General features: G+C 71.6%; 322 protein-coding genes, 5 tRNA genes and 1 pseudogene (1 of these 328 cut by a window edge). 201 read left to right on the forward strand and 127 right to left on the reverse strand.

The features are described from left to right. From IF54_RS0103265 to IF54_RS0103280, 4 genes are all read left to right on the forward strand, one after another. Positions 1 to 802 carry the 3' portion of an esterase-like activity of phytase family protein gene (locus IF54_RS0103265; RefSeq protein ID WP_030314254.1) on the forward strand. Its footprint begins 227 nt before the window's first position, so only the last 802 of its 1,029 coding nucleotides appear in the window; its start codon lies off the left edge, out of view; the stop codon is at positions 800 to 802. A gap of 129 nt (positions 803 to 931) precedes the next feature. Continuing rightward, positions 932 to 4,636: an ABC transporter ATP-binding protein gene (locus tag IF54_RS0103270; RefSeq protein ID WP_030314256.1), complete on the forward strand. Its 3,705-nt coding sequence runs from the start codon at positions 932 to 934 to the stop codon at positions 4,634 to 4,636. Positions 4,637 to 4,769: 133 nt separating this feature from the next. After that, positions 4,770 to 5,159, forward strand: a complete 390-nt coding sequence (locus IF54_RS0103275) for a hypothetical protein (protein ID WP_030314258.1) — start codon at positions 4,770 to 4,772, stop codon at positions 5,157 to 5,159. A 110-nt stretch (positions 5,160 to 5,269) separates the two neighbouring features. Then, a complete protein-coding gene (locus tag IF54_RS0103280) occupies positions 5,270 to 6,709 on the forward strand; it encodes a S28 family serine protease (protein WP_030314260.1) in 1,440 nt (479 codons plus the stop codon). A 24-nt stretch (positions 6,710 to 6,733) separates the two neighbouring features. Here the strand turns inward: IF54_RS0103280 and IF54_RS0103285 are convergent, their stop codons facing one another. Both IF54_RS0103285 and IF54_RS0103290 read right to left on the reverse strand, forming a co-directional pair. Next, the gene (locus tag IF54_RS0103285; protein WP_030314262.1) at positions 6,734 to 7,375 is read right to left on the reverse strand and encodes an LppU/SCO3897 family protein; all 642 of its coding nucleotides are present in this window, start codon (positions 7,373 to 7,375) and stop codon (positions 6,734 to 6,736) included. A 133-nt stretch (positions 7,376 to 7,508) separates the two neighbouring features. Next, a complete protein-coding gene (locus IF54_RS0103290) occupies positions 7,509 to 9,329 on the reverse strand; it encodes a glycoside hydrolase family 3 protein (protein WP_030314264.1) in 1,821 nt (606 codons plus the stop codon). A gap of 566 nt (positions 9,330 to 9,895) precedes the next feature. Between IF54_RS0103290 and IF54_RS0103295 the strand changes: the two genes are divergently transcribed. The 3 genes from IF54_RS0103295 to IF54_RS0103305 all read left to right on the forward strand — a co-directional run bounded on the left by IF54_RS0103295 (position 9,896) and on the right by IF54_RS0103305 (position 12,154). Then, on the forward strand, positions 9,896 to 10,141 hold the full coding sequence (locus IF54_RS0103295) for a hypothetical protein (protein WP_030314266.1): 246 nt from the start codon (positions 9,896 to 9,898) through the stop codon (positions 10,139 to 10,141). Between the two features lie 107 nt (positions 10,142 to 10,248). Further along, positions 10,249 to 11,514 (forward strand): 3-phosphoshikimate 1-carboxyvinyltransferase, encoded by a 1,266-nt coding sequence (gene aroA, locus IF54_RS0103300; RefSeq protein ID WP_037819215.1) that lies wholly within the window; start codon positions 10,249 to 10,251, stop codon positions 11,512 to 11,514. Between the two features lie 7 nt (positions 11,515 to 11,521). After that, positions 11,522 to 12,154: a GNAT family N-acetyltransferase gene (locus IF54_RS0103305; protein WP_030314271.1), complete on the forward strand. Its 633-nt coding sequence runs from the start codon at positions 11,522 to 11,524 to the stop codon at positions 12,152 to 12,154. 156 nt (positions 12,155 to 12,310) lie between these two features. Here the strand turns inward: IF54_RS0103305 and IF54_RS0103310 are convergent, their stop codons facing one another. From IF54_RS0103310 to IF54_RS42925, 5 genes are all read right to left on the reverse strand, one after another. Beyond that, positions 12,311 to 13,582, reverse strand: coding sequence for an MFS transporter (locus IF54_RS0103310; protein ID WP_030314273.1), 1,272 nt, complete (start codon positions 13,580 to 13,582; stop codon positions 12,311 to 12,313). Positions 13,583 to 13,805: 223 nt separating this feature from the next. Further along, positions 13,806 to 14,606: a sugar phosphate isomerase/epimerase family protein gene (locus tag IF54_RS0103315; RefSeq protein ID WP_030314275.1), complete on the reverse strand. Its 801-nt coding sequence runs from the start codon at positions 14,604 to 14,606 to the stop codon at positions 13,806 to 13,808. Positions 14,607 to 14,978: 372 nt separating this feature from the next. Then, positions 14,979 to 15,911, reverse strand: a complete 933-nt coding sequence (locus IF54_RS0103320; RefSeq protein ID WP_030314278.1) for a bifunctional helix-turn-helix transcriptional regulator/GNAT family N-acetyltransferase — start codon at positions 15,909 to 15,911, stop codon at positions 14,979 to 14,981. Positions 15,912 to 15,988: 77 nt separating this feature from the next. Further along, positions 15,989 to 16,585: a dihydrofolate reductase family protein gene (locus IF54_RS0103325; RefSeq protein ID WP_030314281.1), complete on the reverse strand. Its 597-nt coding sequence runs from the start codon at positions 16,583 to 16,585 to the stop codon at positions 15,989 to 15,991. Positions 16,586 to 16,981: 396 nt separating this feature from the next. Beyond that, positions 16,982 to 17,773 (reverse strand): DUF4253 domain-containing protein, encoded by a 792-nt coding sequence (locus IF54_RS42925; RefSeq protein WP_030314283.1) that lies wholly within the window; start codon positions 17,771 to 17,773, stop codon positions 16,982 to 16,984. Between the two features lie 345 nt (positions 17,774 to 18,118). On the opposite strand from IF54_RS42925, the gene IF54_RS0103335 reads away from it, so the two are divergent. After that, positions 18,119 to 19,300 carry a 4-hydroxybenzoate 3-monooxygenase gene (locus IF54_RS0103335; RefSeq protein ID WP_030314284.1) on the forward strand — a complete coding sequence of 394 codons (1,182 nt, stop codon included), beginning with the start codon at positions 18,119 to 18,121 and terminating at the stop codon, positions 19,298 to 19,300. A 165-nt stretch (positions 19,301 to 19,465) separates the two neighbouring features. Continuing rightward, entirely contained in the window at positions 19,466 to 21,331 is a 1,866-nt protein-coding gene (locus tag IF54_RS43195; protein ID WP_030314286.1) for a methyltransferase, read from the forward strand. Between the two features lie 232 nt (positions 21,332 to 21,563). Here IF54_RS43195 and IF54_RS0103345 read toward each other — a convergent pair whose 3' ends face one another. Beyond that, entirely contained in the window at positions 21,564 to 22,610 is a 1,047-nt protein-coding gene (locus tag IF54_RS0103345; protein WP_030314288.1) for a LacI family DNA-binding transcriptional regulator, read from the reverse strand. 298 nt (positions 22,611 to 22,908) lie between these two features. On the opposite strand from IF54_RS0103345, the gene IF54_RS0103350 reads away from it, so the two are divergent. From IF54_RS0103350 to IF54_RS0103360, 3 genes are read left to right on the forward strand one after another with little or no spacing between them, the layout of a single operon-like run. Next, positions 22,909 to 24,066, forward strand: a complete 1,158-nt coding sequence (locus tag IF54_RS0103350; RefSeq protein ID WP_030314290.1) for a Gfo/Idh/MocA family protein — start codon at positions 22,909 to 22,911, stop codon at positions 24,064 to 24,066. After that, positions 24,063 to 25,217, forward strand: a complete 1,155-nt coding sequence (locus IF54_RS0103355) for a dihydrodipicolinate synthase family protein (RefSeq protein WP_030314292.1) — start codon at positions 24,063 to 24,065, stop codon at positions 25,215 to 25,217. Before IF54_RS0103350 ends, IF54_RS0103355 begins: the two co-directional genes overlap by 4 nt. Then, positions 25,214 to 26,044, forward strand: a complete 831-nt coding sequence (locus IF54_RS0103360; protein ID WP_030314293.1) for a sugar phosphate isomerase/epimerase family protein — start codon at positions 25,214 to 25,216, stop codon at positions 26,042 to 26,044. Before IF54_RS0103355 ends, IF54_RS0103360 begins: the two co-directional genes overlap by 4 nt. A 229-nt stretch (positions 26,045 to 26,273) precedes the next feature. On the opposite strand, the gene rbsD is transcribed toward IF54_RS0103360, so the two are convergent. From rbsD to IF54_RS0103390, 6 genes are all read right to left on the reverse strand, one after another. Further along, positions 26,274 to 26,663: a D-ribose pyranase gene (rbsD, locus tag IF54_RS0103365; protein WP_020140853.1), complete on the reverse strand. Its 390-nt coding sequence runs from the start codon at positions 26,661 to 26,663 to the stop codon at positions 26,274 to 26,276. Further along, the gene (locus tag IF54_RS0103370; RefSeq protein ID WP_030314295.1) at positions 26,660 to 27,565 is read right to left on the reverse strand and encodes a ribokinase; all 906 of its coding nucleotides are present in this window, start codon (positions 27,563 to 27,565) and stop codon (positions 26,660 to 26,662) included. Before IF54_RS0103370 ends, rbsD begins: the two co-directional genes overlap by 4 nt. A 65-nt stretch (positions 27,566 to 27,630) precedes the next feature. Further along, a complete protein-coding gene (locus IF54_RS0103375; protein WP_030314297.1) occupies positions 27,631 to 29,574 on the reverse strand; it encodes a substrate-binding domain-containing protein in 1,944 nt (647 codons plus the stop codon). Next, a complete protein-coding gene (locus IF54_RS0103380; RefSeq protein WP_030314299.1) occupies positions 29,564 to 31,090 on the reverse strand; it encodes a sugar ABC transporter ATP-binding protein in 1,527 nt (508 codons plus the stop codon). Before IF54_RS0103380 ends, IF54_RS0103375 begins: the two co-directional genes overlap by 11 nt. Next, positions 31,087 to 32,106, reverse strand: a complete 1,020-nt coding sequence (locus tag IF54_RS0103385; RefSeq protein WP_030314301.1) for a LacI family DNA-binding transcriptional regulator — start codon at positions 32,104 to 32,106, stop codon at positions 31,087 to 31,089. The genes IF54_RS0103380 and IF54_RS0103385 overlap by 4 nt, the downstream gene beginning before the upstream one ends. 150 nt (positions 32,107 to 32,256) lie before the next feature. Further along, positions 32,257 to 35,880, reverse strand: coding sequence for a BTAD domain-containing putative transcriptional regulator (locus tag IF54_RS0103390; RefSeq protein WP_030314302.1), 3,624 nt, complete (start codon positions 35,878 to 35,880; stop codon positions 32,257 to 32,259). A 167-nt stretch (positions 35,881 to 36,047) separates the two neighbouring features. On the opposite strand from IF54_RS0103390, the gene IF54_RS0103395 reads away from it, so the two are divergent. The 4 genes from IF54_RS0103395 to IF54_RS0103410 all read left to right on the forward strand — a co-directional run bounded on the left by IF54_RS0103395 (position 36,048) and on the right by IF54_RS0103410 (position 41,461). Further along, positions 36,048 to 36,749: a hemerythrin domain-containing protein gene (locus tag IF54_RS0103395; protein ID WP_107047782.1), complete on the forward strand. Its 702-nt coding sequence runs from the start codon at positions 36,048 to 36,050 to the stop codon at positions 36,747 to 36,749. Continuing rightward, positions 36,746 to 37,654 carry a pyridoxamine 5'-phosphate oxidase family protein gene (locus IF54_RS0103400; protein ID WP_030314306.1) on the forward strand — a complete coding sequence of 303 codons (909 nt, stop codon included), beginning with the start codon at positions 36,746 to 36,748 and terminating at the stop codon, positions 37,652 to 37,654. Before IF54_RS0103395 ends, IF54_RS0103400 begins: the two co-directional genes overlap by 4 nt. A gap of 41 nt (positions 37,655 to 37,695) precedes the next feature. Beyond that, positions 37,696 to 39,939, forward strand: coding sequence for an ATP-dependent RecD-like DNA helicase (locus IF54_RS0103405; RefSeq protein WP_030314308.1), 2,244 nt, complete (start codon positions 37,696 to 37,698; stop codon positions 39,937 to 39,939). Positions 39,940 to 40,171: 232 nt separating this feature from the next. Next, on the forward strand, positions 40,172 to 41,461 hold the full coding sequence (locus tag IF54_RS0103410) for a citrate synthase (protein ID WP_028810168.1): 1,290 nt from the start codon (positions 40,172 to 40,174) through the stop codon (positions 41,459 to 41,461). Positions 41,462 to 42,130: 669 nt separating this feature from the next. Here the strand turns inward: IF54_RS0103410 and IF54_RS0103415 are convergent. The 4 genes from IF54_RS0103415 to IF54_RS0103430 all read right to left on the reverse strand — a co-directional run bounded on the left by IF54_RS0103415 (position 42,131) and on the right by IF54_RS0103430 (position 46,481). Then, positions 42,131 to 44,353: a heavy metal translocating P-type ATPase gene (locus IF54_RS0103415; protein ID WP_030314309.1), complete on the reverse strand. Its 2,223-nt coding sequence runs from the start codon at positions 44,351 to 44,353 to the stop codon at positions 42,131 to 42,133. Positions 44,354 to 44,452: 99 nt separating this feature from the next. Further along, entirely contained in the window at positions 44,453 to 44,692 is a 240-nt protein-coding gene (locus tag IF54_RS0103420; protein ID WP_030314310.1) for a heavy-metal-associated domain-containing protein, read from the reverse strand. Between the two features lie 60 nt (positions 44,693 to 44,752). Beyond that, positions 44,753 to 45,703 (reverse strand): PrsW family intramembrane metalloprotease, encoded by a 951-nt coding sequence (locus IF54_RS0103425; protein WP_030314311.1) that lies wholly within the window; start codon positions 45,701 to 45,703, stop codon positions 44,753 to 44,755. 112 nt (positions 45,704 to 45,815) lie between these two features. Further along, on the reverse strand, positions 45,816 to 46,481 hold the full coding sequence (locus tag IF54_RS0103430; RefSeq protein WP_030314313.1) for a TetR/AcrR family transcriptional regulator: 666 nt from the start codon (positions 46,479 to 46,481) through the stop codon (positions 45,816 to 45,818). Between the two features lie 122 nt (positions 46,482 to 46,603). Between IF54_RS0103430 and IF54_RS0103435 the strand changes: the two genes are divergently transcribed. Continuing rightward, on the forward strand, positions 46,604 to 48,901 hold the full coding sequence (locus IF54_RS0103435; protein ID WP_030314315.1) for an MMPL family transporter: 2,298 nt from the start codon (positions 46,604 to 46,606) through the stop codon (positions 48,899 to 48,901). Then, positions 48,852 to 49,895, forward strand: a complete 1,044-nt coding sequence (locus tag IF54_RS0103440) for a zinc-dependent alcohol dehydrogenase family protein (RefSeq protein ID WP_030314317.1) — start codon at positions 48,852 to 48,854, stop codon at positions 49,893 to 49,895. The genes IF54_RS0103435 and IF54_RS0103440 overlap by 50 nt, the downstream gene beginning before the upstream one ends. On the opposite strand, the gene IF54_RS0103445 is transcribed toward IF54_RS0103440, so the two are convergent. From IF54_RS0103445 to IF54_RS0103455, 3 genes are all read right to left on the reverse strand, one after another. After that, the gene (locus tag IF54_RS0103445; protein ID WP_030314319.1) at positions 49,876 to 50,442 is read right to left on the reverse strand and encodes a GNAT family N-acetyltransferase; all 567 of its coding nucleotides are present in this window, start codon (positions 50,440 to 50,442) and stop codon (positions 49,876 to 49,878) included. The two genes, IF54_RS0103440 and IF54_RS0103445, sit on opposite strands and share 20 nt — an antisense overlap. A 216-nt stretch (positions 50,443 to 50,658) precedes the next feature. After that, on the reverse strand, positions 50,659 to 50,859 hold the full coding sequence (locus IF54_RS0103450; protein WP_030314320.1) for a helix-turn-helix transcriptional regulator: 201 nt from the start codon (positions 50,857 to 50,859) through the stop codon (positions 50,659 to 50,661). 320 nt (positions 50,860 to 51,179) lie between these two features. Continuing rightward, positions 51,180 to 52,097 (reverse strand): sugar phosphate isomerase/epimerase family protein, encoded by a 918-nt coding sequence (locus IF54_RS0103455; protein ID WP_030314322.1) that lies wholly within the window; start codon positions 52,095 to 52,097, stop codon positions 51,180 to 51,182. Between the two features lie 131 nt (positions 52,098 to 52,228). Here IF54_RS0103455 and iolC point away from each other — a divergent pair, with 131 nt between their 5' ends. From iolC to mmsA, 5 genes are read left to right on the forward strand one after another with little or no spacing between them, the layout of a single operon-like run. Beyond that, positions 52,229 to 53,179, forward strand: a complete 951-nt coding sequence (gene iolC, locus IF54_RS0103460) for a 5-dehydro-2-deoxygluconokinase (protein WP_030314324.1) — start codon at positions 52,229 to 52,231, stop codon at positions 53,177 to 53,179. Further along, on the forward strand, positions 53,176 to 54,057 hold the full coding sequence (locus tag IF54_RS0103465) for a Cgl0159 family (beta/alpha)8-fold protein (RefSeq protein WP_030314326.1): 882 nt from the start codon (positions 53,176 to 53,178) through the stop codon (positions 54,055 to 54,057). Before iolC ends, IF54_RS0103465 begins: the two co-directional genes overlap by 4 nt. A gap of 10 nt (positions 54,058 to 54,067) precedes the next feature. After that, the gene (gene iolB / locus IF54_RS0103470) at positions 54,068 to 54,883 is read left to right on the forward strand and encodes a 5-deoxy-glucuronate isomerase (RefSeq protein ID WP_030314327.1); all 816 of its coding nucleotides are present in this window, start codon (positions 54,068 to 54,070) and stop codon (positions 54,881 to 54,883) included. Further along, positions 54,880 to 56,757 carry a 3D-(3,5/4)-trihydroxycyclohexane-1,2-dione acylhydrolase (decyclizing) gene (gene iolD, locus IF54_RS0103475; protein WP_030314329.1) on the forward strand — a complete coding sequence of 626 codons (1,878 nt, stop codon included), beginning with the start codon at positions 54,880 to 54,882 and terminating at the stop codon, positions 56,755 to 56,757. Before iolB ends, iolD begins: the two co-directional genes overlap by 4 nt. Positions 56,758 to 56,771: 14 nt before the next feature. Beyond that, on the forward strand, positions 56,772 to 58,274 hold the full coding sequence (gene mmsA, locus IF54_RS0103480) for a CoA-acylating methylmalonate-semialdehyde dehydrogenase (protein ID WP_030314331.1): 1,503 nt from the start codon (positions 56,772 to 56,774) through the stop codon (positions 58,272 to 58,274). 51 nt (positions 58,275 to 58,325) lie between these two features. On the opposite strand, the gene IF54_RS0103485 is transcribed toward mmsA, so the two are convergent. Further along, complete coding sequence (locus tag IF54_RS0103485; RefSeq protein WP_030314333.1) at positions 58,326 to 59,165, reverse strand: hypothetical protein; 840 nt, start codon at positions 59,163 to 59,165, stop codon at positions 58,326 to 58,328. 202 nt (positions 59,166 to 59,367) lie between these two features. Between IF54_RS0103485 and IF54_RS0103490 the strand changes: the two genes are divergently transcribed. The 5 genes from IF54_RS0103490 to IF54_RS0103510 all read left to right on the forward strand — a co-directional run bounded on the left by IF54_RS0103490 (position 59,368) and on the right by IF54_RS0103510 (position 68,155). After that, positions 59,368 to 60,759 carry an APC family permease gene (locus IF54_RS0103490; RefSeq protein ID WP_030314335.1) on the forward strand — a complete coding sequence of 464 codons (1,392 nt, stop codon included), beginning with the start codon at positions 59,368 to 59,370 and terminating at the stop codon, positions 60,757 to 60,759. A gap of 239 nt (positions 60,760 to 60,998) precedes the next feature. Next, the gene (locus IF54_RS0103495) at positions 60,999 to 63,632 is read left to right on the forward strand and encodes an alpha/beta fold hydrolase (RefSeq protein ID WP_030314337.1); all 2,634 of its coding nucleotides are present in this window, start codon (positions 60,999 to 61,001) and stop codon (positions 63,630 to 63,632) included. After that, a complete protein-coding gene (locus IF54_RS0103500; RefSeq protein ID WP_030314339.1) occupies positions 63,629 to 64,492 on the forward strand; it encodes an ABC transporter permease in 864 nt (287 codons plus the stop codon). Before IF54_RS0103495 ends, IF54_RS0103500 begins: the two co-directional genes overlap by 4 nt. 147 nt (positions 64,493 to 64,639) lie before the next feature. Continuing rightward, on the forward strand, positions 64,640 to 66,172 hold the full coding sequence (locus IF54_RS0103505) for a vWA domain-containing protein (RefSeq protein WP_030314341.1): 1,533 nt from the start codon (positions 64,640 to 64,642) through the stop codon (positions 66,170 to 66,172). 72 nt (positions 66,173 to 66,244) lie between these two features. Further along, entirely contained in the window at positions 66,245 to 68,155 is a 1,911-nt protein-coding gene (locus tag IF54_RS0103510) for an AMP-dependent synthetase/ligase (RefSeq protein WP_030314344.1), read from the forward strand. Between the two features lie 83 nt (positions 68,156 to 68,238). On the opposite strand, the gene IF54_RS0103515 is transcribed toward IF54_RS0103510, so the two are convergent. The 3 genes from IF54_RS0103515 to IF54_RS0103525 all read right to left on the reverse strand — a co-directional run bounded on the left by IF54_RS0103515 (position 68,239) and on the right by IF54_RS0103525 (position 70,309). Further along, positions 68,239 to 68,649 (reverse strand): rodlin, encoded by a 411-nt coding sequence (locus IF54_RS0103515; protein WP_030314346.1) that lies wholly within the window; start codon positions 68,647 to 68,649, stop codon positions 68,239 to 68,241. Between the two features lie 125 nt (positions 68,650 to 68,774). Then, on the reverse strand, positions 68,775 to 69,800 hold the full coding sequence (locus IF54_RS0103520; RefSeq protein ID WP_037819224.1) for an LCP family protein: 1,026 nt from the start codon (positions 69,798 to 69,800) through the stop codon (positions 68,775 to 68,777). 107 nt (positions 69,801 to 69,907) lie between these two features. Then, on the reverse strand, positions 69,908 to 70,309 hold the full coding sequence (locus tag IF54_RS0103525; RefSeq protein WP_030314353.1) for a rodlin: 402 nt from the start codon (positions 70,307 to 70,309) through the stop codon (positions 69,908 to 69,910). 249 nt (positions 70,310 to 70,558) lie between these two features. Here IF54_RS0103525 and IF54_RS0103530 point away from each other — a divergent pair, with 249 nt between their 5' ends. The 3 genes from IF54_RS0103530 to IF54_RS44030 all read left to right on the forward strand — a co-directional run bounded on the left by IF54_RS0103530 (position 70,559) and on the right by IF54_RS44030 (position 72,461). Continuing rightward, positions 70,559 to 70,975, forward strand: a complete 417-nt coding sequence (locus IF54_RS0103530; protein WP_030314355.1) for a rodlin — start codon at positions 70,559 to 70,561, stop codon at positions 70,973 to 70,975. A gap of 235 nt (positions 70,976 to 71,210) precedes the next feature. After that, positions 71,211 to 71,462: a chaplin gene (locus IF54_RS0103535; RefSeq protein ID WP_199821174.1), complete on the forward strand. Its 252-nt coding sequence runs from the start codon at positions 71,211 to 71,213 to the stop codon at positions 71,460 to 71,462. A 105-nt stretch (positions 71,463 to 71,567) separates the two neighbouring features. Next, the gene (locus IF54_RS44030) at positions 71,568 to 72,461 is read left to right on the forward strand and encodes a chaplin (protein WP_037819227.1); all 894 of its coding nucleotides are present in this window, start codon (positions 71,568 to 71,570) and stop codon (positions 72,459 to 72,461) included. Positions 72,462 to 72,521: 60 nt separating this feature from the next. On the opposite strand, the gene IF54_RS0103545 is transcribed toward IF54_RS44030, so the two are convergent. Beyond that, positions 72,522 to 73,859: a hypothetical protein gene (locus IF54_RS0103545; protein ID WP_030314365.1), complete on the reverse strand. Its 1,338-nt coding sequence runs from the start codon at positions 73,857 to 73,859 to the stop codon at positions 72,522 to 72,524. Between the two features lie 148 nt (positions 73,860 to 74,007). Between IF54_RS0103545 and IF54_RS0103550 the strand changes: the two genes are divergently transcribed. After that, positions 74,008 to 75,369, forward strand: a complete 1,362-nt coding sequence (locus IF54_RS0103550) for a glycoside hydrolase family 26 protein (protein WP_030314367.1) — start codon at positions 74,008 to 74,010, stop codon at positions 75,367 to 75,369. Positions 75,370 to 75,397: 28 nt separating this feature from the next. Here IF54_RS0103550 and IF54_RS0103555 read toward each other — a convergent pair whose 3' ends face one another. From IF54_RS0103555 to murJ, 5 genes are read right to left on the reverse strand one after another with little or no spacing between them, the layout of a single operon-like run. After that, positions 75,398 to 76,498: a GNAT family N-acetyltransferase gene (locus IF54_RS0103555; protein WP_030314369.1), complete on the reverse strand. Its 1,101-nt coding sequence runs from the start codon at positions 76,496 to 76,498 to the stop codon at positions 75,398 to 75,400. Continuing rightward, positions 76,495 to 77,154 carry an LPS biosynthesis protein gene (locus IF54_RS0103560; RefSeq protein WP_030314371.1) on the reverse strand — a complete coding sequence of 220 codons (660 nt, stop codon included), beginning with the start codon at positions 77,152 to 77,154 and terminating at the stop codon, positions 76,495 to 76,497. Before IF54_RS0103560 ends, IF54_RS0103555 begins: the two co-directional genes overlap by 4 nt. Continuing rightward, positions 77,151 to 78,305, reverse strand: a complete 1,155-nt coding sequence (locus IF54_RS0103565; RefSeq protein ID WP_030314373.1) for a glycosyltransferase — start codon at positions 78,303 to 78,305, stop codon at positions 77,151 to 77,153. Before IF54_RS0103565 ends, IF54_RS0103560 begins: the two co-directional genes overlap by 4 nt. Before the next feature lies 1 nt (position 78,306). Further along, positions 78,307 to 79,023 (reverse strand): polysaccharide deacetylase family protein, encoded by a 717-nt coding sequence (locus IF54_RS0103570; protein ID WP_030314375.1) that lies wholly within the window; start codon positions 79,021 to 79,023, stop codon positions 78,307 to 78,309. Beyond that, a complete protein-coding gene (gene murJ, locus IF54_RS0103575) occupies positions 79,007 to 80,686 on the reverse strand; it encodes a lipid II flippase MurJ (protein WP_030314376.1) in 1,680 nt (559 codons plus the stop codon). The genes IF54_RS0103570 and murJ overlap by 17 nt, the downstream gene beginning before the upstream one ends. Before the next feature lie 286 nt (positions 80,687 to 80,972). Between murJ and IF54_RS0103580 the strand changes: the two genes are divergently transcribed. Then, entirely contained in the window at positions 80,973 to 81,182 is a 210-nt protein-coding gene (locus IF54_RS0103580) for a hypothetical protein (RefSeq protein ID WP_030314379.1), read from the forward strand. Positions 81,183 to 81,276: 94 nt separating this feature from the next. On the opposite strand, the gene IF54_RS0103585 is transcribed toward IF54_RS0103580, so the two are convergent. The 4 genes from IF54_RS0103585 to IF54_RS42635 are packed head-to-tail and all read right to left on the reverse strand — an operon-like array spanning position 81,277 to position 85,752. Next, positions 81,277 to 82,656, reverse strand: a complete 1,380-nt coding sequence (locus tag IF54_RS0103585) for an O-antigen ligase family protein (RefSeq protein WP_030314381.1) — start codon at positions 82,654 to 82,656, stop codon at positions 81,277 to 81,279. Between the two features lie 5 nt (positions 82,657 to 82,661). Continuing rightward, positions 82,662 to 84,086, reverse strand: a complete 1,425-nt coding sequence (locus IF54_RS0103590; protein WP_030314383.1) for an exopolysaccharide biosynthesis polyprenyl glycosylphosphotransferase — start codon at positions 84,084 to 84,086, stop codon at positions 82,662 to 82,664. Continuing rightward, positions 84,083 to 85,258: a glycosyltransferase gene (locus tag IF54_RS0103595; protein ID WP_030314385.1), complete on the reverse strand. Its 1,176-nt coding sequence runs from the start codon at positions 85,256 to 85,258 to the stop codon at positions 84,083 to 84,085. The genes IF54_RS0103590 and IF54_RS0103595 overlap by 4 nt, the downstream gene beginning before the upstream one ends. A 50-nt stretch (positions 85,259 to 85,308) precedes the next feature. After that, positions 85,309 to 85,752, reverse strand: a complete 444-nt coding sequence (locus IF54_RS42635; RefSeq protein ID WP_159002061.1) for a hypothetical protein — start codon at positions 85,750 to 85,752, stop codon at positions 85,309 to 85,311. A gap of 255 nt (positions 85,753 to 86,007) precedes the next feature. On the opposite strand from IF54_RS42635, the gene chpG reads away from it, so the two are divergent. The 8 genes from chpG (at position 86,008) to IF54_RS0103640 (ending at position 91,414) form a co-directional block, all read left to right on the forward strand. Beyond that, positions 86,008 to 86,247, forward strand: coding sequence for a chaplin ChpG (gene chpG, locus IF54_RS0103605; protein WP_030314387.1), 240 nt, complete (start codon positions 86,008 to 86,010; stop codon positions 86,245 to 86,247). Positions 86,248 to 86,537: 290 nt separating this feature from the next. Continuing rightward, complete coding sequence (locus tag IF54_RS43200; protein WP_030314388.1) at positions 86,538 to 87,440, forward strand: hypothetical protein; 903 nt, start codon at positions 86,538 to 86,540, stop codon at positions 87,438 to 87,440. Between the two features lie 179 nt (positions 87,441 to 87,619). Further along, positions 87,620 to 87,907, forward strand: a complete 288-nt coding sequence (locus tag IF54_RS0103615) for a hypothetical protein (protein ID WP_030314390.1) — start codon at positions 87,620 to 87,622, stop codon at positions 87,905 to 87,907. A 161-nt stretch (positions 87,908 to 88,068) separates the two neighbouring features. Beyond that, on the forward strand, positions 88,069 to 88,566 hold the full coding sequence (locus IF54_RS0103620) for a DUF5949 family protein (RefSeq protein ID WP_030314391.1): 498 nt from the start codon (positions 88,069 to 88,071) through the stop codon (positions 88,564 to 88,566). Further along, positions 88,566 to 89,186 carry a vitamin K epoxide reductase family protein gene (locus IF54_RS0103625; RefSeq protein ID WP_030314393.1) on the forward strand — a complete coding sequence of 207 codons (621 nt, stop codon included), beginning with the start codon at positions 88,566 to 88,568 and terminating at the stop codon, positions 89,184 to 89,186. Before IF54_RS0103620 ends, IF54_RS0103625 begins: the two co-directional genes overlap by 1 nt. Positions 89,187 to 89,336: 150 nt before the next feature. After that, entirely contained in the window at positions 89,337 to 89,849 is a 513-nt protein-coding gene (locus IF54_RS0103630; protein ID WP_030314395.1) for a hypothetical protein, read from the forward strand. Between the two features lie 226 nt (positions 89,850 to 90,075). Continuing rightward, a complete protein-coding gene (locus tag IF54_RS0103635) occupies positions 90,076 to 90,564 on the forward strand; it encodes a tyrosinase family oxidase copper chaperone (protein WP_030314396.1) in 489 nt (162 codons plus the stop codon). Beyond that, on the forward strand, positions 90,548 to 91,414 hold the full coding sequence (locus IF54_RS0103640) for a tyrosinase family protein (protein ID WP_030314398.1): 867 nt from the start codon (positions 90,548 to 90,550) through the stop codon (positions 91,412 to 91,414). The genes IF54_RS0103635 and IF54_RS0103640 overlap by 17 nt, the downstream gene beginning before the upstream one ends. Positions 91,415 to 91,519: 105 nt before the next feature. Here the strand turns inward: IF54_RS0103640 and IF54_RS0103645 are convergent, their stop codons facing one another. After that, positions 91,520 to 91,816 carry a chaplin gene (locus tag IF54_RS0103645; protein WP_030314400.1) on the reverse strand — a complete coding sequence of 99 codons (297 nt, stop codon included), beginning with the start codon at positions 91,814 to 91,816 and terminating at the stop codon, positions 91,520 to 91,522. Between the two features lie 194 nt (positions 91,817 to 92,010). Between IF54_RS0103645 and IF54_RS0103650 the strand changes: the two genes are divergently transcribed. Beyond that, complete coding sequence (locus tag IF54_RS0103650) at positions 92,011 to 92,592, forward strand: DUF2087 domain-containing protein (protein ID WP_030314402.1); 582 nt, start codon at positions 92,011 to 92,013, stop codon at positions 92,590 to 92,592. On the opposite strand, the gene IF54_RS0103655 is transcribed toward IF54_RS0103650, so the two are convergent. The 3 genes from IF54_RS0103655 to IF54_RS0103665 form a co-directional block, all read right to left on the reverse strand. After that, positions 92,569 to 93,528, reverse strand: coding sequence for a D-2-hydroxyacid dehydrogenase family protein (locus IF54_RS0103655; RefSeq protein ID WP_030314405.1), 960 nt, complete (start codon positions 93,526 to 93,528; stop codon positions 92,569 to 92,571). The two genes, IF54_RS0103650 and IF54_RS0103655, sit on opposite strands and share 24 nt — an antisense overlap. Positions 93,529 to 93,606: 78 nt before the next feature. Further along, the gene (locus tag IF54_RS0103660; RefSeq protein ID WP_030314407.1) at positions 93,607 to 94,089 is read right to left on the reverse strand and encodes an SAM-dependent methyltransferase; all 483 of its coding nucleotides are present in this window, start codon (positions 94,087 to 94,089) and stop codon (positions 93,607 to 93,609) included. Positions 94,090 to 94,212: 123 nt separating this feature from the next. Continuing rightward, positions 94,213 to 94,285, reverse strand: a tRNA-Arg gene (locus tag IF54_RS0103665). Positions 94,286 to 94,607: 322 nt separating this feature from the next. Between IF54_RS0103665 and IF54_RS0103670 the strand changes: the two genes are divergently transcribed. From IF54_RS0103670 to IF54_RS0103705, 8 genes are all read left to right on the forward strand, one after another. Continuing rightward, positions 94,608 to 96,215 carry a dynamin family protein gene (locus IF54_RS0103670; RefSeq protein WP_030314409.1) on the forward strand — a complete coding sequence of 536 codons (1,608 nt, stop codon included), beginning with the start codon at positions 94,608 to 94,610 and terminating at the stop codon, positions 96,213 to 96,215. 3 nt (positions 96,216 to 96,218) lie between these two features. Further along, on the forward strand, positions 96,219 to 98,312 hold the full coding sequence (locus IF54_RS0103675) for a YfjP family GTPase (protein ID WP_030314411.1): 2,094 nt from the start codon (positions 96,219 to 96,221) through the stop codon (positions 98,310 to 98,312). 245 nt (positions 98,313 to 98,557) lie between these two features. After that, entirely contained in the window at positions 98,558 to 99,025 is a 468-nt protein-coding gene (locus tag IF54_RS0103680) for a single-stranded DNA-binding protein (RefSeq protein WP_030314413.1), read from the forward strand. Between the two features lie 264 nt (positions 99,026 to 99,289). Further along, complete coding sequence (locus IF54_RS0103685) at positions 99,290 to 100,702, forward strand: Cys-Gln thioester bond-forming surface protein (protein WP_030314420.1); 1,413 nt, start codon at positions 99,290 to 99,292, stop codon at positions 100,700 to 100,702. 33 nt (positions 100,703 to 100,735) lie between these two features. Continuing rightward, on the forward strand, positions 100,736 to 101,104 hold the full coding sequence (locus IF54_RS0103690; RefSeq protein WP_030314422.1) for a hypothetical protein: 369 nt from the start codon (positions 100,736 to 100,738) through the stop codon (positions 101,102 to 101,104). A 256-nt stretch (positions 101,105 to 101,360) separates the two neighbouring features. Beyond that, on the forward strand, positions 101,361 to 103,025 hold the full coding sequence (gene ettA, locus IF54_RS0103695) for an energy-dependent translational throttle protein EttA (RefSeq protein ID WP_030314424.1): 1,665 nt from the start codon (positions 101,361 to 101,363) through the stop codon (positions 103,023 to 103,025). A gap of 6 nt (positions 103,026 to 103,031) precedes the next feature. Further along, positions 103,032 to 103,445 carry an acyl-CoA thioesterase gene (locus IF54_RS0103700; protein WP_030314425.1) on the forward strand — a complete coding sequence of 138 codons (414 nt, stop codon included), beginning with the start codon at positions 103,032 to 103,034 and terminating at the stop codon, positions 103,443 to 103,445. Further along, the gene (locus IF54_RS0103705; RefSeq protein ID WP_030314427.1) at positions 103,442 to 104,110 is read left to right on the forward strand and encodes a hypothetical protein; all 669 of its coding nucleotides are present in this window, start codon (positions 103,442 to 103,444) and stop codon (positions 104,108 to 104,110) included. The genes IF54_RS0103700 and IF54_RS0103705 overlap by 4 nt, the downstream gene beginning before the upstream one ends. 16 nt (positions 104,111 to 104,126) lie before the next feature. Here the strand turns inward: IF54_RS0103705 and IF54_RS0103710 are convergent, their stop codons facing one another. From IF54_RS0103710 to IF54_RS0103725, 4 genes are all read right to left on the reverse strand, one after another. Continuing rightward, positions 104,127 to 105,083, reverse strand: coding sequence for an ABC transporter ATP-binding protein (locus IF54_RS0103710; protein WP_030314429.1), 957 nt, complete (start codon positions 105,081 to 105,083; stop codon positions 104,127 to 104,129). A 59-nt stretch (positions 105,084 to 105,142) separates the two neighbouring features. Next, entirely contained in the window at positions 105,143 to 108,067 is a 2,925-nt protein-coding gene (locus tag IF54_RS0103715; RefSeq protein WP_078851868.1) for an FtsX-like permease family protein, read from the reverse strand. A 1-nt stretch (position 108,068) separates the two neighbouring features. Next, a complete protein-coding gene (locus tag IF54_RS0103720; protein ID WP_234438909.1) occupies positions 108,069 to 111,263 on the reverse strand; it encodes an FtsX-like permease family protein in 3,195 nt (1,064 codons plus the stop codon). 242 nt (positions 111,264 to 111,505) lie between these two features. Then, positions 111,506 to 111,919: a globin gene (locus tag IF54_RS0103725; protein ID WP_030314432.1), complete on the reverse strand. Its 414-nt coding sequence runs from the start codon at positions 111,917 to 111,919 to the stop codon at positions 111,506 to 111,508. Positions 111,920 to 111,987: 68 nt separating this feature from the next. Between IF54_RS0103725 and IF54_RS0103730 the strand changes: the two genes are divergently transcribed. Then, positions 111,988 to 112,971 (forward strand): methyltransferase domain-containing protein, encoded by a 984-nt coding sequence (locus IF54_RS0103730; RefSeq protein ID WP_030314433.1) that lies wholly within the window; start codon positions 111,988 to 111,990, stop codon positions 112,969 to 112,971. A gap of 13 nt (positions 112,972 to 112,984) precedes the next feature. Here the strand turns inward: IF54_RS0103730 and IF54_RS0103735 are convergent, their stop codons facing one another. The 15 genes from IF54_RS0103735 to IF54_RS0103810 form a co-directional block, all read right to left on the reverse strand. Further along, positions 112,985 to 114,949 carry an FHA domain-containing protein gene (locus IF54_RS0103735; RefSeq protein WP_030314434.1) on the reverse strand — a complete coding sequence of 655 codons (1,965 nt, stop codon included), beginning with the start codon at positions 114,947 to 114,949 and terminating at the stop codon, positions 112,985 to 112,987. Positions 114,950 to 114,998: 49 nt separating this feature from the next. Beyond that, positions 114,999 to 116,345: a vWA domain-containing protein gene (locus IF54_RS0103740; protein WP_030314435.1), complete on the reverse strand. Its 1,347-nt coding sequence runs from the start codon at positions 116,343 to 116,345 to the stop codon at positions 114,999 to 115,001. Positions 116,346 to 116,445: 100 nt separating this feature from the next. Continuing rightward, positions 116,446 to 117,759, reverse strand: a complete 1,314-nt coding sequence (locus IF54_RS0103745; RefSeq protein ID WP_030314436.1) for a PP2C family serine/threonine-protein phosphatase — start codon at positions 117,757 to 117,759, stop codon at positions 116,446 to 116,448. Beyond that, positions 117,760 to 120,381 carry a serine/threonine-protein kinase gene (locus IF54_RS39375; RefSeq protein ID WP_030314437.1) on the reverse strand — a complete coding sequence of 874 codons (2,622 nt, stop codon included), beginning with the start codon at positions 120,379 to 120,381 and terminating at the stop codon, positions 117,760 to 117,762. After that, entirely contained in the window at positions 120,378 to 121,712 is a 1,335-nt protein-coding gene (locus IF54_RS0103755; RefSeq protein ID WP_030314438.1) for a hypothetical protein, read from the reverse strand. Before IF54_RS0103755 ends, IF54_RS39375 begins: the two co-directional genes overlap by 4 nt. Before the next feature lie 56 nt (positions 121,713 to 121,768). Beyond that, positions 121,769 to 122,824 (reverse strand): glutamate ABC transporter substrate-binding protein, encoded by a 1,056-nt coding sequence (locus IF54_RS0103760; RefSeq protein WP_030314439.1) that lies wholly within the window; start codon positions 122,822 to 122,824, stop codon positions 121,769 to 121,771. Between the two features lie 14 nt (positions 122,825 to 122,838). Further along, a complete protein-coding gene (locus IF54_RS0103765) occupies positions 122,839 to 124,308 on the reverse strand; it encodes a hypothetical protein (protein WP_030314441.1) in 1,470 nt (489 codons plus the stop codon). A gap of 414 nt (positions 124,309 to 124,722) precedes the next feature. Beyond that, complete coding sequence (locus IF54_RS0103775) at positions 124,723 to 125,694, reverse strand: N-acetylglucosamine kinase (RefSeq protein ID WP_030314443.1); 972 nt, start codon at positions 125,692 to 125,694, stop codon at positions 124,723 to 124,725. After that, positions 125,685 to 126,950 carry a 6-phospho-beta-glucosidase gene (locus tag IF54_RS0103780; RefSeq protein ID WP_030314445.1) on the reverse strand — a complete coding sequence of 422 codons (1,266 nt, stop codon included), beginning with the start codon at positions 126,948 to 126,950 and terminating at the stop codon, positions 125,685 to 125,687. The genes IF54_RS0103775 and IF54_RS0103780 overlap by 10 nt, the downstream gene beginning before the upstream one ends. A gap of 7 nt (positions 126,951 to 126,957) precedes the next feature. After that, a complete protein-coding gene (locus IF54_RS0103785; protein ID WP_030314447.1) occupies positions 126,958 to 127,851 on the reverse strand; it encodes a carbohydrate ABC transporter permease in 894 nt (297 codons plus the stop codon). A gap of 2 nt (positions 127,852 to 127,853) precedes the next feature. Then, on the reverse strand, positions 127,854 to 128,822 hold the full coding sequence (locus tag IF54_RS0103790) for a carbohydrate ABC transporter permease (protein WP_030314449.1): 969 nt from the start codon (positions 128,820 to 128,822) through the stop codon (positions 127,854 to 127,856). After that, positions 128,823 to 130,166 carry an ABC transporter substrate-binding protein gene (locus IF54_RS0103795; protein WP_030314451.1) on the reverse strand — a complete coding sequence of 448 codons (1,344 nt, stop codon included), beginning with the start codon at positions 130,164 to 130,166 and terminating at the stop codon, positions 128,823 to 128,825. A 54-nt stretch (positions 130,167 to 130,220) separates the two neighbouring features. Next, positions 130,221 to 131,414, reverse strand: coding sequence for an ROK family transcriptional regulator (locus IF54_RS0103800; protein ID WP_030314453.1), 1,194 nt, complete (start codon positions 131,412 to 131,414; stop codon positions 130,221 to 130,223). 197 nt (positions 131,415 to 131,611) lie between these two features. Further along, the gene (locus IF54_RS42645) at positions 131,612 to 131,758 is read right to left on the reverse strand and encodes a hypothetical protein (RefSeq protein WP_159002067.1); all 147 of its coding nucleotides are present in this window, start codon (positions 131,756 to 131,758) and stop codon (positions 131,612 to 131,614) included. A gap of 12 nt (positions 131,759 to 131,770) precedes the next feature. Next, complete coding sequence (locus IF54_RS0103810; RefSeq protein WP_037819297.1) at positions 131,771 to 132,877, reverse strand: mechanosensitive ion channel family protein; 1,107 nt, start codon at positions 132,875 to 132,877, stop codon at positions 131,771 to 131,773. Between the two features lie 283 nt (positions 132,878 to 133,160). Between IF54_RS0103810 and IF54_RS0103815 the strand changes: the two genes are divergently transcribed. After that, positions 133,161 to 133,697 (forward strand): HNH endonuclease, encoded by a 537-nt coding sequence (locus IF54_RS0103815; protein WP_020116449.1) that lies wholly within the window; start codon positions 133,161 to 133,163, stop codon positions 133,695 to 133,697. A 132-nt stretch (positions 133,698 to 133,829) separates the two neighbouring features. On the opposite strand, the gene IF54_RS0103820 is transcribed toward IF54_RS0103815, so the two are convergent. The 3 genes from IF54_RS0103820 to IF54_RS0103830 all read right to left on the reverse strand — a co-directional run bounded on the left by IF54_RS0103820 (position 133,830) and on the right by IF54_RS0103830 (position 136,569). Continuing rightward, the gene (locus IF54_RS0103820; RefSeq protein WP_030314463.1) at positions 133,830 to 135,197 is read right to left on the reverse strand and encodes a hypothetical protein; all 1,368 of its coding nucleotides are present in this window, start codon (positions 135,195 to 135,197) and stop codon (positions 133,830 to 133,832) included. Positions 135,198 to 135,328: 131 nt separating this feature from the next. Further along, a complete protein-coding gene (locus tag IF54_RS0103825) occupies positions 135,329 to 136,039 on the reverse strand; it encodes an ABC transporter ATP-binding protein (RefSeq protein WP_030314465.1) in 711 nt (236 codons plus the stop codon). Further along, positions 136,036 to 136,569 (reverse strand): PadR family transcriptional regulator, encoded by a 534-nt coding sequence (locus tag IF54_RS0103830; RefSeq protein ID WP_030314467.1) that lies wholly within the window; start codon positions 136,567 to 136,569, stop codon positions 136,036 to 136,038. Before IF54_RS0103830 ends, IF54_RS0103825 begins: the two co-directional genes overlap by 4 nt. A gap of 211 nt (positions 136,570 to 136,780) precedes the next feature. Here IF54_RS0103830 and IF54_RS0103835 point away from each other — a divergent pair, with 211 nt between their 5' ends. The 3 genes from IF54_RS0103835 (at position 136,781) to IF54_RS0103845 (ending at position 139,619) form a co-directional block, all read left to right on the forward strand. Continuing rightward, entirely contained in the window at positions 136,781 to 137,029 is a 249-nt protein-coding gene (locus tag IF54_RS0103835; RefSeq protein ID WP_030314470.1) for a hypothetical protein, read from the forward strand. After that, complete coding sequence (gene malQ, locus IF54_RS0103840; RefSeq protein ID WP_030314471.1) at positions 137,030 to 139,084, forward strand: 4-alpha-glucanotransferase; 2,055 nt, start codon at positions 137,030 to 137,032, stop codon at positions 139,082 to 139,084. 259 nt (positions 139,085 to 139,343) lie between these two features. Continuing rightward, the gene (locus IF54_RS0103845) at positions 139,344 to 139,619 is read left to right on the forward strand and encodes a hypothetical protein (protein WP_030314473.1); all 276 of its coding nucleotides are present in this window, start codon (positions 139,344 to 139,346) and stop codon (positions 139,617 to 139,619) included. A 163-nt stretch (positions 139,620 to 139,782) separates the two neighbouring features. On the opposite strand, the gene IF54_RS0103850 is transcribed toward IF54_RS0103845, so the two are convergent. Further along, on the reverse strand, positions 139,783 to 140,349 hold the full coding sequence (locus tag IF54_RS0103850) for a TetR family transcriptional regulator (RefSeq protein WP_030314475.1): 567 nt from the start codon (positions 140,347 to 140,349) through the stop codon (positions 139,783 to 139,785). Between the two features lie 136 nt (positions 140,350 to 140,485). On the opposite strand from IF54_RS0103850, the gene IF54_RS0103855 reads away from it, so the two are divergent. Next, the gene (locus tag IF54_RS0103855; protein ID WP_051735313.1) at positions 140,486 to 141,952 is read left to right on the forward strand and encodes an FAD-dependent monooxygenase; all 1,467 of its coding nucleotides are present in this window, start codon (positions 140,486 to 140,488) and stop codon (positions 141,950 to 141,952) included. A gap of 209 nt (positions 141,953 to 142,161) precedes the next feature. Here the strand turns inward: IF54_RS0103855 and IF54_RS0103860 are convergent, their stop codons facing one another. Next, a complete protein-coding gene (locus IF54_RS0103860; protein ID WP_030314479.1) occupies positions 142,162 to 142,671 on the reverse strand; it encodes a MarR family winged helix-turn-helix transcriptional regulator in 510 nt (169 codons plus the stop codon). 183 nt (positions 142,672 to 142,854) lie between these two features. Here IF54_RS0103860 and IF54_RS0103865 point away from each other — a divergent pair, with 183 nt between their 5' ends. From IF54_RS0103865 to IF54_RS0103880, 4 genes are all read left to right on the forward strand, one after another. After that, positions 142,855 to 143,796: an EamA family transporter gene (locus IF54_RS0103865; RefSeq protein ID WP_030314481.1), complete on the forward strand. Its 942-nt coding sequence runs from the start codon at positions 142,855 to 142,857 to the stop codon at positions 143,794 to 143,796. A gap of 41 nt (positions 143,797 to 143,837) precedes the next feature. After that, positions 143,838 to 145,274, forward strand: coding sequence for an RNA polymerase subunit sigma-70 (locus tag IF54_RS0103870; protein ID WP_030314483.1), 1,437 nt, complete (start codon positions 143,838 to 143,840; stop codon positions 145,272 to 145,274). A gap of 85 nt (positions 145,275 to 145,359) precedes the next feature. After that, entirely contained in the window at positions 145,360 to 146,118 is a 759-nt protein-coding gene (locus IF54_RS0103875) for an SDR family NAD(P)-dependent oxidoreductase (RefSeq protein ID WP_030314485.1), read from the forward strand. A gap of 111 nt (positions 146,119 to 146,229) precedes the next feature. Then, entirely contained in the window at positions 146,230 to 147,492 is a 1,263-nt protein-coding gene (locus tag IF54_RS0103880) for a M14 family zinc carboxypeptidase (protein WP_030314487.1), read from the forward strand. A gap of 153 nt (positions 147,493 to 147,645) precedes the next feature. On the opposite strand, the gene pepN (IF54_RS0103885) is transcribed toward IF54_RS0103880, so the two are convergent. After that, complete coding sequence (gene pepN, locus IF54_RS0103885) at positions 147,646 to 150,222, reverse strand: aminopeptidase N (protein ID WP_030314488.1); 2,577 nt, start codon at positions 150,220 to 150,222, stop codon at positions 147,646 to 147,648. A gap of 158 nt (positions 150,223 to 150,380) precedes the next feature. Here pepN (IF54_RS0103885) and IF54_RS0103890 point away from each other — a divergent pair, with 158 nt between their 5' ends. Beyond that, positions 150,381 to 150,854: a DUF1203 domain-containing protein gene (locus IF54_RS0103890; RefSeq protein ID WP_030314491.1), complete on the forward strand. Its 474-nt coding sequence runs from the start codon at positions 150,381 to 150,383 to the stop codon at positions 150,852 to 150,854. A gap of 3 nt (positions 150,855 to 150,857) precedes the next feature. Here IF54_RS0103890 and IF54_RS0103895 read toward each other — a convergent pair whose 3' ends face one another. Next, positions 150,858 to 151,874: an aspartate-semialdehyde dehydrogenase gene (locus IF54_RS0103895; RefSeq protein ID WP_030314492.1), complete on the reverse strand. Its 1,017-nt coding sequence runs from the start codon at positions 151,872 to 151,874 to the stop codon at positions 150,858 to 150,860. A gap of 326 nt (positions 151,875 to 152,200) precedes the next feature. Between IF54_RS0103895 and IF54_RS0103900 the strand changes: the two genes are divergently transcribed. Both IF54_RS0103900 and IF54_RS0103905 read left to right on the forward strand, forming a co-directional pair. Continuing rightward, positions 152,201 to 152,734 carry a sigma-70 family RNA polymerase sigma factor gene (locus IF54_RS0103900; protein WP_030314494.1) on the forward strand — a complete coding sequence of 178 codons (534 nt, stop codon included), beginning with the start codon at positions 152,201 to 152,203 and terminating at the stop codon, positions 152,732 to 152,734. Between the two features lies 1 nt (position 152,735). Next, positions 152,736 to 153,470: a hypothetical protein gene (locus tag IF54_RS0103905; RefSeq protein ID WP_030314496.1), complete on the forward strand. Its 735-nt coding sequence runs from the start codon at positions 152,736 to 152,738 to the stop codon at positions 153,468 to 153,470. A 67-nt stretch (positions 153,471 to 153,537) separates the two neighbouring features. Here the strand turns inward: IF54_RS0103905 and IF54_RS0103910 are convergent, their stop codons facing one another. Both IF54_RS0103910 and IF54_RS0103915 read right to left on the reverse strand, forming a co-directional pair. Next, positions 153,538 to 156,831 carry a S8 family serine peptidase gene (locus IF54_RS0103910; protein ID WP_030314499.1) on the reverse strand — a complete coding sequence of 1,098 codons (3,294 nt, stop codon included), beginning with the start codon at positions 156,829 to 156,831 and terminating at the stop codon, positions 153,538 to 153,540. A 241-nt stretch (positions 156,832 to 157,072) separates the two neighbouring features. Further along, positions 157,073 to 157,636 (reverse strand): CGNR zinc finger domain-containing protein, encoded by a 564-nt coding sequence (locus IF54_RS0103915; protein WP_051735314.1) that lies wholly within the window; start codon positions 157,634 to 157,636, stop codon positions 157,073 to 157,075. Between the two features lie 108 nt (positions 157,637 to 157,744). On the opposite strand from IF54_RS0103915, the gene IF54_RS0103920 reads away from it, so the two are divergent. The 6 genes from IF54_RS0103920 to IF54_RS0103945 all read left to right on the forward strand — a co-directional run bounded on the left by IF54_RS0103920 (position 157,745) and on the right by IF54_RS0103945 (position 164,146). After that, positions 157,745 to 158,188 (forward strand): VOC family protein, encoded by a 444-nt coding sequence (locus tag IF54_RS0103920; RefSeq protein WP_030314503.1) that lies wholly within the window; start codon positions 157,745 to 157,747, stop codon positions 158,186 to 158,188. Positions 158,189 to 158,190: 2 nt separating this feature from the next. Next, on the forward strand, positions 158,191 to 159,066 hold the full coding sequence (locus tag IF54_RS0103925; RefSeq protein WP_030314505.1) for a pyridoxamine 5'-phosphate oxidase family protein: 876 nt from the start codon (positions 158,191 to 158,193) through the stop codon (positions 159,064 to 159,066). A 9-nt stretch (positions 159,067 to 159,075) separates the two neighbouring features. Further along, positions 159,076 to 159,543 carry an NUDIX hydrolase gene (locus IF54_RS0103930; protein ID WP_030314507.1) on the forward strand — a complete coding sequence of 156 codons (468 nt, stop codon included), beginning with the start codon at positions 159,076 to 159,078 and terminating at the stop codon, positions 159,541 to 159,543. Positions 159,544 to 159,775: 232 nt separating this feature from the next. Continuing rightward, positions 159,776 to 161,545 (forward strand): TIGR03767 family metallophosphoesterase, encoded by a 1,770-nt coding sequence (locus IF54_RS0103935; protein WP_030314509.1) that lies wholly within the window; start codon positions 159,776 to 159,778, stop codon positions 161,543 to 161,545. Positions 161,546 to 161,645: 100 nt separating this feature from the next. Next, positions 161,646 to 162,815 carry a serine hydrolase domain-containing protein gene (locus IF54_RS0103940; protein WP_030314510.1) on the forward strand — a complete coding sequence of 390 codons (1,170 nt, stop codon included), beginning with the start codon at positions 161,646 to 161,648 and terminating at the stop codon, positions 162,813 to 162,815. A gap of 143 nt (positions 162,816 to 162,958) precedes the next feature. After that, positions 162,959 to 164,146, forward strand: coding sequence for a glycosyltransferase (locus IF54_RS0103945; RefSeq protein ID WP_030314512.1), 1,188 nt, complete (start codon positions 162,959 to 162,961; stop codon positions 164,144 to 164,146). Positions 164,147 to 164,326: 180 nt separating this feature from the next. Here the strand turns inward: IF54_RS0103945 and IF54_RS0103950 are convergent, their stop codons facing one another. Continuing rightward, complete coding sequence (locus IF54_RS0103950) at positions 164,327 to 165,385, reverse strand: hypothetical protein (protein WP_030314514.1); 1,059 nt, start codon at positions 165,383 to 165,385, stop codon at positions 164,327 to 164,329. A 206-nt stretch (positions 165,386 to 165,591) separates the two neighbouring features. Beyond that, the gene (gene pepN / locus IF54_RS0103955) at positions 165,592 to 168,180 is read right to left on the reverse strand and encodes an aminopeptidase N (RefSeq protein WP_030314516.1); all 2,589 of its coding nucleotides are present in this window, start codon (positions 168,178 to 168,180) and stop codon (positions 165,592 to 165,594) included. A 137-nt stretch (positions 168,181 to 168,317) separates the two neighbouring features. On the opposite strand from pepN (IF54_RS0103955), the gene IF54_RS0103960 reads away from it, so the two are divergent. Next, positions 168,318 to 168,980: a DsbA family protein gene (locus tag IF54_RS0103960; protein ID WP_030314518.1), complete on the forward strand. Its 663-nt coding sequence runs from the start codon at positions 168,318 to 168,320 to the stop codon at positions 168,978 to 168,980. 292 nt (positions 168,981 to 169,272) lie between these two features. On the opposite strand, the gene IF54_RS0103970 is transcribed toward IF54_RS0103960, so the two are convergent. Next, positions 169,273 to 170,697: an FGGY-family carbohydrate kinase gene (locus tag IF54_RS0103970; protein ID WP_030314522.1), complete on the reverse strand. Its 1,425-nt coding sequence runs from the start codon at positions 170,695 to 170,697 to the stop codon at positions 169,273 to 169,275. A 21-nt stretch (positions 170,698 to 170,718) separates the two neighbouring features. Next, positions 170,719 to 171,762: a 2-hydroxyacid dehydrogenase gene (locus IF54_RS0103975; protein WP_030314523.1), complete on the reverse strand. Its 1,044-nt coding sequence runs from the start codon at positions 171,760 to 171,762 to the stop codon at positions 170,719 to 170,721. Between the two features lie 108 nt (positions 171,763 to 171,870). Here IF54_RS0103975 and IF54_RS0103980 point away from each other — a divergent pair, with 108 nt between their 5' ends. From IF54_RS0103980 to IF54_RS0103990, 3 genes are read left to right on the forward strand one after another with little or no spacing between them, the layout of a single operon-like run. Further along, complete coding sequence (locus IF54_RS0103980; RefSeq protein ID WP_051735327.1) at positions 171,871 to 173,358, forward strand: FGGY-family carbohydrate kinase; 1,488 nt, start codon at positions 171,871 to 171,873, stop codon at positions 173,356 to 173,358. Continuing rightward, entirely contained in the window at positions 173,355 to 173,978 is a 624-nt protein-coding gene (locus IF54_RS0103985) for a histidine phosphatase family protein (RefSeq protein ID WP_030314527.1), read from the forward strand. The genes IF54_RS0103980 and IF54_RS0103985 overlap by 4 nt, the downstream gene beginning before the upstream one ends. 12 nt (positions 173,979 to 173,990) lie before the next feature. Next, positions 173,991 to 174,767: an SAM-dependent methyltransferase gene (locus IF54_RS0103990; RefSeq protein WP_030314529.1), complete on the forward strand. Its 777-nt coding sequence runs from the start codon at positions 173,991 to 173,993 to the stop codon at positions 174,765 to 174,767. A gap of 135 nt (positions 174,768 to 174,902) precedes the next feature. On the opposite strand, the gene IF54_RS0103995 is transcribed toward IF54_RS0103990, so the two are convergent. The 7 genes from IF54_RS0103995 to IF54_RS0104025 all read right to left on the reverse strand — a co-directional run bounded on the left by IF54_RS0103995 (position 174,903) and on the right by IF54_RS0104025 (position 182,685). Beyond that, positions 174,903 to 176,246 carry an amino acid permease gene (locus tag IF54_RS0103995; protein ID WP_030314532.1) on the reverse strand — a complete coding sequence of 448 codons (1,344 nt, stop codon included), beginning with the start codon at positions 176,244 to 176,246 and terminating at the stop codon, positions 174,903 to 174,905. Between the two features lie 112 nt (positions 176,247 to 176,358). Beyond that, entirely contained in the window at positions 176,359 to 177,255 is an 897-nt protein-coding gene (locus tag IF54_RS0104000) for a TauD/TfdA dioxygenase family protein (protein ID WP_030314536.1), read from the reverse strand. 14 nt (positions 177,256 to 177,269) lie between these two features. Next, positions 177,270 to 178,604 (reverse strand): LLM class flavin-dependent oxidoreductase, encoded by a 1,335-nt coding sequence (locus tag IF54_RS0104005; protein WP_030314537.1) that lies wholly within the window; start codon positions 178,602 to 178,604, stop codon positions 177,270 to 177,272. A 122-nt stretch (positions 178,605 to 178,726) separates the two neighbouring features. After that, on the reverse strand, positions 178,727 to 179,434 hold the full coding sequence (locus IF54_RS0104010) for an ABC transporter ATP-binding protein (RefSeq protein WP_030314538.1): 708 nt from the start codon (positions 179,432 to 179,434) through the stop codon (positions 178,727 to 178,729). Beyond that, the gene (locus IF54_RS0104015; RefSeq protein WP_030314539.1) at positions 179,410 to 180,249 is read right to left on the reverse strand and encodes an ABC transporter permease; all 840 of its coding nucleotides are present in this window, start codon (positions 180,247 to 180,249) and stop codon (positions 179,410 to 179,412) included. Before IF54_RS0104015 ends, IF54_RS0104010 begins: the two co-directional genes overlap by 25 nt. Then, the gene (locus tag IF54_RS0104020) at positions 180,246 to 181,322 is read right to left on the reverse strand and encodes an ABC transporter substrate-binding protein (RefSeq protein ID WP_030314540.1); all 1,077 of its coding nucleotides are present in this window, start codon (positions 181,320 to 181,322) and stop codon (positions 180,246 to 180,248) included. Before IF54_RS0104020 ends, IF54_RS0104015 begins: the two co-directional genes overlap by 4 nt. A gap of 181 nt (positions 181,323 to 181,503) precedes the next feature. Continuing rightward, entirely contained in the window at positions 181,504 to 182,685 is a 1,182-nt protein-coding gene (locus IF54_RS0104025; RefSeq protein ID WP_030314541.1) for an ROK family transcriptional regulator, read from the reverse strand. 421 nt (positions 182,686 to 183,106) lie between these two features. On the opposite strand from IF54_RS0104025, the gene IF54_RS0104030 reads away from it, so the two are divergent. Continuing rightward, positions 183,107 to 183,682, forward strand: coding sequence for a biotin transporter BioY (locus IF54_RS0104030; RefSeq protein ID WP_030314542.1), 576 nt, complete (start codon positions 183,107 to 183,109; stop codon positions 183,680 to 183,682). Here IF54_RS0104030 and IF54_RS0104035 read toward each other — a convergent pair. Both IF54_RS0104035 and IF54_RS0104040 read right to left on the reverse strand, forming a co-directional pair. Next, entirely contained in the window at positions 183,672 to 184,940 is a 1,269-nt protein-coding gene (locus IF54_RS0104035; protein WP_030314544.1) for an FAD-binding oxidoreductase, read from the reverse strand. The two genes, IF54_RS0104030 and IF54_RS0104035, sit on opposite strands and share 11 nt — an antisense overlap. 77 nt (positions 184,941 to 185,017) lie before the next feature. Further along, the gene (locus tag IF54_RS0104040) at positions 185,018 to 185,743 is read right to left on the reverse strand and encodes an LPXTG cell wall anchor domain-containing protein (protein ID WP_030314545.1); all 726 of its coding nucleotides are present in this window, start codon (positions 185,741 to 185,743) and stop codon (positions 185,018 to 185,020) included. A gap of 191 nt (positions 185,744 to 185,934) precedes the next feature. Here IF54_RS0104040 and IF54_RS43855 point away from each other — a divergent pair, with 191 nt between their 5' ends. Next, the gene (locus IF54_RS43855) at positions 185,935 to 188,715 is read left to right on the forward strand and encodes a protein kinase domain-containing protein (protein ID WP_420790352.1); all 2,781 of its coding nucleotides are present in this window, start codon (positions 185,935 to 185,937) and stop codon (positions 188,713 to 188,715) included. Positions 188,716 to 188,776: 61 nt separating this feature from the next. Here IF54_RS43855 and IF54_RS0104055 read toward each other — a convergent pair whose 3' ends face one another. Then, on the reverse strand, positions 188,777 to 190,189 hold the full coding sequence (locus IF54_RS0104055) for an amino acid permease (protein ID WP_030314546.1): 1,413 nt from the start codon (positions 190,187 to 190,189) through the stop codon (positions 188,777 to 188,779). 204 nt (positions 190,190 to 190,393) lie between these two features. Here IF54_RS0104055 and IF54_RS0104060 point away from each other — a divergent pair, with 204 nt between their 5' ends. Then, the gene (locus IF54_RS0104060) at positions 190,394 to 190,879 is read left to right on the forward strand and encodes a ribose-5-phosphate isomerase (protein WP_030314548.1); all 486 of its coding nucleotides are present in this window, start codon (positions 190,394 to 190,396) and stop codon (positions 190,877 to 190,879) included. Positions 190,880 to 191,044: 165 nt separating this feature from the next. Then, positions 191,045 to 191,860: an Fpg/Nei family DNA glycosylase gene (locus IF54_RS0104065; protein ID WP_030314550.1), complete on the forward strand. Its 816-nt coding sequence runs from the start codon at positions 191,045 to 191,047 to the stop codon at positions 191,858 to 191,860. 19 nt (positions 191,861 to 191,879) lie between these two features. Here the strand turns inward: IF54_RS0104065 and IF54_RS0104070 are convergent, their stop codons facing one another. Further along, a complete protein-coding gene (locus IF54_RS0104070) occupies positions 191,880 to 193,109 on the reverse strand; it encodes a GNAT family N-acetyltransferase (protein ID WP_030314551.1) in 1,230 nt (409 codons plus the stop codon). 163 nt (positions 193,110 to 193,272) lie between these two features. On the opposite strand from IF54_RS0104070, the gene IF54_RS0104075 reads away from it, so the two are divergent. Then, on the forward strand, positions 193,273 to 194,451 hold the full coding sequence (locus IF54_RS0104075) for a PP2C family protein-serine/threonine phosphatase (protein WP_030314553.1): 1,179 nt from the start codon (positions 193,273 to 193,275) through the stop codon (positions 194,449 to 194,451). A 309-nt stretch (positions 194,452 to 194,760) separates the two neighbouring features. Then, positions 194,761 to 195,207 (forward strand): HD domain-containing protein, encoded by a 447-nt coding sequence (locus IF54_RS0104080; protein ID WP_199821178.1) that lies wholly within the window; start codon positions 194,761 to 194,763, stop codon positions 195,205 to 195,207. 278 nt (positions 195,208 to 195,485) lie between these two features. On the opposite strand, the gene IF54_RS0104085 is transcribed toward IF54_RS0104080, so the two are convergent. Beyond that, entirely contained in the window at positions 195,486 to 196,556 is a 1,071-nt protein-coding gene (locus tag IF54_RS0104085) for an acyltransferase family protein (protein WP_037819242.1), read from the reverse strand. A 363-nt stretch (positions 196,557 to 196,919) separates the two neighbouring features. On the opposite strand from IF54_RS0104085, the gene IF54_RS0104090 reads away from it, so the two are divergent. After that, complete coding sequence (locus tag IF54_RS0104090; protein WP_020136157.1) at positions 196,920 to 197,114, forward strand: hypothetical protein; 195 nt, start codon at positions 196,920 to 196,922, stop codon at positions 197,112 to 197,114. A gap of 59 nt (positions 197,115 to 197,173) precedes the next feature. Here IF54_RS0104090 and IF54_RS0104095 read toward each other — a convergent pair. Further along, positions 197,174 to 197,244, reverse strand: a tRNA-Gly gene (locus IF54_RS0104095). Between the two features lie 254 nt (positions 197,245 to 197,498). On the opposite strand from IF54_RS0104095, the gene IF54_RS0104100 reads away from it, so the two are divergent. The 5 genes from IF54_RS0104100 to clpX all read left to right on the forward strand — a co-directional run bounded on the left by IF54_RS0104100 (position 197,499) and on the right by clpX (position 202,186). Next, a tRNA-Pro gene (locus IF54_RS0104100) sits at positions 197,499 to 197,575 on the forward strand. 181 nt (positions 197,576 to 197,756) lie between these two features. After that, on the forward strand, positions 197,757 to 199,151 hold the full coding sequence (gene tig, locus IF54_RS0104105; protein WP_030314558.1) for a trigger factor: 1,395 nt from the start codon (positions 197,757 to 197,759) through the stop codon (positions 199,149 to 199,151). 213 nt (positions 199,152 to 199,364) lie between these two features. Further along, positions 199,365 to 199,970 (forward strand): ATP-dependent Clp protease proteolytic subunit, encoded by a 606-nt coding sequence (locus IF54_RS0104110; protein ID WP_020136159.1) that lies wholly within the window; start codon positions 199,365 to 199,367, stop codon positions 199,968 to 199,970. An 88-nt stretch (positions 199,971 to 200,058) separates the two neighbouring features. Beyond that, complete coding sequence (locus IF54_RS0104115) at positions 200,059 to 200,739, forward strand: ATP-dependent Clp protease proteolytic subunit (protein ID WP_020136160.1); 681 nt, start codon at positions 200,059 to 200,061, stop codon at positions 200,737 to 200,739. Positions 200,740 to 200,899: 160 nt separating this feature from the next. Beyond that, positions 200,900 to 202,186, forward strand: a complete 1,287-nt coding sequence (clpX, locus tag IF54_RS0104120) for an ATP-dependent Clp protease ATP-binding subunit ClpX (protein WP_020136161.1) — start codon at positions 200,900 to 200,902, stop codon at positions 202,184 to 202,186. A 67-nt stretch (positions 202,187 to 202,253) separates the two neighbouring features. Here clpX and IF54_RS0104125 read toward each other — a convergent pair whose 3' ends face one another. Beyond that, the gene (locus tag IF54_RS0104125; RefSeq protein ID WP_030314559.1) at positions 202,254 to 203,267 is read right to left on the reverse strand and encodes a membrane protein; all 1,014 of its coding nucleotides are present in this window, start codon (positions 203,265 to 203,267) and stop codon (positions 202,254 to 202,256) included. Between the two features lie 136 nt (positions 203,268 to 203,403). Between IF54_RS0104125 and IF54_RS0104130 the strand changes: the two genes are divergently transcribed. The 12 genes from IF54_RS0104130 (at position 203,404) to IF54_RS0104190 (ending at position 220,625) form a co-directional block, all read left to right on the forward strand. Beyond that, entirely contained in the window at positions 203,404 to 206,034 is a 2,631-nt protein-coding gene (locus IF54_RS0104130; protein WP_030314562.1) for a valine--tRNA ligase, read from the forward strand. Positions 206,035 to 206,141: 107 nt separating this feature from the next. Next, positions 206,142 to 207,626, forward strand: coding sequence for a bifunctional tetrahydrofolate synthase/dihydrofolate synthase (gene folC / locus IF54_RS0104135; protein WP_030314564.1), 1,485 nt, complete (start codon positions 206,142 to 206,144; stop codon positions 207,624 to 207,626). Positions 207,627 to 207,634: 8 nt separating this feature from the next. Continuing rightward, positions 207,635 to 208,000 carry a DUF4233 domain-containing protein gene (locus IF54_RS0104140; protein WP_030314566.1) on the forward strand — a complete coding sequence of 122 codons (366 nt, stop codon included), beginning with the start codon at positions 207,635 to 207,637 and terminating at the stop codon, positions 207,998 to 208,000. 64 nt (positions 208,001 to 208,064) lie between these two features. Continuing rightward, entirely contained in the window at positions 208,065 to 208,478 is a 414-nt protein-coding gene (gene ndk / locus IF54_RS0104145) for a nucleoside-diphosphate kinase (protein WP_030314568.1), read from the forward strand. 307 nt (positions 208,479 to 208,785) lie between these two features. Next, complete coding sequence (locus IF54_RS0104150) at positions 208,786 to 209,805, forward strand: rod shape-determining protein (RefSeq protein ID WP_004931372.1); 1,020 nt, start codon at positions 208,786 to 208,788, stop codon at positions 209,803 to 209,805. Positions 209,806 to 209,920: 115 nt separating this feature from the next. Then, the gene (gene mreC, locus IF54_RS0104155) at positions 209,921 to 210,868 is read left to right on the forward strand and encodes a rod shape-determining protein MreC (RefSeq protein ID WP_030314573.1); all 948 of its coding nucleotides are present in this window, start codon (positions 209,921 to 209,923) and stop codon (positions 210,866 to 210,868) included. Between the two features lie 12 nt (positions 210,869 to 210,880). Next, complete coding sequence (mreD, locus tag IF54_RS0104160; RefSeq protein WP_020136169.1) at positions 210,881 to 211,558, forward strand: rod shape-determining protein MreD; 678 nt, start codon at positions 210,881 to 210,883, stop codon at positions 211,556 to 211,558. Between the two features lie 80 nt (positions 211,559 to 211,638). Continuing rightward, complete coding sequence (gene mrdA, locus IF54_RS0104165; RefSeq protein ID WP_030314575.1) at positions 211,639 to 213,888, forward strand: penicillin-binding protein 2; 2,250 nt, start codon at positions 211,639 to 211,641, stop codon at positions 213,886 to 213,888. After that, the gene (gene rodA / locus IF54_RS0104170) at positions 213,885 to 215,084 is read left to right on the forward strand and encodes a rod shape-determining protein RodA (protein WP_030314577.1); all 1,200 of its coding nucleotides are present in this window, start codon (positions 213,885 to 213,887) and stop codon (positions 215,082 to 215,084) included. Before mrdA ends, rodA begins: the two co-directional genes overlap by 4 nt. Before the next feature lie 143 nt (positions 215,085 to 215,227). Then, the gene (locus IF54_RS0104175) at positions 215,228 to 216,727 is read left to right on the forward strand and encodes a CYTH and CHAD domain-containing protein (protein WP_030314579.1); all 1,500 of its coding nucleotides are present in this window, start codon (positions 215,228 to 215,230) and stop codon (positions 216,725 to 216,727) included. Between the two features lie 133 nt (positions 216,728 to 216,860). Next, a complete protein-coding gene (locus IF54_RS0104180) occupies positions 216,861 to 218,831 on the forward strand; it encodes a TIGR03960 family B12-binding radical SAM protein (RefSeq protein ID WP_030314581.1) in 1,971 nt (656 codons plus the stop codon). Positions 218,832 to 220,172: 1,341 nt separating this feature from the next. Continuing rightward, positions 220,173 to 220,625, forward strand: a complete 453-nt coding sequence (locus IF54_RS0104190; protein ID WP_159002069.1) for a hypothetical protein — start codon at positions 220,173 to 220,175, stop codon at positions 220,623 to 220,625. 561 nt (positions 220,626 to 221,186) lie between these two features. Here the strand turns inward: IF54_RS0104190 and IF54_RS39395 are convergent. Together IF54_RS39395 and arsM are read right to left on the reverse strand one after the other, a co-directional pair. After that, positions 221,187 to 221,621 carry a hypothetical protein gene (locus tag IF54_RS39395; protein ID WP_037819245.1) on the reverse strand — a complete coding sequence of 145 codons (435 nt, stop codon included), beginning with the start codon at positions 221,619 to 221,621 and terminating at the stop codon, positions 221,187 to 221,189. 468 nt (positions 221,622 to 222,089) lie between these two features. Continuing rightward, positions 222,090 to 222,986 carry an arsenite methyltransferase gene (gene arsM / locus IF54_RS0104200; RefSeq protein WP_030314591.1) on the reverse strand — a complete coding sequence of 299 codons (897 nt, stop codon included), beginning with the start codon at positions 222,984 to 222,986 and terminating at the stop codon, positions 222,090 to 222,092. Between the two features lie 105 nt (positions 222,987 to 223,091). Between arsM and IF54_RS0104205 the strand changes: the two genes are divergently transcribed. From IF54_RS0104205 to IF54_RS0104215, 3 genes are read left to right on the forward strand one after another with little or no spacing between them, the layout of a single operon-like run. Continuing rightward, entirely contained in the window at positions 223,092 to 223,472 is a 381-nt protein-coding gene (locus IF54_RS0104205) for an ArsR/SmtB family transcription factor (protein WP_030314593.1), read from the forward strand. Continuing rightward, positions 223,469 to 224,212 carry an aquaporin gene (locus tag IF54_RS0104210; RefSeq protein ID WP_037819247.1) on the forward strand — a complete coding sequence of 248 codons (744 nt, stop codon included), beginning with the start codon at positions 223,469 to 223,471 and terminating at the stop codon, positions 224,210 to 224,212. The genes IF54_RS0104205 and IF54_RS0104210 overlap by 4 nt, the downstream gene beginning before the upstream one ends. Before the next feature lie 25 nt (positions 224,213 to 224,237). Beyond that, positions 224,238 to 224,648 carry an arsenate reductase ArsC gene (locus tag IF54_RS0104215; RefSeq protein WP_030314597.1) on the forward strand — a complete coding sequence of 137 codons (411 nt, stop codon included), beginning with the start codon at positions 224,238 to 224,240 and terminating at the stop codon, positions 224,646 to 224,648. A 43-nt stretch (positions 224,649 to 224,691) separates the two neighbouring features. Here IF54_RS0104215 and IF54_RS40905 read toward each other — a convergent pair whose 3' ends face one another. After that, positions 224,692 to 225,798 carry an alcohol dehydrogenase catalytic domain-containing protein gene (locus IF54_RS40905; protein WP_324616529.1) on the reverse strand — a complete coding sequence of 369 codons (1,107 nt, stop codon included), beginning with the start codon at positions 225,796 to 225,798 and terminating at the stop codon, positions 224,692 to 224,694. A 7-nt stretch (positions 225,799 to 225,805) separates the two neighbouring features. Continuing rightward, on the reverse strand, positions 225,806 to 226,042 hold the full coding sequence (locus IF54_RS43205; protein ID WP_234438911.1) for a hypothetical protein: 237 nt from the start codon (positions 226,040 to 226,042) through the stop codon (positions 225,806 to 225,808). A gap of 15 nt (positions 226,043 to 226,057) precedes the next feature. Here IF54_RS43205 and IF54_RS43210 point away from each other — a divergent pair, with 15 nt between their 5' ends. After that, positions 226,058 to 226,243, forward strand: a complete 186-nt coding sequence (locus IF54_RS43210) for a S1 RNA-binding domain-containing protein (protein ID WP_051735315.1) — start codon at positions 226,058 to 226,060, stop codon at positions 226,241 to 226,243. 21 nt (positions 226,244 to 226,264) lie between these two features. Here IF54_RS43210 and IF54_RS0104245 read toward each other — a convergent pair whose 3' ends face one another. Both IF54_RS0104245 and IF54_RS0104250 read right to left on the reverse strand, forming a co-directional pair. Beyond that, entirely contained in the window at positions 226,265 to 226,963 is a 699-nt protein-coding gene (locus IF54_RS0104245; RefSeq protein ID WP_030314606.1) for a DUF899 domain-containing protein, read from the reverse strand. 140 nt (positions 226,964 to 227,103) lie between these two features. Next, the gene (locus IF54_RS0104250) at positions 227,104 to 227,688 is read right to left on the reverse strand and encodes a TerD family protein (protein ID WP_030314612.1); all 585 of its coding nucleotides are present in this window, start codon (positions 227,686 to 227,688) and stop codon (positions 227,104 to 227,106) included. 37 nt (positions 227,689 to 227,725) lie between these two features. Between IF54_RS0104250 and IF54_RS0104255 the strand changes: the two genes are divergently transcribed. The 17 genes from IF54_RS0104255 (at position 227,726) to IF54_RS0104335 (ending at position 251,273) form a co-directional block, all read left to right on the forward strand. Continuing rightward, a complete protein-coding gene (locus tag IF54_RS0104255) occupies positions 227,726 to 228,253 on the forward strand; it encodes a GNAT family N-acetyltransferase (protein ID WP_030314614.1) in 528 nt (175 codons plus the stop codon). Positions 228,254 to 228,268: 15 nt separating this feature from the next. Beyond that, on the forward strand, positions 228,269 to 229,282 hold the full coding sequence (locus tag IF54_RS0104260; protein WP_030314616.1) for a hypothetical protein: 1,014 nt from the start codon (positions 228,269 to 228,271) through the stop codon (positions 229,280 to 229,282). A 48-nt stretch (positions 229,283 to 229,330) separates the two neighbouring features. Then, positions 229,331 to 230,095, forward strand: coding sequence for a TIGR03936 family radical SAM-associated protein (locus tag IF54_RS0104265; RefSeq protein ID WP_030314618.1), 765 nt, complete (start codon positions 229,331 to 229,333; stop codon positions 230,093 to 230,095). A 263-nt stretch (positions 230,096 to 230,358) separates the two neighbouring features. Continuing rightward, positions 230,359 to 234,486 carry an Rne/Rng family ribonuclease gene (locus tag IF54_RS0104270; RefSeq protein ID WP_030314619.1) on the forward strand — a complete coding sequence of 1,376 codons (4,128 nt, stop codon included), beginning with the start codon at positions 230,359 to 230,361 and terminating at the stop codon, positions 234,484 to 234,486. A gap of 222 nt (positions 234,487 to 234,708) precedes the next feature. After that, complete coding sequence (locus IF54_RS0104275) at positions 234,709 to 235,776, forward strand: glucose-1-phosphate thymidylyltransferase (protein WP_030314620.1); 1,068 nt, start codon at positions 234,709 to 234,711, stop codon at positions 235,774 to 235,776. Then, complete coding sequence (gene rfbB, locus IF54_RS0104280) at positions 235,773 to 236,759, forward strand: dTDP-glucose 4,6-dehydratase (RefSeq protein WP_030314622.1); 987 nt, start codon at positions 235,773 to 235,775, stop codon at positions 236,757 to 236,759. The genes IF54_RS0104275 and rfbB overlap by 4 nt, the downstream gene beginning before the upstream one ends. Continuing rightward, complete coding sequence (gene rfbD / locus IF54_RS0104285) at positions 236,756 to 237,652, forward strand: dTDP-4-dehydrorhamnose reductase (RefSeq protein WP_030314624.1); 897 nt, start codon at positions 236,756 to 236,758, stop codon at positions 237,650 to 237,652. The genes rfbB and rfbD overlap by 4 nt, the downstream gene beginning before the upstream one ends. After that, positions 237,649 to 239,646: a glycosyltransferase family 2 protein gene (locus IF54_RS0104290; protein WP_030314626.1), complete on the forward strand. Its 1,998-nt coding sequence runs from the start codon at positions 237,649 to 237,651 to the stop codon at positions 239,644 to 239,646. Before rfbD ends, IF54_RS0104290 begins: the two co-directional genes overlap by 4 nt. Positions 239,647 to 239,653: 7 nt before the next feature. Beyond that, the gene (gene rfbC, locus IF54_RS0104295) at positions 239,654 to 240,247 is read left to right on the forward strand and encodes a dTDP-4-dehydrorhamnose 3,5-epimerase (protein WP_030314628.1); all 594 of its coding nucleotides are present in this window, start codon (positions 239,654 to 239,656) and stop codon (positions 240,245 to 240,247) included. Between the two features lie 205 nt (positions 240,248 to 240,452). Continuing rightward, on the forward strand, positions 240,453 to 240,773 hold the full coding sequence (gene rplU, locus IF54_RS0104300) for a 50S ribosomal protein L21 (RefSeq protein ID WP_007381993.1): 321 nt from the start codon (positions 240,453 to 240,455) through the stop codon (positions 240,771 to 240,773). Between the two features lie 14 nt (positions 240,774 to 240,787). Further along, a complete protein-coding gene (gene rpmA / locus IF54_RS0104305) occupies positions 240,788 to 241,042 on the forward strand; it encodes a 50S ribosomal protein L27 (protein ID WP_015660411.1) in 255 nt (84 codons plus the stop codon). A gap of 117 nt (positions 241,043 to 241,159) precedes the next feature. Beyond that, positions 241,160 to 242,596 carry a GTPase ObgE gene (obgE, locus tag IF54_RS0104310; protein WP_030314632.1) on the forward strand — a complete coding sequence of 479 codons (1,437 nt, stop codon included), beginning with the start codon at positions 241,160 to 241,162 and terminating at the stop codon, positions 242,594 to 242,596. Between the two features lie 131 nt (positions 242,597 to 242,727). After that, complete coding sequence (locus IF54_RS0104315; RefSeq protein ID WP_030314634.1) at positions 242,728 to 244,236, forward strand: FG-GAP and VCBS repeat-containing protein; 1,509 nt, start codon at positions 242,728 to 242,730, stop codon at positions 244,234 to 244,236. 201 nt (positions 244,237 to 244,437) lie between these two features. Then, on the forward strand, positions 244,438 to 245,988 hold the full coding sequence (locus IF54_RS0104320; protein ID WP_030314636.1) for an alkaline phosphatase D family protein: 1,551 nt from the start codon (positions 244,438 to 244,440) through the stop codon (positions 245,986 to 245,988). A gap of 322 nt (positions 245,989 to 246,310) precedes the next feature. Then, positions 246,311 to 247,810 carry a bifunctional cytidylyltransferase/SDR family oxidoreductase gene (locus IF54_RS0104325; protein WP_030314638.1) on the forward strand — a complete coding sequence of 500 codons (1,500 nt, stop codon included), beginning with the start codon at positions 246,311 to 246,313 and terminating at the stop codon, positions 247,808 to 247,810. A gap of 111 nt (positions 247,811 to 247,921) precedes the next feature. Continuing rightward, entirely contained in the window at positions 247,922 to 249,970 is a 2,049-nt protein-coding gene (locus IF54_RS0104330; RefSeq protein ID WP_030314640.1) for a hypothetical protein, read from the forward strand. A 109-nt stretch (positions 249,971 to 250,079) separates the two neighbouring features. After that, a complete protein-coding gene (locus tag IF54_RS0104335) occupies positions 250,080 to 251,273 on the forward strand; it encodes a glycosyltransferase family 2 protein (protein WP_051735317.1) in 1,194 nt (397 codons plus the stop codon). Here IF54_RS0104335 and IF54_RS0104340 read toward each other — a convergent pair. After that, on the reverse strand, positions 251,257 to 253,293 hold the full coding sequence (locus IF54_RS0104340) for a hypothetical protein (protein WP_051735328.1): 2,037 nt from the start codon (positions 253,291 to 253,293) through the stop codon (positions 251,257 to 251,259). The genes IF54_RS0104335 and IF54_RS0104340 overlap by 17 nt on opposite strands. 292 nt (positions 253,294 to 253,585) lie before the next feature. Here IF54_RS0104340 and proB point away from each other — a divergent pair, with 292 nt between their 5' ends. The 5 genes from proB (at position 253,586) to IF54_RS0104365 (ending at position 258,693) form a co-directional block, all read left to right on the forward strand. Then, positions 253,586 to 254,692 carry a glutamate 5-kinase gene (proB, locus tag IF54_RS0104345; protein WP_030314646.1) on the forward strand — a complete coding sequence of 369 codons (1,107 nt, stop codon included), beginning with the start codon at positions 253,586 to 253,588 and terminating at the stop codon, positions 254,690 to 254,692. Between the two features lie 193 nt (positions 254,693 to 254,885). Further along, positions 254,886 to 255,353 (forward strand): hypothetical protein, encoded by a 468-nt coding sequence (locus IF54_RS0104350; protein ID WP_030314648.1) that lies wholly within the window; start codon positions 254,886 to 254,888, stop codon positions 255,351 to 255,353. A 115-nt stretch (positions 255,354 to 255,468) separates the two neighbouring features. Beyond that, positions 255,469 to 256,755: a glutamate-5-semialdehyde dehydrogenase gene (locus IF54_RS0104355; protein WP_030314650.1), complete on the forward strand. Its 1,287-nt coding sequence runs from the start codon at positions 255,469 to 255,471 to the stop codon at positions 256,753 to 256,755. Between the two features lie 119 nt (positions 256,756 to 256,874). Beyond that, positions 256,875 to 257,468, forward strand: coding sequence for a hypothetical protein (locus IF54_RS0104360; RefSeq protein WP_078851876.1), 594 nt, complete (start codon positions 256,875 to 256,877; stop codon positions 257,466 to 257,468). Positions 257,469 to 257,622: 154 nt separating this feature from the next. Beyond that, on the forward strand, positions 257,623 to 258,693 hold the full coding sequence (locus IF54_RS0104365) for a hypothetical protein (RefSeq protein ID WP_030314652.1): 1,071 nt from the start codon (positions 257,623 to 257,625) through the stop codon (positions 258,691 to 258,693). 49 nt (positions 258,694 to 258,742) lie between these two features. On the opposite strand, the gene IF54_RS0104370 is transcribed toward IF54_RS0104365, so the two are convergent. Next, positions 258,743 to 259,855 (reverse strand): M48 family metallopeptidase, encoded by a 1,113-nt coding sequence (locus IF54_RS0104370; protein WP_030314653.1) that lies wholly within the window; start codon positions 259,853 to 259,855, stop codon positions 258,743 to 258,745. A 162-nt stretch (positions 259,856 to 260,017) separates the two neighbouring features. On the opposite strand from IF54_RS0104370, the gene IF54_RS42930 reads away from it, so the two are divergent. The 10 genes from IF54_RS42930 to IF54_RS0104420 all read left to right on the forward strand — a co-directional run bounded on the left by IF54_RS42930 (position 260,018) and on the right by IF54_RS0104420 (position 265,323). Then, entirely contained in the window at positions 260,018 to 260,176 is a 159-nt protein-coding gene (locus tag IF54_RS42930; RefSeq protein ID WP_030314654.1) for a hypothetical protein, read from the forward strand. A 114-nt stretch (positions 260,177 to 260,290) separates the two neighbouring features. Continuing rightward, complete coding sequence (locus IF54_RS42935; protein ID WP_020136208.1) at positions 260,291 to 260,455, forward strand: hypothetical protein; 165 nt, start codon at positions 260,291 to 260,293, stop codon at positions 260,453 to 260,455. Positions 260,456 to 260,534: 79 nt separating this feature from the next. Beyond that, a complete protein-coding gene (gene nadD, locus IF54_RS0104385) occupies positions 260,535 to 261,176 on the forward strand; it encodes a nicotinate-nucleotide adenylyltransferase (RefSeq protein WP_030314656.1) in 642 nt (213 codons plus the stop codon). A 16-nt stretch (positions 261,177 to 261,192) separates the two neighbouring features. Further along, entirely contained in the window at positions 261,193 to 263,031 is a 1,839-nt protein-coding gene (locus IF54_RS0104390) for an LCP family protein (protein WP_030314658.1), read from the forward strand. Positions 263,032 to 263,108: 77 nt separating this feature from the next. Then, positions 263,109 to 263,552 (forward strand): ribosome silencing factor, encoded by a 444-nt coding sequence (rsfS, locus tag IF54_RS0104395; RefSeq protein ID WP_020136211.1) that lies wholly within the window; start codon positions 263,109 to 263,111, stop codon positions 263,550 to 263,552. Further along, positions 263,549 to 264,208, forward strand: coding sequence for a histidine phosphatase family protein (locus IF54_RS0104400; RefSeq protein ID WP_030314660.1), 660 nt, complete (start codon positions 263,549 to 263,551; stop codon positions 264,206 to 264,208). The genes rsfS and IF54_RS0104400 overlap by 4 nt, the downstream gene beginning before the upstream one ends. Positions 264,209 to 264,313: 105 nt before the next feature. Then, a tRNA-Ala gene (locus tag IF54_RS0104405) sits at positions 264,314 to 264,386 on the forward strand. A 369-nt stretch (positions 264,387 to 264,755) separates the two neighbouring features. Beyond that, the gene (locus tag IF54_RS41995) at positions 264,756 to 264,929 is read left to right on the forward strand and encodes a hypothetical protein (protein WP_020136213.1); all 174 of its coding nucleotides are present in this window, start codon (positions 264,756 to 264,758) and stop codon (positions 264,927 to 264,929) included. 3 nt (positions 264,930 to 264,932) lie between these two features. Next, on the forward strand, positions 264,933 to 265,166 hold the full coding sequence (locus IF54_RS0104415) for a hypothetical protein (protein WP_019523121.1): 234 nt from the start codon (positions 264,933 to 264,935) through the stop codon (positions 265,164 to 265,166). Positions 265,167 to 265,250: 84 nt separating this feature from the next. Then, a tRNA-Ala gene (locus tag IF54_RS0104420) sits at positions 265,251 to 265,323 on the forward strand. 162 nt (positions 265,324 to 265,485) lie between these two features. On the opposite strand, the gene IF54_RS0104425 is transcribed toward IF54_RS0104420, so the two are convergent. Next, entirely contained in the window at positions 265,486 to 267,099 is a 1,614-nt protein-coding gene (locus IF54_RS0104425) for an NADH-quinone oxidoreductase subunit NuoF family protein (protein ID WP_030314664.1), read from the reverse strand. Next, the gene (locus IF54_RS0104430; RefSeq protein ID WP_234438912.1) at positions 267,096 to 268,430 is read right to left on the reverse strand and encodes a cytochrome b/b6 domain-containing protein; all 1,335 of its coding nucleotides are present in this window, start codon (positions 268,428 to 268,430) and stop codon (positions 267,096 to 267,098) included. The genes IF54_RS0104425 and IF54_RS0104430 overlap by 4 nt, the downstream gene beginning before the upstream one ends. Positions 268,431 to 268,880: 450 nt before the next feature. Between IF54_RS0104430 and leuS the strand changes: the two genes are divergently transcribed. From leuS to IF54_RS0104475, 9 genes are all read left to right on the forward strand, one after another. Beyond that, positions 268,881 to 271,754 carry a leucine--tRNA ligase gene (gene leuS / locus IF54_RS0104435; RefSeq protein ID WP_030314668.1) on the forward strand — a complete coding sequence of 958 codons (2,874 nt, stop codon included), beginning with the start codon at positions 268,881 to 268,883 and terminating at the stop codon, positions 271,752 to 271,754. Positions 271,755 to 272,029: 275 nt separating this feature from the next. Then, the gene (locus IF54_RS0104440) at positions 272,030 to 272,764 is read left to right on the forward strand and encodes a hypothetical protein (RefSeq protein ID WP_030314671.1); all 735 of its coding nucleotides are present in this window, start codon (positions 272,030 to 272,032) and stop codon (positions 272,762 to 272,764) included. A 96-nt stretch (positions 272,765 to 272,860) separates the two neighbouring features. Continuing rightward, a complete protein-coding gene (locus tag IF54_RS0104445) occupies positions 272,861 to 273,706 on the forward strand; it encodes a DegV family protein (protein WP_030314672.1) in 846 nt (281 codons plus the stop codon). A 153-nt stretch (positions 273,707 to 273,859) separates the two neighbouring features. After that, positions 273,860 to 275,086 (forward strand): ComEA family DNA-binding protein, encoded by a 1,227-nt coding sequence (locus IF54_RS42000; RefSeq protein WP_037819256.1) that lies wholly within the window; start codon positions 273,860 to 273,862, stop codon positions 275,084 to 275,086. A 134-nt stretch (positions 275,087 to 275,220) separates the two neighbouring features. After that, the gene (locus tag IF54_RS0104455; protein ID WP_037819258.1) at positions 275,221 to 277,974 is read left to right on the forward strand and encodes a ComEC/Rec2 family competence protein; all 2,754 of its coding nucleotides are present in this window, start codon (positions 275,221 to 275,223) and stop codon (positions 277,972 to 277,974) included. 4 nt (positions 277,975 to 277,978) lie between these two features. Further along, on the forward strand, positions 277,979 to 278,833 hold the full coding sequence (locus IF54_RS0104460) for an arylamine N-acetyltransferase family protein (protein WP_030314679.1): 855 nt from the start codon (positions 277,979 to 277,981) through the stop codon (positions 278,831 to 278,833). Positions 278,834 to 278,885: 52 nt separating this feature from the next. Continuing rightward, the gene (locus IF54_RS0104465) at positions 278,886 to 279,131 is read left to right on the forward strand and encodes a hypothetical protein (RefSeq protein ID WP_037819261.1); all 246 of its coding nucleotides are present in this window, start codon (positions 278,886 to 278,888) and stop codon (positions 279,129 to 279,131) included. A 142-nt stretch (positions 279,132 to 279,273) separates the two neighbouring features. Next, positions 279,274 to 280,263, forward strand: coding sequence for a DNA polymerase III subunit delta (holA, locus tag IF54_RS0104470; protein ID WP_199821175.1), 990 nt, complete (start codon positions 279,274 to 279,276; stop codon positions 280,261 to 280,263). A 176-nt stretch (positions 280,264 to 280,439) separates the two neighbouring features. Next, the gene (locus IF54_RS0104475; RefSeq protein ID WP_030314686.1) at positions 280,440 to 280,838 is read left to right on the forward strand and encodes a nuclear transport factor 2 family protein; all 399 of its coding nucleotides are present in this window, start codon (positions 280,440 to 280,442) and stop codon (positions 280,836 to 280,838) included. A 263-nt stretch (positions 280,839 to 281,101) separates the two neighbouring features. Here the strand turns inward: IF54_RS0104475 and rpsT are convergent, their stop codons facing one another. After that, positions 281,102 to 281,362, reverse strand: a complete 261-nt coding sequence (gene rpsT, locus IF54_RS0104480) for a 30S ribosomal protein S20 (RefSeq protein WP_020136226.1) — start codon at positions 281,360 to 281,362, stop codon at positions 281,102 to 281,104. A gap of 262 nt (positions 281,363 to 281,624) precedes the next feature. Here rpsT and lepA point away from each other — a divergent pair, with 262 nt between their 5' ends. Together lepA and IF54_RS0104490 are read left to right on the forward strand one after the other, a co-directional pair. Then, entirely contained in the window at positions 281,625 to 283,493 is a 1,869-nt protein-coding gene (gene lepA, locus IF54_RS0104485) for a translation elongation factor 4 (protein WP_030314689.1), read from the forward strand. A 236-nt stretch (positions 283,494 to 283,729) separates the two neighbouring features. Then, positions 283,730 to 285,604, forward strand: coding sequence for an AMP-dependent synthetase/ligase (locus IF54_RS0104490; RefSeq protein ID WP_030314692.1), 1,875 nt, complete (start codon positions 283,730 to 283,732; stop codon positions 285,602 to 285,604). Between the two features lie 79 nt (positions 285,605 to 285,683). On the opposite strand, the gene IF54_RS0104495 is transcribed toward IF54_RS0104490, so the two are convergent. Both IF54_RS0104495 and IF54_RS0104500 read right to left on the reverse strand, forming a co-directional pair. Further along, on the reverse strand, positions 285,684 to 286,229 hold the full coding sequence (locus IF54_RS0104495; RefSeq protein WP_030314693.1) for a response regulator: 546 nt from the start codon (positions 286,227 to 286,229) through the stop codon (positions 285,684 to 285,686). 13 nt (positions 286,230 to 286,242) lie between these two features. Continuing rightward, positions 286,243 to 290,373, reverse strand: coding sequence for a HAMP domain-containing protein (locus IF54_RS0104500; RefSeq protein ID WP_030314694.1), 4,131 nt, complete (start codon positions 290,371 to 290,373; stop codon positions 286,243 to 286,245). A 100-nt stretch (positions 290,374 to 290,473) separates the two neighbouring features. Here IF54_RS0104500 and IF54_RS0104505 point away from each other — a divergent pair, with 100 nt between their 5' ends. Next, positions 290,474 to 292,816, forward strand: coding sequence for a SpoIIE family protein phosphatase (locus IF54_RS0104505; protein ID WP_030314695.1), 2,343 nt, complete (start codon positions 290,474 to 290,476; stop codon positions 292,814 to 292,816). A 31-nt stretch (positions 292,817 to 292,847) separates the two neighbouring features. Continuing rightward, on the forward strand, positions 292,848 to 294,080 hold the full coding sequence (gene hemW, locus IF54_RS0104510) for a radical SAM family heme chaperone HemW (RefSeq protein ID WP_030314696.1): 1,233 nt from the start codon (positions 292,848 to 292,850) through the stop codon (positions 294,078 to 294,080). Between the two features lie 112 nt (positions 294,081 to 294,192). Here the strand turns inward: hemW and IF54_RS0104515 are convergent, their stop codons facing one another. Beyond that, the gene (locus IF54_RS0104515) at positions 294,193 to 294,999 is read right to left on the reverse strand and encodes a DUF3097 domain-containing protein (RefSeq protein WP_030314697.1); all 807 of its coding nucleotides are present in this window, start codon (positions 294,997 to 294,999) and stop codon (positions 294,193 to 294,195) included. 31 nt (positions 295,000 to 295,030) lie between these two features. Continuing rightward, positions 295,031 to 295,762, reverse strand: a complete 732-nt coding sequence (locus IF54_RS0104520) for an MBL fold metallo-hydrolase (protein ID WP_030314698.1) — start codon at positions 295,760 to 295,762, stop codon at positions 295,031 to 295,033. Between the two features lie 151 nt (positions 295,763 to 295,913). Between IF54_RS0104520 and hrcA the strand changes: the two genes are divergently transcribed. The 10 genes from hrcA (at position 295,914) to IF54_RS0104570 (ending at position 306,640) form a co-directional block, all read left to right on the forward strand. Then, positions 295,914 to 296,930, forward strand: a complete 1,017-nt coding sequence (gene hrcA / locus IF54_RS0104525; protein ID WP_020136235.1) for a heat-inducible transcriptional repressor HrcA — start codon at positions 295,914 to 295,916, stop codon at positions 296,928 to 296,930. Next, positions 296,931 to 298,070, forward strand: coding sequence for a molecular chaperone DnaJ (gene dnaJ, locus IF54_RS0104530; RefSeq protein WP_007381949.1), 1,140 nt, complete (start codon positions 296,931 to 296,933; stop codon positions 298,068 to 298,070). Positions 298,071 to 298,189: 119 nt separating this feature from the next. Further along, on the forward strand, positions 298,190 to 299,266 hold the full coding sequence (locus IF54_RS0104535; RefSeq protein WP_030314699.1) for a nitronate monooxygenase: 1,077 nt from the start codon (positions 298,190 to 298,192) through the stop codon (positions 299,264 to 299,266). Next, entirely contained in the window at positions 299,263 to 300,012 is a 750-nt protein-coding gene (locus IF54_RS0104540) for a 16S rRNA (uracil(1498)-N(3))-methyltransferase (RefSeq protein ID WP_030314701.1), read from the forward strand. Before IF54_RS0104535 ends, IF54_RS0104540 begins: the two co-directional genes overlap by 4 nt. Before the next feature lie 17 nt (positions 300,013 to 300,029). Continuing rightward, positions 300,030 to 300,422: a VOC family protein gene (locus IF54_RS0104545; RefSeq protein ID WP_030314703.1), complete on the forward strand. Its 393-nt coding sequence runs from the start codon at positions 300,030 to 300,032 to the stop codon at positions 300,420 to 300,422. Positions 300,423 to 300,511: 89 nt separating this feature from the next. Then, positions 300,512 to 301,045 carry a hypothetical protein gene (locus IF54_RS0104550; RefSeq protein WP_030314704.1) on the forward strand — a complete coding sequence of 178 codons (534 nt, stop codon included), beginning with the start codon at positions 300,512 to 300,514 and terminating at the stop codon, positions 301,043 to 301,045. 45 nt (positions 301,046 to 301,090) lie between these two features. Continuing rightward, positions 301,091 to 304,306, forward strand: a complete 3,216-nt coding sequence (locus tag IF54_RS0104555; protein WP_030314705.1) for a S41 family peptidase — start codon at positions 301,091 to 301,093, stop codon at positions 304,304 to 304,306. 31 nt (positions 304,307 to 304,337) lie between these two features. After that, positions 304,338 to 304,691, forward strand: coding sequence for a histidine triad nucleotide-binding protein (locus tag IF54_RS0104560; RefSeq protein WP_030314706.1), 354 nt, complete (start codon positions 304,338 to 304,340; stop codon positions 304,689 to 304,691). Between the two features lie 6 nt (positions 304,692 to 304,697). Further along, on the forward strand, positions 304,698 to 305,630 hold the full coding sequence (locus IF54_RS0104565) for a ribonuclease Z (protein WP_030314707.1): 933 nt from the start codon (positions 304,698 to 304,700) through the stop codon (positions 305,628 to 305,630). 20 nt (positions 305,631 to 305,650) lie between these two features. After that, a complete protein-coding gene (locus tag IF54_RS0104570) occupies positions 305,651 to 306,640 on the forward strand; it encodes an adenosine deaminase (protein WP_030314709.1) in 990 nt (329 codons plus the stop codon). Positions 306,641 to 306,704: 64 nt separating this feature from the next. On the opposite strand, the gene IF54_RS0104575 is transcribed toward IF54_RS0104570, so the two are convergent. Both IF54_RS0104575 and IF54_RS0104580 read right to left on the reverse strand, forming a co-directional pair. Next, positions 306,705 to 307,895, reverse strand: coding sequence for an MFS transporter (locus IF54_RS0104575; RefSeq protein ID WP_030314711.1), 1,191 nt, complete (start codon positions 307,893 to 307,895; stop codon positions 306,705 to 306,707). Between the two features lie 187 nt (positions 307,896 to 308,082). Then, complete coding sequence (locus IF54_RS0104580; protein WP_030314713.1) at positions 308,083 to 308,865, reverse strand: IclR family transcriptional regulator; 783 nt, start codon at positions 308,863 to 308,865, stop codon at positions 308,083 to 308,085. A gap of 157 nt (positions 308,866 to 309,022) precedes the next feature. Between IF54_RS0104580 and IF54_RS0104585 the strand changes: the two genes are divergently transcribed. The 3 genes from IF54_RS0104585 to IF54_RS0104595 all read left to right on the forward strand — a co-directional run bounded on the left by IF54_RS0104585 (position 309,023) and on the right by IF54_RS0104595 (position 312,456). After that, positions 309,023 to 309,919, forward strand: a complete 897-nt coding sequence (locus tag IF54_RS0104585) for a 5-dehydro-4-deoxyglucarate dehydratase (protein ID WP_051735329.1) — start codon at positions 309,023 to 309,025, stop codon at positions 309,917 to 309,919. A gap of 8 nt (positions 309,920 to 309,927) precedes the next feature. Beyond that, positions 309,928 to 311,217 (forward strand): glucarate dehydratase family protein, encoded by a 1,290-nt coding sequence (locus IF54_RS0104590; protein ID WP_030314717.1) that lies wholly within the window; start codon positions 309,928 to 309,930, stop codon positions 311,215 to 311,217. A 126-nt stretch (positions 311,218 to 311,343) separates the two neighbouring features. Further along, entirely contained in the window at positions 311,344 to 312,456 is a 1,113-nt protein-coding gene (locus IF54_RS0104595) for a carbohydrate kinase family protein (RefSeq protein WP_030314719.1), read from the forward strand. A gap of 197 nt (positions 312,457 to 312,653) precedes the next feature. Here the strand turns inward: IF54_RS0104595 and IF54_RS0104600 are convergent, their stop codons facing one another. Next, entirely contained in the window at positions 312,654 to 313,376 is a 723-nt protein-coding gene (locus IF54_RS0104600; protein WP_030314721.1) for an FAD binding domain-containing protein, read from the reverse strand. A 291-nt stretch (positions 313,377 to 313,667) separates the two neighbouring features. Here IF54_RS0104600 and IF54_RS0104605 point away from each other — a divergent pair, with 291 nt between their 5' ends. From IF54_RS0104605 to IF54_RS0104620, 4 genes are read left to right on the forward strand one after another with little or no spacing between them, the layout of a single operon-like run. After that, positions 313,668 to 314,726 carry a PhoH family protein gene (locus IF54_RS0104605; RefSeq protein WP_078851872.1) on the forward strand — a complete coding sequence of 353 codons (1,059 nt, stop codon included), beginning with the start codon at positions 313,668 to 313,670 and terminating at the stop codon, positions 314,724 to 314,726. Positions 314,727 to 314,739: 13 nt separating this feature from the next. After that, positions 314,740 to 315,237 carry an rRNA maturation RNase YbeY gene (gene ybeY / locus IF54_RS0104610; RefSeq protein ID WP_020136251.1) on the forward strand — a complete coding sequence of 166 codons (498 nt, stop codon included), beginning with the start codon at positions 314,740 to 314,742 and terminating at the stop codon, positions 315,235 to 315,237. Next, complete coding sequence (locus IF54_RS0104615) at positions 315,234 to 316,541, forward strand: hemolysin family protein (RefSeq protein WP_030314726.1); 1,308 nt, start codon at positions 315,234 to 315,236, stop codon at positions 316,539 to 316,541. The genes ybeY and IF54_RS0104615 overlap by 4 nt, the downstream gene beginning before the upstream one ends. Then, positions 316,538 to 316,897, forward strand: coding sequence for an MmcQ/YjbR family DNA-binding protein (locus tag IF54_RS0104620; RefSeq protein ID WP_030314728.1), 360 nt, complete (start codon positions 316,538 to 316,540; stop codon positions 316,895 to 316,897). The genes IF54_RS0104615 and IF54_RS0104620 overlap by 4 nt, the downstream gene beginning before the upstream one ends. Here the strand turns inward: IF54_RS0104620 and IF54_RS0104625 are convergent. Beyond that, on the reverse strand, positions 316,859 to 318,292 hold the full coding sequence (locus IF54_RS0104625; protein WP_030314730.1) for an MFS transporter: 1,434 nt from the start codon (positions 318,290 to 318,292) through the stop codon (positions 316,859 to 316,861). The two genes, IF54_RS0104620 and IF54_RS0104625, sit on opposite strands and share 39 nt — an antisense overlap. Positions 318,293 to 318,438: 146 nt before the next feature. Here IF54_RS0104625 and IF54_RS0104630 point away from each other — a divergent pair, with 146 nt between their 5' ends. The 15 genes from IF54_RS0104630 to IF54_RS0104700 all read left to right on the forward strand — a co-directional run bounded on the left by IF54_RS0104630 (position 318,439) and on the right by IF54_RS0104700 (position 330,413). Further along, on the forward strand, positions 318,439 to 319,254 hold the full coding sequence (locus IF54_RS0104630; protein WP_051735330.1) for a helix-turn-helix transcriptional regulator: 816 nt from the start codon (positions 318,439 to 318,441) through the stop codon (positions 319,252 to 319,254). A gap of 28 nt (positions 319,255 to 319,282) precedes the next feature. After that, complete coding sequence (locus IF54_RS0104635) at positions 319,283 to 319,636, forward strand: cytidine deaminase (RefSeq protein WP_030314734.1); 354 nt, start codon at positions 319,283 to 319,285, stop codon at positions 319,634 to 319,636. 226 nt (positions 319,637 to 319,862) lie between these two features. Then, positions 319,863 to 320,294 (forward strand): cupin domain-containing protein, encoded by a 432-nt coding sequence (locus IF54_RS0104640; protein WP_030314736.1) that lies wholly within the window; start codon positions 319,863 to 319,865, stop codon positions 320,292 to 320,294. Further along, entirely contained in the window at positions 320,291 to 321,316 is a 1,026-nt protein-coding gene (locus IF54_RS0104645) for a methyltransferase (protein WP_030314738.1), read from the forward strand. The genes IF54_RS0104640 and IF54_RS0104645 overlap by 4 nt, the downstream gene beginning before the upstream one ends. Positions 321,317 to 321,325: 9 nt before the next feature. Continuing rightward, positions 321,326 to 322,378, forward strand: coding sequence for a class I SAM-dependent methyltransferase (locus IF54_RS0104650; RefSeq protein ID WP_051735318.1), 1,053 nt, complete (start codon positions 321,326 to 321,328; stop codon positions 322,376 to 322,378). Positions 322,379 to 322,382: 4 nt separating this feature from the next. After that, a complete protein-coding gene (locus IF54_RS0104655) occupies positions 322,383 to 323,669 on the forward strand; it encodes a beta-ketoacyl-[acyl-carrier-protein] synthase family protein (protein ID WP_030314742.1) in 1,287 nt (428 codons plus the stop codon). Next, positions 323,666 to 324,904 carry a beta-ketoacyl-[acyl-carrier-protein] synthase family protein gene (locus tag IF54_RS0104660; RefSeq protein WP_030314744.1) on the forward strand — a complete coding sequence of 413 codons (1,239 nt, stop codon included), beginning with the start codon at positions 323,666 to 323,668 and terminating at the stop codon, positions 324,902 to 324,904. The genes IF54_RS0104655 and IF54_RS0104660 overlap by 4 nt, the downstream gene beginning before the upstream one ends. Beyond that, positions 324,883 to 325,311: a holo-ACP synthase gene (gene acpS / locus IF54_RS0104665; RefSeq protein WP_199821176.1), complete on the forward strand. Its 429-nt coding sequence runs from the start codon at positions 324,883 to 324,885 to the stop codon at positions 325,309 to 325,311. Before IF54_RS0104660 ends, acpS begins: the two co-directional genes overlap by 22 nt. Positions 325,312 to 325,330: 19 nt before the next feature. Continuing rightward, a complete protein-coding gene (locus IF54_RS0104670; RefSeq protein ID WP_030314748.1) occupies positions 325,331 to 325,582 on the forward strand; it encodes an acyl carrier protein in 252 nt (83 codons plus the stop codon). A gap of 4 nt (positions 325,583 to 325,586) precedes the next feature. After that, complete coding sequence (locus tag IF54_RS0104675) at positions 325,587 to 326,039, forward strand: SRPBCC family protein (protein ID WP_030314750.1); 453 nt, start codon at positions 325,587 to 325,589, stop codon at positions 326,037 to 326,039. A 38-nt stretch (positions 326,040 to 326,077) separates the two neighbouring features. After that, entirely contained in the window at positions 326,078 to 327,031 is a 954-nt protein-coding gene (locus tag IF54_RS0104680; protein ID WP_037819308.1) for a PfkB family carbohydrate kinase, read from the forward strand. Between the two features lie 164 nt (positions 327,032 to 327,195). Next, positions 327,196 to 327,681 carry a methyltransferase family protein gene (locus tag IF54_RS0104685; protein WP_234438913.1) on the forward strand — a complete coding sequence of 162 codons (486 nt, stop codon included), beginning with the start codon at positions 327,196 to 327,198 and terminating at the stop codon, positions 327,679 to 327,681. 2 nt (positions 327,682 to 327,683) lie between these two features. Beyond that, a complete protein-coding gene (locus IF54_RS0104690; protein ID WP_030314756.1) occupies positions 327,684 to 328,496 on the forward strand; it encodes a cyclase family protein in 813 nt (270 codons plus the stop codon). 21 nt (positions 328,497 to 328,517) lie between these two features. After that, positions 328,518 to 329,792: an acyltransferase domain-containing protein gene (locus IF54_RS0104695; RefSeq protein ID WP_051735319.1), complete on the forward strand. Its 1,275-nt coding sequence runs from the start codon at positions 328,518 to 328,520 to the stop codon at positions 329,790 to 329,792. Between the two features lie 30 nt (positions 329,793 to 329,822). Next, entirely contained in the window at positions 329,823 to 330,413 is a 591-nt protein-coding gene (locus tag IF54_RS0104700; protein ID WP_078851873.1) for a TetR/AcrR family transcriptional regulator, read from the forward strand. A gap of 207 nt (positions 330,414 to 330,620) precedes the next feature. On the opposite strand, the gene IF54_RS0104705 is transcribed toward IF54_RS0104700, so the two are convergent. The 3 genes from IF54_RS0104705 to IF54_RS0104715 form a co-directional block, all read right to left on the reverse strand. Then, a complete protein-coding gene (locus IF54_RS0104705) occupies positions 330,621 to 331,820 on the reverse strand; it encodes an FAD-dependent oxidoreductase (RefSeq protein ID WP_030314762.1) in 1,200 nt (399 codons plus the stop codon). A 34-nt stretch (positions 331,821 to 331,854) separates the two neighbouring features. Next, the gene (locus tag IF54_RS0104710) at positions 331,855 to 333,402 is read right to left on the reverse strand and encodes an MFS transporter (RefSeq protein ID WP_051735321.1); all 1,548 of its coding nucleotides are present in this window, start codon (positions 333,400 to 333,402) and stop codon (positions 331,855 to 331,857) included. A gap of 103 nt (positions 333,403 to 333,505) precedes the next feature. Continuing rightward, positions 333,506 to 334,171 (reverse strand): response regulator, encoded by a 666-nt coding sequence (locus IF54_RS0104715; protein WP_030314770.1) that lies wholly within the window; start codon positions 334,169 to 334,171, stop codon positions 333,506 to 333,508. A 570-nt stretch (positions 334,172 to 334,741) separates the two neighbouring features. On the opposite strand from IF54_RS0104715, the gene IF54_RS0104720 reads away from it, so the two are divergent. The 3 genes from IF54_RS0104720 (at position 334,742) to IF54_RS0104730 (ending at position 337,718) form a co-directional block, all read left to right on the forward strand. After that, positions 334,742 to 335,215: a hypothetical protein gene (locus IF54_RS0104720; protein ID WP_030314773.1), complete on the forward strand. Its 474-nt coding sequence runs from the start codon at positions 334,742 to 334,744 to the stop codon at positions 335,213 to 335,215. A 156-nt stretch (positions 335,216 to 335,371) separates the two neighbouring features. Continuing rightward, entirely contained in the window at positions 335,372 to 336,691 is a 1,320-nt protein-coding gene (locus tag IF54_RS0104725) for a beta-xylosidase (RefSeq protein ID WP_030314778.1), read from the forward strand. Positions 336,692 to 336,749: 58 nt separating this feature from the next. After that, positions 336,750 to 337,718 carry a WxL protein peptidoglycan domain-containing protein gene (locus IF54_RS0104730; RefSeq protein ID WP_030314779.1) on the forward strand — a complete coding sequence of 323 codons (969 nt, stop codon included), beginning with the start codon at positions 336,750 to 336,752 and terminating at the stop codon, positions 337,716 to 337,718. Positions 337,719 to 337,745: 27 nt separating this feature from the next. Here the strand turns inward: IF54_RS0104730 and IF54_RS0104735 are convergent, their stop codons facing one another. Together IF54_RS0104735 and IF54_RS0104740 are read right to left on the reverse strand one after the other, a co-directional pair. Further along, entirely contained in the window at positions 337,746 to 338,084 is a 339-nt protein-coding gene (locus tag IF54_RS0104735; RefSeq protein WP_030314780.1) for a P-II family nitrogen regulator, read from the reverse strand. Continuing rightward, positions 338,081 to 339,388 carry an ammonium transporter gene (locus IF54_RS0104740; RefSeq protein ID WP_078851877.1) on the reverse strand — a complete coding sequence of 436 codons (1,308 nt, stop codon included), beginning with the start codon at positions 339,386 to 339,388 and terminating at the stop codon, positions 338,081 to 338,083. The genes IF54_RS0104735 and IF54_RS0104740 overlap by 4 nt, the downstream gene beginning before the upstream one ends. Before the next feature lie 174 nt (positions 339,389 to 339,562). On the opposite strand from IF54_RS0104740, the gene era reads away from it, so the two are divergent. Continuing rightward, positions 339,563 to 340,522, forward strand: coding sequence for a GTPase Era (era, locus tag IF54_RS0104745; RefSeq protein ID WP_037819278.1), 960 nt, complete (start codon positions 339,563 to 339,565; stop codon positions 340,520 to 340,522). 252 nt (positions 340,523 to 340,774) lie between these two features. On the opposite strand, the gene IF54_RS0104750 is transcribed toward era, so the two are convergent. Then, positions 340,775 to 341,629 (reverse strand): helix-turn-helix transcriptional regulator, encoded by an 855-nt coding sequence (locus tag IF54_RS0104750; protein WP_030314787.1) that lies wholly within the window; start codon positions 341,627 to 341,629, stop codon positions 340,775 to 340,777. A 118-nt stretch (positions 341,630 to 341,747) separates the two neighbouring features. Here IF54_RS0104750 and IF54_RS0104755 point away from each other — a divergent pair, with 118 nt between their 5' ends. Continuing rightward, the gene (locus IF54_RS0104755) at positions 341,748 to 342,602 is read left to right on the forward strand and encodes an NAD-dependent epimerase/dehydratase family protein (RefSeq protein ID WP_030314789.1); all 855 of its coding nucleotides are present in this window, start codon (positions 341,748 to 341,750) and stop codon (positions 342,600 to 342,602) included. A gap of 96 nt (positions 342,603 to 342,698) precedes the next feature. Here IF54_RS0104755 and IF54_RS0104760 read toward each other — a convergent pair whose 3' ends face one another. The 4 genes from IF54_RS0104760 to IF54_RS0104775 are packed head-to-tail and all read right to left on the reverse strand — an operon-like array spanning position 342,699 to position 346,696. Then, positions 342,699 to 343,937 (reverse strand): MFS transporter, encoded by a 1,239-nt coding sequence (locus tag IF54_RS0104760; RefSeq protein ID WP_030314792.1) that lies wholly within the window; start codon positions 343,935 to 343,937, stop codon positions 342,699 to 342,701. Beyond that, positions 343,934 to 345,256, reverse strand: coding sequence for a GH1 family beta-glucosidase (locus IF54_RS0104765; RefSeq protein ID WP_030314794.1), 1,323 nt, complete (start codon positions 345,254 to 345,256; stop codon positions 343,934 to 343,936). Before IF54_RS0104765 ends, IF54_RS0104760 begins: the two co-directional genes overlap by 4 nt. 58 nt (positions 345,257 to 345,314) lie before the next feature. After that, positions 345,315 to 345,581: a protealysin inhibitor emfourin gene (locus tag IF54_RS0104770; RefSeq protein ID WP_030314796.1), complete on the reverse strand. Its 267-nt coding sequence runs from the start codon at positions 345,579 to 345,581 to the stop codon at positions 345,315 to 345,317. 44 nt (positions 345,582 to 345,625) lie between these two features. Then, on the reverse strand, positions 345,626 to 346,696 hold the full coding sequence (locus IF54_RS0104775) for a M4 family metallopeptidase (protein ID WP_030314797.1): 1,071 nt from the start codon (positions 346,694 to 346,696) through the stop codon (positions 345,626 to 345,628). 303 nt (positions 346,697 to 346,999) lie between these two features. Between IF54_RS0104775 and leuA the strand changes: the two genes are divergently transcribed. The 5 genes from leuA to IF54_RS0104800 all read left to right on the forward strand — a co-directional run bounded on the left by leuA (position 347,000) and on the right by IF54_RS0104800 (position 353,760). Next, the gene (gene leuA / locus IF54_RS0104780) at positions 347,000 to 348,721 is read left to right on the forward strand and encodes a 2-isopropylmalate synthase (RefSeq protein ID WP_030314803.1); all 1,722 of its coding nucleotides are present in this window, start codon (positions 347,000 to 347,002) and stop codon (positions 348,719 to 348,721) included. Positions 348,722 to 348,906: 185 nt separating this feature from the next. After that, entirely contained in the window at positions 348,907 to 349,602 is a 696-nt protein-coding gene (locus tag IF54_RS0104785; RefSeq protein ID WP_030314805.1) for a TerB family tellurite resistance protein, read from the forward strand. A 137-nt stretch (positions 349,603 to 349,739) separates the two neighbouring features. Further along, positions 349,740 to 351,812, forward strand: coding sequence for an MMPL family transporter (locus IF54_RS0104790; RefSeq protein WP_030314807.1), 2,073 nt, complete (start codon positions 349,740 to 349,742; stop codon positions 351,810 to 351,812). Next, positions 351,809 to 353,101, forward strand: coding sequence for a sensor histidine kinase (locus IF54_RS0104795; protein WP_030314809.1), 1,293 nt, complete (start codon positions 351,809 to 351,811; stop codon positions 353,099 to 353,101). The genes IF54_RS0104790 and IF54_RS0104795 overlap by 4 nt, the downstream gene beginning before the upstream one ends. Next, complete coding sequence (locus IF54_RS0104800; protein ID WP_030314810.1) at positions 353,098 to 353,760, forward strand: response regulator; 663 nt, start codon at positions 353,098 to 353,100, stop codon at positions 353,758 to 353,760. Before IF54_RS0104795 ends, IF54_RS0104800 begins: the two co-directional genes overlap by 4 nt. A gap of 32 nt (positions 353,761 to 353,792) precedes the next feature. On the opposite strand, the gene IF54_RS0104805 is transcribed toward IF54_RS0104800, so the two are convergent. From IF54_RS0104805 to IF54_RS0104815, 3 genes are all read right to left on the reverse strand, one after another. Next, positions 353,793 to 354,728 (reverse strand): dihydrodipicolinate synthase family protein, encoded by a 936-nt coding sequence (locus IF54_RS0104805; protein WP_030314813.1) that lies wholly within the window; start codon positions 354,726 to 354,728, stop codon positions 353,793 to 353,795. A gap of 94 nt (positions 354,729 to 354,822) precedes the next feature. Continuing rightward, positions 354,823 to 355,749 carry a hypothetical protein gene (locus IF54_RS43215; RefSeq protein WP_030314814.1) on the reverse strand — a complete coding sequence of 309 codons (927 nt, stop codon included), beginning with the start codon at positions 355,747 to 355,749 and terminating at the stop codon, positions 354,823 to 354,825. Further along, positions 355,746 to 356,273 (reverse strand): SigE family RNA polymerase sigma factor, encoded by a 528-nt coding sequence (locus IF54_RS0104815; protein WP_030314817.1) that lies wholly within the window; start codon positions 356,271 to 356,273, stop codon positions 355,746 to 355,748. Before IF54_RS0104815 ends, IF54_RS43215 begins: the two co-directional genes overlap by 4 nt. Positions 356,274 to 356,354: 81 nt before the next feature. Here IF54_RS0104815 and IF54_RS0104820 point away from each other — a divergent pair, with 81 nt between their 5' ends. Continuing rightward, entirely contained in the window at positions 356,355 to 356,780 is a 426-nt protein-coding gene (locus tag IF54_RS0104820; protein ID WP_030314818.1) for a protein-tyrosine phosphatase family protein, read from the forward strand. Positions 356,781 to 356,805: 25 nt separating this feature from the next. Here IF54_RS0104820 and bla read toward each other — a convergent pair whose 3' ends face one another. Both bla and IF54_RS0104830 read right to left on the reverse strand, forming a co-directional pair. After that, positions 356,806 to 357,735: a class A beta-lactamase gene (bla, locus tag IF54_RS0104825; RefSeq protein ID WP_030314820.1), complete on the reverse strand. Its 930-nt coding sequence runs from the start codon at positions 357,733 to 357,735 to the stop codon at positions 356,806 to 356,808. Positions 357,736 to 357,779: 44 nt separating this feature from the next. Continuing rightward, entirely contained in the window at positions 357,780 to 359,261 is a 1,482-nt protein-coding gene (locus IF54_RS0104830) for an alpha/beta hydrolase (protein WP_030314822.1), read from the reverse strand. 299 nt (positions 359,262 to 359,560) lie between these two features. On the opposite strand from IF54_RS0104830, the gene IF54_RS43220 reads away from it, so the two are divergent. The 3 genes from IF54_RS43220 to IF54_RS0104845 all read left to right on the forward strand — a co-directional run bounded on the left by IF54_RS43220 (position 359,561) and on the right by IF54_RS0104845 (position 361,719). Continuing rightward, positions 359,561 to 359,833, forward strand: a complete 273-nt coding sequence (locus IF54_RS43220) for a hypothetical protein (protein ID WP_078851880.1) — start codon at positions 359,561 to 359,563, stop codon at positions 359,831 to 359,833. 265 nt (positions 359,834 to 360,098) lie between these two features. Next, complete coding sequence (gene recO, locus IF54_RS0104840; RefSeq protein ID WP_030314823.1) at positions 360,099 to 360,851, forward strand: DNA repair protein RecO; 753 nt, start codon at positions 360,099 to 360,101, stop codon at positions 360,849 to 360,851. A 19-nt stretch (positions 360,852 to 360,870) separates the two neighbouring features. Beyond that, the gene (locus IF54_RS0104845; RefSeq protein ID WP_030314824.1) at positions 360,871 to 361,719 is read left to right on the forward strand and encodes an isoprenyl transferase; all 849 of its coding nucleotides are present in this window, start codon (positions 360,871 to 360,873) and stop codon (positions 361,717 to 361,719) included. A 34-nt stretch (positions 361,720 to 361,753) separates the two neighbouring features. Here IF54_RS0104845 and IF54_RS0104850 read toward each other — a convergent pair whose 3' ends face one another. From IF54_RS0104850 to IF54_RS0104870, 5 genes are all read right to left on the reverse strand, one after another. Continuing rightward, entirely contained in the window at positions 361,754 to 364,153 is a 2,400-nt protein-coding gene (locus IF54_RS0104850; protein WP_030314825.1) for a M4 family metallopeptidase, read from the reverse strand. Positions 364,154 to 364,302: 149 nt separating this feature from the next. After that, positions 364,303 to 364,722, reverse strand: coding sequence for a Fur family transcriptional regulator (locus tag IF54_RS0104855; protein WP_030314826.1), 420 nt, complete (start codon positions 364,720 to 364,722; stop codon positions 364,303 to 364,305). A gap of 58 nt (positions 364,723 to 364,780) precedes the next feature. Then, the gene (locus tag IF54_RS0104860) at positions 364,781 to 365,683 is read right to left on the reverse strand and encodes a metal ABC transporter permease (protein WP_030314827.1); all 903 of its coding nucleotides are present in this window, start codon (positions 365,681 to 365,683) and stop codon (positions 364,781 to 364,783) included. Continuing rightward, positions 365,683 to 366,465: a metal ABC transporter ATP-binding protein gene (locus IF54_RS0104865; protein WP_030314830.1), complete on the reverse strand. Its 783-nt coding sequence runs from the start codon at positions 366,463 to 366,465 to the stop codon at positions 365,683 to 365,685. Before IF54_RS0104865 ends, IF54_RS0104860 begins: the two co-directional genes overlap by 1 nt. Then, positions 366,462 to 367,406 (reverse strand): metal ABC transporter substrate-binding protein, encoded by a 945-nt coding sequence (locus IF54_RS0104870; RefSeq protein WP_030314832.1) that lies wholly within the window; start codon positions 367,404 to 367,406, stop codon positions 366,462 to 366,464. The genes IF54_RS0104865 and IF54_RS0104870 overlap by 4 nt, the downstream gene beginning before the upstream one ends. A gap of 131 nt (positions 367,407 to 367,537) precedes the next feature. On the opposite strand from IF54_RS0104870, the gene IF54_RS0104875 reads away from it, so the two are divergent. The 4 genes from IF54_RS0104875 to IF54_RS0104890 all read left to right on the forward strand — a co-directional run bounded on the left by IF54_RS0104875 (position 367,538) and on the right by IF54_RS0104890 (position 371,805). Further along, positions 367,538 to 368,920: a glycine--tRNA ligase gene (locus IF54_RS0104875; RefSeq protein ID WP_030314834.1), complete on the forward strand. Its 1,383-nt coding sequence runs from the start codon at positions 367,538 to 367,540 to the stop codon at positions 368,918 to 368,920. 126 nt (positions 368,921 to 369,046) lie between these two features. Continuing rightward, positions 369,047 to 370,054: an aldo/keto reductase gene (locus IF54_RS0104880; protein ID WP_030314836.1), complete on the forward strand. Its 1,008-nt coding sequence runs from the start codon at positions 369,047 to 369,049 to the stop codon at positions 370,052 to 370,054. 29 nt (positions 370,055 to 370,083) lie between these two features. Next, positions 370,084 to 370,674: a TetR family transcriptional regulator gene (locus IF54_RS0104885; RefSeq protein ID WP_030314838.1), complete on the forward strand. Its 591-nt coding sequence runs from the start codon at positions 370,084 to 370,086 to the stop codon at positions 370,672 to 370,674. A gap of 225 nt (positions 370,675 to 370,899) precedes the next feature. Then, the gene (locus IF54_RS0104890; protein ID WP_030314840.1) at positions 370,900 to 371,805 is read left to right on the forward strand and encodes a UTP--glucose-1-phosphate uridylyltransferase; all 906 of its coding nucleotides are present in this window, start codon (positions 370,900 to 370,902) and stop codon (positions 371,803 to 371,805) included. A 22-nt stretch (positions 371,806 to 371,827) separates the two neighbouring features. Here the strand turns inward: IF54_RS0104890 and IF54_RS0104895 are convergent, their stop codons facing one another. Together IF54_RS0104895 and IF54_RS0104900 are read right to left on the reverse strand one after the other, a co-directional pair. Continuing rightward, positions 371,828 to 372,034, reverse strand: a complete 207-nt coding sequence (locus tag IF54_RS0104895) for a hypothetical protein (protein ID WP_030314842.1) — start codon at positions 372,032 to 372,034, stop codon at positions 371,828 to 371,830. Between the two features lie 86 nt (positions 372,035 to 372,120). After that, complete coding sequence (locus IF54_RS0104900; protein WP_030314843.1) at positions 372,121 to 373,548, reverse strand: MFS transporter; 1,428 nt, start codon at positions 373,546 to 373,548, stop codon at positions 372,121 to 372,123. Positions 373,549 to 373,649: 101 nt separating this feature from the next. Here IF54_RS0104900 and IF54_RS0104905 point away from each other — a divergent pair, with 101 nt between their 5' ends. The 3 genes from IF54_RS0104905 (at position 373,650) to IF54_RS0104915 (ending at position 379,503) form a co-directional block, all read left to right on the forward strand. Continuing rightward, a complete protein-coding gene (locus IF54_RS0104905) occupies positions 373,650 to 374,546 on the forward strand; it encodes a helix-turn-helix domain-containing protein (RefSeq protein WP_030314844.1) in 897 nt (298 codons plus the stop codon). Positions 374,547 to 374,664: 118 nt separating this feature from the next. Further along, positions 374,665 to 375,216, forward strand: coding sequence for a hypothetical protein (locus tag IF54_RS43225; RefSeq protein WP_063754923.1), 552 nt, complete (start codon positions 374,665 to 374,667; stop codon positions 375,214 to 375,216). Positions 375,217 to 375,225: 9 nt separating this feature from the next. Further along, positions 375,226 to 379,503, forward strand: coding sequence for a cation-translocating P-type ATPase (locus IF54_RS0104915; RefSeq protein ID WP_030314846.1), 4,278 nt, complete (start codon positions 375,226 to 375,228; stop codon positions 379,501 to 379,503). Between the two features lie 88 nt (positions 379,504 to 379,591). Here the strand turns inward: IF54_RS0104915 and IF54_RS0104920 are convergent, their stop codons facing one another. Further along, the gene (locus tag IF54_RS0104920; protein WP_030314848.1) at positions 379,592 to 381,037 is read right to left on the reverse strand and encodes an MFS transporter; all 1,446 of its coding nucleotides are present in this window, start codon (positions 381,035 to 381,037) and stop codon (positions 379,592 to 379,594) included. 96 nt (positions 381,038 to 381,133) lie between these two features. On the opposite strand from IF54_RS0104920, the gene dusB reads away from it, so the two are divergent. Further along, positions 381,134 to 382,273, forward strand: a complete 1,140-nt coding sequence (gene dusB / locus IF54_RS0104925) for a tRNA dihydrouridine synthase DusB (RefSeq protein WP_030314850.1) — start codon at positions 381,134 to 381,136, stop codon at positions 382,271 to 382,273. Between the two features lie 290 nt (positions 382,274 to 382,563). Continuing rightward, positions 382,564 to 382,995: pseudogene (locus IF54_RS0104930) on the forward strand (hypothetical protein); the annotation flags it as partial.

Genomic DNA, 382,995 nt, shown 5'->3' on the forward strand with positions numbered 1-382,995 from the left:
GTCCGACCGCTCCGCCCTCTTCGACCTGGACGCGCGGAGCCTCAGGCCGCAGAAGGTGGTCCCGCTCGCCGACGAGAACGGGGCCCCGCTGGACTCCGAGGGTCTGGTCGTCGACAGGGACGGCACCCGGCTGGTCACCTCCGAGACCGAGCCGTCGATCCGCCGCTACGGCGCGGACGGGAAGATCCTCGACCGCCTCCCCGTCCCGGCCCCGCTCCTCGTCGCCCCGGCCGGCCGCGCCACCTCCAACCAGACCTTCGAGGGCCTGACCCTCCTGAACGGCGGCCGCACCCTGCTCGCCTCCATGGAGTACGCCCTCTCCGGTGACACGCCCGGTATCGTCCGCTTCCAGACCTGGACCCGGACCAAGGACGGCCACTTCAGGCCCGCCGCCCAGTACGCGTACCGCACCGACGCCGCCTTCCTCGGCGTCCCCGAGGTCCAGGCCCTCCCCGACGGCCGCCTCCTCGTCCTGGAACGCGGCTTCACGTCGGGCGTGGGCAACACGGTCCGTCTCTACCTCGCCGACCCGCGCCACGCCACGGACACGGCGGACATCGAGCACCTCACGGGCCAGGAGGACGTACGCCTGACCAGGAAGACCCTGCTCACGGACATCGCCGCCTGCCCGACGCTCGGTGCCACGGCGAAGCAGCCGCAGCCGAACCCCCTCCTGGACAACATCGAGGGCATGGTCGTGACCGGCCGCGACAAGGGCCGCCTGAAGGTCCTGCTGGTCAGCGACGACAACCAGAACGCGACACAGACGACCCGCTTCTACGACCTGAGGGTCCGGATCTGACCGGATCCGTCCGCCGACTTTGTTGCGGAGGGATGAAATCCGCTTCGGTCCGCGTTGGTGTCTTCCGGCAGATCAGGACTGTAGATCAGGACTGTGGACCAGGACTTCTGAGCGACGGAGGACACCCGCGTGGATCCGCAACGGGGATGGGCACGACGACTGGCCGGGTACGCCTGGCGGTACCCGAAGGACGTCGTCCTCGCCCTCGGCTCCTCCCTCGGCGGCATGGCCGTCATGGCGATCGTCCCCCTGATCACCAAGGTGATCATCGACGACGTCATCGGGGACCACACCCGGGACATGGCCCCCTGGGCCGGCGCCCTGGTCGCCGCCGCCGTCCTCGTCTACGTCTTCACCTACATCCGCCGCTACTACGGCGGCCGCCTCGCCCTGGACGTCCAGCACGACCTCCGTACCGAGATGTTCGGCACGATCACCCGCCTCGACGGCCGCCGCCAGGACGAGCTGTCCACGGGCCAGGTCGTCGGCCGCGCCACCAGCGACCTCCAGCTGATCCAGGGCCTGCTCTTCATGCTGCCGATGACGATCGGCAACTTCGCGCTCTTCGTGATCTCCCTGGTCGTGATGGCCTGGCTGTCCGTCCCGCTCACCCTGGTCGCCCTGGCGGTCGCCCCGGCCCTGTGGTGGATCGCCAAGCGCTCCCGGGCCAAGCTGCACCCCGCCACCTGGTACGCCCAGGCCCAGGCCGCCGCCGTCGCGGGCGTGGTCGACGGGGCCGTCGGCGGTGTCCGGGTGGTGAAGGGCTTCGGACAGGAGGACCAGGAGACCGGGAAGCTCAGGGAGGTCGGCCGCCGCCTCTACGCGGGGCGGCTGCGCACGATCCGCTTCAACGCGAAGTACACCCCCGCCCTCCAGGCCGTCCCGGCCCTCGGCCAGGTCGCGATGCTCGCGCTCGGCGGCTGGCTCGCCGTCCGCGGACACATCACCCTCGGCACCTTCGTCGCCTTCTCCACCTACCTCGCCCAGCTCGTCGGCCCGGTCCGCATGCTCGCGATGGTCCTCACGGTCGGCCAGCAGGCCCGCGCGGGCACCGAGCGCGTCCTGGAGCTGATCGACACCGAGCCGTACCTGAAGGACGGCACCAAGGAGCTCCCCGCCGACGCCCCGGCCACGGTCGAGTTCGACGACGTGTCCTTCGGATACGACCACGAGCGGCCGGTGCTGCGAGGCCTCAGCTTCGAGATCCGCCCCGGCGAGACCCTCGCGGTCGTCGGCTCCTCCGGCTCGGGCAAGTCCACGGTCTCGCTCCTGCTCCCGCGCTTCTACGACGTCACCCACGGCGCGGTCCTCGTCGGCGGCCACGACGTCCGCGAGCTCACCCTGGACTCGCTGCGGGCCGCGATCGGCCTGGTCCCCGAGGACTCCTTCCTGTTCTCGGACACGGTCCGCAACAACATCGCCTACGGCCGTCCCGACGCGACCCAGGAGGAGATCGAGAAGGCCGCCCGCGCCGCCCAGGCGGACCGGTTCATCACCGAGCTCCCCGAGGGCTACGACACCAAGGTCGGCGAGCACGGCCTGACCCTCTCCGGCGGCCAGCGCCAGCGCGTCGCGCTCGCCCGGGCGATCCTCACCGACCCGCGGCTGCTCGTCCTCGACGACGCCACCTCCGCCGTGGACGCCCAGGTCGAGCACGAGATCCACGAGGCGCTCAAGCACGTCATGGAGGGCCGCACGACCCTCCTCATCGCCCACCGCCGCTCCACCCTGAACCTCGCCGACCGCATCGCCGTCCTGGACGACGGCCGCCTCGCCGACGTCGGCACCCACGAGGAGCTGGAGAAGCGCTCCGCCCTCTACCGCCGTCTGCTCACCGACCCCGACGGCCTCGGCGGGGTCTCGCCGGGCCACGCCCAGCCGGTCGCCGTCCGGGAGGACACCTCCGTACGGGAGGAGCTGGACGCCGAGTTCGACGCCGAGCGCGGAGTCACGCCCCGGCTGTGGACCGGCGACCGCGAGCGCAAGGACACAGCCCTCGCCGGCACCCCGGCCACCCCCGAACTCCTCGCCGAGGTCGACGCGCTGCCCCCGGCCACCGACGTCCCGGACATCGACGAGGCCCGCGCGGTCACGCCCGAGGAGTCGTACGGCCTGCGCCGGCTGCTGCGGGGCTTCGGGCGCCCGCTGCTGATCAGCCTCGGCCTGGTCGCCGTCGACGCCGGCATGGGACTGCTGCTGCCGGTGATGATCCGGCACGGCATCGACGACGGTGTCTCGCGGATGGCCATGGCCGCGGTCTGGACGGCGACCCTGCTCGCCCTGCTCTCGGTGCTCGTCCAGTGGGCGGCGCAGATCGGCGAGACCCGGATGACCGGCCGCACCGGTGAACGGGTCCTCTACTCTCTCCGCCTGAAGATCTTCGCCCAGCTCCAGCGGCTCGGACTGGACTACTACGAGCGGGAGCTGACCGGCCGGATCATGACGAGGATGACGACGGACGTCGACGCCCTGTCGACCTTCCTCCAGACCGGTCTGGTCACCGCGTTCGTCTCGGTCGTCACCTTCTTCGGCATCATGGTCGCCCTGCTGGTGATCGACGTGCAGCTGGCGCTGGTCGTCTTCGCGACGCTGCCGCCGCTGATCGTCGCCACGTACTTCTTCCGCAAGGCGAGCGTGAAGGCGTACGAACTCGCCCGGGAGCGCGTCTCGGTGGTCAACGCGGACCTCCAGGAGTCGGTGTCCGGGCTCAGGATCGTGCAGGCGTTCCGGCGCGAGGGCGAGGGCGGCCGGCGTTTCGCGGAGCGCAGCGACAGCTACCGCCGGGCCCGCACCCGGGGCCAGTGGCTGATCTCGATCTACTTCCCCTTCGTGCAGCTGCTGTCCTCCGTGGCCGCGGCCGCCGTGCTGATCGCGGGTGCGGGACGGGTGGACGCGGCGACGCTGACGACCGGTGCGCTGGTCGCCTACCTCCTCTACATCGACCTGTTCTTCGCCCCGGTCCAGCAGCTCTCGCAGGTCTTCGACGGCTACCAGCAGGCGACCGTGTCCCTGGGCCGCATTCAGGAGCTGCTCCAGGAGCCGACGTCCACGAAGGCGGCCGAGGAGCCGCTGGAGGTCCTGTCACTGCGTGGCGAAGTGGCTTTCGAGAACGTGCACTTCGCCTACGGCGACGACGAAGAGGCGCTGGGCGGCATCGACTTGAAGGTTCCGGCGGGCCAGACGGTCGCGTTCGTCGGGGAGACGGGCGCGGGCAAGTCCACGCTGGTGAAGCTGGTGGCCCGGTTCTACGACCCGACGGGCGGCCGGGTCACGGTCGACGGCACCGACCTGCGCTCCCTCGACCTCACCTCCTACCGGCACCGCCTGGGCGTGGTCCCGCAGGAGGCGTACCTCTTCCAGGGCACGGTCCGGGACGCCATCGCCTACGGCCGCCCGGACGCCGGCGACGCCGAGGTCGAGGCGGCGGCCCGCGCGGTCGGCGCCCACGAGATGATCGCCACGCTGGAGGGCGGCTACCTCCACGAGGTGGCCGAGCGGGGCCGCAACCTCTCGGCGGGCCAGCGCCAGCTGATCGCCCTGGCCCGGGCGGAGCTGGTGGACCCGGACATCCTCCTGCTGGACGAGGCCACGGCAGCCCTCGACCTGGCCACCGAGGCCCAGGTCAACCAGGCCACCGACCGCCTCGCGGGCCGCCGCACCACCCTCGTCGTCGCCCACCGCCTCACCACCGCCGCCCGAGCCGACCGAGTGGTCGTCATGGACCACGGCAGGGTCGTGGAGGACGGCACCCACGACGAACTGCTGTCCCTGGACGGCCGGTACGCGCAGCTGTGGCGCACCTTCGTGGGGGAGGACACGCCCGCGGCGGCTTGAGTGGGCGTCGGCGGGAGGTTCTGACCGGACCGCAGGGGAGCCGTTGGCCGGGGCCGGTGTCGGGTGTGCAACCGTCGGACATAGGTTGTGCGTCCGTACACCTGTACGCCCGACAGCTGCGGGAGGGACGGCAGTGAAGAGTGGAGCGATACGACGGCTGGCGGTGGGGCTGGCCGTGACGGTGGCGGCCGGCGTGCTCGGGGTCGCGGTACCGGGACAGGCGCAGGCGGCGGCCTCGTCGTGCGAGGGGCGCAAGGTGCGGACGTTCCCGTTCGACACCGGCACCGTCGAGGTCTACCGGCGGGGCGGCTACGTCTGCGCGGTCACCCTGCCCAAGCGCCCCGGCGCACGGCAGTACATGCGGGTCAGCCTGCGCGCCTACGCGCTCCAGCCGGTCGAGGACGCCGGACGGTACAAGTACCGGGCCGGCCCGGTCACCGTGCACGCCGGGCAGCGCAAGCTGTGGATCAAGGGCGCGGTCGGCCGGGGCACGTTCGACACCGAGGGCTGGATCCGGCTCTGACGCACAGATTCCTCACAGGGTTTTCCCCATCGAGGTCCCATCTCCCCTGGTGCGGAACGCACTTGCGCCGCTAGCGTCCGGCGGACATCTGTACTCACAGGGGAGGGTGCATGCGCAAGGCGCTCAGATGGCTTCTCACGCTGGTCGTGCTCATAGGCACGGTCGGCACGGCGAGCGCGGCCACCGCCGCCGAGCCGGAGGCCAAAGGCACCGGTGCCACCACCGACATCAAGGATCAGCTCCTCGCCGTCCCGGGGATGAGCCTGATCGAGGAGAAGCCGTACACCGGTTACCGCTTCTTCGTTCTGAACTACACCCAGCCGGTCGACCACCGGCACCCGTCCAAGGGCACGTTCCAGCAGCGCATCACCGTGCTGCACAAGGACGTGAGCCGGCCGACGGTCTTCTACACCGGCGGCTACAACGTCTCCACCACGCCTCGCCGCAGCGAGCCGACCCAGATCGTGGACGGCAACCAGGTCTCCATGGAGTACCGCTTCTTCACGCCCTCCCGGCCCGCCCCGGCCGACTGGTCCAAGCTGGACATCTGGCAGGCCGCCAGCGACCAGCACCGCATCTTCAAGGCGCTGAAGAAGATCTACACCAAGAACTGGATCGCCACCGGCGGCTCCAAGGGCGGCATGACCGCCACCTACTTCGAGCGCTTCTACCCCCACGACATGGACGGCGTCGTCGCGTACGTCGCCCCCAACGACGTGGTGAACGACGAGGACTCGGCCTACGACCGGTTCTTCACGAAGGTCGGCACCAAGGAGTGCCGCGACCGGCTGAACGCGGTGCAGCGCGAGGCCCTGGTCCGGCGCGAGTCCCTGGAGAAGAAGTACGCCGACTACGCGACGGCGGAAGGCCTCACCTTCACCACCATCGGCAGCCTCGACAAGGCGTACGAGGCCGTCGTACTGGACTACGTCTGGGGCTTCTGGCAGTACAACCTGCTCGCCAACTGCGGTGACGACGCGCTGATCCCGCCGGACGCGAAGACCGCGACCGACGACCAGATCTGGAACTCGATCGACACGATCTCCGGCTTCTCCGCCTACGCCGACCAGGGCCTGGAGACGTACACGCCGTACTACTACCAGGCGGCCACCCAGCTCGGCGCCCCGACGATCAAGTTCCCGCACATCGAGAAGAAGTACATCCGGTACGGCTACCAGCCGCCGCGCAACTTCGTCCCGCGCAGCATCCCGACGAAGTTCCAGCCGTACGCGATGCGGGACGTGGACACCTGGGTGCGCAGCAACGCCCGGCACATGCTGTACGTCTACGGCCAGAACGACCCGTGGGGCGCGGAGCGGTTCCGCGTCGACAAGGGCGCGAAGGACGCGTACGTGTTCACCGCCCCCGGCATGAACCACGGGGCGAACGTCGCCGGACTGGTCGCCGACCAGAAGGCGTTCGCCACGGCCAGGATCCTCGCCTGGGCAGGCGTCCCGGCCACGACCGCCACCGCGGCCAAGCCGCTCGCGAAGTTCGACCGGAAGCTGGACGTACGGGACGTGGAGCGCGAGCCGACGCTGCGTCCCTGATCCGCCCGCCGCGCCCGGCCGGGTTCACAACGGCCGGGCGCAGCCCACCGGCCGGGCGCCGCCGAGCTGCACGTACAGGGCCGTTGACAGCGGGCACCGGGTGCGCTCGGCGACCGCCTTCACCACCTGGTACTGCGGCTTCCGCGCGCCCGCGCCGTCGCAGGCGGTCTCGCGGACCTGCCCGTCGCCCGAGCCGTACACACAGTCCCCGACGATGGTCCGGGGCCCGCCCCCGCCCCCGGGGTCGCCGGGGTGCGGCGGCTCCAGGTTGCGCATGCATGCGTACCCCTGGTGCACCGCCCCGTCGCCGTCCTCGTCGGAGATCCGGCTCCGCTCACTGATGTGCAGTACGAAGTCGGTGGTCGCGGGACACGGCGGCCCGGCGGCCGTGGTGCCGTCGTGCCGCGCCACGACCCGGGCCGCCGCCCGCTCGCTGGTGCAGGGCACCTCGGTGAAGCTGGCCTTGCCGAAGGAACTGCACTCGTCGACCCCGAGGAACACCGCCCCGAACCCGGAGGGCCGGGCGGCGGACGGCGAGACCGGGCCGGTGGCCCGGGGACCGTCGCCGCTCTCCCCGTCGGCCGCCGGCTGCGTACACCCCGTCAGCAGGGCGGCGAGCAGTGCGGTCAGTACGCACACCACCCCCGCGGAACACTTCTCACGCATCGCAATCCCCCCGCACTGCCCCCGCCGTCCAGCGTGACCGCCGCGACGGGGCCACGCCAGACATCTGGGGTCCTTTGCGCCTTTCGGGGGTGATGTACGAGTTGCGAGGCGTACCGGATCTACGTCCCGCGAGCTATCGGCCGTACGACAGCCCGTACCCGACCGGGTACAGCACCTTCGCCGGATCGTCGGCCCGCTGCACCGGCACCGGCAGCCTCCCGCGCGGTGCCGCCCTCCCGGCGATCACCCGCGCGGCCGCCCGCAGTTCGACGTCGGTCCAGGAGTAGGTCGCCAGGTACGCCGGGACGGTGGGCAGTTGGGCCACGTCGTAGGGGTTGCGGATCGCGAGTGCCACGACCGGCTTCCCCGACGCCACGAGCTGCTCGACGAGCGACTTCTGGGCGGCGGCGACGTTGTACGTCCCGACGATCACCGCGTCAGCGTCCCGTGCCGCCGCCAGCGCCTGCGCGACGACGGCCGCCGAGGGGGCCGTACCGGTCGACAGGGCGGTCGCCGTGAACCCCAGTCCGGTCAGGGCTGCGGCGAGGACACCGGTGGGCGGGCCGGTCGTGCCGGACGGGGAGGCCGGGTCGGCGCCCAGCACGAGCAGCTTGCGGTGGGTGCGCCGGGACAGCGGCAGCAGCCGCTTCTCGTTGACCAGCAGGGTCGTGGTGCGCTCGGCGATCCGGTCGGCCGCGGAGAGATGGGGCGGGGTGCCGACGGTCCGGGTGACACCGGACGGGCTGACGTACGGCTCCTCGAACAGCCGCAGCCGGGCCTTGAGCCGCAGGATCCTGAGGAGCGACTCGTCGAGCCGCGCCTCGGTGAGCTCTCCGTCCCGTACGGCGTTCAGGACCGCGTTCCACGCCACGTCCAGGGAGGGCGGGTTGAGGAGCTGGTCGACACCGGCCTTGAGGGCGAGCACGGGGACGCGCTCGTCGCCGTACTTGGTGCGGACGCCCTCCATGCCGAGGGAGTCGGTCACGACCACGCCGTCGTAGCCGAGTTCGCCGCGCAGGATGCCGGTGAGGATCGGGTGGGAGAGGGTGGCCGGGTCGCCGGAGGCGTCGAGGGCCGGGAACTGGATGTGCGCGGTCATGATCGAGTCGATGCCGGCGCGGATCGCGGCCCGGAAGGGCACGGCGTCCAGGTCCTCCCACAGTGCGCGGCTGTGGGTGATGACCGGGAAGCCGTAGTGGCTGTCGACGGCGGTGTCGCCGTGCCCCGGGAAGTGCTTGGCGGTGGCGGCGACCCGGGCGCCCTGGTACCCGGCCACCTCGGCGGCGACGAGAGCGGCGACCTGCCGGGGATCTGAGCCGAAGGAGCGGACGCCGATGACGGGGTTGGCCGGGTTGACGTTGACGTCGGCGACGGGGGAGTAGTTCTGCCGGATGCCGATCGCCCTGAGCTCCTGTCCGGCGATCCGGCCGAGGGTGCGGGCGTCCCCCCGGGAACCGCCCGCGCCCATCGCCATCGCACCGGGGAAGAGGGTGGCGGGCTCGCCGACCCGGCAGACGATCCCGTGCTCCTGGTCGGTGGAGACGAGGACGGGCAGTCCGCGCGGCTGCGCCAGCGAGGCCCGCTGGATGCCGTTGGAGAGGTCGGCGATCTGGTGCGGATCACGGGTGTTGTGCGCCCAGGTGAAGTAGATGATCCCGCCGACCCGGTACTTCGCGATCATCTCGGCGGCCGTACGGACGCCGATCTCCTGGAGGTTGGCGTCGATGTCCGCCTGGTCGGGGGCGGTGGCGGAGTGGCCGTAGACCCGCATCACGAAGAGCTGACCGACCTTCTCGGGGAGGGTCATGCGGGAGATGAGGGAGCGGAGCCTGTCGTCGTCCTTCCTGGAGTCCTTCCTGGCGTCCTGCTTCTCGTCCGCGTGGGCGGTGCCGCCGACGGCGAGGACCGAGGTGATCCCCGCCGTGGCGGCGAGGACGGTACGTCTGGAGGGCACGTGCGCTCCTTCCGGAGGTGATCCGCTGAAGGAAACTTCCGAGAAGCCAGCAATAACCGGGAAGTTTCTGCCAGTCAAGGGAGTGCACAGTAACCCGGTCCTGGGGGTGAGGGCGCCGCCATCGGCGCTGTGGAGGGGGGCGCGCCGATGGCGGCGTGTGCTGCCGGCCGCGGTACGGAGGAGAGGGTTGGTCAGCGTTCGCAGCCAGCAGCGAGGCCGACGCCGTACCGCGGTGACTCTCCGGCAGCTTGCGGGTTGGACGAGCGGGGGCGGGGACGGGTTCCCGGCAGCCCCCCGATTCACGGAAGTTGGTGGGGCCGGGGCGGATGGGGCGGTTGAGCCGATCCTGCGGGGCCAGCCGCGTGGAGGCGGCCGCGTGGGGCCGGCCGGGTGGGGCCGGCCGGGTGGGGCCGACGGCGTGGAGGCGGCCGCGTGGGACCGACGGCGTGGAGTCGACGGCGTGGAGGCGGCCGCGTGGGACCGACGGCGTGGAGTCGACCGGGTGGGGCCGCCGACGTGGAGTCGACCCCGTGGAGCCGGCCGCGTTCCCGGCGTAGGGTCGGCGCATGAGTCGGCTCCTCCCGCTCCTGGCGGTCCTCGCCGGGCTCGCCGCCACCCTGGCCCTGCTCACCCTGCTGGCCCGCCACGTCCGCCGCCGCGGCACGGCCGGCGCGGGCCTGCGCGGGGCCCTGGCGGCGCACGACGAGGTGTGGCACGGCACGGCGGCGGACTCCTACTACGAACTCCAGGTGCAGGCGCACCGCAAGGACCCGCTGCCGGACGACCGGTGGAGGCGGCGGGCGGGGCGGTGAGCCGGGGCTGATGGGCCGGGGGCTGATGGGCCGGAGGAGGTACCGGCGTGGGTCCAGTTCGTGGACGTTCCGGCGTCGGAGTCCGGTGCGGGGCGATCATGAGGGGTATGCCCGTCGACACGTCCGCCCCGCGGTCCCTCGCCCTTCCCGGCTCGAAGTCCATCACCGCCCGCGCCCTCTTCCTGGCCGCCGCGGCCGACGGTGTGACCACCCTGGTCCGCCCGCTCCGCTCCGACGACACGGAAGGCTTCGCGGAGGGCCTGACGCGGCTCGGCTACCGCATCGGCCGCACCCCCGAGACCTGGCAGGTGGACGGCCGCCCGCAGGGACCCGCGGTCACCGAGGCGGACGTCTACTGCCGGGACGGCGCCACGACGGCCCGCTTCCTGCCCACCCTCGCCGCGGCCGGCCACGGCACGTACCGCTTCGACGCGTCCGAGCAGATGCGCAGGCGCCCGCTCGCCCCGCTGAGCCGGGCCCTGCGTGACCTCGGCGTGGACCTGCGGCACGAGGAGGCGGAGGGCCACCACCCGCTGACCGTGCGGGCTGCCGGGGTCGAGGGCGGCGAGGTGACCCTGGACGCCGGGCAGTCCTCCCAGTACCTCACCGCGCTCCTGCTGCTGGGCCCTCTCACCCGCCGCGGCCTGCGGATCCGCGTCACGGACCTGGTGTCGGTGCCGTACGTCGAGATCACGATCGCGATGATGCGGGCGTTCGGGGTGGAGGTGGCCCGGGAGGGCGACACCTACGTGGTCCCGCCGGGCGGCTACCGCGCCACCACCTACGCCGTCGAACCGGACGCGTCCACGGCGAGCTACTTCTTCGCGGCGGCGGCGATCACCCCGGGCGCCGCGGTGACCGTGCCGGGCCTCGGCGCCGGAGCCCTCCAGGGTGACCTCGCCTTCGTGGACGTACTGCGGCGGATGGGCGCGGAGGTGACCGTCGGCGCCGACGCCACCACGGTCCGGGGGACCGGCGAACTGCGCGGCCTGACCGTCAACATGCGGGACATCTCGGACACCATGCCGACCCTCGCGGCGATCGCCCCCTTCGCCTCCGGGCCCGTCCGCATCGAGGACGTGGCGAACACCCGGGTCAAGGAGTGCGACCGTCTGGAGGCCTGCGCGGAGAACCTGCGGCGGCTCGGTGTGCGGGTGTCCACGGGCCCGGACCGGATCGAGATCCACCCGGGCACGGCGCCCTCGCCCACGACGGAGATCACGACGTACGGCGACCACCGCATCGTCATGTCCTTCGCGGTCACCGGGCTGCGGGTGCCGGGAATCTCGTTCGACGACCCCGGATGCGTACGGAAGACTTTCCCCGGTTTCCACGAGGCGTTCGCGGAGTTGAGCAGGGGCATCGGGGGGTGAGGAGACGGTGAGCTTCGTGCTGGAGGGGCCGGTCCTGGAGGGTGCGTCGGTGCGCCTGGAGCCGCTGGACCACGGGCACGCGGCCGCGCTGGCCGTGGCGGCGGAGGAGAACAGGGGGACCTACGCCTTCACGTGGGTGCCGAGGGCCGACGAGGTCGGGGCGTACATCGACGCACAGCTGGAGCGGGCGGCGTCGGGACGGCTCGCCCCCTACGCGCAGGTGTCCGTGGCGACCGGTCGGGCGGTGGGGGTGACGGCGTACTGGGAGCCGCGGTACTGGCTCTCGGACGCGCAACTCGACGCCGTCGAGGTCGGTTTCACCTGGCTGGGCGCCTCGGCACAGGGCACCGGCATCAACGCCGAGGCAAAGCTGCTGCTCTTCCGGCACGCCTTCGAGCAGTGGCACGTCTCCCGCGTCGACCTCAAGACGGACGCCCGCAACACCCGCTCCCGCGCCGCGATCGAAAGCGTCGGCGCCCGCTTCGAGGGCATCCTGCGCAACTGGTCCCGCTCCTGGGCCCCCGGCGAGGAGGGCCGCCTCCGAGACTCGGCGATCTTCTCGATCACAAAGGAGGAGTGGCCGCACCGCCGCGAACGCCTGGAGAAGCGGGTGGCGGGGTACGCGACGGGAAGCCACTGACCCGTGAACACGGGGGCCCGGAGCCTGCCCCGCGGAGCCGCGCACGGGAAAGGTGAGCTGCTTGGGGGCGCGGGGAACTGCGCGAACGGCCCCCACCGGCCCGCGGACGAAATCACCGCGCCCCGACAGGCCATGCCACTCGTCCGGTGAGGGACGTCAACTCCCCTCCAGGGAGCCCTCGTCGATCGGGTCGACCGGGTCGGGCGTGGTCGGGCGTGCTCGTAGCTCCGGTGTGGTCGCTCCCACGTACCCCACCGCCGCCACGCACAGCAGCCCGCCCGTGATGAGTGCCGTCGCTCCCGAACTCCAGCCGGCGACCAGGCCGCCGCGGAGGTTGCCGAGGTGCGGGCCCGCCTGGCCGACCATCGTCTCGGCGGCCGTGACCCGGCCCAGCAGCGCGTCGGGGGTGCGGGTCTGGACGATGGTCGTGCGGGACAGGACCGCGAGGGCGTCCGCCGCGCCCGCCAGGGCCAGCAGGGCGAGGCCCGCCCAGGCACTGGTCGCCAGCCCGAACACGGCCAGGCTCGCCCCCCAAGTCGCCGACGCGCACAGCATCACCGGACCGGGGCGCGCGAGCCGGGTGACAGGGCCGGAGAAGACCGTCGCGGCGACCCCGCCCACCGCGAGCGCGGACAGGAACAGACCCAGCGTGCGCGGGTCACCGCCGAACCGCTCGTCGTTGACCAGCGGGAACATGCTCGCCGGCATGGACAGCACGGTGGCCGCCAGATCGGTCAGCAGCGCGCCCCGCACCACCCGGTGACCGGTCAGGAAGCGCAGCCCGTCCAGGACGCCGTGCACCCCCGGCCGGGACTTCTCGCCCTCGGGCGGCAGAGCGGGCAGTCCGTACGCGCCGTAGAAGGACATCGTGAAGCTCAGGGTGTCCAGGAGGTAGCAGACGCCGATGCCCCACCAGCCGAGCACGACCCCGGCGACGGCCGGACCGACCAGCATCATCGCCTGACCGGTGACCTGCTGGAGGGCGAGACCGGCGGCCACCTGTTCCTTCGGCAGCAGCCGCGGCACGAACACACCCGCGGCGGGTGCGCCGAGCGCGGCGAACGACGTCTGTACGGCCACCAGCAGCAGGACGACGGCCACCGGCGCGTGCCCGGCGAAGCCCTGCACGGCCAGCAGCAGCGAGCACACCGCCGAGCCCACGGTGCCCGTGAGGTACACCCGGCGCCGGTCGGCACGGTCGACCCAGGAGCCCGCGAACAGACTCACCGCGACCATCGGCACGGCCTGCGCGACACCGACCGCGCCGCTCCAGACCGTGCTGTGGGTCATGTCCCAGACCTGGTACATCACGGTGACCATGGTCATGAAGGACCCGAGCGTGGACACCGTGCGCCCGAACAGCAGCCGCCGGAAGACCGGTGAGGTGCGCAGGGGCCGTACATCGAGGAACGTACGGCTGAGGCTCATGACACGGGGAGCGGGGGAGAGGCGGGCTGAAGCACCCGGGGACGGTATCGGGAGAGCCGCGATCCGGCCACCGAATTACCGGCCCGCCCGCATTCCACTGAACTACCGGCCCTTCCGCATCACTGGCCCGCCTCGATCGCCTCCCCGAGCGCCCGCCCACCTCCGTGACCATGCCGTCGGTGAGGTTGCCGAGGTGGCGCCTGCCCGGGCCCCCTCGGGTCGGCTACGCCGCGTCGTTGAGGAGCCGCGCCAGGTGGTCGCGGCCCGCGCCGAGCAGGTCCTCCAGCGGCGCCGCCTGCTCGTACCACCGCTTCTCGTACTCCCAGCACAGCCAGCCGTCCCAGCCGTGCCGGGAGAGGACCTCCACGCACTCCGCGAGCGGCAGCACGCCGGCGCCGAGCGCGACCGGGGTGGTGTCCTCGGCCGAGGCGATGTCCTTGACCTGGACGTATCCGAGGTGCGGGCCGAGGGCCGCGTAGGTCTCGGAGGGCTGCTCACCGCCGAGCCAGGTGTGCATGACGTCCCAGAGCGCCCCGACCTGACGGTGGCCGACCGGGCCGAGGATCCGGATCGCGTCGGCGGCCGTGCGGTGCGAGTCGTGGGTCTCGAGGAGGATCCGTACGTCGAGGTCGCCGGCGTACTCCGCGGCCGTACCGAGGCGCCGGGCGGCCGTGGCGTCGGCCTCCTCGGCGGACTGGCCGGAGGCGGCGCCGGGGAAGACCCGCACGAAGCCGGCGCCGAGGTCGCGGGCGAGGTCGAGGAGGCGGTGGATCTCCTCGACCACGGGCTCGTCGTCCCCGGGCGCGGCCACGCGCGCGTACCCGGCGAGGCTCAGCACCTCGACCCCCGCCGCCTTGAACTCGGCCACCGCGTCGGCCCGTTCGGCGAGCCCGATACCCGGGTGCACCGGCTCCTCCGGGTGCGCGCGCAGTTCTACGCCGTGATAGCCGTACGTGGTCGCGAGCCGCAGCACGTCGGCGAGGGGGAGGCCGGGGACACCGAGGGTGGAGAACGCCAGTTTCATGCCCCCTACTCTCACCCCCTGAAGAGGCCGAGGTCCAGCCCGGCCGGGCGGTCGACCCGAGCGTCAGCACTCACCGTCCCCTACGCCGGTCATGCCCGAGCCCCGTTGCGGACCGACCCGCCAGGCCTCGCCCACCTGACGGCTCACGCCCCGCCCATGCCAACCCCGGCCCGGTCAGCCCCGCTCACCCGCCGCCGCGCCGGTCATGCCCGAGCCGCAGCCGTCGTATGCCGCCGCGCCGGTCGGTGCCGCTCCTGCGAACAGGTTGGCCGGACTCCGCGTCCAGCGCCACCGAGCCCGGTCGGCAGGCCCCCGGTGCTCGCCCTCGCCGACCTCCCCACCCGCCCCCTCGACCGCTGCCGTCGCCGCCCCTCACTCGCCCTCACCCGCCAACCCCAGCCGCCAGTCCTGGCCGTTCAGGTCCTGGCCGAAGGAGCGGTGGGGTTTCTCGGCGCTCAGGACGAAGCCGTGGCGCTGGTAGAGGCGGCGGGCGGACGTGAGGACGTCGTTGGTCCACAGGACGAGGTCCCGGTAGCCGGCGCCGCGGGCGAAGCCGACGACGGCCGACACCAGCCGGTCCCCGATGCCCAGTCCGCGCGCGTCGGGCTCGACGAGGAGCAGCCGCAGCCGCGCGGTCGCGGGCGCCTCGTCCCGTACACACATCACGCACCCCACCGGCCGCCCGTCCAGCTCGGCGATCCACACCCGCTCGAGATGTGGATCGTGGTCCTCCGCGAAGTCGGCGACGATCCTGGCGACCAGCCCCTCGTAGGAGGCGTCGAAGCCGTACTCGGCGGCGTACACGGCCGCGTTGCGCGCCACGATCCAGCCGAGGTCACCCGGGCCGGGCTCACGCAGCAGGACGTCCTCGCGGCGCGGCCGGCGGCCGTCGGACAGCAGGGTGCGGACGGTCCGCATCGCCTCGGACAGCCGGGGCCGGTCCGCGGCCGGCACGGTGGCGAGGAGCGCGCCCACGGATTCGTCGGCTCGTTCGGCGAGCAGCGCGGCGGTCTCCCGGCCGCGCGGGGTGAGCGTCACCCGCACCCGGCGCGGGTCCTGGCGGGAAGCGGTCCGCTCGATCAGCCCGTCCTTCTCGAACTTGTTCAGGATCCGGCTCAAGTACCCCGCGTCCAGCGAGAGTTCACCGCGCAGATCGGCCGCGTCGGTGCGCGGCGAGTGCGCGAGCTCGTACAGGACGCGGGACTCGGTGAGGGTGTAGGGGGCGTACAACTGGCGGCTGTAGTCGAGGGCGCCGATGACCTTCGTGTAGAAGCGGTTGAAGGCGCGGACGTCCTGGACGGTCATGGCCGGTCGACCCCCGGATCTTTGACTCAGTCAGAGATAGTGTCGGACCGAGCGTATGACGTCCGCGCCTCCCGCGGCTAGCCCTCGGTGGCGGGCCGGTACACGCACAGCTGCACGCCGGTCTTCCCGGCGACCGTGGACACCAGCTCGAAAGGCCGCTTCGCCCCGTCCTCCGGGAAGATCGACTTGCCGCCGCCGAGCAGCACCGGCATCACGATGAGCTGGAGCTCGTCGACGAGTCCCTCGCTGATGAGGGTCCGCACGAGCGTGGGGCTGCCCATCATCGCCAGCTCGCCGCCCTCCGTCTCCCGCAGTGCGCGGATCCGCGCCACGGCGTCGGAACCCGGGATGCGCTCGGTGTTGTTCCAGGTCAGCTCGTCGTCGCCGAGGGTGTCCGTCACGACGTACTTCTTCAGGGAGTTCAGCCGGTCGGCGAACGGGTCCCCGGCCCGCTCCGGCCACGCCCCCGCCATGGTCAGGTACGTCCGCCGCCCGTACAGCAGCGCCTCCGCGCGCGCCATCCCCTCGCCGAACACGGGGCCGAGCAGCTCCTCGTCGAAGTAGGGGTGCGACCAGCCCCCGTGCGCGAAACCGCCGTCGGTGTCCTCCTGGGGACCGCCGGGCGCCTGCACGACCCCGTCCAGACTGATGAACTCACTGACGACGACACGCATGCCACTCACTCCAGTTCCTTGTCGTTTCCCGCTCGGGTGACTACGGCAGTACAGACCGGGGCGGGCCGGAAAAGTCATCGGTACGGTCTCATCGAAGCGGGCGGAACCTAGGCGAGCCGAGCGGAACCGAGCCGGGCGGAACCGAACCGAGCGGAACTGAGCCGAGCGGAACCGAACCGAGCCGGGCCAAGTCGAGCCGGGCCAAGTCGAGCCGCGCCGGGCGGAACAGAGCCGGGCCGAGTCGAGCCGCGTCGAGCGGAACCGAGCCGGGCCCTCAGACGGCGCGCGCCCCGTGCCGGGCTCTCAGGCGGTGCGCGCCCCGTGCCGGGCTCCAGGGATGGCGCGCCCTGTGCCGGGCCCCTGAGAGGGCGCGCCCCCCCCATGCCGCCCCCCACCTCAGTCCCACCAGAACCGCCACTCCGTCCGTCCCACGAGCCCGCGTGCGTACTCCGGGAAGGGCGTCGGCGGGTCGTCCACGATGTTGTCCGCGGTGGACAGCACATGCTCCAGGGCGAGCCGCTCCGCGTGGGCCGGGTCGAGGGGCGGCCGGGCGACGGACACCAGGACCTCCCCGCCGTACGCGGCGACGACCCGGGCCCCGAACCGCTCCTCCCAGCTCCGCAGCAGGGCGGTCAGCAGCGGAACGGGCGCCTCGTGGTCCCAGCCGACGATCGCCGGGACGTCGGCGGAGCGGCGGGCGGGGACCAATGCGAGGGCGAGGCCGGAGGGGTACCCCCCGGTGCACAGGTCGACGGCGGTTCGAGCCGCGGCCTCCTCGGGACCCTGACCGGTGCTGCTCTCCGGCCCCGCGGGCGCGAGCCCCGGCCAGCTGTCGAACGGCGGCCCCGGATCGTGCGGCCAGGGAGCGACGCCCTCCGGAGTGCCCTCCGGCAGCTCCAGGGAGGGCGGGGCGGTCCAGAACGGCAGGCGCTCCTCCCGGTACGCGGCGAAGTCGGCCGCGAGGACCTCTTCAAGGCGTACGGCGTCTGCGGCGGCCGACGTCTCGGGCCTGCCGTGATCACCCGGCCAGCACAGGTGCGGCTGCAAGCCGGTGACCGGAGCCTGCCGGAGCAGGTCGGCCCAGAGCTCCTCCAGTGCGTCGGGCAGTCCGTCGGAGATCCAGACCTCCGCGGATTCTCGCCGCTCGAACCGTCCCGAAGTCAGCCCGGCGGGCAGGTGAAAGACCATGCCGGGACGATAGGGCCACCCACTGACAACGACCCGGGGCCCGTGCCCTCCGACGCCCCCGCGGCGGACCGGAACCGATGGGTGAGCCGTCGTGCGCCGGTGGAACAGGCGGCCGGAATCTCTTCGGTACGCGCGCGCCCGCATTCCTCGAACGAGTGAAACGGCGTCCGCGTGGGGTGACGGCGGCGTCGGAACCGTCCCAGGTCATGAGCGGTCGGCCACGTCAACTCCGCGCCATGTCCGCTCATTTGGGCCAATGCCTCGTATCCACCTGTTCTCCACACCTTGCTTGAATCCTCCCGGATCTTCAAAGAGGCGGGGAGCACGGTGGAAAAACGGTCCTCCATGGGTGGGGCGACAGTACTGATCGTCGGCGCCGGGCCCGCCGGGCTCGTACTGGGGAATCTGCTGCTGGCAGCCGGAGTCGACTGTCTGATCGTGGAGCGGAGCAGCCGCGCGCACGTCGAGCGGCGCGCCCGGGCGGGGTTCCTGGCGGAGGCCACGGTCCGTGTCCTCGTCGACAACGGCCTCGGCACCGGACTCCTGGCCCGCGGCACCCGGCACGACACCTGCGTCTTCCGCAGCGAGCGGGGGGAGTTCGCCCTGCGCTACGGCGCTCTCGGCCGGGAAGAGGCCCACACCGTCTACCCCCAGCAGCACCTCGTGGCCGACCTCGTCGCCGAGTTCCTGCGCCGCGGCGGCGACCTGCGCTTCGGGACCCCGGTGAGCGAGGTGGGCGGACTGGACGGTGCACGGCCCTGGCTCCTCGCGCACCGGGAGGACGGAACGCCGTACCGGCTGACGGGCCGGTACGTCGCGGGGTGCGACGGCCGCCACGGGGTGTGCCGCCGCCGGGTTCCGGCCGACGCGGCCCGCCCGCACCGGCGACGGCACGGCGTCTCCTGGCTCGCCCTGCTCGTCGGGACACCCCCCGCGCTGCCCGCGGTCACCTACGCCGTCCACGACCGGGGCTTCGCCGGTCACATGGCCCGCACCCCCTCCGTCACCCGGTACTACCTCCAGTGCGAGCCCGGCACGGACCCGGCCTCCTGGAGCGAGGCGGCCCTCTGGGAGGAACTCGACCTGCGCATGCGGGCGGAACGGTTCGGCCCGCTGCGCCGGGGACCCGTCCTGGAGCGGGCCGTGGTCGACCTGGAGTCCGACGTACTGGACCCGATGCAGTACGGGCGGCTGTTCCTCGCCGGCGACGCGGCGGGCCTCATCAGCCCCTCGGCGGCCAAGGGCGCCAACCTCGCCGTCATGGCGGCCGAGACCCTGGCCCGGGCGTTCGCCGTCGCCGTCCACGAGGGCGACGAGGAGCCGCTGGCCCGCTACTCGGCCACCTGTCTGCCCAGGATCTGGCGGGCCCAGGAGTTCTCCCACTGGATGATCGGCCTCCTGCACGCCCCTGCCGGCGACGACGAGGAGTCCCGTTTCCTTCGCGCCCTGCGCGACTCCCGCCTGGAGCACCTGCGCACGTCCAGGGCCCAGCAGCACTCCTTCGCCGACAACTACGTCGGCGTGTAGGGCACTTGCCCGCTTGACCGCGGGCGTGTGAGGCACTTCGCGACCGACCCGGCTCCTCGTCCACGCCGAGCCCCACAGCCACCGCCCGACAGCACCTCACCCTCGCCCTCATCCCCCCACGCCCACACCCACGCCCACACCCACACCTACACCCAGAGGACACCCATGCCCTTCGCGTCGGCACCGGAGCGCTCGCTCTCCCCGGCGGACCTCGACCGCATCGAGCAGGCGGCCGCGTTCGTCCGCAGCAACGACACGGCGAGCGCCCTCGACGTCCTGCTGCCGGACCTGACCGCCGACGAGCGGCAGGCGCTCACCGGGACGCTGCGGCTGGCCCACACCGCCCTGCTCGTCTTTCCCCGGACGCTCGCCGGCCTGGGTGAGGAACTGGCCGAACGAGGTCTGCACGTCGGAGAGTTGACCCCGAGCGTGGTCGTCCGCGGGCGGCTCGCCCGGCGTCACGGCCGACCCGCCGGCACCCTGCCGGTCGGCATCCTCAGGGCGTCGGTGCCCGACACCCCCGGCGGGCACGGCGAGATCGAGGTCTTCGCCCTGGAGGTGCCGCAGGGCTCGGACCTCGCGACCCTCGCGGCGGCCGAACGCGCGAGCGGCGACGAGGCCCACATCGCGTTCGAGGTCGTGGCGCCCACGCCGGTGGTCCTGCACGGTCTGACGGCGCTGCTGCTCGACCGGGCCGGCGCCCACGCCGACAGCGGCGGTCACAACCCGCACGAGAACGCCACCGTGCTCTACTTCCGCGCGGGCGAGCACCGCATCGAGCTCTACGTCCCCGGCCGGCACCCGGAGCTCCTCGCCGCCCACCTGCGCCGCTCGGCGAACCGGCGGTCACCCGCCCCCCTCGGCCACGCGCCGCAGTCACCCGCCCCCCTCGGCCACGCGCCGCAGTCACCGGGCGCCCTTGCCCACGCGCCGCAGTCACCGGGCGCCCTTGCCCACGCGCCGCAGTCACCGGGCGCCCTCGGCCACGCGCCGCAGGCACCCGGCACCCTCGGTCACACGTCCGCTGCTGGGGACCGTCCCCGGGACCGGCTGCTGCACCTGATGACGGGTGCCTGGACCACGCAGGCGATCGCCGTGGCCGCCGAACTCCGGCTCGCCGACCACCTGGACGCCCACCCCGGCGCCGACCTGACCCTCCTCGCCGGACTGACCGGCTGCCACGCCGACAGCCTCGGCCGGCTGCTGCGCCACCTCGCCGGTCTGGGCCTGGTGGCGGCGGACCCCGGCGGCGCCTACCACCTCACGGAGCTGGGGGAGCCGCTGCGCACCGGTGCCGCCGACTCCTTCCAGCCGCTCGCCCTGCTCTACGGCGGCCCGTTCTACCGCTCCTTCGGCGAGCTCGCGCACTCCGTGCGGACCGGGGAGGAGGCGTTCGCGAAGGTCTTCGGCGAACACCACTTCCCCCATTTCGCACGCCACCCGGAACTCGCCGACCTGTTCGACCGGGCCATGGCGGCGAGCGCGCCCATGTTCGCCCCCGTGGCCGGTCTCGTGGACCTCTCCGCCCACCGGGTCGTGGTGGACGTCGCCGGCGGCAACGGCGAACTCCTCGGGCGGCTGCTGGGCGCGGCCCCGCACCTCCGCGGTGTCCTGCTGGAGCGGCCGCACGCCGTCGAGGCCGCGGAGAAGGCCTTCGCGGAGGCGGGCCTGGCCGACCGCTGCCGGTTCGTGGCGGGGGACTTCACGTCCGAGGTCCCCGGCGGCGGCGACCTGTACGTGCTGTCCCGGGTCCTCCACGACTGGGACGACGAGCGCTGCCTGACGATCCTGCGCCGGTGCGCGCAGGCCATGGCCCCGGGCAGCGAACTCCTGCTGATCGAGCGGCTGTTGCCGACGGACGCCCGGCTCTCCCTAGCCGTCGCCTGGGACCTGCACATGCTGTGCAACGTCGGCGGCCGCGAGCGCACGGAGGACCACTACCGCCGACTGCTCGACGAGGCGGGCCTCGACTTCGCGTCCAGCCACGAACTCCCTTTGCAGGCGGCGCTGTTGCGCTTCAGGAGGCGGTGAGGGCAGTCAGCCCCCGCTGACCGGCGTCAACGCCCGCTCACTGGCGTCAACTCCCGCCGGCCCGCATCAGCTCCCTCCGGCCGAGGTCGGCTCACGCGCGGCCCGCACCCGCGCCCACCTTCCAATCGTCAGCCCGAGAAACCCCGCTCACCTCCCGGATGTCAGCCCCGAGGAACCCCCGCGCTCACCTTCCAAACGTCAGCCCCGAGAAGCCCCGCTCACCTCCCGGACGTCACCCCCGAGGAACCCCGCTAGACCCCCGCACCATCAACTCCCCCCGAACCGTCGCGATCCCCCCGGGCGGCGGCTCCTCCCGCCCCATCGCGATCCGGCCCGCCCGCGCCCCCGCCTCCGCGAGCGGCAACCGCACCGTCGTCAGAGCGGGCACCGCGTCGATGCTGAACGGCAGGTCGTCGAACCCGGCGACGGAGACGTCGTCCGGGATCCGCAGTCCGGAGTCCCGCAGCGCCGCGCACGCCCCCAGGGCGACGGAGTCGTTCGCCGCCACCACGGCCGTGAGCGAGGGGTCCCGCCGCAGCAGCTCCAGTGTGGCCTCGTACCCGGACCGCCGGTCGTAGCGGCCGTGGACCGTCCAGCGGGGGTCCTCCTCGATCCCGTGCGCCGCGAGGGCCGCCCGGTGCCCCTCCAGCCGGTGCCGGGTGGTCGTCCGCTCCTCGGGCCCGGCGATGTAGCCGAGCCTGCGGTGCCCGAGCCCGATGAGGTGCTCGGTGAGTTCCTTGCCGCCGCCCCGGTTGTCGAAGGTGAGCGCGATCGCGCCGGTCTCCGGCGACGGCGGCCGCCCGCACAGCACGATCCGCGTGCCCGCGTCCGCGAGCTTCCGCAGCTTCGCGGCCATCGCGGCCTGGTGCGGCGCGTCCTCGACCGCACCGCCGGTGAGCACGACGGCCGCCGCCCGCTGCCGCTGGAGCAGGGTCAGATAGGTCAGTTCCCGTTCCGGGGACCCGCCTGTGTTGCAGACCACACCCAGCCGTTCACCGCCCGCGCGCCCGCCCGGGCCGCCGATCTCGGACTGGATGGCCCCGGCCATGATCCCGAAGAAGGGGTCGGCGATGTCGTTCACGAGGATTCCGACGAGGTCCGAGGTGGCTGCGGCGAGCGCGCTCGCCGGACCGTTCAGCACGTAGTCCAGCTCGTCCACGGCTCGCAGCACCCGCTCGCGGGTGGACGCGGCCACGGGATAGTTGCCGTTCAGTACGCGCGACACCGTCGCGGGGGAGACCTGGGCGCGGGCCGCCACGTCCGCCAGGGTCACCGTCATCTCGTCGTCCTCCGGTCGCGCGCCTCCGCGGGTCCTGGCGTGGTGCCCGGACCCGCCTCGGCGCATCTCAGTCGTACTCCGTCGTACACGCGGGCCCTCGGAGCCCGGTTCCGAGCCGACCTTAAGCCCCCTGACCCCCGTTGTTCGCCCCCTCGAACAACTCACCCCTCCCGCGGTCTTGTCCAGACCGCTGCCGAGAGGCTAGCTTCTTCTTGGATAGAAAGCGCTTGCTGTAACGCTCATCAGAGGAGCGTGCGCGGCGCGGACAACCGCGTACGACTCCTACGAAGGGAATGACGTGACACGCAAGACGGTGCGTATCGCCATGAACGGTGTGACGGGGCGCATGGGCTACCGCCAGCACCTGGTCCGCTCCATCCTCGCGATCCGCGAGCAGGGCGGCCTTGACCTCGGCGACGGCACGGTGCTGTGGCCCGAGCCGGTCCTGGTCGGCCGCCGCGAGCACGCCCTGAAAGCACTCGCCGAGCAGCACGGCCTGCGCCTGGACAACATCTCCACCGACGTGGACGCGGTCCTCGCCGACCCGACCGTCGACATCTACTTCGACGCCCAGGTCACCTCCGCGCGCGAGGAGTCGATCAAGAAGGCGATCGCCGCCGGCAAGCACATCTACACCGAGAAGCCCACCGCCACCGGTCTGGAGGGCGCCCTGGAGCTGGCCCGCCTCGCGAACGCGGCCGGCATCAAGCACGGCGTCGTCCAGGACAAGCTGTTCCTGCCGGGCCTGCTCAAGCTCAAGCGCCTCATCGACGGCGGCTTCTTCGGCCGGATCCTCTCCATCCGCGGCGAGTTCGGCTACTGGGTCTTCGAGGGCGACTGGCAGCAGGCCCAGCGTCCGAGCTGGAACTACCGGGCCGAGGACGGCGGCGGCATCGTCGTCGACATGTTCCCGCACTGGGAGTACGTGCTCCACGAGCTGTTCGGCCGCGTGAAGTCCGTCCAGGCCCTCACCGCCACCCACATCCCGCAGCGCTGGGACGAGGACGACAAGCCCTACGACGCCACCGCCGACGACGCCGCCTACGGCATCTTCGAGCTGGACGGCGGCGCGATCGCCCAGATCAACTCCTCCTGGGCCGTCCGCGTCAACCGCGACGAGCTCGTGGAGTTCCAGGTCGACGGCACGGAGGGCTCCGCCGTCGCGGGCTTGCGCAACTGCCGTGTCCAGCACCGCAGCGCCACCCCCAAGCCGGTCTGGAACCCCGACATCCCCGCCACCGAGGTCTTCCGCGACCAGTGGCAGGAGGTCCCGGACAACGCCGAGTTCGACAACGGCTTCAAGGCCCAGTGGGAGCTCTTCCTCAAGCATGTCTACGCCGACGCCCCCTACCAGTGGGACCTCCTCGCCGGCGCCCGCGGTGTCCAGCTCGCCGAACTGGGCCTGAAGTCCTCGGCGGAGGGCCGCCGTCTCGACGTACCGGAGATCTCGCTGTGACGATCCAACTCCCCACCGGCAACGGGGAATCCAAGGCGTACGAGCCCCGCACGGAGCCGTTCGCCGCCACCCCGGGCACCCCCCTCACCTCCCGTACGGTCTTCTCGGCGGCGCATGTCGTCGCCGACCCGTTCGCGGACGTGTCGCCGGACTCCCCGGCCGCCGTCGACTGGGACGCCACCCTCGCCTTCCGCCGCCACCTGTGGTCGCACGGGCTCGGGGTCGCCGAGGCGATGGACACCGCCCAGCGCGGGATGGGCCTGGACTGGGCAGGCGCGGCCGAGCTGATCCGCCGCAGCGCCGCCGAGGCCAAGTCGGTCGGCGGGCTCATCGCGTGCGGTGTCGGCACCGACCAGCTCACCGGCCCCGCCGGCCTCGCCGAGGTCCGGGCCGCCTACGAGGAGCAGCTCGCCCTCGTCGAGGAGTCCGGCGCCCAGGCCATCCTGATGGCCTCCCGGGCCCTCGCGGCCGCCGCCAAGGGCCCCGAGGACTACCTGGAGGTCTACGGCCACCTCCTGCGCCAGGCGTCCGAGCCGGTGATCCTGCACTGGCTGGGCCCGATGTTCGACCCGGCGCTGGAGGGCTACTGGGGCTCGTCCGACCTGGACGCGGCGACCGACATCTTCCTGGAGGTCATCGCGGCCCACTCGGACAAGGTCGACGGCATCAAGGTCTCCCTGCTGGAGGCGCAGCGCGAGATCGACATCCGCCGCCGCCTCCCGCAGGGCGTGCGCTGCTACACCGGCGACGACTTCAACTACCCCGAGCTGATCGCGGGCGACGACCAGGGCTTCTCCCACGCCCTGCTCGGCATCTTCGACCCGCTGGGCCCGCTCGCGGCCCAGGCGGTGCGGGTGCTGGACACCGGGGACGCCAAGGGCTTCCGTGAACTCCTCGACCCCACGGTCGAGTTGTCCCGGCACCTCTTCCAGGCGCCGACCCGCTTCTACAAGACGGGCGTGGTGTTCCTGGCCTGGCTGGCCGGTCACCAGTCGCACTTCACGATGGTCGGCGGCCTCCAGTCGGCCCGCTCCCTGCCGCACTTCGCGCGCGCCTACGAACTCGCCGACGGACTGGGCCTGTTCCCGGACCCGAAGCTCGCCGAGGAGCGCATGAAGAACCTGCTGTCCCTGTACGGGGTGAACCAGTGACCGACCTGTCCCGCTTCTCCATCAACCAGATGACGGTCAAGCAGCTGTCGATCCCGGAACTGGTCCAAGGCTGCCTGGAGTTGGGCATCCCGGGCGTGGGCCTGTGGCGCGAGCCCGTCCAGTCGTACGGCGTCGAGGAGACGGCCAAGCTGGTCCGTGACGCGGGCCTGACCGTCACCACGCTGTGCCGGGGCGGCTTCTTCACGGCGATCCACCCCGACGAGCGGGCCGCCGCCCTGGACGACAACCGGCGCGCGGTCGACGAGGCCGCCACCCTCGGCACCGACACCCTGGTCCTGGTCTCCGGCGGCCTCCCGGCCGGCTCCAAGGACCTGCTCGGCGCCCGTGAGCGCATCGCGGACGCCCTGGCGGTCCTCGGCCCGTACGCCGAGGAGCACGGGGTGAAGCTGGCCATCGAGCCGCTGCACCCCATGTACGCGTCCGACCGCTGCGTGGTCTCCACGCTCACCCAGGCCCTCGACCTCGCGGAGCGCTTCCCAGCCCACCAGGTCGGCGTCACGGTGGACACGTACCACATCTGGTGGGACGACAACGCGCCCGCGCAGATCGCCCGCGCAGGCGCCGGCGGCCGTATCCACACCTTCCAGCTCGCCGACTGGACGACCCCGCTGCCCGAGGGCGTCCTCAACGGCCGCGGGCAGATCGGCGACGGCTCGATCGACATGCGCGAGTGGCAGCGGTACGTCGAGGCGGCCGGTTACACGGGCGCCATCGAGGTCGAACTGTTCAACGACGCCCTGTGGGCCCGGGACGGCCGCGAGGTCCTCGCGGAGACCGCCGAGAGGTTCGTCGCCCACACCCTGTGAGGGGCGCGGGCCGGGGCCGAGAAAAAAATCCGGGATCCCGTACAACCCTTCTCCCACCTCGCCTGTCGTACTCGGTGTCAGGACACCCGGGGGGAGATCTGGGGGGATCGCGGGGTTCTGACGGGGAGGGGAAAACCCGAGAGGGCCCGGTCTGTGACCGGGCCCTTTCGAATTCCGCGCCGGAAGCGAAGCAGGCGGGAGCGAAGCAGGCGGGAGCGAAGCAGGCGGGCTAGAAGAACACCCCGCACCGCAGCAGCACGTTCGCGTACGGCCGGGCCTCGCCCGTGCGGACGATCAGGCGGGCGCCCGCCGACAGCTCCTTCAGCTTCTCGTGCGAGACCAGGACGAGGTCGGGGAACTCCGTCTGGAGCAGCGCGGCCGCCGCCGGGTTCGCCTCGCGCACCTCCTCCGCCGCCGTCGCGCCCTCCACGACCAGCTCGGCGAGCAGCCCGTCCAGGACCACGGCGAAGGACGGCACCCCGGCCCTGAAGGCCAGGTCCACCACCCGCGGCCCGTCCGGGATCGGCATCCCGGCGTCACACACCAGCACCCCGTCCCCGTGGCCCAGCTCGGCCAGCGCGCCGGAGAGATGGCGGTTCAGTATTCCGGCCCTCTTCACAACGCCTCGACCTCCCGCGCGGTCGGGAAGGAGTCCTGCGCACCCTGCCGGGTCACCGCGACCGCTCCGACCCGGGACGCGTAGGAGGCCGCGTCCGCCAGGGAGGCCCCGGCCCCCAGCCGGAAGGCCAGCGCCGCCGTGAAGGCGTCCCCGGCCCCGGTCGTGTCCACCGCGTCCACCTTCACCGACGCCACCCGGGTCACGTCCGTCGGCGAGGAGGCCACCAGCGAGCCCTCCGCGCCCAGGGTCACCACCACCGAGCGCGGTCCCTTGGCGAGCAGCAGCCCCGCCCAGTCCTCGGGCCGGTCGCTCACGCACGCCTCGCCCAGGATCACCTGCGCCTCGTGCTCGTTGACGATCAGCGGATCGCAGGCGGCCAGCACCTCCGTGGGCAACGGCCGCGGCGGCGACGGGTTCAGCACGAACCGGCTGCCCGGCGCCAGATTCCGTACGACCTCCACGACCGTCTCCAGCGGGATCTCCAGCTGGGTCGACACCACCCGGGAGGCGTGGAAGAGGCTCGTCGCCGCCCGCACGTCGCCCGGCGTGAGCCGTCCGTTGGCGCCCGGCGACACCACGATGCTGTTGTCCCCCGACGGGTCTACGGTGATCAGCGCGACCCCCGTCGGCGCCCCGCCGACCAGCACCCCCACGGTGTCGACCCCGGCCGCCCGCTGCGACTCCAGCAGCAGCCGGCCGTGCCCGTCGTCGCCGACCCGGGCCAGCAACGCCGTACGCGCCCCCAACCGGGCGGCCGCGACGGCCTGGTTGGCGCCCTTGCCGCCCGGGTGCACGGCCAGGTCCGAGCCCAGTACCGTCTCGCCGGCCCCCGGCCGCCGCTCTACGCCGATCACCAGGTCGGCGTTGGCCGACCCTACGACCAGTAGGTCGTAGTCGTACATGAAGTGACTCCCCTAGTCGGGACGCGGGGCGGGCCGTCGCTCGACCGCCCGCCGGTACGCCGTCGTCAGCCCGTGAAACCGGCCACGTTCTCCTTGGTGACCACCTTCACCGGCACCTTGATCATCTCCTGGACCTTCTTGCCGTCGATGGCCTTCAGCGCGTTGTCCACCGCGATTTTGCCCAGCAGGGAGGGCTGCTGTGCCACGGACGCGTACATCGTGCCGTCCTTGACCGCGTCCAGACCGTCCGGAGTGCCGTCGAAGCCGACCACCGAGACCGACTTTCCGGCCTTGGAGCCGAGCGCCTTGATCGCGCCGAGCGCCATCTCGTCGTTGGCGGCGATGACGCCCTGGACGTCCGGGTGCGCCTGGAGCAGGTTCGACATCACGTCGAGTCCCTTGGTGCGGTCGAAGTCGGCCGGCTGCTGGGCGACGACCTGGATGCCCGGGTAGGCCTTGAGGCCGTTGGCGAAGCCCTCCGCGCGCTCCCGGGCGGCCGACGTGCCCGCCTGGCCCTGGAGGATGACGATCTTGCCCTTGCCGCCGAGCTTCTCGCCGATGGTCTTGGCGGCGAGTTCACCGCCCGCCACGTTGTCGGAGGCCACGAGAGCGTCCACCGACGCCTGGTTGACGCCCCGGTCCACGGCGATCACCGGGATCTTCGCCTTGTCGGCGGCCTTCACGGAGTTGCTCGCCGCGTCCGAGTCCACCGGGTTGACGATGATCGCGCCCAGGCCCGAACTGGTGAAGTTCTGGAGCTGGTTGGCCTGCTGGGAGGCGTCGTTCTGGGCGTCCGTGACGGTCAGGTCCACGCCCAGCTTCTTCGCCTCGGCCTGGGCGCCCGAGCGGATCTGCACGAAGAACGGGTTGTTGAGGGTCGACAGCGACAGACCCACCTTCGGGTTCGCCGTCGAGGACGAGTCGTTGTGCAGGAAGGAGGTCGCGCCGACGATCGCCACGGTCACCACGGCCGCGAGACCGTACGTCACCGCCTGGCGCCCCTTGCCGCCCGGTCCGCCGGCACCCGCGGCCACCGGGGTCGCCCCGGCCTTGCGGCGCACGGTGTCCAGGAGCACCGCCAGCGCGATGACGACACCGATGACGACCTGCTGCCAGAACGCGGAGACGTTGAGGAGGTTGAGGCCGTTCCTGAGCACCGCGAGGATCAGCGCGCCGATCAGCGTCCCGGACGCCTTGCCGGTGCCGCCCGCGAGCGAGGCACCGCCGATGACGACCGCGGCGATCGCGTCCAGCTCGTAGCCGTCGGCGGCCTGCGGCTGCGCCGAGGAGAGCCGGGCGGCCAGCACGACACCCGCGACGGCGGCGAAGACACCGGACAGCGCGTAGATGGCGAGCTTCTGCTTCTGCACCCTGAGGCCGGAGAGACGGGCCGCCTCCTCGTTGCCGCCGATCGCGTACATGGAGCGGCCGATGTACGTCCGTCCCAGCACGAAGGCCGCGATCAGCCCCATGACGACCATGACGAGCACGGGCACCGGCAGCCAGCCGCCGAGCGTGTCACCGAGGTGCGAGACCGAGTCGGGGAACGCGATCGGGGAGCCCTCGGAGATCACCAGCGACAGACCGCGCGCCACCGACAGCATCGCCAGCGTGGCGATGAACGGCGGGAGCTTGCCGTACGCGATGAGGAAACCGTTGACGAGGCCGGCCGCGATGCCGGTGACGACGGCGAGCACCACCGCCACGAAGACCGGCACGCCGTGCGACGTGGCGCTCCAGGCGAGGACGGTGGCCGACAGGGCCGCCACCGAGCCGACCGACAGGTCGATGCCCGCCGAGACGATCACGAAGGTCACACCGAAGGCGAGGATGGCGGTCACGGCCGCCTGCACGCCGACGTTGAGGAGGTTGTCGGTGGTCAGGAAGTCGCCTGACAGCGCCGACATGGCGATGACGAGGACGATCAGCGCGGTGAGCGCGCCGTTGTCGAGCAGGAGACGGCGCAGACCACCCGCGCTCGCTCCGCTCTTGAGCGTGTCAGTGGCCACGAGGGGCCTCCTTCTCGGTCGTGTCGGTGTTCGTGCTGACGGCGAGAGCCATCACGGAGTCCTGCGTGGCCTGGTCGGCGTCGAGTTCGCCGGCGATCCGGCCCTGGGCCATCACCAGCACCCGGTCGCTCATGCCGAGCACCTCGGGCAGGTCGCTGGAGATCATGAGGACGGCGGCCCCTTGCGCCGTCAGCTCGTTGACGAGCTGGTAGATCTCGACCTTGGCGCCGACGTCGATGCCGCGCGTCGGCTCGTCGAGGATCAGCACCCTGGTGTCGGCGAGCAGCCACTTGCCGATGACGACCTTCTGCTGGTTGCCGCCGGAGAGCGTGCGCACCTGCTGGTGCAGGCCCGCCATCCGCACCCCGAGCTGCTCGGCGATCCGGGCGGCGGCCGCCCGCTGGCCCTTGAGGTCGACGAGCCCGCCGCGGGTCGCGGACCGCATGGTCACCAGGCCCAGGTTCTCCTCGACCGACTGGTCCAGGACCAGCCCCTGTCCCTTGCGGTCCTCGGGGACGAGCCCGATCCCGGCCGCCATGGCCGCGCCCACGTCGTGGCCCCTGAGGGCGGCTCCGGCGACCTGCACGGTCCCCTTGTCGTAGGGGTCCGCGCCGAACACGGCCCGCACGACCTCGGTACGGCCCGCTCCGACCAGTCCGGCGATGCCGACCACCTCGCCCGCGTGCACCTCGAAGCTGACGTCGTGGAAGACGCCGTCGCGGGTGAGGCCCTCGACCTTCAGCAGGGCAGGGCCGGTGTCGCCGCGCTCCCGCGGGTACTGCTGCTCGATCGACCGTCCCACCATCAGGCGGACCAGCTCGTCCTCGGGGGTGGTGGCGGGCACCTGCCCGACCGACTTCCCGTCCCGGATGACGGTGACGCGGTCGCCGAGGGCCGCGATCTCCTCCAGGTGATGGGTGATGAAGACGATCCCCACGCCGTCCTCGCGCAGGGTGCGCACGATCGCGAAGAGCCTGTCGACCTCCTCGGAGGTGAGCACGGCGGTCGGCTCGTCCATGATCAGGACACGCGCGTTCAGACTGAGCGCCTTGGCGATCTCGATCATCTGGAGCCGGGCGATGCCCAGTTCACGCACCCGCGCGCGGGGCGACACATTGACCCCGACGCGCTTGAGCAGCACCTCGGCGTCCGCCTCCATGGTCCTGCGGTCGATCATCCCGAGGCGGCGCGGCTGCCGGCCCAGGAAGATGTTCTCGGCGACCGTCAGGTCCGGGACGAGGTTGAACTCCTGGTAGATCGTGGCGATGCCCAGCCGCTCGGCGTCCTGCGCCCCGCGGATGTGCACCTCCTCGCCGTCCACCAGGACCCGGCCCCCGTCGGGGTGGTAGGCGCCCGAGAGCATCTTGATCAGCGTGCTCTTGCCGGCGCCGTTCTCGCCGAGCAGCACATGCACCTCGCCCCGGCGCAGGTCGAAGTCGACGCCGTCGAGCGCGACCACGCCGGGGAAGGTCTTGCGGATGCCCTCGATGCGCAGCAACTCGTCCTTGTCGCTCACGACGTGCTCCTTTGCACAGGGGTGGGGTTCTCGCCGCACGATCGGCGCACGACGAGACGGGCGGGGAGGGTGACCGACTCGGGCGGCCGCCCCTCGATGCGGTCGACGAGGGCGCGCACCGCGGCCCGTCCCAGCTCGCCCGTGGGCTGGGCGATCGCGGTGATCGGCGGATCGGTGTGCACGAACCACGGGATGTCGTCGAACGCGGCCAGGGCGAGGTCCTCGGGAACCCGCAGCCCACGCGCGCGTACGGCGTCCAGGGCGCCCAGCGCCATCAGGTTGTCGGCCGCGAAGACGACCTCGGGCGGTTCGGGCAGGTCGAGGAAGCCCTCGGTGACCCGGCGCCCGCTCTCGGCCTGGAAGTCGCCCTGCCCTATGTATGCCTCGGGGAGTTCGAGGCCGTACGCCTCGAGGGCCTCCCGGAAGGCCACCACGCGTTCCTGGCCGGTCGTGGTCGCGGCGGGCCCGGCGATGATGGCGAGCCTGCGGTGCCCCAGCGCGTGCAGATGCGCGACCAGCTCGCGCACCGCGGCCCGTCCGTCGGCCCGGACCACCGGCACGGCCACGCCCGGGATCCACCGGTCCACGAACACCATCGGCGTGCCCGCGCGCACGGCGTCCAGCATCAGCGGGGAGCCGCCGTCGGTGGGGGAGACCAGGAGCCCGTCGATACGGCGGTCGATGAGGGAGCGTACGTGGTGGTCCTGAAGGTCGGGCCGCTCGTCGGCGTTCCCGATGATCACGCTGTAGCCCAGCGCCCGGGCCTCCTCCTCGACGGAGCGGGCCAGCTCGCCGAAGTAGGGGTTGAGCACGTCGCTGATGACCAGGCCGAGGGTGTGGGTCTGGTCGGTGCGCAGGGAGCGGGCGACGGCGTTCGGGCGGTAGCCCAGCGTCTTGACGGCGGCCAGCACACGCGTGCGTGCGTCCGCGCTGACCGACGGATGGTCGTTCAGGACCCGTGACACCGTGGCGACGGAGACCCCCGCCTCGGCAGCGACGTCCTTGATGCTCGCCATCGCCGCTCCACCTCCTTGTGGAATCGATTACACGACCTCGTGTACGAGGATTGGAATCGATTACACAGAAGTTGGCAAGCCCCTGAGACGGGATCGTGATGTTCGGTCACGGTGGGCTCCCGCCGCGCAGCCTCCGGTGACCGCTGCTGTTCAGCTCCGGCTGAGATCCGCGAGCGCTCGGCCGGCGGCGGTCGTCTGGTGCGGTGAGCCCCAGATCCGGGCGACCCGCTCGGCCAGCGCGTAGGCCTCGGCCGCGAGCCCCCGCTCCCCGGCCAGCCGGTACAGATCCCCGAGGGCGTGCGCGAGGGGCCGGGTGGCGTAGGCCCCGCCCGCGACGCCGGCGAACTGCTCCTTCAGCGGCAGCAGCGCCCCGATCAGCGACTCCGCCGTGTCCCGGTCGTCCAGCAGCACCGCGAGCTCGGCCCGGTAGTCCAGCTCCATGCCGTACAGGTGGTCGGTCACCGGCCGGGCGGGGAACGGCACGGCCGCCGCCTCGTCCAGGCGCCCCAGCCGGGCCAGGACGAGGGCGTGCGCCACCGCGACCGGGGTGCCGACCGACGCGTACACCTCGCGGACCGCCGGTTCCAGCTCGGCCTCCCGGCGCTGGGCGAGCCGGATGGTCCACAGGCCGAGCGTCCGCGGGGCGGTGGCGTGGTGCGCCCCGACCCGCTGGAACAGCCCGTCCGCCTCGGTGTAGCGGGCCTCCGCCTCCGCGAAGCGTCCCGCGACCGCCGCCAGCATGGCCGACGTGGCGGTGTTGATGCCCCGCGCCCACCGCATCCGGTAGCGGTGCGCCAGCTCCAGGCCGGCGGCGGTGTGCAGGCGCACCGCCTCCGGATCGTTGCGGGCGGCGCCGCTCAGGGCGTCGAGGTGCTCGCACACCCAGCGGTGCGCGGGCAGGTCGTGGTCCCGGGCGAGGACGCGCAGTTCGTCGACGAGCGGGGTGCGGACGGCGCCCTGCGTCTCGTGCGGCAGCAGTCCGGCCGACGTCATCAACGCCGAGGCCAGCAGCCGCGGTTCGCCGTCGGAACGCGCCAGCTCCAACTGGGTGCGGGCCGCGTCCCGGGCCCGCCGGGCGTCCTCGCCCGCCACCGCCTCCGCCAGCACCTGGAGCACACGCGCGCGGGTCGGACCGTCCAGCGCCCGGTCCTCGGCGAGCCGCTCCAAGTGGGCCAGCGAGGTCCGGTCCAGGAAGCCCTCCAGGCGGCTGCGCCAGGGCGAGGGCTCGGTCCAGGCGCCGTAGACGGTTGCGGCCAGGTCGTCCCGGCCGGCCCGTACGGCCAGGTCCACCGCCTGCCGCCGGGTGAGCCGGGCGGCTCCCGTGGCACCGGCCCGCACCTGCGCGCCCAGCAGCCGCACCAGCAGCGCGACCGTGCCGTCGGGACGGTCCTCGGGGCCGGCGGTCACCGCGGTGTGCGCCTCCAGCGCCTGCCGGACGAGCCCTACGGCCACGTCGTGGGCGTACCGCCGCTCGGCGAGCTCCGCCGCCCGCAGCGCGTAGTCGACGGCCAGCGGGGCGTTGGCCGTCCGGCCCGAGCGGGCGAAATGGTGGGCCAGGCCCGCCAGGTCGTCGGGGCGGTGCGTACGCAGCCGCTGCGCGATGCGGTCGTGCAGCCGGGCCCGGCGGATCCCCGACAGGTCGGTGTAGACGGTGTCGCGGACCAGCGCGTGCACGAAACGGACCCGACCCGGCGCCGGGTCGGTCAGCAGATCCGCGGCCACGGCGGCGTCCAGACCGGCCAGCACGGCCTCCTCGTCCGCCTCGGCCGCGTCCACCAGCAGCGCCACGTCGGACTCGGGGCCGGCGACCGCCGCGAGCTGTACGGCGGCACGCGCGTCGTCGGACAGCAGGGCGAGGCGCCGGCGCAGCACGTCCCGGACACCCTGGGGGACCTCGGACACGGCCACCAGGGCGCCCTCGTCGGCCAGCAGCCGTGCGCTCTCCCGGACGTAGAAGGGGTTGCCGCCGGTGCGTGCGGCGAGCGTCGCCACCGTGGCCTCGTCGACGGGGCCGCCGCAGACCGCGTCGACCACGGTGGCCACGTCCCGCGGCGACAGACCGGCCAGGGCGATGCGGTGCGGCAGCCGGGGAGCGAGGTGGGCGAGTGTCTTGGCCAGCGGTTCGCCGACCTCGGCGGGGCGGTAGCAGGCGACGGTCAGCAAGGGCACCCCGGTGACCGCGGCCGCGGCCTCCAGCAGGGCGAGGGTCTGCCCGTCGGCCCGGTGCAGATCCTCCAGCAGCACGGCGACGGGCCCGCTCCCGGCCGCCTCGCGCAACCACCCGGCGAAGGCCCGATGCAACCGGAACCGCCCGGCGGTCGCCTCGTCCCGGGTCGTGGCGCCCCGGCCGTCGGGGTCGCGCAGCAGGGCTGCCACGGTTGCGTCGTCGGGGGGTGCGGCGGGGGTGCCGTCGAATTCGTGCGGCAGCGAGGTCATCCGTGCCTCGTCCCGGGTCGTGGCGGCCCGGCCCTCGGGATCGCCCGGCGTTGCTGCGATCGCCTCGTTCCGGCGTGTGGCGGAGGTGCTGTGGGGACCGCCCAGCAGCGCTGCCACCGTGGTCTCGTCCCGGGTCGTGGCCGTGGTGCCGTCCGGGTCGTGCAGCAGTGCCGCCACCTCGGCGGGCCGTGCCGGGGGCGCCAGTCGGGCGAGGGTCCCCAGTGCCTCCGCCCAGGCCCAGGCCGGCGGCGCCCCCTCGTGCTCCGGGCACCGGCCGACGACCACCGTCCACCCTTCCTCCCGCAACCGCCCGGCGAACCGACCGAGCAGAGCGGACTTGCCGGCCCCGGCCTCCCCGGTGACCAGCACGAGCCCTCCGCCCCGCCGGGCGGCCCGGGCGGCGGAGTCCAGCGCACGGAGCTCGTCGGCACGGCCCACGAAGAGGTCCTGGCCGACGGGCCGATGCGATGCTCCTGGGGCCAACTCGGCCGACACAGCGCCAGGTTCGGACACGGCAGGGGTCGACTCACCCGCACGCCAGACCCGTTCCGCTCCGGCAGGCCCCCGCTCAGGCACTGCCGCCCGCAACACCTCCACCCGCTGGGTCAGGATCGCCCGCTCCAACTCGGCCAGCGCCGGGGACAGATCGCAGCCGAGCTCGTCGCGGAGGGTCCGGCGGGCCCGGCGCAGCGCCGTGAGCGCGTCGCTGCGGCGGTCGGCGGCCCAGTGGGCCAGAGCCAGGAGTCGCCAGCCCTCCTCCCGCAGCGGCCGTTCCCGCACCATGGCCTCGGCGGCCGGCGCGACCTCGGCGACGTGCCCGGTGAACAGCCCGGCGGCGACGGCCAGTTCCCGGGCCTCGGCGCGCAACGAGCCCAGCCGGGCCACCTCGGGCACCGCCCAGGCCTCGTCCGCGTGCTCCTGGAACGCGGGCCCCTGCCACCACCCCAGCGCCTCCGTCAGCGACTCCCTGACCTGCGCCGCCGGTGCGCGCCGGGCACGCTCGACCCGGGCCCCGAACCGCCAGGCGTCCACCGCGTCCCCGGGCAGCCGCAGGGCGTACCCCGGAGGCGCGGAGACCAGGACCGCGGCGGGGGCCCGCGGCGGCCGCTCCGGTTCGAGCAGCCGCCGTAGGTTCGAGACATACGTCTGGAGGGACACGGTCGCCCGGGCCGGAGGCCTCCCGCGCCACAGCTGGTCCGCCATCCGGTCCACGGAGACCACCGCGCCCCGAGCCGCGACCAGCAACGCGAGAACGGCACGCTGTCGCGGGGTGCCCAGTTCCACCGGTGCACCCGCGACCTCGGCGCCCAACGGCCCCAGCACTCTGATACGCAACACGCCGCCGGAATCTATCCGAGCGGTGCGCGCATCCCCTCAACGAGCGGTAAACGCACTGGTCAACGCGGTCCAAGGGCCGTCGCCAAGCGCACGCCAAGTCATCGCCAAGCGGACACCGGCAGCGTGAGCGCCCGTCGTCCGTCCACCCGAACATCGAAGGACACCGCGTGCCCCGCAGCAGTACCTCGTCCGGTCTCCCCACCGCCGGCCGCCCCTGCACACACGAAATGGTCGTCGTCCACCGCGTCTTCCGCCGGGAGTCGGCACTGCTGCCCCGTCTCGTCCGGGCCGTACCCGACGGAGCCTCGGCGCGGTCCGCGCAGATCTCGGCGCACCTCACCGACTACGTCGCGGGGCTGCACCACCACCACGCCCTGGAGGACGAGTTGATATGGCCGCTGCTGCGGGCCCGGGCCGGTGACGCCGAGGAGCTGGTCGCCCGCATGGAGGAGCAGCACGGCCGTATCGACAGCACCCTGGAAGCCGTGGCGCAGTGGGCGCCCCAGTGGCAGGGCTCGGCCGACAGCGTGGCCGGTCAGGAACTCGCCCTGGCCCTCGAAGAGCACCGCCTCGCCCTCCTCGACCACCTCGACGACGAGGAACGCCTGGTCCTTCCGCTGGTCGCCGAGCACCTGACGGTCGACGAGTGGGACCTGGTCGGTCGCCGCGGGCTGGAGAACCTCCCCAAGGACAAGGTCATGATCGCCATCGGTGCGATCCTGGAGGACGCCACCGAGGACGAGCGGGCCTACTTCCTCGGCAAGGCCCCGCTGCTCGGACGGCTGGCCTGGAAGCTGGTGGGACGGCGGCAGTACGCCACGGCCTGCCGTGCCCTGCGGGCCCCGCTGGCGGGGGAGGCGGGCCGATGACCCTGCTCGACTCGGCGCCGACGGCCGTCCTCGACGCCTACCGGACCTGCGAGTTCGTGACGCTGGGCCGGGACGGGACACCACTGGCCTGGCCCACGGCGGTACTCCGCCGCGAGGACGGCACGCTGGTGCTGACCACGTCCCTCGCCTTCGCGCAGAAGGCGCTGAACATCCGCCGGGACGGCCGGGTCGCCCTGCTCTTCTCCGACCCCACCGGCAGCGGCCTCACCGAGGCCCGTCAGCTCTTCGTCGGCGGCCGGGCCGAGTGCCCCGACGACATCAGGACCGGCCCGCAGGACCTGGAGGACTACTGGCGGACCCTGTTCGTACGCCAGCCGCACAGCCGCGCGTATCTCGCCCGGCCCATGCGGCGGTTGATGGACTGGTACTACCTGCGGCTCGTCATCACCGTCACCCCCGAGCAGCTGATCGTGCGGTCCGCCGTACAACCCCCGCTCGCCGAGGCACCCGTCCCGTCCGTGCCGCTGCTCGGAGCCGCCCAGTTGGCCCCTTACGACACCGCCGTCCTGGCCGGCCGCGACGCCTCGGGCGCCCCTGTCCTGGCCCGGACCCGTCCGGTGCCGACGGCCGGTGGCTTCGTGGTGCGGCCGCCCGACGACTGCGCCGTGACCGCGGGCCCCGCCTCGCTGCTGGTGCACCGGCACGACGAGCGGCTCAACGCCCTGCGCAACGCGGTGGTCCGTGGGCACCTGGCCCGGACGGCCGACGGCTGGCTGCTGGCCCCCGAGAAGGTCCTGGAACCCATGGGTTCGGGACGCCCCACGGACGCGATCCGGGTCCTGCGCAGCACCCAGCGCGCCACCGACCGGTACCTGCAACGCCGGGGCCTGACCCGGCCCCCGGTGCAGTGGGACCGCTTCCGCGCGGTGGCCGCACGTACCTGACCGGGCTCCCGGCTGTCGTACCCCGCCTGTAGCGTCGGATCATGTCCAACCTGTCGGTCGTCGAAGGGGTCCTCGAGCGGATCACGTACGCCAACGAGGAGAACGGCTACACCGTCGCCCGGGTCGACACCGGCCGGGGCGGCGGTGACCTGCTCACCGTCGTCGGCGCGCTGCTCGGCGCCCAGGTCGGGGAGTCGCTGCGGATGGAGGGCCGTTGGGGCTCCCACCCGCAGTACGGCAAGCAGTTCACCGTCGAGAACTACACGACCGTGCTGCCGGCCACCGTCCAGGGCATCCGCCGCTACCTCGGCTCGGGACTGGTCAAGGGCATCGGCCCGGTCTTCGCCGACCGCATCACCCAGCACTTCGGCATGGACACCCTGAAGATCATCGAGGAGGAGCCGAAGCGGCTGATCGAGGTCCCGGGGCTCGGCCCCAAGCGCACCAGGAAGATCGCCGACGCCTGGGAGGAGCAGAAGGCGATCAAGGAGGTCATGCTCTTCCTCCAGACCGTCGAGGTGTCCACGTCGATCGCCGTGCGCATCTACAAGAAGTACGGCGACGCCTCGATCTCCGTCGTGAAGAACCAGCCCTACCGGCTCGCCGCCGACGTCTGGGGCATCGGCTTCCTCACCGCCGACAAGATCGCCCAGTCCGTCGGGATCCCGCACGACAGCCCGGAGCGCGTCAAGGCGGGCCTCCAGTACGCCCTTTCGCAGTCCGCCGACCAGGGGCACTGCTATCTCCCCGAGGAACAGCTGATCGCCGACGCCGTGAAGCTGCTCCAGGTCGACACCGGTCTGGTCATCGAGTGCCTGGCAGAACTCGCCGAGCCGGACGAGGAGTCGGGCGAGCCCGGGGTCGTACGCGAGAAGGTCCCCGGCTCCGACGGCCATGAGGTCACCGCCGTGTACCTGGTCCCCTTCCATCGCGCCGAACTCTCCCTCTCCGCCCAGCTGTTGCGCCTCCTGCGCACCGAGCAGGACCGCATGCCGTCCTTCCACGAGGTGGACTGGGACAAGGCGCTGGGCTGGCTGAAGGGCCGTACCGGCGTGGAGCTGGCACCCGAGCAGGAGGCCGCGGTGAAGCTGGCGCTCACCAAGAAGGTGGCCGTTCTCACCGGCGGCCCCGGCTGCGGCAAGTCCTTCACCGTGCGCTCGATCGTGGAGCTGGCCCGCGCCAAGAAGGCGAAGATCGTCCTCGCCGCACCGACCGGCCGTGCCGCCAAGCGCCTCGCCGAACTCACCGGCGCGGAGGCCTCCACCGTCCACCGCCTCCTGGAGCTGAAGCCCGGCGGCGACGCGGCCTACGACAAGGACCGCCCGCTCGACGCCGACCTGGTGGTCGTCGACGAGGCGTCCATGCTGGACCTGCTGCTCGCCAACAAGCTGGTCAAGGCGGTGGCACCGGGCGCCCACCTGCTGTTCGTCGGGGACGTCGACCAGCTGCCCAGCGTGGGCGCAGGGGAGGTGCTCAGGGACCTGCTCGCCGAGGGCGGCCCGGTCCCCGCGGTGCGCCTCACACGCGTGTTCCGCCAGGCCCAGCAGTCAGGGGTCGTCACCAACGCGCACCGGATCAACGCCGGACAGCACCCCGTCACGGACGGCATGAAGGACTTCTTCCTCTTCGTCGAGGACGACACCGAGGAGGTCGGCCGACTCACCGTGGACGTGGCGGCCCGTCGGATTCCGGCCAAATTCGGTCTCGACCCGCGCCGGGACATCCAGGTGCTCGCCCCCATGCACCGCGGCCCCGCGGGCGCCGGCACCCTCAACGGCCTGCTCCAGCAGGCCATCACCCCCGGCCGCCCCGACCTCGCCGAGAAGCGGTTCGGCGGCCGGGTCTTCCGGGTCGGCGACAAGGTCACCCAGATTCGCAACAATTACGAGAAGGGCACCAACGGTGTCTTCAACGGCACCGTGGGCGTGGTCACCTCGCTCGACCCGGTCGACCAGCGCCTCACCGTCCTGACGGACGAGGACGAGGAGGTGCCGTACGAGTTCGACGAGCTGGACGAACTGGCCCACGCCTACGCGGTGACCATCCACCGGTCCCAGGGCAGCGAGTATCCGGCGGTGGTGATCCCGGTCACCACCAGCGCCTGGATGATGCTCCAGCGCAATCTGCTGTACACGGCGGTCACGCGGGCGAAGAAACTGGTCGTCCTCGTCGGCTCCCGCAAGGCGATCGGCCAGGCGGTCCGCACGGTCTCGGCGGGGCGCCGCTGCACCGCGCTCGACTTCCGGCTCTCGGGTCCCACGACGAGGGTTGACGAAGCCCGCTGAAGGCGGTCAATTGTGAGCCATCACAAAAAATGATCGATCAAATGAGTCATGTGGGTCACAGAGCTCTTCCGGAAGGGGGTAGGGGAGGGGCAGGATGGGCAAGTTGGCGGCACTCAGTGCCGCCGATACGCCCAACGGCCGACCCCGAGTGCACTCTCCTGCGCCAAATGGGGGATGGTAGAGACAGTCAGGGCAACCTCGAAGAAGAGGCACAACGTCGGTGAGGGATGACGTGAGCGACAACTCTGTAGTAGTGCGGTACGGCGATGGCGAGTACACCTACCCGGTGATCGACAGCACCGTCGGCGACAAGGGCTTCGACATCGGAAAGCTCCGCGCCCAGACCGGTCTGGTCACCCTGGACAGCGGCTACGGCAACACCGCCGCCTATAAATCCGCCATCACCTACCTCGACGGTGAGGCCGGCATCCTCCGGTACCGCGGCTACCCGATCGAGCAGCTGGCCGAGCGCTCCACGTTCCTGGAGGTCGCCTACCTGCTGATCAACGGCGAGCTCCCGACGGTCGACGAGCTCTCCACGTTCAAGAACGAGATCACGCAGCACACCCTGCTGCACGAGGACGTCAAGAACTTCTACCGCGGCTTCCCGCGCGACGCCCACCCGATGGCCATGCTGTCCTCGGTCGTCTCCGCGCTGTCCACGTTCTACCAGGACAGCCACAACCCCTTCGACGAGAAGCAGCGCAACCTCTCGACGATCCGCCTGCTCGCCAAGCTTCCGACGATCGCGGCGTACGCGTACAAGAAGTCGATCGGCCACCCGTTCGTCTACCCGCGCAACGACCTCGGCTACGTCGAGAACTTCCTGCGGATGACCTTCTCCGTCCCCGCGCAGGAGTACGACCTCGACCCGGTCGTCGTCTCCGCCCTGGACAAGCTCCTCATCCTGCACGCCGACCACGAGCAGAACTGTTCGACCTCCACGGTCCGCCTCGTCGGCTCGTCGCAGGCGAACATGTTCGCGTCGATCTCGGCCGGCATCAACGCCCTGTGGGGCCCGCTGCACGGCGGCGCCAACCAGTCCGTCCTGGAGATGCTGGAGGGCATCCAGGCCTCCGGCGGTGACGTCGACTCCTTCATCCGCAAGGTGAAGAACAAGGAGGACGGCGTCCGTCTGATGGGCTTCGGCCACCGGGTCTACAAGAACTTCGACCCGCGCGCGAAGATCATCAAGGCCGCGGCGCACGACGTCCTCTCGGCCCTCGGCAAGTCCGACGAGCTGCTGGACATCGCGCTCAAGCTGGAGGAGCACGCGCTCTCCGACGACTACTTCGTCTCGCGCAGCCTCTACCCGAACGTCGACTTCTACACCGGCCTGATCTACCGCGCCATGGGCTTCCCGACCGAGATGTTCACGGTCCTCTTCGCCCTCGGCCGCCTCCCGGGCTGGATCGCCCAGTGGCACGAGATGATCAAGGAGCCGGGCTCCCGCATCGGCCGCCCGCGCCAGATCTACACGGGCGTCGTCGAGCGGGACTTCGTCCCGGTCGAGCAGCGCTGACACCAGGTTGTTCAGGGGGTTGGCTGTCGGTTTCCGGGCGACGGGTCCCACTTGAGGGGCACGGGGAACTGCGCGACCAGCCCCCACCGGCCGACCGCCGGAACGCAACCGGCGATCCCACGAGCCCCCGGGCTGAATCCGCGTAGCGAAAGGCGCCCTGGCGCCGGTCCCCCCACGGGCCGGCGTCCAGGGCGCCTTCCCATGTCCCGGTGCGGATTCCCCCCACGGGATCCGGCCGGGCGCCTGAGAGACCAGCGCCTGAATCGCTGTCTTTCCGGTACTGCTGGTACTGCCGTTGAGCAGAACGAGCACAACCGCTCGTACTACTCCAGTGTGCGATCTGCCGGGACAACGCACGGTCGGGAGGGCCGCTCAAAGCTTCCCTATGCGCGTGCCCCGGCAACGCATCTCCGAGGAAGTCCCCCAAGACATCCTCAGATGTCAGTCAGCGCCCCCCAAGACGCTGCCTGACATCGCCAACTTAGACCTTCGAAGCCCTTCGATGGTTACGTTCGCATCACTGTGATCTGCGTCTCTTGCAAATGTCCGTTAGATACGCAAGAGCCCGGATACTGCGAACGGGACCCAGCGTAAGGACGTTGCGCGAGTCTTGTGAAGAGCTTATGTGAGCCTGGCCCGGGACTCCAGAGGGGTCCGTCAAAGGAATCCTCAACGAAACGTACGGAGCCGCAGGCTGTTGGTCACCACGAAGACCGAGGAGAACGCCATCGCCGCCCCCGCGATCATCGGGTTCAGCAGGCCCGCCGCGGCCAGCGGCAGCGCGGCCACGTTGTAGCCGAAGGCCCACACGAGATTCCCCTTGATCGTGGACAGGGTGCGCCGGGAGAGCCGAATCGCGTCCGCGGCCACCCGCAGGTCCCCGCGCACCAGCGTCAGGTCCCCCGCCTCGATCGCCGCGTCGGTCCCGGTACCCATCGCGAGCCCCAGGTCGGCGGCGGCGAGTGCGGCCGCGTCGTTGACGCCGTCACCGACCATCGCCACGACCCGGCCCTCGCGCTGGAGCCGTCGTACGGCATCGACCTTGTCCTCGGGCAGCACCTCGGCGACCACCTCGCCGATCCCGACGGCCCGGGCCACCGCCTCGGCCACCGTCCGGTTGTCCCCGGTCAGCAGCACCGGCGTCAGCCCGAGCGCCCGCAGTGACCGCACCGCCTCCGCGCTGGTCTCCTTGACGGTGTCGGCGACGGCCAGCACACCGCGCGCCACGCCGTCCCACCCGACGACGACCGCCGTACGGCCGTCCCGCTCGGCCTCCTCCTTGGCGCGGGCCAGCTCGGCGGGCAGCACGTCGCCAAGCCGCCCCACGGCGACCTCGCAGCCCTCCACGCGCCCGCGTACGCCCTTGCCGGGGACGTTCTCGAAGCTCTCGGCCGCCGGCAGCGGCCCGACCCGCTCCTCGGCGCCCAGGGCCACGGCACGCGCCACGGGATGCTCGGAGGCGTGCTCCAGGGCCCCCGCGAGCCGCAGCACCTGTTTCTCGTCGGCGCCCTCGGCGACGTGGACCTCCTGGAGGCTCATCCGCCCTGTGGTGACCGTGCCGGTCTTGTCCAGGACGACGGTGTCGACACGGCGCGTGGACTCCAGGACCTCGGGACCCTTGATGAGGATGCCGAGCTGGGCGCCGCGCCCGGTGCCGACCATGAGCGCGGTCGGCGTGGCCAGACCCAGCGCGCACGGGCACGCGATGATCAGCACGGCGACCGCCGCGGTGAACGCGGCCGCGGTGTCCCCGGTGGCGCCGAGCCACCCGCCGAAGGTGGCCACGGCGATGCCGATGACGACCGGCACGAAGACCGCGGCGACCCGGTCGGCCAGCCGCTGCACCTGGGCCTTGCCGTTCTGTGCGTCCTCCACCAGCCGCGCCATCCGCGCGAGCCGTGTCTCCTCCCCGACCCGGGTCGCCATGACGACGATCCGCCCGCCGGCGTTGACGGTCGCACCGGTGACCGCGTCCCCGACGCCCACGTCCACCGGCACCGACTCGCCGGTCAGCATCGAGGCGTCCACCGCGGAGGCGCCCTCGACGACCGTGCCGTCGGTCGCGATCTTCTCCCCGGGCCGTACGACGAAACGGTCCCCGACGCCCAGCCGGTCCGCCGGGATCCGCACCTCGCGGCCGTCCCGCAGCACACAGACGTCCTTGGCGCCCAGCTCCATCAGCGCCCTGAGCGCGGCCCCCGCACGGCGCTTGGCGCGGGCCTCCAGATACCGGCCGAGCAGGATGAGGGCGGTGACCCCGGCCGCCACCTCGAGATAGACCGTCGAGGCGCCGTCCATGCCGCCCACGGTGAGCGCGAACCGCTCCCGCATGCCCGGCATCCCGGCGTCCCCGAGGAACAGCGCCCACAGCGACCATCCGAAGGCGGCGAGCGTCCCGACCGAGACGAGGGTGTCCATGGTGGCCGCGGCATGCCGCACGTTCGTCCAGGCGGCCTGGTGGAAGGGCCACCCGCCCCACACCACGACGGGCGAGGCGAGGGCGAGCGCGAGCCACTGCCAGTAGTCGAACTGGAGCGCGGGGACCATGGAGAGCGCGACGACGGGGAGGGCGAGCGCGAGGGAGACGAACAGCCGCGTCCGAAGTCCGTCGAGCCCGGGGTCCCGCTGCGCTTCCTCCGTGGCGGGTGGCGCAGGCTCCTCGGCCGTGTACCCGGTCTTCACGACGGTCGCGATGAGGTCAGCGACCTCGACCCCGGCGGGATAACTGACCCGGGCCTTCTCGGTCGCGTAGTTGACGGTGGCGCTGACCCCGTCCATCCGGTTGAGCTTCTTCTCGACCCGAGCCGCACAGGAGGCACAGGTCATCCCGCCGATGACGAGTTCGACCTCAGAGGTCTTCGTCGTGGGCGCGGGTTCGGTGAAGCTGGACATGTACGGCAACTCCCTCAGGGGCGCGGGGAACTGCGCGACGAGCCACGATGGCGCCGCAGACGCCGATGCTCCATCGTGGCACCCTCTGTCGCGACGCTCTCAGGCCTTCCCCACGAGCTCGAACCCGGCCTCGTCCACAGCGGCCCGAACGGCCTCCTCGTCGAGCGGCGCAGCCGAAACCACCGTCACCTCCCCGCTGGAAGCGACCGCCTTCACCGAGCTGACCCCGTCGATCTCGGAGATCTCCCCGGAGACCGCCCCCTCGCAGTGCCCGCAGCTCATCCCGCTCACCTTGTAGACGGCGGTCACGGAGCCAGCGGTGTCGGTCTGAGTGGTCATGTCGTTCTCCTGATGACTCATGAGAGGTGGTGCACTGTCTAGGATGCACACCCTATACCCCTAGGGGGTATTTCTCCAAGAAGGGTCCCGCCGGGCCATGGACCGCACCCAGGTCACCCCGAGCAGTGACACGAACGCCAGCAGCCCCACCGAGACCAACGTGAACAGGTGTTGCTGCTGGTCGGTCGGGTTCGGCAGGTACCCCTGCGCGAACAGCCGCCCGTCCAGCCCCGTGCTGTCCAGCCGGGCCACCAGCCACAGCGCGATCCCGTGTGTCGAGTCCCACAGCGCGTGCAGCAGTGCCACGCCGAGATACGTGCCGACCACGGCCCCGGTGAACCGGAAGCGCCCGTTGGGCAGGCGGCGGGCGAGCAGCGCCCCGCCGGTGATCGCCGTCCACAGCCCGTGCCCGAAGGGAGCGAGTACCCCGCGCAGCAGCTCCGTCTCCATGAGGGCCCGCAGATCGATGCCCCGGGCGGTGACCGCGGCGTTGAAGGCGTACCCGGCGCTCTCCAGGGCCGCGAAGCCGAAGCCGACGGCGGCGCCGAGCACGAGACCGGCCCGGATCCCGCGCAGCCGCGGCTGCCGGCGCAGCACGAACATCAACGCGCCCAGCTTCACGGCCTCCTCGATGAGGCCGACGCCGACGAACATCCACAGGGACGGGTGCAGCAGGTAGTACTCCATGACCGACGCGCCGAGCACCCCCAGGGTGCCGCCGGTCAGGAAGCAGCCGAGGATCACGCTGACGCCGAGATCGCGGCCGTGGCGTTCGTACGCCCACAGCACGAAGGTCACCGGCACCACGAAACTGCCGAGCAGGATCAGGGTCGGAAGCAGCGTGCTGTTCCGCGTCGCGTACGTCACGACCGCGGTCCACGTCCACAGCGCGAGGCCGCCCCACAGGCAGTGCCGCCACAGCCCCGCGCGGATCCGGGGATACGTCGGCGGCGGCTTCTGCGGCCCGGGGATGCGGGCCCGCGGGGCACCCGACGACGGTGAATGGGTCACGGCGAATCCCCTCGAACAGGTGCAGGGCGGATTTACCGCACCTTAAGTCCCGAAGGGGTCCCCGGATGCCCGCACTGGGCTGGGCGGGCTACGGGGTCGCGGGTCGGCCGGGCTACGGGGTCGCCGCGCCGCCCGACCGGCCGAGGCGGTCGCCGACCAGCGGGTCCAGGTAGCGCACCAGCACGTTCTTCACCTCGCGGATGTACGCCTCGCGCTCGGCGCCCTCGTGGGCGAGGACCAGCTCCAGGCCCGCCTTGTACAGGCCGAGGACCATGTGGGCGGTGCGGGTGACGTCGGCCCGGGGGGCCTCGGGCAGGAGAGAGGTCATCAGCGTCTCCAGCCGGTTGACGAGGCCCGTGTGCAGCGCGTCGTGGTCCTCGGCCATCCGGCCGGGGATGTCGGGGCCGTGCATCAGGGCGAAGAACACCGGGTGGTCGCAGTTGAAGGCCATGAACCGGTCCACGGCCGCGCCGACCACCTCCTCCAGTGGGGTCGCCGGGTCGACCGGGGCGAGCGCCTCCCCGTACGCCGTCTGCATCTCGTGCACGAGCCGGCCGCCCAGCTCGATCGCGATCGCTTCCTTGTTCGGGAAGAACTGGTAGAGCGTGCCGGGGGAGACGCCGGCCTCGCGGGCGATGGCGTTGGTGCTGGCCGCGGTGTAGCCCGTGGTCGTGAAGACGGTGGCCGCCGCCTCCAGGAGCTGGGCGATCCGGCGTTCACCGCGGGCCTGGCGGCGGCGCGGCTGTTCCTTCGCCTCGGTCTCGGCGTTCTCGGGCACGCGTTATCCCCAGCTCTCCGCACACGGTTGACAAACGCGAGCGGTCGCTCGCATTCTGGAAACGCGAGCGATCTCTCGTGTTTTCCATTTTACGGTTTCCACGGTGAAGGGGACACCGCACCATGACCGAAGTCAACAGCCCACCCCGGGTGGGCCGCTGGACCCGCCTCGTCACCGCCCGCCCCAGGTTGTCCCTGCTCGCGGCCCTGGTGCTCACCGTCCTCGCCGTGCTGGCCAGCAGCGGGGTCGGCGACCGGCTGGGCGCCGGCGGCTGGGAGGACCCGGCGGCGGAGTCCACGTACGCCACGAAGGCGCTGGAGCGCGAGTTCCCGGACTCCCAGCCCAACCTCCTGCTGCTCGTCGACGCGGGCGGCGCCTCGGTGGACGACCCGGCGGTGACCGCGGAGGCGAACCGCCTCGCCGCCCGCCTGGCCGCCGAGCGGGGCATCACCGGCGTCGGCTCCTACTGGTCCGCCAAGTCACCGGCCCTGCGCGCAGAGGACGGCCACGAGGCGCTGATCGCGGCCCGCATCACCGGCGACGAGAAGCAGATGGGCCGGACCCTCGACCGCATCGCCCCCGCCCTGCGGGGGACGCACGGGCCGGTGAAGGTCGAGATCGGCGGCATCGTCGCGGTGCGGCACGAAATGCAGACGATCATCCAGGAGGACCTCACCCGGGCCGAGATGATCGCCCTGCCGATCACGCTCCTGCTGCTGGTGATGGTCTTCGGCAGCGCCATCGCCGCCCTGCTGCCACTCGGCATCGGCATCGTCGCGATCCTCGGGACCAACGCCGTGCTGCGCGGCCTGACCGAGTTCACCGACGTCTCCGTCTTCGCGATGAACCTCACCACGGCCCTCGGACTGGGCCTGGCCATCGACTACGCCCTGTTCATCGTCCGCCGCTTCCGCGAGGAACTGACCGCGGGCGCCGACCCGTCGACGGCGGTCGCGATCACCCTGCGCACAGCGGGCCGCACCGTCCTGTTCTCCGCCCTGACCGTCGCGGTGTCCCTGGCGGCGATGCTCCTCTTCCCGCAGTACTTCCTGCGCTCGTTCGCCTACGCCGGCATGGCCGTGGTCCTGCTCGCCGCGACCGCCGCCCTGATCCTCCTCCCGGCCGCCCTGCTTCTGCTGGGCCCCCGGGTCAACTCCCTGGACCTGCGGAAGCTGCTCCGGCGCGGGCGGTCGTCCTCGAAACCCCCGGGCACTGCCTGGGCCCGCGGGGCGGCCCTCGTGATGCGCCGCGCCCCGTTCTTCGCCCTCGCCACCACCGCCGTCCTGGTCCTGCTCGGGCTCCCTTTCCTGGGGGTGAAGTTCGGCACCGCCGACGACCGTCAGCTGCCCGCTTCGGCCGAGTCCCACGTCGTCCAGCAGCACCTGCGCGACGGCTTCCCCGGGAGCCCGGGCGGCGGCCTCGAAGTCCTCGCGGAGGGCAAGGCCGGCCCCGCCCAGTACACCGCCTACAAGAACCGCGTCGCGGCCCTCCCCGAGGTCCTCCGGGTCGACGGCCCGCTCGTCAAGGGCGACTCGGCCTACTTCACGGTCCAGCCCAGAGGCGAGGCCGTGGACGCCGGCGCACAGCACCTGGTCCGTGAGCTGCGCGCCACCAAGGCCCCGTTCGACACCAAGGTCACCGGCACCGCGGCCGTCCTGGTCGACTCCAAGCACGCGATAGGCGAGCGACTGCCCTGGGCGGCGGCCTTCATCGTGATCGTCACCCTGCTCCTGGTCTTCCTGCTGACCGGCAGCGTCCTGATCCCGATCCAGGCGGTCCTCCTCAACGCCCTCAGTCTGACGGCCATGTTCGGCGCGGTGGTCTGGGTCTTCCAGGACGGCCACCTCTCCGGCCTCCTCGGCTTCACCAGCCCCGGCTCGATAGAGACCACCCTCCCGGTCCTGATGTTCTGCGTCGCCTTCGGCCTCTCCATGGACTACGGCGTCTTCCTCCTCTCCCGCATCAAGGAGGAGCACGACCGGACCGGCGACCACGAGGAGGCGATCCGTCACGGCCTTCAACGCACGGGAGGCCTGATCACGGCGGCGGCGGTCATCCTGGCGGTGGTCATGGTCGCGATAGGCACCTCCAGGGTCACCAACACCAAGATGCTGGGCCTGGGCATAGCCTTGGCGGTCCTGATGGACGCGATGATCGTCCGCAGCCTGCTGGTCCCGGCGGTGATGAAGCTGACGGGGAGGGCGACCTGGTGGGCCCCGAAGGCTCTGCGCAGACTGCACGACCGGTTCGGCCTGAGCGAAGGGGAAGTGAAACCCCCCAGGGGCGCGGGGCTGTATCGATCTGCGGCTCCGCCGCGGGGCGCGGCCAGCCACGACGCACCCGCAGACGAAAACGGCGAGGGGATGGCAGATGCAAGCGGTGCTCTTCGAACGATACGGCGAACCTCTGGAGGTACGTGAGGTACCCGACCCTCACCCGCCGGAGCACGGAGTCGTCGTCCGCGTAGAAGCCACCGGCCTCTGCCGAAGCGACTGGCACGGCTGGCAGGGCCACGACCCCGACATCACCCTCCCGCACGTACCGGGTCACGAACTCGCCGGCACGGTGGAGGCGGTCGGCACCCGCGTGCGCGCCTGGCATCCCGGCGACCGCGTCACCGTCCCCTTCGTCTGCGCCTGCGGCACCTGCCCGTCCTGCAAGGCCGGCGACCACCAGATCTGCGAGCGTCAGACCCAGCCCGGCTTCACCCACTGGGGTTCGTTCGCCCAGTTCGTGGCCCTGGACCACGCGGACGTGAACCTGGTGGCCGTGCCGCAGGACATGGCCTTCACCACGGCCGCGTCCCTCGGCTGCCGTTTCGCCACGGCGTTCAGGGCGGTGGTGCAGCAGGGCAGGCTCGCCGCGGGAGAGTGGGTGGCGGTGCACGGCTGCGGCGGAGTGGGCCTGTCCGCGGTGATGATCGCGGCGGCGTCGGGAGCCCGGGTGGTGGCCGTGGACGTGTCTCCCGGGGCCCTCGCGCTGGCAAGGAAGTTCGGCGCGACGGAGTGCGTGGACGCGAGCGGCGCGAAGGACACCGCGGCGGCGGTCCGGGAGCTGACCGGCGGTGGTGCGCACCTGTCGCTCGACGCCCTCGGCTTCCCGGTCACCTGCGCCGCGTCCGTCAACTCCCTACGCCGCCGAGGTCGGCACGTCCAGGTCGGACTGCTGCCCTCGCCGGACGGCACGACCCCGGTCCCCATGGCCCGCGCGATCGCCCTGGAGCTGGAACTCCTCGGCAGCCACGGCATGGCCGCCCACACCTACCCGGCGATGCTGGAACTGGTCCGGGCGGGGGTGCTGCGGCCGGACCTGCTGGTCACTTCCACGATCCCCCTGGACGCCACACCTGGGGCCCTCGCGGCGATGGGCACGGCTCCGGGAGCGGGGGTGACGGTCATCGAGCCGTGGAGCTGAGGGCGGCCCAGTCGCGGTCGAGGAGGCCCATGACAACCCAGTCCACCCACTGGCCGTCCCGCAGATCGGCCTCCCGGCGCACCCCCTCGACCACGAACCCGACCTTCTCGTAGACCCGCAGGGCGCGGGCGTTGTGGCCGTAGGCCTCCAACTCGATGCGGTGCAGGCCCAGATACCCGAAGCCGTGGCCGACGACGAGCCGGGTGGCCTCGGTGCCGAGACCCCGGCCGCGTCCCCGGGGACCGATGAGGGTGCGGAAGGTGCAGCTGCGGGCGTGGGCGTCCCACTCGTACAGGACGACCTCGCCGACGAGCTCGCCGGTCGCCCTGTCGGTGACGGCGAGGTCGAGGCGGTCGGTCTGCTCGGACCGGGAGCCGTACCAGGACCGCAGCCGCTCCAGGGTGAGGTCGCCGGAGGGGGGCCCGGTGAAGTGAAGGACCTCGGGGTCCTCGATGATCTCCGCCATGCCCTCGGCATCCGCCGCCGTGAACGGCCGCAGCACGGTCCGCTCGCCGGTCAGCACGGGTTTGAGGGCGAAGTCGCTCATGGCCCGACTGTGCCAGACACCCGGCTCCCCGGGCCCGGGATTTTCCGCCCACGGGGCCCGACCGCCCGACGACGCGTGCGCGGGTGCCGGCAGGGTCGCGAGGGTCCCCGAATCCGCTGGCCAGGCGCCGCAAGGCCGCGGGGCCCACCCGAACTCCCCGGCCAGGTGCCCGCAAGGTCGCGACGGGCACCCGAAGTCACCGGGCAGGCCCGGCCGTCAGTTCTCTCTCCGCCCCCGGTTGCCCGGCCTGGACGCGACCCACGCGCGCACGGTGTCCGCGTACCAGAAGGGCTTGCCGCCCTCGACGTGGTCGGGCGGCGGCAGCAGCCCGTGTTTGCGGTACGAGCGCACGGTGTCCGGCTGCACCCGGATGTGCGCCGCGATCTCCTTGTACGACCAGAGCCTTCGGTCGGTCATGTGGGGGCACCTCCTCGCGCGCACCGCGGCGGCGGCCGGGAACGGCCGTCGGGGGTACCGGGCGCTGCGCTGGCGATCACAGAAGCCTGTGCCCCGTGAACGACATGCGGTGACCGTGGGTCAGTGCCTGTGTACCGGGTGTGACACGGAGTCCGCGTACACGCGACATGTGTGACACGGAAGGGGTGTTTGTGACAGAGGTGCCGCAAAGGCGTGCGCGGGAGCGAGGGCGCGGCGCGTTGACTCGGGGGGCCGACGTGCTTACGACCCCCCGAGGGGAACGAATAAGCCCAGGCGAACGAATGCGCCCAGGCGAACGGCTACGCCCCGCAGGACCGCAGAAACGCCCGCGTCCGCTGAGCGATCGGCAGCGGCTTGTCCGGCTCGCACGGGTACATGTCCTGCTCGACGATCGCGAACAGATCCACGTCCAGCTTCTGCGCCGCCTCCAGGACGGGTCCGAGCGCCGGCACGCCCGAGGGCGGCTCGCACATCACGCCCTGGGCCACGGCCGGCCCGAAGGGCGTCCCCTTGGCCCGCACGTCCGCCAGGATCTCCGGGTCCACCTGCTTGAGGTGCAGGTACCCGATCCGCGACCCGTACGTCTCGATCAGCTTGACGCTGTCGCCGCCGCAGTACGCGTAGTGCCCGGTGTCCAGGCACAGCGACACCAGGTCGGAGTCCGTGGCGTCCAGGAACCGGACCACGTTCTCCTCGCTGTCGACGTGGGTGTCGGCATGCGGATGGACGACGATCTGCAACCCGTACTCGTCCCGCACCCGCTGTCCCAGCCGCTCGGTCAGCGAGCTCAGGTTGCCCCACTGCTCGGCCGTCAGCGACGAGGGCTCCAGCACCTCACCCGTCTTGTCGTCCCGCCAGAACGACGGGATCACGACGAGGTGCTTCGCGCCCATCGCCTGCGCCAGCACCGCGTTGTCCGCGACATGCGCCCAGGTCTTCTCCCATACGGCCTCACCGTGGTGCAGGCCGGTGAAGACGGTGCCGGCGGACACTTTCAGGCCACGCCGGGAGACCTCCTCGGTGAGCACGGCGGGATCGGTCGGCAGGTACCCGTACGGCCCCAGCTCGATCCACTCGTATCCGGAGTCGGCGACCTCGTCGAGGAAGCGCTGCCAGGGGACCTGCTGAGGGTCGTCGGGGAACCACACACCCCACGAGTCGGGAGCCGACCCGATCCGGATGCGGGACAGTGAGGGCTGCGGTGCGGGCGCTGTCATGCCGGTCAGCTTCGGTTCGCACAGCAAGCGCTGTCAAGGTCTCGTCCGAATGTCTGGACAAAACATTGACAGGGCTCGGCGAACGGGGCTACAAACGCCGGGAGAGCCGACGCAGGTACGAAGGGAAGCCGATGGGGTACGACCTGATCACCATGGGGCGGATCGGTGTGGACCTGTATCCACTCCAGACCGGTGTCCCGCTGCCGCAGGTGACGTCCTTCGGCAAGTTCCTGGGAGGCTCGGCGTCCAACGTCGCGGTCGCCGCCGCCCGCCTGGGCCGGCGTACCGCGGTGATCACCCGCACCGGCGACGACCCTTTCGGCACCTACCTGCACGAGGCCCTCCAGGGCTTCGGCGTGGACGACCGCTGGGTCACCCCGGTGCCCGGCCTGCCGACTCCGGTCACCTTCTGCGAGGTCTTCCCGCCGGACGACTTCCCGCTCTACTTCTACCGGCAGCCCAAGGCCCCGGACCTGGAGATCGACGCCCACGAGCTGGACCTCGACGCGATCCGCGAGGCGCGCGTCTTCTGGGTCACCGGCACCGGCCTGAGCGAGGAACCCAGCCGTACGGCGACCCTGGCGGCCCTCGCCCACCGCGCCAAGGCCGGCACCACCGTCTTCGACCTCGACTGGCGTCCGATGTTCTGGACGCACCCGGACGAGGCCCGCCCCTTCTACGAAGAGGCCCTGCGCCACACCACCGTCGCCGTCGGCAACCTCGACGAGGTCGAGGTCGCCACCGGAGTGCGCAAGCCCCGCGAGGCGGCCCAGGCCCTCCTGGACGCCGGTGTCGAGCTCGCCGTCGTCAAGCAGGGCCCCAAGGGCGTCCTGGCCGTCGACAGCAAGGGCAACGAGGCCGAGGTCCCGCCCCTGCCCGTGAACGTCCTCAACGGCCTCGGCGCCGGTGACGCCTTCGGCGGCTCCCTCGTCCACGGCCTCCTCGAAGGCTGGGACCTGGAGAAGGTCATGCGGCACGCCAACGCGGCCGGCGCCATCGTCGCCTCCCGCCTCGAGTGCAGCTCGGCGATGCCGACCGTCACCGAGGTCGAGGACGCGGTCGCGGCGGGAGCGGTCAAGTGAGCGTCGACATCACCGAACTCGTGCGCCTGCGCGCCGAACGCCCCGAGGCGATCGCCGAGGCGGCGGCCCGCCGTACCCGCAGGCCGCTGCTGAACGACAGCGGCCGCCTGATGATCGTCGCCGCCGACCACCCGGCCCGCGGCGCGCTCGGCGTCGGCGGCAACCGCATGGCCATGGCCAACCGCGCCGACCTGCTGGAGCGCCTGGTCCTGGCGCTCGGCCGCCCCGGCGTCGACGGGGTGCTCGCGACCGCCGACATACTCGACGACCTGCTCCTGCTCGGCGCCCTCGACGGCAAGGTCGTCATGGGCTCCATGAACCGCGGCGGCCTCCAGGGCGCCAGCTTCGAGCTCGACGACCGCTTCACCGGCCACCGTGCCGAGGACATCGAGCGGCTCGGCTTCGACGCCGGCAAGCTGCTCCTGCGCATCGACTACGACGACCCGGGCTCCCTCACCACGATGGAGTCCACCGCCCGTGCCATCGACGACATGGCCGCGCGCCGGCTCCCGCTCTTCGTCGAGCCGTTCATCAGCTCCCGCACCACCGAGGGCAAGGTCAGGAACGACCTCTCCGCCGAGGCCGTCACCAAGTCGATCGCCATCGCCTCGGGCCTGGGCGGCAGTTCGGCCTACACCTGGCTCAAGGTCCCGGTCTGCGACAACCCCGACGACATGGGCGAGGTCATGGCCGCCTCCACGCTGCCCGCCGTGCTGCTGGGCGGCGAGGTCGGCGACGATCAGGACGGCGCGTACGAGAAGTGGCGCGGCGCCCTCCAACTGCCCACCGTGCGCGGCCTGGTGGTCGGCCGCTCCCTGCTGTACCCGGCGGACGGCGACGTGGCCGCCGCCGTGGACACCGCCGTAGGACTGCTGTGAGGGCCGCCGCATGACACACACCGAGCTGTACGTCCCCAAGGGCGGCTCCACCAACGCCCAGTACGCGGTGGACATCGACCCCAAGCGGGCCGGCTGGACGCATTGCAGCCTGCGGATCGTCGAACTGGCACCGGGGGGCACGCACACCTTCACCTCCGGTGACAGCGAGTGGATCGTCCTTCCGCTGGAAGGCGGCTGTACCGTCCACGTGGGTACCGAAGAGTTCCAACTCCTGGGCCGGGAGAGCGTGTTCGCCGGAGTCTCGGACTTCGCGTACGTGCCCCGGGACGCCCAGGCATCGATCGCCTCCGGCGCGGGAGGCCGCTTCGCCCTGGCAGGAGCGAAGTGCGAGCGACGACTCCCCGCCCGCTACGGCCCCGCGCCGGAGGTCCCCGTCGAAGAGCGCGGCAGCGGCACGCAGTTGCGGCACGTGCGCAACTTCGCCTCCGCCGACGCCTTCGACTGCGACAAGCTCATCGCCGTCGAGGTGGTCACCCCCGGCGGGAACTGGTCCTCTTACCCGCCGCACAAGCACGACGAGAACCGGCCCGGCGTGGAAGCCGAGCTGGAGGAGATCTACTACTTCGAGATCGACGGCCCGAACGGTTTCGGCTATCAGCGCGTATCCCCCTCCCGTGAGGGCGGCGCCGACGTCCTCGCCGAGGTCCGCTCCGGCGACGCCGTCCTCGTCCCCGACGGATGGCACGGCCCGTCCATCGCCCAGCCCGGCCACGACATGTACTACCTGAACGTCATGGCGGGACCGGGGGAGACGCGGGAGTGGCGGATCTGCTTCCACCCGGACCATTCGGAGGGCTACCGATGACCACCCGCCTGACCGTCGCACAAGCGCTGGTCCGCTTCCTCGCCGCCCAGTACACCGAACGCGACGGCGTACGGCAGCGGTTGATATCCGCCACCTGGGGCATCTTCGGCCACGGCAATGTCGCGGGCCTGGGCCAGGCGCTCGTCGAGTACGGCGCCGAGATGCCCTTCCACCAGGGCCGCAACGAGCAGTCCATGGTGCACGCGGCCGTCGGCTACGCACGCCAGTCGAACCGTCTCTCCACCCACGCGGTCACGACGTCCATCGGCCCCGGCGCGACCAACCTGGTGACGGGCGCGGCCCTCGCGACCATCAACCACCTCCCGGTCCTGCTCCTGCCCGGCGACATCTTCGCCACCCGCGTCGCCGACCCGGTCCTCCAGCAGCTCGAAGTGCCGTACGCGGGCGACATCAGCGTCAACGACAGCCTGCGCCCGGTCTCGAAGTACTTCGACCGCGTCACCCGCCCCGAAGCCCTGATCCCGGCCGCCCTCCAGGCGATGCGGGTCCTCACCGACCCCGTCGAGACCGGCGCGGTCACCCTCGCCCTCCCGCAGGACGTCCAGGCCGAGGCGTACGACTGGCCGGAGGAGTTCTTCGCCGAGCGCACCTGGACCGTACGGCGCCCGGGTGCCGACCCCACCGAACTCGCCGAGGCGGTCAGCGCGATCAGGGCGGCCCGGCGCCCCCTGGTCGTCGCCGGCGGCGGGGTCCACCACAGCCGCGCCGAGGAGGCCCTGGCCGAGTTCGCGGCCGCCACCGGCATCCCGGTCGCCTCCACCCAGGCCGGCAAGGGCTCGCTGCGCCACGACCACCCCCAGGACGTCGGCGGCGTCGGCCACACCGGCACCGCCACCGCCAACGAACTGGCCCGCCAGGCCGACCTGGTGATCGGCGTCGGCACCCGGTACACCGACTTCACCACGGCCTCCGGCACCCTCTTCGAACAGCAGGGCGTCCGCTTCCTCAACCTCAACATCGCGCCCTACGACGGCCACAAGCTCGCAGGTCAACCCCTGGTCGCCGACGCCCGCAGCGGCCTGACGGAGCTCACCGAGGCCCTCCAGCTGCACACCCACCGCGTCAGCGGCACGTACATCGACGAGTACAGCCTCGACAAGGAGCGCTGGGAGCAGCGCGTCGACGCCTGCTTCGAGGCCGAGGAGCCCGACATCCGGCCGACCCAGGCGCAGGTCCTCGGCGCCCTGGACGCCCTCGCAGACGAGTCCGACGTGATCGTCAACGCGGCCGGCTCCCTCCCCGGCGACCTGCACAAGCTGTGGCGCGCCCGGTCGAGGGACCAGTACCACCTGGAGTACGGCTACTCCTGCATGGGCTACGAGATCCCGGCCGCGATCGGTGTGAAGATGGCCGCTCCCGAGCGGAACGTCTGGGCGCTGGTCGGCGACGGGACGTACCTGATGATGCCGACGGAGATCGTCACGGCCGTACAGGAGGGCATCGCGATCAAGCTGCTCCTCATCCAGAACCACGGCTACGCCTCCATCGGCGGCCTGTCCGAGTCGGTCGGCGGCGAGCGCTTCGGCACGGCCTACCGCTACCAGTCCGACAACGGCACCTACACGGGTGCCCCGCTGCCCGTGGACCTGGCCGCCAACGCGGCCAGCCTCGGTATGCGCGTGCTGCGTGCGAAGACCGTACGAGACCTCCGCGCAGCCCTCGCCGAGGCGCGGGCCGCGGACACTCCCACATGTGTCTACGTCGAGACGGAAACGGCAGACACAGTGTCGGGCCCGCCGCCGGCGCAGGCCTGGTGGGATGTACCTGTGGCCGAGACCGCGACCCGACCGTCCGCGGTGAAGGCCCGTGAGCTGTACGAACGGCACGTCTCTACCCGACGCCGCCATCTGTGAAGGAGTACTCGGTCATGACGAAGATCGTCAACCACTGGATCGGCGGCAAGACCGTCGAGGGCGCGTCGGGCACCTACGGGCCGGTCACCGACCCGGCGACCGGCGCGGTCACCACGAAGGTCGCGTTCGCCTCGGTCGACGAGGTCGACGCCGCCGTAGCCGCCGCGAAGGACGCGTTCCAGACCTGGGGCACCTCGTCCCTCGCCAAGCGCACCACCATCCTGTTCAAGTTCCGGGCGCTCCTGGAGGCGAACCGGGACGCGATCGCCGAGCTGATCACCGCTGAGCACGGCAAGGTGCACTCCGACGCGCTCGGCGAGGTCGCGCGCGGCCTGGAGATCGTGGACCTGGCGTGCGGGATCACCGTGCAGCTGAAGGGCGAGCTGTCCACCGAGGTCGCCAGCCGCGTGGACGTCGCGTCCATCCGCCAGCCGCTGGGTGTCGTCGCGGGCATCACGCCGTTCAACTTCCCGGCCATGGTCCCGATGTGGATGTTCCCGATCGCCATCGCGACCGGCAACACCTTCGTGCTCAAGCCGTCCGAGAAGGACCCGTCGGCCTCGATCAAGATCGCCGAGCTGCTCGCCGAGGCCGGTCTGCCCGACGGCGTCTTCAACGTCGTGCACGGCGACAAGGTGGCCGTCGACCGCCTCCTGGAGCACCCGGACGTCAAGGCCGTCTCCTTCGTCGGCTCGACCCCGATCGCCCGCTACATCCACACCACCGCCTCCGCCAACGGCAAGCGGGTGCAGGCCCTGGGCGGCGCCAAGAACCACATGCTGGTCCTCCCGGACGCCGACCTGGACGCGGCGGCCGACGCGGCCGTCTCCGCGGCCTACGGCTCCGCGGGCGAGCGCTGCATGGCGATCTCCGCGGTCGTGGCCGTCGGCTCCATCGGCGACACCCTGGTCGAGAAGATCCGCGAGCGCGCCGAGAAGATCAAGATCGGCCCCGGCAACGACCCGAGCTCCGAGATGGGCCCGCTCATCACGAAGGTGCACCGCGACAAGGTGGCGTCCTACGTCGAGGGCGCGGCCGCCGAGGGCTGCGAGGTCGTTCTCGACGGCACCGGCTTCACGGTCGAGGGTCACGAGGACGGCCACTGGATCGGCATCTCGCTGCTCGACAAGGTCCCGACCACCGCCAAGGCCTACCAGGACGAGATCTTCGGCCCCGTCCTGACCGTGCTGCGCGTCGACAGCTACGACGACGGCATCGCGCTCATCAACGCCTCGCCGTTCGGCAACGGCACCGCGATCTTCACCCGGGACGGCGGCGCCGCCCGCCGCTTCCAGCTGGAGGTCGAGGCCGGCATGGTCGGCGTGAACGTGCCGATCCCGGTCCCCGTCGGCTACCACTCCTTCGGCGGCTGGAAGGACAGCCTCTTCGGCGACCACCACATCTACGGCAACGACGGCACGCACTTCTACACCCGCGGCAAGGTCGTCACCACCCGCTGGCCCGACCCGGCCGACGCCCCCACGGGCGTGGACCTGGGCTTCCCGCGCAACCACTGAGGCCCGTCCGGGCGCCGGGCACGCGCGTGCGTGTCCGGCGCCCGGCTCTGCTCACTGCTTGCCGGTGGCGTCCTTGACGACCTTGGTCACGTCACCGGTCTCGGCCGCCGGCGGGGCCTTCACGACGGCCGTCCTCCCGAACTTCTCGAAGTCCATGGTCACGGTCATCGCGCCGATCTTCTGCTTCAGCCGCACCGGCAGGTCGTCGCCCCCGACCCAGACGTCCATGGTCATCGAGGAGGCTCCACCGGTGACCGCGCCGGAGAGGGTGTCCTGGTCGCCGTAGGCGTCCTTGAGCTTGCCCAGCTGGGCCTGGTCGAGCCGCGCCCGGTAGTGGGTCGTGCTCCGCCCGTCGACGGTCTCCTTGCCGAGGTCCTCGACGTTCTTCGCGTACTTGAGGCCCTTCATGGAGGCCGCCGGGCTCCCGCCGCCGGCCCCGTTGAACGCCTGCGCGCCCTTCTCGCCGAAGACGGCCGACGCGTCGACCTTCATCCACTCCTTGCCCTTGAGCGGGCCGGAGGGCTGCGGGTCGACGTCGTAGTAGTAGGCGCCGTCCACGAACAGCATGCGCGTGGTCGGGGCGTGCTGGAGCTGCTGCATCTGGGCGGCCTTCGTGTCCATGTCGACGTCGAAGGCGTAGCCGCCGCCCCAGGAGTAGGTGCCCTCCATGGTGATCGGAGCCGCACCCGTGCTGGTCGCGGTGGATATCCTCACCTCGGCGGAGCCCAGGTTCTCCGTCCGGTCGGTGGCCCGCGCGAGCGCCGCCATGATCGCGTCCGTCCTGTCGGCGACGTCGACGGCCTTCCTCACGCCCTCCGAGCCGCAGGCCGAGACCGCGACCATCGCCGCCGCCGTGAACCCCACCCAGGCAGCGGTGTACTTGAGCTTCATGTGCCCCCCTGTGAATGATCAGTGAGCTGCGACTTTAGCGGCACGTTTTTTCACCCTGCCACTGCGATTCCCGCATCCCGGAAAACGCGGAATCCGTACCGCGAAACTGCCATATTCGCCAATCAGGCAGCTCTCGATCTACGGATTTCGCAGCAAGCCACCTATTGACGTGTTGGTTTTCGTCGGGGTTCCATGCAGCACCATGACCGACACCCTCCGCCCCGCCGACACCGTCGGCGCCCAGGCGCCGGAGCACGGCCACGCCACGCTCAACCGCTCCATCGGCGTGGTCGGCGGCACCCTCCTCACCCTGTCGTGCGTCACCCCGGCGTCCACCCTCTTCGTGGTGGTCCCGGACCTCTTCGGCACACTCGGGACCGCCACCGCCCTGACGATCGCCATCGGCTCCCTCCTCTGCATCGCCGTGGCGTTCTGCTACTCGGAGCTCGGCACCCTCATCCCGAGCGCCGGCGGCGAGTACGCGATGGTCTCCACGCTGGCCGGACGCCTCGCGGGCTGGCTCGTCTTCGTGCTGTCCCTCCTGGTCGTGATGATCGTCCCGCCGGTGATCGCGATGGGCACGGCCGACTACCTGGCCCCGGTGATCCACCTGGACCCGTCCGTCGCGGGCGCCGGAGTCATGCTCCTGGCCACCCTCGCCGGCCTCCTCGACCTGCGCGCCAACGCGTGGATCACGGGCGTCTTCCTGGTCCTCGAGGTGATCGCGGCGGCCGTGGTGGCCCTCCTCGGCTTCACCCACGCGCAACGCGGCCCGAGCAGCCTCCTGTCCATGCAGGTGGCGGGCGCGCACGGCCACGCGGACACGGTGACGGCCATGCTGGTGGTCTCCGGCCTGGCCATCGCCCTCTTCGTCACCCAGGGCTTCTCGACGGCCGTCTACCTCTCCGAGGAACTGGAGAACCCCCGCCGCAACGTGGCCCGCACGGTGCTGGCCACCCTCGCCATCTCCACCGTGATCATCCTGGTCCCGGTGGTGGCGATCACCCTGGGTGCCTCCGACCTGACCGAGCTGACCGGCGGCGACATCGGCACCATGGTCACGGCGTGGTCCGACTCCGCGGTCGGCACCTTCGTCAGCCTGTGCGTCGCCCTGGCGATCATCAACGCGGGCATCGTCATGGTCATCCAGAACTCCCGGGTCCTGTTCGCCTCGGCACGGGACAAGGCCTGGCCCTCCCCGGTCAACACCGTCTTCGCGAAGCTCGGCCGTTTCGGCTCCCCGTGGGTCGCCACCCTCGCGGTGGGCATCCCGGGAGCGGCCCTGTGCTTCGTGAACCTGGACACGCTGTACGGCGTCACGGGCGTCTCGGTGACGGGCATGTACCTCCTGGTGGCAGTGGCGGCCCTCTTGTCCCGCCGCAACCACCACCGCCACACCCCGGCCTGGCGCATGCCCCTGTGGCCCGCGATGCCGGTCCTCCTGATAGCGGTCCTGACGTACATCCTGACCCAGCAGGAGCCGGAGTACCTGCTGTGGACGGGCGGAATCACAGCAGCGGCGACCCTGTACTGGGCCCTGTACCTCCGCCCGAGAAGGGCCACGAGGTGGCTGGTCTCGATTCCGCAGGACTGATCGCCCCTTGATCGCCCCGCAGGGGTGAAAAGAGGCGCGGGGCTGTATCGATGTGCGGCTCCGCCGCGTGGGCGCGACCAGCCCCGACGGCGCAGCAGACGGCCCAAAGCAGGACCTCCCGAGCTCGTAGCCGTACCGCACCCGCTGTACGCCGCACACCCCCATCCACCCCCAGGATGGCGAGGAGTTCAGCCCCAGGTCGACACGTCCCCGACAGTTTCACCCCGTACCGTTGAAACATGGATCTTCGACGCCTCCGGAGGCCACGGTGGATCGCCGCCGCGGCCTCCGTCGTCGTCCTCGCCGCAGCCGGGACGTGGACGGCCGCCGCTTCCGACGACCCACCCCCGGTGCACCGCGCGGACCAGATCATGTCGATCGACGGCGTCCGCATAGACACCTCGTACTTCACGACGAACGGCACCGAGAGGCGCCCCGCGGTCCTCATGGGCCACGGCTTCGGCGGCAGCAAGAACGACGTACGCCCACAGGCACAAGCCCTGGCCAGAGACGGCTACGCGGTCCTCACCTGGTCGGCGAGAGGCTTCGGCAGGTCCACCGGCAAGGTCGGCCTCAACGACCCCGGCGCCGAGGTCAAGGACGTCAGCAAGCTGATCGACTGGCTGGCGAGGCAACCGCAGGTCCAGCTCGACAAGCCCGGCGACCCCCGCGTCGGCGTGACCGGCGCGAGCTACGGCGGCGCGATCTCCCTGCTCGCCGCCGGCCACGACGACCGCGTGGACGCCATCGCGCCCGAGATCACGTACTGGAACCTTTCGGACGCCCTCTTCCCGAACGGCGTCTTCAAGAAGCTCTGGGCCGGCATCTTCGTCAACTCCGCGGGCGGCTGCGCCAAGTTCGAGCCGCAGATCTGCGCGATGTACCAGCGCGTCGCCCAGTCCGGCACCCCGGACGCGAGCGCCGAGAAGATGCTGGAGGAACGCTCCCCGTCGGCCGTGGCCAAGGACATCAAGGTCCCCACCCTGCTGATCCAGGGCCAGACGGACTCCCTGTTCCCCCTGGACCAGTCCGACGCCGCCGCGAAGGCGATCCGAGCCAACGGCGCCCCCGTCGACGTCGACTGGATCGCGGGCGGCCACGACGGCGGCGACCTGGAGACGAGCCGCGTCCAGTCGCGGACCGCGTCCTGGTTCGACCGCTATCTCAAGGACGACAAGAGCGCCGACACCGGCCCCGCCTTCCGCGTCACCCGCACCCTCGGCACCGGCACCGGCGACGGCGAACCCCGCCTCACCGGAGTCACCGCCGACACCTACCCCGGCCTGGAGAGCGACGAGCAAAGGATCGCCCTGACCGGACGCGAGCAGGACTTCGTCAACCCGGCCGGCGCCAGCCCGCCCGCCGTCTCGGCCCTCCCCGGGCTCGGCAGCGCAGGTGGCCTCGCCCAGCTCTCCTCCCTCGGAGTCGGCGTCTCCCTCGACTTCCCTGGCCAGTACGCCGCGTTCGAGTCGGCCCCGGTCAAGGACGACCTCCAGATCACCGGTTCGCCGACCGTCACCGTCCATGTGAAGTCGACCAGCGACGACGCGGTCCTCTTCGCCAAGGTGTACGACGTCTCCCCTGGCCGCGACGGCCGGCAGACCCTGCCCTCCCAACTCGTCGAGCCCATCAGGGTCGAGGGCGCGAAGGCCGGCAAGGACGTCACGATCACCCTCCCGGCCATCGACCACGAGATCGACGACGGCCACCGCCTCAGGCTCGTCCTCGCCTCCACGGACCTCGGCTACGCCTCCCCGACGACCCCGGCCACGTACACCGTCTCCCTCAAGAGCGACCTCCACGTCCCCACCGCGCTCAGCGAGAAGAACACCCGGGCCCCGCTGCCCGCCTGGGTGTGGTGGCTGCCCCTCGCGGGCGCCGTGCTCGCGCTGGTCCTCGTGACGACGGGTCGCCGCCGTTCCGTGGCCCCCGCCGCCCCCGAGCCGGAACTCACCGAAGTCCCGCTCCAGATCAGCGGCCTGAGCAAGCGGTACGCCAAGTCCGCCGACCGGTACGCGGTCCGCGACCTCTCCTTCCGTGTCGAGAAGGGCCAGGTCCTCGGCCTGCTCGGCCCGAACGGCGCGGGCAAGACCACCACCCTGCGCATGCTGATGGGCCTGATCAAGCCGGACGGCGGCGAGATCCGCGTCTTCGGTCACGCCATCGCCCCCGGCGCCCCCGTCCTCTCCCGCGTCGGCGCCTTCGTCGAGGGCGCCGGCTTCCTCCCGCACCTGTCGGGCCAGGAGAACCTGGAGCTGTACTGGCGGGCCACCGGCCGCCCGCCCGAGGACGCCCACATGGAGGAGGCCCTGGAGATCGCCGGCCTCGGCGACGCCCTGGCCCGCGCGGTGCGCACCTACTCCCAGGGCATGCGCCAGCGCCTGGCCATCGCCCAGGCCATGCTGGGCATGCCGGACCTGCTCATCCTCGACGAACCCACCAACGGCCTCGACCCGCCGCAGATCCGCGAGATGCGTGAGGTGATGATCCGCTACGCGGCGGCCGGCCGCACGGTCATCGTCTCCAGCCACCTCCTCTCGGAGGTCGAGCAGTCCTGCACCCACCTCGTCGTCATGGACCACGGCCGGCTGGTCCAGGCGGGCCCGGTCGGCGAGATCGTCGGCTCCGGCGACACCCTCCTGGTCGGCACCGCCGTACCCGTCGAGGAACCGGTCGCGGAGAAGGTCGCTGCCCTGCCCGGCGTGGCCTCCGCCGTCACCACCGACGACGGCCTGCTCGTACGGCTCGACGCGGACGGCACAGCCCAGCGCCTCGTCACCGAACTCGTCCGGCTGGAGGTCCCCGTGACCTCGGTGGGTCCCCACCGCCGCCTCGAAGACGCCTTCCTCACCCTGATCGGAGACTCCGCATGAGCACGGTCACCGACCGCGCCGAGGTGGCCGACGGCTACCGCGCGGGCCGCACCCTGCCGGTCCGGGTAGAGCTGGTACGGCAGTTGAAGCGCCGCCGCACCCTCGTCATGTTCGGCATCCTCGTCGCGCTGCCCTTCGTCCTCCTCATCGCCTTCCAGCTGGGCGGCGGACCGGACTCGGGCACCAACCAGGTCAGCCTGATGGACACCGCGACCGTGTCCGGGGCGAACTTCGCCGCGGTGAACCTCTTCGCCTCCGCGGGCTTCCTGCTGGTCATCCCCGTCGCACTGTTCTGCGGGGACACCGTCGCCTCGGAGGCCAACTGGTCCTCCCTGCGCTATCTGCTCGCGGCCCCGGTGCCCAGGGCCCGGCTGCTGTGGTCGAAGCTCGCCGTCGGCCTCACCCTGAGCCTCGCCGCGATGCTGCTTCTCCCGCTGGTCGCCCTCGCGGTCGGCACGATCGCCTACGGCTGGGGCCCGTTGCAGCTCCCCACCGGCGGCTCGATGCCGGCGGGCACCGCGACCCAACGCCTGCTGATCACGGTGGCATACATCTTCGTCTCCCAACTCGTCACCGCGGCCCTCGCGTTCTGGCTCTCCACCCGCACCGACGCCCCCCTCGGCGCGGTCGGCGGCGCGGTCGGCCTCACCATCGTCGGCAACGTGCTGGACCAGGTGACCGCCCTCGGCGACTGGCGCGACTTCCTGCCCGCGCACTGGCAGTACGCCTGGCTGGACGCCGTCCAGCCGAAGCTGGAGTGGTCCGACATGATCCAGGGCACCTCCCTGTCGATAACGCTGGCCCTGGTGCTGTTCGCCCTGGCCTTCCGGGGTTTCGCCCGCAAGGACGTGGTCTCCTAGGTCAACGGAGGGTCACCCACCGGTCTCGACGGGCCGTGTTCGTGCCCCCTTCGATATCCATCCGCAACGCTCCGTAGCGCACGTTCCGGCCCCCCGGCCCGTCACAGTCGCAGAAGCCGACGTCAACAGGCCCAGGGGGTACGGACGATGGAGCGACAGCGGACACGACAGGTGATGCTCGCCCTCGCACTGGCGGGAGGCCTGCTGCTCACCGGCTGCGCCGGGGGAGAGGACGACGGAGGCAGGAGCAGCACCGACGGCTCCAGGGGCGGCTCGTACGGCTCGGCCTTCCCGGCCCCGGACCGGCCCGAGGGCGAACAGAACTCCGAGGAGTCCCGCGACCTCGATTCCCCGGAGCCCAAGGCACCCGACTATCTCTCCACCTTCGCCCTCGACGTCGACACCGCCTCCTACGGCTATGCCCGCCGCACCCTCGCCGAGGGCCGCCGCCCCGACCCCGCGACGATCCGTCCCGAGGAGTTCGTCAACAGCTTCCGCCAGGACTACGACCGCCCCGACGGCAACGGCTTCACGGTCACCGTCGACGGCGCCCGCACCGACCAGGACGACTGGTCCCTCATCCGGGTGGGCCTGGCCACCAGGAACGCCGAGGACGACGCGGACGAACGCCCGCCGGCCGCCCTGACCTTCGTCATCGACATCTCCGGCTCCATGGCCGAACCCGGCCGCCTCGACCTCGCCCAGCGCTCCCTCGACACCATGACGAACCGCCTCCACGACGACGACTCGGTCGCGATCGTCACCTTCAGCGACGAGGCCGAGACGGTCCTGCCGATGACCCGCCTCGGCGGCCACCGCGACCGCGTCCACCGGGCGATCGACGGCCTGGAGCCGACGTACTCCACCAACCTCGGCGCGGGCGTCGAGACCGGCTACCGCACGGCGGTCAAGGGCCTGCGCGAGGGCGCCACCAACCGGGTCGTCCTCATCTCCGACGCCCTCGCCAACGACGGCGACACCGACCCCGACTCCATCCTCGACCGCATCGACACCGCCCGCCGCGAACACGGCATCACCCTCTTCGGCGTGGGCGTCGGCAGCGACTACGGCGACGCCCTCATGGAACGCCTCGCCGACAAGGGCGACGGCCACACCGTCTACGTCTCCGGCGCCGACGACGCCGAGAAGGTCTTCTGCGAACAGCTCCCGGAGAACATCGACCTCACGGCCCGCGACGCCAAGGCCCAGGTCGCCTTCGACCCGCGGACCGTCGAGCAGTTCCGCCTGATCGGCTACGACGACCGCCGCGTAGCCGACGACGACTTCCGCGACGACCGCGTGGACGGCGGCGAGGTCGGCCCCGGCCACACCGTCACCGCCCTCTACGCGGTCCGCACCAGGCCCGGCGCCGAGGGCCACCTGGCCACCGCGACCGTCCGCTGGCAGGACCCCGAGACCAGGGCCCCGCACGAGCGGTCCGCCGAGCTGGAGACCTTCGACGACACCCTGCGCGAGGCGAACCCCCGCTTCCAGGTCGACGCGGTCGCCGCCTACTTCGCCGACGCCCTGCGCGACACGTACACCGACCAGCGCCTGCCGGGCCGGCCGTCCATGAGGGAACTCGCGGACTGGGCGGACGAATTGGGTGACCGCACCGACGACAGCGCGGTCCGCGAACTCGCCGCCACCATCGGCCGGGCCCGGCACCTCACGGACTGACGCCGGACCCATTGACCTTTTCTTACTTGGGGGTAAGTTAGCGGCCCAGTCGGAGCCGACCGGGGAGCCAGCATGGGCGTACGCAAGGACCTGAAGAGGGCGAGACACCTGGCGGGCCGGACCGCGGTCGAGGTCGTCAAGGACGAGAACGGTGTCGTACGGGAGGCCCGCACACCGCCCCTCGCCCCGCCCCCTACCACCGGCAGCATCGCCGACCTCCCCTTCACCAACGCGGCCGAGGCCCCCGACACGGTGGTCCTGCGCCGCAAGGAAGGGGACACCTGGAGCCCCGTCACGGCCGCCGCCTTCGCCCGCGAAGTCACCGCCGTGGCCAAGGGGTTGATCGCGGCGGGGCTCGAACCCGGCGGCCGGGTCGCGGTGATGTCCCGCACCCGCTACGAGTGGACGGTCCTCGACTTCGCGATCTGGGCGGCGGGCGGTCAGACGGTCCCGGTCTACTCCACCTCCTCGGCCGAGCAGGTGGAGTGGATCGTCCGGGACTCGGGCGCCCGCCATGTCGTCACCGAGAACGCCGAGAACGCGGCGACCGTCACCACCGGCACCTCGGACCACCAGGTCAAGCCCCGGATCTGGCAGGTGGATTCAGCGGCCCTCGACGAACTCACCGCCCTCGGGCACGACATCCCCGACGACGAGGTCACCAAGCGCCGCGCCGCCCTCACCCCCGAGACCATCGCCACGATCTGCTACACCTCCGGCACCACCGGCCGCCCCAAGGGCTGCGTCCTCACCCACGCCAACCTGCACGCCGAGGCCGCCAACACCGTCGAGCTGCTGCACCCCATCTTCAAGGAGGTCACCGACCGGACCGCCGCCACCCTGCTCTTCCTCCCGCTCGCCCACATCATGGGCCGCACCCTCCAGATCGCCTGTCTGATGGCCCGCATCGAGATCGGCCACTGCCCGAGCATCAAGCCCGACGAACTGCGGCCCGCGCTCAGGGAGTTCCGCCCGACCTTCCTCGTCGGCGTCCCGTACCTCTTCGAGAAGATCCACGCCACCGGCCGCGCCACCGCCGAGAAGATGGGCCGCGCCGCCTCCTTCGACCGCGCCCACCGCGTCGCCGTCCGCTTCGGCCAGGCCTATCTGAACAAGTTCCTCGGCCGCGGCAAGGGACCGGGACCCGGCCTCTACGCCGCCTGGGGCCTGTACGACCTGCTCGTGTACCGCCGGATCCGCAAGGAACTCGGCGGCCGCATGAGCTACGCCATCAGCGGCGGCTCGCCCCTCGACCGCGACCTCAACCTGTTCTTCGCCGCCGCCGGCATCATCATCTACGAGGGCTACGGCCTCACCGAGACCAGTGCCGCAGCCACCATCGTCCCGCCGCTCAGCCCCCGCCCCGGCACGGTCGGCCAGCCGATCCCCGGCACCGCGATCCGCATCGCCGACGACGGCGAGGTCCTGATCAAGGGCGGAGTCGTCTTCGGCGCCTACTGGCACAACCCCGAGGCCACCGACGCCGTCCTCAAGGACGACTGGTTCGCCACCGGCGACCTCGGCGCCCTCGACGAGGACGGCTACCTCACCATCACCGGCCGCAAGAAGGACCTCCTCGTCACCTCCGGCGGCAAGAACGTCTCCCCGGCGGTCCTGGAGGACCGGCTGCGCAGCCGGGCCCCGGTCGGCCAGTGCCTCGTCGTCGGCGACAACCGCCCCTTCGTCGCCGCCCTGATCACCCTGGACCCCGAGGCGATGACCCACTGGCTCTCCGTCCGGGGCCTGCCCGCCGACACCCCGCACGCCGAACTCGCCAAGGACGAACGGCTGCACGCCGACCTCCAGAAGGCCGTCGACCACGCCAACGCGGCCGTCTCCCGCGCCGAGTCGATCCGCGCCTTCCGCCTGGTCGAGGGGGAGTTCACCGAGGACAACGGCATGCTCACCCCGTCCCTGAAGGTCAAACGGCACACGGTGACGGCGGCGTACGCGGAGGACATCGAGGCCATCTACCGGAAGTGAGGCATCCTCGCGGCGCCCGGACACACGAAAACGGCGGGCCACCCGAGAACCGGTGGCCCGCCGTTCCGGCGGAGCGGGGAGCCTCAGCTGCCGACGGCGCCGTTGCCCGACAGGGCCGAGATGTCGTCCAGGATGTGCGACAGCGGCTCGTCGCCCTTGGCCTGGGTGGAGTTCTCGACACACTGCTGGTTCTGCGGGGCCGACAGGACCGGCACGTCCTGGAGGACACCGACGGCGACGAGGCCGACGAGACCCTGGGCGTTCAGCTTGGCCGGCAGACCGACACAGGGCTTGTTCAGCGAGCCCTGGACCAGCGAGAGCTGCGGGCTCATGTCGCCGAACGTGGCCGAGTTGCCGAACTCCTGCGAGGCGCCGTTGCCACTGGCGGACGTGGTGCCGCTGTCGTTGCCGATGGCGAGCGCCTGGGGGGCGGCCGCGGCCGCGACACCGGCGACGGACGCGGCAACAGCCGCGGTTGCCCACAGCTTCTTCATGTTCATTCCCTTCGAAAAGCGGACTCCGGGGAGGAGCTGCATGATCGTCAACGCCCGACCCCCGGCCGGGGTTGCGCTCTTTGCCCCGATTGGCCCAGCGCGCGACCGGAACCCGTAAGCGCCCCTCATGCGCAGGCGTAAGCACTCCCGCGCACGGTGACGGCATGCATCAGGCGGGGCGGGTCGTACGGCTTCGGATTTGTGCCCGCCTTGAGCAGCGGCCGGTCCTCGCGCAGCGTCTTGAACATCGCGCCCGCCTGCGCCTTGTCCCAGGCCAGCGTGGAACCGATGTCCGGCCGGGTCGGGTTGAACCCGGCGACCGGCACCGTCGCGAACTCCGTGTTCTTCGCCTGCACCTTGTGCAGCGCGGCCGCCAGCTCCACCAGGTCCCCGGCCGTGAAGCCCTGCTCGACCTGGCCGGACCCCAGCAGGGTGCGCACGAGGGCGGTGGTCTTCACCGGGTCGGTCAGCAGCCGTTTCGCCTGGAGCCCGCGCAGCGCCTGCACCAGGAAGCGCTGCTGCCGCTGGATCCGCCCGAGGTCCGCCGCCTGGTCCACCTTCCGCGACCGGACGTACTGGAGCGCCGGGCCGCCCTTCAGCCGGTGTTTGCCGGGCTTCAGATCCAGCTTGGTGGCCTTGTCCTGAAGGCGCCGTGCGGTGCACACCTCGACTCCGCCGACCTTGTCGACGCCGTCGATGAAGCGCCGGAAGTCCAGCTGGAGGTAGTGGTCGATGTTCAGCCCGGTCATCGACTCGACGGTGGCGACGGTGAGTCGGGGGCCGCCCTCGGCGTACGCGCCGTTGATCTTCGAGGGACGCGTCGGCAGCTGCTCGCCGGTGCCCTCGTCGCGGTGGGGCGGGATGTCGGCGTAGGAGTCGCGCGGCAGGGCCACCACGCTGACGCGGTCCTGGCGGGCCGAGACATGGACCACCATCAGGACGTCCGTGCAGTCGCAGGCGAAGCCACCGGCGTGGAACTCGCGCTTCTCGGCGGCGGAGATGGTGTCCCGGCCGTCCGTTCCCATCACCAGGATGTTCGTGCCGTGCCCCGCGTGGGCGGTGCGGACAGGGTCGGTCCGGCCAGGGAGGACGGCGCCCGCGAGCAGCAGGGCGGAGGTCGCCAGGACGACCGAGGAAAGGGTTCTCTTCATCGTCACGCGACGCAAAATAGGTCAGCGGACCGCCGGTGGTACGGCGGCCCGCTGACGGGGGCTCAGAAACCAGCCCCAGGGCTCATCGGCCCGCGGTGCACGACGGCTCAGCTGTGCGCGGCGCCGTTGCCGGACAGGGCCGAGATGTCGTCCAGGATGTGCGACAGCGGCTCGTCGCCCTTGGCCTGGGTGCTGTTCTCGACACACTGCTGGTTCTGCGGGGCCGACAGGATCGGCACGTCCTGGAGGACACCGACGGCGGCGAGGCCGACGAGACCCTGGAGGTTCACCTTCGCGGGCAGACCGATGCAGGGCTTGTTCAGCGAACCCTGGATGAGCGCCATCTGCGGGCTCATGTTGCCGTAGGTGGCCGAGTTGCCGAACGACTGCGAGGCACCGTTGCCGCTGGCGGACGTGGTGCCGTGGTCGTTGCCGATGGCCATGGCGGGGGAGGCGGCACCCACGATGGAAGCGGCGACCGCGGCGGAAGCCAGAACCTTCTTGATCACTTGCTGATTCCCTTCTGGAGAAACCCCGACCACCGGAGCGCCCTGGACAACTCGCCCCGGCGCGGCTTGGTTGCTGTCATTCACTCCGATGGCCCAAAGGTGCTCGGGGGAATTTCGCGCCGCGGCAGCGCCATTCGGGTGACGGGTCGAAACCAATCCGGGTGCCACAGGTTGATGCGGAAGCAGGAACAGTGCGTCTCGTCCCCGGGGACATGTCCCAGGAGGCGTGTCCCAGGAAAGGAAAGCGAAATGCTGAAGAAGGCAATGGCCGTGGCGGCGGTCGCCGCGTCCGTCGTCGGTGCCTCGGCGGCGGTGGCCCCCCAGGCGCTTGCCATCGGCAACGACCACGGCACCACGTCGGCCAGCGGCAACGGTGCCCACAGCGCGTTCGGCAACCAGGTGACCAAGGGTGACATGAGCCCGCAGGCCACGCTGGTCCAGGGCTCGCTGAACAAGCTCTGCGTCGGCCTGCCGGCGAAGGCGAACCTCCAGGGCATCGTCGGCGTCATCGCCGCCGTCGGTGTCGCGCAGGACGTGCCGATCCTGTCGGCCCCGCAGAACCAGCAGTGCGCCGAGAACAGCACCCAGGCCAAGGGCGACGAGCCGCTGTCGCACATCCTGGACGACGTCTCCGCCCTGTCGGGCAACGGCGCCGTCGGCAGCTGAATCCCCCGCTTCGAAAACGCCCGGGCCACGGCCCGGGCGTTTTTCGTTGCTGATACACCGTCAATTTCTTTTCGCGTTGCTCGGATGAAGTGTTTCCTTGAAGGCGTTCGAGTGAATTACCCGGCGACACACGTTCCGTAGTTTCCTTCGCTGTCTATCCCTCGTTCTACAGCCTGCCGGTCATGGTGCGAGCCGTCCCGAATGCGCTCGCCCGGTTTCTACCGTCACTTCAGGCATGACCGCAGAGAAGGGAAACCTCATGAAGAAGACCGCTGCTGTCGTCGCGGGCGCGATCATGGCCCTCGGCATGGCCGCCCCGGCCTTCGCCGACGCCGGTGCCCAGGGTGCCGCGATCGGCTCCCCGGGTGTCCTCTCCGGCAACCTGGTCCAGATTCCGGTGCACGTGCCGATCAACGTGTGCGGCAACACCGTGAACGTCATCGGCCTGCTGAACCCGGCCATCGGCAACTCGTGCGTCAACGGCTGACGACGTAAACCGCCAGCCGCCCGGCTGTGCCAGGGCCGGCCCCGGACGTCTTCCAGTCGTTCGGGGCCGGCTTTTCCCATTTCTTCGAGCAGGAAGACAACGAGATTGCGCCAGACACTGAGCAAGGGAATGGTCGCGGCCGCCGCCGCGACGAGCATTCTGTCCCTGTGCGGCGGTCCCGCGATCGCCGAATCGCACGCGGGCGGGGCAGCCAAGGACTCGGCGGGCGTGCTGTCCGGCAACACCGCGAAGGCGCCGCTGGAGGTGCCGCTCAACGCCTGCGGTGACTCCGTGGACGTGATCGCCGCCCTCGACCCCGCGTTCGGCAACTCCTGCGCGAACGCCCCGGCCCCGCACAAGGCCGGTTCCCACGGCCCCCAGGGCCGTCACGCCTCCCGCGGGGACGACCACGGCTACGGCGGCGACGACTGCGACACCGAGGGCGGCTACGGCAGCCACGGCGGCGACTGCGGGGAGACCCCGCCCCCGACGAAGCCCCCTCACACCCCCCCGACAAAGCCCCCGCACACACCTCCCCACACCCCACCGCACACGCCTCCGCATACGCCCCCGCACACCCCACCTCACACGCCCCCGCACACTCCGCCGACGACGAAGCCTCCGCACACGCCGCCGCACACGCCTCCCCACACTCCGCCGACGACGCCGGGCACTCCGCCCACGACGACGCCGCCGCACACGCCCCCGCACACCCCTCCCCACACGCCCCCGCACACTCCGCCGACGACGAAGCCCCCGCACACGCCCCCCGTGACGTCGCCTCCGCACACGCCCCCCGTGACGTCGCCTCCGCACACGCCCCCCATGACGTCGCCCCCGCACACGCCTCCGACCACCACCCCGCCCAGCACCCCTCCGCACCTGCCGCACACCGGCAGCAGCGGTGAGGCCATGCTGGCCGCGTCGGGTGTCAGCGCCGCGCTGATCGTGGCCGGAGCCGTCCTGTACCGACGAGGCCGGGCCGCGTCCCGCCGTTAGGACCGGCACCGGGTGCCGGGCCGCCCCGACCCGGCACCCGCGCCCGTCGGCGGCCGTGCCTCAGCGGCTGCTCGCCCTCTCGTCACCGGGCAGGTCCGAGAGTCCGGGGAGACCGCCTGGTCCCGTCCGCTCGGTCAGCCGGGGCAGGTCGGTCAGGGACGCCACGGGCGCCGTCCCCTGGCGGACCACCTGTGCGGCCGCCGGCTGCCCGCGCCGCGCGCCCATCCGGCGCACCCGTTCGAGCAGCCGGCGGGACACATGCCGGGCCCACAGCGCCCACATCGCCCACCCGGGCCTGCGGTCGTCCGCCGCGTGCCACGCGAACTCCCGCCGCGCCGGCGCCGGACGCAGCGCCGCCAGCGGCGCGTAGTTCTCCACCACGAACGCCCGCCCGGGCAGCGCCACCCCGTCCGGCAGCGGCCGGTGGGTCAGGTCCAGGTGCAGCGCGCGGACGACGTCCAGGCCGGCGCTGTCGGTGAAGAGCCGGAACTGCGCGCCGGGCCGCGGGTTGAAGTCCAGCAGGTGGAAGTCGCCGTTCGTGCCGTGGCGCCGGAAGTCGAGGTCCAGGATGCCGCGGTAGCCCAGCGCGCCGGTCAGCCGCTCGGCGAGCACCCGCACCCGCGGATCGGGCCGCCAGTGGCCCACCGCGGTCAGCCCCGCACCGCGCGGCCAGGACTGCTCCTTGACACCGCTGCCGCCCGCACGCAGGGCACCGCCGCGGTCGGCGTACCCGTGGAAGAACCAGTCGCCGTCCGGCTGCGGCGGCAGGAACTCCTGGAGCAGCAGCCGGCTCCCCGCCTCCTCGGACCGCAGATACAGCTCGCGGGCCTCCTGCGGCGAGCGCACCACCACCGTGCTGCGCAGCCCGCCCTCCGTCGGCAGCAGCCAGGGCCGGCTCCACTTGGCGACCACCGGCGGCCCGAGCCGCCAGGCCATCGCGTCCGCCTCCCCGGCGCTCTGGGGGACCAGCGTCACCGGATGCGGCACGCCCACGGCCGCGCACACCTCGGCCAGTTCCGCCTTGTCCGCCAGCCGTTCGGCGAGCGGGCCAGGCTGCTGCGGCAGCAGATAGGAGGGGGCCAGCTCCTCGCCCAGCGTGCCCACCGCGACGGCGCTCGCGTCGTCCATGGGGATCAGCACGGCCGGGTGCGGGATCCGGGCGGCCACGCGGCGCAGCACGGCGGCGATGTCACCGGGGGACGCCCCCGGCGGCGGCGCGGGATGCAGCTGCCGCACGAAGCGGGACGTGCGCACCGGACTTCCCGCGCAGTCGGCGACGACGTGCACGTCCACGCCCGCCCTGCCGAGCGAACGCACGGCACCCAGCGTGCCGTGGTGAAAGGGGTTCCGGTCGATCCGCAACAGCACGGCGGGGACTCGGGTGTCGAACAGCGACACGGGCCATTCCTTCGGGTCGGTTCACTCGTGCGGACCATCGCAGCACTCGAAAGCCGTAGGCACGGTGGCGGAATTCATATTGATATGACTGAGTGTCAGTTAGTCGGAGAAGTGTCCGGAAAGCGCGAGAGTGGAGAAAGGAGCAGGAATGGACTCACAGCACAGACGGGCTCGTACCGGACGGCTGGCGTTCATCGCGGTGACAGTGGCCGCGTCGGCCGCCCTGGCGTCGGGCCCGGGTTTCGCCGTGGGGGCGGTCGGAGATCCACCCGCTCCGGCCTCCGCGGTCACCCCGGTTCCCGAGGTCCCGCCGGTTCCCGCCGTGACGCCCGCACCGGCGATCACCCCGGATCCCGTCACTCCGGTCCCTGTCACCCCGGCGCCCGTCACCCCGGTGGTGCCGGTGAAGCCGGTGGAACCCGTCATGCCCGGGGAGGTCCCCGCCTTCGGCGCCTATCTCGACTACGGCCCCGACGGTGTCTCCCGGATGACCGAGCTCAGCCGCTGGCTGGGCAACGCCGACCTGCGCGTCGGGCACACCTATCTGCCCGGTGACCGCTGGAGCAACATCGAGGGCAGGCCCGACTTCCTGGAGGCGTGGGCCGACTGGCGCACCAAGCGCGCCGACCGGATGTTCGTCCTCAACGTGCCGATGATGGAGCGCAACGAGGACCGCCTCTCCGACCAGCAGGTCCGCTTTCTGCTGCGCCGGGCCGCGGCCGGTCAGTTCGACGAGCACTACCGCGTCCTCGCGAAGCGTCTGGTCGACCTGAAGGTGCCGGACACGGTGATCGTGCTCGGCTGGGAGATGAACGGCACCACGTACTCCCATCGTTGCGGTCCGGACCCGGAGTCCTGGAAGAAGTACTGGAACAGGATCGTCACCACCATGCGGTCGGTCCCGGGCCAGAAGTTCAAGTTCGACTTCAATCCGACGCGCGGCCGGGACGCCGTTCCGTGGACCCAGTGCTATCCGGGTGACGACACCGTCGACATCATCGGCATGGATTCCTACGACCAGCCGTCGGGAATCACTTTCGACCAGCAGATCAAGGAGCCCTACGGCCTCCAGGAGCACGTCGATTTCGCGAAGGCCCACGGAAAGCCCATCTCCTATCCCGAATGGGGGCTTTTCCGCAACGGGGACAATCCCGAGTACATGAAACGCATGCTCGCCTGGATGGACGAGCACAAGCCGCTGTACAACACGTTGACCGACTACTGCCCGCACGGTGTGTGGCAGTGCTCGGACAACCCGAAGTCGTCCGAGGTCTACCGTTCGGTGCTGTTCGGCCGGACCGGTGAGCCGACCACGGAACCGACCACCGAGCCGACCAAGCCCACCGAGCCGACGGCACCGCCGACCACCCCGCCCACCACCGAGCCCACGAAGCCGCCCACCCCGACGACCCCGCCCAGCTGCTCGCCGCTGCAACTGGGCGACTGGGTGGAGTACTGGCTCGGCGGGAAGCTGTGCCTGCGCTTCGACTGGTACTCGCGCAACCGCTAGCCGCACCCGCCGGCGGCGGCAGGCCCCCTCAGGACCTGCCGCCACCGGCACGCTCCCTCCACCCGTGCCAGCGCAGCAGCAGTTCCTTGCCCCACCGCCGCGCGGCCACGTCGCACAGGACCGCGGTCAGCAGCGGGGCCGTGTGCCTGCGCGCCAGCAACAACCTCTGGTTCACGACCTGTTCGGGCCGCCAGTGCTGCTTGTACGGCTCGTTGCCGCGCAGCAGGCTCAGCGTGCCGCGCGCGTGCTCACTGCACGCGTCGAGCAGCATCACCGCCACGTCCGCCTTGCGTTCCCGCAGCCGCGGATGGGCCCCGTACAGATAGCCGCCGGCCAGCCGCCGCGACAGCAGCGTCAGGTCCACGGCCACCACGTCGTCGTCGAGCCGGAACTCGGTGACCACCGCGTCCCCGGAGCGCACCATCGGCCCGACCGAGCGCACCAGGTGGTCGCAGAACCGCGGCCGCAGATGTTCCGACGTCACCTTCCTTCCCTGCCACTGAAGTTGATGCAGCTCGATGAGCCGCCGCAGCGCCGTGTCCACCTCGTCCGGGTGGACGACCGTGCGCTCGACCCCGAGCGAGGTCAGCTTGCGCAGCTTGGCGCGCACCCGCTGCTGGGCCTTCGTGGACGGCAGCCGGGCCACCAGCTCGTCCATCGGTACGGCGGGCAGCTCCAGGCACACCGAGTCGCCGACCCGGCGCCGGGGCCCGCTCCAGTGGTCGTAGATCCGCTCGGCCGCGCCGCCCGGGCGCACCTCGCGGAAGTCGACCAGCGCGGTGCGGGCCGCCCGGGCGAGACCGTCGGTGAGGGCGGCCACGGCCTCCTCGCCCCGCCCGTCGTCCAGCAGGACGTCCCCGTAGTCGGAGATCGCTCCGCCCAGCGGCACCAGGGAGGGCACCGGGCGGCCCACCCGCATCAGCGGGGCGGCGGCGACCAGTTCGCCCTCGTGCCGGACCAGAACCAGCCTCAGGCGCCCGGGCCTGCCGTACGACAGCCACCAGGAGTGCAGCCAGGCGTGGCTCTGGAACGGGGTCGCGGACTCGCACCGGCGGTACAACCCGTCCCACTCGGGGCCGAGTTCGGCGAAGGCCCGCTCGTCGGTGACCAGGTGGGTCGTGTACGTCACAGCTGTCCGTGGGCTTCGGCGGCCACGGCGGGGGCCGGCACCGACGCCGGACGGCCCTGGTCCCGGCCGGTGCGCCGGGGCCGGGCCAGCAGCACCAGGCCACCGAGCAGTCCGCCCGCGCTCGCGCCGACCAGGCCCGTCACCGCGGGGGAGGCGGAGGAAGGCTCGGTGGGCTTGGTGGCGCGGGCGAACTGCTGAAGCTCGACGTTGGTGGCGCTCTTGGTGTCGTTCGCGTGCCGGGTCAGGGCGCGGGAGACCGCGTTGGCCATGTCGGCGGCCAGGTCGGGGCGGTCGGAGGTGGCCGTGATGGAGACCATCGGGGCGTCCGGCGAAGTCGCCGTCTGGACACTCGACTTGAGCGTGCGCACCGGCACTCCGGCCCACACCTGGGCGTCGCCGAGCACCGCGACCTGCGTGGCGACCCGGCCGTAGGCCTGCGCGAAGCCCAGCGCGGACGCCGAGTCGGACTTCTCGGTCGGTACGGCGACGACATAGGCCGTGGCCGTGTACGCGGGCGGCTTCGCGAGGCCGTAGACCCCGCCGAGCAGTCCGCCCGCTAGGGCGCCCGCGGCGATCAGGGACCAGGCCGGAAGAGCCTTGACGCGGCCCAGCGGCGAGGGGCGGCGGGGGCTGGTGGGAAGGTCGGTGGTGGTCATGAGGAACTGGCTCCCTGGGGTGACGGGGACACGGAAGGAGCGGCCACGGCGGCCGCGTAGACGTCCATCAGCTGGGCGGCACTGCGAGTGATGCTGTAGTGGTGGGCGGCCTCCGGCGCGGCGCGCGGACCGGTGTCGTGCGCGCGGGTGGCCGCCACCGCGCGGGCGAACGCGGTGGGGTCGCAGGCGACCTGGCGGGCCGCACCCGTGCTCTCGGGCGGCAGGTCCTCGATCGCCGGGCAGGAGGCGTAGAGCACGGGCAGCCCGGCCGCCAGCGCCTCCACGGCCGCGAGCCCGAAGGCCTCCTCCGGAGAGGGGGAGGCCAGCACGTCCATCGCGGAGGTGAGGGAGGGCAGGTCCGGGCCCGGGGAGCCGTCCGGGGCGTAGGGCCGTTCGCCGGTGAACAGGACCCGGTCGGCCACGCCCGCCTCGTGCGCGGTGCGCCGGAGGTGGTGCTCCTCGGGCCCCCCGCCCACCAGCACCAGCCGGCAGATCTCGGGGAGCTGGGCGAGGGCGCGGATCAGGACGTCGAACCGCTTGCCCGGGTGCAGGCGCCCGATGCCTCCGACGACGTACGCCGTCTCGGGCAGCCCGAGAGCCTGCCGGGCACGCAGCCGGCGGGCCGGGTCGAAGCGGAAGCGGTCCAGGTCGATGCCGTTCGGCACGACCGCGATCCGGGGCGCGGGCACGCCCCAGTGCCGCAGGCGGGCGGCGACCGTGGGCGAGACGGCGACCGTGGACCGGCCGAGGCGCTCGCTGGCCAGGTACAGGCCGCGCACCCCCCTGGTGAGCCTGCGGCCCTCCATCTGTGAGTCGCCGAGGGAGTGTTCGGTGGCCACGATCGCCCGCACCCCCGCGAGCCGCGCCGCGAGCCTGCCGTAGACGCAGGCCCGGTAGAGGTGGGTGTGCACGAGGTCGTAGCCCCCGGACCGGATGTGGCGCACCAGCCGGGGCAGCGCCCCCAGGTCCCGGTTCCCGGCCATCCCGAGGTGGGTCACCCGTACGCCGTCGGCGACAAGCCCGTCCGCGACCGCGCCCGGGTTGGTCAGCGTCACGACCTCGCAGTCGACCGGCAGGTGCCTGAGCAGCAGCCGCAGTTGCTGCTCGGCACCGCCCACGCCGAGACCGGTGATGACATGCAGGGCCCGCACCTCAGATCCCCTCGACGGGACGGCGGCGCAGCCGGTGCAGCCGGTGTTTGAGGAACAGGCGTACGGCGGTGTCCCGCTGGCCGATGTGGACGCGGGGCAGCGCGAGGGGGCCGTTGATCGGGCCCGGGTCGATGGCGCAGGCGTAGTGGTACCCGGCGTCCCGGACGGTGTCCACCGCGCGCCGGTCGAGCGTGCCGTACGGGTAGCAGAAGCCGCCGACCGGTGTGCCGGTCAGCTCCACCAGGAGGGCCCGGCTCTCCACGATCTCGGACTTGAGCGTGACGTCGTCCGCCTGCGTCAGGTCGAGGTGGGTCAGCCCGTGCGAGCCGATCTCGACGCCGGCTTCGGCGGCCTCGCGGATGCCGTCGGCGGTGAGCAGGGGCTTGCGCGGGCCGAGCGGGTCCCACGCGTTGTCGCCGCCGAGTCTGCCGGGCAGCACGAAGAGGGTGGCGCCGAAGCCGTGGCGCGTGAGGACCGGCAGGGCGTGATCGAGGAAGTCGGCGTAGCCGTCGTCGAAGGTGAGCCCGACCAGGCCCGCGCGGGTGGGCGCGGCCAGGAGCGCGGACACGGAGACGCCCCGCAGCCCGCGGCGGCCCAGCCAGGACAGCTGGCGGTCGAGCCGGTCGGGCGTGACGGTGACGCGGTAGGGGTCCTCGGAGCAGTCGCCCACCGAGTGGTACATCGCGATCCACGGGGTGGAGTCAGTGGCTGCGGCCATGAGTGAGCCTTCGTGTGACGGAGTGGACGGACTGGAGTACCGGAGCGAGACCCTGGGCGCCCATGGCCCGGGCGAGCAGGAGGAACACGGTGAGCACGGTCGCGGCGCCCGCGGCCAGACCGGTCAGCGGGTCGTCGAGGCGGCTCGCCACGAAGGCGCCCGCCAGGGTCGCGACCACCGCCGCCCGTACCGGCCTGCTCAGCTCGGCGAGCACCTGCCGGGTGCGGATCGGCACGCTGCGGCGGCGCATCCCGGCGAGCAGCAGCGCGGCCGTGACGGTGATGCCTGCGGCGTTGGCGGCGGCGATCCCGAGGACGCCCCAGGGGCCGACCGTCCAGGCGCCGACCCAGGAGGTCACGATGATCCCGCCGACCATCGCGGAGACCGGGTACCAGCTGGGGCGGCCCGCCGAGAAGTAGGAGCGGACCAGCGCGCCGGTCAGGGTCTGGCCCAGCAGTCCCAGCGCGTACACCCGCATGACGTCCGCGGTGGCCGTCGTGTCCCGGACCGTGAACGCGCCCCGCTGGAAGAGGAGTTCGATGATCTGCGGGGCGCACGCGATCACCGTGGCGGCGCCGAGCAGCACCACGCAGGCCGCGAGCGCCAGGTCCCGTTCCACCCGGCCGCGCGCCCGCTCCACGTCCCCGTCGGCGAGGGCGCGGGCGACCACCGGGAAGGTGACCGTGCACAGCATCAGCGACAGTGTCATGGGGATCTGCGCGACCTTCTGCGCGTAGTTCAGGTGCGAGATGGCGCCGGCGGGGAGCGTGGAGGCGAGGAACCGCTCGATGAGGACCTGGGACTGCCGGCACAGCGCGAAGAGCAGCACGGTCGCGACCAGGGCGACGGTCACGGCACGCTGCCCGTCGGCTTCGACGGGCAGCGTCTGCTCCACCTTCCGGCGGCGCAACTGCCTCACGAAGGAGGGGAGTTGGATCAGTGCCATCAGGCCGCTGCCGATCGCCACCCCGAGCGCCGCCGAGCGCACCCCCCAGTGCCCGCCGAGGGCGAACATCGCGGCGATGATGCCGGTGTTGTACGCCACGTAGATCGCCGCCGCGGCCACGAAGCGGCGGTGGGCGCGCAGGGCCGCGCTGAAGTAACCGGTGAGCCCGAAACCGAGCACGCACAGCGCGGTCAGCCGGGTGCAGTCGACGGCGAGCGCGGGATCGGGCAGGCCGGGGGCCAGGGCCTCGACCAGATAGGGGGCGGTGCCGGCGATCAGCGCGGACACGGCGGCGAAGGCGAGACAGAGCCGGGGCAGCGTCGACGCGACCAGTGCGCGGACCGGGTCGCCCGGGGCACCCTGCGCCCGCCGGGCCAGCGCCAGGCTGAACGCCGGGATCAGGGCGAACGCCAGCCCGTCCTCGATCAGCAGCGTGGACGCGAACTCCGGGACGGTCCAGGCGACCAGGAACGCGTCGGTCTCGCTCCCGGCCCCGAACAGCCGCGCCAACGCCTGGTCCCGGACCAGCCCGAGCAGAGCGCCGGCGATGGACAGCACGGCGGTGACGAGGGTGGCCTTGGCGAGGAACCGCCGGGAGACGGGGGTGAGTTCGCCTTCGGCGGGATGAGCGGCCGGATGGGTGGCGGGACGGGCTGGGGGACGGGCGGTCGAGCGGTCGGCGGGACGGGCTGGGGGGCGCGCCGGGGGACGGTCCAGGGGAGCGGGGGCGGCGGTGGCGGACAGGTGGGCGTTGCCGGTTCCCCGGGTGGTGCCGTCGGTGGGCGTTCGAGGAGTGGTGGCGGGGTCCTGAGCGGGAGCGGGGGGCGATCCGGCGGAGACGGGGCTTGAGCCGCGGGAGGCGGTGCGCGCGGGTGGCCGGGTGCCGGCCGGGGCGTGGACCGTTCCGTAGGTCGAGGTCGTACGGCCGCTCAGGGGGCCGAACAGCGGGCCGCTCGCGCGAGCGGGAGCGGTGGTGGAGGCGGGCGTCACGGGACCTACATCCGTGCGGCTGCTCGTGGCCGTGGTGTCCGTGGCTGTACGGCTGTTCGTGGGGGCGGCGGGGCCCACGTCCGTACGGCTGTTCGTGGGGGCGGCGGGACCCACGTCCGTACGGCCGCTCGCGGTGGCGGGATCCGGGGCGGTACGGCTGCTCGCGGGTGTGGGATCCGTGACCGTGCGGCTGCTCGGGGTGGCGGGATCCGTGGCCGTATGACGGCCCGCAGCCGTAGGACCCGTGGTCCCGCGGCCGCTCCCGGGTGTCCCCGGTGAGGCCTGTGGCTCCCGGGGTGTCCGTGGGCCCGTCACCCTCATCGTGCCGCGGCCTTCCCGGCCGGTTCGCGCACCGGGACCGCACGCCCGGGCGGCTCCTCGGTGCCGTGGGAGGCCAGCGACCACCACGCCACCAGGCCGAGGCAGACCGCCGTCAGGACCGTCGAGGGGCCGCCGATGTCGGCGTACGCGAAGTCGGTCAACTGCCAGACCAGCAGCCCGCAGGCGACCAGCGCGCAGTCGAGGCCGGGGCCGCCCCGGCGTACCCGCACCAGCCGCCGCAGGCCGCAGACCAGCAGCGCGAGCCAGCCGCCCGCGAGGGCCAGCAGCCCGATCAGGCCCTGTTCGGCGAGGATCAGCAGGTACATGTTGTGCGGGGACAGCAGCGGCTGCCGGACGAACCCGGTGCCCGCGCCCTCCGTGTCGCTGCCCGCGGACAGCGCCAGCGAGGCGTGCGCGTCCCGGTGCTCCGGGAAGCCCTTCAACCCCACGCCGGTCAGCGGGTGTTCACGCCACATGCCGACGGCCGCCGCCCACATGGTGTACCGGTCGGTGACGGACTGGTCGGGCGCGTCGGTGACCTGCGTGATGCTGTCGACGCGCTCCTGGAGCATCGCCGAGCCAACCCCGAAGCCGCCGACCAGGATCACCCCGAGGGCGGCCACCACCGCCCCCACCTTCAACGCCCGCCGCAGTCCTGCCAGCAGCAACTGGACGACGATCGTCACCACCGTGGCGATCCACGCGCCCCGGCTGAAGGAGAGCGCCAGCGGGACCAGCAGCGCGAGCGCACAGCAGGCGGCGACCGTGCCCTGCCGTACCGAACTCCGCCCCAGCGCCAGTCCCACCGCGCACACCAGCCCGAAGGACACCACGGTCGCCATGCCCATCACGTCCTGCGCCCCGAAGGTGCCGACGGCCCGGATCTCCTCGCCCTGGTAGGAGGCGCCGGTGCCGGTCAGGAACTGGTGGACGCCGAGCGCCCCCTGCCACAACGCCAGCCCCACGAACGCCCAGGCCACCAGCCGGAAGTCGGCCCGGCCGCGGACCAGCAGCAGCACGGCCGCCGGGACCAGCACGAAGATCTGGAGGTAGCGGCCCAGACCGCCGAGCCCGGCGCCGGGGGAGGAGGCTCCCGTCGCGGCCACGGCGAGCCCGATCACCGGCAGCCCCAGCAGCGCCACGGCCGTGCGGGACAGGGGCCGCCGACGCTCCCGTACCAGACGCAGCCCGCAGGACAGCACCGCCAGCGCGGAGACCGCGTCGGCGGGACCCGCGCCGCCCTCGCCGCCCGGGCCGAGGGGCAGGGCCAGCAGGGCGATCACCAGCAACACCGGCAGCACCGGGGGCAGTTCACGAAGGCGGGCCAGGACCGGCGGGCGGGCCGGCAGCGACTCGGCGTGGGGCGCGTGGGTCATGCCGCTCAGCTCCCCGTCGGGCGCACGAGGGAGGCCGCGGTGCGCAGCAGGATGCAGACGTCCTGCCACAGCGACCAGTTGTCGATGTAGGCGTTGTCGAAGCGGGCCCGGTCCTCGATCGAGGTGTCACCGCGCAGCCCGTGGACCTGGGCGAGCCCGGTGATGCCGGTCCGCATCCGGTGCCGGGCCGCGTAACCGGGGTAGGTCTGGCTGAACTTCGTGACGAAGTAGGGGCGTTCGGGGCGCGGCCCGACCAGGCTCATGTCGCCCCGCAGCACGTTCCACAGCTGGAGCAGCTCGTCCAGCGAGGTCTGGCGCAGGAAGCGGCAGAACCACGACATCCGGATCTCGTTCGCCACGCTCCACCGGGTCGCCGACTCGTGCTCGTCGACCGGGCGGTGGGTGCGGAACTTCAGCAGGGTGAACGGCTTGCCGTCCTTGCCGATGCGCTCCTGCCGGAACACCACCCCGGGTCCGTCGGTGAGCCTGAGCACCACCGCGCACACCAGCAGCAGCGGGCTGACCAGCAGCAGCAGGCTCCCGGACACGGTCACGTCCAGCAGCCGCTTACCGACGCTGCCGCGCCGCCGTACGCCCATGTCCAGGCGGCGACAGGAGAATCCGGCGAGCTGGTGGCGGCTCTCGTAAGACGGCGAGTCCGCGTCCACCTCCCACACCGAGCAGCCGGACTCCGCGAGCGCCCGCAGCAGCGGCCCCTGCTCGGTCCGTACGGAGGGATGGACGGTCAGGACGTCCCGTACGCCGTTCTGGATCAGGGCGCGCTGGACCTCCTCGCCGGTCGTCAGCACCGGGAGGCCGTCACCGCCGTCGGGCTGGTCGGCCACGATGCCCACCGGCCGTACCCCGCACCGCGGATGGCGCTGCACGGCGGCGGCCACCCGCTGGGCGGTACCCGCGGGGCCGACCACGAGGGCCGCGCGCGGCCGGGCGAGCCGGGCGGTGCGGCGCCGCCAGTGCACGGTGCCGCGGCCCGCGCAGGCCACCGCCGACTGGATCAGGAATCCGGCGGTGAGCGTGCCGGCGCCCAGGGCGAGGGCCGGGTCGTAGGCGGCGACGAGGGCCGCGACCGCGAGCCACGCCACCGCGATCCGGCCGCAGACGGTGGGCAGTTCGTCGAGGATGCCGGGCACCGCCCGGGGCAGCTGCGGCCGGAGCAGTATCGACGCGGCTACCAGCACCGCCGCGAGCAGCGGATGGCGCAGGGCCTCGGCCATCGCCGAGGCGCCGATCAGCGCGGCGAGGGCGTCGGCCGCGAGCAGCGGCACCGGCGAGGCGGGCCGGGCCGGGGGCCGCCGCAGCGGGAACCGGAAGCCGGTGGTGGTGCCGCGCGGCGGCATGAGCGAGACAGGCGAGAATCGCAGATTCCGTGGCTGTCCGCCGGGCGAGGGGACGGTACTTTCCGCGGTCACGAGTGGATGGACTCCCTGTATTCGGTGGGCGCGAGGCGCCCTGCGAACTCGCCGCCGAGGAGCTCGCGGTACACGTCCGCCACCGCCCCGGCCGTGTGCTTCACGTCATGGGTGGCCAGGACGTGCCGACGGCCCTGGTGGCCGAGCGACTCGCGCAGCAGCGGGTCGAGCAGCAGATCGGAGACGGCACGCGCGAGGGCGGCCGGACTGCCCGGCGGTACCAGGCAGTGGGGTGCGAGACCGGGCGGCAGGCTCTCCCGGGCGCCGTCGACGTCCGTCACCACCACAGGCCGCCCGCACGCCATCGCCTCCAGCGGGGCGAGCGCCATGCCCTCCCAGCGCGAGGGCAGCACGACCAGGTCGGCGGCCTGGTACCAGGGCACGATGTCCTGGACGCTGCCCGCGAACAGGACGGACCGCGGCGATCTGCTCCGCAGCGCCTCCGCGTCGGGGCCGTCACCCACCAGCACCAGCCGGGCGCCGGGCACGCGCGCGAGGATCGACTCCCACGCCCGCAGCAGCACGTCCTGCCCCTTCTGCCGGCACAGCCGCCCCACGCACATCACGAGCGGGGCCGCCGGATCGACTTCGGGCAGCAGCGTCGCGCGGACGGTCCCGACGGCGGCGGGGTGGAAACGCTCGGGCTCGATGCCGTTGGGAATCACGCTCCAGCGGGCGGCGATCCCGGCGCGCACGCCGGTCGCACGCTCAGCCGCGCTCACGCACACCACACGGTGCGCCCAGCGCGCCCCCTCCCGTTCCCACCGCAGCGCGAGCGCCGAGGTGAGCCCGCCGACCGCCTCGAACGACCAGGCGTGCGGCTGGAACACGGTGGGGATCCGTCCCCGCACCGCGAGCCGGCCCGCGAGCCCGGCCTTCGCGCTGTGCGCGTGCACCAGGTCGGGCCGCACCGCGCCGATCACGCGGGAGAGCCCCCGTACCTCCTGGGGGAGCGCACGACCGGGCGAACGGGTCGCGGGCCAGTGGTGCACCTCGGCGCCGACGGCCCGGAGCGCGCCGGTGAGCGGGCCGTCCGGGCAGGCGACCGTGACGTGCAGGCCCGCCGCGAGCTGGGCCCGCGCCAGGTCCGTCACCACCCGGGCGACTCCGCCGTCCACGGGCTGGGTGAGGTGCAGGACCCGTGGCCGAGTGTCGGTGGCTGACTGCTGCATGCGCGGTTTCCTCGCTCACGGGTGGTGCTCAAGAGGGGCGGGAACGCGCCTCACTGACGGGCGTCGACGGCGGCGCAGAGCACACCGGCCCACGCCGCGTCGCGCTGGGCAACGAGCCGGAAGGCCAGCTGGTCACCGCCGGACCCGGGCACCTTGCCGAGATCGAACACATCGGAGCCGCGCCCGAGGGTGTTCGAGCGGGAGGGCCGACACCGTCCAGCCGCTGGTCCGGGCTCACCGATGGTCGAATTCGGTACGCCCGTACGGGGGTTGGCGGCCCCCGGGTGGGCTCCACCCACCCGGCCGTCCGTCGAAAGGGTGAGCGAGTCACCCGTGCGGCCCCCGCCGTCGTCGTGCGCCGCGCGGTCTCCGGGCGAGGAGGCCTGGACGCGGCTCCCCCGTTCGCCGGGGGCGGGTGGGCTGCCGGTCGCGGCGAGAAGGGGCGAAGCCGGCGCCGGGGAGCGGCGCGGCGGCGGACCGGGGGATGTGCGCATGACCGGCGTGGCCCTTCCGGAACGTACGGACCCTATGAATGCGACGAGATGCCCATAGGGGTGCTTCGGGAGGTCCGCAACACTAGCCGCTATCCGTATTAATCAGGCTAAAGGGGGCAAGTGTGTCGAGATGGCGCAGCCGGGCCTTTCGTGAGATCACCCCATTGGGGGCACAACCCCCGGGCGTGCGACGCGTTGACACAGCGCCGGGCATCCCCGCCCGGATGTTTGTGTCAACCCAAGGAGCAGCTCTCCATGTCGCGTATTGCGAAGGGCCTGGCCCTGACGACCGTTGCGGCCGCCGCCGTTGCGGGTAGCGCCGGCCTCGCCGCCGCCGACGCCGGTGCCCAGGGTGCCGCCGCCCACTCCCCGGGCGTGCTGTCGGGCAACGTCGTCCAGGTTCCGGTCCACGTCCCGGTCAACGTCTGCGGCAACACCGTCAACGTGATCGGCCTGCTGAACCCCGCGTTCGGCAACGAGTGCGTCAACGGCTGACGTCGACGTCACCCTCTTTGCCGGCCGGGCTCCCGTGACTCCATCACGGGAGCCCGGCCGGTTCTCGTTCTCCGGGGGTCCTTCCGGTTGGCGCCCGGCCGCCGATTCGGTCCCCCGTACGGGTGATCGGGTGTTCGATCCGTCAACCCGGCGTGATCCGGTCCTCACCAGGAGGATCGCGCGGTTGACGAGACGGGCGGGAGAGCGTGCCGTAGTCGATCGGTTGCAGAGCGCGAGGGGTGATTCCACGGTGGGTCCAAGATCCTCGTGCATCGAAAGGAACACCCCCCATGCCTGGTCTGCCCGTCCGGCGTATCGCCTCCTCCGCCCTCTGCGGCGCCCTGTTGCTGGGGCTCGCCGGGCCGGCCGCGGTGGCGGCCGAGCACCCGTCGGCGCGCAGCCGCGTCCAGGCGGCCTCCCGGGCCCCCGTTCCCGGCGCGGACGGGCTGCTCGCCCAGGTCCGGAGCCTGGGCAACCTCGGCACCGTGCTCTCCCCGGTCACCGACCTGCTGAACGCCGTGCTGAAGGCGGACGACGGCCGGCTCTCCACCGAGCAGGCGACCACGCTCGGAGACGCCGTGAAGGCCGCGATCGCCAAGGCCGGCGCGGCGGCTCCTGCTGCTCCGTCGGTTCCATCCGTACCGGCGGCGCCCGCCGTGCCTGCCGTACCGGCGGCGCCCGCCGTGCCCGCCGTGCCGTCGGCCCCTGCCGTGCCCGCCGTGCCGTCGGCCCCTGCCGTGCCCGCCGTGCCGTCGGCCCCTGCCGTACCGGCGGTGCCGGCTCTGCCGCAGACGTCGACGGGCACCCTGCCGGCCGGTTCGCTCCCCGCGCTCCCGGTGGCTGCCCCGCTCGCCCAGCCTGCCAAGAGCGATGCCGATTCCAGGGCCGTGGCCGCCGCGAAGCTCCCGGCCGACCTCGTCGCCGACGCGCTCGCCGGTCTCCAGGAAGCGGTCGACACCCTGCTCACGGCCGTCACCTCCGGCGACGTCTCGCAGGTCGTCCCGGCCGTCACCGATGTCCTGACCGACCTGGTCAACATTCTCGTGGCCACGCTGCTGAGCGGGGGCCTGCCGCTGCCCGACCTGCCGGGGCTGCCCGCGCTGCCGAGCCTGCCCAACGAGCCGGGCCTGCCGACCCTGCCGACCGCCCCGACCCTGCCGACTCTGCCGACGGGTTCGCTGCCGGCCGCGTAAGGCGTTCGCACTCTCCCTGCTCGGGGCGCTCCGTTGTGCCGGCCCCACCGGGCCGGCACAACGGCTTTTTCATGAAAGCCCAATTACTGCGCGCGGGGTTTCCCCCGTGGGGGAGAGATCGTTGGACACGGTGTCCGAATTCGTCCCGGTGACGTGAGTTGCCGAAAGGAAGGAACCCGATGAAGTCCCTGAAGGCTGCCGCTGTAGTTGCCGGTTCCCTGGCCCTCGCCGGTGCCGCCGCGCCCGCGTTCGCCTACAGCACCGCGGACCTCACGCCCACCAGCCTCAACGGCGCTGTGAACACGCTCACCAGCGGCCGGCTCGAGCCCGCCGACGTGGCGCCGCTCCAGCACCAGTCGGACGCTCTCGACACCGAGAACAAGGACTCCGTGCTCAACACCGTGAAGGGCGCGACCACCACGCTCAACTCGGGCGGTCTGCTCGGCGGACTTCCGCTCCAGAGCTGAGCTCTCCTCCGTGCCGTCAGGACCGGTGCCCGCCTCAAGGGACCGGTCCTGTCAGCCTGTTCGAGGGCGTTTCCCTCGTTCGTGTGGAGCGGGCGCGGGCGCTCCCCCGGTCGGGTGAGAAGGCGGCCGGCGGCCGGTCGGCGCGTCGATAAGGTCGCGCGGTGACCTCAACCTCAAGCGAAACCCGCCCCTTCAACGCCCCCGACCTGGGCACTCTCGTCGTGATGGCCTGGAGCGGCGAAGCTCCCGACGGCGACATGCCCTACCTCCTCGCCTACTCCCTCGGGGACGGCGCGGCCGGCCCGGAAGGCTCGACGGCCGCCGTGGAGGCGCTGCTGGAGAACAACGGCCTGCCGGTCGGCGGCGACCTCGTCGACGGCAAAGCGCGGCCCAGCCTCCCGGTCAGCCTGCTCGTCGAGTCCGGCTCCGCAGTCGTCAGCATGCCGGGCTTCAACGCCCAGTGCGTCCCGCCGCCGGAGTGGCTCGCGGCCGTCGAGGAACGCGGCTTCTGCTACTTCGTGTTCACCACCCGCCCCTGGCCCGAGGCCGAGCCGGGCAAGCCCGTCGACCCCGAGGCACTGGCCGCCTTCGCGGGTGCCGAGGAGACCCTGAACGAGGCCGCGCACATCGTGCTGGCGCCCCGCGCCCTGCGCGGCTGATGGAGCGGACCGCGGACAGCGGCCGTGATGAGGGTGCGGACCGGACCGCGGGCGGCAGCAGAGCCTTCGCCGCGCTGCTGGTGATCACGGGGGCCGCCGGACTGCTGGCCTCCTGGGTTATCACCCTCGACAAGTTCAAGCTGCTCGAGGACCCGGACTTCACCCCGGGGTGCAGTCTGAATCCGGTGGTGTCCTGCGGCAGTGTCATGAGGAGCGACCAGGCCTCGGCCTTCGGGTTCCCCAACCCCATGCTGGGCCTGGCCGCCTACGCCGTCGTGATCTGCGTCGGCATGAGCCTGCTGGCCGGAGCCCGTTTCCCGCGCTGGTACTGGCTGACCCTCGACGCCGGCTGCCTGTTCGGCGTCGGGTTCGTGTCCTGGCTCCAGTTCCAGTCGCTGTACCGGATCAATGCGCTGTGCCTGTGGTGCTGTCTGGCCTGGGTCGCCACCGTCGTGCTGTTCTGGTACGTCACGTCGTTCGCCGTACGGCACCGATTCCTGCCCGCGCCGGGCGGGTTGAGGAGCTTCCTCGACGAATTCACCTGGGTGCCACCGGTGTTGCACCTCGGCGTCGTCGGCATGCTGGTCCTGACCCGGTGGTGGGACTTCTGGACGAGCTGATCGGCATATGTCCGACTACTGCGGCAGTCGGGGGAATCTTGTACTGGTCCCCGGCCCGGAATCGTTACGGAGTGAGGACGTTGAGCTTCCCGACTTCCGACTCCGGCTCCGGACGCCGGATCCCGATTCCCGAAAGGCACCGTACCTGAGATGAAGTCGACCACCCGAGGAACCATTGCCGCCGTCATCACGGGCGTAGCGGCCGCGGTGGGCGCCGCGACCCCCGCCGCCGCGGTGGACACGGTTCCGGTCCCCGTGCCGCTGGAGGGCGTCGAGAACTCCCTCGGCATGCAGCTGCCGAAGCTGGGCGCGGAGCTTCCGCTGCTGACGCCGGGCGCGCCCGAGGGCCCGCAGTACGTCGAGGGCCGGCTCATCCCGGAGCGGGTGCTGCCGCAGGTGCCGATCGGTGGCGCGCTGCCCGGCGCGGGTCTTCGCACCCCGCTGCCGCACCTCCTCGGCGACGACTTCGACCACGTCGGTGTCGAGGCTCCCGCCTCCGACCTGCGCACCCTCGCGCCGGGCCTGACCGTGGACGCCCCGCTCACCGCCCCCAACCCGGACAACTTCGGCCTCCCGGACGCCAAGCTCCCCCAGGTGGGCCTCCTCGCCCCCGTCCTCCAGACGGTCCCGGGCGCCGACCTGGTGACGGGACCGGGCCAGTAGCACCGAGCCGTACGAAGGAGCTGTACGAAGCAGCTGTACGAAGCAGCCGTACGAAGGGGCCCGAGCGCCGCTGCCCGGGCCCCTTCGCTTTTCACCGCCCCCTTCGCCCCCGCCCGCTTGCGCCTCCCCTTTCACCACCCCTGTTCACCTACCCGGCCCTTCGACGGTGACCGCGAGGGGGTTCGGGCGGTTACCGGTACGGACAACCCGAACCGGAGGAGCAGCGATGGTCGTGAGTGTCGAAGTGGCGGCGGTGGGGACGGCGCGGAGTCGCGGCAGCCGACGCCCGCGCGGTGGATCCGCCCGGGTGAGCCGGCGGGACGTGCTGCTGGGGCTCTTCGGACCGGTGGCCGTGGCCGCCGCGTTCGTCCCGGTCGCCGCCGCCACGCGGTCGCTGCGCGCGGCCGAACCGCCCGCGGACATCGTCTTCGACGAGACCTACCGCGGCCGCCGCATCCGGGGCATCAGGACCTCCGCCACCAGCGCGGGCCGCGTCTTCGACGACGTCACCCAGTGGCACGTCACCATCGACGGCCGGCCCCTGCACCTGATGCGCCGTGCCGACGGCACCTGGCTGAGCATGGTCGACCACTACCGGTCGTACAGGACACCGCTCGAAGCCACCCGCGCCGCCGTCGACGAACTCGGGCCCGGGCGGCAGCTGCGTGAAGGAACAGAGCCACACATGGGGGGAGACCATGGCGTACACGCGTAAGGACGTCAGCACACTGACCGCCGGCGAGAGGCGGCGGTTCGTGAAGGCGATGCTGGAGGTGAAACGGCGCGGCGAGTACGACGAGTTCGTCCGCACCCACATCGAGTACTACAACTCCGACGGGGAGGACGGCCTTCGGACGGCCCACATGGCGCCGTCCTTCCTGCCCTGGCACCGGCGCTTCCTGCTGGACCTGGAGCGGGCGCTGCGGCGCGTCGACTCGTCGGTGACGGTGCCGTACTGGGACTGGACCCGCGACCGTACGGCGACCTCGGCGCCCTGGACCAGGGACCTGCTCGGCGGCAACGGCCGGCGCTCGGACCGGCAGGTGACGACCGGGCCGTTCGCCTGGGCGACCGGCAACTGGACCCTCAAGGAGGGCGTCACCGACGCGGAGTTCCTCACCCGGGACCTCGGGCGTGCCGCCAACCCGATCGCGCTGCCGACGAAGAGCGAGCTGGAGGGGGCGCTCGCCGACCCGGTCTACGACGTCTCGCCCTGGGACTCCACGGTGACCAGCGGCTTCCGCAACAAGCTGGAGGGGTGGGGGACCGGGCGGGGCAGCGTCGCCTGGCGCAACCACAACCGGGTGCACCGCTGGGTCGGCGGGGCGATGGTCGGCGGCGCGTCCGTCAACGACCCCGTCTTCTGGTTGCACCACGCCTTCATCGACCTGTGCTGGTACCGCTGGCAGCGGCGGCACGCGGGCGCCCGCTACCAGCCTGCCAGGCCGCCGGGTGCGGCGAGCGACCAGTGGCGACGGGTCGTGGCCCGCGGCGAGAAGCTGCCGCCGTGGGACGTGACGCCGGAACAGCTGGAGGACGTCAGCGGGATCTATCGGTACGCGTGAGATCCGATCGGTACGCGTGAGATCCGTGGGAGTGTGAAAAATCCACGGGCATGGCAAGAGCCCCGGCGCTCGAGGTGCCGGGGCTCTTGTGCGGGGTACGGACGGTCAGCCGCCGTAGCCGTAGCCGCCGTGTCCACCGGGGCCGGGGTTGCCCTTGTGGCCGCCGCCGTTGACGCAGGTGTTGCCGAAGGCCGGGTTCAGCAGGCCGATCACGTCCACGGTGTTCCCGCACACGTTGACCGGGATGTTGACCGGGACCTGGACGACGTTGCCCGACAGGACGCCGGGCGAACCGACGGCCTCGCCGTTGGCGCCCGCGTCCGCCAGCGCCAGGCCGGCGCCGCCGATGACCACGGCGCCGGTGCCGAGGGCGACACCCGCTGCCTTCGCGATGCGAGACATCACGTACTCCTTCTGACTCGTTGGGTGCGACGACAGGACGCGCCGTCGCACTCCCCCTTCAACGCGGCCACTCACTCCTGGTAACGGCGTTCGGGCGGTGGATCACCCTTTCTGAACAGCGGGGCCGGGTGCCGCTTCCGTGTGCGAGGGAAATTCGCTCGGAGCGGAGAGGGGCGCGCGGCTAGCCTCCGGACATGGCTACCGACACCGAACCGGTCGACCAAGTGATCCGTCTCTTCGCCGAGGAAAGCCGCGTGCGGGCCTTCGCCGCGGTCGCGCTGGGCGCCGGCACCCCTGCCGCGGTCGCCCGTACGGCGGGTCTGTCGGCGCGGGAGACGGCCGTGGCGCTGCACCGGCTGGGCGAGCAGGGCGTGGTGGTCGAGGGGGCCGACGGGGCCCTGGGGGTGGCGTACGACCTCTTCCGGGACCACGCGCGGGAGGCGGCGCGGCGTGAGCGCACCGTGGTGGGTCCGGTGGCGGGGGAGCCGGTGCTGCGGACCTTCGTCCGGGACGGTCGGCTGGTCCGGCTGCCGGCCCAGTGGACTCGCAAGAAGCTGGTGCTGCGGCACATCGCCGAGCAGACCTTCGAGCCGGGTGTCGCCTACCCGGAGCGGGTCGTCGACGAGAGGCTGCGGGCCTGGTGCGAGGACAGCGACGAGATCGACCATGTGACGCTCCGGCGCTACCTGGTGGATCTGCACCATCTGCGCCGGAGCGAGGGGATCTATCGCATGCCCTCCGCGGACGAGGCGTCAGGGGAGTCGTCGTACGGGTGAACCGGCCAGGTACGCCTCGATGTCCTCGACGGCCTGGCCGTAGTACGTCGCGTAGTTGGCCTGCGAGACATAGCCGAGGTGCGGGGTGGCGAGCAGGCGGGGGGCCGTCCGCAGGGGGTGGTCGGCGGGGAGGGGCTCGGTGTCGAAGACGTCCAGGGCCGCCCCGGCGATCCGGCCCTCGTGCAGGGCGGCGAGGAGGGCGTCCTGGTCGACGATCGCCGCGCGCGAGGTGTTGATCAGATGGGCGGTGGGCTTGAGGAGGGCGAGTTCGGCGGGGCCGAGCAGGCCCCGGGTGCGGTCGCCGAGGGCCAGGTGGACGGAGACGAAGTCGCCGGTGGCGAGGAGGTCCTGGAGGGACGGGGCGAGTTCCACGCCCACCTCGTCCGCGCGCTCCTGGGTGAGGTTCTGGCTCCAGGCGCTGACCCGCATGCCGAAGGCGAGGCCGACCTGGGCGACCCGGCTGCCGATCTTGCCGAGGCCGAGCAGTGCGAGCCGGCGGCCGTGCAGGTCGGCGCCGACGGTGGACTGCCAGGGGCCCTGGGCCCGCAGGGCGTTGCTCTCCTGGACGATCCCGCGGGCGAGGCCGAGGAGCAGCGCCCAGGTCAGCTCGACCGGCGGGGTCGACGAGCTGGCCGTGCCGCAGACGGTGACGCCGTGCGCCTCGGCGGCGTCGTAGTCGATGACGGTGTTGCGCATACCGGAGGCGACGAGCAGCTTCAGCCGGGGCAGGCGGGCGAACAGGGAGGCGGGGAAGGGGACGCGCTCGCGCAGGGTGACCACGATGTCGGCGTCGGCGAGAGCGGCGGCCAGCGCGTCCTCGTCGGCGAAGTGGCTGTCGTAGGAGACGATTTCGACCCGGTCCGCGAGCGGCGACCAGTCGGCGAGGGTGGTCGCCACCTGCTGGAAGTCGTCGAGCACGGCACAGCGCAGACGCATGTCGATCAGTCCCCCGTCGTGATGTCCGTCAGGATGATCGACTCTACGCCGCGTCACTGACAGTGGTACGAGGCGCTGTCAGTAGTAGTCGCGCATGATCTCGGTCGCCCAGGCGGGCTGGTCCGTGGGGCCCTGGGGGCCGAACTCGGCCATGTAGGGCTTGATGTCGAGGACCGGGGTGCCGTCGACGGCATCCAGGCCCTGGACATGGAGGTCGAGTCCGTCGGTGCGCAGCAGCCGGCAGCGGGAGACGCCGATGCGGTTGGGGCGGTTCTTGCCGCGCTGGGCGAAGATGCCGACCAGGGGCCAGTCGGTGTTGCCGCGGGGGTGCCGGGCGCCGGTCTCGACCTTCTCCGCCGGTACCCGGTCGAAGTGGTAGACGACCTCCAGGTGGGAGAAGGCGTCCAGCCCGGCGAGCGCCTCGGGCCCGAACCGGTCGGAGTCCAGCCGTATGACGGCGGTCTCCTTGCCCCAGTCGTCGTCCAGCACCTCGTCCCGTCCGCCGACGACCCGTCCCACGGGGACCGAGACGACCTCTTCCGGACTTTTCTCCTCGGGCACGCGGGAGCCCCTTCCGTCACTGGCCCTCGGGCGCGCACGGCCCAGGGCGCTCGGTCACATACCGCTGCGGGGGCCGGACATGAAAAGACCCCCTGCCCAAAGTACGTGGTCAGAAGGTGTGAGCGCCCCCGGCAGGACTCGAACCTGCGGCCAAGCGCTTAGAAGGCGCCTGCTCTATCCACTGAGCTACGGGGGCCGGGTGTGGTGGCCTCTGTCTTGGGTGCCCGGGTGTGGGCCGGTCCGTGACGTTGCCGGGGACAAGGATAGGGCTCCCACGACCTTGTCCCTGTTGCTTCGCCTCCGTGGCTCGATGTGGAGGTTCAGTGAAGCGGTCCTGATAATCGCAGGCAGGTACGAATCGTGCATCGCTTTTGCCGCCTCGCGCACCGGGTGTTGTGCACTCGTTATGCCTGGGCTGTGCCCGCGTCCCAGTCATCCCTTTCGTCCCTCGGGTCCGGTCGGCGCGCAGACATGCTCATATGCTTCAGAATTCCCCTAAAATTGGGCATTCTTCACATGTGGTGACCTTGGACGTACGGCCTCAGCTGCTCGACGCACTCTCCGCCCTGCGCGACCGTGTCGCCGCCGCACGCTTCCCGCTGCCCCTGGCGGGGGCCCCACGCGCGCGTGCCAACCGCGACGAACTGCTCGCCCAGCTCGACGACTATCTGGTGCCCCGGCTGAAGGACCCCGACGCGCCGCTGCTGGCCGTCGTGGGCGGTTCCACCGGCGCCGGCAAGTCGACCCTCGTCAACTCCCTTGTGGGCCGCCGGGTGAGCGAGGCGGGCGTGCTGCGGCCCACCACGCGGACACCGGTGCTGGTGTGCCACCCGGAGGACCATCACTGGTTCAGCGGGATGCGCGTACTGCCCGACCTCACGCGCGTGTGGGCGCCCCGCAAGGAAGCGGCGGACGACCTCCTGCTGCCCGGCGAGAACCCCGCGCGCGTGCTGCGCATCGAGACCGCCGACACCCTGCCGCCCGGCCTCGCCCTCCTCGACGCACCCGACATCGACTCCCTGGTGGCCGACAACCGCGTCCTCGCCGCCGAGCTGATCTGCGCGGCCGACGTGTGGATCATGGTCACCACGGCCGCCCGCTACGCCGACGCGGTCCCCTGGCACCTCCTGCGCACCGCCAAGGAGTACGACGCCACGCTGGTGACCGTCCTCGACCGGGTGCCGCACCAGGTCGTCTCCGAGGTCTCGCGGCAGTACGGCGCCCTGCTCACCAAGGCGGGCCTCGGCGAGGTGCCCCGGTTCACGGTTCCCGAGCTGCCCGAGTCGGCCTGGGGTGGCGGACTGCTGCCGGCCACCGCGGTGGCGCCGCTGCGGACCTGGCTCGTCCACCAGGTGCAGGATCCTGCGGCCCGGCAGTACACCGTCGCCCGTACGGCCCACGGCGTCCTCGCCTCCCTCAAGTCCCGGATGCCCGAGCTCGCCAGTGCCGCCGCCGCCCAGTACGCGGCCGCGCTGCGGCTCACCACCGCCGTCGAGAGCGCGTACGACACCGAGTACGCGCGCGTGCGGGGGCGGCTCCAGGCCGGGGCCGTGCTCGCCGGTGACGCCCTCAAGCGCTGGCGGGCCTTCCCCCTGGACTGCACCGCCGGTGAGCTCCTGGACGCCCTTGTGGAGAGCCTCGCAGCCCTCCTGCTGTGCTCGGTCACCGCCGCCGACGAGCGGGTCGCCGAGGCCTGGCGGCGCGAACCTGCGGCCACGGCACCGGAGCTGACCGACCGTGATCCGACCCCGGAGAGCGCCGAGCACCGGATCGGGATGGCCGTACGGCGGTGGCGGCGGGAGCTGGAGGAGTACGCGGAGGAAGAGGTCCGCGGCCTCGACCGGGGTGTCGCGCCCGACCCCGAGACCGTCGCCGCCCTCGTCGCCACCGCGCTGCTGGGCGGGCGCCGGGCCCGGGTCGCCGGTGAGGGGCTCGCCGAGCGGATCGGCGCCCATGGTGCGCTGCGGCTGCGGGACCGGGGCGGACGGCTGCTCGCCGAGCACCTCGACCGGGTCGTGCACACCGAACGCGAGCGCCGGCTCGCCCCGCTCGACGCACTCGAAGTGCACCTCGAACCCCAGGCCGAACTCATCGCCGCGCTGTCCGTACTGCAGAAGGAGAGGTGACCGATGACCGCCGTCACGGATCAGGACCACACGGAGCGGGCGGACCACCCGGAGCGGGCGGATAGCGCGGGGCACGCCGTAGCGGGAAGAGCCGTGTCCGAGGGCGCCGCCGCTGAGGACACCGGGCGCGAGGACAACGGGCGCGAGGACGCCGTAGCGGGGAGCGGGGACGGGGTGGACGAGGTGCCGGTCACGGTTGAGGGCGAGAAGAACTCCGTGAGTGAGAAGGAGCACGCGCGCGTGGAGGCCGGTGAAGGGCGGGCGGAGGGCAGGGGGCCGAAGCGGGCCCGGGCCGGGTTCGCGCGCGAGGAGGGTTCGCGCGGGCCCTCAGGGGCCGATCAGGCGCGAGCGGAGGCCGGCGTCGGCTCCCCTGGGGCCGCCGACGACGGCGCGACCGCAGACGGCGAGTCCGGGGACGCCTGGGACGACGGGCTCATCGCGCGGCGGGTCACCGCCGAGAGCGAGCAGGCCGCCGTCGTGGAGGCCCGCGGGCACAACGCGCCGCCCGCCGCCCCGCTGGCGTACGACGGCCCCCTGCGCTCGCGTCTGGACGCCCTGCGGGAGCTCATCGGGCTGTCACGGACCCGGCTCGACAGCCGGACGCTCGCCGAGGCCGGTCAGGTCCTGGACGAGGCCGCCGCCCGGCGCAGGCTCTCCGGACAGCACACCGTCGTCGCCATCGCGGGCGCGACCGGCAGCGGCAAGTCGCAGCTCTTCAACGCCCTCGCCGGAGTGGCCATCTCGGAGACCGGCGTGCGCCGGCCCACCACCGCGGCCCCGATCGCGTGCAGTTGGAGCGACGGCTCGGCCAGTCTCATCGAACGGCTCGGCATCCCGCCCCGGTTGCGGCGGCGCCCGCTCCAGAGCGCCGAGTCGGAGGCCCAGTTGCGCGGGCTCGTCCTGGTCGACCTGCCCGACCACGACTCGGCCGCCGTCCAGCACCGCGAGCACGTGGACCGGATCCTGGCGCTCGTCGACGCCGTCATCTGGGTCGTCGACCCGGAGAAGTACGCCGACGCGATGCTGCACGAGCGCTATCTGCGGCCCATGGCGGGCCACGCGGAGGTCATGTTCGTGGTCCTCAACCAGATCGACCGGCTGCCCGGGGAAGCCGCCGAGCAGGTCCTCGACGACCTGCGGCGACTGCTCGACGAGGACGGGATCGCGCTCGGGGAGTACGGCGAACCCGGCGCCACCGTGCTCGCGCTGTCCGCGCTCACCGGGGACGGCGTCGGCGAACTGCGGGAGACGCTCGGCCAGTTCGTCACCGAACGCGGGGCTCCCGCACGGCGGATCGCGGCCGACGTGGACGCGGCCGCGTGGCGGCTGCGGCCCGTCTACGCGACCGGGCGGCGCACCGGCCTGAGCGAGGAGGCGCGCGACGACTTCTCCGCGCGTCTCGCGGATGCGGTCGGCGCCACCGCGGCGGGCGAGGCCGCCGAACGCGCCTGGCTGCGCAACGCCAACCGCGCGTGCGGAACGCCGTGGCTGCGGCTGTGGCGCTGGTACCAGGACCGGCGCGAACCCGCCACCGGACGGCTGCCGTTGCGCGCCCCGGCCGACGAGGAGGCGACCGCGCGGCAACGGGTCGAGCAGGCCGTACGGACGCTCGCCGACCGGGCCTCGGCGGGACTGCCCGCGCCGTGGGCGCTGGCGGTGCGCGAGGCGGCCGTACGGGGCTCCCAGGGCCTGTCCGAGGCGCTGGACGAGCTGACGGCCCGGGCCGGGCTGCCGCCGGGCAGGCCGCCGCGTCCGGGCTGGTGGCCGGCGGCCGTGATGGTGCAGGCGTCCATGACGCTGCTCCAGATCGTCGGCGGCGCCTGGCTGGTGGGACAGATCGTCGGGGTCATGGCGCCGAACCTGGGGGTTCCGGTGCTGCTGATGGTGCTGGGCATCGTCGGCGGTCCGCTCGTCGAGTGGAGCTGCCGTATGGCGGCGCGGGGGCCCGCCCGGCGCTACGGCGTGGAGGCGGAGCGCCGGCTGCGGGAGGCGGCCGCCGGGTGCGGGCGGGCCCGGGTGCTGGACCCGGTGGCGGCCGAGCTGCTGCGGTACCGGGAGGTGCGGGAGCAGTACGGCAGGGTCGTCGGGGTGGCGTGACGAGGGTGGGGTGACAGGGTTCTCGTGGGGTGGGGTGGGGTGGGGTGGCAGGGCTCTCGTGTGGGCGACGTCCCTCGATCGGGTGGTGAGGTTTTCCACAGCCCGTGGACGGTCCACAGGGCGCAGCGGGCTCGGCCCGGCGGAGGCAGTCTGGCTTCGCGGCGATCGCGGTGACGCGGTCCCCGCACAGACGGCAACAGCCGTACGGGACGGGCCCGTACGCACGTCCGGGAGGGATGTCCGCGATGAACGAGACGATGATCTGCGCGGTGGGCAACGTGGCGACACAGCCGGTGTACCGCGAGCTGGCAACCGGCGCGTCGGTGCGGTTCCGGCTGGCGGCGACCGCGCGCTATCTGGACCGCGAGAAGAAGGAGTGGACGGACGGACACACCAACTTCTTCACGGTGTGGGCCAATCGCCAGCTCGCCACCAATGTGTCGGGGTCCGTCAATGTGGGCGATCCGGTGGTCGTCCAGGGCCGGTTGAAGATCCGGTCGGAGGTCCGCGAGGGGCAGCCGTCCTGGACCTCGGCCGACATCGACGCGGTGGCGATCGGCCACGACCTCGCGCGCGGCACCTCGGCCTTCCGGCGCACCCAGCGCGCGGAGACCGCGGGGCCGGGTGCGCCCGCGCGGCCGGAGCCCGCCTGGGAGACACCGCCGCCCGAGACCGAGGTCGAGGACCAGCGGGAGGCCGTCGCGGTGACGTGACATCGGGCAGATGTCGGTACTCCGGCCGAAGCACGGCTTATCGGCGAATGCGTTCCGGATGCTTCCGGTCGACTTGTCGATAAGCCCTTCCGGTGAAAGGGCCAGGCGATAACGATTCCGAGTCGGATCGATCTTCCGACCGCATCCCGGGAAGAGCGGCACGACCGCGTCCCTAGGATGCCGAACACAGCTCTCGGGGCTACTGATTCTGCTGGTGGGACCGCCACCCCGCTCGTCAACGGGTCCTGCCCGAAGGGGTATTCCGTGTTTTCTGCGTTCTCTGCGCTGTCCGTGCGCGGACGGGGAGCGGCTCGCCTCGCGGCCGCCACGTTCGTCTCCGGCCTGCTCGCGGCCGGTATGGCGGTGGCCGCCGCCGGCACGGCCGCCGCGGACGGGACGGCACAGGACCAGAGAGGCGCGACCGCGACCATAGGGGGCCTGAAGACCTACGGCGATGCGGTGATCCACGACACCGACGGCGATCTCCCGGTGCCCGCAGGGCTGTTCGAGATGTCCGTCGAGGGCGGGGGCACCCTCCAGACCTACTGCGTCGACCTCTACAACCCGACGCAGAAGGACGCCAAGTACCACGAGACCGACTGGAGCGGGACCTCACTGGGGGCCAACAAGAACGCGGGGAAGATCCGTTGGATCCTCCAGAACTCCTATCCCCAGGTGAACAACCTCGCGGCGCTCGCCGCCCGGGCCGGTGTCTCCGCGGGTCTGACCGAGCAGGACGCGGCGGCCGGGACCCAGGTGGCGATCTGGCGCTACTCGGACGCCGCGAACGTGGACGCCGTCGACCCGCAGGCCGAGAAGCTCGCGGACTACCTGGAGAAGAGCGCCCGTGACCTCGCGGAGCCGGCGGCCTCGCTGACGCTGGACCCGCCCGCGGTCTCCGGCCGGCCCGGCGGGCTGATCGGCCCGGTGACCGTGCACACCAACGCGGCCGGTACGACGGTCACGCCGCAGGCCGACGCGGCGATGAGCGGGGTGCGGATCGTCGACAAGGACGGCAGGCCGGTCACCTCCGCGGGCAACGACAGCGAGCTCTGGTTCGACGTGCCCGAGGACGCGGCGGCGGGCTCGGCCGGTCTGACCGTGCAGGCCTCCACCACCGTGCCGGTCGGGCGGGCCTTCGCCTCGGAGAGCCGGAGCCAGACCCAGATCCTGGCCGGCTCCAGCGAGTCGACGGTCTCGGCGACGGCGAGCGCGAGCTGGGCGCAGCAGGGGGCCGTCCCCGCCCTGTCCGCGGCCCGCAACTGCACCAAGGGCGGCCTGGACATCACGGCCACGAACCAGGGCGACGAGGAGTTCGGGTTCGAGCTCATGGGCACGCAGTACGCCATCGCGGCCGGGGAGACCCGTACGGTGACGGTCCCGCTCCAGGAGGACCAGGCGTACGACTTCACCATCAAGGGGCCCGACGGTCTCTCGGAGCGCTTCACCGGGGTCCTGGACTGCCGCACCCGCAGCGCCGAGAAGGGCACCACGACCCAGACCCTCAGTGAGCCGAGCCCCGCCACGGTGGCGGCGCCCTCCGCCGACGTCAACCTCGCCGAGACCGGCGGTTCCGCGACGACGCCGCTGATCGCCGGTACCGCGATCGGGCTGGTCGTGATCGGGGGCACGTTCCTGGTCGTCACGGGCAGGAAGCAGAACCGCACGCACGACTGACCTCGACGCGCCGTCGCGGGCAGAATGGCCCGCATGACGAAGTCAACCGCGTCAGCGGCGCGTCACCCGTCCTCGGAGTCCGTGCTGTCCCTGTGGTCGCAGGACTCGGTGCTGTCGATCGGCTCGGTGGGCTCGGTGCTGTCCATCGGTTCCATGGGCTCGGCCCTCTCGGTCGGCTCGATCGGCAGCGCCCTGTCCGTCGGCTCGATCGGCTCGGCCCTGTCCGTGATCTCCACGGGGTCATGGCTGAGCCTGGGGTCCCTGTTCTCGGCGCAGTCGACCTGGTCGGTGCTGTCGTGGCGCGGACACCGCGGCCTGATGCAGTCCGCGGGGGTCGGCGCGGGAGCGGTCGCCGTGGGGGCCGCGGTGTGGCTGGCGGTGCGGGGGAGTGCGGACGGGTAGGGAGCTGTCCGGCGGAAAGGGCCGGCTGCGGGGTGTGGACGGTGATCGCACAGGGGGCTTGGTCGTGCTGATCTTCCGGGCCCACGGCATCTCGGCACTCGGCGACGACCGGTCCCGGCCGGTCGTCTGCCCTCGGCCGTGGTGAACGCCCAGGTCACAGCCCCCCGACCGAACGGGTTACCACCCAAGGGTGGACCTCAGGCAAGATGGGGTGTATCTGCCCACTGCCAGATTTCAAGCTGCCGGACGGTTTCTCTTGGCTGAGTACATCTACACCATGCGCAAGACGCGCAAGGCAATCGGCGACAAGGTCATCCTTGACGACGTCTCGCTGAACTTCCTGCCCGGCGCGAAGATCGGTGTGGTCGGCCCGAACGGTGCCGGTAAGTCCACGATCCTGAAGATCATGGCGGGGCTGGACCAGCCGTCGAACGGTGACGCGTTCCTCGCACCCGGTTACACCGTCGGCATCCTCCTCCAGGAGCCCCCGCTCAACGAGGAGAAGACCGTCCTGGAGAACGTCCAGGAGGGTGTCGCCGAGGTCAAGGGCAAGCTCGACCGGTTCAACGAGATCGCCGAGCTGATGGCCACCGACTACAGCGACGCGCTGCTCGACGAGATGGGCAAGCTCCAGGAGGAGCTCGACCACGCCAACGCGTGGGACCTCGACGCCCAGCTGGAGCAGGCCATGGACGCCCTCGGCTGCCCGCCCGGCGACTGGCAGGTCACCAACCTCTCCGGTGGTGAGAAGCGGCGTGTGGCGCTGTGCAAGCTCCTGCTGGAGGCCCCCGACCTGCTGCTCCTCGACGAGCCCACCAACCACCTCGACGCCGAGTCGGTGAACTGGCTGGAGCAGCACCTCGCCAAGTACGACGGCACCATCGTCGCCGTCACCCACGACCGGTACTTCCTGGACAACGTGGCCGGCTGGATCTGCGAGGTCGACCGCGGCCGCCTGCACGGCTACGAGGGCAACTACTCCAAGTACCTCGAGACCAAGCAGACCCGTCTCAAGGTCGAGGGCCAGAAGGACGCCAAGCGCGCCAAGCGGCTCAAGGAAGAGCTCGAGTGGGTCCGCTCCAACGCCAAGGGACGGCAGGCCAAGTCCAAGGCCCGTCTCGCGCGGTACGAGGAGATGGCCGCCGAGGCCGACAAGATGCGGAAGCTGGACTTCGAGGAGATCCAGATCCCGCCGGGCCCGCGGCTCGGCAGCATCGTCGTCGAGGTGAACAACCTCAGCAAGGGCTTCGGCGACAAGCTCCTCATCGACGACCTCAGCTTCACCCTGCCGCGCAACGGCATCGTGGGTGTCATCGGCCCCAACGGCGCCGGCAAGACCACCCTCTTCAAGATGATCCAGGGTCTGGAGACCCCGGACTCCGGCTCCATCAAGGTCGGCGAGACCGTGAAGATCTCGTACGTCGACCAGAGCCGCGCCAACATCGACCCGAAGAAGACCCTCTGGGCGGTCGTGTCGGACGAGCTGGACTACATCAACGTGGGCCAGGTCGAGATGCCGAGCCGCGCGTACGTGTCCGCGTTCGGCTTCAAGGGCCCGGACCAGCAGAAGCCCGCCGGTGTCCTCTCCGGCGGTGAGCGCAACCGTCTCAACCTGGCGCTCACCCTCAAGCAGGGCGGCAACCTGCTGCTCCTCGACGAGCCGACCAACGACCTCGACGTCGAGACCCTCGGCTCGCTGGAGAACGCGCTCCTGGAGTTCCCGGGCGCGGCCGTGGTCGTCTCCCACGACCGCTGGTTCCTGGACCGGGTGGCCACGCACATCCTCGCCTACGAGGGCGACTCCAAGTGGTTCTGGTTCGAGGGCAACTTCGAGTCGTACGAGAAGAACAAGATCGAGCGGCTCGGCCCGGACGCCGCGCGTCCGCACCGCGCCACCTACAAGAAGCTGACCCGGGGCTGATCGATCTTGCGTCACCTCTACCGCTGCCCGCTGCGCTGGTCCGACATGGATGCCTACGGCCATGTCAACAACGCCGTCTTCGTCCGCTACCTGGAGGAAGCCCGGATCGACTTCCTCTTCCGGCCGGAGAAGGACTTCCGGCAGGGGTCCGTGGTGGCGCGCCACGAGATCGACTACAAGCGTCAGCTCGTCCACCGGCACCACCCGGTGGACATCGAGCTGTGGGTCTCGCAGATCAGAGCGGCGTCCTTCACCATCTCCTACGAGGTGAAGGACGACGACCTGGTCTACGTACGGGCCTCGACGGTGGTCGTGCCGTTCGACTTCGAGGCGCAGCGGCCGCGCCGGATCACCGCCGAGGAACGGGAGTTCCTGGAGGGGTACCGGGACGAGGACAAGGAGGAGGCCGTCGCCGCATGACGGTGCTCCATCTCGCCGACGAGTCGGAGGCGGCCGACCTCGCCGCCTTCCTCACCCGGCTGCTCCACTACGACCGCTCGGCCGCGGTGCGCCTCCAGGGGGCCGGCACCGCGCTCGCCGTCTTCGGACGGCCGCCGTCCTTCGAGGTGCTGGCGATCCGCGCGGTGCGGCTCGCGAAGCCGTACGAGAACGGGCTCGACGTCTCCCTGGACGTGACCGTGTCCGCCGGCGAGCTCCTGGAGTCCGTCGACGAGAGCGCGGGCACGGCGGTCGTGCCGGCGGCGGTGACCGGTCCGCCCTGGGCCGGGGTGCTGCCGCCGCGCGGCGGGTGGCAGCCCGTGGACGGTCTTCCGGCGCCGGAGGCGCTGCGTGCGCTCGTCCTCAGCGGGGTCGCCGAATTCCGTTCCCGTACCGAGGAGTTGGGGCCCGAGGGGCGTACCAGGGCCGAACTCGACCGCATCGGGCGGGAGATCTGGTCCCGGACCGTGGCGGACACCCGGCTTCCCGTGCGGGCCGTGCACGCGGCCCAGTCGCTCGGGTTCCTGCGGCCCGGCGGTGAGTCCGCGCTGTTCTCCTCCGGAGCGTGGCTGCGGCTGCGCACGCCGTACGGCTCGATAGCCGTACGGCAAGGGGGACTTGGGACGCTCGGCGTCAGCGTGCGCTGACCGCCGCGTCGACCCTTCAGTCCCGGTCGCTGTCGTCCGGCCACACCCCGATGTGGTCCGGTTCCAGTTCCAGCGCGACCCGGTCGCGCATGCCCAGTGCCTCGATGTGCTCCTTCGGGAGCTGGAGGCGGCCCGCGCGGTCCAGCATCGCGTACTCCCGCGCCACCATGGTCTCGTGGCCCGTGGTCGCGTCGACCTGACTGCGGCGCAGGACCTCCGTGGCCGTACGGCCGTCCCGGATGGCCACCGCGCGGCGGACCTCCGAGGCCACGGCCTGGTCGTGGGTGACGATGACGATCGTCGTGCCGAGCTGCTCGTTGGCCGTGCGGAACGCGGCGAAGATCTGTTCCGCGGTGTGGGAGTCGAGTTCGCCTGTCGGTTCGTCGGCGAGCAGGACCGCGGGGTCGTTGGCCAGCGCGACCGCGATCGCCACGCGCTGCTGCTGGCCGCCGGACATCTGGTGCGGGCGGCGGTTGCGGCAGTCCGCCACCTCCAGCAACTCCAGCAGTTCCAGGGCCCGTTCGGTCTGGGCGCGGCGGGATGTCCGGGCGCCGGAGAGCTGGATGGGCAGGGTGATGTTCTGGGCCGCGGTGAGATAGGGGAGCAGATTGCGGGAGGTCTGCTGCCAGACGAAGCCGACGGTCCTGCGGCGATAGGCCAGGCGGTCCTTCGCGGTCATGGTGAGCAGGTCGTGGCCGGCGACCCGGGCCGCCCCCGCGGTGGGGGTGTCGAGGCCGGCGAGGATGTTCATGAGGGTGGACTTGCCGCTGCCGGACGCGCCCACCAGGGCGAGGAGTTCACCCTCGCGCACCAGGAGGTCGAGGCCCTGGAGGGCCTGGACCTCCACGCCGTCCGTGGTGAAGATGCGGACGAGCCGGTCGCAGGTGATCAGGGCGTCGTGGCCGTAGCCGGGCCGGTTGCGGGCGGCGGTCGCCCGCTGGGCCAGATCCGTGAGGGTGGGGTTCGTGGTCATGGGCCTTCTCCTGGACTGCGGTCCGGCATCAGGGCTGTTCAAGGGGCTGTCGCAGCGGTTCAGCGGGCGTCACCCGCTCTCAGTTCCGTCACCGACCCCCGTCGTCCCGACCACCAGGCCTGTCCGACCCCCACGCCGACGGCCAGCAGCAGCACGGCCGCCGCCGGCAGCGCCAGGGACAGCAGGTCCATGCGCAACTCCACCGCGCCGGAGTCCGGTTCGGCCGTGGGGAGGGCGACGGCGGTCAGGTCGATCCCCGGGGACAGCAGACGGATCGTCGCCCAGCCCGTCAGGGTGCCGCCCAGGGCGGCCAGGAACGCCTGGGGGAGGGACTCCAGGATCAGCAGGCGCCGGCCCGCCGCCCGGGTGAGGCCCATCGTGCGCAGGCGGGCCAGCAGGGCGCTGCGCTCGGGGGCCGTGCGCAGCAGGGACAGCAGGAGGGCGAGGAGCGCGTAGCCCGTGCCGGCCGCCACCGCCGCCGTGTACACGCGTTCGGCACCGGTCTGGAGGGGGGAGTCGACGTAGGCCGCCCGCTCCTCGGACCGCAGGCGCACGGTCGCGGTCTTCGGGGCGGCCTCGCGCAGGGCCCTGCCGTCCAGGTGCTCGCCGGTCAGCAGCAGCCCCGTCGGCCGGGCCGCCTCCTGGCCCAGGGCCGCCCGGTCCACGACCAGGAAGTCCGGACCCGAGACCGCGGCGGTGCCGTCGAGGACCTCGGTGATGCGGACGGTGAGGGTGCTGCCGTCCGGGAAGAGGACCGGGAAGGGCCGGGTGCCGTACGTCTCGGCGGTGGCCCGGGAGGCCAGGGCCGGGGTCGCCGCGCCGGAGGCCGCCGCCTTCAACTCGCGCTGCGGGAAGGCGCCCAGGCCGGTCCGGGCCGACAGGGCCGCGTAGTCGGCGGGGTCCACCCCGACGAGCGGCAGCGACTGCGCCCCGCCGCCCGTTTTCGCGTCGGTGACGCTCATCGCGGACAGGCCGCTCACTCCCGGCGTACGGCGCAGCCGGTCCGGGAGCCCCGACGGAAGCGGTGCAGCCGACTCCACGCGGGCGTCGGCGCCGACCGAGAGCAGGGCGGCGTGGTCGCGGGCCTCCCGCACGCCCGCGAGGACCGAGCCGCCGAAGGCCGCAGTGGTCAGAGCTGTCAGCAGGGCGAGCAGCGGCAGCACGGCGGAGGCCGAGGTACGGCCCGCGCGGGCCAGGGAAAGGTGCGCCACCGCGCCGCGCAGCCGGGCGGCGGGCCGGGCCAGGCCGCGCAGCGGCAGCGGGTACACGCGGACCAGGACCAGCGCCGCGATCACCCCCAGCAGCACCGGTGCCAGGGAGACGAGATCGCCCGCCGAGCCCGAGGTGCCGCGCCGGCGCAGCGACTCCACCGCCCCCGCGGCCAGCACCAGCAGCGTCAGCTCGGCGACCGTACGGCGCCGGGACGGCCGTACGGACGCGACGTCCTCGCGGCCGGTGTGCACGCGGACCACGCGGTGGGCCGCGACCGCGCGCAGGGGAAGGGCCGCGCAGGCGACGGCGGTGACCGCTGCGGAGGCCCAGGCGGCGGCGCCGGCACGGTCCGCGGGGACGGCGAGCAGCGCGACGCCGAGGCCGACGGCGCCCGCCGGAACGGCGACGGCGGCCGTCTCGGCGAGGAGCCGGGCCGTGAGACCGCGCAGGGAGACTCCCCGGGCGCGCAGCAGGGCGAGCTCGGCCCGGCGGCGTTCCGCGGTGAGGCCGCCCGCCATCAGCAGGACGACGGCGGCGACCGTGCCGGTGCCGAACGCGGCGACGGCGACGAGCGGGGCGATGCTGTCGCGGATCCGGTCGTAGGCGATGAGGACGTCGTCGAAATCGGTGGTGACCTCGGTGCTGCCGTTGAGCACCGAGAGTTCGGTGGACGGGCCGTCGATCCTCCGGCGCACCTCCCGCAGCGCGGGACCGGCCTCCAGGGAGGAGATCGCGTACCGCAGCGCCGGGATGTCGCGGGCCCGCAGGGCCCGTACGTCGGGGGCCAACTGCCAGTAGCGCTCGGGCCTTCCGTCACGGGCGAGCAGGGCGGGCCCGGCGTCCGGGGCGAGCAGCAGGGCGCCGACCCAGTACATGTCGGTGGACGGCAGGGGTTCGCGGATCACGGCCGGGGTGCGCAGGACGGTCTTGGTCGACCAGTAGGCGCCCTGCGGGTCCCGCGGGGTGACGATGCCCGTGACCCGGACGGTGTAGACGCCGGTGTGCAGCACCGAACCGACCTTGATGTGCAGGGCCTTGGCCGTGTCCGTGCTGACCGCGGCCTCCAACCGGTCGGTCGTCGAGGTCACTTGGCCGTCGGCGCGCGGCAACCGCCCCTGGGCGAGGGAGGAGTGGGCGGCGAGGCCGGACTGCGCGACCAGTGTCATCTGCGGGGGGTCCCCGGTCGGCCGCGGCAGCCACGGGTCCAGCACCGGGACGTCCTGCGAGCTGCGCACGCCGTACGCCGACTGACCCCGGTCGATGACGAGCGGGCCCGGGATCCGGGCGCGGACCTGGCTGTCCTGCGAGGCCAGCGCGTCGGGGCGCAGTGCGTTCTCGCGTGTGGCGGACGAGTCCATCGGGGAGGGTGGCGGGGCGTACACCTCGATGACGGTCCGGTCGGGGCGGGCCTGCTCGGCGGCCCGGCGCAGCCCGGAGTCCTCGTACCGGTCGACCGCGCGCGGGAACGCGGCCGCGAGGCACGCCGTCAGCGCGACCAGCAGCGCGAGCGCACAGGCGGCGCCGGTCGCGGCCCGGAGCCGGGTACGGACCCAGGGGACATGGACCCGGGAGGCCGCGCGCCCATCAGGCCCGGTGGTCGTGGTGCCGGTCTCGGGGGACGACCCGGCTCCGCCCTCTCCGGACGACCCGGCTCCGCCCTCCCCGGACGACCCGGCTCCGCCCTCCCCGGACGACCCCGCTCCGCGCTCCCCGTACGACCCGGCTCCGCGCTCCCCGGACGACCCCGCTCCGCCCCGCCTGAACCACCTCATCTCACTCACTCCCCTCGCGCAGCGCCCGCGCAGGATCCGTTCGTCGTAGGGACAGCGCCGCCGTCACCAGGAGGGGGGCGAGGGCCACCGCCGCCACGAGTGCGGCCGCATGCCCGAGGGGGAGCTGGACCAGGACCGTGGGGACCGGCCGGGTCGCCTGGTCCGTGAGCACGATCAGCGGGATCACCGCCCGGGTCAGCACCGCGCCCAGCAGGGCGCCCGCCAGCAGCGCCAGCAGCACCAGGACGCTCTGCTCCAGGGCGACCGCCCGGGCCAGCCGCCGGCGCGGGGACCCGAGGGCACGCAGTACGGCGAACTCCGCGCCCCGCTCCCGCAGCGACCCGGCCGCGCTCACCGCGAACCCGACCGCCGCCAGCGCCGCCGCCACTCCGGCCGCCGCCGTGAACGCGGCCTCGGGGCCCGCGCCGAACGGGTCGTCGCGCAGCTGCCCGGCGATCTCGTCCCGCACCACGACCTGCGTGGGGTCGATGTCGGGCCGCTCCCGCAGGGCCGCCGCGACCCGGTCCGCGGCGCCCGGCCGGGTCGACAGCCACCACTCGGTCGGCTCGACGCTCTCGCCGTACCGCGCCTGCAACTCCCGGTTCACGGACCGCAGATCGAGCAGCAGGGCGCCGCCGTTCTCCGTGGCGGTCGGCAGCTCCGCCACGGAGCGCACGATGCGCACCGACACGGTCTCACCGGCCAGCGGCACGTCCAGCCGCCCCCCGACCAAGGCGGCCGCCGAGTCCAGGAACCGCTGGGTGGCCACGGCCGTGACCTCGGCGGGCTTGGGCTGCGGGGCCTTCAGCCGGACCGTGAGCACCCCCACGCTCCAGCTGTCGTCGGACGGGATGAATCCGGTGCCGTAGGCCGCCACCAGCCGCCCGGACCCCGAACTCAGTTTGGGCGGGGCGGGTTTGTTCTTGTCGTTCGGCGTCGAGGCCACCCCCTCGCTCTGCGAGACGGCCTTCCAGCCGGTGGGCAACGGCAGCCGGCTGACCTTCCCGTCGGTGCCCGTGGCGCTCAACTCGCTGACGGTGAGGCGGTGTTTCTCGGCGCTGCCGCGCGGGACGGGCACGGCCAGCTCCAGGTCGGTGAGGGTCAGCGGGTTCCCGGGCAGGAAGGCGTCCAGCGCGTGGGGCCGTCCGTCGCCGGGGATCTGGCCGATCAGGAGCCGGTAGGGCGTGCCGTAGCGGTCCTCCAGGGTGACGGCGACCTGGACGGCGGTGCTCGGGTCGGAACCGCTGAGGGCCATCGTCAGCCGCAGCCGGGTCGTGCCCGCGGGCACCTGCACGCCCGTCGTCGCCCCGCTCGGGCCGAGCCCCTGGAGGAAGGGCCCGGAGTGCAGGTCGGGTCGGATCAGCATCAAGGCGCGCGAGGTGTCCAGGGCCAGCACCGTCGCCACCCGGCTGCCGGACAGCGGGAGTTCGGACCGGGCGGCGGGTGCGACCCGTCGTACGCCCGGGACGGCCGCGTACTCGTCGGTGTGGCCGAGACCCGCGTTGCCGGCGGCCAGCACCCGCACCGGCGCCCCGGCGCGGAAGTCGGCCTGGTCGGACTGCGAACGGTTCCAGGACGCGCCCTGTCCGATCGCGAGCATGCCCAGGGCCACCGCGAGCACCAGCAGCAGCACCGGGCCCGCGCCGCGCATCGGACGGCGGGCGATCTGCCAGCCCGCCAGGGCCGCGCTCAGTCCGCGCCCGCGCGTCGCCCGGCGTTCGGCGAGCCGGGCCAGCAACGGCAGCAGCCGCAGCGTCAGCACGGTCCCGGCGAGCAGTGCCAGCGCGGGCGCCGCCACCAGCAGCGGGTCCACGCCGAGCACCCCGGAACTGTCGTCGGTCACGGCACCGGAGGTCTGCCGGCTGAGCTGGAAGTACGCCACCCCGGCCACGACCAGCAGCCCGAGGTCGGCCCCCGCACGCACCGGTCCCGGCAGTGTCCGGGCACGGGTACGCGCGAACGACGAGGTCAGCGCGGGCAGGGTGACCGCCAGGGCACATCCCAGCGCGACGCCCGCCGCCACCAGCCACACCGCCGGCTGCCCGTCCCGCGGCACGTCGAGACGCAGCCCGATCCGGGCCAACGGGCCCCGCCCGGCCAGCAGGCGGGTCAGCGGGCCGGCCAGCAGCGGGGCGCAGACCAGTGCGGGCAGGGCGAGCAGCAGCGCCTCCAGGGCGGCGAGGCCCGCGATCCGGCCGCGGGAGCCGCCCCGCGCCAGCAACAGCCTGCTCTCACCGGTGCGTTCACTGCTCAGCAGCCCCGCCACCAGCAGCAGGGCACAGCCCGCCAGCAGCACCAGCTGGAGGGCGACGATCAGGAGGGTGGAGCGGGACAGCAGCAGGGAGCGGTCCGTGCGGTCCAGAACCTCGGGCAGGGCGGTCGACGCGGTCGTGGCGCCGCCGAGCGAGGGCTCCTTGCGCAGGGCCGCGTTCCCGGCGAGGGCCGCCTCGCGCAGGGCGTCGGTGCGCGTGGTCGTCACCGTCGCGAAGTCGGCCGACGCCAGCCAGCCCGACGTGCCGACGCTCACCGTGCCGTCGGTGAGCGCGCCGGAATCGGCGAGGAGCGGGCCGTACGTCGTGAAGTCGAGCTTGTTGACGCCCCGCCCGTGCAGATCGTCGAGGAGCCAGTACGGGTCGTCGACGTGCACGGGCCGGTACAGGCCGGTCACCGTCACCCGTACCGGGGGGCCGCCCAGCCGGTCGGTGAGGGTGAAGCGGGCACCGGGGCGCAGGCCGAGGGCGAGCGCGGCGGCCCGCGGGAGCGCCACCTCCACCTGCCCGTCGGCCTTCCGCGGCAGCCGCCCCTCCACCAGCCGCACCCGGCTGCGGTCCAGTGCGGCGAAGTGGGTCAGATCGGGGTCCCCGGACCGCTCGGCCTCCGGCTGCAACGAACGGGGCAGCGCGTACGGGCCGGACCTGAGCAGGGTCCGCACGGTCACCGGCAGGCCGTCGAAGGTCTGCCGCGCCACGTGGCGTACGACGGTGTCGGCGGCCTTGCGACGGTCCTCGGGCACACCCGCCTTGACGACCAGGGCGGTGTCGGCGGCGTTCCGCGGGTCCCCCAGGGCGTGCCGCAGGGCCGCGTCACCGATAGCGCCCGAGTAGGCGGTCAGGGTCGCCAGGACCGCGGTGGTGAGCAGGACCGTGAGCAGTGCGGCCGCCAGCAGCAGCCGGTGCGCCCGCGCACGCAGGAACACCAGACGTGCGATTCCCCCGAACCCCGTCACGCGGCCCCCCGCCCGTGTTGCGACCTCCGGGCGAGAATGTCAGAGGGGAAGGTCACGGGTAAGCGCTTGTAGCCCGGACTTGACCTGATTGTGATCGGAATCCGACGTCCCACGACCGGAATCCGGCAATCAGTGAACGACGGTCACGCAGAGGTGATCGGTCAGGGTGATAGGTCAGTGGTGATCGCTCGGCGATGAGCAGTGGGCGGTGATCAGTCGGCGGTGTTCACCATCGAAGCGGCCGCGTACGTCAGGTAGTCCCACAGCTGCGTCCGGTGCGCCTCGGACAGCCCGAGCTCGTCGACGGCGACCCGCATGTGCTTCAGCCAGGCGTCGTGCGCCGCGCGGTCCACGGCGAACGGCGCGTGCCGCATCCGCAGCCGCGGATGGCCGCGGTTGTCGCTGTACGTCGTCGGCCCGCCCCAGTACTGCATCAGGAACAGCACCAGCCGCTCCTCGGCCGGCCCGAGGTCCTCCTCGGGGTACATGGGCCGCAGGACCGGGTCCTCGGCGACTCCCTCGTAGAAACGGTGGACGAGGCGGCGGAAGGTCTCCTCCCCGCCGACCTGCTCGTAGAAGGTCTGCGTCTGAAGCGTGCCGCGCCGGATCTCTTTCACGTCATCCATGGTCTCAGACGGGCCGGACGAGGACTCGAGGCTTAGGACCTCCGGTGCCCAGGGTGCAGAGTGGAGGTATGAGCGCGCACGCTCTCGACCGCGATCTCGCCGAACTCGCCGCCTCCGCACGGGCGGCGCTGGTGCGGGAGATCGACGCGAGCGGGGCCTGGGCCGCCGACCCGGTGTGGCGGGAGGCCTTCGAGGCGGTGCCCCGGCACCTGTTCGTGCCGTACTACTACGTCGGTGTCATGGGGGGCCACGAGCGGCGCTGGGGCGAGAGCCCGGATCCGCGCAGCCGGGAGAGGTGGGTGCGCGGGGCCTACGCCGACGCCCCGCTGGCCACCCGGCTGCGCGACGGCGAGCTGCTCACCTCCAGCAGCCAGCCCTCGCTGATGGCGATGATGCTGACCGAGCTGCGGGTGGGGCCCGGACACCGCGTCCTGGAGATCGGCGCGGGCACCGGCTACAACGCGGCCCTGCTCGCGCACCGGCTCGGCGACGACGACCTCGTCACCACCGTCGACCTGGAACCGGAGATCACCGAGGCGGCCCGGCGGCACCTGGCCGCGGCCGGCCACCGTCCCGTCGTCGTGACCGGTGACGGCGCGCGCGGGGTTCCCGAACGCGCCCCCTTCGACCGGATCATCGTCACCTGCACCCTGCCGTCGGTCCCGCTCGCCTGGCTCGCCCAGTGCCGGCCCGGCGCACGGATCCTGACCCCGCTCGCCACCGGACTGATCGCCCTGACCGTCCGGGACGCCGGGCACGCCGAGGGCCGCTTCCTGCCCACGCCCGCCTACTTCGTGCCCCTGCGGGGCGCGGAGCGGCACGAGACGGGCCCCGTCGAACTGGGCGGGGTGCCGCGCGCGGCCCGGGAGAGCGAGCTGTACCGGTTCCTGCTGGAGCTGAGCCGGGCCGGCCTCGAACCACAGGAGGCGTACGCGCTGTGGGAACGCGAGGGCAGGCCGAGCCGGGAGCGCTACGGCGTCACGGTCGCGGGAGAGCGGGAGTGGGCCTGGCTGGACTCACCGGAGGGACCCTACGTCTGGCCCCTCCGGTGACCCGCTCGCCTTCCTAGCCGCGCCTGATCGTGATCGTCGTCCACGCGCCCACGTGGACCCGGTCGCCGTCCTGCAACGGCACCGGCACGAACGGTGTGATCGGCTCCTCGGCGCCGTTGACCGTGGTGCCGTTGGTGGAGTTCTGGTCGACGACCGCCCACGAGCCGTCCGGCTGCTGCACCAGCACCGCGTGCTGGTGCGAGACGCCCGGATCCTCCGGCGGCACCGACAGGTCCACGTCGGGGGTGTCTCCGGTGGAGTGCCGGCGACGGCCGATGGTGACCTGGTTGCCGGTGAGCTGACGCTGCTGCTCGGGGGAGTACGCCGGCAGGTTCAGGCCCGCGGCCTCGGGGCCGGAGCGCTGCATCATCGCCATGAAGTACTCGCGGTCAGGGCCGATGGTCGCCGTCCAGGTCGCCGGGCCCTGCTGCTGGAAGGAGGGGCTGGGCGGGGCCTGGGTGGCGCCGGGCTGGGGGTAGCCGTAACCGCCGGGACCGCCCGGGCCGTTGCCGGGACCACCACCAGGGCCGCCTCCGGGGCCGCCCGGGGCGGTGGAGGACGGCGGGGAGATGACCCAGTCGTCACCGCCGAAGGACGGACCGCCCTGCTGCGGCCGGCCGGTCTCCTGCGGGAAGGCGGGCGGGGCGGAGGCACCCTGTGCCTGGAAGCCCTGCGGGGCACCGCTCGTGCCACCGGGACCGGGGGGCGGCGGGACCGGGCGGGAGGGGTCGGCACCGAAGTTCGGCGGACCGCCGGGGGTGCCGGGGCCGGGACCACCGGGGAAGCCCTGCGGGCCACCGGGGCCCTGGGAGCCCGGGCCTGGCTGGGTGGGGGGGCCGCCGTAACCGCCGGGGCCGCCCGGGCCGGAGGGGGCCTGGGGGGAGCCGGGTTGGGGGTAGCCGTAACCACCGGGACCACCTGGGCCGCCGGGACCGGACGAGCCGGGGCCGCCCGGGCCGGAGGGGGCCTGCGGGGAGCCGGGCTGCGGGGAGCCGTAGCCGCCGGGGCCACCGGGACCGCCGCCGGGACCACTCGGGCCGCCCGGACCGGAAGGACCGGAGCCGCCGGGGCGGGACGTGTCGCCCGGGAAACCGGAAGGACCGGAGCCGCCGGGACGGGCGGGGTCGCCGGGGAAACCGGAGGGGCCAGGTGCGCCGGGGCGACCGGAGTCACCCGGGAAGCCCTGCCGCCCACCGGGGCCGGACGAGCCGGGGCCGCCCGGGAAACCGGAAGGACCGGAGCCGCTGGGGCGGGACGTGTCGCCCGGGAAACCGGAAGGACCGGAGCCGCCGGGCGCACCGGGACCGCCCTGGAAACCGGAAGGACCGGCTGAGCCGGGGCCCCCGGGACCACCGGACGCACCAGGTCCGCCGGGGCGGGACGGGTCGCCGGGGAAGCTCTGCGGGCCACCCGGAGCGCCGGGACCACCGGGGCCGGACGAGCCCGGTCCACCGGGTCCGGCGGGGCCACCGGGTCCACCCGGACCCGAGCGGCCCGACGGCTCCGAGCCGAAGGGGATCGGTTCCGCCGGGCGGTTCACCTGGGACGGGCGCGAGCCCTGGTACTCGTAGGAGTCACCGCCGCCGAAGGACGGGCCAGGCGCCGACTGCTGCTGGAAGTGCGAGGGCGGACCCCCGGAACCGGCCGGCGGACGCGGGGCGGCCGGGGTGTACGAGGTCGCCGTGTTCGTGAGGAAGTTCCACCGGCACTCCTCGCAGAAGGGCGCGCCGCCCTCCCGGGGCGTACGGCACTGCGGGCAGAGCTCCGGCTCCGGGTCGGGCACGGCGGACAGATGGGAACGTCCACCCGGCTGGCCACCGGGACCGCCGGGACCGCCGGGCGGGGGGAAGCCGTAGCCGCCCCCACCCTGACCGGGCGGCGGCGGAGGGGGCGGAGGCACGGCACCGGCCATGCGGTGACCGCAGACCTCGCACCAGTCGTCGGAACCCGACTGGTGTCCGTTCGGGCAGGTCGGCATGTCGGCGCTTCCCCCTCTCGGATCAGGGAACTTCTACGTCGGAAACTGTCTACTTCTTTACACGAACCGTCTTTGTCGACCGGGTCTCGAGAGTCATCTCGTCGGCCTCCTCGACCTTCGCCTTCAGTCGCACAGTACCTGTCGTGGCGTCGACCACGTCGACCACCTTCGAAAGCAGTTTCGCAGTATCCGCGTTCCCCGAGTCGTTCGCGAGCTGAACGGCCCGGCCCAGTTTGGCCGTTGCTCCATCGATATCGCCCGCTTTGCGCAGATCCAGTCCCTGCTGGATCGCCTGTGCCAGTTCGGCCTGGCCGGTGTAGTGGGCGACCTGGGGGTTGATCGACGTCGAGGCCACCATGTCGTCGGTCCACACGGCCCGTACGAGACCCGGTGTGCCCAGGTTCCCGACCGTGCCGTCGGGTTGCGGGACCACCAGCGAGACGCGGGCGGCGAGCATCTCCTGGCCTATGTTCGCGGCCGGGACCTCGACGCACACGTGGTAGTCACGGGACTCGTCCCCCCAGGAGCCGGTGGGGTAGTCCCCGGCGCGCGGACCGGCCTCGGTACGGCGGTCGGTGAGTTCCTCGACGGTGGGCGCGACCTGCTTGACGAACTTGATCGTGGTGCCGACCGGGGTCCACACCCGCAGGGCGACGTCCGCGACCTCCTTGCCCATCGCCGCCTCCATCATCTGCGTGAAGTCGGCGGCCAGCCCGGCCGGGTCGGCGACGATGTCGGCCGAGCCGAGCAGGGCGGAGGCGATCCCTGTGACTTCTTTCACTTCCCAGTCGGTGCCCACGCCCCGTGCGTCACAGGTGAAACGACCGGCGCAGGCGTCCAGGGCGGCCTTGAGGTCCTGGGGCGACTCGTGCTCGTTGCGGCCGTCGGTGAGCAGGATGCCGTGCCGGATGGCGACGTCCGCCGAGGACAGCAGGCGCTCGGCGAGACGCAGCCAGGTGCCGATGGCCGTACCGCCGCCCGCGCTCAGCTTGCGCAGGGCCTGCTTGGCCTGGCCTCGGGTGGTGGCGTCGGCGACCGCGAGCCGGCCGCCGCCGGGATACACCTCCCTGGCCACGTGGGTGCCGTCGATCACCGTGAAGTGCACCCCGTCGCGCAGGGTGTCGATGGCGGCGGCCGTGGCGTCACGGGCGTTGCGCATCTTCGTCGGCGGGTAGTCCATCGAGCCCGAGCAGTCGACCATCAGCGCCACCGCGGCGGACGGGCCCCGGCCCGCCGACCACAGATGGGACGTGGTGGCCGCGCTTCCGATCGTGCCGCCGCCGGTCGCGGTCACCGTGACGATCGCGTTGACCTCGCGGCCGCCCTCGGGCAGGTACTCGTTCTGGTAGACGTCCAGCGAGAACTGCGGCACGTTCGACTTCGAGAAATTGGCCATGCCTACTCAAATCCCCCTCGCGCACCCCACGTCGGAGTGCTGACTGACGGCGGACCGGTCCCCTCCGGCCCGCGAGGCATCCCCGTGCGTGCTTTCGGCCTCAGGCCGATCCTGCCCCCTGCAAGGGGGTCGGGAACGGCACGACGGCCACTGTTACGTTGTCGTGGCCCCCGCCGTCCAGGGCGTGGCCGACCAGGACCCGGGCGCTGTGCAGCGGGCGCGCGGCGGCGTCGGCCGGTACGGCCTCCGCCATCTCCTCCGCCGCCTCCGCGTAGTTCCACAGACCGTCGGTGCACACCACCACCACACCAGGCCGGTCCGGCTTGAAGGAAGCGGTGTGCGGGTCGAGTTCGTAGGCGTCCGCGCCCAGCCACCCGGTGATCGCGTGGGCACGCTCGTCGGCGTACGCCTCGGCCTCGTTCATCAGGCCCGCGGCGACCATCTGCGCGGCCCAGGAGTCGTCCTCGGTGAGCCGGGCCGGGGGTGAACTGCGGTCCGTGGGCACCCAGTAGACCCGGCTGTCGCCGACCCAGCCGACGACCAGCAGGCTCGGGGTGACGACCGAGGCGACGATCGTGCACGCGGGGGCGTTCTGGTGCGGCTGGTGCTCGCGGGCCGTGGCGGGCTCGCCGGCCAGGGAGTTGACCGCGCGGGAGGCCGCGACGATCGCCTCGTGCAGCGCCTGCTGCGGGTGGGTGCCCTGGGGCAGGGTCGCCTGAAGGGCCTCGGCGGCGGCCCGGGAGGCGGCCAGGGAGGCGTCGTCGGGGCGGGTCGCCGAGGACACGCCGTCGCAGACGACCGCGAAGGTCGCGGGCGTGCCGTCGGGCAGCACCGCGGTGCCGAGGCTGAACGCGTCCTCGTTGCGGTGGTGGCGCAGGCCGCGGTCGCTCACGGCGGCGATCGGCCCGGTCTCCTGCTCCATGTGGTCGCGCTCACGGGGCTGGGCGTGCCCGCAGTTCTCGCAGTAGCCGTCGTCGTCGACGCGGCCGGCCCGGCAGGCCACGCACACCTTGGTTCCTTCGGCAGGGGTGGCCGGTCCCGCGGCCACCCGCGGGTCCGGCGCCTGGAGGGGGTACTCGTCCGGCTCCGGAGCCCGGTCGAAGCGCACCCCGGTGACGGGAGAGACGGGCGATCCGACAACCGGCCCCGACTGCGGGGACGGGGCGGGCAGTCGGTGGTCGGCCGGGCCGGAGCCGTGCGGGTCGGCCGGCCGGTGGACCTCCGCCGCGGGGTGGACGTCCGCGGTCCAGGCGGCGCCCGGCGGGACGCCGTTCATGGCGAGCGTCGGGCTGTCGTCCGGCCGTGCCGGCACGGCGGACAGGTCGTATCCGCACGCACCGCAGAAACGGTCACCCGACTCGAGGGGCTCCTCACAGCTCGGGCAGGCGGACAGCTGGGGCATCTGCGACATCAACTACACCCACGTCCGGGGGCGGTAACGGTTTGCTCGTTCCACCAGGTCGATCCTCTCCTCGCCGCCCCGCGCCAACCGGGCCAGCGTGCGGTACGAACGCTCCAGGCCGAAGCGCAGTCCTCGCTCGTCCAGTCCGCTGCCGAGCAGTACCCGTCCCCCGGCGGCGGGGGACCCGGGATCCTGGCCACCGGAGAGTATCCAGTCCAGGGCCGAGCCCAGCACCTCCGCGGACAACTGCTCGCGCCGCGCCGGATCCAGTCCGTACGCGTCCAGCGCCTCGACCTGCCCGGCGGCGGCGGTCAGGTCGTCCAGGAAGGGTACGTCCCCCGCGGTCGCGGTGCGGCCTCGCAGCCGTGCGCGGACGGCGGCGACCCGGGCGGCCGTGTAGTGGATCGAGGACTCGGGGACCGACTCCAGCGTCCGTACGGCGCTCCGGCGGTCCCCGGTCGCGAGCTGGACGCGGGCCAGGCCGAACGCGGCACTCACATAGCTCGGGTCGGTCGACCAGACCAGCCGGTAGTACTCGGCCGCGTTGTCGAGCTGGCCCAGCACCTCCGCGCACAGGCCGAGGGCGAGCTTGGGCGCGGGCTCGCCCGGGAAGGCGTCGTAGATCGCGTCGAAGGCCAGGGCCGCGGCCTCGTGGTCGCCGGTCACCAGGGCCGCGACGCCCCGGTACCAGACCACCCGCCAGTCGTCGGGCCGTTCGTCCTCCAGGTGCCGCAACGCCTCGTCGGCGGTGTGCGCGTCGCCGTTCTCCAGCCAGGCCCGCACCTGCCGCAGCCGGGTCTCCGCGGACTGGGCCGGCGCGGCCGAGAGGGCGCCGAGGAGTTCGGCGGGCGCGGTCGTCATGAGCCCGGCGAGGAAACCGGCGTTGGGGTCGGTGGGGTCGACGTGGGGGACGGGCAGGGCCAGCGCGGCGGCGGGCGCGTCGACCGGCTTGACGAGCGCCTTGGGGGGCGGGCCGCCGGCGCGCTCGGTGGCGGTGGTGCCCGCGGTGCTTGCGCTGCCCCCGTTGCTTCCGTTGCCCGCGGTGGCGGTGGCGGTGGTGCCTGTGCTGTATGCGGTGCTCGCGGTAAGTGCGGGCCGTCCCGCGGCCGTTTTGCGGCTCCAGCGCCCCTCCGGGGCCACCCGTGCCCCGAGCCGGGACACGTCCCCCTCCAGCCGCGGGCACAACTCCGTGTCCGTGACCCGCACTTCGGGACCGAAGAGGGTGGACAGGGAGGGCCTGGCCCGGCCGGTCTGGAGCGAGACGACCTCACGCAGCACGCCCGTCAGCTGCTCGGACATCTCCTGGGCCGAGGCGAAACGACGGGCCGGGTCCGGGTCGGTGGCGCGGACCAGCAGCCGGTAGAAGGACTCGTACCGGCGGAAGACCTCGATGTGGTCCGGGTCGGGCAGCGAGTCGACGAAGACGTTGGTGTAGCCCTGGAAGTCGAAGGTCAGCACCGCAAGGGTGCGGCCGACGGTGTAGAGGTCGGAGGCGATGGACGGTCCGACCTCCGCGACCTCGGGGGCCTGGTAGCCGACCGTGCCGTAGATGGCCGACTCGTCGTCGTCCATCCGCCGAACCGCGCCCATGTCGATGAGCTTGAGCTGGTCCTCGGTCTGGATGGCGTTGTCGACCTTGAAGTCGCAGTACAGGAGGTTGCGGCTGTGCAGGTGGCCGAGTGCCTCCAGGGCCTCGATGCCGTACGCGCAGGCCTGCTCCACCGGCAGCGGGTCCCGCTTGCCGTCGGCCGTGCGGCGGTCGTTGGCGATCTCCTTGAGCGACTTGCCGCCGACGTACTCCATGACGATGTAGCCGTCGAGCGAGCCCGTGCGCTGGTCGAGATGCTCCACGAAGTTGTAGATCCGCACGATGTTGGCGTGCACGGTCTCCGCGAGGAACCGACGCTCGGAGATCGCCGCCGCCATCGCGTCCTGGTCGCCGGTGTCCAGCAGACCCTTGAGGACCACCCACTGGTCCGACACCGCCCGGTCCACGGCGAGGTAGACCCAGCCGAGGCCGCCGTGCGCGAGGCAGCCCACGACCTCGTACTGGCCGCGCACGATGTCGCCGGCCTTCAGCTTCGGGACGAACGAGTACGGGTTGCCGCACTTGGTGCAGAAGCCCTCCGTACGACCGGACCGCTCCCCGCGCGAACGGCCCACCGGAGCCCCGCAGTCGGAGCGCGAGCAGAACCGCTTGCGCTCGGGCACCTCCGGGTTCTCCAGGACCATCACCCGCGGATCGGGCCGCGGCACCCCGGGCACCTCGACCAGGCCCGCGCCGAGCCGGCCGCGCCCGGTCGAACCCGCCGACGAGCCGGAGCTGCGCACCGACACCGAACGGCCCGTGGACTTCCCCGAGACCGAGCGCGACAGCCGTCCCGACACCGAGCGCCGGGACTTCGACGAGTGGGACGACGTACGCGAGGAACCGCGGCCGGTGGGGCGTGAACTGCCACTGCTCCGGGAGTCCCTGCCCTCGCCCGTGGTGCCGCTGGGCACCGAGCCGGCGCGGCCGCTCCCCGAGACCACCGGCGCGAGGCCGCAGGTGTCGCAGTACAGCTCCCCGCCGCCCATGTCCTCGTAGGTGCCGTCGCAGCCGGGCCGCTGGCAGGGCTGCTGTTCCTGACTCATGACGTCGACTCCCCCCTGCGGTCCTCGGGACCGCTCTGCTGCGGCACCCGCGGCGGGCTCAGCAGTTCCGCGGCCGCCTGCTGGTACCGCAGCACGGCCTGTTCGGCGACCCTGAGGTCGCAGGGCGCGCTCCACAGCATCCGCCGGGCCGCGTCGTAGCGCTCGATCAGGAACGGGTCCTCGGCCAGGCCGTGCCGGGCGACCTTCGCCTTGTAGGCGTCGAGCCGGCCGCGCAGCTCCGCGCGGACCGCGAGCGGCGCGGTGACCGCCGTCAACGACTCGCGGGCGCGCAGCAGTTCGTCCTCCGCCTTCTGCTCCAGGGACTCCAGGAGCGGGGACAGGCGGTGCCACTGGGCGTGTCTGCGGTACTCGGCGGCGGTCGCCAACTGCTCCTGGAGCGCGGTCGGCGGCCCGCTGACGACCGGGACCTCGGTGGCGGCGATCTTGGCGAGGACCTCCCCGCGCGCGGTCCGCGCCTCGGCGAGCGTGCGGTCCGCGCGGGAGAGCACGTCCCGCAGCTTGACCAGCCGGGCCTCCGCGTCCTGCCGGACGGTGAGCACGGCGTCGATCTCCCGGCGCACCTCCTCCAGGGCGCGCGCCTCACGGTCGTACGCCGTGGTGTCCGGCCGGCCGCCGCCCGGCGCCGAACTGCCCTGGGCCCGCTGCCAGAAGGCGAGCGGGTCGGAGATCACCTGCTCGCGCAGCGAGGTCAGGGTGCGGGTGATGCGCTCCAGGTCGTCGCCGGCCGGGTGTTCGCCGGGGCGGACGCCGACGGAGTGCGCCAGCCTGCGGGTGCGCTGGAGTTCGGCGGACAGCAGGTCGATGCGGGCGGGCAGCGCCGACCACACCGCGTCCGCGGCCACGACCATGTCCAGGCTCGTGGCGTACAGCTCGTTCATCCGCTCCACGAGGGTGACGAGCGTGAACTGTTCGCTGAGCTTGCTCGAACTGCCCTGGAGGGTGGGTGCGTTGGCCGTGGCGGTGGCCGAGCCCGCGACCGTCACACCCTCGCCGCGCAGCAGTTCGGTCAGCTCCACCAGGTCCTCACGGCTGGACCAGCGGCGGCGGGAGCGGATCTCGCGGGCCGCGCGCAGGGCGTCCGTGTACGCGTCGAAGTACGCCCACAGCAGGGTGATCGAGGCGTCGGCGGACTCCCAGCGCTCCTTGGTCACGCCCGTGAGGGCGGCGCCTTCCAGGAGTCTGCGGCCCGCGTGGTCCTGGAGGGCGAGGAGCGAGGTCTCGATGGCCTCGTGCTCCGCGCCGAGCCGCGCCAGCGCACGGTCCACCTCGTCCCGGTCCATCACCGGCCCGGGGGGTCCCGTGACGCCCATCGATCACCTCTCGCTGCTGAAGGGTTGCCCAGTGGTTGTTCGTCTTCGGCCGTTCGTCAGCTCTTGCGCAAGTACTTCGGGGGCGGCGGCTGAGACTCCGCCGAGCTCTTGTCCAGTGTGGCGGACAGCCACCTGTCGTACGAGGCCTGCCAGCCGTCGGCGGTGTCCTTTCGGTAGTCCACCAGGATCTGGTTGACCCGCCTCACCAGATCGTCGGCGTCGCTCTTCATCGCCACGCCGTAGTACTCCGTGGTGAACGGGGTCTCGCCCTTCAGCTCGACCGTCGGGTCCTGGGCGGCCTGGCTGGCGCCCAGCGCGCCGTCGGTGACCACGGCGTCGACCTCGCCGAGCTGGAGCCGGACGAGGCAGTCGAGCTGGTTGGGGACGGTCCTGATGTCCTTCGCGGCGACGTACTTCTTCGTCTTCTCGTCGTCCTCCAGCTGGGAGAAGGCGGTCGAGCCCGCCGCCACGCAGACCTTCTTGCCGGCCAGGGTGCCGTCGTAGCCCTTGATGTCCGAGGACTTGGGGGCGAGGACCTGCTGGCCGGTCTTGAAGTACGGCGCGGAGAACGCCACGTCGTCCAGGCGCTTGCAGTTGATCGTCATCGTGCGGACGACCATGTCCACATAGCCCTTCTGGATCGCCGGGATGCGCTGGTTGGTCGGGATCGCCTTGAACAGCACGGCGTTCGGGTCGCCGAGTATGTCCTTCGCGATCCGGTGCACCAGGTCGATGTCGAAGCCCTCGAGGTCGGCGCCGGGCCCGCCGTTGGGGTTGCGGTAGCCCCAGCGGTAGCTGTTCTGGTCGACCCCGACCCACAGCTTGCGCTGCGCGCCCTTGCGGGCCCTGATCCTCTCTATGGTCGCGCCGTCCTGGCTCGACGGGGGCAGCGTCTGGTACTCCGGGTGCTCCTTCTTCGCCGGGTCGTCGCAGGCCTTGCCGTCCGCCGCCTGCTGGGCGTGGGCCAGCTCGGAGCCGCCGGTGCCGGCGTCCTGGGAGCGGGCCTGCGGCAGCAGCAGGGCGAGCGCGAGCACCAGGGCGCACACGGCCGCCATCGCTCCGACGCCGCCCCAGCCCCTGAGACCGGTCCGCACCCGTCCAAGCATCCGCATCGTCACGCCCCCTCTCACCTGTACTCCGACAGCCTGCGGCCGATGCCGAGGACCGCGCCGGCGGCGCCCAGCACGGCCAGGACGGCGGCCCCCGCGGACAGCCCGGTCATCGCACCGAGGCCGTCACCTGCCGACCGCGTGAACTCCTTCTCCTCGTGCTTCAGGGCGAGGTCGAGGTTGTGGTCGACGCTGTCGAAGCACTCGCGTGTCGCGCCCTTGTCACCTATGACCTGGTCCAGCGCCGCTTTGTAGTTGCCGTTGTTGTCCTGGACGCGGGCGGTTCCGTGGCGCTGCTTCCACACCGCCATGTTGCCCTCGGCCTCCGTGACCGGCTTCCTGCCGACGGTGTCGTCGGCCAGCTTCGACGCCGCGGCGAGACCCTTGCCGAGAGCGTCCATGTTCTGGTTGAAGGCGTAGTCGTAGGCGTCGTAGGTGGTCTCCTTGCCCTGGGCGTCCGTCACGACCTTCGTCTCCGCGCCGCGGGCCACCAGCGTGAGGTTCTCGTTGCCGCGTGCCTTCAGGGAGGCGATCCGGGCGTCGTGCAGCACGTTGAGCGAGCGCACGCCGTGGTCGTAGGAGGCGTTCAGACCCGCGCGCGCGAAGCTGTGGCCGACGACCAGCCACAGCAGGACCACCGTGGCCGTCGCGGTGGCGGCGACCAGGCCGTGGTTGAGAACCCGGTTGGTGCGCCGGTAGTTGCGGTGCTGGGCCCAGGCGAGGCCGGCGAGCGCGAGGACGCCGAGGCCGATCGCGGCCCACGGGTAGGGCGTGGCGTCGGCGTAGTCGGCGCTCAGCCGCTGGTTCTCGCTGGTGTAGAGGTTCTGCGCCTTCGGCAGCATCTGCTGCTGCATCTTCTCGTTGGCGTAGCGCAGATAGGCGCCGCCGACCGGGAAGCCCTGGCGGTTGTACACCCGGGCCTGCTCCACCAGCCCCTTGTACTCCGGCAGCAGGGTGTTGAGCTCGGCCACGGTCTTCGCGGCGGGGGAGCCCGGGTCGGAGTTCGAGGCCGCCTCGACCAGACCGGCCGCGGCCTTGTTGATGTCCCTCTCGTACCGGTCGCGGGAGGCGGCCGACTCCTGGCCGCCGCTGAGGAAGCCGCTGGAGGCCGTGGTGTTGGCGTCGGCCAGGTACAGGTAGATGTCGGCGGCGGCGCTGCTGAGCGGCTGGCTCTTGTGCAGCACGTCGTCCGCGGCCACGGCCCGGTCGTTGGTCTGCCAGGCGGTCACCGCGCCGAAGAGGACGACGAGCAGGGCGAGCCCGGCGCCGATGATCCGCAGCCGGCCCGGTTCGGTGGTGGCGGCCGCGCGCAGCTGGTCGAAGCCCTCCGCGAAGGCCGTACGGCGGCGGACGGGCACCTCGGCCGCCGGTACGGGCGGTGGTGGGGGCACGACCGGTGACGGCCCGGCCGGCTGCGGTGGCACGGACGGAATCGTGGGCACCCCGGAACCCGGTGGTGCCGTACTGCTCTTCGGCGGGTGTGTCACTGTTTGACCTCCCCCATGGTCATCCGTCGCCGCAAGTATCGCTGCCGGGACCGACATCCGCACCGGGCTTCACTCGATCTTGATCGGATCGCAGTGGATCGCCCGCCCGGTCGCGCCCCCCCGCACCACCCCTTGCCCATGAATACGCCGCCGGAATCGGTTCGGTTCCGCCTGGGGGCGCGCAGAGTCGCCGTCGTGCGCGGGCTGCGAAGGTGTTGATCGGCAGAACGTCGGACACCGGTAAGGCCAGGCGTGACGAGGCGTCGGGACAGGAAAGGTTCCTGACGACAAGTTCCTGGCCCGGAGTCTGCGGTACCAGCTGCCGATGGTGGATGTCGTCGAGCGGCTGGGCCCGGCCCGCGTCGGCGTCGGGACGGACCGGTCCGTCTCCGAGTTCGCCGACGCGGGGCTCGCTCAGGCCTCGTAGTAGGCCCGCAGCCGGGCCTGGGCCGCCGGGGGTGCCGCGACCCGGTCCAGGCCCAGCAGGGCGGCGCCGAGGACGGGGGAGGCGGTCACCACCCGCGGTACGGCCTTCGGGGCCCGTTCGGCGAGCAGTTCCCTGATGCCGTCGTCGAGTTGGGGGTGCCGGGCCGCCAGGACGCTGCCGCCGAGCAGGACCGGCGTCTCCTCGTCGAGGAGGTCGAGCCGGGTCAGCGCCACCGTCGCCATGGCGACCACCTCGTCGGCGAGCCGGTCCACCAGGGAGCGGGCCACCGGGTCGCCCGCCGCGGCCGTGGCGAACAGCACCGGAGTCAGCTCGTGGCGGCGGGCGGGGGCGATGTCCTCCAGGTGCAGGGCCTCGACGAGGGCATACACGGACGGCAGCCCGAAGTGGGCCGGGAGCACGCGCGCGAGGTCGGTGTCGACGCCCCGTCCGTCCTCCGCGCGGGACGCGTGCCACAGGGCCTCCTCGGCGAGCCCCCAGCCGCCGCCCCAGTCGCCGGAGATCCGGCCGAGCGCGGGGAAGCGGGCGGTCCGGCCGTCGGGGCGCATGCCGACGCAGTTGATGCCCGCCCCGCACACCACGGCGACCCCGCGCGGTTCGGTGACACCGGCCCGCAGGATCGCGAAGGTGTCGTTGCGGACCTCCACGCTCGCGCCCCACGCGCGCGCGTGCAGGGCTGCCGCCAGCCGCTCCTCCTCGACGGGGAAGTCGGCGTTGGCGAGACACGCCGAGACGTGCCCGACCGCGCTCACCCCGGCCGCGGCGAAGGCCCGCCCCACGGCGTCGGCGACGGTGTCCACGGCCGCCTCGACGCCCACCACGGGCGGCCGGAACCCACCGCCGCGGGCTGTGGCGAGGACGTTCCCGTCGTCCGCCACGACCGCGACGTCGGTCTTGCTGTTGCCCGCGTCGACGGCGAGGACGCATGCGGTCAGGCCCACGCGAGATGCTCCCGGTTGTGTGCGATCAGTCGGTCGGTGAGGCCCTCGGCGTACGCGTACTGGCCGACGAGGGGGTGGGCGAGCAGCGCCTTGAAGACCCGCTCGCGCCCGCCGTGCAGGGCGGCCGTCAGGGCCAGGTCCTCGTAGGCGGTGACGTTGGCCATCAGGCCCGCGAACAGCGGGTCCACGGCGGTTACCGGCAGCGGGGTCGTACCCTTCGGTCCCACTGCCGCCTGTACCTCGATCACCGCGTCGTCGGGCAGGAAGGGCAGCGTGCCCCGGTTGAGGGTGTTGACCACCTGGTAGGGGCTGCCCCCGCCGCCGAGCAGCCCGGCGGCCAGGTCGACCGCCGCCTCCGAGTAGTAGGCGCCGCCGCGCTTGGCGAGCAGTTCCGGTTTCTCGTCCAGGGCCGGATCGCCGTACATCCGGAGCAGTTCCGCCTCCATGGCGGCCACTTCGGCCGCCCGGGACGGCTTGGTGCCGAGTTCCCGTACGACCTCGTCGTGCGCGTAGAAGTAGCGCAGGTAGTACGACGGGACCACGCCGAGCCGCTCCAGGACCGGGCGCGGCAGGCGCAGGTCGGCGGCGATCGCCTCGCCGTGCTCGGAGAGCAGCTTGGACAGCACGTCCTCGCCCTCGGGGCCGCCGAGCCGTACACCCGTCTCCCAGGTGAGGTGGTTGAGGCCCACGTGGTCGAGGTGGACGTCGGCCGGGCTGACGCCGAGCAGCCGGGCGAACTTGCGCTGGAAGCCGATCGCCACGTTGCACAGCCCGACCGCCTTGTGGCCGGCCTGGAGGAGGGCGCGGGTGACGATCCCGACGGGGTTGGTGAAGTCGATGATCCAGGCGTCCGGGTTGGTGCGGCGGACCCGTTCGGCGATGTCGAGGACGACCGGGACCGTGCGCAGCGCCTTGGCGAGGCCGCCCGCGCCGGTCGTCTCCTGGCCGACGCAGCCGCACTCCAGGGGCCAGGTCTCGTCCTGCTGCCGGGCCGCCTGGCCGCCGACGCGCAGCTGGAGGAGCACGGCGTCGGCGCCGTCCACGCCCGCGTCCAGGTCCCGGGTGGTGGTGATCCGGCCGGGGTGCCCCTGCCGGGCGAAGATGCGCCGGGCGAGGCCGCCGACGAGCTCCAGGCGCTCGGCGGCCGGATCGACGAGCACGAGTTCCTCGACGGGCAGGGTGTCGCGCAACCGGGCGAAGCCGTCGATGAGTTCGGGGGTGTAGGTCGAGCCTCCGCCGACCACGGTGAGTTTCATGGCTTGTCTAACCCTTCACTCCGGTCAGCGTGACGCCCTCGACGAACGCCTTCTGCGCGAAGAAGAACACGAGGATCACGGGGGCCATGACCAGCACGGTCGCGGCCATGGTGAGGTTCCAGTCGGTGTGGTGCATGCCCTTGAAGGACTCCAGGCCGTAGCTGAGCGTCCAGGCGTTCTGGTTCTCCGAGGCGTAGATCTGCGGGCCGAAGTAGTCGTTCCAGGCGTAGAAGAACTGGAAGAGCGCCACGGCCGCGATCCCCGGCCTGGCCATCGGCACGACGACCTTCAGCAGGGTGCGCAGGTCGCCGCAGCCGTCGACCTTCGCCGCGTCCACGTACTCGTTGGGGATCGTCATCAGGAACTGCCGCAGCAGGAAGATGGAGAACGCGTCCCCGAACGCCATCGGGACGATCAGCGGCCACAGGGTGCCCGACAGGCCCAGCTGCTTCGCCCAGAAGAGGTACATCGGGATGATGACGACCTGCGGCGGCAGCATCATCATCGAGATCACCAGCATCAGGGAGAGATTGCGGCCCCGGAAGCGGAACTTGGCGAGGGCGTACGCCACGGGGACCGACGACACGACCGTAAGGAGTGTTCCCAGTCCCGCGTAGACGAGCGTGTTGCGCCACCAGGTCAGGAAGCCCGGGGTGTCGAAGACCCGTTTGTAGTTGCCCCACTCCCAGGTGTGCGGGATCAGGTCGCGGCTGAGGGCCTGGTTGTCGCTCATCAGCGAGGTCAGGAACACGAACACGAAGGGCAGCGTGAAGAAGAGGGCGGCGGCGATGCCGAGGGAGTGGATCGCCACCCATTCCAGCAGGGCCTTGCGGCGGGCCGTGCGCTCGGCGGGCGAGGCCGGTGTCTTCAACTCCACCGGCCGGTCAAGTACTTGGGTCATGGTCAGTCACCTGCCTGGAGGAGACCGCCCCGGCGCCGCATCAGGAACGCGGTGAACACCATCGACAGGGCGAAGAGGACGAGGGCGACGACACACGCGGAGCCGTAGTCGAAGCGCTGGAAGCCGAGGTTGTAGACGAGTTGGGGGAGGGTCAGCGTGGACTTGTCCGGGTAGCCGGGCTCGAACTGGGTGCCCGCGCCCTGGATCACCCCGGAGGCGACCTTCCCGGCGATCAACGGCTGTGTGTAGTACTGCATGGTCTGGATCACGCCGGTGACCACGGCGAACATCACGATCGGCGAGATGTTGGGAAGGGTGACGAACCGGAACCGCTGCCACGCCGACGCCCCGTCCAGCTCGGCCGCCTCGTACTGCTCCGTGGGCACGTCGAGCAGCGCCGCCATGAAGATGACCATCAGGTCGCCGATGCCCCACAGGGCGAGCAGGGTGAGGGCGGGCTTGGACCACGTCGGGTCGTTGAACCAGCCCGGCGCCGGGATGCCGACCTTCTCCAGGATCGAGTTGACCGGTCCCGTACCGGGGTTGAGCAGGAAGGCGAAGGCCATGGTCGCCGCGACGGGCGGGGCCAGGTAGGGCAGGTAGAAGAGGGTGCGGAAGACGCCGGTACCCGTCTTGATCTTCGTGATGAGCATGCCGACGCCGAGGCCGAACACGACCCGGAGGGACACCATCACCACGACCAGCCACAGGGTGTTGCGCAGGGCGGGCCAAAAGAAGGGGTAGTCCTTGAAGACGTAGGTCCAGTTCTTCGTCCCGCTCCAGGTCGGCGGCCTGAAGCCGTCGTAGTGCATGAACGAGAAGTAGACCGTGGAGATCAGCGGGTAGGCGAAGAAGACCGAGAAGCCGATCAGCCAGGGCGACATGAAGACGATGGTCCGCAGTGCTTGCTTCCGCCGCTTCGCAGCGAGGCCGGACCGGCGGCGCTTCGGCGTCAGAGTGATCGTGGCCATCTACTTCGCCTGCGCGATGTCCGTGTCGATCTGCTTGGCCGCGTCGGCGAGGCCCTTCCTCAGATCGGTGACCTTGCCGCTCTCGTAGGCGTAGCCGAGGTCCTGGATGGTGGTGAGGTAGACACCGCCGTTGATCGAGGACGGGGCGGTCGTCGAGTGCGGGTTCGCGGCGATGTCCAGGAAGGTCTTGAAGCGCGGGTCGTACTTCAGCTTCGGGGACTTCAGGGCCGCGAGCGTCGAGGGCACGTTGTGGATGGCGTTCGAGAAGCCGACCACGGCGTCCGTGTCCGTGGTGATGTACTTCAGGAACTCCCAGGCCGCGTTCTGCTTGGTGCTGTTGGCGGCGATGCCGGCGATGGTGCCGGTGATGTAGCCCTTGCCGTACTGGTCCGCCTGGTCGTCCGGGACGGGCAGCGGGGCCACGCCGATCTCGAAGCCCGGCTTGGCGTCCACAGCCATGCCCAGGCGCCACTCCCCGTCGAGCTGCATGGCCACCTGGCCGGTCTGGAAGGGGTGCTTGGGGCCCCACTCGTCGCCGAGACCGGAGCGGTACTTCTCCAGCTTCTTGTAGCCGCCGAGTTCGTCGACGAGCTTCTTCTGGAGAGTGAAGGCGGCGGCGACGGCCGGGTCGGTGGCGATCGTGGACTTGCCCGCCTTGTCGAAGTAGGTGGGCGAGAACTGGCCCAGGTAGTGCTCGGTCGTGGTCTCCCAGCCGTGGTAGTCCGGCATGAACCCGAGCTGCTTGTACGACTCGCCCTGGGGGATCGTCAGCTTCTTGGCGTCGGTCTCGAACTCGGACCAGGTCTTGGGCGGACTGGTGATCCCGGCCTTCTGGAACGCCGTCTTGTTGTAGTAGAGCCCGTAGGCGTCACCGAGGAGCGGTGCGGCACAGCGGTCGCCGTCGAACTGGGTGTACTGGTTCATCGCCGCCGGGAACGTGGTGTCCGGGTCGATGCCCGACTTCTTGAAGAACGGGTTCAGGTCGGCCAGCGCGCCCGAGGAGCAGAACTTGCCCACGTTGTTCGTGGTGAACGACGAGATGACGTCCGGAGCCTTGGGGCCGCCCGTGCGCAGCGCCTGGTTGATCTTGTCGTCCGTCATGTTGCCGACGATGTTGACGTGGATGTTGGGGTGCGCCTTCTCGAAGCCCGCGACCAGTGCCTTCACCCCCGCCACCTCGGAGTCCGCGCTCCAGGCGTGCCAGAAGTTGATGGTCGTCTCCTTGGACGCGTCGTCGTCGGCGCCGGAGGAGGCCTGGCCGGTACAGGCGGTGGTGACGAGCACGGCGGACACGGTCAGGGCAAAAGCCGCTTTTCGGGCGGACGAGGGTGTGGCTGAGCGCATGACGAGGTCTCCCAGGGGCGGGCGGTGAGGTGAGGGTGTGGGGGAGTCGGAGGGTCAGCGCGAGGTGTCGAAGACCTCGTCGCGGGTGGCCGCGAGCGCGCTCTCCAGCGCGCCGCGCAGCACGGGGTGTTCACGGACGTCGCCGACGACCAGCCGGGGCCGGGAGGCTGCCAGTTCCTCCAGCTCGTCCTGGACGAGGTCACGCAGGGTGTCGCCGCCGGCGGTGAGCGAGGCGCCGCTGAGGACGACGAGTTCGGGATCGAGGACGGACACGAGCGAGGCGAGACCGGTGGCCAGGCGGGTGGCGTAGGTCTCCAGGAGCAGCCGGTTCAGGACGGTGTCCTCGGCGGCGGCTCGCTCCACGAGGGCGGCGGCCGCCTCGGCGTACGGCCCGGAGGGGATGTCCGTCATGCCGAGCTCGCGGGCGAGGCGGGGGATGGCCTGGGAGCCGGCGAGCTCCTGGTAGCCACCACTGTTGGCCTTGGTGACATGCCGTACCAGGGGTGCTCCGGGAACCGGCAGGAAACCTACCTCTCCCGCGCCGCCGGTCCAGCCGCGGTGCAGCCGGCCGCCGAGGACCAGGGCGGCGCCGAGGCCGCCCTCGTTCCACAGCAGCACGAAGTCCTCGTGCCCGCGGGCCGCGCCGAGCCGCTGCTCGGCCACGGCGACGAGGTTCACGTCGTTCTCGTACTCCACCGGCATCGGCAGGATGGCGGCGATCTCGTCGAGGAGGGCCGGGGTGTGCCAGCCGGGCAGGTGGGAGGCGTAGCGCAGTCGGCCGGTGTTGGGGTCGAAGGCGCCCGGGGTGCCGATGACGAGCCGGTGGAGGTCGCCGCGGGCGAGTCCGGCCGCCTTCACCGCGCCGTCCAGGGCATCGGTGACCTGGCGGACGACGGGCTGGGTGGGCCGCCGTCCCGGGGTCGGGAGTTCGTAGGAGCCCACGGTGCGGCCGGTGATGTCGGCGACCGCGGCGAGGATGCGCTCGGGGGTGACGTCGAGCCCGGCGGCGTACGCGGCGGTCGGGTCGACCTCGTACAGCTGGGCGTTGGGGCCCGGCCTGCCTTCGCTGGTACCGGTGGCGAGGACGAGCCCCGACGCCTCCAGGCGGGCCAGGAGCTGGGACGCGGTCGGCTTGGACAGGCCGGTGAGCTTGCCGATCTTGGTGCGGGAGAGCGGGCCGTGCTCCAGCAGGAGGTCGAGCGCGGCACGGTCGTTCATGGCGCGGAGCGTGCGTGGTGTGCCTGCCATGGGTGCCCCTCTCCGTGACTGCTGGGAAAAGACGACTCTAGAGAAAGAAGACTGTTAGGAAGGTTTCCTATCGGATGCAGAGAACGTAGGTCTGGACCTCATGAGAGTCAAGAGGGGGCGAACCAGGAACCCCCGCAGGAAACGGAGTCGTTACCTGCGGGGGTCTGAGGGTGAGAGAGCGGAGGCGGGACCGGCGGCTACCGCACGTCGACGTAGTCACCCGCGACCGTCGCCGCACCGGTGGTGGCCGTGCCCGCGAAGACGTACCGGTAGTAGCCGTCCGTGGTGGCCTTCTGGGAGACGTACGCCGTGTAGCTGCTGCTCTCCCAGTCGGCGGTGACCATGAGGGTCGCGCCCTACTTCGCCGCGGGGCGCTGTGCCGGGGTCGACGCCAGTGGGGAGGCCGCCGCGTGCTGGGCGGACTCGGAGTTGGCGAAGACCGAGGGAGCCGCCACCGCCTCGGTCGGGTCGGCGGGCTCCTCCTCCGCGGGCACCGTCGCGCCGCCGACGATCCGGATGTCCGCCGCGTCGAAGGCGTGCTTGATGCGCCAGCGCAGCTCGCGCTCGACCGTCAGGGACTTGCCCGGCATCGTCTTGGCGGAGACCCGCACGACCATGGAGTCCAGCAGGACGCTGTCCAGGCCGAGGACCTCGATCGGGCTCCACAGGAGCTCGTTCCAGGGCTCTTCCTTGCTCATCTTCTCGGCGACCTCGCCCAGCACCCGCTTCACCTTGTCGAGGTCCTCGGAGGCCCGCAGGGTCACGTCCACGCCGGCCGTCGCCCAGCCCTGGGAGAGGTTGCCGATCCGCTTGACCTCGCCGTTGCGGACGTACCAGATCTCGCCCTGGTCGCCGCGGAGCTTGGTCACCCGCAGGCCGACCTCGATGACCTCGCCGGAGGCCACGCCCGCGTCGATGGTGTCACCGACGCCGTACTGGTCCTCAAGGATCATGAAGACACCCGAGAGGAAGTCCGTGACGAGGTTGCGGGCGCCGAAACCGATCGCCACACCCGCGACACCGGCCGACGCCAGCAGGGGCGCCAGGTTGATCTCGAAGGCCCCCAGGACCATCAGGGCGGCCGTGCCCAGGATGATGAAGCTCGCCACCGAGCGCAGCACCGAACCGATCGCCTGCGAGCGCTGCCGCCGCCGCTCGTTGTTGACGAGCAGCCCGCCGATCGCGGTGCCGTCGACCGCCTGGACGGTACGGTTCATCCGGTCGATCAGCTTGGTGATGGCCCGCCGCACGACCATTCTCAGCACCCCGGCGATCACCAGGATCAGCAGGACGCGCAGGCTGATCGCCAGCCAGGTCGACCAGTTCTGCTCGACCCAGCTGGCGGCGTTCGTCGCGCTCTCCTGGGCGTCCTGGAGGGACGGGACCGTCACGGCGGACGGCGACTCCGAGGGAGTCGGCGTCGGTGACGAACCGGCGGCCAGTAGGACGGCGGACAAGGACACGGCAGGTACCTCCAGGTGCTTGCGTCTGCCGTCCGGCAGGGCGGTCAAGGTCACGAAAAGGTCACCGGTGCGGCAGAACAACCACACTAACGGTGCATCGTGTGGGGATCGTTGCCATCTACGAGGGAGAGACGGGCTTCACCTGGGGATGAAGGAATGTGTGGTCGAAAACACTCCCAGCCCGTTACCGGGACATGGTGGCGTTTCTCCCGGCCAAGAGGGGAGACTGACCTCAGATCGTCCCGGCGCGAGCCACGTGCCGCCGACGCCCAAGGAGGCATCCGTGCCGCATGTCCTGGTCCTCAACGCGTCGTACGAGCCTCTCGGCGTCGTACCGCTCCGCCGCGCGCTCGTCCTCGTCCTGGAGAACAAAGCGGTCTCCCTGGAGGAATCCGGCGCCTTCATGCACAGTGCGACCGTCACAGTCCCCGCACCCAGCGTGGTCCGGCTCAAAAGGTTCGTCAGGGTTCCTTACCGAGGTCCCGTGCCTCTCACCCGCAGGGCGCTCTTCGCGCGCGACGGGGGCCGGTGCATGTACTGCGGTGGCGTCGCAACCAGCGTCGACCACGTCATCCCGCGCAGCCGCGGGGGCAAGCACGTCTGGGACAACGTGGTGGCGTCCTGCCGCCGCTGCAACCATGTGAAGGCCGACCGACACCTGTTCGAAATAGGCTGGCGGCTGCGCCACAAACCCGCTCCACCCACCGGTCTGGCCTGGCGCATCATCGGCACCGGACACAGGGACCCGCGCTGGTTGCCCTACTTGCAACCGTACGGCGCGGAGGACGCCATGGCCCGGATCGACGGCATCTCAGCCTGACGACGATCCGGGCCTTTGTGCACCCGCACACGCGCGTGTGGCACGCAGCCGCACACGCGCGTGTGGCCGCGCCCGCGGCTCGGCGCCGGCCCCGGAGGCCCCCCGTACCTCCGGGACCGGACACTCATGCCCTCACGTGTACCGCAGCTCCGCCGGGCGGACCGAGCGGCGCAGCAGCGGCAGCGAGGTCGCGGCGGCGAGGAGGCAGGCCGCGTAGACGCCGAGCGGGACCAGGAGGGCGGCGTACGGCGTGACCGGGGCCCCGTCCGCGGTGAGGCGGGCGTAGCAGACGCCGATCGTCATGCCGCCGGCGCCGCCCAGCAGCAGTGCGGGCCCGAGGGGCAGGGCGGTCTCCAGGAGCAGCGCCCGGCCCAGGACCGACCGGGGCACCCCGGCGGCGGACTGCGCGGCCAGGCCGCGGCGCCGGGCGGCCAGGGACTCGACGGTGCCGACGGCGAGGCCGCCGAGGGTGATCGCGAGGGCGACGAGGATCGCCAGCGCCGTCAGGTTGAGCCCCGTCTCGTAGTACGACATGCTCGCGGCGAGCCGGTCCGGGCCCGTCGCGTGGAGATCGGCCAGGAACGCCTGGCGGACCCCCACGTACGCCGTTCCGACGACCGTCACCAGCAGCACCGCCGCGTGCGTGCGGGCCGCGGCCCACGGGTCCTCGCGCAGCCGTTCCGCCGCGATCAGCGTGGCCGCCGTACGGGCCCGGCGGGCCAGCACCCGGCCCGTCGCCTTGGCCGTCCCGCCGACGAGCCCCAATGCGGCCGCGCCGACGACCACGAGCAGACCGGCCACGAGCAGCGGCGGCCCGCCGTAGGCAGGCGTGCGCTGGGGCCCGCCTCGGGAGGTGAGGGCCACGGCGACCGGCGCCGAGGCGGCCAGGAGCAGCACCGCGGCCGCGAGCAGCAGCCCCGAGGTCCGCCCGGAACGCGGCCGGATCCGCCGTACCCGTCCCAGCGGGGAGGCCACGACGCGGCGCAGGGCCACCGCGCCCGCGGCCGCGCCCAGCACCGGCACACCGAGCCCGGTCACCGCGACCCCGGCCCAGGCGAGCGCGGGCGGGTTCTCCCACCCGGTCAGCATCAAGACCACGGCGGCGGACGTCGTGAGCACCGAGCCGAGCAGACAGGCCAGGCCCGTCTCCATCGACGAGATCCGCCGTACCTGTGCGGGTGTGGCGCCGGCCAGCCGCAGCGCGGCCAGCCGCCGGTCGCGGTGCACGGCTCCGATACGGGCGCACTGGCCCAGGAAGCCGAGCACGGGGACCAGGAGGAGCAGCAGGGTCACGATCACGCCGGAGCGGGTGCCGGGCTGGTCGAGGAGACCGGCGCCGAGGGAGACGGCGTACTGCCCCTGGAGCGAGGCGAGCGCGGCCGCGGCCAGCGCGAACCCGGTCGCGAGCGCCGCCCCGAGCGCCGTGAGCCCCACCCGCCACCACTCCCGCCGGTCGGACCCCCGGGTGAGCAGCCAGGCCAGGCGGAGGTCGGTGCCCAGCGGGCCATTGGCACGGGCTGCTCGGTCGGTGCTCGGTGCGTCTGCGGTGCGGGCTGGGTCGGTGCTCGGCGAGTTCCCGGTGCGGGCTGGGTCGGTGCTCGGCGAGTTCCCGGTGCGGGCGGGGTCGGTGCTCACGCCGTCACCTCCGTGGCGGCCGCGATCCCGTCGGTCATCCGGACCTCGCGGTCGGCGTAGGCCGCCACCTGTGTGTCGTGGGTGACCAGCAGGATCGCGGTGCCGGACTCGCGGGCCGTGTGGACCAGGGCGGTCATGACCTGTTCGCTCGCCAGGGAGTCCAGCGCGCCGGTCGGCTCGTCGGCGAAGACGGCCCTCGGGCCGGTGACCAGGGCCCGGGCCAGCGCGGTCCGCTGGGCCTGGCCGCCGCTCATCTCGCCGGGCCGCAGCTCGGACTGCCCGCGCACACCGAACCGCTCCAGCCACTCGCCGGCCCGGGTGTGCGCCTGTGCACGCGAGGTGCCGGCGAGCAGCAGCGGCAGCGCCACGTTGTCCAGCGCGGTCAGCTCCGGGATCAGCTGCCCGAACTGGAAGACCACGCCGAACTCGGTGCGGCGCAGCTCGCTCAGCCGCTTCTCGGGCAGCTGGTCGAGGCGCTCACCGCGGTAGGACACCGAGCCGGTGTCGGGGCGGACGATCCCGGCCAGGCAGTGCAGCAGCGTCGACTTCCCGCTGCCGCTGGTACCGGTGACGGCGAGGATCTCGCCCGCGTCCAGCCGCAGCGAGGCACCGCGCAGGGCCTCCGTCCTGCCGTACGCCTTGCCGTACGCCTTGCCGAGGTCGCGCCCTTCGAGAAGTGGCACCGAAGTGTCCCCCTTGCTGCTCATGCCGAGTCGACCTCGGCGGTCAGAGTGGTGAGCCGGGCCGCCGTGGTGGTCATCCAGCGGAGGTCGGCGTCCAGGTGGTTGAGGGCGTAGTCCGCCGAGAGCACGGTCGCGAGGTCCGCTCCGGGGGCGGTCTTGACCGCCGTGAGTTCCCGCATCCGCGCCATGTGGGCGGCACGCTGGGCCCTCAGGTAGGCGTCGGGGTCGCCTCCGGCCAGGATCGAGACGACGACCTTGGCGAAGATCTCGTTCGTCACGAAGGGCGCGGGCGGGGCGATCTGCCCGGCCCACTCGGCCAGTTCGCGCGCCCCCGCGTCGGTCGCGCGGTACTTGGTGCGCTCCGGGCCGCCGTCCGAGTCGGTGCCGTCGACCTCGGCGAGACCGTCCCGCACCAGGCGCTGGAGGGTCGTGTAGACCTGCCCGTAGGCGAGCGGACGGGCCTGCGGGAAACGGTCGTCGTGGCGTCGCTTGAGGTCGTAGCCATGGCTCGGCCCACCGGCGAGCAGCCCCAGCAGGAGGTGACGGGTGCTCATGGAGATCAGTATGCATCACGTATATGTACTGAGTGAATAGTGTCACCAGGCCGCGTCGCCGGACAGGGACTCCCGTGCGATCGGTGGACGGGAGCCGCGGCGGCACGGAACATGACGAACAGCACGTTCTCCCCTCCGGCACGTCTGCCTTCGCGTCCACTGGGTAGGGCTGCGGTAACCCCCGTCGTCGTACTCGACCAAGGAGGCCCCCGTGGCCGCATCGGCACACCTTCTGATCCCGGCCCCGTCCAAACCCGGGGCGCCCGCTGACCACTTCTGTGTCTTCAGCGCCGAGGGTGCCTGCACCGAGACCCCCCTGACCAGCGAACCGCCGCTGCCCGACGCCGAACCCCTCACCAGCGAACCGCCGCTCGCCGACTCCGCCCCCCTGACCAGCGAGTCCGACACCTACCCGGAGCCCTGCCAGGTCGGCGGGTCCTACGACCACCTGGAGCCCTAGATGGCGGCGCCCCCCGGTCCGGAGCTGACCCGGCTCGCCGAGTCCTACGGCGTCGCCGCCTCCTACCAGCCCGCCCCGGACCGTACGGTCGCCGCCTCCGCCACCGCCGTCACCCTGGTCCTGGCCGCGCTGGGCGTAGAGACGGCCGACCCGGCCGCCGCCCTCGCGGCCCGCGAGCGCGAGCTGAGCGCCCGCCTGCTGCCGCCGACGGTGGTGTGCTGGAGCGGCAGCCCGCCCGCGTTCGTCACCGGCCTGCCCGAGGGCACCCGGCTGCGCATCGCGACCGAACAGGGCGAGACCTGCGACTCGGCCGATCAGCTCCCGCCCGGGGTCCACCGGTTGACCGCCACAGCGCCCGACGGCCGTACCGCCGACGCCCACCTGATCGTGGCCCCGCCCCGGCTGCCCGCGCCGCCCGGGCGGTCGTACGGCCTCCTCGTCCAGCTCTACTCCCTGCTCTCGCACCGCTCCTGGGGCATGGGCGACCTCGGCGACCTCGCCGAACTGACCTCCTGGGCGGGCCGCGCCCTCGGTGCCGGCTTCGTCCAGGTCAACCCGCTGCACGCGGCCGTGCCCGGCCCCCCGACCGACCCCTCGCCCTACCGGCCCTCCTCGCGCCGCTTCCCCGACCCGGTGCACCTGCGGATCGAGGACATCCCCGAGTACGCCCATGTCGCCGACACCGACCGGCTGGCGGCCCTGCGCGAGCGGGCCGAGCGGCTGCGGGAAACCGTGCTGGAGAAGGGCGCCCTGATCGACCGGGACGCCGTGTGGGAGCTCAAGCGGGAGGCGCTCGAGCTCGTCCGCGAGGTTCCGCTCGGACCCGGTCGCCTGGCCGCCTACGCCGACTACCTCGCCGAGGGCGGCCAGGCGCTCGAGGACCACGCGACCTGGTACGCGCTGGCGGAGGTGCACGGCTCGGACCGGCGCGCCTGGCCGGCCGGCCTCCAGGACCCGCGGTCCGCCGAAACGGCACGGGCCCGCCGCGAGTTGATGGACCGCGTCGACTTCCACTCCCGTCTCGCCTGGCTCACCGAGAGCCAGCTCACCGCCGCACAGCGGGCCGCGCGGGAGGCGGGGATGCCGGTGGGCGTCGTGCACGACCTCGCGGTGGGCGTGCACCCCGAGGGCGCGGACGCCTGGGCCCAGCAGGCGTACTTCGCGGCCGGGATGTCCGTAGGGGCGCCTCCGGACGCCTTCAACGCGCGCGGCCAGGACTGGGGCCTGCCGCCGTGGCGCCCGGACCGGCTCGCGGAGTCGGGTTACGAGCCGTACCGGCAGCTTCTGCGCGCCCTCTTCCGGTACGCCGGCGCGCTGCGTATCGACCACGTCATGGGCCTGTTCCGGCTCTGGTGGGTGCCGCAGGGGCATCCGCCGACCGAGGGGACCTATGTCCGCTACGACGCGGAGGCGATGCTCGCCGTGCTCGTCCTGGAGGCCTCGCGGGCCGGGGCGCTGGTGATCGGGGAGGACCTGGGGACCGTGGAGCCCGGCGTGCGCGAGGCCCTGCGCGAACGGGGGGTGCTGGGGACCTCGGTGCTGTGGTTCGAACGGGACTGGGAGGGGGACGGACGGCCGCTGCCCCCGGAGCGCTGGCGCGCGGACTGCCTCGCCACCGCGACCACTCACGACCTGCCGCCGACCGCCTCCCGGCTCACCGGGGAGCATGTCGAACTCCGGGACGGCCTGGGCCTGTTGACGCGGCCACTGGACGAGGAGCGGGCGGAGGCCGCCGCCGACACGGGCGAGTGGCTGGAGCTGCTGGCCCGCCTCGGTCTGCTGCACAACACGGCGGGCGGCGCCGACCCCTCCTCCGAGGAGGCCCAGATCCAGGCCGTGCACCGGTTCCTCCAGCGGACCCCCGCGCGGATGGTGGGCGTGTGGCTGCCGGACACGGTCGGGGACCGCCGGCCGCAGAACCTGCCGGGGACGTGGGACCAGTACCCGAACTGGCGACTGCCGATCGCGGACGGGGAGGGGCGGGTGGTGACGCTGGAGGACCTGGCGTCGTCGGCCCGGCTGCACGCGTTGATGGAGGTGCTGCGGGGGCCGTAGGGGCGCTGGGTGGGTGTCGTGAGGGGTTGCGGGGTGGGTGCCGTGCCCGGGGTGGGCGCCGCAGGGCCCCTGGGCGGGTGCCACGCACGGCGAGGTCGTCGCATGGGCCGCGGGGTGGGTGCCGCGGGGTCGCGGGCCGCGCGGCGCGTGCCGCAGGGCTGCTGGCGGGTGCCGCAAGGCCGCGGGGCGGGGACAGCCCGGGACGCTTTAACGCACCCCGGACGCGCGACCCCGTCCGACGTTCGGTACTTTTGGCCCCGTGGACAAGAAGAACGCCCTGCGCGCCGGCGCCCTGGCTGCCGGTACGACGCTGATGATGCTGCTCATGTCGGTGCCCGCCTCGGCGCTGACCCGCGACGACGGCGACGACCCGGGCACGGGTCTGAGCGTCATCGAGACGCTGGGCCTCTTCGTCGTGGCCCCGCTCGTGCTGTTCGGGGTCATCGCCGGGCTGGTGATGGTCCTGGACAAGTCCAAGAACGAGCACCGGGTGATCGCCCCGAAGACCAAGCCCAAGGCCACGACCAAGGCCTGACCGAGCTTTTCCTGGGCGCCGACCTCGCCTTCTGCACGGGATTCAGCCGTGCGGGGGTGGGGGCGGCGCCTTTGGCATGTCCGGTGGTGTGTCCGGTGGTGTCTCCGGGGGCTGCCGGCTCAGCCCGGTGACCGGACCCTTGCCCCCGGTCCGACAGGCGCCGTCAGGGGCTCGGTGCCGTGAGGTACCTCTGGATCGTGGGGGCCAGCCACGCGAGGATCTCCTCCCGGGCGAGTGCCACGGTCGGCGGGAGGCGTAGTACGTACCGGGTCAGTGCCAGCCCCAGCAGCTGCGTGGCGGCGAGCGCGGCCCGTGCCGGGGCCTGTTCCGGGTCCGGGCACACCCGCACGGCCACCGGCATCACCTGCTCCCGGAAGATGCCCTGCATCCGCTCCGTCCCCGCCTGGTTGGTCGCGCCGACCCGGAGCAGCGCGGTGAGCACCTCGTTCTCCTCCCACAGGTCGAGGAAGCGCGTCACGAGGGCCCGGCCGATGTCGTCCCGGGGCAGGGACGCGGGCTCGGGCAGCCCGAGATCGACCGAGACGGCCGCGGCGAAGAGACCCTCCTTGTTGCCGTAGTAGCGCATGACCATGGACGGGTCGATCTGCGCGTCCTTGGCGATGGCGCGGATGGTGGCCCGCTCGTAGCCGTCGGCGGCGAAACGCTCGCGGGCGGCGGTGAGGATCGCGTCGCGGGTGGCGTCGGAGCGGCGGCGGGGGGTGTCGTTCACGTGGTTCACGCCCACGATCGTAGGCCAACGTGTGTTGGCCAACAAGTGTTGACGCCAGCTTTGGATGTCGCTACCTTCGTCAACAGGCGTTGGCAAACAGGTGTTGGCAAACAGGTGTTGGCTACAGGAGGCCCTCATGAACGGCAACGGCATGCATGGCACCCCGGCGATCGACACCTCCGTGATCGTCGTCGGCTCCGGCCCCACCGGCCTTCTCCTGGCCGGCGACCTGGCCGTCGCCGGAGTGCCCGTCACCCTCGTCGAGAAGCGCCCGCACCGGATCAGCAACCTCTCCCGTGCGTTCGTCCTGCACGCCCGCACCCTGGAACAGCTTGACGCGCGCGGTCTGGCCGACGGCCTGGAGGCGCTCGGGCAGCGCCTCGACAGGCTCCGGCTGTTCGGCGACCTGACCATCGACCTCGCCGGCCTCCCCTCCCGCTTCCGTCACCTCCTGGTTCTCCCGCAGTACGAGGTCGAGAAGGCCCTGGAACGGCGGGCGGTGGCGGCGGGCGTCGCCTTCCGTCACGAGACAGAGGTGACGGGCCTGACCCAGGACGAGAACGGGGTGACGGTCCAGGTCAGGACCTCCGACGGAACCGCGGAGTCCCTGCGGGCCCCGTACGTCGTGGGCGCCGACGGCATGCGCAGCGCCGTACGGGACGCGGTCGGCCTGCCCTTCCCCGGCCGCTCGGTCATCCGGTCGGTGGTGCTGGCGGACGTCCGGCTCGCGGAACAGCCCGAAACCCTGCTCACCGTCAACACCGCCGGCGACGCCTTCGCCTTCCTCGCCCCCTTCGGCGACGGCTACCACCGGGTGATCGCCTGGAACCGTGCCCACGACGTGCCCGACAGCGAGCCCCTCGACCTCGATGAGATCAAGGAGGTCACCCGTCTAGCGCTGGGCCGTGACTTCGGGATGCACGACGCCCGCTGGATGTCCCGCTTCCACAGCGACGAACGGCAGGCCCCCGCCTACCGCGTCGGCCGTGTCTTCCTCGCGGGCGACGCCGCCCATGTCCACACGCCGGCCGGAGGCCAGGGCATGAACACCGGCCTCCAGGACGCGGCGAACCTGAGCTGGAAGCTGGCCCAGGTGATCCACGGCCACGCGGCCCCCGGGCTCCTCGACACCTACCAGTCGGAACGCCACCCCGTCGGCAAGGCGGTGCTGCGCAGCAGCGGCGGCATCGTCCGCCTGGCGATGGCCAAGCGCCCCTGGGAACTGGCCCTGCGTGCCGCCCTCACCACCGTCCTCGGCCGCGTCGCCCCGGCCCGCCGCAGGATGCTCGGCCAACTCACCGGGATCGGCTACGCGTACGCCGCCCCGCGCACCGCCCACCCCCTCACCGGCACCCGCGCCCCCGACGTCCCCCTGGCCACCGGCGGCCGCCTGTACGAGTCCCTCCGCACCGGCCACTTCGTCCTGATCACCCCGACCCCGTCCCCCGACCCGGGCCCTCGCAAGGACCGCCTCACGGTGGAACGCTGGGCGAGCGACCGGCGTACGGCGGTGCTGGTGCGGCCTGACGGGTATGTGGCGTGGGCGGCGGACGAGCCGGATGTGAGGGGTGTCGAGGCGGCTCTGGCCGAGCATCTCGGGTGAGGGGCGGCGAGGTCGCGCGGTATCGGAGGTCGAGGCGCTCTCGCCAACCGCGGCGCACATGTGGAGGATGCGTCGGGTCGATCAGCGGGACGGGCAACAGAAGACGCTCATCCCCCGCGCGTCCGGCGCTGCGGATTCGACGGGACGTACGGCTCGAAAGGGCTGACGTTCGGAACTCCGTCGCCGCCCCGCGCCCGCCGGAACCGGGATCACTCCGGCGAGTTCTGTGTCCCCTCCAGCAACTCCCGCAGCAGGTCGGCCAGTTGGGTGGACTGGGCTTGGGTGAGGGTGGCGAGGGCCTCGGTCTGGGCGGTGAGGCCCGCTTCGACCGCCGCGTCGATGACCGTCAGGCCCTTCTCGGTCAGGGTGACCTGGAGGCCGCGGCGGTCGTGGGGGTCGGGGGAGCGGCGCAGGAGGGCGGCGCGTTCCAGCTTGTCCAGGCGGCCCGTCATGCCGCCGGTGGTGAGCATCAGTGTCGAGGAGAGCTGGCGGGGCGAGAGAGTGTAGGGCTCTCCCGCCCGGCGCAGGGTCGCGAGGACGTCGAACTCGCCGCGGGAGATGCCATAGGGCGCGTACACCTTCTCCACGCGGTCGCCCATCGCGCGGGAGAGCCGGTAGATCCGCCCGAAGACCTCCATGGCCTTGGTGTCGAGGTCGGGCCGCACGGCCGCCCACTGGTCGATGATCGCGTCGACGGCGTCCTTGCGCTGTGCACTCATGGGTCGAGTATCCGCGGGCCCTCGCTGGCCCGCAAGAAAGTGGGCTGCAAGAAAGCGGCTTGCCAGAAAGTAGCTTAGGAGTAAGCTACTTTCCGTCAAGCTAACCGCGAGGGGGGCCACGAGGAAGCAGCCCAGCCGACCACCCGCCCCGCCCCAACCGCCGCGCCCGGAAGGAACCCGCTCATGAACCGCGTCGCCACCGTCCTCCTCACCGCCCTCGCTCCCGTCTCCTGGGGCACCACCTACGCCGTCACCACCGAGTTCCTCCCGCCCGACCGGCCGCTGTTCACCGGGATGATGCGCGCGCTGCCCGCCGGTCTCGTGCTGCTCGCCCTCGCCCGGGTGCTGCCGCGCGGGGTGTGGTGGGGCAAGGCGGCGGTGCTCGGGGCGCTCAACATCGGGGCCTTCTTCCCGTTGCTGTTCCTGGCGGCCTACCGGCTCCCCGGCGGGATGGCCGCGGTGGTCGGATCGGTCGGGCCGCTGATCGTCGTCGGGCTGTCCGCGGTGCTGCTGGGGCAGCGGCCCACGGCGAGGAGCGTGCTCACCGGTCTCGTCGCCGCGTTCGGCGTGAGCCTGGTCGTGCTCAAGGCGGCCGGGGCCCTCGACGCGGTCGGTGTCGCCGCGGCCTTCGCCTCCTCCGCCTCGATGTCCGCCGGCACCGTGCTGACCAAGCGCTGGGGCCGCCCCGACGGCGTGGGCCCGCTCGCCCTCACCGCCTGGCAGCTCACCGCGGGCGGTCTGCTCATCGCGCCGCTCGCCTTCCTGGTCGAGGGGGCCCCGCCCGCGCTGGACGGCCGTGCGGTCGGCGGCTACCTCTACCTCGCGCTGGCGAACACCGCCGTCGCCTACTGGCTCTGGTTCCGCGGCATCGGCCGCCTCACCGCCACCCAGGTCACCTTCCTAGGCCCGCTCTCCCCGCTGACCGCCGCGGTCCTCGGCTGGGCGGCGCTCGGCCAGTCCCTGACCCCGGTACAGCTCGCGGGCATGGCGCTGGCGTTCGGGGCGACGGTGGCGGGACAGCTGGGGGTACGGCCGCCTGCCCCCCGGCCGCTCCGTTCCGCCGGGAGGCCCGATGTCGCCGGGGCTGCGCCGGAAGCGCTGCGGGACGTGTCGAGGGCGCTGTAACGTCACACCGGTTCCGCGTTACGCAACTCCCGGAGGCACATGTGGCCGCAGAGGTCTGCCCGGTGTGCGGTGAGCCGCTCGCCGCGCGTGTCGGCCGCACCGGACGCGGCTCTGTCTACTGCTCCGCCGCCTGCCGCCAGAAGGCCTACCGGGAACGGCACCAGCCGGGGGCCCTCACCGTGCAGGGCCTCATCGACGAGATCGGGCGCCGGGCCGGGCAACTGACCCCACAGCCCCCGGCGGCCCTCTACACCCGTGTCACCGAGCTGGCCACCGCGATCGCCCAGCTCAAGCGCGTCGCCCGCACGGCCCGGGACACCGCCGCGGAGCCCAGCGGTTCCGTCACGCCGGCCCCCGTGACGGAACTCGGCACCGCTCGGGACACCGCCGCGGAGCCCGGCGGTTCCGTCGCACCGGCCTCCGTGACGGAACTCGGCACCGCTCGGGACACCGCCGCGGAGCCCGGCGGTTCCGTCACGCCCGCCTCCGTGACGGAACTCGACGAGACCGACTTCGCCGCCCTCACCGAGCAGTACCGCCGGGAGATCCAGGTGCACTGCTACCGCATGACCGGGTCCTACGACGAGGCAGAGGACCTGGTCCAGGAGACGTTCCTGCGGGCCTGGCGGGCACGGGACGGTTTCCAGGGCCGGGCGAGCGCGCGGACCTGGCTGTACCGGATCGCCACCAACGCCTGCCTGGATCTCCTACGGCGGACCGCGCGCCGCCCGCAACGCTATGAACCGGTGCCGGGCATGCACCACGGGGACGGCGAACCGCCCGCCCGCATCACCTGGCTCCAGCCCTACCCCGACGACGAACTGCCCGTGCCGGAGCGCGAGTTGCCGGAGTCGACCGGCGAGTCACGGGAGACCCTGGAGCTCGTCCTGCTGGCGGCGATCCAGCACCTCCCCGCCCGGCAGCGGGCCGCACTCGTCCTGCGGGACGCCCTCGGACTGACCGCCGCCGAGACCGCCGAGGCCCTGGAGACGAGCGTGGCCTCGGTCAACAGCGCACTCCAGCGAGCCCGGCCGGCCCTGCGCGAGCACCTGCCCGGGGACCGTGCGGACTGGCGGGCCACCGAGCCCACGCGGCGGCAACAGGCCGTGCTGGAGCAGTACATGGCCGCCGTGGAACGGCTCGACCTCGACGCGATGACCGCGCTGCTCACCGAGGACGTCGTCCTCACCATGCCGCCCAACCCCTTCTGGTTCACCGGCCGCGACGCGCTCGTCGACTTCGTGAGGGTCAGCCTCGACCCCGCCTCACCCGCCTTCCTCGGCCACTGGCGCAGCCTGCCCGCCCGCGCCAACGGCCAGCTCGCGGTGGGCAATTACGTCCGCAGGCCCGGGACCACCGTCTTTCGCGCCCAGGTCCTCGACGTCCTGCGGTTCGAGGAGGGCGGTGAGCGCATCGCGGAGATCACCTCCTTCGAGCCGCACCTGTTCCCCGCCTTCGGACTGCCGCTGAAGCTCTGACCCTCCGACCCCGCGAGCGATGAGTATCCAGGGACCCGTACGTCGGTATGGATGTCACGTACGAACCACTCCCAAGGAGCTCACCATGCTGCTCACCGACAAGACCGCGATCGTCTACGGCGCCGGCGGATCCATCGGCGGGGCCGTCGCCCGCGCCTTCGCCGAGCAGGGCGCGCGGGTCCACCTCGTCGGCAAGACCCGGCAGACCCTGGAGGCGGTGGCCGCCGACATCAAGGACGCCGAGGTCGCCGTCGTGGACGCGCTGGACGAGGCGGCGGTCGAGGCGCACGCCGACTCGGTCGGGGCCATCGACATCTCCATCAACCTCGTCACCCGCGGGGACGTGCAGGGCGCGCCGCTGACCGACATGCCCGTCGACGACTTCATGCGGCCCGTCACCGACGGTCTGCGCGCCAACTTCCTCACCGCCCGGGCCGCCGGCCGCCGGATGGCCGCCCGCGGTTCCGGTGTGATCCTCGCCCTCAACAGCGGTTCCGCGCACGGCAGTCCGATGATGGGCGGCACCGGTTCGGCGGACGGGGCGATCGACACGCTCGTGCGCAACCTGGCGATCGAGCTGGGGCCGCGCGGGGTGCGGGCCGTCGGACTGTGGGTGGCCGGGGTGCCGGAGACGTTCACCGTCGAGAAGCTCGCCGCGGTCAACCCGGCCATCGACGCGGCCGCCGTCCAGGGCATCGTCGACAACCTGGCCGGGATGCGTATGACCCGCCGCAACCCCACCCTCGCCGAGGTGGCCGCCACCGCCGTGTTCCTCGCCTCCGACCACGCGGGCGGCATCACCGGCACGTTCGTCAACGCGACGGGCGGAATGGTCTCCCGCTGACTCCGAGATCATGATTCGCCCGCTGAACAAGGCCCGCTGGACAAGAAAGAGCCCTCTGGGGACAGTAATTCCAGGGTGCTTGATCGGACCACCAGCGTTCGGAGGACCGGCGTGCGGACTTCGCTCTATCCGGCAGTCGACGAACTGGAGCGAAGGGCACGCGCGTTGGTCCGCGCCGCTCCCGGCCTGCTCCGCCTCCGCGAGGTCGGACGGAGCCGGGCCGGCCGCCCGCTGTGGCTGCTGTCCGCCGGGCACACCGGCGGCGCCGCTCCCGACCGGCACATCCTCGCCGTCGCCGGGGCGCACGCCAACGAACCGGTGGGCGGCGCCTCCGCACTGCGCCTGGCAGCCCTGTTCGCCGGCCGTCCCGAACTGCTGCGACGGCTCGGCTGCGCCTGGCACTTCCTGCTCTGCCTCGACCCCGACGGCGCCCGTCTCGCGCAGGGCTGGCAGCCGGAGGAGCCGGACCCCTCGCTGACGGAGTGCCACCGGGGTTTCTACCGGCCGGCGTTCGCCCTCCAGCCGGAGTCCCTGCCGATGCCTCCCGGGGTGCCGCTGCCCGAGTCGGCCACGCTGGTGCGGATCCTCGACGAGCTGCGACCGGTCGCCCAGTTCACCCTGCACGGCATCGAGTTCGGCGGGGCGTTCGTGATGATGACGCGCACGGTGCCGGGCGTGGCGGACACCTTCCGTCGGACGGCGGCGCGGCTGTGCGTCCCCGTGGACCGGCACCCCGTCGACGGTCCCGACTGGCGGCTTGACCCGCCCGGCGTCCTGGTGCTCCCCGACGGCCACGGCGCGGGCGAGCGCGACCCGAGCGGGTTCGTCGCCGAGAGCACCTGGTTCCGTCCGCGCCGCCACGGCACGCTGACCACGCTGATCGAGACCCCGGCCTGGGCGGTCCCCTCGGTGAGCGACGCGCGGCCGGTGACCGACCCCGACCGGGAGGCCGCGCGGCTGGGCGAGGTGCTGCTCGGCCGGAGCCGGGAGCTGGCGGCCGTCCTCGGCACACGGCTCGACGACGCCGTACCGGACGACCTGGCGCCGCTGCGGAACGCGGCGCGGGAACTGCTCGCGGTGGCTCCCCTGATCGTGGACAGCTGGGCCGCGGAGGAACCCGGCCTGTTCCGCGGGTACTTCGCGACGCGGGGCATCTCCGCGCGTCGCATCCCGCTCCGGGTGGCGGCGATGGCGAGCCGCGCCCTGGCCCGCACCGACCCGCGGACCGTGGAGATCCTCGACGACCTGGTGCGCGAGTGGAGCCAGGAACTGGAGAAGACGTACCACCTGCGATGGGTGCCGGTGGCCACGCAGACCGCGCTGCACGTGCGGACCATGCTCGACACGGCCCGGCTGGTGTGCGAACCACGCTGAACGCGGCTCGACACGGCCCGGTTGGTGTGTCAACCACGCTGAACGCGGCTCGACACGGCCCGGTTGGTGTGCCAACCACGCTGAACGCGGCTCGACCGGGGGGACGCGGGAGGCGGACGACCGAAGTCGCCCGCCTCCCGCGTCCCGGTCCTCCTACTGCTCCGCCTGCGCGTCCGCCGCCTGGGCCTTCAGCGCCCGCTCCACGCCCGCGCGGGACTCGGAGACGAGCCGGCGCAGGGCCGCGTTCGGCTCCGCGGAGGCCAGCCAGGCGTCCGTCTTGTCCAGGGTCTCCTGGGAGACCTGGAGCGAGGGGTAGAGGCCGACCGCGATCTGCTGGGCGATCTCGTGCGAGCGGGACTCCCAGATGTCCTTGAGCACCTCGAAGTACCGGTCCGTGTACGGCGCGAGCAGCTCCCGCTGGTCGGTCTGCACGAACCCGCCGATGACGGCCTCCTGGACGGCGTTCGGCAGCTTGTCGGACTCGACGACCTGCGTCCAGGCCTCCGCCTTCGCCTCCTCGGTGGGCCGCGAGGCACGGGCGGTCGCCGCGTGCCGCTCACCCGCCGCCGTCCGGTCCCGCTCGTACTCGGCGGCGATCTCCGACTCGTCGTAGCGGCCCACGGAGGCCAGCCGCTGCACGAACGCCCAGCGCAGCTCGGTGTCGACGGCCAGGCCCTCGACGGTCTGCGACCCGTCGAGCAGCCCCTCCAGGAGGTCCAGCTGCTCCGGCGTACGGGCCGTCGCCGCGAACGCCCGCGCCCAGGCCAGCTGGTGGTCGCTGCCGGCCGCCGCGGACCGCAGGTGGGCCAGCGTGGCGTCGGTCCAGCGGGTCAGCAGGGCCTCGCGGGCGGTGGGGGCGGCGTACAGCTCGATCGCCAGCTTCACCTGCCGGTGCAGCGACTGCACGACACCGATGTCGGACTCCTTGCCGATGCCGGAGAGGACGAGGGAGAGGTAGTCGCGGGTCGCGAGCTCCGCGTCCCTCGTCATGTCCCACGCCGACGCCCAGCACAGCGCGCGCGGCAGCGAGGACTCGAAGTCGCCCAGGTGCTCGGTGACGAAGGCCAGCGACTGCTCGTCGAGGCGGACCTTGGCGTACGACAGGTCGTCGTCGTTGAGGAGCACGACCGCCGGACGGCGCTTGCCGACCAGCTGCGGTACGGCCGTCAGCTCACCGTCGACGTCCAGCTCGACGCGTTCGTCACGGACCAGCTTGCCGCTCTCGTCGTCGAGTTCGTACAGGCCGACCGCGATGCGGTGCGGGCGCAGCGTCGGCTCGCCCTTGGCGCCGACGGGCAGCGCCGGGGCCTCCTGGCGGATCGCGAACGAGGTGATGACACCGTTGCCGTCCGTCTCGATCTCGGGGCGCAGGACGTTGATGCCGGCGGTCTGGAGCCACTTCTGCGACCAGGTGCCGAGGTCACGGCCGGAGGTCTCCTCCAGCGCGCCCAGCAGGTCGGACAGCCGGGTGTTGCCGTACGCGTGGCGCTTGAAGTACGCCTGCACACCCCCGAAGAACTCGTCCATGCCGACGTAGGCGACGAGCTGCTTGAGGACGGAGGCGCCCTTGGCGTACGTGATGCCGTCGAAGTTGACGAGCACGTCGTCCAGGTCGCGGATCTCCGCCATGATCGGGTGCGTGGACGGCAGCTGGTCCTGGCGGTACGCCCACGTCTTCATGGAGTTGGCGAACGTGGTCCAGGAGTGCGGCCACCGGCTGTCCGGGGCGTACGCCTGGCAGGCGATGGAGGTGTAGGTGGCGAACGACTCGTTCAGCCACAGGTCGTTCCACCACTCCATGGTCACGAGGTCGCCGAACCACATGTGGGCCAGCTCGTGCAGGATGGTCTCGGCGCGCACCTCGTACGCGGCGTCGGTCACCTTGGACCGGAAGACGTACTGGTCGCGGATGGTCACCGCGCCCGCGTTCTCCATGGCGCCCGCGTTGAACTCCGGCACGAACAGCTGGTCGTACTTCTTGAACGGGTACGCGTAGTCGAACTTCTCCTGGAACCACTCGAAGCCCTGCCGGGTCACCTCGAAGATGGCGTCCGAGTCGAGGTGCTCGGCGAGCGAGGGCCGGCAGTAGATGCCGAGCGGCACGGACTGGCCGTCCTTCTCGTACACGCTGTGCACGGAGTGGTACGGGCCGACGATCAGGGCCGTGATGTACGACGAGATCCGCGGGGTCGGCTCGAAGACCCAGATGTCGTCCTTCGGCTCCGGCGTCGGGGAGTTGGAGATGACCGTCCAGCCGGTCGGCGCCTTCACGGTGAACTGGAAGGTGGCCTTCAGGTCGGGCTGCTCGAAGGAGGCGAAGACGCGGCGGGCGTCCGGCACCTCGAACTGGGTGTAGAGGTACGCCTGCTCGTCGACCGGGTCGACGAAGCGGTGCAGGCCCTCACCGGTGTTGGTGTACGCGGCGTCCGCGACGACCCGCAGGATGTTGCGGCCCTCCAGGAGGCCGGGGAGGGCGATCCGGGAGTCCTGGAAGACCTCGGCGGGGTCGAGCGCGTCCCCGTTCAGGGTGACCTCGTGGACCGTGGGGGCGACGAGGTCGATGAAGGACTCGGCGCCGTTCTCGGCAACGTCGAAGCGCACCGTGGTCACGGACCGGTAGGTACCGCCCTCCTGCGCGCCGGAGAGGTCGAGGTCGATCTCGTAGGACTCGACGCTGAGCAGCTTGGCCCGCTGCTGAGCCTCTTCGCGAGTCAGGTTTGTGCCAGGCACGCGGTCATCTCCTTGTTTCCTCGTTATGAGTAGGTTGGGCGGTCCGGTCATCCTTCCACGAACTGCCTCCGACGGATCGGGGGATTACCCTGCGGTTCCGGGGATGCGCCGTCCGGTTTCCGCCGGTCATCCGCGCCAGGCCGCGTCAGCCTGGTCCCATGACGACCTACCGTGCACGCCCCGTCGCTCCCGCCGCACTGAAGGAACTGCGCACCGAGGACGACGCCGGGCGCCCCCTGTCACCGTTCACCGACGCGGAGGGCGGCGCTCCGCTGCGCTGCTGTCTGCGCCGCAGCGTCCCGGGCGAGCGGATCGCCCTCGTCTCCTACGCGCCCCTGCGCCGCTGGGCGGCCGGGACCGGCGCCGAGCCCGGGGCCTACGACGAACAGGGACCCGTGTTCATCCACGCCGACGAGTGCGGGGGGCCGGAAGGGCGCGAGGGGTATCCCTTCGCCAACGATCACCGGACCGTCCGCCGCTACTCCGCCGACGGACACATCCTCGGCGGTGAGCTGGTCGAGGCCCCCGACGACGACGCCTTCCGCACAGCATTCGACGACCCGTCCGTGGCACTCGTCCACGTCCGGGCCGTCGAGTACGGCTGTTTCCTCTACGAGGTCAGGCGACCCTGAGGGTCAGCCCTTCAGCTCCGCCGCCACCAGTTCCGCGATCTGGATCGCGTTCAGGGCGGCGCCCTTGCGGAGGTTGTCGTTGGAGATGAACAGGGCCAGGCCGTTGTCGACCGTCTCGTCGCGGCGGATGCGGCCGACGAAGGAGGCGTCCTGGCCGGCGGCCTGGAGCGGGGTCGGGATGTCCGAGAGGGTCACGCCGGGGGCGCCCGCCAGGATCTCCGTGGCGCGCTCCGGGGAGATCGGGCGGGCGAAGCGGGCGTTGACCTGGAGGGAGTGGCCGGAGAAGACCGGCACGCGCACACAGGTGCCGGAGACCTTCAGCTCGGGCAGCTCCAGGATCTTGCGGGACTCGTTGCGGAGCTTCTGCTCCTCGTCGGTCTCGTTCAGGCCGTCCTCGACGAGGTTGCCGGCGAAGGGCAGGACGTTGAAGGCGATGGGCCGCTTGTAGACCTGCGGCTCGGGGAAGTCGACCGCCGAGCCGTCGTGGGTGAGCTTGTCCGCGTCGGCGGCGACCTTCTGCACCTGCCCGTGCAGCTCGGCGACGCCCGCGAGGCCGGAACCGGACACCGCCTGGTAGGTGGTGGCGATCAGCGTCTCGAGGCCCGCCTCGGTGTCCAGCACCTTCAGGACCGGCATCGCGGCCATGGTGGTGCAGTTCGGGTTGGCGATGATGCCCTTGGGGCGGTCCGCGATGGCGTGCGGGTTCACCTCGGAGACGACCAGCGGGACCTCGGGGTCCTTGCGCCAGGCGGAGGAGTTGTCGATCACGACCGCGCCCTGCGAGGCGACCTTCTCGGCCAGCGCCTTCGAGGTCGCGCCGCCCGCGGAGAACAGCACGATGTCCAGGCCGGTGTAGTCGGCGGTCGCCGCGTCCTCCACCGTCACGCCGTCCAGGACCGAGCCCGCCGAGCGCGCGGAGGCGAACAGGCGCAGCTCCGTGACCGGGAAGTTCCGCTCCTTGAGGATCCCGCGCATGACCGTGCCGACCTGCCCGGTGGCTCCGACGATTCCGACCCTCACGGTGACTCCCTCTGCGTGTCCTGGATGTGTCTGCGGCTTTTCCATCATGCGGCCGACCCGGGTCAGCCTGTCCAATTCTTTGTGCTCCATGCCCGAGGACTGGGACGCCCGAGGTCCGCCATCCGTTGCGGAACTCGCGTCGCACCCCGCCTGAGCTGGAGAAATTCGCTCTCCTGCGGTCCCGCGCCGCAAGCCGTGCGGTGCGCGGCACCGGGTGTGACGTACGCCTCGAAAGGACGTGACCTACGCCTCCGAAAAATTATCCCGCGATCGGCCGAACGTTTCCCGCCCCACCGGCGTCGTAGGGGAAACGCGGTGAGGGGAGGGTGTCTGTGCTGCGCAGAATCACCCGCCGTGGCCAGGGGGAACAGCAAGGGGATCCCCTGGACGCGGCGCAGGAACGCCGGGTGCGAGCGGTGCTCGCCCTGGGCGGGGTGCCGCAGGCGGACCTGCCGGACGGGGTGCAGCAGGTCCGCCTGCGGTTGCTGGAACGGGCGGCCAAGGGGTACGAGGCGCCCCGGGACGTGTCCGCGTGGGCCGCCGTGGTGGCCTCCAACCTCGCCATGGACTGGCACCGGGCCAAGAAGCGCCAGGAGCGGCTTGGCGAGCGCCTGGCCTCGCTCCGGCAGCACGAACACCCTTCCGGGGAGGACACCAGCGTGCTCTCCCTCGCCGTGGCCCAGGGCCTGGACGAGCTGCCCGACCAGCAGCGCCAGGTCCTGGTGCTGCGGTTCTTCGCCGACCTGCCGGTGCGCTCCATCGCCCACGAGCTGGGCGTTCCCGAGGGCACGGTCAAGAGCCGTCTGCACACGGCGGTCCGGGCCCTGCGCGCCCGCCTGCACGAGGACGAGGTGGTGTGACATGAGCGCCGAGAACGAGACGTACGACAGCGACGCGCTCATGGCCGCGATCACCGGCGAGGAACCCGGCGACGAGGCCCGCTCGGACTCCGCCTTTCTCGCCGAGTACCGGGCCGCCGAGGCCGACATCGCGGTGCTGAGGGAACAGCTGGGGTTCCTCGGCGAAACGCTCGCCGAGACGCCTTCCGAGGCGCGGTCCGCCCCGAAACCCGTCCCCGCGCGACTGCGGCCGCCGTCCCCGGCCCGCCGCCGCGCCCGGACCCTGGCCTTCGGCACCCTCGCGGTGGCCGCCGCGGCGAGTGCTGTCACGGGGCTCGGCTGGCTCCTCGGGCACAGCGGCGCGACCGATCATGGCGCCGACGCCGACGCCGCCTCCGACTCGGGCGCCCAGGCGGAGGCGAAGGTCCGTTTCGGCGGCCCGGACTACCTGGCCTGTGCCACCACGGTCGCCGAGGGCCAGGTCACCGCCGTCGAGGACCTGCCCGCCTCCGGACAGGTCCGGGTCACCGTGCGGGTGAGCCACTACTACGTGCCGACGCTCGGCGCGAAGGACCTCACCTATGTGGTCGACGCGTACGACCTGCCCGAACCCCTCACCCGGGGCACCGCGGTCCTGTTCGGCGTGAGCCAGGGCTCCCCGGCCCCCGACCACTGGGTCGTCGGCAGCCGGCGGATCGCCCGGGAGAGGGCCTGGATCACCGCCTCCCTGCCCGAGTCGCGCACGCTGCCCTGCTGAACCACGGCACGAGAAGGGCGGGCGCCCTCACGGACGCCCGCCCCTTTGATCGCCGTACGGAGAAGTGTTACGGCGTGACCTTCTCGATCTTCACGCTGCCGAGGCCCGCGACCGTGCCGCGCGCGTTGACCAGGCTGACCTGGCCGAAGAACTCACGGCCCTCCGGAGCGGGCGCCAGCGCGGTGACGCTGCCGGAGACGGTGGTCGAGGCGCCGTTGGCGAGCTTGACCGGGGTGTCGGCGACGGTGACGGTGCCCAGGGCGCTGGAGAAGAACACGTCCTGGTAGTCGTATGCCGTGGTGCCGGCCGGGACCGAGTAGCCCGCGACCTCGATGGTGTACGTGCCGGCGGCCGGCGAGGCGACCGAGACGGCCTCCTCCGAGTCACCGTCGGCGGACGTGCCGACCACGGTGCCGGCCGAGTTGTAGACCGTCAGGTCCAGGTCGGCGGAGGCGTCGGAGACGTTGCCGATGGCGACGTCGAGCGACTTGGCACCCGCGGGCACCTCGACCGTGGTGGTCTGGGTGGCGCCCTCGGCGATGGTCGGGCGGGCCGTCTTGGACGAGCCGAGCGGGCCGCCGGCCAGCTTGCCGTCGATCGCGGCGAACTGGTTGGTCACCTTCCAGGAGGCGGTGGCCGGGGTGCCGACCTTGGCCTCGGGCACGGTCACGGTCTCCGGGTCGAAGGCCGCGCCGTAGACGGCGACGTCGAGCTTGTACGGGTTGTCGAGCAGCGGCGAGGTGCGGCGCGACTCGACCTCGATCTCCCAGACACCGGCCTGCGGGTCGGCGTAGGAACGGACGTCCGCCTTGCAGCCGTTGCCGTCGAGGTAGTTGTTGTAGCAGTACGGGGTGCCGGTGTTGTCGACCGGGACGCCGTAGGGGTGGATCGCGATGAAGCGGGTCTGGCTCTTGTCCTTCAGCCCGCCGATCGCGACCTCCAGCGACTTGGCGCCCGCGGGCACGGTCACGAAGTACGACCGGGTGCTGTTGCGCTGCACGGTGTCCGACGCGGTGTAGGTGTACTTCACCGGCGCCGAGACGACGACCGTGCTCAGGATCTGCTGGTCGGCGCCCTCGGTCCTCGGGTCGTCGACGACCAGGATCGCGCTCTTGAGACCCGCGGACTTCGGCTGGGCCTGGACCTTGACGGTCACCGGCTGGTTCAGCGGGAGCCGGATGTCGTCCTTGCCGAGGATCCGGAAGGTGTTCCCGGCGTTGTTGTCGAAGTACAGCTCGTGGCGGAGCGCCTTGTCCGGACCGGACGTACGGGTGATGGTGACGTCGTACGTCTTCTTCTGACCGGCCTTCAGACCGCCCTCGCGGTCGTAGATGCCGGTGCCGTAGCCCGGGGTCTTCAGGAGCTGGTCGATCGCGGTGTCGACCGGGGCCTTCACGGTGTAGGTGTTCGCGGTGGCGCCGTCCTTGATGGCGTCCCAGGCGTCCACGATGTCGATGAGGCCCGCGCCCTCCTCGTACGCCTGCACACCCTTGATGTGCCGGGCGGTCGAGGTCAGGGCGGTGCGCAGGGTGGCCGGCGTCAGCGCGATGTGCTTCTGCTTGGCGGCCGACAGGAGCAGCGCGGAGGCGCCGGTGGCCTGCGGGGAGGCCATCGAGGTGCCCTGGAGCATGGAGTAGCCGGCGGGCAGCGTGTAGCCCGACTCGGCGACCGGGGAGCCCGGCAGCCAGGTCTGGGTGGTGTTGATGGCCGCGCCCGGGGCCGACAGGGTCGGCGTGAAGCCGCCGTCCTCACGCGGACCGCGCGAGGAGAACGGCATCATGGCGTACTTCTTCTCCACGACCGAGCCGTAGTTGGCGGCCCAGGTCTCCTTGGAGATGGTCGCGCCGACCGAGATGACCTTGTCGGCCAGGCCGGGGTCGCCGATGGTGTTGGCGCCGGGGCCGGAGTTGCCCGCGGAGATCACCAGCTGGACGCCGTAGGTGTCGATGAGGCGCGTGTAGAGCTCGGAGCGCGCGTTGTTGCCGTCGTTCAGCGCGGGCAGGCCGCCGATCGACATGTTGACGATGTCGACGCCGCGGTTGACGACGAGGTCGATCATGCCCTCGGTCAGCGCCACGTTGGTGCAGCCGCCGGTCCAGGTGCAGGCACGGGAGGAGACGAGCTTCGCGCCCGGGGCCGCGCCGTTCATCTTGCCGCCGAACAGGCCGTTGGCGGCGGTGATGCCGGCCACGTGGGTGCCGTGCTCGGACTCGATGACACCGATGTTGACGTAGTCGGCCTTGCTGCCCGCGGCGTCGTAGACGACGTCCTTGCGGATCTCGACGACGAACGGCTGACGCTCGACGACGTCGGTCGCCGGGTTGTCGGTGCCGAAGTAGCCGACCTGGTAGCCGTCCTTGTACGGCTTCATCGGCGTGTCGTCGGAGAAGTCGTTGTTGTTGTTCAGGTCGACCCGGACGGTCCCGGCGGCCGCGTCGTACAGCACGCCCCAGACGTCGGTGGTGTCGCCGTCGCGGTTGGCGTCGCCCTTGGCGTCACCGCCGGCCGTGGCCGACTCGCGGAACAGGTTGAACTGGTAGGAGCCCGCCGGGGCCTTCCAGGTGGCGCCCGCGATGGTGAAGGTCGGGCCGCTGACGGGGTTGTTCATCCGCCGCCAGGTGGCGTCGGCGTCGGAGACCGGGTCGGTCGCCGTCACCCAGTCGACGATCTTCCGCTCACCGGTGGTGGTCTTCTGGAGCGCCGGGTGGCCGAGGTCCACACCCGAGTCCAGGATGCCGATGGTGACCCCGCGGCCGTCCGCCTTCGGGTGGTCCTGCACGAAGTCGACGGCGCCCGTCTCGAAGGACGGGTTGTACGGGTTCTCGGCGGGCGTCTTCGCGCTCGGCGCCGGGTAGGTCTTCGCGGCCTTGTGCGCGGCGCCCTTGGCGGTGTCGGCGCTCGGCGTCGGGTCGTCCAGCGGGATGTCCTGCTTGACGTCGATGCCGTGCACGGAGGACAGCTTCGCGGCGGCGGCGATGGCCGCGTCCGCCTTCGCCGTGGGGACGGTGGCCCGGACGTAACCGAGCTTGTCGTAGGTCTTGCCCACCAGGCCGCCCTTGACCGCGTCCAGCTCCGCGGCGACCTGCTCGGTCTTGCCGGGGGCGGTGGCGACCATCAGCGTGATGCTCTTGTCGCCGGCGGCCTTGGCCTCGGCCAGCGCGTCGGCGTCGTCCGAACCGAGCTTCTGGTCGGCGGACTTCAGGCCCGGGTCCGATGCCGCGGGGGTGGTGCCCGCGTCGGCGGAGAAGGCCATCGGTATCGGCCCCGCCGCGGACAGTGCGGCAACCAGTCCGGCGGCCGCGGCTATGCGCGCCACACGTCTCGCGCCCGATATCCGGTCGCTCTGGGGGGTGAGGGTCATCGGCATCCCTTGTGAGTAAAGGAACGAGCAGGCGTGTGACCGGGACCGATCGGTCCTGGCCACGGTGATCCGGAATACGACCCCGGATGAGCGCCCAGCTTTACGCATGGGAAGGATGTTTAGGGAGAGTTGACCGAATCGATATGGGTGTATGGGGAAAACCCGCGATGCCCATTGGGGCATAGGTGAACTTCCTTGACGAAGCGGTCAATTCACCCGGTGAACCCTTGGGGAAGCCTTTTCACACGTCCTTGACGCGGGCGTAGTGCCGGGACGCCTTCGCCCGGTTGCCGCAGGTCGCCATCGAGCACCACCGCCGGGTGCCGTTCCTCGACGTGTCCAGGAAGTGCAGCACGCAGGACTCGTGGGCGCAGGACCGGATCCGGTCGGGCGTGGTGTCGAGCAGCTCCAGGTAGTTGCGGGCGGCGAGCCAGGCGGGCGCCCAGGCGGGGTCGCTCAACTCGGGCAGCTCGACGGGGCCTTGGGGAGTCAGTGAGACCCGGACCCGGCCGTGCGCGAGGACCGCGTCCACCAGCGGGGCGCCTTCTTCCAGTGACCCGTCCACCGCGGTCCGCAGGGCCTCGCGGGCCTGCCGCACGTTCCGCAGCATCCGGGCGTCGGGGGAGTGGCCGCCGCTCAGGCCCGCCGACTCGAGCCACACCGCGAGACCGTCGGCGTCGCTGAGCAGGTCCTGGAGGGTCCCCTCGCTCATCCAGCGGGTGTTGAGCAGGTCCAGCGCGAGCGGCTCGCCGGTGAGCGGGCGGGGGTCGCCGGTGCGCCGTTGCAGGTCGCCGGTGGTGGGCATGGGGGGCTCCTTCCGCACTAACCCCTCAAGCGTACGTGACTGGTTGCGTGCAGCATTTCTAACCTCTAAAGTCGATTACAAGGGTTACGTCATCTGAAGGGGACAGCCATGACCTTGCGCACCGGCCACATCGGCCTGAACGTCACCGACCTCGACCGTTCGCTCGCCTTCTACCGGGACGTCCTCGGCTTCACGGCTCTCGCCGAGGGCAAGGAGGAGGGCCGTCGGTACGCCTTCCTCGGTGACGGTGACACCCTCGTCCTCACCCTCTGGCAGCAGGCCGAGCAGCCGTACGGCCCCGACCGCGCGGGCCTGCACCACCTCGCCTTCGAGGCGGACTCGGTCGAGCGGGTCAGGGAGTACGAGGAGGCGCTGCGGGCCTACGGGGCGGACTTCGCCCACGAGGGTGTGGTCGCGCACCGCGAGGGCGCGGGATCGGGCGGCATCTTCTTCCACGACCCGGACGGCACCCGCCTGGAGATCTCCGTACCTAGCGGCGCCGAAGGGGCCCCGGCACCTTCCGGTACGGCTCCGACCTGCGGGTTCTTCTAGCCATGGGCGTCTATCACGCGGGCTCACGGGCCGTGCAGGACCGGGTCGGAGTGCGCGAGCAGGCCGACCACGTGGGCCGCTCGGTCGGCCGGGGCATCCGGGAGATCGCCGCGGCCTTCCTGGAGCTCCAGCCCCTCCTGGTCGTCGGTGCCGCCGCGGCGGGCCGGGTCTGGGCCTCCCCGCTCACGGGAACGCCGGGCTTCGTCCGGGCGACCGGCCCGCACCGCGTCTCGGTCGCCGGCGGTGCGCTGCCCTCCGACCCCCTCGCGACCGCGTACGCCACCCCCGGCACCCCCGTCGGCACCATCGCCCTCGACCCCCGCACCCGCCGCCGGATGCGCCTCAACGGCCGACTCACGCCCACGGCACGGGGGTTCACGATCGAGGCCGACCAGGTGTTCTCCAACTGCCCGAAGTACCTCCAGAAAAGGCAGTCGTACGAGTTCGTGCCGGACCGCCGACCGGGCGAACCCCGGCACACCGCCCAACTTGCCGACCACCAGGCCGGATTCGTCACCGCGGCCGACACCTTCTTCCTGGCCACCGTGCACGAGGGCGGGGCCGACGCCAGCCACCGGGGCGGCAACCCCGGCTTCGTGCGCGTCGATTCACCGGGCGAGCTCAGCTGGCGCGACTACCCCGGCAACTCCATGTTCCTGACCCTCGGCAACCTCGCCGCCGACCCCCGCGCCGGTCTGCTGTTCCTCGACTGGACCACCGGCACGGCACTCCGGCTGACCGGCGAGGCGCACACCGAGTACGGCGAGGACCGCAGGGTCCGCTTCACCGTACGGGAGGTGATCGAGACCCCCGCTGCGCTCCCGCTGCGCTGGTCCGCGCCCGAGTACTCACCGGCCAATCCGGACCCGGCGGGCTAACTTGCCCGTATGCGCAAGAAGTTGAGGGTGGCGGCCTACGCCATATGTGTCCGGGACGAACAGGTCCTGCTGGCCCGCTGGCTCAACGACGGCCTGCCGGAGTGGACGCTGCCGGGCGGCGGCATGGAGCACGGCGAGGATCCCTACGACACGGTGCTGCGTGAGGTGGAGGAGGAGACCGGGTACCACATCGAGGTCACCGGCCTCCTCGGTGTCAGGTCGAACAGGATCCCCCTCCGCCGCCGCGGCCGCTCCGTCGACCACCACGGCGTCGGACTCGTCTACGAGGCCAGGGTCACCGCGGGCGAACTGCGGTACGAGATCGGCGGTTCCACGGACATGGCCGCATGGCACGACCTCGACGCGGTACCCGCGTTGAAACGCGTGCCCCTGGTCGACTTCGGCCTGCGGCTGTGGCGCGAGCGGCCGGTGACCGGGCGGCCCGCGGACCAGATGCCGTACCCGCCCGCGGAATAGGTGTCGTACCCCGCGAGATGAACACGGCGTGACCACTCCCCGGCCGTTCGACGAGCGCTCCTGAACGCGCGGGGTGGGCGAAGATCCACGTACGGTGATCGGCGTTGCGCGTTGCCGTCTCGTTCACGCGCAGGTCATTCCCGGTGCCAAGCATCCAGAGCGAGCGGGTTGTTCGCGAACGCGATCACCCGCGACCACTGCCGACGCAGTTCGCACTCGGGGAGATCGCGCCATGTCGCGCACACGCTCTGTCGCCAGCACCACGCCGGCGGTCCGCCGCCGTACCGTCCTCGCCGCCGCGGGCGCGGCCGCCGCCTCCGCCGGCATCGGCTACGCCCTGCGGCCCACCGACAGCCAGGCCGCGACGGCCACCACCGGTGCCGCCGAGGCGCCGGTGGCCCGGACCGTCCACCAGGCCGCCGCCCCGGCCGAGGCCCCCCTCGCCCCGTACACCCGCGGCACGACCGTCGCCTCCATCGCCGCCCCGCGCACCTCCTCCGGCTACCGGCGCCTGGGCGACGGCCCGGGCTGGAGCCGCAAGGTGCGCTCCGACCTCGCCGCCCCGAAGAGCGGGCGGGCCGGCCGCCGCACCTCGCTGGCCGCCTTCGTGCAGTTCACCGACCTGCACCTCATGGACAGCCAGCACCCGGCGCGCCTGGAGTACCTGCGCTCCACCGACGTGCACGCCTGGCGGCCCCAGGAGGCGCTCACCGTGCCCGGCGCGATCTCCCTCGTCGAGCGGGTCAACGCGCTGCGCGGCGGACCGGTCACCGGCGCCCCGCTCCAGTTCGCCATGACGACCGGCGACAACACCGACAACAACTCCCACACCGAGCTGGACTGGTTCCTCACCGTCATGAGCGGCGGCCGGATCACCCCCAACTCCGGGGACCCGCGCCACTACGAGGGCGTTCAGAACAGCGGCCTCAAGCAGTACTGGCAGCCCGACTCGACCACCCGCGACAACGACAAGCGGCTCGGCTTCCCGCACCTCAAGGGCTATCTCGCCGCGGCGATACGGGAGGTGAACAGCCCCGGCCTGAACATCCCCTGGTACTCCACGGTCGGCAACCACGACAGCCTGCCGCTCGGCTGCTTCGGCCACGGCGACTCCTGGCTCGCCGAGTACGCCGTCGGCGGCAAGAAGCTCATGTCGCTGCCCGCGTCCGAGGCGAAGAAGCTCCAGGACATGATCAGGAAGGCGAGCGACCCGCAGGGCCACCACTTCCGCGACCTGCTCAAGGCGCACGCCCGCAGCATGCGCTCGGTCACCCCCGACGAGCGGCGCGCCCCCTACACCGCCCGCGACTACCTCAAGGCCCACCTCGACCCCGCGTACCGGGGCGTGGGTCCGGTCGGCCACGGCTACTCCACCGCCAACCTCGACGCGGGCACCCAGTACTACAGCTTCCGCATCGCCGACGACGTGATCGGCATCAGCCTCGACACCACCGACCCGGGCGGTCACTACCAGGGCTCCATCGGCGCCGCGCAGCTGCGCTGGCTGGACCGGACGCTGCGGGAGAACAAGGACTCCTTCGCCGTCGTCTTCAGCCACCACACCAGCGACTCCATGGACAACCTGCGCCGGGACCCGGCCCACCCGGGCGAGCGGCGCTACGGCGGCGCCGATGTCGTCGCCCTCCTCGGGAGCCACAGCAACGTCCTCGCCTGGGTCAACGGCCACATCCACCGCAATGTGATCACCGCCCACGCCGCCCCCGACGGCCGCTCCTTCTGGGAGATCTCCACCGCCTCCCACATCGACTTCCCGCACCTGGCCCGGATCGTCGAGCTGGTGGACAACAAGGACGGCACGATCTCGATCTTCACCACCCTGGTCGAGTCCGCGGCCCCCCACCGCACCGACTTCACCGACCTCTCCCAGACCGGCCTCGCCGCCCTCTACCGCGAACTGGCCTACAACGCCCCGGGTTCGAGCAACAAGCTGGGCGGCGCCGCGGTGGACCGGAACACGGAGCTGGTGCTCAAGAAAAGCTGAAAGCAGCTCAACCCTCCTGACCCACCTCAACCTTCCCTCCTCGGCGGGAGTCTCTCCCGCCGATCACGCTCGCCGAGCGTGCCGGAACCAGGGGGAAGACATGACCGTACGGACGACTGTGGTGGTCGGGGCGACTGCCGTGGCCCTCGCGACCGGGCTCGCCGCTCCGGCGATGGCGGCCGGCACCGACACCGCTGCGGCGATGGCGGCCGCCGGCACCGACACCCACGAGGCCACCCGGCAGGCCGTCCGCGCCGCCGTGAAGGACGGCGTGCCCGGGGTGACGCTCACCGCGCGGAACGGCCGGAGCAGCTGGTCCACCACCGCCGGGGTGGGCAACCTCCGCACGCACGCGCCGCGTTCGGCGGACGACCGCTACCGCGTCGGTTCCATCACCAAGACCTTCGTCTCCACCGTCGTCCTCCAGCTGGAGGCGGAGGGACGGCTGTCGCTCGACGACACGGTGGACAAGTGGCTGCCCGGCGTGGTGCACGGCAACGGCCACGACGGCAGCCGGATCACGCTGCGCCAGCTTCTCAACCACACCAGCGGCATCTTCAACTACACGGCCGACGAGACGTTCGGGCGCACGTACTTCCTCAAGGACGGCTTCTTCAAGCATCGCTACGACACCCAGACTCCCGGACAGCTCGTCGCGATCGCCATGGCCCACGAGCCGGACTTCGCGCCGGGCACCTCCTGGAACTACTCCAACACCAACTACGTACTGGCGGGCATGGTGATCCAGAAGGTCACCGGACGGCCGTACGGCGAGGAGATCCGGCACCGGATCATCGACCCCCTGCACCTGACGGCCACCTCGGTCCCCGGCACCCGCGTCACCGTCCCGGGGCCCAGCAGCCGTGCCTACTCCAAGCTGGCGGAGACGGCGACGGGGCCGACGTACGACGTCACGCGGCTGAACCCCTCGCTGGCATCCTCGGCGGGCGAGATGATCTCCGACTCGGCCGACCTGGACCGGTTCTACTCGGCCCTGCTGAAGGGCAGGCTGCTGCCGTCGGAGCAGCTGAAGGAGATGAAGACCACGGTGCCCGTCGAGGGGATCCCGAACGCCGGCTACGGCCTGGCACTCATCGACCGGAAGCTGAGGTGCGGGGTGCATGTCTGGGGCCACGACGGCGGCATCCACGGCTCCAGTTCCGTGGCCGTGACCACGGCCGACGGCCGGCATTCCCTCGCCTTCAACTTCAACGGCGACTGGTCCGGAGACACCGACGCCGTGATCGAGGCGGAGTTCTGCGGCAAGTAGACGCCCCGACCCCGTCCGGAAGCACATAGTTCATCCGGGCGTAACGTCCGTACCGCCTCATATCGGCTAACCCGCACTTCACGGGGATGGCTCGATTTCTGTGCAAGGCGGGTGGTCGTGTGCGTACGGGACGCGAACTGCGAGTGCTGTCGGTCTACGAGGGCTTCTTCTCCGGTGGGGCCCGGATCGTCCACAGCGACATCGTGCTGGGCCTCACCGAGGGCGGCCAGCACCATCGGGTGCTGAGCCTGTACGGGGAGGTGCACCGGGAGGCGACCCGGCAGCGGATGACGGACGACACCTGCTACCGGGCGCTGACCGCGGCCGGAGTGGGTGTCACCTCCCTCGACCGCACCTATCGCGGCACCGGCGTTCCGGACGGGTTCACCGGCCCGGAGCTGGCCGAAACGGCCCGGGTGACGGCCGGCGCGGACGTCATCCTCTCCCTGAAGGAGCAGCCGCTCGCGCTGCTCAACCAGGCGGGCCTGCCGCGCCGCCCGGTCGTGGTCTGCCTGCACCGCTCCGACCCGGAGAACCAGGGCCCCGCCCTCGACGAGCTGAAGGCCGCCATCGCCGACGGCACTGTCGTGGCCTGCGTCTGCTGCGCGGAGTCGACCCGGGACGCCTACCGGGCCGCCGGCATCCCCGCCGACCTGCTCCACGTGATCCCCAACGGCGTCGACCTCGCCCGCTTCCGCCCGGACGCCTCCCGCCGCCGTACCCTGCGCGCCGAACTCGGCATCGGCCCGGCGGCTCCCGTGGTCGTCTTCGCCGCCCGTTACGACGGCATGAAGAACGTCCCCCTGCTGCTCGCCGCCGCCCGCGCCTGGCTCGCCCGCGTCCCGGACGGCCAGGTGCTGCTGTGCGGGGCGGGCATGACGGCGGCGAACCCCGGTCTCACCGCCGACATCGCGACGGCGTTCGCGGGAGCCGCGGGCCTCGCCGACCGGGGGCTGCGGCTGCTCGGCGTCCGCCGTGACATGGAGTCGCTGTACGCGGCCTCCGACGTCGTCGCCCTCACCTCCGCGTGGGGCGAGGCGGCCCCGCTGTGTCTGATCGAGGGCATGATGTGCGGCGCGGTCCCGGTGGCGACGGACGTCGGCGACAGCGCGGCGATCGTCGCGGGCCTCGGTCTGGTCACCGCCCCGGACCCGGAGGTGATCGCGGCGGCCTGGTCACGGGCGGTGGCCTCGCGCGCCGGCCTCGCCCCGGCCCTGGCCGCGAGCCGGGAACGCTTCAGCCGTACGCGGATGATCGCCTCGTACGCGACCCTGCTCGACCGCATGGCCGCGGGCGCCACCGCGCGCCCGGCCCTTCCCGACCCGCTCTAGGCCCTTCCCGGCCCCCTCCAGGCCCTTCCTGACCCGCTCCAGGCCCTCCCTGACCCGCTCCAGGCCCTTCCCGGCCCGCTCCAGCCCGAGGGCACCCGTACGCACGACGAGGAGGGGCCCCCGGGTTCCCAGTCCCGGTGGGCCCCTCCTCTCCCCTCCTGATCCCTCCCCGGTCCGTCACTACCGGGGCAGGACCACGACATAGGCCGCCGGATCCCGGTCGCCGGAGGCCATCAGGGCCGTACGGACGACCGTGGCCTGCTGCTCCATCGCGTCCCGGAGCTTGCGCGGGGTGATGTGGACGACCGTGATGCCGAGCCGCTCCAGGTGCTCGCGCTTGCGGGCGTACTCGGACCAGAGCGCGTCGTCGTCCTCCCGATGGCCTTGACGGGGAGCGCGGGTGTCCAGCTCCACCGCCACCGCCTGGTCGGGCCAGTACGCGTCCAGGCCGCCCAGGTGGGGGCCGCCCGGGAGCCGCAGGTCGACGTTCCAGACCGGGTCCGGCAGACCGTACTCCCGGACCATCCGGTACAGGCGGTCCTCCGCGATGGCCCGGCCCTCGGCGAGCAGGGAGTCCACCGCGTCCACCACGTGCGGGCGGCTCAGCAGCTTGGCGTGGTTCAACTCCCTGACGACGGCGGCCGGTTCGCAGTGCCCGCCGCGCACCGCCTCGGTCAGCAGCCGGCGTACCGCGCCCGCGTCCGTGAGCTCGGTGACCGCGTCCGCGAGGGCGCGCGGGACCGGGGCGACCGGGAGGCCGGTGACCTGCTCGGCGGGCGGGAGCGCGGACGTACGGACGATCCGCGCACCGCCCGCCGAGCGCAGCCGGCGCATCCGGGGCACCAGCACGTCGATCCGGTCCAGGGAGAGCAGCGGCGGGGTCGAGCTGAAGCCGTGCAGGGTCAGTGCCGCGAGGCCCGTGATCATCGCCTCGGCGTACACCGGGCGGTGCGGGTCCTCGGCGCCCGGCTGGGCCGGCACCCCGGTGCCGCGCTCCCGTGCCGCGTACATCAGCACGGCGTGCAGTCGCTCCTCGCTGGTCGGCGGGCCCGGGTGGAGCAGGAAGACGCCCGGGAGGAGCTGCTGCCAGGGGCCACCGGGCCGGCACTGCTCGTTGGCTTCGGCGACCGAGACGCCCTGCGCGCGGAGCCGGCCGGCCGTCACGACCCTGCGGTGCACCTCGGCGAGGTGACGAAGGGGGCGGGGGGAGAGCGGGGGGACCGGGGTGTTGTGGTTCATGGAGCGGAGATTCCCGCACCCGAACCGCCCGCTAACCGCTGTTACAGGGCCGTCGACAAATGCGGACAAGGCTGCACTAAAGGACGGGTGTTCGGATGCCGATCAGGCACCGAAAACCCCTGGTCCATTCGGGTGGGACCAGGGGTTACGGCTGTGATGGAACGGATTTCGTAACGGCTACCCGACGCTTAAGCTCAGGCCAGAGGTCAGCCCTGGTTGACGGCCCCTGCGTCGCACGCCTGTCCCCGCAGCGCCCGCGCCAGATCGTCCCGCCCCTCGAGGACCAGCCTGCGCAGCGCCGGCGCCGCGTCCTCGTGGCCCGCGAGCCACGCGTCGGCCGCGTCCAGGGTGGCCTTCGAGTCCTGGAGCGAGGGGAACAGCCCCGAGACGATGTTCATCGCGATCTGGATCGAACGGTCCTGCCAGATCCGGGTGAGCGCCGCGAAGTACTTCTCCGTGTAAGGGGCGAGCAGCTCCCGCTGGGTCGACTGTCCCCAGCCCGCGATCGTGGCCTCGGCCAGCGCGTTGGACAGCGCGTCCGACTCCACGACCTGCGCCCAGCCCTGCGCCTTCACCGCCGCCGACGGCCGCCCGGCCAGGCATCGCACCTGGTGGCGCTTGCCGGACGCGGTGTCGTCCCGGGCCAGCTCCGCCTCCAGCTCCTTCTCACCGGCGAGTCCGTGCACGACCAGCGGCTCCAGGAACGCCCACCGCAGCTCCTGGTCGACCTCCAGACCCGGCACGGTCGTCGTGCCGTCCAGCAGCCCCCGCAGCAGGTCGAAGCCGCCCTGGTCCTCGGCCGTGCGGGCGAAGAAGCGTGCCCACGCCAGCTGGTGCTCGCTGCCCGGCGCGGTCCGCTCCAGCAGCTCGCGCTCGGCGCACTCGGCGAGCAGGGCCGCGCCGCGCAGTCGCCAGTCGGGGGCCGCGTAGTGCGTGACCGCCGACTCGGCCCAGGCGTGCAGCATCTGGAGCACGCCGATGTCGGACTCGCGTCCCGCGAACCGCGTCACCAGCTCCACGAAGTCCCGCGCGGGCAGCAGCGCGTCCCGGGTCATGTTCCACAGCGCCGACCAGCACAGGGCCCGCGCGAGCGGATCGGACACCGAGCCGAGCCCGGACTTCAGGGTCTCCAGCGAGGTCGTGTCGAAGCGGATCTTGCAGTACGTCAGGTCGTCGTCGTTGACCAGGACCAGCGCCGGCGCCTCCGCGCCCGCCAGCTCGGCCACGACCGTGCGCGGCCCGTCCACGTCCACCTCGGCGCGGGCGTACCGCTCCAGCGTCCCGTCCGCCGCGGCCCGGTACAGGCCCACCGCCACCCGGTGCGGCCGCAGCTCCGGGTGCGACTCGGCGGCTTCCTGCACGACCGCGAGCTCGTCCACGAGCCCCTCCGCGGACAGCAGCACCTGCGGGGTCAGCGAGTTGACCCCGGCCGTCTGGAGCCAGGACCGCGCCCACGCGCCCATGTCCCGGCCGCTGGTCTCCTCCAGCACCGAGAGCAGGTCACCGAGCCGGGTGTTGCCGTAGGCGTGCCGCTTGAAGTAGCGCCGGGCGCCCTCCAGGAACGCGTCCTGGCCGACGTACGCGACGAGCTGCTTGAGTACGGAGGCGCCCTTGGCGTAGGTGATGCCGTCGAAGTTGAGCTTGGCGTCCTGGAGGTCGCGGATGTCGGCCGTGATCGGGTGCGTGGAGGGCAGCTGGTCGGCGCGGTACGCCCAGGCCTTGCGGCGGTTGGCGAAGGTGATCCAGGCGTCCTTGAAGCGGGTCGCGCCGACGTTGGCGAAGGTGCCCATGAAGTCCGCGAAGGACTCCTTCAGCCACAGGTCGTCCCACCACACCATGGTGACCAGGTCGCCGAACCACATGTGCGCCATCTCGTGCAGGATGACGTTGGCCCGGCCCTCGTAGGACGCCTGCGTGACCTTGCCCCGGAAGATGAACTCCTCACGGAAGGTCACCAGACCCGGGTTCTCCATCGCCCCGAGGTTGTACTCGGGCACGAACGCCTGGTCGTACTTCCCGAAGGGGTACGGGTAGTCGAAGTGCTCGTGGAAGAAGTCCAGCCCCTGCTTGGTGACGAGGAACACGTCGTCGGAGTCGAAGTAGGGGGCGAGCCCCTTGCGGCACAGGGCGCCGAGGGGGATCTCCAGGCGGGTGCCGTCGTCGAGGACGCGCTCGTAGGTGTCCGTCACGTAGTGGTAGGGGCCCGCGGTGACACAGGTGATGTACGTCGAGACCGGCTTGGTCTCCGCGAACCGCCACACCCCGTCCGTCAGGGTGCCGGCCCCGTTGCTCCACACCGTCCACCCCTCGGGCGCCCGCACCTCGAAGCGGTAGGGCGCCTTCAGGTCCGGCTGCTCGAAGTTGGCGAAGACCCGGCGCGCGTCGGCCGGCTCGTACTGCGTGTAGAGGTAGACCTCGCCGTCCTCGGGGTCGACGAAGCGGTGCATGCCCTCGCCGGTGCGGGAGTAGGCGCACTGGGCGTCGACGACCAGTTCGTTGTCGGCGGCCAGGTCCTCCAGGGCGATCCGGGAGCCGTCGAAGACCTCGCCCGGGTCGAGGTCCCGGCCGTTCAGCGACAGGGCCGTCACGCTCGGCGCGATCAGGTCCGCGAAACTGGCGGCCCCCGGCTCGCTGCACCGGAAGCGGATCGTGGTCACGGACCGGAAGGTGCGCGGGCCGTCCCCGGCCTCGTCGCCGACCGCCGAGCGCAGGTCGAGGGACACGTCGTACCCGTCGACGGACAGCAGGGCGGCCCGCTCCCGGGCCTCGTCACGGGACAGATTCTCACCGGGCACGGGCGATGCTCCCTCGGGTGGTGTTCAGCATGCGGACAGGCCCGATCCTGCCATGTGCCCCTGACATCGGTCAGCCGGGAATGGGGTGGGCGGCGGCCGGTGTTGCGGCAGGAAACGAACACTTCTCTAGGAGACCCATGTCCGAGACCGCGACCGCCTCCGGCAAGACCCCCGTCGACTTCTGGTTCGACCCGCTGTGCCCCTGGGCCTGGATGACCTCCCGCTGGGTCCTGGAGGTCGAGAAGGTCCGCGACATCGAGGTCCGCTGGCACATCATGAGCCTCGCGGTCCTCAACGAGCCGAAGATCGACGAGCTGCCCGAGGAGTACCGCGAGCTCCTCGAGACCAAGGCCTGGCAGCCGATCCGGGTCGTCACCGCGGCCTGGCAGAAGCACGGCTCCGACATCCTCGGCCCGCTCTACACCGCGCTCGGCACCCGGATCCACAACGAGGGCCAGGGCCCGACGCGTGAGGCCGTCGAGGGCGCCCTTGCGGACGTCGGCCTGCCCGCCGACCTGATCGAGTACTTCGACCAGAAGGACTTCGAGTTCGACGCCGAGCTGCGCGCCTCCCACAAGGAGGGCATCGACAAGGTCGGCCAGGACGTCGGCACCCCGGTCATCGCGGTCCCCGGCCCCGACGGCGAGCAGATCGCCTTCTTCGGCCCGGTCGTCACCCCCGCCCCCAAGGGCGAGGAGGCGGCCCGCCTGTGGGACGGCACGGTGGCGGTCGCCTCGGTCCCGGGCTTCTACGAGATCAAGCGCACCCGCACCAAGGGCCCCGACTTCAGCAACCTGTAGTCACTTCTCCGGCTCGGGGAAGGAGCCCCCGTCGTTCTGATCCCCGAGCCGCTGATACCGCAGACACCCTTCACGGGCACACCGGTAGTACGAGCCCAGGCGAGTGTGCCTGGGCTTGTGCTCATGGACGAACTTCTGCTCGTCATCGGTGAGCCCGCGAAACTCCTGGAGCGTCCCACCGCAGTTGCGGCACCTCATGAACACCATGGGGATCAGCGCCCCTTCAGGGGCGCGGGGAACTGCGCGACAAGCCACGGCGCGGCCGCACCCGCCGGACGAGATGTCGCGGCACTCACAGCAGGCGCCCCCGAGCCGCATCCAACCGTCCCAAATGCTCCTGGAACCCCTCGGAGTAATACGCGGAACGCCCCGGATCCGGCTCGACAACAGCAGTGGGTTCGGTCCACACCCCCGCGTCCAGTGAAGCCCCGAACCGCTCCGCCGCGGCCAGCACCGCCCCCCGGGCCCCCACCTCCCCCTCCACCACCCTGAGCGGCCGCCCGAGCACATCCGCCAGCAACTGCATCCACGCGGAACTACGGGTCCCGCCCCCGCACACCGCCAGCGACCCCGTCAGCCCGGCCGCCTCCAGACAGTGCCGAGCCGCGTACCCGATCCCCTCACAGGTCGCCCGGATCAGATCCGCGGGCGTCGTCTCCAGCGACACCCCGCTCAACTCGGCCCGCAGATGAGGCTCGACAAACGGAGCCCGCTCCCCGGAGGGGGCGAAGTACGGCAGCACCCGTACCCCGCGTGCCCCGGGCGGGGTCGACGCCAGCAGCGCGTCCACCTCCGCGTGCGTGACGCCGGTCGTCGACAGCACCCAGTCGAGCGCGGCCGTACCGACCATGGCCGGCATCGCCCGCAACCGGTGCCCCGGCCGGTCCGTGGAGATGTACAGCCCGGCCGGCTCACCCGACAGATCCAGCTCGGTCGTGGCGACCAGCGCCGCCAGACAGGTCCCGACGATCAGGAGACCGTCCCCCGGCTCGGTCACCCCCGCGCCCAGCGCACAAGCCGGCAGATCGTACGGCCCGTTGGAGATCCGCGTCCCGGACGGCAGTCCCTCGCCGCGGGCCTCGCCGGTGGCGAGGGGGTCGCCGACCGACGGGAGCAGCCGTCGCCGACGGGTGAGCCCCAGGAGTTCCACCACACGGTTGTCGTAGGTCCGGGTCCGAGGATCGAGGAACGGCATCGACGCGTCCGACACGTCCGTCACCGCGAGCGCCGCGCCCGTCAGCCGCTGGAAGACCATGTCCTTGCAGTACACGGCGGCCGCGGCGGCGTCCAGGGACTTCGGGTCGTACCGGTCCAGCCAGGCCAGCAGCGGTCCCGGCGAGCCCGGGAACATCGCGCCGCCGGTCCGCCGGAACACGGTCTCGAAGGTGCCGTCCGCCAGCCACTGGTCGAGCAGTTCGTGCGCCCGCCCGTCCATCCAGGACACCGCGGACCGCACCGGCCGCCCCTCCCGGTCGACCAGCCACACCCCGTCGCCCTGCCCGGTCAGCCCGGCCAGCTCCACCGGCTCCGGCACCCGCCCGGTCAGCTTGGCGAGCACGTCTACGACGGCGCCGTAGACCTCCGTCATGTCCTGCTCGACGAACCCGCCGCGCAGGGAGAGCTCCACCGGGCGTGACTCGACGGCCAGTTGGCGTCCCTCACCGTCGAAGGCGGCGGCCTTGACCACAGACGTGCCCACATCGATACCGACGTACATTCGGATTCCCTTCTACGACCGTCACGTCAGGCAGTGCGCCAGCCGCTCCCCGCGTGCCCAGCGGCCCACCTCCTCGGCCGCGATCCTCGCCGCCTTCTCGGCCACCGCCCGGCTCGCCCCGCCGAGGTGCGGGGTCAGGACGACCCGGTCGGCCAGGGCGTGCAGCCGGGAGTCCGCGGGCAGCGGTTCGAGCTCGTAGGTGTCGAGGGCGGCCGCCGACACCCGGCCGCTCTCCAGGGCGTCGCACAGGGCGGACTCGTCGATCAGCGGGCCGCGGGCCACGTTCACCACGACCGACCCCTCGGGCAGCAGCCCCAGCTCGCGGGCGCCGATCAGACCACGGGTCTCGGAGGTGAGCCGGGCGTGCAGGGTGATGACCCGGGACCGGGCGAGGAGATGGTCGAGGGAGTGCACCCGCAGACCGTGGATCTCGCCGCGCACATAGGGGTCGTACACCATGACCTGCGCCCCGAACGCGCACAGCACGCGCGCCACCCGGCTGCCCACGGCCCCGTAGCCGACGAGTCCGACGGGCAGGTCCTCCAGTTCGAGGCCGCTGTGCTCGTAGGTGTAGTAGGCGGCGCCGCTCTCCCACCTGCCCTGCGCGGCCAGCAGGTCGTGGGCCTGCGGGATGCGGCGCAGGGCGGCGAGCAGCATGCCGACGGTGAACTCGGCGGTGGCGGCGGCGTTGCGGCCGGGCGCGAAGCACACCCGTACGTCATGGGCCTTGGCCGCGTCCAGGTTCACGTTGACCGGGCCGCCCCGGCACACCACCACCAGCTTCAGCCGGTCGGCCGCGTCCAGGACCCGTTCGGTGACCGGGCCCATCTGGGTGACGAGGACCTCCGCGCCGTCCAGCGCCTCGATCAGCTCGTCCTCGGCGTCACTCGCCTCCGTCACCTCGGAGACGGGCCCGAAGGGTTCGAGGGGCCAGCCGAGCGTCAACTCCTTCGTCTCCACGGCGATGCCGCCCAGCTCGGCCTCGACGGCCCCGGCGATCAGCCCCGGCAGTACGAAGTGGTCGCCGGCCGCCACGACACGTACGGGATCGGTCCTCTGGGTCATCGTCGACCTCCGGATCGTCGCTTCACTGACACGATGTTGAGCCGCCGGTCCGGGGTACGCATAGACCCCGTGCGGGTGGGAGGTGCCCGTTGGGCGGAGATGGCGGAGATGACTGACGAGAACGAGACGGCGTGGCTGGGGATCGACCTCGGCACGCAGAGCGTGCGCGCGCTGCTGGTCACGGCCGCCGGAACGGTGCTGGGCCGGGGTTCCGCCCCGCTCGGCGGCCGGCGCGAGGGCGTACGGCACGAGCAGGATCCGGGGGAGTGGTGGGAGGCGGTCCGCGCGGCGACCCGTTCCGCGCTTCTCACCCGGTCGGGCGTACGCCTCGCAGGGCTCGCGGTCTGCGGCACCTCCGGGACGGTCCTGCTGACGGACGCGGAGGGCCGGCCGACGAGCCCGGCGCTCATGTACGACGACGCCCGCGCGGCGACCGAGGCGGCGGGGCTGCGTGCGGCCGGGCTCGCGGTCCAGGACACCTGGGCGCTGCCCAAGGCGCTGTGGCTCGTCGCCGCCCACGGCACGGGGCGGGTCACCCACCAGCCCGACACCGTCACCGCCCGGCTGGTCGGCTCCCCGGTGCCCACCGACTCCAGCCATGCCCTCAAGACGGGCTACGACCTGGAGCGTGACGCCTGGCCGGACGTCGACCTGGATCTCCCCGAGGTGGTCCGCCCCGGCACCCGGCTCGGCGAGGTCTGCCCGGCCGCCGCCGAGGCCACCGGCATCCCCGCCGGGACCCCGGTCGTGGCCGGGATGACCGACGGCTGCGCGGCCCAGATCGCCGCGGGCGCCCTGCGGCCCGGCTCCTGGAACTCGGTGCTGGGCACCACCCTCGTCCTCAAGGGGGCCGCCCCGGAACCGGTCCGGGACCCCACCGGCGTGGTCTACAACCACCGCGCCCCTGACGGGACCTGGCTGCCGGGCGGGGCGTCGAGCGTCGGCGCCGGGGCGCTCCCGGCGGACCTGGACCCCGCGGCCATGGACGAGCGGGCGGCCGCGTACGAGCCGTCCGGCGCGGTCGCCTACCCCCTGGTCTCGCGCGGGGAGCGGTTCCCGTTCCGCGCCCCGGACGCCACGGCACTCCTCCTCGGCCGCCCCGCCGACGACGCCGACCACTGGGCGGCGCTCCTCCAGGGTGTCGGGTTCGCGGAGCGCCTGTGCCTTGACTACCTGCACCACCTGGGCGCCCCGCTCGACGGCCCGCTCACCTTCACGGGAGGCGCGGCCCGCAGCGCCTACTGGAACCAACTGCGCACCGACATCCTCGGCCGCCCGGCCCGCGTCCCGGAACAGCCGGAACCGGCCCTGGGAATGGCCGCGTTGGCGGCGCACGGCGTCACGGGGGAGCCCTTGCCGGACCTGGCGGAGGGCATGGTCCGCATCCGCACGACGCTCGATCCGAACCCGAAGCGCACCGCGCTCTTCGCGGAGCCGTACGCCCGTCTAGTCGACGAACTCACAGAGCGGGGCTGGCTCCCGGCGCCGGTAGCAGCGCACGCACACAGCCAACTGAACCGGAACCTACCCAGGGGCGCGGGGAACTGCGCGACCAGCCACAACGGCGCCGCACTCGACGACAGGACCGAGCCATGAGCACCACCCTCCTCCTGACCCGCCACGGCCAAACCATCTGGCACGCCGAGAACCGCTACGCCGGCGTCAGCGACATCGGCCTCACCGACGAGGGCCGCGCACAGGCGGACGCGCTCGGACGCTGGGCCGCCGCACACCGCCCCGACGCGATCTGGACGTCGACCCTGTCGCGAGCGATCGCCACCGCCGAACCGGCCGCCCGCGCTCTCGGCAGAGAACCGCACCGCGAACCCGGCCTCAGGGAGTGCGACTTCGGCGTGCTGGAGGGCCGCACCCTCGCGGAGTTCGCGGCGGAAGTCCCCGACGCGGCCGAGGCGTTCCGGGCGGATCCGGTGGCGTATCCCTTCCCCGGTGCGGAGAACCCCCTCGACGCCGCCACCCGCGGCACCGCCGCCCTGCGCCGCATCGCCGCCGCCCATCCCGGCGAGCGGGTGCTGGTCGTCGCCCACAACACCCTGCTGCGGCTGGTGCTGTGCACCCTCCTCGGGATCCCGCTCGCGGAGTACCGCAGAGTGTTCCCGCGGTTGCGCAACGCGGCGATCACCGAACTCCGCCTCGACAAGGACGGATCCGCCGCACTTCTCTCACTCAATGTGCCGTGCGAGCAGGATCGGTCGTAGCACGATAGGACCATGACGGAGATCGACACCTCGGTGCCGCATTCGGCCCGGATCTGGAACTACTGGCTCGGCGGGAAGGACAACTACCCCGTCGACGAGGCGGCCGGCGACGCCTACACCGCCGTCTTCCCGGGGATCGTCACGATCGCCCGCAGCAGCCGCGCCTTTCTCGGCCGCAGCATCCGGTACCTGGTCGAGGAGGCGGGCGTCCGCCAGTTCCTGGACGTCGGCACCGGGTTGCCCACGGTCGACAACACCCATGAGGTCGCCCAGCGCCACGCCCCCGACGCGAAGATCGTCTATGTCGACAACGACCCGCTGGTCCTCGCCCATGCCCGCGCCCTGCTCACCTCCACCCCGGAGGGCGAGACGGCGTACGAGGACCTGACCCTCTACGAGCCGGAGAAGATCCTCGAGGCCGCCTCCCGGACCCTGGACCTGACCCGTCCCACGGCCCTGATCCTCAGCGGTCTGCTCGGCCATGTCGCCGACTACGACCTGGCCCGCGACCTGGTCCGCAGGCTGCTGGCGGGTCTGCCCTCCGGCAGCTATCTGTGCGTCAACGACGGGTCGCGCGGCACCGACCCGGACTACGAGCAGGCCCAGGACGCCTACAACGAGACCGGCGCGGTGCCCTACTTCCTGCGTCCGGTCGACAAGATCGAGGGGTTCTTCGAGGGTCTGGAGCTGGTGGACCCCGGGGTGGTGTCGGTCCCGCTGTGGCGCCCGGACGGCGACGCGACCCCGGCTCCGATCGGCCAGCACGGCGGAGTCGGCCGCAAGCCCTGACGGCCCCAGGCTCTGGTACCACGCCGGAAGCCCCCGCGAGTCACGTCCTCGCGGGGGCTTCCGCCGTTCCGCCCGCCGCCGTGAAGGGTGAGAAGACGATCACGAGGCGAGGTGCTTATTGCAAGTAAATTGCAACTACACGGTAGCAACAGAAAGGGCCCGCTGTCGCGCGTATCCGACGCCCGCCAGCGCCAAGGTCATCGCACCCGTCGCGTACAGCTGCACCCGGGTGCCCGGCTCCCGGGCCATCAGGACGAGGATCGCCGCCATGCCGGCCAGGGCGACCCAGGTCAGGACCGGGAAGGCCCTGGAGCGGCGCAGGCGCAGGTGGGAGACGGCGACGACGATCCAGACGACGAGGACGACCGCGCCGATCATGTTGAGGAGCCAGGAGAAGACGTCGTCGGGCCGCCAGTGGCTCAGCACCACACAGCCGAAGCCGAAGCCGCACGAGACCAGCACCGCGATCCGCGGCACGCCGCCGGACACCCGGCCGAGCGCCTTCGGGCCCAGACCACGCTCCACGAGCGAGTAGGCGACCCGCGAGGAGCCGTAGACGTTGGCGTTCATCGCGGAGAGCAACGCCACCAGCACCACCACGTTCATCAGCCGGCCGGCGCCGGGGATGCCGAGGGAGTCGAGGGCGGCGACATAGGGGCCCTTCTCCACGACCGCCTTGGAGTCCCAGGGGACCAGGGTCACGATGACCGCCATCGAGCCGATGTAGAACAGCCCGATCCGCCACATCGCGGTGCGGACCGCGTTTGTCACACCGCGCACCGGGTCCTCGGACTCGGCGGCGGCGATGGTGACCGTCTCCAGACCGCCGTACGCGAAGACCGAGGCGAGCAGGCCGACGACCAGGCCCTCGCCGCCGCCGGGGAAGAACTCGGTGAGGTGGGCGGTGCCGGGGGAGTCCGTGCCGGGCAGGAGGCCGGCGATCGCCAGGACGCCCAGGACCAGGAACAGGCCGATCGCACCGACCTTCAGGGCGGCGAACCAGAACTCGAACTCGCCGAAGTTCTTCACCGCGGCCAGGTTCGTGGCGCAGAAGACCAGCATGAACAGGGCCACCCAGGCCCACTCCGGGGTCCCGGGGAGCCAGCCCGTCACGATCTTCGCGGCGCCGATGCCCTCCAGGCCCACCGCCGTGCACAGCAGCACCCAGAACGACCACCCGGCCGTGAACCCGGCCCACGGGCCGATCGCCCGCTCGGCGTGCGCGGAGAAGGAACCGGAGGAGGGGTGGGCGGCCGACAACTCGCCGAGCATCCGCATCACCAGCATCACGAGGAGGCCGGAGAGCGTGTAGGCGAGGACGATCGACGGGCCGGCGGCGGCGATCCCCGCGCCGGAGCCGACGAACAGGCCGGCGCCGATGACCCCGCCGAGGGCGATCATCGACAGGTGGCGCTGCTTGAGACCGTGGGAGAGCGAGGCGGCGGACTCTTGTGGAGTCGTGACCGTGGTGCTGGGCATGGGCGCGGTTCGTCCAGTGCGTGAGACGGCAAAAACGCCCACAGTCTGGGCGGTCTCCCCTGGTCACAGGGGAGACCGCCCAGCATGCGGACGCGTCGGGGACGGACCGTGACTAGGCGGCCACGGACGTGTAGTGCGAGGCGTCGCCCTCGATCGACCAGCTCTCCTTGCCCTCGATGCCCACCGGGACGTCCCCGGCGATGGTCACCCGGTGCAGCCGGCGCGGCAGACCGTCGTAGTTGTCGACGGCGTAGTGCTGGGTGATGCGGTTGTCGAAGAGGACCAACTGGTTCTCCGACCAGCGGTGCCGCAGCAGGTTCTCCGGCCGGGTCACGTACGACTGGAGGATGTCGAGCAGCTTGCGGGACTCGCCCGCCGACAGCCCCACGATCCGCTGCGCGAACCCGCCGATGAACAGCCCGCGTTCACCGGTCAGCGGGTGCACCCGGACCACCGGGTGGGCGGTGCGGTACTTGATCGAGGTGAACCGGGCGCGCCGGGCGGCCTGTTCCTCGTCCACCGACTCCTCCGGTACGGCGTAGTCGTAGTCGTTGGTGTGCTCGGCCCACAGTTCGTCGGCGAGACGCCGCAGGGGCTGCGGCAGATCCCGGTACGCGGCCGCCGAGTTGGCGATCAGGGTTTCGCCGCCGTACGGCGGGATCGTCAGGCTGCGCAGGGTGCTGGCCTGGGGCGGGTTGAGGACGAACGTGACGTCGGTGTGCCAGTGGTTGGCGGCCTGGCCGCCCTCGCTGTCGACGGGCAGCACGTTCGGGGCGCCGTCGACCGCGGGCACGGTCGGGTGGGCGGTGGTGAGCTCGCCGAAGTGCCGGGCGAAGGCCTGCTGGCCCTCGTCGTCGAGGTTCACGTCGCTGAAGACCAGCGCCTTGTGGACGTTGAGGGCGTCCCGCAGCGCCGTGGCCGTCTCCTCGTCGAGCGGCCGGGAGAGGTCGACACCCGAGACGTGGGTGCCGATGTGCGCGGTGACCTTGCGGATCTCGATACCGGACATGGGAGGGATCCTTCCTAGGCGTAGACGGGCTGGACGTGCTGGTTGGCGGGGCGGGGGAGGCCGTAGCGCTCCCGCAGGGTGGTGCGCGGTCCGTACTCCGTGCGGAGCAGGCCGCGGGTGCGCAGGATCGGGACCACGTGGTCGACGAAGGCGTCCAGGCCCGAGGGGAGCACCGGGGGCATGATGTTGAAGCCGTCGGCGGCACCCTGCGTGAACCAGGTCTCGATGGCGTCGGCGACCTGCTCGGGCGTACCGGCGAAGGTGAGGTGACCGCGCCCGCCGCCCAGCCGCCCGATCAGCTGCCGCACGGTGAGCCGGTCGCGCCGGGCCAGCTCCACGACGAGCGTGTACCGGCTCTTGGCGCCCTCGACGGCCGACTCGGGCGGCAGGTCGGCGGGCAGCTGTCGGTCCAACTCCAGCGAGCCCTCAGGCAGTTGCAGCAGCCGCTCCAGGTTGGCCACGCCGTGCCGGTGCACGATGTGGTCCTCCAGCTCCTGCTCCTTCGCGAGCGCCTCGGCCTCCGTGGCGCCGATGACGGGCACGATGCCGGGCAGCACCTTGATGTGCTCGGGGTCCCGGCCCGCCGCGGAGGTGCGTGCCTTGAGGTCGGCGTAGAAGGCCCGCGCGTCCTCGATGGTCTGCTGGGCGGTGAACACGGCCTCCGCGTACCGGGACGCGAACTCCTTGCCGTCCTCGCTCGACCCGGCCTGCACGAGCAGCGGGTAACCCTGCGGCGAGCGGGGGACATTGAGCGCGCCCTCGACGCTGAAGTACGTCCCTTTGTGGCGCGGCGGGTGGATCTTCGCGTCGTCGCCCCAGACGCCGGCGGCCTTGTCGCCGACGATCGCGTCGTCCTCCCAGCTGTCCCAGAGCTTGAGGGCGACGTCGAGGAACTCGGCGGCCCGGGCGTACCGCTCCGCGTGCGCCGGCTCGTGCTCCAGACCGAAGTTCCGGGCGGCCTCCCTGCCCGCCGTGGTGACGATGTTCCAGCCCGCCCGGCCGCCGCTGATGATGTCCAGCGAGGCGAACTTCCGGGCCAGGTTGTAGGGCGAGTTGTACGACGTGGACGCGGTCGCGATCAGCCCGATGTGCTCGGTGGCCGTCGCCAGCGCGGTCAGCAGGGTCAGCGGCTCCAGCGCACCGGCGGGCCGCTGGGCGAGGCTGCTCCACAACTGCGGCCCGTCGGCCAGGAAGAGCGAGTCGAAGGTCCCGCGTTCGGCGGTCTTCGCGAGCCGTACGTAGTGGTCGAGCGAGACATGGGCGAACGGATCACTCTCGGGCAGCCGCCAGGACGCTTCGTGGTGCCCGGTGGTCATGAGGAAGGCGTTGAGGTGGAGGTGGCGGGGCATGGGGATTCCTTTGCTGCGGGGAGGGGTGGTTCTTGTCGCCGGGTCGGGAAACTCCAGCCCGTCCGGCGTTTGAGGACGAGGCCCCTTAAGGGCCGAAGCGGGGTCCGGGGCGGCAGCCCCGGTCAGTCACTGGAGCCGACGGAAACCCCCAGCGCCGCCAGCAACCGCACCCGGTACTCCTCCCGCGGACGGTCGCGCTCGATCGTCAGGTCCAGCCCGATCCGCCCGGCCTCCAGCACCAGCACCCGGTCCGCGAGAACAACCGCCTCGTCCACGTCGTGGGTGACCAGCAGCACCGACGGCTGATGCCGCTTCCACAGCTCCCGCAGCAGCGCGTGCATCTTGATCCGGGTCAGCGCGTCCAGCGCCCCGAACGGCTCGTCGGCCAGCAGGAGTTCCGGTTCCCGCACCAGCGACCGGGCCAGCGCGGCCCGCTGCTGCTCACCGCCCGACAACTCGTTCGGCCAGGCCCTCTCCCGCCCCGCCAGACCGACCTCGGCGAGGGCCTCGCGCCCCCGCTCCTGGCCGTCGGTGCCCAGCAGGACGTTGTCCAGCACGCGCCGCCAGGGCAGCAGCCGGGAGTCCTGGAAGACCACCGACACCCTTTCGGGAGCGGTGAGTTGGCCACTGCCCACCACCTCGTGGTCCAGCCCCGCCACCGCCCGCAGCAGCGTGCTCTTGCCGGAGCCGCTGTGTCCGAGCAGGGCGACGAACTGTCCGGCCGGGATGTCCAGGTCGATGCCGTCGAGGACGGTACGCCCGTCGAACGACCGGGTGAGTCCGCGCAGTTGGACGGCGGGCCGGGTCAGCTGCTCAGTGTGCGGCGCCATGACAGCACCCTCCGTTCGATGAGACGGACCGCGCTGTCGGAGGCCAGGCCGAAGACGCCGTAGACGACGAGACCGACGAGGATCACATCGCTCTGGCCGTAGTTCTGGGCCTGGAACATCATGTAGCCGAGTCCGCTGGTGGCGTTGATCTGCTCCAGGACGACCAGGCCGAGCCAGGAGCCGGTGACGCCGAGCCGGAGTCCCACGAAGAATCCGGGCAGCGCGCCGGGGATCACGATCTGCCGGACGAAGGCGAACCTCGACAGCCCCTGGACCTCGGCGAGTTCGACGAAGCGGTGGTCGATGCCGGCCAGCGCGGCATGGGTGTTCAGATAGATCGGGATGTAGACGACGATCGCGATGATGGCGACCTTGAAGGACTCGCCGATGCCCAGCCACAGGATGAACAGCGGGATCAGGCCGAGGGTCGGGATCGCCCGGTTGAGGTTCACCGTCCCGTCGATCAGTGCCTCGCCGACGCGGCTGAGCCCGGCGGCCAGGGCGAGAGCGACACCGGCGACGAGACCGATGGCGAACCCGTACCCGGCCCGCTCCAGCGAGGTCAGGATGTCGGTGGGCAGGGTCCCGGCCGTCCACAGATGGACGCCGGTCCTGACCACCGTCCAGGGCGCGGGGATCGCGGCCGGGTCGAGCCGTCCCGCGGCGGAGGCGGCGGACCACACGGCGAGGAGAAGGACCGGTCCGACGAGCCGTGCCGCGGGCAGCCGCCTGCCGGGGGAGAGCCGGCGGCGCCTTCGCACCCGCGTGCGCACCTCGGGAGCGACGACGGGGACGGTCGTGGTCACGGCGCTCACCGCCGGTACTCCGCCGGCACGGCCTTCGCGGCGATGCCCTCGAAGCGGTGGTCGAACAGCTGGCCCACGTCGAACTTCTTCACGAAGCCGCCCTCCGCCAGCAGATCGGCGGTCTCCTGCTCCCACTTGATCGCCTCGGCCCAACTCGGAGGGAACAGCGGCTTGTTGGCGAGCGCGGTGACCGCCTTCGCCTGCGGGAGCGTCAGGTTCTGGGTCTTCACGTAGAACTCCTCGTTCCAGATGTCGGGGTTCTCGTACGTCCACACCTGGCTCCTGGCCCAGAAGGGGATGTAGGCGGCGACCGCGGCGGCCTTCGCGGGGTCGGCCAGCACGGAGGTCGGCGCCCACAGCAGGTTGAGCAGGTCGACCACGTCGGTGGTGACGGCCCGGGCGCCCTTGGCCTCGTACTGCTTGAGGTAGGCGGGCGCCTGGCTGTTGGCGAGCGGGGCCACGTCCACCTGCCCGGACTGAAGGGCCGTGAGGAACTGGTTGCTGGTCAGCGGGACGAGTTTGACCTCGTCGTAGGCGAGCCCGGCCTTCTTCAGCGCCCGCAGCAGCACGACCCCCTGGGCCTGCCCCTGCGAGAACGCGAGCCGCTTCCCCTTGAAGTCCGCGACCGTGTGGATGGCGCTGCCGGGCTTGGTGGCGAAGAGGTAGTTCGGCTTACGGGTGATGTTGATCGCGACGATCTTCGTGGCATAGCCCTGGAAATGCGCCTGGATCGGCGGGATTCCCGCGTTGTTGCCGACGTCCAGGGAGCCGGCCCGGAATGCGTTGATGACATCGGGTCCGGCCCCGATATTCGCCCAGGTACTCACCTTGAACGGAAGTGACCCCAACTTGCCGAGTTTCAGTTGCAGTTGCTGGGCGCCCAGATAGGAGGCGATCTTCAGGCTCGTGCCGGCCGGGACCTTGGCGGCGAGCGGCGCGGACAGGGCGCCCTTGGTGTCGGCTGCGGCGCTGCTGTCGGCGCAGCCGCTGAGACCGGCGACACCGGCGGCGGCACCGAGGACGGAGGAGAGGAACAGCCGCCGGTCGATGCCGGACGTGCGGGACGTGCGGGAATAGGGCATGGGAATACTCCCTGGATTCAAGGCAGGAGAAAGTCACGGAGAAATGCGTTCACGCAGGTGGAATGAGCGCGTCACACGGGGCAACGTGTCAGCAACAGAAGGCGCGACAGTGCAGGTTCGGGCTCATGAACAGGATGTTCGCCGTTCCGTGGAAGCCCTGTCAACATTCCGAGTTTCTGAATTAAATAGCCTCAGGTGAAGCGGCCAGAGGATCCCGGTAGAGCACGTCGAGAGCCACCGAACCGCCCGCCACGGCGAGGACGGAATCCGGGAAACTCGACGGGACGACGGAGGTCGCGCGATCGCCGCCGACGCCCTCGCGCAGCGCGACGAGGCAGTCCTCGCGGTGCAGGATGCCGATCTCGGTCACCACGACCGTCTCCGGGTTCAGCACGTCGAGCAGCAGCCGGGCGGCCCGCCCGACGGCGTGCGCCCGTTCCACCAGCAGCCGCAGCGCCGCCGGATCGCCCGCGGCGGCGGCCGTCAGCACGTGCATCGGGTTCACGCCCTCGGTGACCCCCGCCCGCCGGGCCCGCCGGCACAGGGTGCGCTCGCTCAACTCGGCCTGGAGGCAGCCGGTCCGTCCGCAGTCGCAGGGCTCGGTGCCGCCCGGCACCGGCAGATGCGCGATCGCGCCCGCCTGGGAGCGCGGCCCGTGGTGCACCTCGTCGTTGGTGGCGAACGCCGCGTCCACCACGTTGCCGACGAACAGATGCAGCACGCTCCGGCTGCCGCGCACCCGCCCGAACAGCCGCTCCGCGTTGACCAACGCCCGCGCGTGGCCGTCCACATGGACCGGCAGGCCGGTACGGGCGCCGAGCAGCTCCCGCACCGGTACCTCGTGCCAGCCCAGCAGGGGGTGCTCGACGACGGTCCCGGAGTCCCGGTCCACCCAGCCGCCGGCCGCGAAGCCGACTCCGAGGCACCTGAGCCGCGGCGACCGCTCCAGGAGCGCGGCGAGCCCGTCGGCGGCCCGCGCCAGGATCGCGGAGGCGTCGGTGCCCTCGTGCCGCAGCTCCCGTACGGCCACCACGCGGCCGCGCAGATCGAGCAGCGTGACCGTCGTATAGGGGACGGCCACATGGACGCCGCCCACGACGAACCGTGAGTCGTCCAGGTCGACGGGCACATGGGGGCGGCCCACACCCTGGGACTGCCGGGGCGCCTCCGACTCACGGATCAGGCCCAGTTCGGTGAAGCGGGAGCAGTAGTCGGTCACGGACGCGGGGGACAGCCCGGTCAGCCGGGCGATGGTGCTGCGCGCCACCGGCCCGTGCTCCAGCACGGACCGCAGGACGACGCTGGCGCTCGTCCGGCGCCGGGAGGTGGGCGTGGGGGCAGGGGGAGTCGCGGTACGGGGCATGGAGGACCGTCCTCGGGAACGGGGGCCGACACGTCTCGGAGAGCGAGGCGGGCCGGTGCCCGACTCACACCGGACGGCGACAGACGGCCGTGCCCACGCGTCGGAGGTCGACGTGGCGACGCGACGAGAAGTACCGGGACTGGGCGACCATGTCTGGAAGGGTAGGGCAGGAACGGTGAATCCGACCAGACCACTGGGATTCGTTTGGTGATTCCCCACAGCCGCGCCAACAGGGTCGCTGTCGCCCCGGCCACCTCACCTCAGTGACCGGGGTCACCCCGAACCGGGTGTAACCCACACTCTTTGTCCGGAGCCCACCAAGCCCCTGTTCCCGGCTTTGTCGACGGTTGACGGTGATCGGCCGCGGGACGCCGGGATAGCGTCACCGGAGTCCCTTGTCGTTCACCCCCGCGGAGACCCCATGAGCACCGCCGTCGCCCCCGCCCGCACCGGCCAGGTCCTCGCCGACCTGATCCCCGCCTCCCGCGTGCGGGACGTCGCGCTCGTGGTCGGCGGTGCCGCGCTCACCGGTCTTGCCGCGCAGATCGCCGTGCCCGTGCCGGGCTCCCCGGTGCCGGTGACCGGCCAGACCTTCGCCGCGCTGCTCGTCGGCACGAGCCTGGGCGCCCGCCGCGGTACGGCCTCCCTCGCGCTCTACGCGCTGGCGGGCCTCGCCGGCCTCCCGTGGTTCGCCCAGGGCACCTCCGGGTTCTCCGTCTCCTTCGGCTACATCCTCGGCATGATCCTGGCCTCCGCCGCCGTCGGCGCCCTGGCCCGCCGCGGCGCCGACCGCAACGTCTGGCGGACGGCCGGCGCGATGCTGGTCGGCGAGGCGATCATCTACGCGATCGGCGTGCCCTACCTCGCCTACGCGGCCGACATGTCGCTGTCCGCCGCGATCGCGGCCGGCCTCACCCCGTTCCTCCTCGGCGACGCCCTCAAGGCGGCTCTGGCGATGGGCCTGCTGCCCAGCGTCTGGAAGCTCGTCAGGCGCTGACGCTCCCGCGGAAGAGGCTCGCCGGGTCGTACCGCGACGCCAGCTCGGCGAGCCTCTTGCGCGTGTCCGGGTCGTGCAGCCCCTCGCTCCGGTCCCCTGCCCCGAAGGCGAAGTTGACGCTGCGGCCGAGGGTGTCGGACACGAGCAACTCGAAGGCCGGGTCCAGCAGCGCCCGCCCCTGCTGCCGCCCGCCCATGGTCAACAGCCGCACCAGGAAACGCCCTTCGCGGTACGGCACCGAGTTCGGCGCCGGTCGCGCCAGCGCCCCGCCCAGATGATTGATCTGTACGACCACCATGGCTCCTATGCCCGGCCCGGTCCGCTCCAGCAGCTCACCGGCCCGCTCCACGTCCAGCGCGCTCAGCACCGCGCTGTCCCCGTAGTAGCTGTGCGGGACGTCGGGATCGCTGTGGATGGTGTGACTGTCGGCGTACGGCATCTCCCGCAGGGAGTCCGCGAGCACCGGTCCCAACTCCCGCAGCGGGGCGAGGAGCCGGTCCCCGTCGGTTCCGGTGTACGCCACCCGCACCGAGACGACGTACCGCCCGCGCAGCTGCGGCGGCAGCGCCGGCAGGTCCGGGTACGGTACGGCGGCGAAGGACGAGGTCAGCGTGGAGGGCACGGTCCTGGTCCACTCCTCGTACGCCCGCAGCAGGGCACTCGGAGCGACCTCGCGGCCGTCGAAGGCGAGCGAACCGCCGTACAGCGTCCGCACCGGGACGAGCCCGATCTCCAGCTCGGTGACGACGCCCAGGTGGTGGCCGCCGCCGAGAAGCCCCCAGTACAGCTCCGACCCCTCGGTGACGTGCCGGAGCTCGCCGTCCCCCGTGACCACGTCGAGGGAGCGGACGTGGTCGGCGGCATAGCCGAACTCCCTGGCCAGGATGCCGAGTCCGCCGCCGAGCGTGTAGGACACGGCACCGACGCCCGGCGCGGAGCCGTTGAGCGGCGCGAGCCCGTGCGGCACGGCGGCTGCCACCACGTCACGCCAGCGGACACCCGCCTGGACGCGGGCGGTGCGCGCCCGGGCGTCGACGGTCACCCGGTCCATGTGCCGGGTGCTGACCAGGACGCCGTCCTCCACCGCGCCGGGCAGTCCGTGCCCGGTGGCCAGCACGGACACCGGCAGTCGCGCGTCGGCCGCGTGGCGCACGGCGGCGACCACGTCCTCGGCGGAGCGCACCGGGACCACGTGGTCGGGGCGCAGGGCGAAACCGGTCTGGAAACTGGTGACTTCGTGGTGGGTCGAGGTGTTCATGCCGGACAGGGTGGAGGCATAACCTGACAGTTTCCGTCAGGTTATGCCTCCGTGCCTCTGCGGGTTTCCCCTGTGTGTCAGACGGTGCGCTGCGGTCGCCGCTGGGACCACCACAGTCCGGCCGCGCCCGCCGTCAGCAGCGCCGCGCCCGCGGCCCCGAGGGGCAGCAGGTCACGTCCCACACCGGTCTTCGGGAGCTCGCGCGGGGCGTCACCGCCGGGTCCTACCGGCTTGTTGTCGGTGCCCAGCAGCAGCGGGGTGGCCGGGGCGTTCGGCGACGGGTTCGTGGTACCGAACGGAACCGGGCCCTGCTGCCAGAACGTCTTCTTTCCGTCGCCGGTCTGCACCGGCAGGCAGATCTTTCCGGTCTTGCCGAGATCGAATGTCGCGTCCACGGCGTACGACTTCGACTTACCGGCGGCGAGATTGTCGATGGGGCAGGCGAAACCGCTGTTCGAACCCTCCGGTAGATCCTTTTCTTCGATCGGGGAGCAGCCTTGAACGTTTTTGACCGTCAGGCCGTCGAATCCGACGACCAAAAGCCTGATCTTTCCGCTGTCCTTGCTCCCGTCGTTCTTCACGGTGGCTGTGAGATCGGTCTTCTGCGACTTGTTGTCGACGGAGATCGTCCCCGGCAGTGTCGTCGTCAGCTCCACACCGGCCGGCGCCTTGTCAACGGCCTTTCCCCCCTTGCTGCTTGCGGGTCCCTCGTCCGCGCTCGCGGTGAAGGGCAGGATCATCACGGTCGAGAAGGCTGCCGTGACCAGCGATCCGGCAATGGTCGTCATACGACGAGAACTCATGTTCGTCCCCCTTGGCTGCGCCTGAATTCGCAGTACTTGAAGAGGTACCACAAGATTTCTCCGCACTATGCTGGTACGGCTCGAAGTGTGACCATTGTGTTCCACTCGGGACATCGTTGAGGGGGTGCAGCGGATTGCCGGGGAATACGGGAGACACGGGAAATGCGAGGCGCGGCGGAGTTCCAGGGCTCCTGGTGACGGGCCGTTATCGCCTGGTCGAGAGTATCGGCCAGGGGGGAATGGGGCGGGTGTGGCGGGCTGCCGACGAGATGCTCGATCGGCAGGTCGCGGTCAAGGAGATGCGGATCGACGGCCTCGACGCGGAGGACACCCGCACCCGCCGCGAACGCACCCTGCGCGAGGCCCGCGCCACGGCCCGCATCGACCACCCGAACGTCGTACGGGTCTATGACGTCGTGGACGAGGGCGAACGCCTGTGGATCGTCATGGAGTTGGTCAAGGGCCGCTCCCTGGAACGGATGATGGTGGAGGACGGCGCGCTGGACCCGCGCGCGACGGCCCTGCTGGGCCTGGGCCTGGTGGAGGCGCTGCGCCAGGTGCACGCGCGGGGCGTGCTGCACCGGGACATCAAACCCGGGAACGTCCTGGTGGAGTCCGGCTCCCGGACCGGCCGCCGGATCGTGCTCACGGACTTCGGCATCGCCGCGATGCAGGACGCCAAGGCGCTCACCATGGTCGGCATGCTCGTCGGCTCGCCCGACTACATGGCGCCCGAGCGGGTCTCGGGCCGCCCCCAGGGTCCGCCGTCGGACATCTGGTCCCTGGGCGCGACGCTCTGCGCGGCTCTCGGCGGCCGCTCCCCGTTCTCCCGCGACACCACCCTGGCCACGCTCCACGCGGTCCTCTACGAGGAGCCCGAACTCCCCGCGGCGGCGGGCCCGTTGACCGACATCCTCGCGGCCCTCCTGGAGAAGGACCCGTCGATACGGCCGGGGCTCGACGAGGTGGAGGCGGCCCTCCAGGTGGTCGCGTTCCCGGCCCCCACGCCCACGTTGCGGGTGGGTCCGGTGGAAGACCCGGGCGCACCGGAGGTTCCTGGGGCTGCGGGGGCTCCAGGAACGCCGGACGCTCCGGCCCCGGGGACGGAACCGGTTCCGCCGGACGCTCCGGACCCGGGGAGCGAACCGGTTCCGCCGGACGCTCCGGACCCGGGGATGGAACCGGTTCCGCCGGACGGCCCGCCGCCTGCCGAACCGGAACCTGAGGTGACGCCGCCGCCGTGGGCTCCACGGGAGTCCCCGACCCCGGCCTATCTGGAGCCGGGGGTGGTGCGGGCGGCACGCGATCCCCGGGTACCGGCACCGACGACGGGGGCCGAGCCGGTCGTAGGAGAGTCACCGGGGGGCCCTGGCCAGGCGGAGCCGTCGGACGCGGTGCCCCTCGCCTTCCTGGGTGCCGCCCGTGACGGGGCCCCGGACACACCACCGGAGACGGGAACGCGGCCGGAGACGGACGCCGAGAGCCCTCCACCAGTCGAGGCGGCATCGCGGTCCGCCACCGACCCGACCGAACCCACCGACCCGTCCCATCGGTTCGGCGGGGCGGGACGCTCCGAGTCTGCTGAGCGCCCTTCGTCGGCCGGGCCGCGTGCCGCGAACGAACGACCAGGGACCACCGAACCCCCCACCCCCAGCGAGCCGTTCGACGCGGCTGAGCCACCCGGGTCCGCCGGGCGTCCCGCCCCTGCCGAGCCGTTCGGGTCTGCGAGGGGGCGCGCACCCGCTGAGTCGCCCGAGCCGCCGGAGCGGTCCGGCATCGAAGCCCCAGCCCCCGGCGAACCGTCCGCCCCCGGCGTCTCCGTCGGCGGCGACCGTGTCAGCGCGTCCAGCGAGGCGCTCTCCGAGGAGGGTTCGGAGGTCAGGTCCGAGGCGTCGGCCGGGAACTCCGTGGGGGCCGTGCTCCGGGCCGGGGCCACCACGGCCAGTACGCCCCTGGCGAGCGCCCCCACCCAGGACTCCCTCTCCGCCGGCGCCCCCACCGAGCACTACCCCATGCCGGACGCGCCGACCCGGGACACCCCGACCCGCGTGGCCTCCGCCCCCACCCGCGTCGGCCCTCGCCCCGGAGTCTCCCTGATCCGCGGCAACCCGGCAGCACCCGACCGGCGTTCAGGCGGGGAAACGGACCCGGGTCGCGCAGGCGGCACCGGCATCACCTCTCCCTCCACGCCCGACCCGGACCCCGACACCCACCCCCTCCCCGGCCGGGACCCCGCCCTCGTCCTCGGCCCCCACCCCCACCGCCTGCACCCGGAGGAACCTCCCGACGAGGCCGAACTCCCCGGCCCCGCCCGTCCCGCCACCACCGCTCACCGCCCCCGGCGCCGCACGGCACTCGTCGCCGCAGGCGGAGTGCTCACCGCGGCCGCGGTCGTGGTGGGGATCGTCCTTGCCACCACCTCCGGCTCACCCGGCGACGACCAGGCGGGCCGGTCCTCGTCGGCTTCCGCCTCCGTCTCCGAAACCGGGGCCTCCACCCCCACCGGCACCCCGTCCTCCACCGTCGAGGGCACCTCCCGCCCCCGCTCCCTCCCACCCGGCGCCCACGAGGAGGCAGGCGGGTTCGCGTGGGCGACCCCCACCGGCTGGCGGCGGGACGTGAAGACCGGGGCGGAGGTCCACTACACCTCGCCCGACGGCAAACAGGAGCTCGCGGCCAAGTCCTCCCTGGCGAGGGGCGATCTGATGGAGACCTGGGAGACCTCCGAGCAGAACGCCCACCAGGGCCAGGACTACCGAAAGATCCGCCTGGAGGAGACGACGTTCCGCGATCACCCCGCGGTCGTCTGGGAGTACACCTTCACCCTCGGCGGCACCCCCTGGCACGCCCAGCTGCTCGGCTTCAACGCGGGCGACAAGTCGTACCAGATCAACACCTGGTACCAGCCCGGCATCGAGCAGCAGGCCCTCGACACGTACGAGAAGGTCAAGGACAGCTTCACCGTGCTGTGAACGGCACAGCACAAGGGCCCCGGGGTCGGCACCCCGGGGCCCTGCACGCACCGTCCACAGGTCAGACGGACACCTTGTCCGTGACCTCACCGGCCGACGCGGACGCCGTACGCCCGCGCCGCCCGACCTTCTCCCGCACCACGGCGATGACCAGGACCAACGCGGCGACGAGCAGCGACAGCAGCACGGTCTCCCGCCCGTCGTGCTCCGTGTCGGTCAGCATGTAGCCGAGGACGAACACGATCAACGCGGCCGTCGCCCAGGTCAGATAGGGGTACAGCCACATGCGCACGACCAGCTTCTCCGGAGCCTCGGCCTGGATGATCTTCCGCATCCGCAGCTGCGAGAAGCAGATGACCAGCCACACGAACAGGGCGACCGCACCGGAGGAGTTGACGAGGAACAGGAAGATCTTGTCGGGGGAGAGGTAGTTGAAGAAGACGGCGACGAAGCCGAACACCACCGACGCGAGGATCGCGGCCATCGGCACGCCCCGCCCGTTGACCCGCGCGAACGCCTTCGGCGCGTCGCCCCGCTCACCCAGCGAGAAGGCCATCCGGGAGGCCGTGCAGAGGCCGGAGTTGAGGCAGGACAGTACCGAGGTCAGCACGATGAAGTTCATGATCTGACCGGCGTGCGCGATCCCGAGGGAGTCGAGCGCGGCCACGTAGGAGCCCTTGTCCTGGATGGACTTGGAGTCCCACGGGATCAGCGTGACGACGACGAAGATGGACCCGAGGTAGAAGACCGCGATCCGCCAGATGATGCTGTTGGTCGACTTGGTCACGGCCCGCTGCGGATCCTCCGACTCACCGGCCGCCAGGGTCGCGATCTCGCTGCCCATGAAGGAGAAGACCACCAGGAGCACACCGGTGAGGATGGCGCCGGGCCCGTTCGGCAGGAAGCCGCCGTGGCCGGTGAGGTTGGAGAAGCCCGCCTGGTCGGTGTGGACGCCGGGGAGCACGCCGAACACCGCGAGCAGTCCGACGACGATGAACGCGCCGATGGCCACGACCTTGATCCCGGCGAACCAGAACTCGAACTCGCCGTAGGACCCCACCGAGACCAGGTTGGTGGCGGTCAGCACCACCATCACGATCAGCGCCCACCCCCACTGCGGTACGGCGGGTATCCACCCTTCGAGGATCTTGGCGCCCGCGGTCGCCTCGACGGCGAGCACCACGACCCAGAAGAACCAGTACAGCCAGCCGATCGAGAAGCCGGCCCAGCGTCCGAGCGCCCGGTCGGCGTGCGCGGAGAACGAGCCCGAGGTCGGGTTCGCGGCGGACATCTCACCGAGCATCCGCATCACGAGGACGACGAGGGTGCCGACGAGGGCGTACGACAGCAGGATGCCGGGTCCGGCGGTGGCGATACCGGAGCTGGAGCCCACGAAGAGGCCCGCGCCGATGACTCCGCCGATGGCGATCATCGAGAGGTGGCGGTTCTTGAGGCCGGCCTGGAGACCAGTCATACGGGGAATTCCTTCGTGCCGGGGTGGGGGGTCCCGTACGAGCGGTGTACGGGTCGGTCCAGTGAATCGGAGGCAAAGGGATTCCTGAACCTCTGAATCCAGATCGTTACTTGAGGTTTCCTTGAGGTTCCATCGTCAGGTCCCTCGTTTTCTTGCCTGACACCCGGGGCTGCTGCCCCGAAACAGCCGTGTCACACTCGTTCCATGCGCGTGTATCTCGGCTCCGACCATGCGGGCTTCGAACTCAAGAACCACCTCGTCGACTGGCTCAAGGAGGCCGGCCACGATCCCGTCGACTGCGGGCCCCACATCTATGACGCCCAGGACGACTACCCGCCGTTCTGCCTGCGCGCCGCCGAGCGCACGGCCGCCGACCCGGACGCCCTCGGCGTCGTGATCGGCGGCTCCGGCAACGGCGAGCAGATCGCGGCGAACAAGGTCAAGGGCGTCCGCGCCTCGCTCGCCTGGAGCGAGGAGACCGCGTCGCTGGGCCGCCAGCACAACAACGCCAACGTGGTCGCCGTGGGTGCCCGGATGCACACGCAGGAGGAGGCGACGAAGTTCGTCGAGACCTTCCTCGCGACCCCGTTCTCCGGCGACGAACGCCACCAGCGCCGCATCGACATGCTGTCCGACTACGAGACGACGGGCGACCTGCCGGAGATCCCGGCCCACCACCCGCAGCAGTAGCAGATCCAGCCCCTCGGGCGTTTGAGGAGCGGGGGTCCAGGGGGCAGAGCCCCCTGGGACGGGGGTCGAAGGGGGCAGCGTCCCCTGGAGGACGGGACGGGTAGGGGCGGCGGGGGCGAAAAAGGCCCGCGGTCACCCCCACCCGCAGACGACAGAGGAGCCACTGTGCCAGAGGGGCACACCATCCACCGCCTGGCGCAGGACTACGGTCAAGCATTCACCGGCACGAAACCCCTCGTCACCAGCCCCCAGGGCAAGTTCTCCGACGCCGCCGAACTCCTCACCGGCTCAGAGCTCACCCGCACCGAGGCCCACGGCAAGCACCTCTTCCTCGGCTTCCGCGCCACCGACTGGATCCACATCCACCTCGGCCTCTTCGGCAAGGTCACCTTCGGCGCAGCCCCCGCGCCCCCGCCCACCGACACCGTCCGCCTCCGCCTCGCGAACAGCACGGCGTACGTGGACCTCCGCGGCCCCACGACCTGCGCCCTGATCACCCCCGCCGAGAAGCAGGCGATACACGACCGCCTCGGCCCCGACCCTCTCCGCGCGGACACCGACGCCGACCCGCAGGCGGCGTACCGGCGGATCTCCCGCAGCCGTACGACGATCGCCGCCCTCCTGATGGACCAGAAGGTCATCGCGGGCGTGGGCAACGTCTACCGCGCCGAGGTCCTCTTCCGGCACCGCATCGACCCGTACCGCGCCGGCAGGGACATCACCCCCGCCGAGTGGGACGCGATCTGGACCGACCTCGTCGGTCTCATGCGCGAGGGCGTCCGCAACAACCGCATCGACACCGTCCGACCCGAGCACACCCCGGAGGCGATGGGCCGCCCCCCGCGCGTCGACGACCACGGCGGCGAGGTCTACGTGTACCGCAGAGCCAACCTGCCCTGTCACCTCTGCGGCGGCGAGATCCGCACCGCCGATCTCGCCGCCCGCAACCTCTTCTGGTGCCCGACCTGCCAGAAACCCTGACAACTCAGGCAGCAGGGTCTCAGAAGCCGTGCGGCAGCCAGGGCGCCACGACCGACCCGAACGCCACTGACGCCTCCGCCAGCGCCCCCTGCCGCAGCTCCCGCACCAGCCCGGCCCCGGCCAGCGAGGCGAGGCTCACCCCGCCGAGGTAGGCCGCCCCCAACTCCCGTACGGACAGTGCGAGATCGGCCGGGTCCGTCGTACGCGTGCACGACCCGCCCTTGGCGTCTCCGCTGAGCCGCCAACGCCCGGCGTTCCAGGGGCAGAAGGCGTCCTCGACCTCCAACACCACGTCCACCGGCGTCTGGTAGGTCCGCGCCTCCAGTGCCGCCCCGACGTCCACCAGCCGTACGTGCAGCGCGTCCCGCACCAGCGGCGAGCAGCGCCGGATGTCCGAGACGAGGTACTGCCAGGCCTCGTCCACCGGCCGCCGCCGGATGTCGATCCGCGAGGTCAGGTCGAGGTCGAACAGGAACCGCCACAGCGCGCCGTGCCCGGCCGGGTCCAGCGCCTCCAGGTCGGAGACGACCACGGTGCCCTTCGGCCCCGTCGCGTCCCAGTCCGCCTTGACGCGATAGCGGACGAACCCCACGACCTCCCCGTCCCGCTCCGCGACCACGCACTGAAGCGGCGAGGCGCCGTCGCGGGTGCTCTCCGGGTCAAGGAGCCACAGCCGCTCCCAGCCGGGGATCCGGGCGACCATCCCGGGCCGCCGCGGCACCAGCCGGGTGTACACCGCCTCGCACGCGTCGAGCACGTCGGCAGGCGCCGCGTACCGCAGCCGTACGTCGTCCGTGCCGGGCGGCACCGCGAGGCGGACCCGGGCGGTGTCGATGTCGGCGTTGAGCTGGTAGGTGCCGACGCCGTAGCCGAACCGGCCGTAGATCACCGGCTCGGAGGCGGTCAGCACGGCCAGCGGTTCGCCCCAGGAGCGCACGTCGTCCAGCTGGCGCCGCATCATGGAGGTCAGCACCCCGCGCCGTCGGTGCGTGGCCGCCACGCTCACCATGGTCACGCCCGCGGCGGGCACCGAGGCGCCGCCCGGCACGGTCACCCGGAAGCTGAACGCACCCGCCGTCCCCACGCACTGCCCGTCGTCCCAGACGCCGATGGAGCGGTCGATCTCGGTGAGTTCACGGAACACCTCCCGTTCCTCGGCAGGCTCCGGGATCCCGCCGAAGGCGCGGAGCAGGTTGTCGTACCACTCGTCCCAGTCGTCCCGTCGAAGCACCCGCAAGTCAGTCCCCATGTCCCATGCCTACCAGTGCCGCGCGGGCAGGAGCGAGGGAATTTCGGCTTGGTTGCGGCGCGGCGGCCTCCGGTGAAGTTCACTGTGAAGTTGAACCACCGACGGGGGACAAGTGGGACCTCCCGTGCCAAGCAGCCGGTTCGATGGATAGGGTCCCGAACTAATGGCAGGACGAGAGCGGCGCGCGGCAGCCGAGACGTTCACGGCCCGGTTGAAGATGCAGTGGCACCGGGCCCGCGTCGGGCTGCGCAGAAGCGCCGTGGACTACTTCCGCGGCGACGGCTCGGACTGGGTCGCGCTCGCCGGTCTGCTCCTGACTGTGCCCCTGATCGCGTCCGTCACTCTCATGAACTCCGTGTGGTGCTCCCCGGCCGCGCTGGTCCTGCCGATCGTCGCGGGCGGCCTGCTGCTGCGCCCGGCGAGCCTGCTGGGCCTGTACGCGGCGGCGGCGACCGCGCTGATCGTGGAGTCGGTGCAGCTGGGGCCGTACACCGAGGGGCCGTCCCGGGTCACGCCCGGTGTGGTCCTGGTCGTGGCCGCCTGCGGTTTCTTCGGTCTGCTCATCGCCCAGTTCCGCAGCCGGGTCGGCGTGCCCTGGCGGCGCGGCGGCACCATGCTGTTCGACCTGCGCGAACGCATCCGGGTGCAGAGCAAGTTGCCGACCCTGCCGCAGGGTTGGCACCGCGAGATGGCGCTGCGGCCCGCGGGTGGCCAGTCGTTCTCCGGCGACTTCGTGGTCGCGGCCCGGACCAACGGCGGCCGGACCCTGGAGGTCGTCCTGACCGACGTGTCCGGGAAGGGCATGGACGCGGGATCGCGCGCCCTGCTGCTGTCGGGCGCCTTCGGCGGACTGCTGGGCTCCCTGCCCCCGCACGCCTTCCTGCCCGCCGCCAACGGCTATCTGCTCCGCCAGGACTGGGACGAGGGCTTCGCGACCTCGATCCACCTGGTGCTCGACCTGGACTCCGGCGACTACGAGCTCTACTCGGCCGGACATCCGCCGGGCCTCCAGCTCAGCGCGGGCAGCGGGCGCTGGGAGGAGAAGGCCGCGGAAGGGCCCCTCCTCGGCGTGTACGACGGCGCCCAGTTCGACCCCGTGAAGGGCTCGCTGCGCCCCGGCGACGTCCTGATGCTGTTCACCGACGGCCTGGTGGAGACGTCCGACCGGGACATCGTGGAGGGCATCGACCGCCTTACCGGGGAGGCCGACCGGTATGTGGCGGGCGGTTTCCACGGCGCCGCCTGGCACCTGATCGAGGCGGTGGCGAAGGACGTCAACGACGACCGGGCACTGCTGCTGATCTCCCGTGAGGGGCCGACGGCAGCGGGGGCACCGCGGTAGGTCCTGGGCGGCGGGGTCCTCGGGCTCCGGCGGGATTCCTCGCGCTCCGGGGTTTCCCCGTGCCCCGGAGGGGATTCCGGGTGTGGTGGGGGCCGCCACCGCTCGCCGGACGGCGTCAGGCACGGGGAGGGGGAGCGGGGCAGGGCGACGCGTGCACCACAACTCCCGCCGCCTCCCTGGGGATTCGGCCCAGCCCTCCGCGCCGCCGGGCGCGCCCATCGTGCCGTGCTTCCCCGTCGCCGCCCGCTCCGTCGCCGTTCTCCCCGCCCCCGCGGCACCGCGCCGGGCCACACTGGACGGGTGAACCGACTGACGCTCGCCGAAGTAGAGGACACCGCCCGCGCCGCCCACGCGGACCAGACCGACAAGGCGGGACGGCCGTACGCCGAGCACCTACGGGCCGTCGCCGAGGGCGTGCGCGCGCGGGGCGGTGACGACGAGCAGATCGCGGCGGCCTGGCTGCACGACTCCGTCGAGGACGACGCCCTCTCCGCGCGCTGGCTGGAGGAGGCCGCTCTGAGCCGCCGTACCAAGGACATCGTGCTCGCCGTCACCAAGCGGGCCGGAGAGCCGCCCGAGGCGTACGCCGGGCGCATCCTCGCGACCCCGGGCGCGCTGCTGGTGAAGGAGGCCGACCTGGCCCACAACGCGGACCCGGCCCGCCTCGCCGTCCTCGACGAGGACACACGGCGACGACTGACCGAGAAGTACGCACGGATGCGCGCGCTCCTCGGTCTGAGCGGGAAATCGGGCTAGGCGCGCCCTGCTCGACCGGCTCCGCGACTCCGGGCAGGCGCCCTCCTCGACCGGCTCCGGGACTCCGGGCAGGCGCCCTCCTCGGCCGAGTCCGGGACTCCGGGCGGGCGCCCTCCTCGACCGGCTCCGGGACTCCGGGCAGGCGCCCTTCTCGGCCGAGTCCGGGACTCCGGGCAGGCGCCCTCCTCGACCGGCTCCGGGACTCCGGGCAGGCGCCCTCCTCGGCCGAGTCCGGGACTCCGGGCAGGCGCCCTCCTTGGCCCGGCCCGTGGTTCCGGCTAGGCGTCGACCCGCTCCCGAGGTGCCGCCCGCTGCTCGGGCACCCGCGCGACCTCGGCCGTCTCCCGCCGGAACGCCCAGTTCATGTCGGGTTCCATGACGCACCGGAAGACCCGGCGCACCGGCGCGGTGCACAGGAGGGTGACGGCGACGGCGGCGAGAGCGCTCACGAAGAGCTCGCCGGCCGGCCGGTGCAGCCAGGCGTGGTCGAACCAGCCCGCGAAACCGGCCCCCTTGATCAGGAAGCCGTGCAGCAGATAGCCGTACAGCGTGCCGGCGCCGAGCGTGGTGAACCACATGCTGCGGCCCGGTACCCAGGCGAAGAAGCAGGCCGTCAGCAGCAGCGAACTGCCGAACATGGCCAGCACCATGAGCGGGCCGGTCCACCAGGGCGCGCCCATCTCCTGGGCGGCGTTGCGGTGGTAGAACCACTCGGTGTTCATGCGCGGCACCGCCCACCAGCCGACGGCGAGCGCGGCCGCGAACACCGGCACCGCGGCGATCCGCACCGAGCGCCTGCGCACCATCCGGAAGTGCTCCGGCTTCATGACCAGGCCCAGCACGAAGTACGGCAGGAACTGGAGCACCCGCTGGAGGTCCAGGTCGTCGCCGATGTCCGGGGTCACGGAGGCGAGCATCGCGATGCCGAGCGCGAGCGGCAGCGGCCACCGCACCAGCTTCCAGATCGGCGTGGTCAGCCGCCAGACGAACAGCGCCACCAGGAACCAGGTCAGGAACCACGGGTCCAGGAGGCTGATCTCCATGCCGGGGTCGTGGTCGGCGTAGCGCTTGAAGAGGGAGTACGCCGTCTCGAAGACGATGTACGGCACCGCCACACCGGTGACGAGCCGCTTCAGCCGGTCCGGGCGCATGTCGAAACCGCGCGAGAAGAACCCGGAGATGACGATGAACGCCGGCATGTGGAACGAGTACACGACCGTGTACACGCCCTCCAGGATCCGGCTGTCGCCCTTGAGCGGCTCCCAGGAGTGCGCGACGGCCACCAGGACGATCGCCAGGTACTTGGCGTTGTCGAAGAAGGCGTCGCGTTGCTTGGCGGCTTGAGACATCTGAGGGACCCTAGCCCCCGCTGTGTGTTTCCGTGAAACCGGCTGTTTGGTCGCCCGTTGTTCACTTCTGAGGCGATGTCAACGCGCCTGCATTGTCTTGATTAATCCCTCTCAAATGCCCCATAACCCTCCCTGTTGCACCCATGTGCCGGTCCCTTGGATTCCTTGCGAACGGGATGTGCGGACACGGGGGTTGCGGACCGAAAGGAACCGGCCACGGGGTGTGGCGCGTGTATCGGCATGGCCAAACGTTGCCTCACCGGCCGCATATGCGGCCCGCGTTGGTGGCACGATGGTTCTGGCGGGGGTCGCGGGGTCGCGTCCCCGGGCCGGGAAGCGGACCGACCGAGGGTGTGATCAGTTGTGGCCATTTCGCTGTCAGTGGTGCTGCTGTTGGGGATCATCCTGGTGGTGTTGATGCGGGGAGGCTCCATCAAGGCCGGCCCCGCCATCGTCGCGGTGCTCTTCGGCTTCTTCCTCGCCTCGACCGGCATGGCCGACGACATCCAACGCTTCCTGGACTCGATAGCGGACACCATCAACTCGATCCAGTTCTAGACACGCCACAGGCCGTCGGCCCGGACCCTCGAGAGGGTCCGGGCCGACGGCCTGATCAGAGCGGGCGACGGGAATCGAACCCGCGTAGCTAGTTTGGAAGACTAGGGCTCTACCATTGAGCTACGCCCGCACAGCACACGCCATGGATCGCTCCCCGGCGGCACGCAAGCATCGTAGCGGGTCGTCACGCCTTGTCGCACATCCCTTCCGGTCGGACCCCCCTCGGCCGCGCTTCCGGTCGCTCGCACTTCCCGTCCGGCCCCCGCCGGCCGCGCTTCCGGCCGGACCCCCGCCCGCCGCGCCCGACGAGTGACTCCGCCGCCGTGCTCGCGAAATGCGGTAACCCCGCTGCCTGCGGCCATGTACCCTACGTGTCGCACCAGACGGGGTGTGGCGCAGCTTGGTAGCGCGTCCGCTTTGGGAGCGGAAGGCCGTGGGTTCAAATCCCGCCACCCCGACCACCTGCGCGATCACCGCGCGCGCACGCTCCAGTGATCGCCTTTGGGGCGTGTCGCCGCTGCCGTTACTATGCAAGCTGCACGCCCGTGTGTCTCTCCTACTAGAAGTCCTCCGGGCGGCTATCCGCCGGAGCCGTTCTGGCCCCGGCAGAATCCGAGAAGTCAGCCACAAGGAGACCGAACCGTGAAGAGCGCCGTGGAGACCCTGAACCCGACTCGGGTTCGGCTCAGCATCGAGGTGCCCTTCGAGGAGCTCAAGGACAGCCTCGACGCGGCGTACAAGAAGATCAACCAGCAGGTCACGGTGAAGGGCTTCCGGAAGGGCAAGATCCCGGCGCGCGTCATCGACCAGCGGTTCGGCCGCGGTGCGGTGCTGGAGGAGGCCGTCAACGACGCGCTTCCGAAGTTCTACACCGAGGCGGTCAACGAGGCCGAGATCGACGTCCTGGGCCAGCCCGAGGTCGACATCACCGAGCTGAAGGACGGCGAGACGCTGAACTTCACCGCCGAGGTCGACGTCCGCCCGACCATCGAGATCCCGGACTACTCCGGCATCGAGGTCGAGGTCGACGCGGTCGAGGTCACCGACGAGGACATCGAGAAGTCGGTCGAGCAGCTCCGTGAGCGCTTCGCCTCGACCTCCCCGGTCGAGCGGGCCGCCGAGGACGGCGACGTCGTCACCATCGACCTGGAGGCCAAGGTCGACGGCGAGGTGCTGGAGGACGGCGTCGCGAGCGGCGTCTCCTACACCATCGGCTCCGGCGAGCTCCTCGACGGCATCGACGACGCCGTGAAGGGCCTGGAGGCCGGTGGCGAGGCCACCTTCACCTCCGAGCTCAAGGGCGGCTCCGCGGCCGGCAAGGAGGCCGAGGTCACCGTCAAGGTCACCCAGGTCGCCGCCCGCGAACTGCCCGCGCTGGACGACGAGTTCGCGCAGCTCGCCTCCGAGTTCGACACCCTCGACGAGCTGAAGGCCGACAGCCGCAAGCGCCTCGAGAACATGAAGCAGTACGACCAGGCCACCCAGGCCCAGGAGCGCGTCCTGGAGAAGCTCCTGGAGCTCGTCGAGGTGCCCGTCCCCGAGAAGCTCCTCGAGGACGAGATCAACACCCGCAAGCACAACCTGGAGCACCACCAGCTCGGCCAGATGGGCCTCGACCTCGAGAAGTACCTCGAGATCCAGGGCAAGACGGCCGAGGAGTTCGACACCGAGACCAAGGACGCCGCGGTCAAGGGCATCAAGACGCAGTTCGTCCTCGACGAGCTCGTCAAGCGCGAGAAGCTGAACGTCAACCAGGAGGAGCTCACCGAGCACCTCATGCGGCGTGCGGCCTCCTCCGGCATGTCCCCCGACCAGTTCGCCCAGGCGGTCGTCGAGGGCGGCCAGGTTCCGCTGCTCGTCGGCGAGGTCGCCCGCGGCAAGGCCCTGGCCGTCGTGGTCGAGGCCGCCACGGTCAAGGACACCAACGGCGAGGTCATCGACCTGGACGACGACGAGGACGAGACGGCCGAGACCGTCCAGGCCGCCTCCGAGGAGACCCCGGCCGAGGACAAGGCCGAGGACAAGACCGAGGCCTGATCGCCTACGGCGCCTCGAAGGACGTACGACGGGCCCTGGGAGCATCCGCACCCAGGGCCCGTCGGCCTACCCGCCGTGGTCTCTACGCCCCCGGCGAACAGCCCTCCATCCGGGATTCCCCGAAGGGACCAGCGCGTTAGGGTCCCTTGATAGGGAAACGTAAGACGGCCCGGCGCCGTCGTAAGACGAGCAGGTGGATACGTGACGAATCTGATGCCCTCCGCCGCCGGCGAGCCTTCCATCGGCGGTGGCCTCGGCGACCATGTCTACAACCGGCTGCTCAACGAGCGGATCATCTTCCTCGGCCAGCCGGTCGACGACGACATCGCGAACAAGATCACCGCACAGCTGCTGCTCCTTGCCGCTGACCCGGAAAAGGACATCTACCTCTACATCAACAGCCCCGGCGGATCGATCACCGCGGGCATGGCGATCTACGACACCATGCAGTACATCAAGAACGACGTGGTGACCATCGCCATGGGCCTCGCGGCCTCCATGGGCCAGTTCCTGCTCAGCGCGGGCACGCCGGGCAAGCGCTTCGCGCTGCCGAACGCCGAGATCCTGATCCACCAGCCGTCCGCCGGCCTCGCCGGTTCGGCCTCGGACATCAAGATCCACGCCGAGCGGCTGCTGCACACCAAGAAGCGCATGGCCGAGCTCACCTCGCAGCACACCGGCCAGACGATCGAGCAGATCACCCGCGACTCGGACCGCGACCGCTGGTTCGACGCCTTCGAGGCCAAGGAGTACGGCCTCATCGACGACGTGATCGCCACGGCCGCCGGCATGCCGGGCGGCGGCGGCACCGGGGCCTGAGCCCCATGCGGGACCTGAGCCCCCCGCGGGGGCCCGGACGCCCCCGCACAGCCCCCAGCCGACCGTCACAGCCCCTAGGAGACAGACAGTGAACGACTTCCCCGGCAGCGGCCTCTACGCCCGCACCGAGGCCGAGTACACCGGCCCGCGGGCCGAGTCCCGGTACGTGATCCCCCGCTTCGTCGAGCGCACCTCGCAGGGCATCCGCGAGTACGACCCGTACGCGAAGCTCTTCGAGGAGCGCGTGATCTTCCTCGGCGTGCAGATCGACGACGCCTCCGCCAACGACGTCATGGCACAGCTGCTGTGCCTGGAGTCGATGGACCCCGACCGGGACATCTCGGTCTACATCAACAGCCCCGGCGGCTCCTTCACGGCGCTCACCGCGATCTACGACACCATGCAGTTCGTGAAGCCCGACATCCAGACGGTCTGCATGGGCCAGGCGGCCTCCGCCGCCGCGATCCTGCTGGCCGCCGGTACGCCGGGCAAGCGCATGGCGCTGCCGAACGCCCGCGTGCTGATCCACCAGCCCTACAGCGAGACCGGCCGCGGTCAGGTCTCCGACCTGGAGATCGCCGCCAACGAGATCCTCCGGATGCGTGCCCAGCTGGAAGACCTGCTGGCCAAGCACTCCACCACGCCGATCGAGAAGATCCGCGAGGACATCGAGCGCGACAAGATCCTCACGGCTGACGACGCCCTGGCGTACGGCCTGATCGACCAGATCATCTCCACCCGGAAGATGAACAACGCCGCTGTCCGCTAGGCGGACCCCGTAGGATATGCCGCCCCTTGGCACCGTGCACGTCGAAGTGAACCCTGCCAAGGGGGGCCCGAACGGGGGGCCCGGCAAGGTACCGTCGGACATAAGGCAGCACCAGGAGCCGCTGGACCTAGGCGTCTCCCAGGCGAAGGGGAAGCACACCGTGGCACGCATCGGTGACGGCGGCGATCTGCTCAAGTGCTCGTTCTGCGGCAAGAGCCAGAAGCAGGTCAAGAAGCTCATCGCAGGGCCTGGTGTGTACATCTGCGACGAGTGCATCGATCTCTGCAACGAGATCATCGAGGAGGAGCTCGCCGAGACGAGCGAGGTGCGCTGGGAGGAACTCCCCAAGCCCCGCGAGATCTTCGAGTTCCTCGAGGGCTACGTGGTGGGCCAGGACGCGGCCAAGAAGGCCCTCTCCGTGGCGGTGTACAACCACTACAAGCGCGTCCAGGCCGGCGAGAACGGCGGCGCGAGCGGCCGTGACGACGCGATCGAGCTCGCCAAGTCCAACATCCTCCTGCTGGGCCCCACGGGCTCCGGCAAGACGCTGCTGGCCCAGACCCTGGCCCGCATGCTGAACGTCCCGTTCGCCATCGCGGACGCGACCGCGCTCACCGAGGCGGGCTACGTCGGCGAGGACGTCGAGAACATCCTGCTGAAGCTGATCCAGGCGGCCGACTACGACGTCAAGAAGGCCGAGACCGGGATCATCTACATCGACGAGATCGACAAGGTCGCGCGGAAGAGTGAAAACCCGTCGATCACGCGTGACGTGAGCGGCGAGGGCGTGCAGCAGGCCCTGCTGAAGATCCTGGAGGGCACCACCGCCTCCGTGCCGCCGCAGGGCGGACGCAAGCACCCGCACCAGGAGTTCATCCAGATCGACACGACGAACGTCCTGTTCATCGTGGGCGGTGCCTTCGCCGGCCTGGAGAAGCTCATCGAGTCCCGCGCGGGCGCCAAGGGCATCGGCTTCGGGGCCACGATCCGCTCCAAGCGCGAGCTGGAGGCCAAGGACCAGTTCGAGGACGTCATGCCCGAGGACCTGGTCAAGTTCGGCATGATCCCCGAGTTCATCGGCCGCCTCCCCGTCATCACCAGCGTCCACAACCTGGACCGCGAGGCCCTCCTCCAGATCCTGGTCGAGCCGCGCAACGCGCTGGTCAAGCAGTACCAGCGCCTCTTCGAACTCGACGGCGTGGAGCTGGACTTCGAGCGCGAGGCGCTGGAGGCCATCGCCGACCAGGCCATCCTGCGCCAGACCGGCGCCCGCGGCCTGCGCGCCATCATGGAGGAAGTCCTCCAGGGCGTCATGTACGAGATCCCGTCCCGCAAGGACGTGGCCCGCGTCGTCATCACCGCCGACGTCGTCCACTCCAACGTCAACCCGACGCTCATCCCGAGGGACGCCCGCGGGCGGGGTTCGGGCGAGCAGAAGACCGCCTAGTCGGCGCGGACTTGCGAAGGGGCCCCGGTCGACCGACCGGGGCCCCTTCCGTGTTGCGGGTGGCGCGTCAGGCCTTGACGCGAACTTCCTTGCGGAGCTTGGCCGTCATGTCGGCCGCGCTCGTGAGGTCCGCCGACTTGCCGGCCATGGCGTCCGCCATGTCGACCGGGATGACCACGCCCAGGGTGCTGTGGTCGCCCCAGATGCACACCGGCATGCTGATCGAGCTCGGACCCGAGCCGGAGTCGTCGCTGACCTTCGTCTCCTGGCACTTGAGGACCGCGCCGTCGAGACCGGCCGGCGTGTACGCCTTCGGGGTGCCGACGGCGTGGCCCTCGGAGGCCTCGTCGGAGCCCTTCTTCATCTCGGTGAACATCGCGTCCACGACCTTCTCCGGGTCGTCGATGTCGCCGTACACGCCCATGAAGTTGACCATCTTCATGTTCTGGTAGTCGGTCACGTCGCCGGACTGGTAGGTGGCGTTGACGTCCTTGGCGTTCTTCACGCCGTGCTTCTCTGCGTCCTTCACGTCGTCCGCGCTGAAGCCGCCCCCGCCGGAGCCCGCGGCCTTCTTGTAGTCGGTGAGGACGGTCGCCGGCGTGGTCAGGGTGTGCGCGCCGTCGTCCGCGATGTCCGAGCCGCCGCTGCCGCTGCCGCCGATCACGAGGTACGCGCCGACCGCGATCGCGGCCACGACCGCCACCGCGCCGAGGGCGATGCCGATCTTCTTGCCGTTGCCGCCGCCGGGCGGCGGGGGCTGGGGGGCACCGTAAGGGGCCTGGCCGTACGGCGGCTGCTGGCCGTAAGGGGCCTGCTGTCCGTACGGCTGCTGGCCGTAGGGGGCCTGGGGCTGGCCGTACGGCGGGGTCTGCGGTGCGGCACCGCCCTGCTGCGGCTGCTGCGGGTAGCCGTACCCGGGCTGCGGCGGGGTCTGCGAGGGCTGCTGCGGGGGGTAGCCGTAGCCGGGCTGGGGCGCCTGCGGCGGCTGGCCGTAGGGGCCCGGCTGGCCGTACGGCCCGGGCTGCGGCGGCTGCCCCGGCTGCTGGGGCTGCCCGTACGGGCCCGGCTGGTTGTGGCTCATCTCTGGGTTCCCCTCCAGATGCTTATGTGTTCCTCACATCCTGGCCCAGGCCATGTCGGTGCAGGCCATCGGGGGCCCCACCGTTACAGAACAAACGCGTTTCGGGACACGCCCGGGACACCCCTAAACTGACCCCGTGACCGAGAACGCTCAGCAGCAGCCCACAGCGCCCCACACCGAACTGCCGACCCAGTACGCGCCGGCCGATGTAGAGGGGACGCTGTACGAGCGCTGGGTAGAGCGTGGTTACTTCGCCGCCGACGCGAAGAGCGACAAGCCGCCGTACACCATCGTCATCCCGCCGCCGAACGTCACCGGCAGCCTGCACCTCGGGCACGCCTTCCAGCACACCCTCATGGACGCCCTCACGCGCCGCAAGCGCATGCAGGGCTACGAGGCGCTGTGGCTGCCCGGCATGGACCACGCCGGCATCGCCACCCAGAACAAGGTCGAGCAGCAGCTCGCCGAGGAGGGCAAGTCCCGGCACGACCTGGGGCGCGAGGAGTTCGTCGAGCGCGTCTGGCAGTGGAAGGAGGAGTACGGCGGCCGGATCCTCGGCCAGATGCGCCGGCTCGGTGACGGCGTCGACTGGGACCGCGAGCGGTTCACCATGGACGAGGGCCTCTCCAAGGCCGTCCTCACCATCTTCAAGCGGCTGTACGAAGACGAGCTGATCTACCGAGCCGAGCGCATCATCAACTGGTGTCCGCGCTGTCTGACGGCCATCTCGGACATCGAGGTGGAATACCAGGAGGACGCGGGCGAGTTGGTCTCGATCCGCTATGGCGAGGGCGAGGACAGCGTCGTCGTCGCGACCACCCGCGCGGAGACGATGCTCGGTGACACCGCGGTCGCCGTCCACCCCGACGACGAGCGCTACCGGCATCTTATCGGCAGGCAGATCAAGCTCCCGCTGACCGACCGCACCATTCCGGTCGTCGCCGACACCCACGTCGACCCCGAGTTCGGCACCGGCGCGGTCAAGGTGACCCCGGCGCACGACCCGAACGACTTCGAGATCGGCCGCCGCCACGACCTGCCGTCCCTGACGATCATGGACGAGCACGGCGTGATCACCGTCCACGGCCCGTTCCTCGGCCTGGACCGCTTCGAGGCCCGCTCGGCCGTCGTCGGCGCCCTCAAGGAGCAGGGCCGCATCGTCGCCGAGAAGCGCCCCTACATGCACTCCGTCGGCCACTGCTCGCGCTGCAAGACCACGGTCGAGCCGCGCCTGTCCATGCAGTGGTGGGTAAAGGTCGGCCCGCTCGCCAAGGCCGCCGGCGACGCGGTCCGCGACGGTCGCGTCAAGATCCACCCCGAGGACATGTCGAAGCGCTACTTCGACTGGGTCGACAACATGCACGACTGGTGCATCTCGCGCCAGCTGTGGTGGGGCCACCGCATCCCGATCTGGTACGGCCCCGACGGCGAGGTCGTCTGCGTCGGACCGGACGAGGAGCCGCCGGGCACCGAGGCCGAGGGCTGGACCCAGGACTCCGACGTCCTGGACACCTGGTTCTCCTCCGGCCTGTGGCCCTTCTCCACCCTGGGCTGGCCCGAACAGACCGAGGACCTGCGGAAGTTCTACCCGACCGACGTCCTGCTGACCGGCCACGACATCATCTTCTTCTGGGTCGCCCGGATGATGATGTTCGGCCTCTACGCCATGGACGGCCAGGCCCCGTTCCACACCATCGCGCTGACCGGCCTGGTCCGCGACGAGTTCGGCAAGAAGATGTCGAAGTCGAACCCCAACGCGGTCGACCCGCTGGTCTGGATGGACGCCTACGGCTCCGACGCCGTCCGTTTCACCCTCGCCAACGGCGCCAACCCGGGCGCGGACGTGCCGATCGGCGAGGACTGGGTCAAGGCCTCCCGGAACTTCACCAACAAGATCTGGAACGCCACCCGCTTCGCCCTGATGAACGGCGCCACCATCGAGGGCCCGCTCCCGGACGCCTCCGAGATGTCGGCGACGGACCGCTGGATCCTCTCCCGCCTGAACACCACGGTCGCCCAGGTCGACGCGTACTACGACGACTACCAGTTCGCCAAGCTCGCCGACGCGCTCTACCACTTCGCGTGGGACGAGGTCTTCGACTGGTACGTCGAGCTGTCCAAGACCACGTTCTTCGCGGGCGGCGAGCCGGCCAAGGTCTCCGGCCGGGTCCTCGGCGAGGTCCTGGACGTGATGCTGCGCCTCCTGCACCCGGTCATCCCGTTCGTCACGGACGCCCTGTGGACCACCCTGACCGGCGGCGAGTCCCTGGTCATCGGCGAGTGGCCGGCCGACAGCGGCTTCCGCGACCAGGCCGCCGAGCAGGAGATCGAGCTGGTCCAGCGGGTCATCACCGAGGTCCGCCGCTTCCGCAAGGACCAGGGCCTCAAGGACGGCCAGAAGGTCCCGGCCCGCCTGGACCTGACCGGCACCGCGCTCGCCTCCCACGAGGCCGCCATCCGCCAGCTCCTGCGCCTCCAGCCGGAGGGCGAGGGCTTCGCGGCCACGGCCACCCTCCCGGTCGCCGGTGCCACGGTCGCCCTGGACCTCTCCGGCACGATCGACGTGGCGGCCGAGCGCAAGCGCCTCGCGAAGGACCTCGCGGCGGCCGAGAAGGAGCGCCAGCAGGCGGAGGCCAAGCTGGGCAACGAGGCCTTCCTGGCGAAGGCCCCGGACAACGTGGTGGACAAGATCCGCGGCCGCCTGGCCAAGGCGGACGAGGACATCAAGAGGATCCAGGCCCAGCTGGAAAACCTGCCCCAGCAGTAGGACACCTTGAGGGGCGCGGGGAACTGCGCGACCAGCCACAACGTTCCCCGCGCCCGCCAGTGAGGACCGGCCACCCCCTTCCTCACGCGCAGCCCTAAACTGACCGTGTGAGTGAAATCGACCCCTTCGACGAGATCGTGGCAGCCGAGACCGACCGGGACCCGGATCTCGCGGTCATCGAGGCCGGCAGCCGCACCCTGCGCACCCAGGGCGCCCCGCCGGAGGCAGACGTCCCCGCGCGCCCCGCGGACCCCGAGGTCGACAAGGCCCTGCGCGAGGTCGAGGCGGACCTGGCCACCCGCTGGGGCGAGACCAAGCTGGAGCCGAGCGTCAGCCGTATCGCCGCCCTGATGGACCTCCTCGGCGAGCCGCAGCGGTCGTACCCCTCGATCCACATCACCGGCACCAACGGCAAGACCTCCACCGCCCGCATGATCGAGGCCCTTCTCGGCGCCTTCGAGCTGCGCACGGGCCGCTACACCAGCCCCCACGTCCAGTCGATCACCGAGCGCATCAGCCTGGACGGCGCCCCGATCTCCGCCGAGCGGTTCATCGAGACCTACCAGGACATCAAGCCGTACGTCGAGATGGTCGACGCCGCCCAGGAGTACCGGCTGTCGTTCTTCGAGGTGCTGACCGGCATGGCGTACGCCGCCTTCGCGGACGCCCCCGTGGACGTGGCCGTCGTCGAGGTCGGCATGGGCGGCTCCTGGGACGCGACCAACGTCATCGACGGCGATGTCGCGGTCGTGACCCCCATCGACCTGGACCACACCGACCGGCTCGGCGAGACCCCCGGGGAGATCGCCGTCGAGAAGGCCGGGATCATCAAGCAGGACGCGACCGTCATCCTGGCCCAGCAGCCGGTCGACGCGGCGCAGGTGCTGCTGAAGAAGGCCGTGGAGGTCGACGCGACCGTCGCGCGCGAGGGCCTGGAATTCGGGGTCGTGTCCCGGCAGGTCGCCGTCGGCGGCCAGCTGCTGACCCTGCGGGGCCTGGGCGGCGAGTACGAAGAGGTCTACCTCCCGCTGCACGGCCCCTACCAGGCGCACAACGCGGCCGTGGCGCTCGCCGCCGTCGAGGCGTTCTTCGGCGTCGGCGCCCAGCGCCCCGACCCCCTCGACATCGACACCGTCCGCAAGGCGTTCGCCGCGGTGTCCTCGCCGGGCCGGCTCGAGGTCGTACGGCGGTCCCCGACCGTCGTCCTGGACGCCGCGCACAACCCCGCGGGCGCCCGTGCCACCGCGGAGGCGGTCGGTGAGGCCTTCGACTTCAGCCGGCTGATCGGCGTGGTCGGCGCGAGCGGGGAGAAGGACGTGCGGGGGCTCCTGGAGGCCTTCGAGCCGATCTTCGCCGAGATCGTCGTCACCCAGAACTCCAGCCACCGGGCGATGGACGCCGACGAGCTCGCCGCGATCGCCGTCGAGGTGTTCGGCGAGGAGCGGGTCCAGGTCGAGCCGCGGCTGCCGGACGCGCTGGAGGAGGCGATCACGCTGGCCGAGGAGGACGGCGAGTTCGCGGGCGGCGGTGTGCTCGTCACCGGGTCGGTCATCACGGTCGGCGAGGCCCGGCTGCTGCTCGGAAGGGGCTGAGCCGCGCCATGCGTACGCTCTGTGCATCGACCCTGATCGGCGAGTTCTTCGTCATCGGCTTCGCCGGACTGGTCGCGATGAAGGACCCGGATCTCGCGACCTCCACGGTGTGGACGGTCAGCGGCATCGCCATGTTCCTGTGCCTCGCGCTGTGCGGCATGGTCACCCGGCCCGGCGGCATCGCCCTCGGCTGGGCCCTCCAGATCGCCCTGATCGCCTCGGGCTTCGTGCTGCCGGCCATGTTCGTCATGGGCGTGCTGTTCGCGCTGCTGTGGTGGGCGTCCGTGCACTACGGCCGGAAGATCGACGAGGCGAAGGCGCGGTTCGCCGCCCAGGCCGCGCAGGCCGACCCCTCTACACCTGACGCTGTGTGACCGGCGAGCCGACACGCCCTGTAATCTCGTCCCACCGCACATGCCAGCAGCCAAGGAGTCCCTCGTGAGCCAGCGCACCCTCGTCCTCCTCAAGCCCGACGCCGTCCGTCGTGGCCTGACCGGCGAGATCATCAGCCGTATCGAGCGCAAGGCCGGCTGGACGATCACGGCGCTGGAGCTGCGGACCCTCGACCAGGACACGCTGGAGCAGCACTACGGCGAGCACAAGGGCAAGCCCTTCTACGAGCCGCTGGTGGAGTTCATGGCCTCCGGTCCGGTCGTCGCGCTGATCGTCGAGGGCGAGCGGGTCATCGAGGGCGTACGCCAGCTGGCCGGCCCCACCGACCCGATCGCCGCCGCGCCCGGCTCCATCCGTGGCGACTTCGGTGTGATCGTGCGGGAGAACCTGATCCACGCGAGTGACTCCGTCGAGTCGGCCGAGCGTGAGGTGAAGGTGTTCTTCCCGGACCGCGGCTAGCCTGTACGGATTTTTCGTGGACATTTCTGACGAGACGTCAGCCGGCTTCCGCGCCTGACCTGGGACGGCCGATCCTTTTCGGCCGTCCCTTGGCATATGCGCGCCGATCGGGGGAACGCATGCCCCCTATGGACCGTCTCCACAAGCGGGGCGGCTCCACATCTGCTGACAATGGCGAAGACCCTCGCGCAGTGTTCGTGCAGGCGCGTCTACGATGGAAGCCTTCACGTCACAGCACCCACTTCGCCGACCTGAAAAGCCCTCAAAAGCTCCCGGGAAGGCCAGACGAATCCTGATGGGGAACTCAATGTCGTTCATCGGCCGTGACATGGCTGTCGACCTCGGGACCGCCAACACGCTGGTGTACGTCAGGGGTCGCGGGATCGTACTCAACGAGCCGTCCGTCGTCGCGATCAACACGAACACCGGTGGAATTCTGGCAGTCGGTGCCGAGGCCAAGAAGATGATCGGGCGGACCCCCGGCAACATCGTGGCCGTGCGTCCGCTGAAGGACGGCGTGATCGCCGACTTCGAGATCACCGAGCGGATGCTCCGCTACTTCATCCTGAAGATCCACAAGCGGCGGTATCTCGCCAGGCCGCGCGTCGTCGTGTGCGTCCCCTCGGGCATCACCGGCGTCGAGCGCCGCGCCGTCATCGAGGCGTCGTCCCAGGCCGGCGCACGCCAGGTGCACATCATCGAGGAGCCCATGGCGGCCGCCATCGGCTCCGGCCTGCCGGTCCACGAGGCCACGGGCAACATGGTGGTGGACATCGGCGGCGGCACCACGGAGGTCGCGGTCATCTCCCTCGGCGGCATCGTCACCGCGCAGTCCATCCGCGTCGCGGGCGACGAGCTGGACAACGCGATCATCCAGCACATCAAGAAGGAGTACTCCCTCCTGCTGGGTGAGCGGACGGCCGAGCAGATCAAGATCACGATCGGTTCGGCGTACGACCTCGACGCTGACGAGCACACCGAAATCCGCGGCCGGGACCTCGTCTCCGGACTGCCCAAGACCGTCGTCATCTCGGCCGCCGAGGTCCGCAAGGCGATCGAGGAACCCGTCAACGCCATCGTCGACGCCGTCAAGACGACCCTCGACAAGTGCCCGCCGGAGCTCTCCGGCGACATCATGGACCGCGGAATCGTTCTGACCGGCGGCGGAGCCCTGCTGCGCGGCCTGGACGAGCGGCTGCGCCGGGAGACCGGCATGCCGATCCACATCGCCGAGGACCCGCTGGACAGCGTGGCGCTCGGCTCCGGCAAGTGCGTCGAGGAGTTCGAGGCACTCCAGCAGGTGCTGGACGCCCAGCCGCGCAGATGACGTAACTCTTCGATTCCGCCGTACGAGATGATCTCCTCTCGTGCGGCGGATCGTTGATATCGAGGCATAAGCTCCCATAAACGCAACTTCAATGAGAAGGGCACGGCCGCCGCACGTGAGGGACACACGAGAGAGCCGGCTGCTCCTGGTGCTGCTGATCGCCGTCGCGTTCGCGCTGATCACGGTCGACATCCGCGGCGGGGAGGACTCACCGGTCGACGGTGCCCGCCAGGCCGCGGCCGCCGTGTTCGGCCCGGTCGAGGACGGTGTGTCGTCCGCGGTGAACCCGGTCGGCAACGCGGTGTCGGCGATCCGCGACTCCGGCGAGCGGCACGACCGGCTCGCCGAGCTGGAGCAGGAGAACGCCGCCCTCAAGGCCAAGCTCGGCAGCGACGACCGCAACTCCAGCCGCCTCAAGCAGCTGAACAGGATGCTGAAGATCGCCGGCGACGGCCAGTACGGCATCAAGGGTGCCCAGGTCATCGCCATAGGGGCGGCCCAGGGCTTCTCCTGGACCATCACCGTGGACGTCGGCGCCCACGACGGCATCCAGCGCGACATGACCGTCCTCAACGGCGACGGCCTGGTCGGCCGCGTCACCACGGTCGGCCCCGACACCGCCACCGTGCTCCTCGCCAACGACCCCGACTTCACCGTCGGCACCCGCATGGAGGCCTCCGACGAGCTCGGCTTCGCCTCCGGACAGGGCGACCGCCCGCTGCGCGTCGAACTCCTCAACGGCAAGGCGGACGTGAAGAAGGGCGACCGCCTGGTCACCTTCGGCTCCCAGGCCGACAAGCCCTTCGTGCCCGGCGTGCCGGTCGGCGTGGTCTCCCGCGTCGACCCCTCCGGCGGCGACCTCACCCGCACCCTCTACGTCACCCCGTACGTCAGCTTCACCAAGCTCGACATCGTCGGCATCGTCGTCGAGGCCCCGAAGAAGGACCCGCGCGACACGGTGCTGCCCGCCAAGCCGAAACCGACGCCCACGCCGACCGTGACGGTCACCGTCACCCCGTCCGCCAACGCGCCGCTCGGCGGCGAGATCCAGCAAGAGCAGTAGGAGCTGTACCTGATGCGCGTCAACCGGATCCTGCTGTCGTCGGCCCTGATCGTCGTCGCCCTGGTCGTCCAGGTGAGCGTTCTCGCCCGCCTCCACCTCCCGGGCGCCGTCCCGGACCTGCTGCTCCTGACCGTGCTGGGCCTCGCCCTGGTCTACGGCCATGTCGGCGGCGCCCTCGTCGGCTTCGGCGCCGGCCTCCTCGCCGACCTCGCCCCGCCCGCCGACCACGCGGCCGGCCGGTACGCCCTCGTCCTGTGCGTGATCGGCTACCTCGCCGGACTCGCCAAGCCGGAGAACGGCCGCCTCAAGTCGGCCACCGGACCCATGGTCGTCGTGGTCGCCGCCGCCCTCGGCACCACCCTGCTCTACGCCGGGGTCGGTGCCCTGGTCGGCGACACCACCGCCCGGCATGTCGGCCTGCCCAGCCTGCTGTTCACCGCCGCCCTGTACGACCTGCTGCTCGCCCCGTTCGTCGTCCCCGGCATCATGGCGCTCGCCCGCAAGGCCGAGAACGACCCGCTCGCCGAGACGAGCTCCGCGGCCAAGTCCGCGGACATCTCCTCCGGCTGGCTCTCCTCCGGCACCGGCCTCAAGATCGGCGGCCAGCGCGGGGGCCTGGGCGGCCTCAAGAACAAGGCACGCACCCGTACGGCCCGCGTGGGCCGCATCAAGGGAGTCAAGCGACTGTGACCCCATGGCAGTTGGCGGGCCCCGTTCACAGGTTCGCCGTATATGACACATACACACACTGAGAGGGGGCGGCAGCCGCAGTGACCAACATCCCCGAGACCGGGCGGACCCCACGGGTCCAGATCCGTCTCGTCGTCATCCAGATCCTCGTGCTGTCCCTCCTCGGCACCCTCGGCGGACGCCTCTGGTACCTCCAGATCCGCGAGGGCGACGCGTACGCCAAGGAGGCCTCCGGCAACCACGTCCAGCAGGTCGTCGAGCCCGCCGTGCGCGGCTCGATCCTGGACGCGCGCGGAGTGCCCCTCGCGGACAACGAGACCCGGCTCGTGGTCTCCGCCTCCCGCACCGACCTGCTGAAGATGCGGGACGACGGCAAGGCCGTCCTCACCAAGCTGGCCGGCGTCCTCGGCATGAAGCCCGCCGAGGTGATCCAGAAGGTCCGCCTCTGCGACGCCAGGACGCCCCAGCCCTGCTGGAACGGCTCGCCCTACCAGCCGATCCCCATCACCGACGAGGCCACCGCCAAGCAGGCCCTCCAGATCCGCGAGCGCGCCGAGGACTTCCCCGGCATCACCGCCGAGCCGCAGGCCGTGCGCCGCTACGCCGCCCCCGGCAAGGCCAACACCGCCCAGGTCCTCGGCTACCTCTCCCCGGTCACCGACGAGGAGATCACCAAGGCCCAGGACACCGACTCGCCCTACCTGCGCTCCGACCAGGTGGGCCGCTCGGGCCTCGAGCGCCAGTACGACAAGGAACTGCGCGGCAAGGCCGGTGTCACCCGCTACGAGGTCGACAACCTCGGCCGGGTCATCGGCCAGGCCGAGGCCGACGAGGCCCAGCCCGGCGCCAACCTCGTCACCAGCATCGACGCCCGGGTCCAGCGGGTCGCCGAGTACGAGCTGCACCAGGCGATGAAGATCGCCCGCCAGCAGTTCGACAAGATCACCGGCGAGAACTACAAGGCCGACTCGGGCGCCGTCGTCGTGATGGAGGCCAAGACCGGCCGGATCGTCGCGATGGCGTCCGCCCCGACCTACGACCCGAACGTCTGGGTCGGCGGCATCTCCGCCAAGGACTACAAGAACCTCACCAGCAAGAACTCCGACTATCCGCTGCTCAACAGGGCCATACAGGGTCAGTCCGCGCCCGGTTCGACGTTCAAGGTGGTCTCCACGGCCGCCGCGGTCGAGGCCGGCTACGAGTGGGACGGCGGCTACCCCTGCACCAGCTCGTACTCGGTGGGCGGCCAGGTCTTCAAGAACTTCGAGGGCGAGAGCTTCGGCCCCATCTCCCTCGGCCGCGCCCTGGAGGTCTCCTGCGACACCGTCTTCTACGGTCTCGCCGACCGGGAGTGGAAGAAGGACGGCGGCATCAACCCCAAGAAGGGCGAGCCGAAGGACTACTTCTACAAGGCCGCCCACCAGTTCGGCCTCGGCAAGGAGACCGGCATCGACCTCCCCAACGAGGTCACCGGCCGCGTCCCCGACCGCCAGTGGAAGGAGTCGTACTGGAAGGCCAACAAGGACGCGTGGTGCAAGACCGGCAAGAAGGACGGCAGCTACGTCGAGAAGATCGCGTACGAGAACTGCCTCGAAGGCAACAAGATGCGCGAGGGTGACTCCATCAACTACTCCATCGGTCAGGGCGACACCCTCGTCACCCCGATCCAGGAGGCCAGGATCTACGGAGCGCTCGCCAACGGCGGCACCATGTACCAGCCGAGCATCGGCAAGGCGATCATCAGCGCCGACGGCAAGACGGTCCAGGAGATCAAGCCCAAGGCGACCGGCCGGCTTCCGGTCAGCAAGGCCACCCTCAAGGGCATGGACGCCGCCCTGGAAGGCGTCGTCACCCGCGGTACGGCCGCCTGGAAGTTCGGCGGCTGGCCGCAGGACAAGATCCCGCTGCACGCCAAGACCGGCACCGCCGAGGTCTACGGCAAGCAGACCACGTCCTGGCTGGCCACGTACTCCAAGGACTACACGGTCGTCATGACGATCGCCCAGGCCGGTACCGGCTCCGGCGCCTCGGGTGAGGCCGTGCGCCACATCTACAACGCCCTGTACGGCGTCGCGGCCGACGGCACGATCGACAAGAAGAACGCGCTCCTGCCGAGCCCGCAGACCAGCCTGCCGAAGATCCGGACCGACGGGACCATCAAGTCCCCGAAGATCGCCAAGGACCCGGCCAAGGACCAGCGGGTGAGCCAGGAGGGCGCGCCCGAGCCGGACGAGTCCCAGCCGGCCGCGACCGTGAACACCGCGACGGGCGGGAACCGTCTCACCCGTCGCCGGCGCCGTGCGCGCGGAAACCGGAGGATGCTCACATGACCGGGGCGAACAGCTTCCAGGTCTCCGGGTACGGCCCCGAACGCGCGGGCTGGACCCGGCTGCTGGCCCGTGACTCGCTCGCCCGCCGGCTCGACTGGCCGATACTGTTCTCGGCCCTCGCGCTGTCGATGATCGGCTCGCTCCTGGTTTTCTCGGCGACCCGCAACCGCACCGAGATCAACCAGGGCGACCCTTACTACTTCCTGATCCGGCACCTCATGAACACCGGCATCGGGTTCGCCCTGATGATCGGCGTGGTGTGGGTCGGCCACCGCACCCTGCGCACCGCCGTGCCCCTGCTGTACGGCGCCTCGGTCTTCCTCATCCTGCTGGTGCTCACCCCGCTGGGCTCCACGGTCAACGGCGCGCACTCCTGGATCGTGCTCGGCGGCGGCTTCTCGCTCCAGCCCTCGGAGTTCGTGAAGATCACGATCATCCTGGGTATGGCGATGCTGCTCGCGGCCCGGGTCGACGCGGGCGACAAGCCCTACCCCGACCACCGCACGGTCCTCCAGGCCCTCGGCCTCGCCGCCATCCCGATGCTGATCGTGATGCTCATGCCCGACCTCGGGTCGGTCATGGTGATGGTCATCATCGTGCTCGGTCTGCTGCTCGCCTCCGGCGCCTCCAACCGCTGGGTGTTCGGCCTGCTCGGCGCGGGCACGCTCGGCGCGGTCGCGGTGTGGCAGCTGCACATCCTGGACGAGTACCAGATCGCCCGCTTCGCCGCCTTCGCCAACCCGAGCCTCGACCCGGCCGGCGTCGGCTACAACACCAACCAGGCCCGGATCGCGATCGGTTCCGGCGGTCTGACCGGCGCGGGCCTCTTCCACGGTTCGCAGACCACCGGCCAGTTCGTCCCCGAACAGCAGACCGACTTCGTCTTCACCGTCGCCGGTGAGGAACTGGGCTTCGTCGGCGCGGGCCTGATCATCGTCCTGCTCGGCGTCGTGCTGTGGCGGGCCTGCCGGATCGCCCGCGAGACGACCGAGCTGTACGGCACGATCGTGGCCGCCGGGATCGTCGCCTGGTTCGCCTTCCAGGCCTTCGAGAACATCGGCATGACCCTCGGCATCATGCCGGTCACCGGTCTGCCCCTGCCGTTCGTGTCGTACGGCGGATCATCGATGTTCGCGGTGTGGGTGGCGGTGGGGCTGTTGCAGTCGATCAGGGTGCAGCGGCCGATGTCGGCGTAGGGGGCGCCCGTCGGCGGTAGCCGGTGTGCCGCGGTGGGCGCCCGGTCGGCGGAGGCCGGTGTGCCGCGGTCGGCGGTGGCCGGTGTGCTCCGACCGGCGGCGGCCCCCTGCCATGACCGGCGTTCGACCACTAGATTCGGGTCATGGCGGACACAAAGCGGGAGATCGAGCGGAAGTACGAGTCCGACGACAGCGGGCTGCCGGACCTGACCGGAGTCGCCGGCGTCGAGGCCGTCGTCGACAAGGGCGTGGCGAGTCTGGACGCCACCTACTACGACACGGCCGACGAACGCCTGATGGCGTCCTCGATCACCCTGCGCCGCCGCACAGGCGGCTCGGACGCGGGCTGGCACCTCAAGCTCCCCGTCTCCGAGGGCGTCCGCGACGAGATCCGCGCCCCGCTCTCCGACACCCTCCCCGACGAACTCGCCGCCCTGGTCCGCTCCCGCACCCGGAACGTGGAGCTGCTGCCCGTCGTCCGGCTGCGTTCGGACCGCGATGTACGCCACCTCCTGGACGCGGACGGACAACTGCTCGCCGAGGTCAGCGTGGACGCCGTGCACGCCGAACGGCTCAGCGGCGGCGTCGGCGACACCCAGTGGACCGAGATCGAGGTGGAACTCGCCGACGACGGCGACCCTGCCTTCCTCGACAAGGTGGAGAAACGGCTGCGCAAGGCGGGCGTACGACGTTCCGCGTCCTCCTCGAAACTGGCCAGGGCCCTCGCCGAGACGGCACCGAAGAAGCAGACCGCCCGCCCCGGGGACCCCGTGACCGCCGGCGACCACGTCCTCGCGTACATCCGGGAACAGCGGGACGCGATCGTCGCCCTCGACCCCGCCGTCCGCCAGGACGCCGAGGACTCCGTGCACAGCATGCGCGTCGCCACCCGCCGGCTCCGCAGCACCCTCAAGTCGTACGGCAAGGTCCTGGACCGGGCCGTCACCGACCCGATCGGCGACGAGCTGAAGTGGCTCGCCGGCGAACTGGGCGTGGACCGCGACCGCGAGGTCCTGGCCGAACGGCTCTCCACGGCCCTCGACGAGGTGTCCGGGACGCTGGTCTCCGGACCCGTGGCCGAACGGCTGCGCGTCTGGGCGGGGGACAGCCCCGGCGGAGCGAGCGCCCGGCTGATCGGTGTCCTGGACTCGCACCGTCACCTCGCGCTGCTCGACGCTTTGGACGCGCTGATCGCCGACCCGCCGCTGCTGAAGGCCGCCGGGAAGAAGCCGCACAAGGTGATCGCCAAGGCCGTGACGAAGGACTTCAAGAAGGTGTCCAGGCTGGTCGGGCAGGCGCTGGAGCTGGAGCCCGGCACCGACCGCGACGTGGCGATCCACGAGGCCCGCAAGAAGACCAAGCGCACCCGCTACGCGGCCGAGGCGGCCCGCCCCGTTCTCGGCGAGCCCGCCAAGTCCATGGTCAAGTCCATGAAGTCGCTCCAGAACCTGCTCGGGGAGCACCAGGACAGCGTGATGGCCCGCGGCACCCTGCGCGAGCTCTCCGCGGTCGCCCACGCGGCGGGGGAGAGCGCCTTCACCTACGGGCTGCTGTACGGCCGTGAGGAGCAGCGGGCGGCGGCCGTGGAGGCCGAGCTGCCGGGGTTCTGGGACGGCGCGAAGGGCGCGGCGGACGGCCTCTGAGACAGGGGCGGACGCGCTCCGGATTCTCAGGGCGTACGGGGCTGGACCGCGTCTGGACCCTCGGGGCGTACGGGGGGTGCTCATCGCCGCGTTAGGCTAGATGGCCACCCCTGTCAGCCCATGGAAGTGCGAGATGTCAGCCGAAACCGCCGCGTCGGTGTTCCCGCAGCTCGAAGCGCTGCTCCCGCATGTGCAGAAGCCGATCCAGTACGTCGGCGGAGAGCTCAACTCGACCGTCAAGCCGTGGGAGTCCTGCGACGTCCGCTGGGCGCTCATGTACCCGGACGCCTACGAGGTCGGGCTGCCCAACCAGGGCGTCATGATCCTCTACGAGGTCCTGAACGAGCAGGAGGGCGTCCTCGCCGAGCGCACCTACAGCGTGTGGCCGGACCTGGAGGCCCTGATGCGGGAGCACCATGTCCCGCAGTTCACGGTGGACAGCCATCGCCCGGTGGGCGCCTTCGACGTGTTCGGCCTGTCCTTCTCCACGGAGCTGGGCTACACCAACATGCTCACCGCGCTGGACCTGGCGGGCATCCCCCTGGAGTCCAAGGACCGTACCCTCGACGACCCGATCGTCCTGGCCGGCGGCCACGCGGCGTTCAACCCCGAGCCGATCGCGGACTTCATCGACGCGGCGATCATCGGCGACGGCGAGCAGGCCGTGCTCGACATGACGAAGATCATCCGTGACTGGAAGGCGGAGGGCAGGCCGGGCGGCCGCGAGGAGGTCCTCTTCCGCCTCGCGAAGACCGGCTCGGTGTACATCCCGGCGTTCTACGATGTCGAGTACCTCCCCGACGGCCGTATCGCCCGAGTCGTACCGAACAAGTCGGGCGTCCCGTGGCGGGTCTCGAAGCACACGGTCATGGACCTCGACGAGTGGCCCTACCCCAAGCAGCCCCTGGTCCCGCTGGCCGAGACGGTCCATGAGCGCATGTCGGTGGAGATCTTCCGCGGCTGCACCCGCGGCTGCCGCTTCTGCCAGGCGGGCATGATCACCCGTCCGGTCCGCGAGCGCTCCATCACGGGCATCGGCGACATGGTGGAGAAGGGCCTGAAGGCGACGGGCTTCGAGGAGGTGGGCCTGCTCTCCCTGTCCTCGGCGGACCACTCGGAGATCGGCGACATCGCGAAGGGCCTGGCGGACCGGTACGAGGAGGACAAGATCGGTCTGTCCCTCCCTTCCACCCGCGTGGACGCCTTCAACGTGGACCTGGCGAACGAGCTGACGAGGAACGGCCGCAGGTCCGGCCTGACCTTCGCCCCCGAGGGCGGCTCCGAGCGCATGCGCAAGGTCATCAACAAGATGGTCTCGGAGGACGACCTCATCAGGACCGTCTCCACGGCGTACGGCAACGGCTGGCGCCAGGTGAAGCTGTACTTCATGTGCGGCCTGCCGACGGAGACCGACGAGGACGTGCTCCAGATCGCCGACATGGCGACGCGGGTGATCGCCGAGGGCCGCAAGGTCTCCGGCCAGAACGACATCCGCTGCACGGTGTCGATCGGCGGCTTCGTCCCCAAGCCGCACACCCCCTTCCAGTGGGCCCCGCAGCTCTCGGCCGAGGAGACGGACGCCCGGCTCGCCAAGCTCCGCGACAAGATCCGCGGCGACAAGAAGTACGGCCGCTCGATCGGCTTCCGCTACCACGACGGCAAGCCGGGCATCGTGGAGGGCCTCCTCTCCCGCGGCGACCGTCGCATCGGCGCGGTCATCCGCGCCGTGTACGAGGACGGCGGCCGCTTCGACGGCTGGCGCGAGCACTTCTCCTACGACCGCTGGATGGCGTGCGCCGACAAGACGCTGCCGGCCTTCGGCGTGGACGTCGACTGGTACACCACCCGCGAGAAGACCTACGAGGAGGTCCTCCCCTGGGACCACCTCGACTCGGGCCTCGACAAGGACTGGCTCTGGGAGGACTGGCAGGACGCCCTCGACGAGACGGAGGTCGAGGACTGCCGCTGGACACCGTGCTTCGACTGCGGGGTGTGCCCGCAGATGGACACCCACATCCAGATCGGCCCGACCGGGAAGAAGCTGCTCCCGCTGACGGTCAAGAACGCGGGGTCGGCGCCGGCTGCGAGTGGTCACACGCACTGAGGTGAGTGAGGCACTCGATCGGGTGGTTGAGGTGCTGGCGGGGGTGAGCGAGGAGGAGGTAGCCACGGCCATGGTTGCGCTGAGTACCTCTCGTCCCCGCCCGCCGGGGCCAGCATCGCCCTCCCGCACGCCTCTGCCTGGCCCTGGTGGCCCTGGGAGAGCCTCGCGTGTTTTCTCCGAAGTCGAGTGGATCTAGTCGGCTCGTTGTTCTGTCCTTGCTGGGAGGGGACTGCCGCTCCGCTCTACCCCGCTTGCAATGAACACGGCAAAATCGTGTGCATGGATCAGGGGGTCGCTGCGGTCTGGGCTGCTGGGTTAGCAGGATTTGTGAGCGCGGCGGGGGCTGCGATGGGGGCAGGCGTGGCCGCCCGGGGTGTTCGCATGCAGGCGCTTCAAGTGCGTGAGTTGGAGAAACAGACCAAGGCAGAGGAGCGTCGTCGACAGCACCATGACTGGCGCCGCCGAAACTGCTTGGCCTTCCAAGCGAAACTTGGGGAGGCGGTCGATGCGCTCGACGCATTGATGGACGCCCTCAGTGATGGAGAGTCACTGGACGAGGTGCGTGGCAGGCTCCGCCAAGCGGAGGGAGCCGTACTCCGTGGGCACTACGACCTCGTGATGACCTGTCAAGTGCCAGAACTTGAGCGCATATCCGGTGCGGCCCTTCGATGGCTGGAGCAGGCACTCTTTGCGGTAGACGCTCTGCGGCGGGACCCCGCGCATGTCGCTAACCATGACTCGTCGTTGAGTCGGCATTGCCTTGATCAGCGGCGCGGCCTGTTGGGTTCATACGAGATGTTCTCCAAGGCGCTTCCTCAGGTGTTACCCGTCTCGTAAGCCCGAGCGGAGCTGGCAGGGCAATGTACTTAACGAATCCCCAGCAGATGGACACCGTCATATAAATCGATCCGACCGGGAAGAAGCTGCTTCCGCCTGACGGTCAAGAACGCGGGTCCGGCGCCGGCTTCGAGTGGTCACACGCACTGAGGTGAGCGAGGCGTTGCGGCGCATTCTGGGTGCCCTCGGGAACAGCGGCGAGGATTAGACGGCTGCTGTCCTGAGGGCACTTGGTGTAGAGAGTGGGCGGCGGGGGATCGTGCGGGAGGGGCTGAGAACGCCGCTGCCGCCTCCTAGGGGCTCGACGGCTGTCCATTCCGAGGTGGAGTGGGTCTGAGGCCTGCCTACGGCCCGTCCGGCGTCCCTCGACTGCGGGCATGGAGGTTCGAGCGAACTGCCCTTCTCTTCGTGGCCATGTTCAAGTGGTGAGATGTGCTGCCGGATGACGGGCGGCAGCAGTGGGCCCTGGATCCGTTGACAGGCGTAGGCCCGCTGAGTTTCGGCATGAGCCCCGACGAGGTCTCAGAGGCTCTGAGCCACGTCACGGCCGAATCGCAGAGATGCACGCGTAGTCGGTCTGCGCAGGAGACCGTTTACAGAGTCGAGGTCGGCACCTACAAAGAGTTCGGCCTGAAGCTCTACTACCAGCAGCAACGATTGGCCGGTGTCGTGGTGGATGCTCTGCGTGGACCTCAGGTCTTCGCTGACGACACGGCTCTGGTCGGCCGTGCGCCCTCGGTTTTGGAACAGTGGCTGCTTGACCGAGCCGATGGCCGTGAGCCTGGTACGGAGCTCAGTTGTATGGCCGCTGGCGTCCCTGTCTCAGAATCTCTGGGCGTTGTGATCGATGTGCAGCGGGTGGGTGATCACCTGTTGACCCGGCCGGTCTTCGTACCTTCCGAAGCGATGGACGACCTTCCCCACTTCCTGCCGGCGAGCGCATGGTCGCGGTGCTGATGAACAGGCGTCGGTACAGCGTGGCGCGTCAAACGCCGAGCGCCTCGGCGATGGCGCCTTGCCCTGCCCAGCACGGATCAGGGTGGTAGGTCCTCGTTCACCACAGGCCGCCGGTAAGGCTCTGCGCCCTGGCCGCTTCCGAACAGGCCTGAGTGCGGTCGTTGATGAGCGACCGTTCGAACTCCGCCTTGGCCACGACGTTCTGGAGAACAGGCGTCTGTCGGCCGACCTGGTGTCGACAGAGGAGAGCGCGCCGTCGAGCACACGGAACCCTAGGCCGCGCTCGCACAGGTCAAGTTTCCACACGCACAGGACGTTGCCTGGTCGGGTGTAGTCCAGCACGGCTGTCAGTTCCGGCGGCCGGTCGACGCTCTTTCCGATGGACTTGTTCTCGAAGATGCGGACGTGCCCAGGACATCAGCGTGCCGCACTGAAGTTGCGTACCTCTTCCCGCAAACCTTGGTTTTCGAGAAGCCGCGTGCTGGCCTGTACGGGGCGGTTGCCGTACCCCTCGGGACACTCTGACCAGGCGACTCCGCTGGCAGGTGACGGTGTATCTCGCTAATCCTCCTTGCCTTGGTCAGCGTCACCGTCCGACCAGGGGTGCAAGGTGGCGAAGTGACGGATTCTCTCCTGCTCGGCGGCTTCGTCGGCGGCGTCGTAGTGCCGTATCTGCTTCCACCAGCGGCCGTGGTCGTAGCCGTCGCAGTGGTTGAAGTCGGCGGCTGTGCTGCGTAGCCGCTGCCACTCACGAACGATCGCAGCCCGCTGCCACGGCTCGGGCCGCTCCACCTTGAGGAGTTGGTGCAGGAAGCCTGCGGAGTCGCTGACCAGGATGAGCAGGGACCGCATCGCGAATGACGTCTCCCCGGTCTCACCCACCTCCGCGGATACTCGCCCTAGCTGCGTATTGAGGAACGCCTCCAGGGCGCGGACGTTCTCGGGCGTCAGATCGACGGCGAATGCCAGGGTGCCTTCAAGCGATGGGGTTGTCATACGTGTGGGTCCTCCCTTTCATGCGGTGCCAACTGGAGCACCCAGGGGGCGTTGAAACAACCTGTATTTCCGTGGGACCAGAAGGTCCTGGTGCGGCGGGGGATGAAGAAGCGCGTACCGCCGCACGCCCCTTCGTCCGCAACGATTGCCGCAGATGGGGGGCATCCTCCGGGAGGGGTCACTCGCACTGCAACTGGCTGATCTGAACTCGGTGGCAGTGCCGGAGGATGCCGTAGGGGTCGGTGATCAGTTGAGGGTTGTCGTCACGGACGTCGGCCGAGGGCGACGCCGAGCTCTCTCAGCGACTGGCTTGAGCGGTTGCGGTTCGGATCCTGCCCGCAGATGGACACCCACATCCAGATCGGCCCGACCGGGAAGAAGCTGCTCCCGCTGACGGTCAAGAACGCGGGCCCGGCGCCGAAGGCTTCGAGCCCCCTCCGGGATGCGGAGGGGGCTCGTGGTGTCTTGTCAGTTCTGGCACCCGCAGCCGGATGCTGACTTGGCCTCGGCCAGGGTGACGGCCGGGTCGGCGGACTCCTCGGTCGATGTGCAGCACGAGGTGACTCCGCAGCACTCTTCGGCCGTCTCGGCGGGCACAGCGCTCTGCGCGGAGACGGACAAGGGCTTGGTGGCGCGCACGATGGCCGAGTGCATGCCGTCGGCGACAGGGTGTGTGGGGGTGATCTCGATGTCGGTGAAGCCCGCCGCTTCGAGGCCCTCGCGGTACTCCGTGAAGGACAGGGCTCCTGCGATGCAGCCGACGTAGTCGCCGCGTTCCGCGCGCTGGGCCGCTGTCAGGGAGTCCTCGGCGACCACGTCGGAGACGCCGATACGGCCTCCGGGCCTCAGGACCCTGAAGGTCTCGGCGAAGACGAGTGCCTTGTCCGTGGACAGGTTGATCACGCAGTTCGAGATCACGACGTCGATGGTGTTCGCGGGGAGCGGGATCGCCTCGATCGTGCCCTTGAGGAACTCGACGTTGGTCGCCCTGGCCTTCGCCGCGTTGGCCAGGGCGAGTTCGAGCATCTCGTCGGTCATGTCCAGGCCGTATGCCTTGCCGGTGGGGCCGACGCGGCGGGCGGACAGGAGGACGTCGATGCCGGCTCCTGAACCGAGGTCGAGGACGCGCTCTCCCTCGTGGAGGTCGGCGACGGCGGTGGGGTTGCCGCAGCCGAGGGAGGCTGCCAGGGCTTCGGCGGGCAGGGTGTCGCGTTCGTCCGCGGCGTAGAGGGTGGAGCCGAAGTTCTCGTCGACCTCGACGGGCTCGGGTCCGCAACAGGCGGTGCCGCCTTCGGTGACCTTCACGGCCGCGGCCGCGTAGCGCCGTCGGACGGCTTCGCGCAGGTCGGTGTACTGCTCGGACATGTCTGACTCCTGGATGGCGGGGCATGGCACTGCCCTGGAACGGCCTGTATTGACGTTTGTTGATGCAAGCTTGCGCCTTGGATTGAAAAACGTCAACATAGAGCCATGTCGAAACAAGAGCTGAAGATCCTCGGCCAGGACGCCGACGACGGCTGCTGCCAGGGACTTGCGTCCGCCCCGCTGGACGACAGCCAGGCCGCCGATCTGGCGAAGGTCTTCAAGGCCCTGGGCGATCCGGTCCGCCTGCGGCTGATGTCGATGATCGCCTCGCGGGGGGAGGGCGGTGAGGTGTGCGTGTGTGACCTGACGCCGGCCTTCGATCTGTCGCAGCCGACCATCTCGCACCACCTCAAGCTGCTTCGGCAGGCAGGACTCATCGACTGCGAGCGGCGGGGGACCTGGGTCTACTACTGGGTGCTGCCCGGGGTGCTGGAGCGCCTGGCCGCGTTCCTGACCACTGCCGAGCCTGCCGCGGTGACCGCGTGAACCCCTCACTGGCGCGGCGTGCGCTGGCCGAAGGGGTCGGAACCGCCGCTCTCGTCACCGTAGTGGTCGGCTCGGGCATCCAGGCGGCTGAGCTGTCACACGACGTGGGCGTGCAGCTGCTGGCCAACTCGCTGGCCACCGTCTTCGGCCTGGGCGTGCTCATCGCGCTCCTCGGGCCGGTCTCCGGCGCACACTTCAACCCGGTCGTGACTCTCGCGGCCTGGCTGTCCGGGCGTACAAGCGGAGAACCGACAGCCCCACGGGAGCCGGCCGCGTACATCTCGGCTCAGACCGTGGGTGCGGTCGGCGGTTCGGTCCTCGCTGATGCCATGTTCGCCGAACCGCTCGTGAAGTGGTCCACGCACGACCGTTCCGCCGGTCACCTGTGGTTGGGTGAGACGGTCGCGACCGCTGGGCTCGTGTTCCTGATCTTCGGCTTGATCCGTACGGGGCGTGCTCACCTGGCCCCGGCGTCGGTGGCGCTCTATATCGGGGCGGCCTACTGGTTCACCTCGTCCACCTCCTTCGCCAACCCGGCTGTGACCATCGGACGGGCCTTCACGGACACGTTCGCCGGGATCGCGCCTGCCTCCGTTGCTCCGTTCGTCGTCGCTCAACTGGTCGGCGGTGTCGTCGGCATGGGCCTGGTGGCGGCGTTGTTCGGGCGTCCCGACACTGCTCCGGCGAACACTCCTGTTCCGCAGGACGCCGCCGAAGCCGTTGCTCCCGCCACTCCCTGATCCCCGCTCCCCAGAAGGACACGTCATGACCGCCCCCAGCCACCGCCCGTCCGTCCTGTTCGTCTGCGTCCACAACGCGGGGCGTTCCCAGATGGCTGCGGCCTTCCTCGCCCACCTTGCGGGGGATCGTGTCGAGGTCCGCTCCGCCGGCTCGGCGCCTGCCGACTCGGTCAACCCGGCCGTGGTGGAAGCGATGAAGGAAGTCGGCATCGACCTCTCCACCGAGACGCCCAAGATGCTCACGGTGGACGCCGTACAGGCGTCGGACGTCGTGATCACGATGGGCTGCGGTGACGCCTGCCCGGTCTTCCCGGGCAAGCGCTACCTCGACTGGGAGCTCGATGACCCGGCCGGACAGGGCGTCGATGCGGTGCGCCCGATCCGGGACGGGATCGAGCGGCGCATTCGCGAGCTGGTGAGCGAGCTGATGGACTGACCCCGCCGACGCCTGTCGCCTAGGGCGGGCACAGCCACGGACATCAGTGGCGTGCCCATCGGGTGACGGCTGGGGCAGGCGGTGGGTGATGATCCGGGTGGGGGCGAGCTTGCCCTGCTCGATCCGGTCCAGCAGCGGCCTCATGTACTCGTGGACGTGGCACTGGCCGGTGCGCAGCGTCAGGGACCTGTTCATCCAGGCGCCCGCCGGGAACTTGTCGATCAGGCCGCCGTAGACGCCGATGACGGACACCACGCCGCCGCTGCGGCAGGACATGATGGCCTGACGCAGGGCGTGGGGACGGTCGGTCTCGGAGCGGACCGCCTGCTTGGCGCGGTCGTAGAGGGCGACGTGGGAGGCGCCGTGGGTGGCCTCCAGGCCGACCGCGTCGATGCACTTGTCGGGGCCCCGGCCGCCGGTGAGGTCGAGCAGGGCCGACCGTGTCCTCGAAGTTGATGGTGTCGTAGCCCTGGGTGGCGGCCATGTCGAGCCGGTAGGGCTCCTTGTCGATCGCGATGACCTTCTCCGCGCCCAGTACCCGTGCGCTGTCCATGGCGAACTGGCCGACCGGACCGGCGCCCCAGACGGCCACGACGTCACCGTCCTGGATGTCGCACATCTCGGCGCCCATGTACCCGGTCGGCAGGATGTCGGAGAGGAACAGCACCTGTTCGTCGGTGAGGTCCGACTCGATCTTCAGGGCGTTGGCATCGGCGAGCACCACGCGGGCGTACTCGGCCTGGCCGCCGGCGAAGCCGCCGGTGAGGTGGGAATAGCCGTATATACCGGCGGTGGGATGGCCGAACATCTTCTCCGAGATGCCGGCGTTGGGGTTGGTGTTCTCGCAGCACGAGTACAGCTCCGCACGGCAGGACGCGCAGGCGCCGCAGGCGATGGGGAAGGGCACGACGACCCGGTCGCCGACGCGGAGTGTGCCGTCGCCGACGCCGGGGCCGACCTCGAGGACCTCTCCCATGAACTCGTGGCCCATGATGTCGCCCTTTTGCATGGTGGGGACGTAGCCGTCGACCAGATGGAGGTCGGAGCCGCAGATCGCCGTCGAGGTGATCTTCGCGATGGCGTCGCGGCTGTGAGGATCGACGGGTCCGGTACCTCCTGCACCTCGACCGAGTTGCGTCCCGTCCAGCAGTTGGCCTTCATGCCAGGGCCTCCTTCAGTTCGTCCTCGGTCAGCGGGCGGGCCGGGTGCTGCGGGAACTCGCCGCGGGCCCGCTTGCCGCCGGGCGCGCCCTCGGAGCGGACGACCTCGCCGGTCTCCGCGATCTGCTTGAACCGGCGCAGGTCGTCGTCGAGTTGCTGGTGCGGTTCCTCGCCGAAGCAGCGCGCCGCGGCCTTGCCGGGCGCTCCGCCGGGCAGGTCGTAGCGCAGGGTCACCCGGTCGGCTTCTTCGTGGAGGTCGCCGGCGGCATCGAGGGTCTGGTGCGTCTGTCCGAGCCGGGCTTGCCGCCCGAGGCGGGCCCGACGTCCTCGGTGGCGGTGGAGGAGGCCGTGCGGCCCGGGGACCGGTTGACGGTCCACGTCAAGGACGTGGACCGGGAGCGGCGCCGGCTGTCGCTGTCCCTGCGACAGCCCTGAGCGCCTGTCCCTCCTACGGGTTCAGCGGGTGTCCTCCGCGTCCGGCCCGTAGAGCGCCGCGATGTTCTTCGACGACGGCCAGCGGCTGTAGGTGGGGGACTGGGGCCAGTTCTCGGGGCTGTCCTGCCACTCCTCCTGGCGGCCGTAGGGGAGGACGTCGATCAGGGGGAAGGTGTGGCTGAGCTGTTCGGTGCCGCGGCCCGTGGTGTGCCAGGTGCGGTAGACGGTGTCACCGTCGCGCAGGAAGACGTTGACCGCGAAGCCGCCGTCGGGCGGGGCGCCGACGTCGGTACCGAAGGGGCTGCCGGCGGTCGAGTACCAGGTCATCCGGTTGCCGACCCGGTGCCGGTAGGCGAGGGCCTCCTTGATCGGACCCTGGGTGACCACGACGAACCGCGCGTCGTAGGCGTCCAGGAACTCCAGGCGGGTGAACTGCGAGGTGAACCCCGTGCAGCCCGGGCACTGCCATTCCTTGCCGGTGAACCACATGTGGTGGTAGACGATCAGCTGCCGCTTGCCGTCGAAGACGTCCACCAGCCGTACGGGGCCGTCCTCGCCCTCCAGCGTGTAGTCCGGCATCTCCACCATCGGCAGGCGCCGACGCTCGGCGGCGATGGCGTCCAACTCCCGCGTGGCGGCCTTCTCACGGGCGCGGAGTTCTGCCAGGCGGTGCTGCCAGGTCTCGGTGTCTACGACGGGGGGCAGCGCGGGTGCGGTCATGGGTTCCCTCACAGGGTGTGCGCGCGGCGGTCTCTTCTGAGAGGGCAGACCCCGGCGGGCACGGGAACTCATCGGTCGGCCCGCGGCAGGACCAGGGCCGGACTGCCCGCCGTGGCCCTCCCGCTCACGACCGGGGCCCGCTACTTGCTCGCCGCGAAGCGCATCAGGGCCAGTTCGTCGCCCTGCTTGATCTTGCCCGTCACGTTGATGACCTCGAGCTTCCACGCGGCGCCGACCCGGACCGCCTTCGCGACCGCGCAGCCGTTGTCCGTGGTGAGCATGCTGGGCCAGATGTCGGCGACCTGCTGGGAGCTGCCGCCGGTGGCGTCGTAGACCTTGAAGCTGATGTTGCGGGCCTTCTGGAAGGAACTGCCCTTCTTGTAGGCCGCGGCGACGAAGACGATCGACGTGATGTGCGGGGGGATCTTCGCGAACTCGACGGTGACGGTCTCGTCGTCGCCGTCCCCGTGTCCGGTCTGGTTGTCACCGCTGTGCAGCAGGGAGCCGTTGCCGATGGGGTCGAGGGAGTCGAGGCCAGCGAGGCGCACCGGGTCGCCGTCGTGCATCGCGATGGCGATCAGGTCGAGGTCCGTGCCGGACTTGCGGCGCAGTTTGCCGATCACTCCGCCGCTGGCGCCGGCCGTGGGGTCCCAGGAGACCCCTATGGACAGATGGGTGACGCCGTCCAGGTCGGCGGGGCCGTCTTCCTTCGTGAGCGTAATCATGGGGACATACTGCACGGGTCCTCGCCATCATGAGGAGATGCCCCGGCTGACCCCGCCCGACGCCCGGTTCCAGGCCTCCTGTCTCGACGCCGTACGGGAGTTCACGGAGGCGGACCGGGATCCGGCCGCGCTGCTGGGCGAGGAGCCCGGCCCGTACGCGAAGTCCTGGCGCGAGCCGCAGGGATTCGCCGCCTACGTCGACATGCTGCGCGCGGAGGCGGAGCGCCCGCGCAGACCCGACTGGGTGCCGATGACCACCCTCTGGTACGTCCAGGGCGACACCTTCCTGGGCACGCTCTCGATACGGCACCGGCTCAACCCGTATCTGCTCGAACTCGGCGGCCACATCGGCTACGCGGTCCGCCCGGGCGCCCGGCGGCGGGGACACGCCACCGCCATGCTCCGGGCCGCGCTGCCCGTCTGTCGTCAACTCGGCATCGAGCGGGCCCTGATCACATGTGACGTCACCAACACCGCGTCTCGTAAGGTGATCGAGGCCAATGGCGGAGAATTCGAGGATCGGCGCGGTGTGAAGCTGCGGTTCTGGATCCGGACGGGGAACTGAGGCGTCTACGTCGTTATGGACCTGGAGAAGCAGCCCGCGCCGGGGCAACCGGCGCCCGAGGGGTGTCTGACCGTCGCCGTCCGCATCCCCGTACGGATCGTCGTGCTCGTGCTGGTCGTGCCCGTGCGCATGGTGTGGGACGCGCTCGTCGTGGTCGGGCGGTTCCTGCGGGACAGCGTGCTGCGGCCGTTGTGGCGGGCGCTGGTCGTCTTGCCCCTGACGGCCCTGTGGCGCTACGTCGTGGTGCCCCTCGCCAAGGCGGTCGGATGGCTCGGCAAGGTGCTCCTCGTCATCCCCCTGGTGTGGCTCTACCGGTACGTGCTGACCCCGGTCGGGCACGGCTTCGCCTGGGCCGCGCGCGGGATCGCGGCCGCGCTGGCGTGGGTGTACGCGCGCGTGCTCACCCCGATCGGGCACGGCATCGTGTGGCTCCTCAAGGGTGTCGGAGCCGTCCTCGCCTGGATCTTCACGCCGGTCTGGCGCCTGATCGCCTGGTGCGCCGGCGGGCTCGTGTGGCTGGCGGGCACGATCGTCCACGGCATCGGCGTCGCCCTGTACTGGATCGCCCGCGTGCTGCTCGTGCTGCCCGCCGTCGCCCTGTGGCGCGGGGTCCTCGCGCCCGTCGGACGCGTCCTCGCCGTCGTCGGGCGGGAGGTGTGGCACGCGCTCGGGCACGCCTGGCGGATCGCCGGGCACATCTCGCTCGCCGTCGGACGGTTCCTCGGGACCCTCTTCCGGTGGATCTTCGTGGAGCCCGTGCGCTGGGTGTACCGCACGGTGCTGACCCCGGTCGGGCACGTGGTCCGGGACGTGGTGCTGCGTCCGGTCGCCGAGGCCGCCCGCGCAGTGGGCCGGATCACCCGGGCCGCCCTCGCCTCCGCCCGCGAGACCGTGCGCGAGGCCCGCGCCGACTTCCGGCGCATGCTCTTCGGCGAACCCCGTGCGAGGGAAGCGGTGGCCCGGCGGGAACCGACCGGCGCCGACACACGTACTCTTGGTAGCAGTACGACCGCACTCACGAAGGACTGAGCGACACTGGGCAAGCGACAGCCCGAAGGCCCGCCGCCCGCACCGGCGGTGCAGCGCATCCGACTGCGCTACACCAAGCGCGGCCGCCTCCGGTTCACCAGCCACCGTGACTTCCAGCGCGCCTTCGAGCGTGCGCTGCGCCGCGCCGAGGTGCCCATGGCGTACTCGGCGGGGTTCACACCGCATCCGAAGGTGTCGTACGCCAATGCCGCACCCACCGGCACGGGCAGTGAGGCGGAGTACCTGGAGATCGCGCTCACCCAGGCGCGCGACCCGGAGAAGCTGCGGCTCCTCCTCGACGAGTCGCTGCCCACCGGGCTCGACGTCGTCGACGCGGTCGAGGCCAGGACCTCGGGGCTCGCCGACCGGCTCACGGCTTCCGTCTGGGAGCTCAGGCTGGACGGAGTGGAGCCGGCCGAGGCCGAGCAGGCGGTCGCCGCGTTCAACGCCGCCGAGGCGGTGGAGGTCCAGCGCACCACCAAGAACGGCCTCCGGACCTTCGACGCCCGCCCCGCGGTCGTACAACTCGAAACGCACAGTGACCCTGCTGATAGGCCGACGGACCAGCCCTGTGCGATACTGCGGCTGGTTGTTCGGCACGTGACGCCTGCCGTACGACCCGACGACGTCCTGTCCGGTCTCCGCGCCGTGGCCGACCTGGCGCCGCCGGTCCCCGCAGCGGTGACCAGGCTGGCGCAGGGGCTGCTCGATGAAGAGACCGGCACGGTGACCGACCCGCTCGCGCCCGACCGCGAGGCGGTCGAGGCCCCCTCAACGGCCGAACCGACCGCCACCGCGAAGGCGCCGGCGTAGGGAAGGTCCCGCGAAGGACGGGCGTCGTAGCGCAGCCCTTGTACTCGGGAGCCATCTGGGTCGGGCAGCGCACCCACACAGAAGACTTTCGCCAGGCCGTAGCCAAGAGGGCGTACGGAACCGGCGAGACAGGACACAGAGAGCTCCCGTGCGGCGCCCGCGCCCCGGACGGCGGCACCGCGCATCGCGCGAGCCGCGGACGTCACCGGCATCTCCGCCGGACCAGGCGCGACGCCCGGGAGCCTGACGGGAGACAAGCCCGCATGCTCGAACCGACCGAAGCCGCAGAGTCCACCACGGACTCCGAAGCCAACACCACCCCCAGCGACACCCTGCCGCCGCGCCGTCGGCGCCGTGCCGCGTCCCGGCCGGCGGGTCCGCCGACCGACGCCGCCGCCTCGGCTGAGGAGGTCGTCGCCCCGGCCATACCGGCCGCGGAGGCCGAGGACCTCGTCACCGACGAGGAGGAGAAGCTCGACGAGACCGTCGAGAGCACGGAGACCGAGGCACCGGCCGAGGCCGCCGTGCCCGCCGCGCGCCCGCGTCGGCGTGCCACCCGCCGGGCGTCCGCGCCCGCCGGTGCGCCCGCGGCGGCCGAGGCCGCCGAGACCGTGGTGCCGGTGGCCGCCGAGGCGCCCGCCGAAGCCGTGACCGCGCAGAGCGCGCCCGCCGTCGAGACCACGACCGAGGACGCGGCTCCGGCGCGCCCGCGTCGGCGTGCCACCCGCCGTGTGTCGGCGCCGGCCGCGGCCCCTGCCGAGACCGAGGCAGCCGAGACCGAGACCGTGGTGCCGGTGGCCGCCGCCACCGAGGCCGCCGACGAGACGCCCGCAGTGGAGACCCCCGCGCCCGCCGCGCGCACCCGGCGCCGGGCCACTCGGCGTGCCGCCGCGCCCGCCGGGGCCCCTGAGACCGCCGAGTCGTCGACCGCCGCGCAGGTGACCGCGGAGGCGCCCGCCGAGGCCCCCGCGCCCGCCGAGGTCGCCGAGGCGGAGGCCGAGGACGCGGCTCCGCGTCGCCGTCGCCGTGCCACCCGTCGCGTGTCCGCCCCGGCCGCCGAGAGCGCTGTGCCTGCTGAGAGCGCCGCGCCCGCCGAGAGCGCTGCCGAGGAGACGCCCGCCGCCGGAGCGCCCGCCGAGCCCGTCACGGAGGCTCCCGCCGCGGAGGCCCCCGTCGAGGACGCCGCCCCCCGTCGTGGCCGTCGCCGGGCCGTGCGCCAGGCCGCCACCGGGTTCTCCGAGCCCGCGCGGCGAGCCGCCGGCACCGGGGACGAGGAGAACGGCTCGCGCCGCCCCGCGCGGCCCGCGGTCGCCGTGTTCCAGGCCCCCGTCTTCACCGAGCCGCAGTTCCAGACCCCGCAGCGGGCGGCCGCCGAGGCCGCCGCCGAGGCGGAGGCCGGTCGCGACGAGCAGGCCGAGGCTGTGGCGTCCGCCGAGCCCGTCGAGGCCGTGGAAGCCGTCGAGGAGACCGCCGAGGAGCAGACCGGGTCGCGGCGCCGCCGTCGGCGCCGTGGTGCCCCCGAGGAGCCCGAGGCGCGGGAGACCGTCGCCGAGACCGTCGCCGAGGAAGAGGAGACGGACGAGGGCGCCGAGGACTCCGTCGACGAGGACGAGACCGAGGACACCGGTTCGCGTCGGCGCCGTCGTCGCGGTGGCCGTCGCCGCCGCCGGGGCGAGTCCGCCGAGGCCTCCGGTGACGAGGACTCCGACGACTCGGACGAACCCGCCGCCGACCAGACCTCCCAGGACGACGAGGAGGACGAGGACGACGAGGACGCCCGTTCCGACGAGTCCGGAGGCTCCAGCTCCAGCAGCCGTCGCCGCCGTCGCCGCCGGCGCCGTGCCGGGGACGCCTCCACCGACGCCGAGCCCGGTGACGGCGACCCCGAGCGGACCGTCGTCAAGGTGCGCGAGCCCCGTCCCCCGCGGGAACGGGGTGCCGAGCCCTCCGACGAGGTGCAGTCCATCAAGGGCTCGACCCGTCTCGAGGCCAAGAAGCAGCGCCGCCGCGAAGGCCGTGAGCAGGGCCGCAGGCGCGTGCCGATCATCACCGAGGCCGAGTTCCTCGCCCGCCGCGAGGCCGTCGAACGGGTGATGGTCGTCCGGCAGAGCGGTGAGCGCACCCAGATCGGCGTGCTCGAGGACGGTGTGCTCGTCGAGCACTACGTCAACAAGGAGCAGGCCACCTCGTACGTCGGCAACGTCTACCTGGGCAAGGTCCAGAACGTCCTGCCGTCCATGGAGGCCGCCTTCATCGACATCGGCAAGGGGCGCAACGCGGTCCTCTACGCCGGTGAGGTCAACTTCGAGGCGCTCGGCATGGCCAACGGGCCGCGCCGCATCGAGTCCGCGCTCAAGTCCGGCCAGCCCGTGCTGGTCCAGGTCACCAAGGACCCGATCGGGCACAAGGGTGCGCGTCTGACCAGCCAGGTCTCCCTGCCGGGCCGCTACCTCGTGTACGTCCCCGAGGGCTCGATGACCGGCATCAGCCGCAAGCTGCCGGACACCGAGCGGGCGCGTCTGAAGACCATCCTCAAGAAGATCGTCCCCGAGGACGCGGGTGTCATCGTCCGCACCGCCGCCGAGGGCGCCTCCGAGGACGAGCTGCGCCGCGATGTAGAGCGGCTCCAGGCGCAGTGGGAGGACATCCAGAAGAAGGCCAAGAGCGGCAACGCCCCGACGCTGCTCTACGGCGAGCCGGACATGACCGTCCGGGTCGTCCGCGACATCTTCAACGAGGACTTCTCCAAGGTCGTCGTCAGCGGTCAGGACGCCTGGGAGACCGTCCACGGATACGTCTCCCACGTCGCCCCCGACCTCGCCGAGCGGCTCCAGAAGTGGACCTCCGAGGTCGACGTCTTCGCCACGTACCGGATCGACGAGCAGCTCGCCAAGGCGCTGGACCGCAAGGTCTGGCTGCCGAGCGGCGGCTCGCTGGTGATCGACCGGACCGAGGCGATGGTCGTGGTCGACGTCAACACCGGCAAGTTCACCGGCCAGGGCGGCAACCTGGAGGAGACGGTCACCAGGAACAACCTGGAGGCGGCCGAGGAGATCGTGCGTCAGCTGCGGCTGCGCGACCTCGGCGGCATCATCGTGATCGACTTCATCGACATGGTGCTGGAGTCCAACCGGGACCTGGTGCTCAGGCGTCTGCTGGAGTGCCTGGGCCGGGACCGGACCAAGCATCAGGTCGCCGAGGTCACCTCGCTGGGCCTGGTCCAGATGACCCGCAAGCGGGTCGGCCAGGGCCTGCTGGAGTCCTTCTCCGAGACCTGCGTCCACTGCAACGGCCGCGGTGTCATCGTGCACATGGAGCAGCCGGGCTCCGCCGGTGGCGGCGGCAAGCGCAAGAAGCGCGGGCGCGGCGGCGACGGGCACGAGCACACCCATGAGCACACCCACGAGGCCGCGGTCGCCGTGGAGGCTCCCGAGGCGCCCGAAGAGGTCGAGACCGAGGCCGAGCTCGCCGCCGAGGTGGCCGAGCCGATCTCCGTGGCCCCGACCCCCGCGGCGAAGCCGCTATGGGACACAGTCGCGCCGGACGAGGAGCTGTACAGCAGCGTCGCCGAGGCGGAGGCCGCGGCCACGCGCGGACGGGGTCGTCGCAGGACGAGCCGTCGGGCGTCGGCGCCGGCCGGTGCGCCGCGCGGCGGGTCGCGCAGGTCGGGCGGGTTCGAGGAGCCGGCCGTCGAGGAGGGCCCGGTCTCCGAGAACGCCGAGGTGCCGACCGCTCAGGCGGTGCCCGCCGAGGTCGAGGCCGAGCGTCCCGTGCAGCCGGAGACGGCCGCCGAGGCCCAGGCCGCGCCGGCTGCGGCGGAGGACCCGGTGGTCGAGGCGGCTCCCGCCGAGGAGGCCGCGCCGAAGGGCCGTACCCGTCGTCGGGCCACCCGTAAGGTGTCCGCGCCCGCCGGGTCGCCCGCCGGGGCGGAGGCCGCCGTGGTGACGGTCGCCGAGGCCGCGCCCGAGCCGCGGGCGGAGGAGGCTCCGGTGGCCGCGTCGACCGAGGCCGAGCCCGAGTCCGAGCCGGTCGCCGAGAGCGCTGCCCCGGCGCGTCCGCGTCGCCGGGCCGTCCGCAAGGCCACCGCGCCCACCGCGTCCGAGGAGGCGGCCGTCGTGGTCGTGCCTTCCGCGGAGGCCCCGGCCGAGACGGAGCCCGTCGTCGAGGAGGAGTCCGCCGAGGAGGCGGCTCCGGCCAAGAAGACGGCCCGCAAGACGGCCAAGAAGGCCACGGCGAAGAAGGCCGCGACCAAGAAGACCGTGGCCAAGAAGACGGCGGCGAAGAAGACCGTCGCCAAGAAGACGACCGCGAAGAAGGCGGCGTCCAAGAAGACGGTGGCGGCCGAGCAGTCGTCGCAGCCGTCCGTCTCGTCCCAGACCGACGAGGCCTGACGGACGGTCACCGCATGATTTCGGCCAACTGAAGATCGTCCGGAGATCGAAATGCGCCCCCGGTTCGCCGGGGGCGCATTTCGTGATTCTGTGGCTATTGCGTCCGACAGACAGTTGTCAACCGGTGATCGATCGTGTGAATGGCCGGTGAATCCCCGGCCTGCCCCCAGGGTTATGATGTGAGCCGAGATTGACGCTTAATTTAGACAAATAGGGATTTTCGTGAAGGCTCTCGTGCTCTCCGGGGGAGCGGGCACCCGCCTCCGCCCGATCACCCACACCTCCGCCAAGCAGTTGGTGCCGGTCGCCAACAAGCCCGTGCTGTTCTACGGCCTGGAGGCGATCGCCGAGGCCGGGATCAGCGAGGTCGGCATCGTGGTCGGCGACACCGCGGACGAGATCCGCGAGGCGGTCGGCGACGGCTCCCAGTTCGGGATCAAGGTCACCTACATTCCGCAGGACGCGCCGCTGGGCCTCGCCCACGCCGTGCTCATCGCGCAGGAGTTCCTGGGTGACGAGGACTTCGTCATGTACCTCGGCGACAACTTCATCGTCGGCGGCATCACCGGTCTGGTGGACGAGTTCCGCGCCGAGCGCCCCGAGGCGCAGATCCTGCTGACCCGGGTCCCCAACCCCACCTCCTTCGGTGTCGCCGAGCTCGACGCCGACGGCCGGGTGGTGGGCCTGGAGGAGAAGCCGAAGCAGCCCAAGAGCGACCTCGCCCTCGTCGGCGTCTATCTCTTCACGCCGGCCATACACGAGGCCGTCCGCTCCATCGAGCCGTCCTGGCGCGGGGAGCTGGAGATCACCCATGCGATCCAGTGGCTGATCGACCAGAAGCGTGACGTCCGCTCCACGACCATCTCCGGCTACTGGAAGGACACCGGCAACGTCACCGACATGCTGGAGGTCAACCGGTCGGTCCTGGAGACCGTCGATCCGGTGAACGAGGGCACGGTCGACGAGTCCAGCGAGATCATCGGCCGGGTCCGGATCGAGGCGGGCGCCAGCGTCAGCGGCAGCCGGATCGTCGGTCCCGCCATCATCGGCGCCGGCACGGTCGTCAACGACGCCTACATCGGCCCGTTCACGTCCGTCTCCGAGGACTGCCGGATCGAGGACAGCGAAATCGAGTACTCCATCGTGCTGCGCGGCTCGTCCGTGACCGGCGTGCGCCGCGTGGAGGCCTCCCTCATCGGACGTGACGTCGAGGTCACGCCCGCGCCCCGTAACCCCAAGGCACACCGGCTCGTGCTCGGTGATCACAGCAAGGTGCAGATCTCTTCATGACCACTCGGATTCTGGTGACCGGCGGTGCCGGCTTCATCGGCTCGCACTACGTCCGTACCGTGCTCGGCCCCGAGGGCCCGGGTGACATCTCCGTCACCGTCCTCGACAAGCTGACCTACGCGGGCAACCCGGCCAACCTCGACGAGGTGCGCGAGCACCCGGGCTTCGCCTTCGTGCAGGGCGACATCTGCGACCCCGAGCTGGTCGGCAAGCTGATGGCCGAGCACGACCAGGTGGTGCACTTCGCCGCCGAGTCGCACGTGGACCGCTCCATCGACGGCGGCGCCGAGTTCGTGCGCACCAACGTGGTCGGCACCCACACCCTCATCGACGCGGCCCACCGCGCGGGCATCAAGACCTTCGTGCACATCTCCACCGACGAGGTCTACGGCTCGATCGACGAGGGCTCCTGGCCCGAGACGCACCCGCTGGAGCCCAACTCGCCGTACTCCTCGGCGAAGGCGTCCAGCGACCTGATCGCGCTGTCGTACCACCGCACCCACGGCCTGGACGTGCGCGTGACCCGCTGCTCCAACAACTACGGGCACCACCACTTCCCCGAGAAGGTCATCCCGCTCTTCGTGACCAACCTCCTCGACGGCAAGAAGGTCCCGCTGTACGGCGACGGCGGCAACGTCCGCGACTGGCTGCACATCGACGACCACGTCCAGGGCATCGAGCTGGTGCGCACCAAGGGCCGGGCCGGCGAGGTCTACAACATCGGCGGCGGCACCGAGCTCTCCAACAAGGAGCTCACCGGCCTGCTGCTGAAGGCGTGCGGCGCCGACTGGGAGACCAGCGTCGAGTACGTCGAGGACCGCAAGGGCCACGACCGCCGCTACTCCGTCGACTGCACCAAGATCCGCGAGGAGCTCGGCTACGAGCCCCGCAAGTCCTTCGAGCAGGGCCTCGCCGAGACCGTGCAGTGGTACCGCGACAACCGCGCCTGGTGGGAGCCGCTGAAGGAGCGGGCCGCGCTGTGACCGACAACCGCACCTGGCTGGTCACGGGCGCGGGCGGGATGCTGGGCCAGGACGTCCTGGCCCGGCTGGCCCAGTCGGGGGAGCGGTACGTCGCCCTCGACCGCAAGGCGCTGGACCTCACCGACGCCGACGCCGTGAGCGCGGCACTCGAGGAGCACCGGCCCGCCGTGGTCGTCAACTGCGCGGCCTGGACCGCCGTCGACGACGCCGAGACCCGTGAGGACGAGGCGCTCGCCATCAACGGCGACGGGCCCGCGAACCTGGCCGCCGCCTGCGCCCGCACCGGCGCGGTCCTGCTGCACGTCTCGACGGACTACGTCTTCGCCGGGGACGCCACCGCGCCCTACGCCGAGGACGCGCCCACCGCGCCGCGCAGCGCCTACGGCCGCACCAAGCTGGCCGGGGAGCAGGCGGTCCTCGCCACCGAGCGCGGGTACGTCGTGCGCACCGCCTGGCTCTACGGCACCGGCGGCCCCAACTTCGTCAAGACGATGATCAAGCTGGAGGGCGTCAAGGACACCCTCGACGTCGTCGACGACCAGCGCGGCCAGCCCACCTGGAGCGCCGACCTCGCTGGCCTGCTGGTCGAGCTGGGCCTCGGCGCCCTGGCCGGCACCGCCCCGGCCGGCGTCTACCACGGCACCAACTCCGGTGAGACCACCTGGCACGGCTTCACCCAGGAGATCTTCCGGCTCCTCGGCGCCGACCCGGACCGGGTCCGCCCCACCACCAGCGAGGCCTTCGTGCGCCCCGCGCCCCGCCCCGCCTACAGCGTCCTCGGCCACGGCCGGTTCGCCGAGGCCGGCATCGAGCCGCTGCGCGACTGGCGTACGGCCCTCACCGAGGCCTTCCCGGAGATCCACCGGGTCCATCTGAAGGAGAACACGGCGTGACGGTCAAGGTCAGCGTCGTCATCGCGGTCTACAACCCCGGCAAGTACGTCGAGGACTGCATCACGGGCCTGCTCCGGCAGAGCCTGACCCCGGACGAGTTCGAGGTCTACTTCGTCGACGACGGCTCCACCGACGAGACGCCGGCCCGTCTGGACCAGCTCGCCGCCGAGCACCCGCACTTCCACGTCATCCACCAGGAGTCCTCCGGCTGGTCGGGCAAGCCCCGCAACACCGGCATCGAGGCCGCCCAGGGCGAGTACGTCATGTTCGTCGACCACGACGACTGGCTCGGCGACGAGGCTCTCGAGCGGATGTACGACTACGGCAAGGCCAACGAGGCCGACGTGGTCGTGGGCAAGATGGCGGGCATCGGACGCCCGGTCCCGCAGGAGCTGTTCCGGGTCAACCGGCCGCGCGCGACCGTGTCCAACGCGCCGCTGATCGACAGCCTCACCCCGCACAAGATGTTCCGGCGGGAGTTCCTCAACGAGCACAACATGCGCTTCAAGGAGGGCCGTCGGCGGCTCGAGGACCATGTCTTCGTCGTCGAGGCCTACCTGCGGGCCAAGAGCGTCGCCGTGCTCGGTGACTACCTGTGCTACTACCACATCACCCGTGACGACGGCTCGAACGCGGGCTTCCAGCGCTTCGACCCGGTCGGCTACTTCGGCAACCTGCGCGAGGCCCTGGACGTCGTCGAGGAGCTGACCGAGCCGGGCGCGCTGCGCGACAAGCTGTTCAGCCGCTGGCTGCGCAACGAGATGGTCGAGCGGCTGCGCGGCCAGCGCCTCCTCAAGCTCCCCGAGGACTACGCCGAGGAGCTGTACACCGAGATCCACAAGGTGGTCACCGAGCGCTTCGGCCCCGGCGTCGTCGCCCGTCTCGGCCTCACCCAGAAGGTGGTCGCCGGGCTGGTCTTCGCCGACCGCTACCAGGACATCCGCACGCTCGCCGAGTGGGAGGCCGGGATCAAGCCCACCGGCGAACTCACCTCGCTGGAGTGGCAGGACGGCACCCTGAAGGTCGGCTTCGACTCCGAACTCCAGATCGACGGCGAGCCGATGACGTTCCGCCGTGACGGCGAGCGCCGGCTGCTCGGGCTGCCGCTGTCCGACGAGGCGCTGAAGGCCCTGGACGACCAGGGCATCAAGCTGGACGCCCCGCTCGCCAAGAGCGACGTCGACCTGGTGGTCCGGCACCGCGAGGACGCCCGGCAGTTCTACCTGCCCGTCACGAGCGAGCTGCACGAGATCGCCGCCGGTGACGGGGTCTTCCGGCAGCGGATCTCCGCCCGCGCCGAGCTCGACCCCGAGACCGCGGCCTCCGGCGCCCCGCTCGACAAGGGCCTGTGGGACCTGCACCTCAGGATCAAGTCCTGCGGCTGGAGCAAGGAGACCCGGCTCGGCGCGGTGCGCGGCGAGGGCGTCGAGGCCGGCCGCCTGGCCGCCCTCACCGGCGAGCCCAAGCGGCTCGTGCTGCCCTACTGGACCGAGGGCCCCGGCAACCTCTCGCTCGACGTGGACCAGCACACCAACAAGCTGGAGGGCGAAGCGGTCGCCTTCATGCCGCCCGCCCGGGGCACGGTCGAGGGTTCCGCCGTACGGCTGCCCCTGCCGCTGCACCTCGCCGCGACCGGCGGGGACACCGTCCAGCTGCGCTTCGAGCGCAAGAACGTCGGCAAGTACCCGGCCGACGCCACCCTGGACGGCCGTGTCGCCACCGCCACGCTGCCGTTGGAGAAGCTCACCGGCATGCGCTGGGCGGTCCGGGTCGGCGTGCCCTCCGCGGCCCGCGGGGAGCGCAAGTGGACGCGACTGCCCGTGGACGTCGTGGTGGACGCCGGCGGTGCCGCCAAGGTGATCGACCGGCACACCCCGTCCGCCAAGCCCGCCGCGAAGAAGGCCGCCGCCCCCACGAAGAAGGCGCCGCGCCCCTTGTGGCGCCGGGCCGCCGGGCGCATCAAGCGCGCCCTGACCAACCAGAAGAAGGGCTGACCCCCCGATGCGACCCCTTTCGATCTCCGGTGCCTGGGTGTTCGAGCCGAAGGTGTTCCCCGACGGCCGCGGCAGCTTCCACGAGTGGTTCAAGGCCCCGGTCTTCGCGGAGGCGGCGGGGCACCCGCTGAGCCTGGCCCAGGCCAACATGTCCGTCTCCAGCCGGGGCACCCTGCGCGGCATCCACTTCGCCGACGTGCCGCCCGGGCAGGCCAAGTACGTCAAGTGCGTGCGTGGTGCGGTCCTCGACGTGATCGTGGACATCCGGGTGGGCTCGCCCACCTACGGCCAGTGGGAGATCGTCCGCCTGGACGACCAGGACCACCACGCCGTCTACCTCTCCGAGGGGCTCGGCCACGGGTTCATGGCGCTCACCGACGACGCCACGGTGGTCTACCTGTGCTCCGAGGGCTATGCCCCCGAGCGTGAGCACGGTGTGCACCCGCTGGACCCGGAGATCGGCATCGAGTGGCCCGAGGGCGTCGAACCGCTGCTGTCCCCCAAGGACGAGCAGGCGCCGACGCTGGCCGAGGCGCGCGAGCAGGGGCTGCTGCCCTCCTACGAGGAGTGCGTGGCCTACCGGCAGGGCCTCGGCGGCTGAGCCGAGGTTTGAGCGAGGCGGGGCCCGGTTTGACCCGTTCGGCCGAGGCCCCGTACTCTTGACCGTCGGCGTGTCCACTGGTGACACGCCACATCCCCGTAAACCTCTTCCTCTCGGGTCGCTGTTCTGGCCGGGAGAGGCCGTTCGCTCTGCCGGGCGGCTGGACTGCGGGGGTGCCGTTCCCGAGCGAGAGAGTGAGATCCGCGTGTACGCCATCGTGCGCAGCGGTGGTCGCCAGCACAAGGTTGCTGTCGGCGACATCGTTGAGGTTGACAAGATTTCCACTGCCAAGGTTGGCGACACGGTCGAGCTCTCGACCCTGCTCGTTGTCGACGGCGACGCTGTGACCAGCGACCCGTGGGTCCTGGCCGGCATCAAGGTCCAGGCCGAGGTCGTGGACCACCACAAGGGCGTCAAGATCGACATCCTTCGCTACAAGAACAAGACCGGCTACCGCCGTCGTCAGGGCCACCGCCAGCAGTACACGGCGATCAAGGTCACTGAGATCCCCGCGGCTGCGAAGTAAGGGACTGAGGAGAGATGGCACACAAGAAGGGCGCATCGTCCACCCGTAACGGTCGTGACTCCAACGCTCAGCGCCTCGGCGTGAAGCGTTTCGGTGGTCAGGTCGTCAGCGCGGGCGAGATCCTGGTCCGCCAGCGCGGTACCCACTTCCACCCGGGTGCGGGCGTCGGCCGTGGCGGCGACGACACGCTGTTCGCGCTGAACGCCGGTGCGGTGGAGTTCGGTACCCACCGTGGCCGCAAGGTCGTGAACATCGTTCCGGTCGCCTGAGCTCACGCTTAGACCGAACTTTTCGCGAGGCGGACCTCACTTCCCTGGTGGGAAGGCGGGTCCGCCTTTCGCGTGTTACCGAAGTAGTACTCGTACCGTTTTTGGAGGCACCGAACCATGACCACCTTCGTGGACCGCGTCGAACTGCATGTCGCCGCGGGTAACGGAGGTCACGGCTGTGCCTCCGTCCACCGTGAGAAGTTCAAGCCGCTCGGTGGACCCGACGGCGGCAACGGCGGCCGGGGCGGCGATGTGATCCTCACCGTCGACCAGTCCGTCACCACGCTGCTCGACTACCACCACTCCCCGCACCGCAAGGCCACCAACGGCAAGCCCGGTGAGGGCGGCAACCGCTCCGGCAAGGACGGCCAGGACCTGGTCCTGCCGGTGCCGGACGGCACCGTGGTCCTCGACAAGGCGGGCAACGTCCTTGCCGACCTCGTCGGACACGGCACCTCCTACGTCGCCGCCCAGGGCGGTCGCGGCGGCCTCGGCAACGCGGCGCTGGCCTCCGCCCGCCGCAAGGCCCCCGGCTTCGCGCTGCTCGGCGTCCCCGGCGACCTCCAGGACATCGTGCTGGAGCTCAAGACCGTCGCCGACGTGGCGCTGGTCGGCTACCCGAGCGCCGGCAAGTCCTCCCTGATCTCGGTGCTGAGCGCGGCCAAGCCGAAGATCGCCGACTACCCCTTCACCACCCTGGTCCCGAACCTGGGCGTGGTCACCGCGGGCGAGACCGTCTACACCATCGCCGACGTGCCGGGCCTGATCCCGGGCGCCAGCCAGGGCAAGGGCCTGGGCCTGGAGTTCCTGCGGCACGTGGAGCGGTGCAGTGTCCTCGTGCACGTCCTGGACACCGCCACGCTGGAGTCCGACCGCGACCCCGTCTCCGACCTCGACATCATCGAGGCCGAGCTCCGGGAGTACGGCGGCCTCGGCGACCGTCCGCGGATCGTCGTCCTGAACAAGATCGACGTACCGGACGGCAAGGACCTCGCCGAGATGGTGCGGCCCGACCTGGAGTCGCGCGGCTACCGCGTCTTCGAGGTGTCCGCCGTCGCCCACATGGGACTCAAGGAGCTGTCCTTCGCGCTCGCCGACCTGATCGCCAGGGCGCGGGCCGCGAGGCCCAAGGAGGAGGCGACCCGGATCGTCATCCGGCCCAAGGCCGTGGACGACACCGGCTTCACCGTGGTCCGCGAGGAGGACGGCCTGTTCCGGGTGCGCGGCGAGAAGCCGGAGCGCTGGGTGCGCCAGACGGACTTCAACAACGACGAGGCCGTCGGCTACCTCGCCGACCGCCTCAACCGCCTCGGTGTGGAGGACGCGTTGATGAAGGCGGGCGCCCGCTCGGGCGACGGCGTGGCCATCGGCCCCGAGGACAACGCGGTCGTCTTCGACTGGGAGCCCACCGTCATGGCCGGTGCCGAGATGCTCGGCAGGCGTGGCGAGGACCACCGCTTCGAGGAGCCCCGCCCCGCCGCCCAGCGCCGCCGCGACAAGCAGGCCGAACGGGACGAGGCCTCCCAGGAGTTCGACGACTTCGAGCCCTTCTGAGCCGACCGGCCGGCGTCCCCGGTCCCCGGGTGAACGCCGGCCGTCGTCCTGGCCTACCGCAGGACAACCAACCGCCCCTGCTGTGAGTCGTACCGGGCACATCTGTACGACCGTCACAGAAGGGATGCGGCATGCGCGTTCAACGAAGAGGGTGGCGTACGGCGCTCGCCGTGGCCCTGGCGCTCGGCGGTGTGGTCGCCCTGCCCGCGGTCGCGGGGGCCGCGCCGCACGAGGTGCGGGACGACTTCAACGGGGACGGGTACGCCGACCTCGCGGTGGGGGCGCCCGACGGAACCGTGGCCGGCCGGGCGAAGGCCGGGTTCGTCGGTGTGCTGTACGGCTCGCCGAGCGGCCTGAAGACCTCGACGAAGCGGGTGTTCAGCCAGAACACCGCGGGAGTCCCGGGCGGCTCCGAGGCCGGCGACCGTTTCGGCAGCGCGCTCACGACCGGCGACCTGGACCGCGACGGATACACCGACCTGGTCGTGGGCGTGGGCGGCGAGAACGGCGGGTCCGGCCTGGTGCAGGTCCTGTGGGGCGGCCCCCGCGGCCTGTCCGGCGGCGCCTCCCTCGCCTCCGGCAGGGCCCACGACGGGCTCGGCAGCAAGGGACACCTCGCGGTGGGGGACGTCGACGGGGACGGATCCCTCGATCTGCTGACCGCGGTGGACCAGTACGGCCTCGTGGCGACCGGCGGCCCCTTCACCCGCTCCGGCTCCGCCCGGGGCGAGCGCCAGGTGGTGAAGGACCGGTACCCCAGCAGTGTCCTCGATCTCGACGTCGGCGACCTCAACGGCGACGGGATCACCGACGTCGTGGCCGCCCAGACCGGCGAGAACTTCGACTCCCGGCGGATCGCGTACTGGTGGGGCACCAAGGACGGCCTGACGCCCTGGACGCTGGTCTGGGACATCGACGGCGCCACGCTCCAGGGCGGCGAGAACCTCGCCGTCGGGGACGTGAACCGGGACGGCTACGCCGACATCGTGGTGGGCCGGGCCGTCGACGGCTACGCGAGCGACTACGACGCCTACCGGGCCAAGGGCGGCCGGGTCACCTGGATACCCGGCACCTCGGGCGCTCCTGACGGAGTGTCGGAGCAGGCCGTCAACCAGGACAGCCCCGGGGTGCCCGGCACCGCCGAGAAGGGCGACCGCTTCGGCACCGACGTCCAGCTCGCGGACGTGAACGGCGACGGATACCTCGACGTGGTCACGGGTGTGCCCGGCGAGGACCTGGGCCCCGCCTCCGCCCCGAACTCGATCAAGGAGGCGGGCGCGGTCGTCGTGCTGAGCGGCGGGGCCGGCGGGCTGACCGGAGTCGGTTCCCACCAGGTGGTCACGCAGGACAGTACGGGGGTGCCGGGGGCCTCCGAGAAGGGCGACGCCTTCGGCGGGGCCGTCCATGCGGGGGACGCGAACGGCGACGGGCTGGCCGACGTCTCGGTCGGCGCGCCCGGCGAGAACGCGAGCGCCGGGTCCGTGTGGTCCTTCCGCTCCCGGGCGGAGCACGTCGTCTCGCCCGGCGGAGTGCCGGTTCCGGCCACCGTCCTGGGGCCGAACGGGACGATCGCCTTCGGCCACACGCTCCTTGGCACCACCGCGGCGAAGGCCCGTCTGGGCTCGGGCTTCGCCAACTAGAACCAAAAGATCGTCAGACGGCGGTGTCCTGAAGGCCGTTGCGCCGGAATCATGTTCATCATGTGATTCCCGAGTCGCAACGGCTCTTCTGTTGTCTACCTATTTGTCATGCACGCGAACACCCTGGTTCAACGCCCGGATCACCCCGAAGCGTGAGCTTCCAGGGTGTCCACGAGGTAAGCGACGCAAGGGAGTTCGCCCATGTACGGAGCAGCATCACCCGGCCGACGCCGCTTTCTGACCGCATCCGCCGCCCTGCTCGGCGCAGCCGCCTCCGCCCAGTTGTGGCTGCCGGCCACCGCGCGCGCGGCGGACACCCCGCTGCCCGACGGCGTGTTCAGCCTCGGTGTGGCCTCCGGTGACCCGCTGCCGGACGGCATCGTGCTCTGGACGCGGCTCGCCCCCGACCCGCTCAACGGCGGAGGCATGCCCGACAGAGTCGTCAGCGTGGACTGGCAGCTCGCCGAGGACGAGAACTTCACCAAGGGCGTCGTCCAGGGCACCGCCCAGGCCCTGCCCGAATACGGGCACAGCGTCCATGTCGACGTACGGGGCCTGCGCGCGGGCCGCACCTACTGGTACCGCTTCCGCGCCGACGGCCAGCTCTCCCGCACGGGCCGCACCCGTACCGCCCCCGCCGAGCACACCACCAGGGGCACCCTGCGGGTGGCGCTCGCCTCCTGCCAGAACTGGCAGAACGGCTACTTCACGCCGTACGCCGACATGCTGGACCAGGACCCCGACGTCGTGCTGTTCGTCGGCGACTACATCTACGAGTCGGCGCCGTCCTCGGCCGGGCCGCGCCGGCACGAGGGCGCGGGGGAGCCGTACACCCTCACGCAGTACCGCAACCGGTACGCCCAGTACCGCACCGACCCCGACCTCGCCGAGCTGCACGCGAACGTGCCCTGGGTGGTCACCTTCGACGACCACGAGGTCGACAACGACTGGGCGGGCGAGATCCCGCAGGACCCCGAGAAGCAGCCGCACGACGCGTTCGTGGCCCGGCTGACGGCGGCCTTCCAGGCGTACTACGAGCACATGCCGGTACGCGCCGAGGCGGTTCCGAACGGGCCGCACATCCAGATGTACCGGCGTCTGGAGTTCGGCCGCCTGGTCCGGCTGAACGTCCTCGACACCCGGCAGTTCCGCAGCGACCAGGTCACCAGCCAGGCCGCCGCCCAGGACCCGGCGCTCACCATGCTCGGCGCCGAGCAGAAGCAGTGGCTCCTGGACGGGCTGAACGACTCGCCGGCCCGCTGGAACGTCGTCGCCTCGCAGATCATGATGGCCGAGACCGACATCCTGCCCGGCGACGGCAAGCTCTGGTACTACGACGCCTGGGACGGCTACCAGGTGGAGCGCAACGCCCTCCTGGAGGAGTTCCGGAACGTGAGCAACCCGGTCGTGCTCTCCGGGGACCGCCATCTGACGATGATCAGCGACCTGAAGGCGGACTACGCCGACCCGTCGTCCGACGTCGTCGGCGCCGAGTTCGTCGGCACGTCGATCTCCAGCAACGGCGACCAGGACCAGGCCGCCTTCCACGCCCAGTGGGACCCGCTGAAGGCCGACAACCCGCACTGGAAGTTCATCGACGCCCACCGCGGCTACCACCTCTTCGACATCGACCGGTTCGGCATCGACGCGCAGGTCAGGGTCGTGGACACGGTGGTCAGGCCGCAGGCGACGACGAGCACGATCGCCCAGCTGCGGGTGGACGAGGGCGAGCCCGGGGTCCGGCTGTTGTGAGGACCGTCTGTGAGGGGGGCGGGGTCTCGTCGCGGACCCACGCTCCTCTTTCGATCTCTTGCTCGCACCGAGACCGAAAAGCTGCGGAATCTTCACAAGGAATTCCCTGGTAAAGGGCGCCGGGACGCGGGCCGTAAGTGATCCCGGTCTCCTCTCCGCGGTGCCGAGGACGCCTGCCCCGGACAACATCCCCGTGTCACCGGCAGTGCAAGATGAATGACAGGTAGCGCGTACATATGCGGTGAACGGCGGTCACCTTGCACTGCGGTAACCGCAAGTGGGACCATTTCCCCGTTCCCTGTCGCCCCGAGGTAGGTCTTCTGTGTCCCAGCACATCGCCAAGCCCCGTACCACCGCAGTGATCCTGGCCGGTGGTACCGGTCAGCGCGTGGGTCTCTCGATCCCCAAGCAGCTGCTGAAGATCGCCGGCAAGGCAGTCATCGAGCACACACTGACCACCTTCGAGAAGGCCGACTCCATCGACGACATCATCGTCCTGATGGCGCCCGGCTACGTGCCCGACATAGAGAAGATCGTCGCCAAGGCCGGGTTCACCAAGGTCAAGAAGATCATCGAGGGCGGCTCCACCCGGAACGAGACCACCGAGCGCGCCATCGAGGCCCTCGGCGAGGGCCTGGCCGAGGGCGAGGACCTCAACGTCCTGTTCCACGACGCCGTCCGTCCGCTGCTCGGCCGGCGTGTGATCGACGACTGCGTGGCCGCCCTGGAGCGCTACCAGGCCGTCGACGTGGCCATCCCGTCCGCGGACACCATCATCGTCACGCGCACGCACGGCGAGGACGGCGAGTTCATCACCGAGATCCCGGACCGCTCCCGGCTGCGCCGCGGGCAGACCCCGCAGGCCTTCAAGCTGTCCACCATCAAGCGGGCCTACGAGGTCGCCGCCGGTGACCCCAACTTCCAGGCCACGGACGACTGTTCGGTCGTGCTCAAGTACCTGCCGGACGTGCCGATCCACGTCGTCGCGGGTGACGAGTTCAACATGAAGGTCACCCAGCCCGTCGACGTCTTCATCGCCGACAAGCTCTTCCAGCTCGCCTCCACCGCGGCCCCCGAGCAGAACGGCGACGAGGCCTACCGCGAGCTCCTCACCGGCAAGACCTTCGTCGTCTTCGGCGGCTCCTACGGCATCGGCAAGGACATCGCGGAGCTCGCCGAGTCCTACGGCGCCAAGGTGTACGCGCTGGGCCGCTCCACCACCGGCACCCACGTCGAGAACCCGGAGGAGGTCGACGACGCGCTGTCCAAGGCGTACGGCGAGACCGGGCGCATCGACTACGTCGTCAACACCGCCGGCGTACTGCGCATCGGCAAGCTCGCCGAGACCGACAACGCCACCATCGAGGAGGCGCTGAAGGTCAACTACCTGGCCCCGGTGCAGATCGCGCGGTCGAGCTACAAGTACCTGGCGGAGACCAAGGGCCAGCTGCTGCTCTACACCTCCAGCAGCTACACCCGCGGCCGCGCCGAGTACAGCCTGTACTCCTCGACCAAGGCGGCGATGGTCAACCTCACGCAGGCCCTGTCCGACGAATGGGCGGGTGACGGCATCCGGGTGAACTGCATCAACCCCGAGCGCACCGCCACCCCCATGCGCACCAAGGCCTTCGGCCAGGAGCCCGCGGGCACCCTGCTGTCCTCCGAGGCGGTCGCCCGCACCTCGCTCGACGTGCTGCTCTCCGAACTGACCGGCCATGTCATCGACGTCCGCCAGCAGGACCCGACGGCCTCCGCGGGCACGGCCTCCGGTTTCGAGGCGGCGCTCGCCAGCGTCCTCGACCGCCAGGACGGCGTGGCATAATCAAGGCAAATAGCCTCCCGTAATTCAGGCCTCTGTGGCTGCCCGTTCATGGTGCATTCGCAGGGGCCTGAATCCGTAAACAACCGGCATCCCTCCCAGAGCAGGTTTTCAGTGATAAGCACCGCTATTCGCGTCGCCCGGGTGGGCAGTGCGGCCGAGCTGGCCGCGGCGGTCCTCATGCTGGCGGGATTCCCCGCCATAATGGTGGCCGCGCTCATCCCGAGCGTCCCCGCCTTCGCGGCCGCGACCGCCGTCACGTACCTTGCGGACCACTATCTGCACCGCCAGGGCAGTTATCTGATCAACCGCCTCAGCAAGGTCCGCGCCGGTCTGTCGATCCGCTTCCTGATCAGACAGCTCCTGCTGATCCTGCTGCTGGCCCGGCTCGACCTCTCGAACAACCTGATCTTCTACGGGGCCACCGCCTGCTTCATCGCGTTCTACGGCCTCCAGGCCCCGCACGGCGCGCTGGTCACCCTGATCCGCAACCGCCGCCGGCTCCCGGTCGCCACCCGCAACGTCGACCTGGCCTCCCGCATCCGCATCCCGGACGCCCCGCCGCTCGGCCTGCTGAACCGGTCGGCCGAGAAGATGCTGCACCTCGACCTCGCGGCCGTGGTCGGCATACTCGTCGCCGCCCAGCTGGACTCCGCGACGCCCGGCTTCATCGGCATCGGCGTGACCATCGGGCTCGGCTCCCTGTACGTCATCGCGCTGATGCCGTACGTGCGCGGCAAGAAGGTCCCGCCGAACGCCGACAAGGTCCTCGCCAAGGTCGACGAGTGGCTGCGCGACTACAAGCCGGAGACCGTGCTGTACTTCTCCGGCTCCAAGGACTCCACCTACCAGGTCAACATGTGGCTGGAGACCATGGAGCAGCTGGACTCCCGGCCGCTGATCATCCTGCGCGAGCGGGTCATCCTCCAGAACCTCGCGCCCACCACGGTCCCCGTCATCTGCGTGCCCGGAGGGGTGCACCTGATGAACATGGACCTGTCCTCGGTGCGGGTCGCGCTGTACGCGGCCAACGTGGGCAAGAACATCCACCTGCTGCGCGTGCCCACCATGAAGCACGTCTTCATCGGCCACGGCGACAGCGACAAGCTGGCGAGCGTCAACCCGTTCAGCAAGGCGTACGACGAGGTGTGGGTCGCGGGCCGGGCCGGCCGGGACCGCTACGCCATCGCCGACGTGGGCGTCCGCGACGAGGACATCGTCGAGGTGGGCCGCCCGCAGCTGGCGCCGATCCAGGACTGGCAGGGCGTGCCCGAGGGCCGTATGCCGACCGTGCTGTACGCGCCCACCTGGGAGGGCTGGGACGGCGACCCGGGCAACACCTCGCTCATGCTGGCCGGCGAGAACATCGTGCAGAAGCTGCTCACGGCCGACCCGCCGGTCCGGGTCCTCTACAAGCCGCACCCCTTCACCGGCACGGTCCTCGCCAAGGCGGGTGCGGCGCACGAGAAGGTCACCGCGCTGATCGAGAAGGCCGCGGCCGAGCGCGCCGCCGACCCCCGGCTCCAGGCCGACGCGGCCGCGGTGGCCGCGGCCAAGGCCGAGCTGGCGCGGATCGAGGCCCGGCTCACGGCCCTCGTCGGCAACGGCGGCGGCGACAAGGGCGACGAGGCCGAGGCCACCCGTGACGGTGTGGTCGACGTGGCCAGGTACGAGGAGATCGCCCGGCTGCGCGGCGAGTGGAACGACGCCTACTGGCGCTCCTTCCCGGTGTGGGAGCACCGCGTGATCACCGGTGCCGAGCCGCGGCTGTACGACTGCTTCAACGTCTCCGACGCGATGGTCTCCGACATCTCCAGTGTGGTCTCCGACTTCATCGCGAGTGGCAAGCCGTACGCGGTCACGGACTCCGCGGGGCTCGGCGTGGAGGAGTTCAAGCGGCAGAACACCGCGGTGCGGGCCGCCACGATCCTGTCCAACAAGGCCTCCGAGCTCGGCGGGCTGCTGGACGCGGTCCGCGACCCGGCGGGCGACCCGCTGGCCGAGGACCGGGTGGAGCTCAGGCAGTACCTGCTCGGCCCCGACGAGCCCACCTCCATCGAGCAGTTCAACACCGCGGTGGCGAACCTCGCGATCAAGGCCGAGGCGCGCAACGTCGGCCAGGAGTCACGGGCGGCGGCCTCGGCCGCGGAGACCGTGGTCTGACCTCGGGTTGGTAAAGAAACGGCCCGGTTTTCGGTGGTGATCCCCGAAAACCGGGCCGTTCCTGCGTATCCCTGGGCATCGGAACAACCCACCGTGCCTAGGGGGAACAGTGTCCCTTGCCCAGCCGGACGTGACCGTGGTCATCGGCGCATACGAGGCCATGCCCTACCTGGTGGCCTGCCTGGACTCCGTCGAGGCACAGACCCTCGACCACGACCGCATCGAGGTCATCGCGGTCGACGACGGCTCGACGGACGGCACGGGGGAGTACCTGGAGGAGTTCGCCGCACGCTCGCCCCTGGACGTCATGGTGGTCCGGCAGGACAACTCCGGCGGCCCCAGCGGCCCGCGCAACGTCGGTCTGGGCAAGGCCACCGGCCGGTACGTGTTCTTCCTGGACGCCGACGACCGGCTCGGCCCCGAGGCGCTCGAGCGGATGGTCGCGATGGCCGACCGCAACGGCACCGACGTCGTCCTCGGCCGGGTCGAAGGCGTCAACCGCAAGCCGCCGACCTCGATGTGGGGCCGGACGCTGGAGCGCACCGACGTCTTCTCCTCCAACATCAAGTTCACGCTGAGCGCGCAGAAGCTGTTCCGCCGCGCCTTCCTGGAACGGCACAGCATGCGCTTCGACGAGTCCCTGTGGACCGGCGAGGACGCGCTGTTCACCATGGAGGCCTATCTGCGGGCCGACGGCGTCTCCGTGATCGCCGACCACACCTGCTACTACCTGGTCGGCCGCGAGGACGGCAAACACGTCACGAAGACCGGCAGCCACACCCTGCGCTTCGACTCCGCGCGCGCCCTCATGAACCTGATCGCCGACATGGTCCCGGCGGGCGCGCGCCGCGACGCCCTCATGGTGCGCCCCTTCCTCGTCACCCTGCTCCCGCAGTTCGGCCCGAAGTTCCTCAAGGACAGTGAGGCGGTACGGCGGGAGAAGCTGGCCCTCGCCAAGCCGCTGACGGACGCCCACTGGACGGGCGAGGTGGCCCACCGCCTCCGTGTCCACGAACGCCTGCGCCTCCAGCTCGTCGCGTCGCAACGCCCCGATCTCCTGCTGGAAATCCTGGAGTTCATGAGGACGACGAAGACGCCGGAGGCGGTGCTGGAGAAGGGCGGTCGCCGGGTGTACTTCGCGTACCCGCACTTCCGGGACCGCGCGGCGGGGCTGCCGGACTCCCTCTACCTGGCCGAGCCGCGGGAGGCCCGGGAGGTGTCGGGCTACCGGGAGGTCGGCTTCGACCAGCTGCTGCGGCGGGCGGTCCGCAAGGCACGCAGGGTCCTCATCCCGGCAGCGTGAGCCTCCCGGAGGCCGACACGGTCTCCTCCTCCCGGCGCTGCCCCGGCAGCCCCCGCCTGCGCGCCGCCGCCGCGAGCGCCTGTACAGCCATGTCGAACCGTTCCTGCGCGGACGGCTCGTCCGGTCCCAGCAGCCGCCGCTTCAACTCGGCCCGCGCCGGGCGGAGTTCGTCCCGCTCCGGGTGCCGTACCGCATCCAGCAGGTCGGGCACCCCCACCGCGTCCGGCGTCAGCACGGTCGCCGCTCCCGCCGTGGGGAACGCGGCCCGGAACGCCTCCTCGCCGAGCCCGCTGGTGTTCGCCACCGCGTACGGCTTACCGCTCGCCAGGAAGTCGCTGACCACGCTCGACACATCGCTGATCAGCAGGTCGGCCCGGTTGAAGCAGGCGTACAGCGTGGGCCGGGCCTCGGTGACGACCTGGTGCTCCCACACGGGCAGCGAGGCCCAGTACGCCCGCTCCCAGGCCTCGGTGGCCCGGGCCACCGCGTCCGCACGGCCCGGCTCCGGCGTGGACTGGAGCAGCATCCGCTCGACCGAGTCGGCGGCGCCCCGGAAGTCCGCTGTGGTGAGCCGGTCCAGCTCCCGGGTCCGGCGGGCGAGCTCACCGTCGTCGGCGGGTCGCTGCCCGGCACGCTCCCGGTTGGCGGCCCGGATCAGCTCACGGATCCGCCGGTCCGCCGCGCCCGCCCGCGCTTCCACCGAGCCGGTCAGCGGATGCGGCTTGTACAGCAGCCGGACGCCGGGGTCCGCCAGCAGCGCCCGCACGATGTTCTCGCCCGCCTCGATCACCGAGGTGTTGCCGGGGTTGCCGTCCCAGCCCTCCCAGGTGGGCGCGTACAGCACGGTCACGGGACCGGTGGGCGGTCCCGCGTACGGCCGTACGGCGTCCAGCTGGGGGCGGCCGATCTCCACCACGTCCTTGTCCTCGACGCCGACCTCGGCCGCCGCGTACCGCTCCCGGGCCGCGGGACCGGCCACCCACACCTCGTCGTAGGCCTTCGCGTACGGGTTGCAGGAGGACAGCTTGTCGCTCTCGCCGTGGTTGACGAAGGTGTGCTTGATCGTCGGGATGCGCAGCACCTGCGAGGTCTTGCCGGAGTTCGAGGGGTGGATCAGGACCTGGAGCGTGGACTGCTCCAGGCGCAGCAGCGTGGAGACCTTCGGCAGGCACACGACCGGGACGTCGGTCGCGGCGATCCTCTGCACCATGAACCGCTCGCGCAGGACGATCAGCGGCTTCCCGCCGGCCTTGGCGAGCGGCTCCAGCCACATGTTCGCCTGGTAGGCGGAGGAGACCCCGCCGGAGAAGTACAGGCCGACGGTCGGCCGGTACTCGGCCAGCCACGCGTCGAACCAGTCCAGGACCTCCTGCTCGCCCGCCGGCCGACGGCTCGGCAGCAGTCGTACGAGAAGGTCGTACAGGCCCACGAGGGCGAGCCCCAGGGACATCGCGATGCCGAAGGCCGCGCACCGTGGTTCACCGGTGGCCGCGGTCACCAGCAGGCCCGCGGTGGCGGGCAGGCCGTGGACCAGGAGGCGGGGGCCGGGGCGGCGCAGCAGGGCGGGCGGGGCCGGGGTGAGGCGGAGCGCCGAGGCGTCGATGTTGCGGGTGACGACCGGGAGGGTGCGGGTGCGGCGGACCAGGACGGAGGCCGCCTGGACCGCGCAGTGCAGCGCGTAGAAGGCCAGCAGGCCGGCCACCAGGGCGGTGTACGCCGTCTCCTCGTCCTCCGGGGTCAGTCGCAGCAGGCCGAGCACCAGCAGCAGGTCGCGCAGGACGTGCCGCACGGTGATGTCGGCGTGCGACTTGGCGAACAGCGAGACCATGCCGCGCTGCCAGCGGTGCAGGACGCCCTCCACGGCCAGGGACGCGGCGGTCGCGGCGAGCAGCAGCGGGACGTGCGGGCGCAGGGCGGCGACGGCCTGGGCGACGACGGCGGCTGCCAGGACGGCGGCGACGAGGACTCTCGTCGTGGTCTGCCGACCCGGCAGCCGCACCGCGGAGCGGAGGCGGGACAGGGGTTTTCGCACGGGGGTCACTCCAGGGTCGTCGCGAGACGGACGCCTTGGTTAACGCGAGTCGAGCTACGGACGACACGCGCGTGTACGTGTGCGGGCGGGGCGGGGAGGTGGTATGCGGCGCGGCGAGCAGGAGGAACTGGACCTGCGGGGCGGTGCGGCCAGGTCGTCCGGTTCGGGTCCGGGGACTGGACGGGCGCGCGTCACCGCGTCCCCTTCGCGTACATTGCGGGCGAGGTACCCACAGTGGCGCGAGGGGACAGGACACAAGGTGGCAGGGGCAAGGCAGGCCGTGGGCGAGGCCCGCAGGATCGTCGTCAAGGTCGGTTCCTCGTCGCTGACCACCGCCTCCGGCGGCCTCGACGCCGACCGGGTCGACGCGCTCGTCGACGTCCTCGCCAAGAGCCGCAGCGGGGGAGAGCGCGAGATCGTCCTGGTCTCCTCCGGCGCCATCGCCGCCGGACTCGCCCCGCTGGGGCTGCGCCGCCGCCCGCGGGACCTGGCCCGGCAGCAGGCCGCCGCCAGCGTCGGCCAGGGCCTGCTCGTGGCCCGCTACACCGCCTCCTTCGCCCGCTACGGCGTCCGGGTCGGACAGGTGCTGCTGACCAGCGACGACATGAGCCGCCGTGCCCACCACCGCAACGCCTCGCGCACCCTCGACAAACTCCTCGCGATGGGTGCCTTCCCGATCGTCAACGAGAACGACACCGTCGCCACGGACGAGATCCGCTTCGGCGACAACGACCGGCTCGCGGCCCTGGTGGCCCACCTGGTCCACGCCGACCTGCTCGTCCTGCTCTCCGACATCGACGGTGTCTACGACGGCGACCCGAGCAAGCCGGGCACCTCGCGGATAGCGGAAGTGCGCGGCCCCGAGGACCTGGCCCACGTCGAGATCGGCAGCGCGGGCAAGGCGGGCGTCGGCACCGGCGGCATGGTCACCAAGGTCGAGGCCGCCCGGATCGCGGCCGCCGCGGGCATCCCCGTGGTGCTGACCAGCGCGATCCACGCGGGCGAGGCGCTGTCCGGCGGCGACACCGGCACGTACTTCCCCCCGACCGGCAAGCGCTCCGCCGACCGTCTGCTGTGGCTCCAGCACGCGTCCACGCCGCAGGGGTCGCTGACCCTGGACGACGGCGCGGTCAAGGCGGTCGTGGATCGCCGCACGTCGCTGCTGCCGGCCGGGATCACCTCCGTCGAGGGCGAGTTCGTGGCGGGCGACCCCGTCGAACTGCGGGACGGCGCCGGGCGCGCGGTGGCCCGCGGGCTCGTGAACTTCGACGCCAAGGAGATGCCGCGGCTCATCGGCCGCTCGACGCGGGAGCTGGCACGGGAACTGGGGCCGGCGTACGAGCGGGAGGTCGTCCACCGGGACGATCTGGTGATCCTGCACCCTTGAGGGGCACCTGGTGCCTTTCGGGGGCGGTGTGCCCGAAAACGGGGTGAACGCCCTGCCAAGGGCGTCGCCCTGAGGTGGACGTTCCGCAAAACCGCCCCGCGAGCCCTTGCGGCCTGCTCAACTTTGTCCCAGGGACACATTCCGCCCGGCCCGTGGGGTCGATCTGTGCTTGAAGGAGGCCGTCGTGAGACGAGTGCGCCCTGGGGCGGCGGCTTCCCGCGGCGGGTCCGGCAACGCCGTGGCGAAGCCGGCCGGTGAGGAGCGGGCCCTGACGAGCGTCGCCGCGGGCGACCGGTTCGAGAAGAAGCAGCCCGAGGACCTGCCCCGCCTGTGGCACGTCACCCTCAGCGTCTCCGGCGAGGAGGCTCCGCTGAAGGAGGTCCGGCGCGCCCTCGAACAGCTCGCCCACGACCATCCCTTCCTGCTGACCAGCCGCTACGCCAACGACCACGCGGAGATCCGGTACTGGGAGGAGGCCCGCGACCTGCACGACGCGGCCGCCGTCGCCCTGCGCCTGTGGGGCGAGCACCGCCAGACCGCGGGCCTGCCGCCCTGGGAGATCGTCGGCCTGGAGGTCATCGACCGCCAGACCTACCACCAGCGCATCGCCGAGGGGTACGGGCCTGCTCCCGCGTCGCCGGTCGGGGTGCATCCGTACTGACCGCGGTGATCTTGGGTGTGTCCCTGCGTGTTTCCTGGGACGTGTCCCTTTGATCCCGTCTCGCGCTGTGGAATGCGCGGTGTTCGTCCCCGTCCGGCGCACTACCCTTTCCCTTATGACCTCGCTCTCGCCGTACGACTCCATGACCCCGGTCGTCCAGGCCGCCTACCGGGCCAAGGCCGCCGCCGCCGACCTCGCCCCGCTGCCGAGGTCCGAGAAGGACGACGCGCTGCTCGCCATCGCGGACGCGCTGGAGGTCCGTACGAGCGAGATCGTCGAGGCCAACGCGAAGGACGTCGCCAAGGCCCGCGAGGCCGGTACGAGCGAGTCGGTCGTCGACCGGCTGACGCTCACCCCGGAGCGGGTGCGCGCCATCGCCTCCGACGTCCGGGACGTCGTGGCGCTGCCCGACCCGGTCGGCGAGGTGGTCCGCGGCTCGACCCTCCCGAACGGCATCGACCTGCGCCAGGTCCGGGTCCCGCTCGGCGTGGTCGGCATCATCTACGAGGCCCGCCCGAACGTCACCGTGGACGCCGCCGCCCTGTGCCTGAAGTCCGGCAACGCCGTCCTGCTGCGCGGCTCCGCCTCCGCGTACGAGTCGAACACCGCCCTCGTGCGGGTCCTGCGGGACGCCGTGGGCGGTGCCGGGCTGCCCGCCGACGCCGTCCAGCTGGTGCCCGGCCAGTCCCGCGAGAGCGTGCAGGAGCTGATGCGCGCCCGTGGCCTGGTCGACGTCCTGATCCCGCGTGGCGGCGCCTCACTGATCCAGACCGTCGTGACGGAGTCGACCGTCCCCGTCATCGAGACCGGCACCGGCAACTGCCACGTCTACGTCGACGCCCACGCCGACATCGACATGGCGATCGACATCCTGATCAACTCCAAGGCCTCGCGGGTCAGCGTCTGCAACGCCGCCGAGACCCTCCTGGTCCACCAGGACATCGCCCCCGAGTTCCTGCCGCGGGCCCTGGACGCCCTCGCCGAGGCCGGGGTCACCGTGCACGCCGACCCGCGGGTGCTGGCCTACGCGAAGGACACCAAGGCGACCATGGTCGAGGCCACACTCGACGACTGGGACACCGAGTACCTCTCCTACGACATCGCCGCCGCCGTGGTCGACTCGCTGGACAAGGCCGTCGAACACATCCGGCTGTGGACCTCCGGGCACACCGAGGCCATCGTCACCACCTCCCAGCAGGCGGCCCGCCGGTTCACCCAGCTGGTGGACTCCACGACCGTCGCGGTCAACGCCTCCACGCGCTTCACCGACGGCGGCCAGTTCGGCTTCGGGGCGGAGATCGGCATCTCCACGCAGAAGCTGCACGCGCGCGGTCCGATGGGCCTGCCGGAGCTCACCAGCACGAAATACATCGTCACCGGGGACGGTCACATCCGCCGCTGAACCGGCTCGCCCCGGGGCGCGCGGCCTGGGCATATGCGTCCGGCAGGCGCCCCGGCCCTTTCCCGTGCCCTGCCGGGGCGTCTCATCAGGCGGATGAATTTCCCTGTCGTCTGCCCAAACTGACCCCCCAGGTCTACTCTGGATCCGTGCCGGAGGACGTGGGGGGTACGCCGTTCCCTGACGGCTGGGAGCCCGACGACGACCACGACCGCGGGGTGTCGGACGAAGAGTTCGCCTCCGTGGTCTTCGACGAGGCCTTCGTACGGGCGGCCGTGGTGCACGAGCCGACCGCCGTCGAACGCCTCCTGGCCGCCGCCAAGGCCAGAGCCGAGGCCTCCGAGGCCGAGGCCCGCCGCGCCCACCCCGGAGCCGACCGGTACGAGGACGGGTACGGACCCGGCCGTTTCGGCCATGATCCCGAGCTCGACGAGCTGGACGACACCGAGATCCTCGACGGCCGCTACGGCGCCCCCGGCGCGTACGGCAAGCAGGTCCGCTGGCACCGTCCGGTCGCCTGGATGCTCGCCCTCGTCATGGGCATCGGCATGGTCGCGCTGGCCTTCACCGCGGTCTACCGGGGCTCCTCCTCGGGCAGCCGCGACCGGGTACCGCCCCCCGCCTCGACCGGCCTGGAACAGGGGACCACGGTGACGCCCTCGGCGTCCGCGGACTACTCCCCGCCGGCCGTGTCCGCCGTCCCGCGCACACCCTGAGCCCGCCCTGGCCGATCTTCGACCCCCACGGGACGGGCGCCGGTCGGAGCGCGTCACCTCGGGGCCGGTCCCTGTCCGTACCTGGTGAGAACCTGTCAGAAGTTGTCGTGCGGCAGGGCGTTTACCTGAGCTTCCCGAGACCTACTCTGAAGATATGGGAGCGCCAGGAGACCCGCCTGAGGGGACACCCGAGGGCGGCCCGGCAGGTGGAGAGGACGAGTACCGATCCGTCGTGTTCGACGAGTCGTTCGTTCGTGCTGCCCGCCTCCAGGAGTTCTCCGCGCAGGAGCGCATGGCCGACCACGCGCCCGCCGTCCGCCGCCGCCCGCCCCTCAGGCGGGGCCTGTCCCGGCAGGTGCTGATCCTGGTCCTGCTGATCGCCGTAGCCTTCGGCACGGCGATCTACATGGGCGTACGGCACCCCTACCAGACCTCCGCGCTCCGGCAGCCCGTCGAGCCGCTGCGGATGACTGTCATCCCACTGGCCCCCGAGGGCAGGGTCCCGGGACACCCCGACGCCGAGTACCTGTACGCGCACAGCCCCGCCGCGCAGTACCGCGCCGGCGCCGAGGGCATCCCGCTGCCGGCCTCCCGCCGCACCGAGCACTTCTCCGACAGCCAGGTGGTGGGCGCGCTGACCACCGCCAAGGACTACATCGTGCGGTCCTCGCTGGACCCCGACGTCCTCACCGGCCACCAGGTCCGTGCCGTACGGGTACTGCTCGACACCGACCAACTCGACCAGTTCGACCAGAGTTTCGCCCACCCGGCGGCGGACGGACGGCACGCGCCGACCGGCTGGCTGGTCCGCTTCGACCCCGCCGAGGCGCGGCTGGCCGACGCGCGGATCCGGGTGCAGGGGAGCCTTCAGGCCGCCGAGACCGACTCCTCGACACTGGAGGTCACGGCGGACCACACGTTCGTCTACGCGCTGCGGTCCGCCGCCCCGATGACATCGAGCGAGGTCTCGCTGTTCACCGTCCGGCGGGAGCTGCACTTCCGCTTCGACCGGGACGACCTGCGGATGCACACCGCCCAGCTGGTCGTGTCGTACGTCCAGGCCGGGCCGCTGTCCTGCGCGGAGGACTCCACGAACCGGCTGCATCCGCTGCTGGCCGGGCAGACCGCGAAGGCCGGCGGGCCCGCGGGGACCGATCCCTATGCGACCGGCAGTGCCACGGCGCTCTGCGGGTCGCTGGCCACCAGCGCGCAGCCGAAGGTGTGAGTCCCCCCGCGCCTTGAACGCAGTCCCTGGAGCAGTCCCCTACGCAGTCTCAGCTGCCCTCGTCGTCCCGCGGCGTGTCGTTCGGTGTGTCCCTCGGGCGCTCGCCGTCCCGCGGGGCCGAGCCGGAGAAGCCGCCGAAGCCCCTGCGCACCCTGCCGCCCAGATCGCCCGCCCCGCCCGCGATGTCGTTGACCAGCTTCATCAACGGGTCCTTGGAGCCCTTCACATTGCTCGCGTAGCTCGCCGCCGACTCGCGGAAGCTGTCGGAGACCGAGGTGTCCTTGTCCTCGGAGCGGCGCGGGTAGTGGCCGTCCATGATCCGCTGGTAGTCGCGGGACTCCGACCACTTCTTCAGCTCGGCGGCCCGGACCGTGGTGAAGGGGTGGGTGCGCGGCAGGACGTTGAGGATCTTCAGGACCGAGTCGCGCAGGTCGCCGCCCGCCTCGTACTCCTCGGCCTGCTTCAGGAACGCGTCCACGTTCATCTCGTGCAGGTGGTGGCCGCCGGCCAGCTTCATCAGGCCGCGCATCGAGGCCCGCAGGTCCTGGCCCACCAGCAGGCCCGCACGGTCCGCCGACAGCTCCGACTTGCGGAACCACTCCCGCAGCGCGGTCACGATCGCCATGATCGCGAGGTTGCCCAGCGGGATCCACGCCACCCTGAGGGCGAGGCTGGTCAGGAACAGCAGGATGGTCCGGTAGACCGAGTGGCCGGAGAGGGCATGGCCCACCTCGTGGCCGACGACGGCCCGCATCTCCTCCTCGTCGAGGAGGTCGACCAGGCCCGTGGTGACCACGATGATCGGCTCGTCCAGGCCGATGCACATCGCGTTGGGCTGCGGGTCCTGGGTGACGTACATCGGCGGGACCTTCTCCAGGTCCAGGATGTAACAGGCGTCCCTCAGCATGTCGTTGAGGTACGCGAACTGCTGGTCGGAGACGCGCACCGAGTCGGACAGGAACAGCAGGCGCAGGCTCCGCTCGGGGAGCAGACCGCTGAGCGCCTTGAACACCGTGTCGAAACCGCTCAGCTTGCGCAGCGCCACCAGGGCTGAGCGGTCGGCGGGGTGCTCGTAGGCCCGCGAGGAGATGCCCGGGAAGCGCCGGCGCTGCCTGCTCGGTACGTGCTCGTGCCCGTTGTTCTGATGGCCGTCGTCGGACATGTCTTCCCCCCATGTGCGTCTTTGGCGGTGCCGTCTGTGGCCGTGCCCCTTCGACCGCGGTGATCCTTTGCGGACCCTTGTGCGGCCCTTTGCGCCCCCGAAGCAGAGCCCAGCCTAGGCGGAGATAGCGTGGACTGGCAGTACAGCGAAGGAGTCCACGTCATGGAGCACACCCGGGCCGCCTGGCTCACCGAGGCCGCTGGCGCCGCCGAGCAGCAAGGGTCCGGAAATCTGCTCCGGATCGTACTGGTCGTGATGTTCGTGGGCTGTGCGTTCACCGCGTGGTTCCTGCTGCGGGGGTACAAGCGGAAGGACGAGTGAGCGGGGGCGAAGGTTCCCCAATGGTGGAGTCGGCGTGATCGGCCTCACCGGGCCCGCTTACCATGGGCCGACGTCGTTGTCCCGTCCCTCCTCCATCGGATAGGTCTGCCGAAGATGAGCTTCCACAGCACCGCTGCCCAGTTGGTCACCCTCGCCGCAGAGGGCGAGGAGCACGGCGGCAACCACGAGAGCCTCGACCCCCTGGTGACCGGCGGCGCCGCGTTCATCATCCTGCTGCTCCTGCTGTGGATCACCACCCGTTTCAACCGCGACCGCTGAGGCACCGGGTGCCCGTCACGGGGCACTCCGGGCCCGTGCCGTCCGGGGCCCTCAGGTCGGGCCGGTAGGGTCTGCACGCATGGGAGAGCAGGACATGCCTACCGGCCCGGGCGACCACGGCCCCTCGAACTCCGGCAAGCGCCGCCTCGGCGTCATGGGCGGAACGTTCGACCCGATCCACCACGGACACCTCGTGGCGGCCAGCGAGGTCGCCGCGCAGTTCCACCTGGACGAGGTCGTGTTCGTACCGACCGGCCAGCCGTGGCAGAAGACGCACCGCAGGGTGTCCGCGGCCGAGGACCGTTATCTGATGACGGTCATCGCGACCGCCGAGAACCCCCAGTTCTCGGTCAGCCGTATCGACATCGACCGCGGCGGCCCCACCTACACCACGGACACGCTGCGCGACCTGAAGTCCCTCAACGCCGACACCGACCTCTTCTTCATCACCGGCGCCGACGCCCTCGGCCAGATCCTCACCTGGCGGGACGTGGAGGAACTGTTCTCCCTAGCGCACTTCATCGGAGTCACCCGGCCCGGCCACACCCTGGCCGACCCCGGGCTGCCCGAGGGCGGGGTCTCGCTCGTCGAGGTCCCGGCCCTGGCGATCTCCTCCACCGACTGCCGGGCGAGAGTCGCCAAGGGCGACCCCGTCTGGTACCTGGTGCCGGACGGCGTCGTGCGTTATATCGACAAGCGCGAGCTGTACCGCGGCGAGTGAGCCGAGAGGGGCACCGGTGAACGACCGATACGACGCGGGTTACGGCGGCGATCACGAGAACCAGTACGAACTCGTCGGCTACGACGAGTACGGTCGGCCGGTGTACCAGCAGGTCCCGCCGCAGCAACAGGCGCCGCGTCAGCAGCCCCAGCACCCTCAGCAGCAGTACGACCCTTACGCACAGCAGGGCTACGGCTACGACCCGTACGCCACGGGCACCCAGAACCAGGTTCCGCCGTACGACCCCTATGCGGCCGGCGACACCGGTCAGCAGGCGCCGACCCCGTCCTACGACCCGTACGGCGACGGGAACGGGGCCGGGCAGGGCACCGGTCCGGGGACGGCGTACGACCCCTACGGACAGGCCGCCACGAGCGGGCGGCAGCAGCGCGTCACCGAGCAGACGGCCTACATCCCCCAGCAGGGCGGACCCACCGGCGAGGCGCCGCAGACCGCGCCGACCGGCCGGGGCTACGGCAGCAGCCAGGACACGGGGTCCCGTCCCGGATACGGCGACGGCGCGCAGGCCGGTGCCGGCCGTCCCGCGGCGGGTGCCGGTGACGACGACGAACGGCAGTACCACACCGCCCAGTTCGCCTTCGTGGAAGAGCCCGACGGGGACTCCGAGGACGTCATCGACTGGCTCAACTTCACCGAGAACCGCACCGAGCGCCGCGAGGAGGCCAAGCGCCGCGCCCGCAGCCGGCTCGTCGCCCTGGTCGTCGTCCTCGCCCTCGTCGCGGTCGGCGGTGTCGGCTGGCTCTGGTACGCCGGGAAGCTGCCCGGCCTGTCGGACCCGGAGAGCAAGAAGGGCACCTCGATCGCGGCGAGCGCCCAGAACCGTGACGTGATCGTCGTCCACCTGCACAACACCGGCAAGGGCGGCACCTCCACCGCGCTGCTCGTCGACAACACCACCACCGACCGGGGCACCACCGTCCTGATCCCCAACTCCCTCAACCTCACGGCCGACGACGGCACCACGACCACCCTGGCCAAGTCCGTCGACGACGACGGCTCCTCCGGGACCCTCGACGCCCTCGACACCGTGCTCGGCACCGACATCGAGGGCACCTGGCGCCTGGACACCCCCTACCTCCAGAACCTCGTCGACCTCGTCGGCAACATCGACATCGACACCGACACCGCCGTGCCCGACCCGGCCGCCAAGAAGAAGGGCCAGGCGCCCCTGGTGAGCAAGGGGAAGGACCAGACCCTCAGCGGCAAAATGGCCGTCGCCTACGCCACCTACCGCGCTTCCGGCGAGTCCCAGGACGCCCAGCTGGAGCGCTTCGGGCAGGTCATGCAGGGCGTGCTGCGCAAGCTGTCCTCCGACCCGACGGCCGCGACCACCACCGTGCAGACCCTGGCCCAGATCCTCGACCCGTCCCTGACCGACAAGGACCTCGGCACCTTTCTCGCCAAGCTCGCCGACCTCGCCAAGGGCGGCGACTACAGGACCACGCTGCTCCCCGTCCAGCAGGACGGCACCCTGAGCGCGGCGGCCAGTGCGAGCGTGGTCAAGGACGTCCTCGGCGGCAAGGCGAAGAGCCCCGACAAGGACGCGGCCGTGAGCGTGTCCGTCCAGAACGCCACCGGCACCAAGGACAACACCGAGAAGGCCCGGGTCGTCCTCCTCAACGGCGGCTTCACCTTCCTCGACGGCGGCACGCCCTCCGGTACGCAGACCACCTCCAAGGTCGTCTACGCCGACGCGGGCGACAAGGCCGACGCCGCCGAGGTCGCCAAGACCCTCGGCCTGCCCGGCGGCGCCGTGACCAAGGGCACGGTCTCCTCCGGCGCGGACGTCGCCGTGATCCTCGGCCGGGACTACAAGCCGTCCTCGGGGTCCTAGCGGAACAATCACGTGGGGTGGTGTCGGCGGTCCGTGAGACCCTTGAGGTCAAGTGACCGCCGACCGAAAGCCTTGTAGTGACCGCGACTGACCGTTCCCTCGAGCTCGTCCACACCGCCGCGCAGGCGGCCGCCGACAAGCTCGCCCATGATGTGATCGCCTACGACGTCAGCGACGTCCTCTCGATCACCGACGCCTTCCTGCTGGCGTCCGCGCCCAACGACCGCCAGGTCAAGTCCATCGTCGACGAGATCGAGGAGCGGCTCTCCAAGGAGCTCGGCGCCAAGCCGGTGCGCCGTGAGGGCGACCGCGAGGCCCGCTGGGTCCTCCTCGACTACGTGGACATCGTGGTCCACGTCCAGCACAGCGAGGAGCGGGTCTTCTACGCCCTGGAGCGGCTCTGGAAGGACTGCCCCGAGCTGGAGCTGCCCGCCGACGCCAAGGCGACCCGCGGCAAGGGCGAGGAGCACGCCAAGCTCCGGGCCGAGGAGGACGACGCCGAGTTCGGGGAGCAGCGGTGACCGCTGCCGACGGCCGCAGGGGCCGGGGGCGCCGCGTCATCCTGTGGCGGCACGGCCAGACCTCCTGGAACGTGGAGCGCCGCTTCCAGGGCACCACGGACGTCGCGCTCACCGAGACCGGCGTCGGCCAGGCCCGCCGCGCCGCCCGGCTGCTCGCCTCGCTCCAGCCCGACGCGATCGTCGCCTCCGACCTCCAGCGGGCCGCGAACACGGCCGCCGAGCTCGCCGCGCTCACCGGCCTGGAGGTGGCCCACGACGAGGGGCTGCGCGAGACCTACGCGGGCGTCTGGCAGGGCCTCACGCACGAGGAGATCATCGCCCGGCACGGCGAGGAGTACGCCGCGTGGAAGCGCGGTGAGCCGGTCCGCCGCGGCGGCGGTGAACTGGAGACCGAGGTCGCCGACCGCGCCGCTCCCGTGGTGCTCCGGCACGCCGACAAGCTTCCCGAGAACGGCACCCTCGTGGTGGTCAGCCACGGCGGCACGATCCGCACCACCATCGGACGGCTGCTCGGGCTGGAGCCCCCGCACTGGGAGAGCCTCGGCGGCCTCTCCAACTGCTGCTGGTCGGTCCTCGGCGAGGGCGCCCGCGGCTGGCGCCTGCTGGAGCACAACGCCGGCACCCTCCCGGAGCCGGTGCTCGGGGACGACGACTGAGCGGCGGCGGAACCGGCGCCCACCAGGCACGGACCCGGATTTCACTTTCCGGCAGGTCGCAGGCTAGAGTTCTTCTTGTTCGCCCGCCGAGCGGGAAGAACGCAAGGGGCTATAGCTCAGTTGGTAGAGCGCCTGCATGGCATGCAGGAGGTCAGGAGTTCAATTCTCCTTAGCTCCACAGATCGACACTCGGTCGAGTGGTCAAAGATCGTGACGAGGATCCCGTCTCCTTCCGGAGGCGGGATTTTCTGTTGCTGTGTCCTGCTTGATCCTCTTCGGCGGCCATGCGTCACGACCGGCCCGGCGCGTGATCACGGGCCCGGCGCGTGCTTCGGCACACTCTTCTTCGACCGGCTTGAGTCACTCGGCCCCTCTGAGGCGTATACCTCTGCGAAGGCGCTGTTGGCGTGCACGTTCGCGCCGGCCGGGACCCGTGGCGACGGGTCCCGTGTCCGGACTGGTACTCAGGCGTCGCTGACCGTATTGGTCCGGCCGTGGCAGAATCAAACGGCCGGAAGGGGGCGCGGCCCGACGGGAGGGAGTAGTGATGCCTGCGAGCATCCTCGTGGAGGTCGGCCACCTCCACGAAGCGGCGTCGACAAGGGACACGACGGTCCGCCTCATCTGCCCTTCCTGCGGTTCCGTCCACGTGGCGCAAGTACTCGGCGACAACGGCGGGGTCTCCTACGTGTGCACGGCCTGCGGCCACAGCTGGAGCTGATCGATGGGTGCACACAGGCGAAAGTGCGACTGGTGCGGCAGCGGGACGCCGATCGTGCGCGACATGGAGCCGCTCAATCCCGACTACCAGTACTGGTGCGAGGAATGCGCGCGGGCGCTGATCATAAAAGGCGACCCGATCGAGACGTACCGCGAACTGGAGGGCGAGCCGATCTACGGCCGCCTCCTCGAGGAACACTGCACGCTCAAACGGTTCTACTCGTTCGTCACCGCTTGAGCCGGGAAACGATTTGGTGTTCCACCCCGGGGACCGTGTAATGTTGGCTCCGCCGCCGGGGAAACCGGGCGGAACACCAAGCAAGGGGCTATAGCTCAGTTGGTAGAGCGCCTGCATGGCATGCAGGAGGTCAGGAGTTCAATTCTCCTTAGCTCCACAGCAAAGGTCCCGCCGGATCATCTCGATCCGGCGGGATCTTCTTGTTTCCAGAGGCAGTTACGCCGTTTCAGGGCCAGTTGCGCCGGCGGCAGCCGCGACGGGGCCAGTTACGACGAAGGGGGCCGCCCGGATCCCGGGCGGCCCCCTTCGTGACGTCGGCTCAGCGGCCCAGCGCTCGCCGCCCGCGGCCCTGGGAGAGGACCGGGAGGTTGCGGGCGGGGCCCTTGTCGCGCGGCGACTCCTCCTCCAGGCGCAGGGCCAGCGCGGGGCAGCGACGCACCGCACGCAGCGCCTTCGCCTCGGCGTAGCGCGGCACTTGCGCCTGGGCGACGGTGGGGAAGCCGTCGGCGCCGAGTTCGAAGACCTCGGGAAGGATGTCGGCGCACAGGCCGTGGCCCCGGCACAGCGTCCAGTCGACGTAGATCTTCTGACGGCTGGGGCCGTTCTCCTCGGCCTCTCCGCCGCCCGGGATGCCCGTCGGCATCTTCCCGCCCTCGAAGAGCGGCAGAACGCCCTCCACGGGCCGTCCGCAGCCGTTGCCGAGGACATGGGCGGCCAGGTCGTCCGTGAACGCCTTGATGGTCGACTCCAGGAACATCGCGGAGCCGTCCGGGTGCGAGCACGCGCCGCGCCGCTTCACGTTCTTGGCGACCTGCTTGAGCGCCTCCAGGGCGGCCGGCCCGCCGCCGTTGAGGATGTCCTCCATGCCGCGCGCCGCGGCCGGCAGACCCAGGTAGCAGGGCCCGCACTGGCCCGCGCTCTCCTCGGCCAGCCACTGCGCCACCCGCAGCGACTCGCCCAGCGGGCAGGTCTCCTGAGTGATCGGCAGGATCGCGCCGGCCCCGAGTGCGCCGCCCACCGCGTCCAGGGAGTTGCGGGAGACGATCGCCTCGTTGACGGTCGCCGCGTCGATCCACTTGCCGTGGTAGCCGCCGGTCAGCACGCCCTGCGGGACCGGTGGGGCGCCGGCCAACTGGAGGACGTAGCGCAGCGGTACGCCTGTCGGGACCTCGATCACCATGGGGCGCGCGACGGCACCGGAGACCGTGAGCATGACGGTGCCCGGCTCGTCGTACAGGCCGGTGTTGCCGTACCGCTCCGGACCGATGCGCGCGGCGATCGCCAGCTGCGCGAAGGTCTCCGCGTTGGACAGCAGGGTCGGTGCGCCGCCGACGCCGTTCTGCGAGGCGCTGACCTTGCGGCCGGGCGGGATGGCCGGGCCGCCGTCGATGGAACGGATCAGCGAGGCCGCAGCTCCGGTGACCATGCGGACGGGATTGCGCTGCACGCGCGCGCGGAGGGCCGATCGCCGGCCGTTGCTGAGGCCGCGCTCGGCGAGGGCGGCCTCCATGGAGCGCTGGGTCGACTCCCGGGTGACCCCGATCACGAGGGTCCTGGCTCCCAGCGCCTCGGCGGCCAGGAGCGCGCCGTCCAGGATGAGGTGGGGGGCGCGGTTGATGAGGACCGTGTCCTTGCGGCAGGCCGGTTCGTCCTCGCTGCCGTTGACGACGACGACCGGCCGGATGCCGCGCTTGATCGCCGCTTCGGCGACCGAGCGCAGCTTCTTGTGGAAGGGGAAGCCGGCACCGCCGCGCCCCTTCAGGTTGATGGCCTCGGAGAGCTTCGCGAGCTGCTCCCCGCCCATGGGTTCGAGCGGCCCGTGCACCTTCAGGTGCATGGGCAGGTCAAGTCGTTCGACAAGGTCGAAGCCCGACGTGAGCTGGGGAAGCCCGACCACGCGGACTTCCGGGACGTCGGGCAGGGCCTCGTTCACCTATAGCCTCCGGAAGGCGTGTTCCAAGGTTCGCCCGAGCCCGGCGAGTCGTAGGACTGGCCGGACGTCTGATCTGTGGCGGGACCGCTGTTGTACGTGTCGTTCGGGTTGTACGCGCCATACATGGTGTTTGACTCACCGGTGTCGCGTACATCACCCGTCAAATAGCTGGCCGTGCCCGAATTGCCGCCATAGGTGGGGATGTTGTACCCCGTGTCCTGGAGCGGGTCGTAGGCGGACGGGGGCGCCTCGCCGACCGGCGGCGGGGACGGGATCGGCCAGTTGCCCGAGGTGCTGCCGATGCCTTCCGCGCGCGCGATGGGCTCGGTGGCGGCCTGCATGTCCATGGGCATGTCCATGCGCGCGGTCTGGCCGGTGTCGTAGGGCTGCTGCCCGCCCGGGGACATGGCGCGGTAGGCGGCGGCGAATCCGCTGCCCGCGGGCTCGGGGGCCGGGGTCTGGTAGATCGGGGTGGAGCCGGTCTGCGACAGGCCCTCGTAGCCGGGCAGGGCGGACTCCGAGCGGCGGCCGCCGGACTCGGCGCCCCTGCGGCCCTCGCCGCGGCTCTCGCGGCCCGGCGCGGCCGTCTCCGCGGCCCGCCTGGCCCGGGAGGCCTCCAGTTCCTCGCGGCCCCCGCGCTCCTCGGCGCCGAGGAGCACGGCGACCCGGTCGGTGATCCTGCGCTTGAAGGGGCGCGGAGCCGCGCGCAGGGCGAGCGCCACGATGACGCCGAGCACGCAGAGCGCGTACAGGTAGGTGAAGATCGGGGCCTTCACCGCGCGACCCGCGTAGAGCCCGTGGACCAGGCCGGCGCACCAGGCGGGGTAGGCCAGCATGTGCATCGCCCGCCAGCGGGCCGCGACCGGGGCCGGGGAGGCGAACCGGTTGCGCAGTGCCCCGGTGATGCCCACGAAGATCATGAGCTGGCCGGCCAGCGTGCCGAGTCCTATGAGGCCGCCGCTGCTGCTGAAGCCGAGGCCGAACGGGATGAACGCGGCGATCCACGTGGTGTGTTCGAGGGTGAGTTTGATCCCGATGTGCAGCAGGAGGAACGCGATCGAGCCCACGGCGGTGATCCGGTGCACGCCCTGGGCGACGATCCGCTGCCGGGTGTTGAGGATCAGCCGGTCCTGTGCGACGAGTCCCCAGATCACGGAACAGGTCAGGAGGACGAGCGTCACCACGCCCGCTCCGAAGTTGAGGAAGTCCTGGAGCCAGACGCCTCCGTACACCACGACCAGAGGGATGGCCAACAGGAAGACGGCCGTCGCCACCCCATAGGCCGACCGGCCCGTCCTGGGGAGCGTGCTGTTGCTACTACGAGGGTTCATGGGGGCAACTCCGAGCGGTTCGGGAAGGCGGTCCCGCTGCCGCACTCTAAGTGGCGCCATACCGATGGGTACGGCGTTTGAGTTATTGCGTTGTTATCAAACGGTCGTGGGGCCGTTGTGATGCCCCTTAGCGGCTGTTACGCGAAGTAACCTCTGGCCTTGCTCCAGTTCCTCTCGGGTGGATACGGTGCGGCTCGACTGCGGCGGCGAGTGCGGCACCCGGTGCCAAAGAGGCATACGTAAGCTCGTCGCGGCTTGCTCAACGGCTGCGGTACCCTAACGCCATGCGTGCCGTACGCCTTCTGCTTAGCGAGCCGCGCTGATCAGTCCCGACCACCGGTGAAGACGTGGTCGGAATCGGCGCGGCGTCCCCTCCTGTGCGAGGGGTTTTTTCGTTTCCGGACGAAACACAGCCCGCTGGCAGAGACGATCGATGGAGCTTTGAGGACCATGAGCGAGACGAACCCCGCTGCCGCCGAGGTGGCCGCGCCGCACCGCTACACGGCCGCCGTCGCGGCCGAGATCGAGGCACGCTGGCAGGACTTCTGGGACGCCGACGGGACCTACGCGGCGCCGAACCCCAAGGGCGACCTGGCGGGCGACCCGGAGGTCGTCGCCCGGCCCAAGAAGTTCATCATGGACATGTTCCCCTACCCGTCGGGTGCGGGCCTGCACGTCGGCCACCCCCTGGGCTACATCGCCACCGATGTATTCGCCCGCTTCCAGCGGATGACGGGGCACAACGTCCTGCACACCCTGGGCTTCGACGCCTTCGGCCTGCCCGCCGAGCAGCACGCCGTCCAGACCGGCGAGCACCCGCGGATCACCACCGAGGCCGCGATCAACAACATGAAGTCCCAGCTGCGCCGGCTGGGCCTGGGCCACGACAAGCGCCGGTCGTTCGCCACGATCGACCCGGACTACTACAAGTGGACCCAGTGGATCTTCCTACAGATCTTCAACTCCTGGTACGACGACGAGGCGAAGCAGGCCCGCCCGATCTCCGAGCTGATCGCCCGCTTCGAGTCCGGTGAGCGCCCGGTGCCCGGCGGCGGCTCCTGGAGCGAGCTGTCCGACGCCGCCCGCGCCGACATCCTGGGCGAGTACCGGCTGGCCTATGCCTCCGACGCGCCCGTCAACTGGTGCCCCGGGCTGGGCACCGTGCTGGCCAACGAGGAGGTCACCGCCGACGGACGCTCCGAGCGCGGCAACTTCCCGGTCTTCAAGGCCAAGCTGCGCCAGTGGAACATGCGGATCACCGCGTACGCCGACCGGCTGCTGGACGACCTGAACGAGCTGGACTGGCCCGAGGCCATCAAGTTGCAGCAGCGCAACTGGATCGGCCGCTCCGAGGGCGCCCGCGTCGACTTCCCGATCGACGGCGAGCACATCACCGTCTTCACCACCCGCCCGGACACCCTGTTCGGCGCGACCTACATGGTGCTGGCACCCGAGCACCCGCTGGTCGAGAAGTTCACGCCCGCCACCTGGCCGGAGGGCACCCGCGACGCCTGGACCGGCGGTCATGCGACCCCGGGCGAGGCCGTCGCCGCCTACCGCGCGCAGGCCGCCTCCAAGTCCGACGTCGAGCGCCAGGCCGAGGCCAAGGACAAGACCGGCGTCTTCACCGGCTCGTACGCCACCAACCCGGTCAACGGCGAGCCGGTCCCCGTCTTCATCGCGGACTACGTCCTGATGGGCTACGGCACCGGCGCGATCATGGCCGTCCCCGGCCACGACTCCCGCGACTTCGCGTTCGCGCGCGCCTTCGACCTGCCCGTGGTGTGCGTCGTCGAGCCGACCGACGGCCGCGGCACCGACACCTCCACGTGGGAGGACGCCTTCGTCTCCTACGACGCGAAGATCGTCAACTCCACCGGCAAGGGCGTCTCCCTGGACGGCCTGGGCGTCGTCGAGGCCAAGGCGCGCATCACCGAGTGGCTGGAGAGCGAGGGCGTCGGCGAGGGCACCGTCAACTTCCGCCTGCGTGACTGGCTGTTCAGCCGCCAGCGCTACTGGGGCGAGCCCTTCCCGATCGTCTACGACGAGGACGGCATCGCCCACTCGCTGCCCGAGTCGATGCTGCCGCTGGAGCTGCCCGAGGTCGAGGACTACTCGCCGCGCACCTTCGACCCGGACGACGCGGACACCTCCCCGGAGACGCCGCTGTCCCGCAACGAGGACTGGGTGAACGTCACCCTGGACCTGGGCGACGGACGCGGCCCGCGCGCGTACCGCCGTGAGACCAACACCATGCCCAACTGGGCCGGTTCCTGCTGGTACGAACTGCGCTACCTGGACCCGCACAACGATTCCGTGCTGGTCGACCCCGAGATCGAGCGGTACTGGATGGGCCCCCGCGCGGGTCAGCCGCACGGCGGTGTCGACCTGTACGTCGGCGGCGCCGAGCACGCGGTGCTGCACCTGCTGTACGCGCGCTTCTGGTCCAAGGTCCTGTTCGACCTGGGGCACATCTCGTCGCCCGAGCCGTTCCACAAGCTGTTCAACCAGGGCATGATCCAGGCCTTCGTCTACCGCGACAGCCGGGGCTTCCCGGTGCCGGCCGCCGAGATCGAGGAGCGGGACGGGACGTTCTTCTTCCAGGGCGAGCCCGTCAAGCGCGAGCTGGGCAAGATGGGCAAGTCCCTGAAGAACGCCGTCACCCCCGAGGCGATCTGCGAGGAGTACGGCGCCGACACCCTGCGCCTGTACGAGATGGCCATGGGCCCGCTGGACGTCTCGCGGCCGTGGGACACCCGCGCGGTGGTCGGCCAGTACCGGCTGCTGCAACGGCTGTGGCGCAACGTCGTCGACGAGACGACCGGCGAGGTCACCGTCGTGGACGCCGAGCCCGACGAGGCCACGCTGCGGGCCCTGCACAAGGCGATCGACGGCGTGCGGCACGACCTGGAGGGCCTGCGCTTCAACACCGCCATCGCCAAGGTCACCGAGCTGAACAACCACCTGACCAAGACGGGCGGCCCGGTGTCGCGCCAGGTCGCCGAGGCGCTGGTGCTGCTGGTCACGCCGCTGGCCCCGCACATCGCCGAGGAGCTGTGGCGCAGGCTGGGCCACACCGACTCGGTCGTCCACCAGGACTTCCCGGTCGCCGACCCGGCCTACGTCGTGGACGAGACCGTGACCTGCGTGGTCCAGGTCAAGGGCAAGGTCAAGGCCCGCCTGGAGGTCTCCCCGGCCATCTCCGACGAGGAACTGGAGAAGGTCGCGCTGGCCGACGAGAAGGTCGTGGCGGCGCTGGACGGGGCGGGCATCCGCAAGGTGATCGTGCGGGCGCCGAAGCTGGTGAACATCGTTCCGGCGTAAGGCCCGCGGGGTAGGTCCCGGGGCTCTGGGCTTAGGGCCGGCGTCGCGCGGGGCTCGTCCCGCCTGGTGCGCCGGGCGGGTTGCTGGCTTGATGCGCCGGGCGGGTTCCTGGCTTGATGCGCCGCGGGTTCCTGGTTTGATGTGCCGTCCGGGTCCGTGGCCCCTAGGGGTTGCGTGCGGGCAGGTTCGGGGTTCCTCCGGAACTCCGGGCCTGCCCGTTGCGTTTACCTTGGAAGCGCGGCGCGGTGTGTGCCGTACCGGTCGGAGGAGGAGACGTGGAAGCAGTGATCGCGATCGTGGCCCTGCTCTTCGTGCTCTTCGTGGTGCTCGGCGTGTACGCGACAGTGAAGGTGGTCGGCGCCGCCAAGCGAGGTGTGGACCGCACCCTCACCCAGGCCCGGCGCACGGTCGAGGACCACACCTTGCGCGCCAAGTCCTTCGCCCAGGTCGGCCCGGCGGGCGAACTGGCCCAGCTGCGGCTGAAGCTGCGCACCTCGATGCGCGCCACCCAGGAGGCGCTGCACGCGGGCGCCCCCGAGGACGAGTCCCTCAAGGAGTCGATCGGCCTCTTCCAGCGTCTCAGCGCCCACGGCCATGAACTGGACGGCGAGCTCAAGCGCCTGGAGTCCGAGCCCGACCGGACGAAGCTCGCCGAGCGCCTGCCCGGCCTGCGGGAGCGCACCGAGCGCATCACACAGTCGGCCGACTCCCTGCGCTGGGCGGCCCGTGACCGCGCCCGCCGGTTCGCCGACGACGACCTGGACACCCTGAGCGCGCAGATCGACGTCGAGTCCGGAGCCCTGCGGCACTGGACCAAGGCCGAGCCCGCCGCGACACCGCCGCCGTGGCCCGAGCCCTCCGCCGCCGAGAGCGGCACCGAGCAGCAGACCTGGCCCGAGACGCCCCGCTCCCGCACCGCCGAGGAACCGACGCGGCCCGCGATCACCCCGCCCGGCGTCCGCCCGACCTACCCCTGGCAGAAGAAACCCCGTCCGGAGAGCACGACTTGACGCCCGGCCCGGCACCCGCCCCGAACCTGCCACGGCAGCCCCGGGCGACAGGGGCCGGGCTGCCGCCCGCACGCTACGGCAGGTAACCTCCAGCTCATGTCCCGCCATGTCGCGATCGTCACGGATTCAACGGCCTACCTGCCGCAGGGGACGATGGAGCGGCACGGCATCACAGCGGTCCCCCTGACCGTGGTCCTCGGCGACCGCGCCCTGGAGGAGGGCACCGAGATCACGGCCCGCTCGCTGGCCCAGGCGCTCCAGAAGCGACGCCCCGTCACCACCTCACGGCCCAGCCCCCAGGCCTTCGCCGAGCACTACCGCAAGGTCGCCGAGTCCGGCGCGACCGGGATCGTGTCGCTGCATCTGTCCGCCGAACTCTCCGGCACCTACGACGCGGCGGTCGTGGCGGCGCGTGAGGCACCGGTGCCGGTGCGGGTGGTCGACACCGGCATGATCGCCATGGCCCTCGGATTCTGCGCGGTCGCCGCCGCCCAGGCCGCCGAGACGGGCGGCACGGTGGACGAGGCGGTCACGGCCGCGGAGAAACGGGCCGCGGGCACGGCCGCCTACTTCTACGTCGACACCCTCGACTATCTGCGCCGCGGGGGCCGGATCGGGGCCGCCCAGGCCCTCCTCGGCTCCGCGCTCGCGGTGAAGCCGCTGCTGAAGCTCGACGGCGGCCGGATCGAGCCCCTGGAGAAGGTGCGGACGGCGTCCAGGGCGATCGCCCGCCTGGAGGAGATCGCGGCGGACCGGGCCGGCAGCGCGCCGGTCGACATCGCGGTGCACCATCTCTCCGCCCCCGACCGGGCAGCCGCCCTCGCGGACCGCCTGCGGGCACGGGTGACGGGGCTGGCCGATCTGCATGTGAGCGAGGTCGGGGCGGTGATCGGGGCGCATACGGGGCCTGGGTTGCTGGGGGTTGTGGTTTCGGCTCGGTGACGGGGCAGTACGGCCTGGGCTGCTGGGGATATGTGGGCTGGGCGGCAGGCCGGTTCACTCGTGCGGGTGGCGGAGTTGTCCACAACCGGTGGGTAGTCCACGGGAATTGACCAAGATCATCGCGAGAATGCGGGTCTGGTCGATCCTCGGCGCATGGCACTTCGATCACGTTCACGTACAGCGACGGCAACCAGCGGACCGGGCCGCGGCCCCCACTCCGACGGACGCGCGAGGCATCGCCGACCGTCCGCTCCCCGAGGTACAGGAGGCGGCCGTGCCCGGCATCGGCATGCCGCCTCGGCGGACGAACTCCAGCGCCGGGCGGAGGTGTTGTTCGCCGAACGGGTGGGCGCCCGGAGGGACTCGGGCAAGGGGCCGCCGCCGGGTGGGCGGGACTTGGCAGGCGGCGGGGCGGATGCCGGTGCCGTCGATCTCGTCGGGGGCGGTTCCGCTTCGCCGATCGACGGGGCTGGTTCCGGGGACGAGGCGTGGCGAGACGGCGAGGGCCTCGACGCCGACGCGTGGGACACCGCTCACCAGGACACAGCTGCCCGGGACACCGGCTTCCAGGCGGCTGGTGCCCGGGACGAGGCTCGGCGTGATGGTTCTGCCGGGGACGGTGCCTGGCGGGAGCGGGCCGGGATGGCTCTGCGGGAGCGGTTGCCGGTGTGGTTGCAGGCGCGCTACGGGCTGGAGCGGCGGAACGTCGTAGCACTCTCCGTACTGCTGGTCGTGGCCGCGGTGTTCGCCGTGCAGCACTTCTGGACCGGCCGAACGCAGTCGGTCCAGGCGCCCGAAGTCGTCCGGGCGGCGGCTCCGTTCGGGGAGAGCGGGTCGGCCGAGGGCGGTGCGGGCGAGCGCGGTGGTCGGGGCGGGGAGCAGCCGGCGGTCCCGGGCGGGATGCCCAGCACCCCGGGCGTCGCGGGCGCCGAGATCGTCGTGGACGTCAGCGGCAAGGTCCGTGACCCCGGCGTCCATCGGTTGCCGGCCGGATCCAGAGTGGCCGACGCGCTGACGGCGGCGGGCGGTGTGCGGCCGGGCACCGACACGGACGCCCTCAACCGCGCGCGGTTCCTGGTGGACGGCGAGCAGGTCGTGGTCGGCAGCCCGGCTCTCGCGCCCGGCGCGGGAGGCGTACCCGCCAACGGTGCTCCAGCCGGCCCCGGTGGCGGCCCGGCCGGTGCGGCGGCCCCCGTCTCCCTGAACACGGCCACCGTGGACCAGCTCGACACCCTGCCCGGTGTCGGCCCCGTGCTGGCCCAGCACATCCTCGACTACCGCACCCAGCACGGCGGCTTCCGCTCGGTGGACGAGCTGCGCGAGGTCAACGGCATCGGCGACCGCCGCTTCGCCGACCTGCGGAACCTCGTACGGCCATGAGGTACGGCTCGGCGGTCCAGCGAGGGGACGAGGGCGAGGCACGCACGTCGGGCGGGGCACGCGGGTCGGGCGGGGCACACAGGCCGGGCGGGTCACACAGGACGGCCGGAGTCGGACGGCGTGGACGGTCAGCCGTGCACGCCGCCTCCGGGAAACGGCTCGGCGACGCCCATCCCCGGCAGGAGGGCCCCACGAACCTGCGACTGGTCCCCGCGGCGCTGGCGGCGTGGGTGACAGCCGCGGTGGCACTGGGGATGCCCGCGGGGTGGGTCACCGGGCTGGCGGCCGGGTGTCTCGTCGTCGCCTGCGTGCTGTTGTCGGGACGGTGGCGGCGGGTGGGCGGCGACGGTGGACGGGGCGGGGCTCCTGCGCGGGGCGTCGGTGGAGGGGGCGGGGCCCCTGTGCGGGGCGTCGGCGGAAGGGGCAGGGTCCCGGTCGCCGCTGTGCTGCTCTGTGTCGCGGCGGCCGCCGTGTCCGCGGGGCTGCACGGGGCGGACCTGCGGCGAGGGCCGGTGCCGGAGCTGGCCCGCCGGTATGCCACGGTGACCGCCGAGATCGAACTGACCGCCGACCCTCACCTCACCCGGCCCCGGATCACCGGGGACCACGCCGCACCGACCGCCGTGGTCGTCGAGGCCGACGTGCGGCGGGTGGAGACGGTGGGCGGGACGGCCGTGGTGACCCGGACGCCGGTGCTCGTGCTCGTCGATGTGCGTACGGAGGCGAGGAAGGGAGCATGGCGCCCCGGTGCCGGTGGGGTGCCGTCGAGGTCACACCACGCGGGGTTCACGTCGGCCGCGGGGGAGCCGTCGCGGTCACCCTGGCTCGGACTGCTGCCGAGCACGCGCGTGCGGGTGGTCGCCCGGGTGGTGCCGCCGCTGGTCGGGGGAGATCGGATCGCGGCCGTGTTGCGGGTGCGGGATCGGGCGGGACCCGAGGTCGTGGGGGAGGCGTCGGGGGCGCAGCGGTTCGCGGGGCGCCTGCGGGCCGGACTGCGGGAGGCCACCGACGGACTGCCGGCGGATGCCCGGGCCCTGTTGCCGGGACTGGTCGTGGGGGACACCTCGCGGATCACACCGGAGCTGGACGAGGCGTTCAAGGAGACCGACCTCGCGCACACGCTCGCCGTCTCCGGGAGCAACCTCACGATCCTGCTCGTCCTGCTCATCGGGCCGCCCGGACTCGCCCGGCTCGTCGAACGACGGGGACTGGCACCGCGGCTCGGGATGTCGCTGCGGACGACCGCGCTGGTCGGCGGTGGGCTCACGCTGGCGTTCGTCGTGGTGTGCCGGCCGGACCCCAGTGTGCTGCGGGCCGCGGCCTGCGGGGCCGTCGCGTTGCTCGCCCTCGCGACCGGTCGTCGCAGATCACTGATCCCGGCGCTGGCGACGGCCGTCCTGCTGCTGGTGCTGTACGACCCGTGGCTGGCCCGGAGTTACGGGTTCCTGCTCTCCGTCCTGGCCACCGGGGCTCTGCTGACGCTGGCGCCGCGCTGGAGCCTGGCGTTGCGGCGGCGCCGCGTGCCGCCCCGGCTGGCGGAGGCGTTGGCGGCGGCCGCCGCCGCGCAGGCGGTGTGCGCTCCGGTGGTCGCCGTGCTGTCGGCGCGGGTGAGCCTGGTCGCGGTGCCCTGCAATCTGCTCGTGGAGTTCGCGGTCGCGCCGGCGACGGTCCTGGGCTTCGCGGCGCTGGCGACGGCGCCTGTGGCGATGCCGGTGGCCGAAGGCCTGGCCTGGTGCGCGAGTTGGCCCGCCGGGTGGATCGCGGAGGTCGCCCGCACCGGGGCGTCGCTGCCCGGCGGAGGCGTGGACTGGCCGGGGAGCTGGGCGGGGGCCGGGCTCCTCGCCCTCGCCACCGTCCTCGTGCTGCTCGTGGGGCGGCGGCTGCTCGGGCACCCCTGGTGGTGTGCGGTGTGCGCGCTGCTGTTCGCACTGGCGGTGGTGCAGCCGCCGCCGCTGACCAGGGTGGTCACGGGATGGCCGCCGCCGGGGTGGCGGATGGTGATGTGCGATGTGGGCCAGGGGGACGCGGCGGTACTGGCGGCGGGCGAGGGCACGGGTGTGGTCGTGGACGCCGGGCCCGATCCGGAGCTCGTCGACGGCTGCCTCCGCACCCTCGGCGTCACCAGGGTGCCTCTCGTGGTCCTGACCCACTTCCACGCCGACCACGTGGCAGGTCTGCCCGGGGTGCTGCGGGGGCGGTCGGTGGGGGCGATCGAGACGACGGGGTTCGAGGAACCGCTGGACCAGGCCGAGTTCGTACGGCGGCAGGCGGCGGCCCGGCGGATCCCGGTGACGCGGGCGGCGGCCGGGGAGCAGCGGCGTACGGGGACGCTGACCTGGGAGGTCCTGTGGCCGCCCGTGGGCCCGGCGCCGGCGGTGGCGGCGGACGGGCCGAACGACGCCAGTGTCGCGATGCTCGTCCGTTCGGCAGGGCTGCGCTTCCTCCTGCTCGGGGACCTCGAACCCCCGGCGCAGCAGGAGCTGTTGAGGTCACCGGCGGGGGCGCGGCTGGCGGGGGTGGACGTGCTCAAGGTCGCTCATCACGGTTCGGCCTACCAGGACCCGGAACTGCTACGCCGGGCCGCCCCGCGGCTGGCGCTGATCTCGGTCGGGGCCGACAACTCCTACGGTCACCCGGCAGCCAGTACGGTCACCGCGCTGCGGGCCGGGGGCGCGGTGGTGCTGCGGACGGACCGGGACGGGGCGTTGGCCGTCGTCGGGTCCGGCGGCGACCGCGGCGACCGTGGCGGCTACGACGACCGCGGCGGCCATGGTGAAGGGGGCGCGGGGAGCCGGGGTGAGGGGACCGGAGGCAATGCGGGCGGGAACATCGAGGGAGGAGGACGCCGTGGTGCTCGCGGTGGGGAGCTGTGGGTGGCGCGAGACTGAGGACATGCATCCCACACAGGTTGACGCCTATCTCCGCCGCCTGGGAGTCCAGCACCCGGCATGGCCCACGGTGGAGGTCCTGCGCGAGCTGCATCTGCGCCATCTCCAGACCGTGCCCTTCGAGAACCTGTCGGTCCACCTCGGCGAGGAGATCGTGCTGGAGGAGGAGCGGCTGGTGGAGAAGGTGGTGGACGCCGGGAGAGGGGGTTTCTGCTACGAACTGAACGGGGCCTTCGCGGGCTTGCTGGCCGCGCTCGGCTTCGATGTGACGCTGCTCGCGGGGCGGGTGTACGGCGACGAGGGGCGGCTCGGGATCCCGTACGACCATCTGGCGCTGCGGGTGCGGACCGTGGACGGGGGCGAGTGGCTGGCCGACGTCGGGTTCGGGGCGCACAGTCACTATCCGCTGGCGTTCGGAGCGCGGCACGAGCAGGAGGACCCCGGCGGCACCTTCCGGATCGTGGAGGCGGGGCCCGACGCGGCGGGAGTGCGGGGCGGGGACGGCGCGATGGCCAAGGGCGGGGGTGAGGCCGCGGATCTGGATGTCGTCGTGGGCGGCCGGAGCCAGTACCGGCTGGAGGTGCGGCCGCGGGTGCTCGGGGACTTCGTGGCCGGGGCGTGGTGGCACAGCACCTCGCCGGCCTCGCACTTCACACAGTCCCTGGTGTGTTCGAGGGTGACGGAGCACGGCGGCCGGATCACGCTCAGCGGGCGGGTCCTCAAGGTGACGGGAGCGGACGGGGCGCGCGAGGAGCGGGAGTTGGGGACGGACGAGGAGGTGCTGGAGGTGTACCGGGAGCGGTTCGGCATCGCCCTGGACCGGGTGCCGTTGGTACGGAACGCAGGGCGGGTCGGATAGCGGCAGGTACGGGGTGGGGCGGGGCGGTGGCGGTGACCTGGAAAATGGTTCCGTGAGCGATGTGAGACATGTGCTGGTGCTGCCTGACCGGGATGCCGCGGAAGAGGTCGTCGAGGCGCTGCGGGAGCGGTTCGCGGTGGCCGAGGAGCCGCAGGTCGTCCGGGACGCGCTGGCGGGGGAGGACGACGCGGAGGACGCGCAGTGGCTTGTCGTGCTCCACGACGAGGCGGGGCGGCTGGATCCGGGGGAGCTGGACGCGTTCGCGGGGGAGTGGGAGGGGTGGCGGGAGGAGCCGTAGGTCCGCGGCCGGTGCGGTGTGCCGGGACAGGGCCCGCGGCCGGTGCGGTGTGCCGGGACAGGGCCGGGCCGGGTTCCGGTCGGGCACCGACAGCCCCGCCGCCGCTGCCGGGCTGTCAGTGGCCCGTGCCATGCTGTACGCGATGGCCAAGAAGAGTGCTGATGACGACCTGCTCGCTCCTGTGACCCTTGCCGTGGGGCAGGAGGAGCTGCTGCTCGACCGGGCTGTGCAGGAGGTGGTCGCGGCGGCTCGGGCCGCTGACGCCGACACCGACGTACGGGACCTGGCCTCGGAGCAGTTGCAGCCGGGGACGCTCGCCGAGCTGACCAGTCCGTCGCTGTTCGCGGAGCGCAAGGTCGTGGTCGTGCGCAACGCGCAGGACCTGTCGGCGGACACGATCAAGGACGTGAAGGCGTATCTCGGCGCGCCCGCCGAGGAGATCACCCTGGTGCTGCTGCACGCCGGCGCGGCGAAGGGCAAGGCGTTGCTCGACGCCGCGCGGAAGGCGGGGGCGCGCGAGGTCGCCTGCCCGAAGATGACCAAGCCGGCGGACCGGCTGGCCTTCGTGCGCCAGGAGTTCCGGGCGACCGGGCGGTCCGCCACGCCCGAGGCGTGCCAGGCGCTCGTCGACGCCATCGGGAGCGACCTGCGGGAGCTGGCGTCCGCGGTGTCGCAGCTCGTCGCCGATGTCGAGGGGACGATCGACGAGGCCGTCGTGGGGCGGTACTACACGGGGCGGGCCGAGGCCTCCAGCTTCACCGTCGCCGACCGGGCCGTGGAGGGGCGGGCCGCGGAGGCGTTGGAGGCGCTCAGGTGGTCGCTCGCGACCGGGGTCGCACCGGTCATGATCACCAGCGCGTTGGCGCAGGGGGTGCGGGCGATCGGGAAGCTGTCCTCCGCGCGGGGTGGGCGCCCCGCCGATCTCGCCCGGGAACTGGGCATGCCGCCGTGGAAGATCGACCGGGTGCGGCAGCAGATGCGGGGGTGGACCCCGGACGGGGTGGCGTTCGCGCTGCGGGCCGTGGCCGAGGCGGACGCGGGGGTGAAGGGCGGAGGGGACGATCCCGAGTACGCCTTGGAGAAGGCGGTCGTGGCGATCGCCCGGGCGGCGCGGTCCCGGGGACGGGGCTGAGGTCGCAGTACGGGGGTGCCGGGTGAGGTTGTTCGGCGGGTGCGGGGTGGTTGTGGGTGGTCGTGCCCACGCAGCGGAGCCGCATATTGATACAGCCCCGCGCCCCTCCCGGCGTTCGGGAGGAGAATCGGACCTGTCAGCCAACATCGCCGGAACACGGAAAGGTGGCGGTCGTCATGGCTGAGCATCCGCATGCGGCGCTTGTACGCAAAGGGTTCGAGGCGTTCAGCCGCGGGGACATGGACACCCTGCGGGAGTTGATCGCGAAGGACGCCACGCACCATGTGCCCGGTAGTCACCCGCTCTCGGGGGACTTCAAGGGGCAGGACGCGATCATCGACATGTACCAGCGGCTCGGAGCGGCGACCGGCGGGTCGATGCGGCTCGAGATGCTCGGGATCGCCGTCGACGGGCGGGGCCACGCCGTCGGCATGTGCCGGGTCACCGCGGAGCGCAAGGGCCGGCGCCTGGACGACACGGGATGCATCGTCTTCCGGATCGTCGGGGACAAGGTCACCGACCTCGATGAGTGCGTCGAGGACATCGACAAGAGCAACGAGTTCTGGGCCGACTGACCCGAAGGCCGACTGACCCGAAGGCCCACTGACACGAAGGCCGACTGAGACCAAGGCCGACTGAGATCAAGGTCGACAGACACCGAAGGCCCCGATGCCGTCGTCCTGGGGAAGGGCGAGGGCGTCGGGGCCTCGGTTCAAGCTTTCGGAGACCACGCCCGCGTGGCGAACGCAGGCCGCGCGTGGCTCCTGGGTGCCGGTCGGGAGCGGATGAGAGAGGGCCCGCTCGGGTCCTTCCGGCGTCAGATCAGAAGAGGGAGGCCTTAGAGGGCCGCGACCTTCGAAGCAAGCGCCGACTTCTTGTTGGCGGCCTGGTTCTTGTGGATGACGCCCTTGGAGACGGCCTTGTCGAGCGCACGCGCAGCAGCGCGCTGGTACTCGGTGGCCTTCTCGACGTCACCCGCGGCAGCGGCCTCGCGGGCCTTGCGGATCGCGGTCTTCAGAGAGGACTTGACGGCCTTGTTGCGCAGCCGGGCCTTCTCGTTGGTCTTGTTCCGCTTGATCTGGGACTTGATGTTCGCCACGAATGAGCCTCTACAGGTTCAGGCACGGGGCCAGGGAGTTTCCGAGCCACGGAGGGCAGAGGAGATCCAGATCCCGCACCAGGTGATTTCTTGGATTGTGTCTCGCGCTGAGAGGGCATGAGACACAGCTGCCCAGACTACCAGCGGCCCTGCACGTGGCCCAAACCGGTCGCCGGTCCCCGCCCGTGGGACCATGGAGGCTACGTATCGATCCGACCCGAGACCGCAGACACTGCGGACGCCTCAAGAATCAGGACCCTGCGTGCCCGCGATCCCCAGCCACGTGCCCGAGCCGAGCCGTACCGACCCGGCTCTGATCCGCAACTTCTGCATCATCGCGCACATCGACCACGGCAAGTCCACGCTCGCCGACCGGATGCTCCAGCTGACCGGTGTGGTCGAGCAGCGCCAGATGCGCGCTCAGTACCTCGACCGCATGGACATCGAGCGCGAACGCGGCATCACGATCAAGTCGCAGGCGGTGCGTCTGCCGTGGGCCCCGACCCACGACAAGAGCAACACGCACATCCTCAACATGATCGACACCCCGGGGCACGTCGACTTCACCTACGAGGTCTCGCGGTCGCTCGCCGCCTGTGAGGGCACCGTCCTCCTCGTGGACGCCGCCCAGGGCATCGAGGCGCAGACCCTCGCCAACCTGTACCTGGCGATGGAGAACGACCTCACGATCATCCCCGTGCTGAACAAGATCGACCTGCCGGCCGCGCAGCCCGAGAAGTTCGCCGAGGAGCTCGCGAACCTCGTCGGCTGCGACCCGTCCGACGTGCTCAAGGTCTCCGCCAAGACCGGGCTCGGTGTCGACGCGCTGCTCGACCGGGTCGTCAAGGAGGTCCCGGCTCCGGTCGGTGTCGCCGACGCCCCCGCCCGCGCGATGATCTTCGACTCGGTCTACGACTCCTACCGCGGTGTGGTGACGTACGTCCGTGTCATCGACGGCCAGCTCAACAAGCGCGAGCGCATCAAGATGATGTCGACCGGCGCCACCCACGAGCTGCTGGAGATCGGCACCAACTCGCCCGAGATGCTGGGCGCCGACGGTCTCGGGGTCGGTGAGGTGGGCTACCTCATCACCGGTGTGAAGGACGTCCGCCAGTCCAAGGTCGGTGACACCGTCACCAGTCAGCAGAAGGGGGCCACGGAAGCCCTGGGCGGGTACAAGGACCCCAAGCCCATGGTCTTCTCCGGCCTGTATCCGCTGGACGGCTCCGACTACCCCGAGCTGCGCGAGGCCCTGGACAAGCTCCAGCTCAACGACGCCGCGCTCGTCTACGAGCCGGAGACCTCCGCCGCCCTCGGCTTCGGCTTCCGTGTCGGCTTCCTCGGCCTGCTGCACCTCGACGTGATCCGTGAGCGCCTGGAGCGCGAGTTCGGGCTCGACCTGATCGCGACCGCGCCCAACGTGGTCTACCGGGTGGTCATGGAGGACGGCACCGAGCACACCGTCACCAACCCGAGCGAGTTCCCCGAGGGCAAGATCAACGAGGTGTACGAGCCCGTCGTACGCGCCACGATCCTCGCCCCGACCGAGTTCATCGGCTCGATCATGGAGCTGTGCCAGACCCGGCGCGGCACCCTGCTCGGCATGGACTACCTCTCCGAGGACCGCGTCGAGATCCGCTACACGCTCCCCCTCGCGGAGATCGTCTTCGACTTCTTCGACCAGCTGAAGTCGAAGACGCGCGGGTACGCCTCGCTGGACTACGAGCCCACCGGCGAGCAGACGTCGTCCCTGGTCAAGGTCGACATCCTGCTGCACGGCGACAAGGTCGACGCCTTCTCGGCGATCACCCACAAGGACGCGGCCTACGCCTACGGGGTGCGGCTGGTCGCCAAGCTGCGTGAGCTCATCCCGCGGCAGGCCTTCGAGGTGCCCATCCAGGCCGCCATCGGCTCCCGGGTCATCGCCCGCGAGACCATCCGCGCCATCCGCAAGGACGTCCTCGCCAAGTGCTACGGCGGTGACATCTCCCGTAAGCGGAAGCTGCTGGAGAAGCAGAAGGAAGGCAAGAAGCGGATGAAGATGGTGGGTTCCGTGGAGGTTCCGCAGGAGGCCTTCATCGCCGTCCTCTCCAGCGATGACAGCGCGGGGTCGGGCAAGGGCAAGAAGTAACCGGGGGTTACACCCGGTTGCCCGTCGAATCGGATGGAAAGGGGTCCGTCGTGCGAAAGTGCGGCGGGCCCCTACGCGTGCGTAACGTCGCGCTCTGTAGGAAGTGACAGGCCGCCGCCCCTTACGAACGGGTCGGCCGCGCTTTACTCTGATCTCTGCTCGATAGTTACTCGCGAGTTAAACAACAGCCGCAACCAGAGCCAGCCGCCGCACTGTCGCGGGCCCCGGAGGATGTCGTGAGCGACACACAGACACTGATCGAGAACCGTCCGCCGAGTGTGGCGAGCCTCTTCCTGGAGCGCGTGGCGAACACACCGGAAGCCGAGGCGTACCGCTACCCGGTACCGGCGGCCTCGGGCGAGGGCCCCGACGAGTGGAAGTCGCTCAGCTGGGCGCAGGCCGCGGAGCGGGTGCACGCCATCGCGGCCGGACTGATCGAGCTGGGGGTGCAGCCCGAGCAGCGGGTCGCCCTCGCCTCCTCGACCCGGCTCGACTGGATCCTCGCGGACCTCGGCATCATGTGCGCCGGCGCCGCCACGACCACGATCTACCCGCAGACCAACGCCGACGAGTCGGCGTTCATCCTCTCCGACTCCGAGAGCCGGGTGCTGATCGCGGAGGACGCGGCGCAGCTCGCCAAGGCGGTCGAGAAGCGCGCCGAGCTGCCCGCGCTGACGAACGTCGTGGTGATCGACTCCGCCGGTGTCGAGACCAGCGACTTCGTCCTCACCCTGGCCGAACTGGAGGCCCGGGGTGCCGCCCGCCTGGAGAAGGACCCCGACCTGATCAAGGAGCGGGTCGGCGCGATCACCAAGGACCAGCTCGCGACCCTGATCTACACCTCCGGCACCACCGGCCGCCCCAAGGGCGTACGGCTGCCGCACGACAACTGGTCCTACATGGCGAAGGCGATCGCTGCGACCGGACTGGTCGGCCCCGAGGACGTGCAGTACCTGTGGCTGCCGCTCGCCCACGTCTTCGGCAAGGTGCTCACCTCCGGGCAGATCGAGGTCGGTCACGTCACCGCCGTCGACGGCCGCGTCGACAAGATCATCGAGAACCTCCCGGTCGTCAAGCCGACCTACATGGCCGCCGTGCCGCGCATCTTCGAGAAGGTCTACAACGGGGTCGCCGCGAAGGCCCGTGCGGGCGGTGGCGCCAAGTACAAGATCTTCCAGTGGGCCGCCGAGGTGGGGCGCGCCTACGCCAAGGAGAGCCAGGACAACTTCCGGCGCACCGGGGTCGCCTCCGCCTCCTTCGGGCTGAGTGCCAAGCACAAGGTCGCCGACGCGCTGGTCTTCGCGAAGATCCGGGAGGCGTTCGGCGGGAACCTGCGGGCCTGTGTCTCCGGGTCCGCCGCGCTCGCCCCGGAGATCGGCTACTTCTTCTCCGGCGCCGGCATCCACATCCTCGAGGGCTACGGCCTCACGGAGTCCTCGGCGGCCTCCTTCGTCAACCCGGGCGAGGCCTACCGCACCGGCACGGTCGGCAAGCCGCTGCCCGGCACGGAGGTCCGTATCGCCGACGACGGGGAGATCCTGCTGCGCGGCCCCGGGATCATGGAGGGCTACCACGGGCTGCCCGAGAAGACGGCCGAGGTGCTCGAGGCCGACGGGTGGTTCCACACCGGGGACATCGGTGAGCTGTCGCCCGACGGGTACCTGCGGATCACCGACCGCAAGAAGGACCTCATCAAGACCTCCGGCGGCAAGTACATCGCGCCCGCCGAGGTCGAGGGGCAGTTCAAGGCGGTGTGCCCGTACGTGTCCAACATCCTCGTGCACGGGGCGGACCGGAACTTCTGCACCGCGCTCATCGCGCTGGACGAGGTGTCGATCCTGGAGTGGGCCAAGGAGAACGGGCTCGAAGGGAAGTCCTACGCGGAGGTCGTCGCCGCGCCCGTGACCGTGTCCATGGTCGAGGGGTATGTGAAGCAGCTCAACGAGGGGCTTCAGCGGTGGCAGACGATCAAGAAGTTCCGGTTGCTGCCGCGGGATCTCGATGTGGAGCACGGGGAGATCACGCCGAGTCTGAAGTTGAAGCGGCCTGTCGTGGAGCGGGAGTACAAGCACCTCATCGACGAGATGTACGCCGGGTCCCGCGAGGCGTAGGGGATGGCAGGGGAGCGCGCGCGGCTGCCGGTGCGTCGTGGCTGGTCGCGCAGTTCCCCGCGCCCCTGACAGAACAAGCTCACCGCCGCTCCAGAAGGTGGCGGAGTTCCTTCACCTGGACGCGCTGGGACTCCGTCAGCTCTTCCTCCAGGGCCGTCAGTCGCCTGCCCACCTCCTGGTAATCAGCACGCTGTCGTGCCAGCAGGCGCTCCAGCTGCTGGTTCTTTCTGTGCAGGTCCAGGAACACGCTGACCTTTGCTCGTAGCACCCACGGGTCGAACGGCTTGGTCAAGTAGTCGGCGGCGCCGGTCGCGTAGCCGCGGAAGGCGTAGCCGGAGTCGTCCTCGGCTCCCGTGAGGAAGATGATCGGGACGTCCTTCGTCTGGTCCAGGCGTTTGATGTTGGCGGCGGTCTCGAAGCCGTCCATGCCCGGCATCCGCACGTCCAGGAGGACCAGGGCGAACCGGCGGCGGAGCAGGGCCTTCATCGCCTCCTCGCCGGAACGGGCACGCACCAGTGGCTCGTTGAGGGACCCGAGGACCGCCTCCAGCGCTGTCAGGTTGTCCTCCATGTCGTCGACCAGGAGGATGCCGGCACCGTCGTCGGTCGTTGCCTCAGTGCTCATGTGACTGCCTCATTCAGTCGTCGGTGGGCTGGACCACGGCTTCCTCGACGTCGGTCCGCTCCTCCGGCTCCGCGCCCTCGGGGTCCAGGAGGGCGCAGACGACGGTCAGGAGCTGGTCGACGTCCACCGGCTTGGGCACGTAGTCGTTGGCGCCGCGCGCGATGGACTTCTCGCGGTCCCCGGGCATCGCCTTGGCGGTGAGCGCGACGATGGGCAGCCCGGCCCAGCGGGCGGTGCGGCGGATGGCGGCGATGGTCTCGTAGCCGTCCATCTCCGGCATCATGATGTCCATCAGGACGAGCTCGACGTCCGGGTTGCGCTCAAGGGTCTCGATGCCCTCGCGGCCGTTCTCCGCGTACAGCACCGGCATGCCGACCCGGCCCAGCACATGGGTGAGCGCGAAGACGTTGCGGATGTCGTCGTCCACGATCAACACCCGTCGTCCGGAGAGGACTTGGCCCGCCCGTCCGGACTGCCACGCCTCCAGCCTGGTGGGCGCGGGCCAGGAGTCCTCGGCGTCGTGGGCGGTCGGGTAGGGCTCGCTGGACAGGTCGTCGGGGTCGGGCAGGGCGCGGTCCTCGGCGGTCGGGCCGGTGGCCGAGTGCCCGGGGCTGACCACCGGGACGTAGAGCGTGAAGGTGGAGCCCTTGCCGGGTTCGCTCTCGGCGACGATACGGCCGCCCAGCAGGCCCGCGATCTCACGGCTGATGGAGAGCCCGAGCCCGGTGCCGCCGTACTTGCGGTTGGTGGTGCCGTCGGCCTGCTGGAACGCCTCGAAGATCACCGGGAGTTTCTCCCGCGCGATGCCGATGCCGGTGTCGGACACCGCGAAGGCGATGACGTCGTCGCTGTCGCGGACGTGCCGGCGCTCGGGGTCCTTGATGCGGCTGACCCGCAGTTCGACCCGGCCGCTGGCGGTGAACTTGATCGCGTTGGAGAGCAGGTTGCGCAGGATCTGCTGGAGGCGCTGCTCGTCGGAGTACATCTCGCGCGGTACGGCCTCGCCGACCGCCACCTCGAAGGCGAGCCCCCGGTCCAGGGTGAGCGGGCGGAAGGTGGCGTGGACGTAGTCGAGCAGCTTGATGAGCGGCAGCTTCTTCGGGCGTACGTCCATCCGGCCGGCCTCGATCTTCGACAGGTCAAGGATGTCGTTGATCAGCTGGAGGAGATCGCTGCCCGACCGGTGGATCGTCGTCGCGAACTGCACCTCCTGGTCGGAGAGATGGCCGTCCGGGTTGTCGGAGAGCAGCCTGGCCAGGATCAGCAGGGAGTTCAGCGGGGTGCGGAGTTCGTGGGACATGTTCGCCAGGAACTCCGACTTGTACTGCGAGGAGGTGGCCAACAGGGCCGCCTTGTCCTCCAGTTCGGCGTTCGAGCGCTGCAATTCCGCCTGTTGCATCTGGAGTTCGTCGGAGCGCTCCTGGAGCTGCATCGCGAGGCGCTGGGACTCGCCGAGCAGGGACTCGGTGCGGGAGTTGGCGATGATGGTGTTGATGGCCACGCCGATGGTGTTCACGAACTGGTCGAAGAAGGCCAGGTGGACGTCGGAGAATCGGGAGAAGGAGGCGAGTTCGATGACGCCCAGGAGCTTGTCCTCGAAGAGGATCGGGATGATGACGACACTGCTCGGGGCGGCCTCGCCCAGCCCGCTGTTGATCTTGATGTAGTCCGGCGGGGCCTCCTCCACCAGGATCCGCTTCTTCTCCCGGGCCGCCTGCCGGACCAGACCGTGCACCGGCATGCCCCCGGTGTCGACGGTCGCGCCCTGCGCCGAGCCGTAGCCGGCGATGAACGCGAGCCCCTTGGCGGGCACGGTGGTGTGCAGAGAGGCACCGTCCTCGTCCGGGTCGGCCAGGAAGAACGCCCCGTACTGTGCGTTCACCAGCGGGGTCAGCTCGCGCAGGATCAGGTCGGCGACCTCCATCAGGTCCCGGTGGCCCTGCATCAGGGCGGCCAGCCGCGCGAGGTTGGACTCCAGCCAGTCCTTGGCGCGGGTCGTCTCGCGGAGGTTGGCCACCATCAGGTTGATGTTGTCCTTGAGCTCCGCGACCTCGCCCTGCGTCTCGACGGTGATCGAGCGGGACATGTCGCCCTGGGCCACCGCGGAGGCGACCTCGGCGATCGCGCGGACCTGGGTGGTCAGGTTGGAGGCGAGCTCGTTCACGTTGGTCGTCAGGCGCTTCCAGGTGCCGTACACGCCCTCGACCCGTGCCTGGCCGCCGAGTTGGCCCTCGGAGCCGACCTCGCGTGCCACGCGGGTGACCTCGGAGGAGAACGAGGAGAGCGTGTCGACCATGGTGTTGATGGCGGTCTTCAGCTCCAGGATCTCGCCGCGCGCGTCCACGTCGATCTTCTTGGAGAGGTCGCCGTTGGCCACGGCGGTGGTGACCTGGGCGATGTTGCGGACCTGCGAAGTGAGGTTGTCCGCCATGTAGTTGACGTTGTCCGTCAGGTCCCGCCAGACCCCGGAGACGCCGAGCACCTGGGCGCGGCCGCCGAGCCGGCCGTCGGTGCCGACCTCGCGGGCCACCCTCGTCACCTCGTCGGCGAAGGCCCGCAGCTGCTCCACCATCGTGTTGACGGTGTCCTTCAGTTCGAGGATCTCGCCGCGGGCGTCGACGGTGATCTTCTTGGAGAGGTCGCCGTTGGCCACGGCGGTGGTGACCTGGGCGATGTTCCGCACCTGTGACGTCAGGTTCAGGGCCATGAAGTTGACGTTGTCGGTGAGGTCCTTCCAGACGCCGGACACTCCCCGCACCTGCGCCTGGCCGCCGAGGTTGCCCTCGGTGCCGACCTCGCGGGCGACGCGGGTGACCTCGTCGGCGAAGGCGGAGAGCTGGTCGACCATCGTGTTGATGGTCGACTTCAGCTCCAGGATCTCGCCCTTCGCCTCCACGGTGATCTTCTTGCCGAGGTCGCCCTGGGCGACGGCGGTCGACACCAGGGCGATGTTGCGGACCTGCGAAGTGAGGTTGTCGGCCATGAAGTTGACGTTGTCGGTGAGGTCCTTCCAGACGCCGGACACTCCCCGCACCTGGGCCCGGCCGCCGAGGTTGCCCTCGGTGCCGACCTCGCGGGCGACGCGGGTGACCTCATCGGCGAAGGCGGAGAGCTGGTCGACCATCGTGTTGATGGTCGACTTCAGTTCGAGGATCTCGCCCTGGGCGTCCACGGTGATCTTCTGACTCAGGTCGCCGTTGGCCACCGCGGTGGTGACCTGGGCGATGTTGCGGACCTGCGAGGTCAGGTTCGACGCCATGAAGTTGACGTTGTCCGTGAGGTCCTTCCAGACCCCGGAGACGCCCCGCACCTGGGCCCGGCCGCCCAACTGCCCCTCGGTGCCGACCTCGCGGGCGACGCGGGTGACCTCGTCCGCGAAAGCGGAGAGCTGGTCGACCATCGTGTTCACGGTCAGCTTCAGTTCGAGCAGCTCGCCGGTCGCCTCGACGGTGACCGTGCGGGTCAGGTCGCCGCGGGCCACCGCCGTGGTCACCAGGGCGATGTCCCGGACCTGGGCGGTCAGCCGGGACGCCATGGTGTTGACCGCCTCGGTCACGTCCCGCCAACTGCCGGACAGACCGGTCACCTTGGCCCGCCCGCCGAGCCGGCCCTCGGTGCCCACCTCACGGGCCACCCGGGTCACCTCGCCGGTGAACAGGGAGAGCTGGTCGACCATCTTGTTCACGGCCCGGCCGAGCCGCCGTAGATCACCGCGCAGTTGGCGGTTGCCGTCGTGCAGATCGACCCGCTGGGTCAGATCGCCGCCGGCCACCGCGTCCAGCACCCGCGTCGCGTTGGCGGCCGGGGCCACCAGGGCGTCGAGCAGCTGGTTCACGTCGTTGACGCGGGAGGTCCAGGTGCCCTGCCCGGGGCTGGGGGAGAGCCGCTCGTCGAGCCGGCCGTGCCGCACCAGCTCGCGCTTCACACGGTTGACCTCGCCGGTGAAGTGGAGGTTGCGGTCGACCAGTTGATTGAAGACGGCCGTCAGTTCGGCCACGATGCCGTCGCCGGAATCCGGCATCCGGCGGAAGTCGCCGTCCCGGGCAGCGGTCATCGCGGCGAGCAGAGGGCGCAGGTCCGATGCTCGAATCCAGGCTTCTTTCTGTCCTTCTTCGAACACAGGCGTACCACTGTTCTCACTCATGGCGGCCCACTTCGGTAACTCGGCGCTTATGGGCTGGGCCAGTCTGTCACTCTGTCCGCATTCAGAGGCGTAATCGTCCGAACTGCCCGGGGAGACGGACATGGGGGCCATTCCTGCGCAACGGGAATCCGTTGCCCATGGGGCCGACACGCACGCGCCGGCTCCGGTGCGGGTCCGTGCCACGTTCCCCGGTACCCCGCTCACTCCGGGCGCGGCCCGGGCGCTGTTACGGGCCACGCTGAGCGAATGGGTCGAACGGGCGCTGCCCGGAACGGAGTTCCTCACCGCACGGCAGTCGGACGACGCGGTGGTGGTCGTCAGCGAGCTGGTCACCAACGCCGTCGTGCACGCCGGTACCGAGGTCGAACTGGACGGCCGTCTGGAGGCGCACACCGGCGCCCTCGTCATCGAGGTCCTCGACCACCACCCCTCGCGTGCCCCGCGTGACGGCGACACCGAGACGCCGTACGGCATACCGGAGTACGGGCGGGGACTCCGTCTGGTCGCCGCGCTCGCGGAGTCCTGGGGCATCACGTATCGCACGGGCGCCAAGACGGTGTGGGCGCGGCTGCCGGCCGGGGGGAAGGAGGTGCTGGAGGGGATCCAGGCCTATGCGGGGGAGTACGGGGAGGGGAACGGAGGCGGGCACGGGGACGGGGATGAGCGGGGGCTGCCGGGCTCGGACCCGCCCCCTGGCCTGCCCGGGCTCCTGGCGCCCGCCCCACAGGCGCGCACCCGCGTGGAACAGGACCGCGACTGGGTCAACCGCGGAGCGCTCTCCTTCCTGGCCGAGGCGTCCGACCTGCTCGCCGGGCAGCTGGACGAGAACCTCGTCGCCGCGCTGGCCGGTCAGCTGATCGTGCCGCGGCTGGCCGACTGGTGTGCGGTGTGGCTGGAGGACGAGGTCGCCGGCCGGTGGGGCTCTCCCCGCCCGGGTGAGGCCGAGGGGGGTGGCGGGGGCCGGGGCGACGGCAGTGCGTCCGGGCCCCGTCTGGCCCGGGTCTGGCACGCCAGCGAGACGCGTATCGAGGACCTGCGGCGGGCGCTGGAGAAGGAGCCACCGCAACTGCCGGGCGGCACGGACGGCACGGGGCCCGTCCCGTTCCCCTGGCCGACAGAGGCGCTCGGCGCGGCCGGCTCCCGGTCCGGTCCTGAGCACGGTTCCGCCACCGGCTCCGGGCCCGGTTCCGAGTCCAGTTCCGCCTCCGGCGCCGAGCGCGGTTCCGGCTCCATGGCCGCCACCGGCCACGGCTACGGCGCGGCCTCCGGCTTCGAGCGCGGTTCCGGCTCCACGCCCGCCACCGGCCACGGCTACGGCGCGGCCTCCGGCTTCGAGCGCGGTTCCGGCTCCACGCCCGCCACCGGCCACAGTTCCGCCGGTGACATCGCGCCTGTCCCCGGCTACCGAGCCGCCCCCGGCTACCGAGCCGCCCCCGGCTACCGAGCCGCCCCCGGCGACCGACCCGCCCCCGACACCCCACCGGGCGCCGCCCTCGCCTACCGTCTGACCGCCGGGGGCCGTCCCCTCGGGACCCTCGTCATCGGGCGGGCCGGGGTGGGCTCCCTCCCCGACGAGATCACCGGGCTAGTCGAGGACCTCAGCCGTCGGGTCGCGCTCGCCATCGGGGCCGCCCGGCAGTACGCGCGCCAGGCCACCATCAGCGCCGTGCTCCAGCGTGGGCTGCTGCCGGGCGCCGTCGCCGAGATACCCGGCGTGCGGAGCGCCCTGGTGTACGAGCCCTGCGACAAGGGCGGGCCCAGCGGCGACTTCTACGATCTCTTCCCGGCCGGGGACGGCCGCTGGTGCTTCGCCGTCGGTGACGTGCAGGGCAAGGGCCCCGAGGCCGCCGTGGTGATCGGCCTGGCCCGCCCCTGGCTCCGGCTGCTGGCCCGCGAGGGCTACCGCGTCGCCGACGTCCTGGACCGCCTCAACCAGCTGCTCCTCGACGACGCGACGGAGGCCGCGGACGCGGCGGCGCGGGCGCTGGCCTCCGCCGGCGGACGCCCCCCGCACCCCGGCGACGGCCCGCAGACCCGCTTCCTGTCCCTCCTCTACGGCGAGCTCGTGCCCTTCGAGGGCGGAGTGCGCTGCACGCTCGCCTCCGCGGGACACCCGCTCCCGCTGCTGCTCGGGTCACGCGGCGAGGTCCGTACGGTCGCCCGCCCGCAGACCCTGCTCGGGGTCGTCGAGGACGAGACGTACACCAGTGAGTCCTTCGAGCTGCGGCCCGGCGACAGCCTGCTGTGCGTCACCGACGGGGTGACGGAGCGGCGCAGCGGCAGCCGGCAGTTCGACGACGAGGACGGGCTCGCCGAGGCGCTCGCGGGGTGCGCCGGGCTGGGCGCCGAGCTGATCGCCGAGCGGATCAAACGGCTGGTCCACGAGTTCGGGGCCCGGCCGCCGGAGGACGACCTGGCGCTGCTGGTCCTCCAGGCGGAGTAGCTCTCCGCCCGGGTGCTGGACAATGGAGGACATGCCCTCCGCACTCCCCGACGGCGAACCCGTCCCCGACGACGGCTCGCTCCCCGCGTCCGCGCTCACCGGTTCCGCCGACCGCCCCCTCGGCTTCTACCTGCACGTCCCGTACTGCGCAACCCGCTGCGGCTACTGCGACTTCAACACCTACACGGCGACCGAGCTGCGCGGCACGGGCGGGGTGCTGGCCTCCCGGGACAACTACGCGGACACGCTGATCGACGAGATCCGGCTGGCCCGGAAGGTGCTCGGCGACGACCCGCGCCCGGTGCGCACGGTGTTCGTCGGGGGCGGTACGCCGACGCTGCTGGCTGCCGGGGACCTCGTACGGATGCTCGCGGCGATTCGTGACGAGTTCGGTCTCGCCGAGGACGCCGAGGTCACCACCGAGGCGAACCCGGAGTCCGTCGACCCGGCGTACCTGTCGGCGCTGCGCGAGGGCGGCTTCAACCGGGTCTCCTTCGGGATGCAGAGCGCCCGGCAGCACGTACTGAAGGTGCTGGACCGCACGCACACCCCGGGTCGGCCCGAGGCGTGCGTGGCGGAGGCCCGGGCGGCGGGGTTCGACCACGTCAACCTGGACCTGATCTACGGCACCCCCGGCGAGTCCGACGACGACTGGCGGGCGTCCCTGGAGGCGGCGCTCGGGGCCGGTCCTGACCACGTGTCGGCGTACGCGCTGATCGTCGAGGAGGGCACCCAGCTGGCCCGGCGCATCCGCCGAGGCGAGGTGCCGATGACCGACGACGACGTGCACGCGGACCGGTATCTGATCGCGGACTCGGTGCTGGCGGAGGCGGGGTTCGACTGGTACGAGGTCTCCAACTGGGCCACCTCGGAGGCGGCCCGCTGTCTGCACAACGAGCTGTACTGGCGGGGCGCCGACTGGTGGGGCGCGGGCCCCGGAGCGCACTCGCACGTGGGCGGGGTGCGGTGGTGGAACGTGAAGCACCCGGGGGCGTACGCGGCGGCGCTGGCTGCGGGGAAGTCGCCGGGGGCCGGGCGTGAGCTGCTCTCGGGCGAGGACCGGCGGGTGGAGCGGATCCTGCTGGAGCTGCGGTTGCGGGAGGGGGCGCCGCTCGCTCTTCTGCGCGAGGAGGGGCTGGCTGCTTCTCGCCGGGCGCTGGGGGAGGGGCTGCTGGAGACCGGGCCGTACGAGGAGGGGCGGGCTGTGCTGACGCTGCGGGGGCGGTTGCTGGCGGATGCGGTGGTGCGGGACCTGGTGGACTGAGCGCCTACGGGGGTGGGGGCTGTGTCGTCGGGCGGCTGCTGGTGTGTTTGTGGCTGGTCGCGCCCACGCGGCGGAGCCGCATATCGATACAGCCCCGCGCCCCTGGGGAGCGTCACTGAGCTGTGACGAAATCGATCAGTTCCTCCACTCGCCCGAGCAACTCCGGCTCCAGGTCCTTGTACGAGTTCACCCGCTTCAGGATCGCCTGCCACACCGCGCCCGTGTTGTCCGACGGCCAGCCCAGTGCCTTGCACACGCCCGTTTTCCAGTCCTGGCCGTGGGGGACTCTCGGCCACGCCTCGATACCCAGGGACGACGGCTTCACCGCCTCCCAGATGTCGATGTAGGGGTGGCCCACGACCAGGGCGTGTTCGCTGGTGACCGATGCGGCGATGCGGGACTCCTTGCTGCCCGGCACCAGGTGGTCCACCAGGACGCCCAGCCGCGCGTCCGGGCCGGGTGCGAACTCGGCCACGATCGCGGGGAGGTCGTCCACGCCCTCCAGGTACTCCACGACCACGCCCTCGATGCGCAGGTCGTCGCCCCAGACCTTCTCGACCAGTTCCGCGTCATGGCGGCCCTCGACGTAGATACGGCCGGCGCGGGCCACGCGTGCGCGTGCGCCGGGCACGGCCACCGAGCCGGACGCGGTACGGGACGGTCGTACGGGAGCCGTCGCCGGGGGTCTGACCAGGGTCACCACCCGGCCCTCCAGGAGGAAACCGCGGGGCTCCAGTGGGAAGACCCGGTGCTTGCCGAAGCGGTCCTCCAGGGTCACCGTGCCCGCCTCGCAGCGGATCACCGCGCCACAGAAGCCGGTGCCGGGCTCCTCGACCACCAGGCCGGGCTCGGCCGGAATCTCCGGTACCGGCTTCGGCTTCTTCCACGGAGGGGTCAGGTCGGCGGAGTACTGGCGCATTCGGATGACGATAGGAGAAGCCCGCCCCGGGCTAACGCGACACGCCGAAGCTTCTCGCCAGGGCGTCCCGCTGACGTCGTACGAACTCCGCGTCCACCACCGCTCCGTGACCGGGCACGTACAGCGCGTCCTCGCCGCCCAGGTCGAGGAGGCGGTCCAGGGCCGCGGGCCACTGCTGCGGTACGGCGTCCGGGCCCGCCTGGGGTTCGCCGGACTCCTCGACCAGGTCGCCGCAGAAGACCACCTCCGGGGAGCCGGGGACGAGGACCGCGAGGTCGTGGGACGTGTGCCCGGGGCCGACGTTCGCCAGCAGGACCTGGCGGCCGTCGCCCAGGTCGAGCGTCCACTCGCCGGAGACGTGATGCCGGGGGGAGACCAGGGCGTCCACCGCCTCGTCGGCCGGCGACGGCTCCAGGCCGTTGCGCACCGCGTCCGCCCGCAGTTCCGCGCGGCCGAGGCGTCCCGTCAGCACCGTCTCCACGCCCACCGCGCCGAACACCTCCGCCCCCGCGAACGCCGCAGCCCCGAAGACATGGTCGAAGTGGGGGTGGGTCAGCGCGAGATGGGTCACACGGTGCCCGGCCAGCTCCTCCGCCTCGGCCCGCAGCCGTGCGCCCTCGGCGAGGTCGGCGCCCGCGTCGATCAGGAGGGCCGTGCCCGCGCCGATCACCAGGCCCGCCGTACAGTCCCAGCGGGGCAGCCGGCACCGCCCGACCCCGGTCGCGACCCGCTCCCACCCGAGCTCTTCCCAAGTCACCGTCATACCGCGACGCTAACGGCAGGAACCTGCCCCACGGGACCGACCTTGCCCTGGGAGCACCCCACCGCCGTACACTGGCTCGGGGAGCGCTGGCACTCGGACGGACAGAGTGCCAGGCGAGATACCGAGGGAACGCATTCTGGAGGTGTGCGCGATGCTGAGTGAACGCAGGCTCCAGGTGTTGCGCGCCATCGTCCAGGACTACGTCGGCACCGAGGAGCCGGTCGGGTCGAAGGCCCTGACCGAGCGGCACAACCTCGGAGTCTCCCCGGCGACCGTCCGCAACGACATGGCGGCCCTGGAGGACGAGGGGTTCATCGCCCAGCCGCACACCAGTGCCGGGCGTATCCCGACGGACAAGGGCTACCGGCTGTTCGTCGACAAGCTGGCGGGCGTCAAGCCGATGACCGCCCCGGAGCGGCGCGCCATCCAGAACTTCCTCGACGGCGCGGTCGACCTCGACGACGTCGTGGCCCGGACCGTGCGGCTGCTCGCGCAGCTGACCCGGCAGGTCGCCGTCGTGCAGTACCCCTCCCTCACCCGGTCCACCGTCCGGCACGTCGAGCTGCTCTCGCTCGCGCCCGCGCGTCTGATGCTCGTGCTGATCACGGACACCGGCCGGGTCGAGCAGCGGCTGGTCGACTGCCCGGCGCCCTTCGGGGAGGCCTCGCTCGCCGATCTGCGGGCCCGGCTCAACAGCCGGGTCGCGGGGCGGCGGTTCGCCGATGTGCCCCGACTGGTCGAGGACCTGCCCGAGGGCTTCGACGTCGAGGATCGGGGTACGGTCGCGACAGTGCTCTCCACTCTCCTGGAGACACTCGTCGAGGAGAACGAGGAGCGGCTGATGATCGGCGGCACAGCCAATCTCACCCGCTTCGGACATGACTTTCCCCTCACCATCCGGCCCGTCCTGGAGGCACTGGAGGAGCAGGTCGTCCTCCTCAAACTCCTTGGAGAGGCCGGCGATTCGGGCATGACCGTGCGTATCGGTCATGAGAACGCCTACGAGGGACTCAACTCCACTTCGGTGGTGTCGGTCGGCTACGGTTCGGGCGGCGAGGCAGTCGCCAAGCTCGGCGTGGTCGGACCGACCCGCATGGATTACCCGGGAACGATGGGAGCGGTACGCGCAGTGGCACGGTACGTCGGACAGATCCTGGCGGAGTCGTAAGTGGCCACGGACTACTACGCCGTTCTCGGCGTGCGCCGCGACGCGTCGCAGGATGAGATCAAGAAGGCGTTCCGCCGGCTCGCACGCGAGCTGCACCCGGACGTCAACCCGGATCCGAAGACCCAGGAGCGGTTCAAGGAGATCAACGCCGCTTACGAGGTGTTGTCGGACCCGCAGAAGAAGCAGGTCTACGACCTCGGCGGCGACCCGCTCTCGCAGGCCGGCGGCGGAGGCGCGGGCGGCTTCGGGGCTGGTGGGTTCGGGAACTTCTCGGACATCATGGACGCGTTCTTCGGTACGGCCTCGCAGCGGGGTCCGCGTTCGCGCACCCGGCGCGGCCAGGACGCGATGATCCGGCTGGAGATCGAGCTCGACGAGGCGGCCTTCGGCACCACGAAGGACATCCAGGTCGACACGGCGATCGTCTGCACCACGTGCAGTGGTGAGGGCGCCGCGCCGGGCACCTCCGCGCAGACGTGTGACATGTGCCGCGGTCGCGGTGAGGTGTCGCAGGTGACGCGGTCCTTCCTGGGCCAGGTCATGACGTCCCGTCCCTGCCCGCAGTGCCAGGGCTTCGGCACCGTCGTCCCGACCCCGTGCCCGGAGTGCGCCGGCGACGGCCGGGTCCGCTCGCGCCGCACCCTCACCGTGAAGATCCCGGCGGGTGTGGACAACGGCACGCGCATCCAGCTCGCGGGCGAGGGCGAGGTCGGTCCCGGTGGCGGTCCCGCCGGTGACCTCTACGTCGAGATCCACGAGCTGCCGCACTCGCAGTTCCAGCGGCGCGGCGACGACCTGCACTGCACGGTCACGCTCCCGATGACGGCGGCGTCGCTCGGCACCAAGGTGCCGCTGGAGACGCTGGACGGCATGGAGGAGGTCGACATCCGGCCCGGCACCCAGTCCGGCCAGTCGATCCCGCTGCACAGCCGGGGTGTCACGCACCTGCGCGGCGGCGGCCGGGGTGACCTCATCGTCCACGTCGAGGTCCAGACCCCGACGAAGCTGGACCCGGAGCAGGAACGACTGCTCCGCGAGCTGGCCAAGCTGCGAGGCGAAGAACGGCCGACCGGGCAGTTCCAGCCGGGCCAGCAGGGGCTGTTCTCCCGGCTGAAGGACGCGTTCAACGGGCGTACCTGAGCCTGCTGAAGGGCCCGTGCAGGGCCTTGTCTGAGCCGGTTTCCTGGTCCGTGCCGTCGGCCTGTGCCGACGGGGCGGTCGGATTCGGACTTGTTCGGAGGACGTGACAACATGCCGTCATGTCCTCCGCACTGACCGATCTCTTCCCTCATCCGATCGTGCAGGCCCCCATGGCGGGCGGCGTCTCCGTGCCGCAGCTCGCCGCCGCCGTGTCCGAGGCCGGCGGGCTCGGATTCCTGGCCGCCGGGTACAAGACGGCCGACGGGATGTACCAGGACATCAAGCAGCTGCGCGGCCTGACGGGGCGGCCCTTCGGCGTCAACCTCTTCATGCCGCAGCCGGAGTACGCGGACCCGGCCGCGGTCGAGGTCTACGCCCACCAGCTGGCCGGTGAGGCCGGCTGGTACGACACCGAGCTCGGCGACCCCGACGGCGGACGGGACGACGGCTACGACGCCAAGCTCGCCGTCCTCCTCGACAACCCGGTCCCCGTGGCCTCCTTCCACTTCGGCATCCCGAGCGCCGAGACCCTGGAGTCCCTGCGCCGGGCCGGCATCTTCACCCTCGTCACCGCGACCACCCCCGAAGAGGCCCTCGCCGTCCAGTACGCGGGCGCCGACGCGGTGATAGCCCAGGGCGTGGAGGCCGGCGGCCACCAGGGCACCCACCGGGACATCCCCGAGCAGGACGGCTCCGGCCTCGGCCTGCTCTCCCTCGTCGCGCAGATCCGCGAGACCGTGACCCTCCCGATCGTCGCCGCCGGCGGCATCATGCGCGGCAGCCAGATCGCCGCCGTCCTCGCCGCGGGCGCGAGCGCGGCCCAGCTCGGCACGGCGTTCCTCGCCACCCACGAGTCCGGCGCCCCCGACGTGCACAAGCAGGCGCTGACCAACCCGCTCTACGTCCGCACCGAGCTGACCCGTGCCTTCTCCGGCCGCCCCGCCCGCGGCCTGGTCAACCGCTTCCTGCGCGAGCACGGCCCCTACGCGCCCGCCGCCTACCCCGAGGTCCACCACCTCACCGCGCCGCTGCGGAAGGCCGCTGCCAAGGCCAAGGACCCGCAGGGCATGGCACTGTGGGCGGGACAGGGCCACCGTATGGCCCGCGACCTGCCCGCGGGCCGGCTCGTGGAGCTCCTCGCGGCCGAACTCGCGGACGCTCGGACAGCGTTGTCGGCCAAGGGAGGACTGCGATGACCGCGCCAGTATTCGTCGTCGACCACTTCGACGCGGGCGGCGGCGGGCACTACGTCCTCGACGGCCCCGAAGGCCGGCACGCCGTCTCGGTGAAGCGGCTCCAGCCCGGCGAGGACGTCATCCTCACCGACGGGGCCGGGCGTTGGGCGGACTGCGTGGTGCTCGCCGCCGAGGGCAAGGACCGGCTGGTCGTCCAGCTGGACTCGGTCTTTGAGGAGCCGCAGCCCCAGCCCCGCATCACCGTCGTCCAGGCCCTCCCCAAGGGCGACCGCGGTGAACTCGCCGTGGAGACCATGACCGAGGTCGGCGTCGACGCCATCGTGCCGTGGCAGGCGGCCCGTTGCATCACCCAGTGGCGGGGCGACCGGGGCCTGAAGGCGCTCGCGAAATGGCGGGCCACCGCCCGCGAGGCCGGCAAGCAGTCCCGCCGGGTCCGCTTCCCGGAGGTCGCGGACGCGGCGAGCACCAAGCAGGTTGCCGCACTTCTCGCCAAAGCGGACTTCGCCGCGGTGCTGCACTCCGACTTCGATCGCGGCAGCGAGCCGCTGGCCACCGCCGAACTGCCCGAGGAGGGCGAGATCGTGCTGGTCGTCGGCCCCGAAGGCGGCGTCGCCAAGGACGAGTTGGCGCTCTTCGAGGAGGCCGGCGCGCGGCCCTACGTCCTCGGACCTACCGTGCTGCGCACCTCGACCGCCGGTACCGCGGCGACCGCCCTGCTCCTCGGCCGCACCGGCCGCTGGTCCTGACCTCCCGGAGGACGGCTGTGGAACTCGCCCAAGTACGCCTGCTCGTCACCGACTTCGCCGCCTGCTACCGCTTCTACGCCGAAGTCCTCGGCCTCAAGCCCCAGTCGGGCGCGACGGAGGGACCGTACGAGAAGTTCAGCCCCGCCACCGGCTCGGCCGGCATCGCGCTCCAGGACCGCTCGATGATGGCGGAGGTCCTGGACGAACTCGGGGGCGCGGCCACCGGGCACCGCTCCCTGGTGGTGCTCCGCGTGGACGACCTGGACACCTACTGCGCGCAGATCACCGCCCGCGGCGCGACCCTCCTGAACGGCCCCGCCCCCATGACGGACCGCATGCGCGTGGCCCACCTCAAGGACCCCGAGGGCAACCTGGTGGAACTCCAGGAGTGGCTGCTGCTGCGCGGCTGAGCGCGGGCGCACGGTCCGGGGAGCAAGCGGCGCGCGGGTGGCCGTATGCGCCCTTCCGTCGGACGGTACGCGGTGGCAGTCTGCTGTCCATGGGGGCGTTGAGGCAGATCTGGCGTCGGCCGCGCGGGATGCGGGCGGTGGGTGCGGTGGTGCTCGCCGTGCTGGCCGTGGGCGGGCTCTCCGCCTGCGATCCGGCGGGTGCGGTCAGTTCCGCGACCGTGTCCTACACCACCGACCAGCTGGTCACCAAGGAGCTGAACCGGCAGAAGGCCGACGTGAGTTGGCTGACCTGCACGGCCTCGTACGACAACGGCGACCGGACGCCGAGCGCCAGTGTGAACACCGTGGCCACCGTCGACTGCGAGGGCAAGACGAGGGACGGCAAGGACATCACCGTCAAGGGCAAGGTGACCCGGACCGTCAGCGGGGCGTGTGTGCGGGGGAACCTGACCGCCACCGTCGGCGGCAAGCAGTGGTTCCGCGTGGACGGACTCGGGAACTGCAACGCCACCCCCACCCCGCCCGTCGACAACCCCCGGCAGCCGGGCCCCACCGTCACCGTGACCGTCACCAAGACCATCTGGTGCCAGAACGACCCCCAGTGCTGGCCCGACGGCAAGTGATCGAAACCTCTGTGCACGGCGACCGCGCGTGCATAGGGTGATCGGGTGACACAGCCTGCGACGTCTGCGTATCTCCGGTTTCCGCATGTGCAGGGCGACTTGGTGGCCTTCACCGCCGAGGACGACGTGTGGCTCGCGCCGCTCGACGGCGGCCGCGCCTGGCGGGTCAGCGCCGACAACGTCCCGGTCACCCACCCCCGGATCTCGCCCGACGGCACCACCGTCGCCTGGACCTCCACCCGCGACGGCGCCCCCGAGGTGCACATCGCCCCGGTCGACGGCGGACCCACCAGGAGACTTACGTACTGGGGCAGTTCCCGCACCCAGGTACGCGGCTGGACCCCCGGCGGCGAGGTCCTCGCCATCACCACCCACGGCCAGGCGAGCCTGCGCCGCAGCTGGGCGCACACCGTCCCGCTCGACGGCGGCCCCGGCACCACCCTGCCGTACGGGCCCGTCGGCCATGTCGCCCACGGCCCGGCGACCGTCCTCCTGTCCGCCCCCATGGGCCGCGAGGCCGCGTGGTGGAAGCGCTACCGGGGCGGTACCGCGGGCAAGCTGTGGATCGACCGCGACGGCGACGGCGAGTTCGTACGGCTGCACGAGGAGCTGGACGGAAACCTGGAGTACCCGGTGTGGGCCGGCGACCGGATCGCCTTCCTCTCCGACCACGAAGGCACCGGAGCCGTCTACTCCTCCCTCGCCGACGGCTCCGACCTGCGCCGCCACACCGCCCTCGACGGCTACTACGCCCGCCACGCCTCCGGAGACGGCACCCGCGTCGTCTACAGCTCGGCCGGCGAGCTGTGGATCCTCGACAACCTGGACGGCGCCGAACCCCGCCGCCTGGACGTCCGGCTCGGCGGCCAGCGCGTCGACCGGCAGCCGTTCCCGGTGAACGCCGCCCACTGGTTCGGCTCGGCCGCCCCCGACCACACCGCGCGCGGCAGCGCGGTCGCCGTGCGCGGAGCCGTCCACTGGGTCACCCACCGCGCCGGACCGGCCCGCGCCCTCGCCGTCGAACCCGGCGTGCGGGCCCGGCTGCCCCGCACCTTCCGCACCGAGGGCGAGGAGTGGGTGGTGTGGGTGACGGACGCCGAGGGCGACGACGCCCTGGAGTTCGCGCCCGCCACCGGACTCGCCCCCGGCGCCACCCCGCGCCGCCTCGCCGCCGGCCGGCTCGGCCGGGTCCTGGGCCTCGCCATGGCCCCCGACGGCAGCCGGGCCGCGGTCGCCGCGCACGACGGCCGGGTCCTGCTCGTCGAACGGGAGACCGGCGAGGTCCGCGAGGTCGACCGCAGCGAGGACGGCGACGTCCGCGGCCTGACCTTCTCACCCGACTCGGCCTGGCTCGCCTGGACCCACCCCGGCCCCGGCCCGCTCTCGCAGCTCCGCCTCGCCAACACCACCGACCTCTCGGTCACCGAGGCCACCCCCCTGCGCTTCCAGGACTACGCCCCCGCCTTCACCCTCGACGGCAAGCACCTGGCGTTCCTGTCCAACCGCTCCTTCGACCCGGTCTACGACGAGCACGTCTTCGACCTCGCCTTCGTGGTCGGCGACCGCCCGCACCTGATCACCCTCGCCGCGACCACCCCCTCGCCCTTCGGCCCGCAGCGTCACGGCCGCCCCTTCGAGACGCCCGACAAGGACGAGACCCCCGACAGCGAGGGCACCCCCACCACCCGCATCGACCTGGAGGGCCTCGCCGACCGGATCGTGCCCTTCCCGGTCGAGGCGGGCCGCTACTCCAACCTGCGCGCGGCCAAGGACGGCGTCCTGTGGCTGCGCCACCCCGTCCAGGGCGTCCTCGGCGCCTCCCGGGCCACCCCGGACGACCCCGACCCCAAGACGGACCTCCAGCGCTACGACCTGGCCCAGCAGCGCCTCGAACACCTCGCGGGCGACGCCGACCACTTCGCCGTCAGCGGCGACGGCAAGCGGGTGCTGCTGTGGACCGACGGCCGGCTGAAGGTCGTACCGAGCGACCGGCGTGCCTCCGGCGACGAGGACAGCGACACCAACATCACCGTCGACCTCGCCCTGATCCGCCAGACCGTCGACCCGGCGGCCGAGTGGCGGCAGATGTACGACGAGACCGGCCGCATCATGCGGGACCAGTTCTGGCGCCCGGACATGAGCGGCGTCGACTGGGACGGCGTCCTCGACCGGTACCGGCCCGTCCTGGACCGCCTGGCCACCCACGACGACCTCGTCGACCTCCTGTGGGAGGTGCACGGCGAACTCGGCACCTCCCATGCCTACGTCACCCCGCGCGGCGGCCACGGCCACGGGCCCCGGCAGGGACTCCTCGGCGCCGACATCTCCCGCCACGAGGACGGTCCTGGGGGATCGGCACTGTGGCGCATCGACCGCATCCTGCCGACCGAGACCTCCGATCCGCACGCCCGTTCCCCGCTCGCCGCCCCCGGGGTCGCGGTCCGCGCCGGGGACGCGATCGTCGCCGTCGGCGGCCACCCGGTCGACCCGGTCACCGGCCCCGGACCGCTGCTCGTGGGCACCGCGGACAAGCCGATCGAGCTGACCGTCTCCCCGTCCGGTGGCGGCGAGCTGCGCCACGCCGTCGTCGTGCCGATCTCCGACGAGGAACCCCTGCGCTACCACGCCTGGGTCGCCGACCGCCGCGCCTACGTCCACGAGAAGTCGGGCGGACGGCTGGGCTATCTCCACGTCCCCGACATGCAGGCCCCCGGCTGGGCCCAGATCCACCGCGACCTGCGGGTGGAGGTGGCCCGCGAGGGTCTCGTGGTCGACGTCCGCGAGAACCGGGGCGGCCACACCTCCCAGCTGGTCGTCGAGAAGCTGGCCCGCAGGATCGTCGGCTGGGCGGTGCCCCGCGGGATGCGGCCGTACAGCTACCCCTGGGACGCGCCACGGGGCCCGGTCGTGGCGGTGGCCAACGAGTTCTCCGGCTCCGACGGCGACATCGTCAACGCGGCGATCAAGGCGCTGGGCATCGGCCCGGTCGTCGGCACCCGCACCTGGGGCGGTGTCATCGGCATCGACAGCCGCTACCGCCTGGTCGACGGCACGCTGATCACCCAGCCGAAGTACGCCTTCTGGCTGGAGGGCTACGAGTGGGGCGTGGAGAACCACGGTGTCGACCCGGACGTGGAGGTCGTACAGCGGCCGCAGGACCACGCAGCGGGCCGGGACGCCCAGCTGGACGAGGCCGTGCGGATCGCGCTGGAGGCTCTGGAGGCCCGTCCGGCGAAGACTCCGCCGACGACGCCTCGTTAAGATGCCTCAGGACCTCTACGGAAGGAACCACATGGCAGGGGAACCCCAGGACGACTGCCTGTTCTGCAAGATCGTCGCAGGGCAGATCCCGGCGACCATCGTCCGCGAGACGGACACCACCGTCGCCTTCCGGGACATCAACCCGCAGGCCCCCACCCACGTCCTGGTGATCCCCAAGGCCCACTACGAGAACGCCGCGGTCCTCGCCGCCGCCGCCCCGGAACTCGCCGCGGACGTCCTGCGCGAGACCCAGGCCGTCGCCGACGACGAGAAGCTGGAGAGCTACCGCACCGTCTTCAACACCGGCAGCGGCGCGGGCCAGACCGTCTGGCACGCCCACGCCCATGTCGTCGGCGGCCGCGGCCTCCAGTGGCCCCCCGGATAACTCCCCATGTCCGTACGTGAACTGGTCGTCCTCGGCACCGCCAGCCAGGTCCCCACGCGGCACCGCAACCACAACGGCTACCTGCTGCGCTGGGACGGCGAGGGCCTGCTCTTCGACCCCGGCGAGGGCACCCAGCGCCAGATGCTGCGCGCCGGGGTCGCCGCCCACGACCTCAACCGCATCTGCGTCAGCCACTTCCACGGCGACCACTCCCTCGGCCTCGCCGGGGTGATCCAGCGCATCAACCTCGACCGGGTCCCGCACGAGGTCACCGCCCACTACCCGAAGTCCGGGCAGCGCTTCTTCGACCGCCTGCGGTACGCGACGGCGTACCGCGAGACGGTCGCGCTCACCGAGGCACCGGTCGCCGAGGACGGGGTGATCGCACGGACCGCCGGCTACACCCTTGAGGCCCGCAAGCTCTCCCACCCCGTCGAGTCCTACGGCTACCTCCTGACCGAGCCCGACGGCCGCCGCATGCTCCCCGACCGGCTCGCCGCGCACGGCATCAAGGGCCCCGACGTCGGCCGGATCCAGCGCGAGGGCTCGCTGAACGGCGTCTCGCTCGACGACATCAGCGAGGTCCGCCGCGGCCAGCGGTTCGCGTTCGTCATGGACACCCGTCTCTGCGACGGCGTGCACGCGCTCGCGGACGGCGCCGACATGCTCGTCATCGAGTCGACGTTCCTGGACGAGGACGAGCAACTGGCCGTCGAGCACGGTCACCTGACGGCTGGCCAGGCGGCGCGGGTCGCCCGGGACGCCGGTGTACGGCATCTCGTGCTCACCCACTTCAGCCAGCGCTACTCGGACCCTGGGGGCACCTCCCGGACGGAGTCCGGGGGAGAGTTCGAACGGCAGGCGCGGGCCGCCGGGTACGAGGGCGAGCTGACCGTGGCCCATGATCTGCTGCGGGTGCCGGTTCCGAAACGGCGGTAGAGCAGCCGTACGATGCTTTGATGTCCCTCCCCAAAGCTGAACTGCACCTGCACATCGAAGGCACTCTGGAACCGGAGCTGGCTTTCGAGCTGGCCGCGCGCAACGGCGTCGAGCTGCCGTACGCCTCGACGGACGAGCTGCGCAAGGCGTACGCCTTCGAGGACCTCCAGTCCTTCCTGAACCTGTACTACGAGCTCATGGCCGTCCTGCGCACCGAGCGGGACTTCGAGGACCTGGCGAACGCGTACCTCGGCCGGGCCGCCGCGCAGGGGGTGCGGCACGCGGAGATCTTCTTCGATCCCCAGGCGCACATCGCGCGGGGCGTGGGGATGGGGACGGTCGTCGAGGGGTTGTGGCGGGCGCTGGGGCGCAGCGTGGAGAACCACGGGGTCTCCACCCAGCTGATCATGTGCTTCCTGCGGGACGAGTCCGCGGAGTCGGCACTGGAGACGCTGGAGGCCGCGAAGCCGTACCTCGACCGGATCGTCGGGGTCGGCCTCGACTCCGCCGAGGTGGGACATCCGCCGGTGAAGTTCCGCGAGGTGTACGAGGCCGCGGCGGCTCTGGGGCTGCGGCGGGTGGCTCACGCGGGGGAGGAGGGGCCGCCGGAGTACATCGTCGAGGCGCTGGACGTGCTCGGGGTGGAGCGGATCGACCACGGGCTGCGGTGTGTGGAGTCGCCGGAGCTGGTGGCTCGGCTGGTGCGGGACCGTGTGCCGCTGACCTTGTGCCCCTTGTCCAACGTGCGGCTGCGGACGGTTGACGTGCTGGGTGAGCATCCGTTGCCGGCGATGCTGGATGCGGGGCTTCTCTGCACGGTGAACTCTGATGACCCTGCGTACTTCGGGGGGTATGCGGGGGACAACTTCGATGCTGTGCGGGTGGAGTTGGGGTTGAGTGAGGAGCGGCTTCGGGAGCTGGCCCGCAACTCCTTCCTTGCGTCCTTCCTTGAGCATGATGAGGAGCTGCGGGGTCGGTATCTTGCGGAAGTTGATGCGTACGAGTTCTGAGGTGCGTTGTCGGGTGCGGGCCGGTGGGGGCTGGTCGCGCAGTTCCCCGCGCCCCTGACTGCCCTTAAGCGGCCGTTGCTTTGTCGTAGGGCTGCGTTTCCACCTGGATTTCCACCACCGGGAGCGTGCGCCTGCCCGCGCCCAGTGCCACCGCCGTCATCGGTACGGCAATCAGCAGGAGGCCGGCCGCCAGGACCGTACCCATCGTTGTGAATCCGGCCTGCGCGGACAGGACACTGCCCGTCAGCGGGCCCGCTGCCGTGCCCAGGGAGGAGGCCGAGCCGACCAGGACCGCCCAGCGGCCCCGGGGGTCCAGGGAGGCGGCCAGGCCTATGACGTACGACAGGACGATCGGGTAGAGGGTGTTCCACGCGATCTCGCCGGTCGCGAAGGTCGTCAGGTCGGTCGCCGAGGCGCTGAGGGTGATGCAGGCGGCGATGAGGACCGTGCCGCCGCCGATGGGGAGGGCGCGGCCGAGGCGGGGGCCGAGGGCGCCCGCGCCGACGACTCCCAGCAGGCCCGCTCCGAGGGCGATGGCGAAGACCGCGCCGACCGTCGTCTCGGAGAGGTGGGCCTGGGTGAGGCCGATGCGGCCGCTGACGCCCCAGAGGGCGTTCTGGGTGAGGGACCAGCAGGGGGCGGTGGCGGCCAGGAGGAGGCCGGCGCGCAGGTGGGGGAGGGGAGTGGTCGCCGTGTCCCGGCTGGGGGCGGGGGCTGTGGCGAGCGGGAGACGGCCCGTCAGGGGCCAGACGGCCAGGGCGGTGAGGGCGATCGCCGCGAGCGGCTGGCCGTGGCCCTGGCCCAGGTGGGGGACGGTCAGGTAGACGGCGCCCGCGAGGGCGGAGACGCCCAGCAGGCCGGCCGTGGTGGTGCGGTGCGGGTCGGGCTGGGCGGCGATGCCGGTGGCGGCCACCGCGGTCGCCGTACCGGATCCGAAGCCGCCGATCAGGGCACCCACGACGACCGCGGGGACGGCGTGGGCGAGGGCGGCGCCGCCGTAGCCGAGGACGGCGAGGGTCAGGCCGACGCGGGCGACGGTGCGGGGGCCGAGGCGGTCCACGCGGGAGGCGAGCAGGAAGCCGGCCGCGGCCGAACTCAGCAGCAGGGCACTGCCGACGGCGCCCGCCTCGGTGGCGGTCAGCGGAAGACCCGAGTCGAGTCTGCCGACGGTGGTGGGGAGGAGATAGGGGGCCAGGTACCCGGCCGTGAAAAGGGCGACGAGGGGCCAGGGCAGGGTGGAGCGACGGGCGAACACGGGCGTTCCCAGGGCATGCGAAAGAAGCGGCTCAAAAGGGGGATGGGCGCAGGCCGTCGACGGACAGGAACGCGCGAAGAATTTGTATCAAGCACGCGGTTGCGGAGACAGTCCGGAGCGCGTGATCTGGATCACGATCTGTTTGGGGTGGGTGATGCCGGGTAGGCGAAGCCCTTTTCCGGTGCGGCTAGCGCCAGTTCGGGGCGCCTCCCGCGCCCGGTGCCGTCGCCTCGATCTTGCCCCTGATCTCCCGCATCACCGTCACGATCTGCCGCTCGTGCTCCGGCGTCAGCCGGGCGACCGGCACCGAGCAGCTGATGGCGTCCTGGGCGGGGGAGTCGTAGCGCAGACAGAACCCGAAGCCGATGATGCCGAGGACCCCCTCCTCGCGGTCGACGGAGTAGCCCCGCGCCCGGGTCTCGGCGAGGTCGGCCAGCAGGGAGTCGCGGGTGGTGCGGGTGTTCGGGGTCAGTGCCTCGTACGGCCCCTCGGGGAGCCGTTCGTCGGGCCACTCGGCCAGCAGTGCCTTCCCGAGCGCGCCCACGTGCGCGGGCAGGCGGCGGCCCACCCTGCTGATGGTCCGCAGGTATTCGTGGGACTCCCGGGTCGCCAGGTACGCCACGTCCCGGCCGTCGAGCCGGCCCATGTGGATCGTCTCGCCGAGCGCCTGGGACGCCTCGTCGAGATAGGGGCGTACGGCCCGCACGCGCGGGTCCGAGTCGAGGTAGCTGGTGCCGGTGAGCAGGGCGTGGATGCCGATGCCGTAGAGGGAGCCGGTGAGGTCGGTGCGGACCCAGCCCCGTGAGATCAGGGTCTGGAGCAGCGCGTACATCGAGCTGCGGGGCACACCCAGCTCGTCCGCGAGTTCCTGGAGCCGGGCCGGGCGGTCGCCGCGCGCGGCCAGCAGTTCGAGCAGCTCGACCGTGCGGGCCGCCGACTTCACCTCGCGGACGCCACCTGTCTCCGACATGCGCCGATGGTAATCGGGGCGTCCGGCCCGGGGCCGACCCATTGACGAGACCGGTTCGCGTATCTAATCTCCATCTCCATACGTGGATGACATCTACATGGGGAGATGAGTGGTGGGGACCCTCCACGCGGACACGGTCCGACGGCTGCGGGACGGCATGGCACGCGGTGTGCTGTCGTTCCCGCTCACGAGCTTCCACGACGACGGCGCCCTCGACCCGGACGGCTTCCGCGCCCATGTCGCGGCCCAGATCGCCACCGGCCCCGGCGCGGTCTTCCCTGCCTGCGGCACCGGCGAGTTCTTCTCGCTCGACGAGGACGAGTACCGGCGGGTCGTCACCGTCGCCGTCGAGGAGGCCGCGGGACGCCTGCCCGTCGTCGCCGGGGTCGGCTACGGCTGGGCGCAGGCCGCCCGGTTCGCCCGGATCGCCGAGGAGGCCGGCGCGGACGCGCTGCTGGTGCTCCCGCACTACCTGGTCGCCGCCCCGCAGGACGGGCTCGTCGCCCAGCTGGAGCAGCTCGCCGCCCGCACCTCGCTGCCGCTCATCGCCTACCAGCGCGGCCAGGTCTCCTTCGGCGTGGCCGCCTTCCGCCGGATCACCGCGATCCCCGGGGTCATCGGGCTCAAGGACGGGCACAGCGACCTCGACCGGCTCCAGCGGCTCACCCTCGCCGCCCCCGAGGACTTCCTGTTCTTCAACGGCGCCGCCACCGCCGAGATCCAGGCCCGCGCCTACGCCACCGTCGGCGTCCCCGCCTACTCCTCCGCCGTCCACGCCTTCGCCCCCGAGATCGCCGACGCCTTCTTCACGGCCCTGCGCGACGGCGACGACGGCACCGTGGAGAAACTGCTGCGCGACTTCTACGTCCCGCTCGTCGAGCTCAGGGACCGGGTGCCCGGGTACGCGGTGTCGCTGGTGAAGGCGGCCGCACGGCTGCGGGGCCGCCCGGTCGGACCCGTACGCGCCCCCCTCACCGATCCGACGGCCGCCGACCTCGCGGAACTCCGGCAGTTGCTGACCACCGGCCTCGACCTCGTAGGAGCCGCACTGTGACCCCCCCTGTGGACCTCACGATCACCGACGTCCGCCTCACCCCCATCCTCGTCGCCGACCCGCCCCTGCTGAACACGCAGGGCGTGCACCAGCCCTACACGCCCCGGCTGATCGTCGAGGTCGGGACCGCGGACGGGGTGACCGGCGTCGGGGAGACGTACGGCGACACCAAGTACCTGGAACTGGCACGGCCGTTCGCCGCGAAACTGGTCGGGCGCCGGGTCAGCGACCTGAACGGCCTGTTCGCGCTCGCGGACCAGGTGGCCGTCGACTCCTCCCGCATCTCAGGACAGGTCGACGTCGGAGGACTGCGCGGCGTGCAGACCGCCGACAAACTGCGCCTGTCCGTGGTCTCCGCGTTCGAGGTGGCCTGCCTGGATGCCCTCGGCAAGGCGCTGGGGCTGCCCGTGCACGAGCTGCTCGGGGGCAAGGTGCGCGACGCCGTGGAGTACAGCGCCTATCTCTTCTACAAGTGGGCCTCCCACCCCGAGGGCGTGGCCGCCGAGAAGGACGACTGGGGAGCGGCCGTCGATCCCGCGGGAGTCGTCGCGCAGGCGCGGCTGTTCACCGAGCGGTACGGCTTCACGTCCTTCAAGCTCAAGGGCGGGGTGTTCCCGCCGGACGAGGAGATCGCGGCGATCCGGGCGCTCGCCGAGGCGTTCCCGGGGCATCCGCTGCGGCTCGACCCCAACGGGGCGTGGAGCGTGGCGACCTCGCTGGAGGTGGCCCGGGAACTCGGGGACGTCCTGGAGTACCTGGAGGATCCGGCGCTCGGCACGCCGGCGATGGCCGAGGTCTCCGCGGGGACGTCGGTGCCGCTGGCCACCAACATGTGCGTGACCACCTTCGCCGAGATCGAGGAGGCGTTCACCCGGGACGCCGTGCAGGTGGTGCTGTCGGACCACCACTACTGGGGCGGGCTGCGGAACACCCAGCAACTCGCCGCGATCTGCCGGACGTTCGGGGTCGGGATCTCCATGCACTCCAACACCCACCTGGGCATCAGCCTCGCCGCGATGACCCATGTCGCGTCCACCGTGCCCGACCTCCACCACGCCTGCGACTCGCACTACCCGTGGCAGTCGGAGGACGTGCTGACCGAGCGGCTGGAGTTCGAGGGCGGGTCCGTGACCGTCTCCGACGCGCCCGGCCTCGGCGTCGAACTCGACCGGGAGAAGCTGGCCTTCCTGCACCGGCGGTGGCTCGACGACGACGGCTCCATGCGGGAGCGCGACGACGCGGCGGCGATGCGGGTGGCCGAGCCGGGGTGGGTCACGCCTGCGGTTCCCCGCTGGTAGCGGTGCGGCAGCTGTAGCGGTGCGGGGCCGAACCCCTGGAGTCGGGAAGGGCTGACGTGGCACGCGGCTGGTTGTCGGTCCCGTGGTGCAGACTGGGCTGATCGGCACCACCGCAGGGAGCACACCGTGAGCGCGTCCACCGGGAAGGGACCGTCGTACAAGGCCCAGGTCGACCCCCTGGCCGCAGTGCGCACACCCGGAGATCCGCCCTGGGACGTCTATCTCACCGGCACCGTCTTCCTCGACATCGTCTTCACCGGACTCGGCTCCGCCCCCGTGCGCGGTACCGAGTCCTGGGCGCGCGGCATGGGGTCCAGCCCCGGCGGAGTCGCGAACATGGCGACCGCGCTGGCCCGGCTCGGCCTGCGCACCTCGCTGGCCGCGGCCTTCGGCGACGACCACTACGGCGAGTACTGCTGGGACGCCCTGGAACAGGGCGAGGGCATCGACCTCTCACCGTCCCGCACCGTCGCCGGCTGGCACTCACCGGTCACCGTCTCCATGGCCTACGAGGGCGAGCGCACCATGGTCTCCCACGGCCACGAACCGCCCCCGGAGGAACCCGCCCCGGACTGCCCGCCCCGCGCGCGTGCCGCGATCGCCTCGCTGGAGCCCGGCCGACGCGCCCCCTGGATCGCCCAGGCCGCCCGCGGGGGCACCCGCATCTTCGCCGACGTCGGCTGGGACGAGACCGGGGCGTGGGACCTCGCAGGCCTCCCCGACCTCGCGCACTGCGAGGCCTTCCTGCCCAACGCCGAGGAGGCCATGCGGTACACCGGCGCCACCGGCCCCCGGGAGGCCGCCCACGCCCTCACCGAGCATGTGCCGCTCGCCGTGGTGACCCTGGGCGCGGAGGGCGCGTACGCCGTGGACCGGCGCACCGGCGAGACCGCCGAGGTCCCGGCCATCGAGGTCGAGGCGATGGACCCGACCGGCGCCGGGGACGTCTTCGTGGCCGGCTTCGTCACCGGCACCCTCGCGGGGTGGCCGCTGGCGGACCGGCTGGCCTTCGCCGGCCTGACCGCCGCGCTCTCCGTCCAGGAGTTCGGCGGCTCGTTGTCCGCGCCGGGCTGGTCGGAGATCGGCGCCTGGTGGCGCCGGGTCCAGTCCGTCACCACCCAGGACCCGGCCGCCCTGCGCCGGTACGCCTTCCTCGCCGGCCTGGTCCCGGAGGAGGAGACCCCGGCGTGGCCCCTGCGGAGGGCGGTGCCGACGATCGGCTTCGGGAGATCGGCGTGAGGTTCCGGGGTGGTGTGGGGGTCGTGCGGCGTGAGCCCGGGGCGGCATGAGCCGCCTGGTATGCGTGCCCTAGGCCTGTGTGGTCGGCGTGAGACCCCGGCTCGGCGTGAACCTCAAGTTGGCGTGAGCCCCATGTCGGCTTGGGTCCCGCCGGTATGAGCCTCCCCGGCCGCCATGTGCCCCCCGTCGGCCTGGGTTCAGAGACCCGCGGCTCGCTCCAGCACCGAGATCACCTGGTCCCGGACCACCTCGCCAGCCTCGGCCGGGAGCGCCCCGATCGCCGTACTGCCCAAGGCGTCGAGCACCCTGTCCGCGCCCCCTGAACAGGGCACGTTCTCGCTGAGGAAGTCGTAGCCGTCACGGACGGCGACCCGCAGCACGCGACCGCCCTCCCCGGTCGCGCGCACGGCCGTCGCGACGACCAGCGGCGGCGGTCCGCCCGCCGCCTCGGCCACCTTGTGGTAGCCGCTGACCAGCGGTTCGTCCCAGTGCAGGCTCAGCAGCAGCGGCTTCTTGGCCAGCACCTCGGCGAGATCCGTCTCGAAGGGCCCCTCCGCCGCCAGCACCCGCGCCCGGGCGTCCAGGACGAGTGCCGCGGGCAGCAGACAGCGCAGGGTGCTGCCGACGACGTTCCCGCCGACCGTGGCGGTCCGCCGCACCGCCCCCGTGCCGATGCCCGACGCGGCCCGGTGCAGCACTTCCGGCACCCGCTCGTCGATCCGGTGCAGCAGGACCGCCGCCCCGACCTCACCGGCCCCGAGAACGTTCGCCTCCGGGACCTCGCGCAGCGACACGGCCTGCTCGGGGAATCCGTCGCGTTGCCAGGCGGCCCACACCAGCGTCGCGCCGCCGACGGGTATCGCCCCGTCGGACAGACACTCCTGTGCCTCGGGCAGGGTCGTGGGCAGACGCAACAGCACGGGCTTCCCGCTTTCTCCGTCGAACAGTCGAACAGCCGAGCAGTCGAACAGCCGAAAGGCCGACCAACGGGCCAGTCGACCGGCCAGATTCTTCGAACACACGCGTGGCAGCGACGCATTCTTCCCGGGAGGGCGGGGGAGCATGCAGGGCTCACCGCGGCAACCAGGGCGCTCCGGCCGTCGAAAAGCCCTACGGCGTTGTCGGTGCACCGTCGTACCCTTGGAACCGCGAGGCCGCCTTCCACTGTGCGGCCCTGACGAGGAGGAACCGCAGGCCTTAAGCGCCGGCCCATGACTCAGACACCCACAGGTCACACCCCCGCGCAGGGGCAGGCGAGAGCACAGTTCACCGTCCCCGCCCAGCACCCCATGGTCTCGGTCCTGGGGTCCGGAGACTCCCTGCTGCGCGTGATCGAGAAGGCCTTCCCGGCGGCCGACATCCATGTCCGGGGCAATGAGATCAGCGCGACCGGCGCGGTGGCGGACGTCGCCCTCGTGCAGCGCCTGTTCGACGAGATGATGCTGGTGCTCCGCACCGGACAGCCGATGACGGAGGACGCAGTGGAACGCTCGATCGCCATGCTGCGGGCGAGCGAGAACGGGACGAGCGACGGCCAGGAGACCCCGGCCGAGGTGCTCACACAGAACATCCTGTCCTCGCGCGGCCGCACCATCCGCCCCAAGACCCTCAACCAGAAGCGGTACGTCGACGCGATCGACAAGCACACGATCGTCTTCGGCATCGGCCCCGCCGGTACCGGAAAGACCTACCTCGCCATGGCCAAGGCGGTCCAGGCCCTCCAGTCCAAGCAGGTCAACCGCATCATCCTGACCCGCCCGGCGGTGGAGGCGGGAGAGCGGCTCGGCTTCCTGCCCGGCACGCTGTACGAGAAGATCGACCCGTACCTGCGCCCGCTGTACGACGCCCTGCACGACATGCTGGACCCGGACTCGATCCCGAAGCTGATGGCTTCGGGGGTGATCGAGGTCGCACCGCTGGCGTACATGAGGGGGCGCACCCTCAATGACGCCTTCATCATCCTGGACGAGGCCCAGAACACGAGCCCCGAGCAGATGAAGATGTTCCTCACCCGGCTCGGGTTCGACTCGAAGATCGTGATCACCGGTGACGTGACGCAGGTCGACCTGCCCAACGGGACCAAGTCGGGGCTGCGGCAGGTGCAGGACATCCTGGAGGGTGTGGAGGACGTGCACTTCTCCCGCCTGTCGTCCCAGGACGTCGTACGGCACAAGCTGGTCGGCCGTATCGTCGACGCGTACGAGAAGTACGACACCGAGAACGGTACGGAGAACGGCACCCACAAGGGCGGCCGGACCAAGCGGAAGTAGACAAGCCAGCACCATGTCGATCGACGTCAACAACGAGTCCGGAACCGAGGTCGACGAGCAGGCGATCCTCGACATCGCCCGCTACGCCCTCGCCCGGATGCGCATCCACCCGCTCTCCGAGCTCTCGGTGATCGTCGTGGACGAGGATGCCATGGAGCAGCTGCACATCCAGTGGATGGACCTGCCGGGGCCCACCGACGTCATGTCCTTCCCGATGGACGAGCTCAGGCCGCCCAGCAAAGACGACGACGAGCCCCCGCAGGGCCTCCTCGGCGACATCGTGCTGTGTCCCGAGGTCGCCAAGAAGCAGGGCGAGGAGGCCGAGACGCAGCACTCCATGGACGAGGAGCTCCAGCTCCTCACCGTCCACGGCGTGCTGCACCTGCTCGGCTACGACCACGAGGAGCCCGACGAGAAGGCCGAGATGTTCGGCCTCCAGGCGGCCATCGTGGACGGCTGGCGGCAGGAGAAGGGGCTCACCGGCCCGTCCCCCGCGCCGACCGTCTCATGAGCCTGCCCCTCGTCTCGGGCGCCATCGCCCTGGTCGTCGTCGCATGGCTCGCCGCCTGCGCGGAGGCGGGCCTCGCGCGCGTCTCCAGCTTCCGCGCCGAGGAAGCCGTACGGAACGGGCGGCGGGGCAGCGCCAAACTCGCGCAGATCGCCGCCGACCCGACCCGCTATCTCAACGTGGCGCTGCTGGTGCGCGTCGCCTGCGAGATGGCGGCGGCCGCCCTGGTCACCTACGCCTGTCTCCAGGAGTTCCCGGGCACCACCCGGGCCCTGCTGGTCGCGATCGGTGTCATGGTGCTGGTCTCGTACGTGGCGGTGGGGGTGTCCCCGCGCACCATCGGACGCCAGCACCCCCTCAACACGGCGACCGCGGCCGCGTACATCCTGCTCCCGCTGGCCCGGATCATGGGTCCGATCCCCTCACTGCTGATCCTCATCGGCAACGCGCTCACCCCCGGCAAGGGCTTCCGCCGGGGCCCGTTCGCCTCCGAGGCGGAGCTGCGCGCGCTGGTCGACCTCGCCGAGAAGGAGTCCCTGATCGAGGACGACGAGCGCCGGATGGTGCACTCGGTCTTCGAGCTGGGCGACACCCTGGTGCGGGAGGTCATGGTGCCGCGCACCGATCTCGTCGTCATCGAGCGCTACAAGACGATCCGTCAGGCCCTGACCCTGGCCCTCAGGTCCGGCTTCTCGCGCATACCCGTCACCGGGGAGAGCGAGGACGACGTCGTCGGGATCGTGTACCTGAAGGACCTGGTCCGCAAGACGCACATCAGCCGGGACGCCGAGTCCGAGCTGGTCTCCACGGCCATGCGGCCCGCGGCCTTCGTGCCCGACACCAAGAACGCCGGTGACCTGCTGCGCGAGATGCAGCAGGACCGCAACCACGTCGCCGTCGTCATCGACGAGTACGGCGGTACGGCCGGCATCGTCACCATCGAGGACATCCTCGAGGAGATCGTCGGCGAGATCACCGACGAGTACGACCGTGAACTCCCGCCGGTGGAGGAACTCGGCGACGACCGCTTCCGGGTGACCGCCCGTCTCGACATCACCGACCTCGGCGAGCTGTACGGGCTCGACGAGTACGACGACGAGGACGTGGAGACGGTCGGCGGGCTGCTCGCGAAGGCGCTGGGGCGGGTGCCCATCGCCGGGGCGTCCGCGGTCGTGGAGCTGCCCGACGGCCGCTCGTTGCGCCTCACCGCGGAGGCCGCCGCCGGACGCCGGAACAAGATCGTGACGGTGCTGGTGGAGCCGGTGGCCGCCCTGGAACCCGCCGAGGCGGAGAAGGAGTCCGAGTGACCGCCGAGGAACTGCGCACCCTGTGCCTGTCGTTCAACGCGGCGGTGGAGGACTTCCCGTTCAGTCCGGAGGTGTCCGTCTTCAAGGTGCTCGGCAAGATGTTCGCCCTGAGCTGGCTGGACAACCGCCCCCTGAAGGTCAACCTCAAGTGCGACCCCGAGGACGCGATCCGGCTGCGCGCCGACCACCCCGGGCTGATCATCCCCGGCTACCACATGAACAAGCGCCACTGGAACACCGTCACCGTCGACGGCGAGCTCCCGGACCGACTGGTCCGGGAGCTCGTGGAGGACTCGTACGACCTGGTCGTGGCGGGTCTACCGCGCGCCGAGCGGCTGCGTCTCGACCGCCCCTGAGCGCACTCGCAGCCCCACGGCGACCAGCACCGCCGCCGCCAGCACCAGCACCGCGTCCAGGGCGAGGACCGTGTGGACGCCGGTCAGCAGGTCGGGGGAGGTGGTGGCGAGGACGCCGAGCAGCGGGATGCCGACGGTGATGCCGACCTGCTGGGTGGAGGTGACCAGGCCGGTGGCCAGGCCCTGCTCCTCGTCGGGGACGCCGGAGGTGACCGTGATGCCGTACGAGATGATCGCGCCCAGGTGGCACATGCTGGCCAGGGAGACGGCGGCCGTGGCGAGCCACACCGACCAGTTCCCGGTGCCCAGGCCCATCAGGGCGGCGATCAGGGCGCCCTGGCCGACGAGCGAACCGACCAGGGTGCGGCGCGGGCCGTAGCGGCCGATGACCCTGGGGGCGTAGATGCCGGCCACCGCCGACAGGACACCCTGGACGCCGAAGACCAGGCCGGTCTCGAAGGCGGACAGGTGCAGGACCTCCTGGAGGTAGAGGGTCAGCACGAACACGACCGTCGACATCATCGAGAAGGTGACCAGGCCGCCGATGTTGCCCCACGCCACCGTGCGGCGGCGCAGCATCGGCAGGGACACCAGGGGCTGCGCGGTGCGGGACTCGACCGTGACGAAGGCGGCCAGCAGCAGCAGGCCCGCGATCAGGGTGATCACGACGTCGGCGCGGCCGAAGCCGTGGTCGGCGGCCGTGGAGAGGGCGTAGATCAGGGCGAGCAGGGCGCCGGTGACGGTGATCGCGCCGGGCACGTCCAGGCGGGGGCGGTCGGGGGTGCGGGACTCCCTGAGCAGGACGGGGGCCAGCGGGAGCACGATCAGGGCGAACAGGGTGAGCAGGCCCATCGTGGAGCGCCAGCCGAAGGTGTCGGTGAGGGTGCCGCCGGCCACCATGCCGACGGTGAAGCCGAGCGAGAGCAGGGTGCCGGAGATGCCCAGGGCGCGGTCGCGGGCCGGGCCCTCCGGGAAGGTCGTGGTCAGCAGGGACATGCCGGTCGGCACGATCGCCGCCGCGCCCAGCCCCTGGAGGGCCCGGCCGGTGAGGAAGGACGCCGGGTCCCAGGCGACGGTCGCGAGGACGGAGGCCGCGCCGAACAGGGCGAGGCCCGCGAGGAACAGCCTCCTGCGGCCGAAGAGGTCGCCGACGCGGCCGAACAGGAGCAGGAAGCCGCCGGAGGGCAGCGCGAACGCGGTGACCGCCCACTGGAGGCCGGAGCGGCTCATGCCGAGGTCCGCGCCGAGGACGGGCAGGGCGACGTTCAGGACGGAGAAGTCCAGCGCCACCATGAACTGGGCGGCGCACAGGACGAACAGGACGAACTTGTCGCGCGTCGACAACCGGGGGGTGTCGAGCGCGTCGGGGAGGGGATGGGTGGTGTCGATCGCCATGGGCAAGAGCCTGCGGCCGCCGGAATAGCCTTGGGGAGCCGGAAGTTGTGCTGGTGGTGGCACCACCAGGCAACAGCGAGGGGGAAGCGTTCGTGCCCGAGGTCGTACCCAAGAGTGAGCGCCACCGTGAGCTGCGCGAGTTCCTGATGAGCCGGCGGGCCCGGGTCTCGCCCGCCGAGGCCGGGCTGCCGGACGGTGGTGCGCGGCGCCGCACCCCGGGTCTGCGGCGCGAGGAGGTCGCGGTGCTCGCGGGCGTGGGGGCCTCCTGGTACCAGTGGCTGGAGCAGGGCCGGGACATCTCGGTCTCCCCGCAGGTCCTCGACTCCGTCGGGCGGGTGCTGCGGCTCAGCAACGCCGAGCGGCGGCATCTGTACGTCCTCGCCGGGCTGAACCCGCCCGCGCCCGAGCCTGCCGCCGACCACGGCTGCGAGGGGCTGCGGCGGCTGATCGACACCTGGATGCCGTACCCGGCGCACATCATGGACGCGTACTACAACTGCGTGCTGTACAACGACGCGGCCGGCTGGGTGCTCGGGATGCGGCCGGAGAACACCCAGAACTGTCTCGTGGACTTCTTCACCGACCCGCTGTACCGGTCGCGTTCGCACAGCTGGGAACAGAACGCGCGGACCGTCGTCGCCCAGTTCCGGGCGGCCTCCTCGGCGCGGCCGGACGACGAGGGGTACCGGGAGGTGCTGGCCCGGGTCATGGCGGCGAGCGCCGAGTTCACCGAGTTGTGGGAGCGGCGGGACATAGAGGACGCCGGGGTGATCCGCAAGGAGCTCGACCATCCGCTGGTCGGGCTGCTGTGCGTGGAGTCCACGGCGCTGAAGGTGCCGGCCCGCTCCGATCTGACGGTCGTCCTGCACACCCCGCTGGACGAGGCGAACACCGCCGCCAAGCTGGAGTGGCTGGCCTCACCGGAAGGGCGGCGCGGGGCGATGTACCCCGTGGCGGGATGACCGGGGGCCCGGTTCGTATGCTCCTGTCATGACCGACAACAGTGCGCTTGACCCCGAGGACCGCAAGATCGTGACCCTGGCCCGTTCGGCGCGGGCCCGGAACGGGGCGCCGGAGGGGGCGGCCGTACGGGACGACACCGGGCGGACGTACGTGGCCGCGACGGTGGAGCTTCCCTCGCTGCGGCTGAGCGCGTTGCGGACGGCGGTGGCCATGGCCGTGGCGTCCGGGGCGAAGTCGCTGGAGGCGGCGGCCGTGGTGACCGAGGCGGAGACCGCCGCGCCGGAGGACCTGGCCGCCGTACGGGATCTCGGCGGGGCGGGGACTCCGGTGCTGGTCGCCGCACCGGACGGGACGGTACAGCTGACCGTGTCGGCCGGCTGACGCTTTTTCCTCCCTCAACAATCTTGCCCGGTGACGTTTGGCTTTCCGCACCGGGGAATAGGGCCGGGTGATTGTCCCTGCGGGGTGGGCACATGTCCCGCCCGGACAGGGGACATTGTCACCCGGCGATGGTGACTGCTGTCCGTAGAACGCTTCGGCGGCACCGCCATAGAGTCGCTTTCTGAAATCCCGGGACGACGGGTCCCCGCGATCGGAAAGGCGGCCGATGAAACGCGTGCACCGAACCGAAGTGAAGGCGGAAATCGTAAGGGAACCGGGAGCGAAGGAAACCACGCACCGGAAACTGATCGACACCCCCGACGGCGCCGACCGCTTCGTCCTCACCGAGTTCGAGGTGGCGCCGAACGGCTCCACGCCACCCCATCACCACGACTGGGAGCACGAGATATACGTGCTCGACGGCTCCATGGGCCTCGTCCTGCCCGACCAGGGCCGCACCGAGCAGGTCGGACCCGGCGAGGCCATCTTCATCCCCCGCAACGAACCGCACGGGTTCGTCACCGGCCCCGGCCAGACCTGCCGCTTCCTCGTCGTCGCCCCGTGCGAACGGCCGCCGGTGCGCAACGTGTTCCTCTCCGAGGACCCCTACGAGTACACGCAGATGCCCGAGTACACGAACCTCCTGGAGAGCAAGTGACCACGACCCCGGCAGCCGCGGACCTCGACTCCTCCCGGGTCCACTCCGTCCTGACCGCCTACCTCCAGTCCAAGGCCGTGTTCACGGCGATCGACCTCGGCGTCTTCGAGGCACTGGAGAAGCAGCCCGCCACCCTGAGCGAACTGGCCGACGGGCTCGGCCTCGAACAGCGCCCCGTCCGCGCCCTGTTGGTCGCGCTCATCGGCCTGGAGCTGGTGCGCGCCGAGAACGGCAGGTACCTCAACACGGAGGAGGCCAGCCGTTATCTCGTGGCCGGCCGCCCCGAGTACATGGGCGGGTTCGCCGCCCACCAGAACTCCCACTTCGGCCACTTCGCCCGGCTCGACGAGGCCGTCCGCAGCAACGCCTCGCTCAACCAGCGCGTCCTGAAGCAGGGCTACCGCGACCAGGGCGCCGCGCAGGGCGAGGGCCGCGAGGGCACCGGGCGGCTCATCCAGGCCATGCGGGTCAGCTCCCGGCTCCAGGCGGGCAAGCTCGCCGAGGCCGCCCCGCTGGACGGCGTCCGCCATGTCGTCGACCTGGGCTGCGGCTCCGGTGACTACTCCATCGCGCTCGCCACCCGCCACCCCGGCCTGCGGGTGACGGCCCTCGACTACCCGGCCGTGACCGACCTGGCGCGCGCCAACGTGCGGGAGGCCGGACTGGAGGACCGCGTCGAGGTCCGCGCCGCCGACATCATGGCGGACGAGTGGCCGGACGCCGACGCCGTTCTGCTCTCGCACGTGCTCGACGGGTACGGTCCCGAGCGGGCCGCGCACCTGGTGCGCCGGATCCACGCGCATCTGCCCGCCGACGGGCTGCTGCTGGTGCACTCCCACATGCCCACCCTGGCCTCCGGCCTCTTCCCGGCGATGTTCGGGCTGATCCTCCTGGTCAACACCGAGGAGGGCGAGGTCCGCGACGTGGACGAGATCCGCGGCTGGGTGGAGGACGCCGGGTTCCGCGGGATCACGACCCGGAACGTGTCCCTGCTCTCCGGCCTGCTCACGGCCACCAAGTAGGCACCGGCGATGACGGACACACCGTCTCCCGCCGGGGCGCTCGCCCGCTACACCAACGCCCCCGACCCCGCTCCGCTCCTGGCCCTGAACTTCGGCTTCGCCAGGGCAAGGGCGCTCGGCACGGCGCTGGAACTGGGCGTGTTCACCGCCCTGGCCCGCACCCCGCGCACCGCGCACGAACTCGCCGTGGACCTGGGCTGCGACCCGCGCGGGGTGCGCGATCTGCTCGCTGTGCTGGAGGAGTTCGGGCTGCTGGAGCAGGGCTCCGGGCCGCCGGCGGCGGACGGTGGGCGCCGCCTCGCGCCGACCGAGCTCGCCCGTGCGTATCTCGTCGACGGGGAACCCGGCCCGCTCGGCGAGCACTTCGCCGATGTGCTCGCGCAGTGGGACCGGTGGGCCACGCTGACCTCGGTCGTCCGTACCGGTGAGCGTTCCGGGGAACTCGGGGCGCCGGCCGCGCGAGGCCGACGCCCGGGGTTGTTCGGGGGAGCCTTCCCGCTCGCCGTCCGGGTCGCCTTCGAGGCGGTGCGTCAGCTGCGGCCCCTCCCGGCGGGCCGGGTGCTGGACCTCGCCTGCGGCGCCGGAGAGTGGGGCATCGCGCTGGCCGCCGCCGACCCCGGCGCCCGGGTCACCGCGCACGACGACCCGGCACTGCTGGCACAAGCGCGGGCGCGGGCCGAGGAGTTCGGGGTGGCGGAACGGTTCCGCTTCGTGCCCGCCGACTTCGACGCCCCGCCGTTCGAGGACGCCGGGTTCGACACCGTCGTCCTCGCGCACGCGGGCCGCTTCGCCGGACCCACGGAGACGGCCAGGCTGCTGAGGGAGGCCGCCCGTGTCCTGCGTCCCGGCGGCACCCTGCTGGTGGCCGATGTCATGAGCCCGGAGCCGGGGGAGCCGGGCCTGAACCGGTCGATGCTCGCGCTCAGCCTCCTCGTCAACACCGCCGAGGGCGCGGTGCTCGCGGCGGAGGAATACCGCGCCCTCATGGAAGAAGTCGGCGTCACGCCGAAGGAATGCGTCACACGGGGGCTGGTGACGGCCCAGACAGGTGAAAGGCGATAAATTCATGCGAGAAGTGGTCGTCACCGGGCTCGGTGTCGTCAGCCCGGCCGGAACGGGAAAGGAAGCCTTCTGGGACACCGTCTCGGCGGGCAGGAGCGTGACGAAATCCCTTTCCGAAATCACGAGTTCCACGCTTTTCAAGTCCTTCGAATTCGCCTCGGACGCGGTGGCCGAGGTCCCCGATTTCGAGGAGCAGCTCCCCGCGCTGCCCCCGGAGGTGCGGCGCCTCGACCGCTACGTCCAGTTCGCCGTCGTGGCGGCCCTCCAGGCCGTACGGGACGCCGGACTCGAACCCGGCGGCCACGCCCCGGAGCGCACCGGTATCTCCCTGTCCACGGCGATCTGCGGCACCCCGAAGATGGAGGAGGAGTTCCTCGCCGTCACCGACGAGGGCCGGCTGCCCATCGACCCCGCCAAGGCGGGCCGCGACCTGTACCTGGCCTCCATGTCGAACACCCCCGGGGCCGTGCTGTCGGCGTTGCTCGGGGCGCAGGGCCCCTGTGTGACCCTGTCCACGGGCTGCATCGGCGGCATCGACGCGGTGGGCCACGCATTCGAGACGATCGCCCACGGCGACGCCGACGTCATGATCGCGGGCGCCAGCGAGGCCCCGATCACCCCGGTGACCGTCGCCTCCTTCGAGATCATCAACTGCCTCTCCCGCGCCCACCGCGACCGCCCCGAGGCGGCCTCGCGCCCCTACGACGCCGACCGCGACGGGTTCGTGCTCGGCGAGGGCTGCGGGGTGGTCGTCCTGGAGGAGCGCGAGCACGCGCTGCGCCGGGGCGCCACGCCCTATCTCCAGATCGCCGGGTTCTCGCACAGCTCCAACGCCATCCACATGACCGACCTGCTCTCCGACGGGGCCGACCTGACCCGCGCCATGAGCCAGGCCATCGAGCGCTCCGGGCTGCGGCCCGGCGACATCGACCACGTCAGCTCGCACGGCAGCTCCACCCGGCAGAACGACACCTGCGAGACCAGTGCCCTCAAACTCGCGCTCGGCGAGCGCGCCCTCCAGGTCCCGGTGAACTCGGCGAAGTCCATGCTCGGTCACGCCCTGGCCGCGGCCAGCGCCATGGAGATCGTGCTGTGCGCCCTCGCCGCGGAGCACTCCTACGTCCACCCCACCGCCAACTACGAGAACGCCGACCCCTCCTGCGACCTCGACTACGTGCCGGGCACCGGGCGTCCCTGGGACGGTGAGGTCATCCTCAAGGACGCCAGCGGCTTCGCGGGGCTGCACGCGGCGATGGTCGCCCGGGCCGAGCGGGCGGGGGTGGCGCGATGAGCGTCGTCGTCACCGGCATCGGCGCCCTCACCCCGGCCGGCACCGGCCTCGACCCCCTGTGGGAGAGCGCCCGCGACGGCGTCCCGCACGTCGCCGCCATCGACCGCTTCGACGCCTCGGCGTACGCCTGCCCGGTCGCCGGGCAGTCCCCCTTCGACGCGGACGCCGAACTGCCGTCCCGCTTCGTCAAGCGCACGGACCGCTTCACCCACCTCGCCGTGCACGCGGCCCGCCAGGCCCTGGCGGACGCCGGGGTCGTGGTCGGCGAGGACACCGACCCCGAACGCACCGGGGTCATGGTCGGCAACGTGCTGGGCGGCTGGGAGTTCGCCGAGCGCGAGCTGCGCAAGCTGTGGACCGACGGCCCGCGCGCCGTCAGCCCCTACCAGGCCACCGCGTGGTTCCCGGCGGCACCGCAGGGCAACATCTGCATCGACCAGGGCATCAGGGGGCCGGCCCGTACCTTCGTCGCCGACCGGGCGAGCGGGGCGTACGCGCTGATCGGCGGCGCCGAGGCGCTGCTGCGCGACCGGGCCGACGTGGTGCTCGCGGGCGGTGTGGAGGCACCGCTGTCGCCGTACGGCTGGCTGTGCCTGGAGACCAGCGGACTGGTCGCCAAGGCCCGCGCCTCCCTCGCCCCGCACGAGCTGTACCGGCCCTTCGACGCGGGACACGGCGGCAGCGTCTTCGCCGAGGGCTCGGTGTTCCTGGTGCTCGAACGCCGGGAGCACGCCGAGGCGCGCGGCGCCCGGATCCTCGGCGAACTCGCCGGCTGGGGCGTCAGCACCGACGGCTACATGCCGTACTACACGGTCGAACCGACCGGACAGGTGCTGGCCCGGGCCATGAGCACGGCCACCGAGCGGGCCGGGATCACCGGTGGGGACCTGGGCGCGGTCTTCGCGCACGGCTCGGGCATCCCCTTCGAGGACGTCACCGAGGGCTACGCCCTGTACGAGGCGTACGGCGCCGGCGCGGGCCGGCTGCCGGTCACCGCGCCCAAGTCCGGCTTCGGGCATCTGCTCGGCGCGGCGGCACCGGCCGACGTGGCGCTCGCCCTGCGGGCCATGGCGGAGGGCTCGGTGCCGCCCACCGTCAACGTGGACCGTCCGGCGCCGGGCATCGACTTGGACGTCGTACGCGAAGGGGCGCGCCGGGACCCCCGGTGGGAGCACACGCTGGTGGTCTCCCGCGGACTGGGAGGGGTGAACGCGTGTCTGCTGCTGAGGCGTTGATCGCGCAGGTCACCGGGGACATCCCCGTGATGGTGCGGGGCATCGGCATCGACGTGGTCGACGTACGACGGCTGCAAGCGATGCTGGAGCGGCGCGGACAGCCGCTGCGCGACCGGCTGTTCACCTCCGCCGAGCAGGCCCTGTGCGAGGGCGGCTCACCGCGCCACCGGGCCTGCCGGATGGCGGGCCGGATCGCGGCCAAGGAGGCGGTCCGCAAGACCCTCGGCGGCTACGGGCAGGGCTGCGGCTGGCTGGACATCGACGTCGGCCGCGCGGACTCGGGACAGCCGGTGCCGCGGCTGTCCGGGCGGGCCGAACGGGCCTTCCGGCTGGCCTCGTTCACCGGACTGCACCTGAGCATCACCCACGAGGCGGGCGTCGCCGTGGCGATCGCCGTCGCCGTCTGACCTGAGGAGAGAGGGAGTCATGGACGTACGGGAACAAGTGGTCGACGTCATGCGCGGGGTCGGGTTCGACGCCGCGGAGCTGGCGGACGACCGGCGGCTGGCGGAGGACCTCGACATCGACTCGACCGAACTGGTGGAGATCGTCGTCGCGTTGGAGCAGCACTTCGGGATCGGCATCGACGCCGAGGCCGAGGGCGGGTTCACGGTCTTCGGAGACCTGGTGGAGTGTGTCGGACGCCTGCTGTCCGCGGGCAGCACGGTTCGGGGGTGACGCGGTGCCGCGCATCGAGAACACCATTGTGATCGGGGCCGACGCCCGGCTGGTCTTCGACCTCACCAACGACATCGCGCGCTGGTCGGAGATCTTCGACGAGTACAGCGACGCCAAGGTCCTCTCCGAGGAGCGCGAGGGCCGCTGGACGGAGATCGTCTTCGAGCTCACCAACGAGGAGGGGGCGAGCTGGCGGTCCTGGCGCATCCTCGATCACCGCGGGCTGGTCGCGGTCGCCGAACGCCGTGATCCGCTCTACCCGTTCCGCTACATGCACCTGCGGTGGAGCTACGAGCCGGTCCCCGAGGGGACGGCGATGACCTGGGTGCAGGACTTCGAGCTCGACGAGAAGTTCCCGGTGCCGCTGGAGACGGTCCTGGAGCGGATGAACACCCACACCCGGCACAACCAGGCCGGCATCAAACGCAAGATCGAGTCCGGAGACGTACGGCCGTGAGGTCCCCGGCGCGGGTCGCGGTGACCGGGTCCATCGCGATGGACCACCTCATGTCCTTCCCCGGCCGCTTCACCGAGCAGCTCGTGCCGGACCACCTGCACACCCTGTCCCTGTCGTTCCTCTCCGACCGGTTGGAGATCCGGCGCGGTGGCGTCGCCGCCAACATCGCCTACGGTCTCGGGCGGCTCGGTGCCGCGCCGGTGCTGGTCGGCGCGGCCGGGGCGGACTTCGCCGACTACCAGGTGTGGCTCAAGCAGCACGGGGTGGACACCGACTCGGTGCTGGTCGTGCCCGGTGAGCACACGGCCCGGTTCGTGTGCACGACGGACGCGGACCACAACCAGATCGCCACGTTCCACGCGGGCGCGATGCGGGCGGCGTACACCATCGCCCTGCGGGACGTGCGCGAACGCGTCGGCGGGCTTGACCTGGTGGTGGTGTCGCCGAACGACCCCGCGGCGATGCTCCGGCACACCGAGGACTGCCGCACCGGCGGGCTCCCGTTCGTCGCGGACCCCTCGCAGCAGATCGCCCGTATGGGCCGTGACGACGTGCGGTCCCTGCTGGCCGGGGCCCGGCTGCTGTTCACCAACGCCTATGAGTCGGCGCTGCTGCGGGAGTGCACCGGCTGGAACACCGGCCAGGTGCTGGAGCGGGTCGGCACCTGGGTCACCACGCTCGGCGCGGACGGGGTCCGGCTGGAACGGGCCGGCCACGAACCCGTGGTGGTGCCCGGGGTCCCCGAGGTCGCGGTGTCCGACCCGACGGGCGCGGGGGACGCCCTGCGCGCGGGCCTGCTCGCCGCGCTCACCCAGGGCGTCCCGCTCACCCCCGCCGCCGGTCTGGGCTGCGTCCTCGCCTCCTTCGCCCTGGAATCCATCGGCACCCAGACCTACGCCCCGTCCGCCCGCGCGGTGGCCACCCGCCTCCGTGAGGTGTACGGGGACCGGACGGCACGGGAACTGGCGGATGTGCTGGGGAGGTCGCGGTGAGTCGGGAGCGGCGGCCGAGGGCCGGGGGGCCGGTGCGGCGGGGACGACATCCGAGGGCCGGCGGTCCGGTGGGCGCGGAGCGGCGTCCGGGGATCGGGGGCCCTGTCACCCCGGAGCGGCGCCCGGGGATCGGGGGCACTGTCACCCCGGAGCGGCGTCTTCGCGTGGGGCCGCTGCTGATTCCCCTCGTCGTCGCCGGGGCCGTCCCTCTGGTGCTGGGGCGGTGGCTGTCCGGGCCCCGGCTGCCTCTCGCGGGCTGGTTCTCGGCGGGGGGCGGCGGCGTTCTCGTGGCGGCGGGGGGCTGGATGGTCGCCGATGCCGTCGACCGGGTGTACCTGCGGCAGGCGACCCCGCTCGGCGACCGGCCGCCCGAGCGGCTGGTGCGGTCCGGGTGGTACGCGGTGATCAGGAACCCCATGGCCGCCGGGATGACCCTCGTCCTGCTCGGCGAGGCCCTGCTGTGGTCCGCGCCGAGCATCGCCCTGTGGGCCGCGTTCGTGCTGGGCATCTCCTGGACGGCCGCCCGGCGCGTCGAGGAACCGAGTCTGGCCGAGGCCTTCGGCGAGGAGTACGCCGCCTACCGGCGCGCCGTGCCCGCCTGGACACCAGGCACCGCGGTACGGCACCGGCCGCACATGAACGAGGAGTAGCCGTGTTCGTCGATCTGAGCATCCCCGTCAGCCGCCGGGCCCCCGGCGTCGAGTTCGAGCAGTGGCTCCACCACGACGGCATCCGCCATCTCTCCCGCAGGATCCGGGCGTTGCCCGGCGACAGCCGCCGCGACCGGCTCCGCAACCATCTGCGCTGGCTCACCGGCAGCCGCCGGCTGCGCGAACGGGACCTGCCGGGCGGCTGCTTCCTGTCCAACGAGTTCTACCGGATGTCCGTCCACCAGGGCACCCACGTCGACGCGCCCTTCCACTACGGTCCCGAGTGCGAGGGACGCCCCGCCAAGAAGATCATGGACCTGCCCCTGGAGTGGTTCTGCGGGCCCGGCGCGGTACTCGACGTACGCGACTGCGGGGGCCGTGTGACGGCCGCCGACGTGAAGGAGGCGCTGCGCACGACGGGAGCGGAGGTCGGCCCCGGCTCGGTGGTGCTGTTCCGCACGGACTCCGATCTGCGCCTGGGCACACCCGCGTACTTCACCGAGTCCACGGCCATCACCCCCGAGGCCGTCGACCACCTCCTCGACCTCGGGGTGAAGGTGCTCGGCACCGACTGCTGGAGCTTCGACGGTCCCGCCCGCCGGATGGTCGAGGACTTCTTCGCCACCCGCGACCCCGAGGCCCTGTGGCCGACCCATCTGCACGGCAGGCGCCGGGAGTTCATCCAGATCGAGGGGCTCGCCGGACTGCGGGCGCTGCCCGGGGGCCCGTTCACCTTCATGGCGTTCCCGATCGCCCTCGCGGACGCCGGCGCGGCCTGGTGCCGGGCGGTGGCCCGCACCGGGCCAGGGGAGTGACCCCTCGCGAAGGGCATCCGCATGACGACACACCGCCGCACCGCCCAGCTGTTCACCCTGTCCGCACCGACCCCTGCGGCGCTGCACGAGGCCGCGCGGGAGGCCGGCGACCGGCTCGCCCGGACCGACGCCGACACCTTCGCGCGACTGTGCGCGCGGGCCGCCGAAGGGCCGCATTCCGGCCATCGGATGAGCGTGGTGGGCAGGACGCCCGGTGAGATCGCCGAACGCCTCCGTGCTCACCTGGCGGGCGAGCCGGTCAAGGAGGTCGCCGAGGGGCACGCCGACCTGGCCGGTGCCCCGCCGGTCGCTTTCCTCTTCAGCGGCCAGGGCGCCCAGTTCGCCGGCATGGGACAGGGCCTGTACCGCACGGAAGCGGTGTTCAGGGAGACGTTCGACCGCTGTGCCGAGGCCGCCCGGCCCTTCGTCGCCGTACCGCTGCACGAGTTGCTCGACCCCGCCGCCGGTGCCGTGGTGCACCGGCTCGCCCATGCCGCGCTCGGCACGTTCTGTCTGGGCACGGCGCTCGCGGAGCTGTGGCGCAGCTGGGGTGTCGAACCGGCGGCAGTGCTCGGGTTCAGCTTCGGCGAGTACGGTGCCGCCTGCCGCGCGGGAGTCCTCTCGCCCGAGGATGCCGTACGGCTGCTCGGTACGGCCGTCACCCTGGCCGAGCGGGTCACCGGCGGCGCGATGGCGGTGGTGGGCCTGGGGGAGCGGGCCGCGCGGGAACTGCTCGCGGACACCGAGCCGTCGGTCGGGATCGCCGCGGTCATCTCGCCGCACGAGGTCTCCCTGTCCGGAAGGGCCGAGGCGCTCGCCCGGATCGTGGACAGGCTGACCGGCTCCGGGGTGCGCACCAGCTCCCTGCCGGTCCGGGCGGGGCTGCACTCGCCGCTCCAGGAACCGGCTCTGGCCGAGCTGCGGGAGGCGGCCGGCGCGGTCCGCACCCACGCGCCGCGGATCCCGTACGTCTCCACGGTGACCGGCGCCCAGGTCACCGGGCCGGTAGGACCGGAGCACTGGTGCCGTCAACTGCGGGGCCCGGTGCGGTTCCTGGACGCCCTCGGCGTGCTCGACGAGCGGGGGATCCGGATCTCGGTGGAGGTCGGTCCGGGGCGGGCGCTGGCGGGGCTCGGGGCGCGCTGCCTGCCGGGCGGCGGACGGCTGTGGCCGGCCTCGCTGGGCCGCTCCACCGACGGGACCGGCGCGATGCTCTCGGCGCTGGGGCGGTTGCACACGGCCGGGGTGCCGGTGCGCTGGCCCGCAGTCTTTCCCGGGGCCGCGGCCGCGGGATAGGGGCGTCGGCACCTCTCTATACTGAGCCCGATGGTTGACGAAGAAATCACCCGCTCGGCTCCGGGGCGGCCCCGCAGCGCGGAAGTGTCCCGGGGAATCAATCTGGCCGCACTGGCCCTGTTGCGGGAACGCGGGCCCCAGGGAGTCACCGTGGAAGCGGTGGCCCAGTATTCGGGTTCCGCGAAGACGACCATCTACCGCCGGTACAAGGACCGTTATGAACTCCTGCGGTCGTCGTTGTCTTTCGTCGAGAATATCCCCGAACCCGAAGCCGGGCTTCCGGTACGGGAGCGATTGAACTATTTGCTGCGGCAATTCAGGCATGGTCTGGAGGAGGTCGTGGGGCTGCGCGCCCTGGTCGCCCTCCTGCACGGCGACGAGGACCCGGAGTTCACCCGGGCCTTCCGGGAGACCATCCTGCGGCCGCGGCTGGAGACCATCCTCACCACGCTGCGGGACGGCGTGGCCGACGGAGAACTGCGGGCCGACGCCGACTACGAGACGGTCGTCAGCATGATGGCGGGCTCGTACATCGCCCGCTACGCGGTCCAGGGCACCCCACCGCCTCCCGACTGGGTGGACTCCGTGCTCGACACGATCTGGCCGGCGATCCGCGCCTGAGGGCCGGCCGCCCCCGCGCCGCCCTCACCGGCCCGCGCCACCGAATCCGGTCACAGGGCCGGAAGCGGCGGGCGAGCGTGGCCGTGGCCGGCGCGACGGTGCGGCGGGTCCCCTCCGGTCGACCGGGCGGGCGGTGGCCGCCTCCGTCCGCCCGGACAGGCAGGGGGAGGGCCGGCCCACGGGTGGTCCAGGGTGCGGGCGATCCCCTCACGACACGTGCTCCGGGCGCAGGCCCACCCCGATGAAGCGGGCCGTCCAGCGCGTCAGGAACGGGAAGCGGCGGACCAGGCGGGCGGCCAGCGGGCGCTCCACCGTGGAGCGGCGGTCCTTGGGGTACAGGTCGGCCAGCATGTGCACCTGGGCCGTCTGCACCGCCCGCACCGGCAGCTCGCGGCGGCGCTGCACCCGGGCCAGTTCGCGCGGGGTCGGGGTGCCTCCGGCGCGCAGGGTGGGCCCGAGCATCCGCGCGGCGGCCACCGCGTCCTGCACGGCGAGGTTGATGCCCACCCCGCCGGCCGGCGACATGGCGTGCGCCGCGTCCCCGATGCACAGCAGCCCGGGCCGGTACCAGGTGCGCAGCCGGTCCACCCGGACGGAGAGCAGCTTCACGTCGTCCCAGTCGCCGATCTCCCGCCGGACCCGGTCGCCGAACGGCGGGTGCACGGACGCCACGTCGGCCCGGAGCCGGTCCAGCCCCTCCGCCTGTACGGCGTCGTACTGGCCCTGGGGGATGACGTAGGCGATCTGCCAGTAGCTCCCGCGGTCGATGGTGATCAGCACGAAGCCCCGGCCGGTGTGGAGAAAGCTCATGGTCTCCTCGGGCTCGCGGGCGAGACGGAACCAGAGCACGTCCATCGGCGCCGCACTGGCCGATACCGGCAGCCCGACGGCCCGCCGCATGGTCGAGTGCCGGCCGTCGGCGGCGAGCACGAGGTCGGCGCGGATCTCCAGCGGTCCGTCGGGGGTGTCGGCGCGCACCCCGCGCACCCGGTCGCCCTCCCGGATCACCGAGATCCCCTCGGCCTTCTGGTACAGCCGGAAGCCGGGCAGTTCGCCCGCTTTGCGGGCCAGGAAGTCGAGTACGTCCCACTGCGGCATGAAGGCGATGTACGGGAAGGGGCCGCCGATCCGGGAGAAGTCGGCGAAGGTCACCGGACCCGCGGCGGTGTGCACGGTGATGTCGGTGACCTTGGTGTGCGGGATGCGCAGGAACTCCTCCAGGTAACCCAGTTCGTCGATCACCCGCAGGGTCGAGGGGTGCACGGTGTCGCCGCGGAAGTCCCGCAGGAAGTCGCCGTGCTTCTCGAGGACGACCACCTCCACGCCCTGCCGGGCGAGCAGCAGGCCCGCCATCATCCCGGCGGGTCCGCCGCCGACGACGACACACCGGGCGGTCTCGGTCTTCATGGAATGCTCCTGGGGGTCCGGGACCGCTGCGGGGTCAGTGCCCCGCCGCGATCGGCAGAGGGGCGCCGTCGGGTCCGGTAGTGGTGAGGTCGCGATCGCGGATCAGCGGGATCACGGCGAGCGCGCCGACGAACGCGACCACCGCCGCCACCGTCAGGATCGAGTTGAGTCCGTCGATGAACGCGGTGTGCGCCGCGTCGGTGAAGATCCCTCGCTGCTCGGGGGGCAGCTGGGGCAGTACGGCGCCGATCTGGCCCGAGGCCACGGTGTCGCCCAGTTCGTGCGCCCGCCCCCGGAGCGGGGTGCCGGCCAGGGCGTCGCCGACCGCGTCGCGCACCCGGTCGGCGAAGACCGCGCCCAGGGCGGCGATGCCCAGGGCGATGCCGAGCGAGCGGCAGGTGTTGCTGAGGCCCGAGGCGACACCGACCCGGGCCGGTTCCACCGCGCCCATCGCCGCGGCGACCACGTTGGGGTTGACCACGCCGACGCCGAGCCCGGTGACCAACTGCCCGGCGAGCAGCGCGGTCCAGTCGTCGGAGGCGTCGAGTCCGCCCATCAGCAGCAGGCCGGCTCCGATGAGGGCGAGGCCCGCGGAGACCAGCCAGCGGGCCGGCAGCAGGGTGCCGGCCCGGGCCGCGACCGCGGAGGCCACGAAGATCGACAGGGTCAGGGGCAGCAGCCGCAGCCCGGCCGCCAGCGGGGCGTGACCGAGCACGGTCTGGAGGTACAGCGTCAGGTACAGCAGCAGCGCGAAGGCGGTGGAGCTCATGGCCAGGACGCCGACGGCGGCGCCCGTGGTGGTGACCTTGCGCAGGACCGCCCCCGGCAGCAGGGGGTCCGCGCGATGCCGTTCGATCAGGACGAAGGCGGTCAGCGCGACGGCCGACAGCGCGAAGGCGCCGAGCACCGGGGCGCTGTCCCAGCCCTCCTCGTTGGCGCGCAGCAGGGCGAAGGAGAGCGAGCCCAGCGCGGTGCCGAAGGTGAGGAAGCCCGGCCAGTCGATCCGGCCGGGGCGCTCCGCCCTGGACTCGGCGACGCGGGCGGTGGTGGCGATCAGGGCGAGGATCCCCACGGGCAGGTTGACCAGGAAGATCCACCGCCAGCCCGCGCTCTCGACCAGGACGCCGCCTGCCAGCGGCCCCACGGCGAGCGCGGCTCCGCTGACCGCGCCCCAGACCGCGAGGGCGACATGGCGGTCGCGGTCGTCGGGGTAGGCGGCGGCGAGCAGGGCCAGGGACGTGGCCAGCAGGGCGGCGCCGCCCACGCCCTGGAGCGCGCGCGAGGCGATCAGCATGAGCGGGTTCTGCGCGACTCCGCACAGCAGGGAGGCGAGCGTGAAGACGGCCAGGCCCCAGGAGAAGACGGCCCGCCGTCCGAAGCGGTCGGCGAGGGAGCCGGCGGTCAGCAGCACCGCGGACAGGGCCACGGCGTAGGCCGCGACCACCCACTGGAGATCGGTGAGCGTAGCGTCGAGGGCCTCCTCGATGTCGGGCAGCGCGATGTTCACGATCGTCACGTCGAGCAGCAGTATGAAGCTGCCCACCGACACCACACACAGCGTCCACCACCGGTTGAGCGCCATGTTCCCTCCTCGGCCCGGCGGTTGGGCCGGGATCATTTAAATACGCTACGAGTAGCGTAGCGTATTTGCGAGGAGGGGGACAGGGTGCCTCGAGTGGCACCGGTCAGGGCTCGATGGCGGCCTCGGGGCGCAGATGCAGCGAGCGCCTGGCGTAGAGCGCGGTCTGCACCTGGTTCTGGGTGCCGAGCTTGGCGTAGATGCGGCTGAGGTAGTTGCGCACGGTCTTCGGGCTGATCCCGAGGCGTTTGGCGATGCCACGGGTGGCGTGCTCGTCGGCCATGAGGAAGAGGATCTGCCGCTCGCGCTCGGTCAGTTGGGACAGGGGCGAGGCGTCGTCCTCCTGGTTGCCCGACAGGAGCTCCAGTACCTGTCCGGCCGCCACCGTGGACAGCGCGGCGCCCTCCCGGTGCACGGTGAGCAGGGTGTCGCGCAGTTCGTCCGCGCCGATGTCGCGGGAGAGGTAGGCGTTGGCGCCGGCCGCGAAGGCCTCGCGCATGTAGACCGGTTGCTGGTTGGTGGCGAGGACGACGATCCGGACGTGCCGGAAGTCGCGGCGGATGGCCCGGGCCACCTGGGCCCCGTCGCCCCCGGCGGTGCCCAGGCCCATGACGACGAGGTGCGGTCGCTCCCGCCTTACCAGCTGGAGCGCGGACGCCCCGTCGCGGGCGAGGGAGACCACGGAGAATTCCGCGAATCCCTCCAGTATTTTCTGGAGGCCTTCGGCCACCAGTCGCTCGCTGTCCACGAGCAGAACTCGTATGGATGACATGCGGTCCCTTCGTTCCCCTCAACGTTCGCATGCGTGAAGAGAGCACGTGGGTGCAGCGATGATTGCCCCCGTTGACGGCCCCCGCTTCCTTCGCTGGTTGATAAAGTCCCGCTGTAGACCGATGCTACACGGAGTCGGGGAATCTTTTCGGTCAGTGTGGAGCGCCATGTTCAGGCGGCCTTGCCTGCGTTTATGGCTTCTCCGTGCAGGTTGGGGCTGTTGAAAGCGCATACCGGCCGTCGGCTTGGATGTTGTCGTTCCGGGAATGAAATCCGGACTTTGTTGTTCCGGTCCACTTCAGCTCCCGTATGGCATCCAAATGTCAACGTTCTGAAAATTCCGAAGATGGAGTGTTGCCGGACGGTGATCGGCGGGCCATGAGGGGGCCGGTCCGAATATCGCCCTTGTCGATTCGTGTCCCGTGCGCATCAATGGAACCGGGAATTCCGACGGACCGTCAGATCCCGGCCCGCGAGGCGTCCCGCACCACGCCCGCGCAGGCCGGCCGTCGGACCGCACCTCCCCGTCCGTCCCCACATGGCAGTCCCCACGGGAAGGGAACCGGATTCCATGAACGGCACACGCATCAGTACCGGTGCGGCACTGGTGGTCGGCGCGCTCGCGGCCACCGGGCTCGCGTTCGCACCCGCCGCCCTCGCTGTCACCCCGGACACCGCGACCATCAACGCCGACTGCGGGTTCTTCGGCAGCGGCCAGGCGACCCTCACCGCGACGCAGGACGGCACCGCCGCCACCGTCACGGTCACCTCGGCGATCAACGCCCCGCTCCCGCTCTCCGAGGACTCGATCACCTCGACCCTGACGTTCGTGAACGCGAACGGCACCACCACCACCTTCACCGGCACGGAGAACCCCGCCATCGCCACCGGCGATCCCGTGACCGTCGGCCCCCTCAGCGGCACCGTGAACTCCGGCGACAGCCTCGAGTCGTACGGCGGTTCGCTCCAGATCGTCGTCTTCGGCATCACCGTGACCTGCTCCGCGACCGGTCCGCAGACGCCCGGTCCGTTCGTGTTCGACTGACCCCGTACCGGACCGCTCGGGCCAAGTCCCGCAGTTGCCGCAGGAACTGACATGTCGTCAGGTTTCTGCGGCAACTCCATTGACTTCTCACGCAATCCACACATCAATGCCCCCTGTCGGCACAGGACTTCAGGAGCTTCCGGAGGGGGCACATCCATGGGTTCGACGACTCGAAGAAGACGCCGTCTGGCGTCGTTTCTCGGGGCGACCGCGCTCGCGGTCACCGCGGGCGGCGCGCTGGCCTGTCCGGCCGGTGCCGCCACCGACGTGGACTACGGCACACACTGCATCCCGCCCGCCGTCGCGGGCATCCCACCGATCGACGGCACCACCACGGCCAGGGTCGCCGTCGACAACAAGAGCCCCAAGGTGGGTGACACCGTCACCGTGACCTACACGGTGGTCAAGCCCGCCGCCAGCAACCCCACGGCCATCGCCCTGCCGGCCGACATCATGACGCCGACCGGCAAGGTCACCCTCGGCGGCGCCCAGACCGGTGCCGTCACCGTCGCGGGCCCCAAGAAGAACGACCCGGTGCCGGGCAACGGCGCCTTCCCGTCGTTCTCCATGACCGGCACCTTCAAGGTCACCTCACCCGGCGCGATCACCCTCTCGCCCGGCGACTACAACATCCACACCAGCTACATCCTCGAACTGGACACCCCCTGCACGGTGATCACCCCGCCCGCCCCGGTCTCCGAGACGGTGACCGCGACGGACACCACCCCCGTCAACCAACGGGACATCACCCTGGGCGCGGCCTCCGGCAAGCCCGGTGCCGCCGTCACCGTCACCGGCAGCAAGTTCACCCCCGGCGCCACGGTCACCCTGGCCGGGCGGGCGGGCTCCGCGCAGACCGCGGACACCGCCACCGCGACCGCCGACTCCACGGGTGCCTTCAGCGGCTCGCTCGTCGTCAACGACAAGACGACGACCGGGATCGTGGCGTACGAGGGCAGCGCGTGGAGCGACGCCAAGGGGACCGGGCCCAAGGCGTACGTCGTCATCGACGACACGCCCGTCCCGGCCGGCAGCCAGAAGATCACCACCACGGTGAAGGCCGGCACCCTGTCCATGTCCCAGGCCGGGGACACCGTCAGCCTCTCGGCGGTGGACTACGGCAAGGGCGGAGCCTCGACCGGCAACCTCAACCAGGTGACGGTCAAGGACTTCCGCGGTGGCCCCGCCGGCTGGTCCCTCACCGGCAAGGTCACCGACTTCACCGGCCCCGGCGCCAAGATCGACGCCGGTGCGCTGAGCTGGAGTCCGTCCTGCGCCACCAAGGCCGGCAGCCCGAGCACCTGCCAGGCCGGCTCCGCCGGCGCGGTCGGAGCCTCGGGAGCGACTCTCGCTTCCACTCCCAACGCGGCGCTCACCGGCGGTGAGTTCACCGTGGACGCCGGACTCTCCCTGAACGTACCGGCGTTCACCCCGGTCGGCACCTACTCCGGAGTCCTCACCCTCACGCTCAGCTGAACCGTACGGGCGCCCGCACCCGCCCGTCCGTCCCTCTCCACCGTGGGGGTCCGCACCCATGCGCAAGCTGTATGTCCTCCTCCTGAGCCTGTTCCTGGCCGCCGCCGCGCCCGTGCCCGCGCACGCCGCCGACAACGGCAGCTGGTCCGTGTACCCGGCCGCCTCCCAGATCGGGGCGCGCCCCTACTTCTACCTCTCCGCCGATCCCGGGCAGAGCATCGACGACAAGGTCGTCGTCACCAACAAGACCGGCGAGCCGCTGAGTTTCCGGCTCTACGCCGCCGACGCCTACAACACCGCCCGCGACGGCGGTTTCGCCGTGCGGACGGTCGCCGAGAAGCAGCGCGGGGTGGGCGCCTGGGCGAAGCCCGCGAAGTCCCGGGTGACCGTCCCCGCCCACGGCAAGGTCACCGTGCCCTTCACCCTGTCAGTGCCCGAGGGCGCCGAACCGGGGGACCATCCCGGCGCGTTGGTGGCGCTGGACGAACGGGTCGACAAGGGCGACGGCACGGTGGCGCTCGGAGTGCAGCGGGCCGTCGCCGCGCGGATCTACCTGCGGGTCGGCGGGCCGACCGTCCCCGCGATCACCGTCGAGGACGTGCACGTCAGCCATCACCAGCCGCTGGTCCCCGGGGTGGGGGACAGCGCGGCGACGATCTCCTACACCCTGCGCAACACCGGCAACGTCACGCTGAACCCGAAGGTGGAGCTGCGGGCGACGGGGCTGTTCGGGCGGACCCTGCTGGCGCGCGACCTCGTGCGGATCCCCGGTGAGCTGCTGCCCGGGCAGCGGGTGCGGCTGAGCGAGCCGTGGCATGGGGCGCCGCAACTGGACTGGGGGGACGTGAAGTTGACGGCGAGTGCGAAGGGTACTCACGAGTCGGCGAGTGCAGGTTTCTTTGCGTTGCCGTGGTTGGTGGCGGTGGTGTTGTTCGTGGCCGGTGGTGTGGGAGGGGGGCTGGCGGTACGTTTTCGGCTGCTGCGCCGTGGTGGCTTGTCGCGCCCACGCGGCGGAGCCGCACAGTGACACAGCCCCGCGCCCCTCTGGGACGCCCTAAAGGGCGTCCGGACCCCGCTCGCCCGTCCGCACCCGCACCACCGTCTCCACCGGCAGCGCCCACACCTTGCCGTCGCCGATCTTGCCGGTCCGGGCGGCCTTGACGACCGCGTCGATGACCGCGTCCGCGTCCGCGTCGTCCACGACCACCTCGATGCGGACCTTGGGGACCAGGTCGACCTGGTACTCGGCGCCGCGGTACACCTCGGTGTGGCCGCGCTGACGGCCGTAGCCGCTGGCCTCGGTCACGGTCAGACCGTGGACGCCGATCTCCTGGAGCGCGGTCTTGACCTCGTCGAGGCGGTACGGCTTGACGATCGCGGTGATGAGCTTCACGTGGTCTTGGCCTTCTGGGCGGAGGGGACGGTGGACGCGCTGACCGGGGCACCGTGGCCCAGGACGCCGTGATCGTATGCGGTCTCGGCATGCACCGTAAGGTCCAGACCCGTGTGCTCGTGCTCCTCGTCGGCCCGGAAGCCCATCACCCTGTCGATCACCTTGCCGATGCCGTACGTCACGGCGAAGGCGTAGGCCCCCACGGCGACCACGGCCACCAGCTGCCTGCCGAGCTGGCCGAGCCCGCCGCCGTACAGCAGGCCCTCGGTGCCGCCGGTCATCGCCTTCTCGGCGAAGACCCCGATCAGCAGGGTGCCGATGACACCGCCGACCAGGTGCACCCCGACGACGTCGAGCGAGTCGTCGTAGTTCAGCCGGAACTTCCAGCCCACCGCGTAGGAGCAGACGACACCGGCGGCGAGGCCGACGACCAGCGCGCCCAGCAGGGAGACCGAGCCGCAGGACGGGGTGATCGCCACCAGGCCCGCGACCGCGCCGGACGCGGCACCGAGCGTGGTGGGGTGGCCGTCGCGCTTCTGCTCGACGAAGAGCCAGCCGAGCAGGCCGGTGCAGCCGGCGGCGAGGGTGTTGAGGAAGGCGGCCGCGGCCAGCCCGTTGGCGCCCAGCGCCGAGCCCGCGTTGAAGCCGAACCAGCCGAACCAGAGCAGGCCCGCGCCGAGCACGACCATCGGGAGGTTGTGCGGGCGCATGGCGTCCTTCTTGAAGCCCAGCCGCGGGCCGAGGACCAGCGCGAGGGCGAGACCGGAGGCGCCGGAGGTGATCTCGACCGGCAGACCGCCCGCGAAGTCCAGGGCGCCGAGCTTGTCCAGGACCCAGCCACCCGGGCCCCAGACCCAGTGGGCGACGGGAACGTATACCAGCAGCGCCCAGACGGGCACGAACACCAGCCAGGCCGCGAACTTCGCGCGGTCCGCGATCGCGCCGCTGATCAGGGCGGCCGTGATGATCGCGAAGGTGAGCTGGAAGGTCGCGAAGAGGAGGGTGGGGACGGTGCCGTGGACGCTGTCGGGGCCGAGGCCCTCGAAACCGGCGTGCTCCAGGCCGCCGATCAGTCCGGCGAAGCTGTCCTCGGAGAACGCCAGGGAGTAGCCGGCGGCCAGCCACACCACCGTGACCAGGGCGATCGACACGAAGCTCATCATCAGCATGTTGAGGACGCTCTTCGTGCGGACCATACCGCCGTAGAAGAGAGCAAGGCCCGGGGTCATCAGCAGGACGAGGGCGGTGGCGGCGAGCAGCCAGGCGGTGTCGCCGGTGTCGATGCCTTGCGCGGCGAGGGTCACGGTCGTCTCCAACGGTGTGGGGGCTCGTCAGAGGTTCACCGGCCTGCGTTTCCGGCCGGGCACGCCGGTGTTTCCGCGATGTTTCGTTGCGTGGAGGTTTCTGGAAGCTCACGGGGAGGTGGATGGTCGGGCGTCTGTGCGGCGGGGGTCTGTGGATCAGGGAGAATGGGGCGCATGAGCGTTCGCAGTCAGTCATCCGAGCCGTCGGCGTCGTCGGAGGCCCCCCACCGCGCCGGCTTCGCCTGCTTCGTGGGTCGCCCCAACGCGGGCAAGTCCACCCTCACGAACGCTCTGGTCGGCCAGAAGGTCGCGATCACCGCGAACCAGCCGCAGACCACGCGGCACACGGTACGGGGGATCGTGCACCGGGAGGACGCCCAGCTGATCCTGGTCGACACCCCCGGGCTCCACAAGCCGCGCACGCTGCTGGGCGAGCGGCTCAACGACGTCGTCCGCACCACCTGGGCCGAGGTCGACGTGATCGGCTTCTGTCTGCCGGCGAACGAGAAGCTCGGTCCCGGTGACCGCTTCATCGCGAAGGAGCTGGCGTCGATCAAGAAGACGCCGAAGATCGCGATCGTCACCAAGACCGACCTCGTGGAGTCCAAGGCCCTCGCCGAGCAGCTCATCGCGATCGACCAGCTGGGCAAGGAGCTGGGCTTCGAGTGGGCGGAGATCGTGCCGGTCTCGGCGGTCGCCGACAAGCAGGTGGGTCTGCTGGCCGACCTCATCGTCCCGCTGCTGCCGGAGGGCCCCGCGCTCTACCCCGAGGGCGACCTCACGGACGAGCCCGAGCAGGTCATGATCGCCGAGCTGATCCGGGAGGCCGCGCTGGAGGGGGTCAGGGACGAGCTCCCGCACTCCATCGCGGTGGTCGTCGAGGAGATGCTCCCCCGCGAGGACCGCCCCGCCGACAAGCCCCTTCTCGACATCCACGCCTTCGTCTACATCGAGCGCCCCAGCCAGAAGGGCATCATCATCGGCCCCAAGGGCAAGCGCCTGAAGGAGGTCGGCATCAAGAGCCGCAAGCAGATCGAGGCCCTCCTCGGCACACCGGTCTTCCTGGACCTCCACGTGAAGGTCGCGAAGGACTGGCAGCGGGATCCTCGGCAGTTGCGGAAGCTGGGGTTCTGAGCGGGGTGGGTGGGGGTTTGCGGGGGCTGCCGTCTGCGTAGTCGCCGCGATGAGGTCGGCGTCGGGTTCGCGGACGGGCCGGGGCGCTGCTGGGCACGCCGGCCGCGCGGCGGTAGCCGCATGTCGATGCAGCCTGGACCTCCACGTGAAGGTCGCGAAGGACTGGCAGCGGGATCCTCGGCAGTTGCGGAAGCTGGGGTTCTGAGCGGGGGCTGGGGGCCCACGGCCCTGCGGTCCAGGGGGTTCGGGGTTCTAGTAGGCCGTCCCCTGCGGGGACAGGTCCTGGAGGCCCAGGACCCTGAGCAGCTGGAGGCGTTCGTACGACTCCGTTCCCGGGCGGGCCGTGTGGACGACCAGGAGGTGGTGGTGCTCGTGGCTGAGCATCACCTCGCAGTCGAGTTCGAGCAGGCCCACCACCGGATGCAGGAAGCGCTTCGTGGCCCGGTTGCGCTGGGACACCTCGTGCGCGTCCCAGAGACGGGCGAACTCCGCGCTGGAAGACCGCAGTTCGGCCACCAGCCCGGCCGGTTCCGGATCGTCGGGACGGGCCGCGGCCACCGCCCGCAAGGTCGCGACATGGGCGCGCGCGTGGCCCGCCACGTCCTCCTCGGGGAAGAGCGAGCGGGCGGTCGGATCCAGAAAGAACCGGCGGGTCAGATTACGGTCGCGACGCGGGCGGGACATCACGTTGCCCACCATCGCCTTGGCCATCGCGTTCTGCGCCAGCACCTCCCCGCAGTCGTTCACCACCTGCGCCGGGGTGTCGTGCAACCGGTCCAGGATCAGCAGCAGCCCCGGCCGGACATGCCCCGACGCCGTCTCCCGACGCGGCGGCTCCTCCCCGGCCAGGTGGAACAGATGGTCCCGCTCCACATCGGTCAGACGCAGCGCCCGGGCCAGCGCCGTCAGCATCTGACGGGACGGCCGCGGGCCACGTGACTGCTCCAGGCGCGTGTAGTAGTCCACCGACATCCCGGCCAGCTGTGCCACCTCCTCGCGCCGCAGTCCCGGCGTACGGCGGCGCGCCCCGGCCGTGAGGCCCACGTCGGAGGGGTCCAGGCGGGCGCGGCCACGGCGCAGGAAGTCGGCGAGTTCGGCTCGGTTCACCCCTCCAGCGTGCGGCACCCCGCCCGGCTTATCCAGGGACTGCCGATCCCCCGATCGAGAGGTCTCTCCCGGTGCGCGTCCAGCCGTTCCACGCTGGTCCGGACGAGAGGAGCAGAACATGCTGACATTGGTGACAGGTACGACGGGACAGGTCGGCCGGCGCTTCGTTCCGAGGCTGCTGGCCCAGTCCCGGCCGGGGGAGCGCGTACGCGTCCTCGTACGGGACGCCTCGCGCGGTGAGCCCTTCGCCGAACTCGGCGCCGAGGTCGTCACGGGAGATCTGCGGGACGCCGAGGCGCTCGGCAAGGCCGTCGCCGGCGTCGACGCGGTCGTGAACGTCGCCGCGGCCTTCCGGGGCGTACCCGACGAGGAGGCGTGGGCCGTCAACCGGGACGCGGCGGTGGAACTGGGCCGTGCCGCGGCGGCCGCAGGTGTGGAGCGGTTCGTGCAGGTCAGCACCGGTCTGGTGTACGGCACCGGACGGGGCCGGCCGGTCACCGAGGACGACGAGAGCCGGCCCGGCGGGTCCATGTGGGGCGCCTACCCCGCGTCCAAGGCGGAGGCCGAGCGGTCGCTGCTGGCGATGGAGGGACTGGACGTGCGGGTCGCGCGGCTGCCGTTCGTCTACGGCGAGGGGGATCCGCATCTCGCGCAGTCCCTGATGTGGGCGAAGAACTGGGCGTCGGCGCAGCGGTTGCACATGGGGCACCACGCGGATGTGGCGCAGGGGCTGCTGCGGGTTCTTCATGCGCCGGGGATCTCCGGGCGGGTCTACAACATCGCCGACGACGCTCCTGTGACGGCGGTGGAGTTGCACCAGCTCAACGGGGCGGAGATTCCGGGGGAGTTGTACGAGCGGGTGGATCCGGATCCGTGGCTGGTGATCATGTCGACGGAGCGGATTCGGCGGGAGCTGGGGTATCGGCCGGTGTATCCGTCTGTCTATGCGGCGCGGGAGGCAGGGGCGCTGTGAAGTATGGGCCGGTTGTCGTCTGCCGGTCCGGTGGGGGCTTGTCGCGCCCACGCGGCGGAGCCGCAAATCGATACAGTCCCGCGCCCCTAAAGCCCTCTAGTCGACGCCTCTTATACGGCCCACCAGCACCGCTCCCGCCAGACCCACCACCGCCGCCACCCAGTACAGCACCCTGTACCCCCCGAGGTGCGTCACGATCGGGGCAGCCAAGGCGGGGGCCGCGACCTGCGGCAGGGAGTTCGCCACGTTGATGATGCCCAGGTCCTTTCCGCGGTCCAGGGCCGTCGGGAGGACGTCCGTCATCAGGGCGAAGTCGACCGACATGAACACTCCCAGCCCGACCCCCAGCAGGGCCGCCACGATGATCGCGCTCGGCCAGGTCTGCCACACGGCGAGCAGGGCCGTCGCCACCGCCATCACGATGCCGGACCAGCGCACGAACGGCTTGCGGCGGCCCACGCGGTCGGACCAGATGCCGCCCACCACGACCGTGGCCAGCAGCGCCACGCTGTCCACCGCGGTGAGGATCAGGACGCCCTGTTCGGGGTCGTGGTGGTGGAGCTGGTCCCGCAGGTAGTAGAGGAGGTAGAGAATCACCAGCGCGTTGCTGAGGTTGATCAGGAAGCGGGTGAGCCAGGCCCAGGCGAAGTCGGGGTGGCGGCGCGGACTCAGCCAGAAGCCGCGCACGAAGGCCCCCCAGGACCAGGGCGGCCGGTCCGCGGCCGGCAGTCTCAGGTCCCGGTGGCGCAGCACGTACGGCAGCACACCCGCGACCGTGAACACCGCGCACGCGGCGTAGCCCGCCGCGATCCCGCCGGCCGCCGTCGCGAGGCCCGTGCCGACGACCGCGCCCAGGATCTGGGCCGCCCCGATCCAGCCGCCCACCACGCCCCGCTGGAGGCGCGGCACCCGGTCCGGCACCGCCGCCGTGACCGCCGCGAAGGCCGCGTTCAGGGTCAGCTGGACCAGGCACCAGGCGACCGCCATGAGCCAGAGCCCGTGCGCGCCCGCGAGCAGCAGCAACGACAGCGCGCCGCCCGCGGCCCCGGCCACGATCCAGGGGCTGCGGCGGCCCCAGCGGGCCGTGGTGCGGTCGGACAGGGCGCCGAACAGGGGGTTCGCCGCCAGCGACACCACCGCGCCCACCCCCGTCACCCAGGCCAGCAGCGTCTCCTTCGACATGCCGGTGCCGGGTGCGAAGTCCTCCGCCTGGCGGGCCAGCAGGATCTGGAGCGGGCCGTACCAGCCCACCCAGATCGCCACGTTGGCGAGGGACAGGGAGGCCGTCCAGCCCTTGCCGACCCGCTCCGCCGGCTCCGCGAGGGCTGTGCTCACCTCTGGGCCCGGAGCAGGTCCCGGTACCAGCCGTACGACGCCTTCGGGGTCCTCACGAGCGTCTCGAAGTCGACGTGCACCAGGCCGAACCTGCGCGCGTACCCTTCGGCCCACTCGAAGTTGTCCAGCAGCGACCACACGAAGTACCCGCGCACGTCCACGCCCGCCTCGACCGCCTTGTGCAGGGCGCGGACGTGGCTGTCCAGGTAGGTGATCCGGTCCTGGTCGTCGAGGCCCTCGTAGGAGCAGCCGTTCTCGGTGACGACGACGGGCGGGAGGCGGTCGCCGTAGCGCTGGTGGAAGGTCGTGAGGAGCTCGGTGAGGCCCTCCGGCACCACCGGCCAGCCGAAGTCCGTCACCGGGACGCCCTCGATCTGCTCGACGGAGAAGGGGAGTTCGGCGGGGATGGTCAGTCCGCCGAACTCGGCGTCCTCGCCCTTCGGGGCGCCGACGCGGGTCGGGGCGTAGTAGTTGACACCGTAGAAGTCGAGCGGCTCGGAGATGACCTTGAGGTCCGCCGCCACGTCACCCGGCATCAAGTCGCCCAGCCCGGAGGGGTATTCGCCGAGCAGGAGCGGCTCCGCGAACAGCCGGTTCAGCAGCAGGTCGTAGAAGTCCGCCGCTTCCACGTCGGGTTGGTCCTGGGAGGCCGGCCAGGTCGGCCCGTGCGAGTTGGCGATCCCGATGTCCGTCGCACCGGCCGCGCGCAGCGCCTGGACGGCCAGGCCGTGGCCCAGGAGCTGGTGGTGGGCGGCGGGCAGCGCGTCGAACATCAGCTGCTTGCCGGGGGCGTGGGCGCCGATCGCGTGCCCGAACAGGGTGTGCTCGGCGGGCTCGTTGAGGGTGATCCACCGGTCGACGCGGTCGCCGAGACGGTCGGCGACCGCGGACACGTACTCGGCGAACCGGGAGGCGGTGTCCCGCTCCAGCCAGCCGCCCTTCGCCTCCAGGGCCACCGGCAGGTCCCAGTGGAAGAGGGTCGGGACCGGACGTACGCCCGCCGCGACCAGTTCGTCCACGAGACGGTCGTAGAAGTCGAGCCCCTTGTCCGTGCGCACCCGTGGCCAGGAGACCGAGAAGCGGTATGCGTCCACGCCCAGTCCCGCCAGCAGGGAGACGTCCTCGCGGTAGCGGTGGTAGTGGTCGCAGGCCACCTGCGCCGTCGAGCCGTCCTTGACCCGGCCCGGTTCGGCCGTGAACGTGTCCCACACGGACCGCTCGCGCTCGTCCGCCGCGCCCTCGATCTGATGGGCCGAGGTGGAGACTCCCCACAGGAAGCCGTCGGGGAACCGGGGGATCGCATGCTCTTCAGTCGCCATGCGCCGGATCATGGGTACTGGCGGGTAGGGAAGTCAACGGGCAAGCGGGAACTGCCAGTTAGGCGCCCTCTTTGAGCACCTTCGAGATCAGTTCGCGCTGCTCCTCCGTCAGCCGGGGATCGGCTGCGTACACCGTCCTGCCGTCCACGGTGATCTCGTAGCTGAAGCCGTCCGGGACGCCGACCGGGCGGGTGGCGCGGCCGGCGGCGAGTGCCTTCTCGGCCAGGGCCTGCCACTCGTGGGCATCGGGCCGCCCGGAGGTGTCGACCTCCTTGTGCCGCTCGATGCCCGCGAACCCGCCCGTGCGCCTCACTTGAATACGCATGGGTCCCTGTCTAGTACGGATGCCGCGCTATGTCGCGTACGGACTCACAGGATCCGCACCCCGACCTGCTCCCAGGCCTTCGACACGGCCTGGAGCTCCTCGCCGCCGTCGCCGAAGCGCTCGCGGGCGGCCTTGACCGTGAGCTTGGCGAAGTCGTTGAACAGGGCGCGTTCGGAGAGCTCCCCGCCGGTCAGGACGTCGTACCAGATCTGGCCCGCGCGCTCCCAGGCGTGGCCGCCGAGGGCGTTCGCGACCAGGTAGAAGGCGTGGTTGGGGATGCCGGAGTTGATGTGCACGCCGCCGTTGTCGCGGCCGGTGCGGACGTAGTCGTCCATCGTCGCGGGCTGCGGGTCCTTGCCGAGCACGTCGTCGTCGTACGCGGTGCCCGGCTCCTTCATGGACCGCAGGGCCTTGCCGGTGACGCTGGGGGCGAGGAGCCCGGCGCCGATCAGCCAGTCGGCCTCGGCGGCGGTCTGCCCGAGTGTGTACTGCTTGATGAGCGAGCCGAAGACGTCGGACATCGACTCGTTGAGGGCGCCCGACTGGCCGTAATACGTGAGGTTCGCCGTGTACTGCGTGACGCCGTGGGTGAGTTCGTGGCCGATGACGTCGATCGGGATGGTGAAGTCGAGGAAGATCTCGCCGTCGCCGTCGCCGAACACCATCTGCTCGCCGTTCCAGAAGGCGTTGTTGTACTTCTCGTCGAAGTGCACGGTCGCGTCGAGCGGGAGGCCGTCGCCGTCGATGGAGTGGCGGGCGTACGCCTTCAGGTAGAGGTCGAAGGTGGCGCCGAGACCGGCGTAGGCGCGGTTGACGGTGGCGTCCTGGCCGGGCTCGGCGCCCTCGGCGCGGACCTTGGTGCCGGGCAGGGCGCTGCCGTGCCCGGCGTCGTAGATCGTCCGCAGTGGCTGGTCCGACGGTGCCTTCGCCGTCGGTGCGGCCGCGAGGCCGAACTCGGTGGTCACGCGGCGTCGGCCGCGCAGTTCGCTGTCGCGCATCAACGTCTGCTGCGCGGGACCGGAGAGCGCGGGGTCGTCGTTACGGGCCAGTTTGTCCAGGACGTGTGGCGGTACGACGGTGCAGAAGACGGGCTCGAAGCCCCCGTTGGTCGTCATGTCCGGCACCCTGGCACTGCGTTATCTGCTTGTCACTAGGTGCAACCATGATTGGTGAAATGTAGGGATACGGAGGCCCGTCGTCAGTCGCTCTGTGCTACCGAGCCGGGGGTGGGTCCCGCATACTGATACGGAACCGCCCATCCGGATCGGCTCGGCTAGAGTGGCTCGCATCATGCGTTTCGGGCTGCTTCTTCTTAGCTGCCGCGGCGAGGGCCTGTAGTCCAGGTCGACTCCCTCCCCGCGGAGCTTCGTGTTGCGTGTCGGCCGTCCTTTCCGGACATCCCTAGGAGCCCCGCAATCATGGCGAACCGCCAGCAGCCCAGTTCCATGCCGATCCACAAGTACGGCCAGTACGAGCAGGTCGACATCCCGGACCGCACCTGGCCGAACAAGCGGATCACCGTCGCCCCCCGCTGGCTCTCCACCGACCTGCGCGACGGCAACCAGTCCCTGATCGACCCGATGTCGCCCGAGCGCAAGCGCCGGATGTTCGACCAGCTGGTCAAGATGGGCTACAAGGAGATCGAGGTCGGCTTCCCGGCGTCGGGCCAGACGGACTTCGACTTCGTACGGTCGATCATCGAGGAGCCGGGCGTGATCCCGGACGACGTGACGATCTCCGTACTGACCCAGGCCCGCGAGGACCTGATCGAGCGGACCGTGGAGTCCCTGAAGGGCGCCAAGCGGGCCACCGTCCACCTGTACAACGCCACCGCGCCGGTCTTCCGCCGGGTCGTCTTCCGGGGCTCCAAGGACGACATCAAGCAGATCGCCGTGGACGGCACCCGCCTGGTCATGGAGTACGCGGAGAAGCTGCTGGGCCCGGAGACCGAGTTCGGCTACCAGTACTCCCCGGAGATCTTCACCGACACCGAGCTGGACTTCGCGCTGGAGGTCTGCGAGGCGGTGATGGACGTCTACCAGCCCGGTCCTGGCCGCGAGATCATCCTCAACCTGCCCGCCACGGTGGAGCGTTCGACCCCCTCCACGCACGCGGACCGCTTCGAGTGGATGCACCGCAACCTGTCCCGCCGCGAGTACGTGTGCATCTCGATCCACCCGCACAACGACCGCGGCACCGCCGTCGCCGCCGCCGAGCTGGCGCTGATGGCCGGCGCCGACCGCGTCGAGGGCTGTCTGTTCGGACAGGGCGAGCGCACCGGCAACGTCGACCTGGTCACCCTGGGCATGAACCTGTTCTCGCAGGGCGTCGACCCGCAGATCGACTTCTCCGACATCGACGAGATCCGTCGTACGTGGGAGTACTGCAACCAGATGGAGGTCCACCCGCGCCACCCGTACGTGGGCGACCTGGTCTACACGTCCTTCTCCGGCTCCCACCAGGACGCCATCAAGAAGGGCTTCGACGCGATGGAGGCCGACGCGGCCGCCAAGGGCGTCACCGTGGACGACATCGAGTGGGCGGTGCCCTACCTGCCGATCGACCCGAAGGACGTCGGCCGCTCCTACGAGGCCGTGATCCGGGTCAACTCGCAGTCCGGCAAGGGCGGGATCGCGTACGTCCTGAAGAACGACCACAAGCTGGACCTGCCGCGCCGGATGCAGATCGAGTTCTCGAAGATCATCCAGGCCAAGACGGACGCCGAGGGCGGCGAGGTCACCGGCTCGGACATCTGGGCGGTCTTCCAGGACGAGTACCTGCCGAACCCCGAGAACCCCTGGGGCCGTATCCAGGTCAGGAACGGCCAGTCGACCACGGACACCGACGGCGTGGACACGCTGAAGGTGGAGGCCACGGTCGACGGCGTCGACACGGTCCTGACCGGCTCCGGCAACGGTCCGATCTCCGCCTTCTTCGACGCGCTGGCGAAGGTCGACATCGACGCCCGGCTCCTGGACTACCAGGAGCACACGATGAGCGAGGGCGCCTCCGCGCAGGCCGCCTCCTACATCGAATGCGCGATCGACGGCAAGGTTCTGTGGGGAATCGGCATCGACGCGAACACGACGCGTGCGTCGCTCAAGGCGGTCGTCTCGGCCGTCAACCGCGCCGCTCGATAATCCCCCTGACCGGGGGTTTTGGGGCCTTGATCGCTGTATACGGCGATCAAGGCCCCGTTGTTTATCGGCCATCGGCACGTGGAGGTCACGAGTAGGTATCGTCCGAGGTGCTGACGCCGCCTCCCTCATGTGGCTAACATCACGCAAGCGCGGCGATGTTGCCGCGGCGTTACGGAGGTGCTGACGTGCTGCCTGGACGGGGACGAAACGGCCGTGCCGACAGGCCTGCGCGCCTCCTGGGCACCCGTACCGCGTGGACGACCGTCGGAGACGGCGAGTTCTTCTGTCCCGGGTGCGGAGGCGACCGCAACTACCAGCGTCTGTCGGGCCGCCGCCGCCTCACGCTGCTGGGCGTCCCGGTCCTGCCGCGCGGCGACACCGGCCCGGTGGTGGAGTGCGCGGCCTGCCAGAGCCACTTCGGCACGGACGTCCTCGACCACCCCACCACGACCCGCTTCTCGGCGATGCTCCGCGACGCCGTCCACACGGTCGCCCTGGCGGTCCTCACGGCGGGCGGCACCTGCTCCCGCACCTCGCTGGAGGTCGCGGCCGGCGCGGTCCGCGCGGCGGGCTTCGAGGACTGCACGGAGGACCAGCTGGAGACCCTGGTCGAGGCCCTCGCCGAGGACACCGGCGGCGTCTACGACCGCCCCTGCGGAGCGGGTCTCGCCATAGAGCTCCACGAGGCCCTGGACCCCCTCGCCCCGCACCTCGCCCCCGCGGGCCGCGAATCGATCCTCCTCCAGGCGGCCCGCATCGCCCTGGCGGACGGCCCCTACACCCCGGCGGAACGCGACGCCCTCTCGACGATCGGCACCGCACTGACGATCTGCGCGGACGACGTCACGAGACTGCTGGCGGCGGCACGGACACCGTCCTGATACTCCCCGGGGAGTAGCCGGCGCCTCCGGTCTCCCCAGGCAGTAGTCCCCAACTCGCCCTCCCGTCCGACGAACGCGCCCCTTTCCGGCGGAAGTCTGGAAGCGACTCAGACGTCCGACCGGAGGGAGGCCCGTTGATGGGGGCCGTAGACAAGAACGCGCGGCGGCGGGCCGTGCCCTGGCTGGTGCTGGGGCTGTGGATCGTCGTCCTGGTGGCCGTGTCGCCGTTCGCCGCCAAGCTCGCCGACGTGCAGCGGGACCGGGCCGTGGACTATCTGCCGGCGAGCGCCGACTCGACGCAGGTCGCGAAGGTCCAGGAGCGGCTGCCCGGGGGCGAGGCCACCGAGATGGTCGTCGTCTACCACCGGGACGGCGGACTGACGGCCGCCGACCGGGCCACCGCCGCCCGGCAGATCGGGCGGATCGCCGACGCGCACCGGCTCACCGCCGAGCCGCGGGGCATTCCGTCCAAGGACGGGAGCACCGTGCTGTATCCCGTCTCCAGCACCGAGCCGGGCTCGGACGAGAAGGCCCGCGACCTGCTCGTCAACGACGTGCGGGACATCGCGAAGAGCGAGGAGGGGCTCACCGTCGAGGTCGGCGGTGAGGCCGCGTTCGGCACCGACGCCTCCGAGGTCTACGACGCGCTCGGCGGGCCGCTGCTCTACACCACGGCCGCCGTCGTCGCCCTGCTGCTCATCGTCATCTACCGCAGCCCGTTCCTGTGGCTGGTGCCGCTCGCGGTCGCGGGCACCTCGGAGTACCTCGCGCGCGGGGTGGCCTACGGGCTCAACCAGGGGTTCGGGACCTCCGTCACCGGCCAGAGCGCCGGCATCATGACCATCCTGGTGTTCGGCGCCGGCACCGACTACGCGCTGCTGCTCGTCTCCCGGTACCGGGAGGAGCTACGGCGCATCGAGCGGCCGTACGACGCCATGGTCGCCGCGCTCAGGGGCTGCGGGCCCGCCGTGATCGCCTCCTCCGGGACCGTCGCCGCGGGTCTGCTGTGCCTGCTCGCCGCCGACCTGAACAGCAGCCGAGGAATGGGTCCGCTGGGCACGGTCGGGGTACTGACCGCGCTCGCCGCGATGATGACGCTGCTGCCCGCGGTCCTCGTGCTGCTCGGCCGCCGGGTGTTCTGGCCGCTGGTGCCCCGCTACGGCAGCACCCCCAAGGCCCGCCGGTCGCTGTTCGCCGCGATGGGCAGCTCGGCCGGGCGGCGGCCCCTCACCGTGCTGGCCGGCGGGGCCGTGCTCCTCGGGGCGCTCGCGCTGGGCGTGCTGAACCTGCCCGGCAGCCTCAAGCAGGAGGACTCGTTCACCAGCAGGCCGGACGCCGTCGCCGCGATGGAGACGCTCGCCGCGGCCTACCCGGAGCAGGGCACCCAGCCCATCGCCGTCATCACCCCGGCCGACCGCACCGACGCCACCCTCGCCGCGATCCGCGGCACCCAGGGCGTCGACAGCGCGCGGCAGGGACGCACCGGGGACGGCTGGACCGAGATCTCCGTCACCGCAGTGAACGCCCCCGAGTCCGCCGGGGAGACCGCGACCATCAAGGCCCTGCGGGACCGGCTCGACGGCTCCTACGTCGGCGGGCCCAGTGCCGAGCAGCTCGACCTGAAGGACACCAACAGCCGGGACCGGAAGATCGTCGTGCCGATCGTCCTCGTCTCCGTGCTGCTGATCCTGATCGCCCTGCTGCGGTCCCTCGTCGCGCCGCTGATTCTCGTGGCCGCGGTGGTCGCCGTGTGGGGCGCCGCCCTCGGCATCGGGGGGCTGGTCTTCGGGCCGGTGTTCGGGTTCGAGGGCACCGATCCCGGACTCGGGCTGCTGTCCTTCGTGTTCCTGGTCGCCCTCGGCGTCGACTACGGCATCTTCCTGATGCACCGCATGCGCGAGGAGTCCCTGGCCGGCGCCGAACCGGTCACCGCGGCGCTCACCGCGCTGCGGACCACGGGCGGGGTCATCGCCTCCGCCGGACTCGTCCTCGCGGCCACCTTCGCGGTGCTCACCAACATGCCGCTGGTCCAACTCGTCGAGCTGGGCTTCGTGATCGCGGTGGGCGTGCTCCTCGACACCTTCCTCGTGCGGACCTACCTCGTCACCAGCGCGGCCGTCGCACTGCGGCGCACGGTGTGGTGGCCGGGCCCGCTGTCCCGGGCGCCCGAGCCGCCGGTCCGGAACGAACCCCAGCCGGAACGCGTGTGACGAGGTCACTCCAGGGCGCCCTTCCCTCCCGGAAGGGCGCCCTCCGCCCCGACGTCCCGGAAGATGACACCGTGCAGGAGACCACGAGACCCCGGCTGGGCGAGCGGATCATGGCGGCCGTCAACCGCGACCCGCGGACCGCCCCGCACGGCACCCGCAACGACGCACTGCTCGCCGTCGTGCTGGCGGGTGTGGCCGTGTGCGCCGCGCACTTCACCCACGAGGCCCGCAACCCGGACGTTGTCGGGTGGACGCTGCTGATGGCGAGCCATGTGCCGATCGTGTGGCGGCGGCGCCGCCCGATGCTCGTACTGGCCGCGGTGGTGGTGCTGATCACGCCCTACCACGCCCTCGACTACAACCACTTCCCGCCCACCCCGGTCGCCTACGTCGCCCTCTACACGGTCGCCGTCACCGGCCGCCCGCTGCGCACGGTCCTGACGGGCGTCACCGTCGTCGCCCTCGCCGCGAGCGTCATGCTCACCATCAGCACCCATCAGGCCCTCGAACTGCTGCGGACCTCCGGCTGGATCATCGCCGTCCTGTTCTGCGGCATCGACGTGCGCTACTACCGCCAGTACGTGGCCTCCATCGTCGAGCGGGCCGTCCGTGCCGAACGGACCCGCGAGGAGGAGGCCCGCCGCCGGGTCGCCGAGGAACGCCTGCGCATCGCCCGCGACCTGCACGACCTGCTCGCCCACAGCATCACCCTGATCGGCGTGCAGACCTCCGTCGCCTCCCACGTCCTGGCCGCCGACCCCGAGCGCCTCGACCGGGAGACGGTCGCCAAGGCCCTCGACGACATCACCGAGACCTGCCGCACCGCGCGCGGTGAACTCCGCACCACCCTGGAGGTGCTGCGCGAGCACGACGGTCCCGACGCCCGCGGCCCGCTGCCCGGCCTCGACGGCCTGCCCGACCTCGTCGCCGCCGCCCGGCTCGCGGGCGCCCGCGTCGACCAGGACCTGCGCGTCCGCGCCGACCCGCCGCCCGCGGTCGGCGCCGCCGCCTACCGGATCGTCCAGGAGGCCCTCACCAACGCGGTCCGGCACGCCGGCCCCCGGCCCGCCGTACGGCTGCGGCTGTACGACGAACCCGGTGCCCTGCGGGTGTCGGTGACCGACGACGGCACCGGGCCCCTCCCCGGCGGCACCCCCGGTTTCGGACTGCTCGGCATGCGGGAGCGGGCCCGCAGCGTGGGTGGCACACTCGACGCCGGACCACGGCCGGACGGCGGCTTCGAGGTGACGGCGGCGCTGCCGCTCACCCTGGGGGAGGGAACCGTATGACCATCCGCGTGCTGCTCGCCGACGACCAGACCCTGGTGCGGGCCGCGTTCGCCATGCTCGTCGCGTCGGCGCGGGACATGGAGGTCGTCGGGGAGGCGGCCAGCGGGCGGGAGGCCGTCGGCGCGGCCCGCGAGGTCCGGCCCGACCTGGTGGTGATGGACATCCGCATGCCCGACCTGGACGGCATCGAGGCGACCCGGCTCATCGCCGGCGACGAGACGCTCGTTGGAGTGCGGGTGCTGGTCCTGACCACCTACGACACCGACGAGAACATCGTCGAGGCGCTGCGGGCGGGGGCCTCCGGATTCCTGGTGAAGGACACCCGGCCCGCCGAACTCCTCGACGCGATCAGGACGGTGGCGGCCGGTGAGGCGCTGCTCTCCCCGGGGCCCACGGCCCGTCTGATCGAGCGGTTCCTGCGCAGCCCCTCACCGGCCGCGACGGGCGGCCCCGAGTGCCTCTCCGACCGGGAGCGCGAAGTGCTGGCCCTGGTCGCACGGGGTCTCAACAACACCGAGATCGCCGAGGCGTTGGGCCTCAGCCCCCTCACCGCGAAGACACACGTCAGCCGGATCATGGGCAAGCTGGGGGCCCGGGACCGGGCCCAACTGGTCATCGTGGCCTACGAGTCGGGGATGGTGACGCCGGGGACGCGGTGACGGACCGGAGCTCCGGGGCGGTCCGGCGCGCTCTACAGCAGTCCCGCCTCCGTCAGGAACCTGCCCACCCGCTCCACCTCGTCCTCGGACAACGGCACCTGCGGCTCCGCCGTCGCCGGGCACGCGATCACGCCACGCAGGTGCAGCGCCGCCTTGAAGGCGCCCAGCGCCGACGAGGACGCGCCCATCCGGGCCGGGTCGCCCACGCCCACCATGCCGAACAGGGCGCACAGCCGCTCCTGTTCGGCCCGCGCCCCCTCCAGGTCACCGGCGCGGAACAGCCGGTCGAGACGGACGTACCCCTCGGGATCGACGTTGGCGAGACCGGGCACCGCCCCGTCCGCGCCCACCGCGAGGGCCGCGTCGACGAAGGCCTCGGAGCCGGTCAGTACGCTGAAGCCGGTGATGTCGGAGCGGCCGCGGGCACCGGATGCGACCGTACGGAAGCCCGCGAGGTCACCGCTGGAGTCCTTCAGCCCGGCCAGGACGCCCTCGGCGGCCAGGTCCAGGACGAGGTCCGCGGGAAGCTTGGTGTGCACGCCCGTCGGCAGGTCGTAGGCGAGGACGGGGACCGGGCTGCCCGCCGCGACCAGCCGGTAGTGGCGGGCGATCTCCGCCGGGTGGGTGCGGGTGTAGAAGGGGGCCGTGACGACGACCGCGTCGGCGCCCGCCGCGGTGACCGCCCGCACATGGTCCAGGACCCGGGCCGTCGTCATGTCGATCACCCCGCCCAGCACCGGGAGTTGCCCTCCGACATGCCCGGTCACCGTCTCCACCACCAGCCTGCGCTGCGCGTCGGTCAGGAAGGCCGCCTCCGACGAGGTGCCGAGCACGAACAGTCCGTGCACCCCGCCCGCGACCAGATGGTCGACGAGCGCGAGCAGCGAGGGCACGTCCACCTCGCGGTCCGGTGTCAGAGGCGTGCAGACGGGCGGGACGACACCGGTCAGCGGGGCGGGAAAGGTCATCGGGGCTCCTCGGGATCGGCCGTCCACCGATCTTCCCGCACAGGACGAGGGGGCGCCGACCCCTGTACGGCGCCCCCGGTCCTGGGCCGTCCTGCTACTGCACCTGCTGGTACGACTTGTCCGTGTCGGAGTCGTAGATCAGCTTGCCGTTCCTGTCGTAGCCCTTGACGTGCGGGTTCCTGATGACCTGTTCGTTCAGGGTGCCCCCGGCGACGAACCAGCCGTGGTCGAGGACGGCCTGACTGCCGGAGTCGCCGTAGGAGACGGTCACCTTGGCCACCGTGGGTTCGACCGTGCCGATGAGGCCCCAGCCGAACGGCAGCTTCCAGTGGCCCTTGTCGAGGAAGGACTGCTGGTAGAGCTTGCCGCTGTTGATGTCGGCCAGCACGGGCGGGGAGTCCGGCAGGCGGTCGCTGCCGGTGCTGATGTTGGCGCCGACGGCTTTGCCGTCCTTGAGGTTGCACATCAGCCGTGTCTGCGTCGGCTGTTCCTTCACGGCGACCACCCAGATGCCGTCACCGGGCGCGTTGGAGTCACCGGTGCTGTTCAGCGCCAGGATGATCCGGTACTCCTGGGCCTTGCCGAGGTCCGGGCTGTGTGACCCCGCCTCCGTGGTCTCCCGGTTGTACGCGAGGCACTTGTCCAGCCCGTCCACGGCCTGCTCCAGCGTGATCCCGTCCCGCAGCTGTCCCGCCGTCGCCGGTCCCGCCGGTCCCGTGTGGGTCGGGGACGGCGTGGGGGAGGGCGTGGACGCGGCCGTGGGGCTCGCGGACGCCGCGGCGGGTGTCGACTGCTCCGCCGCCGCTCCCGAGCCGTCCAGCGTGATCGCCGCCACCGGCACCGCGGCCAGCGTCACCAGGGCCGCCCCGGCCAGCACCAGCCGCCGGCGCCGCTCGGCCACGCCCTGGCGGCGGATCTGCGGGTAAGGCACCGACGAGGGCCGGATCGTGTAGGCGTCCTCGCTGAGCAGCTCCCGCAGTTGCTCCTCGAAGTCCCGCTCCCCTTCGCTCATCTCGCTCATCTCGTGCCTCCCTGCGGGGCGCGGTCCACGACCTGCGCGAGCCCCGGATACGTACGCAACTTCGCCAGTCCCTTGGAAGCCTGGCTCTTGACCGTGCCCTGCGAGCAGCCGAGCACCTCGGCGACCTCCGCCTCCGACAGGTCCTCCCAGTAGCGCATGACGACCACGGCCCGCTGCCGGGGCGGCAGTTGGGCCAGAGCGGCCATCAGCGCCCCGCGTTCGTCGACCCGGGCCACGGCCTCCTCCCGGCCCGCCCGCTCCGGTGGCGCGTCCGTCAGCGACTCCTTGACCCGCCGCTTGCGGAAGCGGTCGCTGTTGCACGTGACGAGCATCCGCCGGACGTACGCCTCCGGGTTGTCGCTGCCCGACACGCGCCGCCAGGAGCGGTACGCCTTCGCCAGCGCCGTCTGCGTCAGATCCTCGGCATGGTGTGCGTCGCCGGTGAGCAGATACGCGGTCCGCACGAGGTGCGACCATCTCGCTCTGACGAATTCCTGGAACCGATCCTCTTGTTCGGCCTGCATCAAGCACCCTCCCTCGCCCCTCAGACCACAAGGCGAGCGGATTCGGTTGCCTGTGCGACGGCGGCGGGTTCGAATGTCTCCATGAACGGGTGGGACGAACAGGCGCCGGGCGTCCTCCGGTTGCCGTCGGGGCGTCTGGTGCGGGGCCGTGGCCTGCGGTACCCGCTGGATCAGGCCGCGCCGACCCCGTCGTACGGCGTCTATCTGCTCGGCGGGACACCTCCCGAGCTCCCCTGGGAGTCGCTCTGGCTGCGCTGGCCGGACTTCCGGCTGCCCGCGGACCGTGCGGAGGCTCGCGCGGTGCTCACCGAGGTCTGGCGGCGGGCGGCCGGCGAGCGGGTGGAGCTCGCGTGCGGGGGAGGCAGGGGCCGCACCGGAACGGCCCTCGCATGTCTGGCGGTCCTGGACGGGGTGCCCGCCGCGGAGGCCGTGGCGTACGTCCGGTCGCACTACGACCGGCGGGCGGTGGAGACCCCGTGGCAGCGCCGGTACGTGCGACGCTTCTGAACGCTCTTCGACGCTTCCGGAGCCGTCAGCCCAGGGCGCCGGCGACCACCGCGGCCGCGTCCGCGACCAGGGCGTCGTCCCGTACGGCGTCCGGCTCGGGCATCGTCGACAGGACGGACAGGACGATCGGGTCGCCCTTCTCGGTCCACACGACACCCACGTCGTTCGCGGTGCCGTAGGAGCCGCTGCCCGTCTTGTCGGCGATCGTCCACGACGCAGGCAGACCCGCGTGGAAGCGGTCGACGCTGGTCGTGTTGGACAGCAGCCAGTGCGTGAGCAGCCGCCGGTCCCGTCGGTCCAGGGCGTCGCCGAGAACCAGCCGGCCGTAGGTGCGGCCGATGGCGTACGGGCTCGTCGTGTCCGTCAGCCGCCACGGCTCGGCGGTGTTGAGCTCGGGCTCCCAGCGGTCCAGGCGGGTCGTCCGGTCGCCGAGGGAGCGGGCGAAGCGGGTGATCGCGGTGGGGCCGCCGAGCTCGCGCAGGAGGAGGTTGCCGGCCGTGTTGTCGCTGTGGGTGATGGCCACCTCGGCGAGCTCGGCGATCGTCATGCCCTCGGCGAGATGGGCCGCCGTCTGGTCGGAGCCAGGCTGCACCAGGTCGGCCTCGGTGTAGTGGATCCGGCGGGCGAGCACCTCCCCGTGCCGGTCCAGGTCGCGCAGGACGGCCGCGGCGGCGAGGGTCTTGAACAGCGAGCACATCGGGAAGAGCTCGTCGGCGCGGAAGCGGACGGACCGCCCGGTCGACAGGCGGTGGGCGAAGACGCCGAGCCGGGCGTCGTAGCGCTGCTCCAGTGCGCGCAGACGGGCGGCGACGTCGTCGGCGGCACGGGCGGCCGGCGTGGTCGCGGTGGTCAGGAACGTGGCTGTACCGGCGGCCAGGAGCGTGCGGCGGGACAGCTTTCCGGAGCCCAAGATCTCGCTCTCCTTCGTATGGGGACAGATGTCGATCTCTCTCATGACCGACGCCGACCGCCATCCCTTGGTTGCACGGCCCCGAACCCTCAGCGGCAGTAGGTGTCCCGGGACGGGCGCACCCCCGTGGCCAGGAAACGGGACACCGTCGCGTCGCCGCACGAGGTGCCGTTGCCGAGGTAGGCGTCATGGCCGGTGGAGTCGTTGACGACCATCACGGCCCGCCGGCCGAGGGCCTCGCGGAGCCTCAGGGCGCCGCTGAGCGGGGTGGCGGGATCCCGTTCGTTCTGCACCATCAGGATGTTGGCGGGGCCCCGGTCGGTGACGTGCACCGGTGCCTCCTTCGGCTCCCACGGCCAGGCGGTGCACGGCATGGCGTTCCTCGGCATGCCCCCGGTCAGCGGGAACGCGGCACGGCTCCTCGCCACGTCCCGGCGGTAGGCGGCCGGGTCGCTCGGCCAGTCGACGTCGTTGCAGATGGTGGCCGCGGCGACGGCGGTGACGTTCTGGAGGACGGCCTCGGGCGGCCCGGCGGGGGCGGCCGGCAGCGTGCCCTGGCGTGCGGCGCGGATCAGCCGGGCCAGCGCCGGGTAGTCGTCCGGGTCGTAGAAGGAGTCGAGCATCGTCTGGCGCAGGACGTTGCCGTTCAGCTCCTCCGGGTTGGCGCCCGGCCAGGGGATCGGCTCGCGGTCGAGACGGGCGGCGAGCTCCAGGAACAGGGGGCGCACCTCGGCGGCCGTGTCGGCGAGGCGGTCCGGATTGCCGGGCGCGGAGGCCCACTTGGCGAACTCCGGGAAGTTGTCCTCGGCGCCCCGCTCGAACGCGGCGAGCCAGGCGCGCTCCGCGAGCACGGGGTCCGGGTTGTCGTTGCTGTCCAGGACGACCCGGTCGGTGCGGTGCGGGAACAGCTGGAGGTAGGCGTCGGCGACATAGGTGCCGTACGACACGCCCCACAGCGACACCTCGCGCTCGCCGAGCGCCACCCGGACGCGGTCGAGGTCGCGTGCCTCGTTGAGGGTGCTGATGTGCCGGATCAGTTCGCCGCCGTTGCGGGCGCAGGCCCCGGCCAGGCGCTTGCCCGCGGCCATGTTCGCGTCGACGGAGCCGTCCGCCGCGGGCCAGGGCAGCAGGGTCGTCCGGGCCAGGTCCCGGTGTTCGAGACCGCAGTCGACGGCGGTCGAGGGTGCCATCCCGCGGGGTGCGAACCCGATGAGGTCATAGGCCTCGCGGACCTTCTTCGGCAGTCGCTGCCCCTTCTCGGAGGGGTCGTTCATGCTGTCGCCGCCGGGTCCGCCGGGGACCAGCAGCAGGGCACCGCGCCGGGCGGCCGGCTTCTCGCTGGGGATGCGGGAGACGGCGATCTCGATCTTCGGGCCGTTCGGGTCGGCGTAGTCCATGGGCACGGCGACAGTCGCGCACCGCTGGCGCGAATCGAGGCCGCTGCCCTCGCACTTGGTCCATTCCAGCGCCAGGGGCCCGGGGGCCGCCGAGGCGGACAGCGGGGCCATGACACCGAGCACGACACCGGAGGCGGCGGCGATCAGGGTGAGGCTCTTCGCCACCGGCTGCATCCGCGTCCTCTGCGTCCTCTGAGTCCTGTGCGTCCTCTGCTTCATCTGCTTCATACGAGGAGCCTCGCGGACCGCGCGTCGGCGCCCCATCCGGTCAACTCCCGGGTTCTCCGGGGGGTTTACCCCCGGTCGCGTGGAAGGTCGGCGATCCGCCGCGGGATATTCGGCCGGGGTTTTCGAAAAGCCTGCTCGAACACGGTGGCGCAGGCAAATAATCCGACCGTGAGAAAGGAGGAGTGAAACCCGAAAAGGCGGGGGAGTTCCGTGTAATCGGAGTCTGGAGGTAATCGGTGGCGAAAATGCCCGTGGGTTCGTACGTCGTGGACACCCGGACCGGGAAGGTCGGCGTCGTGATGGGGCACGAGGGGCCGTACGTCCAGCTCAGACCGTACGGCGGCGGCAGGGAATGGGACGCGGCGCCGGACGCGGTGCGGGAAGCCACCTCGGTCGAGCAGCCCACGGTCACCGCACCGGCCACTCCGGAATCCGCCCCTCGTAAAGGCGGGGAATCCGGGGGACACAGGTCACCGGGATCCCCTTCTCGAGTGCCTCGCACAGATCCGCGAGCATGAGATCCCTGGGCGGTCGCAGCACGCGCTGCTCGGGGTCGCCGAACGAGATTTTCCCCATTTCCACGATCGCGACGGCCTGGCGGATCAGGAGGTGAACTCGGCCGAGCCGGCGCGTCAGGTCTGGGAGCCGTTGTACCCGACCGCGGCCGGCAGGGTTCCGGGTGGGCGAGAATGGGGGCATGCATCTGTTCCGCGACGACGCCATCGCGCTGCGCACCCGGACGCCGGCTGAGGCGGACCGGATCGGCGCCCACGGGGGTGGGCGATGAGTCTCTTCCGGGACGACGGGATCGTCCTGCGCACCCAGAAGCTCGGGGAAGCGGACCGGATCATCACCCTCCTCACCCGGGGGCACGGGCGGGTGCGGGCCGTGGCCCGCGGGGTGCGGCGCACCAAGTCCAAGTTCGGCGCCCGGCTCGAACCCTTCTCCCACGTCGACGTGCAGTTCTTCGCGCGCGGGAGCGAGCTGGTGGGCCGCGGGCTGCCGCTGTGCACCCAGAGCGAGACCATCGCGCCGTACGGCGGCGGGATCGTCTCCGACTACGCCCGGTACACCGCCGGGACGGCCATGCTGGAGACCGCCGAGCGCTTCACCGACCACGAGGGCGAGCCCGCCGTCCAGCAGTACCTGCTGCTCGTGGGGGCCCTCAGGACCCTCGCCCGGGGTGAGCACGCCCCGCACCTCGTCCTCGACGCCTTCCTGCTGCGCTCGCTCGCGGTGAACGGCTACGCACCCAGCTTCAGCGACTGCGCGAAGTGCGGGATGTCCGGCCCGAACCGCTTCTTCTCGGTGGCCGCCGGAGGCTCCGTCTGCGTGGACTGCCGGGTGCCCGGCAGCGTCGTACCCTCACCACAGACCCTGGAACTCCTCGCCGCGCTGCTTACGGGAGACTGGGAGACCGCGGACACGAGCGAACCGCGGTACGTCCGGGAGGGCAGCGGCCTGGTGTCCGCCTACCTGCACTGGCATCTGGAGCGCGGGCTGAGATCCCTGCGCTACGTAGAGAAGCAACCCTGAGAGGGAGACGAGAACCACCATGGTCGTACGCGGGATCCTCGGTCGTCAGCGCCGCGAGTACCGGACGCCGGAACCGCACCCGTCCGGCGCCCGGGCGCCCAAGCTCCCCGGTGAGCTGATCCCCGAGCACGTGGCGATCGTCATGGACGGCAACGGCCGCTGGGCGAAGGAGCGCGGGCTGCCCCGCACCGAGGGGCACAAGGTCGGCGCCGAGCGGGTCCTCGACGTGCTCCAGGGCGCGATCGAGGCCGGGGTGAAGAACATCTCGCTCTACGCCTTCTCCACCGAGAACTGGAAGCGCTCACCCGACGAAGTCCGCTTCCTGATGAACTTCAACCGCGACTTCATCCGCAAGACCCGCGACCAGCTAGACGAGCTCGGTATCCGGGTGCGCTGGGTGGGCCGGATGCCCAAGCTGTGGAAGTCGGTCGCCAAGGAACTCCAGGTCGCCCAGGAGCAGACCAAGGACAACGACAGGCTGACCCTGTACTTCTGCATGAACTACGGCGGCCGCGCCGAGATCGCCGATGCCGCGCAGGCCCTCGCCGAGGACGTGAAGGCGGGCCGGCTCGACCCGTCCAAGGTCACCGAGAAGACCCTCGCGAAGTACCTGTACTACCCGGACATGCCCGACGTGGACCTGTTCCTGCGGCCCAGCGGCGAGCAGCGCACCTCCAACTACCTGCTCTGGCAGAGCGCCTACGCCGAGATGGTCTTCCAGGACGTCCTGTGGCCCGACTTCGACCGCCGCGACCTGTGGCGGGCGTGTGTCGAGTTCGCCTCCCGGGACCGCCGCTTCGGCGGGGCCGTCCCGAACGAGGAACTGCTCGCCATGGAGGAAGCGATGAAGGGCGACCCGGAGGCCTGAGCCTCCGACCCGCCCTTCACCGACTACGAAGGACTCAGCTGGTCGTCACCGCCGTGTCGTCGATCACGAAGCTCGTCTGGAGCGAGGAGTCCTCGACCCCGGTGAACTTCAGCGTCACCGTCTGACCGGCGAAGGCCGCCAGGCTGAAGGACTTCTGGACGTAACCGCTGGCCGCGTTGAGGTTCGAGTACGTGGCCAGGGTCGTCGACCCGGCGGTCACCGTCAGCTTGTCGTACTGCGTGCTGGTGGTGGTCTCCGCCGTGTCGATGTGCAGGTAGAAGGTGAACGTGGTCCCGGTGCAGCCGCTCGGGACCGTCACCGACTGGGAGAGCGTGTCGGTGTGGGTGGAGCCGTAGCCGTCCAGCCACGCCTTGTAGGAGCCGGTGCGGGCGGCCTGGCCGCTGGCGTTGGTGATCACTCCGCTGGACGCGGTCCAGGTGGTGTTGCCCGACTCGAAGCCCTGGTTTCCGAGCAGCTGCGTCGAGGTGCAGCTGCCGCCGCCGGACGAGTTCACGGTCCAGGTGAAGGACGCCGTGCCCGTCGCCCCCGTGCTGTCCGTCACCGTGACCGTGGTGCTGTAGGTCCCGGCCGTGGTGGGAGTGCCGGTGATCGCGCCGGTCGAGCTGCTGATCGACAGACCGGCGGGCAGACCGGAGGCCGCGTAGCTCAGTGCGCCGCTGTTGGTGCTGCTCGCGCTGATCTGGAGGCTCACGGCCGTCCCGACCGTGCTGGTCTGGCTGCCCGGGTTGGTCACCGTCACGCCGGTCGACGGCACGGTGATGTGGCTGCCGACGTTGATGCCCGCGAAGGCGTTGCCGACCCCGGCGTACTGCGTGGAGCTGGTGCCGTACAGGGCGGCGGCCGCGTTCAGGGCGGCGGTGCGGGCGCCGGCGTAGTTGGTGCTGGACGTCATGTACGTCGTCAGCGCCTTGTACCAGATCTGGAGGGCCGCGGCCCGGCCGATCCCGGCGACGGCGACCCCGTCGGAGGTCGTGCTGTTGTAGGTCACGCCGTTGATGGTCTTGGTGCCGCTGCCCTCGGAGAGCAGATAGAACATGTGGTTGGCGGGCCCGGACGAGTAGTGCACGTCGAGGTTGCCGACCCCCGAGTACCAGCTGTCCGCCGAACTGCCGTCCTTGCTCGGCTTGTCCATGTAGCGCAGCGGGGTGCCGTCGCCGTTGATGTCGATCTTCTCGCCGATGAGGTAGTCACCGACGTCGGTGGAGTTGTTGGCGTAGAACTCCACGCCGGTGCCGAAGATGTCGGAGGTGGCTTCGTTCAACCCGCCCGACTCACCGGTGTAGTTGAGCCCCGCCGTGTTGGAGGTGACGCCGTGGCTCATCTCGTGCCCGGCCACGTCCAGCGAGGTCAGCGCGTGGGTGCTGCTGGTGCCGTCGCCGTACGTCATGCAGAAGCAGGAGTCGTCCCAGAAGGCGTTGACGTACGCCGAGCTGTAGTGGACGCGGCTGTAGGCGGCGACCCCGTCGTTCTTGATGCCGCTGCGGCCGAAGGTGTTCTTGTAGAAGTCCCAGGTCTCCTGGGCGCCGTAGTGGGCGTCCACACCGGCGGTCTGGGTGTTGGAGCCGGAGCCCGTGCCCCAGACGTCGTCGGCGTCGGTCATCAGAGTGCCGGTGCCCGAGGTGCCGTTGTTGAGGCTGTACGTCTTGTGGCCGCCGCGGGTGGTGTCGTACAGCTGGTACGTCGAACCGGACAGCGTGGTGCTCAGGGGGACCGTGCCGCTGTACTGGCTGTTGCCGGTGCCGGTCTCGATGCCCTCGTAGCGGGAGAGTTCGGCGCCGGTCGTGGCGTCGGTGATGACGTGCAGCTTGCTGGGTGTGCCGTCGTCCTGGAAGCCGGAGACCACCGTCTCCCAGGCGAGCTTCGGGGTGCCCGAGCCGGCCCAGATCACCTTGCGGGCGCTCTGCGCGGCGGGGCTCTCGGCCTTGAGCGCCTTGGCGGTCTTCAGCGCCTTGGACTCGGCGGCCGCCTTGCCGAAGGCGGCGGTCGTGGACTTCACCGAGACGGTACGACGGTTGTTGTTGAAGGTCGCGCCGAGTGTGCCCGCGGCCAGGGAGGCCGGGGGTGTGTGCACGACCAGGTCGCCGCCGAGGACGGGCACGCCGTCGTAGGTGCGCTCGTAACGGGTGTGCAGGGTGCCGTCGTTGTCCTTGACGACGTCCTTGACGACCAGTTTCTCCTTGGCGCCGAGGCCGAGGGAGTCGGCGGTCGCCTCGGCCCTCCCGGACGCGCTCTTGATCAGGGCCGTGCGCTGGGCCGGGGAGAGCTTGGCCTCCAGGCTCCCGGTGCGCAGCGGGCTCGGGTGGGGGGAGGCGGGCCCCGCGGCGGCGGGCACCGTCTGGATGCCTACGGCGAGGAGGGACGCGGCGGCCACCAGGGACGCGGCGACGGCTGATCTTCGTGGGGAGGGTCTCACTCGTACTCCTACTGCGACGACGGGGTGGAGGTGCCGTGCGGGAACTGCGTGAGAGCTGGAGGGAGCGTGGCACGGTTGTCCGGGTCATGTCATGCAAAGGAGCGCGAGCCAAGGGTTATCCCTCGGCTCTGCTGTGAGTTTCCTGTCGGTCAGTCCTGGGCGGTGGCCGCGCAGTCCGCGCAGGTGCCGAAGATCTCCACGGTGTGCGCCACATTGACGTAGCCGTGCTCGGCGGCGATCGCGTCGGCCCACTTCTCGACGGCCGGGCCCTCCACCTCCACGGCCTTGCCGCAGACCCGGCAGACCAGGTGGTGATGGTGGTCGCCGGAGGAGCAGCGGCGGTACACGGACTCGCCGTCCGAGGTGCGCAGGACGTCGACCTCGCCCGCGTCGGCGAGGTTCTGGAGGGTGCGGTAGACCGTGGTCAGACCGACCGCGTCGCCCTTGTGCTTGAGCATGTCGTGCAGTTCCTGCGCGCTGCGGAACTCGTCGACCTCGTCGAGGGCCGCCGCCACGGCGGCCCGCTGCCGGGTGGCGCGGCCCTTCACGGGCGGTCCAGCGGTCGTCACGGGTTCCTCCTTCGTTCGGCGCCTGCCGGGCCATTGTGCCAGCCCGGCCTGTGCCCGGTCAGACTCCGGCCGTGCCCTCCGGTGCCCGAGTGGCCGGAATCGCACACTCGGCGGGGTCCCCGGCCGGCTGCCGGGCGGCCACCGCGCGGGCGCGGCGCCGGGCCAGCGGGGTGGCGAGGGCGGTGAGCAGGATGAACGCGGCGATGGTGAGCAGCACGATCGTCGCACCGGGCGGCACGTCCTGGTAGTACGAGGTGACGGTGCCGCCGATCGTCACCGTCACCCCGATCGCCACCGCGATCGCGAAGGTGGCCGCGAAGCTCCGGCTGAGCTGCTGCGCCGCCGCCACCGGCACCACCATCAGCGCGCTGACCAGCAGCAGTCCGACCACACGCATGGCGACGGTCACCGTCACCGCGGCCGTCACCGCCGTCAGCAGGTTGAGCGCGCGCACCGGCAGACCGGTGACACGGGCGAACTCCTCGTCCTGGCTGACCGCGAAGAGCTGCCGGCGCAGGCCGAGGGTGACGAGCACGACGAACGCGGCCAGAGCGCAGATCGCGGTGACGTCGGACTCCGAGACCGTCGACAGCGAACCGAACAGGTACGACGTCAGGTTGGCGTTGGAGCCGCCGGGCGCGAGGTTGATGAACATCACGCCGCCGGCCATGCCGCCGTAGAAGAGCATCGCGAGGGCGATGTCGCCCCGGGTCTTTCCGTACCAGCGGATCAGCTCCATGAGGACCGCGCCGAGCACCGAGACCAGGGTCGCCATCCACACCGGTGACCAGGACAGCAGGAAGCCGAGGCCGACGCCGGTCATCGCGACATGGCCGATGCCGTCGCCCATGAGGGCCTGGCGGCGCTGGACCAGGTAGATGCCGACCGCGGGGGCGGTGATGCCGACCAGGACGGCGGCGAGCAGGGCCCGCTGCATGAAGGCGTAGTCGAGGAGGTCCATCAGCTCAGCAGTCCTGTGCGCATCGGCTCGTGCTCGGGGGAGTGGGGGTGGACGTGGTCGTGTCCGGGCAGGGCGTGCTGACCGACCGCGCGCGGGGGAGGGCCGTCGTGCAGGACGCAGCCGTCCCGCAGCACGACCGCGCGGTCGATCAGCGGCTCCAGGGGGCCGAGTTCGTGCAGCACGAGCAGGACCGTGGCGCCTTGGGCCACCTGCTCCTTCAGCGTCCGCGCCAGCACCTCCTGGCTCGCCAGGTCCACGCCCGCCATCGGCTCGTCCATGATCAGGAGTTCGGGTTCGGCGGCGAGGGCACGGGCGATCAGGACGCGCTGGTGCTGGCCGCCGGACAGGGCGTTGACCGAGTCCTTCGCGCGGTCCGCCATGCCGACCAGCTCCAGGGCCCGCCGTACGGCCTCGTGGTCGGCCTTGCGGAGCATCCCGAACCGGGCGCGGGAGAGCCGCCCGGAGGAGACGATCTCGGTGACGGTCGCGGGGACCCCGCCGGCGGCCGTGGTGCGCTGCGGGACGTACCCGACCCGGGCCCAGTCGCGGAACCAGCCGCGCGGGGTGCCGAAGATCTCGATCTCCCCGGCCGCCGTGGGGACCTGGCCGATGATCGTGCGGATCGCGGTCGACTTGCCGGAGCCGTTGGCCCCGAGCAGCGCGACGACCTCACCGCGCTGCACGGTGAGGTCGATGCCGCGCAGGACGGGCCGCGAGCCCAGGTCGGCGCGGACTCCGCGCAGAGAGATGACGGGCTCGGTCATGCCGTCCTCCGGTGTCATTTCGCTCCCAGGGCGCTCTGGAGGGCCTTGAGGTTGGCCTCCTGGACGGCGAAGTAGTCCTTGCCGCGGGACTTGGCGGTGATGCCCTCGATCGGGTCGAGGACATCGGTCCTGAGCCCGGCGTCGGAGGCGATGGTCTTCGCGGTCCTGTCGCTGACGAGCGTCTCGTAGAACACGGTGGTGACGCCGTCGGCCTTCGCCATCGTCTCAAGGTCCTTGACGCGGTTGGCGCTGGGCTCCGACTCGGGGTCCAGGCCGTTGATGGCCTCCTCGGTGAGGCCGTAGCGCTCGGCGAGGTAGCCGAAGGCGGCGTGGGTGGTGATGAAGACCTTGGAGTCGGTGTGCGCGAGGCCGTCCTTGAACCGGGTGTTCAGGGCGTCGAGCTTCTTCACCAGGGCCGCGGTGTTGGCCTTGTAGTCGGCCGCGTGGTCCGGGTCGGCCTTCTCGAAGGCGGCGCCCACTCCCTGGGCGACCTGGGCGTACCTCACCGGGTCGAGCCAGATGTGGGGGTCCTTGCCGCCTGATTCCTCGCCGTGCTCGTCGTCGTGCTCGGCCGCGTGGCCGCCGACCTCGTTGCCGTGCTCCTCCAGGGAGGTCAGCGTGGTCGCGTCGATCTTGGTCTTGATCCCGGACTGGGCGACCGCGTCGTCGACGGAGGGCTGGAGGTTCTTCAGGTAGAGCACCGCGTCGGACTCCTGGAGCTGCGCGGTCTGCTTGGCGCTGATCTCCAGGTCGTGCGGCTCCTGGCCGGGCTGGGTCAGGCTGGTGACGTGCACGTGGTCCCCGCCTATCTGCTCGGCGAGGAAGGCCATCGGGTAGAAGGACGCGACGACGTCGAACCTGCCGGTGTTCCCCGCGGCGGCGCTGTCGGTGGAGCACGCGGAGAGGGCGGCGAGGGCACCGGCGGCGGCGACCGCGGGTATGAGGCGTCGTACGTTCATGACAGTCATTTTCATCAAATATGGAAACGGTTGTCAACAAAGCCCGGGTCCCGAACCGATTTGATACCGGGGGTGGCCACGCCGGTAACCTGAGGCATTCGCTGCCGTCCATTCGTCATGAAGAGAGCACCGTGGCCGCCGACAAGATCGACACCATCGTCAGCCTGAGCAAGCGCCGGGGCTTCGTTTTCCCCTGTAGTGAGATCTACGGCGGCCAGCGCGCCGCCTGGGACTACGGACCGCTGGGTGTCGAGCTGAAGGAGAACCTGAAGCGTCAGTGGTGGCGCTACATGGTGACGTCCCGTGAGGACGTGGTCGGTCTCGACTCGTCCGTGATCCTGGCCCCCGAGGTCTGGGTCGCCTCCGGTCACGTGGCCACCTTCTCCGACCCGCTGACCGAGTGCACCTCCTGCCACAAGCGGTTCCGTGCGGACCACCTGGAAGAGGCGTACGAGGCCAAGCACAAGCGCGCCCCGGAGAACGGCCTGGCGGACGTGAACTGCCCCAACTGCGGCAACAAGGGCCAGTTCACCGAGCCCAAGCAGTTCTCGGGCCTGCTCTCGACCCACCTCGGCCCGACCCAGGACACCGGCTCCATCGCCTACCTGCGTCCCGAGACCGCACAGGGAATCTTCACCAACTTCGCCCAGGTGCAGACCGCTTCGCGCAAGAAGCCGCCGTTCGGCATCGCGCAGATGGGCAAGTCCTTCCGCAACGAGATCACGCCCGGCAACTTCATCTTCCGCACCCGCGAGTTCGAGCAGATGGAGATGGAGTTCTTCGTCAAGCCGGGCGAGGACGAGAAGTGGCAGGAGTACTGGATGGAGCAGCGCTGGAACTGGTACACCGGCCTGGGCCTGCGCGAGGAGAACATGCGGTGGTACGAGCACCCGAAGGAGAAGCTCTCCCACTACTCCAAGCGCACCGCCGACATCGAGTACCGCTTCCAGTTCGGCGGCAGCGAGTGGGGTGAGCTGGAGGGTGTGGCCAACCGCACCGACTACGACCTCAGCGCCCACTCCAAGGCCTCCGGCCAGGACCTCGTCTACTACGACCAGGAGGCCGGCGAGCGCTGGACGCCGTACGTCATCGAGCCGGCGGCCGGTGTCGGCCGCTCGATGCTGGCGTTCCTGCTCGACGCCTACGTCGAGGACGAGGCCCCCAACGCCAAGGGTAAGCTGGAGAAGCGCACCGTGCTGCGCCTCGACCACCGTCTCGCCCCGGTGAAGGTCGCGGTGCTCCCGCTGTCCCGCAACGCCGAGCTGTCCCCGAAGGCCAAGGGTCTCGCCCAGGCGCTGCGCCAGAACTGGAACATCGAGTTCGACGACGCCGGCGCGATCGGCCGCCGCTACCGCCGTCAGGACGAGATCGGCACGCCGTACTGCGTGACGGTCGACTTCGACACCCTCGACGACAACGCTGTGACGGTCCGCGAGCGTGACTCCATGAAGCAGGAGCGCGTCTCCCTCGACCAGATCGAGGGCTACCTGGCGAGCCGCCTGGTCGGCTGCTAGTCGCTCCGTCTTCCTCGGCCCCCGACGCAGGCCCTTCCGGGCTCGTGTCGGGGGCCGTTTTTCTATGTGACGGGTGACAGCTGACAGATATTGAAATCTGTCAGCTGTCATGTCAGAGTGGAGGGCATGACGATACGCACCCGAACCCTCGGAACCACCGGCCCCCAGGTCTCCGCCCTCGGCCTCGGCTGCATGGGCATGTCGCCCATGTACGGCGACGTGGACCGCAAGGAGTCGATCGCCACGATCCACGCCGCCCTGGAGGCGGGCGTGACCCTGCTCGACACCGGCGACTTCTACGCCATGGGCCACAACGAGATGCTGGTCGGCGAGGCCCTGCGCGCCGCCCCCGCCGCCCGCCGCGAACAGGCCCTGCTGAGCGTGAAGTTCGGTGCGCTGCGCGGCCCGGGCGGTGAGTGGACGGGCTACGACGGCCGCCCGGCCGCCGTGAAGAACTTCGCCGCCTACTCCCTCCAGCGCCTCGGCGTCGACCACATCGACGTCTACCGCATCGCCCGGCTCGACCCGGACGTCCCGATCGAGGAGACGGTCGGCGCGATCGCCGAACTGATCGAGCAGGGCTACGTCCGGCACGTGGGCCTCAGCGAGGTCGGCGCCGAGACCATCCGCAGGGCCGCCGCCACCGCACCCGTCTCCGACCTCCAGATCGAGTACGCGCTGATCTCGCGCGGCATCGAGGAGGAGGTCCTGCCGACCACCCGTGAACTGGGCATCTCCATCACCGCCTACGGCGTCCTGTCCCGCGGCCTCATCTCCGGCCACTTCTCCGCCGACCGGCAGCTGGCCGCGAACGACTTCCGGGCCCACTCGCCCCGTTTCCAGGACGGCAACCTCCAGCACAACCTGAACCTCGTCGAGGCGCTCCGGAAGATCGCCGAGCAGAAGGGCGTCACCGTGGCACAGATCGCCATCGCCTGGGTGCTGGCGCAGGGCGAGGACATCGTGCCGCTCGTCGGCGCCCGCACCCGGGAGCGGCTCACTGAGTCGCTGGGCGCCCTGGACGTCGTACTGGACGCCGACGACCTGCGCGCGATCGAGGACGCCGTGCCGGCCGACGCGGCGGCGGGCGATCGCTATCCGGCCGCGCAGATGACCCACCTGGGCAGCAAGTAGCGAACACCGTGCCAGGTACGGTCTAGGACATGGCACCGACCACCGAGACCCTGACCGCGGAGCGCATCCTCGAAGCCACCGAGGAGGTGCTGCGCCGGCACGGGCCCGCCAAGGCCACCGTGGTCGACGTGGCCCGCGCGCTCGGCGTCAGCCACGGCAGCGTCTACCGCCACTTCCGCACCAAGGCGGCGCTGCGGGCAGCGGTGATCAAGCGCTGGCTGGACCGTACCTCCGTGTCCCTCGCCGGCATCGCCGCCGACGAGGACCGGACACCGGAGACCCGGCTGCGCGACTGGCTCGCCGCCCTCTTCGAGGCCAAGCGCCGCAAGGCGGGCGACGACCCCGAACTGTTCGCCACCTACATGGTGCTGACCAGGGAGGCCGGCTCGGTGGTCGACGAGCACATCGCCGACCTCACCGGCCAGCTCACGGGGATCATCGAGGCGGGCGCGGCCTCCGGTGTCTTCGCGGGGGACCCGGCGACGCAGGCCCGTGCCGTCTTCCAGGCCACCGGCCGCTTCCACGACCCCGCGTACTTCACCGAATGGGAGCGGCCGGAGGCCGACGGCGACTTCTCGGCGCTGGTGGAGCTTTTGCTGAGGGGCCTGCGGACGGACTAGACGGACGGACCGGGCTTACGGCCCAGGCGGACGGACCGGGCTTACGGCCCAGGCGGACGGGCCAGGCGTACGGGCCAGGTGTACGGACTAGAGTGTGCCGCCCGGCCGAAGAGAAGCCGGCTCGGCCGGAGTGCAGCCGGTCCGGCCGAGGAGAAGGCGCCGGCCGATGTGACGCCAGCCGGGCCGAGAAGAAGCCGCCCGGCCGAAGAGAAGGCGAGCGAGCCGATGTCCTCCACCATCCGCAGGGCCGTCATTCCCGCCGCCGGCCTCGGCTCCCGGCTGCTGCCGCTCACCAAGGCGACGCCGAAGGAGATGCTCCCGGTCGGCGACAAGCCGGTCATCGAGCACACCGTGCGCGAGCTGGTGGACTCCGGCATCACCGACATCACCATCGTCGTCTCCGGCGGCAAGTCCCTGATCCAGGACCACTTCCGCCCCAACCCCGCCCTGGTCGAGCAGCTGCGCGCCGACGGCAAGAGCGCCTACGCGGACGCCGTCGAGGAGATCGCCGAGCTGGCCCGCCGCGGCCACATCACCTACCTCGACCAGCAGGGCCCCTACGGCAACGGCACCCCCGTCCTCAACGCCGCCCGCTCCTTCGGCGACGAGCCCGTCCTGGTGCTGTGGCCGGACGACGTGTTCGTGGCCGAGGTGCCGCGCGCCCAGCAGCTGATCCGGGCCTACGAGCAGACCGGCTGCCCGGTGCTCGCCCTGATGCCGATGGACCCCGTCCAGTCCCGGCGCTACGGCGTCCCGGTCGTCCAGGAGGACCTCGGCGGCGGCACCCTGCGCATCACCGGTCTGGTCGAGAAGCCGGACCCGGCCGCCGCGCCCTCGTCGTACGCGGCCATCGGCGGCTATGTCATTACCCCGGGCATCGTCGACGAACTGCGCGAGCGCACCCGCCGCTGGTACGAGCACCGCACCGGCGAGATCTACCTGACCGACGCCGTCAACGCCTACGCGGCGACCCGGGCGGTCTACGGCCAGGTCATCCAGGGCCGCTGGTACGACACCGGCAACCCGGCCGACTACCTCGTGGCCCAGATGGCCCACGCCCTCGCCCACCCCGAGTACGGCCCCCTGCTGCGCGGCCTGGTCGGCGAACTGGACACCTCCGAGGGCGCCTGAGGACCGGTGGGGTCCGGTGGGGTCAGCCCCCCGACGTATCCACCGTCGCCTGGTGCGCTTCCGCCAGGTGCTCCTCCGCCTTCAGCCAGGGCAGGAACTGCGCGGCCCGGCGCCAGCCGCAGGTCTCGCAGCTGATCGTGCGCTGCGGGCCCTTGCGCAGCACATGGACGACGTGTTCCCGCCCGTGCTGGTCCCGACGGCTCACCCTGCTCGTGTTCGTCTGCACCATGTGCCTCGCCTCCGGCAAGGAGTGTGCAGCAAGAACAACATCAACAGCAGTGTCTTCACGGGGTGTTCGCCGGGAGGCGAGCCGGGTCAGCTCATCGTGCGCGGCAGACGCAGACTCAGCACGCCCGTCAGGGCCACCCCCGCCAGCTGCACGAGCAGCGTCGTCACCAGGGCGTCCCGCATGCCCAGGCCCGGCACCAGGGCGAGGAAGAGCGTGCCGAGCGTGGCCACGCCCAGGGCCAGGGCGGACTGCTGCGTCGTGACCATCACACCGCTGCCCACACCCGCCCGCGCAGGCGGCACCTCGGACAGCACCAGCCGCAGGACGACGGGGAGTTGGAGTGCCTGGCCGATCCCGGCGACCGCGCCCCCGGGCAGCAGGACGACCAGGCCCAGGTCGGGCCAGGAGTACCGGGCCGCGAGGATGATCAGGACGAGTCCGGCCCCCTGGATCAGCGCGCCCGCGGTCACCACCCGGGTGCCCCAGCGGGAGATCAGCCGCGGTCCGGCGATCGACGTGAACAGGAACGTCACCGCCAGCGGGACCAGGGCCAGGCCCGCCTGGACGGGGCTGCGGCCCGCGCCCTCCTGGAGCGCCACCGCGATCACGAACATGAAGCCCGCGAAGCCCATCGAGAACGGCACGATCAGGACCAGGCCCCGGCGCAGCGACACCAGCGCGAGGAGGCTGGGCGGCACCAGCGGCGTCCGGCCCCGGCGGTCCGCCCTGCGCTCCACCGCGAAGAAGGCCCCCGCGAGGAACGGGAACACCGCCAGCGACAGCCACGTCCACAGCGGCCAGCCCGCCGCCCTGCCCTCGGTCAGCGGGGCCAGCAGCGCCAGCAGGGTCGCGGCGAGCAGGACCGTGCCGGGGACGTCCACCGGCTCCGGGCGCGGGGAACGGGTCTCCGGGACCGCACGGGCCGCGAGCAGCAGGCCGACCAGCACGACCGGGACGTTCACCAGGAACGCGGCACGCCAGCTCGTGCCCGCGATGTCCGCCGCCACCAGGACACCGCCGAGGATCTGGCCCGCCACCATCGCAAGGCCCGCGGTGGCGCCGTACAGGCCCATCGCCCGGGCCCGCCGGGGTCCGGCGGTCGCCGACTGGATGGTCGCGAGCACCTGCGGCAGCATCGCCGCCGACGCGGCACCCTGGGCGACCCGGGCCGCGACCAGCGCCCACGCGCTCGGTGCCAGCCCGCACGCCAGCGAGGTCAGCCCGAACGCGGCCATGCCGCCCAGGAAGAGCCGGCGCCGCCCGAACAGGTCGCCGAGCCGGCCGCCGAGGACGAGGAGGACGGCGTACGCCAACCCGTAACCCGCGACGACGAGTTCGAGGACCGACTCGCTCGCGGACAGGTCCGCGGCGATGGTCGGCAGCGCCACGTTGACGATGAAGAAGTCGATGAGGGGGAGGGCCGCGGCGAGCAGCACCGTGAACAGCCCGAGGCCACCCAGCTCGGGTGGCGCGGCGGGACGGGCGAGGTGTGGAGTCGTCGTTTCGGTGGTCACGGTCTCGAGCCTGCGCCTGCTCGCAGGGGGGTACCAGAGTGTCCTTATCCTGGTAGAAGAACCACCTGGCAACAGGGTCCCGGTGCGGGCAGGCTGGAGGCATGACGACCATGGCCCAGGAGACAGCCGCGCCCGTGACGCCGTCCGTCTCGGAGATCCGGCGCCATGAACTCGCCGCCTTCCTGCGGCACCGCCGCGAGCACATCGCACCCGAGCAGGTCGGCCTGCCCCGCGGCCGCAGGCGGCGCACCCCGGGACTGCGCCGGGAGGAGGTCGCCCACCTCTCCGCGGTCGGCGTCACCTGGTACACCTGGCTGGAACAGGCCCGGGACATCCAGGTGTCCGTGCAGGTCCTGGACGCCCTGGCCCGCGCGCTGCTGCTCGACCCGACCGAGCGCTCGCACCTGTTCCAGCTCGCCGGCGCGGTCGACCCGACGCCGGCCACCACCTGCCCCTCGATCACCCCCGGGCTCCGGCTCGTCCTCGACCAGCTGGGGCCGATCCCGGGCTGCGTGTCCAACAGCCGTTACGACATCCTGGCCTACAACCGCACCTACGGCCTGCTGCTGTGCGACCTGGACGCGGTGCCCCCGCAGGACCGCAACGCCATGCTGCTCTCCTACACGCACGAGGAGTGGCGGTCCTCGATCGTGCACCTGGCCGAGGTGCAGCGGCTCATGGCCGCCCGCTTCCGCGCCGGGATGGCCGGGCATCTCGCCGAGCCCGCCTGGAAGACACTCCTGAAGCGGCTGCGCACCGAGTCCGCGGAGTTCCGCGAGATCTGGGACCGCCACGAGGTCGGGGCCTCCCGCCCGCGCCGCAAGGAGTTCCGCAACCGGTACGTCGGCCGGATCGCCGTCGACCACACCGACCTGTGGCTCGGCCCCGAGACAGGCTCCCGCCTGGTCACCTACGCCCCCGCCGACGAGGAGTCCCGGCAGCGACTGGAGAAACTGCACGCGATCGCCCTGGAGCGGGCCGCGCGCCAAGTGGTGTGAGCGCGCTCCGGAACGCCTGATCACATCCCCGTCAGGTGGGGTGAGCGTCCCAGGTTCGGGCACTCGGGCGGTCCGGAGGGGAGACCCCCACAGGCGAGCAAGTCGGGCGAGGCGAGTCATGGCCGAGCAGAAGTCGTCGCAGCAGGCAGCGCACACGTCCCCGGACCAGGCATCGGAGAAGGAACCACCACAGCTTCCGCAGCCGCTGCGAGCTGCCGTGTCGGCGCTGGGGAAGGTTCCCGGGGCCGGGACGGTGGGCCGGGTGGCCGGCGGGGCACTGGACCGGGTCGCGGCGGTGTCCCCGCGCGGCCGGCGGTTCGCCGTGTACGCGGGCGCCGGAGTGCTCGGTGTCGCGGGCATCGTGGAATGGCCGATCGCGGTCACCGGGGCGGCGGTGGCCTGGCTGACGCAGCCGAGGCCGGGGGAGCGGGACGCAAGCGCCGGACCTTCGGGGGACGCGAGCGCCGCGCTTTCGGGGGACGCCGCGGGCAGGCCCACGCCGAAGGTGCTGGCCGCATCCCACGGGTCGCCTGGAGCGGCGACCGCCGCCGCCACGGCCACCTCCTCGTCGCCCTCCGGCAAGCTCCCCCCGCACGAGAGCCCGTCGATGCCGCCGGGGCAGGGCGGTCCCGGGGGGTCCACCACGGGACGTACCCGGTCCGGCCACTGAGGGCGAGCGATGAACCAAGCACTCCTCACCCGCCCCACGACCAGCGCCGCGAACCTCCTCCTGGCCGGCCCCCGTCTGCTCGTCCGCGCCACGCCCCCCGCGATCGGCGCCGCCGCCGGAGCAGCGGCCGGAACGGCACGCGCAGGCGTACGCACCGCCGACTTCGCGGCCCGCGCCGCCAGAGCGGCTCGTGGGGCCCTCCCGGGAGCGCCCCAGCACTGGCGAGCGGGCCCCCGCGTCCACGTGCCCTTGCGCACGCAGGAGACGGACGAACGGGCGGACGGAGGGCGGGAACACCGCGCCCGCCGTCTCGCCGCCGCTCTCGCGGAGCATCCCGACATCGCGTTGGCCTACTGGGACGGCGGCCTCGGACGGCTGGTCGTCACCGCGGCCGACGGGGTCGCCACCGACCGGGTCGTCGCACGGGTGGCCGCACTCGCCGAGCGGCACGGACTCGTGGCGGCCGGCGGACAGGACGTCGAGGAACTCGCCCACCCCGGCGACCCCGGCTCCGTACGGACCGCCGCTCTCGCGCTCGGCGCCGACGCCGTAGGAGTGGTCGCCGCGGTCACCGGGTCCGCGCTGCGGCTGCCCGCCTCGCCGCGGCCGCTGACCGCCGGAGTGATGCTGCTGCGCGAGAACCCCCGCTTCAGGGGCTGGTTGCGAGGCCGGCTCGGAGACGTGCGGACCGACGTGGCGCTCGCCGTCGTCAACGCCGCCGTGCACGGTGCGGGCCAGAGTCCCACCTCCCTGCTGCTCGACGGCACCCTGCGCGTCTGCCAGTTGGCGGAGGCGATCGTGCGGACGGCCTCCTTCGAAGCCGTCCACGACGACCTGTGCGTCCCGGACCGGGACAGCGTGCCCGGGGACCCGGCCCTGCGCCCGCCGCCGCTGCGGTCACCCGCCCAGGAATACGCGGGTCACGCCTCCGCGGGCAGCCTCGCCGGCGCCGTCGCCGCGCTCCTCGTCAAGCACGACGTGACCGAGGCCGCGGAGGCCGTCCTCGCGGGCTCCCCGAAGGCCGCCCGCTACGGCCCCGCCGCCTACCACGCCGTGCTGAGCGCCGCCCTGTCCCGCTCCGGCGTCCTGGTGCGCGATCCGGACCGGCTGCGCCTGCTGGAGACCGTCGGCACCGTCCTCCTGCACCCGAGCGCCCTGCGCACCCCGGGCGCGGGCGCCGACCCCTGGGCCGAACCCGTACTGGACGCGGCCCGCCGCGCCGGACTCCGGGTCGTCGTCCTGGACGACCCGGCCCTCGCCGACTTCACCGGCCTCGCCGACCAAGTCGTGTCCGCAGAAAGGCCGTTGAGGGAGGTCGTCGACCTACTCCGCGACGAGAGCGAGGACGGGGGCGGCGTCCTCACCGTCGCCCGCCCGCAGGACGCCGACGCCGTCGCCGGACTCCTCCGCGGCGACATCGCCGTCTCCCTCACCGACGGCGGCTGCGCGGTCGCCTGGGGCGCCGACGTCCTCGCCCCGCGCGGACTCCCGGACGTCTGGCGGCTGTTGACCGCCGTCCCCGCGGCCCGCGCGGTCGGCCGCCGCTCCCAGACCCTGGCCCGCTCCGGCGCCGCCCTGTCCGGACTCCTCGTCGCCGTCGGCGAGTCGGGCCGCGGCGGCCGCGGTACGGCACTCCCCGGCCTCCGGCACGCGCCCGTCGACGCCGCCGCGGCCGCCGCCCTGCTCAGCGGCGCCCGCGCCGCCCTGCGCGTCACGGCCGCCGGCCCGCCGCACCCACGACCCCGGGTCGCCTGGCACGCCCTGCACCCGGACGACGTACGCGACCGTCTGGGGCGGGACGCGCCCCCGGAGCCCACGCCCGTCGAACAGACCACCGCCCGGGTCCGCACCGCCGCCGACACCGTCGTAAGACTGCCCGTGCTGGCCCCCGCCAGGTGGTCCGCGCAGCTCGCCAGGGCCGTGCGCGGGGAGCTCGACGACCCGCTCACCCCCGTCCTGGCGGTCGGTTCGGCCGCCTCCGCGATCCTCGGCTCCGCGATGGACGCCCTGCTGGTCGTCGGCGCCCTCGACCTGAACGCGCTCGTCGGCGGGCTCCAGCGGCTGCGCGCCGAGCGGGCCCTGTCCGGGCTGCTCGCCCAGCAGCAGCAGAAGGCCCGGGTGGCGGAGCCGGACCACGACGAGGAACCACGGGTGGTCGACGCCGCCCGGCTCAGCCCCGGTGACGTCATCGAGCTCACCCTGGACGACGTCGTGCCCGCCGACGCCCGCCTGCTGTGGGAGGACGGCCTGGAGGTCGACGAGTCCGCGCTCACCGGCGAGTCCCTCCCCGTGAACAAGCACACCGACCCGAGCCCGCGCGCCCCGGTCGCCGAACGGCACTGCATGGTCTTCGAAGGGACGACCGTGGTCGCCGGACAGGCCCGCGCGGTCGTCGTGGACACCGGCGAACGCACCGAGGCCGCCCGTGCCGTGGCGCTCGCCGCCCGCACCCCGGCCGCCGGCGGAGTCCAGGCCCGGCTCCAGGAACTCACCCGCAAGGCACTGCCGTTGACGATGGCCGGCGGCGCCGCCGTCACCGGGCTCGCCCTGCTGCGCGGCACACCCCTGCGGCAGGCGGTGAGCGGGGGAGTGGCGGTCGCGGTGGCCGCCGTACCGGAAGGGCTGCCGCTGGTCGCCACGGTCGCCCAGCTCGCGGCCGCCCGCCGGCTCAGCGCCCACGGCATCCTGGTCCGCGCCCCGCGCACTCTGGAGGCGCTGGGCCGCATGGACACCATCTGCTTCGACAAGACCGGCACCCTCACCGAGAACCGGCTGCGCCTGGTCCGGGTCACCGACCCGGACGGCATCGCCCGCACCCCCGGCGAACCCGGCACCGACGGCCCGCTGCGCGTCGCCGCCCGCGCCTGCCCGCAGCTCGACGGCGACCCCGGGCAACGCCCGGCCCACGCCACCGACGAGGCCGTCCTGGAGGCGGCGGCCCCCGACGAGCACTGGACCCAGCTGGAGGGCCTCCCCTTCGAGGCCGCCCGCGGCTACGCGGCCGCCGTCGGACACTCCGGCGACGACACCCCGGTCCTGGTGGTCAAGGGCGCCCCGGAGACCGTCCTGCCGGCCTGCGCCGGCCTCCCCGCCGACGCCGAGGACCGGGCCCACTCCCTGGCCGCCGACGGACTGCGCGTGCTGGCGGTCGCCCGCCGACCGCTCGACGGCGACACGAAGGCCGTACTCGAAGAGCCCCTGCGGGACCTGGAGTTCGTGGGCCTGCTGGGCCTCGCCGACGTCCCCCGGGAGACCTCGCCCGCCCTGGTGCACGGGCTGCGCGAGGCAGGCGTACGGCCCGTCGTGCTGACCGGCGACCACCCGCGGACCGCCCACGCCATCGCCACCGACCTCGGCTGGCCCGAGGACGCCACCGTCGTCACCGGTGACGAACTCGCCGCCGCCGACCGCTCCGCGCGCTCCCGGATGCTGCGCGACGCCGATGTGGTGGCCCGGGTCGCGCCGGAGCAGAAACTCCAGGTCGTCGAGGCCCTCCGGGATGCCGGCCGGGTTGTCGGCATGGTCGGTGACGGTGCCAACGACGCGGCCGCCATCCGCGCCGCCGACATCGGCGTCGGCATCAACGCCCGCGGCTCGGCGGCCGCCCGCAACGCCGCCGACCTCGTCCTCACCGGCGACGACCTCTCCGTCCTCATCGAGGCCGTCCGCGAGGGGCACGCCCTGTGGCACAGCGTCGCCGACGCCATCGCCATCCTCATCGGCGGCAACGCGGGCGAGGTGGGCTTCGGCATCCTCGGCACCCTCCTCTCCGGCGCCGCGCCTCTGTCCACCCGCCAGATGCTCCTGGTGAACCTCTTCACCGACCTGTTCCCGGCGATGGCCGTCGCGGTGACGCCCACGGAGCAGCCCACCGACTCCGGGGACGACCCGTCGGTCGACACGGTCCTCGGCCCCGCCCTGACCCGCCAGATCCGCGCCCGGGCCCTCACCACCTGCCTCGGCGCCACGGTCGCCTGGCTCATCGGCCGCTTCACCCCGGGCACGGCCCGCCGCTCGACGACGATGGCCCTGTGCGCGGTGGTCGGCACACAGCTGGCCCAGACCTGGACCGACCGGAAGGAGAGCCCGCTGGTCCGGCTGACGACCCTGGGCTCGGCGGCGGTGCTGTTCGCGGTGGTGGAGACCCCGGGCGTGAGTCAACTGTTCGGCTGCACGCCGCTGGGGCCGGTGGCGTGGGCGGGGGTGGGCGCGGCGATCGGGCTGGCGGTGGCGGGCCAGCGGTTTGTGCCTGTCCTGGAGCGGACAGTGCTGGATCACCTGCGCTGAGACGACCTGCCTAGGGGCGCGGGGCTGCATCGATATGCGGCTCCGCCGCGTGGGCGCGACAAGCCCCCACCGGCGGTCAGCCGCCAAACTACGCGCTGACCCCGGCGGCCTCGCGCACCTCAACCGACTCCAACCGCTCAGCCGTCCGCTCAGCAGTACGCCGCGCCCAGGGCCCCGTGGTCACCGCCCCCAAAGTCAGCACCGCGAACCCGCACCCCGCCAGAATCCACCACCCCGGCACCGCGGCGGACACGAACTTCTCCCTGTACGACGAGGAGCTCAACCCGGACGCCAGCACCGCGCCGATCACCGCGACCCCGAGCGTCTGCCCCAGCTGACGGCTTGTGGACGCGACGGCCGCCGCAACCCCCGCCTGCGCCCGCGGCATCCCCGACACCGCCGTGTTCGTGATCGGCGCGTTGACGAACCCGAACCCGATCCCGAACACCACGTACCCGAGCAGCAGCGTAACGTCGGAGGTCTCTGCGTCGAACGCCGCGAAGAGCACTCCGCTCGCGGTCATGGCGAACCCCGCGACCAGCAACGGCAACCGCGGCCCGCGCGAACCCACCAGCCGTCCGGCGAGCGGCGCGCACAGGAACATCGGCACCGCCATCGGCAGCATCCACAGGCCCGCGTGCAGCGCGTCCAGACCGCGGACGTTCTGGAGGTACAGCGTCGAAAGGAACAGGAACCCGCCGAGACCCGCGAACGCGCTGATCGCGATCACGGTCGCCCCGCTGAACGGCGCGGACCGGAAGAACCGCAGGTCGATGAGGGGTTCGTCGCGCCGGGGCTCGTACCAGAGGAGTCCCGCCAGCGCGACGGCGGCCACCGCCGCGAAGGGCAGCACCGAGCCGAGGGCGGAGGTCGGGGCCTCGATGATCGCGTACGTCAGCGAGCCGAACAGGGCGATGACGAGGACCTGTCCGACCGGGTCGGGCCGACGGGCCCTGGGCGCCCGGGACTCGGGGACGTACCGCAGGGTGAGCAGCAGCGCGGCGATTCCGACGGGCAGGTTGACCCAGAAGATCGAGCGCCAGCCGACCGCGTCCACGAGCACGCCGCCGACCAGCGGACCCGCGGCCATGGAGATGCCGACGACCGCGCCCCACACCCCGATGGCCCGGGCCCGCTCGCGCGGGTCCGTGAAGGTGTTGGTGATGATCGACATGGCGACCGGGTTGAGCATCGAGCCGCCGACCGCCTGCACCATGCGGAAGGCGATCAGCGCGTCCAGGTTCGGTGCGGCGGAGCACAGCGCGGAGCCGATCGTGAAGACGACCAGACCGGCCATGAAGACCCGCTTGCGGCCGATCCGGTCGGCGGTGGAGCCGGCCAGCATCAGCAGGGAGGCGAGGACGAGGGTGTACGCGTCGATCGTCCACTGGAGGCCCGCCGTGCTTGCGCCCAGACCGCGCTGGAGGGCGGGCAGGGCGACGTTGAGGGCCGTGGTGTCGAGGCTCACGATCAGGAGGCTCATGCAGCAGATCGCGAGCACCAGCATGCGTCGGCGAGGGCTGAGCTCGGGCATGGGGGTCATCGTACGCCGATTTCGATAGTGCGTCTAACTAATGGTTGGTACATGATCGATGCACGGGTACCCCGGGGCGTGCGTGACAATGGGGGAATGTCCACGACCGTCCCGCCGCTCCAGATCGGCCCGCACACCGTCCAGCCGCCCGTGGTCCTCGCCCCGATGGCCGGGATCACCAACGCCCCCTTCCGCACGCTGTGCAGAGAGTTCAGCGGTGGCAAGGGCCTGTTCGTGAGCGAGATGATCACGACCCGGGCGCTGGTCGAGCGCAACGAGAAGACCATGCAGCTGATCCACTTCGAGGAGAGCGAGAAGCCCCGCTCGATCCAGCTGTACGGCGTCGACCCCGTGACCGTCGGCAAGGCCGTCCGCATGATCGTGGAGGAGGACCTCGCCGATCACATCGACCTGAACTTCGGGTGTCCGGTGCCGAAGGTGACGCGCAGGGGCGGGGGTTCGGCGCTGCCGTTCAAGCGCCCCCTGCTGCGGGCGATCCTGCGCGAGGCCGTGAGCGGGGCGGGGGACCTGCCCGTCACGATGAAGATGCGCAAGGGGATCGACGACGACCACATCACGTACCTGGACGCGGGGCGGATCGCGGTCGAGGAGGGCGTGACGGCGATCGCGCTCCATGGGCGGACGGCGGCGCAGCACTACGGCGGCACCGCGGACTGGGACGCGATCGCGCGGCTCAAGGAGCATGTGCCGGAGATTCCCGTGCTCGGGAACGGGGACATCTGGTCGGCGTCGGACGCGTTGCGGATGGTCCGGGAGACCGGGTGCGACGGAGTGGTCGTGGGGCGGGGGTGTCTGGGACGTCCTTGGCTGTTCTCCGACCTCGTGGCGGCGTTCGAGGGGCGGACCGATTTCCGTCGTCCCGCGTTGCGGGAGGTCGCGGAGGTGATGGTCCGGCACGCGGCCCTGCTCGGGGAGTGGATCGGGGACGAGGCGCGGGGTGTCATCGACTTCCGCAAGCATGTGGCCTGGTACCTGAAGGGGTTCGCGGTCGGGTCGGAGATGCGGAAGCGGCTCGCGATCACGTCGTCGTTGGCGGAACTGCGGTCCGGGCTGGACGAGTTGGATCTGGATCAGGCGTGGCCGGCGGGGGCGGACGGCCCTCGGGGGCGGACGTCGGGGAACAACCGGGTTGTGCTGCCGGACGGGTGGCTGCGGGATCCCTATGACTGTGCGGGTGTCGGCGAGGACGCGGAGTTGGACACCTCCGGCGGTTGACGCGGCGGAGCCGAAGACTCCGAATCCCAGATAAGTACTACTCATTTCTTCGGATCGGGATCGCGTGCTGGGTTTTACCAGCAGACTGCGGCCGCCGGTTGCTCGTGACCCGTAACAGCTCCCTCACCTGCGCATACCTGTCCAAGGCGGGGGAGAGTGGATGATCTCCATGTCGTCGATGTTACGTCTGGGGAAAAATAAGTAGACCTATCATCTTGACCAGATCCCCCTCGGACCCCGATAAATACCACTCATGAGCAGCGGGGGTTCCGAGGAGGGACACACCACAGATGAGACCCCTACACAGAGGAGCGGGGGCGGCGACGGCACTCGCCGCAGCGGCTGTCGTCTTCGCAGCCGTACTGCCCGCCCAACCTGCCTTCGCGGCGACGATGAACTTCTACGTCGACCCGACCAACGGCAGCGACAGCAATGCGGGAACCAGCACTTCCTCCGCGTTCAAGACCGTGCAGGCCGCCCAGGCCGCGGTCCGGGCCGCAAACACGAACATGTCCGACGACATCGTCGTGAACCTGCGCGGCGGCACCTACCCCCTCACCGCCCCCATCAGCTTCGGCACCAGTGACTCGGGCACGAACGGCCACACGGTGGTCTACCAGGCGTACAACGGGGAGACGCCCGTCATCACCGGTGGCAAGGCGATCACCGGATGGACCGCGGCGACCAACGGCGAGTACAAGGCGTCCGTGGGCAGCCTGAAC

It is taken from the genome of Streptomyces sp. NRRL B-3229, assembly GCF_000719505.1.
Lineage (GTDB): Bacteria > Actinomycetota > Actinomycetes > Streptomycetales > Streptomycetaceae > Streptomyces > Streptomyces griseorubiginosus.

Coding starts and splice junctions, on each gene's coding strand:
- IF54_RS0104680 (WP_037819308.1), top strand. CDS start 326,078: ATGGACCACCTCATGTCCTTCCCCGGCCGCTTCACCGAGCAGCTCGTG.
- IF54_RS0104205 (WP_030314593.1), top strand. CDS start 223,092: ATGTCGAAACAAGAGCTGAAGATCCTCGGCCAGGACGCCGACGACGGC.
- IF54_RS0103975 (WP_030314523.1), bottom strand. CDS start 171,762: ATGACCCAGAGGACCGATCCCGTACGTGTCGTGGCGGCCGGCGACCAC.
- IF54_RS0103710 (WP_030314429.1), bottom strand. CDS start 105,083: ATGACCACGAACCCCACCCTCACGGATCTGGCCCAGCGGGCGACCGCC.
- IF54_RS0103755 (WP_030314438.1), bottom strand. CDS start 121,712: ATGGGCGTCACGGGACCCCCCGGGCCGGTGATGGACCGGGACGAGGTG.
- leuS (WP_030314668.1), top strand. CDS start 268,881: ATGAGCGAGACGAACCCCGCTGCCGCCGAGGTGGCCGCGCCGCACCGC.
- IF54_RS0104915 (WP_030314846.1), top strand. CDS start 375,226: ATGAACCAAGCACTCCTCACCCGCCCCACGACCAGCGCCGCGAACCTC.
- IF54_RS0104010 (WP_030314538.1), bottom strand. CDS start 179,434: ATGGCGCCGCACACTGAGCAGCTGACCCGGCCCGCCGTCCAACTGCGC.
- IF54_RS0104715 (WP_030314770.1), bottom strand. CDS start 334,171: ATGTCATCCATACGAGTTCTGCTCGTGGACAGCGAGCGACTGGTGGCC.
- IF54_RS0103435 (WP_030314315.1), top strand. CDS start 46,604: ATGACCGAAGTCAACAGCCCACCCCGGGTGGGCCGCTGGACCCGCCTC.
- IF54_RS0103705 (WP_030314427.1), top strand. CDS start 103,442: ATGACGGTGCTCCATCTCGCCGACGAGTCGGAGGCGGCCGACCTCGCC.
- IF54_RS0104710 (WP_051735321.1), bottom strand. CDS start 333,402: ATGGCGCTCAACCGGTGGTGGACGCTGTGTGTGGTGTCGGTGGGCAGC.
- IF54_RS0103645 (WP_030314400.1), bottom strand. CDS start 91,816: ATGTCTCGCATCGCGAAGGCAGCGGGTGTCGCCCTCGGCACCGGCGCC.
- IF54_RS0103535 (WP_199821174.1), top strand. CDS start 71,211: ATGACCGCAGAGAAGGGAAACCTCATGAAGAAGACCGCTGCTGTCGTC.
- IF54_RS0103400 (WP_030314306.1), top strand. CDS start 36,746: ATGACCCTGCTCGACTCGGCGCCGACGGCCGTCCTCGACGCCTACCGG.
- IF54_RS0104730 (WP_030314779.1), top strand. CDS start 336,750: ATGCGCAAGCTGTATGTCCTCCTCCTGAGCCTGTTCCTGGCCGCCGCC.
- IF54_RS0104320 (WP_030314636.1), top strand. CDS start 244,438: ATGTACGGAGCAGCATCACCCGGCCGACGCCGCTTTCTGACCGCATCC.
- IF54_RS0103385 (WP_030314301.1), bottom strand. CDS start 32,106: ATGGCGAGCATCAAGGACGTCGCTGCCGAGGCGGGGGTCTCCGTCGCC.
- IF54_RS0103790 (WP_030314449.1), bottom strand. CDS start 128,822: ATGGCCACGATCACTCTGACGCCGAAGCGCCGCCGGTCCGGCCTCGCT.
- IF54_RS0104865 (WP_030314830.1), bottom strand. CDS start 366,465: ATGACACCGGAGGACGGCATGACCGAGCCCGTCATCTCTCTGCGCGGA.
- rfbB (WP_030314622.1), top strand. CDS start 235,773: ATGACCACTCGGATTCTGGTGACCGGCGGTGCCGGCTTCATCGGCTCG.
- ybeY (WP_020136251.1), top strand. CDS start 314,740: ATGTCGATCGACGTCAACAACGAGTCCGGAACCGAGGTCGACGAGCAG.
- IF54_RS0103950 (WP_030314514.1), bottom strand. CDS start 165,385: ATGAACCACAACACCCCGGTCCCCCCGCTCTCCCCCCGCCCCCTTCGT.
- IF54_RS43215 (WP_030314814.1), bottom strand. CDS start 355,749: ATGAGCGAGATGAGCGAAGGGGAGCGGGACTTCGAGGAGCAACTGCGG.
- IF54_RS0104815 (WP_030314817.1), bottom strand. CDS start 356,273: ATGCAGGCCGAACAAGAGGATCGGTTCCAGGAATTCGTCAGAGCGAGA.
- IF54_RS0104020 (WP_030314540.1), bottom strand. CDS start 181,322: ATGCCCTATTCCCGCACGTCCCGCACGTCCGGCATCGACCGGCGGCTG.
- IF54_RS0103320 (WP_030314278.1), bottom strand. CDS start 15,911: ATGACCGTCCAGGACGTCCGCGCCTTCAACCGCTTCTACACGAAGGTC.
- IF54_RS0104500 (WP_030314694.1), bottom strand. CDS start 290,373: ATGAGTGAGAACAGTGGTACGCCTGTGTTCGAAGAAGGACAGAAAGAA.
- rodA (WP_030314577.1), top strand. CDS start 213,885: ATGACCGGGGCGAACAGCTTCCAGGTCTCCGGGTACGGCCCCGAACGC.
- IF54_RS0103615 (WP_030314390.1), top strand. CDS start 87,620: ATGAAGTCCCTGAAGGCTGCCGCTGTAGTTGCCGGTTCCCTGGCCCTC.
- IF54_RS0104505 (WP_030314695.1), top strand. CDS start 290,474: ATGGGGGCCATTCCTGCGCAACGGGAATCCGTTGCCCATGGGGCCGAC.
- IF54_RS0103905 (WP_030314496.1), top strand. CDS start 152,736: ATGAGCGCCGAGAACGAGACGTACGACAGCGACGCGCTCATGGCCGCG.
- IF54_RS0103690 (WP_030314422.1), top strand. CDS start 100,736: ATGACGAAGTCAACCGCGTCAGCGGCGCGTCACCCGTCCTCGGAGTCC.
- IF54_RS0104820 (WP_030314818.1), top strand. CDS start 356,355: ATGAACGGGTGGGACGAACAGGCGCCGGGCGTCCTCCGGTTGCCGTCG.
- IF54_RS0103780 (WP_030314445.1), bottom strand. CDS start 126,950: ATGAAACTCACCGTGGTCGGCGGAGGCTCGACCTACACCCCCGAACTC.
- IF54_RS0104150 (WP_004931372.1), top strand. CDS start 208,786: ATGTCGTTCATCGGCCGTGACATGGCTGTCGACCTCGGGACCGCCAAC.
- IF54_RS0103415 (WP_030314309.1), bottom strand. CDS start 44,353: ATGTCCAGCTTCACCGAACCCGCGCCCACGACGAAGACCTCTGAGGTC.
- IF54_RS0103485 (WP_030314333.1), bottom strand. CDS start 59,165: ATGAAGCTCAAGTACACCGCTGCCTGGGTGGGGTTCACGGCGGCGGCG.
- IF54_RS0104365 (WP_030314652.1), top strand. CDS start 257,623: ATGGGAGCGCCAGGAGACCCGCCTGAGGGGACACCCGAGGGCGGCCCG.
- IF54_RS43200 (WP_030314388.1), top strand. CDS start 86,538: ATGCCTGGTCTGCCCGTCCGGCGTATCGCCTCCTCCGCCCTCTGCGGC.
- IF54_RS0103930 (WP_030314507.1), top strand. CDS start 159,076: ATGCGCAAGAAGTTGAGGGTGGCGGCCTACGCCATATGTGTCCGGGAC.
- nadD (WP_030314656.1), top strand. CDS start 260,535: ATGGGAGAGCAGGACATGCCTACCGGCCCGGGCGACCACGGCCCCTCG.
- IF54_RS0104140 (WP_030314566.1), top strand. CDS start 207,635: ATGCGTACGCTCTGTGCATCGACCCTGATCGGCGAGTTCTTCGTCATC.
- IF54_RS42935 (WP_020136208.1), top strand. CDS start 260,291: ATGAGCTTCCACAGCACCGCTGCCCAGTTGGTCACCCTCGCCGCAGAG.
- IF54_RS0103640 (WP_030314398.1), top strand. CDS start 90,548: ATGGCGTACACGCGTAAGGACGTCAGCACACTGACCGCCGGCGAGAGG.
- IF54_RS0104770 (WP_030314796.1), bottom strand. CDS start 345,581: ATGCGTATTCAAGTGAGGCGCACGGGCGGGTTCGCGGGCATCGAGCGG.
- recO (WP_030314823.1), top strand. CDS start 360,099: ATGAGTCTCTTCCGGGACGACGGGATCGTCCTGCGCACCCAGAAGCTC.
- rfbC (WP_030314628.1), top strand. CDS start 239,654: ATGCGACCCCTTTCGATCTCCGGTGCCTGGGTGTTCGAGCCGAAGGTG.
- holA (WP_199821175.1), top strand. CDS start 279,274: ATGGCCAAGAAGAGTGCTGATGACGACCTGCTCGCTCCTGTGACCCTT.
- IF54_RS0104585 (WP_051735329.1), top strand. CDS start 309,023: ATGGCACGCGGTGTGCTGTCGTTCCCGCTCACGAGCTTCCACGACGAC.
- IF54_RS0103910 (WP_030314499.1), bottom strand. CDS start 156,831: ATGACCCTCACCCCCCAGAGCGACCGGATATCGGGCGCGAGACGTGTG.
- IF54_RS0104635 (WP_030314734.1), top strand. CDS start 319,283: ATGACCGACAACAGTGCGCTTGACCCCGAGGACCGCAAGATCGTGACC.
- IF54_RS0104190 (WP_159002069.1), top strand. CDS start 220,173: ATGAGCCCCGACGAGGTCTCAGAGGCTCTGAGCCACGTCACGGCCGAA.
- IF54_RS0104215 (WP_030314597.1), top strand. CDS start 224,238: ATGACCGCCCCCAGCCACCGCCCGTCCGTCCTGTTCGTCTGCGTCCAC.
- hrcA (WP_020136235.1), top strand. CDS start 295,914: ATGCTGAGTGAACGCAGGCTCCAGGTGTTGCGCGCCATCGTCCAGGAC.
- IF54_RS0103310 (WP_030314273.1), bottom strand. CDS start 13,582: ATGAGCCTCAGCCGTACGTTCCTCGATGTACGGCCCCTGCGCACCTCA.
- IF54_RS0103335 (WP_030314284.1), top strand. CDS start 18,119: ATGGGTGGGGCGACAGTACTGATCGTCGGCGCCGGGCCCGCCGGGCTC.
- IF54_RS0104315 (WP_030314634.1), top strand. CDS start 242,728: ATGCGCGTTCAACGAAGAGGGTGGCGTACGGCGCTCGCCGTGGCCCTG.
- IF54_RS0104070 (WP_030314551.1), bottom strand. CDS start 193,109: ATGGGGACTGACTTGCGGGTGCTTCGACGGGACGACTGGGACGAGTGG.
- IF54_RS0103725 (WP_030314432.1), bottom strand. CDS start 111,919: ATGGATGACGTGAAAGAGATCCGGCGCGGCACGCTTCAGACGCAGACC.
- IF54_RS0104550 (WP_030314704.1), top strand. CDS start 300,512: ATGGGGGCGTTGAGGCAGATCTGGCGTCGGCCGCGCGGGATGCGGGCG.
- arsM (WP_030314591.1), bottom strand. CDS start 222,986: ATGTCCGAGCAGTACACCGACCTGCGCGAAGCCGTCCGACGGCGCTAC.
- IF54_RS0104720 (WP_030314773.1), top strand. CDS start 334,742: ATGAACGGCACACGCATCAGTACCGGTGCGGCACTGGTGGTCGGCGCG.
- IF54_RS0104475 (WP_030314686.1), top strand. CDS start 280,440: ATGGCTGAGCATCCGCATGCGGCGCTTGTACGCAAAGGGTTCGAGGCG.
- IF54_RS0103960 (WP_030314518.1), top strand. CDS start 168,318: ATGTCCGAGACCGCGACCGCCTCCGGCAAGACCCCCGTCGACTTCTGG.
- IF54_RS0103995 (WP_030314532.1), bottom strand. CDS start 176,246: ATGCCCAGCACCACGGTCACGACTCCACAAGAGTCCGCCGCCTCGCTC.
- IF54_RS0104905 (WP_030314844.1), top strand. CDS start 373,650: ATGACGACCATGGCCCAGGAGACAGCCGCGCCCGTGACGCCGTCCGTC.
- IF54_RS0103825 (WP_030314465.1), bottom strand. CDS start 136,039: ATGAGCAGCAAGGGGGACACTTCGGTGCCACTTCTCGAAGGGCGCGAC.
- IF54_RS0104245 (WP_030314606.1), bottom strand. CDS start 226,963: ATGACCGCACCCGCGCTGCCCCCCGTCGTAGACACCGAGACCTGGCAG.
- IF54_RS0103515 (WP_030314346.1), bottom strand. CDS start 68,649: ATGAAGAAGCTGTGGGCAACCGCGGCTGTTGCCGCGTCCGTCGCCGGT.
- IF54_RS0104625 (WP_030314730.1), bottom strand. CDS start 318,292: ATGGCGATCGACACCACCCATCCCCTCCCCGACGCGCTCGACACCCCC.
- IF54_RS0103655 (WP_030314405.1), bottom strand. CDS start 93,528: ATGCGTCTGCGCTGTGCCGTGCTCGACGACTTCCAGCAGGTGGCGACC.
- aroA (WP_037819215.1), top strand. CDS start 10,249: ATGCCCGTCGACACGTCCGCCCCGCGGTCCCTCGCCCTTCCCGGCTCG.
- IF54_RS39395 (WP_037819245.1), bottom strand. CDS start 221,621: ATGACAACCCCATCGCTTGAAGGCACCCTGGCATTCGCCGTCGATCTG.
- IF54_RS0104515 (WP_030314697.1), bottom strand. CDS start 294,999: ATGCGCCAGTACTCCGCCGACCTGACCCCTCCGTGGAAGAAGCCGAAG.
- IF54_RS0104270 (WP_030314619.1), top strand. CDS start 230,359: ATGCTCGAACCGACCGAAGCCGCAGAGTCCACCACGGACTCCGAAGCC.
- IF54_RS0104660 (WP_030314744.1), top strand. CDS start 323,666: ATGAGCGTCGTCGTCACCGGCATCGGCGCCCTCACCCCGGCCGGCACC.
- IF54_RS0103570 (WP_030314375.1), bottom strand. CDS start 79,023: ATGGCCGCAGCCACTGACTCCACCCCGTGGATCGCGATGTACCACTCG.
- IF54_RS0104035 (WP_030314544.1), bottom strand. CDS start 184,940: ATGAACACCTCGACCCACCACGAAGTCACCAGTTTCCAGACCGGTTTC.
- IF54_RS0104430 (WP_234438912.1), bottom strand. CDS start 268,430: ATGAACCCTCGTAGTAGCAACAGCACGCTCCCCAGGACGGGCCGGTCG.
- IF54_RS0103500 (WP_030314339.1), top strand. CDS start 63,629: ATGAGCACGGTCACCGACCGCGCCGAGGTGGCCGACGGCTACCGCGCG.
- IF54_RS0103635 (WP_030314396.1), top strand. CDS start 90,076: ATGGTCGTGAGTGTCGAAGTGGCGGCGGTGGGGACGGCGCGGAGTCGC.
- IF54_RS0104870 (WP_030314832.1), bottom strand. CDS start 367,406: ATGAACGTACGACGCCTCATACCCGCGGTCGCCGCCGCCGGTGCCCTC.
- IF54_RS0103325 (WP_030314281.1), bottom strand. CDS start 16,585: ATGCGTGTCGTCGTCAGTGAGTTCATCAGTCTGGACGGGGTCGTGCAG.
- IF54_RS0104765 (WP_030314794.1), bottom strand. CDS start 345,256: ATGGCGACTGAAGAGCATGCGATCCCCCGGTTCCCCGACGGCTTCCTG.
- IF54_RS0103345 (WP_030314288.1), bottom strand. CDS start 22,610: ATGACGGTGACCCTGGCGGACGTGGCGGCCCGCGCCCAGGTCTCCCCC.
- IF54_RS43195 (WP_030314286.1), top strand. CDS start 19,466: ATGCCCTTCGCGTCGGCACCGGAGCGCTCGCTCTCCCCGGCGGACCTC.
- IF54_RS0104775 (WP_030314797.1), bottom strand. CDS start 346,696: ATGACGACCAACGGGGGCTTCGAGCCCGTCTTCTGCACCGTCGTACCG.
- IF54_RS0104860 (WP_030314827.1), bottom strand. CDS start 365,683: ATGGACCTCCTCGACTACGCCTTCATGCAGCGGGCCCTGCTCGCCGCC.
- rpmA (WP_015660411.1), top strand. CDS start 240,788: ATGGCACACAAGAAGGGCGCATCGTCCACCCGTAACGGTCGTGACTCC.
- IF54_RS0103730 (WP_030314433.1), top strand. CDS start 111,988: ATGAGCGCGCACGCTCTCGACCGCGATCTCGCCGAACTCGCCGCCTCC.
- IF54_RS0104800 (WP_030314810.1), top strand. CDS start 353,098: ATGACCATCCGCGTGCTGCTCGCCGACGACCAGACCCTGGTGCGGGCC.
- IF54_RS0104705 (WP_030314762.1), bottom strand. CDS start 331,820: ATGAAGACCGAGACCGCCCGGTGTGTCGTCGTCGGCGGCGGACCCGCC.
- IF54_RS0103970 (WP_030314522.1), bottom strand. CDS start 170,697: ATGTACGTCGGTATCGATGTGGGCACGTCTGTGGTCAAGGCCGCCGCC.
- IF54_RS0104085 (WP_037819242.1), bottom strand. CDS start 196,556: ATGTCTCAAGCCGCCAAGCAACGCGACGCCTTCTTCGACAACGCCAAG.
- IF54_RS0104650 (WP_051735318.1), top strand. CDS start 321,326: ATGACGGACACACCGTCTCCCGCCGGGGCGCTCGCCCGCTACACCAAC.
- IF54_RS0104030 (WP_030314542.1), top strand. CDS start 183,107: ATGAGCACCGCCGTCGCCCCCGCCCGCACCGGCCAGGTCCTCGCCGAC.
- IF54_RS0104110 (WP_020136159.1), top strand. CDS start 199,365: ATGCCCTCCGCCGCCGGCGAGCCTTCCATCGGCGGTGGCCTCGGCGAC.
- IF54_RS39375 (WP_030314437.1), bottom strand. CDS start 120,381: ATGAGTCAGGAACAGCAGCCCTGCCAGCGGCCCGGCTGCGACGGCACC.
- IF54_RS41995 (WP_020136213.1), top strand. CDS start 264,756: ATGCCTGCGAGCATCCTCGTGGAGGTCGGCCACCTCCACGAAGCGGCG.
- bla (WP_030314820.1), bottom strand. CDS start 357,735: ATGAGAGAGATCGACATCTGTCCCCATACGAAGGAGAGCGAGATCTTG.
- iolB (WP_030314327.1), top strand. CDS start 54,068: ATGACACACACCGAGCTGTACGTCCCCAAGGGCGGCTCCACCAACGCC.
- IF54_RS42645 (WP_159002067.1), bottom strand. CDS start 131,758: ATGGTCACCGCCGACTGGGAGAGCAGCAGCTACACGGCGTACGTCTCC.
- IF54_RS42925 (WP_030314283.1), bottom strand. CDS start 17,773: ATGGTCTTTCACCTGCCCGCCGGGCTGACTTCGGGACGGTTCGAGCGG.
- IF54_RS0103315 (WP_030314275.1), bottom strand. CDS start 14,606: ATGAAACTGGCGTTCTCCACCCTCGGTGTCCCCGGCCTCCCCCTCGCC.
- IF54_RS0104615 (WP_030314726.1), top strand. CDS start 315,234: ATGAGCCTGCCCCTCGTCTCGGGCGCCATCGCCCTGGTCGTCGTCGCA.
- IF54_RS0104000 (WP_030314536.1), bottom strand. CDS start 177,255: ATGTCCGGTATCGAGATCCGCAAGGTCACCGCGCACATCGGCACCCAC.
- IF54_RS0104670 (WP_030314748.1), top strand. CDS start 325,331: ATGGACGTACGGGAACAAGTGGTCGACGTCATGCGCGGGGTCGGGTTC.
- IF54_RS0104565 (WP_030314707.1), top strand. CDS start 304,698: ATGTCCGTACGTGAACTGGTCGTCCTCGGCACCGCCAGCCAGGTCCCC.
- IF54_RS0103980 (WP_051735327.1), top strand. CDS start 171,871: ATGACTGACGAGAACGAGACGGCGTGGCTGGGGATCGACCTCGGCACG.
- IF54_RS0104560 (WP_030314706.1), top strand. CDS start 304,338: ATGGCAGGGGAACCCCAGGACGACTGCCTGTTCTGCAAGATCGTCGCA.
- IF54_RS0103625 (WP_030314393.1), top strand. CDS start 88,566: ATGGAGCGGACCGCGGACAGCGGCCGTGATGAGGGTGCGGACCGGACC.
- chpG (WP_030314387.1), top strand. CDS start 86,008: ATGTCGCGTATTGCGAAGGGCCTGGCCCTGACGACCGTTGCGGCCGCC.
- IF54_RS0104630 (WP_051735330.1), top strand. CDS start 318,439: ATGAGCCGGCGGGCCCGGGTCTCGCCCGCCGAGGCCGGGCTGCCGGAC.
- IF54_RS0104830 (WP_030314822.1), bottom strand. CDS start 359,261: ATGCAGCCGGTGGCGAAGAGCCTCACCCTGATCGCCGCCGCCTCCGGT.
- IF54_RS0103490 (WP_030314335.1), top strand. CDS start 59,368: ATGACCGACACCCTCCGCCCCGCCGACACCGTCGGCGCCCAGGCGCCG.
- IF54_RS0103990 (WP_030314529.1), top strand. CDS start 173,991: ATGACGGAGATCGACACCTCGGTGCCGCATTCGGCCCGGATCTGGAAC.
- IF54_RS0104920 (WP_030314848.1), bottom strand. CDS start 381,037: ATGCCCGAGCTCAGCCCTCGCCGACGCATGCTGGTGCTCGCGATCTGC.
- IF54_RS0104540 (WP_030314701.1), top strand. CDS start 299,263: ATGACCGCGCCAGTATTCGTCGTCGACCACTTCGACGCGGGCGGCGGC.
- IF54_RS0103510 (WP_030314344.1), top strand. CDS start 66,245: ATGGGCGTACGCAAGGACCTGAAGAGGGCGAGACACCTGGCGGGCCGG.
- IF54_RS0104255 (WP_030314614.1), top strand. CDS start 227,726: ATGCCCCGGCTGACCCCGCCCGACGCCCGGTTCCAGGCCTCCTGTCTC.
- IF54_RS0104895 (WP_030314842.1), bottom strand. CDS start 372,034: ATGGTGCAGACGAACACGAGCAGGGTGAGCCGTCGGGACCAGCACGGG.
- IF54_RS0104640 (WP_030314736.1), top strand. CDS start 319,863: ATGAAACGCGTGCACCGAACCGAAGTGAAGGCGGAAATCGTAAGGGAA.
- IF54_RS0104355 (WP_030314650.1), top strand. CDS start 255,469: ATGACCTCGCTCTCGCCGTACGACTCCATGACCCCGGTCGTCCAGGCC.
- IF54_RS0103420 (WP_030314310.1), bottom strand. CDS start 44,692: ATGACCACTCAGACCGACACCGCTGGCTCCGTGACCGCCGTCTACAAG.
- IF54_RS0104445 (WP_030314672.1), top strand. CDS start 272,861: ATGTCCCGCCATGTCGCGATCGTCACGGATTCAACGGCCTACCTGCCG.
- IF54_RS0104790 (WP_030314807.1), top strand. CDS start 349,740: ATGGGGGCCGTAGACAAGAACGCGCGGCGGCGGGCCGTGCCCTGGCTG.
- IF54_RS0104040 (WP_030314545.1), bottom strand. CDS start 185,743: ATGAGTTCTCGTCGTATGACGACCATTGCCGGATCGCTGGTCACGGCA.
- IF54_RS0104460 (WP_030314679.1), top strand. CDS start 277,979: ATGCATCCCACACAGGTTGACGCCTATCTCCGCCGCCTGGGAGTCCAG.
- IF54_RS0104415 (WP_019523121.1), top strand. CDS start 264,933: ATGGGTGCACACAGGCGAAAGTGCGACTGGTGCGGCAGCGGGACGCCG.
- IF54_RS0104180 (WP_030314581.1), top strand. CDS start 216,861: ATGTCAGCCGAAACCGCCGCGTCGGTGTTCCCGCAGCTCGAAGCGCTG.
- mreD (WP_020136169.1), top strand. CDS start 210,881: ATGCGCGTCAACCGGATCCTGCTGTCGTCGGCCCTGATCGTCGTCGCC.
- IF54_RS0103855 (WP_051735313.1), top strand. CDS start 140,486: ATGAACGGCAACGGCATGCATGGCACCCCGGCGATCGACACCTCCGTG.
- IF54_RS0103875 (WP_030314485.1), top strand. CDS start 145,360: ATGCTGCTCACCGACAAGACCGCGATCGTCTACGGCGCCGGCGGATCC.
- IF54_RS0103915 (WP_051735314.1), bottom strand. CDS start 157,636: ATGCCCACCACCGGCGACCTGCAACGGCGCACCGGCGACCCCCGCCCG.
- IF54_RS0104535 (WP_030314699.1), top strand. CDS start 298,190: ATGTCCTCCGCACTGACCGATCTCTTCCCTCATCCGATCGTGCAGGCC.
- dusB (WP_030314850.1), top strand. CDS start 381,134: ATGTCCACGACCGTCCCGCCGCTCCAGATCGGCCCGCACACCGTCCAG.
- IF54_RS0103495 (WP_030314337.1), top strand. CDS start 60,999: ATGGATCTTCGACGCCTCCGGAGGCCACGGTGGATCGCCGCCGCGGCC.
- malQ (WP_030314471.1), top strand. CDS start 137,030: ATGGCGGCGCCCCCCGGTCCGGAGCTGACCCGGCTCGCCGAGTCCTAC.
- IF54_RS0103795 (WP_030314451.1), bottom strand. CDS start 130,166: ATGCGCTCAGCCACACCCTCGTCCGCCCGAAAAGCGGCTTTTGCCCTG.
- IF54_RS0104075 (WP_030314553.1), top strand. CDS start 193,273: ATGGCAGGACGAGAGCGGCGCGCGGCAGCCGAGACGTTCACGGCCCGG.
- IF54_RS42000 (WP_037819256.1), top strand. CDS start 273,860: ATGGCACTTCGATCACGTTCACGTACAGCGACGGCAACCAGCGGACCG.
- IF54_RS43225 (WP_063754923.1), top strand. CDS start 374,665: ATGGCCGAGCAGAAGTCGTCGCAGCAGGCAGCGCACACGTCCCCGGAC.
- IF54_RS0104725 (WP_030314778.1), top strand. CDS start 335,372: ATGGGTTCGACGACTCGAAGAAGACGCCGTCTGGCGTCGTTTCTCGGG.
- IF54_RS0103760 (WP_030314439.1), bottom strand. CDS start 122,824: ATGCGGATGCTTGGACGGGTGCGGACCGGTCTCAGGGGCTGGGGCGGC.
- IF54_RS0103740 (WP_030314435.1), bottom strand. CDS start 116,345: ATGGCCAATTTCTCGAAGTCGAACGTGCCGCAGTTCTCGCTGGACGTC.
- IF54_RS0104025 (WP_030314541.1), bottom strand. CDS start 182,685: ATGCCCCGTACCGCGACTCCCCCTGCCCCCACGCCCACCTCCCGGCGC.
- IF54_RS0103285 (WP_030314262.1), bottom strand. CDS start 7,375: ATGCGTGAGAAGTGTTCCGCGGGGGTGGTGTGCGTACTGACCGCACTG.
- IF54_RS0103450 (WP_030314320.1), bottom strand. CDS start 50,859: ATGACCGACCGAAGGCTCTGGTCGTACAAGGAGATCGCGGCGCACATC.
- IF54_RS0103680 (WP_030314413.1), top strand. CDS start 98,558: ATGAACGAGACGATGATCTGCGCGGTGGGCAACGTGGCGACACAGCCG.
- IF54_RS0104060 (WP_030314548.1), top strand. CDS start 190,394: ATGCGCGTGTATCTCGGCTCCGACCATGCGGGCTTCGAACTCAAGAAC.
- IF54_RS42635 (WP_159002061.1), bottom strand. CDS start 85,752: ATGCGCACATCCCCCGGTCCGCCGCCGCGCCGCTCCCCGGCGCCGGCT.
- IF54_RS42930 (WP_030314654.1), top strand. CDS start 260,018: ATGGAGCACACCCGGGCCGCCTGGCTCACCGAGGCCGCTGGCGCCGCC.
- IF54_RS0103280 (WP_030314260.1), top strand. CDS start 5,270: ATGCGCAAGGCGCTCAGATGGCTTCTCACGCTGGTCGTGCTCATAGGC.
- IF54_RS0103630 (WP_030314395.1), top strand. CDS start 89,337: ATGAAGTCGACCACCCGAGGAACCATTGCCGCCGTCATCACGGGCGTA.
- hemW (WP_030314696.1), top strand. CDS start 292,848: ATGCCCTCCGCACTCCCCGACGGCGAACCCGTCCCCGACGACGGCTCG.
- mmsA (WP_030314331.1), top strand. CDS start 56,772: ATGACGAAGATCGTCAACCACTGGATCGGCGGCAAGACCGTCGAGGGC.
- IF54_RS0104885 (WP_030314838.1), top strand. CDS start 370,084: ATGGCACCGACCACCGAGACCCTGACCGCGGAGCGCATCCTCGAAGCC.
- IF54_RS0103800 (WP_030314453.1), bottom strand. CDS start 131,414: ATGGCAGGCACACCACGCACGCTCCGCGCCATGAACGACCGTGCCGCG.
- IF54_RS0103715 (WP_078851868.1), bottom strand. CDS start 108,067: ATGAGGTGGTTCAGGCGGGGCGGAGCGGGGTCGTCCGGGGAGCGCGGA.
- IF54_RS0103935 (WP_030314509.1), top strand. CDS start 159,776: ATGTCGCGCACACGCTCTGTCGCCAGCACCACGCCGGCGGTCCGCCGC.
- IF54_RS0104605 (WP_078851872.1), top strand. CDS start 313,668: ATGACTCAGACACCCACAGGTCACACCCCCGCGCAGGGGCAGGCGAGA.
- IF54_RS0104520 (WP_030314698.1), bottom strand. CDS start 295,762: ATGACGGTGACTTGGGAAGAGCTCGGGTGGGAGCGGGTCGCGACCGGG.
- IF54_RS0104260 (WP_030314616.1), top strand. CDS start 228,269: ATGGACCTGGAGAAGCAGCCCGCGCCGGGGCAACCGGCGCCCGAGGGG.
- IF54_RS0103455 (WP_030314322.1), bottom strand. CDS start 52,097: ATGACAGCGCCCGCACCGCAGCCCTCACTGTCCCGCATCCGGATCGGG.
- IF54_RS0104580 (WP_030314713.1), bottom strand. CDS start 308,865: ATGTCGGAGACAGGTGGCGTCCGCGAGGTGAAGTCGGCGGCCCGCACG.
- IF54_RS0103785 (WP_030314447.1), bottom strand. CDS start 127,851: ATGACCCAAGTACTTGACCGGCCGGTGGAGTTGAAGACACCGGCCTCG.
- era (WP_037819278.1), top strand. CDS start 339,563: ATGAGCGTTCGCAGTCAGTCATCCGAGCCGTCGGCGTCGTCGGAGGCC.
- IF54_RS0103370 (WP_030314295.1), bottom strand. CDS start 27,565: ATGTACGACTACGACCTACTGGTCGTAGGGTCGGCCAACGCCGACCTG.
- IF54_RS0104055 (WP_030314546.1), bottom strand. CDS start 190,189: ATGACTGGTCTCCAGGCCGGCCTCAAGAACCGCCACCTCTCGATGATC.
- IF54_RS0104570 (WP_030314709.1), top strand. CDS start 305,651: ATGTCCCTCCCCAAAGCTGAACTGCACCTGCACATCGAAGGCACTCTG.
- IF54_RS0103735 (WP_030314434.1), bottom strand. CDS start 114,949: ATGCCGACCTGCCCGAACGGACACCAGTCGGGTTCCGACGACTGGTGC.
- IF54_RS0103890 (WP_030314491.1), top strand. CDS start 150,381: ATGACGACCTACCGTGCACGCCCCGTCGCTCCCGCCGCACTGAAGGAA.
- IF54_RS0104005 (WP_030314537.1), bottom strand. CDS start 178,604: ATGCCCCGCCACCTCCACCTCAACGCCTTCCTCATGACCACCGGGCAC.
- IF54_RS0104370 (WP_030314653.1), bottom strand. CDS start 259,855: ATGTCCGACGACGGCCATCAGAACAACGGGCACGAGCACGTACCGAGC.
- IF54_RS0104805 (WP_030314813.1), bottom strand. CDS start 354,728: ATGACCTTTCCCGCCCCGCTGACCGGTGTCGTCCCGCCCGTCTGCACG.
- IF54_RS0103520 (WP_037819224.1), bottom strand. CDS start 69,800: ATGAAGAGAACCCTTTCCTCGGTCGTCCTGGCGACCTCCGCCCTGCTG.
- IF54_RS0103595 (WP_030314385.1), bottom strand. CDS start 85,258: ATGCAGCAGTCAGCCACCGACACTCGGCCACGGGTCCTGCACCTCACC.
- IF54_RS0104250 (WP_030314612.1), bottom strand. CDS start 227,688: ATGATTACGCTCACGAAGGAAGACGGCCCCGCCGACCTGGACGGCGTC.
- IF54_RS43220 (WP_078851880.1), top strand. CDS start 359,561: ATGCCCGTGGGTTCGTACGTCGTGGACACCCGGACCGGGAAGGTCGGC.
- IF54_RS0103440 (WP_030314317.1), top strand. CDS start 48,852: ATGCAAGCGGTGCTCTTCGAACGATACGGCGAACCTCTGGAGGTACGT.
- IF54_RS0103925 (WP_030314505.1), top strand. CDS start 158,191: ATGGGCGTCTATCACGCGGGCTCACGGGCCGTGCAGGACCGGGTCGGA.
- IF54_RS0104880 (WP_030314836.1), top strand. CDS start 369,047: ATGACGATACGCACCCGAACCCTCGGAACCACCGGCCCCCAGGTCTCC.
- IF54_RS0103405 (WP_030314308.1), top strand. CDS start 37,696: ATGTCCAACCTGTCGGTCGTCGAAGGGGTCCTCGAGCGGATCACGTAC.
- leuA (WP_030314803.1), top strand. CDS start 347,000: ATGGCGAACCGCCAGCAGCCCAGTTCCATGCCGATCCACAAGTACGGC.
- obgE (WP_030314632.1), top strand. CDS start 241,160: ATGACCACCTTCGTGGACCGCGTCGAACTGCATGTCGCCGCGGGTAAC.
- iolD (WP_030314329.1), top strand. CDS start 54,880: ATGACCACCCGCCTGACCGTCGCACAAGCGCTGGTCCGCTTCCTCGCC.
- IF54_RS0103550 (WP_030314367.1), top strand. CDS start 74,008: ATGGACTCACAGCACAGACGGGCTCGTACCGGACGGCTGGCGTTCATC.
- IF54_RS0103860 (WP_030314479.1), bottom strand. CDS start 142,671: ATGAGTGCACAGCGCAAGGACGCCGTCGACGCGATCATCGACCAGTGG.
- IF54_RS0104495 (WP_030314693.1), bottom strand. CDS start 286,229: ATGAGCACTGAGGCAACGACCGACGACGGTGCCGGCATCCTCCTGGTC.
- IF54_RS0104695 (WP_051735319.1), top strand. CDS start 328,518: ATGACGACACACCGCCGCACCGCCCAGCTGTTCACCCTGTCCGCACCG.
- IF54_RS0103295 (WP_030314266.1), top strand. CDS start 9,896: ATGAGTCGGCTCCTCCCGCTCCTGGCGGTCCTCGCCGGGCTCGCCGCC.
- IF54_RS0104845 (WP_030314824.1), top strand. CDS start 360,871: ATGGTCGTACGCGGGATCCTCGGTCGTCAGCGCCGCGAGTACCGGACG.
- IF54_RS0104890 (WP_030314840.1), top strand. CDS start 370,900: ATGTCCTCCACCATCCGCAGGGCCGTCATTCCCGCCGCCGGCCTCGGC.
- IF54_RS0103985 (WP_030314527.1), top strand. CDS start 173,355: ATGAGCACCACCCTCCTCCTGACCCGCCACGGCCAAACCATCTGGCAC.
- iolC (WP_030314324.1), top strand. CDS start 52,229: ATGGGGTACGACCTGATCACCATGGGGCGGATCGGTGTGGACCTGTAT.
- IF54_RS0103865 (WP_030314481.1), top strand. CDS start 142,855: ATGAACCGCGTCGCCACCGTCCTCCTCACCGCCCTCGCTCCCGTCTCC.
- IF54_RS0103675 (WP_030314411.1), top strand. CDS start 96,219: ATGACCGCCGTCACGGATCAGGACCACACGGAGCGGGCGGACCACCCG.
- IF54_RS0103650 (WP_030314402.1), top strand. CDS start 92,011: ATGGCTACCGACACCGAACCGGTCGACCAAGTGATCCGTCTCTTCGCC.
- IF54_RS0103920 (WP_030314503.1), top strand. CDS start 157,745: ATGACCTTGCGCACCGGCCACATCGGCCTGAACGTCACCGACCTCGAC.
- IF54_RS0104175 (WP_030314579.1), top strand. CDS start 215,228: ATGGCGGACACAAAGCGGGAGATCGAGCGGAAGTACGAGTCCGACGAC.
- IF54_RS0103830 (WP_030314467.1), bottom strand. CDS start 136,569: ATGAGCACCCGTCACCTCCTGCTGGGGCTGCTCGCCGGTGGGCCGAGC.
- IF54_RS0103445 (WP_030314319.1), bottom strand. CDS start 50,442: ATGAGCGACTTCGCCCTCAAACCCGTGCTGACCGGCGAGCGGACCGTG.
- IF54_RS0104755 (WP_030314789.1), top strand. CDS start 341,748: ATGCTGACATTGGTGACAGGTACGACGGGACAGGTCGGCCGGCGCTTC.
- IF54_RS0104700 (WP_078851873.1), top strand. CDS start 329,823: ATGGTTGACGAAGAAATCACCCGCTCGGCTCCGGGGCGGCCCCGCAGC.
- IF54_RS0103560 (WP_030314371.1), bottom strand. CDS start 77,154: ATGACCACCACCGACCTTCCCACCAGCCCCCGCCGCCCCTCGCCGCTG.
- IF54_RS0103530 (WP_030314355.1), top strand. CDS start 70,559: ATGCTGAAGAAGGCAATGGCCGTGGCGGCGGTCGCCGCGTCCGTCGTC.
- IF54_RS0104655 (WP_030314742.1), top strand. CDS start 322,383: ATGCGAGAAGTGGTCGTCACCGGGCTCGGTGTCGTCAGCCCGGCCGGA.
- IF54_RS0103585 (WP_030314381.1), bottom strand. CDS start 82,656: ATGACCCACGCGCCCCACGCCGAGTCGCTGCCGGCCCGCCCGCCGGTC.
- IF54_RS0103940 (WP_030314510.1), top strand. CDS start 161,646: ATGACCGTACGGACGACTGTGGTGGTCGGGGCGACTGCCGTGGCCCTC.
- IF54_RS0104125 (WP_030314559.1), bottom strand. CDS start 203,267: ATGAGCCACAACCAGCCGGGCCCGTACGGGCAGCCCCAGCAGCCGGGG.
- IF54_RS0103505 (WP_030314341.1), top strand. CDS start 64,640: ATGGAGCGACAGCGGACACGACAGGTGATGCTCGCCCTCGCACTGGCG.